Origin of the sequence: Rossellomorea sp. GCM10028870 (assembly GCF_042666755.1) — a bacterium.
In the GTDB taxonomy this organism is placed as follows: Bacteria; Bacillota; Bacilli; order Bacillales; family Bacillaceae_B; genus Rossellomorea.
In genome coordinates this window covers 171445-609554 of the sequence record NZ_JBHTGN010000002.1, presented here as the reverse complement: position 1 = coordinate 609554, position 438110 = coordinate 171445, and the positions used below count along the sequence as shown (strand labels likewise).

At 42.8% G+C, this 438110-nt stretch carries 408 protein-coding genes, 7 pseudogenes and 5 riboswitches (1 of these 420 running past the window's edge); of the genes and pseudogenes, 316 read left to right on the top strand and 99 right to left on the bottom strand.

The window, feature by feature from the left end:
• Nucleotides 1-414 precede the first annotated feature (414 nt).
• On the bottom strand, nt 415-912 hold the full coding sequence (locus ACFQWC_RS13805) for a DinB family protein (RefSeq protein ID WP_299741952.1): 498 nt from the start codon (nt 910-912) through the stop codon (nt 415-417).
• 139 nt (nt 913-1051) lie between these two features.
• Complete coding sequence (locus ACFQWC_RS13800) at nt 1052-1813, bottom strand: DeoR/GlpR family DNA-binding transcription regulator (protein ID WP_377107987.1); 762 nt, start codon at nt 1811-1813, stop codon at nt 1052-1054.
• A 220-nt stretch (nt 1814-2033) separates the two neighbouring features.
• Between ACFQWC_RS13800 and ACFQWC_RS13795 the strand changes: the two genes are divergently transcribed.
• The 6 genes from ACFQWC_RS13795 (at nt 2034) to pbfA (ending at nt 8725) form a co-directional block, all read left to right on the top strand.
• Entirely contained in the window at nt 2034-2786 is a 753-nt protein-coding gene (locus ACFQWC_RS13795; RefSeq protein ID WP_377107985.1) for an ABC transporter ATP-binding protein, read from the top strand.
• On the top strand, nt 2779-4401 hold the full coding sequence (locus ACFQWC_RS13790; RefSeq protein WP_377107983.1) for an ABC transporter permease subunit: 1623 nt from the start codon (nt 2779-2781) through the stop codon (nt 4399-4401). Before ACFQWC_RS13795 ends, ACFQWC_RS13790 begins: the two co-directional genes overlap by 8 nt.
• 69 nt (nt 4402-4470) lie before the next feature.
• On the top strand, nt 4471-5463 hold the full coding sequence (locus ACFQWC_RS13785; RefSeq protein WP_377107981.1) for an extracellular solute-binding protein: 993 nt from the start codon (nt 4471-4473) through the stop codon (nt 5461-5463).
• A 13-nt stretch (nt 5464-5476) separates the two neighbouring features.
• Nucleotides 5477-6571 (top strand): 2-aminoethylphosphonate--pyruvate transaminase, encoded by a 1095-nt coding sequence (phnW, locus tag ACFQWC_RS13780; RefSeq protein WP_377107979.1) that lies wholly within the window; start codon nt 5477-5479, stop codon nt 6569-6571.
• Entirely contained in the window at nt 6568-7398 is an 831-nt protein-coding gene (gene phnX / locus ACFQWC_RS13775; RefSeq protein WP_299741968.1) for a phosphonoacetaldehyde hydrolase, read from the top strand. The genes phnW and phnX overlap by 4 nt, the downstream gene beginning before the upstream one ends.
• Nucleotides 7373-8725, top strand: a complete 1353-nt coding sequence (gene pbfA, locus ACFQWC_RS13770) for a (R)-1-hydroxy-2-aminoethylphosphonate ammonia-lyase (RefSeq protein ID WP_299741971.1) — start codon at nt 7373-7375, stop codon at nt 8723-8725. The genes phnX and pbfA overlap by 26 nt, the downstream gene beginning before the upstream one ends.
• A gap of 750 nt (nt 8726-9475) precedes the next feature.
• On the opposite strand, the gene ACFQWC_RS13765 is transcribed toward pbfA, so the two are convergent.
• Nucleotides 9476-10081, bottom strand: a complete 606-nt coding sequence (locus tag ACFQWC_RS13765; RefSeq protein ID WP_299741974.1) for a hypothetical protein — start codon at nt 10079-10081, stop codon at nt 9476-9478.
• 378 nt (nt 10082-10459) lie between these two features.
• On the opposite strand from ACFQWC_RS13765, the gene ACFQWC_RS13760 reads away from it, so the two are divergent.
• From ACFQWC_RS13760 to ACFQWC_RS13705, 12 genes are all read left to right on the top strand, one after another.
• Nucleotides 10460-10888 carry a YwqH-like family protein gene (locus ACFQWC_RS13760; RefSeq protein WP_299741977.1) on the top strand — a complete coding sequence of 143 codons (429 nt, stop codon included), beginning with the start codon at nt 10460-10462 and terminating at the stop codon, nt 10886-10888.
• Nucleotides 10889-11188 (top strand): DUF5344 family protein, encoded by a 300-nt coding sequence (locus tag ACFQWC_RS13755; RefSeq protein ID WP_341357451.1) that lies wholly within the window; start codon nt 10889-10891, stop codon nt 11186-11188.
• Between the two features lie 20 nt (nt 11189-11208).
• Nucleotides 11209-12954 (top strand): ribonuclease YeeF family protein, encoded by a 1746-nt coding sequence (locus ACFQWC_RS13750; RefSeq protein WP_377107975.1) that lies wholly within the window; start codon nt 11209-11211, stop codon nt 12952-12954.
• Between the two features lies 1 nt (nt 12955).
• The gene (locus ACFQWC_RS13745) at nt 12956-13291 is read left to right on the top strand and encodes a DUF7957 family protein (protein ID WP_377107973.1); all 336 of its coding nucleotides are present in this window, start codon (nt 12956-12958) and stop codon (nt 13289-13291) included.
• Between the two features lie 133 nt (nt 13292-13424).
• The gene (locus ACFQWC_RS13740) at nt 13425-14057 is read left to right on the top strand and encodes a hypothetical protein (protein ID WP_377107971.1); all 633 of its coding nucleotides are present in this window, start codon (nt 13425-13427) and stop codon (nt 14055-14057) included.
• Nucleotides 14058-14313: 256 nt separating this feature from the next.
• Complete coding sequence (locus ACFQWC_RS13735; RefSeq protein WP_377107969.1) at nt 14314-14562, top strand: Imm59 family immunity protein; 249 nt, start codon at nt 14314-14316, stop codon at nt 14560-14562.
• A 227-nt stretch (nt 14563-14789) separates the two neighbouring features.
• The gene (locus ACFQWC_RS13730) at nt 14790-15050 is read left to right on the top strand and encodes a hypothetical protein (RefSeq protein ID WP_377107967.1); all 261 of its coding nucleotides are present in this window, start codon (nt 14790-14792) and stop codon (nt 15048-15050) included.
• 203 nt (nt 15051-15253) lie between these two features.
• Nucleotides 15254-15709 carry a DUF600 domain-containing protein gene (locus ACFQWC_RS13725; RefSeq protein WP_377107965.1) on the top strand — a complete coding sequence of 152 codons (456 nt, stop codon included), beginning with the start codon at nt 15254-15256 and terminating at the stop codon, nt 15707-15709.
• 271 nt (nt 15710-15980) lie between these two features.
• Nucleotides 15981-16610: a hypothetical protein gene (locus tag ACFQWC_RS13720; protein ID WP_377107963.1), complete on the top strand. Its 630-nt coding sequence runs from the start codon at nt 15981-15983 to the stop codon at nt 16608-16610.
• A 133-nt stretch (nt 16611-16743) separates the two neighbouring features.
• Nucleotides 16744-16953, top strand: a complete 210-nt coding sequence (locus ACFQWC_RS13715; RefSeq protein ID WP_377107961.1) for a hypothetical protein — start codon at nt 16744-16746, stop codon at nt 16951-16953.
• Nucleotides 16954-17064: 111 nt separating this feature from the next.
• Nucleotides 17065-17313: an Imm59 family immunity protein gene (locus tag ACFQWC_RS13710; protein ID WP_377107959.1), complete on the top strand. Its 249-nt coding sequence runs from the start codon at nt 17065-17067 to the stop codon at nt 17311-17313.
• A 976-nt stretch (nt 17314-18289) separates the two neighbouring features.
• Nucleotides 18290-18898: a hypothetical protein gene (locus ACFQWC_RS13705; RefSeq protein WP_377107957.1), complete on the top strand. Its 609-nt coding sequence runs from the start codon at nt 18290-18292 to the stop codon at nt 18896-18898.
• Between the two features lie 75 nt (nt 18899-18973).
• On the opposite strand, the gene ACFQWC_RS13700 is transcribed toward ACFQWC_RS13705, so the two are convergent.
• From ACFQWC_RS13700 to ACFQWC_RS13685, 4 genes are read right to left on the bottom strand one after another with little or no spacing between them, the layout of a single operon-like run.
• Complete coding sequence (locus ACFQWC_RS13700; RefSeq protein ID WP_377107955.1) at nt 18974-19207, bottom strand: twin-arginine translocase TatA/TatE family subunit; 234 nt, start codon at nt 19205-19207, stop codon at nt 18974-18976.
• 20 nt (nt 19208-19227) lie between these two features.
• Nucleotides 19228-20661: an alkaline phosphatase PhoX gene (locus tag ACFQWC_RS13695; protein WP_377107953.1), complete on the bottom strand. Its 1434-nt coding sequence runs from the start codon at nt 20659-20661 to the stop codon at nt 19228-19230.
• Nucleotides 20658-21422 carry a twin-arginine translocase subunit TatC gene (gene tatC / locus ACFQWC_RS13690; RefSeq protein WP_377107951.1) on the bottom strand — a complete coding sequence of 255 codons (765 nt, stop codon included), beginning with the start codon at nt 21420-21422 and terminating at the stop codon, nt 20658-20660. The genes ACFQWC_RS13695 and tatC overlap by 4 nt, the downstream gene beginning before the upstream one ends.
• Nucleotides 21423-21441: 19 nt before the next feature.
• Entirely contained in the window at nt 21442-23196 is a 1755-nt protein-coding gene (locus ACFQWC_RS13685; RefSeq protein ID WP_377107949.1) for an alkaline phosphatase D family protein, read from the bottom strand.
• Between the two features lie 431 nt (nt 23197-23627).
• Here ACFQWC_RS13685 and ACFQWC_RS13680 point away from each other — a divergent pair, with 431 nt between their 5' ends.
• From ACFQWC_RS13680 to ACFQWC_RS13665, 4 genes are all read left to right on the top strand, one after another.
• Entirely contained in the window at nt 23628-23819 is a 192-nt protein-coding gene (locus ACFQWC_RS13680) for a hypothetical protein (protein ID WP_299742019.1), read from the top strand.
• A 49-nt stretch (nt 23820-23868) separates the two neighbouring features.
• Nucleotides 23869-24663, top strand: coding sequence for a TerC family protein (locus ACFQWC_RS13675; RefSeq protein ID WP_377107947.1), 795 nt, complete (start codon nt 23869-23871; stop codon nt 24661-24663).
• Nucleotides 24664-25138: 475 nt separating this feature from the next.
• Nucleotides 25139-29197, top strand: a complete 4059-nt coding sequence (locus ACFQWC_RS13670) for a S8 family serine peptidase (protein ID WP_377107944.1) — start codon at nt 25139-25141, stop codon at nt 29195-29197.
• Nucleotides 29198-29638: 441 nt separating this feature from the next.
• Nucleotides 29639-30733 carry a hypothetical protein gene (locus ACFQWC_RS13665; RefSeq protein WP_377107942.1) on the top strand — a complete coding sequence of 365 codons (1095 nt, stop codon included), beginning with the start codon at nt 29639-29641 and terminating at the stop codon, nt 30731-30733.
• A gap of 167 nt (nt 30734-30900) precedes the next feature.
• Here ACFQWC_RS13665 and ACFQWC_RS13660 read toward each other — a convergent pair whose 3' ends face one another.
• Nucleotides 30901-31314 carry a MerR family transcriptional regulator gene (locus ACFQWC_RS13660; protein ID WP_299742029.1) on the bottom strand — a complete coding sequence of 138 codons (414 nt, stop codon included), beginning with the start codon at nt 31312-31314 and terminating at the stop codon, nt 30901-30903.
• A 226-nt stretch (nt 31315-31540) separates the two neighbouring features.
• Between ACFQWC_RS13660 and ACFQWC_RS13655 the strand changes: the two genes are divergently transcribed.
• A complete protein-coding gene (locus ACFQWC_RS13655; RefSeq protein ID WP_377107940.1) occupies nt 31541-32581 on the top strand; it encodes an NAD(P)-dependent alcohol dehydrogenase in 1041 nt (346 codons plus the stop codon).
• A 275-nt stretch (nt 32582-32856) separates the two neighbouring features.
• Nucleotides 32857-37092, top strand: a complete 4236-nt coding sequence (locus tag ACFQWC_RS13650) for a S8 family serine peptidase (RefSeq protein ID WP_377107938.1) — start codon at nt 32857-32859, stop codon at nt 37090-37092.
• Between the two features lie 149 nt (nt 37093-37241).
• On the opposite strand, the gene ACFQWC_RS13645 is transcribed toward ACFQWC_RS13650, so the two are convergent.
• Nucleotides 37242-37742, bottom strand: a complete 501-nt coding sequence (locus tag ACFQWC_RS13645) for a fasciclin domain-containing protein (RefSeq protein WP_299742038.1) — start codon at nt 37740-37742, stop codon at nt 37242-37244.
• 184 nt (nt 37743-37926) lie between these two features.
• Between ACFQWC_RS13645 and ACFQWC_RS13640 the strand changes: the two genes are divergently transcribed.
• Together ACFQWC_RS13640 and ACFQWC_RS13635 are read left to right on the top strand one after the other, a co-directional pair.
• Nucleotides 37927-38385, top strand: coding sequence for a VOC family protein (locus ACFQWC_RS13640; RefSeq protein ID WP_377107936.1), 459 nt, complete (start codon nt 37927-37929; stop codon nt 38383-38385).
• A gap of 269 nt (nt 38386-38654) precedes the next feature.
• Complete coding sequence (locus ACFQWC_RS13635) at nt 38655-39146, top strand: LURP-one-related/scramblase family protein (RefSeq protein ID WP_377107934.1); 492 nt, start codon at nt 38655-38657, stop codon at nt 39144-39146.
• Between the two features lie 599 nt (nt 39147-39745).
• On the opposite strand, the gene ACFQWC_RS13630 is transcribed toward ACFQWC_RS13635, so the two are convergent.
• Nucleotides 39746-39916, bottom strand: a complete 171-nt coding sequence (locus tag ACFQWC_RS13630) for a hypothetical protein (RefSeq protein WP_377107932.1) — start codon at nt 39914-39916, stop codon at nt 39746-39748.
• A 169-nt stretch (nt 39917-40085) separates the two neighbouring features.
• On the opposite strand from ACFQWC_RS13630, the gene ACFQWC_RS13625 reads away from it, so the two are divergent.
• The gene (locus ACFQWC_RS13625; RefSeq protein WP_377107930.1) at nt 40086-40250 is read left to right on the top strand and encodes a hypothetical protein; all 165 of its coding nucleotides are present in this window, start codon (nt 40086-40088) and stop codon (nt 40248-40250) included.
• Nucleotides 40251-40363: 113 nt separating this feature from the next.
• On the opposite strand, the gene ACFQWC_RS13620 is transcribed toward ACFQWC_RS13625, so the two are convergent.
• Nucleotides 40364-40534, bottom strand: coding sequence for a hypothetical protein (locus ACFQWC_RS13620; protein WP_377107928.1), 171 nt, complete (start codon nt 40532-40534; stop codon nt 40364-40366).
• 456 nt (nt 40535-40990) lie between these two features.
• On the opposite strand from ACFQWC_RS13620, the gene ACFQWC_RS13615 reads away from it, so the two are divergent.
• The 6 genes and pseudogenes from ACFQWC_RS13615 to ACFQWC_RS13590 all read left to right on the top strand — a co-directional run bounded on the left by ACFQWC_RS13615 (nt 40991) and on the right by ACFQWC_RS13590 (nt 44753).
• Nucleotides 40991-41272 carry a YwqI/YxiC family protein gene (locus ACFQWC_RS13615; protein ID WP_377107926.1) on the top strand — a complete coding sequence of 94 codons (282 nt, stop codon included), beginning with the start codon at nt 40991-40993 and terminating at the stop codon, nt 41270-41272.
• A gap of 12 nt (nt 41273-41284) precedes the next feature.
• Nucleotides 41285-41866 (top strand): annotated as a pseudogene (locus ACFQWC_RS13610) (T7SS effector LXG polymorphic toxin); the annotation flags it as partial.
• Nucleotides 41867-42688: 822 nt separating this feature from the next.
• Complete coding sequence (locus ACFQWC_RS13605) at nt 42689-43165, top strand: polymorphic toxin type 15 domain-containing protein (RefSeq protein WP_377108019.1); 477 nt, start codon at nt 42689-42691, stop codon at nt 43163-43165.
• A gap of 14 nt (nt 43166-43179) precedes the next feature.
• Complete coding sequence (locus ACFQWC_RS13600; RefSeq protein ID WP_377107924.1) at nt 43180-43734, top strand: T6SS immunity protein Tdi1 domain-containing protein; 555 nt, start codon at nt 43180-43182, stop codon at nt 43732-43734.
• Nucleotides 43735-43856: 122 nt separating this feature from the next.
• Nucleotides 43857-44323 (top strand): annotated as a pseudogene (locus tag ACFQWC_RS13595) (SMI1/KNR4 family protein).
• A gap of 25 nt (nt 44324-44348) precedes the next feature.
• Entirely contained in the window at nt 44349-44753 is a 405-nt protein-coding gene (locus ACFQWC_RS13590) for a hypothetical protein (protein ID WP_377107922.1), read from the top strand.
• Between the two features lie 224 nt (nt 44754-44977).
• Here the strand turns inward: ACFQWC_RS13590 and ACFQWC_RS13585 are convergent, their stop codons facing one another.
• Entirely contained in the window at nt 44978-45664 is a 687-nt protein-coding gene (locus ACFQWC_RS13585) for an alpha/beta fold hydrolase (protein ID WP_377107920.1), read from the bottom strand.
• Between the two features lie 487 nt (nt 45665-46151).
• Between ACFQWC_RS13585 and ACFQWC_RS13580 the strand changes: the two genes are divergently transcribed.
• Together ACFQWC_RS13580 and ACFQWC_RS13575 are read left to right on the top strand one after the other, a co-directional pair.
• Complete coding sequence (locus ACFQWC_RS13580; RefSeq protein ID WP_229596615.1) at nt 46152-46919, top strand: hypothetical protein; 768 nt, start codon at nt 46152-46154, stop codon at nt 46917-46919.
• 15 nt (nt 46920-46934) lie between these two features.
• Nucleotides 46935-47108 carry a hypothetical protein gene (locus ACFQWC_RS13575; protein WP_377107918.1) on the top strand — a complete coding sequence of 58 codons (174 nt, stop codon included), beginning with the start codon at nt 46935-46937 and terminating at the stop codon, nt 47106-47108.
• A gap of 147 nt (nt 47109-47255) precedes the next feature.
• On the opposite strand, the gene ACFQWC_RS13570 is transcribed toward ACFQWC_RS13575, so the two are convergent.
• A complete protein-coding gene (locus tag ACFQWC_RS13570) occupies nt 47256-47870 on the bottom strand; it encodes a hypothetical protein (RefSeq protein ID WP_377107916.1) in 615 nt (204 codons plus the stop codon).
• 111 nt (nt 47871-47981) lie between these two features.
• On the opposite strand from ACFQWC_RS13570, the gene ACFQWC_RS13565 reads away from it, so the two are divergent.
• Nucleotides 47982-49085: a DUF6946 family protein gene (locus ACFQWC_RS13565; protein WP_377107914.1), complete on the top strand. Its 1104-nt coding sequence runs from the start codon at nt 47982-47984 to the stop codon at nt 49083-49085.
• A 262-nt stretch (nt 49086-49347) separates the two neighbouring features.
• On the opposite strand, the gene ACFQWC_RS13560 is transcribed toward ACFQWC_RS13565, so the two are convergent.
• Nucleotides 49348-49611, bottom strand: a complete 264-nt coding sequence (locus ACFQWC_RS13560; protein WP_377107912.1) for a helix-turn-helix domain-containing protein — start codon at nt 49609-49611, stop codon at nt 49348-49350.
• Between the two features lie 256 nt (nt 49612-49867).
• Here ACFQWC_RS13560 and ACFQWC_RS13555 point away from each other — a divergent pair, with 256 nt between their 5' ends.
• The 29 genes and pseudogenes from ACFQWC_RS13555 (at nt 49868) to ACFQWC_RS13415 (ending at nt 92888) form a co-directional block, all read left to right on the top strand.
• Nucleotides 49868-50191, top strand: a complete 324-nt coding sequence (locus ACFQWC_RS13555) for a pyrophosphohydrolase domain-containing protein (RefSeq protein ID WP_377107910.1) — start codon at nt 49868-49870, stop codon at nt 50189-50191.
• 274 nt (nt 50192-50465) lie between these two features.
• Nucleotides 50466-51007 (top strand): annotated as a pseudogene (locus tag ACFQWC_RS13550) (DNA adenine methylase).
• 47 nt (nt 51008-51054) lie between these two features.
• Nucleotides 51055-51534, top strand: coding sequence for a hypothetical protein (locus tag ACFQWC_RS13545; RefSeq protein ID WP_377107908.1), 480 nt, complete (start codon nt 51055-51057; stop codon nt 51532-51534).
• A 151-nt stretch (nt 51535-51685) separates the two neighbouring features.
• Entirely contained in the window at nt 51686-54553 is a 2868-nt protein-coding gene (locus ACFQWC_RS13540) for an ATP-dependent helicase (protein WP_377107906.1), read from the top strand.
• A 10-nt stretch (nt 54554-54563) separates the two neighbouring features.
• The gene (locus ACFQWC_RS13535) at nt 54564-56300 is read left to right on the top strand and encodes a DNA methyltransferase (protein WP_377107904.1); all 1737 of its coding nucleotides are present in this window, start codon (nt 54564-54566) and stop codon (nt 56298-56300) included.
• Entirely contained in the window at nt 56293-58881 is a 2589-nt protein-coding gene (locus ACFQWC_RS13530; RefSeq protein ID WP_377107902.1) for a TnsA endonuclease N-terminal domain-containing protein, read from the top strand. The genes ACFQWC_RS13535 and ACFQWC_RS13530 overlap by 8 nt, the downstream gene beginning before the upstream one ends.
• Nucleotides 58882-59019: 138 nt before the next feature.
• Nucleotides 59020-59310 (top strand): hypothetical protein, encoded by a 291-nt coding sequence (locus ACFQWC_RS13525; RefSeq protein ID WP_377107900.1) that lies wholly within the window; start codon nt 59020-59022, stop codon nt 59308-59310.
• A gap of 973 nt (nt 59311-60283) precedes the next feature.
• Complete coding sequence (locus ACFQWC_RS13520) at nt 60284-62848, top strand: MrcB family domain-containing protein (RefSeq protein WP_377107898.1); 2565 nt, start codon at nt 60284-60286, stop codon at nt 62846-62848.
• 2 nt (nt 62849-62850) lie between these two features.
• Nucleotides 62851-65325, top strand: coding sequence for a DUF2357 domain-containing protein (locus ACFQWC_RS13515; protein WP_377107896.1), 2475 nt, complete (start codon nt 62851-62853; stop codon nt 65323-65325).
• Between the two features lie 62 nt (nt 65326-65387).
• Entirely contained in the window at nt 65388-66407 is a 1020-nt protein-coding gene (locus tag ACFQWC_RS13510; protein WP_377107894.1) for a restriction endonuclease, read from the top strand.
• 274 nt (nt 66408-66681) lie between these two features.
• Entirely contained in the window at nt 66682-69246 is a 2565-nt protein-coding gene (locus ACFQWC_RS13505) for an AAA family ATPase (protein WP_377107892.1), read from the top strand.
• A gap of 1 nt (nt 69247) precedes the next feature.
• The gene (locus tag ACFQWC_RS13500; protein ID WP_377107890.1) at nt 69248-70603 is read left to right on the top strand and encodes an McrC family protein; all 1356 of its coding nucleotides are present in this window, start codon (nt 69248-69250) and stop codon (nt 70601-70603) included.
• Nucleotides 70604-70682: 79 nt separating this feature from the next.
• Nucleotides 70683-70832, top strand: a complete 150-nt coding sequence (locus tag ACFQWC_RS13495; RefSeq protein WP_377107888.1) for a hypothetical protein — start codon at nt 70683-70685, stop codon at nt 70830-70832.
• Between the two features lie 921 nt (nt 70833-71753).
• Nucleotides 71754-73241: a phytoene desaturase family protein gene (locus tag ACFQWC_RS13490; protein WP_377107886.1), complete on the top strand. Its 1488-nt coding sequence runs from the start codon at nt 71754-71756 to the stop codon at nt 73239-73241.
• Nucleotides 73242-73256: 15 nt separating this feature from the next.
• Nucleotides 73257-73757 (top strand): glycosyl-4,4'-diaponeurosporenoate acyltransferase CrtO family protein, encoded by a 501-nt coding sequence (locus tag ACFQWC_RS13485; RefSeq protein WP_377107884.1) that lies wholly within the window; start codon nt 73257-73259, stop codon nt 73755-73757.
• A gap of 72 nt (nt 73758-73829) precedes the next feature.
• Nucleotides 73830-74936: a glycosyltransferase family 2 protein gene (locus ACFQWC_RS13480; protein ID WP_377107882.1), complete on the top strand. Its 1107-nt coding sequence runs from the start codon at nt 73830-73832 to the stop codon at nt 74934-74936.
• A gap of 1217 nt (nt 74937-76153) precedes the next feature.
• Nucleotides 76154-76324 carry a hypothetical protein gene (locus ACFQWC_RS13475; RefSeq protein WP_377107880.1) on the top strand — a complete coding sequence of 57 codons (171 nt, stop codon included), beginning with the start codon at nt 76154-76156 and terminating at the stop codon, nt 76322-76324.
• A gap of 163 nt (nt 76325-76487) precedes the next feature.
• Nucleotides 76488-77195, top strand: coding sequence for a polysaccharide deacetylase family protein (locus ACFQWC_RS13470; RefSeq protein WP_377107878.1), 708 nt, complete (start codon nt 76488-76490; stop codon nt 77193-77195).
• 412 nt (nt 77196-77607) lie between these two features.
• Nucleotides 77608-81669, top strand: a complete 4062-nt coding sequence (locus ACFQWC_RS13465; protein ID WP_377107876.1) for a S8 family serine peptidase — start codon at nt 77608-77610, stop codon at nt 81667-81669.
• A 305-nt stretch (nt 81670-81974) separates the two neighbouring features.
• Nucleotides 81975-82988 (top strand): hypothetical protein, encoded by a 1014-nt coding sequence (locus tag ACFQWC_RS13460; RefSeq protein ID WP_377107874.1) that lies wholly within the window; start codon nt 81975-81977, stop codon nt 82986-82988.
• A gap of 224 nt (nt 82989-83212) precedes the next feature.
• Nucleotides 83213-84805 (top strand): sodium:solute symporter family transporter, encoded by a 1593-nt coding sequence (locus tag ACFQWC_RS13455; protein ID WP_377107872.1) that lies wholly within the window; start codon nt 83213-83215, stop codon nt 84803-84805.
• Between the two features lie 138 nt (nt 84806-84943).
• The gene (locus ACFQWC_RS13450) at nt 84944-85975 is read left to right on the top strand and encodes a LacI family DNA-binding transcriptional regulator (RefSeq protein WP_377107870.1); all 1032 of its coding nucleotides are present in this window, start codon (nt 84944-84946) and stop codon (nt 85973-85975) included.
• Nucleotides 85976-85978: 3 nt separating this feature from the next.
• The gene (locus tag ACFQWC_RS13445; RefSeq protein ID WP_377107868.1) at nt 85979-86740 is read left to right on the top strand and encodes an SDR family NAD(P)-dependent oxidoreductase; all 762 of its coding nucleotides are present in this window, start codon (nt 85979-85981) and stop codon (nt 86738-86740) included.
• Nucleotides 86741-86793: 53 nt separating this feature from the next.
• Nucleotides 86794-87987: an ester cyclase gene (locus ACFQWC_RS13440; RefSeq protein WP_377107866.1), complete on the top strand. Its 1194-nt coding sequence runs from the start codon at nt 86794-86796 to the stop codon at nt 87985-87987.
• Between the two features lie 52 nt (nt 87988-88039).
• Complete coding sequence (locus ACFQWC_RS13435) at nt 88040-89263, top strand: iron-containing alcohol dehydrogenase (RefSeq protein ID WP_377107864.1); 1224 nt, start codon at nt 88040-88042, stop codon at nt 89261-89263.
• Nucleotides 89260-90690: an aldehyde dehydrogenase family protein gene (locus tag ACFQWC_RS13430; RefSeq protein WP_377108017.1), complete on the top strand. Its 1431-nt coding sequence runs from the start codon at nt 89260-89262 to the stop codon at nt 90688-90690. Before ACFQWC_RS13435 ends, ACFQWC_RS13430 begins: the two co-directional genes overlap by 4 nt.
• Nucleotides 90691-90736: 46 nt before the next feature.
• Nucleotides 90737-91360: a cupin domain-containing protein gene (locus tag ACFQWC_RS13425; protein ID WP_377107862.1), complete on the top strand. Its 624-nt coding sequence runs from the start codon at nt 90737-90739 to the stop codon at nt 91358-91360.
• A 3-nt stretch (nt 91361-91363) separates the two neighbouring features.
• Nucleotides 91364-92065 carry an alpha/beta fold hydrolase gene (locus tag ACFQWC_RS13420; RefSeq protein ID WP_377107860.1) on the top strand — a complete coding sequence of 234 codons (702 nt, stop codon included), beginning with the start codon at nt 91364-91366 and terminating at the stop codon, nt 92063-92065.
• A 28-nt stretch (nt 92066-92093) separates the two neighbouring features.
• Entirely contained in the window at nt 92094-92888 is a 795-nt protein-coding gene (locus tag ACFQWC_RS13415; RefSeq protein WP_377107858.1) for an HpcH/HpaI aldolase family protein, read from the top strand.
• Nucleotides 92889-93100: 212 nt separating this feature from the next.
• Here the strand turns inward: ACFQWC_RS13415 and ACFQWC_RS13410 are convergent, their stop codons facing one another.
• Nucleotides 93101-93919, bottom strand: coding sequence for an STAS domain-containing protein (locus ACFQWC_RS13410; RefSeq protein WP_377107856.1), 819 nt, complete (start codon nt 93917-93919; stop codon nt 93101-93103).
• Between the two features lie 483 nt (nt 93920-94402).
• Between ACFQWC_RS13410 and ACFQWC_RS13405 the strand changes: the two genes are divergently transcribed.
• From ACFQWC_RS13405 to ACFQWC_RS13395, 3 genes are all read left to right on the top strand, one after another.
• Nucleotides 94403-95074 carry a Type 1 glutamine amidotransferase-like domain-containing protein gene (locus ACFQWC_RS13405; protein ID WP_377107854.1) on the top strand — a complete coding sequence of 224 codons (672 nt, stop codon included), beginning with the start codon at nt 94403-94405 and terminating at the stop codon, nt 95072-95074.
• A gap of 274 nt (nt 95075-95348) precedes the next feature.
• Nucleotides 95349-96215, top strand: coding sequence for a GNAT family N-acetyltransferase (locus ACFQWC_RS13400; RefSeq protein WP_377107852.1), 867 nt, complete (start codon nt 95349-95351; stop codon nt 96213-96215).
• Between the two features lie 148 nt (nt 96216-96363).
• Nucleotides 96364-96744: a YkvA family protein gene (locus tag ACFQWC_RS13395; protein WP_341357507.1), complete on the top strand. Its 381-nt coding sequence runs from the start codon at nt 96364-96366 to the stop codon at nt 96742-96744.
• Between the two features lie 268 nt (nt 96745-97012).
• Here ACFQWC_RS13395 and ACFQWC_RS13390 read toward each other — a convergent pair whose 3' ends face one another.
• Nucleotides 97013-97162, bottom strand: a complete 150-nt coding sequence (locus ACFQWC_RS13390) for a hypothetical protein (RefSeq protein ID WP_341357508.1) — start codon at nt 97160-97162, stop codon at nt 97013-97015.
• Nucleotides 97163-97405: 243 nt separating this feature from the next.
• On the opposite strand from ACFQWC_RS13390, the gene ACFQWC_RS13385 reads away from it, so the two are divergent.
• From ACFQWC_RS13385 to ACFQWC_RS13370, 4 genes are all read left to right on the top strand, one after another.
• Entirely contained in the window at nt 97406-97621 is a 216-nt protein-coding gene (locus tag ACFQWC_RS13385; RefSeq protein WP_299742224.1) for a cyclase, read from the top strand.
• Nucleotides 97622-98142: 521 nt separating this feature from the next.
• Entirely contained in the window at nt 98143-98973 is an 831-nt protein-coding gene (locus ACFQWC_RS13380) for a S8 family peptidase (protein ID WP_377107849.1), read from the top strand.
• A gap of 13 nt (nt 98974-98986) precedes the next feature.
• Nucleotides 98987-99790 (top strand): SAR2788 family putative toxin, encoded by an 804-nt coding sequence (locus ACFQWC_RS13375; RefSeq protein WP_377107847.1) that lies wholly within the window; start codon nt 98987-98989, stop codon nt 99788-99790.
• A 16-nt stretch (nt 99791-99806) separates the two neighbouring features.
• A complete protein-coding gene (locus tag ACFQWC_RS13370) occupies nt 99807-100361 on the top strand; it encodes a hypothetical protein (protein WP_377107845.1) in 555 nt (184 codons plus the stop codon).
• 412 nt (nt 100362-100773) lie between these two features.
• Here the strand turns inward: ACFQWC_RS13370 and ACFQWC_RS13365 are convergent, their stop codons facing one another.
• Complete coding sequence (locus ACFQWC_RS13365; RefSeq protein WP_377107843.1) at nt 100774-101211, bottom strand: hypothetical protein; 438 nt, start codon at nt 101209-101211, stop codon at nt 100774-100776.
• 196 nt (nt 101212-101407) lie between these two features.
• Here ACFQWC_RS13365 and ACFQWC_RS13360 point away from each other — a divergent pair, with 196 nt between their 5' ends.
• The 6 genes from ACFQWC_RS13360 to ACFQWC_RS13335 all read left to right on the top strand — a co-directional run bounded on the left by ACFQWC_RS13360 (nt 101408) and on the right by ACFQWC_RS13335 (nt 105380).
• Complete coding sequence (locus tag ACFQWC_RS13360; protein ID WP_299742240.1) at nt 101408-102103, top strand: response regulator transcription factor; 696 nt, start codon at nt 101408-101410, stop codon at nt 102101-102103.
• On the top strand, nt 102093-103481 hold the full coding sequence (locus ACFQWC_RS13355; RefSeq protein ID WP_377107841.1) for a HAMP domain-containing sensor histidine kinase: 1389 nt from the start codon (nt 102093-102095) through the stop codon (nt 103479-103481). The genes ACFQWC_RS13360 and ACFQWC_RS13355 overlap by 11 nt, the downstream gene beginning before the upstream one ends.
• A 235-nt stretch (nt 103482-103716) precedes the next feature.
• On the top strand, nt 103717-104043 hold the full coding sequence (locus ACFQWC_RS13350; protein WP_299742246.1) for an ArsR/SmtB family transcription factor: 327 nt from the start codon (nt 103717-103719) through the stop codon (nt 104041-104043).
• Between the two features lie 189 nt (nt 104044-104232).
• Complete coding sequence (locus tag ACFQWC_RS13345) at nt 104233-104754, top strand: SRPBCC domain-containing protein (protein WP_299742249.1); 522 nt, start codon at nt 104233-104235, stop codon at nt 104752-104754.
• 41 nt (nt 104755-104795) lie between these two features.
• Nucleotides 104796-105176, top strand: a complete 381-nt coding sequence (locus tag ACFQWC_RS13340) for a VOC family protein (protein WP_341357513.1) — start codon at nt 104796-104798, stop codon at nt 105174-105176.
• 9 nt (nt 105177-105185) lie between these two features.
• The gene (locus ACFQWC_RS13335; protein WP_341357514.1) at nt 105186-105380 is read left to right on the top strand and encodes a hypothetical protein; all 195 of its coding nucleotides are present in this window, start codon (nt 105186-105188) and stop codon (nt 105378-105380) included.
• A 9-nt stretch (nt 105381-105389) separates the two neighbouring features.
• Here the strand turns inward: ACFQWC_RS13335 and ACFQWC_RS13330 are convergent, their stop codons facing one another.
• Both ACFQWC_RS13330 and ACFQWC_RS13325 read right to left on the bottom strand, forming a co-directional pair.
• Nucleotides 105390-106256 carry an RNA polymerase sigma-70 factor gene (locus tag ACFQWC_RS13330; protein ID WP_377107838.1) on the bottom strand — a complete coding sequence of 289 codons (867 nt, stop codon included), beginning with the start codon at nt 106254-106256 and terminating at the stop codon, nt 105390-105392.
• Nucleotides 106253-107542 (bottom strand): phytoene desaturase family protein, encoded by a 1290-nt coding sequence (locus tag ACFQWC_RS13325; RefSeq protein ID WP_299742260.1) that lies wholly within the window; start codon nt 107540-107542, stop codon nt 106253-106255. Before ACFQWC_RS13325 ends, ACFQWC_RS13330 begins: the two co-directional genes overlap by 4 nt.
• 267 nt (nt 107543-107809) lie before the next feature.
• A riboswitch (purine riboswitch) is annotated at nt 107810-107909 on the top strand.
• Between the two features lie 53 nt (nt 107910-107962).
• Between ACFQWC_RS13325 and add the strand changes: the two genes are divergently transcribed.
• The 8 genes from add to ACFQWC_RS13285 all read left to right on the top strand — a co-directional run bounded on the left by add (nt 107963) and on the right by ACFQWC_RS13285 (nt 115414).
• A complete protein-coding gene (add, locus tag ACFQWC_RS13320; protein ID WP_377107835.1) occupies nt 107963-108955 on the top strand; it encodes an adenosine deaminase in 993 nt (330 codons plus the stop codon).
• 283 nt (nt 108956-109238) lie between these two features.
• Nucleotides 109239-110000: a hypothetical protein gene (locus ACFQWC_RS13315; protein ID WP_377107832.1), complete on the top strand. Its 762-nt coding sequence runs from the start codon at nt 109239-109241 to the stop codon at nt 109998-110000.
• Nucleotides 110001-110093: 93 nt separating this feature from the next.
• Complete coding sequence (locus ACFQWC_RS13310; RefSeq protein WP_377107830.1) at nt 110094-110873, top strand: hypothetical protein; 780 nt, start codon at nt 110094-110096, stop codon at nt 110871-110873.
• Nucleotides 110874-111118: 245 nt separating this feature from the next.
• A complete protein-coding gene (locus tag ACFQWC_RS13305) occupies nt 111119-111460 on the top strand; it encodes a PadR family transcriptional regulator (RefSeq protein ID WP_299742268.1) in 342 nt (113 codons plus the stop codon).
• On the top strand, nt 111457-112443 hold the full coding sequence (locus ACFQWC_RS13300; RefSeq protein WP_377107828.1) for an HAAS signaling domain-containing protein: 987 nt from the start codon (nt 111457-111459) through the stop codon (nt 112441-112443). The genes ACFQWC_RS13305 and ACFQWC_RS13300 overlap by 4 nt, the downstream gene beginning before the upstream one ends.
• Nucleotides 112444-112962: 519 nt before the next feature.
• On the top strand, nt 112963-113538 hold the full coding sequence (locus ACFQWC_RS13295; RefSeq protein ID WP_377107826.1) for a type 1 glutamine amidotransferase family protein: 576 nt from the start codon (nt 112963-112965) through the stop codon (nt 113536-113538).
• 33 nt (nt 113539-113571) lie between these two features.
• On the top strand, nt 113572-114705 hold the full coding sequence (locus tag ACFQWC_RS13290; RefSeq protein ID WP_377107824.1) for a serine hydrolase domain-containing protein: 1134 nt from the start codon (nt 113572-113574) through the stop codon (nt 114703-114705).
• Nucleotides 114706-114853: 148 nt separating this feature from the next.
• Nucleotides 114854-115414, top strand: coding sequence for a GrpB family protein (locus tag ACFQWC_RS13285; RefSeq protein WP_377107822.1), 561 nt, complete (start codon nt 114854-114856; stop codon nt 115412-115414).
• A gap of 62 nt (nt 115415-115476) precedes the next feature.
• On the opposite strand, the gene ACFQWC_RS13280 is transcribed toward ACFQWC_RS13285, so the two are convergent.
• Nucleotides 115477-115767, bottom strand: coding sequence for a DUF4190 domain-containing protein (locus ACFQWC_RS13280; protein ID WP_377107820.1), 291 nt, complete (start codon nt 115765-115767; stop codon nt 115477-115479).
• Nucleotides 115768-115989: 222 nt separating this feature from the next.
• On the opposite strand from ACFQWC_RS13280, the gene ACFQWC_RS13275 reads away from it, so the two are divergent.
• Nucleotides 115990-116337: a hypothetical protein gene (locus ACFQWC_RS13275; protein WP_299742286.1), complete on the top strand. Its 348-nt coding sequence runs from the start codon at nt 115990-115992 to the stop codon at nt 116335-116337.
• 644 nt (nt 116338-116981) lie between these two features.
• Here ACFQWC_RS13275 and ACFQWC_RS13270 read toward each other — a convergent pair.
• The 4 genes from ACFQWC_RS13270 to ACFQWC_RS13255 all read right to left on the bottom strand — a co-directional run bounded on the left by ACFQWC_RS13270 (nt 116982) and on the right by ACFQWC_RS13255 (nt 122828).
• Complete coding sequence (locus ACFQWC_RS13270; RefSeq protein WP_377107818.1) at nt 116982-118559, bottom strand: SagB family peptide dehydrogenase; 1578 nt, start codon at nt 118557-118559, stop codon at nt 116982-116984.
• Between the two features lie 20 nt (nt 118560-118579).
• Nucleotides 118580-120526, bottom strand: coding sequence for a TOMM precursor leader peptide-binding protein (locus tag ACFQWC_RS13265; RefSeq protein ID WP_377107816.1), 1947 nt, complete (start codon nt 120524-120526; stop codon nt 118580-118582).
• Nucleotides 120526-122433 (bottom strand): putative thiazole-containing bacteriocin maturation protein, encoded by a 1908-nt coding sequence (locus ACFQWC_RS13260; protein ID WP_377107814.1) that lies wholly within the window; start codon nt 122431-122433, stop codon nt 120526-120528. Before ACFQWC_RS13260 ends, ACFQWC_RS13265 begins: the two co-directional genes overlap by 1 nt.
• Nucleotides 122434-122567: 134 nt before the next feature.
• Complete coding sequence (locus tag ACFQWC_RS13255; RefSeq protein ID WP_299742298.1) at nt 122568-122828, bottom strand: heterocycloanthracin/sonorensin family bacteriocin; 261 nt, start codon at nt 122826-122828, stop codon at nt 122568-122570.
• Nucleotides 122829-123369: 541 nt separating this feature from the next.
• Between ACFQWC_RS13255 and arr the strand changes: the two genes are divergently transcribed.
• From arr to corA, 7 genes are all read left to right on the top strand, one after another.
• Nucleotides 123370-123786 (top strand): NAD(+)--rifampin ADP-ribosyltransferase, encoded by a 417-nt coding sequence (gene arr / locus ACFQWC_RS13250; RefSeq protein ID WP_377107811.1) that lies wholly within the window; start codon nt 123370-123372, stop codon nt 123784-123786.
• A 796-nt stretch (nt 123787-124582) separates the two neighbouring features.
• Nucleotides 124583-125590 (top strand): Gfo/Idh/MocA family protein, encoded by a 1008-nt coding sequence (locus tag ACFQWC_RS13245; protein WP_377107809.1) that lies wholly within the window; start codon nt 124583-124585, stop codon nt 125588-125590.
• A gap of 200 nt (nt 125591-125790) precedes the next feature.
• Complete coding sequence (locus tag ACFQWC_RS13240) at nt 125791-126228, top strand: MarR family winged helix-turn-helix transcriptional regulator (protein WP_341357527.1); 438 nt, start codon at nt 125791-125793, stop codon at nt 126226-126228.
• A gap of 151 nt (nt 126229-126379) precedes the next feature.
• Nucleotides 126380-127633, top strand: coding sequence for a glycosyltransferase (locus tag ACFQWC_RS13235; RefSeq protein WP_377107807.1), 1254 nt, complete (start codon nt 126380-126382; stop codon nt 127631-127633).
• Between the two features lie 8 nt (nt 127634-127641).
• Nucleotides 127642-129093 carry an MDR family MFS transporter gene (locus ACFQWC_RS13230; protein WP_299742324.1) on the top strand — a complete coding sequence of 484 codons (1452 nt, stop codon included), beginning with the start codon at nt 127642-127644 and terminating at the stop codon, nt 129091-129093.
• A gap of 32 nt (nt 129094-129125) precedes the next feature.
• Complete coding sequence (locus ACFQWC_RS13225; RefSeq protein ID WP_341357530.1) at nt 129126-131072, top strand: ABC transporter ATP-binding protein/permease; 1947 nt, start codon at nt 129126-129128, stop codon at nt 131070-131072.
• Between the two features lie 99 nt (nt 131073-131171).
• A complete protein-coding gene (gene corA / locus ACFQWC_RS13220; RefSeq protein WP_299742330.1) occupies nt 131172-132128 on the top strand; it encodes a magnesium/cobalt transporter CorA in 957 nt (318 codons plus the stop codon).
• 720 nt (nt 132129-132848) lie between these two features.
• On the opposite strand, the gene ACFQWC_RS13215 is transcribed toward corA, so the two are convergent.
• Nucleotides 132849-133844 (bottom strand): tRNA dihydrouridine synthase, encoded by a 996-nt coding sequence (locus ACFQWC_RS13215; protein WP_299742333.1) that lies wholly within the window; start codon nt 133842-133844, stop codon nt 132849-132851.
• Nucleotides 133845-134261: 417 nt separating this feature from the next.
• On the opposite strand from ACFQWC_RS13215, the gene yiaA reads away from it, so the two are divergent.
• The gene (gene yiaA / locus ACFQWC_RS13210; protein ID WP_341357532.1) at nt 134262-134732 is read left to right on the top strand and encodes an inner membrane protein YiaA; all 471 of its coding nucleotides are present in this window, start codon (nt 134262-134264) and stop codon (nt 134730-134732) included.
• Between the two features lie 67 nt (nt 134733-134799).
• Here yiaA and ACFQWC_RS13205 read toward each other — a convergent pair whose 3' ends face one another.
• Both ACFQWC_RS13205 and ACFQWC_RS13200 read right to left on the bottom strand, forming a co-directional pair.
• Nucleotides 134800-135951, bottom strand: a complete 1152-nt coding sequence (locus ACFQWC_RS13205) for an MFS transporter (RefSeq protein ID WP_377108015.1) — start codon at nt 135949-135951, stop codon at nt 134800-134802.
• Nucleotides 135952-136507: 556 nt separating this feature from the next.
• The gene (locus ACFQWC_RS13200) at nt 136508-138160 is read right to left on the bottom strand and encodes an ABC transporter substrate-binding protein (protein ID WP_341357534.1); all 1653 of its coding nucleotides are present in this window, start codon (nt 138158-138160) and stop codon (nt 136508-136510) included.
• Between the two features lie 100 nt (nt 138161-138260).
• On the opposite strand from ACFQWC_RS13200, the gene ACFQWC_RS13195 reads away from it, so the two are divergent.
• Complete coding sequence (locus ACFQWC_RS13195; protein ID WP_377107803.1) at nt 138261-139526, top strand: MDR family MFS transporter; 1266 nt, start codon at nt 138261-138263, stop codon at nt 139524-139526.
• Between the two features lie 212 nt (nt 139527-139738).
• Here ACFQWC_RS13195 and ACFQWC_RS13190 read toward each other — a convergent pair whose 3' ends face one another.
• The 3 genes from ACFQWC_RS13190 to ACFQWC_RS13180 all read right to left on the bottom strand — a co-directional run bounded on the left by ACFQWC_RS13190 (nt 139739) and on the right by ACFQWC_RS13180 (nt 140785).
• Nucleotides 139739-139975, bottom strand: coding sequence for a DUF3935 domain-containing protein (locus ACFQWC_RS13190; protein ID WP_377107801.1), 237 nt, complete (start codon nt 139973-139975; stop codon nt 139739-139741).
• A 103-nt stretch (nt 139976-140078) separates the two neighbouring features.
• Entirely contained in the window at nt 140079-140252 is a 174-nt protein-coding gene (locus ACFQWC_RS13185; protein WP_377107799.1) for a hypothetical protein, read from the bottom strand.
• 14 nt (nt 140253-140266) lie between these two features.
• On the bottom strand, nt 140267-140785 hold the full coding sequence (locus ACFQWC_RS13180) for a hypothetical protein (protein WP_377107797.1): 519 nt from the start codon (nt 140783-140785) through the stop codon (nt 140267-140269).
• 188 nt (nt 140786-140973) lie between these two features.
• Here ACFQWC_RS13180 and ACFQWC_RS13175 point away from each other — a divergent pair, with 188 nt between their 5' ends.
• The 16 genes and pseudogenes from ACFQWC_RS13175 (at nt 140974) to ACFQWC_RS13100 (ending at nt 152409) form a co-directional block, all read left to right on the top strand.
• The gene (locus ACFQWC_RS13175; RefSeq protein WP_377107795.1) at nt 140974-141447 is read left to right on the top strand and encodes a GNAT family N-acetyltransferase; all 474 of its coding nucleotides are present in this window, start codon (nt 140974-140976) and stop codon (nt 141445-141447) included.
• Between the two features lie 27 nt (nt 141448-141474).
• A complete protein-coding gene (locus ACFQWC_RS13170; RefSeq protein ID WP_377107793.1) occupies nt 141475-141984 on the top strand; it encodes a MepB family protein in 510 nt (169 codons plus the stop codon).
• 161 nt (nt 141985-142145) lie between these two features.
• Entirely contained in the window at nt 142146-142307 is a 162-nt protein-coding gene (locus ACFQWC_RS13165) for a hypothetical protein (RefSeq protein ID WP_377107791.1), read from the top strand.
• 89 nt (nt 142308-142396) lie between these two features.
• Nucleotides 142397-142951 carry a cysteine hydrolase family protein gene (locus ACFQWC_RS13160; RefSeq protein ID WP_377107789.1) on the top strand — a complete coding sequence of 185 codons (555 nt, stop codon included), beginning with the start codon at nt 142397-142399 and terminating at the stop codon, nt 142949-142951.
• A gap of 99 nt (nt 142952-143050) precedes the next feature.
• Nucleotides 143051-143486 (top strand): annotated as a pseudogene (locus tag ACFQWC_RS13155) (VOC family protein).
• A 525-nt stretch (nt 143487-144011) separates the two neighbouring features.
• A complete protein-coding gene (locus ACFQWC_RS13150) occupies nt 144012-144290 on the top strand; it encodes an ArsR/SmtB family transcription factor (RefSeq protein WP_299742684.1) in 279 nt (92 codons plus the stop codon).
• Between the two features lie 61 nt (nt 144291-144351).
• Complete coding sequence (locus ACFQWC_RS13145) at nt 144352-144735, top strand: VOC family protein (protein ID WP_377107787.1); 384 nt, start codon at nt 144352-144354, stop codon at nt 144733-144735.
• 57 nt (nt 144736-144792) lie between these two features.
• A complete protein-coding gene (locus ACFQWC_RS13140) occupies nt 144793-145338 on the top strand; it encodes a hypothetical protein (protein WP_377107785.1) in 546 nt (181 codons plus the stop codon).
• Nucleotides 145339-145575: 237 nt separating this feature from the next.
• Entirely contained in the window at nt 145576-145902 is a 327-nt protein-coding gene (locus ACFQWC_RS13135) for a DUF3021 family protein (RefSeq protein ID WP_377108013.1), read from the top strand.
• A gap of 176 nt (nt 145903-146078) precedes the next feature.
• Nucleotides 146079-147314, top strand: coding sequence for an ATP-binding protein (locus ACFQWC_RS13130; RefSeq protein ID WP_299742370.1), 1236 nt, complete (start codon nt 146079-146081; stop codon nt 147312-147314).
• A 404-nt stretch (nt 147315-147718) separates the two neighbouring features.
• Nucleotides 147719-148420, top strand: coding sequence for a response regulator transcription factor (locus ACFQWC_RS13125; RefSeq protein WP_377107782.1), 702 nt, complete (start codon nt 147719-147721; stop codon nt 148418-148420).
• On the top strand, nt 148413-149522 hold the full coding sequence (locus tag ACFQWC_RS13120; RefSeq protein ID WP_377107780.1) for a HAMP domain-containing sensor histidine kinase: 1110 nt from the start codon (nt 148413-148415) through the stop codon (nt 149520-149522). Before ACFQWC_RS13125 ends, ACFQWC_RS13120 begins: the two co-directional genes overlap by 8 nt.
• A gap of 90 nt (nt 149523-149612) precedes the next feature.
• Nucleotides 149613-150479: a VanY-A/VanY-F/VanY-M family D-Ala-D-Ala carboxypeptidase gene (vanY, locus tag ACFQWC_RS13115; RefSeq protein ID WP_377107778.1), complete on the top strand. Its 867-nt coding sequence runs from the start codon at nt 149613-149615 to the stop codon at nt 150477-150479.
• Between the two features lie 224 nt (nt 150480-150703).
• Nucleotides 150704-151309: a GNAT family N-acetyltransferase gene (locus ACFQWC_RS13110; protein ID WP_299742380.1), complete on the top strand. Its 606-nt coding sequence runs from the start codon at nt 150704-150706 to the stop codon at nt 151307-151309.
• A 212-nt stretch (nt 151310-151521) separates the two neighbouring features.
• The gene (locus tag ACFQWC_RS13105; protein ID WP_299742383.1) at nt 151522-151917 is read left to right on the top strand and encodes a CBO0543 family protein; all 396 of its coding nucleotides are present in this window, start codon (nt 151522-151524) and stop codon (nt 151915-151917) included.
• A gap of 30 nt (nt 151918-151947) precedes the next feature.
• On the top strand, nt 151948-152409 hold the full coding sequence (locus tag ACFQWC_RS13100) for a hypothetical protein (protein WP_377107775.1): 462 nt from the start codon (nt 151948-151950) through the stop codon (nt 152407-152409).
• A gap of 83 nt (nt 152410-152492) precedes the next feature.
• Here the strand turns inward: ACFQWC_RS13100 and ACFQWC_RS13095 are convergent, their stop codons facing one another.
• Entirely contained in the window at nt 152493-154037 is a 1545-nt protein-coding gene (locus ACFQWC_RS13095; RefSeq protein WP_377107773.1) for a metal ABC transporter solute-binding protein, Zn/Mn family, read from the bottom strand.
• A gap of 315 nt (nt 154038-154352) precedes the next feature.
• Here ACFQWC_RS13095 and ACFQWC_RS13090 point away from each other — a divergent pair, with 315 nt between their 5' ends.
• The 5 genes from ACFQWC_RS13090 (at nt 154353) to ACFQWC_RS13070 (ending at nt 159293) form a co-directional block, all read left to right on the top strand.
• Complete coding sequence (locus ACFQWC_RS13090; RefSeq protein ID WP_377107771.1) at nt 154353-155600, top strand: MFS transporter; 1248 nt, start codon at nt 154353-154355, stop codon at nt 155598-155600.
• Nucleotides 155597-156436: an MBL fold metallo-hydrolase gene (locus tag ACFQWC_RS13085; RefSeq protein WP_377107769.1), complete on the top strand. Its 840-nt coding sequence runs from the start codon at nt 155597-155599 to the stop codon at nt 156434-156436. The genes ACFQWC_RS13090 and ACFQWC_RS13085 overlap by 4 nt, the downstream gene beginning before the upstream one ends.
• Nucleotides 156437-156543: 107 nt before the next feature.
• Nucleotides 156544-157167: a DUF421 domain-containing protein gene (locus tag ACFQWC_RS13080; RefSeq protein WP_341357542.1), complete on the top strand. Its 624-nt coding sequence runs from the start codon at nt 156544-156546 to the stop codon at nt 157165-157167.
• 36 nt (nt 157168-157203) lie between these two features.
• Nucleotides 157204-158337 (top strand): zinc-dependent alcohol dehydrogenase, encoded by a 1134-nt coding sequence (locus ACFQWC_RS13075; RefSeq protein WP_299742400.1) that lies wholly within the window; start codon nt 157204-157206, stop codon nt 158335-158337.
• Nucleotides 158338-158453: 116 nt separating this feature from the next.
• Nucleotides 158454-159293, top strand: coding sequence for a manganese catalase (locus ACFQWC_RS13070; RefSeq protein WP_299742402.1), 840 nt, complete (start codon nt 158454-158456; stop codon nt 159291-159293).
• Nucleotides 159294-159355: 62 nt separating this feature from the next.
• On the opposite strand, the gene ACFQWC_RS13065 is transcribed toward ACFQWC_RS13070, so the two are convergent.
• On the bottom strand, nt 159356-159871 hold the full coding sequence (locus tag ACFQWC_RS13065; RefSeq protein ID WP_299742405.1) for a DUF3231 family protein: 516 nt from the start codon (nt 159869-159871) through the stop codon (nt 159356-159358).
• A gap of 457 nt (nt 159872-160328) precedes the next feature.
• On the bottom strand, nt 160329-161426 hold the full coding sequence (locus ACFQWC_RS13060) for a hypothetical protein (protein ID WP_377107766.1): 1098 nt from the start codon (nt 161424-161426) through the stop codon (nt 160329-160331).
• Between the two features lie 306 nt (nt 161427-161732).
• Here ACFQWC_RS13060 and ACFQWC_RS13055 point away from each other — a divergent pair, with 306 nt between their 5' ends.
• From ACFQWC_RS13055 to ACFQWC_RS13045, 3 genes are all read left to right on the top strand, one after another.
• Nucleotides 161733-162074, top strand: coding sequence for an avidin-fold protein (locus ACFQWC_RS13055; protein ID WP_299742411.1), 342 nt, complete (start codon nt 161733-161735; stop codon nt 162072-162074).
• 53 nt (nt 162075-162127) lie between these two features.
• Entirely contained in the window at nt 162128-162580 is a 453-nt protein-coding gene (locus tag ACFQWC_RS13050; protein ID WP_377107764.1) for a GNAT family N-acetyltransferase, read from the top strand.
• Between the two features lie 150 nt (nt 162581-162730).
• Nucleotides 162731-163258, top strand: coding sequence for a P-loop nucleotide/nucleoside kinase family protein (locus ACFQWC_RS13045; protein WP_299742416.1), 528 nt, complete (start codon nt 162731-162733; stop codon nt 163256-163258).
• Nucleotides 163259-163318: 60 nt separating this feature from the next.
• Here the strand turns inward: ACFQWC_RS13045 and ACFQWC_RS13040 are convergent, their stop codons facing one another.
• Nucleotides 163319-163918, bottom strand: coding sequence for a lysozyme inhibitor LprI family protein (locus ACFQWC_RS13040; RefSeq protein ID WP_377107762.1), 600 nt, complete (start codon nt 163916-163918; stop codon nt 163319-163321).
• A gap of 216 nt (nt 163919-164134) precedes the next feature.
• Here ACFQWC_RS13040 and ACFQWC_RS13035 point away from each other — a divergent pair, with 216 nt between their 5' ends.
• The 3 genes from ACFQWC_RS13035 to ACFQWC_RS13025 all read left to right on the top strand — a co-directional run bounded on the left by ACFQWC_RS13035 (nt 164135) and on the right by ACFQWC_RS13025 (nt 167418).
• Nucleotides 164135-164827: a helix-turn-helix transcriptional regulator gene (locus tag ACFQWC_RS13035; protein WP_377107760.1), complete on the top strand. Its 693-nt coding sequence runs from the start codon at nt 164135-164137 to the stop codon at nt 164825-164827.
• Between the two features lie 92 nt (nt 164828-164919).
• Nucleotides 164920-165822, top strand: a complete 903-nt coding sequence (locus tag ACFQWC_RS13030; protein WP_377107758.1) for a DMT family transporter — start codon at nt 164920-164922, stop codon at nt 165820-165822.
• 330 nt (nt 165823-166152) lie between these two features.
• On the top strand, nt 166153-167418 hold the full coding sequence (locus ACFQWC_RS13025; protein WP_377107756.1) for a S1C family serine protease: 1266 nt from the start codon (nt 166153-166155) through the stop codon (nt 167416-167418).
• Here the strand turns inward: ACFQWC_RS13025 and ACFQWC_RS13020 are convergent.
• Complete coding sequence (locus tag ACFQWC_RS13020; RefSeq protein ID WP_377107754.1) at nt 167415-167819, bottom strand: hypothetical protein; 405 nt, start codon at nt 167817-167819, stop codon at nt 167415-167417. The genes ACFQWC_RS13025 and ACFQWC_RS13020 overlap by 4 nt on opposite strands.
• A gap of 69 nt (nt 167820-167888) precedes the next feature.
• Between ACFQWC_RS13020 and ACFQWC_RS13015 the strand changes: the two genes are divergently transcribed.
• From ACFQWC_RS13015 to ACFQWC_RS13000, 4 genes are all read left to right on the top strand, one after another.
• Entirely contained in the window at nt 167889-168776 is an 888-nt protein-coding gene (locus ACFQWC_RS13015; RefSeq protein WP_377107752.1) for a foldase protein PrsA, read from the top strand.
• Nucleotides 168777-168909: 133 nt separating this feature from the next.
• Nucleotides 168910-169788 carry a hypothetical protein gene (locus ACFQWC_RS13010; RefSeq protein ID WP_341357548.1) on the top strand — a complete coding sequence of 293 codons (879 nt, stop codon included), beginning with the start codon at nt 168910-168912 and terminating at the stop codon, nt 169786-169788.
• A gap of 115 nt (nt 169789-169903) precedes the next feature.
• A complete protein-coding gene (locus ACFQWC_RS13005) occupies nt 169904-170608 on the top strand; it encodes a winged helix-turn-helix domain-containing protein (protein ID WP_341357549.1) in 705 nt (234 codons plus the stop codon).
• The gene (locus ACFQWC_RS13000; RefSeq protein WP_377107749.1) at nt 170598-172001 is read left to right on the top strand and encodes a sensor histidine kinase; all 1404 of its coding nucleotides are present in this window, start codon (nt 170598-170600) and stop codon (nt 171999-172001) included. The genes ACFQWC_RS13005 and ACFQWC_RS13000 overlap by 11 nt, the downstream gene beginning before the upstream one ends.
• Nucleotides 172002-172198: 197 nt before the next feature.
• On the opposite strand, the gene ACFQWC_RS12995 is transcribed toward ACFQWC_RS13000, so the two are convergent.
• The 3 genes from ACFQWC_RS12995 to ACFQWC_RS12985 form a co-directional block, all read right to left on the bottom strand.
• Nucleotides 172199-173095 (bottom strand): NAD(P)/FAD-dependent oxidoreductase, encoded by an 897-nt coding sequence (locus ACFQWC_RS12995; RefSeq protein WP_377107747.1) that lies wholly within the window; start codon nt 173093-173095, stop codon nt 172199-172201.
• A 15-nt stretch (nt 173096-173110) separates the two neighbouring features.
• Entirely contained in the window at nt 173111-173530 is a 420-nt protein-coding gene (locus ACFQWC_RS12990) for an Rrf2 family transcriptional regulator (RefSeq protein WP_299742443.1), read from the bottom strand.
• Between the two features lie 281 nt (nt 173531-173811).
• Nucleotides 173812-174747 carry an iron-hydroxamate ABC transporter substrate-binding protein gene (locus tag ACFQWC_RS12985; RefSeq protein WP_377107745.1) on the bottom strand — a complete coding sequence of 312 codons (936 nt, stop codon included), beginning with the start codon at nt 174745-174747 and terminating at the stop codon, nt 173812-173814.
• Between the two features lie 503 nt (nt 174748-175250).
• On the opposite strand from ACFQWC_RS12985, the gene ACFQWC_RS12980 reads away from it, so the two are divergent.
• Nucleotides 175251-176573 (top strand): ATP-binding protein, encoded by a 1323-nt coding sequence (locus tag ACFQWC_RS12980; RefSeq protein WP_377107743.1) that lies wholly within the window; start codon nt 175251-175253, stop codon nt 176571-176573.
• 458 nt (nt 176574-177031) lie between these two features.
• On the opposite strand, the gene ACFQWC_RS12975 is transcribed toward ACFQWC_RS12980, so the two are convergent.
• Nucleotides 177032-177247 carry a substrate-binding domain-containing protein gene (locus tag ACFQWC_RS12975; protein ID WP_299742451.1) on the bottom strand — a complete coding sequence of 72 codons (216 nt, stop codon included), beginning with the start codon at nt 177245-177247 and terminating at the stop codon, nt 177032-177034.
• Between the two features lie 98 nt (nt 177248-177345).
• On the opposite strand from ACFQWC_RS12975, the gene ACFQWC_RS12970 reads away from it, so the two are divergent.
• Nucleotides 177346-178326 carry a DUF1835 domain-containing protein gene (locus ACFQWC_RS12970; RefSeq protein ID WP_299742453.1) on the top strand — a complete coding sequence of 327 codons (981 nt, stop codon included), beginning with the start codon at nt 177346-177348 and terminating at the stop codon, nt 178324-178326.
• 37 nt (nt 178327-178363) lie between these two features.
• On the opposite strand, the gene ACFQWC_RS12965 is transcribed toward ACFQWC_RS12970, so the two are convergent.
• Together ACFQWC_RS12965 and ACFQWC_RS12960 are read right to left on the bottom strand one after the other, a co-directional pair.
• Complete coding sequence (locus ACFQWC_RS12965; protein ID WP_299742456.1) at nt 178364-178534, bottom strand: hypothetical protein; 171 nt, start codon at nt 178532-178534, stop codon at nt 178364-178366.
• Nucleotides 178535-178760: 226 nt separating this feature from the next.
• The gene (locus tag ACFQWC_RS12960) at nt 178761-179954 is read right to left on the bottom strand and encodes a YhgE/Pip domain-containing protein (protein ID WP_377108011.1); all 1194 of its coding nucleotides are present in this window, start codon (nt 179952-179954) and stop codon (nt 178761-178763) included.
• A gap of 285 nt (nt 179955-180239) precedes the next feature.
• On the opposite strand from ACFQWC_RS12960, the gene ACFQWC_RS12955 reads away from it, so the two are divergent.
• The 5 genes from ACFQWC_RS12955 to ACFQWC_RS12935 all read left to right on the top strand — a co-directional run bounded on the left by ACFQWC_RS12955 (nt 180240) and on the right by ACFQWC_RS12935 (nt 186784).
• Nucleotides 180240-180647: a YbaN family protein gene (locus ACFQWC_RS12955; protein WP_262371814.1), complete on the top strand. Its 408-nt coding sequence runs from the start codon at nt 180240-180242 to the stop codon at nt 180645-180647.
• A 48-nt stretch (nt 180648-180695) separates the two neighbouring features.
• A complete protein-coding gene (locus tag ACFQWC_RS12950; RefSeq protein ID WP_299742462.1) occupies nt 180696-180878 on the top strand; it encodes a hypothetical protein in 183 nt (60 codons plus the stop codon).
• Nucleotides 180879-181342: 464 nt separating this feature from the next.
• Nucleotides 181343-181549, top strand: coding sequence for a hypothetical protein (locus ACFQWC_RS12945; protein WP_377107740.1), 207 nt, complete (start codon nt 181343-181345; stop codon nt 181547-181549).
• On the top strand, nt 181542-181913 hold the full coding sequence (locus ACFQWC_RS12940; RefSeq protein WP_377107738.1) for a hypothetical protein: 372 nt from the start codon (nt 181542-181544) through the stop codon (nt 181911-181913). The genes ACFQWC_RS12945 and ACFQWC_RS12940 overlap by 8 nt, the downstream gene beginning before the upstream one ends.
• 731 nt (nt 181914-182644) lie before the next feature.
• Nucleotides 182645-186784 (top strand): S8 family serine peptidase, encoded by a 4140-nt coding sequence (locus tag ACFQWC_RS12935; RefSeq protein ID WP_377107736.1) that lies wholly within the window; start codon nt 182645-182647, stop codon nt 186782-186784.
• A gap of 386 nt (nt 186785-187170) precedes the next feature.
• Here the strand turns inward: ACFQWC_RS12935 and ACFQWC_RS12930 are convergent, their stop codons facing one another.
• The gene (locus ACFQWC_RS12930; RefSeq protein ID WP_377107734.1) at nt 187171-187629 is read right to left on the bottom strand and encodes a MarR family winged helix-turn-helix transcriptional regulator; all 459 of its coding nucleotides are present in this window, start codon (nt 187627-187629) and stop codon (nt 187171-187173) included.
• Between the two features lie 99 nt (nt 187630-187728).
• Between ACFQWC_RS12930 and ACFQWC_RS12925 the strand changes: the two genes are divergently transcribed.
• Genes ACFQWC_RS12925 through ACFQWC_RS12905 form a run of 5 tightly spaced genes read left to right on the top strand, consistent with a single transcriptional unit; the run spans nt 187729 to nt 192023 of the window.
• On the top strand, nt 187729-188712 hold the full coding sequence (locus ACFQWC_RS12925) for a ring-cleaving dioxygenase (protein ID WP_377107732.1): 984 nt from the start codon (nt 187729-187731) through the stop codon (nt 188710-188712).
• Between the two features lie 5 nt (nt 188713-188717).
• On the top strand, nt 188718-189353 hold the full coding sequence (locus tag ACFQWC_RS12920; protein ID WP_377107730.1) for an alpha/beta hydrolase: 636 nt from the start codon (nt 188718-188720) through the stop codon (nt 189351-189353).
• Nucleotides 189350-189922, top strand: coding sequence for an NADPH-dependent FMN reductase (locus ACFQWC_RS12915; protein ID WP_377107728.1), 573 nt, complete (start codon nt 189350-189352; stop codon nt 189920-189922). Before ACFQWC_RS12920 ends, ACFQWC_RS12915 begins: the two co-directional genes overlap by 4 nt.
• Nucleotides 189923-191014 (top strand): low temperature requirement protein A, encoded by a 1092-nt coding sequence (locus ACFQWC_RS12910; protein WP_377107726.1) that lies wholly within the window; start codon nt 189923-189925, stop codon nt 191012-191014.
• A 25-nt stretch (nt 191015-191039) separates the two neighbouring features.
• A complete protein-coding gene (locus ACFQWC_RS12905) occupies nt 191040-192023 on the top strand; it encodes a ring-cleaving dioxygenase (RefSeq protein ID WP_377107724.1) in 984 nt (327 codons plus the stop codon).
• A gap of 50 nt (nt 192024-192073) precedes the next feature.
• Here the strand turns inward: ACFQWC_RS12905 and ACFQWC_RS12900 are convergent, their stop codons facing one another.
• Nucleotides 192074-192967 (bottom strand): LysR family transcriptional regulator, encoded by an 894-nt coding sequence (locus tag ACFQWC_RS12900; RefSeq protein WP_377107722.1) that lies wholly within the window; start codon nt 192965-192967, stop codon nt 192074-192076.
• A 250-nt stretch (nt 192968-193217) separates the two neighbouring features.
• On the opposite strand from ACFQWC_RS12900, the gene ACFQWC_RS12895 reads away from it, so the two are divergent.
• The 13 genes from ACFQWC_RS12895 to ACFQWC_RS12835 all read left to right on the top strand — a co-directional run bounded on the left by ACFQWC_RS12895 (nt 193218) and on the right by ACFQWC_RS12835 (nt 208447).
• Complete coding sequence (locus ACFQWC_RS12895; protein WP_377107720.1) at nt 193218-193415, top strand: Spo0E family sporulation regulatory protein-aspartic acid phosphatase; 198 nt, start codon at nt 193218-193220, stop codon at nt 193413-193415.
• A 292-nt stretch (nt 193416-193707) separates the two neighbouring features.
• Nucleotides 193708-194343: an isochorismate family cysteine hydrolase YcaC gene (gene ycaC / locus ACFQWC_RS12890; protein ID WP_377107718.1), complete on the top strand. Its 636-nt coding sequence runs from the start codon at nt 193708-193710 to the stop codon at nt 194341-194343.
• Between the two features lie 212 nt (nt 194344-194555).
• Complete coding sequence (locus tag ACFQWC_RS12885) at nt 194556-195449, top strand: 3-hydroxyacyl-CoA dehydrogenase (RefSeq protein ID WP_377107716.1); 894 nt, start codon at nt 194556-194558, stop codon at nt 195447-195449.
• A gap of 962 nt (nt 195450-196411) precedes the next feature.
• Nucleotides 196412-200041, top strand: a complete 3630-nt coding sequence (locus ACFQWC_RS12880) for a S8 family serine peptidase (RefSeq protein ID WP_377107714.1) — start codon at nt 196412-196414, stop codon at nt 200039-200041.
• 665 nt (nt 200042-200706) lie between these two features.
• Nucleotides 200707-201006, top strand: coding sequence for a hypothetical protein (locus tag ACFQWC_RS12875; RefSeq protein WP_377107712.1), 300 nt, complete (start codon nt 200707-200709; stop codon nt 201004-201006).
• 295 nt (nt 201007-201301) lie between these two features.
• Nucleotides 201302-201436, top strand: a complete 135-nt coding sequence (locus ACFQWC_RS12870) for a Spo0E family sporulation regulatory protein-aspartic acid phosphatase (RefSeq protein WP_377107710.1) — start codon at nt 201302-201304, stop codon at nt 201434-201436.
• A gap of 216 nt (nt 201437-201652) precedes the next feature.
• Complete coding sequence (locus tag ACFQWC_RS12865) at nt 201653-202726, top strand: endospore germination permease (protein WP_377107708.1); 1074 nt, start codon at nt 201653-201655, stop codon at nt 202724-202726.
• A complete protein-coding gene (locus ACFQWC_RS12860) occupies nt 202723-204168 on the top strand; it encodes a spore germination protein (protein WP_377107706.1) in 1446 nt (481 codons plus the stop codon). The genes ACFQWC_RS12865 and ACFQWC_RS12860 overlap by 4 nt, the downstream gene beginning before the upstream one ends.
• On the top strand, nt 204165-205352 hold the full coding sequence (locus ACFQWC_RS12855) for a Ger(x)C family spore germination protein (protein WP_377107704.1): 1188 nt from the start codon (nt 204165-204167) through the stop codon (nt 205350-205352). The genes ACFQWC_RS12860 and ACFQWC_RS12855 overlap by 4 nt, the downstream gene beginning before the upstream one ends.
• A gap of 435 nt (nt 205353-205787) precedes the next feature.
• Nucleotides 205788-206456 carry a lysoplasmalogenase gene (locus ACFQWC_RS12850; protein ID WP_377107702.1) on the top strand — a complete coding sequence of 223 codons (669 nt, stop codon included), beginning with the start codon at nt 205788-205790 and terminating at the stop codon, nt 206454-206456.
• 377 nt (nt 206457-206833) lie between these two features.
• Nucleotides 206834-207379 carry a sigma-70 family RNA polymerase sigma factor gene (locus tag ACFQWC_RS12845; protein ID WP_377107700.1) on the top strand — a complete coding sequence of 182 codons (546 nt, stop codon included), beginning with the start codon at nt 206834-206836 and terminating at the stop codon, nt 207377-207379.
• Nucleotides 207372-208022: a hypothetical protein gene (locus ACFQWC_RS12840; RefSeq protein ID WP_377107698.1), complete on the top strand. Its 651-nt coding sequence runs from the start codon at nt 207372-207374 to the stop codon at nt 208020-208022. The genes ACFQWC_RS12845 and ACFQWC_RS12840 overlap by 8 nt, the downstream gene beginning before the upstream one ends.
• 74 nt (nt 208023-208096) lie before the next feature.
• A complete protein-coding gene (locus ACFQWC_RS12835; protein WP_377107696.1) occupies nt 208097-208447 on the top strand; it encodes a DUF4181 domain-containing protein in 351 nt (116 codons plus the stop codon).
• Between the two features lie 82 nt (nt 208448-208529).
• Here the strand turns inward: ACFQWC_RS12835 and ACFQWC_RS12830 are convergent, their stop codons facing one another.
• Nucleotides 208530-208829 carry a hypothetical protein gene (locus ACFQWC_RS12830; RefSeq protein WP_377107694.1) on the bottom strand — a complete coding sequence of 100 codons (300 nt, stop codon included), beginning with the start codon at nt 208827-208829 and terminating at the stop codon, nt 208530-208532.
• Between the two features lie 623 nt (nt 208830-209452).
• Here ACFQWC_RS12830 and ACFQWC_RS12825 point away from each other — a divergent pair.
• From ACFQWC_RS12825 to ACFQWC_RS12745, 17 genes are all read left to right on the top strand, one after another.
• Nucleotides 209453-209851, top strand: coding sequence for an Rrf2 family transcriptional regulator (locus ACFQWC_RS12825; RefSeq protein WP_377107692.1), 399 nt, complete (start codon nt 209453-209455; stop codon nt 209849-209851).
• Nucleotides 209852-210061: 210 nt separating this feature from the next.
• Nucleotides 210062-210964, top strand: a complete 903-nt coding sequence (locus ACFQWC_RS12820; RefSeq protein ID WP_377107690.1) for an NAD(P)/FAD-dependent oxidoreductase — start codon at nt 210062-210064, stop codon at nt 210962-210964.
• A 320-nt stretch (nt 210965-211284) separates the two neighbouring features.
• Complete coding sequence (locus ACFQWC_RS12815) at nt 211285-211878, top strand: DJ-1/PfpI family protein (protein WP_377107688.1); 594 nt, start codon at nt 211285-211287, stop codon at nt 211876-211878.
• A gap of 194 nt (nt 211879-212072) precedes the next feature.
• Nucleotides 212073-212537 (top strand): 2-thiouracil desulfurase family protein, encoded by a 465-nt coding sequence (locus ACFQWC_RS12810; protein ID WP_299742519.1) that lies wholly within the window; start codon nt 212073-212075, stop codon nt 212535-212537.
• Between the two features lie 298 nt (nt 212538-212835).
• Entirely contained in the window at nt 212836-213864 is a 1029-nt protein-coding gene (locus tag ACFQWC_RS12805; RefSeq protein WP_377107686.1) for a serine hydrolase domain-containing protein, read from the top strand.
• 94 nt (nt 213865-213958) lie between these two features.
• A complete protein-coding gene (locus ACFQWC_RS12800; RefSeq protein WP_299742525.1) occupies nt 213959-214462 on the top strand; it encodes a DinB family protein in 504 nt (167 codons plus the stop codon).
• 13 nt (nt 214463-214475) lie between these two features.
• Complete coding sequence (locus ACFQWC_RS12795; protein ID WP_299742528.1) at nt 214476-214847, top strand: VOC family protein; 372 nt, start codon at nt 214476-214478, stop codon at nt 214845-214847.
• 67 nt (nt 214848-214914) lie between these two features.
• Nucleotides 214915-215664, top strand: a complete 750-nt coding sequence (locus ACFQWC_RS12790) for an aminoglycoside phosphotransferase family protein (protein WP_377107683.1) — start codon at nt 214915-214917, stop codon at nt 215662-215664.
• A gap of 182 nt (nt 215665-215846) precedes the next feature.
• Nucleotides 215847-216215 (top strand): YciI family protein, encoded by a 369-nt coding sequence (locus ACFQWC_RS12785; RefSeq protein WP_299742534.1) that lies wholly within the window; start codon nt 215847-215849, stop codon nt 216213-216215.
• 1 nt (nt 216216) lies between these two features.
• On the top strand, nt 216217-216810 hold the full coding sequence (locus tag ACFQWC_RS12780) for a dienelactone hydrolase family protein (protein WP_299742537.1): 594 nt from the start codon (nt 216217-216219) through the stop codon (nt 216808-216810).
• 231 nt (nt 216811-217041) lie between these two features.
• Nucleotides 217042-217728 carry an MBL fold metallo-hydrolase gene (locus ACFQWC_RS12775; protein ID WP_377107681.1) on the top strand — a complete coding sequence of 229 codons (687 nt, stop codon included), beginning with the start codon at nt 217042-217044 and terminating at the stop codon, nt 217726-217728.
• Nucleotides 217729-217865: 137 nt separating this feature from the next.
• Nucleotides 217866-218384, top strand: a complete 519-nt coding sequence (locus tag ACFQWC_RS12770) for a YfiT family bacillithiol transferase (protein ID WP_377107679.1) — start codon at nt 217866-217868, stop codon at nt 218382-218384.
• 130 nt (nt 218385-218514) lie between these two features.
• Nucleotides 218515-219132, top strand: coding sequence for an NUDIX hydrolase (locus ACFQWC_RS12765; RefSeq protein WP_377107677.1), 618 nt, complete (start codon nt 218515-218517; stop codon nt 219130-219132).
• Nucleotides 219133-219425: 293 nt separating this feature from the next.
• Nucleotides 219426-220223 carry a class I SAM-dependent methyltransferase gene (locus ACFQWC_RS12760; RefSeq protein WP_377107675.1) on the top strand — a complete coding sequence of 266 codons (798 nt, stop codon included), beginning with the start codon at nt 219426-219428 and terminating at the stop codon, nt 220221-220223.
• Between the two features lie 79 nt (nt 220224-220302).
• Nucleotides 220303-220722: a VOC family protein gene (locus ACFQWC_RS12755; protein WP_377107673.1), complete on the top strand. Its 420-nt coding sequence runs from the start codon at nt 220303-220305 to the stop codon at nt 220720-220722.
• A 496-nt stretch (nt 220723-221218) separates the two neighbouring features.
• Complete coding sequence (locus tag ACFQWC_RS12750; RefSeq protein ID WP_377107671.1) at nt 221219-222031, top strand: phosphotransferase; 813 nt, start codon at nt 221219-221221, stop codon at nt 222029-222031.
• A gap of 89 nt (nt 222032-222120) precedes the next feature.
• Complete coding sequence (locus ACFQWC_RS12745) at nt 222121-222930, top strand: class I SAM-dependent methyltransferase (protein WP_377107669.1); 810 nt, start codon at nt 222121-222123, stop codon at nt 222928-222930.
• Between the two features lie 218 nt (nt 222931-223148).
• Here the strand turns inward: ACFQWC_RS12745 and ACFQWC_RS12740 are convergent, their stop codons facing one another.
• From ACFQWC_RS12740 to ACFQWC_RS12730, 3 genes are all read right to left on the bottom strand, one after another.
• Complete coding sequence (locus ACFQWC_RS12740; protein WP_299742559.1) at nt 223149-223694, bottom strand: hypothetical protein; 546 nt, start codon at nt 223692-223694, stop codon at nt 223149-223151.
• A 95-nt stretch (nt 223695-223789) separates the two neighbouring features.
• Entirely contained in the window at nt 223790-224473 is a 684-nt protein-coding gene (locus ACFQWC_RS12735; protein WP_299742562.1) for a hypothetical protein, read from the bottom strand.
• 168 nt (nt 224474-224641) lie between these two features.
• Nucleotides 224642-225391 (bottom strand): alpha/beta fold hydrolase, encoded by a 750-nt coding sequence (locus ACFQWC_RS12730; RefSeq protein ID WP_299742565.1) that lies wholly within the window; start codon nt 225389-225391, stop codon nt 224642-224644.
• Between the two features lie 117 nt (nt 225392-225508).
• Between ACFQWC_RS12730 and ACFQWC_RS12725 the strand changes: the two genes are divergently transcribed.
• From ACFQWC_RS12725 to ACFQWC_RS12710, 4 genes and pseudogenes are all read left to right on the top strand, one after another.
• Nucleotides 225509-226168 (top strand): TetR/AcrR family transcriptional regulator, encoded by a 660-nt coding sequence (locus ACFQWC_RS12725; RefSeq protein WP_299742568.1) that lies wholly within the window; start codon nt 225509-225511, stop codon nt 226166-226168.
• A gap of 292 nt (nt 226169-226460) precedes the next feature.
• The gene (locus ACFQWC_RS12720) at nt 226461-226997 is read left to right on the top strand and encodes a DUF4269 domain-containing protein (RefSeq protein ID WP_377107666.1); all 537 of its coding nucleotides are present in this window, start codon (nt 226461-226463) and stop codon (nt 226995-226997) included.
• Between the two features lie 32 nt (nt 226998-227029).
• Nucleotides 227030-227662, top strand: a complete 633-nt coding sequence (locus ACFQWC_RS12715) for an HD domain-containing protein (RefSeq protein WP_299742574.1) — start codon at nt 227030-227032, stop codon at nt 227660-227662.
• Between the two features lie 112 nt (nt 227663-227774).
• A pseudogene (locus ACFQWC_RS12710) lies at nt 227775-228011 on the top strand (DUF6143 family protein); the annotation flags it as partial.
• Between the two features lie 133 nt (nt 228012-228144).
• Here the strand turns inward: ACFQWC_RS12710 and ACFQWC_RS12705 are convergent.
• Nucleotides 228145-228327: a CsbD family protein gene (locus ACFQWC_RS12705; protein WP_341357580.1), complete on the bottom strand. Its 183-nt coding sequence runs from the start codon at nt 228325-228327 to the stop codon at nt 228145-228147.
• A gap of 273 nt (nt 228328-228600) precedes the next feature.
• Between ACFQWC_RS12705 and ACFQWC_RS12700 the strand changes: the two genes are divergently transcribed.
• The 8 genes from ACFQWC_RS12700 (at nt 228601) to ACFQWC_RS12665 (ending at nt 233972) form a co-directional block, all read left to right on the top strand.
• Nucleotides 228601-229266 carry a Type 1 glutamine amidotransferase-like domain-containing protein gene (locus ACFQWC_RS12700; RefSeq protein WP_341357581.1) on the top strand — a complete coding sequence of 222 codons (666 nt, stop codon included), beginning with the start codon at nt 228601-228603 and terminating at the stop codon, nt 229264-229266.
• A gap of 1 nt (nt 229267) precedes the next feature.
• The gene (locus ACFQWC_RS12695; protein ID WP_299742580.1) at nt 229268-229888 is read left to right on the top strand and encodes a kinase; all 621 of its coding nucleotides are present in this window, start codon (nt 229268-229270) and stop codon (nt 229886-229888) included.
• A 16-nt stretch (nt 229889-229904) separates the two neighbouring features.
• On the top strand, nt 229905-230621 hold the full coding sequence (locus ACFQWC_RS12690) for a zinc dependent phospholipase C family protein (protein WP_377107662.1): 717 nt from the start codon (nt 229905-229907) through the stop codon (nt 230619-230621).
• Between the two features lie 49 nt (nt 230622-230670).
• On the top strand, nt 230671-231420 hold the full coding sequence (locus ACFQWC_RS12685) for a class I SAM-dependent methyltransferase (RefSeq protein ID WP_341357973.1): 750 nt from the start codon (nt 230671-230673) through the stop codon (nt 231418-231420).
• Between the two features lie 32 nt (nt 231421-231452).
• Nucleotides 231453-231791: an NIPSNAP family protein gene (locus tag ACFQWC_RS12680; protein ID WP_377107660.1), complete on the top strand. Its 339-nt coding sequence runs from the start codon at nt 231453-231455 to the stop codon at nt 231789-231791.
• A 460-nt stretch (nt 231792-232251) separates the two neighbouring features.
• The gene (locus ACFQWC_RS12675) at nt 232252-233082 is read left to right on the top strand and encodes a glycerophosphodiester phosphodiesterase (protein ID WP_377107658.1); all 831 of its coding nucleotides are present in this window, start codon (nt 232252-232254) and stop codon (nt 233080-233082) included.
• A 108-nt stretch (nt 233083-233190) separates the two neighbouring features.
• Nucleotides 233191-233376: a DUF4083 domain-containing protein gene (locus tag ACFQWC_RS12670; protein ID WP_377107656.1), complete on the top strand. Its 186-nt coding sequence runs from the start codon at nt 233191-233193 to the stop codon at nt 233374-233376.
• A 47-nt stretch (nt 233377-233423) separates the two neighbouring features.
• Nucleotides 233424-233972 carry a class I SAM-dependent methyltransferase gene (locus ACFQWC_RS12665; protein ID WP_299742592.1) on the top strand — a complete coding sequence of 183 codons (549 nt, stop codon included), beginning with the start codon at nt 233424-233426 and terminating at the stop codon, nt 233970-233972.
• A gap of 419 nt (nt 233973-234391) precedes the next feature.
• Here ACFQWC_RS12665 and ACFQWC_RS12660 read toward each other — a convergent pair whose 3' ends face one another.
• The gene (locus ACFQWC_RS12660) at nt 234392-234925 is read right to left on the bottom strand and encodes a GNAT family N-acetyltransferase (RefSeq protein WP_299742595.1); all 534 of its coding nucleotides are present in this window, start codon (nt 234923-234925) and stop codon (nt 234392-234394) included.
• 976 nt (nt 234926-235901) lie between these two features.
• Here ACFQWC_RS12660 and ACFQWC_RS12655 point away from each other — a divergent pair.
• The 10 genes from ACFQWC_RS12655 to ACFQWC_RS12610 all read left to right on the top strand — a co-directional run bounded on the left by ACFQWC_RS12655 (nt 235902) and on the right by ACFQWC_RS12610 (nt 242035).
• Nucleotides 235902-237092: an MFS transporter gene (locus ACFQWC_RS12655; protein ID WP_341357586.1), complete on the top strand. Its 1191-nt coding sequence runs from the start codon at nt 235902-235904 to the stop codon at nt 237090-237092.
• A gap of 99 nt (nt 237093-237191) precedes the next feature.
• On the top strand, nt 237192-237488 hold the full coding sequence (locus tag ACFQWC_RS12650; protein WP_377107653.1) for a hypothetical protein: 297 nt from the start codon (nt 237192-237194) through the stop codon (nt 237486-237488).
• Nucleotides 237489-237556: 68 nt separating this feature from the next.
• Nucleotides 237557-238012: a GyrI-like domain-containing protein gene (locus tag ACFQWC_RS12645; protein WP_341357588.1), complete on the top strand. Its 456-nt coding sequence runs from the start codon at nt 237557-237559 to the stop codon at nt 238010-238012.
• A 62-nt stretch (nt 238013-238074) separates the two neighbouring features.
• Nucleotides 238075-238299, top strand: coding sequence for a hypothetical protein (locus tag ACFQWC_RS12640; RefSeq protein WP_299745684.1), 225 nt, complete (start codon nt 238075-238077; stop codon nt 238297-238299).
• Between the two features lie 217 nt (nt 238300-238516).
• Complete coding sequence (locus ACFQWC_RS12635; RefSeq protein WP_377107651.1) at nt 238517-239185, top strand: hypothetical protein; 669 nt, start codon at nt 238517-238519, stop codon at nt 239183-239185.
• Between the two features lie 26 nt (nt 239186-239211).
• Nucleotides 239212-239514 carry a hypothetical protein gene (locus ACFQWC_RS12630; protein WP_377107649.1) on the top strand — a complete coding sequence of 101 codons (303 nt, stop codon included), beginning with the start codon at nt 239212-239214 and terminating at the stop codon, nt 239512-239514.
• 102 nt (nt 239515-239616) lie between these two features.
• Entirely contained in the window at nt 239617-240135 is a 519-nt protein-coding gene (locus tag ACFQWC_RS12625) for a hypothetical protein (protein ID WP_299745692.1), read from the top strand.
• A 359-nt stretch (nt 240136-240494) separates the two neighbouring features.
• Complete coding sequence (locus tag ACFQWC_RS12620) at nt 240495-240974, top strand: DUF2975 domain-containing protein (protein WP_299745695.1); 480 nt, start codon at nt 240495-240497, stop codon at nt 240972-240974.
• 10 nt (nt 240975-240984) lie between these two features.
• Nucleotides 240985-241209: a helix-turn-helix domain-containing protein gene (locus ACFQWC_RS12615; RefSeq protein ID WP_299745698.1), complete on the top strand. Its 225-nt coding sequence runs from the start codon at nt 240985-240987 to the stop codon at nt 241207-241209.
• Nucleotides 241210-241243: 34 nt separating this feature from the next.
• Nucleotides 241244-242035, top strand: coding sequence for a DUF817 domain-containing protein (locus ACFQWC_RS12610; protein WP_341357974.1), 792 nt, complete (start codon nt 241244-241246; stop codon nt 242033-242035).
• A 74-nt stretch (nt 242036-242109) separates the two neighbouring features.
• Here ACFQWC_RS12610 and ACFQWC_RS12605 read toward each other — a convergent pair whose 3' ends face one another.
• Nucleotides 242110-243885 (bottom strand): extracellular catalytic domain type 1 short-chain-length polyhydroxyalkanoate depolymerase, encoded by a 1776-nt coding sequence (locus ACFQWC_RS12605; protein ID WP_377107646.1) that lies wholly within the window; start codon nt 243883-243885, stop codon nt 242110-242112.
• Nucleotides 243886-244118: 233 nt separating this feature from the next.
• Between ACFQWC_RS12605 and ACFQWC_RS12600 the strand changes: the two genes are divergently transcribed.
• The 6 genes from ACFQWC_RS12600 (at nt 244119) to ACFQWC_RS12575 (ending at nt 248261) form a co-directional block, all read left to right on the top strand.
• Nucleotides 244119-244970 (top strand): SDR family oxidoreductase, encoded by an 852-nt coding sequence (locus ACFQWC_RS12600; RefSeq protein ID WP_377107644.1) that lies wholly within the window; start codon nt 244119-244121, stop codon nt 244968-244970.
• Between the two features lie 107 nt (nt 244971-245077).
• Nucleotides 245078-246046: an ATP-binding cassette domain-containing protein gene (locus tag ACFQWC_RS12595; protein ID WP_341357592.1), complete on the top strand. Its 969-nt coding sequence runs from the start codon at nt 245078-245080 to the stop codon at nt 246044-246046.
• On the top strand, nt 246036-246815 hold the full coding sequence (locus tag ACFQWC_RS12590) for an ABC transporter permease (protein WP_299745710.1): 780 nt from the start codon (nt 246036-246038) through the stop codon (nt 246813-246815). Before ACFQWC_RS12595 ends, ACFQWC_RS12590 begins: the two co-directional genes overlap by 11 nt.
• A gap of 166 nt (nt 246816-246981) precedes the next feature.
• On the top strand, nt 246982-247377 hold the full coding sequence (spxA, locus tag ACFQWC_RS12585; protein WP_299745713.1) for a transcriptional regulator SpxA: 396 nt from the start codon (nt 246982-246984) through the stop codon (nt 247375-247377).
• Nucleotides 247378-247449: 72 nt separating this feature from the next.
• A complete protein-coding gene (locus ACFQWC_RS12580) occupies nt 247450-247866 on the top strand; it encodes an RrF2 family transcriptional regulator (RefSeq protein WP_341357593.1) in 417 nt (138 codons plus the stop codon).
• A 62-nt stretch (nt 247867-247928) separates the two neighbouring features.
• Nucleotides 247929-248261, top strand: coding sequence for an IDEAL domain-containing protein (locus tag ACFQWC_RS12575; RefSeq protein ID WP_299745718.1), 333 nt, complete (start codon nt 247929-247931; stop codon nt 248259-248261).
• A gap of 86 nt (nt 248262-248347) precedes the next feature.
• Here ACFQWC_RS12575 and ACFQWC_RS12570 read toward each other — a convergent pair whose 3' ends face one another.
• Nucleotides 248348-248704, bottom strand: a complete 357-nt coding sequence (locus tag ACFQWC_RS12570) for a hypothetical protein (protein ID WP_377107640.1) — start codon at nt 248702-248704, stop codon at nt 248348-248350.
• On the bottom strand, nt 248701-248943 hold the full coding sequence (locus ACFQWC_RS12565) for a DUF2651 family protein (RefSeq protein ID WP_377107638.1): 243 nt from the start codon (nt 248941-248943) through the stop codon (nt 248701-248703). The genes ACFQWC_RS12570 and ACFQWC_RS12565 overlap by 4 nt, the downstream gene beginning before the upstream one ends.
• A 269-nt stretch (nt 248944-249212) precedes the next feature.
• Between ACFQWC_RS12565 and ACFQWC_RS12560 the strand changes: the two genes are divergently transcribed.
• Nucleotides 249213-250151 carry a ring-cleaving dioxygenase gene (locus ACFQWC_RS12560; RefSeq protein ID WP_299745727.1) on the top strand — a complete coding sequence of 313 codons (939 nt, stop codon included), beginning with the start codon at nt 249213-249215 and terminating at the stop codon, nt 250149-250151.
• Between the two features lie 241 nt (nt 250152-250392).
• Here ACFQWC_RS12560 and ACFQWC_RS12555 read toward each other — a convergent pair whose 3' ends face one another.
• A complete protein-coding gene (locus tag ACFQWC_RS12555; RefSeq protein WP_282137216.1) occupies nt 250393-250617 on the bottom strand; it encodes an IDEAL domain-containing protein in 225 nt (74 codons plus the stop codon).
• Between the two features lie 245 nt (nt 250618-250862).
• Nucleotides 250863-251060, top strand: a riboswitch (cobalamin riboswitch).
• 175 nt (nt 251061-251235) lie between these two features.
• Between ACFQWC_RS12555 and ACFQWC_RS12550 the strand changes: the two genes are divergently transcribed.
• From ACFQWC_RS12550 to cntE, 18 genes are all read left to right on the top strand, one after another.
• Entirely contained in the window at nt 251236-251460 is a 225-nt protein-coding gene (locus ACFQWC_RS12550) for a hypothetical protein (protein ID WP_377107635.1), read from the top strand.
• Nucleotides 251461-252576, top strand: a complete 1116-nt coding sequence (mmgD, locus tag ACFQWC_RS12545) for a citrate synthase (RefSeq protein WP_377107633.1) — start codon at nt 251461-251463, stop codon at nt 252574-252576.
• Nucleotides 252577-252678: 102 nt separating this feature from the next.
• Nucleotides 252679-254112, top strand: a complete 1434-nt coding sequence (prpD, locus tag ACFQWC_RS12540; RefSeq protein WP_377107631.1) for a 2-methylcitrate dehydratase — start codon at nt 252679-252681, stop codon at nt 254110-254112.
• A gap of 18 nt (nt 254113-254130) precedes the next feature.
• Entirely contained in the window at nt 254131-255045 is a 915-nt protein-coding gene (gene prpB, locus ACFQWC_RS12535; protein ID WP_377107629.1) for a methylisocitrate lyase, read from the top strand.
• A gap of 105 nt (nt 255046-255150) precedes the next feature.
• Nucleotides 255151-256866: an acyl-CoA dehydrogenase family protein gene (locus tag ACFQWC_RS12530; protein WP_377107627.1), complete on the top strand. Its 1716-nt coding sequence runs from the start codon at nt 255151-255153 to the stop codon at nt 256864-256866.
• Between the two features lie 15 nt (nt 256867-256881).
• Nucleotides 256882-257769, top strand: coding sequence for an NAD(P)-dependent oxidoreductase (locus ACFQWC_RS12525; protein WP_377107625.1), 888 nt, complete (start codon nt 256882-256884; stop codon nt 257767-257769).
• A 16-nt stretch (nt 257770-257785) separates the two neighbouring features.
• Complete coding sequence (locus tag ACFQWC_RS12520; protein WP_377107623.1) at nt 257786-259240, top strand: CoA-acylating methylmalonate-semialdehyde dehydrogenase; 1455 nt, start codon at nt 257786-257788, stop codon at nt 259238-259240.
• Nucleotides 259241-259328: 88 nt separating this feature from the next.
• Nucleotides 259329-260114, top strand: a complete 786-nt coding sequence (locus ACFQWC_RS12515; RefSeq protein WP_377107621.1) for an enoyl-CoA hydratase-related protein — start codon at nt 259329-259331, stop codon at nt 260112-260114.
• 14 nt (nt 260115-260128) lie between these two features.
• Nucleotides 260129-261199, top strand: a complete 1071-nt coding sequence (locus tag ACFQWC_RS12510; protein WP_377107619.1) for an enoyl-CoA hydratase/isomerase family protein — start codon at nt 260129-260131, stop codon at nt 261197-261199.
• Between the two features lie 421 nt (nt 261200-261620).
• The gene (locus ACFQWC_RS12505) at nt 261621-262469 is read left to right on the top strand and encodes a histidine racemase CntK family protein (RefSeq protein WP_377107617.1); all 849 of its coding nucleotides are present in this window, start codon (nt 261621-261623) and stop codon (nt 262467-262469) included.
• Entirely contained in the window at nt 262469-263275 is an 807-nt protein-coding gene (locus tag ACFQWC_RS12500) for an SAM-dependent methyltransferase (RefSeq protein ID WP_377107615.1), read from the top strand. Before ACFQWC_RS12505 ends, ACFQWC_RS12500 begins: the two co-directional genes overlap by 1 nt.
• Complete coding sequence (locus ACFQWC_RS12495) at nt 263272-264588, top strand: opine metallophore biosynthesis dehydrogenase (RefSeq protein ID WP_377107613.1); 1317 nt, start codon at nt 263272-263274, stop codon at nt 264586-264588. Before ACFQWC_RS12500 ends, ACFQWC_RS12495 begins: the two co-directional genes overlap by 4 nt.
• A gap of 42 nt (nt 264589-264630) precedes the next feature.
• Nucleotides 264631-266223, top strand: a complete 1593-nt coding sequence (gene cntA, locus ACFQWC_RS12490) for a staphylopine-dependent metal ABC transporter substrate-binding lipoprotein (protein ID WP_377107611.1) — start codon at nt 264631-264633, stop codon at nt 266221-266223.
• A 45-nt stretch (nt 266224-266268) separates the two neighbouring features.
• Nucleotides 266269-267201: a nickel/cobalt ABC transporter permease gene (opp1B, locus tag ACFQWC_RS12485; RefSeq protein ID WP_377107609.1), complete on the top strand. Its 933-nt coding sequence runs from the start codon at nt 266269-266271 to the stop codon at nt 267199-267201.
• Entirely contained in the window at nt 267202-268092 is an 891-nt protein-coding gene (gene cntC / locus ACFQWC_RS12480; protein ID WP_377107607.1) for a staphylopine uptake ABC transporter permease subunit CntC, read from the top strand.
• A gap of 6 nt (nt 268093-268098) precedes the next feature.
• Nucleotides 268099-268905 carry a staphylopine uptake ABC transporter ATP-binding protein CntD gene (cntD, locus tag ACFQWC_RS12475; RefSeq protein ID WP_377107605.1) on the top strand — a complete coding sequence of 269 codons (807 nt, stop codon included), beginning with the start codon at nt 268099-268101 and terminating at the stop codon, nt 268903-268905.
• 1 nt (nt 268906) lies between these two features.
• The gene (locus ACFQWC_RS12470) at nt 268907-269653 is read left to right on the top strand and encodes an ABC transporter ATP-binding protein (RefSeq protein WP_377107603.1); all 747 of its coding nucleotides are present in this window, start codon (nt 268907-268909) and stop codon (nt 269651-269653) included.
• A gap of 38 nt (nt 269654-269691) precedes the next feature.
• On the top strand, nt 269692-270891 hold the full coding sequence (cntE, locus tag ACFQWC_RS12465) for a staphylopine family metallophore export MFS transporter CntE (RefSeq protein ID WP_377107601.1): 1200 nt from the start codon (nt 269692-269694) through the stop codon (nt 270889-270891).
• Nucleotides 270892-270993: 102 nt separating this feature from the next.
• On the opposite strand, the gene ACFQWC_RS12460 is transcribed toward cntE, so the two are convergent.
• The 4 genes from ACFQWC_RS12460 to ACFQWC_RS12445 all read right to left on the bottom strand — a co-directional run bounded on the left by ACFQWC_RS12460 (nt 270994) and on the right by ACFQWC_RS12445 (nt 273996).
• Nucleotides 270994-271788: a sporulation protein gene (locus ACFQWC_RS12460; RefSeq protein WP_377107599.1), complete on the bottom strand. Its 795-nt coding sequence runs from the start codon at nt 271786-271788 to the stop codon at nt 270994-270996.
• 788 nt (nt 271789-272576) lie between these two features.
• Entirely contained in the window at nt 272577-272699 is a 123-nt protein-coding gene (locus ACFQWC_RS12455) for a hypothetical protein (protein WP_377107597.1), read from the bottom strand.
• A 59-nt stretch (nt 272700-272758) separates the two neighbouring features.
• Nucleotides 272759-273154 carry a M67 family metallopeptidase gene (locus tag ACFQWC_RS12450; protein ID WP_377107595.1) on the bottom strand — a complete coding sequence of 132 codons (396 nt, stop codon included), beginning with the start codon at nt 273152-273154 and terminating at the stop codon, nt 272759-272761.
• Between the two features lie 14 nt (nt 273155-273168).
• Nucleotides 273169-273996: a hypothetical protein gene (locus ACFQWC_RS12445; protein WP_377107592.1), complete on the bottom strand. Its 828-nt coding sequence runs from the start codon at nt 273994-273996 to the stop codon at nt 273169-273171.
• A gap of 322 nt (nt 273997-274318) precedes the next feature.
• Here ACFQWC_RS12445 and ACFQWC_RS12440 point away from each other — a divergent pair, with 322 nt between their 5' ends.
• From ACFQWC_RS12440 to ACFQWC_RS12380, 13 genes are all read left to right on the top strand, one after another.
• Complete coding sequence (locus tag ACFQWC_RS12440; protein ID WP_377107590.1) at nt 274319-274972, top strand: BMQ_0737 family morphogenetic spore coat protein; 654 nt, start codon at nt 274319-274321, stop codon at nt 274970-274972.
• A gap of 65 nt (nt 274973-275037) precedes the next feature.
• The gene (locus ACFQWC_RS12435) at nt 275038-275616 is read left to right on the top strand and encodes a hypothetical protein (protein ID WP_377107588.1); all 579 of its coding nucleotides are present in this window, start codon (nt 275038-275040) and stop codon (nt 275614-275616) included.
• Nucleotides 275613-275918, top strand: a complete 306-nt coding sequence (locus ACFQWC_RS12430; protein ID WP_377107586.1) for a hypothetical protein — start codon at nt 275613-275615, stop codon at nt 275916-275918. Before ACFQWC_RS12435 ends, ACFQWC_RS12430 begins: the two co-directional genes overlap by 4 nt.
• A 450-nt stretch (nt 275919-276368) precedes the next feature.
• Nucleotides 276369-276620 (top strand): P-loop NTPase family protein, encoded by a 252-nt coding sequence (locus ACFQWC_RS12425; RefSeq protein WP_377107584.1) that lies wholly within the window; start codon nt 276369-276371, stop codon nt 276618-276620.
• An 87-nt stretch (nt 276621-276707) separates the two neighbouring features.
• The gene (locus ACFQWC_RS12420; protein ID WP_377107582.1) at nt 276708-277121 is read left to right on the top strand and encodes a P-loop NTPase family protein; all 414 of its coding nucleotides are present in this window, start codon (nt 276708-276710) and stop codon (nt 277119-277121) included.
• Between the two features lie 120 nt (nt 277122-277241).
• Nucleotides 277242-279104 (top strand): sensor histidine kinase, encoded by a 1863-nt coding sequence (locus ACFQWC_RS12415; RefSeq protein WP_299745752.1) that lies wholly within the window; start codon nt 277242-277244, stop codon nt 279102-279104.
• Entirely contained in the window at nt 279079-280683 is a 1605-nt protein-coding gene (locus tag ACFQWC_RS12410; RefSeq protein ID WP_377107579.1) for a response regulator transcription factor, read from the top strand. Before ACFQWC_RS12415 ends, ACFQWC_RS12410 begins: the two co-directional genes overlap by 26 nt.
• Nucleotides 280680-282017, top strand: a complete 1338-nt coding sequence (locus tag ACFQWC_RS12405) for an ABC transporter substrate-binding protein (protein ID WP_377107577.1) — start codon at nt 280680-280682, stop codon at nt 282015-282017. Before ACFQWC_RS12410 ends, ACFQWC_RS12405 begins: the two co-directional genes overlap by 4 nt.
• A gap of 222 nt (nt 282018-282239) precedes the next feature.
• The gene (locus tag ACFQWC_RS12400) at nt 282240-283205 is read left to right on the top strand and encodes an ABC transporter permease (protein ID WP_377107575.1); all 966 of its coding nucleotides are present in this window, start codon (nt 282240-282242) and stop codon (nt 283203-283205) included.
• 15 nt (nt 283206-283220) lie between these two features.
• Nucleotides 283221-284099 carry a carbohydrate ABC transporter permease gene (locus tag ACFQWC_RS12395; RefSeq protein WP_299745760.1) on the top strand — a complete coding sequence of 293 codons (879 nt, stop codon included), beginning with the start codon at nt 283221-283223 and terminating at the stop codon, nt 284097-284099.
• A 28-nt stretch (nt 284100-284127) separates the two neighbouring features.
• Nucleotides 284128-285741, top strand: a complete 1614-nt coding sequence (locus ACFQWC_RS12390) for an ABC transporter substrate-binding protein (protein ID WP_377107573.1) — start codon at nt 284128-284130, stop codon at nt 285739-285741.
• Nucleotides 285742-285806: 65 nt separating this feature from the next.
• Nucleotides 285807-287312, top strand: coding sequence for a glycoside hydrolase family 32 protein (locus ACFQWC_RS12385; RefSeq protein ID WP_377107571.1), 1506 nt, complete (start codon nt 285807-285809; stop codon nt 287310-287312).
• Nucleotides 287313-287334: 22 nt separating this feature from the next.
• Nucleotides 287335-288303, top strand: coding sequence for a carbohydrate kinase family protein (locus ACFQWC_RS12380; protein WP_377107569.1), 969 nt, complete (start codon nt 287335-287337; stop codon nt 288301-288303).
• 39 nt (nt 288304-288342) lie between these two features.
• Here the strand turns inward: ACFQWC_RS12380 and ACFQWC_RS12375 are convergent, their stop codons facing one another.
• Nucleotides 288343-289119, bottom strand: coding sequence for a putative hydro-lyase (locus ACFQWC_RS12375; RefSeq protein WP_299745771.1), 777 nt, complete (start codon nt 289117-289119; stop codon nt 288343-288345).
• Between the two features lie 475 nt (nt 289120-289594).
• Here ACFQWC_RS12375 and ACFQWC_RS12370 point away from each other — a divergent pair, with 475 nt between their 5' ends.
• The gene (locus tag ACFQWC_RS12370) at nt 289595-290530 is read left to right on the top strand and encodes a cupin domain-containing protein (RefSeq protein WP_377107566.1); all 936 of its coding nucleotides are present in this window, start codon (nt 289595-289597) and stop codon (nt 290528-290530) included.
• Nucleotides 290531-290628: 98 nt separating this feature from the next.
• Here the strand turns inward: ACFQWC_RS12370 and ACFQWC_RS12365 are convergent, their stop codons facing one another.
• From ACFQWC_RS12365 to ACFQWC_RS12350, 4 genes are all read right to left on the bottom strand, one after another.
• A complete protein-coding gene (locus ACFQWC_RS12365; RefSeq protein ID WP_377107564.1) occupies nt 290629-292461 on the bottom strand; it encodes a M6 family metalloprotease domain-containing protein in 1833 nt (610 codons plus the stop codon).
• Nucleotides 292462-292866: 405 nt separating this feature from the next.
• Nucleotides 292867-293292, bottom strand: a complete 426-nt coding sequence (locus ACFQWC_RS12360; RefSeq protein WP_377107562.1) for a VOC family protein — start codon at nt 293290-293292, stop codon at nt 292867-292869.
• A gap of 115 nt (nt 293293-293407) precedes the next feature.
• Nucleotides 293408-294190 (bottom strand): YibE/F family protein, encoded by a 783-nt coding sequence (locus tag ACFQWC_RS12355; RefSeq protein ID WP_377107560.1) that lies wholly within the window; start codon nt 294188-294190, stop codon nt 293408-293410.
• Nucleotides 294187-295326: a YibE/F family protein gene (locus ACFQWC_RS12350; protein WP_377107558.1), complete on the bottom strand. Its 1140-nt coding sequence runs from the start codon at nt 295324-295326 to the stop codon at nt 294187-294189. Before ACFQWC_RS12350 ends, ACFQWC_RS12355 begins: the two co-directional genes overlap by 4 nt.
• A gap of 393 nt (nt 295327-295719) precedes the next feature.
• Here ACFQWC_RS12350 and ACFQWC_RS12345 point away from each other — a divergent pair, with 393 nt between their 5' ends.
• The gene (locus ACFQWC_RS12345) at nt 295720-296046 is read left to right on the top strand and encodes a four-helix bundle copper-binding protein (protein ID WP_299745788.1); all 327 of its coding nucleotides are present in this window, start codon (nt 295720-295722) and stop codon (nt 296044-296046) included.
• A gap of 51 nt (nt 296047-296097) precedes the next feature.
• Here the strand turns inward: ACFQWC_RS12345 and ACFQWC_RS12340 are convergent, their stop codons facing one another.
• Together ACFQWC_RS12340 and ACFQWC_RS12335 are read right to left on the bottom strand one after the other, a co-directional pair.
• Nucleotides 296098-296781, bottom strand: coding sequence for a response regulator transcription factor (locus ACFQWC_RS12340; protein ID WP_377107556.1), 684 nt, complete (start codon nt 296779-296781; stop codon nt 296098-296100).
• 18 nt (nt 296782-296799) lie between these two features.
• Nucleotides 296800-298161 (bottom strand): sensor histidine kinase, encoded by a 1362-nt coding sequence (locus ACFQWC_RS12335; RefSeq protein WP_377107554.1) that lies wholly within the window; start codon nt 298159-298161, stop codon nt 296800-296802.
• Between the two features lie 177 nt (nt 298162-298338).
• On the opposite strand from ACFQWC_RS12335, the gene ACFQWC_RS12330 reads away from it, so the two are divergent.
• Complete coding sequence (locus ACFQWC_RS12330; protein WP_341357611.1) at nt 298339-298929, top strand: YdhK family protein; 591 nt, start codon at nt 298339-298341, stop codon at nt 298927-298929.
• Between the two features lie 357 nt (nt 298930-299286).
• Here the strand turns inward: ACFQWC_RS12330 and ACFQWC_RS12325 are convergent, their stop codons facing one another.
• Nucleotides 299287-300309 (bottom strand): serine hydrolase domain-containing protein, encoded by a 1023-nt coding sequence (locus tag ACFQWC_RS12325; protein WP_377107552.1) that lies wholly within the window; start codon nt 300307-300309, stop codon nt 299287-299289.
• A gap of 216 nt (nt 300310-300525) precedes the next feature.
• Between ACFQWC_RS12325 and ACFQWC_RS12320 the strand changes: the two genes are divergently transcribed.
• The 3 genes and pseudogenes from ACFQWC_RS12320 to ACFQWC_RS12310 all read left to right on the top strand — a co-directional run.
• Complete coding sequence (locus tag ACFQWC_RS12320) at nt 300526-301143, top strand: HAD family hydrolase (protein ID WP_377107550.1); 618 nt, start codon at nt 300526-300528, stop codon at nt 301141-301143.
• 148 nt (nt 301144-301291) lie between these two features.
• Nucleotides 301292-302494, top strand: a complete 1203-nt coding sequence (locus ACFQWC_RS12315) for an ATP-binding protein (RefSeq protein WP_377107548.1) — start codon at nt 301292-301294, stop codon at nt 302492-302494.
• Between the two features lie 204 nt (nt 302495-302698).
• Nucleotides 302699-302938 (top strand): annotated as a pseudogene (locus ACFQWC_RS12310) (KGG domain-containing protein); the annotation flags it as partial.
• Between the two features lie 184 nt (nt 302939-303122).
• Here ACFQWC_RS12310 and ACFQWC_RS12305 read toward each other — a convergent pair.
• Both ACFQWC_RS12305 and ACFQWC_RS12300 read right to left on the bottom strand, forming a co-directional pair.
• A complete protein-coding gene (locus tag ACFQWC_RS12305) occupies nt 303123-303638 on the bottom strand; it encodes a DUF3231 family protein (protein ID WP_299745810.1) in 516 nt (171 codons plus the stop codon).
• A 244-nt stretch (nt 303639-303882) separates the two neighbouring features.
• Nucleotides 303883-304131 (bottom strand): YueH family protein, encoded by a 249-nt coding sequence (locus tag ACFQWC_RS12300; RefSeq protein WP_299745813.1) that lies wholly within the window; start codon nt 304129-304131, stop codon nt 303883-303885.
• 199 nt (nt 304132-304330) lie between these two features.
• On the opposite strand from ACFQWC_RS12300, the gene ACFQWC_RS12295 reads away from it, so the two are divergent.
• The 6 genes from ACFQWC_RS12295 to ACFQWC_RS12270 all read left to right on the top strand — a co-directional run bounded on the left by ACFQWC_RS12295 (nt 304331) and on the right by ACFQWC_RS12270 (nt 307416).
• Nucleotides 304331-304834: a YehS family protein gene (locus ACFQWC_RS12295; RefSeq protein ID WP_377107546.1), complete on the top strand. Its 504-nt coding sequence runs from the start codon at nt 304331-304333 to the stop codon at nt 304832-304834.
• A 3-nt stretch (nt 304835-304837) separates the two neighbouring features.
• A complete protein-coding gene (locus tag ACFQWC_RS12290) occupies nt 304838-305545 on the top strand; it encodes a M48 family metallopeptidase (RefSeq protein ID WP_299745819.1) in 708 nt (235 codons plus the stop codon).
• Between the two features lie 66 nt (nt 305546-305611).
• The gene (locus ACFQWC_RS12285; RefSeq protein WP_299745822.1) at nt 305612-306001 is read left to right on the top strand and encodes a VOC family protein; all 390 of its coding nucleotides are present in this window, start codon (nt 305612-305614) and stop codon (nt 305999-306001) included.
• Nucleotides 306002-306204: 203 nt separating this feature from the next.
• Nucleotides 306205-306645 (top strand): Dps family protein, encoded by a 441-nt coding sequence (locus ACFQWC_RS12280; RefSeq protein ID WP_113970302.1) that lies wholly within the window; start codon nt 306205-306207, stop codon nt 306643-306645.
• A 121-nt stretch (nt 306646-306766) separates the two neighbouring features.
• Entirely contained in the window at nt 306767-307147 is a 381-nt protein-coding gene (locus tag ACFQWC_RS12275) for a nuclear transport factor 2 family protein (protein WP_299745827.1), read from the top strand.
• 146 nt (nt 307148-307293) lie between these two features.
• Nucleotides 307294-307416, top strand: coding sequence for a hypothetical protein (locus ACFQWC_RS12270; RefSeq protein ID WP_258549680.1), 123 nt, complete (start codon nt 307294-307296; stop codon nt 307414-307416).
• Between the two features lie 71 nt (nt 307417-307487).
• Here the strand turns inward: ACFQWC_RS12270 and ACFQWC_RS12265 are convergent, their stop codons facing one another.
• Nucleotides 307488-309026 carry a glutathione ABC transporter substrate-binding protein gene (locus ACFQWC_RS12265; RefSeq protein ID WP_377108009.1) on the bottom strand — a complete coding sequence of 513 codons (1539 nt, stop codon included), beginning with the start codon at nt 309024-309026 and terminating at the stop codon, nt 307488-307490.
• Between the two features lie 391 nt (nt 309027-309417).
• Between ACFQWC_RS12265 and ACFQWC_RS12260 the strand changes: the two genes are divergently transcribed.
• Nucleotides 309418-310266 carry an STAS domain-containing protein gene (locus ACFQWC_RS12260; RefSeq protein ID WP_377107542.1) on the top strand — a complete coding sequence of 283 codons (849 nt, stop codon included), beginning with the start codon at nt 309418-309420 and terminating at the stop codon, nt 310264-310266.
• 84 nt (nt 310267-310350) lie between these two features.
• On the opposite strand, the gene ACFQWC_RS12255 is transcribed toward ACFQWC_RS12260, so the two are convergent.
• The 8 genes from ACFQWC_RS12255 to ACFQWC_RS12220 form a co-directional block, all read right to left on the bottom strand.
• A complete protein-coding gene (locus tag ACFQWC_RS12255) occupies nt 310351-311064 on the bottom strand; it encodes a Dph6-related ATP pyrophosphatase (RefSeq protein WP_299745840.1) in 714 nt (237 codons plus the stop codon).
• A gap of 171 nt (nt 311065-311235) precedes the next feature.
• Nucleotides 311236-312537: an SLC5/6 family protein gene (locus tag ACFQWC_RS12250; protein ID WP_299745843.1), complete on the bottom strand. Its 1302-nt coding sequence runs from the start codon at nt 312535-312537 to the stop codon at nt 311236-311238.
• A gap of 4 nt (nt 312538-312541) precedes the next feature.
• Nucleotides 312542-313231 (bottom strand): response regulator transcription factor, encoded by a 690-nt coding sequence (locus ACFQWC_RS12245; protein ID WP_299745846.1) that lies wholly within the window; start codon nt 313229-313231, stop codon nt 312542-312544.
• A 16-nt stretch (nt 313232-313247) separates the two neighbouring features.
• Nucleotides 313248-314012 carry a sensor histidine kinase gene (locus ACFQWC_RS12240; protein ID WP_299745849.1) on the bottom strand — a complete coding sequence of 255 codons (765 nt, stop codon included), beginning with the start codon at nt 314010-314012 and terminating at the stop codon, nt 313248-313250.
• Nucleotides 314013-314081: 69 nt separating this feature from the next.
• Nucleotides 314082-315053, bottom strand: coding sequence for an ABC transporter ATP-binding protein (locus tag ACFQWC_RS12235; RefSeq protein ID WP_299746053.1), 972 nt, complete (start codon nt 315051-315053; stop codon nt 314082-314084).
• Between the two features lie 5 nt (nt 315054-315058).
• Nucleotides 315059-316054, bottom strand: a complete 996-nt coding sequence (locus ACFQWC_RS12230) for an ABC transporter ATP-binding protein (RefSeq protein WP_299745852.1) — start codon at nt 316052-316054, stop codon at nt 315059-315061.
• 11 nt (nt 316055-316065) lie between these two features.
• Entirely contained in the window at nt 316066-316986 is a 921-nt protein-coding gene (locus tag ACFQWC_RS12225; RefSeq protein WP_113970311.1) for an ABC transporter permease, read from the bottom strand.
• A gap of 16 nt (nt 316987-317002) precedes the next feature.
• A complete protein-coding gene (locus ACFQWC_RS12220; protein WP_299745858.1) occupies nt 317003-317908 on the bottom strand; it encodes an ABC transporter permease in 906 nt (301 codons plus the stop codon).
• Between the two features lie 239 nt (nt 317909-318147).
• On the opposite strand from ACFQWC_RS12220, the gene ACFQWC_RS12215 reads away from it, so the two are divergent.
• The 6 genes from ACFQWC_RS12215 to helD all read left to right on the top strand — a co-directional run bounded on the left by ACFQWC_RS12215 (nt 318148) and on the right by helD (nt 327272).
• Complete coding sequence (locus ACFQWC_RS12215) at nt 318148-319668, top strand: glutathione ABC transporter substrate-binding protein (protein WP_377108007.1); 1521 nt, start codon at nt 318148-318150, stop codon at nt 319666-319668.
• 69 nt (nt 319669-319737) lie between these two features.
• The gene (locus tag ACFQWC_RS12210; protein ID WP_299745861.1) at nt 319738-320982 is read left to right on the top strand and encodes an amidohydrolase family protein; all 1245 of its coding nucleotides are present in this window, start codon (nt 319738-319740) and stop codon (nt 320980-320982) included.
• 18 nt (nt 320983-321000) lie between these two features.
• Complete coding sequence (locus ACFQWC_RS12205; RefSeq protein WP_377107537.1) at nt 321001-322236, top strand: amidohydrolase; 1236 nt, start codon at nt 321001-321003, stop codon at nt 322234-322236.
• Entirely contained in the window at nt 322233-323162 is a 930-nt protein-coding gene (locus tag ACFQWC_RS12200) for a DMT family transporter (protein WP_377107535.1), read from the top strand. The genes ACFQWC_RS12205 and ACFQWC_RS12200 overlap by 4 nt, the downstream gene beginning before the upstream one ends.
• 204 nt (nt 323163-323366) lie before the next feature.
• A complete protein-coding gene (locus ACFQWC_RS12195; RefSeq protein WP_377107533.1) occupies nt 323367-324689 on the top strand; it encodes a D-serine ammonia-lyase in 1323 nt (440 codons plus the stop codon).
• Nucleotides 324690-324944: 255 nt separating this feature from the next.
• The gene (helD, locus tag ACFQWC_RS12190) at nt 324945-327272 is read left to right on the top strand and encodes an RNA polymerase recycling motor HelD (protein WP_341357622.1); all 2328 of its coding nucleotides are present in this window, start codon (nt 324945-324947) and stop codon (nt 327270-327272) included.
• A 42-nt stretch (nt 327273-327314) separates the two neighbouring features.
• Here helD and ACFQWC_RS12185 read toward each other — a convergent pair whose 3' ends face one another.
• Nucleotides 327315-328574 (bottom strand): MFS transporter, encoded by a 1260-nt coding sequence (locus ACFQWC_RS12185; protein WP_341357623.1) that lies wholly within the window; start codon nt 328572-328574, stop codon nt 327315-327317.
• 165 nt (nt 328575-328739) lie between these two features.
• Between ACFQWC_RS12185 and ACFQWC_RS12180 the strand changes: the two genes are divergently transcribed.
• From ACFQWC_RS12180 to abc-f, 13 genes are all read left to right on the top strand, one after another.
• On the top strand, nt 328740-328946 hold the full coding sequence (locus ACFQWC_RS12180) for a hypothetical protein (RefSeq protein ID WP_299745877.1): 207 nt from the start codon (nt 328740-328742) through the stop codon (nt 328944-328946).
• Between the two features lie 118 nt (nt 328947-329064).
• Complete coding sequence (locus tag ACFQWC_RS12175; RefSeq protein WP_377107531.1) at nt 329065-329514, top strand: class I SAM-dependent methyltransferase; 450 nt, start codon at nt 329065-329067, stop codon at nt 329512-329514.
• A gap of 1193 nt (nt 329515-330707) precedes the next feature.
• Nucleotides 330708-331109, top strand: a complete 402-nt coding sequence (locus ACFQWC_RS12170) for a nucleoside 2-deoxyribosyltransferase (RefSeq protein WP_377107529.1) — start codon at nt 330708-330710, stop codon at nt 331107-331109.
• 5 nt (nt 331110-331114) lie between these two features.
• The gene (locus ACFQWC_RS12165; RefSeq protein ID WP_377107527.1) at nt 331115-331705 is read left to right on the top strand and encodes a kinase; all 591 of its coding nucleotides are present in this window, start codon (nt 331115-331117) and stop codon (nt 331703-331705) included.
• Nucleotides 331706-331835: 130 nt separating this feature from the next.
• A complete protein-coding gene (locus tag ACFQWC_RS12160) occupies nt 331836-332336 on the top strand; it encodes a sigma-70 family RNA polymerase sigma factor (RefSeq protein ID WP_377108005.1) in 501 nt (166 codons plus the stop codon).
• Entirely contained in the window at nt 332336-332743 is a 408-nt protein-coding gene (locus tag ACFQWC_RS12155; protein ID WP_377107525.1) for a PadR family transcriptional regulator, read from the top strand. The genes ACFQWC_RS12160 and ACFQWC_RS12155 overlap by 1 nt, the downstream gene beginning before the upstream one ends.
• A gap of 2 nt (nt 332744-332745) precedes the next feature.
• Entirely contained in the window at nt 332746-334023 is a 1278-nt protein-coding gene (locus tag ACFQWC_RS12150; RefSeq protein ID WP_377107524.1) for an FtsW/RodA/SpoVE family cell cycle protein, read from the top strand.
• Nucleotides 334024-334360: 337 nt separating this feature from the next.
• A complete protein-coding gene (locus ACFQWC_RS12145) occupies nt 334361-335260 on the top strand; it encodes a DMT family transporter (RefSeq protein ID WP_377108003.1) in 900 nt (299 codons plus the stop codon).
• A gap of 112 nt (nt 335261-335372) precedes the next feature.
• Nucleotides 335373-335555: a hypothetical protein gene (locus ACFQWC_RS12140; RefSeq protein ID WP_377107522.1), complete on the top strand. Its 183-nt coding sequence runs from the start codon at nt 335373-335375 to the stop codon at nt 335553-335555.
• A gap of 334 nt (nt 335556-335889) precedes the next feature.
• Nucleotides 335890-336669: an SDR family oxidoreductase gene (locus ACFQWC_RS12135; RefSeq protein ID WP_377107520.1), complete on the top strand. Its 780-nt coding sequence runs from the start codon at nt 335890-335892 to the stop codon at nt 336667-336669.
• Between the two features lie 132 nt (nt 336670-336801).
• The gene (locus ACFQWC_RS12130; protein WP_299745897.1) at nt 336802-337371 is read left to right on the top strand and encodes a TetR/AcrR family transcriptional regulator; all 570 of its coding nucleotides are present in this window, start codon (nt 336802-336804) and stop codon (nt 337369-337371) included.
• A gap of 49 nt (nt 337372-337420) precedes the next feature.
• Nucleotides 337421-338353 (top strand): NAD(P)H-binding protein, encoded by a 933-nt coding sequence (locus tag ACFQWC_RS12125; protein WP_299745900.1) that lies wholly within the window; start codon nt 337421-337423, stop codon nt 338351-338353.
• Between the two features lie 491 nt (nt 338354-338844).
• A complete protein-coding gene (abc-f, locus tag ACFQWC_RS12120; RefSeq protein WP_299745903.1) occupies nt 338845-340758 on the top strand; it encodes a ribosomal protection-like ABC-F family protein in 1914 nt (637 codons plus the stop codon).
• A 57-nt stretch (nt 340759-340815) separates the two neighbouring features.
• Here the strand turns inward: abc-f and ACFQWC_RS12115 are convergent, their stop codons facing one another.
• Nucleotides 340816-341655 carry a LysR family transcriptional regulator gene (locus tag ACFQWC_RS12115; RefSeq protein ID WP_299745906.1) on the bottom strand — a complete coding sequence of 280 codons (840 nt, stop codon included), beginning with the start codon at nt 341653-341655 and terminating at the stop codon, nt 340816-340818.
• A 103-nt stretch (nt 341656-341758) separates the two neighbouring features.
• Here ACFQWC_RS12115 and ACFQWC_RS12110 point away from each other — a divergent pair, with 103 nt between their 5' ends.
• From ACFQWC_RS12110 to ACFQWC_RS12090, 5 genes are all read left to right on the top strand, one after another.
• Nucleotides 341759-342607 carry a sulfite exporter TauE/SafE family protein gene (locus ACFQWC_RS12110; RefSeq protein WP_377107517.1) on the top strand — a complete coding sequence of 283 codons (849 nt, stop codon included), beginning with the start codon at nt 341759-341761 and terminating at the stop codon, nt 342605-342607.
• Nucleotides 342608-343187: 580 nt separating this feature from the next.
• Nucleotides 343188-344477 (top strand): M20 family metallo-hydrolase, encoded by a 1290-nt coding sequence (locus ACFQWC_RS12105; RefSeq protein ID WP_377107515.1) that lies wholly within the window; start codon nt 343188-343190, stop codon nt 344475-344477.
• Between the two features lie 53 nt (nt 344478-344530).
• Entirely contained in the window at nt 344531-346141 is a 1611-nt protein-coding gene (locus ACFQWC_RS12100) for an amidohydrolase (RefSeq protein WP_341357631.1), read from the top strand.
• A complete protein-coding gene (locus ACFQWC_RS12095) occupies nt 346138-346359 on the top strand; it encodes a DUF3311 domain-containing protein (RefSeq protein WP_299745918.1) in 222 nt (73 codons plus the stop codon). The genes ACFQWC_RS12100 and ACFQWC_RS12095 overlap by 4 nt, the downstream gene beginning before the upstream one ends.
• Nucleotides 346359-347828 carry a sodium:solute symporter family protein gene (locus tag ACFQWC_RS12090; RefSeq protein WP_299745920.1) on the top strand — a complete coding sequence of 490 codons (1470 nt, stop codon included), beginning with the start codon at nt 346359-346361 and terminating at the stop codon, nt 347826-347828. Before ACFQWC_RS12095 ends, ACFQWC_RS12090 begins: the two co-directional genes overlap by 1 nt.
• A gap of 248 nt (nt 347829-348076) precedes the next feature.
• On the opposite strand, the pseudogene ACFQWC_RS12085 reads toward ACFQWC_RS12090, so the two are convergent.
• A pseudogene (locus ACFQWC_RS12085) lies at nt 348077-348181 on the bottom strand (glycoside hydrolase family 3 N-terminal domain-containing protein); the annotation flags it as partial.
• Nucleotides 348182-348251: 70 nt separating this feature from the next.
• On the opposite strand from ACFQWC_RS12085, the gene ACFQWC_RS12080 reads away from it, so the two are divergent.
• The 7 genes from ACFQWC_RS12080 (at nt 348252) to ACFQWC_RS12050 (ending at nt 354619) form a co-directional block, all read left to right on the top strand.
• Nucleotides 348252-349541 carry a spore germination protein gene (locus ACFQWC_RS12080; RefSeq protein ID WP_299745923.1) on the top strand — a complete coding sequence of 430 codons (1290 nt, stop codon included), beginning with the start codon at nt 348252-348254 and terminating at the stop codon, nt 349539-349541.
• Nucleotides 349534-350607, top strand: a complete 1074-nt coding sequence (locus ACFQWC_RS12075) for a GerAB/ArcD/ProY family transporter (RefSeq protein ID WP_341357632.1) — start codon at nt 349534-349536, stop codon at nt 350605-350607. Before ACFQWC_RS12080 ends, ACFQWC_RS12075 begins: the two co-directional genes overlap by 8 nt.
• Entirely contained in the window at nt 350604-351671 is a 1068-nt protein-coding gene (locus ACFQWC_RS12070; RefSeq protein ID WP_299745929.1) for a Ger(x)C family spore germination protein, read from the top strand. The genes ACFQWC_RS12075 and ACFQWC_RS12070 overlap by 4 nt, the downstream gene beginning before the upstream one ends.
• A gap of 73 nt (nt 351672-351744) precedes the next feature.
• Nucleotides 351745-352191, top strand: coding sequence for a hypothetical protein (locus tag ACFQWC_RS12065; RefSeq protein ID WP_377107511.1), 447 nt, complete (start codon nt 351745-351747; stop codon nt 352189-352191).
• 442 nt (nt 352192-352633) lie between these two features.
• Nucleotides 352634-353467, top strand: a complete 834-nt coding sequence (locus ACFQWC_RS12060) for an STAS domain-containing protein (protein WP_377107509.1) — start codon at nt 352634-352636, stop codon at nt 353465-353467.
• 494 nt (nt 353468-353961) lie between these two features.
• The gene (locus tag ACFQWC_RS12055; protein WP_299745938.1) at nt 353962-354165 is read left to right on the top strand and encodes a hypothetical protein; all 204 of its coding nucleotides are present in this window, start codon (nt 353962-353964) and stop codon (nt 354163-354165) included.
• Nucleotides 354166-354286: 121 nt separating this feature from the next.
• Nucleotides 354287-354619 carry a hypothetical protein gene (locus ACFQWC_RS12050; RefSeq protein ID WP_299745941.1) on the top strand — a complete coding sequence of 111 codons (333 nt, stop codon included), beginning with the start codon at nt 354287-354289 and terminating at the stop codon, nt 354617-354619.
• A gap of 46 nt (nt 354620-354665) precedes the next feature.
• Here ACFQWC_RS12050 and ACFQWC_RS12045 read toward each other — a convergent pair whose 3' ends face one another.
• Nucleotides 354666-355517 carry an STAS domain-containing protein gene (locus ACFQWC_RS12045; protein WP_299745944.1) on the bottom strand — a complete coding sequence of 284 codons (852 nt, stop codon included), beginning with the start codon at nt 355515-355517 and terminating at the stop codon, nt 354666-354668.
• 226 nt (nt 355518-355743) lie between these two features.
• Here ACFQWC_RS12045 and ACFQWC_RS12040 point away from each other — a divergent pair, with 226 nt between their 5' ends.
• The 5 genes from ACFQWC_RS12040 (at nt 355744) to ACFQWC_RS12020 (ending at nt 364304) form a co-directional block, all read left to right on the top strand.
• Entirely contained in the window at nt 355744-357807 is a 2064-nt protein-coding gene (locus ACFQWC_RS12040) for a sigma-70 family RNA polymerase sigma factor (protein WP_341357633.1), read from the top strand.
• A gap of 214 nt (nt 357808-358021) precedes the next feature.
• The gene (locus tag ACFQWC_RS12035; RefSeq protein ID WP_299745950.1) at nt 358022-359929 is read left to right on the top strand and encodes a PTS mannitol transporter subunit IICBA; all 1908 of its coding nucleotides are present in this window, start codon (nt 358022-358024) and stop codon (nt 359927-359929) included.
• Nucleotides 359930-360014: 85 nt separating this feature from the next.
• Nucleotides 360015-362084, top strand: coding sequence for a BglG family transcription antiterminator (locus tag ACFQWC_RS12030; RefSeq protein WP_377107505.1), 2070 nt, complete (start codon nt 360015-360017; stop codon nt 362082-362084).
• A gap of 5 nt (nt 362085-362089) precedes the next feature.
• A complete protein-coding gene (locus tag ACFQWC_RS12025) occupies nt 362090-363229 on the top strand; it encodes a mannitol-1-phosphate 5-dehydrogenase (RefSeq protein WP_299745955.1) in 1140 nt (379 codons plus the stop codon).
• Between the two features lie 424 nt (nt 363230-363653).
• Nucleotides 363654-364304, top strand: coding sequence for a 2OG-Fe(II) oxygenase (locus ACFQWC_RS12020; protein ID WP_377108001.1), 651 nt, complete (start codon nt 363654-363656; stop codon nt 364302-364304).
• Between the two features lie 36 nt (nt 364305-364340).
• On the opposite strand, the gene ACFQWC_RS12015 is transcribed toward ACFQWC_RS12020, so the two are convergent.
• Nucleotides 364341-365300 (bottom strand): DMT family transporter, encoded by a 960-nt coding sequence (locus tag ACFQWC_RS12015; RefSeq protein ID WP_377107999.1) that lies wholly within the window; start codon nt 365298-365300, stop codon nt 364341-364343.
• Between the two features lie 92 nt (nt 365301-365392).
• On the opposite strand from ACFQWC_RS12015, the gene ACFQWC_RS12010 reads away from it, so the two are divergent.
• The 6 genes from ACFQWC_RS12010 (at nt 365393) to ACFQWC_RS11985 (ending at nt 375803) form a co-directional block, all read left to right on the top strand.
• Nucleotides 365393-365983, top strand: coding sequence for a helix-turn-helix domain-containing protein (locus ACFQWC_RS12010; RefSeq protein ID WP_299745960.1), 591 nt, complete (start codon nt 365393-365395; stop codon nt 365981-365983).
• 357 nt (nt 365984-366340) lie between these two features.
• Nucleotides 366341-366877, top strand: coding sequence for a sigma-70 family RNA polymerase sigma factor (locus ACFQWC_RS12005; RefSeq protein ID WP_299745963.1), 537 nt, complete (start codon nt 366341-366343; stop codon nt 366875-366877).
• Nucleotides 366858-368258 carry a DUF4179 domain-containing protein gene (locus ACFQWC_RS12000; RefSeq protein WP_377107502.1) on the top strand — a complete coding sequence of 467 codons (1401 nt, stop codon included), beginning with the start codon at nt 366858-366860 and terminating at the stop codon, nt 368256-368258. Before ACFQWC_RS12005 ends, ACFQWC_RS12000 begins: the two co-directional genes overlap by 20 nt.
• A 119-nt stretch (nt 368259-368377) precedes the next feature.
• Nucleotides 368378-368554, top strand: a riboswitch (Lysine riboswitch).
• A gap of 115 nt (nt 368555-368669) precedes the next feature.
• Nucleotides 368670-369956, top strand: coding sequence for a diaminopimelate decarboxylase (gene lysA, locus ACFQWC_RS11995; protein WP_377107500.1), 1287 nt, complete (start codon nt 368670-368672; stop codon nt 369954-369956).
• 43 nt (nt 369957-369999) lie between these two features.
• Nucleotides 370000-371238, top strand: coding sequence for a dicarboxylate/amino acid:cation symporter (locus ACFQWC_RS11990; RefSeq protein WP_377107498.1), 1239 nt, complete (start codon nt 370000-370002; stop codon nt 371236-371238).
• An 839-nt stretch (nt 371239-372077) separates the two neighbouring features.
• On the top strand, nt 372078-375803 hold the full coding sequence (locus ACFQWC_RS11985) for a S8 family peptidase (RefSeq protein WP_377107496.1): 3726 nt from the start codon (nt 372078-372080) through the stop codon (nt 375801-375803).
• Between the two features lie 192 nt (nt 375804-375995).
• Here the strand turns inward: ACFQWC_RS11985 and ACFQWC_RS11980 are convergent, their stop codons facing one another.
• Both ACFQWC_RS11980 and ACFQWC_RS11975 read right to left on the bottom strand, forming a co-directional pair.
• A complete protein-coding gene (locus tag ACFQWC_RS11980) occupies nt 375996-377234 on the bottom strand; it encodes a S8 family peptidase (RefSeq protein ID WP_377107494.1) in 1239 nt (412 codons plus the stop codon).
• 541 nt (nt 377235-377775) lie between these two features.
• Nucleotides 377776-378528, bottom strand: a complete 753-nt coding sequence (locus ACFQWC_RS11975; RefSeq protein WP_377107492.1) for a DUF1836 domain-containing protein — start codon at nt 378526-378528, stop codon at nt 377776-377778.
• Nucleotides 378529-378697: 169 nt separating this feature from the next.
• Here ACFQWC_RS11975 and htpX point away from each other — a divergent pair, with 169 nt between their 5' ends.
• A complete protein-coding gene (gene htpX / locus ACFQWC_RS11970) occupies nt 378698-379579 on the top strand; it encodes a protease HtpX (RefSeq protein ID WP_299745977.1) in 882 nt (293 codons plus the stop codon).
• A gap of 249 nt (nt 379580-379828) precedes the next feature.
• The gene (rlmD, locus tag ACFQWC_RS11965; protein WP_377107997.1) at nt 379829-381193 is read left to right on the top strand and encodes a 23S rRNA (uracil(1939)-C(5))-methyltransferase RlmD; all 1365 of its coding nucleotides are present in this window, start codon (nt 379829-379831) and stop codon (nt 381191-381193) included.
• 142 nt (nt 381194-381335) lie between these two features.
• On the opposite strand, the gene ACFQWC_RS11960 is transcribed toward rlmD, so the two are convergent.
• From ACFQWC_RS11960 to ACFQWC_RS11950, 3 genes are read right to left on the bottom strand one after another with little or no spacing between them, the layout of a single operon-like run.
• Nucleotides 381336-381929, bottom strand: a complete 594-nt coding sequence (locus tag ACFQWC_RS11960) for a hypothetical protein (protein WP_377107490.1) — start codon at nt 381927-381929, stop codon at nt 381336-381338.
• A complete protein-coding gene (locus ACFQWC_RS11955) occupies nt 381926-382951 on the bottom strand; it encodes an ABC transporter permease subunit (protein WP_377107488.1) in 1026 nt (341 codons plus the stop codon). The genes ACFQWC_RS11960 and ACFQWC_RS11955 overlap by 4 nt, the downstream gene beginning before the upstream one ends.
• Complete coding sequence (locus tag ACFQWC_RS11950; RefSeq protein ID WP_377107486.1) at nt 382948-383853, bottom strand: ABC transporter permease subunit; 906 nt, start codon at nt 383851-383853, stop codon at nt 382948-382950. The genes ACFQWC_RS11955 and ACFQWC_RS11950 overlap by 4 nt, the downstream gene beginning before the upstream one ends.
• A gap of 273 nt (nt 383854-384126) precedes the next feature.
• Between ACFQWC_RS11950 and ACFQWC_RS11945 the strand changes: the two genes are divergently transcribed.
• Nucleotides 384127-385575, top strand: a complete 1449-nt coding sequence (locus ACFQWC_RS11945) for a protein adenylyltransferase SelO (RefSeq protein ID WP_377107484.1) — start codon at nt 384127-384129, stop codon at nt 385573-385575.
• A gap of 129 nt (nt 385576-385704) precedes the next feature.
• Nucleotides 385705-386277 carry an isochorismatase family protein gene (locus ACFQWC_RS11940; protein ID WP_377107482.1) on the top strand — a complete coding sequence of 191 codons (573 nt, stop codon included), beginning with the start codon at nt 385705-385707 and terminating at the stop codon, nt 386275-386277.
• Between the two features lie 94 nt (nt 386278-386371).
• On the opposite strand, the gene nei is transcribed toward ACFQWC_RS11940, so the two are convergent.
• Nucleotides 386372-387196 (bottom strand): endonuclease VIII, encoded by an 825-nt coding sequence (gene nei / locus ACFQWC_RS11935; protein WP_299745991.1) that lies wholly within the window; start codon nt 387194-387196, stop codon nt 386372-386374.
• Nucleotides 387197-387334: 138 nt separating this feature from the next.
• Nucleotides 387335-387440, top strand: a riboswitch (SAM riboswitch).
• A 94-nt stretch (nt 387441-387534) separates the two neighbouring features.
• Here nei and mmuP point away from each other — a divergent pair.
• A complete protein-coding gene (gene mmuP, locus ACFQWC_RS11930; RefSeq protein WP_341357643.1) occupies nt 387535-388947 on the top strand; it encodes an S-methylmethionine permease in 1413 nt (470 codons plus the stop codon).
• The gene (gene mmuM / locus ACFQWC_RS11925; protein ID WP_299745995.1) at nt 388916-389866 is read left to right on the top strand and encodes a homocysteine S-methyltransferase; all 951 of its coding nucleotides are present in this window, start codon (nt 388916-388918) and stop codon (nt 389864-389866) included. Before mmuP ends, mmuM begins: the two co-directional genes overlap by 32 nt.
• A 70-nt stretch (nt 389867-389936) precedes the next feature.
• On the opposite strand, the gene ACFQWC_RS11920 is transcribed toward mmuM, so the two are convergent.
• A complete protein-coding gene (locus ACFQWC_RS11920; protein ID WP_341357644.1) occupies nt 389937-391298 on the bottom strand; it encodes a glucoamylase family protein in 1362 nt (453 codons plus the stop codon).
• 327 nt (nt 391299-391625) lie between these two features.
• Complete coding sequence (locus tag ACFQWC_RS11915) at nt 391626-392525, bottom strand: Gfo/Idh/MocA family protein (protein ID WP_299745999.1); 900 nt, start codon at nt 392523-392525, stop codon at nt 391626-391628.
• Nucleotides 392526-392732: 207 nt separating this feature from the next.
• Nucleotides 392733-392836, top strand: a riboswitch (purine riboswitch).
• Nucleotides 392837-393005: 169 nt separating this feature from the next.
• Between ACFQWC_RS11915 and ACFQWC_RS11910 the strand changes: the two genes are divergently transcribed.
• The 3 genes from ACFQWC_RS11910 (at nt 393006) to ACFQWC_RS11900 (ending at nt 395904) form a co-directional block, all read left to right on the top strand.
• Complete coding sequence (locus ACFQWC_RS11910) at nt 393006-393875, top strand: 5'-methylthioadenosine/S-adenosylhomocysteine nucleosidase (RefSeq protein ID WP_299746001.1); 870 nt, start codon at nt 393006-393008, stop codon at nt 393873-393875.
• Between the two features lie 136 nt (nt 393876-394011).
• Entirely contained in the window at nt 394012-394797 is a 786-nt protein-coding gene (locus ACFQWC_RS11905) for an SDR family oxidoreductase (RefSeq protein WP_299746002.1), read from the top strand.
• Nucleotides 394798-395142: 345 nt separating this feature from the next.
• The gene (locus ACFQWC_RS11900) at nt 395143-395904 is read left to right on the top strand and encodes a TRM11 family SAM-dependent methyltransferase (protein WP_366141313.1); all 762 of its coding nucleotides are present in this window, start codon (nt 395143-395145) and stop codon (nt 395902-395904) included.
• Between the two features lie 176 nt (nt 395905-396080).
• Here ACFQWC_RS11900 and ACFQWC_RS11895 read toward each other — a convergent pair whose 3' ends face one another.
• Nucleotides 396081-396296 carry a hypothetical protein gene (locus tag ACFQWC_RS11895; protein WP_299746006.1) on the bottom strand — a complete coding sequence of 72 codons (216 nt, stop codon included), beginning with the start codon at nt 396294-396296 and terminating at the stop codon, nt 396081-396083.
• 276 nt (nt 396297-396572) lie between these two features.
• Between ACFQWC_RS11895 and ACFQWC_RS11890 the strand changes: the two genes are divergently transcribed.
• The 4 genes from ACFQWC_RS11890 to ACFQWC_RS11875 all read left to right on the top strand — a co-directional run bounded on the left by ACFQWC_RS11890 (nt 396573) and on the right by ACFQWC_RS11875 (nt 399835).
• Nucleotides 396573-397406: an aldo/keto reductase gene (locus tag ACFQWC_RS11890; RefSeq protein WP_377107477.1), complete on the top strand. Its 834-nt coding sequence runs from the start codon at nt 396573-396575 to the stop codon at nt 397404-397406.
• Between the two features lie 350 nt (nt 397407-397756).
• Nucleotides 397757-398788, top strand: coding sequence for a Delta(5) desaturase DesA (gene desA, locus ACFQWC_RS11885; protein WP_299746011.1), 1032 nt, complete (start codon nt 397757-397759; stop codon nt 398786-398788).
• A gap of 79 nt (nt 398789-398867) precedes the next feature.
• A complete protein-coding gene (locus ACFQWC_RS11880) occupies nt 398868-399353 on the top strand; it encodes a response regulator (RefSeq protein ID WP_377107475.1) in 486 nt (161 codons plus the stop codon).
• A gap of 110 nt (nt 399354-399463) precedes the next feature.
• The gene (locus ACFQWC_RS11875; RefSeq protein WP_377107473.1) at nt 399464-399835 is read left to right on the top strand and encodes a DUF2500 domain-containing protein; all 372 of its coding nucleotides are present in this window, start codon (nt 399464-399466) and stop codon (nt 399833-399835) included.
• 46 nt (nt 399836-399881) lie between these two features.
• Here ACFQWC_RS11875 and rluF read toward each other — a convergent pair whose 3' ends face one another.
• Nucleotides 399882-400589: a 23S rRNA pseudouridine(2604) synthase RluF gene (gene rluF, locus ACFQWC_RS11870; RefSeq protein ID WP_299746019.1), complete on the bottom strand. Its 708-nt coding sequence runs from the start codon at nt 400587-400589 to the stop codon at nt 399882-399884.
• Between the two features lie 189 nt (nt 400590-400778).
• On the opposite strand from rluF, the gene ACFQWC_RS11865 reads away from it, so the two are divergent.
• From ACFQWC_RS11865 to ACFQWC_RS11855, 3 genes are all read left to right on the top strand, one after another.
• Nucleotides 400779-401543, top strand: coding sequence for a MerR family transcriptional regulator (locus ACFQWC_RS11865; RefSeq protein WP_299746022.1), 765 nt, complete (start codon nt 400779-400781; stop codon nt 401541-401543).
• Between the two features lie 94 nt (nt 401544-401637).
• A complete protein-coding gene (locus ACFQWC_RS11860; RefSeq protein WP_082051258.1) occupies nt 401638-401787 on the top strand; it encodes a DUF3934 family protein in 150 nt (49 codons plus the stop codon).
• A gap of 237 nt (nt 401788-402024) precedes the next feature.
• The gene (locus tag ACFQWC_RS11855; RefSeq protein ID WP_064094055.1) at nt 402025-402225 is read left to right on the top strand and encodes a cold-shock protein; all 201 of its coding nucleotides are present in this window, start codon (nt 402025-402027) and stop codon (nt 402223-402225) included.
• A gap of 93 nt (nt 402226-402318) precedes the next feature.
• On the opposite strand, the gene ACFQWC_RS11850 is transcribed toward ACFQWC_RS11855, so the two are convergent.
• Nucleotides 402319-402531, bottom strand: coding sequence for a hypothetical protein (locus tag ACFQWC_RS11850; RefSeq protein WP_299746041.1), 213 nt, complete (start codon nt 402529-402531; stop codon nt 402319-402321).
• A 263-nt stretch (nt 402532-402794) separates the two neighbouring features.
• Here ACFQWC_RS11850 and ACFQWC_RS11845 point away from each other — a divergent pair, with 263 nt between their 5' ends.
• The 10 genes from ACFQWC_RS11845 to ACFQWC_RS11800 all read left to right on the top strand — a co-directional run bounded on the left by ACFQWC_RS11845 (nt 402795) and on the right by ACFQWC_RS11800 (nt 419852).
• Nucleotides 402795-402995, top strand: coding sequence for a cold-shock protein (locus ACFQWC_RS11845; protein ID WP_064094055.1), 201 nt, complete (start codon nt 402795-402797; stop codon nt 402993-402995).
• Nucleotides 402996-403533: 538 nt separating this feature from the next.
• Nucleotides 403534-404979 (top strand): DEAD/DEAH box helicase, encoded by a 1446-nt coding sequence (locus ACFQWC_RS11840; RefSeq protein WP_377107469.1) that lies wholly within the window; start codon nt 403534-403536, stop codon nt 404977-404979.
• A gap of 526 nt (nt 404980-405505) precedes the next feature.
• Nucleotides 405506-406522, top strand: a complete 1017-nt coding sequence (locus ACFQWC_RS11835; RefSeq protein WP_377107467.1) for a LacI family DNA-binding transcriptional regulator — start codon at nt 405506-405508, stop codon at nt 406520-406522.
• 184 nt (nt 406523-406706) lie between these two features.
• Nucleotides 406707-408815 carry an amylo-alpha-1,6-glucosidase gene (locus ACFQWC_RS11830; RefSeq protein WP_377107465.1) on the top strand — a complete coding sequence of 703 codons (2109 nt, stop codon included), beginning with the start codon at nt 406707-406709 and terminating at the stop codon, nt 408813-408815.
• 55 nt (nt 408816-408870) lie between these two features.
• Nucleotides 408871-410118 carry an ABC transporter substrate-binding protein gene (locus ACFQWC_RS11825; RefSeq protein ID WP_299744578.1) on the top strand — a complete coding sequence of 416 codons (1248 nt, stop codon included), beginning with the start codon at nt 408871-408873 and terminating at the stop codon, nt 410116-410118.
• Between the two features lie 152 nt (nt 410119-410270).
• Nucleotides 410271-411170 carry a carbohydrate ABC transporter permease gene (locus ACFQWC_RS11820; protein WP_299744581.1) on the top strand — a complete coding sequence of 300 codons (900 nt, stop codon included), beginning with the start codon at nt 410271-410273 and terminating at the stop codon, nt 411168-411170.
• 13 nt (nt 411171-411183) lie between these two features.
• Nucleotides 411184-412014, top strand: coding sequence for a carbohydrate ABC transporter permease (locus ACFQWC_RS11815; protein ID WP_377107462.1), 831 nt, complete (start codon nt 411184-411186; stop codon nt 412012-412014).
• Between the two features lie 421 nt (nt 412015-412435).
• A complete protein-coding gene (locus ACFQWC_RS11810) occupies nt 412436-413518 on the top strand; it encodes a glycosyltransferase (protein ID WP_377107460.1) in 1083 nt (360 codons plus the stop codon).
• Nucleotides 413511-415334 carry a hypothetical protein gene (locus ACFQWC_RS11805; protein WP_377107458.1) on the top strand — a complete coding sequence of 608 codons (1824 nt, stop codon included), beginning with the start codon at nt 413511-413513 and terminating at the stop codon, nt 415332-415334. The genes ACFQWC_RS11810 and ACFQWC_RS11805 overlap by 8 nt, the downstream gene beginning before the upstream one ends.
• Before the next feature lie 207 nt (nt 415335-415541).
• Nucleotides 415542-419852 carry a bifunctional 2',3'-cyclic-nucleotide 2'-phosphodiesterase/3'-nucleotidase gene (locus tag ACFQWC_RS11800; protein WP_341357647.1) on the top strand — a complete coding sequence of 1437 codons (4311 nt, stop codon included), beginning with the start codon at nt 415542-415544 and terminating at the stop codon, nt 419850-419852.
• Between the two features lie 216 nt (nt 419853-420068).
• Here ACFQWC_RS11800 and ACFQWC_RS11795 read toward each other — a convergent pair whose 3' ends face one another.
• From ACFQWC_RS11795 to ACFQWC_RS11770, 6 genes are all read right to left on the bottom strand, one after another.
• Nucleotides 420069-423236, bottom strand: a complete 3168-nt coding sequence (locus ACFQWC_RS11795; RefSeq protein ID WP_377107455.1) for a bifunctional cytochrome P450/NADPH--P450 reductase — start codon at nt 423234-423236, stop codon at nt 420069-420071.
• A gap of 77 nt (nt 423237-423313) precedes the next feature.
• A complete protein-coding gene (locus ACFQWC_RS11790) occupies nt 423314-423889 on the bottom strand; it encodes a TetR/AcrR family transcriptional regulator (protein WP_377107453.1) in 576 nt (191 codons plus the stop codon).
• Nucleotides 423890-424157: 268 nt separating this feature from the next.
• Nucleotides 424158-425150, bottom strand: a complete 993-nt coding sequence (locus tag ACFQWC_RS11785) for a LacI family DNA-binding transcriptional regulator (protein WP_299744600.1) — start codon at nt 425148-425150, stop codon at nt 424158-424160.
• A 125-nt stretch (nt 425151-425275) separates the two neighbouring features.
• Nucleotides 425276-426106, bottom strand: a complete 831-nt coding sequence (locus tag ACFQWC_RS11780) for a carbohydrate ABC transporter permease (protein ID WP_377107451.1) — start codon at nt 426104-426106, stop codon at nt 425276-425278.
• A 33-nt stretch (nt 426107-426139) separates the two neighbouring features.
• Nucleotides 426140-427039, bottom strand: coding sequence for a carbohydrate ABC transporter permease (locus ACFQWC_RS11775; RefSeq protein WP_299744609.1), 900 nt, complete (start codon nt 427037-427039; stop codon nt 426140-426142).
• Between the two features lie 160 nt (nt 427040-427199).
• A complete protein-coding gene (locus tag ACFQWC_RS11770) occupies nt 427200-428435 on the bottom strand; it encodes a sugar ABC transporter substrate-binding protein (RefSeq protein ID WP_299744612.1) in 1236 nt (411 codons plus the stop codon).
• 376 nt (nt 428436-428811) lie between these two features.
• Between ACFQWC_RS11770 and bglX the strand changes: the two genes are divergently transcribed.
• Entirely contained in the window at nt 428812-430977 is a 2166-nt protein-coding gene (gene bglX / locus ACFQWC_RS11765) for a beta-glucosidase BglX (protein WP_377107448.1), read from the top strand.
• A gap of 19 nt (nt 430978-430996) precedes the next feature.
• Entirely contained in the window at nt 430997-434326 is a 3330-nt protein-coding gene (locus ACFQWC_RS11760; protein WP_377107446.1) for a GH36-type glycosyl hydrolase domain-containing protein, read from the top strand.
• Nucleotides 434327-434477: 151 nt separating this feature from the next.
• Here the strand turns inward: ACFQWC_RS11760 and ACFQWC_RS11755 are convergent, their stop codons facing one another.
• A complete protein-coding gene (locus ACFQWC_RS11755; protein ID WP_341357650.1) occupies nt 434478-434909 on the bottom strand; it encodes a hypothetical protein in 432 nt (143 codons plus the stop codon).
• 624 nt (nt 434910-435533) lie between these two features.
• On the opposite strand from ACFQWC_RS11755, the gene ACFQWC_RS11750 reads away from it, so the two are divergent.
• The 4 genes in view from ACFQWC_RS11750 to ACFQWC_RS11735 are tightly spaced (at most 1 nt apart) and all read left to right on the top strand, a layout consistent with a single transcriptional unit that may run on beyond the window.
• Nucleotides 435534-436064 (top strand): sigma-70 family RNA polymerase sigma factor, encoded by a 531-nt coding sequence (locus ACFQWC_RS11750; protein ID WP_324748414.1) that lies wholly within the window; start codon nt 435534-435536, stop codon nt 436062-436064.
• Nucleotides 436061-436507: an anti-sigma factor gene (locus ACFQWC_RS11745; RefSeq protein WP_377107444.1), complete on the top strand. Its 447-nt coding sequence runs from the start codon at nt 436061-436063 to the stop codon at nt 436505-436507. Before ACFQWC_RS11750 ends, ACFQWC_RS11745 begins: the two co-directional genes overlap by 4 nt.
• Before the next feature lies 1 nt (nt 436508).
• Complete coding sequence (locus ACFQWC_RS11740; protein WP_377107442.1) at nt 436509-437603, top strand: hypothetical protein; 1095 nt, start codon at nt 436509-436511, stop codon at nt 437601-437603.
• On the top strand, nt 437600-438110 hold the 5' portion of the coding sequence (locus ACFQWC_RS11735; protein WP_377107440.1) for a hypothetical protein. Its footprint extends 434 nt past the window's final position; the window shows 511 of its 945 coding nt (coding positions 1-511); its start codon is at nt 437600-437602; its stop codon lies off the right edge, out of view. Before ACFQWC_RS11740 ends, ACFQWC_RS11735 begins: the two co-directional genes overlap by 4 nt.

Here is a 438110-nt window from a genome sequence, read left to right as displayed (position 1 = left end):
GAACAGTTTAATGGACGGGATCAAGTCCCACGGGGGCTTCCGTTCTACCCCGGCTACCGTAATCATATATCGATATAAAAAATGGTCAACCAGAAATATCTTGCTGACCTTATAATACGAAAGGGGGGCTTAACAGAATAAGAAGATAATAAAGACATAAAAACCCAGAGTCATTTGCTCTGGGTTTTTTACTGTTAAATATCGTGCTATTTACATCGTTATTTTCGTTATTTCTGCTGCTAATTGGTGTGTGATTTAAGGTTTTCCCTCCCTCAACGGAACCCGTTACGATTTTCAATAGGGGGTTTTTTGTAACGAAATCACTCCAGCATAGTCTTACTTAGGATGGGAGGCATATACGGACACCGACAGTCCAAAAAAAACAACCGGCCGGGGCCGGTTGTTCATCACTCTTTAGCTTTTCTGAGCATTCATCGCTTCCATTTCTTCCTTACTTGGACCATACACGCCAGGAACCTTTAGACCAGCTTGTCTCATCAGAACCGTCAACTGTCCGCGGTGGTGGGCCTGATGCTGAATCAGCAGGCGGAATACGCCCTGAACCGGCATCTCCATGCCGAACAGATTCACCATCTCGTTCATCTTCTCATCCGACACCTGTTCAGAAACGGCTTCGATCAGGCGATCACTGACCAACTTATACGTTTCACTGATTTCACTTGCTGTTACCGGCGCATCTTTTCGAAGATCAGGCACTTCGAATGTGATCCCGACCTGAGCAGGGAAGTAGTATGTAGCTCCCGTGATATGCCATGCGACGCTTCCGATACTGTATAAGCCTGGCGCCACCTCTTGTTTCAATGACTCGTCTGTCAGGGCATCGAGCACCTTTTGGGTTACGGCTGCTTCTTGTTTCCATTCTTGTAAGAAATCATTTTTTGATGTAAACATGGTTATTCCTCCCTTAATGTAATCAACATTATTGTAGCACGTTGAGTGACGAGAACGCTTCTTTTAAAGACTGAGGTTTTCTTCGATCATGACAAAGCGCGACATCCTGGCCAGTGGCGGTATTTATGCTAAAACGTCATCACTCTGAAACAAGCAACTTCGTCTTACACGTGCTAAATTCCTCTATCCAATCAGATCCAATGTTTCCATCCGTGACAATATAGTCGACCTTCTGGAGAGGGGCGATCCGGACGGTGACCTCTTTGCCGAATTTGGTGTGGTCTGCTGCCACATAGACTTTTTTCGAGATTTCGATGATTTTCTTCCTGGTGACGGCTTCTTCAAGGTTGTAATCGGATATGCCCCTCTCGGTTGTGATTCCGCTCGCGCAAATAAAGGCTTTCAGAATGTTCAGCTCATCAAAATTAAATATATAATCGTAGGCGACGACGGAGCTTTCGTGTCTTCTGATCTTGCCGCCGATGATGATGAGCTCGATTTCACTGTTGATGAGCTCTGTGATGACAGGCAGTGAATTGGTCACGACGGTCAGGTTTTTTCTGTTCTTGATGGCTTTCGCCAATTGATAGGTCGTGGAGCCGCTGTCGATGTAAATGCAATCTCCCTCTTGGATCTGTTCATTGCATCGTCGGGCGATGCTTTCCTTTTCTTCAAGTCGGCTCACCATGCGATCAGCCATCGCGGATTCCCCGAAGTCATCTTCAAGTAATTTGATTCCTCCATAAATCTTTTCGATCTCTCTGTTTTCAGAAAGAATGTTTAAGTCTCTCCTAAGTGTATCAATGGATATGCCTAACTCTTCCGTAAGTTCTGCGTGTTTTAATACCTTCTTTTCTTTTAATAAGTCCATGATTCTTTGACGTCTTTCCAGTGGAAACATACCCTCACCCATTCTGTATTGTTACTTGTAGTGTAAGGGTACTGGCGGAAACTTTCAATGATGATTATGTAAAAATATGAAAACACCTTTGTTAATATATGCATAAGTTAGTTAGAAGTTATTAAAAATATGTGCAACTTTTACATAACCTTTACACAAAACGTGACGTCTATTTACAGAACGTTTTTATACTGAGGGTGTGATTGAGGAGGTGACGCGTTTGCTTACATTACATGGAGTTCGCAAACAATTCGATAAAAAAGTCGTGTTAGAGGATATCACGATTGATATTAACCAAGGGGAGATCGTTTCGCTTCTGGGTCCGAGCGGAAGCGGGAAAACGACGCTGCTCAACATCATCCTGGGGCTCACAAATATGGATGATGGACGAATCCTTTTCAACGGACAGGACGTGTCAAACGTCTCGATGAAAAAGCGCGGATTCAATATCGTCTTTCAGGATTATGCGTTATTTCCTAATTTGAATGCGTATCAAAATATCGTGTACGGACTCAAAAACCAGAAAGTGAAACTCCCAGATGCAGAACTGCAGGAATACATAGACTTCCTGGAACTTGAGCCTCATCTGGAAAAACGGATCGGGGAGCTGTCAGGGGGCCAGAAACAGAGAGTCGCCCTTGCACGGACACTGGTGACCAGGCCGAAAGTGCTGTTACTCGATGAACCGCTCAGTGCACTGGATGGCGTGATCAAGGAGTCCATCAAGGACCGGATCAAGTCAATCGCGAAAGAACTGGGACTCACGACGATCATCGTCACCCACGATCCCGAGGAAGCACTGACGCTTTCCGATAAAATTCTCATTATCAATGAAGGAAAGGTCGCCCAGTATGGAACGCCTAAGGAAATTATTCAACAGCCAGAGGATGAGTTCGTCCGGGAGTTCATTTTGAAGCAACTGCAAATTAAGCGGAACAATATTTATGCCCTGTTTGGTGATAGCCATGATTAAAGTGAAACCGGAAATGAAGGTCATCTTTTACGCTGCATCGGGATTGTTTCTAGTCTTCTTGGTCCTGCCTCTCATGTTCTTGCTGATGAAGTCCCTTGAAGGTGGTCAGGGGTTTACGTTCTCGACGTATCTAGAGGCCTTATCAAATGAGGAGATTTTAACCGCGATCGGGAACAGCTTTAAAGTATCGGCGGTAACGGCATTGATCACAACGGTCCTGGCGTTCGTGATGGCTTACTCCATCAATGCCACGAGAATTCATCCAGCCTTCAAGGGTGTGTTGAAAACGGGGATACTTCTGCCCATGCTGCTTCCGACCATTACATACGGATTTGCCATTATGTACTCCTTCGGAAATCAGGGGCTGTTTTCGAAGCTGTTTGGCTCGCCGCTCTTTGATATGTATGGCTTTAACGGGCTGCTGATCGGTTATGTGATCTACACATTGCCGCCGGCGTTTCTCGTCATTCATAATTCGTTTCAGTACATTGACAAGAAATTCATCATCGTCTCCAAGCTGATGGGGGACAGCACCATCAGAAGCTTTATGAATACGATCGTCCGTCCGCTGTGGGGGACACTCGGAGGGGCTTTTGTCCTTTCGTTCATTCTCAGCTTTACAGATTTCGGGATCCCCGCCTCCATCGGCGGAACGTATACGGTGGTTGCGACGCTCTTGTATCAGGTGATGCTCGGTTCGATCCCGGATTTCAACCAGGGGGCTGTCATCGCCGTACTGATGCTGCTGCCGGCTGTCCTGGGAATCCTGCTCCTTCGCTATTTGGAGAAAATGAATTTTCACTATGACAAGGTGACGGACACGGAGCTGATGGGGAATCGATGGAGGGACGCGGTCCTTGGATCCCTTGCCTTTCTTATTTTATCCGCGATGGTCGCGACGTTTGCGATTATGTTCATCGCTCCGTTCCTGAAGCAATATCCGTTCAACAATACCTTTACCTGGGAGCATATCATCGATACGTTCAGCTCCAGTGATTTGACGGGGGTCTATAAGAATTCTCTTTTCGTTTCCGTACTGACGGCGATTTTCGGAACCATTGTCGCCTATGGAGCGGCCCTGATCAATGGACGAACAGCCGTGAAAGGGAAATCCGTCATGGACGGGATTGCGATGGTCACGAATACGGTTCCCGGGATGGTGCTCGGGCTGTCGTATCTGCTTTTATTCAATGGGACGAGCTTTAAAGGTACCTTTGCCATCTTGATCTTCTGTAATTTGATTCATTTTTTTACGACCCCTTATTTAATGGCCAAGCATTCCCTCTCGAAGATGAATCCAGGCTGGGAAACGACGGGGGAGCTCCTCGGGGACAGCTGGTTCAAAACGGTGCGCCGGGTCATCATTCCGAACTCAGCCACGACCATTCTTGAGATGGCGGGCTACTATTTTATCAATTCAATGGTTACGATCAGCGGAATCATTTTTCTGATCACGGCAGAAACGTCGTTGGTTTCGAGTAAAATCCAGCAGCTTCAGCACTTTGCGAAGTTCAACGAAATCTTTGTCCTGTCCCTGCTCATCTTTGGGACGAATTTGATCGTCAAGCTGTTACTGGGCTTTTGGCAAAAACGAGCATCACTTCAGACGTTTTGATAGGTGACGACCCATCATAGTGGTCGCAAGCCTTGATCATAAAAAATCAACTCAAAGGGAGAAATGAACATGCTAAGCAAAATGAAAAAAGGGTTTCTACATTTAATGGTGGTATCATCTGTTGCAACACTGGCAGCATGCGGCAGTTCGGCATCAGGGGAAGAGGAAAAAGTCGTGATCTCAACAAATGGGGATGATGAAGCGGTGGAAGCGATGGAAACCGCATTGAAGGGCGCAGGCTATGAAGGGAAATATGTCATTCAATCCCTCGGGACATCTGAATTAGGCGGAAAGCTTTTAGTAGAGGGAGAGAAAACGGATTCTGATTTGATTACGATGAGTTCTTACTATATTGAAAGTGCTCAGAAAAAGTATGACATGTTTGCTGATTTGAAATTTGATCCGAAGGCATTGGAGGAGACTCCAGCTTATTATACTCCGATTCTATCAAATACAGGCTCCATTTTCGTGAACACGGAAATCCTGAAACAAAAAGGCTTAGAGATGCCAACGTCGATCAAGGACCTGGTGAAGCCGGAATATAAAGATCTCGTATCGATTCCAAATATCATGGATTCTTCTACAGGCTGGCTTCTCGTCCAATCCATCATGAGCGAGTACGGTGAAGAAGAAGGGAAAGCCATTCTACAACAATTGATTGCGAATGTCGGGCCTCATCTTGAAAGCTCAGGCTCCGGTCCCATCAAGAAGGTGCAGGCAGGAGAGGTTGCTGTCGGATTCGGACTGCGTCATCAGGCAGTGGTAGCCAAGGAAAATGGAGAGCCGATCGACTATGTCGACCCGACAGAAGGGAACTTCTCGTTAACTGAATCGGTAGCGGTTGTGGAAAAGGATGAAGCGACCACGGAGCTTGCACAGGAAATGGCGAAGGTCATCATTGAAGACGGACGAGAAGAGTTAATAGAGTCCTATCCTGTTGCGCTTTATAAAGGGGAAACCGTATCTGAGAGCAATAAACCGGCTCATTCGAAGACATTCTCAGAGCCATTGACCGTCGATCTATTGAAAGAACATCAGGAATTCTTTAAATCTGCTAAATAAGGAGGGGGAACCTATGAACGCATATAAGCTGTTAACACCGGGTCCCTTAACGACATCGGGCACGGTCAAAGAGACAATGCTCGTTGACCGCTGCACGTGGGATCAAGACTATAAGACGATCACTCAAAAAATACGACATCAGCTGCTTGAACTGGGCAGATGTTCATATGAAGACTACACGGTTGTCCTCATGCAAGGAAGCGGGACATTTGCGGTGGAGTCCGTCATGATGACGGCCATTTCAGAAGAGGATAAGCCCCTCTTGATCACCAATGGTGCTTACGGGGAGCGGATTGTCAAAATGGCTGAGGCGATTGGCATGCCATTCAGCCAGTACAGTGTGGAGTATGATGAGGTCCCGAAGGAAGAAGAGATTAGAAGAATCCTAGAGTCAGACCGTGACATTACCCATATCGTGATGGTGCATTGTGAAACGACCACCGGGATCCTGAATCCATTAGAGATGATCTCTGATGTATCCAATCAATATGGGAAAACCCTCATCATTGATGCCATGAGCAGCTTCGGAGGAATCCCGATCAACGTTCCGGAGCTTGAGATTGACTACTTGATCAGCTCGGCGAATAAATGCATCCAGGGCGTTCCCGGCTTCGGCTTCATCATTGCGAGACGCGATAAGCTGATGGCCTGCGAAGGGAACAGCAAAAGTCTGTCACTCGATTTATATGATCAGTGGAAAGGCATGGACGCGGACGGCAAATGGCGATACACGTCCCCGACCCACGTCGTTGCAGCCTTTTCACAAGCGATCGATGAACTGCTGGAGGAGGGCGGCGTTTCCGCGAGATTCGATCGGTACCAAAAGAATAACCGGATCTTAAGAGAAAAACTAAACGGGATCGGCTTTGAATCCTATATTGCAGACAAGCTTCAGTCGCCGATCATCACATCGTTTATATACCCGACGGCCGCATTTGATTTCGAAGACTTCTACACGTATGTAAAAGAAAGAGGCTATGTGATTTATCCCGGGAAGCTGACGGAAGTGAATACCTTTAGAATCGGCAACATCGGTGAAATCTATGAAGAGGATATAGAAAATCTTTGCGACGTTATCACAAAATATATGGGAGATGAGACGAAATGAATCGACTAGAAGCGGTGATTTTTGACTGGGCAGGAACGACTGTAGACTATGGATGTTTTGCCCCTGTCAAGGTGTTCATGGATATTTTCAAACAGGCGGGCATCGAGGTGACCATGGTGGAAGCGCGTCGACCAATGGGAATGCTGAAGATCGACCATATCAGGGAGATGCTGAGCATGCCGAGAATTTCCGGCCTGTGGGAGGAAGTGCACGGTCGGCCGTTCCAGGAAGAGGATGTAGAAGCTCTTCATTCAACCTTTGAAACGACTCTTTTAACGAATCTCGCGGACTATACGGATCCAATTCCACATGTCATTGACACTGTGGAAAACCTCAGGGAGATGGGGCTGAAGATTGGTTCCACCACGGGCTATACAGGTTCGATGATGGAAATCGTCGTGCCACATGCAGAGAAGAAAGGGTATCGACCGGACTTCTATATCACGGCGGACGACACAAACTCCTTTGGCCGACCGTTCCCTTATATGATTTTCCGGAACATGGAGGCTCTTCATTTGACGGCACCGTGGAAGGTCGTCAAAGTCGGTGATACGGTATCTGATATGAAAGAAGGCGTCAATGCAGGAGTGTGGACCGTGGGTGTGATCGAAGGAAGTTCGGAAATGGGGCTGACTCAAGAGGAGTTTGATAGTCTTTCAGAGACGGAGAAGGACCAGGCCAGATCCAAAGTGGAGCAGGTTTTCTATGCGAACGGCGCTGATTTTACCATCCAAACCATGAAGGAGCTGCCGGAGCTGATTGAACGTATCAATGAAAAGATCGAACAAGGAAAGCGGCCGTATGAGCAAGAACGAATTGAAGCGTGAGGGGGATATAAATAAGAGTTCCCGGCGTTCTCAGTGGAATGAGCGATTATCCGAGCGAAGTACCGCATTCCTTCAGGAGGATGACCGGTCCTTTTTAAAACAATCCATGTCGACTCCCTGCCTCGAGGCGGTGGCTGATGCGGAAGGCTGCTATATCACGGATGTGAATGGGAAGAAGTATCTGGACTTTCATGGAAACAGCCTTCATCAGGTCGGCTACAAAAACCCGTATGTTGTGGAGGCAGTCAAGAAGCAAGTAGAGGAGCTGCCGTTCATTCCGAGGCGGTTTACAGCCGACATTACGATTCGAGCGGCTCAGGCACTTGTGAACAAAACAACATCAAAGGATTACCGGGTTTTGTTCACGCCCTCAGGCAGTGCCGCTGTTGGCCTCGCTCTTAAAATCGCCCGAAAGGCAACCGGACGGCACAAGGTCATTTCCATGTGGGAATCGTTCCACGGGGCAGGACTTGATACGATTTCCGTCGGGGGCGAGTATGTGTTCAAGAAAGACATGGGTCCCCTCATGCCGGGAGTACTGAAAGGCATTCCGTATAATGGATACCGAAATCTCATCAACAGTGAAGATCCTGAAGAGATCGCGTCCTTTTGCCTTCGGTATCTGGAATACATGATTGAAAACGAAGGGGACATCGGGGCGATCTTGCTGGAGCCGATCCGGGCCACCGATACGCATATCCCGCCGCGCAGCTATTTCGAAGGACTGCGGAGGATCTGTGATCACTATGGCATCCTTTTGATCTTTGATGAAATCCCGACCGGCCTTTACCGAAGTGGAACGTTTTATGTCCATCAGCAGTTTGGTGTGGAACCGGACCTGCTTGTATTGGGGAAAGGCCTGGGAGGGGGAGTCATCCCGCAGGCTGCGGTCCTTGCGAAAACGGAGTACGATTGTGCCGGGGATGTTTCTCTTGGGCATTATACACATGAGAAGCCGGCACTCGGAAGCGCGGCAATCCTTGCCATGATTGATTATATCGATGATCATAAGCTTGGGGAACGGTGCCAGAGGCTTTCTGCGTTTGTGCGTGACGAGCTGAACAGGCTTGCTGAGCGGCATGAATGCATCGGAGACATCCGGATTGCGGGACTCATGATTTCGATTGAACTGGTGAAGGACCGGGGAACGAAGGAGAGACACCCTGATTTAGCTGAGCGTGTCTTGTATTACTGCCTGGAACGAGGATTGTCGTTCAAGGTTTCGGGTGGGAATTGTATGACGTGGCATCCTCCGCTTGTTGTGACAGAGGAGGAGTTGGGGTTTGCTGTGGGGTTGGTTGATGAGGCGTTGGGTGAGTTGGTTTGAGCCGGGGGGACAGGTCCCTTGGCTCTTTTTTTGTGGAAGCAAGTGGACGGTTCTTTTGCTTTTTTTTACGTGAAGAGGAGACAACTAAATCTATCTTCCCGGATAGTGATTGAAGTATGATGATTGGTAAGAGGGGGAAGCGGATAAACTTTACACTACATGAAGCAATTGAAATATTGGAGAGAACCCCAGTCACACTGGAAACGTTCTTGACTGGTTTGTCAAAAGGACGCCTGGAATGTCATGAAGGCGATGGGGCGGCCATGATGTGCCGAAATGACAATTGTAGTAGCATCATTGTTGGTATATTAACAAGTAGAACTCGCCGAAGTGAATGTGGCGAGTTTCTTTATATAGAAATACAATTATGGATACGGCTCATCGTAATCTTTCAAATAAGATGTATTCCCCTTTATGGAAGAACCAGGGGGGGAAGTGAAATAAGCGGAATTTTTCCGGTTACATTCAGAATGGAACTTGTTTTGGTGGTACATAAGCGGAAGTTTTCCGCTTATGTATAGAGAAATTACCTATTTTTGTGTTTTTTGATTAAATAGGCGGAATCTTTCCGTCTATTTCAGTCTTTTTCAATAGTCATTATGAATTAAGCGGAATTTTTCCGACTATTTATCAGCTGTGGTGTTTGACCATATCTCTCAATTGATACGTGCGTCTTCTTTTGAACCTATAGGTGGGAAGCAAGGGGACGGTTTTTATGAAAAGGAAGCAGAAGGACCGTCCCTGTGCATCTTACTTCAACTGCAGCTCAATCTCATATTCCTTCATCTCAGCCTCGAAATCATCCTCCGCTCCCTGATGCCCCGAGAACTCCAACTTGATCCACTCGATATCTTCTGCGTGGCCTCTTTCAAGGTACCAGATGATATTCCCTTCCTTGATGACCCCTTTGTCGATCTCTCCGCCGATGCTATCTGAGACCCACATATCGGGCATATCAATTTGTTCCCCGGTGCTAGTGACGAGGACGGCCTGGTCCGGGTAAAACGTGAACTTGCCGTCCGTTGTATTTTCCATTTTGAATTTCACTCCCACTGCTGACGTCTCTGCGTTTTCATCTTCCATCGTAGGAGCTTTATCCGTCACAACTGCTTTCTGGATTTCCATCTTCAATCCATTGTAATCATCCGACCAGGTTGCATCATTGTAATACGTCCAAATATCGTTTTCCTGTGCTGTTTCCTCAGGATTTTCTTCCTTAGCTGGTTCACTTGTCGTCTTGGCCTCGGCTTTTTCTGTATCATTTTTATCCAGTTCCTCCACAGCTGCATCACCTCCGCAGCCTGCAAGCATGAGGGTCAGTGCACTAGCGAATAGTAAACACAAAATCTTCTTCATGAAAAAATTCCTCCTCTTGAAATTGAATGTAAAACATTTCCTGATAGTTTTAGTGTAATGGGTTACCCTTTTGAATTTTTGGTAAGGGGGAGGGTTCTATTTTAAAAATCATTTAATATATGGGAACTGGGGTGACATGGAATGCGTTAAAATGCAGCGGGATAAAATGGTGCTGGGACAAGAAAGCTCTCCCTTCTTCTTTGGAGTAGTTCTAAAGTCACGTATAGTATTTTGAAAGGTTTTGTTCATTGACAATCGTGGTATAAAAGAACGATGATAAAATTCCTTTTTTTGTCATCCCTCCATTTCTAAATAGAATGATGAAGATAAGGGTGGTACTATATCATTAGCGGAATAATCTGTAAGGGAGATGCCAGCATGGGACTCTACAATGAATTGAATGACATTCAAAGTGTGATTCATTCCCGATCGAGCGATATTCAGGAAAAGATTTCGCGATTGAGGGATGCAAAGAACGCCATTCTGAATGAACAAAGTCAACTATTAAATGAAATTAAGCAAATCCAGCAGCCGGAATTACATAAAAATTGGATGGGTCCGAGGTCGGAAGATTATCATGCGGAACGGGATTCTGCCCTTCAGGCGATGAGGCAAATAGGACATGAAAACTATGACGAATACGTCAGCTCCATAGAATCAAAGATTCATTCCTTGGAAGCGCAGCAAGGGATTATTAGCTTCTACGGCAATCTGGCCAATGACGCAGAATATTTACTTTCCAAAGGTGAAGATTTTTATGAGCAGGTCTCCCATAAACTCAGTGACTTGAAAGGGAGGTTATTTTAGATGAATGTGAACTCGGGATCTGGAGGCGGATCAACGCAGCAAATAAAGCTCAACCATAGTGAGGTCATGGCGAAACTGAATGAAGCGATCAACTCACTGGAACGGCTTCAGCTGAAGGCACCGGCACAAGAGCAGTTGGGACGGAACAAGCTGAATTATACGGATGCATGGATTCAGCGTGAACAGAACATTCAATTGTTATTGAAGGAATATATCGCCACAGTGGAAAAGAATATTGAAGATACAAAAGCAAATGTAGAAGCTTTAAAAGAACAGGATGAAGCCATAACAAGATCCTGATAGAAAGGCAGACGCGACCATTGAAAGTATATGAAGCCCCCACTTTACTCGACGCAATGTCATCACGTCGACAGGAATACGAGACATTAAGAGATCAACTTGTAACACTTAAAAGCTCTTTTCAAGCCATTGTGGAACTTGACGATGAATTCCAGGGAAAGGGTGCCGATGCCATTAAAGGCTTCTACGGTGCTCAAATCGATGTCGTTGAGATTTGGATTCAGCTTGCTGAAAGTAACATCGCTTTTTTCAATGGTATTCAGGGTTACGCAGAAGGGCGAAACCTTGGCAGGGAAACGGTGGAACTTCCATTCCTCGAGGAAGGTCTTCATCAAAGCGAAAGGCGTTCAGGAGAAATGATTGCTGCACAGCAGCAGGAACTCCAAAGAATCCTCAATCGCATAAGCGACATCCAACCGCTGAATGTCTTTTCACGGGATCGATTCGATACCCATATGGAAGAAGCAAGGAGGCAGCGAGAGGATACACTTGACTCCGTCAATCGATTTGATGAAGAATTAAAAAGGGAATACCGACATTTAGAGGTCAGCGAACAGATACTCGCAGGGCTCATGAGGCAGTTAATGGAATCGTCCAGGCAAGGGAATCACATCTCACCGCTCTATTTCAACGCGGCAGCCTATTACTCCAGTGATGCCTATCAGCTGACAGACGACATTACAGCACAGACCGACTCTTACTTGAAATTCAAAGAATCACAAGAACAGGCAAGAGAGCCTAAACCGATTCCTGAAGAGGATGTCAACGAAAACCCTCTCACCGAATCCCTCAACAGTTTTAAAGAGATTGGACAGGATCTATGGGCCGGGATGGAGAAGAGAAATGAAGACAAGTTTGACTCCGTCTATGATTTTGGAAACTATATTACGGCTGGGGCACCGGACTTAGTCAAGGGCTTCGCGAGTGGTCTGAATGAGCGAGCTGAAGTAGCAACCGAATCAGGCTCTGACTTTATCAACTACCTGACGATGGGTGGAATGGACCTTTTCAATGGAGCAGTAAATCCAGATGATTCCTACTCAAAGGAACATTGGTTGAACAGCTTCGGACTGGCAGCGCTCCTTGTCGGCGGTGCTAAACCAGGGCTCAACGTGAAAGGCGGCACGAATATAACAACTCCAGGACCTAAGACTGTTCCCAAAGTTTCATTGAATCATAGGTGGGATCAAATCCGTTTGGGGATTGATGATCTTTATAACCGGCCTATGATGGTTACTGATAATGGGATGTTGGTTGGTGGAGAGCCTGGGTGGAGTAGGTTTTCTGTGGAAAGTGATGTTAAGGGCATGGGGAGTGGAACTAGGGGTAAGGGAGAAACTAAAAAAATAAGTGATCTTAACTATAAAGAAATTGCCGATTTACCTGCAGAAGATGTAAACAATTGGTGGAGAGATGAAATGAAATATGATCAACCTCCATATAAAAACGGCACACGAGTAAAAGAAATAGAGCTAACGAAACCAACTACCTTTGTAAGAGTTTATGACGGGGAAAATTCAAAAATGTATGGTGGTTGGTTTATGAAAGCTGAGGATATTAAAGGTTTAACCTCAATAGAAATACAAGAGAAATTCGCACTACCTTACAAGCCGAAATATATTGCAGACTTAAAGTTAGGTGAAGGTACAAAAATTCGAACTGGAATAGTTAATCCTTTATTTGGATATAAAGGAGGAGGAACTCAATTTGATTTAATGGGACAGTTCATTGGAGAATTCGGAAATGAAAGGTTAATAGGAGGTTAATATGGATAAGATAAAAATAAATGAGAATACATTAGTTATAGGTAATAAGGTGGTACCATTTGATAAAAAGATACTAGAAGTCAAAGTTTTTAATGGAAGAATAATTGTTTTATTGGAATTGGATGGTTCATTAGATAATGTATATTGCGTCGATTCAGGTGGTGGCTTACTTTGGAGGATAAAAGAGCCAGATAAAGGTATCATAGGGAATAATCGGTATCCCTATGTTGGCATAAGTTTAACGGAGAAATGCATGGCAGTTGTTGATTTTTATGGAAGAAAACTATATGTAGATATTAATAGCGGTAAAATAATTGATAAAGAGATTGTTAAGTAAAGTGAAATATAAAAGTTTGCAAAGAGCGCGGGGAAGGATCTCGTGCTTCTTTTTTACATTAAGAGGAAGCACTAGTATATTCCCTATGTTCCCTTCGAAGATTTAGGTGTAATTTTTATAGGGAGGGCTCGAAATGTACATTAGCATTGCAGCAAAAATCATGAACAAAGCAGGAAAACAGATAAAAATAGAACCTGAAAAGTTAGTTGAAATAAATCCTCCTTACGAAAACTATCACTACCTAAAAAAAGTAGGGGAAGAGTGGGAATTCGGCTTATTGTTGGTTGAAAGACAAGAAGTCCCTAGTGAAAAAGTGATAAAACTGTTCAAATCAGAAGAAGAGGCAGCAATGTATTTTTTAATGAATAGGTTATCTGCCTTCTACTTTGATAAAAGAATCCGTCCGTTTATGATGGAACATGAGGAATTTGACATTGGTAGTCCGGAATTTAATGAAAGAAAATTTCATGAAGCCATTTATCTAATCGGGATTACCCCTACTCTATTATCATTAAATGACACCATCTTAAAAACCAACAGAATAGTAGTAGAGGAAGAAGATGGTACATTTCTAGTTAAGTATAGAGGGGAAGATGGAAAGACAATCAGCTCTACTTTACCTGTCAGTAAGAAAAGAGCCCTTTTCTTTGCTTTTAAGAAACTATTTCTATTTCATCTGTTTAATAAAGAAGTTAAAGATCTACTGATGGAACATGGAGATGGAGATAATATTGCCGATGAAGACATTAGTGTGTTTTTAACTTAAAAATCTTTATAGGGAGATAAAAAATGATTGATAAGGCTACGATAGAATGGAAATATAGTTATAAACTCAGAATCTCTCCTGAGGTATTTATAGCTACTTCTTTAGGGGAAAGTGGGGATGGTTCCAACTTTACTTCAAAGAAATCGCCCAGCACCAAGAGTCGGAATACAATATGAACTTCTTATACCTGTAGAATGGCTTGAAGAGTTAGGAATATTTAAAAGGTAAATAACATGGTTTAAGTGGAGGAGAAATGGTGACAATTAATGAAGCTAAAGAAATCATGGAAAAAGAGAAATTAAAACGATTTAATTGGTTCGATGAACATCCACTAAGAGATAATGAGGTGGGAATTAAAGTTGATGGTAACGAATGGATAGTATATGTAACTGACGAGAGAGCGAGTATAGTAAGTGGTTCTAATACCTACTTTAATAATGAGAGTGAAGCTCTTGAAAACTTTATTAAAAGACTTCGTACAGAAAAGATATTATTCAATAATTGAGTTGAACACTTGCTTTTTCCAACATTTAAGTCAATAGAATTTAATCCAGTAAAAGCAGTTGAAGGTCTAACGGTAGATCAATCAGTTGCTTTTTTTGGTTTGTCGACTGCGAAGAACGAGGTCGGATTTGGTGCTTTCTTTTACAATAATAGAGAGCACCAACATCATCCTCATGTTCCCTAGAAGGTACAGGAGTGGTTAAAATTATTTTCTAAGTGAGGTCTCAAATGAGATTAAAGGATGCAGAAGAATTAATTCAAAGTGAAAAATTAGAAAACTATTGTTTTTTCTGCAATGAAACCATTAAGGAAGGTATAGTGGTTATTGAGAAAGAAGCTAATGAGTGGATAGTATATACAAATAATGAAAGGGCAACGAAAAAAGGAGAGAAAAGATATAAAGCAGAAAGTGAAGCATTATTAGATTTTATTGAAAGGCTAAGGGGAGACAAAGCAATGAGGAAGTATAATTTAAAGAATTTACTATAGCTATGTAAGAGAAGTAAGCGCGGGGACGGATCTCGTGCTTTTTTTTACATTGATAGGAAGCATCAGAACCGTCCCCGTGCTTCTCTCAGTTAATGTTAAAGTTAATTACGAAGGAAATAGTTTAAGACCGAGCAGTTTTGATATAGAATATGAAGTAGATGGCCGTATGAGATTCATAAGTATAGAAAACTAGGGGTGATTATGTGAAGGTATTTGAGGATTATTTTTCCGAAATACAAACAGACATGGTGGCTATTTGTTTAGAGTATGTAGATAATAAAGCAGATGAAATCTTTATTTATTGTTCATATGAACCCGAAATGTATGTTTTTGATTTTTTTTATAGAATTAACGGAGATATTGTCCATAAACATCAATTGAATGAGGCCACAAAAGAATCAGACAGTCAACAAGATCAAGTTTATGATGTTTCTAGAGAAAGACAGAAGGCTGCACTAAGAATCGGCAATCAAAATTTAAAGCTTATCCATAAAAAGTGTGAAGAGTTCAATAAAGAAATGCCTACAGAAATGAAATTATATTACAATGTAAAACAAAATAGTTTAAAAGGAAAATATAGATATGATTTAGTTTATTCAAATGATGACGAACTATTGCCTGATGATATTTTTGATATATGGTTCGAAGAAATGAAGTAAAATAATTTGTGAAAAAACCTTGATTGGCTATATGTCTCTCAAGGTTATTTTCTTTTGGGAGATATGATTATTTTGAACGGGTTAAATGAGGGGGAAAGTGGGGACAATCCTGACTCTACTTCAAAGAAATCGCTCAGTAAATCACTGGGACATCTCTTGCTTTTTTTATATTAGAAGCATCAGAGACGCCCCCCTGCTTCTTTCTACGTTGATAGGAAGAAAAAAATCGTCCCCGTAATCCCTGGAAACTACGAAAATACGGAGAAGATTATTGAGTAACGAAGGGAAGATTTCCTTGAATACAAAACAGTTACTACATATTTGCAAAGAATTAGGTATTAAGCTAATTGTAGATGATGCATCAATAAAAGAACAAACAGGATACTATGAAAATTATAATCAAATAGAGGCTAGTAATAAAGAATGGTATTATTCTGAGATGAACTTTGAAAATAGGCCATCCCCTGAAAGAGAAAAAATAAAAAAATTCCATTATAAAGAGGAAGCAATTAAACATTTCTTTTTAAAGACATTGAAGAAATTCTATTTCAAAGAAATTCATTTTCCAAATAATCCTATTAGAAATATGAGTACCTTTGAAGAAGCAAAAAAGTTCTTTGATTCTTTAGGAATTAGGGAGCAATGTTATAGTTTCGAGAAAATGAGACCTCAATCAATTTTTGCAGAGGTTCTAGAGAGTAAGATGGTAGTAAGTTATATTGATCAAAAAGACAAGGTTAGGTTTTCTACGATGCCCTTAACTTTCGAAAGGGGAATTTTTTCCATGTACAAACTGACATATTCTCTTCACCTACTTAAAGTAGTTGAGAAGACATATATACAAAAAGGAGTATTAGAAAAAGAATTTGACGATGATGATATTGAGAGCTTTATTAAGTAAAGGAAATTGATGGAGTGGTTGATGGAACGTGAAGCACAAGGACGGATCTTGTGCTTCTTTTTACATTAAGAGGAAGTACCAGAACCGTCCTCGTGATTACCCTGAAAATATTGAACCAATGGAGGTAGAAAGTATGGAAAAAATACATCGTGGAGATGGCTTTGCGATTATAGAAGAAGATGGGAAATATCAAATATCTTGGGCGCAGGGACCATATAATGAGCCAGTTTTTTATTCTATTTCTAAACGAAATATGGACAAAGCACTTAAATCAGATCAAGACGCTCATGAAGTAATGATTTACGCAGAAACAGGTCAATGGCCTTCAGGTGTGGAGGAATAAGGACGGGGACGGTTCTCGTGTTTCTTTTTACATTAATAGGAGGCATCAGGACGGTGCCCATGCCTCCGAAAGATTAGGTTAGCTTAAGGAAATTAAATAGGAGGACAAACTATGAATATTAAAGAGGCAATAAGAATTATACATGATGAGAAATTACAAGATTATAATATGAATGAACTAAGGGGAAATAGAGAAAATGAAGTTGTGTTAAGGCATGAAAATGATAAATGGATTGTTTATGTAACAGATGAAAGGGCGAGTAAGATTACAAATTCACAAGGTACCTATGCAGATGAGGAAGAAGCATTAGATGATTTTATTGATAGATTAAGGGCTGATAAAATATTTAGGGAGTTATAAAGTTTTTACGCTTCAAGAGGTTGAATGGGGACGATTCCAACTCTACTCTCTCTACATAAAGAATAGACACTCGCTTTGAACTATTAAGGGAGGAATAATACTTTGACTAGAATATAGTATGAAAACTTTATAGCAATTCAAAACATAGATGCGAATAAATTAAATCTAGTAATTGGAGAAAAGAAGGTAATTCCTTTTGTTACAGGTTGTTTTGAAGAAGATGGTGTATGGAAAATTTATATGGTAGGGGAACGTCAAGAATTTGATATTGTTAAAGAAGGAACAGAAGAGGAAATATTTAATGTTATGTGTAGCATCACTAAAAGCAGAGTTAAACGCAGTAAGTATTAATTTCTTACCATAAAATTAAAAGGAAGGATTACAGTTCACAGTATATCACGCTCTCCTTCTATTTAGTGTGTAGATTCCAACTGCAAGATTAAACAAACCCATAATAATAACAAGTGAATATGGAATGTCTATAGATGTAGATTGGTTTATTAGATAGGTTATTCCTAAGGCTAATACAAATGACAAAGGGAAGGATATCCAAAAACGTTTAACATTAAAAGATATAAGTCCAATGGAAATGACTAGTATAAGAAATAATAGAGAAAAATAAACCCACTCGGTAAGAGGAAGCGATGGTAACACCAATAAACAAATTGTAACTGCAAGAAGCATTAAATAAATTAATTTCAAGTAAATCCTCCTCGGAAGTTAATATCTACCATTACCCTTTAATTCATATTTGGAACCATATAAAACTGCAAGGGCATATGGACGTAAGTGAGGGGGTCGTAGGGAGGAATCACATTCTTCCCATTAACTGGAAGCGCCAGAGCCGCCGCTAGGGTTAAATGAGGAGAGGTCCGACTCTACTTAATTAAGAAATCGTCCGGGATGGAAAAAGATAATAAGAAGCGCGGGATCAGTTTTCGTGCGTTTTTACATTAATCAGAAAGGAGTGTGAAATTTGGACATAAAGGGCTTATATCATTTGATTGAAACAGAATTTAAAGTGATTAAATGTGAAAAAGATCTTATTTGGGTCTCACCAGTTAATGGAGAAGAATATCCTGAAACTATTGTTAAATTAACTCTAAATGAAGTGAATAATCATTATGAGCTTTTTGAAGTTGTTAGAGGAAAAGAGTACAAAGTAGACGTGTTTTCAGATAAATATAAATCCGTAATAGCCTTATATTTTTTTTCGAAAAGTAAGTTAGAAGTAAGAAAACAAAATACAAATGGTCGAAATGAGATTGAAAATGCAGCATCATTAAAGGATATTCAAAAGATCTTAAGAACTTATTCAGATGAACAGTATTATTCGTTTTTTAATCTTAATCCAAATAGGATCATTTTAGAAAAAAGCACTAAGGATAGGTATAATGTTTTATTCTTGGGTAAAAGTGACTCTAAAATTTATATAGCTGAATCTAGAAACTTGAATAGTGCGGCGATTGTTCTTTACAATTTTTCTTTTAAATTAAGCCATTTTTATGATTCTATAAATAAGACTGAAGTGAAAGATGATCCTGATTTTATAGAAACGCTAAAAGAATTATATCTTTTGGGGTAAAGAATGCAATTATGGCTTCCTATCATCAAAAAACGTCCAGAGTAAATAACCCTGGACGCTTTTTAAAGATAAATATCAGCTGCCTGTCTGTTGCTTGTCCTTCTCCACGGCTTTCAGTCGTTGACCTTCGTCTGCAGAAGTAGTCTTCTCTGGATCGTTTCCATTCATTAGATCACTGGTAGCACTTTTGAATTCTTTTAATGTGCTTCCGAAAGCACGTCCGATTTCTGGGAGTTTGGAAGGTCCAAAGATGATCAACGCGATGACCAGTACAAGGATTAATCCTGGGATTCCGATATTGGTTAGCATAATTCAGCCTCCTGTTGGGTTTATAGTATGGGCATGCCGTGTCGTGCGAACGCAGCTGCTTCCAGGTCTGACATTCCCTGGACTTCGGCAAAGGCCGATAGTGTGTCTGAAATTTTCGGTGCGTAGGCAGCGGGTGGTGCAGCATGGCCCATGAGCCTTCTGCGGGATGCATTTTTTCTGGCGAATGGTCCCCAGATCGCGAAGGTCATCCCGGGTGATTGAATATTGATGAAGAAGGTTCGGCCGTCAGTGGAGAACGTTGGCCCTGCAAGTTCGGAATTGTTCACTTTATTTTCTGCGAACACGTACGTTTCGCCTTCTGGTGTCATTCCGATAATACGATCGACACCGTCGCCGTCCTCCGCGATCCACAGGTCTCCCCATGGAGTGATGCAAATATTATCAGGCATTTCCAGATCATTCTGCGCAGTAGATTCATAGAATAGCTCAAGTGTGTTGGTGGCCGGGATATAGCGGTACACACGGCCCAGATCCTTATCCCCGGCGGATGTATCATCAAACCAGAACACGCCGCCTTCGAAATAAGCCCCCTCGAGCCGGCTGAAGGCAATGCATCCATGTCTGCCTGCATCAAGGGTCGGTTTCTCTGGATCTACATCCTTCCATACAATCCCGAATTTCTGACCTGTACGGAACGAGCTGGTTTCATCCTTGCTCATTTCTTCGATGGCTGCCGCTTGAAGCTTGCCGCCTTTTTGCAGGGCGCCGACCTTTTGGCTGCGGTCGTTCGGAAGGTAACGGTACAAGTAACTGGGACCGGCGTCTTCGGTTAAATAGACGATCCCTGTTGCAGGGTCAATGGCCGTGGCTTCATGGGAAAAGGCACCCATTTCGCGGATCGGGGTTTTTGAGATGTTGTTTTCTGGGTTGTTTGGATCCACTTCGAACACATAGCCATGACCTTCTTCCAGCGTTTCTTCACATGTGAGCCATGTGCCCCACGGAGTCGCTCCGCCTGCGCAGTTACGGATGGTACCGGAAGAAGAGACATATTCCTTCATGACTTGGCGGTCAGGGCCGACGACCAAGGAAGTGGTCCCGCCAGATTCTTCACGACGGTATGGATTTTTCCCGATCACGGGGTATTTGCTGTTTCCGCTCAACTCATGGTTCCTCACGAGGATGGTGGAATTATGGGGGCCACTATAGGCGGCCATCCCGTCGAACTTGGCAGGGACGGGTCTGCCATCCGATAGTGAATTTCCTTCCTCTGAAATGATCCGGTATTGGAAACCGCGGGGAAGGTCCATCACTCCGCCAGGGTCCTTGACAAGGGGACCATAGCCGCCGGTCGTTTTCCTGTTTTGGGATGTGCCGGCAAATGCTTTATTTCCACCGAAAGACATCAATCCAGTGCTGCCGAGGGCAAGGGCAGCTGTGCTGATCCCGCTTGCTTTCAGAAAGTCTCTTCTGTTCATATCGTGTTTATTCACGTCTTTTCACTCCTTAGAACTAAATTTTCTTGACCTGCATGTGACTCCGTCGATTGAGAAGCGCGTTTCTTATACGCAATCGTTGAACAAGTAATGCTGACTTCATATAAAAGGAGAAGCGGCAGGATGACTAGTACATCCGACAGGAAATCCGGCGGTGTGATCAGCACGGATATCACAATCAGCAAAAAATAGGCTATTCTTCTTGATTTCTTCAATTTGGCCGGGTCCAAAATGCCAAGTACCGTCAGAAAGACAATCACTAAAGGCATTTCAAATAACAATCCAAAAGGTAAAGTAAGGTGCAGCATAAATCGGAAGTATTTTTCCGCCGTGAACATCGTTTCAAATTGGCCGGCTGACAGGGTGGTCAAAAAATTCAGGACGATGGGAAAAAGTAAAAAGTAACCGAACCCGATGCCGGAAATAAACAAAAAGAACAGGGCGGGTATGAAGCGTAAGGTGACTTTTCGTTCTGTCGGGCTCAAGCCTGGTGAGACAAACCGCCAGATTTGGTAGGCAGCGACAGGAATGGTCGCAGCCAGTGAGAAGACGGCGGCAATCATCACGTACACCCAAAGAATCTCACTCGGTCCGAGAATCGCAAGCTTCATGTCTAAATCCCTGATCAGCCACCCGTAGATCGGTTTCATACAAGCCATCCCCACGATAAGGAAACCAATAAAAGCGAGCACGGTTTTAATGGCCCGGCTCCTGAGCTCTTCCAAATGTCCGATCAGCTGCTGGTTGCGATCTTTCATGGCATCAGCCTCCTTGGTGCTAATTCATTTGCATGTGTTTGCCTTTTTGGGCCTGCTTTTTATGGGCCCGGTTGTGCGCTTCATGACGATCCTCTTCCACCTCGGAAGACATTGGTTTCCCTTGAGGAACGGTTGACGTTGAAACTTCCTTCAGTCCTTCTGAATCTTTTTCGTACACGAATGAAGCTCTGGTAGAAATATCTGCACCGGGACTCGAGACGAATGGAACGACACGATAGTCGGTTCTCCACTCGGTCGGCGTGACATGACAGCGAACATACCCGCGATAATCGTTGAAGAATTTAATATGTTCGTTCTGGGCAAGAATCCGGTCTGTGTCAGCGCGCTTGTCCGCCCCGTCTCCACCTGATGTGATCGACGTACCGACGAATTCAGCTCCAAGCATGCGGGAAGACGGATCATCAAAGTTTGCCAGGATATTCGAAGCCCAGTTCGCGTGTACATCACCTGTCAGGACGATCAAGTTATCCATGTTTTCCTTTCGGGCAAATTCCGTGATGCGTTCCCTTGCAGGTGTGTAGCCGTCCCAGCCATCCATGCTGTAGCGCGGTTGATCAGGGCTTGGACCATAATTTCGTTTGGCAAAAAAGATTTGCTGGGCAAGTACATTCCAGGAAGCAGCCGATTTGCCAAGATGATCAAGGACCCATCGTTCCTGCTCGCCACCCAGCAAAGTGCGTGAAGGATCCAGGGATTCTGCCGTCTGCGGAGAGCTTTTGTCTCCATTCGCCTGATCGGAACGATACTGACGGGAATCGAGCACCATGAAATTGGCCAGGTTCCCGTATGAGAACTGACGGTAAAGCTGCATGTCCACTCCATGTGGCATCGACGATCTTCTTAATGGCATATGTTCATAGTAGGCTTGATAAGCAGCCACACGCCGGTTCACGAACTCTTCCACAGACTGACCTTTTTCCGGGATCATATCAGCATAGTTGTTTTCCACTTCATGGTCATCCCATGTGACAACCCAAGGGAAAGCAGCATGGGCAGCCTGCAGGTCCGCATCTGTCCGGTATTGGGCATGGCGGTTCCGATAGTCCTCCAACGAACGGATTTCAGGACCTTTATGGTGTCGTACATTTCCTGTACTTGCTACATACTCATGGGGACCGTATTCATAAATGTAGTCTCCAAGATGGAAGACGAGATCAAGATCTTCTTTGGCCATGTGCTTATAGGCTGTATAATAACCGTGCTCATATTGCTGACAGGAAGCAAAGGCGAAAGTGAGGCTGGCGACGTCTGCATTCAGGGCAGGAAGGGTTTTCGTTTTTCCGATCGGACTGTAATCCTTCCCGACTTTGAAGCGGTAGTAGTACACCGTACCGGCTTCCAGATTCCCAACTTCTGCATGAACGGAGTGAGCGAGGGACGGACTGGCCATTTCCGTACCGCGCTGAACAACCCGGCGGAAATGTTCATCTTTCGCGATTTCCCACTTCACAGGAATCTTGCGGTCAGGCATCCCGCCGCCATTGAGCGGGTCGGTGGCTAAACGTGTCCATAACACGACACTATCCGGCAGCGGATCGCCAGAAGCCACCCCAAGTAAAAACGGATAGTCCTCTAACCCGGCTTCTTCTGCAGAGACAGAGAAACCGCCCATGGATTGAGCAATCGCCACTCCTAACGAAATGCCCGCGACTTTCCCCGCACCTTGAAGGAAGCTGCGGCGGTCGACCCCTTTATGTAAGGTCTCTTCATTAAGCTTTTGAATCCAATTTTCCATCGATCTATCATTTGTCATGCGGATGTCTCCCTTCATGAATCTATTCAATCGAACAGTTCATAGTATAGGGGGCCCGTTTTAAGTTGCTGTAAATGAATGTAAATAGAGGATAGAACAGGAGGGTAATCATTCCCGGGACAAAAGGATGTTTATTGATTGAATATTTCAATAAATAGGGAAGATTCAGCAGATTTCACCAATTTTCCATAGGAGGTCAGTCCCGTTTTTCTTAACATGGATGAAAAGAAAACTACATAATAAAATGAATAGGGAGAAGGAGATATACGGTCACTGAAATAAGGAGCAGAAATTCCTCCACATGTCTACAAAGGAAAAAATAAACAAATTATCCACTTGACCAACTACATGTCCAGTTGCTATATTTATCTCAAGACCACTATTTTGGTGAAAAAAATGAATAAGACTCCAAAGGGGAGTAGCTTTCAAGTATGTCGTCATTTCGTGATGGGATTCCCGTCTCCGGCCTGCTTGGCAACTGCGATGTTGCTTGCGAGACCTTTGCCTACAAGGTAAAGGACCCCCTCTGTATAGATGCAGATGAAAGACCTTTACCAATCGGTAGAGGTCTTTTTCTATTGGAAAAGGAGTGGTGTCAGGGGGATGTTGCAGCAAGTCGTTGAGTCGCTACAATGGGCCTGAATGTAAAAAATGGGGAAAGAGGGATGAACATTGGAATGGTCTTTATTAGTGGAGTATGGTTGGGTCTTAATGATATTAATCGCTTTGGAAGGAATTCTTGCTGCGGATAATGCATTGGTCATTGCGACCATGGTCCGGCACCTGCCGGAGGATAAACGGAAGAAAGCATTGTTCTACGGATTGGCGGGAGCGTTTGTGTTCCGGTTCGGTTCCTTGTTCCTGATCTCATATCTTGTTGACATCTGGCAGGTTCAAGCCATCGGTGCGGTGTATCTGCTTGGGATCGCCATCTACCATTTACTCAAGAAGCATGTGATCAAGAAACAGATTGAAAAAGTGAAAGATAAAGATAAGGAAGAAACAACGGGATCCGGTTTCTGGTGGACCGTCGTCAAAGTGGAATTGGCGGATATCGCATTCGCGGTGGATGCCATCCTGGCAGCGGTCGCTCTTGCCGTGACGCTTCCCGAGACCAACCTTCCGGCCATCGGGGGACTTGACGGCGGACATTTCATCGTCATCTTACTCGGGGGAATCATCGGCCTCGTCATCATGCGATTTGCCGCCTCTGCGTTTGTAAACCTGCTGGAGAAACGTCCAGGACTCGAGTCCGCTGCCTTCGTTGTCGTCGGCTGGGTCGGCGTGAAGCTTGCGGTTTACGCATTAGCCCATCCGTCCTTGGGGATCATCTCATATGAGTTTGCCAAGGGATCCGTTTGGAAAGGGATCTTCTGGACGGTACTGATCGGCATTGGAATTGTGGGTTGGGTCAAGTCGAAGTCGAAAGAGGATTCAAACCAAACTTCCCGGAAAGAAATTTCTTAAGTCGGTAAGGTACTGAATAGGCAAAGATCAAGAGCTGAGGGGACTTGGCTCTTTTTTGAATGACGATCAGGGCGAGTCCCAATTGAGTAAGTCCACCTAGGTGAAAGCGCTGCCGATTGCTTGGTGATCATATTTTAGAATTTGGAGTCAGTCCTGCGGTATACTAGTGCGTTATGATGACGGGGGACTGACGCCATTTTTCATGAGGAGGCTTAGGAACCTGAGAGAGGTGGGGAAATGGGGACGTTCCCGCCCCTGCCTTCAAATAGAAGGGAATAATCAGAAATCCCCCAATAGGATGACAAAAAAATGATTCATTCTGATTAGGTTTGATCCTCCGTCGAGTCACTGGAAAGAATGTATTGCTTTCTTTCGCGACAAAATACCTAAATGAAAACCCCCATACTCTCTTCCATTGTTTCCCTTTACAATTTTTATTGTAAAGACAGTTGAAATCAGAATGGAGGAATAGTAGTTGAAGAAGATCGATTCTAAGAATCTATTAAAGGGATTGACGGCTTCTGCTTTGGTTGGATCTTTAGCTGTGAGTGGGCTTCCTTTGCTTTCCCCGGGGACGGATGTGGCGCAGGCAGGATCCGTTGTCACGTCGGATGAGGTGTTGAGTGCGTTGACACCGGAACAAAGGCGTGTCGTGAAAGAGATCGCGAGTACGTCTTCAGAAGAGGGCATTCAGCTGCCAGCCGGCATGGACCTGTCAAGTGAGGAAGAGATTTCCGTCATCGTCGAATTGAAAGGACATGCTCCTGTGACAGAAGTGTTACTGGAAAAGATGAACGGGAACACGCTTTCTATGGAAGAAGCAAAGTCCAAAGTAGAGAAAGAGCATAAGAGTTTCAAAGAAGATCTTGAGAAACTCAAGATTAAAGGGAAGATCACAAGCTCGTTCAAGGAGTCCTATAATGGGGTGACCTTGTCGCTGCCTGCCTCTCAGGTGAGCAAGCTGGTAGAATCGAAACATGTCAAAAATGTGTGGGAGAACGGGAAAGTAGAGCTGATCGAGCCGGTTGTCAATGAAACGGAGCAAAGCAGTATCTATCTTGGGAAACACCCCCATGAAATGACGAATGTGGACAAGCTGCATGAAAAAGGATTGACAGGCAAGGGTGTCAAGGTGGCGGTGTTGGATTCAGGAATCGATTATAATCACCCCGATCTAAAGGATGCCTATAAAGGCGGCTATGATTTCGTGGATGAAGATCATGATCCGATGGAAGCGACCTATGAGGAGTGGAAGGAATCAGGAATGCCTTTATACAATCCAACCTTATATTACACCTCACATGGTACCCATGTAGCAGGGATACTTGCCGGTCAAGGAGATGGCAAGACTCCGCTTTCGGTCAAAGGAGTCGCACCGGATGTCGATTTATACGCGTACCGTGTACTGGGACCATACGGCTTCGGTTCGACAGAAGACATCATGCAGGCCATCGATCAATCGGTGAAAGAGAAGATGGATGTGATCAATCTTTCCCTTGGGAATATCCTGAATGATCCGAGATCTCCTTTATCACAGTCCATTAACAACGCAGTTTTATCAGGGGTCACTTCGATCCTCGCTGCAGGGAATGAAGGACCCGGGCTGTACTCTGTGGGATCACCGGCAACGTCAGCTCTTGGCATTACCGTAGGCTCGACGGATACAAAGGTGAGCTATGCCAACTTTATGGGGGCTCTTCAATCCGACCAGCTGCAAGGGGAAATCGAAGTGCGCTATTCGACTTCCGAGCTTGGAGTCAACCCGCGTGATTTGAAAGGAAAGACGCTTGAAATCGTGGATGTCGGTCAAGGGACGGAAGCGGAGTACGAAGGGAAAGATGTGGCGGGCAAGATCGTCTTAATCAAAACCGGTGGATACAGCCGGTTAAGTGAAGCTTATACGGTGGCGAAGGAAAAAGGCGCGGCTGTTGCCTTCGGATACTCCAAGAACTCTCCAGGATTCATCTCGGATGCCTACCCGGATGATCCTCATATGCTTCCGGCCTTTACCCTGGAAGGAAGAAAAGCCAATGAAATCGTTCAGGCCCTTCAAACAGAGGAAGTCACCTTTACATTCAATGAGGTGAAAGAAAGAGAAGTCGCAAGGGATGACTACGTTTCATTCTTCAGCTCGAGCGGACCGGCAAGACTGACCTATGATATCAAACCGGAAGTCGTTGCACCAGGGGCCGGTATCTTATCCACGGTGCCGAAGTATTATCACCATGTAGAGGATTACACACAGTCTTACGCCAAGTTTTCGGGTACGTCCATGGCCACCCCACATGTGGCTGGAATCGCTGCCCTTCTCCTTGAAGCGAAGCCGAAGAGCGATCCGGATGACATCAAGGGCATGCTGATGAATACAGCCGATGATCTCATTGCCAACTATAGTGTATTTGATTTAGGTGCCGGTAAGGTGGATGCACTGGAAGCCTCAGAGGCAAGTACAATTATCCAGGTAGAAGACACAACGCCTCAAATAAAGAACGACCACGAAAAGGAAATCGATGAGTTAACGGGTGCTTTAAGCTTCGGGACCAAGTTTGTCAATGGAGCTGATATCGAGGACTCCCGCGACATCACCATTCAGAATACATCGGACACGGAAAAAGAATATGCCGTTGATGTCACTTTCAATGTAAATGCAAGAGGGTCCGTAGACGGGGAGGCCCAGGGTGTCAAGCTTGTCACTCCTGAAACGGTCTCAGTAAAGGCCAATGGAAAAGAGGGGTTCTCTGCGGAACTTCTGATCCCTGAAAAGGCAGTAACAGGCATTTATGAAGGGTACGTAACGTTTACCAATCGTAAGAACGAAGAAGAAGTATATCAGATTCCATTTGCCGTAAGAAAGGTGAAAGAAGGAGTCGACTATGTTCAAACGACCGATGTCCTCTCGACGGTCAGGGAGAATGGGTACGCCAGAACACCTGCATTGAACGGAAGCTTCTCCTTGAATTCTCATATGAAGAGTGTAGACATCTTCCTGATGGACGCTGAAACGAATCAGGATATCGGGTTCCTTGGCAGTATGGATGGGCGATTCATCCCTGAAAATACTCCGGGTTATGTTTATGGATTTTTTGACGGGAGCTATTATCCGTTTACGGATGACGCGGATCACCCGATTGGTTATGAAACCATCGAAGCAGAACAAGGTGCTTATAAAGCGAAATTTGTGTTTACAGCAGACGATGGGAAAGAAACGATCATCGAAAAGCCATTCGTCCTCGATAACGAAATGCCGAGTGTAAAGACAGACCTTGAAGAACGAATCATTGAATTGGAGCCGGATGCGACATCATTCGCCATCAAGGGCTCTATCCACGATGAACAAATCGGCCTGGCCAATGAATTGGGAATCAATGTGAATCAAGGGAAAAATGGTGTATTTTATCGATCGAGTGGCAGTTACTATGATCAACCCGTTGCAGTGGATGATGAAGGGAATTTCCAGATTAATGGCTATCTCCCAAGCTACAAGAAAGTCACTTCCTATATCGTAAAAGGGAGAGACCGGGCAGGCGTGAATGCCCAGCAGCATGAATACTTCTTTGTGAAGAAGGGGACGCCATACCTCGCGACGGTCCCGGCTGAGAAAGAGGTGATGACGGGAGAGAGTATGAACTACTCCGTTTCCGCTCATCATCATGATGCCTGGAAGCAAATCACCTATTCGTATGCTTTCGATCAAACAATCATCAACGTCGATAAAGTGCAAGTCTCAGAGGAATTCAAAGACAAGGTTGCTGTTGAAACAGAAGTAACATCCAAAGGGATGACCGTTACATTAACATCTGTAACAGGCGAAGCGATTGCGGCTTCGGCAAACAGCTCCTTACTGGACATACAAGCGACGTTTAAAGAAGAAGGATTTTATCGTAAGGATCTTCTATTGACGGCAAGTGCCATCAAGTTGACGAAAGCCGATGACACCATCGTCAATCTTGAAGGGATTTCTCCTTCTGTCCAAGCCTGGTCAAGTGTCTCTGAATTGACGGGCGACCTAAACGGTGAAGCGGTCTTCCTCCGGGATGGCTATGGAAAGCTCCTCACAACAGATATTGACTACAAGGCACTGGGAGCAACCATCAAAGCCACGGACAAGGAAGGAAATGAATATGAAGGACAAGTCATCGAGGACGGAAAGTTCAAGATCCAATTGCCTTCCACCCAAGAACAGATGACCCTTACCTTTGAAGCACCGGGCCATCTGAAAGTCGTGAAAGAATTCCAGATCGGCCGTGAGAATAGGTATGGAGAAGAACAGACCATCAAATTCTTCCCGGCCATTGCAGGAGATGCCAACCACGACCAAATCGTCGATATCCGCGATGCTGTCTACCTTGAAACGCACTGGGGTTCTGCAGATTGCCAGGCAGATTTCAACTTTGACGGGAAAGTCGATAGGGAAGACATGACGTATATCCAGAAAAACTACTTAATGTTGAATCCGATGGTAGAAGTGAAGGATAAGGCGAAAGACAAGGATGCTGGTAGAAGTCTTGAGGATATTGTGGAAGCATTACAGTAATGTTGCGTTGGCGGCATAACGTAATGGGAAAGACCACTATGTGTATCTCGAGATAGTTGTTTTATGTCAATAAAATATTGGTGCCAGCCCCCGGTTCGTTATTTTCTGAACACAATGGGGGCTGGCACTATTTTTTTGAGGGGTGGCTGACATGTCTCCTTACGTCAACTGCAAGGGATTTTCAGATTTTCGGATAGCGGATTGGAAGTCTTTTTGTGTTAGAGGACTTCAGTACAATCAGTCCCTTCGCAAGGGTTTCATTTTACGATCATTTGAACATTTGACCAAGTCCTTATTTACCCTCCAAGACTATTCCTCTTTTTTCATTTCACCTGAGCAAATTTTCAATAGGGTCCTGTTATAACCTGAATATGTAAATAATTAATTAGTTTGTGATGGGGTCACTTATGTTGAAATGAATCAAAAAAGGAGAGGGTTTCCATGTTTGATGCGTTAGCTGGAATGGGTTTCTTGGGGTTCCTGGTTTTTATCGTGTTGGGATTGGTGGCGTTGGTGAGAAAGTCGGGTAAGGCGAAGAAACGGTTTGGGATTGCTGCGGGGCTTTTTGTTTTGTTTATGGTTGGAGTACTGAACAGTCCGACAAGCGAAACGGCCACTAGTGATGTGAAAGCGGATGAAGGGGAAGTGAAGGCGGCAAAAGAAGAGAAAGTTGGTCAGAAAGAAGAGAAAAAGCAGCCAGAAAAAAAGCCGGCCACAATGGAAGAGGTCAAGGCAGTTGTTACTGCGGGGATGAGTGATAAGGATTTTAAGAAAGCGAAAAAAGATCTGAGCGTCGAACATCCGAAAAGCATTTCGATCGGGAATGGAAATGTTGGCTATGTCCTGCAGGCCACTGACGGGATCCTGGTTGCGACAACGGACGGGGAGTCCATCATGGAAGTGGTTCCGTTTGCTTCGATGGAAGAAGTGGGGAAGTATGAGTCGGAGATGGTGGCAAAAGCAGAGGTTGAAGCGAAAGAGAAAGCCGAAAAGGAATTCGAGGAATCAAAGATCAAAGTGAGCGGCAATGGGGATACAGCGTCCGACGGGGTCAAGCTGACATCCGGTTGGGCAATCTTCGATGGAAATCATAACGGAGGCGCGAACTTTATCGTACAGCTGCAGGACGAAAACGGGAACGACCTTGAACTCCTGGTCAATGAAATCGGCAGCTATAAAGGGAAGACATTTGCACAGATTCCTGTGGAAGGAACGTACTACTTGAACGTCAAAGCAGACGGTCCTTGGGAATATACCATCTACCAGTCGCCGCCGGTGGAGATGGCCGATGCACCGACTACCTTGGAAGGCTCCGGCGATGACGTTGTATTCTTCAATACCAAGAGCGGGAATTACAAATTCAACTTCTCTCATAACGGTTCCTCAAACTTCATCGTTATGCTGAACGGCCAAGGGCTGATGGTCAATGAGATCGGGGCGTATGAAGGCTCTGCACGGCAAGTATTGAAGACGGATGGGTATTATGCGCTGGTGATAAAGGCAGATGGTGATTGGTCTGTGGGGATAGAGGAATAAAAACAAAAAAGGTCGGGTTTCTTGTTTATCAAGAACCTGACCTTTTTCTTGTTTGCGTAACCATATATAAAATAAGGGCCGGATTGGCGGGGACTGAATTCTGCCTTCGACCCTCTATAAAAAAACCATAGAACCTTTCCCAGGATTCTATCGCAGCGGGTGCAGCTTTATGGATGGATAATCTCGATCTTATTCCCCTTATGTACCTCTTCCGTACCAGCTTCCAATGCAGTCTTGTAGTAACTGCATTTATGGTCGATGACTTCCATTGTTTGCTGAAGTTCTTTGATCTTTGCTTCTACGGTGGCTTTTCTTTCCAGGAACATATCATATCGATTTTGCAGGGTGGCATCGCCTTCTGCACACCAGTCTATGAAATGTTTGATCTCCTTGATCGGCATCCCGGTGGATTTCAGGCATTCGATAATGTGTAAAGCGGCAATATCCGATTCTTTGAATAAACGTGTGCCAGCTTCTGACCGTTCGACAAAAGGCATGAGGCCTTCCTTGTCGTAGTACCTCAGGGTATAGATTGAGAGATTCAACTTCTTTGCCACTTCGCCAATTGAATAGGTCTTCATCTTTACGCTCCTTTTCCAACTATCTCGAGATCGAGTTAACTCTATGTTTGTGGGGGGATCGTAGCACGGTTATCCCCTTCTGTCAAAGCAAAACAAATCAGCCAGATTGAGCAAGGGTTATCCCTTGACCTAGAGTGAACTCTAGGGATTACCATGGGTGTAACAAGAGTTCATCAGGTATGTTCACCTGTCTCTTGAAAGCTACTATCACAGGAGGTTTTTATTCATGGTAATTGCTAAAGCACGAGCCGTTGACGGTCCTGACAAATCTTTCAGAGAGGCTGAAATCGAGAGGCGCGATCTTGATGTGCATGATGTTCTGATTGAAATCAAGTATGCAGGGATCTGCCATTCCGATATCCATACGGCACACGGAGACTGGGGAGAAGTGAAGTATCCGCTCGTACCCGGGCACGAGATTGCGGGAATCGTCACGGAGGTCGGTTCCGGGGTTACGAAGTACAAAGCCGGCGACCGGGTAGGAGTAGGATGTATGGTCGATTCCTGCGGTGAGTGTAAGAACTGCCGTGATGGGGAAGAGCAGTACTGCCTCAAAGGAAACGTACCGACGTACGCTGGTGTGGACAAATATGGCGAGCTTACTCAAGGAGGGTATTCCACCCATATCGTGGTGACAGAAGATTTCGTCCTCCGCATCCCTGACAACATCGAGCTTGACGCTGCGGCACCTCTGTTATGTGCCGGGATTACGACATATTCTCCATTGAACCATTGGAATGCCGGCCCAGGGAAGAAAGTAGCCGTTGTCGGCATGGGTGGACTCGGTCATATGGCGGTCAAGATTGCACATGCCATGGGAGCCGAAGTGACCGTTCTTTCACGTACGTTAAATAAAAAAGAGGATGGCCTTGAATTCGGCGCAGAAGCCTATCATGCCACCACCGAGCCGGAGACGTTCGAGAAACTGGCCGGCACATTTGATCTGATCATTAACACGGTAAGCGCGAAGATTGATATCAGTGCGTACCTTTCACTCTTGACGCTGGATGGGGCGATGGTCAATGTGGGAGCACCTGCTGAACCACTGGAAGTCAATGTGTTCTCTCTCATCGGTCACCGCCGTTCATTTGCCGGTTCCATGATCGGAGGCATTCGTGAGACGCAGGAAATGCTCGATTTCTGCGGGGAACATGGAATTGTCCCTAAAATCGAAGTGATTTCGGCTGATTACATCGATGAAGCGTACGAACGGGTATTGGGTTCTGATGTGAAGTATCGATTTGTGATTGATACGAGTACGATTTAATTGATGAGTGAAGGAAAGAAGCAAGGGGCCCCCTTGCTTCTTTTTTTATGCGTTGGCAGTGTTTCTCCACACCTTTAAGTCTTTTGAATGAAAATTTTTGGGTTAATCAGGCATAGAGTTTATGTTGATTTGTGTCGTTTTTTCACACAGATAAGGGATGGTGCCTATATCCAAGGTACCTGCAATAACCCAATTGCTTTATAACAGAATAACGGAAATAATTTAATATGAACGGTTAGTAAAAATATAGTTTGATAGGGGAGAGAAAACACGGAATGAAAAAAAAGCTGCAAAAAGCGACGATCATTGTGTTAGGGGCAGGGCTCATATCTGGAAGTCTACCAGTATCGTATTCTGGTCTGCCTTCAGAAGCACAGGCTGCTTCTAAGATACCGGACGTTTTAATCCAAGACTCGGTGAAGGGAGAGGCTCAACCAGGTTCTTCCCCCACTGAGCAGGCACTCCAAGAATTGTCTCCAGAACAAAGGGAAGCCCTTGTAAAGCTGCAATCGATCAATCAAACAGGTTTGCATCTGGCACCGGAGATTGATCCGGATAGTACGGAAGAAATTTCTGTTATCGTTGAGTTTAAACAGAGTCCGTCCAAAGTGGCAGTCATAAAGGCCAAAGCAGAAGGAAAAGACTTGTCTGAAGCACAAGCCAAAGCTCAAGTCGAGAAAGAACATGATGCATTTAATAAAGACCTGGATAAGATATTGGATGGAAAAGGGAAGGGCAAAAACGCTGGATACATAGTAAAACGATCGTATAAAACAGCCTTTAACGGTGTATCTATGAAACTCCCGGCCAATCAAGCGAAAGAATTATTGCAATCCAATACCGTTAAAGCTGTGTACAGTGATGCTGAAGTTCAAGTAGAACCACTTGTTCAAGCATCAGATATCGATGCGGAACACACCGGGATTGGCATGTCAGATGAACGTTCCTTCTTACAAGTGGACAAGCTCCATGAAGAAGGCTTCACAGGAAAAGGCACGAAAGTAGGCGTGCTTGATACAGGTATCGACTATAACCATCCTGATTTGAAAGCCGCTTATAAAGGTGGATATGACTTTGTCGATAATGATGAAGATCCAATGGAAACGACATATGAGGATTGGAAGGATTCAGGAAGGCCGGAAGTTTCGGGTGGCAGAGTCTATTATACAAGTCATGGTACCCATGTGTCAGGGACGGTTGCCGGTCAAGGGACGAATCAGAGTAAATTCGCTACAAAAGGGATTGCACCCGATGCGGAATTGCATGCTTACCGTGTGTTAGGACCATATGGATCTGGATCGTTTGAAAATGTCATGGCAGGGATAGAACAAGGGATTGAGGACGGCATGGATGTGATGAACCTGTCACTCAGCGGTGCCCTGAATGATCCAATGAACCCTGTGAGCATGGCTGTTAACCATGCCGTATTAAGCGGGGTAACGATGGTGCTTTCTGCCGGGAATTCAGGGAATGCCATGTATACGCTGGGTACACCGAGTGCAGCTGCACTGGCGCTCACGGTAGGGGCAAACGATGTACCCGTGACGCTCTCTACGTCAACAGGATCATTGGATGCATTGTCTGTAGACTTGCGTCTCATGGCGATAGGATACGGGGATGATCTTGACCAGTTAGAGAAAGAGACCCTTCCAATTGTTTATGCAGGTATGGGAGCGGAAGCGGATTTCACAGGCAAGGATCTGGAAGGCAAGATTGCCCTCATAAGCAGGGGACAAAACATTCCACTAGTGAATAAGATCCTGGCTGCAAAAGAACATGGTGCAGCTGCCGTACTCCTATTCAATGATAATCCAGAAGAAGGGCATATTCCTGCATATTTTGCAGAAGGAAGGGAGTACATTCCAACTTTTTCATTAAATCATGCAAAAGGATTGGCTTTAAAAGAAAAGGTTGAGTCCGGTCAGAATGACTTTACATTTGGAGAAATGAAAGAAGAGAAAACACAAGGTGGCACGCTGGCAGAATTCAGTTCCCGCGGACCATCCCGTACAAATTACGATATAAAGCCGGAAGTGACAGCACCTGGGGTCTCTATGATGTCCACCGTTCCGTCAGATGTAGTGAACGGGGATAAAGGGGACGATTATCAATACGCGTACCTGCGGTTCTCCGGTACATCGATGTCGGCTCCGGTAGTAGCAGGTATATCAGCCCTGTTAATCGGATCCAATCCTGATTTGAGTCCGTCCGACATTAAAACGATCCTGATGAATACAGCAGATCCATTAAGTCAGCCTTACAGCGTATTTGAGCAGGGGGCAGGGCATGTGGATCCGTATGAAGCCATTCATTCAACAATGGAAATCACAGTCAGAGATGAAACTCAACTGATTGAAAACGGAGAATCCGAGACGATCGATGAAGAAACAGGAGGTCTTAGTTTCGGCCGGGTGGTTTACACAGGGGATCACATGTTGGATAAACGTTCTGTAAAGCTTACCAACAATGGGAAAAAGGATAAAACCTTTGATGTGAAGGTACAATTCCAAACAGGATTGCGTGAATCCAAAGACGCAGAAAAAAATGGAGTAAACGTGACAACCACCGATACCATCACTGTAAAAGGGAACAAAAGTAAAAATACGTCTGTTTTTCTTTCTATACCAAAGACAGCAGAAAAGGGGACATACGAAGGTTATGTAACCTATACAAACATAGAAGATCCTTCTGAAACGTACCAGATCCCTTTCGGTGTAACATATGAAGAAAATAAATTTGAGAAGTTTGACATTGTATCCGGTCATACGATGGCGTCAGTGGGGTATTCAGATGTCAATCCCTTTATGAAGAATTATCTTATGATGAATTATCAGGTGAAAGGTCATATTAAACGTGTGGATTTCTTGTACGTAGATCCTGAAACAGATGATATAGTCGGTCATGGTGGGTTCGTCAGTGGATTGAATGTAAAACCAAATAACGGTAATTTGGTATTGAATACGGGGTTTTACTTACCATTCATTGGTGATCAGAAAGAGCCGTTTTCAACGGATCCTGAATACTTGCAATCTCAATTCTCGAACGTGGTGGCTCAGTTCGTTAAACATGGAAATTATACACTAAGGGCCGTTGCTACAGACGATCAGGGGAACACATTTACCAAAGATCAATATGTGTTTGTTGATAATTCTGCCCCTGAATTCTCTATCACCTCCCTGCCACATGGTGTCTATGAATATGAAGAAGGACAGACATCCGTTCGGGTAGAGGGGAGCATCCATGAAGAAAACATCGACCACATGAAGAAGTATGGGTTCGATGTTAACCAGGCTTCCAACGAAGTTGTACTATACCACAATAAAGAGGTTCCAAAGTATAACCAATACATCACTAGTCCTAAATATGCGCCAAATGGAGAAGTTCCCCTTAATCCGGATGGAACATTTGCAGCTAATCTGCCGCTTGATGATTCCCTTCCGATTCTTCCGGTTCGATTCTTCGGTGTCGGAATATCAAGTGCGGTGAATTATCCAAACGCACATGCCACCTACTTCGTCAAGAAAGGAACACCATATGTGGATGCGACACCGGATAAGATCAACCCGATGATGGGAGAGACTGTCACCTATACAATCAAAATGAATAATACGTCAGGAATCAAAAATCAAACCATTGCCTTTGATTATTTGAGCGACCATTTTGAGATTGAAGGTGTAACCGTCCATCCAGAATTGGAGAAAAAGGCAAGCGTTCGAATGAATCATGAGGATGCTGCAGGTGGAAATGGAACGAGAAAACAGACCATTCATTTGACCATCAATGATCCTGAGGGTCTAACCGGCACCACCCCGGCTGTGAATGTAAAAGTGAAAGTGAAAGATGAAAAATACTATGAGGGTGTTTTACAATTACAAAATATAAATTCTGCCTATACGAATGAGGAAGGCTCTGAAGTTTCTCTTCCTAGTTTAGCTGTGGAATCTTATGTTGACCCGTCCTTTTCACAGATGAAAGTTCCTATTTTTGCTGAAGGAATTCCGTTTGGGAATGATTTTACCAAAGCAGGGATTGATGGGTATGCAACAGATGATTCCAACCATCAATACAACGGAACGATTGTGATGGAGAATAACGGCATTGCTGAATATCCAAGACTTTATGTTAAATTGCCGATTACAGACGAAGAATTCACCTACTCCATCCATGTACCAGGGCACTTTAAATATACCAACCCATTCACGGTCTTTAAGCAAATCGGGGAGAAGATACGAGGCGAATTTGACACCGAGGGCTTTCCTCAGATGATAGCAGGGGATGTCAACGGGGACCAGGTCATTGATATCATGGACGCCACCTATATGCAATCTCATTGGGGCACGGACCACCGTGATGCCGATATTAACTTTGACGGTATAGTGGATATGAACGATTTCACATTCATCGAAAAAAACTATGGCCTACAAAATCCTACCGATCGAAGTGCACCGAAAGCAAAAACGAAATACAAAAATAAAACACTGGAATCAGTGAAAAAGGAATTAGAAAGCTAATATTTTTGTTTGAAGCAAGGGGTCAGTTCACAATCCTCTTGCTTCATTTTTTTATTTAGAGGAAGCATCTGAACCGTCCCTGTTCCAATAAAAAAGCCCGCTCAACAGTCACGACTGGACGTTTGAACGAGCTTTCTTATGAACAGTACTTACTCCGGAAGTAACACTTCATCAATCACGTGAATGACACCATTGGAAGCCTGAATATCCGCTTTCACTACATTCGCATTATTGACGCGGACAGGGTCCAGTGAGATATCCACTGTTTTCTTGGCTAGTGTTTCCGCCTTTTGACCGTCTTTTAGATCGGTAGACATCACTTTACCGGAAAGCACGTGATACAGAAGAATGTCCTTCAGATCTTCTCTTGCCAGTAATTCTTCTGCCGTGATGCCTAATTTCTTCAACAGCTTTTCAAACGCAGCATCAGTCGGCGCGAACACCGTATACGGACCCTCGCCTTTCAATGTCTCCACAAGTCCGGCTTTTTCTAAAGCGGCTGCAAGGGTTTTGAACTGACCCGCTTCTACAGCGGTGTCAACGATATCCTTCGTTGCCGGTGCCCCGTCTTCAGCGGCCAATACGCCATTCGAAAGGGGCAGGAATACCATGAATACTGCCATCATCAACGCAAATGTTTTGTTTTTCATCCTACTACCTCCTGCTTTTTTATGTAAACATGTGTTTACTCAAAAGGTAGTATGTGTTTGTTTAGAAGGATTATCCATTTAACTTGGACGAACTTTATCAATCAAAAGTCTTATAAAACTTCAAACGAAAAACGGAGCCATTTATTCGTCGGAAAGTATAGGATACAGATGAGGAGGTGATGTCATGATTAAAGGATTATATGAAGCACATCTACCTGTAAGTGATATGGGGAAATCAATCGATTTCTATCAAAAGCTTGGTTTGGAAGTAGCGTATGAAAGCGAGAACGTTTCATTTGTCTGGATTGAAAAAGGGAAGAGCTGGCTTGGTTTGTGGGAGGCTGATCAAGTAAACATCCCGTATCATGCCTCCATCAGGCATATCGCCTTTCATGTAGAGACTGAAGATATGATAGAGGCAAAAGGATGGTTAAAGAAAAGAGGTATTGAGGTAAGGGAAGCGTTTGGTTTTTCACCGGAACGTCAGCCTCTTGTCCTCCCTAACAACCCACAAGCCCATGCCTGTCTTTATTTTCATGATCCCGATGGAAATTCTCTTGAATTCATTGCTCCTCTAAGGTTAGATCATGAGGAAAAGTTTGACATGATGACGCTTGAGGATTGGTATGACCGTAAGAGCTGATTATGGAAGAACTTCCACTGACCGAGGGTTTTGTTGAAGAATAACTTGGTATGATTCTGCTATAGGAATTTGAATCAAAGAAAGGAAGCACGGGGACAATCTCGCGCTTCTATTTTTTTATGAGACAGCTTCAAATAGTTCTTGATGTATCAGCTTAGTAAGATCAACCCGGGTGCAGATATCTGAGTGATGGACGAATGCGGAATTTTGGAACCATTGCCGAACTGAAACGTAAATAATGTAAAGACTCAAGTGTGGGAGGCAAAATCATGAAGCAGCTTTATATAAAGCAAAAAGTATTCAGTCTCAGCGGGAAATTCACGGTAAAGGATCAAGAGGAGAAGGATCGATATTATGTGGAGGGAAGCTTTATGAAGATTCCGAAGACTTTCTCAATAATGAATACAAGCGGGGATGAAGTGGCCCTGATTACGAAAAAGACGTTCAGCTTTTTACCGAAGTTTTTAGTTGAGGTGAATGGTCAAGAGGTATTGACGATTAAGAAGGAGCTCTCATTCTTAAAAGCACGTTATTCGATTGATGCGGCAGGCATTGAAGTGCAGGGGAATTGGTGGGATATGCAGTTTCAGGTATTACAGCATGGCAACGTTGTAGGCGAAGTGGGCAAGGAGTGGTTCACTTGGGGTGACAGCTACAGGGTGAACGTAATGAATGAAGAGGTGGAAACGATGATGATTGCACTTGTTATTGCGATTGATTGTGTGAAGGCGGATGAAGCGGCTGCTTCTTCGGTTAACTGAGAGTGTGAAAGGGAAAAGAGCGGTACGTACCTGAAACTTCATAAGTTGAAGTATCAAATACGTACCCATATCCTTTTCGAAATAAGGAAATCTAGGATTCACTCTCATCCCTTTTGTTAATAAAAATACTCCAGTCAAGAAAACGATGACAATCAATCCATAGATGTACCACCCCATGAAATCAAATGTTCCTTTGGAAATATATCTTGATGCTTCTTCAATGGCCTTTACAATGCAAAAGGTTAGGACGGAGAGAGTGGATATTAAAATACCGATACTTTTCATTTCCATAAAAATTCTCCTCTCTTTTCATTACATGAACGTAAACCTAATTATTTATCCTTTTAATCCTGAAGCAGGGGGCAATTTCTCGTGCTTCTTTTTTTCTCGTCATCCTGAGATATATTTCGATCCTTTAACTGATTAGAGTAATAACCAATTCAGCAATCTCAGTATGATTTCATACAGTATGATCGATACGATTGCCTGGATGACTAAACATCCGAGTAATAGACCTTTTTTCAGAATCCAATTGAATTTTGAGAGTTTGGAGTAAATGAAATAGCCTAACCCTATGGTGGTCTTCTGAAAAAAGTTACTCATTTTCTCTGAATGGGATTTTCCGGTTTTTCATAAATGGAGACTCTGTAGAAATCCACCATGGTGTTCCCTAATAATAAAATCAAAAAAACGAAACCAAGTTGTGTAAGTAAAATGGCAATCAATACATACTTCATGAATTCAATGATCATGGGGAGTGTTAAGAGCATGAGATTCTCCTTTTTATTTGGAAGCACGAGAACTTTTCCCCGTGCACATACACCAATCATACAAAAATATCCAAATTAAAGTCTAGTTATATACTAGCCTATTGTCTCACTGCTCTCGACCCGTCATTCCCTTTTTTCGATACAACAGAGAGGTAAAAGGAGGTATTCTATGAAAATGATTCGTTTCTTATGCTTGCTGCTGGTGATTTTCTCAAGTCTCGGGATGGCAGGGATGTTCATGGAGGAGCCGATTGTTCCCATTGCGGTTAATTATGGGGCGATATTTGTGCTTTCCCTTGGTATTGTGGTGATGGCGAATAAGAGGAAGGTATAAGGAGAGGAGGGGAAAAGGGATGGTTAACCATAGGGTGCCTGATACTCTTTGCGTTATAGACTTTCCTCAAGAAGACCAGGCACCCATTTTTGAAGGAGCTTATTCAAGTGATATTATTTCCTTTGTTTCAAGGAAACATATAGTACAGATGAAAGATATAAAATCGCGGCTACCATACCCATCTGATAAGATTGTTCTGGAGTAGAAGATGCTGTACTTACTACTATCACAATGAATAGTCCAAAAATAAACACGAATGCACCTGATAAGAAATCTTTAGTCAATTGATATCACTCCCTTAAATGTTACTAATTAAAAGTATTGTAAGCGGGAGAAGCTATTTCTAGGTTAGTTCCAAGCCAGCACTCATCTATACTAAATCCAAGAGTATTATCCCTAGATTTCCATTCTAAGTGGCCGTATTCACCAGATGTATTTGGTGCAGTAACTAAGGCTTGTGAAACCACCTTCTCCATGTACCAAATCCATATCATACCTTACTTCAGATTCACCATCAATATTGATTCTACTAATACCTGGGAAGCACGGGGACGGTTCTCCCGCTTCTTTTTACAAGAAAAGGTCTCTCATGAGCTTTCTGTTACTTAAGGGCTGTGTGAAATTTCCTATTTATGAAAAAACCTTGGTTCATAATAGAATGACCACAAAAACGATGGTACGATATTCTATGAATTGGAATTTTATAGGATGTTGAAAGATAAATAGAAAGGATCGATCATATGCACACTGAAATCCAGATTCAGTACACAGAGACAGAGAGGTCGCTCTCAAAGCTACGCCAGACGATTGACGCTTGGAATACGACTTATCCAAGGCAGATTGGCGGGGCGAATGAACTGGAGGTCATCCACAAGCTGAATATTCTCAATGAGCAATGCCAGAAGATGCTTGAGAGCTATCAACAGCTTCTTATTGAAAACCAGTCGGCCACGCAACTTTCCGTAGAAGTCATGGAAGAAACCGATCGTACTCTTTCTTCTACCATGACTTTGAGCCGGTAAGGGAGGCACTCTATGAAAATATTAGATGTTGACGGCTTTCAAAATGGAATGAAGGAGATAGAGGAAACCCTGTCTTCCCAGAAAGATCAGGTACAACAGATTGAAAGAGCCGTTCAGGACGTGGTCAATTTGGACGATGCATTTAAGGGGGAGGGTGGGAATGCGATCCGGGATTTCTACCGGAGTCAGCACCTCCCCATGCTGGAACAGTATCAGGGTTTTTTATCCGACTATCAATCCGTCATTCGGGAGATGAAGGAGGCTCTTGATCACGTGGAGCCTTCACCTGACGGGTTCATGAGGCAGAGCTTCCTGGACAACGAAGTGGAAGAAGGTCTTCACCGTGCACGGCAGATAACGGTGGAACTGACGGGGGAAGCCAATGCCACAATCAGAAGTGTATCTGACATCGTATCGGTGCCAAGAATCCAGGACTGGTCGTTTTTACAGCAGGTGACCCATGCCCAGGAGGAAAAAGAACGCAGCCTCCAAAAGCTGCATGAGTTCGACCATACTCAAACGGCTTCACTATCTTCCCTTGAAGAACAGGTCCACTCCATGTCGCAGCAAATCGCTCGGCTCCAAACTGTTTTTCAAAAAGGAAAGCTTGGTATAATAGAGAAGAAGGCTCATCAGGAAGACTCATCGTTTCTATCCAAACTATCGGAGTTTACATCGGTAATGGCTAAAAATAAATTATCCGAGTTTCTTGGGACCGTGGAAGGAGCCCTGTTTGCGATTGTCGATATCGTCAGCGATCTCGTCGACACGCTCATCGCCCTGTTCACCGATCCCATCGGATTCTTCAAAGGCATCATTCATACCGTCCTTCACCCCATCGACACGGCGAAGTACATATGGAAGGACCTGAAACAATCCTTTGAAGAAGAAGTCGTCAACGGAGACGTACGAAGCCGGGCGAGATACTTTTCCTACGCGGGAACCTACATCGCCGCATCCATTTTCGGAGCGAAAGGCGTAGACAAAGTCGGTAAGATGGGCAAAGCCGGCAAAATGAGCTCCAAGACGGACGTTCCCTACAACGTCATGACGACAGCCAACATCAAATCCTTCATCCACAACGGTGTCAAAAGCACCTTTGGAAAAGTGGAGGACACCGCCCATCAGCTACTTTCTTCCCGAACCGGAAAAAGGGCACTGGGACTGAACGCTTTTTCTGGACATCTTCAAGAGTTATTCAGGAAAACTAAAAACGTCTTAAATCCGAAGAAAGTGAGATCGGTGATGGAGAAGACGTATCGAAAAGTGGTTGCCGGTCCGGTTTCGAGGGTTGCTCAGTCCGAGGCTTTCTCCAGGATGGGGAAGGTGTTGTTGAATGAGGATGGGCATGTGGTGTTATCAGGGAAATCTGGGTTTAATAATAAGAACTTAAAACATGCTCCTAGAGTTATAGAAATAGAAGTTAATTTTAAGTACAATGCAAAATATGACTCAGAAGAGTTTGTGAGACAATTAAAGGATCAAGAAAAAGGGATGAACGAATTAACAGTTAATGAATATTTAAAAAATCGAGAGAAGTATGTTACTCAAGGTCGTGCAATTGAAGGTAATGCTGCACAACAAGCAGCTCGTGAAAAGGCTTTAAATAAACAAATAGAAGAATTATTTGAAAGTGGTATGTCTTGGGAAGAAGCTGAGTTACAAGCAAATAGATGGTTGAAAACGCAAGCAGCACTCCACAATCCAGACCAAATAGCCGGTGGGAATCCACTAAATATAAGCGGCATGGGAGAAAAGAGAATAAATTCATCTATTGGTTCACAGTGGAGATACAGAATCGATATTGTTGATGAACAAATTGAAAAACTAGCTCAATTAATGACACTTGAGCAGAGGGAAAATACGTACTTGAATGTAAAACTTACACATTAGAGGAGGTATTTAAGTTGAACTTATTTAATGATTTTAAGAAGGTAAGTGAAGTAGAAGAATATACAATTCATAAATATAAAGATATGCTCCCTAAAGAGTTAATCGACGCATGGAAAACATATGGGTATGGTACATTTATGAATGGTTACTTAAAAATAATTAACCCCGATGAGTTTAGCTCTATAGTAAATGATTCTTACTTAAGAAGTAAAGGAACGATACCTATTTTCAGTACATCCATGGGTGATGTAATACTGTATGAAAAAGATGAAAACCAAGAGTGTTATCTTGTAATGATTAACTTCAGAAAAGGTAAAACAAAAGTGCTGGCTTCAAAATATTCTTTGTTTCTTAGGTTTTTAGAGGAAGAGGCTTTTAGACAGAAGGCATTAGAATGGCGTCCTTATCCTGAAGCAATAGAGAAATATAAAGAACCAGAGTATGATGAATGCTTTGGGTATACTCCTTTACTAGGTTTAGGTGGAACAGAGAAAGTCGAGAATCTAAAAAAAGTAAAAACGAAGGAGCATATTCTTATCATTACTGAATTTATGGGGCCGGTTCAGTAATGTCCTATATTCTGATTTAGTTTAACAAAACACTTGTTTGTTTTATGGCAACAGGTGTTTTTTTGATTTGAAAGTTTAAGTATCTTTTTGATGTTCCCAGATGATTTCAAGGAGGAATTTATGTGCTCATTGATAAATCAACCGTAGTACTTCCTTTACCGACAGATGAATTATTTGCACGGAAGGAAAAGTTTTGGCGTGTAGAATTACCTAAAGATTTTGTAGATTTTATGAAAGAAAGTAATGGCGGTAAACCAATAGAGGGCACATTTAATTGTAATAATCATGAGTATGCGATCGATTTCTCTGCTTTTTAACGACTCCAAGTGAAAGTGATTTAGGAATGTATGAGATAAGTGTTACACTAACACAGCTTGAAGATAGACTTACAGATGATGAAGATCTTATAGGTGCAGATATGATTCCGATTGCGGTTTTGTTTGCAGGTGACTTTGTATGTTTGGATTATAGGGAGAACAGAAAAAATCCAAGCGTGGTGGTATGGAGTCATGAAGAGTCAGCTGAATTAGATCCTGTAACCTATTTTATTACTGATACATTTTCGGAATTTATTTCTGAAGTTCAATAATGTTAGTTATTGGACTAGGTCCCAGGTGACAACGATTTATGGTGACGCTGCGAAGATCCCAATGAGTACTTTATATGGTTTCATGGAGGAAGGGATTTTAATGGCAAAAATAAATATACAGATAGAAAAAGATACTAATGAGGTCAAATACATTAATATCCTAAGAAAAAATACTAATAAGAGTATATCTGAAATAAAAGAATTGCTTAATAATAATTGTTGTATTTTATCCTGTAATTTAACAGATATTGATGAATTATTAGAAATGAAAAAAATTGTAGGTTTATTATCTAAGGCTGGGGCTAAAATTCACGTATTTGAAGAAATTAGAGAGGTTAGTATTGAGTTTCTAGATAATGTAATAGAATCTCATTTAGATACGGAAAGGTATCTGGAAGAAGTTGATGAACAGATGTTTGATGAGGATTAATAAAGCTATTTTGGCATATTCAGGAGAGGATCCTTCAGGAAATGTTATATGTTTAAAGATAAAAGAACCTTATTACGAAAAGATTTATGGGGAACAGTTCAGTAAAGGGTCCCATATTCTAATTTAGTTTAAAAAACACTTGCTTGTCTTATGGAAGCAAGTGTTTTTTAATTTGATAGTTTTAAATACCCTTTATAGCCAAGGAACCTGTCCCTCTGGCTCACCTAAGCAATACTACTAATAAACTCCAGAGTCATTCGATTAAACATCGAAGGGTTTTCCGTGTTTGCTAAGTGCCCGCAGTCTGGAATGATTCCTGGTGTGATAAGGTTGTTCAACGATGATAGATGGTGGACCGAATCCACTTCATGTTTTTCATTTCCGCCATTTATAAGTAATGTAGGGATGGTTAACTTCTTTAATTGGTCATCAGATACTGCCGGATAATGATAAGTAAAACATTTCACCACCCTGTGTAACGTGGTTTCCCAACGTGGGCCATGGAGAAGAAGATAGTCTTTCGCTACTTCAGGCGCTTCTGCTTTGATGTTATGTAAAAAATGATATTGTTTTTCCATGATGGCGTGCATGTCTTCGGGGATGTTTGGAACATAGCCTGTCAGGACAATGCCTTTTGTCAATTCGGGAAATCTGATTGCTGCATGCAGGGCAAAACTTGCTCCCATCGAAAGTCCAATCAAGATACCAGGCTCCCTTTTCCTGAGTTCACTTATAAGCCACTCAAGTGTATGCTCGAAAAAGGGGTCATCAGCATCCTGGCTATTCTGACCGTGTCCCGGCAAATCAATTGGAATAACAGTGAATGCCTCACTTAACGAACCTAATTGCTCTTTAAAATGCATTTCTCCGGTTCCCATTAAACCATGAAGCAAATAAACATTCTTTGTCACTGTCGCCACTCTCCTCATTCATATATACCGTATGTATTAAGTTTATAGAGTAAAATCATTCTTGGTAATGAGCCTGAGGTGGATTGTGGTGTAGGTCCTAAGACTTATGAGAGAGGAGGGGCTTCGCATCACCCCCATTCCTAACTCCGTGAATAATGATCCTCCACCCAATTCGTCTTGAGAGGTCAGCCTTATATTGAGGAGTAAGGGACAAGGAGATACCTTGTCTCTTTTTTTATTAACTATCATAAGTAGTTTTAATACTAGAGAAAATGAAGTTATTAGATTAATTTACAAAGGTAATTGGGGGAAGAAATCTAGTTTTATTTCTCTTTTTGAATTCTGATGTTACTACTTAATAACTATTTCTTTTTTTGGTTCAATCGTCTCGTTTTTTGGAAATTACTAGATTAATATTGATAAGTTATCTCTCTATGTTAATATAATAATCGTTGTAAAAATACATCCAGAAAAGGGGTTATTTGGAATGAGGAAGACAACGGTTACATTAATGGCAAGTTTAATTCTTTTGGTCTCGAGCTTATTTACACCTTTCGCTCAATATAATAAGGCCGAAGCGGATCAGATTGAAAAGTTAAAAGATGGGCTTGAGGAGACATCACAAAATCTATCTAAACTCGAGAAATCATTTGAAAAAGTAGAGAGCAATAAAGATCTAAATGAAATTAAGAAAGATGTCCGAACATATATCAAGCAGGGAAACGTTGATATACATAGTGGCAACCAATTAGATTATAAGGGAATTAGTGCCAATCGTCACTTATCAAATAATAATCTATATGTTAATATTCCTTTTAAAGTTAAAAATAAGGCAACTTCCATGCAGTCTATCATTCTAGTGTTAAAAGAAGATCATAGTCTAATAAACTATTCTGAAATTCACTTATTATCCAATGAAGCTGCCCTTGAAGGTAACATCTCTATGTGGGTTAATGGAGTTCTTGAAAAAGATCAAACTGTGCATATGCCTAAGCAATTCTTCAAAGATGTAAGTGAGCCACTAGATGAAAGTGTTGGAATGCCAGTAGCAAAAGCGGGATTCTCAGATTGGTACGATGGATTTAGTAATTGTTTATCATCAAAAGGTGTTAGTTGGTCAATGATTACACTTGCAGGAATGATTTGTGGTGGAGCTTGTGGTGCAACATGGGGAGCCGGCTGTGCTCCGTGCTTCTACGGTTTGACATTCTTATCAGGTTTCAATATTGGTGATTGCTTCTGGAAAAAATACTAAGAGGTGTTCTTTAAAATGACAACAATCAGATTCTTATGCATATTACTATTTATCTTCTCAGCACTAGGTTTTGCAGGGGTATTTATGGACGATCCCATTATTCCGATAGCCATAAACTATGTAGCAATATTTGTTCTTTCCCTGAGTATTGCAATCCTTGCACCTAAAAGAAAGCATAGAGAATCTTAAGTTTGAGGAGTAATTATCCCTCTTCAAAGAATTTAAGGCCAGTCCCTTGGCAAACGAATGTGTTATTGTGCAGGGTGGACTGACCAAGTTTTAAATAAAGGTCCGTCCCCTGCTAAAAGCCAGAGGGACGGACCTTTTCTTGTAACCCTACTCCAACCTCGCCCCATAATGATCCTTCACCCAATACGTCAACGTACCATCCTGCTCAATACGATATCGAAGGTCGGCTTTCTGTAGTCCTTCAATCATCAATGGACGTAAGTCACTCATCATTTGATTACTTTCTTCTATATAAGTAGAGAGTATTTCAGAATGATAGGTGTTGGCATTTGCTGATGACATCAGATAGTCGACGGCAGCCTGTTTGATGACGTACAGTTCTACGGTTTTGTTATGTAGCTCCTTAAATTGCAGCGGAGGATTGAGGTCAATCAGCTTCTGATAATTTTGAGTGAGCATCATGTCGGTTTCGTTGATGTCGAGGGTTAGGGATGAGAGATTTCCGTTGGCCGCATTGATCTTGGTCATCAGCTGTTTGAAGCTTTGATCGCTGGAACTGAAGTATTGCTCACGCTCTTGCAGGTAGCTTCGTATTTTTTGTTCCTGTTGAATGGTGATTTCGTTATAGATTTTCATGGGTAATCCGCTAGCGAGCAATGCCAGGAGGATGAATCCTATGACCCCCCATGACCATTTGGGCGCTTTCTTGTTTTTGGGTCTATATCGGTCGTCATTCCAGTAGTCTCTTTCTGCAATAGGCATCTGTGATTCCTCGTTCCATTCTATACTAGTAAAATACTCCTTTTATGTTACCATAATATTACACTTTAAAATGATTTATAGATATTTTTTTATTAATAGAAGGAGGTAATCATGGGAAAATACTTCGTTCCAACCAAAGGGATGGATTCTTGGAAAGAGTTCTTAGCCGATCCTGAAAAACAATGGAAACCATCATACTCTGCATACGAGTTAGCAAAGTCTTGGGAGGGTGCTGACAATCTCCCTACCATTGTAGAAAAGGTTTTTAGAGGCAGTAATATTCCACTTTTTGAAGATGTGAAAGTCCTATATGGATTTCCTGAGTACAAAGTTTCACTTCCGGGAGGTGGGTCTCCTTCTCAAAATGATCTTTACCTGCTAGCAAATACGGGTGGTGTACTGCTTCCTATTATGGTTGAAGGAAAAGTGTCTGAACCGTTTGGAGAAGAAGTGAAAGTTTGGAAAGGTGAGAATCCAAGTAAAGGGAAGATAAATAGATTACATTCCATTCTGGAATTGTTGGGTCTTAATGAAGAAGAGGTTTTAAACAAAAGGTATCAGTTATTTCATCGTACAGCTTCAGCAGTAATTGAAGCCAAGAACATTCATGCTCAACATGCGTTAATGCTGGTACATTCATTTAGTCAACAGGCGATGTGGTTTGAGGATTACAAGGAGTTTGTGAATCTATTTGGCGTAAAGGCGAAGAAGAATGCAGTTGTAGGGCCAGTTAATGTAAATGGAGTCCAATTGTATTTTGGATGGGTGACTGAGCCAATTCCAACGAAATCAAAAGAATATTATTATAGTTTATTTAAAACAGAGAAAGCTATTGCTTTGGCAGAAGAAGTAGATCAATACCTATACGAAAAGAGTCCTTACAAAGAAGAAGTAGAAGATTATCATGAACGTACTAATAATGGTGTTCGTACAGATTGTATAGGATATGTAAGCAGAAGATCTCAATACAAATTTGCCACTATTACGTCTGCTAGGAAGGCGTGTTTTGTTCTCCACCTTGGTAAAAGACGTCATACAGAAACGGCAATGAACATGCAGAAAGAAATTGATAAGCTGCTCGGTCATGTATATGAAGAATCAGATAAAGGAAAGCTCACCCCGGGTGAAGTGTATATAAGGTTGGAGTGGGTAGATACCTTAGAGCAGATAACTAGATTTATTGATGAGGCGTATAACTTAAGATTGCAAAAGTAAAATAACCTACAATCAATCATTCAAACAAAGCCGCAGCTTACTCCCGACGTAAGCTGCGGCTTTCTCTCTTAGCTAACTTTATAACTTCCTTCACATCCGAACCCCTATATATAGAAGTCCTTCTATTATGATCTGTGAAATATATCTCCCCATAATCATTTCCACGGGTAAAGCCGACAATCATAAAATTGTATGTTTGCTTCCCTTTTAATAGGATCAATTCTTGTTTTTTGATAGTAATCCCCCCATTTAAACTACAAAGTCAATCCTCTTTGAGTTTCTTCTCTTTTTCTATATTATCAATTTCTTGAAAAATTTGGTCAATACTTATTCCGGTATTATTATGTATGTTACTCAGTGTAAGTGCACTTGGGATTCTTTTTCTCCGCTCTATCATCCCGTAGCCTTCTTCTGACATGTGAATAGTCCAAGCAAACTCCTCCTGAGTCGTTCTACGTTCATTTCTTCTCCGTTTTAATAGTTGTCCCAGTGTTTTCGCAAAAGGCTTATTTTCTTCTTTTACCAAAGAATTCTCCCCTTTTTAACCCATTATCAAATCGGGGGAAACCAGACACCACGAACGGTAGTTGGATTATTGGAAAATATGTAAATAAATAAGGTTTATTTTCACTGGTATTATTTTCCGTGAGGAATCCCAAATGAAGATGTATTAAAAGAGAATGAAAAAAGTAAGAAAGGGACTGGTGGTACAATCTTTGCTCTATAGACTAACTAAATAAATGTTAATATATAGATAATAGACTCCACAGGAGGTCACCAACATGCCGAACTACAACAAGTTAGTCCGGGATAGAATCCCAAGTATAATTGAGAGTACAGGTAAGAAATATTCAACAAAGGTCCTAAACGATGAAGAATACATAAAGTGTTTGAAAGAAAAAGCATATGAGGAACTTAACGAATACTGTGCGGCTGAAACAGATGTAGAAGCTGTGGAAGAGCTTGCTGATTTGTTGGAGGTTATTAGGTCTTTGGTTAATCAGCATGGAGCTACGTTTGAAGAAGTTGAAGCAGTTAGGGAAGATAAGGATTTGAAACGTGGGGGGTTTAAGGAGAAGGTCTTCCTGATTAAGGTTGAAGATTGATTTTTTTGATGGGTTAATTCATCTTTTTTTAAGAAAAGATAATCTTTCTCGGTGGATGTGGAGAAGGATCCAAGAATACCTACAAAAATCCTCTTGGTTGAAATGTGTAGTGGTTCAAATTATGTAACAATGGTTGTAAATCAATATTTTAAATTAACTTCCAATAATTTATTACTATATTTTACAAATACCCATAATAATTTGTTAAACTTGTTATAAGAACTTTTGAACTATTATACAACAAGAATAATACATGTAAGAAAGGTTTAAGAATATGAATCTAGATGTCATACCATTTTTAAAGTGGCCAGGAGGAAAACGTTGGTTTATACAAAAACATAACGACCTCTTACCAACTCAATTCAATAGATATTTTGAGCCGTTTCTAGGCGGAGGTGCTGTTTTTTTTAGCTTAATCCAGAAGAGGCAGTGCTTAATGATATAAACAAAAACTTGATCGATACGTATAAAGGGGTAAAGTCAAGATGGCGTAAAGTTTCGGAGCATCTGAACATACATCATCAGAATCATAATAAGGATTATTATTATAAAATTCGATCTACTGAATACGCAAAACTTGAAGAAAGGGCTGCTCAATTTATCTATCTTAATAGAACATGTTTTAACGGAATATATCGGGTCAATAAGGAAGGCAAATTTAATGTACCAATAGGTTCAAAGACTCAGGTATTATTAGATACTGATAACTTTCAGGAAGTTTCTCTAGCGCTGAGGAAAACAAAACTTCTTAATGTTGACTTTAAAGTGATGATAGATATGGCCGTAGAAAATGACTTTATATTCACGGACCTTTAACGTTAAGAAGCCAATATTCAAAATTAGTACCAAAAATTCGAGCATTTTTGGAATATGCTAAATTAGATGACCGCCCAATACATATAATAGGTCAAGAAAAATCTGGAATTTTTAAAGATCACTTGGAAACTTTAACCAGAGAATTGGCACCTAAAGAGAGAACGGAGCCTATGCATTTTTCTGTTTTAACACATGAATATATTCGCAAAGAGGTTTATAGGACACCTGACTTAATGAATTCATATGGTAAAAGAACCAATTGGGGAGAGAAGATGTACGTTAAAGTAGATCCTAATTCGTCCCTTGTTCTTAATATACCTACGGGGATTTATAATGATACTAGTAATTATCCGGAAAAATCCGATCTGATAGGAGTTGAGAGAATACTAGCTACTTTGCCTGAAATTGTAAGTCATAGATATTCTGGTGGACTTTTTCCTATGGAACTAGCAAACGGTATTGCTTCGATGTCGAGTTATCCTTCCTCTAAGATATTGCAAAGGTTTTTAGAAGATAATTCTTGGTGATTTTTCTATTTTAATATTGTTACAATTCGAGGGCATGATAAATGGTTGCCCTTTTTTAATATAGTGAGTATAGAAATTTTAATGAAAATTATAATTTTGAGCATCGAATTTAAACCATAAGTAAATCTTATGTAGCCTGGGGGAGAGAATATTGGGGGAAAAAGTAAGTGAACAACAAAAAATAGCTATTGAGACCACAGAAGGTCCACTATTAATCATAGCTGGTCCAGGTTCAGGTAAGACATTTACACTTGTGGAACGTATTTTGTATCTTATCAAACATAAGCAGGTTGAACCGCAGAATATACTAGTAGCTACTTTTACTGAAAAAGCAGCAAATGAATTAGTGACTCGTATTTCTAATAGGCTACATGAAGCTAATATCAAATTTAATCTTAATGAGATGTATGTTGGAACAATCCATTCTTTATGTCTTCGCATCTTGGAAGAAAATAGAGAGTATACTCGACTTAAAAAAAATTATTTAGTAATGGATCAATTTGATCAACAATATATGCTATATCAAAAATTAAACAGGTTTCTGGAAATAGATGACGTAGAAACTTTACTAAATACCAATTTCTCTCGTTGGAAGCAATCAGAAGAATTGTTAAAATGGATTAACAAATTAAGTGAAGAAATTGTGGATATAGATAACCTAATTTGTAGCAAGGACTTACGATTAAAGGTGTTAGGAAAATGTTATAAAGTTTATGAGCAATTAATATTAGAAGATAATGCTTTGGACTTCTCAACGATACAACTGGAAACATATAAACTACTAGCTAATTCTAAAGATATAAGAAATAATTTAAATAAAAAAATACATTACTTAATGATTGATGAATATCAGGATACGAATACTATTCAAGAAAAGCTTATATTTTTATTAGCGGGAAAAAAACAAAATATATGTGTAGTTGGAGATGATGATCAGGGTCTGTATAGATTTAGAGGGGCTACTATTCGAAATATCTTAGAATTTCCAAAAAACTTCCCAAAAGGAAGTTGTAAGAAAGTAGAACTTTCTACTAACTACCGTTCTAACCCTGAAATTGTTCAGTTTTATAATGATTGGATAGAACAAAATAATTGGATACAAGAGGATGTTTCTTACCGCTTCAGTAAAAAAATTATTGCTCATGAATCAAATAAGGTAGAGCAAAAAACCGTAATTAAAGTATCGGGTGACGATGAACAAGGAAATTGGGAAAATGAAGTATACACATTTCTTAAATCGATGAAAGAAAAAGGTAAAGTTACAGATTGGAATCAGGTGGCATTTCTTTTCCGTTCAGTTAAAAATTCAAAAGTCTTAAATCTTTCTCGTTATTTAGAAGGAAGAGGTATTCCAGTATATTCCCCCCGATCCAATATGTATTTTGAAAGAAGAGAAATTCGATTGACGTTAGGTGCAATTTTATTCTTATTTCCAATGTATGCACATCTTAGAAAGTGGAATGATAATGCTTTTCTAAAAGAGTGGGATTTTTATGATGCATGTTTATTAGAGTTTGCAGAAGAGCTAAGGAAACCAAAAAACCATGAATTATTGAGTTGGTGTAAAGAAAAAGCTAGAACCCATTTAACAATAAGCAAAAACCTAGACTATGGTCTTTCAGGACTATTTTATCAACTTATTCAATTCGAACTATTCAGCGATGTATTAAGTGAAAATGTATTTACAGTAAAGGATAGTAGAGAGGCTAGAAATCTATCCCAGTTTACAAAATTACTATCCAAATTTGAGTATCTCCATCATATTTCGGTCTTCACACCCAAAAATATTGGTGATTCAGTAGTAAAGTTTTTTAATCAATATCTAAGATTTTTATTACAGGGGGGTATAGACGAATACGAGGATGACTCTGAATATGCACCAAATGGATGTATTTCTTTCTTAACCATTCATCAATCTAAGGGATTAGAATTTCCAATAGTAATTGTAGGTTCTCTTGAATCTACACCTCGAAAGCAGTACACAGAGATCGATGAAATATTACAGTCTAACTATTACCATAAACCTGTTTTTGAACCTTTGGAGTTAACCAAATTATTTGACTTTTATCGGTTGTATTACACAGCATATTCAAGAGCTCAAAATGTACTTGTTTTATCCTGTCAAGAGAATAGGGCAAGTGGGCAAGGGACACGAAATGTTCCATCTAAATACTTTTTAGAGTCTTATCGCAGATTAAAAAGTTGGAGAGATGAGTCGAATATTTATGAAATAGAATTGGCTCAAGTAAAGGACGTGAATATTAAACACGAATATTCTTTTACGTCCCATATAAACTTATTTGAAACGTGTGCATTACAGTACAAATTTTATAAGGAACTAGGTTTTGCAGCTGTACGGCAAGGGGCCACAATTTTTGGTACATTAGTTCATCAAACAATAGAAGATATACATAAATCTGTATTGAAAAATGAAACACATTTAATTACTAGTGAAAAGTTAGAAGAGTGGTTTAATACCAACTACCAGCATCTTTCTAAACGCGAGAGAGTATATTTAGCCCCTCAGACACAGGAAGTAGCATTAGAACAAGTTAAAAGATATGTAGATAAACAAAACAATGATTGGGCACATATTCAAGAGGCGGAAGTTGATGTATCCTTAGTAAAGGATAAGTATATTCTTAAAGGAACAATAGATTTAGTAAAAGGTGACGGAGATACAGTAGAGATTGTAGATTTTAAATCTGAAAAAAAGCCAGATTTGGTGAAAGAAAAAGATGCACTTAACCGTTATAAAAAACAATTAGAAGTATATGCACATTTGGTAGAAGAACGTACAAACTATAAAGTTAGTAAAATGCATCTTTATTATACCGGGGAAAAAGATACTAATCCTTATATAACATTCAAAAAAGAAAATGTGATGATTAATCAAACTATTAAGTCTTTTGATCAAATAGTCAACAGAATTGAAAATCACGACTATACAATTAAACAAAGACCAAAAAAACATTGTGGAAACTGCGATATGCGTTTTTACTGTGATAGAAATTTATGAGGTGAAATTAATGAACAAAGATAATGTAATTACAAATGTTGAAGAATTTAAGTTCGAGCCTATAAAGGGATATCCAATGTTAAATTGGAAAGGCAAGCGACCATACACCTCAACACAATATTATCCAGCTCAGTTAAAGGAATCTTATGGGCATGAAAAAGATAATTGGATGAACAAGATTTTCTGGGGCGATAATTTACAGGTGATGAGTCATCTGTTAAAAGAGTTTAGAGGAAAGGTTGACCTGATTTATATTGATCCACCATTTGATTCAAAAGCAAACTATCAAAAAACAATAAAATTAAAAAGTAAATCCGTAAAAAATGATTTAAACAGTTTTGAAGAAATTCAATATACTGATATGTGGTCAAATGATGAGTATTTGCAATTTATGTATGAGCGGTTGATTTTAATAAGAGAATTAATGTCAGAACGTGGTTCCATTTACATTCATTGTGATTGGCATAAGAATCATTATTTAAGAAGTATTTGTGATGAGATATTCGGGGCAGATAATTTTAGAAATGAAATTATCTGGAGTTACTTTGGATTTAAGAGGTCTACAACAAAGAAATTTCCTCAAAAACATGATACTATCTTATCTTACAGTAAGACCAAAGAATATTATTGGGATGTGCAATACACTCCTCATTCGGATGAATATATAAGTAGGTTTAAAAAAGATGAGAATGGTAGACTTTATAGAGATGATGTAAACCCTACTGGAGGGGGAGCGAGAGTAATTTATTTAGATGAAGTACCTGGTAATATTGTGGATTCTGTTTGGAGTGATATCCCACCAGTAAATCCAGTTGCTAAGGAACGACAAAATTATCCAACACAAAAGCCAGAGAAATTAATAGAAAGAATTATTTTAGCCTCTACAAAGCCAGGAGATTTAGTTTTTGATTGTTTTATGGGGTCAGGAACCACGCAAATTGTAGCACTAAAAAATAATCGTAAATTTATAGGGAACGATATCAACTACGGTGCGGTTCAAATAGCAACTAAAAGGGTTCTTGAATATTTAAATAATAGTGAAGGAGATAAGCCTGGTTTTAATGTATTAAATGTTAACAATTACGATATCTTTAAGAACCCCGTAGAGGCCAAGGAATTATTGAAAGAGGCGTTAGAGATTCAACCGTTAAGAAAAGTGGATCTTTTTGATGGAGAAAAAGATGGGTATCTAGTTAAAATAATGCCTGTAGACCGAATAGCTACCAAAGCAGATTTAAATGAAATAATTGCAAATTTAGATTATAAAACTTTAGAACAAAGACAAAAAGATAATCCAAATAAATTCACAGAGAATATATTACTAGTTTGTATGGGGCATGAAGCTGATTTAGCTGCAACTCTAAAAAAAGAAATTCCATATAAAGTTAATGTAGAAGTAGTAGATATTCTACGAGATAGAGCAAATCTAGAGTTCAAAAGAGATTCAGAAGCTTTAATAGAAATTGAAAAAAATGAATTAATTATTAAAAATTTCTATCCAATGAACCTTCTTCAAAAGTTAAGTATTATGAAAGAAAATGTCGAAGATTGGAAAGAACTCGTTGAATCAGTAATGATAGATTGGAATTATGATGGAGTTATTTTAGAACCTGCGGAAGTGGATATTCCTTCTAAAAAAGAATTTGTTACAGGCAAGTACCAAATCCCAGAAGGTGCGGGTACTATACGTGTGAAAATAACGGATCTATTATCAGAATCATTAGAGGTGAATATTGAAAATGAGTAAAAAGAATTCATTTGCTTTAGACTTTGCTTTCCATACCCACCTTTGGGATTTCTATTTTCAAAATAGAGCTAGAATCCGTACAAAGTATAAGTTATTGTCAAAGAAATTTTTAGACTTTAATAACTATAAAAATCCCAATTCTTTTTTACGACAACCACAGTTCGAAGCATTAGAAATTTATATTTTCCTAAAAGAATACCAAAATAATAAGAAGATTCATGACTTATTTACTGATTGGTATAAGAGAATTAATGGCTTCGAAAAGCGTGATGACATGGGACTTGATAAAGATGAACAAATTTCTTGGCTCGCTCTTGAAGTAGACCAGTACAAGAGTGTATTTGATCGAATGAAAAAGTTTGAATTAAATTATTCAAACTACATTTTTGCTTTAACAATGGGTACTGGTAAAACAATTTTAATGGCGACTTGTATCTTTTATGAGTTTTTATTATCTAATAAGTTCCCTAAGGACAAGCGCTTTTGTCATAATGCAATTGTTTTTGCACCAGACAAGACAGTTTTAGAATCCCTACGTGAAATTCAAACATTTGATAAATCTAAGGTGATACCGCCAGAATATATTGCTTGGCTCGATAGCAATTTAAAAATACATTTTTTAGATGAAACAGGTACAACATTAAATACAATTGATCGGTCAAAGTATAATATTATTATCTCTAATACCCAAAAAGTAATATTGAAACGTCAACATAAACCCAAATCAAAAGTTGAAACGTTATTTAATTTCTCTTCATCTACAGGTTCTGCATATGATCAATTAGGGGACTTATATAACTTTAATGACCCTTCTGAAGAAGGTGATTTACTTAGCAATCAAAGGTTTTCTAAGTTAACTCGCTTAGGAAATCTAGGAGTGTTTATTGACGAAGCTCATCACGCATTTGGTGATGCTCTGGCGAAGGATATGGGATTAAAAACATCTAAAACAAGTTTAAGATTAACAATTAATGAGTTGGCAACTTCACTTGAAAGGTCCGGGACATCAGTGATTGGATGCTACAATTTCACTGGAACTCCATATTCTGGTAAAGAGGTTTTTCCAGAAGTAGTATATTCATATGGCTTACAAGAAGCTATAAATAAATCTTACTTAAAAAAGGTTCATATAAAGGGTTTTACAAACCCAAAATCAAAAGAGTTTCTACGTATTTCAGTTAAAGACTTCTGGGAGAAATACAATGAACAGCGATATGAAGGCATGTTACCTAAAATGGCTATATTTGCTAGTAGTATTGAAGAATTACAAAATGAATTACGTCCAGAATTAGAAGGGGTATTGAATGATCTGGGTATTTCTATTGATAAGATTTTGGTGAATGTTGGTGATGACAAAATTACATCAAATGATGATATTAGAGAGTTTAATAAATTAGATTCACCAGGGTCTAACAAGCAATTTATTTTACTAGTAAATAAAGGACGCGAAGGTTGGAATTGCCGCTCATTATTTGGAGTGGCTTTGTATCGTAAACCTAAATCAAAGGTATTTGTACTGCAAGCAACTATGAGATGTTTACGTGCCATTGGACCAGTTCAAGAAATCGGGCAAGTTTATTTGTCAGAGGAGAATCTAGAGATACTAGATGAAGAATTAAATAAAAATTTCCGATTAAATATAGAAGATTTAAACCAAATAGAAAATACTAAAGAAAGATATAAAATTAGTTTAGTACCTCCTCCTGTCAAGGTTTCTCTAAAAAGGTCTCAAAAATTACATCTGTTAAGGCACAAAACAGTAAAAGGTATAATTGACTTTGAATTAGAAAAAATTGATTTATCTAAATACCAATTAAAACTAATTAGTCAAGATGGATTAAAAGGTAGTCGTAAAATTAGTGAAGATTTAATAGAAGAAAGAGATAAAAGGCAATTTAGTAAGTACACATTAGTAGCTGAAATTGCTAAATACTTGAATAAGTCCTGCAACGAAATAGAAAAGTTATTACTCAAATCCTCCCCTGGAATTGAACAAATAGTAGAGCTAGTAAGCGATTATAATGATGTGCTATATGATCATATTATCCCTGGATTTTTTGATTTATTTTATGAATTAAAGCCTTATGAAAATAATGAAGAATATCAAATTGAGCTTGTTAAGGAACCAAAAGACGGCTATTATCAAGTTACAGCAAAGCCAGAACTTGTTGTAAATGTATCTCAACAAAAATATTCTCTCTTTAAAGATAAAAGCTTCCATTTAGACACTTACTGTTTTGATTCAAAGCCAGAGAGAAAATTCTTTGAAGAGGTTTTAAACCTTCAAGGAATAAAAAAAATATATTTTACAGGTATGCTGACCCATGGCCAAACTGACTTTTATATTCAGTATATTGACCCTGAATCAAATGTTGTAAGAAGTTATTATCCCGACTTTTTAGTAGAGAAGACCAATGGAGATTATGTAATAATAGAAGTTAAAGGTGATAATAAAATTGAAGATCCAGTGGTGTTAGCAAAAGAACGTGCAGCAAGAGAGACAGCGACTGCTAGCAGGATGGAATATAAGATTGTAGCAGGTAGTAAAATAATGAATGGGGAAATTAATGATATTTTTTAATGAATAATTATTCATAATGCTTAAGAGGTAAAGTTAAAAAAAGAGCTCATTTTGACCTGTTTTATTTCAAAATGAGTTCTTTGTTGTATTACCTACGATTATCTTTTAATAAAATTTATATTGGAATTGGTGATATTAATGACACAGCAAGTAGTAGTTTATTATCAAGAACAACCTAATTTAAACACTGAAAAGGTTCTTCAGAGAATGAAAAAGCAATTTGATAGGGAAGATTGGATACTGTCAGGTTTGTATATAGATCATATTAAAGAATATGATAATTTGCTTGAAATGATAACTGAATTAGGTAAAGTGGATATGGTATACCTATATAGCAAAGACAATATAGAAGAGGATTTCTACTGGAATATGTTAAGGCAGACTGCAAAAATAGAAAAAGTTTCTATTAATATATATATTGATATTTAAACATAATAAACTAAATCTGTGGTTCAAAAGGAGTATCCATGAAGAAAGAACTTTTCCTTATTAATAAAAGAGGGAACAATATTTTTAGGTTTTAAAAATAAAGATGATTACGGAGAAATACTCATTGCTACAAGCAATTCAAGAACTCTCATTTTTAGAGGGGTAGGACTAAATAAAGTAATGAAACAAGCAAAAAAATAGAATGTAACTATCTTCTAACAACTAGTAATTCATTAATTTCTATAATTGCTTAAAATTCAATCGAGACACTAACTAAATAAGAGAATTATCCCTCAACTAAATGGTTAAAATTATTAACTTATTATTTGACTTTTAACTAAAAATAAGCTCAGGCAAGTTCGAGAAGCAGTTCTAGAAAAATGGTAGGCTAGCCTGTCCATATAGCGAAAGCAATTGAAAAGGACTATGCCTTTGTATTAAAGACATTAAAAATAATAGACAACTAAGGAGATGAATTCCATGCCAATCTATACCAAACTTAAATAGAGGGAAGAAGTTTTCAATAGAAATATTGAATGATAAGCACCACAAAATGTGTTTAATAGAAAAAAGCTATGAAAAGTTAGACGAAGATTGTGCAGCGAATCAATTAAGAAGCAGTGGAGGAGTTGGCTGCTCTATTAGAGATCATAAATGCTTAGGCGAATAATCATGTTTCTTCTATAGAAGGTGTTTAAGTAGTGAGCAAGGAGAAAGTAGATGTACGTGGTTGGTTTTTGAAGAAAAGATTTTTTTGTGGAGGTAGAAGGTTATTGGATGAATTCAATTGAATTGATTACTCTTGTTTAGAGAGGAATTAAAAGCCATTATTACCTTAGAGAAGACGGTTTACGTCCTTTAATTGGCTCCGGAATAAGTTACTTAAAACTTCTTTGCATATTGCAGGAAGGCTTTTTTATTATATGGAAATAAATGTGATAAACTATAGAAAATAATTATTTAGGAGACAACTATGTTACTAGAAATTATAAAAGCCTTGTCCAAACAAACAAAAATGGTAGAAACCTTATCGCTGAAGAAGACGAACTACATAAGAAAAGTAGATGAAAATGGAATTTTTGTAGAGACGGAGTCATCATTGGAGAAGTTCCAGCGTGGAGAAAAAACGACTTCAATGGAATCCATTTCTTTTGTGTTTCTAAAACAAGCATGGGAAGAGTTTTCCTCGAAACGAGTTGCTACTAAAGAGGACTTTGTTAAAACGAAGGGGAGAACTTCTTTTATTATGTCTTTTTTTGCTAGGCTGCCTTTTGTAAAGGTAGTGGAGAAAGGACAAAAGACAGCGATTTCGTTCATTGAGTTTAAAACAGATGATTTGCCGAATGAACAGATTCATAAAGTTATGACCTTTTTAGAGGAGATTATTGAAGGTACGTATCAACCTGAAAGACTAAGTGAACAACTGGAAGGTAATGAGTATCGAATCAAGTCAAGAGCACGTCAGGACTTAAGGTTGTTAGGGTTCCTGGATAAGAATCAATATCAAAATGAGGAATTATTCAAAGAATACATTCAATCATCAAAAAAGATCGAGCTATTAAGGGAACAGATTTCACATAAAGAGTATTTTAGAATCGCTATTGAAATATTGGACTTATTAAAAGATCATAACCCAATCGAGAAAAAGAGAGCATTGATAGAGATAGGAAAATTAATCGTAAGGAATTCACTTGGGGATAATCTGATGGTGGATAGTGTAGCCAAAGAAAGAACGACCAATCTTCTCAAATGGCTTCAACACGTAGATTTAATCGATGATGAGTACACCCCGAATATTCAAATCAATACACCAAAGGAGCACCCTGTTGTGAAAACCTCGATACGTGAAAAACTATTATATATCATGAATAACTACGTTCAAGCTAAGGCCCAGCCCTTTGGAGGGAATGAGCTTGGATCATATGTAAGGAACGATGTCCCTAAAGAGTTCAAGCAGCTAGAATGTTTAAATGAACAATATGTCGTTACAGGCTCTGTTGGCCAAGGAAATTGGGCGTCTGTTCCTTGGGTTGCGATTATGAACAAAGCAATTACCACTTCTACTCAAAGAGGATATTATATCGTTTATTTATTCAGTGAAGACATGAGTAGACTTTATTTAACGTTAGCACAGGGAGTAACAGAAACGACAAGAGAAGAAATGCTGAAGCGTAAAAAAGAAATCCGTGATCATGTTGAAATGAAGGCTTCGGTAAAGAAGGATGATGATCTATATCTAGGAGAGTCAAGTAAAGCGAAGGGATATGCTTTATCGACTGCTGCATACATAAAATACCGTAAAGATGACATGCCTTCTGAAGGAGAACTTGTGGACGATCTAGAGAGCATGATTGCTTATTATGAGAGATACATAGAGTATTCTACTACTCAAGACGAAACAGATGATGTCTTGCCTGAAGTAGAGGAAATTCAAGTCGAGTTTCAGAGTGATGGTGCACTAATTGATCATATCCACAATTATATTTCTGCTAAAGGATACTATTATGATCGCAAAGATATCATCAACTTATACCTTTCTCTAAAGACAAAACCCTTCGTTATTCTGTCCGGTATTTCAGGAACGGGAAAAACCAAGATTGTTCAGTTGCTTGCTGAAAGTCTTGGTGCCACGGCAGAAAATGGGCAGTTTGCACTGATCCCAGTACGACCTGACTGGAGTGACGGATCTGACCTTATTGGATATAGGGATATTAAAGGAGAGTTCCAGGCAGGACCGTTAACAAAAGTCTTAATGGAAGCGAATCAGCCTGAAAACCGAGATAAGCCTTATTTTTTGCTCTTGGATGAAATGAATCTAGCGCGCGTAGAATACTATTTTAGTGACTTATTGAGTGTGATGGAAAGTCGCGATTGTCAGAATGGTGAGATGGTATCTGCTCCGGTTGTGGAGGAAGAAGAGGTAGGTAGACTTCTTTTACGAGATAATTTCTACATTATTGGCACCGTGAACATGGATGAGACGACTCACCCGTTCAGTCCAAAGGTGTTAGATCGGGCGAATACAATTGAATACAATGACGTGGTGTTAGATCATTTTGGGTTCTTGACAATGGATTCTATTGCGGAACCAGTAGCTATAGACAACCAACAAATGGCTGGAAGGTTTCTAAATCTGAAGGATGCTTTCATTAATCATGAGGATCTTGTGAGAAAGGTCACTGGGTTGCTTGTTGAAGTAAATACAATATTGGAACCGATCAAGGCTCATTTCGGTTACCGGGTACGTGATGAAGTCTGCTTTTACATGATTTATAACGATGAAGGACAACTGATGAAGTTTGATGATGCTTTTAATTTTCAGCTGGTTCAAAAGGTTCTTCCAAGACTAACAGGGAACGATCTGAAAACGGAGGAAGTATTGAAGAAGCTATTCCTATTCTGCACAAGTCATGAGTGGGATGAGATGAATGCAGCCTCGATCGTGGAAGAAGCTCGTTTCTCAAAATCAGCCGAAAAATTGTCTAATATGATTCCGAAAATCATGCATGATGGCTTCACTTCCTTCTGGGGTAGTTAAGGATGAATGGATCGGAAACGAAAGAGCTGCTGTATATTGAGACTGATGAATTCTTCCTTTATATCAAGGGAATGCCTTTTAATGCGAGGTTTGAGAGTTTATCACAGTATCGAAAGCATTCTGTTCTAGAGAAGGAAGCGATGACGTTTACCTATAGTGGTGAGAGCGTTCAATCGGTTGAACTGTATGATGTGGAAACGGATTCTCTTGAGGAAATGCAGGGTCAGCCTTTTTCTCCTATTTTCTTTGAAAATGGAGTCTATCAGATTGTGATTTCTCCAAAGACGGATAAAAGCTTGTCTTTTTATCATGAGCATCCAGTTTTGAGGAATGCGGTTGAACCAGTAGGTAGAGGAAGTCATCCGATCCTTATGGGGAACTTGCAATTTATGAATGAAGTGGGATATACGAGCTTTTCGATTAAGCATCATGAGAAGGTGTTGCTTGAAGTGAAGCTTGAAATTTTTCCAACGAAATTAAGCTATAAAGATGATTATCGTAAGCTTCTAGAGGAAGTAAATGATGAAGTGTATAATCTTGCTTTTCATTTTATCAAGAAGACGTTTCTCGGGGCTTCTAATCATTTATCAGAGAATCCTTCTTTGTCGGAGTTTTATCGGTTGATAGATTTCTATTTTCAGAGCTTTATCAAGTCGATTCAACGGATTGAGGAACAGCCTCATCACCAGCTACTGACGGAGCATCAGATGGTGAGAGGTGAACGGATTAAGAGATTGGATAGCAAGGGACGTAAGCAGTTACGAAGCAATCCTCAGTTGTTTATGGAAGCAGACAATGGACTGGTGCTGCATGATAAACCTGTTTTTCCTGTTAAGGGGTTAAATGCTCGGAAAACGATTACTTATGATACGTTAGAAAACCGATTTGTGAAGTGGATGATGGAGCGGCTTACTCATAAGCTAGCGGATCTTTCAGCTAAGATTAGCAGTCAATCAGGTAGGTATGAGCGGAAGGTAGATGAAGAGTTGCTGCTCAAGGTCAAAGGGATGCAAGGTACCCTGAAAGCTTATTTGAATAAACCCTTTTGGAAAGGGATTAGTAGTGTGGATCGAACGGTCACAAGCATGGTGATCCAGCGGAAGATTGGTTATCGAGATGCGTATAAAGTCTATCTTGTCGTGACCAGAGGGTTGATGCTTGAGGGTGAGCTTTTCAAAATGTCGGTGAAGGATGTTGCGACGCTTTATGAGTATTGGACTTACCTGAAGATGGGACAGATATTACGTGTGAAGTATGTGCCTGAATATCAGGATGTGGTTGCGATTCGTCATGGTGCATTATTCGTTGATCTGGACCAAACATCTAATGCCAAGCAGGTGTTTACCCATCCTCAGACTGGGGAGCGTATTGTCCTTTCTTTTCAAAAGAGAGAAGGGAAGGTACCTACTGTTACGCAGAAGCCAGATATCATGCTCGAGGTGGAGAAGAAGTATTCCCATAATCGTTATCATTATGTGTTTGATGCGAAGTATCGGATTGATTTCGGTTTCGGAACTGATCAGGCAGAAAAGGTAGGGCCGTTAGAAGAGGATATTAACACGATGCATCGGTATCGAGATGCATTGGTAAAGAAGCATCATGAGAGGGATAGCTATGAACGATATTCATTTGGTGCGTATGTATTGTTTCCGTGGAATGAAGAGCAGGCTTTCTTAGAGCATCCTTTTTATAAGAGCATTGATGAGGTGAATATTGGTGGACTGCCGTTTTTACCGAATTCAACTGTGCTGGTGGAGGCATTAGTGGAGCGATTGGTGGAAAGTAATCCTGAGGATCTGCAAGAGGAGGGTGTACTGCCTACTGGTGCTTGGAAGCATTGGGAGTCTTCTTTGGATGAGAAGGTGCTTGTTGGAACGGTGAATGACAGGTCTGGTTATCAAGAATTTAAGAGGGGCAAGTATTTTGAGTTGGACTCTTCGACTTTGAAGAGAGGTTGGCAGGAGAGTTTGTATGTTGCCTTGTATGTGACGAGTGAAGTGAGTAGTGAGGCGGGTACTGTGAATGGGATTCAGTATTATGGAAGATTAAAGGATATAAAGGTTAATGGCAGTAAGGTGAGGTTTGAAGTGGAGAGTTGGCAAGCCTTGAAGCAGGTGATTCGACCTGTAGGGTATGGAATCCAGTCACATATGATCACAACGATGTCATTGCTTGAACAGTCTGAGGAGCTTCCGGAGTTGTTTATGAAGTCTGGTGAGGAGATAAAGCTTTGGCGGATGCTGAGGCGGTTGACTAGTAGGGTGTTTACTAGTTTGGATGATGTTTCGGTTGATCGGGCTCGGAAGGTGTTGGCTTATCAGATTGGGCATGTGGAGGTTTTGTTGAATAGGGTTAGTGGCCGGATTGAGGTTTTGCAGGATGGTGAGGTTTTGGAGGTAGTTTCTTTGGAGTTGTTGAGGAAGCAGCCAGGTATGGCTTTTCGGTTGATTAAAGATGCTGTTTTTGTAGAAAATTGAAGAAATATTTAGATATAAGCTAGAACAATAATTAATTAAATATGGAACAGGGAGTGAAGGTATTGAGTATTTGGTTATTTCGAGCTGGATCAAATGGAGAATTTGAGGATAAATTTTTACAAGATAATCGAGTGTACTTAACATGGGACGACCTTGATATTAATCTAAAAAAATTGGAGAAGAAAGAAGATTTATATTCTTATTTAGTTGAAAAATATGATTTAGAAAAGCAAAAAACTGCAGTTAATTGGGCGTCCCAAATCTATCCTATAGCTCATAGGATGAAAAAAGGTGATTGGATTGCGCTGCCAAGTAAAATGAATCGTACTATTCATTTTGGGAAAATTACAGGTGAGTATACTTACGATCCAAAATTAGGAAGTCCCTATTTTCACTATAGAGAAGTAGATTGGTTCGCTCAAGATATTCCTCGGGATAATTTTGAGCAAGATATCCTTTATTCATTAGGGGCCTTTATGACGGTATGTAAGATTCATAAAAATAATGCCGAAGAACGAATAAAGAATATGTATAAAAACAACTGGAAAGTAGTAGACAAACCAATTCCGACTAAGATAGAAGAAACAGAAGACGAAATAATTCCTGATCTAGAAGAATTCATTTCTGATAGAATCTCTGAACATATTATTAAAAAGTTCAAAGGACACAAGATGGAAACATTAGTTGAGGAGATACTAAAAGCAAAAGGATTTACTACATATAAGAGTCCCGAGGGTGCTGACCAGGGTGTTGATATCCTAGCAGCAGCAGATACACTCGGGTTTGGGTCTCCAAAAATTTGTGTGCAAATAAAGACTACTGACAGTCCTGTTGACAGGCCTACAATGGATCAGTTAATCGGGACAATGAGTAATATGAATGCTGACTATGGCTTGCTTGTTTCATGGAGTGGTTTTAAAAGCTCAGTAAAGAAAGAAATTCCAAAGCAATTTTTTAGAATGAGATTATGGGATTCCACAAAGATTATTGAACAACTATTTGAGAATTATGATTCGTTAAGTGATGATATTAAGGCTGAAATCCCATTGAAGAAGGTTTGGATGTTAAATAAAGAAGAATAAATTTTACATGATATAGATAACTATCAAGCACCCTCTACTGAAAAAGGTGCTCTTTTTTTATAGTGTTTATCTTTCTCCCTGCTATTAAGGTAAAGGGCGCTGGTTTTTATGTAAAGAACACTAATAATAAATTTATATTGTTTGAAACCCGTTAACATTTTTTGTTAGGGTTCTCTTTTATACTAATATCAAGCCAGGTTTCATTCTAAACCATCTACTGGTAAAATCAGGTTTATAAACTACGTAACTAACAAAAATCAAAGGGGTGTCTTCCATGACCAATCAAGAACTTCAACGTCAACTTTTAAAAGATTCATACATAGATATTTCCTTCAAACGTTATCTGCAATTTAAATCTAATTCGCTTTATGATGAGGCATATAAAGAAGAGATCCTAGCCCGTTTAAACAATTTTATGGGAGAACAGGATATCACTGAATACACGGTGGTGGATATTACAAGGAAGCTGCAGAAGGAAAATCCGACTGCGGGTAGCTTTGTTCATTGGAGCAATACGGCTGATTTGGTGAAGTATGCGGAGGAGAGGCCGCATGAAGTCGCTGATCTATTCAATGAATTGATCTATTCTACTGTTCCGTTGGAGGAAAGGATTGAAGCTTTCAGGGAGAAGGGGAAGGAATTCAATCCTAGTATATCGTTGGGGGCTCCTTTATTCGGATATATCTTAGCGGCAATCGACTATACAAAATATCCATTGTATAAGCAGGAAGTCTTCATGGATTTGAAACGGTCTTACGGTATTGATTTGAAACTTTCGAGTGTTGGCTCAAATTATCAGACCTACTTACAATTGTGTGAGATTGCCCTGGCTCATTTAAAGGATAGTTACGAAGATCTGACGATTCTTGATATCCAAGATTTCTTCTTTTGCAGTACTCAATATGATCAAATCAAGGTGGAAAGTGCAGTAGATTATTTATATGGTATTGCGACTAAACTTCATAGCTACAAGTTGGAGCCTCGAAGGTTGCTGGACACTCTCTCCAAGTTTGATTCAGAGAGGCTTCAGACTCTGAAAGGCCAGTACAAAAACTCTCAGAAGGTCAACTTGATCAAGTCTAAAGTCATCGATAGGATAATCGAGTTTGGTTCTGTGACTATTGATGAGCTTGAAGAGATCAAGAATGAAGTGAAGGTGAAATACGAAACAAATATCCTGAATTCTTGGAATAATTTCACGATCTTATTTCAGCTTTACTATGCCGATGTGAAAGCAAAGGTACAGGAGGAGCAACGGAAGATTCATGAGGCGATTCGAAATATGGAAGAGCTGAAGGAATTTGATTTCGTGGAAGATAAGGTTCTGAACGGCTTTAACTGGAATCAGAACTTCGGTTGCTCCGAGTGTTGGCTGGCGGTTTATGAGAAAGGACATATCAGCCATAAGACAGCTCCGCAGTTGTTTGTGTCTGTGGAAGATGGAGGCGTGAAATACGGCATGCTTTATGGGTCTGAGCACCCTGAAAAACTAAAGGGGGAATTTCTAGAAGATACGGATGTATCAGCGTTCAGCTATGATAATCTCCACAAGAAAATGGTAAGCGTCATTGGATCATTTAGAGATTCGGAGAGCGAAGAGGTTAAGAGAGAGACGAATTCCTATTTATCCTCACCAGACAAAATCAGTACGGAGAAGTGGATTGAACTTTTACAGAATGAGGCTGTGTTTGGAGAGAGCGACCTCGTCTATCTACATAAAATGTATGAGCTTGGAGGAGAGGCAACGGCTTCTCAATTGGCTGCTGTGCTTGGGAAGCATCATTCTTCTTTCAACGCCCCGGTTGTTCATCTGGCGAAGCGGGTGACTGAAGCAACGGAGATAAAGGTGCCAGTAAGAGATGAGGGGACTGAATGCTATTGGTGCGTTCTTTTTAACGGGGAATATGAGGAGAGCAACCACTTCATCTGGCGATTGAAACCGAATTTAAAAGAAGCAATCGGGATTACGCATGACCATCCAGAAGAAAAACTGGAGAGCTATTCAACGGAGGATTTCCTTGAAGAAGTGTTCATAGATGAAGACCAATACAACAAAATTACCAGCCTTCTACGGTACAAGAAAAACATCATCCTGCAGGGTCCTCCGGGAGTAGGGAAGACCTTTGTGTCCAAGCGTTTAGCCTACTCACTAATGGGAGTGAAGGATTCTTCCCGGATCGAGATGGTTCAGTTCCACCAGAATTATGCATATGAAGATTTTGTAATGGGGTTTAGACCGGATAAGCATGGCTTTTCCCTTCAGTATGGGGTATTTTATGATTTCTGCCAGCGGGCATTGGAGAATCCGGGTGAGGATTATTATTTCATTATCGATGAAATCAACCGTGGGAATCTGTCCAAGGTGTTTGGAGAGCTATTTATGCTCATTGAGCGTGACAAGAGGGATGAGTATGTCACGATGGGCTATTCGAAGAAAAAGTTTACAGTGCCCTCCAATGTGTATTTGATCGGTACGATGAATACGGCCGATCGTTCTCTTGCACAGCTGGAAGTTGCCCTTCGCCGTCGGTTTGCCTTTATTACGCTTGAACCTGCCTTTAATGAAAAGTGGTATAAAGCCGTTCAGGAGACAGGAGTATCGGCAGCCATGATGCAGCGAATCACGAATACCGTCACAAAAATTAATGATGAGATTGTGAACGATTTTCAACTTGGTGCAGGGTATGCAATTGGTCATTCCTTCTTTGCAGGCAAGCCTGAGGAGATGGATGAAGAAGCTTGGTATCAAGGAGTTCTCATGTTCGAGATACAGCCGCTATTGGAAGAGTACTTTTTTGACCGGCCGGAAATCTTCACCTCTCTCGTAGAAGGTTTGTAAGATGGACCAGGTGTTTAAAGTACCAATCCGCAATCTGTTCTGCCTTCTAAGCTATGTCAATGACATGCCGGAGCTGATTGAGAGTCTGAATGACGTGGATGAAGACCTGATCACGTATGACTTCATCGTCAATCAATTCCTCCGGGAAGTCGATTGGCTGCACAGGCGGGGATTCGTCAAGGACTATGTCGAGAAGCAGGAAGTGACCAACCGACTGTCTGGCAGAATGCTAATCAATGAATCCATTCCTTATCTCGTCGGGAGAAAACCGGTGCTTGTTTGTGAAAAGGATGAGTATTCACCTGATATCCTGCTCAATCAAGTGATGAAGTCGACGCTGCAGTCAATCTGTGTGAATCGATATGTAAAAAAAGAGACACGGAAGAAAAGTTTCATGCAACTGGATTACCTTCATGAGGTTGGAGAGATCCAGCTGACGAAGAAGGTTTTTTCTCAGATATATTTTGGTAGACATAATGTCCATTACAAACGGCTGATTCATCTCGCTAAGATGTTATTAGAGCTTAGTTTATTGTCTCATAAGCAAGGCAAGTGGAGTTTATTCTCCGCGGAACTTGATGAAAAAGCCTTGAATGGCATCTTTGAAAAGTTCCTGTTTCATTTTTACCGAATTGAACAGAAGGATTATCGAGTGTCGTCGGAAGTTTTAAAGTGGAAGCTTGAAGGGAACACGTCCTTCCTGCCTCAGATGAAAACGGATGTTTCTCTTACCCATCAAAATGGTGTGGAGAAAATCATCATTGACGCTAAATTTTACAAGAATGCATTTCAAGAGAATTTCGGAAAATCTACTTTTCACAGCCATAACATGTATCAGTTGTTTACATACTTGATGCACCAGAAGAAAGAGCTTCAACTGAGGGGGATATTGATTTATCCGACGAATGGAAGGGCTATTGATGAGAAATATCAGTGGAGTGAGAATGTCTGGATAGAAGTGATGACGGTGGATTTGGATGGGTCTTGGAATGAGATTCATAGAAGTTTAATGGCAGTGGTTGATGATGAAGACGGTATCAAGAAAAATGAGATTCAAGCTAAAATTGATGAGATTTTTGAAAGCATTTCTATATATCCTGAGTACACGAGTGATCTCATACGTATCACGGATTACGAATGGAACATGGAGATGAAAGACTTTCGGGTGGAGTACTATGTTGGAAGAAGGAAGTATGTATTCTACTACCCAGATGTATTGGACGTACCTCTCGAAGGTTATGGAGTGAGTGATGATAAGTTGGAGCAGCTAGAGAATGAAGTGAATTATATTAAGAGGATGATGGAGAGAGGAATTGGAGCAAAGGAGTATTATCCGCTTACTGAGGTTAAGGGGTGACGGAGTGGTGTTTATGAATGGGAGAGACCACGAGAAGGCTTTTTTAAAAGAAATATATTAAAAATATGCCGCATCAATCTTGATCGGAGCAGTATTGGTCGGTTGTTTAGCAGAAGAAGCGTCTGAACCCAAAAAGACCTTTGAAAACGCACCGAATGTAGAGGTGAAATCAAAGCCTACACCAGACGAAGCTGGGGGAGAGTGGCTCCCTATCTATCAGGAAATGTAGGAAGGGTGTCAGGAAGCTGAAGTTTTGTCGGGGTATGAAGTGCCGTTTGCGGTGAGGATGGATATTCAGAGTGTGTTGGAGGATGGGGATTGATTGTGAGGAAGAGGGTTAGGGGGTAGATGGATTCAGGGTGAAGAAAATGAGTCACTTTCGGATATTGAGAGTAGTCCGGGGTACCTGGGAACCTTCCCTATTTAGCTTCTAATTTTAAATATCGATAAGGAGTCTTTGCGTGAGTTTAAAAAAACGATTACTATTTGGTAGTGCTTTCTTTATAATATCTTTAACATTCATATTTTTTAATGTTAAACCAAGCATATTACAGAGTAGTTTAATAACTATTACAGCACTCTGCACAATTTTTATCATAAAGTGTAAAAAGAAGGATTAGGTAAAGAAAAGCGTATACACAGAAACCTGTAGTATACGCTTTTTCTATGCTGTCAACCTCATACTAAGAGACCACCCGTATGATATATACTTACTAAAATTTACCCTGAGACCTTCCATCCCCATCATAAAAAAGAAGATGCCTAGAGGTAGATACTACATTTAAATTTAGATGAGAAAAGGAAGCATGAGAACCGTCCCTGTGCTACCGGAACCATCCTCGGTTCACCCTTAAAGAAGGGTTATGCCACTTTTTCGTGGAATACTAGATAGTAGAAAGCCTAACGATCCTTATCTATTTATATCAAAATCACTACATACTGCCTGAAACTGAAGCCCCTCCATATCGAACCATGACCTTAACACATTCAACGTTTTTTATTAGAGGGAGTTAGGGTATAAGATAAGTGCAAAGTATACAGACTTGATGTATTGGAAAAGCACTGGCGCAAGGCCAGGCAGATGTTGAACGTGTTACAGATAAACATACATACTCCAAACAAGATTTCCGAACAGGAGGAACGGTAACCATTGAAAAATAAAACGGTACTTATCATTGGAGGGGGACTCGGCGGGGTGTCGGCGGCCATAACACTCGCACAGGCGGGATACGATGTCTCCTTATATGAAAAAAACGATCACATTGGAGGAAAGTTGAACCGGCTCGAGCAAGACGGCTTTGGTTTTGATCTTGGCCCGTCCATTTTGACGATGCCCCAGATCTTTGAGAAATTGTTTGCGGCCAGCGGTAAATCGATGAAGGATTATGTCCAGATTGAGAGGCTGAATCATCAGTGGCGTTCCTTCTTCCCCGATGGAACTGTCATAGACTTGTATGAAGATATGAACGACATGCTTGAGAAGAATGCCTCTCTCAGTGAAAAGGACATTCGTGAATATCAACATCTGCTGGAGCATTCGAAGACTCATTACGATATGACGGATAAAACCTTATTTAAAGGTGCGGATACGGCAAAAGGAATTGTCAAGCAGGCGGGACTGTTCAGTGTCTTGAAGAACATTGACCTGATGTCCACGGTGCATAAATCCCTCGATAAGCGGATCAGTCATGAGCAGTTTCGCGATATGCTCTCTTATTTCATCAAATATGTGGGTTCGTCCCCTTACGATGCGCCGGCTGTGATGAATATGATGATTTACATGCAGCATGATCAGGGAGCATGGTACGTTCCCGGAGGATTGCACAAGCTCGCGGATGCTCTTGTGAAGCTGGCGGAAGAAGTGGGGGTGACCTTCCATCTTGGAAGGCAGATCGTCAAACTAGACAAGAAAGATGGCGACATTACCGGAGCCGTATTGGATGACGGAACACGGGTGACGGCCGATCACTATGTGTCGAATATGGAAGTCATACCGGTGTACGAGCGATTACTGGAGGAAGACAGCGATTATATTCATAAACTAAAAAAGAAATTCGAACCGGCGAGTTCCGGCCTTGTTATGCACCTCGGTGTGAAGAAGAGTTATCCGCAGCTCGGCCACCATAATTTCTTTTTCGCCGAAAACATGAAAGAGCAAATGGAATCGATCTTCCACCGCCATGAATTGCCGGAGGACCCGGTCATTTATCTCGTCAATGTCAATAAGACCGATTCGACTCAGGCTCCTCGAGGACATGAAAATATCAAAGTGCTGCCTCATATTCCGTTTATCCGGGATGAGAATCCGTATACGCAAAAGGACTATGAACAATTCGCTGAGCGGGTCCTGATCAAGTTGGAGAAGATGGGCCTTGATGGTTTGCGTGACAACATTGTAACTAAGGATATGTGGACACCGGAAGATATCAGGCGCACGTATGGCTCCGACCGCGGGGCGATTTATGGGACGGTGTCAGACAGCAAGAAGAATAAAGGATTGAAGCATCCGAAACAGAGTGAACGCTACGACAACCTCTACTTTGTTGGAGGAACGGTGAACCCGGGAGGCGGAATGCCGATGGTTACGTTAAGCGGCCAGCTTGTCGGCGAGAAAATTATGGAGAGGGATTCTGGATAAAAAGGGGGTGATGTCATGATCGTCTCACTTCCTGACCACTGGATCATACTCATTGATGTGATTGCCTGGACGTTCTTTCATCTTGCCATTTCGGCCGTTTGTTTGAAACTGCCGTTGACGTGGTTCCTGAAAGACCATTTCTGGTTTCGGACGTTCCCTTTTGAGCAATCCGGGGCATTGTGGCAGCGTTTATTCCGGGTGAAAGCGTGGAAGGGATTGATTCTGGACGGCACGATTTTTCTCAGAAAAGGATACAGCAAAAAGGGGTTGCATGGGACGAAGTCGAGGGACTTGATCGTATTTTCCGCAGAAACGAAACGCGCGGAATTAACCCATTGGCTCTCCATCCTCCCTGCACCGCTGTTCTTCATTTGGAATCCCGTATGGGCAGGGTGGGCGATGGTCCTGTATGCCCTTGTCTTCAACCTTCCGATTATCGTGGTTCAGCGTTACAATCGGGGGCGTATATCGGCGATTACGTCAGGTGTTGGGAAGAAATCAAGCAGACTACTGTAAGGAGATGCAGCTACATAAAGGTTGAACGGGGATTGTCACGATTGTGAGTTTTAGAGGAAGGAGGCAGGGTACATGACAGCTTCAGAAGTGATCAATCTTATACTGGGTTTCCTGGGGGTGATCATTGGCATGATCATGTTTTGGTCCTTGCCGGTTCCAAGATTCACCTCCAAAAATACGGCGGGGTTGCCGTTTGTGTCCATCATTATCCCTGCCAGAAATGAAGAAGGCAGGATCTCCCCGTTATTGCAGTCGTTGCAGGAACAACGATACAAGGGATTTGAAATTCTGTTGGTGGATGACGATTCATCGGATCGTACCGAGGCCATCGCAGAAAGCTACGGTGTCACGGTCCTGCAGAATAACGGGGCAGGGAAATCGTCTGCCTGCTGGCGTGGTGCCAAGGAGGCGAAAGGAGATTGGCTGCTGTTCCTGGATGCCGATACCCGATTCACCAGTGTGGATGGATTACGTAATCTTCTGCATGTCTACCAGGGGAAAGGAGCCAGGGGGATCCTCGCCTTGCAGCCCTATCACACAGTGGAGCGTGTGTATGAGCATCTCTCCATTGTCTTTAACATCATCGTCGTAGTGGGTATGAATCTATTTACCGTCTGGGGATCCCGGTTCAAAGCCGCCGGCTCGTTCGGTCCATGTATTCTATGTGATCGAGACGATTACTTTTTATCCGGCGGGCATGAGAAAATCGAGGGGGCCATCATGGATGATCTGGCACTGGGAGAGGCATTTCTTGATCAGAACCTTCCCGTTCGCTGCCTGGGCGGCAGGGGGATCATTTCGTTCCGCATGTATCCGGAAGGCGTGGGGAGCTTGATCGAAGGCTGGTGCAAAAGTTTTGCCGTTGGTTCCAAGTCCACTCATCCCGCCGTCATGTTGATGGTTATCCTCTGGATTACCGGAAGTTTAACGAGCGCGTCTTCATTGATCTCTTCGATGATAGAGGGAAGTACTATTGCTATGATCATCTATGGGGTATTGTATATCCTCTATAGCGTTCAAACAGCATGGTTTGCTCGCAGAGTCGGGGATTTTAGATGGGGGTATTTCCCTTTTTATCCGCTTTTCTTTTTATTCTTCGCGGTGATTTTCCTTTACTCTTTTGTCCGGGTGAATGTTTTTCATTCGGTGAAGTGGAAGGGGCGGAAGATTAAGGTGTGAAGGGCTTAGCCTCTTTTTTGCCTGAAAGGATGGACCATTGTGATTATCCCCGGGCTTTCATGGCTGCAAGACGATGGAAAATTATTTTAAGTTGAGAGCTTTTATTTTTAGTAATGAATTACCCCTTCTTTCATCATGATAGAGGGGTCTTTTTTATTGACTCATATATTGATAGATAGGGAGGTCTATCCATTTCACATAAGCAATGTGTGTAACCATTCGAAAATACTAGAAATACAATTCCATTACCAACCATCTATACGGGTAATTTTATTGCCTTTAAGGTCCAGCTAGCTTGGAGTGTCCTATGACTGCTATATACGCACTAAACGTATGTAATAAAAAAGGAAAAGCTATCATTATCAAAAGAATGACCATTGGAGCTACTTCACAATGGACTTGCCGATCACAATAACATTACTTCTTTCTTTTATTAACGTAATTTGCTATCTGTTCAGTAGAATAAAAGATAATTAACCCTACAGATAAAATAACAAATGAACTACTGATTAACGGTTTATTATTTACCATTTCAAAGAGTGCATTAATAAAAAGGGTAACTCCCCAAAATATGAATGTACTCTGAAATGCTGTATTAACACTATTTTTGTTTATATTTTCATCTTTTTTAAAAAACTTCATCAATTGCTCCATTATCCACGATTGTTATTCATTTTAGATCGTATTTCATCTACTTTTATGCACTAGACCGGTACGCTTTTTTAGAGTACTATTCCTTCTTTTTAGTATAGTAGTAGGTTCTAAAAGTGCCAGTCATCTCTTTTATTACCATTAACGTAATCATTGTACAATAGATCCCTTTCTCTAACCTTAAGGGAACCTTAAATTATCTATAAAACTTAAATACCATCGCCATCTTCTTAAAAGAGGTTGGTGTAAAAGAGTTGTTGAATAAGAACGGTGTCTGACCTTCTAGCTGGTCAGGCACCGTTTTGTCCTTTAGATAGTAGCCGGACAAGAACTGTGTATTGGAACAGGAAGATCTCTACCAAAGATATGTATATCTTTCACCTAAAAAAGAGGAGTGTAGGGTAATGGTGGGTCCCGGTAATAAAAAAATGAAGCATGAGAACCGTCCCCACGCTTCTCTTGTAGGAATGGGAGGCTGAAACAAAATATATAAGAAAATAATAAAAATAGCGGATAGTAAGATGGCCACCCATGGTTTCCAACGGTGGATGGCCAATAGGAGAAACGTGATTATATTGAAAATAAAAGACAGCTACGCGTTATCTGAATGGACCGGTTTCAAGAACGGGAAGCTCATTGCGATCATTACGACCATCATCTTGATGGCATTTGTCATCTATACGACACATGATATTCAGATGGGGTATGAGTTATTTGTAGTTAGGGGATATAGGTAGAATGTGCTTCACTCCATGTTTGGGAGTGGGGCATTTTTTTACCTATTCTCTTGAAGTATGATAGAGGGGGGGATCCTGTTGCTTTTCTTTGCCAAAAAGGAAGCACAAGAACCGTCACCATGCTTACCCATGCTTAAAACCTTAAAAGGGGAAACGACAACCTATGAAAAAGAAAATCCTATTTATTCTCGCAGTCATTTTAATCATTTTCTTCTTATTATTCGGTGCTTTTAAACTGATGAATGCAAGAACGTTTCAATTATTTGGAGGGCTGACACATAAAGTGGAAACCGATCAAAAGGTGGTGGCTTTAACGTTTGATGACGGTCCGACCAAGAATGTGGATGACATCATCGCATTGTTAAAGAAGTATGAGATCAAAGCAACTTTCTTTCTGGTCGGGAATGAAATGGAAGAGAATCCTGAAGAAGCGAAGAAACTGGTAGAAGAAGGTCATCAGATCGGAAATCATACGTATTCCCATCACCGTATGATTTTGAAATCACCTTCGTTCATTAAAGAGGAAATTGAAAAAACAGACGATCTCATTCGGAAAGCGGGTTATACGGGAGACATTGACTTTCGACCGCCAAACGGGAAAAAGATTGTGGGACTGCCCTATTATTTATCGAAGCATGATCGAGAAACGATTATGTGGAATATCGAACCGGATACTTTCTATACGGATGCTGCCGATAAAATTGAATACGTGAACGACAATGTTACACCGGGTTCGATCATTTTAATGCATGCCATGTATGACAAAACCGGTGAGGAATTGAAGGCCCTTGAAGGGGTCATACAATCATTATCCAAGCAGGGATATTCCTTTGTGACGGTGAATGAACTTCAGGAATTAGAAGATAAATAGTGTTCATGATGTGGGGGAGAATTTCGATGAAGGAAAGGTCCTGCATTCAGACGGTTATCATTTATGGTAGCCGTCTTTTTTAGATTCGTCTAAAGCACGGGGTCGGTTCTGTTGTTCCCTTTGAAGTAAGAAAAGTAGAAAATGTTCCTTCTTGGGAAAGCGAAATGGGCTTATAGACCCGGTCTTTTTATACTGTATATTCACTTTAAAAGGAAATTTCGAAATGTTGGCCAGTACTAGAGTATATTAGGCGAACAGCCTGGATGCCCGGGCAGAGTTTCATCCTGCTGCCATTCTCTAATCTTTGAATTTAGATCTATCTACCTATAGGGTTTTCCCAATAGGTTACAGGCATGACCAATGCTATAGTCAAAGTGTTAGAAAATTAAGAAAAAGGGGATGGAATAAGTAAATGAAGAGAAACAAAAAAATGTTAGTGTATGCATTAGGTACAGGCCTCTTGCTCGGTTCCGGAAATATCCCGGCAATTAATGTCCTGGCAGAAAAACCAACTTCAATGGAATCCGTACTTGCCAACATGTCTCCACAGCAGCTGGAAAACTATAAGCAGCTCCAGTCAGTGGAAAAGCAAGGTCTTTATTTAGACCGAACGGTTAACCTTAAAAGTGACAGCCCGGTGAAGGTCATCGTTCAGCTTGACCACCATCCTGAAAAAGTCGCTCAGTTGAAAGCCAAACTGGAAGGAAAGAACCATGACGCTCGTGAAGCAAAGGCACATGTAGAAAAGGATCAAAAACACTTCAAAAACGAGTTGGCCAACATGTTCAAGGATAAAAGCAATAATGGTTACAAGGTAGGCCAAACTTATAAAAACGCCATGAACGGTGTTTCCTTGGAACTTCCTGCTAATCGGATTGAAGAATTAATGAAACTTGATGTGGTAAGAGCGGTCTACAGCAACGTCGAAGTTCAAATTGATCCACCGGTTCCATCCGAGGCTCCTTCTAACGGACCAGCGAAAGATTATATGATGGAAAGCCTTCCTTACTTAGGAGTCGATAAACTACATAATGAAGGGTTTACCGGCAAAGGAATCAAAGTGGGGGTCCTTGATACAGGTATCGATTATAACCATCCTGACTTGGATGAAGCCTATAAAGGCGGTTATGACTTCGTGGACAATGACAATGATCCTATGGAAGCAACGTATCAAGAATGGCAAGAGTCCGGTTTACCGGAATTCTCGAATGGCAATTCCTACTATACTGAACATGGGACTCATGTGTCTGGTACGGTTGCCGGTGAAGGTGATAATGAAAGTGAATACAGTATAAAAGGGGTTGCGCCTGAAGCAGATCTTTATGGCTACCGTGTCCTCGGACCTTATGGAAGAGGGTCGAGTGAAGGGGTCATTGCAGGGATTGATCGTGCCGTTGCTGACGGAATGGATGTCATCAACCTTTCTCTTGGAGCAGGTGTGAATGATCCCCTGTATCCGACTTCTGTAGCGGTGAACAATGCTGTCCTCAGCGGTGTGACGGCGGTCGTTTCGGCTGGTAATAGCGGAAGTGAATCCTTTACATTAGGCTCACCTGGAACCGCTGCACTTGCCTTAACGGTAGGCGCAAGTGATGTCCCGATTGATATTGCGACATTCAAAGGTCAATATGGGGCAGAAAGCGTCAATCTTCAGCTGATGGCCAGAAACTATAGTGATAATCTCGCAGATTTAGAAGGTAGTGGTATGCAGCTGGTAGATGTTGGGCTTGCTACCAGTAACAATGATTTTATCGGTAAGCAAGTAGAAGGGAATATCGCATTAATCAGCCGTGGTGACATTTCATTTGTTGATAAGATTAAAGCAGCAGCTGCGCGTGGGGCTGAAGCCGTTATTATTTATAACAATAACGGTGAAGAAGGACACATCCCTCATTTCCTTGGAGAGGGAGTCGATTATATTCCTACATTCTCCCTGACAAAGGCCGAAGGAGAAGCGTTGAAGGCAAGCATCCAGGAAGGAGAAACCTTTACCTTCAGCGATAGGCAGGCCATCACAACAGAAGGTGACCGCCTTGCCGATTTCAGTTCAAGGGGCCCATCCAGAATGAATTATGATATCAAACCTGAAATTGTTGCCCCTGGTGTGGGAGTCCTATCAACGGTTCCTTCCTATATCAACGATAAAGAAAACGGAACGTATGAATACGCCTATGCAAGGTTATCGGGAACTTCGATGGCATCCCCTCATGTAGCCGGGATGGCGGCACTATTATTACAATCCAATAAAGAACTGGAACCGGCTGATGTGAAATCCCTATTCATGAACACAGCGGATCCTATGAACGGCGATTACAGTGTCTATGAAGTTGGCGCCGGCAGGGTGGATCCTTATGAAGCCATTCATTCAGATATGAACTTTCAGGTCATTGATGAGACAACCACCCTCATGAATGGAGAAGAAATGAACATTGATGAGAAGACCGGGGGTATGAGCTTCGGATTTCAGTATATTGAAAAGTCACTGAGAGATCAGCGTACGATTATGATTGAGAATTCCGGTGAAGAATCGAAAACATTTAATGGTAGTGTGGAGTTTACCAATCAGTCCCATGACGCTTCCAAAAACAGAATCCATCTATCTTTTGATGAAAAAATTAAGGTGAAGGCCGGGAAGAAAAAGAAAACAAACGTATTCCTAAATATCCCTAAAACAGCTGAAGAGGGTTACTATGAAGGGTATATCCGTTATGTGAATGAGGAAAATCCATCTGAAGAATATCAAATCCCATTTGGTATCCGAATTTCCGAAGAAGGAATTGAATCAGTCAGAGCGTTCAACTTCTCGACGAAAGAGAATAATCAATTCGGAGCCTTGTTCAATTATACCCCAATGGATTTTACGTTGAAGTCACCTATGGAACAGATCAACGTCGTGTTGGTCGATGGCAAGACAAATAAAGAAATGGGACTGGTCGGGGTCATGGATGCTTCAGGAATCAATGAGGGACAGAGGATCATCATTAACTCTGCCTTTGCAGGTTACTATTACCCGTATGATGATAACCGTATATCAGTCAACCCTGCATTGGCACCGGAAGGCCACTACAAGCTAAGATTAGTGGGGACCAACAGTGAAGGGAAGACGTTCACGAAAGAAACGGATACATTCATTGATAATACAGCCCCGGAGTTTTCAAGTACATTGCCGACGGGCGTGTATGAGTATAAGGAAGGACAAGAAACGGTTCCATTCTCCATGTCCCTTTTTGATAAGACCATAGAAGATATGAAGAAGGCGGGACTGGAAGCATCCCAATCCAATAATTACATTGTCTACCATTATGGATCACCATTCCCAACAGGGGCATTGAATACTGATGGTGAAGGGAACCTTTCGGATGAAATCTTGATGAACCCGATTCTCAGCAGGTATCCTGTTGGGTTCTTCGCACACGACTCCGTCGGAAACTTCGCGCAGGGTGGACCAATTGTCAATAGTTTTGTAAAAGAAGGTACACAATATGCCACTGCTTCCATGGATAAAAAAGAAATCATGGCTGGCGATAAGCTGACGATGACACTCTCGTCTCATAATGTTAAACAACTTAAAGAAGGATCTTTCTCAGTAGATTATGATAGCAATCAACTTGAGTTGACGGACGTGAAGATCCATCCGGATTTCATTAAGTATGGTGATTCTGAGATTACGTATGACGACAAGGGAAAAAGCAGTTCTACAAGACACCTTGATGTTCAAGTGAATTTGGAGAATCCGGAAGCTGAAGTGAATGGGGACATTCCATTGGCAGAAGTTACGTTTGAAGCGAAGGATGCCAAATTTTATAGAATGAACTACGTAACTGCGCCGACCTTCTCCAGCAAGTATACAGACGTTAACGGTCAAACGACTAATTTAAAGGGATATTTTGAAGGACAATATCCGGAACTGCTGCGCAGCTATTCAGAGATAAGAGGGGACATTAAAGCCCAAGGATTCTTTGGTACCGACGGAAAATATGACAATGGTACAGACAATTCAAATGCTCCAGTTTCCATAAAGGTGACCGATTGGGAAGGCAACGTACATGACGGGGAAATGGTCCGTAACAATGACTTTGTAGCGAAGCTCCCAGTAACCGATAAGCCTTTCCAGATTGAAGTAAATATCCCTGGACACTTTCCGGTCAAATCCACTTTCACTATTTATGATCAACGTGAAGATAAGGTTGTCGGCACATGGCATGGCTTGCCTCTGCGCACGCAGGATGCCGGGGACATCAACCAGGACAGTGTGATTGATATCATGGATGCGATCGAGATGAAAAACAGCTGGGGAACGGATGATCAAAACTCCGACCTGAATTTCGACGGAACGGTTGATGCGAAAGACTTCGAATTAGTCGAATACAACTTCCTTGAAGCAGATCCTGGCGTGGATTCTGCCCCGAAACCAATGGAGAAATACAAAGGAACGTCCTTAGAAGATATTAAAAATGAATTAGGTATTGAATAGAAAGAGGAAGGAGACAAAGGCACCCCGTGCCTTTGTCTCATAACTATTATTGAGTTTTCTTCGCGATTTTACTTTGCTGATTCTAACTATCCCTGAGTGATTTCCTCGTGATATTATTTTTTCAAGAAGAAAGAGCCGAAACTCCTGAAAATCGAAGGAATTTAAATTTTAACAATATTCAAAATTAACTATTTACATTCTTCTGAAAATTCGATAGTATTCAATGTATACAAAAACTAATAGTTTTATGAATTTATGAATGCGCATTCAATAACATGTTTCTTGAAATAAAGTGGGAGGTAACCATGAGTAATTATCAAGAAGAGAAAAGAGTTGTAAGACGTTACTTCGATGAGCTCGAGAAATCTACACCAGAAAACGTACATAGTGTCTTAAAGGAATTTACAGGTGAACATTATAGTTGGCAAGGAGTGTATCCCTTCCGTGAACAGGAGGGAGTTCAGGCAGTTGCGGAAACCTTTTGGGTCCCTTTATTAAGATCTCTAAAAAAACTGCAGCGTCGTCAGGACATTTTCATGGCTGGCACAAACGAAATAAGTGGTGAAACATGGGTCATGAGCATGGGGCATTTCATGGGCCTCTTTGATCAAGACTGGATGGGGATTCGACGAACAGGGAAAATGATCAACCTAAGATATGCAGAGTTCCATTGTGTAGAGGATGGTAAAATCACCAAAACGGGGTTATTCGTTGACCTGATCGGATTCATGATCCAGGCAGGAGTGAACCCGCTGCCTCCTTCAACGGGTACATACTTTGTTTATCCAGGTCCAAGAAATCACGATGGTCTGCAATTTGACGATGCTCCAGAAGAAGAAGGTGTGAAAACGCTGAATCTTGTCAATCAAATGGTCGATGATTTATCGGAATTGAATAAGAGTGGAGCTATGGGGTGTCCTCCGGAGGTCCTGGAACGTACTTGGTCGGAGGATATGATTTGGTATGGTCCTGGCGGGATCGGGGCGAGTTATACCATTCCGAGATATCAACAGCAGCACCAGCTTCCTTTTAGAAATGGTCTTAAGGATAAGGAATTCAATGGTCATGTGTGCCGGTTTGCTGAAGGACAGTTCGCGTGCTTCTTTGGATGGCCGAACCTTTCGAATACACCAATAGGTGGATTTCTGGGGCTGCCAGGCGGGAATGTTCGAGCTGACATGCAAGTGGTGGATGTGTATTACCGTCAAGGGGATAAGCTTTCTGAGAACTGGGTTCTGATCGATATCCCTTATTGGCTGAAGCAGCAGGGATTGGATATTTTTGAGCGAACCCAAGGGATTATGAATCCGTCACTTTAAGGATCAGCGTCATGGTTACGTACATGATCACTTCTCCAACAGTATAAATGGAGATAAGAAATAATGAATGCGTTTACAAAAGGAATGCTTGAAACTCTGCCTATAACCATTCCAAACATCTTCGTCTCAATCATAAGCCTCTTAATAAAGGCAGTGGGTAGATCATCTTGCTTTTTTATGAATCCGCATTCAATAAATATGGATATGGGGGGTCTTCGTTCAATATGGGTTGGATTGATATGACGATTGTCGCAGTATATATGATTGCTCTGATCATTATGGGTTATAAACTGGGGAAGGGAAATCACACACAAGATGACTACTTTGTAGGTGGGAGATCTGTTGCAACATTCCCGATTGCTCTTTCCATTGCAGCCACCACGGTCAGTGCGAATGGATTTATTGGAGGACCAGGCTGGGCGTATGGTTCGGGACTGATCGCTTTTATGTTGAATTTCAGCATACCTATCGTATTAATATTGACGTTATCGATCTTTCTCCCTTTTTTCTATAATCTAAAGGTGACGTCCATCTATGAATATATCGAAATGCGTCTGGGAGGGAAAAGCAGACTTTTAGTAGTCTTTGGATTTATTGTATCAAATGTGATTCAAGTAGGTTCGTTCTTATTTATTCCTTCACTGGTCATCCAAACCTTCACGGGATGGTCACTGACGATTGTCGTTCCCATGGTTGTGGCAGTGGCAATTCTGTACACGTTACTAGGCGGGATTAAAGCGGTTATCTGGACGGATGCGATTCAGATGTTTGTCTTGTGGGGTGGAGTCATTGCTGCATTTGTCATTATTTTGAGCAATTTAGATATTGGCTTTTTTGAGGCGATGAAGGTTGTGAAAGAAGAGGGGAAATTGGATGCACTTGATTTCTCGCTGGATGCGAAATTGGAGAATGGTGTATGGGTTGGCCTGATTGGCGGTCTGTTTATGTGGCTTAAATACTATGCCACGGATCAGACACAGACTCAAAGAATGTTCGCAGCAAAGTCGATCAATGAAGTGAAAAAGTCGATCTGTATCAGCGGATTTGTGATGAATATCATGTATTTTGTGTTTATGTTCATAGGAGTATTGCTTTTCGTCTTCTTTGACGGCAGGGAATTCGATAATTCCAACAACATTATGATTACTTTCATTGCAAATAACATCCCTGTAGGAATCTTGGGGCTGATCATGGCCGGGATTTTTGCAGCTGCCATGTCCAGCATAGACTCCGTACTAAATTCAGTGACGACCGTCTTCATTAAAGACATTTATGAAAAGTTCATCACGAAAGGAAAGCCGGCTTCTCTAAAGGTTTCGATGGTCTTCACCCTTGTGTTTGGGGTATTGCTGATCGGATTTACATTGATGGCATTCAGCGGTACGACCGCTTCGATCTTAAAGACAGTGGGCAGCTACCTCTCGTACTTCTCAGGTTCGATACTGGCGATGTTTCTTTTGGCGATGTTCACGAAGAAAGCAAATGATAATGGAGTCGCAATCGGGTTTGTATTAGGAATCGTCATCACGACCTATATTGGAAACCTTGGGCTGGTGAACTGGCTCTGGAATTATCCGATCGGATGCGTGATCACTCTTATCATTGGTTACATTTTCAGCTTACTATTTCAAAAGAATAGAAGAATCGAATTGGAAGAATTCACGTTTAATGGTCAAAGAGCAAGGTTGATAAAAGAAGGAACTGTAACAGATGAAAACGGTCATTCCATTGTTCCGGGGGGCATGGACAAATACTCATATGCACTCATCGGATTGTTTATTGCACAGGTGATCATATTGGGGCTTATCCAGTTATAGGGAATGAGGCTTTGTCATTATCTGAATTTTTAATTATAATGGAATGTGAATCCGGATTCATCATTCTCGCTAGATTATCGGAATACCATAAAAACCGGGTTTAATACACGAAGGCAACTTTTGAAAGGGTTTTGAAAAATGAAAGCCAGAATTAGCGCATATGATGTGGCGAAACAGGCAAGTGTTTCACAATCGACCGTTTCCAGGGTCCTGAACAACTATCCTCATATCAAGGAATCTACAAGAAAGAAGGTCCTTGAAGCGATAGAAGAATTAGGGTTTACAAGGGATGAGATTGCCAGAAGCCTTGCCAGTAATAAAACGAGAACCATAGGATTGATTGTCGGGGATATCACGAATCCTTTCTTTGCCGAATCAGCGAAAGTGATTACGGGAAAAGCACAGGAGATGCAGTATGATGTGATCCTTTGTAATACGAATCACAATGAAGAGAACCTGGATAAATATATTCAAACCCTTAAAGGGAAGCGAGTCGATGGGATCATCATTGCCTCTGCCGATAAGGACAATCAAAGAATCAAAGAATTATATGATCAAGGATTTCCTGTCATTCTGTTCAATAGTATCTTGGAACACGAGAAGGCGAATTATATAGCCGTCAACAACTACAAAGGGGCAAGACTTGCGGTGGAACATCTCTATCAATTGAACCATCGCCGTATTGGATATATTGCAGGTCCTTCGAAGTATGTCACCACCCATTTGAGGAACTTAGGATACAAAGAAGCACTAGAGGACTTAGGGATTGTCGGAAACAATCAGTTTGTCTACAACAAAGAGTTTTCTTACGATGAAGTTTATCAGTTTACCAAAAAGTTATTAAAACAGAGTGACCGGCCAACAAGCTTTTTCTCTGCTTCCGATCAAATGGCCCTTGCCGTGTTAGATGCTGCAGCTAGTGAAAACATCAAGGTACCGGAAGAATTATCAGTCGTAGGATTTGATGATATTGATTTGGCAAAGAATCAATATATTGGACTCACCACTATCACCCAGCCGAAAGAAAAAATGGCAACCCTCGCCTTGGAAAAACTGATCTCCCTGATTGAAGAGGGCGAAGGGAAAGACGAAGGGTTTCAGATCATATTAGAACCCGATTTAATTCAACGAAAAACAACGGGAGTATGCAGGAACGAGAAAGGAGGATAAGAATTGACGCACTTTGCTGAATTGAAAGGGAAAAGGGTCATGGTTACGGGAGGAAGTAAAGGCATTGGAAAGGATATCGCGCTCTCCTTTGCCAAACTGGGGGCCACAGTGGTGATTTCAGGGAGGAATGATGAAGCCCTGTCAGCTGCTGTCCTTGAGCTGAAACGTTACTCCCCCGATTGTTCTTATGTGAAGGCCGACATCCGGCATGTAGCGGACATTCATAAGATGGTGGATGAGGCTGCCGCTCATATGGGGGGACTCGATGTACTGGTCAATAACGCAGGAGTGAATATTCCTAAACCAGCCATAGAAGTGACGGAGGAAGATTGGGACTCAATCCTTGATACAAATCTTAAAGGAAGCTTCTTCTCCTCCCAGCGTGCAGCGAAGTATTTTCTTTCACAAAAAAGTGGGAAGATCATCAACATTGTTTCACAGATGGCATTCGTTGGCTATATCAAGCGGGCAGCCTATTGTTCCAGTAAGGGAGGGGCCGTGCAAATGACCAAAGCTCTTGCTGTTGAGTGGGCACCCTACAATATCAAGGTTAATGCAGTGGCTCCAACATTTATTGAAACCGAGCTCACATCCAATATGTTTGAAGATCAAGATTTTTATCAAGACGTGATCAATCGAATCCCATTAGGGAAACTTGCCCAACCTTCTGATGTGACAGGAGCGGTGTTATTTCTCGCTTCTGACATGGCAAACTTTGTAACGGGTGAAACCATCAAGGTTGATGGAGGTTGGACCGCAATTTAAAGAGTATCTTTTATTGCATTTTGAATGCGCATTCAAATAAAGGAGGAATCAAGATGCCGAAAGTGGATGAACGAAAAGAGGAAAAAGTAGAAATGGATCGTCCTCTTCATCAAGCACCTCAACATGACAACGTATTCTATGGCGACTCAACCGAAGTGAACCGTGTTGGCTATGCGGATTACAATGAATTTTCAAAGAATACAAAACGTAAACAAAGAATGAATGGATTCGACGAGGAGTATCTCGATTTTGTGGATTATATCATCAAGATCACCCATCGCATCTGGGAAGAGAAAGGGATCGGGATTATTTATCAAACCTATCATAATGATGTCACCATGCATACGGGAACAGCCCATATACAAGGTGTAAATGAGGTGGTGTCCGGGACCTTACAGGCTTTGCACGCCTTTCCGGATCGAAGGCTGGTTGGGGAAAATGTCATATGGTCAGGTAATGATGAGGAAGGATTTTTATCTTCTCACCGTATCGCATCGAGTGCTACCAACCTGGGGGATTCCTCATTCGGGCCTGCTACAGGTAAGAAAGTTTTCTTCCGGACCACGGTTGACTGCTTTGTCCATTCAAACCGGATCGTGGAAGAGTGGCTTGTACGAGACAACCTGTATCTAGTCAAACAGTTAGGATTCGATCCAATAGAAGTGGCAAGGAAACTGGCACAGAATTCGGAGAACAAGACCCCGGCATTGCAATCCCACTTCGGTTCCAGCGGGACAATGGAAGGGCAGCTGATGCCACAAGTATACTCTCCAAAGTCAGAAGGTTTTGAAATTGGTGATTTTATTTTAGCCATGTACAACAAAGTATGGGAATGGCGATTATTTAACCACGTGAAGGACTTCTACTCGAGTCATGCGGTGGTTCATTATATTTGCAATAAAGATTTGATTGGCACCAGCCAGATCCAGGGAATGCTCGTCAGTTTGTTTGCCTCATTCCCAAGTGCTAAATGTATGGTCGAGAGAGTGACCTGTAACGAGGGAGCCCAAAAGGGTGAATGGGATGTTGCCGTAAGGTGGAGATTGCAAGGGATTCATGAGGGTATTGGGTATTTCGGTCAGCCAAGTGGAAAAACAGTAGAGGTATTGGGGATTTCTCACCTGAAAGTGAGGAATGAGAAAATTGTAGAAGAATGGATGACATTTGACGGCTTGGATGTACTGAGGCAGATCTATCTGGGTACAGAGTCTAATGCTGACGATGCCGAAGCCGGAACATACGAATAAATCATCTTTCATTACTTAGTTTTGAATGCGCATTCAAAAAGGAGGGAATACCATGTCAGTACAAACGTCTATTAAGAAAGATCCTTCAAGTATAAATCAGGATTTTCATATGCCTGGGAATATCCGTTTCGGAGTCGACACATTTTATTCCTTGCCGGATGAGATTAAGAAATTAGAGGTTAGCAGAGTTGTCATTATTAGTGATAAAGGTCTTGAACGGGTTGGAGTCGTTGAACGTGTACTGGAATTAGTGGAATCGGCAGGAATCGAAAGTAATGTGTTTACAGATATTGAAGGAGAGCCGACCTTTACTTTGGTACAAAAATCAGTAGAGTTTGTGAAGAAATCTGGAAGCGAACTCGTAATCGGTATCGGAGGCGGAAGCGCACTAGATGTTGCCAAAGCGACGGCAGCTCTGGTGGATAAAGATGACGTGAGTCCTTATTTAAGTGGAGCCGAAACCATTGATTCCAGACAGGTCAAGTGCATTCTGCTTCCGACGACTTCAGGAACCGGATCGGAAGTGACGATGAATGCCATATTCGGGGATGAAGAAGAGGAAGTAAAACGGGGGATTGTCAGCAGGCATCTTCTGCCGGACCTCGCAATCATCGATCCCGCTCTGACACGCTCATGCCCGCCACGGGTCACCGCTGCTTCAGGTGTGGATGCTTTCACACATGCACTTGAATCGTATGTTGCCGTGAGAGCTACACCCTTAACGAAGATCTATGCTGAAAAGGCCATGAAGTTATTTAGTTCGAACATCACGAAGGCAGTTCATAACGGAAAAGACATGGAAGGACGTATCGGAATGAGTTGGGTAAGCATGTTGGCAGGAGTTTCGTTAGCCAATGCAGGTGTGGGGGCCGTCCATGCCTTAGCTTACCCCCTCGGTGGAAAGTACCACATCGAGCATGGAGTTGCCAATGCTCTCCTTATGCCGTTTGTTTTCGAAGAGACTGGGAAAACGTGCACGCAGGAAATGGTAGAGGTTGCAAACTATCTTGAATTAGGGGATTACTCAAAAAATCCACACCAAGCGCTTAAGGCAATAGTGGGGTATCTATATGAATTACTTTCGAATCTTGACCTCCCGACATCATTGGCGGAGCTTGGGATCAATGAGGAAGATTTGCCTCTACTTGCCGGGCAAGCCTCACAGATTGATCGCCTGTTGTCCAACACGCCGTACCAATTGACCGAAAAGAAGATCTTAGCCATTTACCAAAAGGCATTCACGGGATACGAGAAAGGACGTGATGAAGGTTGCTGAAAAAACAGCTCAAAAAGAAACTCTACATTGATGGCAGGTGGCAGGAAGCAAAGGACTATTATGAGTTGAAATCCCCATTCAGCGGAGACGTCATTGCCAGCGTCCCTTTGGCAGATGAACGGGAAGTGGAAGACGCCTTGGAAAGTGCACAATCAGGTTCTGAGAAAATGAAGCAGTTGACTTCCTTGGAACGTTCGGACATCCTTGAGCGTGCTTCACGTATTTTTGAAGAGAGATCTGAGGAGGCAGTAGAAATCCTTGCCATGGAATGTGCCAAGCCACTAAAGGCAGCTCGTGCTGAAATCGCGCGAACGATTGAAACGTATAAATTTGCAAGCGAAGAGGCGAAGCGGATTAATGGGGAGACCATTCCCATGGATGCCGCCAAGAGTGGAAAGGGGCGCTTTGCCTTCACGATCCGTGAGCCTTTAGGGGTCATCGCAGCGATTACCCCCTTCAACTTCCCATTTAATCTAGTCGCCCATAAGCTGGGGCCGGCCTTTGCTGCCGGGAATTCTGTGGTTCTGAAGCCCGCGAATCAGACGCCTTTAAGCGCACTCCTGACAGCGGAAATCTTTGAGCAGGCAGGCTTACCGGGAGGGGCGTTAAACGTAGTCACGGGGAGAGGCAGTGTCATTGGAGATCAGCTCGTGAAAGATTCCAGAGTGAAAATGGTCACATTTACTGGAAGTGTGGAGGTTGGGCTTGGTATTAAAGAAAAAGCAGGGCTGAAAAAAGTAACACTTGAACTGGGTTCGAACTCAGCTGTCATCGTCGATGGGGCGGAAGATATGAATGCTGTCGTTGATCGATGTGTGGAAGGTGCTTATTCCTTTGCCGGTCAAGTATGCATTTCCGTGCAGAGGATATACGTGCAGGAAATACTCTATGACTCTTTTGTACATCAATTTGTGGAAAGAACGAAACAGCTTGTGATCGGCGATCCCCTGTCAGAAGGCACAGACTTATCGGCCATGATCAACCAAGGTGAGGCAGATAGGATCGAAGAGTGGTTTAAGGAAGCAACAGAAGCAGGTGCGCACATCTTATATGGAGGAAAGCGGGAGGATGCCATTATACACCCAACTGTGATCACGGGGGGATCATCCGCTTTATCCCTGAACTGTAAGGAAGCATTTGCCCCCATTGTCACGATCACACCATACGGTTCATTGGATGAAGCGATCGGACTCGTGAACGATTCGGAATACGGATTGCAGGCGGGGATCTACACGACCTCTGTTCATAAAGCATTCGATGCCCTGCACCGACTTCAAGTCGGGGGAGTCATGATCAACGATATCCCTACTTTCAGAGTCGATCATATGCCATATGGTGGTGTAAAGAACAGCGGTACCGGCCGTGAAGGAATCAAATATTCCGTGGAAGAGATGACAGAACTGAAACTAGTGACATTTAAATTGTAAGAATAGTCAATAAATAAAATTTTGAATAATAGAAAGGAAGATTACTATGCCGACAGAACAACCGAAAGTGAAACGATATGTATCCAATGAAAAGATGGAAGAAAACTGGATTGTCCGATTTGATGATCTAAAATCAAAAGCCATTCCCCTCATGTTTATTGATAGTATCATACCTGGTCATCAACGCCTGAATTACGCCCTGATCGGGGATACGGCCAGTGAAAATGAGGCCTATTCCCCTGAAATAACAGAACCACACGGGTTTCAAATCGGTATGGTGAAAGCACCTCCAGGGAATGGACCGGCTTACCATACTCATGACTACATCGAAGCGTTTCTTCCTCTTTCCGGAAAATGGCGTTTCTATTGGGGAAATAGTGAAGATGAGATCGAGGGTGAAACCATCATTGAAGAATGGGATTTAATTTCTCTGCCTCCAGGGTTATGGAGAGGCTTTGAAAATATCAGTGAGGATGATGCTTGGATCTTTGCCGTGCTTGAACAGCATGAAGTATTCAACGGGAAAGATCCATACTGGGCTCCACAGGTCGTCAGGAAAGCTGCGGAACATGGCTTCCATGCAGATCAATCAGGAAAAATGATCAAACCTGAGAATTTTTCAGCACTTGAAAAACAAATGGCGGAGAAGCTGCGGGCGGGAGAGAAATAGTAGATGAAGAAAGAAGCGTTAGTATTATTACCGGGTACGCTTTGTGATGAGAGACTTTGGGAGCATCAGTTGGAACATTTGACTGATGTTTCCGATCCTTCCGTTTCAATGTTAACTGGAGCAGACACCATAGAGGGAATGGCTGAATCCGTCTTGAAGCATGCCCCTGAACGCTTTGCTCTAGCCGGGCTTTCACTTGGTGGGATTGTGGCAATGGAAGTCATCCGGCAAGCACCAGAAAGAGTGACCAGACTTGCCCTATTGGACTCGAATCCACATGGCCCCAAGCCAGAGCAGTTGGAAAGCTGGAAGAGCCTTATGTCAAAAGTGGAATCTGGGCAGTTTCAAAGCATAGTAGAGGAAAAGTTGTTACCGAATCTCATTCATCCCGGCAGGCAGGAAGATGACCAGTTGGTATCAACCATAAAGGATATGGCGGAGAGAGTAGGACCAGAAGGATATGTGCAGCAATTAATGGCCGTTTCTACGCGTTCTGACCTTCGGGAAGGCTTAAGGCAAATTAACGTTCCCACGCTCCTTTTAGTAGGAAGGGAGGATCAGGTTTGCCCCTTGTCCTTACATGAAGAAATGCAGGCAACTATTTCAGAGTCCCGGTTAGTTATCGTAGATGATTGTGGCCATTTAAGCAGTTTGGAGCGACCGGAAGAAGTGACGGCTGCTTTACGCAACTGGCTGATTGAGTGAAAGGGTGTAAAGTAGGGAGGTAATTTCATTGATCAATCGTGTAAAGGATAAACTCAGAAGCGGGAAAAGAGTACTTGGAAGTTTCATTGGATTCTATTCTCCCAACTTCATTGAAATGATCGGGTATGCCGGATTTGATTTCGTGGTTATAGATGATGAGCATGGGGCATTCAGTTCTTCTGAATTAGAAAACATGATCCGGACAGCCGAATCAGTGGATCTAGTACCCATTGTCCGAGTCTCATATGATCCGTCCAGTATCCAGAAGGCTTTGGATAGAGGAGCCAAAGGGGTACAAGTACCGATGGTCAATTCAAAGGAAGATGCCATAAAGGCTGTGAAAAGGGCGAAGTTCCCCCCTTTAGGAACCAGGGGTGTCGCTTATTCACACAGGGCGGCGCGCTATGGAAATCAAGGAGGGAAGGCATTCTTAGATAGCTCCGATGAAAACATCTTGGTCATTCCACATATAGAAACCCTTGAAGCGGTGGAGAATATTGGGGAGATCATGGGGGTCGAAGGTATCGATGTTCTTTTCATCGGTACAACCGACCTATCGGTTGATATGGGATTTAAAGAAGAAGGTGCCAACCATCCTGAAGTTCAAGGAGTCATACGAAACTTGTATCAAACAGCATCAGAAAATAACGTTGCGATTGGAACGGTTGCGGCTGATAGTACAGGAGCACAGCAAGCTTTTGAAAAAGGGGCAAATTATGTAGGGGTTGTAGCGAATTCAGTGATTCTTAAGGCGCTTCAGATAGTGGTAGAAGATACTAAAAGAGTTGGAAATGAAATGACCAATAGAGGTATTAGAAAGTAAAAAAAGAAATCTTCACCAAACTCGTAAAATAGATGGGGAAGAATGATGCTTTAGTGACCTTAATATGTTGGGAAAAAGGGAGGGTTCTCATGCTTACGAATAAGGAAGCATGAGAACCCTCCCTGTGGTTTTTTTCTGCGCATGTCTCCCAACCAGTGGGGCAGGCAGGGACCGAATCTCGTCCTTCGATCCAAGGCACCTTTCTCCCCGACTTACAGAAATTTCTTCAAAGCCATATGAAGACTGGATGTCACAGTGATGTCCGAAGAATTGATTCCGAGATGGGTCATGGTCTGGGCGATCTCGGGTCTTATTCCGGATAGGATGGTTTCGATTCCGATGAGGGATAAGGCATCCACTACCTTGAAGATGCGGTCTGCTACCATCGTATCAATGATCGGAACGCCGGACAGGTCAACCACCAGGTATTCTAAGGATAATTCGCTCCCTCTTGAGAGTGCTTTATCCATCAGTTCTTGGGCTCTTTCGGTGTCGATGTCACCGATCAAAGGGAGTATGCCAACTTGATTGGTTATTTTAATCACCGGGATGGATAATTCTAATGCTACAGCCTCTGCAGCGTTGATCCGTGTATAAAATCTTCTTGTATACGACATGCTCAGCCAATGTACGGCCTTGTCCACCACTGCGTCAAAATCTGAAATCAGGTTATAGAATTCATCGAATGTCAAGTTGAAAGCGGAAGCTTCCTCTTTTATGATTTGTCCGATTAAATTTCGGTAATCTCTTACTTCGTCCAGAGCAATCTCCAATGGAAGGTTGAAATTCACGAGTGTATCGACTGCCTCTGATCCCCACTCCTGTAATTGCTCGAAGGCCGTATCCAAGTCACTTTCGATCGATTTTGCATAAATGTCAATGATATTCTCACGCCAACTATGAAGCTTCGATTCTATGTTGCTGTATTGGCTTGATCTCAAATTGTCCTTTTGAACGATAAGCTCTTGCTTTTGACTCAATACTTTGTCACAGATAGCTTTCGTGTATGTTCGTTTACCTTGATCGATCATGTACTCATCGTCTCTCCTTTTGCTGTAGTTTCCAATTATATTTTAACATATTCAAGAGTGAGAGTTGGAGCATGAACGATTGAGCAGAGCCAGGGGACAGTTCTAATGGCTTAGAACCTAGTCGATAAAAAGTGAAGGAATTAGGGTGTTTGTGAGGGGGAAGCAAAGGGGATCGTGAAGTAAAGTGGCGGTTTTGCCACTTTTCTGAGTTCATAAAGGAAGCGCGAGAACCGTCTCTGGGCTTCTCGTTGACTCTAGGGATATGTCTAAAAGAGAGCTGTAGATCATCAAACCATTCTAATTAAAACCAGAACGTTGGTCTAAGAAGGATTAACGGCCATTTTTGTTGAATTTTTTATTGAATCAACCGTTAATGGAAGAAGAAATATCGACTAAGGGGTTAATAAGTAGTTAGTAACACCAAAGAGTTGCAGTCTTAGAGATATGAAAAGTGTTACCACACAATGATAAGGAGTTGAAGATATGAAGTTTCTGCTCACATCTGCAGGCGTCAATAACAAACGTATTCACGACGCGTTGGTTGACATGCTGGACAAGCCGATCGCCGAATCCACAGCCCTGTGCATCCCCACCGCGATGTACGGACACCCCTGGGTCGGCCCAGGCGTCAAAGCATGGGAGTTCATCAGTGGCAATTCCGGGAATCCAATGGTCGAGCTGGGCTGGAAATCCGTCGGAGTGCTGGAGCTCACAGCGCTGCCAAGTATCGACGAAGACCGGTGGGTGCCGCTGGTCCGGGAGACGGACGTCATGCTGGTCTCAGGCGGGGACGCCCTCTACCTGAACCATTGGATGCGGCAATCGGGGCTTGCGTACCTTCTGCCGTCCCTGCAAGCAGTCTATGTGGGAATGAGTGCCGGGAGCATGGTGATGGCACCGAACATTGGTGATTTCTTCGTTGGCTGGACTCCCCCCGGCGGTGGCGATGATGCTCTCGGATTGGTCGATTTTTCAATCTTTCCCCACCTGGATCACGAAATGCTGCCGCATAACACCATGGCTGCCGCAGAGAAATGGGCTGCTGAAATGCAGGGTCAGGCATATGCGATTGATGACCAAACGGCCATCAAGGTGATGGGCGGAGCGGTCGAAGTGATCTCTGAAGGGAATTGGAAATTGTTTTCGAAGGGATGAGGGGAGAGTGGGAACTGTCTCCACTCTAATCTAGACTGACAAATAATATACAATTAGCAGGTATGCACGTAAAAGAGTTGGACCTGCTATTTTTTATATTGGCAGGGCAATCCTCGAAGCAATCTAGATGAAATGTACCAAGTAGCCTCGATTTCGCCATATCAATAGATTAATTATGATAGTATTGAAAATAATGGATATTCCATTTGCGGAAGGGTAGGCGGGGAGAAACAAGGCATACTCTCACTATGGAATCGACTAAGGAGAAAATGTAATGAATACAAGTAAGATGTCAAAGGTAGATTTAGTCCAGTTTGACAAGAAAGATATCCCGGGTTTAATTGAACTGTCTGAATCAGTGGGGTGGGACTATGATGAACACGAGATTGGTACAGTTATGTCATCTGGTAAAGTATTCGGCCATAAGAATACTGAAGGGGAAATTGTTTCAAGTGCCGCCATCATTCCCTATGAAGCCAATTTCGCCTCCATTGGTATGGTAATAGTCAACAAAGAGTATAGAGGGATGGGATTAGGAAAAGAAGCGACACAACAATGTATGAATTCCATTTCAAGTGACATTGCGATCATGCTGATTTCGACTGAAGACGGGAAGCCTCTCTATGAAAAAATGGGGTTTAAAATCGTTGACCGAGTGCACAAGTACATATGCGACACCTATTCAAATTCTAATCTACCCAATCGAACAGTTACCATCGAACATTATAATGAGAGCGACTTACATAAAATAATTGAGTTAGATGAAGATGCTTTTGGAGATAAGAGAAGCAACTTTCTTAAACATAGAATCAATCAATCCGAGGAATGTGTAGTAGTGAAAGATTACATAGGGAACACTATAGGTTTTGGATTATCTATATTAGGACCTATTAATCTGATAATAGGACCTATTGTGGCACCGGATGCTCAAGTAGCATCAATGATTCTAGATAAGCTGACTATTGGGCATCAAGGCAAATTAAGGATCGATATACCATCAGGTAATGAAGTATTTATTGAAGCCGTTGAGAAATGCGGGTTTGTATGCGTGAGTAATCCATCAATTATGATATTTAACTCAACTGAGATGCCCCAGAGAAATGGTGAATTATTTGGAATTGCTGCTCAGGTGTTTGGTTAAAAGACTTAGATATTTATAGTTTTCTCATTTGAATGTCGGCGGTTTCTTTATTTAGTTAAAGGGCAGGAATATTGAAGAAAGCATGTAATATTAGAAGCAAAGATAAAGCATTAGAATTCTTTATAGAGGGAGTTAGAGAGAAAATTTCATGGGGGAAATAAAGGCTTGGGCGAAAAGATTAAAACAACAAATCTTTGTACTATACTTATCTTATAAAGATGAAAGAGTACCTTGGTATGCTAAATTATTTACTGCTTGTGTAGTGGCTTATGCGTTTAGTCCGATTGATTTGATACCTGATTTCATACCGATACTTGGTTATTTAGATGATGTTATTATCGTTCCAATAGGTATAATGTTTGCATTAAAGATGATACCTAAAGAAGTAATATCAGAATGTGAAGGTAAAGCAAAAGACATGATGAAAAATGGTAAACCGAAAAATTGGGTAGTAGGCTCACTCATCATTTTGTTATGGAGTATCATTATGTTGTGGGTTATTTTAATGACTTATCAGATATTCAGCTAAAGGGAGCTTTAACGGAACAAGAAGATGACATAGACATAAAAAACCAGAGCCAAATAGGTCTGGTTTTTTTGCTGTTAAATAAGTGTTATTAGCACTGCTATTTCTGCTGCTAATTCGGGTGTGAGTAAGGTTTTCTCTCCTTAAGCGGAACCTCTTAGCTAAAGACAAACACAAATTTTTTAAAAAAGCCGTCTACTTTAAAGTGAGCCTATCACGGTCCCTATGGCTCTTGGAAAGCTAGAAGAACACCTATGAAAAGGCATGTAAACTAATCATTTTCATTGATCTTACCATCGTTCCCCTTGTCACTGCCCGTAGCATTATTGATTACTTGAGAAACCAAGTTTAACCCCTGATCCATCGTATTCATTGCATCTGCTTTTTGGCCGATATCTTTTGATTTTTCTTGTTTTTTCATTATGGTCGCCTCCAATAGCTAGGATTAGTCGTAAATCAATTCACCTATATTCATTATGTTCACCGTACGATTAGGATATTCATGAATCGAGTAGGCCTATTTAACGTAAGAACAGAATCAGAATTCAAATGATCTAGAATCCGAGTCTTCGGCAACAGGGGGCGCTCAACGAAAAAAGTGTCACTCTCTTTTGGTTGAATTCTTATAATGAATGAGATCTAACCATATGTAAGGAGGATTCAAATGGAGAAAAGAGTTCAGTTTGACTTTGAAATAGATTTTACAAATGGCGGAGGGATACAAGGGCAGGAATTCCGCCTTGATATTGATGGAGATGACATCTCTGATCAAGAGCTGGCTGAATATATTGTGGAGGATATGAGGTTATTGATGGTTGGCGAAGTGAGAATATTGAACAAAAAAATCATTCATGAAAAGCATAAACGAAGGTCTGTTTAAGAGAAGAATGGGGGCGGTTCTGGTGCTTTCAGACTGAATGATCGATATATACCCCGGCTACCATAATAAAGAAAATTCGACACGGAGGATCGATTTTGTCCCGATTTGGATCAATTCCACAGCAGAAGGGATTCCCTATAAGGAATTTCACTCCAATTCCGGTCCTCTTTATCACTCAAGGAACGAATCTAGCTAAACGAATGTCCTTTTCCGTTGAAAAAAGATAAAAAGAGGACCGATGGACTTCTATTCAAACATCAATCCGGATGATCGATGGGAGCCCTCCCCGGTTCACTTTGATTTGACCTTGAAAATTACGCCTTTTCCCGATTGGGATCAGGCGTTTTTTTGTACGTTGGAAAACTTAAGGTTGCGTTAAGCTTCCGTTAAGTTTCTTGTAAATGTTTCCCACTATAATACATAGAGAAGAATTCTTCATATTAATTAGAGTCGATCGATTGATACGGCAGATTCAACATGATTTATCTGCCTTGACCAATAGAAAGGTAACGTCAAACTAAATGAAACATAAAGAGACTTATCGTGTAATAGGTATCATCGCAATGTTGTTCGGGATCGCGCTGTTGTACTTGATGAATGAGAAGCAGCCGATCAAGGTCGCTGTACTGGACAGCGGAATAAATAAAGACCATCCGGCATTGAAAGGTAAGATCCATCAATCATATAATGCCATCCAGCCGGATCAGCCGATTGAAGATCATTATGGTCACGGGACGCCCATTGCTGGCATCATAGCGGCTGAGGATACGGGAGGCGAAATGAGCGGACTCGCTCAACGGGTGTCTATATATGATGTGAAGGTTTTAGATAAGAAAGGCAACGGGAAGGTAGCCGATTTGGTGAGAGGCATCCACTGGTGCATCGAAGAGAAAGTAGACATCATCAATATCAGTTCCGGTTTTCAAGTGGATGACCCTTCTCTTAAGAAAGCCGTTGATAAGGCGCTTTCTTCCGGGATTATCATCATAGCGGCAGCAGGGAATACACTGGGGCAGGAGGCTGACTATCCGGCACGGTATGAGGGGGTATGGTCCATCACATCCGTAAACCCCAACCTCGTCCGATCTACATTGGCGGCAAGGGGAAAAGTGGATTTTGCCGCAACTGGGACAGAGGTTCTTTCAATTAATAAGGAAGGGGACTTCGAACCTTTCAGCGGTACCTCCTTCGCCGCAGCCCAAATATCTGGATATATTGCCCGTATACTGGAGCGTGAATCCCGTATGAAGGGAACCAAGGACATTTACAAAATGCTGCAAACAGAAGCGATCGATTTAGGCGAAGCAGGACCTGACCAAGACTATGGACATGGTTTGGTTAGAATAAAATAAAGAGGTGCGCTCATTGAAAAAACTACTAGTAAAAAGTTTGATTATCACATTGTTGTTCTCCATCCTCCCACAAGGCAGTTTGGCCGCAACAGAGGATAACGCTCCACCACAAGGAATCGATTTAGAACAAGCTGAAAGGTCACTTAGTGAGGAACATGATGTCGACCTCTCAGAACAGGTGAAAGTAGAGGTTAAAGAAGACAGTGACGAGAAACTTGTCTTAGATATGAAAGTGGATGAAGAAGATCTTAAAGTGGATACTGAACTGACCATGGACCTTGAGAGCCAGGATGCCGTGATCACAGGCAACATTGTGGATGAATCAGGGAAGGAATACCATGAGTCCTATCATGTTGTCTTCCACGAAGTAGACGATGAGATCCTGATCGCTACCCTGATTGATACCGAAACAGGCGAAGAGTACGAGATCAACTCTACTACTCTACAAGCTTCGGTTATTCCCATTATCGTCGGTGTTGTATTACGACTCGGTATCAAGTATGCTATTAAAAAGTTTGGAAAAACAGCCGTAAAGAATGCTTTGAAACAAAGCCTGAAGAAAAAATGGAGTGCAGACGATCTAAAATCACTTCCAAAAGCAGATCAAAATGACATCAAAAAAATGTACGGCACGGCGTCCGATGCCTGGGATTTCTTCAGTGCCCAAGTCTCCAGTCATAGGGAAGTTTCACCTGGAGTATTTGTCGGAAAAGACAAGAACGGGGTCACCTTTACATATAGGAAATCTTCTAAATCAGGGCCTCCTACCATCGATATAAACGGAATAAAAGGCGTTAGAAAAATAAAGTTTCTTTAGGGAAAGAGGGAAAAAAGTGGAGAGATTTCAAAAAGCAGAGGACATTTCCCGGTTAAAGGAAGCATTCCATAGAGTATTTAAGAAATCGGATCCATTTGGAGATCCATTTCAAGAAACCCTCAACGAAAGGGTGCTGATCTTCCCAACTAACGGATATTATCTTCAGGAAAATCAGTTCCATGCTCTGATGAAAACCTTGGAACAGGTTGGACAGGAGACCTTCTTCGTATCGGAGTCGGAAGGTGATTCTTTTAATCTTTCACAGGACTTTCACTCGGAGCTGGCACCACAACACTGGGTCGCCGGGAATACCATGGCCTACGAAGACTATCAGGCCATTCCACTTGTGGTCGAGAATTCCCTCTATTCGCCCCATGGAGAATGGGGCTTGCAAGTATCTCATGAGGATCACGCGGTCCTCGCGGGGAGTTCAACATTCATTGATGCCTTTAAAGAAGCATATCCTGAATGGAAAGAGGACACAGAAAAATTCCTTCAACATTGGGTAGGTGTAAATAAGGAATACTCTACAGATATTTCGTGGATTCACGATTTTTTAAAACCATTTTAAGCATCATTAAAACCGGCCAAGTTTGTTCTGGCCGGTTTTGCTGCTTTGTTTTCGTGAAAGCGAACGAAAACCCTTCCCGTGATTCTACGAACTATGTAGGCCTCTGTTTATTATCCACCCACGTATTACAACTTAAAGCAAGGCTTACTTTTATTACGTGTCTCCTCTTTTATAATTTATGATAAATATGGTGGACAGACTTGTAATGGTCATCAGGCCCATTTGAAAAGGGCTTGGTTTAACATTTATAAGTATGATAGTTAACGATATCACAAAGAAAGAAATACCGTAGACTAATCGTTTTCTTAAACTCATTTCCATACCTCCTGACTGATATAGAACATTGGTTTATTCATATTTTTTACCCGCAAGGTCGTGCCTGGTTTGATATTTGATAGATTTTCATCTTATCTTAACGCTTCGTAATAATTTCTTTCGCCAGTCTATTATCAGGATCTAATTCAAGCATCCTTCTCGCCGTATCATACGCTTCCTCTTCACTGACTACTTTATCGGGGATATGATGCAAGAATAACAGATTGAATAAATATCTGATATCTTGTCGGTCTGTTAATTCCACACATCGCCTTGCATGATAAAGGGCAGCGTAATAAGCACCGTCCAGGTAACTTAGTGGAATCGCCATCAATCTAAACGCCATTTCATGTAACTCAACGTTTTCCTCTTCGACTAGTAAACTCATGATGAATGCGTAATTCGTTATACTTGAATCCTTGAAGGCGTTTTCCATCAGTTCTTCATCAAGTTCTGAATAGGAAAGTTCATTCATCATTTCTTTTGCCTCTACAAAGTGTCCTTTTATGATGAACTCATTTAATTTGTTTGTCATGTTCATTACCCACCAAACTACTTTTTTTAAAATGGCCGGTCATATATTTGAAGGACCATTAACTAATTTATTGTACACAACTTCCTTAACTCCAACCTTAAAGCAACCTTAAATTAACCATAAATCTCAAAAACCCTTGTAACTTTCATGATAAAATAGGATGGAAATTTGATTTTACAAGACTGGGAGTAACGGTATGGCAGAGTTAATTTATATAGCGGAAGATGATGTGGATATTAACCGATTGATCAGCCTTCATTTGCGGAATGAGGGGTATCAGGTGGAGCAGGCGTATGATGGAGAAGCAGTGATCCGGAAATGCAGGGAGAAGCGGCCGAGCCTTCTGATCCTGGACCTGATGATGCCGAAATTGGGCGGGTTTCAGGTGATCAAGGAAGTTCGGAAGTGGTGCAAGGCTCCGATCATGCTGCTGACAGCGAGGGCGGATGATGCAGACAAAGTTCTGGGATTTGGGCTGGGGGCAGATGATTATGTCGTGAAGCCCTTCAGCATGGTTGAGCTTGTATCAAGGGTGAACGCGCAGATCCGGCGGTATACGGATTATAGTGTGGTGGAGGAAGAAGGGGTCATTCGCAACGGATCGCTCGAATATGATCCTATCAATCAAACGGTGACCAAGGATGGGGAGAGGCTTCTGTTGACCCCGAAGGAGACAATGCTCTTATCCATCTTCATGAAGAATGTGAACCGGCTGTATTCGAAGGCCCAGCTGTATGAGCTTGTATGGAACACGGACTACATCGGTGACAGCAATACGATCATGGTCCATATCAGTCGGATCAGAGAACAAATCGAAGCAGATCCTAAATCCCCGACGTACATCACGACGGTGAAAGGGCTCGGTTATCGGATGGAGAATCATGAAGACTAATCCGATCCTCCTTAAAAAATCCATTTCCATCACCAAGCAGTTTTTTATCAACTATGCTTTATTGTTCATCATTCTACTCGGAGTGGGGACGTTCACCCTGGTGGCAAACTTTGTATATGTCGAGACCGTGTATGAGGATTTGGATCAGGAATTCCTTAAAGGGACGTATGAAGATGCGAAGAAATCTGGGATGAAAGCGGCATTCAAGAAGAATGAGCTGCCGGATCATGCGTACCTTGAAATCGTCAGTACCGATTATAAAGTGACCGATCAATTCAATAGTCCTCACAAGATCGGGTTTACCTATGGATTGAATGAATTTCTGAAGAACACCGATACGTACGATACGGATTTATACATACCTGAAAACGGTGAAGAGTATCTATTGCTCTATTTCCCCGCAGATGACTATTTCCAATTGGATGATGTGTTCTTCTTCACCATCTTCTTCTTCATCGTGTGCTTGATCGTCATCCTGTACTGGTACGTGAAAAGAACATCCGTCCAGCTCATTCAGCCGATCCAAAAGCTTCTGAAGGGGATCGATTCGATTTCAGCAGGAAACTATGGAGAAAAAATCGAGTTCGAGGCGAATCAGGAATTGAACCAGTTGAAGAATAACATCAACCTAATGGCACAGACGATTGGCACGGAAATCGCCTTAAAGGAAAGGTCCGAAAGCCTGAGAAAACAGCTCATCCTGGATATCTCCCATGATCTGAAAACCCCACTTACCAATATACAGGGATACGCTGAAACGTTGACCAGCCTGACGAATATGAGTCGTTCTGATCAGAAGAGATATACCGATATCATCGTGTCCAACAGCAAGAGAGCAAATCGGCTCATCCATGACCTGTTCGACTTGTCCCATTTGGAAATAGAGTGTGATTCGGTTTCCCTTAAGGAAAAGGATATGGCCGAATGGCTCCGTACCATGCTGTCTTCTTTTGTAGTAGAGTTCGAAGAAAAAGGGATGGAGTATCACCTGGATATTACCGAGGATCCCCTGAGGGTAAGGTTCGATCGATCCAAGCTTGAGCGTGCGATTACGAACATTCTCCATAATGGGATGGCGTACAGTGATGGCTATCTGTCCATTTCACTCAAGCAGCAGGAGAACCAGGCCGTGATGACGATCGAAGACAAAGGGATAGGGATCCCCGCCGACTACCACGAAAGGATCTTCGAGCCGTTTGTGAGGATGGACGAATCCCGGAATGGCGAGACAGGGGGAACGGGACTGGGACTTTCCATTGCGAAGAAAATCATCGAGCAAAGTGGTGGGACCATTGAGTTGGATGGGACTTATGAGGACGGTTGCCGGTTTGTGGTGAGGTTTGCGGGTCTTGAGGACGGTTCTGTCGCTGCGGGCTGACTTGAAAAGGAGCATGAGGACCGTCCCCGTGCTTTCCCATGACAAGGAATAATCATTTTATTATCGTAATAAAAAAACGAATACGATTCTCACATTCGTATAATTCTAGGGACACGGGGACAGGTACCTTGTCCCACTATTGAATAAGAGCCAACGTACCTATCCCTGCGGCTCCTTTCAAAATTTTTCTAAATATTCCTTGATAGGAATATTCCTTTCGAAGTATATTAGGGATATGAAAACCATATTACATGCTCTCGCCGAGCCAAATCGCCTGCTTATAGTTGAACTTCTGCGTGATGGACCCCTTACAGTGGGGGAAATCACTGACAAACTACGAATGAACCAGCCGCAAGTTTCTAAGCATCTCAGAGTATTGAATCAGTCAGGTCTCGTCGAAGTCCAGCCAATTGCCAATCGACGTTACTACAAGCTAAGGCCTGAGCCTTTTAAAGAGTTGGATACGTGGGTGGATTCTTATCAACACCTATGGAACGAGCGATTTAATCGTTTGGATGAGTACCTGCAAGAAGTAAAACGAAAGGGAGTGGATGAAGATTAACCGGAAGTGGGTCAGTCATGTTCATAGGGCCATGTCTAGAGAAGAATGGAAACATAGTTAGAAAGGCAGAAGGAGTTAAGGATTCTCTGAAGAATACTACTATCGGTTCCTTTTTTATAGGGCTATTGAGGTTTAAGGGCAACACGTCTTCACATATGTACGTTCATTTGAAATGGAGGAGGAAACGAAATGTCCAACAGCAATCAAATGTTTTCCAGAGTGGAGGAAAACCGGGTGCTTGTACTGGAGAGGGTGTTCGATGCACCGCGTGACCTGGTGTTCAGTATGTTTAAAGAACCTGATCATCTAAAAAATTGGTGGGGACCAAGAGGCTGGGAGTTACCTGTATGCCACGTGGATTTCCGTCCAGGCGGTGTCTGGCACTACTGCATGAAGTGCGTGGATCAAAGCCAGGGTCAATTCTACGGGATGGAATCTTGGGGGAAAGGTGTTTACCAAGAAATCATCGAACCGGAAAAGATCGTCTACGTCGATGCTTTCTCGGATGCGGAAGGCCATACGAATGAAGACATGCCATCAACGGAAGTTACGCTTGAATTCATCGATATGGGCAGCAAGACGAAGCTGATCAGCCGTTCTGTTTACTCTTCAGAAGACGCCCTTAAGACCGTTATGGACATGGGAATGATACAAGGCATCACAGAAACCTGGGATCGCTTGGAAGAAGCTCTTCAGTTGCTAAATAAGTGAAAAATACAGAGTGAATGTATTCTAAAGGAGTGGAGCAATCAATGATTAATAAGGTCGGTCAAATTATGGTGTACGTTGATAACCAAGATGAGGCAGTACGTTTTTGGACAGAAAAAGTAGGATTTAGCGTAAAGGCTGAGGAAGATAATGGTCAAGGAATGAGATGGATTGAAGTGGCGCCAACAAAGGAGGCCGAAACAAGCATCATTCTGCACAATAAGGAATTCGTGGCAAAAATGTCACCTGGAATAAATCTTGGTACCCCTTCTTTAATGTTCTTCACCGATCAATTTGATGAATTATATACCGATTTATCCAACAAGGAGATCAAAGTGGGCGAAATTGTCAATATGCCTGCCGGCAGGGTATTTAACTTTGCCGATGATGAAGAAAACTACTTTGCCGTCATGGAACAAAAGTAAGCGGGAAGCATGGGGAGGGTTCTGCTGGTTCACCCTGACCGAAAAGGAAGCGCGAGAACCGTCACGGTGTTTCTTAAACTGTGGGAACAAACGTACGAACTGAATGATCAATCAATAAAAAAGAAAACAGCTGGCTTAGAGGGAAGGGCCAGCTGTCTCTTTGTATCTGATGGAAACAATGAGAACTGCGATCAAGTGATCTGATGGAGTCTCCTATTGCAAATGTCGTAGTTTATCGGGATTAGCAACCGTGTAAATCGTCTGGATTTGATTGCCGCTGAAGGCAAAGGAGTACACATATTGTAATTGGTCATCAATTGTTAAGATCAGTCCTGGTAGACGGTTGACAGATGTATAGTTGATGGTGAACTTACCTGCATACATTTTCATTAGGTTTTGGAGCAATTGAACCACTCTGAAAGCACCCAGAATTGGGACTTGTGCAGCTTTTACTTTGCCGCCGCCATCCGAGTACATTGCGACATCTTCACTGACAAGTTCCAATAATTGATTTACGTTTCCATTTAATATGGACTGTACAAACTCTTTTATGGTAGATTCGGCCATTGAAATGGAAGGTTGTTTCTTAGGAGCGTATCCCATGCTTTTCTTCGCACGGTGAAAAATCTGCCGGCAGTTTGCATTGCTTTTTCCTAGGATTTCAGCGATATCATCATACGAGTATTGAAAAACTTCTCTAAGCAAAAAGACGGCTCGTTCTATGGCATTTAGTTGTTGTAATAATAGTAGATAGGCGGTAGAGAGGGACTCTTGTTGAAGAAAGGCTTGGGAAGGATCGTTAGTTGAATTCTCAACTTCAAGCAACGGCTCGGGGAGCCACGGTCCAACGTATACCTCACGTTTCTTGGCGGATGACCGTATTAAATCCAGACAACGATTGGTGACGATCTTACATAGATACGCTTTTTTGTTTTCGATTTGATCGCGGTTGGGAAGCTGATTAAAGGTTATAAACGCTTCCTGGACAATATCCTCTGAATCCATCACGCTGCCTAACATACGGTAGGCTAATGTAAAAAGCAAAGGTTGATAGGTTTGATAAAGTTCTTCCATACTCATCTTTTGATTTCCTCTCTGGTGTTTAGTAGATGTGAAACGGCTCGTTTAGCGCTGGCTACCGATGCATCAACGAGAAGCTCCCCATGTGATGCCCAGTCCCCAGCAACATATAGTCCCTCAATTTCAGGAACAGCAGGTCCGGGATCTTCCGTTCTATTCATATGAGGAAAATCGTGGACAACCGTCATTTTCGGCAGGAACTGTCTTATTACTAATTCATTCCGCCAGCCGGGTTGAACCACATCTAACACGTGCTCCAACTCAGCCTCATCCTTCGCAGCATCTGATTGTGCCCCCTGATATTTAAAAAGCGATATCAGCTGTGTCCCATCATCACTCAAGATAGCAGGCCTTGGTTTACCCTCCCGTGAATGGTTCGAGAGGAAAATGGATCGATCCAATCCATAAGTGAATTGGTGCCTTGGCTTAGGCAGCTGGCGTAAACCAACATCCAGACAGGCAACCGTAACAGGAATCGATTGATCGTTCCACGTGTGAAGGGCAGTTTGATCTGCATGAGGAACCAGCTTGTGAGAAATAGACGGTGGAGTGGTTAGTATGACATTGGATACTTCTATTCTAGTACCATCTTGACATAAAATCGAGTGTACGTTTTGATCTTGATGTTCGATTATCCCCACCTTACGATCACTGACCAATTCCACTCCCAGTTGGACAGCAAGTTTACGCAGTTCTTCTACAAGTGTCCCCCATCCTTTATCGAGATACAGAACCCCATTAAGTGAACGCTGCAGTTGCTTTAAGGCAGGCCCTGCAGTGTGTAATTCAGGTGCAAGGACATAAGTGGATGTTCGGAGCAGTGCATAGAACACGTTCCGCAGCATGGGATCATGCAATTGAGTTTCAATCCAATCGCGTATACTGATCTCGTTCCAAACGCTTGTGTCCATTTTACCTAATTTAATGAACCACTTCGCCAATTCGAGCTTTCCTGCCCAACTTAGGAGCGGTGTTTGAAAGAAGGAGGATATGTTCGTTGGTAAGGGCACTACTTGTTCTTTCCACATCCCGTAAGCATCGATAGAAGGTGTGCTCCCCTCAAGTCGTAATCCGAGTTCCCGGAATGCTTCATACGCCTCCCCTTTATATAGTGCATGACCGCCTAAATTAAAATAGACCCCCTGTTTTTTGTTGGTGATGGCTCTGCCCCCAAATCGCTTTTGCTGTTCGAATACAAGGGTTCGTTTTCCTGCTTTTGCTGTATGGATAGCAGCCGTTAATCCAGCGATTCCTCCACCTACAATAACCACATCATATTTTCCCATCATCATCATCCTTTTGGTTTATTTACTGATATAACGGATGAGTGAATGATTCTGTGACAGAATAGAGGAAAAAGATTTTTTGGAAGAAATTGTTGGACAAAGAATGGATTGAGACATAAGTAGTGAATTTAATAGCGAAAAAAAAGTGATTTCCTGATGGGCGCATCTTCAGAATAAGAGGATCACAGCCGTTTCCTGAGGTTATATTTGGTTGTGAGAAGATGTATTTAACTCCTTGACAATTTATAAAAATTTTATTATCCTTTAAAAAATTAATATTCTTACATTCGTATAACTCCAATAATATGGTTTGGAGGTCTCTACCAGGAACCAATAAATCCTGATTACGAAGAAGATACTATTATGAGTATTTTCTTCGTAATCAGGATTTTTTTTTGAAAAAATGGAGGAGGAACAACAATGAATCATTCTACAATGCCTAAAATTGAACTGCACTGCCATCTGGATGGGAGTGTCAGACCTGAGACGATTATTGAAATGGCCAAGAGAGATGGCATAGATCTCCCTTCCTTTGAAAGGGAAGAGATGAAAGAAGAGCTCATTGCCCCATTAGACTGCGAATCATTGGATGAATACTTAGAGAAATTCTCGATCCCTAATGCCGTGATGCAGTCAAAAGAAAATTTAAAGAGAATCACCTTTGAGCTTTATGAAGATGCAGCGGAGGAAAACGTGAAATATATGGAGGTCCGGTTCGCCCCGCTGCTTCATACACAACAGGGATTATCGGTAGAAGAGATCATTGGAAGTGTCATTGAAGGCATGAAAGAAGCAGAAGAACAGTTTGATATTAAAGGAAATATCATTTTGTGTTGTATGAGAACGATGTCTCCGGAACGTGCCTTTGAGGTCGTTGAAAAGGGGAAGGGCTTCCTTGGAAAAGGAGTCGTCGCGATCGATTTATGTGCGTCCGAAGAAGAAGGGTTCTGCGGGAAGTTCATTGAACCCATCGCCCTGGCGAGGGAATATGGATACAGAGTCACGATCCACGCCGGTGAAACGGGCGTTGGAAGAAATGTGCTCGAGGCCGTTGAATGGCTCGGGGCAGAACGAATCGGGCATGGTGTGTATATTACAGACTGTCCGGAAGCGTATCAGGTTGTAAAGGATAAGGGAATTGTGCTTGAAATCTGTCCGACAAGCAATGTTCAGACGAAAGCGGTTAAAACGTTCCGTGATCACCCTCTCTACGATTTTCACAGAGCCGGAATTAAGATTACCATCAATACTGACAACAGAACCGTATCGAATATCACGATGACGAAGGAATGTGAGTTAGTCTGGGGTGAATTTGCCATGAGTGAGGAGGATTATGGGGAGATTTATATGAACAGTGTGGAAGCTGCTTTTGTGAGTGATGAGGTGAAGGAAAGGTTGAAGAAGTACTTATAGGAAAGTATGGGGATGATTCTGCTGCTTCTACTTGACTTCAAAGGAAGAATGAGAACCGTCCCCACGCTTCGCTAATTATATTGGAGAGAAGTAGAACAGGACGGTGCCCGCGCGCCGAAGATAAAAGGATGAATGAGATGGAAATGCCCCCGACCGCAGAATGGTACTGCGGTCAGGGGCATTTCTGATTTCGTCCTGTAACTCTATGAGACTAGTTATCAGACGTTACACTCTATCTTATATTTCATACTGTATACTATCACTCTAAAAAGGGGATGAAAGTATGCCAAAAAGTAGGAAACCAAGTGTATGTACGATAAGACAGACAACGGATGGTACTGATTTTTCTATTCCTGGTGACGGGAGTTCTCGAACGTTCTTTAGGAGTATAACGGATACTATTCATAATGAAGTGAGTGTGGATATTCAGAATAGGTCAGAGACTGAGGATTGTGTGATGACCTTAGTAATAGAAAGAAGAGATGGTTCTATCTTTACTAAGGTCGTCCAGCCCCCTCAACCTTCAGAGACTAGTAATGGGTATTCCATTTATGATCAAGATGTGGTCAGTATTTCCGTCAGATGCGAGGGAAACCCGGAGAAAACGTGTGATGGATTAATCTTTTTTAATAGTTTTTCTTGTTATTGTATAGAATGTGGGTTTAGAAGGTGTGAAACGAAGACGGTCCCTTCAACAGATCCAGGATGCATGACAATACCAATGAACACCTTTGCTAGATTTAATCAACCGTGTGATGGGGAACTGCGAACCATTTTAGATAATTTGTCCGATGGGAACAGTACGACGAGAGTAACGATTCAAAATTTCTCGCCCGAATGCAAGATGACAGCCATTATTGAGGCCAATGACGGAGCAAAAATAGAGAGGACCGTCATCTTCACTCTTTCATTCAATCTTTCTGTTGAAGACATCAGAAAGGTATCAATAAGGTGTGAAGGAGACCCAGGTGGTGTATGCGAAGGAACAGTGACAACTGATAAGAGATTTTGTTTTTGCTGCAATGAGAAAGTGCTGAAAGACTGAAATCAATTCATTGATAATAGGTGATAATTTGTTTCGATTAACGAATGAAGGACGAGTAAAGTGTCGTGAGAAAATTAAAGGAGTTGATTAAAGGTGAATGGTATTGATGGCAGAAATACATTATGCAATATAGAGTCTGAAACCTATTTAGATAATGATTTCTCTATACCCTGCGATGGGGAAAGGAGATATTTCCTCGAGATCATGGGAGGGGACAAATGCAGTGAAAGTATCGTGAGTATTAGAAATATCACAAGGCCGCCAGCTACCTGCACGATGACCTTGATCATAGAAAAGAATGACGGGACCATCATAAGCAGGGTTGTTCCTCCACCAATCCAAGTATTTAATAGTAATGCCATCGCTATAGCAGTAAATGGGTTAAAGAGTGTCTCAGTGAAATGCGAAGGTTTACCTGAGAATACATGCCAGGGACAAATTACAGTATCTCAACAAGTTTGTGAATGTCTGTCATGCCATACTTGTTCTATGAAAATGAAGAGAAAGTGTAAGGGCAGGAGTATCGAACAAGAGGAATGCAGTCTACAAGGACTGCAATTATCCCCTTCGTTCCCCAGTTTTTTTGAACAGAACTGTAATGGTACCACTCGAACCGTATATGAAGATCTATCGGATCGTGAGAGTGTGACCCAGATAACCGTATCCAATCTAGAAGTATCCGGTTCTGAAGAATGTATGATGACCGCTATCATTGAAACAATGGATGGCAGAATAACTACTGAAATCATAGAAGGTAGAGAAGCTTTTCTTGTTGATAATATTAGAAGTCTTTCCATTACATGTACAGGTGATCCAGACGGTATTTGTCGGGGGCAGTTTACTGGACAAAAGCAATTCTGTTTGTGTTGTTGAAGTCCTGAAGCGGAAGCCATAGGGCCAGGTTCCTTGGCACCATTTGTATGAGAGCCACGGTACCTGTCCCCGTGGTTAGTGGTTCGCCTAAGTGAAAGAAGGATCAAAGAACACCCCAACGTTCTTTGATCCTTCTTCTTTTTTTTAAAAAAATCGTTCTATTACGCACCTCTATAGTGTATGATACATAGTATAAACCATATAGTGTACGACACACAGTATAATTTAATCAAAGAGGTGAACATATGGATAAGTCACTGCTGACTTCCTTGACGACGGAACTGAGGAGGGGGACATTGACCCTGGCCGTATTGAGTCAATTGCGGTCACCCCAGTATGGATATTCACTTGTCCAATTACTGGAGAAAAGCGGAATTTCGATGGAGCAGAGTACACTTTATCCTCTGCTGCGCCGTTTGGAGAAGCAAGAACTGGTCACTAGCAGCTGGGACCGGTCGGAAAGCAGGCCGAGAAGGTATTATGTGCTGAGCGAATACGGCACTGAGATCTTGGGACAGTTACAGGCCGAATGGGAAAAGATGTCGGGGGAACTGGCCATTTTATTAAAGGGGGATGAGGAAGGATGAAGCTTGTTGAACTCTATATTCAAGAAGTGATGAGAAGGCTGCCGGAGAAGAATCGGGAGGATATTGCCCTCGAATTGACATCCACGATTGAAGACATGTTGCCGGAGGAGTATACAGAGGATGATGTGAGGGAGGTACTGACGTCACTCGGGAACCCTGCCGTGCTTGCTTCGAATTATCAAGACAGGCCGATGCACCTGATCGGGCCAAGATATTATGATCTGTATATGACGCTCTTGAAGGTCATTCTCCCGATTTCTGCCGCCATCACATTCATCGTGTTAGCCGTATCATCTGTATTGAGCTACTCAGGGGAATCAAGTCCCATTGAGATATTCCTGTCCATCGCAGGAAATGGCGTGGTCGAGGTCATCGGAACTGGAATGCAGGTCTTCTTTTGGCTGACCCTCACCTTCGCCATCATCGAGCGGACCGTTTCTTCGGACAGTCAGCTTCCGATCACCATGAAAGGAAAAGAGTGGACGCCTGATGACTTGAATGACATCCCGTATATCCCAAAAGAAAAACGAATTTCCAAGCTGGAGATTTTCGGAGGTCTGGTATGGACGGTCATCTGGTCAACCTGTTACTTTAAAGCGTCAAGTATCGTCGGATTGTATGAAAAGAGTGACAACGAAAGAATGTTTACTCCTATCTTTGATCAGGAGGTACTCATGGGGTATTGGCCGTTGGTCGTGGTCCTGATCGGCTTGGAACTTCACCTGCTTCTTCTAAAATGGAAAGCGGGGGTCTGGACCAGGAAGCTTGCGATCGTGAATGCCGTATATCAGTTCATTCCTGTTCTAGCCTTTATGTTTGTTTTCAGGAACATGGAGGTGCTGAATACCGGATTCACAGATAGGATACAGGAACTGTTCAACAGCTCCTTCAATTTCCAGTGGCTCTACCTGACGATATCGGTTGGATTATTGGTCACTACGGTGATCAACAGCTATGATGGATTGAAAAAAGCGTATAGATGAAAAAAGGTTCCGATCTCTTGATCGGAACCTTTTTTCTTTAAGTCACGGTACCTGCCTTTCGTAAAGAAAATTCGACACCAAGAATCAATTATGTAAAAAGAGGATTAATAATCTCCAGAGAGTATTAATTAATCCAGTACAGGATCAATCATCCCCATTCAGGATTGAATGTGTCCCAATCTGGATTAATTCCAAACTCAAAGGCATTCCCTTTGAGAAACTTTACTCTATAGTCGGCATCTCATCCCCTCCCAGGACCCGTCTCCAACTAAAAATGGACAATCTAACGCCTTTTCCCGTCGAAAAGCAGATCAAAAAGGACAAATGGACTCCGATTCGAACAGCAAGCCCGGAACCTCAGTCTTATAAAGTAGTACCGAGGCAAGGACCATTTATCCGGGAAACACACGAGTGAACTTGTGGTAAAATAAAGTTATAGGATTGTTCCAATAAAAGGAATTTGATTGATGAACTCTACTGAACGGACTGTACTCTAAATAGGAAATGAGGGAAACACACATGAAAAACGTGTTGGTATTGATCACAGACGGTTTCGCCGATTGGGAAGCAAGCTACGTAACGGCAGAAATCAATAAACAAGGAACGGGTTATCACGTTCAGACCATTGCGATTGATAAAGAGCCTAAGGTTTCGATGGGTGGGTTAAGGGTCGTTCCGGATCATAGTTTAGAAGATTATCCTATGTCACTTGAGATGCTGATCATTCCCGGGGGTACTGGATGGAGAGAAGAAAAAAATCAACAGACAAAGAAGCTTGTGGATCATTGTTTTGAAAACGGAGTTCCAGTGGCCGCCATTTGTGATGCCACCACGTTCTTAGGGATTCATGGATATCTGGATGACCGTAAACATACTGGGAATTCACTGGCCTATTTAAAAGAAGGGGCACCCAACTACCGAGGGGATGAGCACTATATAGAAAGGCAATCGGTCAGTGATGGTGGCCTGATCACAGCGAATGGAACCGGGGCATTGGAGTTTTCCAGGGATATCTTGCATAAGCTTGGTGTGCTGGAAGGGGAAAAACTGCAAGGTTGGTATGATATGTTTAAGAATGGTTTTTTGAAAAGTTGATAGAGTACATGAAATACTTGTATGGAGGCTCATATGAAATCACTTAATAAACAATATAATCAAATAACAGAATACATAAATGACCTGCTTCATGATCACCAGGGAGTCGGAGTAAGCGTTGCCATTGTGAAAGATTCAGCCACGATCTATTCCAAGGGGTTTGGGAACGCCAGGATCGGAAACGCAGAACGCCCGATTGACGGCGATACTAGGATGAGCATTCAAAGTATATCCAAGAACTTTATGGCGCTTTCCATCATGAAGCTTGTAGAGAAGAATTTAATTGCATTGGACGATGCGGTTGTTACCTATTTGCCATACTTCAGAACGAAGAATCAAGAACAAAGCGACAGGATCACCATCAGACATGTGTTATCCCACACGGCAGGTTTTCCTTCAGAAGTGGGGATCGCCAATATGATTGCTCCGAATGTAAAGGAAATATTCTCAGATACACCGACAGAATTTCAGGAAGCATTGGACCATTATCAGCTTACAGAAGAAGAGATTACTAGTATAAAAAATCGCGAAGATATCACGAAATGGTTCGAAAAAGTAGAATTGGAATACCCACCAGGGGAGGGATGGAATTATTGCACGGATGCGTATGTGATTCTTGCCGATCTTTTTGAAAAAGTGACAGGCCGCAAATGGGAAGCATCCCTGCACGATGACATCCTCACACCTCTTGGTATGAAGCCGACGACGAGTGACTCGCATGAGGTGGAAGAAGATCAGAACAGTGCCAGATATTATGTAGGCGAGGATAAAATAGAAACGCCTTTTCCCATCAATCCAATCTCGGCTCCAATCGGGTATTTGTATTCGACTGCCAATGATTTAGGCAACTATTTAACATTCCATTTGAATAAGGAATCGGCTATCTTACGATCAGAATTAATAGAAGAAATGCAAAAGCCCATTCATCTTGTAAGCGAAGAGTGGAGGGCGCCTGGATGTGATGTCAGGAGCTATGGACTTGCATGGTTTACAGATACGTATAGAGGATATAAAATCGTCGAACATGGGGGAGGTCAGTTAGGTGTCAGATCCCTGATGACCATGGTTCCTGAGCTCAATCTGGGAGTGGTGGTTTTATTGAATTATGATGGGACTATTCATCATGATATTTGTGATAGGATCATGGATGTTTTTATGGATTCATAACAGTTGGACGATCAAAAGGGGGGCTTCCTCCTATCGAACTTCCACCGGAATGCCGTGGGGAAAGCAAGAAAAATAAATCCCGGGATCCGGGAATGATGGGCTTCCGATCAGGGATGAGTTTGAACTGGAGAAGGGTGTGAGTTAACTGATGGAAAAACGAAATTGGCCAAAATGGGCTGTGGAATCAATAGAGATTGAATCTCCAAACCCGGACTGGATTGACGCAGGAACCGCTGAAGCGAGGGGACTCCTACGCTTGTTAGGTCCCTATGGTGTAAAGGGAGTGGAGCATATTGGAAGCACCTCGATCCGCAACCTTCCTGCCAAACCGATTCTTGACTTGATGGCGATGATTCCATCCTTTGACGACTTAGACGAGATTGCATGTAAACTTGCGGAGGGTCAATGGCATTATGTTCCGCCGGGGTTGGACAACCGACCTTGGAGGAGATTTTTCATAAAGGTGGAAAACGAAAAACGTGTCGCTCATCTACACCTAATGCCAGAAGGTGAACCAAGATGGGAGCAGCAACGTTTGTTTCGGGATCTTCTAAACGGAAACCCAACTTTAAGGGATGAATACGCTGTGTTAAAAAAACATCTGGCCAACCAATTTCCTGACGATCGGGAAGCCTATTCGGAAGGGAAAACAGCATTTATTCAAAGAGTATTCGCTCGCTTGGAAATGAGGGAGAGAAATGAAGAATAGGCACGGGTACCTTGGCCTCTTTAATGGAAAAGAGCCACGGTACCTGTCCCTGTGGTTCCTGTTCAAGTAGAAATCGTACTCGTAAATGTCATATAAGCAATGACGACCCAACAAATGGAAAATGCAATGCCGATTATACTGAAAATGACCCCTGCAATGGCCAGATTCTTGCCCTCCCGGTTATCACGTTTTACTTCTTTCAGTCCGATCATACCCAGTATGACACCGACTATGCCCAGAACAGCTCCGATAACAGGAATAATCACAATGACGATGGATAGGATACCTAATATGAATGAGGCAACCGATTTTCCATTTAACCCTTTCCTCTCAGTTTCATGAACCTGATTCATTGAACAGTCCCCCTTTTTAAAAAGTATATGACTCATGCAATAGAAAACGACCCTTCCAATTTTCCGGAGGGACGGACCTCCAGAATCTTTTCAGTTTCCCTCATAGTTGACTGATGAAAGGTTATAGAAAGGAAGTTGACACAGAAAACTCACCCTGCACTTTGGTTAATTTTATGCCATATTGGGGATTCTTCTTACTAGTGACCAAAGAGGAGTGAGCGTATGGAGTTAGAAGGCAAGAAGTTAAAAGACAGGGCATTCGCCGCTATGAGTAAGTTCAAAGATACTATGAAGGGGACGTATTATTCTATCGCAGATATTCCCACAGCTTCCGTACAGGAGCTGGCGGATTTCGTACAGCACCATCACGACACACAAGAAACCAGGAAGCATCTTTTGGGTATCACCATTACCTTTTCCAGGTTGAACATCAACCATTATCACTTCTACTTAGAAACAAAGGCTGACCGTATTTTACAACTGGATGGTTCATTACACGGGAAGAGATTCGTTTCCTATCGTTCCTATAGGGATTCTGATGAATTAGATTCGCAAGTTAAATTGAGTTAAGAGTAGGGAAAAGAGCCTGGGACAAAACTAAAATGCCACGATGTAAAGACGAACAATAGAAGTGTAGGTTCTTAATACCGCTAATGATTTCCGTGCAAGACTACGCTTTCCGCGGGTAGCCCGTGAGCCTCCTCGGCAAGCCTGCGGGTAGAAAAGCGGAAGGGCTTCGCTCAGAGGCGGTTGGCATAAGGCGGAGCGGCCTTGAAGGCGTTCTTTGCCTTCATGGACGATCAGACTTATGACATTTGCCTCTAAGCCCTATAGCTGGACAAGTCTCACATAAGCTACTTTTCCCGCAGGAGTCTTCGTCTTGCACTCCAATCAACCGCTGGAAACAGCTAAAATCAAATGTATCGAAATAAATAATAAACCCGAACAAATCTGCTTCTTAGAAGGTAGATTTGTTCGGGTTTCACTTAGACTAAAACACTTTTGTCCCAGCCTCATTTTTTCGTCTCCTCACTTCCCTGAAAAAACATCGTATAAATTGTAATGATGGTAAATCTCAAGTAAATATATCAACGAAGCAATGCAGAGAGTATAAACATGCAAGGGGGACCAGTTAAATAAGGAATGGATCTCTTCCATTCACCCTCCAGTTTATCCCGGTTTTAAAAAAGAGCCATGGGGCGATCCCAAGGCTCCTAACTTAACAAACTCCCTTGCACCCAAGCCCGCTCCCGAAAAGGTCCGATCGGTATTTGAATCAAGGTGGTTTGACCTTTTGAATCGAGTTTGTAGATTTCATCTGTCAACGTCGTATCAAACCCAAGCAGCGGGTGTCCGCCAAACCCGGCGGCCGATGAAGCCAATAGCAGGCGCTGTACTAGCATTCCGGCTTCCATTTGCATGATCCTGTAGCCTCTGTATCCCAAGGTGTCTTGATAGTGATCTTTATTCCCGATGATATGAAGGCATAGGGGCACCTGATGCAAATTGACATTATCTAGAGACAGACCTGATTGAAGCTGAAGACGATGATCCCCTGTGCTGATCTGCCGCAATGAATGGAGGACGCTGTCATATGCGTATGCCCCATTTGGTACGCCTTCCACATTATATAAACAGCCAAAAATCGAAACACCGGATTCATTGCCGTAAGGAACTTCGTCGATGTCACTTCGAAAGGAGTAGGACTGAGTCGCTTTTTTTAATAACATCGCGAGCTTCTGCTGACTGACCTTACTCATGACAAAATCCATTTCGGGGGAATGGCGGTTTTTGCATATTTCAACAAAATCATAGGTGAAGGGCTCCACCTCTGGCAGATGGATTTCGTTTTCACCGGTTCTGAAAGCCGGTTGTTTTCCGAGTTTCTGAAAATCGGCTGTCGAACCGATTTTAGAAGCTTCATTCGCTTCTAGTAACATAGGAAACTCTCTAATCCTTTCAGACCTTTCGTAGTGTTCTACAGAAAGTGGGGGAAGCTCCCTGCATACTTCTTCAGCGGTGAATGTCCGTTCCATTCCCTTCCTATTTCCAGCCCAGTTCGTTGGTGCAACCGAAAGCGGGATGACGGTATAGACACTTTCCTCTTCCTCGGTCAGTCCAAGCAGAGAGTTGACCGCTGAATCCAGAAATTGAACATATACTCCTGACTCGAAGCCAAACCGTTTGGCTGTCTCCAGCAGCTGCCCCATCAGAACACCGGCATCCAATCCCTGCAGCCGGTAGGCAAAGTTATTGTATTTAAAGAAGTTTTTCCAGAACCTTGTGGAGACAAAGGCTGTGGCAAAGCAGGATGAAATTTCACAGCGATTGCCGAGTGCCCTTTCCACGTATGAATCGACATTCCCTTCCCGGAGCAGGACGAGGCGATGGTGGGCAACATCATAATGATAGATTCCGTGGGGTAAATCATCCAATTTTAAATAGATATATAGTTCATTCGGATACAGGGCCCCTCCTGATGGAGCGAACCGCCGATAAGAGTGGATGGGGTAAGACTCCTGATGCTCGGAGTCATCAGAATCCACCGACTGGCTTACCCCGGTGATGCCATAGACATACCAGAGAAAATGCCCGATTCTTTCTAAGTCGGGTTCTGACGGTGCCTGGCTCCCGGTGAGTGACACCGGTACTTCCAGAGACAATGGCACGCCCCGCAACCCCCGGTATAGCTTATAGGGGAGAGGGGCATCGTCCCAGTCCGCTTCCCAGTTTGGCTGATTGGCCCGATTGATATCAAATTGCAGATTGTGTAAAAATTCTTCCAGACTCATCCTCCTTACCTCCTAGTACCTTAAGGAAACGGATGCGGTTTTTGATTCAGCTGCTCATAGGTCAACGGCCGGTCGGCATATCCCAGTTCTGCAGGGACTTGAAGGACTCTTTCCAATCCTGTCAGACGGGTGAGGTGATGACCGAATGTCATGGGAAGCATGCCCGGAATCAAGACTTTCACGCAGTATAGTCCGTTTTGTTCCAGTTCGGGTGCGGTTTGATCCACGACAATGACATCAAGGTTCCGGTTCCGGAAAGTTTCTAGAATATCCTTCAGGTCATCCGTAAGATCTTTGTGATCAGACCTCCAGTTGAATACTTCCTGAAAACTCCGCAAAGGCCGGCTGTCATCCTGCAAAAATGTGAAACGTTCCTCGGCCTGGGGCAGTCCATACAGCATGCCGTGATCATCCATCTGCCTGACAAGGGAATCATCGTCAAGCATTTTTTCATAATTCGACTTGTTCTTCTCCAATTTTTCATCCAGATTCAGCATCATCCCGGCGAGCTCCTGAATCGCGCTTTTTGCCGCTCTTACCGGATCCAGATGGGCACCTGCCGCGAGGATCAGATTCAATCCTTGATCCTTCCTGTTCTTGGCCATCGCAAAGACGCTTGGAATTCCGTGCTCCATGGTAGAGTCATACAAATATAGATCATACCCTGCAACTGCCCGCATCCGTTCGATCATTAACTGAAGCTCCTCGTCCTCTGCCGTAAGAGGATCGAGACGGTGCAGATTGAGTTCGGCATACCAGGTCATAAGGAACGAATCCCTTTCGACTACCTCCATGATTCCGTAAAAAATCGCTTCCTCCCGGCTTCCCCCAAGGGCACAGCCATTGGACGTTTCATAGACAAAACCGGATGAGCCGCAACCCAGACTGTAATAGGAGAGGAGCTCAGGGACGAGAATCGGCCGTTCTTCGATGAGGGAGTAACCCCAAACCCAGTCCATTGCCCGGTCAGGGTGGAACTTCTCAAATGGGAAGCCTGGCATAGCGTACTGCTCGTCGGTGTGCACGCCGACCTTCAGGGGATTCAGTGCATGTTCCGCCAATTGTCGGTAGCTGTCATGGACGACTGTCCGTTTGCCCCGGGGCTCTAGGCCGCAGTGACGTTCCAATCCTTCAAGAATGGCAGTCAGCTCGCTGTCTGAGTAGACTTGAGTCCGTCCAGCCGTTCCTTCATCCCCGGAGAACATCGGCATATTGACACTCGCATCGGCAAATGGAGTCACCAGATCGTACATCTTGCTGTTGAAAAGTCCGGTACGATTATCCAGATAGTCTTTAACAAGAACGTTTTTCAAATCATCCAGGGGAGTACAGCGGAAACTGCCGGCATGAATCTTCGGGCTGGGCTGAAGGGAAACATGGGCTATTTCCGGTGAGTCATCCGGAATCTGGCTGCAGATCCGGCATAACGAGTCGGGAACGAAGGAGTGCCAGGAGCTGTTCAATGTTTTCAAGTCGGTTACACATATCCGTCCTTCGGAATACGCCTTTTCACCCTCAAGGAGCCTGCCGGCTTCTGCTGCAATCATGTGAGTCATATGCAGTAAACCGGTATTCGAAGCCCAAGGGTCTTTCGCGATTCCACCGACTTCAGCGAGTTTTTCCTGTACCTCCCGCATTTCATTCCGTTCCTTTCCTCCAAGGAGACGCCTCACATCGGCACATTGTGAGCATCCTGGTATGTTCGGACGAACCAGGGGGCCGATGATTCCCTCTCCAAACGAAACGAAGCCTCTCAGCCATGGTACTTGAGCCTGCCTCATCACTTCTTCGGCCATGTGATGGACAGCCGGATTCCAGGTATCATCCAATGTCAGCACCAAATCTGTATGTGCCGGAAACTTTTTTTCAACGTTTTTTTGCCGGAAAACGGGATAGCGGGCTGACATTTGCGCACATACAAGGTCCGCAAGCATCCCACTTCCCACAATCACCACGAAAGAACTCATCAGGTTTCCTCCTCTCGCAGCAGCACACTGAACACGCCTGCAAGCTCCTGTTTAAAAGCGGGTTCAATATTCAGCTCATACACGACTAACTTCTTCTGATTTCTTTTCAAGGTATTGATTGCTTCTTTCAGGTTCTCATGTTGGATTCTGTCTTCATTCGCTTGAATGGATATTCTTTGGGCATTCTGTTCCTCTAGTGCAAAGACAACAGGTTTTGCGTCGATGGCCTCCGTATCATTCTGAGCTTGAAAGAGTGCATGCTGCAAAGAGTTCCTCAGTGCCATGGTGATCGTGAAATCGGTATTTCCATACCAGCCATTCTTTCCACGAACATAGACGACAGGAAATCCAGCCAAATCCTCCCCTAATCCGATTTCCGGCTTTCCTTGCATGGTGGTCAGTGCCTTTAAGTAAAAACGGCATTTTTCATCTTCCACCCCATCCAATTCAAGACGGGAAATCGTGCAGCTTTGAACAGATTCTCTTTTCCTCAGCCCCTCAGTCAAACACTTCCGAAGACCGCGACCGACACATTCTGCAAATGTCGCTCCTGCTCCGGTGGCCATATATTCACCCGTCTCATGAGGGACGATCATCCTGGTCAATCGTGAAGTGTACATCTCTATTCCTCTTAATCCGGCTTCCCGGCGTGCTTCTTCATGGGTCAAACCATTGCAGATCACTTCATCGAGCAGTTCTGCGGGACCTTTGGATAGTACATCGATCGGCTGGACACGGCATTGAGCCAATGGAAGCTGCTTTGTTTCTCCTTCCTCCCATACATGAAAAACCCCCGTCTCTTTTGACGTCAGCAGACTGAAGAAATACAGCATCTTTTCAGGGTCAGATCTATCAGAGTCCTGTTCCAACCGTGTTTCCAGACTCTGAACGGCTTCAGCTGCTACGTTCCCTGTTTCCAGGGGATGGGGTAAAAAGGAATGCCAGCTTCCTTCAAGGGTCTCTGAATCCAGCAGAAAGATTCGATTTCTCTGATTGGATTTTGAAACACCTGTCAGCTCCTTGTATAACTCAAAGACAATCATGTTCGCAAGCATCGCTCCAGGGACCGCCGATTCAGCAGGGAACTGATTTTCTTTTAGCAAGGCAGTCGTGTGGATGCGCCTCCATGCCGATTCCCAGCCAGCCTCGGAATCAGGATGGATGATGGGGCCAGCGATTCCTTTCTGCCTGTGACAAATCGCCGGAATAAACAGCTTCTTATCTGTTCGGCAGATGGCATGGAGGAGGTCCAACTCCTCAAGGTTTTCTTTATGACTTACGTATAAAATGGAATCGAAAGGCTTCAGGGTCTCCCGCCATCCGTCTTCATTGAATCTCACTTCCAGGAGCTCTACCTCCGGATCGGTTTTACGCGCATGGTCCACAAGCTCCAGCAGCCGGCCTCTATTCGTTGGAACCTCATCGGTCAAGAGCACCTGCAGCTTAGCCATCCCGGATTCAATCAGCGATGAAACGAGTGAAGTCAGTAAAGGACCAGATCCGACTGCCAGGACATTGGCCCCGCGGTAGGTTTCAAACCTTGAAGCTCCCGAACCTGCCAAACTGTCGACAAATTCGATCTGTGATGCGAATTTCTCCACTGCATGTTGGGGCAGCCGGTGTGGCTGATCCCTGCTCACGTCCCGAACAAATCCATTTTTATGCAAAACCTCTGCCATTTCCATGACCCTGTTTTGATAAGGTCCAGGCAGACCGTTCGTCAAATACTCAAGGGAGTACTCCCCATTGAACATCGGCAGCAGCTTCTCCACCCATTGATCTATTCCACTTCCTTCCATGCGGAAAGAGCATTGGTTATTCCTAAAGAAAACACCGCTGTTTGGTTCAGGGAGGTAAAACGTATCCCTCTTCACTTTTAAACGCATAGAAGGGTCCAACTTTGCCATAGCGCTCCTCCTTACATCCGCTAATGTGACTATCATTATCATCGTATGAGTCTCAATTTGTCCCTTATGTATAAAAAAGACCCCTGCACCGACTCATACAGGGATCAAGTTGAAAACGATATTCTAAATGCCGATTAACGGCCGCAGCGTCCACATCTTCCGCAACCGCCACATCTGCCACAGCCACCGCATCTGCCGCAGCCTCCGCAACGGAAACATCCACCACAACCAAAGCAGCTAAAGAAGCATGAGAAACCAAAGCCGAAACAGCCTCCAAATCCAAGGAAAAGTCTTTCGTCATTCGGATCATACATGTTTTGATCCCAGGAAACAGGTTGTGTTGCCTGGAAATCACCTACATTCAGACTTTGAAGTTCATTGTGAAAGTTATTCATTCTCTTCATTACCTCCCAAACAAATTACCCAAGGGCTCTCGAAACTAAGAAACAAAAACTTTTTTAAAGGAATTTCTGTCATTTAGGTAAATGCACTATGTGAACACTCTTCAACAATCTATGTCACCTTGCTGGGTATTGTTACTGATACATAAGCCTATTTAAAGAGGGAGGTTGGAATAGACAGTGCTTCATTAGAAAATAGTTAACTCCAACGATCGAAAAACAACTACTGGTGGAGAAAAAATCGTATATAGGTGGAAAATTTGATTTTTTTTGTATTCGTTTTTGTTACTTTTTTCGATAAGCTTCTGACTAATCGCTCCATATAAAGTGAAAAAAAGACCCGTCGAATTTGACGAGTCTTTTGACTGTGTGCTTCTTCTGTAGAAGGATATAGTGGTAAATAAACAGGTGGTTTCATACAATTCCCTCTACTTAGATTATACTACTAAAAATGATCAATTTATAGACTGCACTTTCTAGAGCTCCTGCCCTATACTGTTAAAAGCAAGCCTAAAATTCTAAGAGGTGATTCAGTATGAATGGTAAAAAAGATGTTTTAGACAATGGTCCTTTCTTTCATGGTACGAAAGCGGAATTGAACATCGGAGAGCTTCTTGAACCACAACACTTATCAAATTACCAAGACAAAAAATCAAACTATATCTATTTCACCGCAACATTAGATGCAGCTAAATGGGGTGCTGAATTAGCAGCATCTGATTCAAAAGAAAGAATTTACATGGTAGAACCATTAGGCGAATTTGAAGACGACCCGAACTTAACGAACAAAAGATTCAAAGGAAATCCAACCCGTTCTTACAGATCTAAATCGCCATTAAAAATAATAGCAGAATTAGGTTCATGGGAAAGACATTCCGATGAAGAAATCACTCATATGCTGACAAGCTTAAAAACGTTACGTGAACAAGGAAAAGCTATCATATACGATTAATTTAAAAAATCGCGGGGACAGGTTCCTTGGCTATCTTATTGTATAAGGGCCTTGGTGCCTGTCCCTGTGATTCTGAATGTCGGTTCTTAGTCTGCAGGAGAACCGCACTGCAGAACCCATTCTCGGTCAGAAAGAGAAGAGCTGTTGCCATCTGGTAGGTCAATGAATTTCCCTGGATTATGAATGAGGAGGCCTATCATATTGCTAGACCTCCATCTTGCTAATAAGGGGCGGTACTGAACCGCCGCTCCTTCAAAAATAAAGAACATTCGACACGGAGGATCAATTAGTTAAAAAGAGGATTGATAAATCGGAAGCAGGATCAATAAATTTTGAACAGGATTAATAATCGACAATCAGGATTAAATATGACCTTATATGGTTCAATTCCAAAGCTGGAAGGACTTCATATGTGAGATTTGTCTCTACACCCTTCACCTCATGCCCATCAAGGAGCAGGCTCCAGCCAAAAATGGACAATCTAAGGTCTTTCTCCTTCGAAAAGCAGATAAAAGAGGATAGATTGGCTTCAATTTAAGTAAGCTTCCGGATACATCCAGTACTTTCATTCTACTATCTTACCAGATTCTTTTTTTACAATTGAATATATGGTATCTTCCAGTAGAGTACCTCGTTATGTGTAAAATAGGGGGAGAGGGCGAAAGAACCCCGTATGAATTATAGAAATGATCCTAAGCTGTTTTCATCAGCATTAGGGTAGCCTGAAAATGGCGAATTCAAGTGCAGTCTATAATGAGCTGCTTGAGAACAACAATTTATTAGGAGGGATCCACCCATGCATGATAAAAAAGTGCGCTGGGGAATCATCGGCTGCGGCGATGTGACAGAGAAGAAAAGCGGCCCTGCCTTTCAGAAGGTGAAAAATTCAGAGCTTGTCGCGGTCATGCGGAGGACAGGCGATTTGGCCAAAGATTACGCGGAAAGACATCAGGTACCCAAGTGGTACGATGACGCCAATGCACTCATAAATGATCCTGAGGTGGATGCGGTTTATATCGCCACGCCGCCAGGCTCTCACAAGGAATATACGCTGAAGGCAGCGGCTGCGGGGAAACCTGTTTATGTTGAAAAACCGATGGCTCGTGACTTTGATGAATGCACTGAAATGGTGGCTGCTTGTAAAGAGGCTGGTGTTCCCTTGTATGTGGCATACTACCGCCGGGCACAGAAGCGCTTTTTGAAAATCAAAGAATTGCTGGATCAAGAGGCAATCGGAGACGTTCGTTTTGTCTCCTCGACTCAGTATCAAAAAGCGCGGGTCGACGTGAAGGATTCCGAACATCTTCCTTGGCGTGTCCAGCCTGCTGTTGCCGGTGGCGGATTATTCTTCGATCTGGCCAGCCATACTCTCGATATTCTAGATTTTCTGCTCGGACCCATACAAGAGGCAAAAGGGTTTGCATCGAATCAAGGTGGCTATTATGAGGCAGAAGATATTGTGACGGGTACATATCAATTTACATCCGGCGTTCAAGGAATCGGAAAGTGGTGTTTCACGGCTTTTGAAGATGTGGACATGAATGAGATTGTCGGAAGTAAAGGGAAGATCTGCTTTTCTACTTTTGGAGATGATCCCGTCACGTTGACAACAATTGAAGGAAAAGAGCAATGGAGTTTTGAACGCCCCCTCCATGTTCATCAGCCGCTTGTTGAAACGATTGTGAAAGAGCTGACCGAGGGTGGCGATTGGTGTCCAAGTACTGGAGATTCCGGTGCACGAACGAATTGGGTGATGGATGCGATCGTCGGGAAAGAAAGGCACCTGAGTGCGTTAAAAATCTAGCTGATTTTAGAACCGGAACGCTTTTGAATGCAATGGATTCACCATGGTCTTGGGAGCATGACCTCGGGCACGATAACGTTATAACGTACTCGGGGCAGGCTCCGTTTAAAAACAGTATTTTATTTATTTCATTTGACAGTAGGTAATAAATGATATATAGTTAGTTTGTCAAACTAACTTAAAGGTAGGTTGTTGCATTTATGGAAGAAATTCTTCGTGAATTTATCGTTACACTTGACACTTCTTTTAAGAAGTTGGTCCAAGAGACGATTGAAACAGCAGGTGTCTCCAATTTAAGTGTCAATCAGATTCAGTATATACAAGCGATCGGCACACTTCGGTATCCTACTATTAGTGAGATAGCCGAAGCGCTCAACATCACGAAAGCATCGGCCACGACAGGAATTAATAAATTGGTTTCACTCGGCTATGCGAAAAAAAGCCAATCAACCGAAGATAAAAGGATTTATCACGTGACACTTACTGAATCCAGCCAGACATTCATGCGTCTGCATCAAAAGGCTTTGGAGGATTATGTCGCATTCATCGAACGGCTGCTTACCCCGGATGAGGCTGAACAGTTCAAACGGACATTGGAGAAATTGATCAAGGGGTTCTACGAGAAAAGCGCCGAATAACGTTCTGGAACAGTGGGAAAGTCCCTTGTTCCCCTAAAATATAAGTTAGTCTAACTAAAAGAAAGTTCCGTGAACATCAATTAGCCTAACGAATGAAATTTCTTAAAGGTAAGTTAGTCTAACTAAATTAATTGATATGAGGTGTAAACGAATGAAAATTTCATTATTAACCACAGGTACAAGAGGAGATACCCAACCATACATTGCACTTGGGAAAGAACTAAAGAATCTTGGTCATGAAGTGAAACTTGCCGCATTTGAAAATTATGGGGAGTTGGTGGAGCAGCATGGTTTGCACTTCCATCCAATCAAAGGGGATATTGCCAAAATTTCAAGGGAAATGGCCAAAAGCTCGATTGAGTCCGACAACCCGATTAAATTTTTTTCTAGCTTTCAAAAGATGAAACCTTATATAAAAGATAAGCAGATGGGAATGCAGAGGGATCTGTTCGAGGCGTGTGAGGGAGCAGATGCCATCATCTATCATCCGGGAGCAGCCATCGGTCAGTTCGCCGGTGAACATTGGGGTGTGCCTACTATTCTTGCGTCCCCTTTTCCCATGGCGCCTACAAAAGAATACCCCGCCCTCATCTTTTATCAGCTGAGATGGGGAAAGACGGTCAATCTCCTGACACATAAATTGTTCGAGAAAGGATTCTGGCTTACGATCAAGCCTTCGATCGCTGCATTTTGGAAGGAACGTTTCGGGGGACTCCCACCCCATTTTACCAACCCATTTGGTAGAGAGTCGACATCGGATCATACCTCTGTCATGTCGATGAGTCCCTGCGTATTTCCACAACCCAAAGCCGGGATGAAGTCCTTGGGTTACTGGTTTCTGGATGAGGATCTGAGCGAGTGGACTCCACCCCGCGATCTTGTCGACTTTATGGATCAAGGGGATGCGCCCGTTTATGTGGGGTTCGGAAGCATTTATGATGAACATGCCGATACAACAACGAAACTGGTCATAGAGGCACTCCGTAAATCCGGTAAAAGGGGGATTATCGGGACGGGTTGGAATCAGGTTGGGAACAAAGAAGGATATGAAGATATGTACTTCATTGAAAGTATTCCTCATACATGGCTTTTCCCTAAGATGGCCGGGGTCATCCATCACGGAGGGGCGGGTACCACAGCAACCGCATTCCGTGCAGGTGTCCCAAGTGTCGTCATCCCCCATGGAAATGATCAGTTCGCCTGGGGAAAACGGACAGAAGAATTGGGGGTGGGACCCGCCCCCATCCCGAGAAAGGAATTGACGGTGGAAAATCTATCGCAAGCAATTACTTCCATGCAACAAGAACCGATGAAAAAGACTGCTCTCGAATTGGGAAGACAGCTGCAACAAGAAAATGGTGCCGGAGAAACGGCAGATTACATTCATCACTTTCTGAAAGGGTAGGGATCGATATGACAGACGCAAATAACCAGGACTTCCGTTTTGGCCCAATGTTTACGGTCATGCTGTTAGGGGCTTTCGTGGGCATTCTAAATGAAACTTTATTGTCTACGGCGTTGCCATCCATTATGAATGACTTCGGTTTGAATGAGAATAAGGTACAGTGGCTGACGACGGCTTTCTTACTGACCAACGGCGTCATGATTCCCATTTCGGCTTATTTGATTGAACGGTTCTCGACAAGGGCGCTTTTCCTGTCAGCGATCGGGTTGTTCGGTCTGGGGACTATGCTTGCAGCCCTCTCCCACAGCTTTTCATTGCTATTGTTGGGAAGGGTGGTACAGGCAGCGGGCTCCGGTATCATGCTTCCACTGATCATGACGATCATCCTGACCATCATACCAAAGGGGAATAGAGGTCGGATGATGGGCTGGGCTGGTATCGTCATTTCCTTTGGACCAGCGATCGGACCAACCTTGTCCGGGTTCTTACTCGAATATTTCTCTTGGAGAGCGCTATTCTTCGTTGTCCTGCCCATTGTGGCAGTGATCATGGTGCTGGCGGTTGTGTATGTGAAAAATGTGACAAAGCTGACTCGTCCCAGAATCGATTTCCTGTCGATTTTCCTCTCTTCTCTTGGATTTGGGGGGTTGCTTTATGGATTCAGTGTGGCGGGGGAAAAAGGCTGGTCCAGCCAAATCGTCCTCCTCTTCATCACAATGGGCTTCATGACGCTTGGAATCTTCATATGGAGGCAGCTAAGACTCAAACAACCATTACTTCAATTTAGAGTCTTTGGTTATAAGACTTTTACGTTATCTCTAGTGATCACGATGGTCGTCATCATTTCGATGATCGGCGCAGAAACATTGCTGCCACTGTATATGCAGAATGTAAGAGGATTCAGTCCGCTCCAGTCCGGCTTGATGCTATTGCCGGGGGCGATTGTGATGGGGGTCATGTCCCCGGTTACCGGATTTCTTTTTGACAAATGGGGGGCAAGAAAATTGGCTGTTCCTGGACTCCTGATCGTCGTCGTGACGTCTTTCTTGATGACGAATTTGTCCATGGAGACGTCGATTGTCTACCTGTCCGCCATTTATTGTCTTCGGATGTTCGGATTGTCTCTTGCGATGATGCCAGTGATGACGAATGGGCTGAATCAGATCCCCGTTGAGTGGAGTGCCCATGGATCCGCAATGGCCAATACATTCCAGCAGATTTCGGGTTCGATCGGGACCGCCATATTGATCACGATTATGACAATGTCCTCAAAAGGTTACACACCTGAAGGTCCTTCCGGAGGCGGATCACAGATGATCGGTGAGATGGCCATGGTACATGGATATAACCAGGCATTTCTATTTGCTTCATTCCTTGCCATTGGGGCGCTGGTTCTGTCCCTCTTCTTAAAAAAGGGAGCATCAGAACAAACGGAAGGCCATGAAGTAAGCAATGGATAAAAAAAGTACATTCATTATAGGAGGAATAACACATGAGTATCAAAGTCAGCAACATTAAGAAATCTTATAAGCTTGGTAAGAGTGAAAGTGTTCAAGTATTGCATGGTGTGGATGTAGAATTCAATCAGGGGGAGTTCGTATCCATCCTAGGGGAGTCCGGGAGCGGGAAGTCCACCCTGATGAACATCATCGGCGGGATGGACAGGGATTTCGAAGGAGATGTGATGGTGGACGGAACAAGCCTTCAAGGGATGAAGGAAAATGAGCTCGATGCGTATCGGAAGCTTAAAGTAGGATTTATCTTCCAGAGCTTTAATCTGATCAGTCATTTGTCCGTATTGGAAAACGTTGTCCTGACTATGCAGATGACGGACATGAGTGCGTCTGAAAGAGAACAGAAAGCTAAGAAGACTTTGACCGACCTTGGCTTGGGGAATCATATAGATAAAAAACCGAATCAACTTTCCGGAGGGCAGAAACAAAGGGTGGCCATCGCACGCGCGCTTTCCAATGATCCTGACATTATCCTTGCAGATGAACCGACAGGGGCTCTTGATAAGAAAAACAGCGAGCAGATCATGCAGCTGCTGGATGATATCGCGGCACAAGGAAAGCTTGTCATAACGGTTACTCATTCTCAAAAGGTGGCGGACTATGGAACCAGAATCATCACTATGGATGATGGGAACATCATAAAAGATGAATCGTTGAGAGAACCTTATGGCCAGAAAGAGAACGCACCGAAGGTCAAAACGAAGAACTTGAGATTCGGGGCAGCGATGAAAATGGCTTACAACAATATCCGATTGAACCTCAAACGAAATCTGCTCGTATCATTCGGTGGTGCGATCGGAATCTTGAGCGTCATCCTGATGTTGGGGTTGGGGTCAGGGGTGACCGACTATATCAATAAAGAAATCAATGCCAATCTGAATCCGAACCTCATTCAAGTGACGAAAGCGCCCGAAGGTGATGGAAGTGCAGGCTCAGGACCACTACCGAATCCAGTGCAGGAAACGGTGCCCCTTGAACAGGAGGATGTACGGCGAGTAAAGAACATCGACCATGTCAAGAAAGTCGAGAATGTCTATACGTTAACGATGGGAAGCTCCATTTTGTACAAGGATACATCAGTGAATATCGTACAATACCAAACGATGAACGATAGTGTGAATAAAGAGGATCTCATTGCAGGGGAACTCCCCGGGGTTGATGAAGTACTGCTTTCTGAAACGGCCGCAGAAAAAGTGAAAGACTCTCCTGAAGAACTTGCCGGAGAACAAGTGGAACTTTACATCAATACAACAGATGATCAAAACAGGCCGGTCATCCTAAAGAAAGAAATGACTGTGTCAGGAGTCATCAAAGGCAGCATGAATCAGGATCTTGCCTACACATCGTATCAGACATTAGATGAGATGTTTCAAAGTGAAGACATCACATTAATGGCCACTCAGCTGGATGTGACGGTGGAAGAGGATAAGTATGTCGATAGGGTACAGGCAGATCTGGAGGACGCAGGCTTCACCGGTACCGGGGTAGGGAACATCCTGAACCAGGTGACAAATTACTTGAAAATCGCCACCAATGTATTAGCCGGGATAGCCGGTATTTCCCTGCTAGTGTCCGCTATCATGATCATTGTCGTGCTGTACATCAGCGTAGTGGAACGGACAAAGGAAATCGGGATCCTGCGTGCCGTGGGGGCAAGAAGAAAAGACATCAAACGGATCTTCTTTTCAGAAGCCGCTTTACTCGGTTTTGCTAGCGGCGTGATCGGGGTCCTGATGGCAAGCATTATCGGGATATTGGGAAATAATGTGATGCAACAGGCGTTCGATGCCCAGTTGATCCAAATCAGTGCAGGGAATGTTCTGACGGGAATCCTGATCAGTGTGATCATCAGCATCCTTGCTGCCTTGTTGCCAGCTGCCAAAGCATCAAAGCTGGATCCGATGGAATCGCTGCGCTACGAATAATCAGGCTTTGGTCATTCGAGCAAAACCAACGCTAATGAATATGTTATATAGGGCCCAGGCCATCATGCTGGGCTCTTTCTGTGAAATGGAGGAGGTAACGTGATTCACGCTTATGGAATTACACATGAAAATAAGCTGGAGACGGATATTTTGATTGGAGGGGGACTCCAATCATATAAATGGATCTGGATCGATTTCGATACCCCTACGGTTGAAGAAATCAGTCATTTGTCTGATACGTTCCACTTTCATCCTTTAGCGATTGAGGACTGTCTCCAATCGATTCAAAGACCTAAATTGGACTATTACGAGGATCATACCTTCTACGTAACCCATGCGGTGAAGAAAGGACGGGAAGGACTGTCAAAGGAAGAGGTTCAATTCTTTGTCGGAAAACAGTTCATAGTAAGCTTCCACCGGTATCAATCAATAGAGATCAATCAAGTACAGAGACGGATACGGGAAGTACAAGCTGGGATTGAAAACTGGGACCCCAATTATGTGTTTTATCAAGTGGTAGATAAAATCGTGGACAACTACTTTCCCGTTATTTATGAAATAGAAGACCGCTTGGACAGAATTGAAGATAATCGGCAAAACCAATCGATGAATGTTCTAATGACCGAGCTTTTTGATACACGCTCCCAATTGCTGACACTACGTCATATCATCCATCCAATGCGCGATCTCCTTTATAGAATGCTCAATTCCCAACACTTACAAGGGATTAAAGAGAAAAGGAAGTATTTTTCGGATATTTACGACCATCTTCTAAAACTATCTGAAATGGTCATGTCGAACAGGGAAATTACGGTGGATATCCGAGATAGCTATCTATCATTGAACTCCTTGCAAACCAACAATGTCATGAAAATCCTTACGATCATTACGTCCATTTTCGCTCCTTTGACGTTTATCGCAGGAATTTATGGGATGAACTTTGTTCACATGCCGGAACTGAGGTGGACCTACGGCTACGCCATTGTACTCGGAGTCATGGGCTTGGTATGCATCTTGATGATCGGGTGGTTTTGGAAGAGGGGATGGTTTAGATGACCCATGGCGTGGCGAATCTGCCGGGGGGCTGGAACCGGGGGACTGTCCCTGTGGTTCCGCTGACCCCGCCTTCCTGGTCTCATAAGGTATGCTGAGGTAAAGAAAATTCGACACGGAGGATCAATTATTTAATAAGAGGATCAATAAAAGTCTAAACAGGATTGATAATCGAAAAACTAGGAGCAATAAACGTAGATCAAGATTGAATAGGGTCTGATTTGGATCAATTCCACATTCGGTGGCGTTTCCATGGTGGATTTCACTCCAGTACCGGGGCCTCATGCTCACCAAAGAACCCGCTCCAGATAAAAATGGACAATATAACGTTCTTTTTTGTTGAAAATCAGATAATAACGCTGGAGGGGGAACCGAGATGGGAACAGCAGCGGTCATTCCAGGAACGTTTGAACGAAAAACCCTTTTTTGAAGGAAGAATATGCAGAGCCCAAGAAGCATCTGGCGAACCGATTTCCTGATGACCCGGAATCCCATTCGGAAGCAAAGGCAGCATTTATTCAAAGAGTATTGAATATGGAGAGGTAAGGTTTGAGAAAGGCTGTGAAGGGAGCTTTTTGTTAGATGATACCTTGCTTGATAGGAATCGTAAGGTAGATCAACTGTTTTTGATTATTAGGTAGTTCACTTTTAAAACAAAAAAAGGGTGCCAGCCCCGGCACAGTGAATGTGCTGGGGGCTGGCACCCCTTTTAAACAAGGGCCCTTACTTAGTCACAGAAAAGCCTTCCTCATCTTTCACTCCATCTGCATACTCATCAAGAAGAGCGCGAACTTCGTCGGTGGTGACGGTTTCCATCAGACGATTTCTCAGCTCGCTCGCTCCACGGAAGCCGCGGACGTAAATCTTGAAGAAGCGGCGGAGCGGTTTGAACGGACGAGGCTCGAGTTCATCGTTATACTTATCATGAAGATCCAGCTGCAGCCTTAGAAGGTCAAGCAGTTCTTCACTTGTATGTTCTTTCTTCTCTTTTTCGAAGGCGAACGGATTATGGAAGATCCCTCTTCCGATCATGATGCCGTCCACGCCGTATTTCTCGGCGAGCTCAAGTCCTTTCTGGCGGTCAGGGATGTCTCCGTTGATCGTCAGTAAGGTGTGTGGGGCGATTTCGTCACGGAGTTTCTTGATCTCCGGAATCAGCTCCCAGTGGGCATCAACGTCACTCATTTCCTTTTTCGTACGGAGGTGGATGGACAGATTGACAATATCCTGTTCCAACAGGTGCTTCAGCCAGTCGTGCCATTCCTCCACCTTAGTATATCCGAGACGGGTCTTCACACTGACGGGAAGTCCACCCGCTTTGGCTGCCTGGATGAGTTCCGCTGCGACTTCCGGGCGGCGGATCAGACCTGATCCTTTTCCGTTCGCTGCGACATTGTGTACAGGACAACCCATGTTGATATCGATTCCGCGAAAGCCCATTTTCGCCACACCGATACTTGTTTGGCGGAAGTATTCAGGCTTGTCCCCCCAAATATGGGCGACGATCGGCTGTTCATCTTCCGTGAACGTCAAACGTCCGCGTACGCTGTCTTTTCCTTTCGGATGACAGTAGCTTTCTGTATTCGTAAACTCTGTGAAAAACACGTCAGGTCTCGCCGCTTCACTCACAACATGACGAAAAACGACATCGGTTACGGCTTCCATCGGTGCCAAAACAAAAAACGGTTTAGGCAACTCATGCCAAAAATTATCTTTCATATCTATTTAAACCCTTTCCTTAAGGAAAACATGTTCCCAAAATTAAAAAGTAGAATGCTTCAGTCTTATCCATTCCCAGATAGGCTGGATTCCAACCAGTATATACTTTAATAGGAATAAACGAAAAGTGCAAGGGGACGAGTCGTCTTATTTTGAGGAAAATCCTCCTTCATTCTCCTCTGGAAGGGGGAGATTGGATGATAGTGGTGTTGAAAATAGAACGATGAACCTTCTCACAAATAGAGGTACCGCCAGTAAGCTAACGTTTTGCACACCAAGGGACCGGATTTCATTCATATCTCAAAGATGAAAAAATACCCAAAAAGTACAACCAACATCTGTAAAAAATTGCTATAATGATTCTTATAGTGCAGGGCAGGCACTCACATATTGAATGACAGTAAAGGGGAGCTGCTGATGTCTGAGTTTAATGAAAACCCGTTAATGAAGAGCGATGAAACGAAACCAAAGATCAAGGTGGAAAGAAAAGAAGGGGAACCGACTGCCGCCTTTAAAGGGGCGAGCTGGGCGGCCTTTGTAGTAGGTGCTTCCGCTTATCTGATCGGCCTGTTCAATGCTTCGATGGAACTGAATGAGAAGGGGTATTACTTTGCGGTATTGATTTTCGGACTGTATGCAGCAGTATCCCTTCAAAAAGCGGTAAGGGACAAAGAAGAGGATATCCCGGTTTCCGGCATCTATTATGGGCTCAGCTGGTTTGCCGTCATTGTGGCCATTTCCTTGATGGCGATCGGACTTTATAATGCGGGGAGTATCATTTTAAGCGAAAAAGGATTTTACGGTATGTCATTTGTTCTTTGTCTGTTTGCTGCCATCACCATTCAGAAAAATATCCGGGATACGCAGTGGGCCAGAGAAAGGGAATAATTCTTAAAAAAAAAGAAGTATCCAAGAACCATTCAACGTTCTTGATACTTCTTTTTTATGACATCATTTAAGCCGATGTGGCGTGCTTCCGGTCCAAGCGATGACTCAAGAAGGTCAACAGACTCGCACCAAGTGCAACGACCCCGCCGACAAGTGTCACATTCAATAATGGGCCTTGATGGTAGACAAGCCCTCCGAGTGCCGATCCCATGGCGATGCCGACATTGCTTGCAACGGGCATCAAGGAAGCGGCGAGTCCTGTCGCTTTCGGCTGATACACACCGGCTAGGTCGATCAAGTAAAGCTGGGTCGAGGTGGTGAGCAGAATCGCCATCAGGGACATCAGTCCAATGTTGATCAATCCGACGACGAAATGGCCGGTGGTAAAGTACAATCCCATCAGGACAAAGGCCTGGATAAGGAAAACGAATCGAAGGCGTCCGATGGCATTGTGGCTGGCAATCTTTCCGGCCAGTATGTTACTGAAAATCGAGATGAAACCGTAGGCAAACAGGATCAAGCTGATGGAGCTGCCCGGTGCGCCCATCATGTTCAGAATCGGGACAAGATACGTAAAGACCGCATAGGTTGCACCGAATCCAAGAGCCGGGATGAAGAAAGCCATCAAGATCCGCGGGTGGGTCAACAACGAAAACTGATCACGCATGGAACTGCGGTATTGACTGAGCTTACTCGGCAAATTCATGAAAGAGGCCAAAAAGGCAACCACACCAAGAATCGTCGTTAACAGGAACGTGGCATGCCAGTCGTACCACTCCGCGATGACGGTACCGATGGGTACTCCGATCACGTTTGCCAGAGTAAACCCGCCGAAAACGAAGGAAATGGCCACTCCCCGTTTCGTTACTGGAATCGCTTCGCTGGCGATCGTCATGGCAAGGGAAATCGAAACGCCTGTGACGATGGCTGTCAGCATTCGAAGGACAAGCAGCATGACGTAGCTCGTCGAAATCACACACAATGCATTCAGGATGATAAACGACCCTATCAAAAACAACATCCATTTCCGCTTAGGAAAATGGCTTGTTGCAGACATGACGACCGGGGTGGCGATGGCAAAGGTAATCGCAAACGCTGACACAAGCGTACCTGCCTTTGCGTTGGTTATATGAAGGCTCGAGGAAATCTCCGTTAAGATCCCCACGATGACAAACTCGCTTGTGCCGAGAACAAAAGTTAGTAAACTAAGCGTGAAGATAAGAAACCACTGTTGTTTTGCATAAGTACCTCTTTTCTAGGATGGATAGACATCAATAGTAGTATGGGCAAACAATTTCATTATCATATCATAAAATGGGACAGTGGGGACAGGTCCCTTGTCCCAGGAAACATGGGGGGCGGTTCTGGTGCTTCCTAAACAAAAAAGAGCCTGGGACAAAACTAAAATGCCACGCTGTAAAGACGAACAATAGAAGTGTAGGTTCTTAAAACCGCTAATGATTTCCGTGCAAGACTACGCTTTCCGCGGGTAGCCCGTGAGCCTCCTCGGCAAGCCTGCGGGGTCTCACATAAGCTACTTTTCCCGCAGGAGTCTTCGTCTTGCACTCCAATCAACCGCTGGAAACAGCTAAAATCTAATGTATCGAAATAAATAATAAACCCGAACAAATCTGCTTCCAAGAAAGTAGAATTGTTCGGGTTTCACTTAGACTAAAACACTTTTGTCCCAGCCTCTTTTTGTGCTTTTACGGTTTCTATATCAAGGCATACGCGACGTCAACAGCCAGTAGCCGCGGAACCTGTCCCCACGGTTCTCAAATCTCCGGCCGCACCCACAACTTCGAAAAGTCCACATATCCAAAATGCTTGATCTCAATGTTCATAATGTCAGTCGAAAAAGGGATGTATCGTTTCTCGTAATAGAGTGGAATCATGATGGATTCTCTCATGAGCCTATTCTCCAGCTCCATATTTAAGGCGGTCCAGTCTTCGAATGATGTTTGACGATATTCCTCCAGACGGGACTTCCACGTACTGTCTTTTTCAAAAAGGGGATAAAGAGGCGAATATCCGTTTTTCAAAAAGTGATAAAACGAGAAGTTCTGGTTGGATTCAAAGATTTCTCCGTGAACGAATAGGTCCACATGGAATGTCTCGGGCTGCCTCTTCAGGGTGTCGGCAAAGGAAAACCACTTAACGTCGACTGGAATGCCTTCTTTTTCAAAAACCTCCACAAGCCACTCGGTGGTTTTCGCTGTATGATTGGCACAACGGATCACAATCGGCTCTTTAAACAAGGGACGTTCTGCCTCCGGGATAGTCATGGATTGGTCCTGTCCGATCAGGATGCTCTTGCCGTTCGGTGTCAGGCGGGGATCGAGGTCACGAAGGGTGTGGCGGTTCTTCGCAATCACCCAGTGCAGATAATCCCGTACGGCTTTTCTTTGAATCTGGGAATCTCGTCCCGGAACGGCATTCATGACGACAATCCCGAAGCCCGAGTCACTCTCGACCTCAACAGAAGAAGACTGACTCTCTTCAATGTGAGAATGATAAATTCCTTTGAAATCTTTCGGCACCTGGACAAATTCTACAGCATCGAGGAGCGGCCTCTCCTGAAAGTGCTCTTTAAAGGCAGCGAGAGTTGTCTTAGCATCTGTATTCTCCTCGATGGAAAAGCATCCAGTCCCGAAGGTCCGTCCCTTGTTTTCTTTATAAATGCTCGCACACATCATGCTGAGCATGGGGAGGATGTAGCTGCAGCCCCCGGGGTGATGGATATCGATGATGAGGGGGGCCTTTGCCTCGATCCTTTCGACTGGTTCCCATAGATCTTGATAATGAGGGCATGTCCGAAGCTGTTCGAGACAATGGACAACATCCTTTGCCGTCAGGAGGGAACCGTCGTGGAATTGGATGTCCTTTTTTACATATAGTCGCAGTTTCGCAGATGAAGCGTCCCAGCTGTGTGCAAGTTCCGGGAGGATGTCCCCTTCTTCTGTGAGGGAGACGAGGCGGTTGAATACGTTTGCCACTAGATGGGCGCTGAGGACATCGGCTGCCTCCAATGGGTGGATAGAGAAAAAGGGATATCTCTTCGGCACGATCAGCTTATCTTTGGACTCTTTCACAAATCCGAGCTTACTGTGGAATTTATTCATCAGCCTCATCTTGCTGTCGGTTGACCAGTTGTACATGAGATACTTGCTGCTAGTCTCAATTGGTTCCTCGTCCAGGAGCTTTACGACTTCCTCTTCGAACTCTTCCTCCACATCTTTCTTCCATAGAAGTGTCGATACATTTCCCCGTCCGCGTCCCGGTGTAAAGGCAATCCAGCCTTCTTTATCCCATTTTTTCAAATAACGGGTCGTCTGCTTGTGGCTCAATTGCAGGGTTTCAGAGATTTCCTCCACTCGGATGCTGCCTGATGGATAGTACCGCCAAAGGGTTAGTAATTTATTCTCCACGTTGCTTCTCCTCCTAAAAGGGGACATCGATTTGAAAAGTGTCTATTTTTATAATCTTTCGTCTAGTTTACTATACAGTAAATAGAGGAGGGGTAACAACATGAAGTGGAAGGAATTACCTCAAAACATAAAAGTACGGATGATCACGTCATTCTTTAACCGTGCCGTCTCATCCGCCGTCATGCCGTTCATGGCGCTGTTCTTTGCTCAGGAACTGAATAAGATTTGGGCAGGGATCTTCCTGATCGTCACCGTGGTGATCGGGTTTTTCATCAATCTGGTCGGGGGATACATATCAGACCGCTTTCCCCGGAAGAAAGTCCTGCTGACAACGTCCTGGCTGAACGCCATGTTCTTTTTCATCATGACTGTTAGTCTTTTTCCGAAGGATAACTTGATCCTGCTGTTTGCAGGTGCCTATATCGGGTTCATCATCACGAGCAGCCTGGGCCGTCCTGCAATGCATGCGATTATCATCGATTCGACGACGCCGGAGAACCGTAAAGCCGTCTACGCCTTGGATTACTGGCTCGTCAACCTGTCCATGGCGATCGGTGCGGCCCTAGGGGGACTACTGTATTTGGACCATCAGACAGAGCTATTTATGATGCTGACCTTTACGTCCATGACGATTCCCGTTGCGTATGGGATCTGGCTTCAGGACAACTTCAAGGATCAGCTGCAGAAAAAGCACGAGAATGTGTTCATCGATCTCGTGAACAATTACCGGATAGCCTTCAGGGATTCGGCATTCGTGAAAGTGGTGGCAGGGTCCACCTTCATCTTCGCAGCGGAATTCTCCCTGAACAGCTATATCGGGATCCGTTTAGCGGAAACCTTCAAGGCTGTGAACATCGGGGATTTTGAAATCGTCGGAGTCAGGATGCTCAGTATTTTGAACATTGAGAACATGTTGCTCGTCGTCTGCCTCACGTTCATCATCAACCGTTATACAGACCGCCTGAATAAGAAGAACGCCCTCTTGATCGGACTCATCCTGTACGGAATCGGCTATGTGGCGGTCACATCCGCCAACACGTGGTACGTCCTGATTGCATTTAATCTGATTGCGACAATGGGGGAACTGATCTACTCCCCGATCCGTAACGCAGAGCAGGCTAATATGATCCCAAGCGATAAGCGGGGCTCCTACTCCGCATTTTCTAACCTGTCCTTCAGCGGGGCGGATCTTGTCGCACGGTCCACGATCATTATCGGTGCCTTCTTGATGCCGACGATGATGAGTGTTTATATCGGTTTCATCGTTATGCTCGGTACCGTTCTTGTTTATACGGGATTGTTTGGAGGAAGCTGGGTAAAGGCGAAAGTGTTGGACAGTGGTGTTCGTGCGAGTGGAGGAAAGTAAAAGGGAAGGGGATTCCTGGAAGGAGGAATCCCCTTTTTTTGATGGTTTCTAAATCACGGGTTGTTCCGTTGATCAGAGGGAATGAAAAAGTAATTAAGGAGCAAGAGGGAGTGAGTGGTATGAGTATGAGTCCCTCTTTAGCATGATCTTCATTACCACTTTCCTTTGTGATTCTTATTCATTAAATCCCCCATTGCTTTAAGTGTAGTTCTTCACATTTTTTTATCATTCTTATCAATCATTCTAGAGATTAATTTATGACAACCTATTGTATAGAGAAACATGATTAAAAAAGGATTGATCGTTGGGAAAATTTCCACCCCATCCTCTTTTACATGTACCACGTACAAGCTTGAGATGTTGTAGTTCTCTGCAAGGGAACTCAACAGAATAAAGCTTAAGTAGAACCCAATAAATGATAGTACATATAAAATGAACATTTTGATCATAACCATCTCCCTCTTGTGTTCGGGCACCCGCTAGTTTAAATTTAAAACTCAATTCCAGACAGCTGCTTTATTTCTTCTAATCGTTTCTCATGACGTTTAACAGTCATAAGGGGTTTTTGTGGTGAATCAAATTTACTATAGAGGAAAAGCTTTCTTTCAATCCTTCGATTTTTTCCGCCTGACTATTGTTATCGTAAAACGAATAGATTCCCTCATACGCCCACGTAATGAACTCATGGACATCTTCCTCGATCCTTCTCCTAATGGTCAGTTCCATGCTTTTCATCCCCCTTAGGATTCTTTGTCCTGCTTCTCGATCCATTTTTCCACTTTTCTCTCCATCTCTTTTTGCAATTCCCCAATGTTTCCACTATCTCTCTGAGCGGTTTTAACGTATTTCGCCGGGAACGTTTTTTCCAAGGAGGACTGATACATGCTGCCGTCCTTTGGTTCTATGTATTCAATCACAGAATAGGTACCATCTTTTATGCTTAACCGAATCACGGCAGGTAATGAATGCCCGGACTGGGCTTCTAATCCGGTCGCTTTATTAAATCCACCGTAATACGACCACATATACACACTCAGGATCCCATCCTTTTCGCTCGTTCCATAGATTTTGTGGACTTCAAACTGCTTTTCTGTACCGTAGTAGGAGGTGGAGTAGTTCTGGATGATATATTGGGAGATCGCGTCATCGATTTGTTGGGTTATCTGTTTCTCTCCGTCGATCAGACTCAGTACTTTCCCGTAACCCCCGGCAAATAAGACCGCTGTTATTAGTAGAAGTAATACTCGTACCTTTTTCAAAATGTCCATTGCTCCTTGTATACATGTATTTTTGAAGGTTATAAGACATGGAGAATTTTATTCCATTTTACCATATGGTTTCTTGTATTTTCCTTTTTTTGCAATTAAATCTATGGTATCTTCCAGTAGAGCACTCACGAAACGGATAAGGGGGAGAGGACGAATGAGGGATCGTATCACTTAAAGAGATGCCGAAAGAGAACCTGGTTGAATTCTTCAATCGGCATTGGGGCAGCCCGAAGATGGTCATTTCCAGTGGGATCTATGACTGTGCTGCGTTAGACGGCTTTGCCTACCTGAATGAAGAAACCGTAATCGCAGGTTTGATTACATATGTGGTCAAAGACGAAGAATGCGAGATTATTTCCCTTGATAGTTTGGAAGAAAAGAAGGGCATCGGCACCTCCCTGATGAAAGAAGTAGAAAAGGTGGCAGTCGGGAGCCGGTGCAAGCGCATCACGCTGATCACAACCAATGACAATCTGCCGGCACTGAAATTTTACCAAAAGAGGGGCTTCATGATTTCAACTATTCACCGGTTCGCAGTGGAGAAGGCGAGAAAGGTAAAGCCTGAGATCCCTATGATCGGAATTGACGGGATTCCCATTAGAGATGAAATTGAACTGGAGAAGGGGGTGACTCTGACGGATGATTATACTTAAAATAATGAAAAGAGTAGGAGGGAAGATGTGAACAATTTTAATAAAGCGTTATCTCTTGTAAACAAATTAGTCTATGAACCTAATCAATTAACCTTAAAATCGGTTCAAGAAGAAAAACAAAATGCGAATTACGGAGCTGGTACATTTGAACTGGCTTCTCGTTCAGTTCGATTTAGGGTCGCAAAAGTAACACCTAATAAGGTGGGGCAATTTGTTGCATTTTGGGAAAAAGATGAAAATGATAACAATCAACCATATACATATGAAAAGGCACCTGACTTGTTGGTCATCAATACCTTTTTGAGTAATGAAGAATGGGGGCAATTTGTTTTCCCGAAAGACATTCTTGCCAAACAAGATATTCTTAAGACGAGTGCTGCGAAAGGGAAAATGGCCATTAGAGTTTACCCTAGTTGGGATACCCCAACCAGCAAACAAGCGATAAAAACTCAAACATGGCAGTTACCCTATTTTGTCGATTTGAGTGATACCAATAAACTGCCCATGAAAAAAATATTGGAACTGTATTCGCAGTAAATTAGTATATTCACTTAATACCACATGTCTGAACTTATATTTATCCATTAAAGAGGGCTTACCCTAGAAACGATAAGCTTTTTTATTGTGATAATTTGACTTGAGTAGGATAATGAATTTGAAATAATTGGTATTGGTTTAATGAATGTGGAGGACAGATGATGGATAATCAATATTTTGTAGGTTGGGGCACACTGGCGCTGATAAATGCCGGACTTGCACAAGGGAAAAACAGGAAGGGGTTAAACTGGTTTCTGCTTTCACTCGTATTGGGTCCTTTGGCGACGCTAATTTTGCTATTTGTTGAAAAGAGGGAATGGTAGCGTGCGTATATTGAAGGTTTAACTCTCTTTTTGCTGAATTCTTATAATAAATTAGAAGATTAACCGAATTTTATAGAGGAGGAAGTATCGTGAATCAAAACAGTGCATTGATTATAGTGGATGTTCAGAAAGCATTTGATGACCCAAAATGGGGAGAACGAAATAATGTAAATGCAGAAGAGAATATTAGTAAAATACTAAAGGTTTGGAGAGCGAAGGGAGGGCAAGTCATTCATATTCAACACACGTCAGACCATCCGGATTCTGTATTTTATCCCGGCAATAAAGGTTTTACCATAAAGGAATTGGTTAGTCCTCTTGAAGAAGAAGTGGTAATTACCAAGAAAGTGAATAGTAGTTTTATTGGCACCAATTTAGAAGAAACGTTAAATAAAAATCATATTAAAACAGTGATAATAACAGGATTGACCACTCCTCATTGCGTCTCAACAACGACGAGAATGAGCGGGAATTTAGGCTTTAACACTTACCTAATATCCGATGCCACAGCGGCATTTGGAATGAAAGATCAAGATGGCCGTTATTTTGATCCGGAAACGATACATAACGTGTCTTTAGCTACATTGAATGATGAATTTGCCACCATCCTTTCAACGGAACAATTGTTAGATATGTTGAATTAAGACACCATGGGGACAGGTACCATGGGGCCTCATTTTAGTAAAGGAGCCGAGGGGGCTGTCCCTATGGTTTCCATAACAGAAACATAGGAGGCGTGGGATATGAACACCAATAGAATCGATCATGTGAGTATAAACGTAAATGACCTTTCAGAGGCTAAGGCGTTTTTGTTGATTTAGGACTCGAAGTGCAAGCGGAATGGGAATTGGATGGAGAGCAGTTGGACAGAATCGTTGGACTTAATCACGTTAAAACGGCATGTGTAGGATTGGGGATGCCAGATGGTCAGGCATGGATAGAGATGGTCAAATTTTATACACCTTCAGATGAAAAAGGTATTCAGCAACCTTTTGCCATTACGCTGGGTATCCGACATATTTGCTTTGCTGTTGAAGATATTGAAACGATTGTGGCCAATTTGAAAAAAAGGGCACGGAAATCTTTAGTGAGATACAGCAGTACGAAGAAAGTTATAAGTTATGCTACGTTCGAGGTCCAAAAGGGATTATTTTAGAGTTCGCGGAGAAAATCAGTTAAATAGTGTATCGGATTTTAAATGATTTAGATCTCCGGCTTGGGGTACTTTAATGAAAAAAGACGCTAAAAGAGGAAAGAGCCTGGGACAAAACTAAAATGCCACGATGTAAAGACGAACAATAGAAGTGTAGGTTCTTAATACCGCTAATGATTTCCGTGCAAGACTACGCTTTCCGCGGGTAGCACGTGAGCCTCCTCGGCAAGCCTGCGGGGTCTCACATAAGCTACTTTTCCCGCAGGAGTCTTCGTCTTGCACTCCAATCAATCGCTGGAAACAGCTAAAATTAAATGTATCGAAATAAATAATAAACCCGAACAAATCTGCTTCCTAGAAGGTAGATTTGTTCGGGTTTCACTTAGACTAAAACACTTTTGTCCCAGCCTCTTTCTATGTCCCTAATAACTTTCTAAAAACCGTTAAAGGGAATTTTTCTTATTATAGGGAATCATAAAGTACCTTCTATCAAGCAACCAATTAGTTGCTTATACTTGACGAGCAACCAATAGGTTGCATATAATCAATCTATGACTTGGGACAAAGACACTATATTCAAAGCACTTGGCGACTCGACTCGGCGGCTTATCCTGGATGAGCTTTCCGATCGCAACGAGCTGACATTGTATGAACTTACGGCACGCCTCGTTATGAAGCACAACCTTTCCATTTCGCGACAGGCGATCACCAAACATCTAAATCTATTGGAAGATGCAGGACTCGTCATGTCAGAACGGAAGGGTAAATATCGAGTACTTATGTTTAACAAAGAACCACTTGCAAACTTATTGAAAGGATGGGTAGACTAACTTATCACTAATCGGCAGAAGAGCAACTGCCATCGCAACGATTAAAGGAGGCCAAATGAGGATGAAAATTATTATAACCAGTATATTCGTTCAAGATCAAGACAAAGCATTAGCGTTTTATACAGACACGCTGGACTTTGTGAAAAAACATGACGTTCCTACAGGGGCACACCGTTGGATTACGCTTGTTTCAGCTGATGAACAAGACGGGACCGAGCTTTTACTTGAACCAAATGAGCACCCGGCTGCGAAAGAGTATCAAGAGAAACTATTCGAAGACGGCATCCCTGTAACGATGTTTGGGGTTTCGGATATTCGCAAAGAGTACGAGCGATTAGTGGAAAAAGGTGTAACGTTTACGATGGAGCCTACCGTCATGGGAGATATCACGATAGCTGTCTTTGACGATACATGTGGAAACCTTATTCAGATGATACAGCAGTAATTGGTTATGACGATGTATAAAATAAATTGGAGCATTGAAAATTAGGTGGGGATAAAAATGGACAGTCAAGTAAAGTTGGAATTTGAACATTCTAAGTCAGGCGATAAAGAAGAGCGTTATGAAGCCTACCAATATATATTAAAAGTAACGGACCAAAAAGTTGATTGGGCATATGAAGTATGGGATCAACTACTAGAGGACTTAACTCATAAAGATAACCATCAACGCTCTCGTGCAGCACAATATTTAGCTAACCTAGCCATAAGTGATCCAGAGATGAGGATGATGAAAGATTTCCCAAGGTTGTGGGAGGTAACAAAAGATGAAAAGTTTGTGACGGCCAGGCATTCTCTCCAATCAATCTGGAAGGTCGGAATTGCTGGTACACCTCAAAAAGAAATGGTTATGGATTTTATGGTTGAACGTTTTAAAAAAGGAACAGATGAAAAAAACGTTACTTTAATCCGGAATGACATTCTTCAAAACATGAGGAATTTATATGACCACTTTAATGATGAGTCTATCAAACAAACCGCTTTAGATTTGATTGATACGGTTGATGACAAAAAATACAAAAAAAAGTATATGGATATTTGGAAGTAATTCAACTTTCTTAAAGAACGAAGTCTTAACCCCCGTGGCCATTCCTCTACGTGTTGTAAGCAGCACGTAGAGGAATGGTCCTTTTTCTTTAAATAGGGATAGGTCAGTTGGAAAAATATCGGTTTATTCTATGAGATGTTGGGGATTCTTCTTAATAATAAGGAACATAAAATAAATTTATTGATAAAAGGATTGCTTAGAGGAGTCATCCCATTTAGCTTCTTGATATTCTTTTAGCTGTTATGGAATCAATTTCAAGGGTCATCAGCCATTGCAAACACATTCTTTTTTTATGGTCAGTTCTCTTTTTTCATAGGGTTGGCAAGCGTCATATATGAAATTGAACAATGGCGATTCTTCAAACAAATGATGGCTCAATACTTGGTCATGCTGTTGACTGTTTTTCCAACTTTACTTCTGAACGGTTTTTACCCGCTTGTTTCTTTCAGAGATGTTGTGAACGTATTTTTCCTTTTTAATAAGGTTGGAGTTATCTTGTTTTTGATTACATATTTAATTTTTACATGGCGTAAAAGGGCTTATATGAAAGCCCGTCATCAATAACCTGACTACCGCTAACATGGATCTTTGCTTCCAAAAGCAAGAAAGAAGCATAAGAACCGTCCCCGTGTTTCCGTGCTCTCTTGATTTTTGTCGAATGTTCGCAATGAATGGAAAGGATTTCCGATAAGGATGTCGAAGAATTTAAAGAAGATTCTTTTTCTTAAAGGAGACCTGCTATGGTAGAGACTGTCCATCATTTAATTTTGCATGTGGTATTCATCCTATTTACGATTCTTGCTTTTCAGATGGTTACGAATGGATCGGACAGCAATACAGAAGGGTTTCCCTTTAAGTTCTTTCTCATGAATCTTGCTATTTTACTGTTTACAATGATCTTCCCCGTTGTATACTCCAGTGGTTATGTGTACGATTTCAAGGTCGTTCCTATTATCCTTGCCTTTCTCTATGGCGGGAAGAGAGCCGGGTTCAGTACGTTCACCGCCATGCTGTTGATCGGTTCATTGACCAACCATGTAATGGTCTTTTTGATCGTGAATTATGCGATTTATAGTGTACTCCTGATTCCTTTATCGAAATGGTATAGAAAGGGTACCTGGAAGAACAAAATGATCCTGATTTCGGTTTTTTATTTGTTCATCCCGGTTACAAAATCCCTTTATTTACTCCAGAACAATGAAGTACGGCAGCTTCCCCTTGTCGCAAGTTCCACATTGATCATTTGGATCACGCTGATCCTGACCATTTATCTGATTGAAAACCGACTGGAACAAACCAGGATTAAAACTGAACTCATGAAGGCTGAAAAGTTTAATGTAGTCAGCCAGTTAGCGGCTTCTGTTGCTCATGAAATCCGAAACCCCATGACGACCGTAAGAGGATTCATGCAGCTTCTGCAGAGAGAAACGTTAACGACTGAACAGAAGAGCTTTATCGACATATCCATACAAGAATTAGATCACGCCCAAGACGTCATTACTCAATACCTCTCCCTTGCCAAGCCGCAGACGGAGGAATACGAGGTGTTCAGTCTGACTGACACCATGAATGAATCCGTTGACGTGATGTCTACGTATGCTGTGATGAATAGCATTAAAATACATAAACATATTGAAACAGAACTGATGATCAAAGGGATAAAAATTGAGATGAAGCAAGTACTCCTCAATCTTCTGAAAAATGCCATCGAGGCGGTAAAAGAAAATGGAAAAATCACGGCGGCAGCCACTGTACATAAAGACGGCAGGATCTTGATTGTCATTCAAGATAATGGAGCGGGCATGACTCCGGAACAACTCAAGGTATTGGGCAGACCTTATTACTCGACCAAGGAAAAAGGGACGGGACTTGGTTTGACCTTCTGCTATCAAATTGTCAAAAGGTTGAAGGGTGAAATACAGGTGGAAAGCGAGCAGGGAGTGGGGACAACGTTTAGGATTTATTTGCAGGGGTGAGCCATGGGGACAGGTCCCATAGCACCACATAATAAAATATTGGTGCCTGTACCCAGCACGGTAAACCTTTAGCGTACCGGGGGGCAGGCACCGTTTTTATGTGCGTTTCATCCTATCTTAAGAAAAAATTAAGAATTCTCCCATGATTTTTTTAAGAAATTTCATTTACACTATCACACTTGAAGGTTTTTTTTATGTGTAAGTAAACAATACTTATCATCGATGATGAAATCCCTTTGGATATCTTCTCTCCAAAGGGTATGCTTATGAAAAAATAATGGAAAATAAGTGAAAGCCCTAAATGAGCCGCCGCGAAAGTTACAATCATGATGACGAAATGTCAGGTGCAGCTTTGTAAGGATTGTTGGAGATTTAGCGGATGTCACTAGAGTAGGAGTGAAAGAATGAAACCTTTATCAATTTTAGTAGCTGATGATGAGGAGGAAATTGCGGATCTGATTGCCATCCATTTAGAAAAAGAAGGATACCACGTGACGAAAGCATCGGATGGTGAGGAGGCGGTTCGTGTGGTCGAGACTCAGGTTGTTGATTTGCTGATTTTGGATATCATGATGCCGAAAATGGATGGATATGAAGTCACCCGACGCATTCGGGATCAGCATAATATGCCAATCATCTTTTTGAGTGCCAAGACATCTGATTTCGATAAAGTTCAGGGCCTGGTCATTGGGGCAGATGATTATATGACGAAACCCTTCACCCCGATCGAATTGGTTGCTCGTGTAAATGCTCAACTCCGACGTTTTTTGAAGCTCAATCAACCTAAGACGGCTACAGAAAGGAAAGCCTTCGTGGAAAGTGGTGGATTGGTCATTTCCCCCGATCTGCGTAAAGTGACTCTATATGGTGAAAGCATCGAACTAACGCCTAAAGAGTTTGATATTTTGTACTTACTGGCGAGTCACCCGGGGAAAGTTTTCGGTGTGGAACATATTTTTCAGCAGGTGTGGGGGGATGCATACTTTGAAGGTGGGAATACGGTAATGGTCCATATCCGCACATTACGAAAAAAGCTTGAAGAGGATAAACGGAAAGATAAATTCATTAAAACAGTATGGGGCGTAGGGTATACATTCAATGGGTAAAATACTACGAGGCTTCCGTTTGAAAATGATCTTATTGCTGGGTCTAAGCATGTTGTTGTCTGCTGCTATTACATACCTATTCTTTAAAGTACTCCAAATGTATTATTATTCAAATGTGAATTATGGAGATTCATTAGGTTATTTTCGCATTATCATACGAAATATTGGAGACTTCAACGTCTTTTTACTAGTATTCATCCTGCTTTCGATTTTCTTCTTCTTTTTACTTACAAAACCCTACTCTGCCTATTTCAATGAGATTTCAAAGGGAATTCATTATCTCGCCCAGGGTGACTTCAAGCATCGGGTTCAAATCGTGTCGAATGATGAGTTTAGTGACCTTGCCGAGAGCATAAATCTCGCCAGTGAAAAATTGGAACAAGCTATCGAAAGAGGGGACTTCTCGGAAAGTAGTAAAGAGCAGTTAGTCGTCAATTTAGCTCATGATCTCCGTACACCCCTCACCTCCGTTTTAGGTTATTTGGATTTGATCCTTAAGGATGAGAATTTGACGAAAGAACAAGTCAGACATTTTTTAACGATTGCCTTTACGAAATCCCAGCGTTTAGAAAGACTGATTGATGAATTATTCGAAATAACGCGAATGAACTATGGCATATTGCCCATTCAAAAAAATCATATAAATGTAAGTGATCTCCTTAATCAATTAAAGGAGGAATTGTATCCTGTCTTCGAGAAGAATGATTTGATCGCTAGAGTGAATGTGACTCCGCAACTACCTGTTTTGGGTGATGGAGAGCTGTTGGCACGCGTGTTTGAAAATCTTTTGACCAATTCGAATCGCTATGGTAACGATGGCCAGTTTGTGGATATTAATGGCTTTATTGATTCAGGGAAAGTGGTTATTCAGATTGTGAATTATGGAGATCCCATTCCTCAGAATGATCTGCCCCATCTCTTTGATATGTTCTATACCGGTGACAAAGCACGTACTCATCAAGGAGGCGGGACCGGGATTGGCCTCTTCATTGCCAAGAATATCGTGGAGCAGCATGATGGGACCATTACGGCCGAAAGCAGTATCATACGTACCATTTTTGAAGTGCGCTTGCCGCAGGATGGTGAAAGTCCGAATGAATGATTTAAGAAAAATTTAAAATTTACCCCACTCTTTATTTAAATAGTTTTCCCTACACTTATAAGCAACTAAGAGTAAGGAGGAAACAGATAAATGAAGAAGTGGGGCTTTTTATTATTATCCTGCCTAGGGTTAACGTTCGCCTATTTGGAACCTTGGTCTGAACCAGAAGTGAAAATTCAAAACCATGTTCAATCTGAAAATGGTATCGCAGAGGGTGGCATCCAAGAAATCGAAATGACAGAGGATCAAATCTATCAAGGAGATCTGCTTTTGGTCAACAGTGAATATCCTGTTCACCAGGAGAGCATTCGATCGGATATTGTCAATTTATCTGCAAACAATGAACTGGCACAAGGGTACGTGTTGTTAGGCAGTGACACTTATTTATCAGAGGAAATTGCACATGCGTTTTCAGAGATGGTTGCTGCTGCAAAAAAAGATGGGCTTCAACATTTCGCCATTACGAGCGGCTTTCGGGACTTTGATGAGCAAAGTGTGCTTTATCAAGATATGGGTTCTGACTATGCCTTGCCAGCAGGCTACAGTGAACACAACCTGGGCTTATCCCTTGATGTAGGATCTACTCAAATGAAGATGGCTAATGCACCAGAAGGAAAGTGGATAGAAAAGAACGCTTGGAAATACGGGTTCATCTTACGTTATCCAGAGAATAAAACGGACATAACAGGAATTGAATATGAACCGTGGCACATCCGCTATGTTGGTTTCCCCCATAGCGCAATTATGAAATCCAAGAATTTCGTATTAGAAGAATATCTGGAATACCTAAAAGAAGAAAAAACATTTTCTGCTAGTGTAAATGGGGAAAAATATGAGATTTCTTATTATCCTGTTACTAAAAGTATGACCATCCATGTGCCTGCCGATCTACGTTATGAGATTTCAGGTAACAATATCGATGGTGTGATTGTGACAGTGTTTCCTGATGCGGAATGAGACGAACGAACTGAATGAAAGGCATGATGGTACATGGCTAAAAAAACAGCACTCGTTTTGACAATTCTTCTTTTCCTTTCATTTTTATAGTGCCCATCTTTGGGTTAATGCGTGCTTTGGGAACTGTTGGCCTAGGTACATGAAGGATATGTTCTAAAAAGATAGAAATAGTAGTAACTTAATGAATATGCAGGGTACATTCACAAAGAATAGAGGGATAACCTATGAAAATTATTCGTGCTAGTGAATCAGAAAGTAATAGAAGAAATGAGATGAGTACAATCTTTGTAGACGGCTTCTATCAATGGCTGAATTATTTTTCAAAGGATAAGGCTAAACTTTACAAGACATTTGCCCATATGTTTAATGAAGAGGTCTTTTATACGGCAGTAGTTGACGATCGTATTGCGGCTATAGCGGCTTGCACTACAAGCAATATACCTTCTGTAAGACTGAAATATAGTGAATTTAGAAAGCACCTCGGCTTATTCATGGGGAGTATTGCTTATGTCATTCTCAAAAAAGAATTTGAGAAAGAGCAATATCCTTTTCAAATTTCTGAAAAGATGGGTGCAATAGAGTTTGTGGCAACGTCGGTAAAGTATAGAGGAAAAGGTGTGGCAATTGAACTGCTAAAATCGATCATACATTCAACTTCATACGACGAATATGTCTTAGAGGTAGCAGATACCAACATAAGTGCCATCCACCTTTATGAAAAACTGGGTTTTGCAGAGTTCATGCGTATACCTCAAAAGCACAGTGAAAAAAGTGGTGTTAATGATCTTGTCTATATGAAGCTTGTGAAAGTGAAAGAAGTGGGGGACTAAAGAGCTTATGGAATGACTGATTTTTGGAAAAACAGGTTAGTATAGTGAGCTCCAATAATCTAGAAGAAAAGATATAGCATAACGGGTCCGGCTTAACATCATACTAGTAACAAAACCTTTAAACGGAGGATCATGTTGTGGAGAAAAAAATGTTAAGCGTACTCATTTCCTTATGCCTGATTTGCTTCCCATTCTTATTCAGGGGGGCTAGTATGAAGCAAAACTTAATTGTTTTCTTTTCAAAGGGAGTTCTGTCCACTCTAGTTGATACATATGTTGTGTCGGAGAAACGTGTTGCCTATCCAATTCGTCCTTTTCCAGGAGTGTTTAAGACCAACATTGTTTTTGATATGTTGTTTTTTCCATTGTTGAGTGTGATCTGGGTTAGACAAACGTATAATGACGGGTTATGGAAGATCCTTTGGAAAAGTTTGACTTGGAGTGTTCCTATGAGTATAACTCAATGGTTTCTTGTGAAATACACAAAGTTAATCCAATGGAAAAAGTGGTCGCCATTTCATACCTTTGGTTCTGTAAGTTTCACATTATTTATCATCAGAGGGCTTGTATCCGTAGTTAAAAGATTGGATCAACCTAAGAGTACTTAATATTAAAACGTCAACTAAAGGTTTGGTCATATGAAAAAGACTCAAAAACTAGAAGTGGTGTTATGGAGCATAGCATTTCCGGGCTTTGGGCAGCTGTTGAATGGTCATGTCATAAAAGGATTCTTATTTATTTTATTAGAATTCATCATTAATAGCATGAGTACATTTAATCTGTCTATCATGTATAGCTTTCTTGGCAGAATTTCGGAAGCTGAAGAAGTGATTCACTACCAATGGATCATGTTTTATCCATGTGTTTACATGTATGCGATGTATGATGCCTACAAATTTTCAGATGGAGAAAATCCTCCGTTATCGTTTATTCCATTTGCCTTTGCTGCCTACTTTGTCACGGTTGGAATTATGTATTCCCCAAAACCCTTCTTCTCTGTTCACTTTGGTCCGATTTGGCTGCCGATGCTTGCGCTGATTCCGGGACTGGCGGCAGGGTTTATCATTCGGGCCATTTTGTTGAGGTTTACCTCATTATAAATATCCGGTGCCCAATTATGGGGTCACCGGATATCATCCTAGCAGAATAGAGATTCAAATGTACTTTTCTCAGGGGTGGGAAATCAATGCATCATCATTTCATCAGCGATTTCCTCGCCGCTTAAGTCAGAAGGATAATAGGTTGGCCAGTTAATAACTTCCTCCAGCAACGCTTCCCGGTCTTCTCCCCAATACAAGTGATAGTGATGTGAATCGGTTGGGGCAATGCTGTGATCACTAAATTGGATGTAGTTTGGCATCTTTCCTTCCTCCTCATCAGCAAGCTTGAAGATATAGCGCACTCCACGGTTTCCCTTCTCATAGGTTAGAATTTCGTACCCGTCATAGGTATAGTGTCCAGACGATTTTTTTCCATCTTCATAGAAGGTGAACGTATCCCCATCAATCATGATGCGCTCGACGCCTGTTTTGTATCCGATTGTATAGTACTTTTTATACTCTTCGGCAGTCTTATCTCCGTCTTCGGCTTTGTGAGCAAATACTTCATCGAGGGTACCATCCAGTAAATAAGGGTAAACGGACTGCCAGTCACCTTCCCAGTCAGATAGCTCACGATCTTTCACTTGTTCATCTTCAAAGTAACCATCATAAATCTTCTGCGCTTCTTCATCTAATTTATGGCTATGGTCATGGTCGTGCTCTTCCGGTTCAATAGCAGGTGCATGTTCCAATGCTGTCTGCAACTGTGTCAGGTTATGTCTCATCAGTGTAAAATAGTCTTCATCCTTTTCAATATCTTCATCTGTCAGTACAGACAGGTTATGAAGTCTGAGTGTTTCTGCACCTATTTCATCCCTTACGACTCCAGCTATTTTCGTCGTGATGTTCTGTTCAAAAAAGACATGCTTTAATCCATATTCTTTAGCTGTCTCTACAATGGTCTGGAGTTCTTTCTGAGACGGTTCCTGTGTCGGGCTCAATCCGGAAACAGCAATCTGATGTACACCATACGCTTCTTCCCAATAGCCATAGGCGGCATGAGAGACGAGAAAGTGATTGCCTGGTGTTGCTTCCAGTTCAGTGGCAAACTCCTGATCAAGAGCTTCAAGGTCAGCCTTGAGTGTTTCAAAGTTTTCATTAAATAGTTTCTCTTCTTCAGGCTTCAATTCTACTAATACATTCTTAATGTTCTCTGCTAATTCAATGGAGCGGATTGGATCCAGCCATATGTGAGGATCATGATCTCCGTGGTCATGATCCTCTTCATGATCGTGGTCATGGGCTCCTTCATTGAGCTCAATCCCTTCAGCTGCTTCAACGACCTTCACATCTTCAGCCTCTACAGCCTCAGTGATTTTTTCGGCGTACGCCTCCATCCCCGCGCCATTCATAATGAATGCATCTGCTTCAGCAATGGCCATTACGTCTTTAGAAGTGGGCTCATAGGTATGTGAGTCCGATCCGGGAGGTAAAAGTGATTCAACTTCAGCTTCTTCACCAGCAATCCGTTCTGCAAAAAACTGAAGGGGATATACCGTAGTGAAAATTTTCACCGGTTCAGTTGAAGACGCTGCCTGTTCCGCACTGTTATTCTCATTTCCTTCTCCGCAACCAGCAAGAGAAAGAACAAATAATAAACTAAATAAAGCCACCCATTTTTTCCTCATATGTATCCTCCTTATTATTTCTAAACATAATATATCGTAATCGTTACGATTTGTAAATAGTAATTGTTACGATTTATTAGTGGTAGTAGATAGTAATGATCGCTTTTTTCCGTAAGCTCAGATAATCGATTATGGGGCCATAACTTTCCACTGAATGGTCTCGAAGTTCCTAAAGATGGACAAAATGGTTGTTGAAAATTCTCCTAACTTTCAACATTTTTTTGCAGGGAGTCGTCATATTCGCCGAATGTTTTTCATTGAAAATTCAAATACTTAGGTAATGGTAGATCAATCTTTAAAGGGTGGATTAATTGAATGAACAATTGCAACGACAAGAAGATCAGTAATTGGTGCGTGGTAAGTATGGCCTCGATTCCTTTGGTGATGACCTTGGGGAATTCCATGCTGATCCCTGTACTGCCCATTTTTGAAAAAGAGGTGGGGATCACTTCTTTTCAAACGAGTATGATTATTACAAGTTACTCCATTGCTTCGATCTTTCTGATTCCGGTGGCTGGATATCTGTCGGATCGCTTCGGAAGGAAGGTGGTCATCCTCCCCAGTTTACTCATTGCGTTATTGGGGGGGTTGGTTGCTGGGTTCGCTTCATGGAAAATGGATGATCCCTTTACTTGGATCATCATCGGCCGTGTTCTGCAGGGGATTGGGGCAGCTGGTGCGGCTCCGATTATTTTACCGCTGGTGGGTGATCTGTATAAAGATGATGATAAGAAAACGAGTTCCTGTCTTGGATTGATTGAAACATCCAACACATTCGGCAAAGTGTTAAGTCCCATAATGGGGGCGATGTTTGCCGCTTATTTATGGTATCTTCCTTTTTTCTCTATTTCTGTTTTTAGTCTTATTTCAATTGTACTCGTCATCTTCTTCATTAAAGTTCCTAAGAAGAAAGAGAAGCCTGTCGCACTGAAAACATTCATCAAGAATACAAAGAAGATTTTTAAACAGGAAGGGAAATGGATCTTTACTGTTTTTCTCGTAGGGATCTATATCATGCTGGTCTTGTTTGCCGTCTTGTTTTTCCTATCTGATTCCCTGGAGAAAACACATGGACTGTATGGGGTGAAAAAAGGGTTTGTATTGGCCATTCCTTTACTGACTCTATGCATCGCTTCTTTTATTACAGGTAGAAAGATCAAAGGTGAGCTAAAGGTCATGAAGGTAATCATGGCGGTGAGCTTGATTCTGATCAGTGTCAGTGTGTCATTGATAGGATTTGTCGACGAGCGATTGATTCTTCTTTTGTCTGTCTCAAGCTTCATGGGTCTCTCGATTGGTGCGTTGCTGCCTACAATGGATGCTCTGATTACCGAAAACATCGAGAAAGAGGAGCGGGGGACGATCTCTTCTTTCTACAGCTCATCCCGGTTCATCGGAGTGGCTGCCGGTCCCCCTCTGATGGCCTTGGTGATGAATTCTCTATTGAATGAGAGTTTTATCGGCGCAGGTATCTTAGGAATCGGGATGTTTCTGAGTGTGCTGTTTTTTATTCAATCTGAAAAATCCCCCACTTCTACTACAAATCAAGGAGGGTCAACATGAAACCATTAGACAGTGATTTTTCTGACACACATCTCCCTTTCTTTAGTGTGAAAAGTGGGACTGGGAGGGAAGTAGGTAAAGATCTTTATTATTGGACCAATCAGATTGTGAATGTCTGTTTCTACGGAATTCCGGGAAGCAGGGAGTGGGTGTTGATTGATTGTGGGATGCCTCACTCTAAGCAGAAGATCATGGAAGCGGCGGAAGAGCGGTTTGGCCATAGGGGTAAACCGCAAGCCATTGTGTTGACTCATGGCCATTTTGACCATGTCGGGTCCCTGGAGCCGCTCTTAGAGGAATGGGACGTTCCAGTTTATGCCCATGAACGGGAAATCCCTTATCTTAACGGAGAACGGAACTATCCGAAAGGGGATCCTACTGTGGATGGCGGTTTGGTCAGTGAGTTGTCCCCGTTTTATCCCTATCATGGAATCGATGTGTCCGATCGTCTTCACGTTCTTCCTGAAAGTGGTGAAGTCCCCTTTATGCAAGGATGGAAATGGGTTCATACACCTGGTCATACGCCAGGGCACATTTCCCTTTATAGGGAGTTGGATGGTGTATTAATCGTCGGGGACGCCTTTGTGACAGTGAAGCAGGAATCCCTGTACCGGATTGTCCTTCAAACGAAAGAAATCAGCGGTCCGCCGAGGTATTTCACGATGGATTGGAAAGCGGCCAAAGAATCGGTCGCAACATTATCCAATTTGAATCCGAAAGTAGCTGTCACCGGACATGGAGAGGCGATGGCGGGGAAAGAGCTGGAAGCTGCTTTAAGAAAATTGGTTGAACAATTTGATGAGATCGCTTTACCGGCAAATCGGAAACGGCATTAACTTTTGGTTCGAATAATTTTATGCCTGTAGGGAAAATTAATCAGGCACAAACCTTTTTCCCTCTTCACCTGAAGAGGGTTTTTAGCGATAGAAGGGACAGATGTTAAATGGATTTGGATTGGATTTGGAAAGCCGTGCTTATCGTACTGGCAGGAACCTTATTATTAAGGGTGGCCGGCAGAAAGTCAATTTCCCAGATGACATTGGCACAGACGGTCATTATGATCGGAATCGGATCATTACTCATTCAACCGGTAGCCGGCAAGAATATCTGGACCACGATAGGTGTCGGGTTGACTCTTGTCCTTACCCTCATGGTAATGGAATATCTGCAGGTGAAATCCGATCGTGTCGAACAGTTTATCACCGGGAAATCCAAACTTCTTATGGAAAATGGCGTCATCAACGAAAAGAACTTTAAAAAGTTACGAATGACAGTCGATCAACTTGAAATGAAATTAAGACAGCAGGGAGTCAGTAAGCTTTCGGATGTGAAATGGGCGACACTTGAGCCGAATGGACAAGTCGGAGTGGAATTGATGCCCCAGGCAAAGCCGGTGACGATGAAAGATTTTGAAAAACTTCAGGCACAAGTACAGAGACTGATTAATATGCTCGATGTCCCACCTTCCACGACGAGGCCAGTCAGTCAGGAAGTGGGAGGGGAAGATATATTTAAAGAGATCAAACAGAACTCTTCCGTCAACACTCCCCCAAAACATCTTCAGTAGTAAGGAAATGGATAGAATCTCGATTGGAGGACGTTTATGAAAGCCGTCACATATCAAGGAAAGAAGTCCGTAGCCGTCAAGAAGGTAGAGGACCCGCGGATACAAGATCCACAAGACGTCATAGTCAACATCACATCAACGGCCATCTGTGGATCTGATTTACATCTGTACCAGGGGAACTTTCCACTCCCGATCGGATATGTCATTGGGCATGAGCCCATGGGAATCGTAGAGGAAGTCGGGAAAGATGTCACGAAAGTCAAAAAGGGGGATCGCGTCATCATCCCTTTCACGGTGGCTTGCGGGACTTGTGAATATTGTCATAACCATTTAGAAAGTCAATGCGATCATTCCAATCCCCATTATGACTCTGGGGGATTGTTCGGTTACTCGGAGAAATTCGGGAATTACCCCGGGGGACAAGCAGAATACTTACGAGTTCCATTCGGGAACTACACCCCTTTTTTAGTACCGGAGAATTGTGAACTGGAGGATGAACAGATCCTTTTATTATCTGATGTACTTCCCACGGCCTACTGGAGTGTGGAGAATGCCGGTGTGAAAAAAGGGGACACGGTCATTGTCCTCGGATGTGGTCCGGTCGGATTGATGGCTCAGCAGTTTGCCTGGAAAAAGGGTGCAGAGAGGGTCATCGCGGTCGATTATTTCGAGTATCGCTTACGTCACTCAAAGAAGATGAACCATACGGAAACCTTTGATTTCACCCAATACGATGATATGGGGGAAACGTTAAAAGAGTTGACAAAAGGCGGGGCGGATGTCGTGATCGATTGTGTCGGCATGGACGGGAAGAAGTCCCCACTTGAATATATGGAACAGAAATTGAAGCTTCAGGGTGGAACAATCGGTCCAATTCAAATCGCCACCAAGGCTGTCAGGAAGTGCGGGACTGTTCAATTGACCGGGGTATATGGCGGGCTTTACAACATGTTCCCCCTTGGGGCATTCTTTGCCCGTAATATTACCCTGAAGATGGGACAGGCGCCTGCGAGAGCGTATATGGCCCCCCTTTATGAACAAATCGTCAAAGGGGAAATCGACTCCACTTCCATCATCACACATATACTTAAGCTTGAGGAAGCGGCAAAAGGGTATCAACTATTTAATGAGAAAGAAGACGACTGCATCAAAGTCATCTTGAAGCCTTAACGTTAAGAAGGAGGAGGGATTCGTGTCCCTTCTTCTTTTTGTTCACGGGACACCCTGCATTTACATAAAGTGGAAGGGTGTTGTAAAAGAGAGAGATAGACAGAGGAGATGAGACTGTGTTTTATCATATTAAAGAGCTTCAGTATGAGGCTAAACCAAGCCGGCCAAACCCGGCTTATGCGAACCAGCTGCAAGAAATTCTAGGTGGACAATATGGAGAAATTTCTGTTATGATGCAATATTTATTCCAGGGATTCAACGGTCGGGCGGACAAGAAGTTCCGTGACCTGTGCCTGGATATCGGGACAGAGGAAATGGCCCATGTAGAGTTATTGGCCACTCTCATTGCCCGCCTGCTGGACGGTGCCCCCGTGTCTGAACAGGAAGCGATGTATAAGAGTAATCCGGTGCTCGGGGCAGTGATGGGTGGAATGAATCCACAGCATGTGATTGTGAGCGGGTTGGGTGCAATGCCGGTGGACAGTGTGGGAAATCGGTGGACAGCTTCTTATATCGGCGCCAGCGGGAACCTCCTGGCCGATTTCCGTGCCAACTTAACGGCAGAATCAATGGGCCGGTTACAGGCAGTGAGACTGTATGAACTGAGTGATGATCCGGGTGTCCGTGATACGCTTTCCTTCCTGATTGCCCGTGACACTGCTCATCAGAATCAATGGGCGGCAGCCATCGCAGAACTTGAAGAGCGTGAAGGGGATATTGTCGTACCGACGACGTTCCCGAGGGAGCTTGAGAAGCAGGCTGTTTCCTATGATCTTTATAATCTATCCAGAGGAGAAGCGAGTGCCGAAGGACGATGGGCGAGCGGCCCGAGCATGGATGGGAAAGCGAATTTTCAATATATCAGTGAGCCTGGTCCATTCGGATCGAAACCCAAGCTGGCTCCAGCTCCTAAATATGTACATGATACCGTTCCGATGCCTCCAATGATGAAATAACTAAAAAGATTCTCAAGATACTGGAATGTCACAGCAACATGAGAATCTTTCCAATTCAGTGATTACTCACAATGTTCATTTTTGTTTTTGTGAAGGGGTGGAGGGATCAACCATCCCTTTTCTTTGTTTAACTTAAGTACTTTAGCACCCATTAGGGCTTTTTGTATATGAAATTGGCCGAACATCATCGCCACATCTTCACGTATGCTTTGTCCCATGATTGTGCTGCATGCAACTAGGCCTGAAGCGATATTAGCTGATAACCCCGCTGCAACGGCAGGATCCGGCATGCGGGCACCAGTCGGAATATCATCCAGGCAGGCATGCGGAGGTTCTGGAGGTGTTGGAGGCAACCCAATCCCATTTTCCTTCAGAAGTTTTTCTACTTGCTTGATTTCTTCTTGCCCACCCTCGATGCTGTCCTTCAGTAATTTCTTAAGATCATCATCTCCGGCATGGTTAAGCTGCATCTGATATCCTGCCACAGTGGCTTTAGCCGTCAACAGATAGTTCCAAGTTCCAAATACTTCACCATAATGCAATGGCTCTTCTTGTGGATTTCCACTTAAAATACCCATAATCATCCTCCTTATCATAATGTGCCACCTTTCAAAGTGAATGTTTAAGCACAAAAGTATTTTTCCACTAAGCACTTGGAAGTATGTATTTGTTTTTTACATTTATTGTATATGTAAACATTTGGTGTGGGTTTGGCTTATGACCACCAAGTCTGGGTATTCGATACGAATGCTCAATTAATTGAAAAATGGACCAATAATTCAAATTCAGGTTTAATAAATTCTAAATGGGATTAATTATTTCTGATCCGGGTCGAAAGTAGGCCAATCGGGATCGATTCTTAAAGGATAATCACTTGATGGGCGAACTCTCTACTATTATTAGAGCCAATTAGTAAACTCAAGACTTGAATCAGGAAAAATATAAAGGTTGCATCTGCTTTGCTATTGCCTAAGGGTATCACGGGGACGGCTCTTACGCCTCCGAGCAAGAGAGCCGTCCCTGTGTTTTATAAGATTATTGATAGTTAATAATCGCAGGGCTGGGTTCCATCTTCAACACATCTTCCGGCTCCAAAACCGGCACATCCTTATCATAAAAGATCTTGAATGCCCCATACTGTTTCGGTTCATCACGTATGTATTTCCCGTACAGGGCCTGCTTGTCCGCGGATGCTCCCCAGCCGTCAAAGTTTATGGCGACTTCGACGTTGTCTGTCGGTTGGATCACCTCTTTATTTGTCAGTACGTCACCGGTGAATTGGTGGACGAGTACGAATTTATCCGGGAGGTCGTTCTTTTCCGTAAGTTCCGATACATACTCGACTGCCTTCTGGATTTCCTTTCCATCCACTTGCCCTAGATCCTCTCCGGGTTTCTCCCCTTCGGCTACGTGGAATTCCGTATCGATCGCCAGGTGAACATGCGGGTGCTTGAGCCACTTATCGATCATTTTCACCTGCTCCATAACGGTGTCCGTTCCGAGCTGAACATCGAGCAGTACCAGTGCGTCATGCTTCTCGGCAAGCTCCACATACCTTTCAATATTTTCTTCGGATGTCATTCGCACATAGTCTCCATCAGGACCCGGCTCACTCTGGGCCATCGTCGTAATCAGCTCAATCGTCGGGACCGCCGGACGGTCGGGATCAGCGTCGGAATAGGCCTGCGTCTGTTCCTTTAGCTTCTTCATGTACTCCTCAGGCTCCAACTCGCCCAGAATCCCCATATTTTCAGAATCTGGCGTTCCATAATAGGCAACCAATCGATGATCCTTTAATGGTCCATCGGATGGATCTTTCACCCCTTTTGCCAGCGTTTCACCCGCAGGGACCGAACGCTCGGGATTTCCACCCAGCGCCGCTTGCATATCAGGAATTTCCTGCTGTTCCATATCTGATAAGCTTTCCTTCAAAGACACAGCATTTTCAGACGGTTCCAACGGTTTGAAGGGCTGTTCGGTCTCCTTCGGTTCTTCGTTTTCCGTTTTTTCCGTGTTTGATTCGTCCCGTTCGGAAGTCGGCGCTTTCTTCTCACTTTCCTCTGTGGCCGAAGGATCGGCGCAGGCTCCCAGTATTAGTACTCCTGCTGCAACTAGCAGCAATATTTTTTTCATTGCCTCACACATCCTTTTTATATAGAAGAATATGGAGGACTTTAACACATTTTCCTCTACATGAAACCTATGTAAACAAATTGATAGAAACTCTTAATCCAAACGTTAAAGCTTATGAGGAAACGCTGAGAACAAGGCTTTTATAAAAAATATTCTGATAGTAAACAAGGGAATATTTGGTACAATTAAAGCAGAGGGGGCCAAATGGACAAACCCCATGGCTCCATTTATCGCAAGCGCTTTTGAGAGAAGAGGTCGTACCAGAACCATAGGGCTTTGAAAATGAGAAATTAAGGGGGACTATCAATGATCAATTACGATGGACGCACGTTTGTATCCATTGAAAATACGACGAACGGTGAAGTTTCTTCAAAAACAGTTTTTGAATATAAGCAAGATGGAGATATCCTTTCAGCAACATATAGTGGCGGAGACATTATGAAAGGAACCCTGATTGGCATCGTGAAAGAGGATGGTGGCTTAACGTTTAGATACAACCATGTAAACGTTCATAATGATATAAGGGGAGGTCAATGTACTTCTGTTCCTGAAATTCTACCGGATGGCCGAATAAGACTGCATGAAAGCTGGAGATGGATGGATCGTGACCAAAGTGAAGGGGAATCGATCGTTGAGGAAGTCATATAATTAGTAGTAGTTGAATTCAGCGTTTTTTCAAATCATGGGTCGAGGTGAGGGAGATGGGGACATATGAGCTAAAGCTTATTAACAATCTGTTAGATGTTGATTTAGCTCATTTAGCAGCGCATAGCAAAGAAGAGGGTTTTCGTTTTGTAGAAAGATTAGTGAATGATTATAGAAATGGAAATAACACGTTCAACCGTGCAGGAGAAGGTATATTCGGCGTGTTTAATGAAAATGGCATCCTGGTTGCTATAGGCGGATTAAACAAGGATCCTTTTTCAACTGGTGAATGCATTGGCAGGATGAGAAGATTTTATGTCAGCAAAGAGTTTAGAAGAAGTGGTGTAGGAAACATGCTGGTGCAAAGGATCATAGACGAAGCAAGAAACCATTATGATACATTGGTGCTTCATACAGACACAGAACAGGGGGATGCATTTTATCGGGCGATTGGGTTTTCAAAGGGGGAGCTTTATTCGAGGTCGAGTCATTATTTGAGCTTAGGGTAGCATGGGGACGGACCCGGAGGCAGCTTTTTGGTATAAATAATCCTTAAAAACATAAGGAACAGATTATAGGCACGATTATGGATAAGCTGAATTTTCAACTGAAAGGTGCATAAGAAAGGTCTACCACTTAAAAATCGGGAGAGTGTTCCTATGTTCAACAACTTTCATTTTGAAACGATTTATCGTGAACGGGATGATCGCACCCCTCTAGTGGTAATGATGTGTGGTGTGGCTGGCTCCGGTAAAACGACATTCTCGCAGCACTTAGAGAAGAACGGCTTTGTGCGTCTTTCAATTGATGAAGAAATATGGGCGACTCATGGTCGTTATGGGATTGATTTCCCTATGGAAAAGATGGAGGAATACAAGAAAGTGGCAGAAAGTAAATTGCGCAATGAATTAGTAAAGCTCATTCACGATAAACAACAGGTGGTCATCGACTTCAGTTTTTGGGACCGTGGAAGAAGGGATCGATACAAACAATTAATAGAAAAGTCAGGTGGGAAATGGAAACTGATTTATTTAAAGGTCCATCCTGATGATTTACTTGAAAGGCTTACAATACGGAACAAGCGCTTTGATGCGAATGCGTTCCCGATTTCGGAAGGACTGTTGACTTCCTATTTGAATGGTTTTGAAATTCCTGAGGGGGAAGGGGAGATTGTGGTTGGGAATTAGAGTTACTTTTAACTGGCCAGGGAGAGGGGACAAGGTATCAGTCCCCATGGTTCCGTGTTTCTAGTCGGTCATATACTCATTCACCAACTCATAACATCTATCCTTCGTCGACTCATATAAAGAGATGTACCACGCCACATTTTCAAACGTCCCGCCTTCATACTTCAGTCTTTCTTTCTCGGCTTTCGTTTCTTTCTGTTCGATCCATCTTAACTGTTCCGCTTGTAATTCCTTCATGACCTCTGGAGACAGCTCTTTTTTCAGCAGGGTGTATATCTCATTCAATGCATCATCAAACTTTTCGTAGGATACTCCATAATAGTTTTTCATCGCGTTTGTGACACCTTTATCTGAATCCTTCTTATCTGGCATGGCATCAAGTTCTTTTTGGATGTTGTCCAGTTTGTTCAGAAATTCTGTTCTTCCCTCTATTTTTGTTTTGGGAGTATGATCTTCCATTAATGATTCTTCCGATTGATTCTCCTCGTTGTTATCGGCTTCCATTGTGCTTTCTGAAGAAGAATCATCTGTACTTGCTGGTATCGTATCAGATCCAGACTGATTAGAAGTATCCTCTTCAGGTGAATCGCTACATGCAGACATGAAGACGAATAACATAGTTAATAAGGCTGCCACGGTAAACATTTTTGGGTTCTTCATTTTTACAGCTCCAATTCCTTATTGAAAATAGATTATTTGGTTTATTTTAACATATTTGAAATATCCTATTAACCTGTTAGGGTCCGCTTATTCGTTGCCTCCATGGTTCCTCTTTCATTAACCCCTTCTTAAAACATTTGTGATACAATTTTCGCAAGAAGGCTGTTTCAGGAACCGCGGTACCTGTCCCCATTGCCCGGAAGGAGGTAGAGTGTGATGGAACGTGTAGTTTGTGAGAAAAGGTCCTATTCAAAAGAGTTTCATTCTCATCAGCATGAGTTTGGTCAGTTTCTTTTTCCTTTACAAGGTTCCCTGGATATCCAAACGAAGTGGCAAGAACTTCATCTTGATCCGGACCATTGTTTTTATCTGCCTCCAATGTTTGATCATCAATACAGGTCGATGGACCGGAATGAGTTTTTGATTCTGGATATCCCCCTGAACTATTTACCGGGGGATACAGGAAGCATGTATATGCAGCTTGATGAGCAGTGGGTTTCTATCCGGTATTTACTGTTGGAGGAAGCGGGGAACCCGGAAAATAGGATGTCGTTGATAAGCTTGGCCAGGTATGTGACGACCAAGCTTCAACAATCTTCTTCCCCTTCAATTGACTATATTCATAGACATTTCATGGAGCCGATCAGGTTAGAGACATTGGCGGAATTGGAACATTACCATCCGTCCTATTATTCGGCGTGGTTCAAGAAAAAACATGGTAAGAGCCCGAAAGCGTATATATCGGAACTACGTTTGAAAGAAGCTGATCATCTGCTGCTATCAACAGAATGGTCAATGTCCCGGATCAGTGAGGAGTTGGGCTTTGAGAATTCTTCTTCCTTCACGAGATGGTTTGTAAGACATAGGGGGATATCCCCGCAGCAATATAGAATCCTTAAAAAGGGATAAAAGGATATCAAACTTGGTAAAGAGATTTCTTAGTGGATTCTCTATCCTAAGTTTAGATACTCCTTTTATCTTTTTTTATTGAGGTGAGCAGAATGAAGGGTCCTTTATTAATCTTAATTGCCGGCATCCTCTGGGGAACCACGGGTACAACCCAGGCATTCGCATCGGAGTCGGCACATCCGATCGCCATCGGTGCTGCCCGCTTAGCAGTCGGGGGGCTGTTTTTGATGGGAATTGTCCTTGCGACTGGCAAGTTGAACGTGACCAATTGGCCGGTAAAGCGAGTGGCGTTGGCTTCTCTGAGTATGGCATTCTATCAGCCGCTGTTTTTCACGGCCGTCACCCGGACCGGGGTGGCAATCGGAACGGTTGTAGCCATTGGGAGCACACCTATCTTATCGGGGGTCATTGAATGGCTCGTTTTAAAAAAACGTCCGGATTCCATTTGGTGGTGTTCCACATTCCTATCCATCTTAGGGTGCCTGCTGCTTTTTATCAATAACGAGTCCGTACATGTCGATTCCATGGGACTAATCATGGCTCTGGGAGCCGGGCTATCTTTTGCCATTTACACACTTGTCAGCCGGGAGCTGGTTGAAAACCGCTCGGCATTATCAGTGGTTGCCGTTGTATTTACATCGAGTGCTGTTTGTTTATCCCCTTTTTTACTCCTGTATGATATGTCTTGGATTTGGAGTATTCGAGGTGCAGGGGTAAGCCTTCATCTTGGGATCATGGCAACCGGGATCGCCTACTTATTGTTTGCCAGAGGGCTTATCCATGTTTCTTCTTCAGCCGCCGTTTCCCTTGCGTTGGCGGAGCCGCTGACGGCAGCGCTTTTGGGAGTTTTCATCGTGGGTGAATACTTGAGTGTCGTTTCTTGGATGGGGGTTATGCTGTTGATGCTGGGAATCGGAATCCTTGTATGGTCGTCTAAGGGTTCCGGTGTTGGAAAAGAAGGTGGGGGAATTAATGAAAAATGGAGACAGGTGTAGTTGCCGATTATAGAGTATGCGTTTAAATGATCGTTTACTATAGATGGATTCTTGATTGAGAGTTTTAGCGTTGATCTCTACCGGTTGATGATACTTTGAAGTGACATCTATTTTAGAAGAGTGGCTTTAATCGCATAGTGGGGCCTGACCCGCGGTACGTTGAAGGTTGAACGTGCCGGGGCAGGCCTTTTTGTTTTATTAAAGCACTCCTTGAATATAAAAAACTTCCCACGCTGTACATAGATTGTTAATAGTTTCGTAACATTTACCCTCTAAGATGAAATCAACAGCAAAGTTCAACCGAGCAAAATCAATCGAGGAGGAAATAAAATGTTAGAACATAATCAAAATGAAGAAATGAAACATATAGAATCAGACAATATGGAATCCGTGAAGAAAGAAGAAATGCAACGAAGCCCGAAGCCGAAGAAGCCTTTTAAAGGGCGGGGGTTTCTAAACACGGTAGGTGCCGGGATCATCGGTTCGGTCCTGACACTGACGGTATTACCTCAAACCGACTATTATCAGAACCTGGCTCAGCCGGGCATCGAACAATCGGCAGGGGACAACGGCAAGGTGGAGTCTTCGGGTGATTCGGAGATCAATCCTACAACGGTATCAACGGGTAGCGGCGATGTGGCGAATATTGTGGAAGATGCCTCTGAATCGATTGTCGGAATCGTCAATTATCAACAGCAGAATGGCATGGGTGCATCTCAAGAAGCTCAAGCAGGGACAGGTTCAGGCGTTCTCTTCAAGAAAGAGGGGGACAGTGCGTATATCATCACAAACAACCATGTCATTGAAGGGGCATCCAAGATTGAAGTGTCTCTCTATGATGGCCAGAAGACCGATGCGGAGCTAATTGGGGCAGATCCACTGACGGACCTTGCCGTATTGAAGATCGATGGGAAATATGCAGACAACCTGTTGGAAGTGGGAGATTCCAGTGCATTGCGCGCCGGTGAACAGGTGATCGCGATCGGGAACCCTCTCGGACTCGATTTATCAAGGACGGTGACACAAGGAATTGTCAGTGCCGTTGATCGTACGATTCCAGTACAGACATCTAAAGGTGAATCTGAATTGAATGTCATTCAAACAGACGCGGCGATCAATCCGGGTAACAGCGGAGGGGCACTTCTGAATTCAAAAGGTGAATTGATCGGGATCAACAGTGCGAAGATCTCGAACTCCGGTGTGGAAGGCCTTGGGTTTGCCATTCCAAGTAAGGATTTCCTGCCGGTCGTAAGTGAAATCATCAAAACGGGGAAAGTGGAACGCCCGTATATTGGAATTGGAATGACGAATCTTTCTGATGTTCCACGCAACTACTTGGGGAATTTGCCTAAGGAAGTGGAGTCGGGTGTGATTGTCGCCAATATTGATGACACATCAGCGGCAGCAGAAGCCGGGATCAAAGAGGGCGATGTCATTACGGAGCTGAATGGAAAAGCAGTAGCGGATGTGGCCGATTTGAGAAGGCAGTTGTACGCTGACCTGAAGGTGGGAGATCAGATTGATTTGACCATTTTCCGAGGTGGAGAAGAAATAGCGATCAGTTTAACTTTGACTAGTAATGCGATGGTTAATTAATCGATAGGGTGTGTGGTGCCTGGTACAGATGGAGTGGATGGTGCCAGGCACAGATGGAGTGATTTGTACCAGGTACAGATGGAGTAAATTGTACCAGGCACAGATGGGTTGATTTGTACCAGGCACAGATGGAGTGAATTGTACCAGGCACAGATGGAGTGAATTGTACCAGGCACAGATGGGTTGATTTGTACCAGGTACAGATGGGTTGATTTGTACCAGGCACAGATGGAGTGAATTGTACCAGGCACAAATGGGTTGATTTGTACCAGGTACAGATGGAGTGAATTGTACCAGGTACAGATCGGTTGATTTGTACCAGGCACAAATGGGTTGATTTGTACCAGGCACAGACCGGGTAATTTGTACCAGGTACAAACCGTCCAAATTGTACCAGGCACCAGAAACCGGGCACCAGAAACAACAACTGAACCAAATACAAACAATTGAAGATAAAGGAGTACGGGTGAGTGGATAAAAAAAAGCGTTCGATCACGTTATGGAGTGTCATAGGGGGCATTGTCGTCGTCGGCACGATGCTTGTTATGTTTGGCTTTTCGAAGGATGAAGTGGTGGCGAAGGTGGGAAGTAAGTCGATCAGTAAAGAAGACTTGTATACGACGCTTGTGGATCAGTATGGTGAAGCGGCCCTGGATACACTGATTGCCGAGAAGATTGTGGAGCTTGAGAGTGACAAGCAGGCAATCACAGTCAAGGACAGTGAGATCGATGAGGAACTGGAGTCAATGAAAGATTCGTATGGGGGAGAAGAGGCATTCAATGAGGCATTGGCCTCGAGCGGAGTGAGTCTTAAGAGTGTCAAAAAGAATGTCGAATCGTTTTTGTTAACGGAAAAATTGTTGAAGGACAGAATCTCAATTAAGGATGATGAGATTAAAGAATATTTTGAAGCGAATAAAGACTCGTTTGCCGAGGAAGAGCAGGTAGAGGCAAGCCATATTCTTGTAGAGGATGAGGAAACGGCCAAGGAAGTGAAGGACAAGCTTGATGACGGAGGGGATTTCGCTGAGCTTGCGAAAGAATACTCCACTGATACGTCCAACGCTGAATCAGGCGGAGAGCTAGGGTTTTTTGCAAAAGGTGAAATGGTGACGGAATTTGATGAGAAAGCGTTTGCCATGAAGAAGGGTGAAATCAGTGAGCCTGTTAGAACGGAATTTGGCTATCATATCATCAAGTTGACGGACAAAAAAGACGCGAAGGAAGCGGTTCTCGACGATCATAAAGAGGAAATAAAGGATATTCTGTTTGATCAGGCACTTCAAACGGAGTATGGCACCTGGCTTGAGGAACAAAAAGAGGAGTACCAAATCGAAAATTTATTGAAAAGTTCATGATCCGGCAACTATTTGTTCATGATTTGGTCATAACTTCTGGAGAAAATGACAGGGCAGGGGATCGAATCCCGACTTCATCGTCAGCTACATAGATGGGTTCGATACCTGTAACACATTAAAGGAGGAAATAAAAATGAATAAGAAAACCCTAACGTATGTACTGACAGGTGCCTTATCTGTCGGGATCCTGGGGGCTCTTCCAGCCTTTGCTGCCGAGGAGGACACAGCGAAGACGAATGACTCGGCTGTTGTAAGCGAAGAGACCAAGCCGGCATTTGGCGGACATCGCGGCGGTGGAAACGGGATGTTCCATCTGAATGAGGAACAGTTGAAGGAAAAAGCAGAAGAACTTGGAATCGACACCACTGATAAGGATACCCGGGAACTCGCGAAAGAGATCATGGATGCTGAACTCGAAAAAAGAGCAAAAGAATTGGGTATTGAAACAGAAGGAAAGGATCACCATGCCGTCATGGATGAAATTCGTCAGGCGGAACTAAACGAAAAAGCGAAAGAGCTGGGGATTGCAACAGACGGAAAAGACCAGGAAGAGCTCTCTCAAGAGGTAAGGGAAGCGCTGGTAAAACAGAAAGCGAAAGAACTTGGAGTGGAAACCGAGGGCAAGGACCTGGATGAGCTTTCTGATGAAGTAAGGGAAGCAGCACTTCTGAAGCAGGCAAAAGACCTTGGAATTGAGACAGAAGGAAAAGACCATCATGAATTGAAACAAGAAATTTTCGAAGCTTCCATTTTAAAAGCAGCTAAAGAACTGGGCGTTGAAACAGAAGGTAAGACGTCGAAAGAACTGATGGAAGAAATCATGACCGATCATGCCGACGAAGCGAAGAAACTGGATTTTTTCCCTTTTAATAAAGAAGAAGGCTTCTTTTTCCTAAAGGGCGGCAAGGGCCATCACGGTGGTCCGGGTCATGGAAAAGGTCCTCATGGATCGGTGCATGAGGCAGAACAGAGTGAGGAACCAGCAGCCGAATCCCAAAGTGCCACATTATAAGGATGGAAATCCCCGCCAGGTGAGCGGGGTTTTTCGTTATGAGGAAATAATTAGAACCGAGGGGTAAAAACGACTATAATTTAAATAGAAAGAAGTCGGGAAAGGAGCGATGTTGATGAACGTGCTGGTAGTAGAAGACAATAAGAGTGTCACGTCGATGCTTGAGATGTTTTTTATAAAAGAAGGCATACAAGGAGAGTTTGTCCACGACGGGGCTGAAGGGTACCGGCGTTATAAAGAAGGGATTTGGGATCTTGTCATCCTGGACTGGATGCTGCCGGGGATGGACGGGGTCACCATTTGCAGGAAAATCAGGGAGGAAGGGTCACAGGTCCCGGTCATCATGCTGACGGCGAAAGACAGTGAATCGGATCAGGTGCTCGGGCTCGAACTCGGTGCCGACGATTATGTGACCAAGCCCTTCTCACCCCTTGCTCTGATGGCAAGGATACGTGCTGTCTCGCGGCGGTATCAAGGAGAGAAAAACAACGGGACAGGAACTCAGGATGTTTCGACGGCAGACTTCCAAATCAGTAAGGAAACACGTGAAGTCCTTCTGAAAGGCGTTCCCCTTACCAATCTGACGCCAAAGGAATTTGAATTGCTCTATTACCTTTCACGGCATCCCCGTCAAGTGTTCTCGAGGGAACAGCTTCTCGAACGCGTATGGGGGTATGATTTCTACGGGGACGAACGGACGGTCGATGTACATATCAAGCGGCTTCGCAACAAAATCGGCAGCAAGGAACAGCCGTACCTGCATACGGTCTGGGGAGTAGGGTATAAATTCGATGAGACGGCGGCCGGGGATGAAATTTAGATATCTTTATCAGCTGCTTCTCAGCCATACAAGCGTACTCATAATCGCCTTCATGATCCTCGGCCTCCTGTTTTCCCAGTATGTCGAAAATCTTGTCTACGAGAATAAGGTCACGGAACTGAGGTCGTATGGGGAGAAAATTTTATCAGACCTTGAAAGACCAAGCCCGAGAAGACCTCTTTATCTGGAGGAATACAGCAACTTGCTTCATGCCCGGAACATCGATGTGATCACGTTCAATCGCCAAGGAGAGGTATCATTCTCCAGGGGAGGGGTGTACCCGCGGATCGAGCTCTCCAAAGAAGAGTGGCAAAAAATCGAACGGGGTGAAACCGTCCCGCTGAAAAAAGATTTCGGACGTTTTGACCAGGCTGTATCCCTCGTCATCATGCCAAGGATCATCAATGATCAGCTGGCTGGCGGACTGATCTTAATTTCACCGATCAGCGGCTCGAGGGAAATGCTGAGTGAAATCAATCGATATCTCCTGTATATCGTCCTCCTGTCACTGGCGATTTCTCTCTTGATCAGCTTGTTCTTATCAAAGCTCCATGTGAAAAGAATTCAGCGGATCAGGGATGCCACTTCCCGTGTGTCATCCGGTCATTACGATGTTCACGTCCCAAGCTCCAACTTCGATGAAATCGGCGATCTTGCTGAAGACTTTAATAATATGGTCACGAAACTCCGGGCATCCAAAGAGGAAATCGACAGCCTCGAGAACCGGAGAAGGCAGTTCATGGCGGATGTGTCACATGAGCTGAGAACACCGCTGACCACGATTCGCGGTGTCATTGAGGGAATCAGGAACGACATGATCCCCGAAGAACAGAAAGAGAAAAGCTTCGGTCTCGTCAGCGAGGAAACGAGGCGGTTGATCAGACTTGTGAACGAAAACCTGGACTATGAAAAAATCCGCGCAAACCAGGTAGCGATCACGAAAGTCACCTTACCATTACTGGATGTTTTCGAAGTCATCAAGGAACAGCTCGACCTGCAGGCTGAAGAAAAGGGGAACGAAATCAATATCCTTGCAGATCCTGATGCAATAATACACGCTGACTATGACCGGCTCATTCAAATATTGATCAACATTACGAAAAACAGCATCCAATTCACCTCTGGAGGAACGATCACGTTAAGCGGCTCCACTTCCGGGACAGAAACCGTCATCGAAATCGAAGACACAGGAATCGGCATGGATTCCGAAGAAATCCGATCGATTTGGCGCAGGTTTTATAAAGCGGACCTGTCCAGGACGAATAATCCATACGGTGAATTCGGTATCGGACTCTCCATCGTGAAGCAATTGGTGCTCATGCATGAGGGGACGATTGATGTTTTCAGTGAGAAAGGCAATGGTACGAAGTTTGTGATTCGGTTGCCGTTGTAGGTAGGGTATTTGTTTCAACTAACGCTTTAAATATGCCTGCCCCCAGGTAATGGAGGGCAGGCTTAATTATTATAAAAATATATTACAGATATATAATATCCACAATTGACTCAAAAAAATATCAATCTACGGTATTTTGTGACCGTTCTACTGAAAACAGCCAAATAATTTTTTTTGTCGTATACTCCTCCTTGAGTTTAGAAAATCTCTTCAAATAAAGCTGCATTGACTCCTATTGCTGTTTTGCTGCCTGCAGCGGCTGCGATAATTAATTGAGAGGGGGCAATGATGGAGGTGTCGCCACATGCAAACAACCCTTCCACATTGGTGTGGCCGGTTGCATCCGTGATGATTGCGCCTTGATCAGTGAATTCACACCCCAGTTCTTCCCCGATGGTAGATGCTTGCCCCATTTCCGGTACAACGAACCCTCCTTCTCGCCGGACTGTGATTCCATCCTCAAACGAGATCTTTTTCAAATAACCATCCTCACCAATAAGGGAAGAAATCTTCTGTTCATACACGCTTATCCCTTTGTTTTCAAGAATCGTCTTGTCATTTATGGATAGGACCTTGTTTCCATTTGTACACACAATCAGGTCGCTGGACCAGTTGTAAACAACCTTTGCCATATGAAAAGCCCTCGTATTTTCTGCAATGACAGCCAGCGGACGGTCCCTCAACTCCCATCCATCACAAAAAGGACAGCTAAAAACAGAAGTTCCATAATACTGCTTGAGGCTGTTTATTTCAGGGAACGTTTCCTTAAGTCCAGTAGCCAAGATTACTTTCTTGGCATGATAAACATCCCCGGCCTCTGTTTCAATTGTGAATCGCTGGTGATCCTTCGTGACCTTTCCTACTCGCTGTTCTATGATTGTAACGTCCGGATAGTTTCCGAGTTCTGCACGGGCAATTCGTCTTAACTCTGAGGGATTTATTCCATCCCTGGTGATAAACCCATGTGACTCCTTGGTAACGGAGTTTCTTGGTTTGTCATCATCAAATAAAACCGTTTTTCGCCGGGATCTGCCAAGGACCAAGGAAGCGTTCAGCCCGGCTGGACCTCCCCCGATTACAGCACAATCTAACATGATTTCATCAGCTCCTTAAATTGAGTTTTCTTTCCTGGATTTTTCATCGATCTCTTTGGCAATATCGATGAGAAATCTGTTCGCCAGATCGTCTTTCATGTTTTGCTCAGCCTCGATCATCACATTCTCGATCAGGCAGCCCTCACGATGATCCATGGAGCAATAAAATAAATTAGATTCTCCTTCAATAGTCTTTATGACATCGAGGAACGAAATCTCATCATTCTTCTTTGACACCTTATATCCTCCATTAACCCCCGGTGTCGATTCAACCAAACCGCCTTTTGCAAGTTTGGTCAGTATTTTCGAAAGGTAGGTCGGTGAAAGGTCTTGCATTTCTGCCAAACTTTGAACCCCGATCGTACTTCCTTTCGGTACCGTTAGTAAATGCACCATTGTGTGTAATGCGTAATTTGTGGCTTTTGAGTATTTCATAATTTCTTCCTTTCTGAGTTATTGAAGATATTAAAGACTCTTTTTATCTATGATTAAATCAAGGATATCTCACTGTTGTGGATATGTCAATGTGGGAGATTGTGAAGGTTGTATTGAGGCGGTTTTATTAAGTGGTGTGAAGAAGAACAGGTAGATGATCTGGAAGATTAGTGGAAATGGTTGTTTGAGAATTCCAGCGTGTTAAAAGGATAAGTGCAACAAGGGAAATTAAAAAACCGCATGGACTCCAACAATCCATGCGATTTTCATATATTGTAAGATTAGTTCATCTCTTCAAGGAACGCTTTATTAAACACATCCAGAAGATATTCCAGTGTGATTGGATCACTATACGTAATCGCTTTTGTATCTAATTCTATGACTCTATTGTTTTTAACAGCAGGGATATTCTTCCATGTCTGTGTTTCCATAAATGAACCGTCACCGTCCTGGTTTTTACTAAGGACGATATAATCTCCTACAAACTCTGGAAGGACTTCAGTGCTTAGGGCATAGTAGCCTGGTCCTAATGCATTTTCTTTCACTTTTTCAGGCATTTCCAGTTTCATTGTTTGATATAATAATTCGGTGCCCCGCGCCCAGTTGTTCCCGAATACATAAGCCGATTTCGTATCGTATTCAAAGACTGATACAGTGGCATCCTCACCGATCTTTTCTTTAATCTCTTTCCCTGCTTCATCTGCACGGGTAGTGAAATCTTCAACCCAATTTTTTGCTTCCTGCTCTTTATTGAGTAGCTTACCGATTTCGATTTGCTGTTCCAGGTAATCCAATTTCCCCCACGTATATGCAACTGTAGGAGCGATTTCACTCATCTTATCAATATTTTTCGAGTGTGAGCCCACGATGATAAGGTCTGGCTCCAGCTCAACGATTTTCTCGATGTTTTCCTCTGATACCACTTCAATTCCCTCCAGTTTCTCTTGAAACAGGGGATTCATATTCGTCCATTCATCGACCCCGACAATTTCACCATCCAAGGCAAGTACGTTTGGAGCGTTCGAAAGCGCCACAATACGGGTAGGATTTGCCGGTACCTCAACAGGGCCGGTTTCTGATTGATATGTAATGGTTTCTGATGCTGATTTCTGATTAGCATTCTCTTCCTTTTGTTCAGTCTTTGCCGTCTCGGTGCTGCCACAAGCATGAAGAATGAAGATTGCCATGAGCAGGAAGGGGATGAGTATTTTTTTCAATTTGTTTTCCTTCTTTCTAATTAATATTGATAATCATTCTCAATGATGTTTTAAATATACTAATGATGATTATGGTTGTCAATAAAATTTTACATTGGTTCAAAAGTTTGGATAATTGGAAATTATAGTGATTTTTTTTGTATACGAAGGGTGCTTTAAAGACAGGGGGGCGTTCTTTAAATTGAACAGTGGTGGGTCAGGTTCCCATACCTTTATGGGTCATCTACAGGTGGAAATATGGTTTGTGAAACGAGTAAACGAATAATATGATCAAAGGTATATGATGGGGACCTGCCCCCCTTGGGATAATTCTCTAACGTGCCGGGGCAGGCCCTGATTTATAACGGGGACAAGGGACCTGTCCCCGTGGCTTTCGCTCTCTGTCGAAAAACATTAAGTCGGGACTTATTAATGATGAAACAAATTCCATCCATTTCCGTTATAATAGTTATTGATGAGTGATTTTTGTTAATATTAAAAAAATAATCGAAAGTAGGGAAGCAATGGCGATGAATCATTCTGATTTGCTGACTGGTTTACTGTTGAACCTTCTTGTCATTTTGATCGTTATTCTACTTTTAAACTTTAATTATCTTTCTAGAAATAAAGTACATAAGCTTCACATTCAACCACTTTCGATCTATTTGGCCAGTTCACTTCTCTTGTTGCTTAGTCTGGCTTTGTCCGTTCAATTTGAAGATGGATTTGTCTATGATTTGCGGTTCATCCCTTTTCTATTAGGGGGGATATACGGTGGGAAGCGGGTCTTACCTTGGCTTGCTGTCACGATGATTGCGATCCGTGCTCCGATGATGGGTCCGGGATTAGTGGTTACGGTGATCATGGCGATTGTCTTCACGTTTGTGATTATGTATATGCGTCCTAATTTGGAGAACAAAGCATGGAAGACGAGGGTGTACTGGTACACGTTGATGTCGTTCGGTTACTCGGTTCTTTCATTATGGATCCCGTCCCTGATTTTTGATTTCGATTATTCCAGCTCGTTCCTGGTTTATTCAGCTGTCCTGAGCGGATCGACGTTCTTTGTTTTTTACTTGTGTGAAATCATCCGAAAGATCTACATTCTTCAGGTGGAAGCGATTAAATATGAGAAAATGCAGGTGGTCAGTCACCTGGCTGCGAGCATGAGTCACGAAGTACGGAATCCGCTGACCACTGTAAAGGGATTTCTTCAGCTGATTAATGAAGATCCATCCAATGTAAGCACCAATAGCGAACTGTCGAAGGTGGCCGTCAGTGAAATCGACCGTGCCACAGAGGTGATCAACCAATACTTGAACTTTGCCAGGCCTCACCCGGAGCTTGAGATGGAAGTGGGGATCCGGAATGAGATCAACCGTTCGAAGGAGATCATCATGCCCCTTGCTGTCAAAAAAGGGATCATCTTAAAGGCAAGCATCCTTCATCACCTTTCAATCAAAGGCGATCCCAACAAGCTGCAACAGGTTCTCATCAACGTCATGAAAAACGGCCTTGAAGCAATGGAAACGGGCGGTACGCTGCGAATCTTCAGCTACCAAGAAGGAGACAAAGTGTTCATTGTCATTAATGATACAGGAGTCGGGATGACCAAGGAACAACTCATGCGCCTAGGGGAACCCTACTTCTCCATGAAAGGCAAGAACGGGACGGGCCTCGGAATGATGACCGCCTTCCAACTCGTGGAAGGCATGAAAGGTACCATCAAAGTCCTAAGCAAACCGGGCAAAGGAACCTCCGTCATCTTATCCTTTCCAATCCATGGGGGAGAAGAAAAAGTAAAAAGCGTCAAACAAACAACAAAGGTCCGTCCCTCACTGCGTTAATGCTTTACCGGAGCGAGGGACGGACCTTGGCTTTTGAGGTGGGACAGTGGGGAAAGGCATCTTGTCCCAGGATGGAGAGATTACTAGTTTCATTTCCATTTTGGTGCTTATTTCGGATAAGTGGATGTAGCTTTATGTATTTTATATAAATAACACGGCTATTCCAATGATCAGGAAGATTAGCAGGATCGATAATATGATTACTCTTCTATTCATGTTAGCAGCCTCCTAAGTTGATGAAGTTACACTCATCTTAACATAGATTTTCTGGGTCTTGATTCGCGTTCCCTGATAACGCGTTGAAGGGCCGGTGTCATTTGGGGTACTTCGGTCCAGGTCTTGGGTTGGAGCCAAGGTGCCTGTCCCCTTGGCCTTTTTCGTTATGATCGACTAGACAAGGGAAATAAAAAAAACCGCATGGACTCCAACAATCCATGTGGTTTTCATATAGTGTAAGATCAATTCAACTCTTCAAGGAACGCTTTTTTAAATACATCCAGAAGATATTCCAGTGTGATTGGATCACTATACGTGATCGCTTTCGTATCTAATTCTATGACTCTATTGTTTTGAAAGGCAGGGATGTTCCTCCATGTCTGTGTTTCCAGGAAAGATCCGTCACCATCCTGGTTTTTGATGGCTTTAATGGGAGCGGGCTTTATTAAAAGAATCATAAACGATTTGGTTTATCGATACATCTGATTTAACGTTGCGCTCTTTGATATCATTACAAAATATGGATAGTTTTTCTATGTTAAGGCGGTGAAATAAATTGATTGATCAAATAAAAAAACTAGTGGAGCATTCAACAGAGGACGAAGTGAAATCCCTGCTATTCCACATACTGTTACGAATCAATATGGCGGAAGAAACAGAGCAAGCCCAGCTGTTAAAAGATCTGAAGAACACCTATCACAATTTTGTGGAGTATAAAAGAAGTCAGGCTGTGACGGTAAAAAACTATGAAACCGTCCATATCTTGTTTGGAGATTCTGCATCCGGGAGTTTGAAAGTGGCCTTAAAAGAAAGGGATGTAGGAGACGCTAAGGTGCTCGCTTTTTCGGATGTGTTCTCCATCGGTCCCGTATGGAAACTGCATGAAGAACGAGGGCTTCATTACCGTTATGAATGGCTCGAAAATCATATTCTTTTTGAAGGTGATGAACTAGCGGAATTCCTTGAAAGGTTCAATGAAACGATATCGGAGATTGAGGCGATTCCTGATCATATTCCCATTACGATTTGGGTCGGTGGAAATGCTCACGAACAAACGGCCATGCGATATGTTCTGTATCTATTAAAAGAAAAGCAAAACGATCTGTATATCATGAATACAACCCATTCCCATACCTTGCACACTGGAGAACTTCCCCCAGAGAAGGTAGGGCTCATATATGAAAAAGAATCTGCTCCATTGAATAAAGAACAAAGAATAGCTTACGAAGAGGAGTGGCAAGAGCTGTCTGCCACACAGGAAGTATTGAGAATCTGGGAGAATGGTGAAATAAAAAGGGTCCGGGAAGATTATTATGATGAGTACATCATCCATACAGCTGAAAAACTGCATAAAGAGTTGGAGAATCAGGGGTTCATGAAATCAGCGCGACTGATAGGTGAAGTGCTGGGCCATGTGGAACAATATATCGGAGACGGATATTTTGAGTATCGAGTAAGGCATTTAATCATGAATGGCGTATTTGAGATCGAAGGGGTCCCGAAAGCGATGAGGTTTTATAGTGTGAAACGTAAATAAAATGGGCGGTCTTTCACGCCCGCCCGTCATTTTGTCTCTAATCCTGCAACTTCTTATCCAGCTTGTCAGAAATGCTTTGCAGGATCCGGTTTTTCTCTTGTTGGATCTTCAGGAACTTCATCAAGAACCAGATGATGAATATAATGGGAGCCAGGTAAAACAAAAGGGTCAATAGCGGGAAAATGCTGAACAGGACATCATTGGACATGGATGGGTCTCCTCTCGGTTATTGGATAATTATAACATATGTGAGGGTGTATGATTCTTGTATTTAAACAAGGAGGAGAAAGGTTAAATCCAATGAGACCTCTGGATGTATCTGAACACGCTATGAAAATAGATAAAGTGAAAATGAACAATTATTCCAGCAGCTCTTCAAATTAAAAATACAATAAAAAAATGGTCAGCAGCTAAAAGCCCTGACCATTTTCCAACTAACCTTCTATACTTGCTTGAGGTTTCGCCTCTCCACCAGCACTTGGTTTTAAGGCAGTGGCCAGTATCACAAGCATGCTCCCCAATCCAATCCACACAAGCGTCGACACAGATGAACTCCACGTCAACCCTTTTCCGAAGAAGAACAATTCACGTAAACCTTCTACCATGAATCGCATTGGGAGCCATGAATAAAACCAATCGCGATAAAACGACGACATCATTTCAGGAGCCATGGCAAGCAGTGGTGCTCCGAAGAATAGCATTAAGACAAAGAGGGGCATGCCCTTAAGTCCGATCAGTGAAAGAATGCTTGAGATCATGAGATAAAAGCTGAATGACGTGAGACTCAGGAACAAGGCGGTATCGGTCATATCCGGGATAGTGAATCCGATCAGCCCTTCAGCCATCCAGGTTAAACCAAATCCGACGACAAGGGCGACTACCGCACCGATCAGGATTTGGAGGAACTTTGCTGCAAGCTTTTCTTTTCGATTGGAGGCGGATACTTTGGTGACAGCGAGATAGATGATTGCTGCACTTGCCATGCTTGCCATCCAGAGAGGCTGGAATAGTGACACAGGCGCGTTTCCATTTGCGCTATTCGTCCCGATTTCATTCACGTTGGTCACGTTTTTCGTAATCGGATTAACCAGGCTTGAGACTTGTTTTGGCGTCAGGGTGACACCTTGCTTCTCAAATCCATCAAGGAGCTGCCCGCGAACATTGTTGTTCATATTGTCGACGACTCCATTCACCATTTGTCCGGCAGCAGTGGCAGCCATTGTATTCATCCCTTGGTTAATGTAAATCTTCACTTCAGGGGAAGTTGGATCCGGTGTACGCAAAGAAGCCTGCTTCGCACTGAAATCCCCCGGAATGACGAGTGCTGCGTAATACTCTTGGTTATCTAATCCTTTTTGTACAGCTTCTGTACTTTTTACTTCAATCCATTTCACGGCAGGGTCTTCATCCGTATTTGATTTTGACATCGTTTGGATCTTTTCAAGCAGTGTTTCGCCCATATTCATCTTTGGTTGATCTGGCATCTGCACACCCTGATCTTCATTTACAATCGCAATCGGCAAATTCTTCGGTTGGGGCTGAACCGATGGGAACAGGGTCAGGGAGAAAATAAAGATAATGGCCAATGCAATGAGAGGTGAGGCCAGCACCAGTTTGTTTTTGAAGATCTTCATATGTTTGAACCTCCGTTTAAGAAAAATATAAAAGGAGTGAGTAATCACTCACGATTAATATTACTTCCTTTTTAGGGAAAGTCAATAAAAAAGTGAGTGATCACTTTTTTAATTATGGGTCAGTCTCTCTTCCAAGTCCACCCATCAATCGCCACACAATTAACATAAATCCCCTAAACAACTACCCGGACCTTCCTGTTATAGTTATAGTACAATGAAGGTTAAAATAAAGTAGATAATGAATGTCTATTAATCTAGCGATGGTAGGGGAAATCAATCATGACACTGAAAAAGATAAAGAGCATCCTGTTTATGCTGCTTGGCTCGATATCCCTGGTGTTCGGGATTGCCGGCACTGTGCTTCCGGTTCTGCCGGGTGGCCCGTTTTACTTATTTGCCGCGTTTTGCTTTGCAAAAAGCTCCAAGCGGATCGATCGTTGGTTTAAGAGCACAGTCATATATGATAAATATGTTCTCGCCCTCCTTCAAAAGAAGGGGATGACCCGGAAAGAGAAGATCAGGATCAACGTAACGGCTGATTTCTTTATTCTGCTTTCAGTAGTATTCGTGGATATCCTGTTTGTCCGGATCATCTTAATCGGTCTCGCTTTATATAAGCATTATTATTTTATAAAAAAAATCGAAACGATCTATCCGGAGTCGTATCAGGTGGAGAAGAGCCAGTAATCTATGGGGATTACTGGCTTGGAATGAGCCAAGGAGTTACGAAAGACAATGCTGAAAAGATATCAATTAAAAAGCGATTTCAGAGGGTTCAAAAAAGGGTCCCACTTCTATTTGATTGCTGAATCGGAGTATATTGGCATCAAGGAATTTGTTTTACGAACGACAGATTTATCCACGAGAATGATTATCTCTGAAAGGGAAATGGAGAAATATTTTTTTCCTTTGAAATGATGCAGCCAAAAGACCCGTCGATGCGACGAGTCTTTTTTTTATTACAAGATAAAGAACATTCGACAACGTGGCATGATTATGAACGAACGTGGCATGATTAATGGGATCCCGGCACGATTTTTCTAAAGGCGGCTTGATTACTTTAAATCCTGCATGATTGTCCTCGAAACCGGAATGATTAGTTAGCGAAGGTCATCCTCACTCCACCATTCAACTCCAAAACCTGCCTGCGCACCAATGAAATATCGATTTCCCAGCTAAAACGGACAATCTTATTTTAGGTTTTTTCATCGGGAAATTTCGATAAGATTTAGGGGAAATGCAAAGGAACAACACCTGTGCCACTTAAATGGAGCCAAGGAACCTGTCCCCTTGGTGCATCTCTGAATAGGTGTTGCCCTACACCATAATATTTGAAATAATTGACATTAACCGAACATAAAGAGTAATGAGGGGGAAACAACATGATGTATTTTTCTGTTTTTGTCGGAATTCTAGTCCTTTACTTTGGCATTAGAATTTGGATTGGTTCCAGGAAGATGGAGTTTTACGGAGATAGCATAAAGAATACGTCCCGAAATCCCAGGGATGAAGCATACGAAAAGTCCGCCCGACATTCCCAGCAAGCCATGAATCAGAATCACCATTCAGGTGGCGGACCCAATGTTTAGAGGGGAATCTCATTTTAGAAAAATAATAATGACTGTTGTAAGCTTGATCACAGTCCTTTCATTGTTAGGATGTGCGGATGACGGAACGGGAATCATTGAAAGTGAGAAAGCTGAAGCCATTGCCATGGAACAATTTGAAAAAGATGTAGTGGAACATAATGAAACAAGCTTTGAAAAAATCAGTATGGATGACGTGGAACTCATGTCTAAAGAAACCCATTTCAGTAGTGATTTAAAGGCTTGGGAAATAACGTTTAATTATAAGGATGGGCTTAACAGAGAAGGGTCAGCATCCTATTCAATTGCTAATTATAGTGTAGGCCCAGGGGGAGAAATCATTCAAAAGTCAACTTCATTTAAATGAAAGACGCAAGGACCACGTATCTTTTGAGTGGTTCTTGCGTCATTTTTTATTATACAACCTGACCAACCACGTTAAAAAAGATACCTTGGCAAGGGGACTGACCATTTTTCTAGGAGAGGCGGGCAGTATAAAGAAAATTCGACACGGCGGCTCAATTATGAGCGAAAGTGGCTTAATTATTTAGAATCTGACTTAATTAATCCGAAAGTGGCTCGATTATTTGAAATCCGGCCTGATTAATTCAGAAACCGGCTTAATTAATCCAAACCGGCAAAGTAAAAAATGAGCAGGGGTTCTTACCCCCGCTCATTTTTTATAACCCCAATCTAAAAATGACTTATGGATCAAAAAAGATTCTTTTTTGCTGGTAAATGAGGAGAGAGGTCATTGATAACCTTTTTTCTATAGGTAAGAAGAGTGGAATAAAAACCCCAATTGTTCCAAGTGTTGAACCATTATAGAATTCAACTAACATCATTAGATTGCGTACGATCACTTCTTGCTCATCTTCTACCATTCTACCTTTTACATCATCGCGAAAACCTACTGCTTTTTAATCTATCGACATCATACATACCTTCACCGAGACTAAGAAACCAGTATTTTCTTATTTTAAATGGGATGAAAAGGAAATCCAGGTAGAATCAGTTAACCTGAAGATCGAGATACCCCTGAAGTGGTGCGCTCAGACATAAAACAAAGTCAATCTAATCGAGAAAGGAAGGATGGAATTGAAACCATTCAATGCAGTAACAACAAGCTTCTTGGCAACCAGTTTACTAGTATCGGGGATTTCACCAGCGTTTGCAGAAGGAAGCTCAACGACAGAGGACAAGCTGGAACAGTATTTGCAACACGCCACCCAGGAGGATCGCGAACGTATTCATGAGGGGCAGAATCAAGCCGGGGAGAAATTCGTTTCTCCGGAGATTAATGTTCATTCAGATGAAGAGATTGCGGTCATTGTTCAGTTTTCACAAGATCCTGCAGAGGTGGAAGTGAAGAAGAAGGAGCTGAAGGGAGAAAAGGTTTCTCTTCAGGCTGCCAAAGAAAAGGTGCATAAAGTCCATCATCAATTTAAAGAAAAGGTAACGAAAAAACAGGCAAAAGCCAAAGGGAAGTCTACCATTCAAATCGGGACGGAATACCGTCAGGCCTTTAACGGGGTCGCGATGAAACTGCCGGCGAGTGAAGTGAAGGAGCTACTAACATACGATGAAGTCAAAGCGGTTTATGTAGATGCGGAGATAAAGGTTGATCCCGTTCCTTTTAGCGGGGAAATCACGGATTCTTCACCTGCGATGGATAGCCTATCTCAGATCTCTGCCCCGGCAGCCCACGCTGAAGGCTATACCGGTAAAGGAATTAAAGTCGGGGTACTGGACACGGGAATCGATTACCATCACCCGGATTTAAAAGAAGCCTACAAAGGTGGATATGATTTAATCAACAATGATGATGACCCAATGGAAACGACGTATGAAGAGTGGCTGGATTCCGGCCTATTGGAGTACCATCCACTGGGGGGGACCCCTTATTACACCTCTCATGGCACCCACGTAGCCGGCACGATTGCCGGTCGTACTGGGAATCAGGATGGGAATGGGGTCAAAGGAGTGGCCCCCGATGCAGATATTTATGCGTATAAGGTATTAGGTCCTTACGGCAGTGGGGCGATGTCAATAGTCATGGCAGGAATCGAGAAGGCCGTGGAAGATGGGATGGATGTCATCAATCTATCACTTGGCGGTTCCTCCATCAGTCCTTTGGATCCTACTTCAATAGCCATCGACAATGCCATGCTGTCAGGGACAGTCGCCATTGTGGCAGCAGGGAACACCGGGGATGACCAGTATACGTTGGGCGCACCTGGGACAGCGAGTCTCGGAATTACTGTAGGGGCAAGTGATTATTCTGTTACGACTTCCCAAGCGGAGGGAACTCTTGTAAATGGATCAGAAAGCATGGATCTTACCAATATTCGTTTACTTGGGAAAGATTTTGGTTCCCTGGATGGACTCCTGGGCACAGAAGCCTCCATCACATACGTAGGGGTAGGACGGGATGCTGATTACGAAGGAAAAGATGTAGAAGGAAAAGTGGTCTTAATCTCCAGGGGATCCAACGGTGTGAATGAAAAGATTTATATTGCCAAACAACATGGGGCGAAGGCAGCGCTTATTTTCAATACCAATCCGGATGAAGGGCATATCCCATATTATTTTGGGGAAGAAGTGGCATTCATTCCTGGATTTTCTTTAACGTATGAAGATGGACAAGCCTTACTAGGATCTTTAAAAGAAGACACTAGATTCTCGTTCAGCCATTTCGAAGAGGTTCAGTCTGAAGGTGACCACCTGGCCGGTTTCAGTTCTCGCGGTCCGTCAAGAATGACCCATGACATCAAGCCGGAAATCGTTGCGCCGGGTGTCGGTGTTTATTCCTCCGTCCCAAGCTATATGCAGGGAAGCGAGTATATTGGCAATTATGATGTTGCCTACAAACGGGCTTCAGGAACGTCGATGGCAGCGCCACACGTAGCGGGTGCAGCAGCTTTACTTCTTCAGGGAAATCCGGACTTAAAGCCGGAAGATGTAAAAACGGCCCTGATGAATACAGCGGATGAAGTGAAGGGGGATACGAGTGTGTTTGAACGGGGTGCCGGGCGGATTGATGTCTATGAAGCCATGCATGCTGATGTGGAAATCGAAGTGGAGCATGAGATCCTGACGGCATCTCCGGATTCAGAGGAAGCCCATGAAGATGAAACGCACGATCATACAAGTCATTTGGTGGATCAGATTGTCGAGCACAGCGGTGACCTGAGTTTTGGGGGGATAAGTCAAACAGGGGAAAATCTATCTGAACGTCTATCCGTAACCCTTCATAATAACAGTGATGAGCAGAAAAAGTTTGCCATCTCGTTTGAAGAAAATCAGATCGATGGTAACCAAAGCATGAAAGAAAATGGAGTCAGCCTGTCGTTTCCTAAAGCTGTAAATGTGAAAGCTGGAAAAGACAAGGATCAGAATGTGTTCTTGAACATTCCGAAAACGGCTAATCCGGGATTTTATGAAGGGATGGTGACGTTCACGAATCGAGAGAAGCCGGATGAGGTGTACCAGCTGCCGGTAGGGTTCCGTCTGTTGGATACAGGAATCAAAGAAGTGACGGCCCATTTTACTTCTTTCACGACTCGACGCGATTTCAATCATGGTTACATGGGGTACTCACCGATTACCTTCTCCCTGAACAACGGAATGGAAAAGGTGGATATTGTCCTGAAAAATGCGGATACAGGAGAAGGTCTTGGGGTGATCGATTCGTTCCCGTTTTATTTACCTGAAGACTATCTTTATGGAATTGAATTTGGATTCGTCGGCCTGTACTATCCGTTCACAGGAAATGCGGATAACCCGGTAGCCCATTCAAAAACATTGGCTCCTCCAGGAAATTATGAGGTTGAAATCGTCGGGACGGATTCAAATGGTAAGACATATCGAAAATCCGACAATCTGTTTATTGAAAACACACTGCCGAAAGTGTATACCGAACAAAAGGGCGGGGTGTACGAAGTAACGGAAGAAGGCCTTGTGTTAAAAGGGAACATCTATAATGACCATATCGATAAAATGAAAGAATACGGTGAAACCTTTGATCAATCAACGAATACAGTCAATGTAATGTCTTCGAGTCCGTACAGCATGACACCCGTAAATGTAGATGGTGAAGGAAACTTTGAAGCTGAATTCCAACTGCCTGAAGGAAAAGAGACAGGTAAATTCACCCTGCACTACTATGACCAGGCCGTTAATGGGATGCAGGATCATCCGGATCATACGTATAACCTGATTAAGGAAGGGACGGCATATGCTAAATTGACGTCTGCCAAAAGTGATGCGAAATACGGGGAATCCATGACCTTGCACCTTTCCTCTCATCACACTTCCATTCATGGGGGCACGTTTGATCTCCGTTATGATAACACGGTCTACGAAGGGTTAGACGTAACCATCAGTGAGGAGCTTCGAGCATTCTCAGATGAGCAGGGAGTAGAGATTGTAACAGAAGCAAAAGATTCCGTTGTGTCGGGAACGAGAACGACCCTCCCAGTGACTTTGACGGTAAACGGAGAACTGAATGAAGAAATACCAAACGGGATGAACCTGCTGGACATTCATGTGAACGTCAAACAAAAACAGGATTCATATAAAAAATGGATCTACCCGATTGAATTAACAAAATCCGAAGTTACCTCTTCAACTGGCGAAACCAGCGTCATTCAATCGTTTGGCAAGGGAATCAATATCCTGCCGACCCATTCTCAACTTGAAGGAGGATTTTTACCGGATGGGTTCACAAATGGAATATGGTTCCGACCTGGCTTAGATATGTCTGCGGTTGGGGCCAAGGTAAGCTTAACCGATCAATCGGGTAATGAGCGTGTCGGCACCATCAATCGAGGGGCGCGATACACGTTTAAAGATCTCCCGGTTTCGGATGAGGAATATGATATCAAGATTACTATTCCTGGGCACTTTACACGTCATGCAACCGTCAGCCACTTGGGAGACGATTTCAACGGTGAGCCGACTGGAAGAATGACCTACATCTTCTACGCGGAAATCCAAGCGGGGGATATCACCCAAGATGATGTCATCGATGTGATGGACGCCATCGAAATCCAGGAGCATTATGGAACCGATCACCGCGCGGCAGATATCAATTACGATGGCACGGTAGATAAAACAGACTTGCAATATATCATCGACAACTACCTGGTGGAGAATCCGGATGCTGCAAATCCTCCTGCAGCCAAGACAGAATATAACGGAAAAACATTAGATGATATCGTGTCAGAATTGAATTGAGATACGCTAAACGTTTCTCACATTAGCTTTCAAGAATGAAAAAGAGGCTGTCGATAAAAGATTGACAGCCTCCTTTTTCATTTTCAATCACCAAAATAGGACCGGTCCCGCTTCTTAGGCAATCATCCTGCCGGACCTATTGTATTAAGTATCATCTAACGAATATTAAGTTTAGTTAAATTTACATTAATTAATAATGAATTTATACTAGTTGTGGTCTGAAAAAAGCATTCATGCTTTTCCATTTATATACGGATTCCTTTCATTGACAAATTATTAGTTTAGTTATAAACTGATTTCAAGAGGGAATGATAATAGAATCTGGTCAATAAGATTTTAGGTGCTCATAAAAAAAGAACGGCTTGATCGCTTGAATCAATGCCGTTCTAGTTTTCTTCACTGGACTCCATATGCTTTTGGACTTTTTTCAAAAGATCGATCAGCTGCATCTGCTCCGTTGGATCGAGCCCATAGAACTGGGAAGCCTGGAAGTCCTCTTGATCTGGGACAACTTCATCGTAGAGTTGCTGCCCCTTCTCGGTCAAAGAGATGGTTTTCGTTTTCCAGTCCTGTTGGCGCTGGACCCATCCGAGTTTCTCCATTTTTCCAATGAGCTGCGTGATGTTCCCTTTGGTGACAAATAGTTTCTCGCCGAGTTCTTTCTGGGTGATTTCCTTGTGGATGCCCACTTGAATCAAGATATCAAATTGTGCGCTTGTAAGGCCCCACTCTTTCAGATGCTCGTTATTCCGGCGGATGCTATGGTTGTAGACCCGGGAAAGGCGGAACCAAATCATCAACCCCAGCCGCTTATTTTTTATAGAGTTATCGCGTTCGTTGCCCATCGTAAGATTCTCCTATAACTGTTTGTCTATCTAGTTTAGAAACAAAGGACGCCGATTGTCAAATCATACAAGTATTCAACACTTAAGGAGGTTATGTTCATGCAATTGAAAGGAATCCATCACGTATCATCCTTGACGGCGAATGCCAAGCAAAACCTGGATTTCTACACCAGGGTTCTTGGGCTTAGATTAGTGAAGAAAACCGTCAATCAGGATAATACCTCATATTATCATTTGTTTTACGGTGACGAGAAAGGAAATCCCGGAACGGAACTGAGCTTCTTCGAAATTCCGAATATGGCGAAGAAGCATCCTGGTACAAACAGTATTTCCGGCATGTCGTTACGGGTGAAAACAGACGATGCCTTGAAGTATTGGCAGAGTCGCTTTGAGGAATTCGGTGTTGGGCATGACCCGATCACCGAGCGTTTTGGACATGCCGTCCTGCCTTTCTGGGATTCAGAAGGACATGAGATGACCTTGGTCTCTGATCAGAAAGATAAAGGGGTGGAGGCCGGGAAAGCATGGACGGGTAGCGGCATCCCCGAAGAATATGGGATCACAGGGCTTGGTCCCGTGAGGCTTACGGTCCGATACTTAGAGCCGACCATTCAGGTGCTGACGGAGCTCATGGGGTACAGACGATCAGGAGAGTATAGAACCGGTGACGATCACCCCCGCCTTGTCCACGTCTTTGAAACGGGCGAAGGAGGCAATGGCTCTGAACTCCATGTGGAACAACGGAAGGACCTCCCCGACGAAAGACAGGGTCGGGGCAGCGTTCATCATGTGGCCTTCCGGGTCGAAACGGAGGACGAACTGCGGGAATGGGTTCGACATCTGGAAGCGGATGGATTTAAGACATCGGGATTCGTCGACCGTTATTATTTCCGGTCCCTTTATGTCACAGAGCCGAACGGGATACTGTTTGAGCTTGCCACCGATGGGCCGGGCTTTGATCTGGATGAAGCCATTGATGAGCTGGGGGGACGCTTATCCCTGCCGACGTTCCTTGAAGATCGACGACAAGAAATCGAATCCAACTTAAACCCTCTACCTTCCCCCTTTAAAGGAAAGGAGTGATAGACATGAAACATTTTAAACATTTTTTTCATGCTAGTGAAGAGTCCAAACAGGTATTTATCCTTTTACACGGAACGGGAGGTCGGGAAACCGATTTATTACCCATCGCCGGTCAAGTGGATCCGTCTCTTTCGGTTCTAGGAGTGAGGGGAGATGTGATGGAAAATGGGAGGTTCCGTTATTTCGCCCTTACGAAAGACGGTGGAATGGACGAAGGGTCCCTCCTTGAGAAAACAGGGGATGTTCTCCGTTTCATCGAAGAAGCCACCAAAACGTATCAAATAGATCAGCAATCCTTCCACCTCATCGGATATTCGAACGGCGCCAATATGGCGATCAGCCTGCTGCTTCATCGGCCAGATCTGTTCCGGAGTGCGATGCTGTTCCATCCGAGTCACCCCTTACAATCATTTGAAGAAAGTGATTTGGAGGGTCTGGACATCTTTATGACAGCTGGGGCAGTGGATCAGATTACCCTGCCGGGAGAGGCGTTCCAGTTAAAGGCTCATCTCAGTCGTTTAGGTGCGGACGTTTCCATGTATGTAACCGATCATGGACACGAGCTAATGAAATCGGAGTTCAGAGAAGCGTCCAAGTGGTGGAAAGAAATAAACATAGATGATAGGGAGAGAGAATCATGAAACAAAGTGTAAAGATTGCCGCCATGTGCGGAAGCCTAAGAAAGGATTCTTTCAACAAGAAGCTCCTGCAGGCGATTGTAGAGGAAGCAAGAGATCAATGGGAGATGTCTTATGTTGAGATCGGCACACTGCCTTTATTCAACGAAGACCTGGAAAAAGAAGGGGATCCTGAAGAGGTCATCCGGTTCAGGGACAAGCTGAAAGAAGCGGACGGCGTATTGATTATCACACCTGAATACAATTCCGGGATCCCAGGCGGCTTGAAGAATGCATTGGACTGGGCTTCCCGTCCACCACGAAAGGCTGTACTGAATGGACTGCCGGCAGCTGTAGCGGGGGCTACACCCGGCAGCGGCGGGACAGGATTATCCCAGATGCAGCTCCGACAGATCCTGGTGGCCATGAATGTGAATGTGATGAGTGCTCCTAAAGTATTGGTGGGAGAGGTCCACAAGAAAATCAATCAGGAAACGCTGAAGCTTGAAGATGAGAGAACACTTACCCATCTGCAAGGTTTCATTCATGGATTCACCGAATTTGTGGAATTGTATAAAGGGAAGGGATACTAGGTGCCACATAAAAAGGTCAATTGGATTGAACTATTTAATGACTTGATTTTCGTTGCGGCGATTGCCACGGTGACCCACACCCTGGTTCATGTAGAAGATGGACATATCCACCCCGACTACTTTTTGAAATTTGCCCTTATCTTTATTCCTATCTGGTGGGCATGGGTGGGACAAACCCTTTACATTAACCGTTACGGGGAAGATTCAGTCAAAGACCGGTTGTGGATGATCTTCCAGATGATGTTCGTCATTTTGATGACAGCCAGTCTATCGGTTGATTTTGATGCTTATTTTCTCCCCTTTTTAATCGGGTATCTTGGAATTCGCTTCATTGCGGCTATTCAGTATCTAATGATAGCTCGTGTGGAAACGGGGCCGCGGAAAATCGTGGCCCAGTATCTTGGATATGGGTTCCTCATCGGAGGATTGATCTCCCTCGGGTCGGTTCTATTTGATTCGTGGTTCAGATACTTTGTTCTGTATATGGGAATCGCAATTGATATTCTCATACCTTTAATCGGGCGCAAGCATTTGAAGAAGGTCCCGATCAATACGCCCCATTTGCTGGAACGATTCGGGTTACTCACGATCATCCTGTTTGGAGAATTCATTGTCAGCATAGTGGCTATCGTCAACGGAGTGGATCATTTAGGAAAAGGACTTCTTGTATTATTCATTTCCTTTACCCTCGTCATGGCCATGTGGTGGCAGTATTTCGAAAATGTGGAGAAGAAGATCGATAAAGAAAGCGAAACATCGGGACAAGTGATCATCTATGGTCATCTGGTCATCTTTATGGCGATGAGTGTCATCGCTGCCATGATTCAAGTAGGCTTTCTATATTCCCTGCACAAAGGGTTGTTTGTCTCATTGGCATTTGGCGCCACGTTCCTATACTTTATCGGAACGACGACGGTCTTTCATAAGTACAGGCATCCACACACACGGCTTGGAATGAAGCATTTCTTCATATTATTGGGCCTCATAGCGTCTTTCTGGGCAGTGAGCTTCCTGCTGCCTGTTCAGGAAACAGTGGTCTTTATCGAGCTTGCCTGCTTCTTCATCCTGTATGCTTTCATGACCGTGAAATAAAAAAATGTGAGAAGGAGAATCAGCTATGAATGAATTAAAAGGAATCCATCACGTAACCGCCATCACGAGCAGTGCGGAGAAAATTTATGACTTTTTCACCTATGTGCTCGGAATGCGCTTGGTGAAAAAAACGGTGAATCAAGATGACATCCAGACATACCATCTATTCTTTGCCGATGATAAGGGAAGTGCGGGAACGGATATTACGTTCTTCGATTTCCGCAACACCCCGAAAGGAACCCATGGGACCAATGAGATTTCGAAGGTCTCCCTCCGTGTCCCAAGTAACGAAGCACTGGATTACTGGGTGAAGAGATTCGATCGCCTGAACGTTCAACATTCAGGTATCAGTGTGCAATTCAACAAGAAAACCCTCTCATTCACAGACTTCGATGATCAGCAGTATCAGCTGATATCAGACGAAGGAAACGAAGGGGTTCCATCCGGCACTCCGTGGCAGGATGGACCGATTCCTTTGGAGTTCGCCATTACAGGTCTCGGACCAGTCTTCATTCGGATCAGAGAGTTTGATTTCTTTAAAGGGATGCTTGAAGAGGTTCTCTTGTTCAGGGAGATCGGAAGCGAGGGGGCGTTCCATTTATTCGAGGTGGGCGAAGGTGGTAATGGTGCACAGGTCATTGTCGAACACGATACGTCCATGCCTCAGTCCCAGCAAGGGTATGGAGCCGTTCACCACGTTGCCTTCCGCGTAGAGGACCGGGAAGAGCTGAATCAGTGGATCGACCGGATCGAGGGTATGGGTTTCCGGACATCAGGGTATGTAGATCGCTTCTTCTTCGAATCCCTATATGTTCGGGTCTCTCCTTATATCCTGTTTGAATTCGCGACGGATGGACCAGGATTCATGGGAGATGAACCTTATGAAACGTTGGGAGAAAAGCTGTCCCTTCCGCCTTTCTTGGAATCAAAAAGAGACGATATCGAGAGGCTTGTCCGCCCGATCGATACGATGAGAAGCAATAAGGAATTCAAGGAAGAGTTGGAGTAGTCCGCTTTAAATAGCAAACAGCTGCGGGGAGGCTTGCAGCTGTTTGTTTTTTATCTGTTAATCAGTCCTCTGACCTTGTGATGGAAATCCCTTGCCTCCATGGAAAGCGGCTGTTTGCCGGGATACATGACCCAGAAATCATACCCTGTGACATCTTTCTTCCTTAAGGGGATGATGGCGAGGTTTCCGTTTAAGACATCCGGATGATTCTTAAAGGTAAAGTCATAGATGATGCAGATTGCTTGTCCATCCAGAACGGCGGCCTTCAATACCTCGGTATTGTTCGAGGTGAAGAGAGTGGGGCTATTCCGGACATATTGTTCATTAAGGGACTTCGCACGCTTGGAATTATAGATCACCATCTTTTCATTCAGTATGTCTTCTTCACTCAGGAAGTCCTTATGGTAGAGGTGAGAGTGCTTACTCACACATGCGCATGCCTTTCCGGTATACAATCGTTCATAACGAATGGGATCATGGATGGTTTGTTTCTGTAATTCCTCCTTCGTGAAAGGGGAGAAGGCGAGATCGATTTCCTTGCAGGAAAATGCCTTCCATATTTCGTCTTGATCCATTTCAATGATTTCGATGTTCACATGGGGGTGCTCCTGGTTGAAAAATACAAAGGCATCATACACTACATAAGTCAATGAAGGACCGCATCCGATTTTCAAAGAGGTCGATGGTTGCTTCTCAGATAGTTCACTTTGAAGTTCATCGAGTTTCGTGAGGATATCGATCCCAGTATGGATAATCTTCTTTCCTTCTAGCGTTGGAACCGTCCCCTGCCTTGATCGGTTGAAAATCGTCACCCCCAGCTCCCGCTCAAGTTGAGTGATGGACTGGCTGACAGCAGACGGGGATAAGTGCAATTTCCTGGCAGCCTTCGTGATCGAACGTTCTTTCGTGACCTCCAGGAGGTATTTGATTTGGTCCATATTCATACGACTTATCGCTCCATCCTATTAAGTTTTTCTTTATTATACATTAAAAATGATTACATTTACTTAACCAAATAAATGGTTATATACTACTAGTATAGTAAGAAGGCAGAAATGACAGCAGCCTGCGATTCCCTTAATTTCATTCTCTCATCTATAGGATGGATTTCCAATGATATATGATACACCCTAAATAGAGGAGGCACTGGGGAAGAGCACGTAAAGTCTGAGCCTTGGAAGCTGGAGGAACCAAATGACCATGCAACAACCTTCCATCTATCAGCGCATAGATGAAATGAAAGAGAAGTTGAATGAATCCGTCATTCAAAACGGTTTAAATAGCCACATTACCGTTCACATCAGTCAAGAACTTGATGCCTTACTAAACTTGGCGGAAAGGATAAGGGTTGCCAGAGGGACAGGTCCCTCGGTCCCATTTCCAAAACGTTGAGGAGATGAGTCACCACCTTTAGACGATAATTTGGATGCAGCCTTTTAAAGTGATGCATCCTTTTTTTTCGCTTTCACGAACTGGCAGGAAGAGGGAACCTTAATCCACAGCCCTATTGAACAATCCAGGACCCCTGTTTTCCATAAATTTCAGCCATTATATGTTGCAGAATGGTTGACGTATATATCGGTTTAGTTATAAACTGATAATAGAACGAGAGCCATTCTTAAGGTGTACCTCCAGAATGGTTCTCGTTCCATAAAAATACATTGATAAATAGGAGGAGTTCCTTATGACTGATTTATACTCAAGAATCAACAAAGACGATGCCGCAGTACTGTTAGTAGATCATCAAACTGGTCTGATCTCAAGCCTTGTGCGTGATTACGGTGTTGATACGTTTAAAAATAACGTAGTGGCACTTGCTGATACGGCCAAGTTTTTTGATTTACCTGTCATCTTAACAACTAGCTTTGAAAATGGACCGAATGGACCATTAATGCAAGAATTAACGGAGCTTCACCCTGACGCCCCTATCATTGCCAGACCTGGACAAATCAACGCGTGGGACAACGAAGATTTCGTTAAAGCGATTGAAGCAACTGGTAAAAAACAACTAATCATCGCAGGGGTTGTGACAGATGTTTGTGTTGCGTTTCCAGCATTATCTGCTATAAATGCAGGATATGAAGTATTTGTGGTAGCCGATGCTTCCGGAACGACCAGCAAACAAGTTGCCGACGCTGCTCTTGCCAGAATGGCTCATGGAGGAGTACAACTAATGAACTGGTTTAGTGTAGCTGCTGAACTGCAACGCGACTGGAGAAATGATGTTGAAGGGTTCGGAAACTTACTTGCCAATCATTTACCAAGTTATCAAAATGTAATCGGAAGCTACCTGTCGGCTCAAAAAGACCTTAGTGAATAGTAAAAATGAAAGAGAGGCTTGGCGATACCCGAAGGGAATCGCCAAGCCTCATTAAAAAAATATGAAAATTCATTTTCAGTAGCCGTTAAAATCAAGAGTTTCAATTTCTATTGTATCACCCTGAAGCTTAAGCTTTGGGCTTTTTTAGTGCATATAACATGGGGAAACAGAAAAAAATAATATTCCCAATCTAATAATCGGAGGAAAGACCATTGAATATTAAAAACGTAACAGTTGCAGGAAGTGGCGTTTTAGGAAGTCAAATTGCATTTCAAACAGCATTTTTTGGCTTTAATGTTTCAGTTTATGACATAAACGATGAAGTACTAGAAAAAGCGAAAGAAAGATTTAAAGCGTTAAAACCGAGATACCAGCAAGATTTAGGAGCGACTCAAGAGGAAGTGGAAGCTGCTTATAATCGTCTTACTCTTTTCAGTGACTTAAGACAGGCGGTGAAAGATGCTGACTTAGTGATTGAAGCTGTGCCTGAAGTAATAAATATCAAAAACGAATTTTATGAAAACTTATCAGCAGTAGCACCCAAAAAAACAATCTTTGCTTCGAATTCGTCTACGATGATTCCCAGTCAACTTGCTCATGTAACGGATCGCCCAGAGAAGTATTTACACCTGCATTTTGCTAATGAAATTTGGCACAGAAATACTGCAGAAATCATGAAACATGAAGGTACAAATGAAGAAGTATTTAATGATGTCGTTGAGTTCTCAAAAGCAATAGGAATGGTTGCGTTGCCGATGCACAAAGAACAACACGGATATATCTTGAATTCGTTGCTTGTTCCTTATATACAAGCTGCTGAGAATTTAGTAGTTAATGGTATTGCTGACCACGAAACAGTTGATAAGACTTGGATGATTGCGACAGGAGCACCAATTGGACCATTTGCCTTTCTCGATGTTATCGGAATTAACACGCCCTATAACTTAGCTCTTGCAAAAGCGCAAGAGGGGGATGTAAATGCTGAAAAAGTTGCGGAATTTCTAAAAAAAGAATTCATTGATAAAGGTAGACTGGGGATTCAAAACGGAAAAGGTTTCTACGATTATCCGAATCCAAAGTTCTTAGAGAAAGATTTTCTTAAATAATAATTCCATCTCGTGTCTGAGGCGTGTACAGCCGGCTTTTGTGATTCGATTGATAAGTCTGAAATACCCTCACGTCGATTCCTGAATGGACAACTAACATCGCTGGATTACTAAAGTGAGAGATCCTCACATAAAAATGTAATAGGAAGCTACCAATCAGCTCAAAAAGACCTTAGTGAAAAGTATAAAATGAAAGTGAGGCTTTGCGATATCAAATGGGAATCGTCAAGCCTCTCCATTAAAATATTTGAGCTTCATTTTCTGTAGCGTTAAATCGAATAGTAGAGTTTCAAATTCTATTAAAATTAACAATCATAAATTAGTCTCTATGATCATTATCATGCAAGTGATTGCATCACTAGTTATTGAAATTTTGTTGTGTCTATTGTTATGTCACTCTTTTTAAGAACGATTCCCCAGACATTGTAGCCTCTTATCCCCGTCTTTAATACAGTTTAAATCCAGACGGAGAATAATGAATACTCACACTCATTCTCATCCACCGAATACAGTCGTTTCACAAAGAAGAACGGCTTTTTTTACCTTCTCCCTCAACTTCAACATAACTAGGACTTTTCCTATTTCCTTAAATAACGTTGAACAAGATCGAATTTGAATGGGTGATAAAAATTAGTCCAAATGGCATAAAAAATAACCCCAATTGAAATACCTTAATGAAGACAATAAGATTTAAGTTGTAATATTCAGATTTTTTAGAAAGGAGATATATACATACTAAAGGAGAACATTGATCTAATGGAAGCTCATCACCGTTAAAAAAGCTGCATTGTGTTTCTGTTTCACGCTTCGCTTTCAGCGGGGCATGGGAGTACCCCCTTTTCACATCTCTCCCAAAAGGCTACCTCCCCAAGGAGCCTTACCATGTATTCCTACCTACAGCTAAGAACAGCATTTTCAAAAATTGTCTAACATTTTTAACCTTATATCAAGGAGGAGATTTTTTGAAGTTTATAAAAATTGGAAAGTTGTTATTAATGACCATCCTTACAATATGTCTTGTCTTATCAAGTGGCCTATCATTTTTGATTGCTGAAAGTAATACCTCCTTTGCTATTGAAAATAATTCAAATCAACAGCCTCTATCGATAAGTGAAATGCAAAAACTAAATGAACAGTTAGGTTTTCCTTTTCAGGATTTACGAATTGATAATGAAATAGATATTCAAAGCGATGAAAAGAAAAGGGTTATACTTGAATTTAAAAAGGAACCCATCAACGTAGCAATTGCTGGTTTACAACCAAAAGTGAAATCGTTTTCAACTAAAATGGATGCTGCTATAACAGCAGTGGAAGAAGATCATCAAGAATTCAAGTCTCAATTTTTAGTAACAAGAGATCGATCTGTTTCTATCAAACTCTCACGGGAATATAAGTTTGCATTTAACGGGGTAGCAGTGGAAATCCCACAAAATCAGATTCCTAAGCTAATCCAATCAGGTATGGTGAAAAAAGTATATGCAGATCATGATGTGAAAATTGAGCCGCCGGTTGAGAAATTGGGTGAAGAGTCCTCCCAAGCCTCTAATGAAGGACTGAACCAAATCGGTGCGGATCGTCTACATGAACAAAATGTAACAGGTAATGGGATTAAAGTAGGGGTGTTGGATTCTGGAGTTGATTATAATCATCCTGATTTAAAAGATGCCTACAAAGGCGGATATGATTTTATTGATGATGATGACGATCCGATGGAAACTACCTATGAGGAATGGAAACAATCGGGCATGCAGGAATTCAGAGGTTCATATTCTTATTACACATCACATGGCACTCACGTTTCTGGAACCATTGCAGGACAAGAGAGCAATGGTAACCAGGGAATGAGCGTGAAAGGTGTCGCTCCGGATGTGGATTTGTATGCATACCGAGTATTAGGGCCCTATGGAACGGGACCCACTTCGGGTATTTTAGCAGGAATTGATCGTGCTGTAGAAGATGGAATGGATATAATCAACCTATCTCTTGGTTCTTCCATAAACGATCCATATAACCCTTTATCCGTTGCGTTAAATAATGCGACAATGGCAGGAACAGTCGCTGTTACCTCTGCTGGAAATGCCGGGGATAAAATGTACACGCTTGGAACACCTGCAGCGGCTCCACTACCTATTTCAGTCGGCGCAAGCTCTACGCCTGATGACAAACTTGCACCGTTTAGCAGCAGGGGACCAAGTTTAGATACTTATGATATTAAACCAGAAGTTACCGCACCTGGCGTCAAAGTATATTCAACTGTTCCTACATATGCAGTAGATACAGAGAATACCGACTATACGTATGCGTACAAAAGATATTCAGGAACTTCCATGGCGTCACCTCATGTAGCCGGAGCAGTGGCCCTATTACTAGAGAAAAATCCTCAATTAACACCGTCAGAAGTGAAAACTTTACTAATGAATACAGCAGATCCTTTAAATGGTGATTATAGTGTATATGAGATTGGTGCTGGACGAGTAAATGTATATGAGGCCGCTCAATCTGATCTTATGTTTACAGTTCATGGCACCACCAATACAGTTGAAAACGACGAACTAGTAGAAATTTCGAATGATACGGGAAGTCTAAGTTTCGGTGGCGTAATAAAAAATGGAAAAGATATAAAGAAAGAAAAAACAATATCTATTAAAAATAATGGCTCTGCCGACAAAGAATATAATGTGGATGTTATTTATCATCAGGATAGACGCAATTCCAAAGATGCAACCAAAAATGGTGTTGTATTATCGGTGAATAACAGCATTTTCATAGCCGGAAATGAGGAAGTAACTATCGATGCGTCCATCATGATTCCGGAAAGCGCAGAAAATGGTGGGTATGAAGGCTATATTCAAATATCCAATAAGCAAGATCCGACGGAAAAATATCAAATTCCTTTTGGTTTCCGATTATTAGGTGAAGGAATAACTAAACCTGTCCTTTCTTCAAACATAATGACCAATGATTCTCGTAATCATCCATTTGTAGAAAATGAAATGAAGATCACGACCCAATTTTTAGCTCCGACGATTTTTAGTATACAAGTCATCGTGAAGGATGCAGAAACAAATGAAGAGCTTGGTTTATCGGGGTGGTATCTTCCTTCAACTAAAGAAGAAGGAAAGGACTATGAGATGACTTTCAAAGGCTTCTATAATCCCTTCTCCAAAAATGAGCCAAAAACGCTTCAAGTAGGGAAAGTAAAAGCGAAAGAAGGAGATTACATTCTAGAATTCCAAGCACTTTCCATCTATGGAGAAAGATTTACAGAGAGTGCTGCATTCACGATTAAAAACGATATCCCCTCAGTTAAGATGAATAAAAATGGTGGAGTGTATGAAGTTGGCGAGAAAGGATTAAAACTGAACGGAAAAGTGGAAGGAACGGGATTATGGACTTTCGAGAATAATAGATTCGGAAGTATCACCGAAAGCACACCACATCAATCCATCGACTTAATGAAAAACAAAACTGTTAAAATGGAACTGAATCTCAACGGTTCTGAACAATTTAAAAAAGTAAACTTATTACCTGTAAACGAAACAAAGAACGGCATCATGTGGCAACCAGACTATCAATATACTATAGTGAAAAAAGGAACACCATACGCTTACATGGAGTCTGAGACACGACATGTAACACCTGGACAATCCTTTAAAGTAAATGTCAACGTGAATAATAAAAAGGAGTTAGATTCCTCTACAATTACGTTCACACATCCTCAATCCATGGAATTAGAAGAAATCACACTACATCCTAAGCTTGTTAGTAAAGCAAAAGAGCAAGGTTTGGATTTGAATCTTGAAACCATGGAAACAAAAGCTGAGGGAGACAGTAATACCGTTACAGTACAAATTACTAAAGAAAGTCTGAATACCTTAAAGTTTTCAAATGAGATGGAATTGTTACAAGTGACATTCCATCCGAAAGAGACACCATTCTTAAAAGGTCCAGTGGAAATAGAATTGAATCGTGCGATGATCCAAGAGGAACTATTGCCCATTAGTGAAACCATTAACGTCGTTCCAAATACCTCGACAATAGATGGCAAAATCATTTCTAGCTTTAGTTGGCACAATGTGAAAGCTGAAGATTTAGAGCAGTTAGCCGATCAGGTGGTGGCATACGATGAGGATGGGAACATTTATAAGGCGGAAATCATCCCGGTTGGATTTTTTGGCCAAGGGAATTACGTTATTCGTAATCTTCCCAGAAACAAAAAATCATTTACAGTTGAGATAGACATCCCAGGACATTTTAAAAGTGTTCAAGACATGGATAATATGAATGATGAAGAAGGAAAGCTTATTTATGGAGACTATTATAACGCAGGAATCAACTTGTTAATAGGTGGAGATGTAAATGGTAATAATGTCATTGATGTGATGGATGCCATCTTAATAAAAGAGCATTGGCAGAGTTCATACCGTGATGCAGATATAAATTTTGATGGTATTGTTGATGAGAGTGATGTGCGTCGACTTGTTAATCATTATGGGATGAAAAATCCTTGGATAGAAGATTCACCTGAACCTGTTCTTGAGCATGAAGGGCAAACATTGGAAACCATTTTAAAAGAATTAGGATTGAATTAATATTTAACTTACCACTTCCACTTCTTTTACAGATTTTTGATAGAAGTATGGGTTAATTTCTGGAAGCGCGGGACGATTATTTGTGTATTAGGGAACTTACTTGCCAATCAATTACCAGTTATCAAAATGTCATCGGAAGCTACCTGTCAGTTCAAAAAGACATTAGTGAAATGTGAAAATTTGAAAGAGGCTTGGCGATACCATAAGGGAATCGTCAAGCCTTTCTATTTCAATTATACGGATGCATGTTCAGTAGTGAAATGGGCAAACTCTATTCCCCCCACACCCTGCATTGGTCGATTATTCTTACCATTGAGTTCATGACCTGTCCTTATAAACGTGTTTTTTGTGTATGGTTTTAATTCAGTTTATCTTAACAATAGTTTAAAATACTTAAATTTACTTTAAGTTAAATTGGTTTTATAATCATGTTGTACCAAAACAAGACTAAAATACCATTTCGAATAACACTCTTAGACTGACATCACCTTAGTATGGATCCCCCTCATCATAAGACTAATACTCCTTAGAAAATGAAAGAAGCATGTTGACGATATATCAGGATATTCTTTCAAACTCTCGTAACCTCTTTATTTACCTAATAGAGTAACATCTATATTCCGGATAGCCAGAAAGTCGACAACAAAGAGAAAGGAACGTTCATAATGACAGAAAGACAAATAAGGCCGTGGTCAAAAGAAGAAGTGAATTTTTTAAAAGAAAAGACTGGAGCATGGACGATCTATGGCATCGCCCACAAATTGGGCAGGACTCCTGTCGCAGTAAGTGCAAAGATGAGTAAATTAAGAATAGGTAACACGAAGGTTCAAACGGGTTTGGTAACAGCAGGTGAACTTGGAAGATTGCTTAAAGTAGACCGAAATACCATAATGGGGTGGATTCGCCATCATGGGCTAACATGCATACGCAGACCACTAAGTATGAAAGATCCTATAATTTCATAGACCCCAAAAATTTTTGGGAATGGGCATGGGAGCATAGGTCTAAGATAGACTTTTCTTCTATAGAGCTGCACACACTCCATCCAGAACCTCCATGGATGGAAGAGTACCGGTCCATAAAGAGGAAGAAAGTGTATAAGAACTGGTCTGTTCTGGAAGAAGGAGAACTTGTTCATTTAGTGGATAATGGGAAGTCCATGTATGAAATCAGTTGCATGTAACAGACCCGTAACAGCAGTATATAAAAAGCACTCAAGAATTAAGAGAGAGTCTGAATACCGTACATAATCATGAATTGATGAGAGTAATCGATGAAATGAAAGGGAAGCTATATCAATCTTACATTCAAAATGGTTTAAATAGTATCGATACCATTCGGATCAGTCAGGAGCTCGATGTTTTATTATCTCATGTACAACGGGCAGCCAGATAATCCATTTATAAAGAAGAATAGACTAGTCATATACATGTATAAATCCCTTCTGAAGCTCAGAGGGGATTTTCAATTTTTCTGGATCATTGAATGCCGAATAACACTGCACTTTTTATTTTCTCTCTTATCGAGGGAATGAACAATTATAGTATATATTTACCTTGCGAGGAAACAATACGTAATTATAATGAAATTCTAACAATCCGGGGGCTAACTATGACCTTTTCACGCCTTCAAATATCCTTTCTATTTATTATCTATATATCGATATCAAACCATGTCATCATCCTGCCCCATTTACTCAAAGTGGCAAAAAGAGACTCATGGATATGTGTTTTGATTGCTTATGCATTCATGTTGATTTGGGGACTGATGATTCATATTACGTTAAAAAGAATAGGAAATAAGAAGCTTTATGTTTGGCTGAAGGAACGGGTTGGAAAGTGGCTTTCTCTAAGTATTATTCTCCTTTTTATGATGTTACTGCTAATGACAGCCCTTATTTCTTTTAATGATTTTATTTTGACTGTAAATATATACTTTCTACCACGAACACCCTTTATCATCGTGTCCTTCACCTTTATCGCATTGTGTTTATACGGAGCAAAATCAGGTTTGAAGACGATTGTGTACATGTGTGCTGTCCTGTTACCGATCATATGTTTCCTGGGTGTCTTTGTAGCATTGGCGACTTCTTCTGAGAAAACGTATTCCTACTTATTTCCCTTATTAATGAATGGATTGGAGCCGATTGTGAAAGGAACCCTGATCGTAATGGGGGGGTGCGTAGACTTTCTAGTTCTTCTATTGCTGCAACATAAACTGAAAAAGTCTTTTTCTTATAAACAATTCTTCATTATCATCACGATTGCCATTGCACTAACGATAGGGCCAACCACGGGGCTGATCACTAATTTTGGACCATACATAGCATCAAGCTTTCGTTTCCCGGCCTTTGAACAATGGAGGTTGGTTTCATTGGGTAAAACCATTACGCATGTAGACTTTCTAGCCATCTTTCAACTGATAGCGGGTGTTTCGATCAAAGTTGCACTATGTATCTTCTTGATAGGCGACTTAATGGAAACAAAATCAAACATAACAAAGAATGTTCTTTTTTTATTGACTCCTCTACTATTATTTGGATTCACTATGCTGCCCATCAGTGATATCACCATGGAAGCATTTTTAGACAATTTCCTATATGCCGGATGGTTTCCGTTTGGTTTTATCCTATCTCTTTTAGTTTTTGGTATTAGTTTCTTACGGATTCGGAGGGAGGAAGGTTGAATTCAAAAATAGCTTGTGTCCAAAAAGAACTTGAGAATTTTCTCCAAAAAGGAGAGTTATCCAAAGAACAATTAATCCATTTCTTTCAACATCATTCCGATATTCTATTGGTCGATGTAGGGGTTGATCATCTATCAGTCATTTACTGTAGAGGTATGATTGATTCCGCTCAGTACAATCAATACATTCATACAGTGATTGATGAGCTATTAAATGAAAAAAATGTGTGCCAGCGGGAGGAACCTCCTTTAAATCTCATCACTACTGCTAAAGATATGATCGAGAACGTATTTTCCGGGACTGTCATCTTTTATAAAGATGGTGACCATTCTTTCTGGGGACTCAATATTGCCAAGATCCCCCAGAGATCCCCTGAAGAATCAAGTACCGATATCGCCATAAAAGGACCAAAAGATGCATTCACAGAAGAAATTGATACGAATATTTCTCTTATCCGAAAACGCTTAAAGTCGGTTAACCTTTTCAGTGAATCCTTTTCATTAGGGAGTCTTTCACAAACAAAAGTGACCTTGTTATATCTTAGTCATAAAGCGGATAAAGAAATGATTGATGAGATTAGAAAGAGACTGACTTCCCTGGATACAGAAAGCATTGTGAGTGCCGGGCAACTGGAACAGTGGATATCGGACAGGACGTTGTCTTTATTTCCGTTATTGGATTACATTACGAGACCGGATTTTGCAATTGAGAGTATGTTAAGAGGACGTTTTGTCATTGTCGTGAACGGATCTCCTATCGTCCTTATAGGTCCGTCTAATTTACTGGAATTAATCAAATCGCCTGAAGATGCACATTTCCCTTATCATTTCGTTATATTTCAGCGGATATTAAGGATAATAGGTATTGTTACCGCTATTTATTTACCAGGGCTATGGGTGGCGATTTCGAGTGTGAATATATCCCAGCTGCCCTTCTCATTATTAGCCACTGTCGTCATTTCCAGAGAAGGAATCCCGATACCAACCGCTTTAGAGACTGTGTTGATATTAGGTCTGTTTGAACTACTGCGAGAAGCTGGTGTTAGGATGCCTACTGCGGTTGGGCAAACGGTTTCAATCGTTGGTGGTCTAATCATTGGTGATGCCGCGATCAGAGCCGGACTGACTTCACCTACGTTGATTGTTATCGTTGCATTGACCGCGGTGTGTACCTACACATTGGTGAATCAATCATTATCGGGGACCGTTAGTATATTGCGTTTATATATTATTATGATGTCTGCATTTTTGGGGGTTTATGGATTCTTCTTAGCTACGTTCAGCATCTTGATTTACCTGTGTAAGCTAGAATCCTTTAAACTTGCCTACCTGGCACCATTAACGTCGATCAATACCAAAGAAATTCTATCTGCATTATTCCAAAACCCATTAAAAACCAAAAAATTCACCTGGAAGGAACTAAGTAAAAGGAGAAATTCATGAGAGTAAAACGGCTCATTTACTTATTCATTACAACCATTATTCTTGCTGGTTGTATGGATATCAAAGAAATCCAAAATCAAAATTATGTGATGGCAATCGGTGCTGACTATCAAGATGGAAAATTCTTTGCGTATGCTCAAATGGTGGATTTTACAGCTGTAGCTAAAACGGAAGGCCGATCCGAAGAACCAACAATATACGTTGCGAAGGGGGAAGGGCCAACCTCTTTTGATGCGTTCATTGACCTTTATAATACCACTCAGGAAAGTGTGATCTGGTCACATGTAACTGCCATTGTCCTTTCTGAAGAAGCTCTGAAGAAGGGATTCGACTATGTGATGGATGGGATGGTCAGGTATCAAGAATATCGCTTGACACCATGGGTCTTTGGCACAAGGGATCCCATTGAGGACATCTTTAAAGTAGGGGGATTCTATAATCAGTCCCCATTAGATACCATTCTTCATAACCCAAATGAACTCTATGAACAAAATTCAGAGATTAAACCAATGAAATTATATAAATTTGCCAGTCAGGTATATGAACCATCCTATACAGTCAGCTTACCATCCATAACCATTAATAAAACCCAGTGGGAGACTCAAAAGAAAAAGGAACCAAAGCTAGCCTATGACGGAGCTTTCTTTATTCAAAATGAACATTACAAAGGTTTCTTCACAACTGAAGACATCAAGGGGCATAGGTGGATTACCCCACAGGCCAGACAAATTCCCATATTGGTTCCATCCGAGAAAGAGCCCCAGTTCTTAATAATGGCAGAGGATCCATCCGTCAAGATAACTCCCAATAAATCATTTGACAATAAACAGGTCACTTTGGAGTTCAAGGCAAATGCCGGAATCTTAAATAGGCCTGGAAAAGAAATCTCAAAGACAACAGGGAAGGAAATCACAAATCTCCAAGATATGCAAAAAGCTTCAGAAGAAGCGATCAAAAAAGAAATAATGAATCTCCATCAATTAGGGTCAAAAGAAGGAATCGATTTTTTTAATGTAGCACACACCTATTATAGAGATTTTCCTTCAGAGTGGAAGCAGCTAAGTAAGAGTGAAAAAGAAGCGTTAAAGAACAGATTGCAAGTGGAAAACATAAAAGTGAAAGTAGACATAAAAACATCAGGATCCTTAAGAAATAAAGGTGTAGATGTTCATAAGATCGACTAAACGGAGTGTTAGTTGTATAGGATGAAAGTAGAATAATTAACGGTCCCCCCTGGATAGTAGTCCTGGAAGTATGAAAAGTCAACTTCAACCAAATGAATGACGCAAGAACCACTCATCTCATGAGAGGTTCTTGCGTTCATTTTTTGAGGAAGGCGGACAACATTCGAGAAATTCTACAAGGCGGATCAATTATGTGTAAAAGGGGCTCAATTAATCAAAATATGGCTCAATTATCCCAAATCAGGATTGAAAGTTGTCCAAGGCGGCTTAATTAATGGACTTACCCTTGAAAGAGAGGAAGGATTTCTTGCATTTATTGGGATATCTACTTCTTTTAAAACACTAAAAATCTCTCTAAAGAAGGAATTACCCTCCAAAAACAGTATATATGCAATAAGAATAAGAAAAAAACGCATAAAAAGGATGTGAACGATATTGAAAAACTGGCTGCTCCCTACTTTAATCGGATTAATGGCCATCCTCTACATATTCGTCATTCCCCCAGAGCCATTGACATTGAAAATCGTCTTTAAGCTAATCCCGATGGCACTCATCATACTCTACGCATTCCTTCAGCTGCCCGCCAAACCAGCACCGGCCATGCGCTTCATCATCATCGGCCTGTTTTTCTGCATGTTGGGCGACGGGTTTATTGCCTTGTCATTTATTGCCGGGCTTGGGGCCTTCCTGGTGGGACACGTCTTCTATTTGATGGGTTTCATCAAAATGTCCCGTATCAACAAGACACGCCTCGCTGCCTTATTACCGATTGGGTTGTATTCTTTCATCATCGGCCGACACCTGATTATCGCACTCCAAACCGAAGGAAATGATGGACTCGTGATCCCCGTCGTAGCATATATGCTGGTCATTTCCCTAATGGCCTTTACCGCGATCCTGACCGATAACCTATGGGCAACTGCCGGTAGCCTCCTGTTTGTCATCTCCGACTCCATCCTGTCATGGAATATGTTCGTGGCAACCATCCCTTATTCGGATGTCTTGATCATGACAACCTATTACTCGGCGCAATTCCTGATTGCCAAAAGCCTTTCGTTCTTTAGAAAGACTCATATCCAGGAAAGGAAAGAAAGGATTGTATGATTTGGAATGTTTTGTGATAATGAGTGTGAGATAGGATGGTGAATGGTTATGGGCATCTTTTTTGCTTATATAGGATGGGTGTTTATGCCGATCCTTTGCATTATTTTTTGCTTGAATTTAGTCAGCATTTTGAAGAAAACAAGGAAAGATGAGATGACATCCAAAAATACATTTTGGATGACGTTCTCCTTCACACTCATTATGTGGAGCATTGCCGTGATTTCCTCTATGGGTGATGCATAACTAAAAAACAGATCGCCTGTCGAGGATCCTCGTCAGGCTTTTCCATTTCACTAGAATTAAATTGTGAAAATACCAAACTTTTTTCATTCGGGATACGTCCAATTAACAGACATACATACAAAGCAGGTGAGTGTTTGAAGCCCGGAACTTTTTCTAAATCCGAGAAGGATCGACTACTTGAGAAAGCCATGACGGAATACGGAAATGATGTGTATTACATTGTCTATTCCTATGTGAAGGAACATAGCCTGGCGGAAGATCTGACACAAGAGATCTTCATCAAGTTTTATCAAAAGATGGATACCTTTCGCGAGGATTCCACCCTTAAAACATGGATCATCAGCGTGGCCGTCAATCATTGCAAAGATTATTTAAGGCGGTGGGATACACGTATGGTCAGTATATCGAATAAAATCAATGAAATGGTCAAAGGAAAGATGGGGGCGCCGGAACAAACCGTGATCGAGAAGGAAAAGAATTCAGAGCTGATCCAACACGTTCTATCCCTGCCCATCAAATATAGAGAGGTCATCTTTCTTTATTATTTTGAAGAGATGAGGCTTTCCGAGATCGGGGCCTGTATGGATTTGAACACCAATACGGTGAAGACCAGATTGACAAGAGGGAAGGCATTGCTCGGTTCAACGATTAAACGGAATGAGGTGTATAACAATGGATGAGCTTAAACAACTCCGTGGCCTGATGAAAGAAGAAACCTTCAAAGGGCATGGTTTCACGAATAAGATGAGGGAAAACATTTTGAATGAGATTCATTCGAAGAGGTCCAAATCGTTCACTTACAATAAAAAACCAATCCTGGCTCCTTTGATGTCCTTTCTATTTGTTGCGGCATGCCTCTCTTTATTCGTTTATTTCGGTGGAACACAATTGGGACTCTTTGACGGAAATAACGCCAGTGCCCCTTTTTATCAATACGAGGCCAAAGATCGTCCTGAATCCCTTGGCGCAGAATACAAGTTTCTCACAAAGGCCCCATTTGAAGTAGCGGAGGTCACAACCAAAACAAGTGAGGATTCTTCAGGAAAGATAGAATTGGTGACCTTGACGGGAAAAGAAAAGCAAACAATTAGACTGTCGTTTCAATCCATTGATCCGAGTGAATATCTGACCTTGTCCCAGGACGAAGTGAAAGTCGGTCAATCCAAAGGAAGCTATTACGAATCTGAAGGTTCGGCGAAGGTCAGCCGCCTGATATGGATTGAAGGGGATACCATTAAATATGAAATGGAGTACATGCCAGGGGGATCTGACGTCACCTTATCCAAGAAAGACATGATTAAGATGGCGGAGTCGTTTCGTTAAAGTCTCCGGGTTGAATAATGTAAGTAGATTCTGCATCATTAGCGGGCAGACGGAGAAATTTGGAGGTGTATCACATGTACAGTTTTATCGTTTATATTGTCATCTCCTTGGCCGCGTACTTTATCGTTGAGAAGATTGTCAGGAGAAGGTGGAACATCCCAAATAACAGGAAATCCGGCTTTGAAGGACTTGGTACAACTCACACTTGGGTTATGCGAATCGGTTGGACGGTCTTTTTTATATGGGTCGTGTTTTTCAAAGCAGAACTGGTAAGTGCGATGATCATTTTCTTAATAGGGGGATTCGATGCCTTTATTCAATGGAGAATGAATAAAGCTGAAAGAGAGTACGTCATTAGACTCTTTGGCCTTGTATTCTTCATCATCTTTGTAACGGTTGGCTATACATTTGATTTCTTAGTGTAAAAAGATGGGAGATCGTAGTCCCGTCCCGGCGCATCACTCAAAGAAAAGGATGGTGGATCCAGAGTCCATCATCCTTTTTCCCTTAATATGTCCCATACACAACCTTAACGATGTATCCATACTTATTATAGGTCACTTCTTTCCACTGACTCCCGCCATTTCCACTTCTATACACGATGATGGTGTAGCTGCCTACAGTCTTTCGATACGATTCCTGCCAGGTGACTCCCCCTTGGCCGCCGCCATCTTCTATGACATTTGTACCGTCATTCTCTGCTGCGAAAGTCTGCGTTATCCCTACGGCAGCACCAGCAGAAAGAACCAGTGAACATGCAATCACACACTTTACTGAACATTGAAGGAAACCCAACACTATCGTCATCCCCCCTTTTTTTTGTTAATAAATGTAATTGTGTAGTCAATCATACTACAAATACCATAATCTAGATTAGGTCTAATTCTCTATTAATCGGGAGTAATGACCACTGAATGGGACGATAGCTTTAGGATTCTTTATGAGATATTAATATTTTAATAATAATTCTATTTCACTTAATTGTGTGAATTTAAAGTGATGAACAAGGGATTATGTGATTTTAAATATTTTAAAATAATTGGTATTAAGTTGAAAGACAGTTGTTAAGCATTCATTGAATTGAGGTGGAGTTGTGTCTAAATCCTCTTGGCTACCGTTAATTGCTGCAATTGGAACCATGGTATTGCTATATGTAATTGGCTTTATAGGAAATATAGATTTCCTTGTGTTCAACATTTCACTCTCAAACACTGAAATTGCTTTACTACCGATCGCTATTGGGGTAGTAGTGGCATTTGTTAGTGACCGGATTGTTAAATTCAGGTCTCTAGAATAGGGGGAATCATCGGGACGGTTCTACTGCTTCGAGATTTGATCGTCTACATTCTTATTTAGGAAGCAGTAGTCTTGACAAATAAAACCATTTGAGGATATTGTAGATATAATAAGTCTATAATAGAGGTGTTAACATGAAATTTTCAAAAGCGACTAATTATGCTTTACACACCATGCTTGCTCTCGTTACTGCTTCTTCAAGTGAGCCTATAGGTGTCCAAAAACTGGCAGAATCCCAAGGTGTTTCAACAACGTATCTGTCCAAAATTTTAACCAAGCTCGTAAAAGCAGGAATGGTTGAATCAATTTCCGGAGCTCATGGAGGTTATCGATTATCTCGTCTAAAAGATGATATTACATTTTTAGATATCATTCACGCCATAGAAGGTACAGCTTCCTTGTTTGAATGTGATTTTGTTCATGGAGATGAATGCTTAATTCAAGCTGAAATGAAAGAAGCAGAAGAGAAGATGAAGCAACATTTAAAAGAAATTAACTTAGTGGACATAGCTCAAAAGCAAATGGGAGTTTAACACAAGTCATTTTTTTAGTTTTTTACTTTAAAGATGAATCTTTTCATTTAATCATAGATATAATATATCTCTAATGTATTTCAGGGAGGGAGAATGATGATTTTTTCTATAATCTTGAGAGCTCCACCACCTTTTATTCTTTAAAAAAGGAAACTTATGTTTAATTACAGATATAATATATCTATATTATCTATATAGGTGGTGTAATGTATGATTTATGAATGTGCGATTATTGGTGGAGGCCCTGCAGGATTGAATGCAGCCCTTGTTCTCGGGAGAGCAAGACGAAGTGTAGCATTGATTGATCATAATCAGCCTAGAAATGCTGTGACACATGCCTCTCACGGTTTCATTACAAGAGACGGTATAACACCGTCCGAATTCCGTCGTATTGCTTATAGAGAAGTCTTGAATTACCCTTCTGTCAATCATCTACAAACTGAGATCGTTTCAGTCAACAAAACAGCTATGGGATTTGAAGTAGTGGATATTTCAGGAAATCGTATTCTCACAAAAAAACTAATTGTGGCCACAGGGGTAAAAGAGATTTTTCCTCACATCGAGGGCTTCCATTCGTTATATGGAAAAAGTTTGTTTAATTGTCCTTATTGTGATGGATGGGAACTGCAGGATCAGCCGATTTTCGTTGTTTCCGAAAATCCATCTATCTTCCATATGGCGAAACTGCTCTATAATTGGAGTGAAGATTTGGTTGTTTGTACAAATGGTCATACACTTTTATCGGAAGTGCAAAAAAAGCAACTGCAATCAAAAGAGATTACTGTGGTAGAGAAACCCATTCTAGCCTTTATCGGCCAAAACGGTAGATTGGAACATATTCGCTTTACAGATGGAACTCACACTGAGAGAACTGGAGGCTTTGTCATGCCACAATTTGTTCAAAGCGCACCGTTCAGAGACCAGTTGGGGTATGAAATGACAAAGTCGGGTGGGATCAAAACAGATGAATCAGGAAGAACCTCCATACCTGGTTTGTATGCTGCTGGAGATGCTTCCTATGTAAAACCATCTCAAGTGGTATTTGCAGCAGCTGATGGGAGCCGTATTGCTATGACCGTTAATATGGATTTAACAGAAGAAGAGTTTGAATGACATCAAAACCTTTTAAAGGTTGTTATAGACTAAAACAATCGGGCGCGTTTATCGGGCCCGATTCTTGTATAATAAAAGTAAATATTGGAATTCGGTGAAGAGGTACGGCTGTACATAATCGACGAATTCCACCACCTAAAATAATAGCAAAATCAATTAATATTTGATTATCATTATTTATAAGGTAATCAAGCCTTGCGAATTTGATCATCTGACCCATAAAGGAAATTTCGATTATTTAGCTAAAGACAAGTCTTATTTTTAATCATTCTCTACTTATCTATAACTGTTACAAATATTTTTTTCAGGAGGTTTAAAACATGCAACAGCGTACAGTTGGTATTTTACTATTTAATGATGTAGAAGTTTTGGATTTTGCAGGACCATTTGAAGTTTTTTCTGTAGCGACTTTACCTAATTCAAATGAAAAGCCGTTTATTGTTAAAACAATATCTGAAAATGGAGATTTGGTTACGGCAAGGAATGGTTTGAAAGTTGTGCCTGATTTTAGTTTAGCTAACCATCCTTCATTAGATATCGTGATTATTCCTGGAGGGTATGGTGCTGAACAGATTGAAATAAACAACCCTACTATCATTGAATGGATTAAAGCCCAGCAGTCAAGAACAGAGTTTCTGACTTCAGTCTGTACGGGTGCGCTGCTTCTTGCAAAAGCAGGAATTCTTGATGGAAGAAAAGCGACAACGCATTGGATGGATATTGATAGATTAAAACATGAATTTCCTCAAGTATCAGTCCAGGGTGATGTTAAATTTGTCGATGAAGGATCAATTCTAACATCTGGAGGAATATCAGCAGGAATTAATATGTCGTTTCACCTGATATCTCGACTGCACGGAAAAGATGTAGCTGCAGCGACAGCGAAACGAATGGAGTATGAAATTGAGTTGTAACTTTCCATTAACGAATGAAAGAAGGATGATACTTCTACGTGGTTAGGTTCTTTTGTTTAAGGATCTTCTGCAATAGGAGCGCTAATCTGGAATAAGAAAAGAAATTATTTGAGAGTGAATGGAAGCATTCCGTCATTCATTTAACGTTGAGTTAGTTGTACAAGTTCATAAGGTATTAAAATGAGGTGTGATCAATGATATTAGTGAGTTCTTGTTTAGCAGGTTTGGAAGTAAGATATAACGGTACGCATAGTTTAAATCATAAGATCAGTAAACTAATAGAAGAGAAGAAGGCGATACCAGTATGCCCGGAATTGCTTGGCGGATTTTCAACCCCCAGAGAACCTGCTGAAATAGTAGGTGGTCATGGGGAAGATGTATTGGATGGGAAAGCTAAAGTAGTGGAGAAGTCAGGAAGAGACGTTACGGAACTGTACTTAAAAGGGGCTAATGCTACTTTAGAAAAGGCCAAAGAAGTTCATGCAAATGTAGTTGTTCTGAAAGAGTACAGCCCATCGTGTGGAAGTGCAATGATTTATAATGGTGAATTTATAAGTAAGAAAATTGTTGGAAATGGAGTCACAACTGCTTTACTCAAAAGAAACGGAATACAAGTCATTTCTGAAGAACAGCTTTCCCATTACGGTCATTTATCATAAACATTGATCATAATCCTGTTGTCATTGGCAACAGGATTTTTTCTTATTCAATAAATGAGTCAAATACATATGAACAGATGACATACACGGATGAAGCTTATCCGCAATAGGATAAGTTTTTTTATGGGGATAGTTATTGAGTTTCTATCATTGATTTGAAATAATTGGAATTAATTAATAGCATCGACCACCATGGTCTTGAGGGCAAGATATTAGAAAAAGACATGGATTAACAAGGATATATTGTTTTTTTAAGTATCTTATTTAAGAGACGAACAAAAAGAAGTAGGTGAAAAATTTGAATGGAATTTCCAATAAGACGGCCTTTGAAGATATAACCAACTATACTGAAGAAACGAAAGATAAGATGCATGCTTCTGGGGCAGCGTTAGTCATAATAAAGGATAACGAGATAGTACACGAGTGGTATTCTGGTACCCATCATTTTGAAACGGGAGCTAGGAATATAGATCGCTCCTCACAATTTAACGTATATTCAACCAGGGTTACATATGTTGGTTTAGCGGCTGCATGGGCTGTGTTTGAAGGACACATTGATCTTGAGGATAAGCTCAGTGATTATTTTAAAGAATTGGATAAAGAAATCTTAGGCGAGACTACAGTTAGACATTTGGTAACCAGATCTACTGGTTTAAAGATTAAGAATGATACAGTCCAGAGGGTATTTGATTCAGGAACCAACATTGAGGGTAAACGACCAGACTTATTAGCTAAGATCGTCAGGAAAGCTACCGGCAAGACTGTTAACCAAATTCTTACTGAGAAGGTTATTAAACCTTTGGGTTGGAAAAGTACAGAATGGGCGACCGAGGGAAAAAGCTCTTTAGTATGTGACATACATTCGCCAGATAGTCAGCCTTCCATTAGGATTGGGTCAAATGTTGGGGATGAAAGAAACTTATATGTTAATAGCAGAGAGTTGGCTTTATGGGGAAGCTTACATTTGAATAAAGGATTCATGGATGGAAAACAAATCTTGCCGGAAGAAGTATTTGACCTTTCTACCACCATCCAAAGTCCAGGTGAAATGGGTGAGAATCTACCTAAGTTCGGTTTGTTCTGGTGGCTGAAAGATAACCAAGTGTCGTGGGACTACAATGAATTAGGAACAGACTTACCTGAAGGCAGTTACCAAATTCTTGGGGCGTCAGGATGTGCCTGCCTTGTCATTCCCCGATATAATGCTGTTGCCGTAAGGATGTATAACAGTCTATATACCTATCAGAATAAGAATTTTGATCATATCGAGGATATCCAAACGTTTGGGAATTTGGTTGTGAAGGAACTTCAATTATCTATTAAATAGGAGAAAAAAGATTAGTGTTAAAGGTATCTGTCATCACTAATATATACAGCAATAGGCAAAAAACATTTTTCATTAAACGAAAGGAAGTAGTTAAATGAGTGACATTAAACTGCTTATTACGTTCAAAGGTGACCTTAACCATTATTCAATAGAACAGCTAAGGTATATTTCGAAAGAAGGGGTATGGTCCATTGGACAGATGTATGACCATTTAATGGTTGTTGCCCATGAGTATCTTGATAGTATGGAAGAATGTGCTGCATCGAATGGGGAACAGCCCTTTGGGAAAACCCAGTTTGGTGAGCAATTATTTGAGAACGGAGGTTTTCCACCAATCAAAATAAGGTTACCAGATGAACTGAATTCTCCTCCAAATAATTCAGACAGCAAGGAAGAACTCATTAGCAGGATGGAACAATTAATCCAACGATTGAATCATTGGGAAACGAAAGTGGATGATATTCACCCGGAAAATAAAGTTGAACATGGAGGATTCGGCTGGCTGAATGCAAAGGAATGGTATGATTTGGTCGGAATGCATTTTCGTCATCATGTACGTCAAAAAGATGAGCTGGAGAGTTACTTAGTATATAAATGAAGGAGAGGAGAGTATGAGTAAATCATTTATTGAACAAGTACATTATATTAGAATTCCTGTAAAAGATTTAGAACGGTCTGCACAATGGTATAAAGATGTATTAGGGCTCCAGTTAGTAAACATTACGGAGGAACATGCGATTATAAAAGTAAATGAAGGACCTTTCTTACTTATCTTAGTTCCTACTGAAGATGAAACATTTGTACATTTTACAATTGATCATGAACCAGAATTTAGCATTGGCTTTACAAGTCCGGAATTATCTGAATTTCATCAACACTTAATGGATCATCAAGTAAAGGTCGAGGATATAAAAGAAGATAATGGTCATGCCTTTTTCCACTTTTATGACCCAAATGGTAATAAACTTCAAGTACACTGGTAAGATTAGACCAGCTTCATGAATTGGGCTGATGGTGGATTTCTTTTAAAAAGTAAAAGGAGTGAAAACAATGAATTTAGGAACTCCTATTGCCATCGGAAATACAGCAAATGTATTTCTTTATGAGAACAAGGTCTTCAAAGTTTATAATGACTCTTTACCAGATAAGGAATCCACTAATGAAGCTCATAAGCAAAAGTATGCGTATTCTTGTGGACTCTCTGTGCCGAAAATAGTTGATGTGACCAAAATAGATGGTAAACAGGTAATCGTCATGGAGCATATAAAAGGGAGAACTATAGGGGATCTTCTAACGGACAACATGGAAAAAGCGGAATATTATCTGAACATCTCTGTTGATATACAAATGAAAATACATAGAATCAAAGCGGATTCTATTGAACCTATGTCTGAAAAATTAAGTAGACAAATAGAAAATGCACCAGGTTTGGATATTCAACTTAAATCTACTTTAATTAAAAAACTGGATTCAATGACCTTCGACGAAAAACTTTGTCATGGGGACTTTCATTTATTCAACTTAATTATGTCAGATCATAACGTCACCATTATCGACTGGGTTGATTCCAGTGCAGGGGATATACGTGCTGACGTATATCGAACGTATCTCTTGTATTCCCGGTTTTCAGTGGAATTGGCTGATATGTATATGCGTCTTTATTGTGAGAGAAGCGGTTTGTCTAAAGATGAGGTTTTTCAATGGGCGCCCATCATAGCTGCGGCAAGATTGTCTGAGTGTGTTTCATCAGAAAAACCAGAGCGTCTTTTGGAGATTGTTAATCAATATTGTCCCATTTAACTACTTCATTTTGCATTACTTTAGGTGCGTCAGAACCATTCCGCAGCTTGCTCTGGTCCCTTTTATTGAACCATTAACCAGTCTACTTGAGGATATCCCCAATTTATAGAAGATTTAAAAGGATCGATTTTATAGATATCGGGTAGATTTATCAGATTGCCTTTATAAAAGGAGGAACCTTTATGCTGTTTATGATAATTGTCAAAGCCTCGAAGAATTCGGAAGCCGGAAATCTTCCAAGCCCTGAGCTCATGGAAGCCATGACAAAGTACAATGAGGAATTAGTGAAGGCAGGCGTGCGGGTTATGGCTAAAGGGCTTCATCCCAGTTCAAATGGGATTCGCCTTTCGTATCCAGAACCAGGAGGAAAGCCGGTTGTGACGGAAGGTCCATTTACTGAATCGAATGATCTAGTTGCCGGTTTTTTCCTCCTCGATGTGAAGTCGAGGGAAGAAGCCATCGAGTGGGCCATGCGAATGCCGGACCCGCAAGGACATGGGGAAGGTCAGATTGAATTGCGTCAGGTGTTTGAAGCACCGGAGCAGGAATGAAATGATTTCAATACATAATCAATCAGATACTCTAATGATTGTCATACACGAAATTTATGGAATTAACCAACATATGCAGGGCTTTTGTGAACGATTATCAAGACAAAGGTTTGACGTGATTTGTCCTAACTTTTTAGAACGAAATACACCTTTTCATTATTCAGAAGAAAAAGATGCTTATTATCATTTTATGGAAAACGTTGGATTCCCTGATCCTTTATACAAAATAAAAGATATTATTTCTGAGGTTAAAGATGAGTATCAACGAATATTTATCATTGGATTCAGTGTGGGGGCAACTATTGCCTGGTTGTGTAGTGAGGGAGAACACATCAATGGAATAATTGGATACTATGGTTCCCGTATTAGAAATTATGTAGAAATAACACCAAAATGTCCTACAAAGCTATTTTTTCCACAAGAAGAACAATCTTTCAATGTCGACGAGTTGATCTCAACCTTGCATATGAAAAATATCGATGTACATAAATTTAATGGAAAACACGGATTTAGTGACCCGTACTCTCCTGATTATAATGAATTATCAGCACAAAAAGCATTTAGTGAAATGATAGAGTTTATTATGAGACATTAATGGTGAAACCACGAATAGCCGAGGATAAGGCAGTTGATCTATGGTTTTTCATGACTACATATTACACAAAGGACCAAAAAGAAATAGATACACACGTTCCAATTCAAGTTGGAACATAGAGTTCTATCAAAGTGAAAATCCCACTGATCTTCGAGTAGATTAATTCGATTCCAAACTGTAATTTAAATTATAGAATAGGAATATACTATCGAGCAGTATGGAGGGAGAAAAATGAAGATAATAGAACTACCCATTGAATTTGAATTCAATGGACAAAAAAATTATATTTATCCCAGTTTAATTATATTGAATAATGAACTAACGTTGGTCGATACAGGGTACTCAAATTTCTTACCTTTAATCGAAAATGAAATTTTGAAAAATGGCTTTGAAATGAAGCGCTTAAAGAATATCATCATTACTCACTATGATGATGATCATATAGGTTCCTTATATGAATTCAAAGAAAAGTATCCTTGGATAAAGATTATAGCCAGTGAAATCGAATCAAAATACATTAGCGGTGAAATGAAGTCAGAGAGATTCCTTCAAGCCGAAGAAATGTTAGAAAATATGCCAGAAGAAGAAATGGAATTTGGTAAATGGTTTATTCAGCAATTAAAGAATTTGAAGCATGTTTCAATTGATGAAAAGGTACATGATGGTGATATGATTTTAGATAACCAATGTAGAGTAGTAGCGACACCGGGACATACCTCAGGTCATATCTCATTGTATTTTCCAAGTTTAAAAAGCGTCATTACAGGTGATGCATCTGTTACGGAGAAACATGAATTAGTTATTGCTAATCCACACTTTTGTTTAAATGTTGAGCAAGCAGAACAGTCTTTGACCAAGATTAAAAATCTCAAAGCTGAAAATTACTATTGTTATCATGGTGGGAAATTCGCTATATAATTATCTCTACATCCAAGCCAATTTTCACCTTCTTGTATACTGCATTAGATCTTCAAAAATCTTAGGCGTAAGTTATTGAATTCAATAAAGAGATGTAATCAAAATGGTACAACTCTGAATAGGGAGGAGTCGTTTAAATGGATTTACGTTATCCGATAGGAAAGTTTAATTATGAAGGTGATCCTACAACCGAAGAATTAGAGAAGTGGATAATAGAGATTGAAGAATTACCTCTTCAATTAACAGAAGCCGTGAAGGGTTTAAGAGATGAGCAGTTAGATACACCTTACCGTTCTGAAGGGTGGACCATTCGTCAAGTAATCCATCACATTGCCGACAGTCATTTAAATAGCTACACTCGTTTTAAGTTGGCCCTCACAGAGAACAATCCCACCATTAGATTGTATGAAGAAGGGAAATGGGCTGAGCTCCCTGATTCGAAGTTACCAATAGACATTTCATTAAAACTAATAGAGGCTTTACACAGTAGATGGGTTTGTCTGTTGCGTTCTATGAAATCAGATGAATTAGGGAAAACTTTCCATCATCCAGAATCAGGTATTGTCACGTTAGGTATCAATATTGGGATCTACGCTTGGCATGGGCGACATCATGTAGCGCATATTACTTCTCTTCGAAATCGATCAGGTTGGTAATTTGATATTTTTTCATTGCTCAAAATGAGCTTAACTAAATGACCCTAATTTCAAACTCTTGAGTAAGTCAGAAATGAGAAGCATGAAGTAAGGTGCAACGATAGTTTATGGTTAAGGTGGTGCAAGTAAAATGAGCGATAAATGGTTAGGATGGGCAAAAAGGATCCAAGCATTATCTCAATCAGGGCTGGCCTTTTCAAAGGATGTTTACGATATTGAGAGATATGAAGAATTACGAACGATCAGTGCGGAGATCATGCAGGAATACACGGACTTAGAGATGATGAAAATAAGGGAATTATTTACGAACGAATCAGGTTATCAGACACCGAAAGTAGATGTGCGCGGTGTCGTATTCAAGGATAACAAAATCCTAATGGTAAGAGAGAAAGTTGATGATAAATGGTCTCTCCCAGGTGGATTTTGTGATGTAGGACTGTCCCCAAGTGAAAACATCGTCAAAGAAATAAGAGAAGAATCAGGATATGATGTAACCCCTGTAAAATTACTCGCACTTCTCGATATGAACAAGCATCCCCATCCCTCGCAGCCTTACCATTACTATAAAATATTTATTCAATGTGAGGTGACGGGTGGAGAGGCAAAAAGCGGAATCGAAACAAAGGGGATCAATTTCTTTGGGGAAGAGAATTTACCGGAGCTATCGGTTGGGAGAAATACAGAATCTCAGATTAACTTGCTATTTGAATTTCTAAGAGATCCTAGTAAAGAAACTGTATATGATTAATGGTGATGAAGATAATGGAATAACCTTTATTTAGTAACTGAATAGATTAATTAATTTAGTAAGGGGAGACGAAAGGTGAGTATTATCCTTTTTGCTATCCTACATATAATTATTGGACTAGCATCAATATACTTTTACAAAAGCTTACCAAAAATTTTAACTACGTTTGTAATTGTATTTTTCACAATGAGCCTTTTGTATTGGGGAAAGGTAGTTTTAGATTCTTTTTAGTAAAGAGGGCAATGGTTAAGATTCGAAGGAAGCATATAGAGAGCGATGGGAGGATTACAAACTTGAACAAGTACGGACAAGACCTATTTAAAGGCTCTGCAGGATATTATTCGAAATACAGACCAATGTATCCTTCTTCTTTGATACGATTCCTGGTTGAAGCGTTCTCTTTAAATGGGGAGCAGAACCTTCTTGATTTAGGCTGCGGAACAGGGCAGCTCACCATGAGGTTTTCTGATTGGTGTCATAAAATAGTTGGTATAGATGTTGAACCGGAAATGATTGAAGAAGCTACGCGACTCCATCAAGAAATAAGGATGGGGGAGATTCATTGGTTCAATGGAACTTTGGAGCAGTACAGCCTTGAGAATCATGAGCATTTTTCTCTCGTGACGATTGCCAAGGCTTTTCACTGGATGGACAGGCCGAAGATATTAGAGGAATTATTTGATATGATTCCTCCTGGTGGAGGGGTAGCGATCATTGATCATTATGACCCCAATCAAACGTTGAAACCTTGGCAAGTAAGGTTTAATGAAGTGATCGAAAAATGGTATGGAAAAGATCGGAAGGCTGGAAATTCAATCTATACTCATCCCGTTACCAGTCATGAAGAAGTCATATCCCATTCTCAATTTGACCTTGAAGTTCATACTTTACCGACATACGAAATCACTTGGACGATTGAGTCACTATTAGGGAACCTATATTCCACATCCTATGGTTCTAAGCGTTTTCTTGGAAGTGACGTCTCGCTATTTGAACGTGATGTGAGAGAGGCGATGCTCGATATTTGTGAATCTGGAGAATATAAAGAAGAATCTACGCTATCAGTCAAGATCGGGAGAAAACGGTTATGAAAAATATGGGAATTTCTGCAGGGTAAACCCATGTGAAAAGAGAATGTTTACTATATCTGATTGCGGGAGGGAAGTATAAATGAGCGAAAAATTATTAAGGGTTGGCACAACCTATCTTCCAGTAACGAATGTCGATCTTTCATCAGAATGGTACATACATAAATTAGATGCAGAATTAAGCTATAAAGATGAAGATAAAGCCATCTTGAATCTTGCTAACCAAAGTATTTTCCTTGTTAAATCAAAAGAAAATCAAAGTGCGAATTTCATAGATGTTTATGGGGAAGAACGCTTTTCGTTAACATTTGAAGTGAATGGTTTAGAAGCGTTAGAAACACTGCATGGGGATTTTATAGATAATGGGATTCGGGTTGGCACGATTGAAAACAGGGGGCACTCTGGAAGGAATTTTGTTTTTTATGATTTAGATGGAAATAAGTTTGATGTGTGGAGTGAGCTTAGTCCGGTTTTTCGGGAGAAATATTTCATTTCGAAGTGATCATGTAGGAACACGATGCGAGAGCTTAGGCAGCCACGTGTAAATGAAATAGTCAAGTGTAAAACATGCTGAGGTCCTTTTGGTCCCTCGTACATTTGTTATTCATCTACAAAACCACATTTCATGTTGAGGTTTATGGCAGCAGCTCCGGAACCGCCCCGACGCTTCCGGAGAATAATTATTGAAAAACTTCGACATTTCCTGTGCTAAGTTAGCAATATTTGTTATTATCTAATGTAGAGATGTAAAGAAAGGGGAATCTATCGTACACATGTGGAATACCTCGAAATGATTCGTTAATTGGATAGAGACAGCGGCGTTCCTTGATCCTTAAGGATGCGTTTATTTGTCTATCTGAAATCATTCAAGGGATACATGGTGTGGACAATTATATTCCCATTGCCAAGCAGATACCTTTGTATATCTGCTTTTATTTATGGGCAAAAATACATCTCGATTGACACAATCACAGCGTCCCTAAATTGGGGGAATTTAAATGAAGAGTCAGAATGAAAACGAAGAAATGCTAACAGGAGGGAATGTCTCGGACGTATATCGTTCGGGAGATACGGTCAGGCGGGAATTGAAGTCTGATAGTGTTAAAATCCATAGGTTATTGCAGCATTTAGAAAGTAAAGGTTTTGATTATGCACCGAAGTTTTTAGGAATAGATGAAAAAGATAGAGAGATATTATCATTTATAGCAGGAGAAGCCGGTAATTATCCTTTAAAAGAATACATGTGGTCTAATAATGCTTTACAAGGAATAGCGAAGATGCTCCGACATTACCATGATGCTGTGAGTGACTTTCCATTTATTGATGAATGGCAACCCATGGACAATACACCGGCTAACATAGAGGTAGTGTGTCACAATGATTTTGCCATTTACAATATTATTTTTAACCAGGAAAAACCAGTAGGTATTATTGATTTTGATGTTGCGGCCCCAGGTTCGAGACTTTGGGACATCGCTTATACTCTCTACACCTGCGTTCCTTTAAGCAGGCACTATCATACCGAAGCGGGTGAAGCTGTTCACTATGACCCAACACATGATGCCGACCGTATAAAACAAAGAGTGAGATTGTTCTTTGAATCCTACGGTATGGAGGGAATGGAAGAAGGTTATTTGGAGATGGTATTGCTGCGCTTGGAAGGATTATGTGCCTACATGAAAAGGAAAGCCGGTGAAGGTGACCTTGCTTTTAAAAAAATGATCGATGAAGGGCACCATGAGCACTATCAAAAAGATATAAAGTTTATTCGTGAGCATGGGAAAGAGTGGGTTAAAAAGGCACGTCAGTAAAAAAACGTGATCATTGTATATAGTGTAAGCAGGATTCGACCCAAGTTGCACCGAATATATAGGTAAAAAGTGGAATATAGGTGAAAAACATGAGTAAGATCATTCAGTATTACAATCAATTCGATGAGTGGGGAAGACTTGAACGTGAACCAGTAGAATTCCAGGTGAATTGGCATTATATAAGAAAATATATGCCCCAAACAGGCAATGTACTTGATAATGGTGCAGGACCGGGGAAATATTCAATGGAACTTGCCAAAGCTGGTTATCAGGTAACACTGACCGATTTGACCCCAAGATTAGTTGAAATCGCAAAAGATAAAGCGAAAGAACTTGATTTAGACGAACAATTTGAAGGGTTTCATGCTGCAGATGCCAGAGACCTTTATCTGTTTAAAGATGAACAGTTCGACTCCTCATTGATGCTCGGCCCTATGTACCATCTGCAGGAAGAAAATGACCGTATTAAGGCAATGGAAGAATTAAAAAGAGTGACGAAAAAGGATGGATTGGTCTTTGTTGCCTTTATGCCTAGAATTAGACACATCCTTACATCGCTCTTATCTCCTGACAATTGGAAACCAAACAATGATATGGATACCATTTTACAATTTTCCCAATCAGGCTGCTTTAATCACGCAGATGAAGGACGTTTTACTGGCGCGTATTATTTTAATATAGAAGACATCAATCCTTTTATGGAAGCAAACGGATTTGAAACCATCGAGCTGATAGGTTCCAATGCAGGAACGGTTTTGAATCATGGCCATTGGGAGTACTGGAGAGAAAAAGGAGAAGGAGAAGTAAGGAAATTAATTGATTTAATTATCGAGAAGGCAACAGACCCTTATATCCTTGGTATTTCCTCTCACTTGCTTTATATTGGCAGGAAAAAGTAACTCTACTATACTTTCTTTATGATCGAATGAAGCCCGCTGTATTAAGGTCAATCTATAGATGGATTTGAAAGGGCCATTACCTTTTTCTTTAAGAAAAGCAGCTACATTCATCTTTTTGTAGCTGCTCTCCTTCATTATCATTCAAATGATTTCTTCAGAACATTAACCTATAATTCCTCTAATCAAAGCTACTCGAATTAATGGATAGTCATAATATATTAGCTGAGGGATTTAATCTCATCAATCAATCTCTTTATTTTACTGCTGGGACCACTGTCAGATAAAGACTTCCTAAACTCAACATAAAATGCTCCTTCAGCCAATAAGCTATCCACCAATTTTTTTTTGGGAAGACAAACTGTGATCATTTCATAAACTGTATTCCAACTTGGATCCCAATGATTCCAAGTGAATAATATAGAGTCGTTTGAATCTTCTTTCATTAATTTCATTTCCCAATCCAATGTTCGCATCGAGAAGCCGCTAATACCATGACCATATTTCAAGCAGTGTTTCAAAGATTCAAGAAGTGAAAGCCATAATTCATCAACATCATCCCATTCATTAAAGGTAGAAAGAGGTTTTTGATAGATGGAAATCGTAACAGCACCAAAGATTGAGATTCCATCTGACTTGATTAATTGATTGTTTCCATACTCTTTTGACAAAGGCTCGTCAAGAGGTGAAAAATCATGATAGATAGCACCATTTAAGGTCATCTCTTTACAGTCTTTTTTTGAAATGTATGTCTGAATTGTTAACATTCATAAATCACCTTTTATAAAGTATTTAGATTTCTAGATTATAAGGTTTTCGAGTTACTCATAAATGCCATTTTCAACTCATGTTCCTTCCGTTCTTAGAGGGCGTCTTTTTGTAAGGTCTTACTTTGGAAGATTGCAGTACCGAGTAAGGAGGTTATTAAACCTAGTTCAAAGAAATTTGTGATGGCTCCGCTCTCAATCGGTAAACTTACAGCACTTCCGATAATCATTGCAAGGCTACCGGCAAAAAACCACTTCCATTTTTGTTTACTCCAAATGATGATTGAAGACACAAGCAATACAAGAGATACGATTAGTACCATTACGGGCGGGCCATTTGAAGGTTCGTCAGAGCTATAGCTTAGGACACCATTTTCCATATTCGCCACTACATGAAGTCCTGCTACCTCAGTAAAAAGTTCAAATAATACCAATGAAAAAGTCAATGCATAAGCAGAAAATGTACTGAAAGGTTTCTGAGCCCACAATACTTCTCCTTGCTCCAATGTTTTCCAGGAAAACAACACAAGAAGAGGGGTAAAAAATGCATGTATCCAAAATCGTGCGAGGTTTAATCGTTCTAATAGTAATCCTTCCCCTATGAACTGACCTATTGCTATGATTCCGTTGTCATAGATAAGGCCGACAACAACCGGCAATAAAAAAACTATACTTTTTAATTTGTAAGTTCTTAGATAGATCACTCCAATTAACAGAATCCCGATGTAAGCAATTGAGAAAAAGCTAAATAGAAATGTATCGATTGGAATTCCCTCCATTCTTGTATTCTTTAAATAAAAGACAAATAAAACATTTATGTGAACTTGAGCGCCAGCACAATTAATCGAAACCCCAAGCCAGAACAAAACTATCGGTTGAGAAAAAATATTTCAACTGTGATAACCATTATTTGTTTGAATCACAAACGAATTCTTTTCATTTCTTGATTATTTCAAATCATTCTTTTCTAACCAATTAATAGTAGCCTTTACCATGCTATCTTGTTGTTGCTTGACAGAAATAGAAGCTTGATTGTCACCTTTTTGTTTTCCGTAAATGCCAAATTGGCTGTGGTTTCCACCTTTTATTTCATACATGGCAGCTTCTGTTGACAAGAGATGTCTTGTCTCAGTTATTTTGTCTATCGTCGATAACCCATCTTTTTCAGCGTATATTGAAAGCATAGGAATGTTTTTATTGGAGAAATCAGTTGTTTCACTAGGATAAGATCCTAACAAAATCACACCATCAATTTCACTTGGATGATCATAAGCAAATGTTGAAGCTGAGACGCCGCCTAATGAATGTCCACCCACTATCCAATTTTGGACGGATGTATGGCTGTCCATTATCTCTTGCATTTTGTTAGTATCAAACAATGAAAAATTAAGGTTCACATTAGGGATAGCAACTAAATAACCTTTCTCTGCTAATTGCTTACCATAGTAGCTGTAAGCTTCAGGTTCAACTTTTGCACCAGGATACACCACAATTCCTACATGATTATTTTCAGTTGGATTAAAAATGATCCAATCCTTCTCATAGTTGATTTCATCTTTATTTATGAGGGTGTAGAGTGTCTGAGACGGTTCATACGTCTGTTGTGACCATGTATAAAAACCAAGAAAACTTACTACAAAAAGCAAAGAGATACCGATTAAGAAATAAAATATTTTTCTTTTCATATCATTATTCATTGTCCCTTCTTCATCTAGAGGCTTATTTCCATATTTGTTTTTTTTACTAAATTTATTACAATAGATTGAGTCAGTATACTTTTATTAATTATATATACCTGAAGGTTAATTAATCAAATGTTTTATATTGTATTTTTTTTGAACATCAAGGAGGTACCTATGAATAGTGAGTTACCGAAGAAAAAACCTGGAAGACCAAAAATAAAAATTGAGAACAATCTAACGAGGGAGAAAATCTTAAAGACATCTGCTCATCTGTTTCTAACATATGGATATGAGGGTGTTTCCATGGAACAGGTGGCTGAGGCTTGTAGTGTGACCAAAGCTAGCGTTTACTATTATTTTAAAAACAAAGCAAACTTATTCTCAGTCGCTGTGTCAAGTATGTTCCAACGAATCACGATACAAACAGAGAAACTTTTACATAGTTCTAATGGCTTGAAGCAAAAATTATATGAAGTCACACTCGATCATTTAATGAGACCCCACATTGATTTTGAAACGTTATTAAAAGAAGCTGCTTTCTCACTAACAGAGAATCATATTCAGGAAATTCGAGATGCCGAGAAGGAAGTTCATAAAGCGCTGGAAGATATATTCAAGCAGGCTATGGAAAAAGGTGAAATAGTAGTAACAAACCCATTATTGCTTGCACATGCATTTTCTACAGTGGCAATGATTCGAAACAAAAAGGATTTAATAGAGGAATTAGGAGGGCCCCAAAAAACAGCACAAGCTTTAGTTGACCTTTTTTGGAAAGGTATTGGTCCAAAATAATTAATTATTAATATATAAGACTGGTGACGGGTAATCAGTGTCCAACTCAGCTGGTGTTGGCTAAAGAGGATGTATGAGTTTCTTGAAAGTAAAACAATGGCAGCAGCTTTGTTTTTGTGTGCTAACCTGAAAAAGCTCTAAGCTGAACGTGTATCTTTTCTTTCTGTATTAAACTGTATTAAATGGGATGAAGTCATGTAAATAAAATGCCCTGATTAAGATAAAAGATTCCTCGGATAAAAAGAGTTGGTATTTTTGCATTTTAAGATCGTCAGGCAGGGATGGTGTACCGATGATAGATTTATTCGCACGTATGAAAAAGGGGACGGACAGGCAACAAAAGGCATATGCAGTCATCATGGAACTGGATATTTTGAATGCCATGAATACCTACAATCCTGTTCTATGCGGTACCGTGCCAATTGGGGTAGACATTGGGAGTTCAGACCTGGACATCATTATGGAGGTACAGGAATTTGAGTCGTTTGAGGAATTGATCCTAACGTTATACAGCAAAAACAATGGATTTACAATCAAGAGGAAAACGATTAATGGTAAAGAAGTCGTGAAGGCGAATTTTATCTTTAGTGGTTTTGAGTTTGAGTTGTTTGGCCAAGCCCAACCAGTACATAAGCAACATGCGTATCTCCATATGCTGATTGAACATGAACTTTTGCAAAGATATCCTGCTCTTAAACAAAAGGTGATACATCTCAAAAACCAAGGATACAAGACAGAGCCGGCGTTTTGTAAGCTTTTTGATATTACGGGAGACCCTTATGAAGGCTTGATCCGTTTTGGGGTTGGAGAAGGGATTATCACGGGGTAGGTAGTTGAAATTCAATGAAGAGGTGAGCTTAAATGAAAAATAATCTATTAAATATATTAGATCTCATCAAACTTGGAGAAAAGTTGAAATCTGAGATGAGGCACAGCTGGCTGTCCAATGGCAGACAAGAAAGCGTCGCGGAGCATACATGGAGGGTTTCCCTAATGGCGATGTTGATCGAACCTTACTTAACTCAGAAGGTGGATTCGGCTAAGTTATTAAAAATGATCATCATACACGATCTGGTTGAGGCTGAAGCAGGTGATATTCCAGCATTCGATACAATGAACGATCGAATAGCGAAGGAACAAAAGGCAATCAATGAAAGGAAATCCATCGAGAAAATAAAGGAAATGTTAGGGAACGCTTTAGGAAATGAACTATACACCTTGTGGTTCGAATTTGAAGAGAAAACGACATACGAAGCCAAAGTAGCCAATGCGCTGGATAAATTAGAAGCCCAAATTCAGCATAACGAAGCGGATCTCTCCACATGGCTGGACATCGAGCACAAGATGAGCTTTATGATGGACAACCATGTTGGGTTTGATCAAACATTGCAGCTCTTCAAGGATATCATTGAAGGTGAGGCGGAAGTGAAATTGAAAGAGGCTGGGATCGATACGGAGAAAATGAAAGGTACTTCATCACCACTATTTACTTAGAATATCCCGTTTTTGGCTTGATTTGAATGAAAGTAGTGTGTAAACCTTTCAATCTAGGGGCTTATAGAGGTCAATGGGGTCCATCACCATCCATTGACCTCCCCTCCCTAAGCCCGAAGTGAGAATCGCATATGCGGATGATGTTGAAGGGCTTCCAAGAAAAGGGGTAATGGCCTTTAGGCGGATTGTCCCCCCGCGAAGTACGTTGGCCAGTGATGAAGATGGTAAATTCATCTTTCCACCAGGAGGGTCATTTATCCTTTTCCTGGTAGCACCAGATCATGAAATCATACAGGCGGAAGTGGCATTTGGCTGGTTTGAAAAAGCTGAGATGGATAGTTGTAAATGATTCTGCCGGACTGATGGTGGGAATGAAAAAGGACGATACTTCTGCTTTTTCCTAGTAAGCAGAAGTATCGTCCTTTCAAGGTTTATATGCAGTATGGCTTAAACCCACAGAGGGTACAGCCGCCTGATTTCAGTTACCAACTTTTCTTAAAGGATTCCTTCACATCGCCAAACTTTTCCTGAACCTTTCCTTTATCTTTGTCGCGTTCGCCTTCCGCAATTTTAGAATCATCGTTTGTAAGTTTACCCAAACCTTTCTTCAAATCTCCCTTTGTCTGCTTACGCTTTCCTTTTACTTGATCATCATTTATTCGCATGTTTCCCTACCTCTTTTCATTCATTTAATGTGTTATTATTCAATATCCAAATGGGGTTAAGAATAAACAAAAAGTTTGTCGAAAAGTAATAGTAATTTATGCTAATTCAGTAACATGAAAGAAATATCCGGCTGACCTTTCATACGAACGGAGGTTGATCAAGAATTGTTTAAGCTTCTTTTTTACGAAAATAATCATTGAGTTAAAAGGGTTAATTTGAAATAATTGGTAGAGGGGAATAGTTGAAAAACGATGATTAGGGGGCAGGTAAACATGGTTAACTTATTCCTGTCCGGCGGAGGAGATAAGGAACAGACAGAAATAATAGATAAGGAATTTGTTAAGGCATTAGATCTTGATAAGCCGTTGCTATATATTCCAATCGCGATGCAGGGGGAAATTCCTTATAAAGACTGTTCCAAATGGATACATAGTGTGTTTAAACCTCTAGGCATTACTGAAATAGAAATGTGGACTGATTTAGAGGCTGTGTCTCCAGAGGATCTAAGGAAATTCTCCTCCATTTATATCGGCGGAGGCAATACATTCTATTTGTTGAATACCATACGTGAGACAGGCTTTGATACGATTTTAAAAGAATATGTAGACAATAAGGGGATTGTATACGGAGGGAGTGCCGGGGCAATTATTTTTGGCAGAGATATTTTAACATCTTCCCATATGGACTCAAACCAGACAAATATGAAAGCCTTTGAAGGATTCAACTACATAGAAAATTATTCAGTATGGTGCCATTATGAAACTAGTAACGATGACTTAGTTAAAGAATACGTAAACAAATATGGATTTTCTGTCATTGCATTACCAGAGGAAGCGGGCATTGTTATGAGTGAGGCTACATTTAAAGTAATAGGTTCGTCTCCTGCTTATATTTTTAGAGATGGGGATAAATATGTTGTTGAACCAAATGGGGAATAAGATGTCAATTGTTCAAATAAAAGAAACGTTGCTATCCCGATATCAAAAAGAGTTCTCGGAAAACCGTCGTTTCATTGTAGGTATCGATGGCTTAGGAGGAGCAGGTAAGACCACGGTTGCAAAAGAGCTTCGACATGCATTGGAGCTTTCAAATCATGAGGCTTCCATCTTCCACCTTGATGATCATATTGTTGAAGCACATAAGCGATATGAAACCGGGAATGATGAATGGTTCGAATATTACTTTCTCCAATGGGACATTGGATTAATCGAAACAGAGCTGTTCAAAAAGCTTCATGTTAACAGCGGCTCTATTACCCTCCCGTTCTATCACTCTTCAACGGATACAGTCATTACAAAACCCATCCATCTTGCCCCTTCTGCCATCATCCTTATTGAGGGTGTCTTCTTACAAAGGAAAGAATGGAGACGATATATTGATTTTATGATCTATATTGATTGCTCTCATGAATTAAGAGTTGAAAGAGTATTGGGCCGTGACCTCTATCTCGGTGACGATCAAGCAAGGCTTGATAAGTATAAAAGAAGATACTGGTTGGCTGAAGATTACTACATGGATGAGGTGGATCCGGTAGGGAGTGCGGATTACATAATTAAATAAAAAGGGGACTACGAATATGGCGACTTGGATGGTACATTTCAGGATTGCAGAGAACCTGCTGAATAAGGGGTTACTGGTATCTGAAAAAGAGTTTGCAGTAGGGAATATTGGGCCGGATTGTGGTTTGCCTAATCAAGTGACGGGAGAATTTTTTCCTGACAAAAGAGTAACCCATTTTAAAGTCGATGGGAAGATCAATCCAGGTTTGTTTCTGGATCAGTACATAAAGAAAGATAGAGTTGATTTTACCAGTCCGAGGTTTTCATTTTATTTAGGGTATTATCTTCACCTCGTAACGGATGTGGAATGGAGTCGGATGCATAGGGAAAAAAAGAAAGAGCCTATGTATCAAGACATACTGGGAACGCCTGACTATACTAAAAAGATAAAAGGTGATTGGTATGGTTCGGATTTTGTGTATTTACATGAGAATAGGGATACGATTTTTCATCATGTATTTCAACAGATTAAGAGTTTCCCGGATTACCTGGATATTTTTCCTGAAGAACAGATTTCAAAACAGATTAGACGAATTACAGAATTTTATTTAGGTGATTCGTATGCTTTTGCATTGGATCCGGAATATAGGTTTGATTATTTAACACCCGATGAAGTGTCTCAGTTTGTTAGCACGACGACCGAGATAGTAGTGGCTCATCTACAAGCAACTTTTGATGAAGAAATGTTGTGGGACCAACGACAGAAACATGAGATTTCAATAAGTAAAGGGTGATGTCTTGTTTCATTCATGGACCAAAATAGAAGACAAAGGGGATGTTAAAATGCTGGATATTCTGAAACAAAATAAAAAAAGCTGGGATACAGTCGCCCGCCATTTTAATGGAAAGGATGCATTGCCGAGTTACGGACCGTTTACACAGACGGAAGACGAATTGAGGCTGTTTGATGAAATCACCAGCAAAAAGGTGCTTGATATTGGATGTGGCAGCGGACACTCATTACTTTATATGAAGGATATGGGTGCCCGTGAAATATGGGGCGTTGACCTGTCAGAGACTCAAATCGAGACGGCAAAAGAAACGTTAAAGGGGTTAAATGCCAATTTATCCTGTTCGCCCATGGAAGAAGACATCGGGCTGCCAAAGGATTATTTTGACATCGTCTATTCGATTTATGCGATTGGCTGGACAACAGACCTGTCATCTACTTTAAGGTTGATTCACTCCTATTTGAAAACAGGTGGTTCAATGATCTTTAGTTGGGATCATCCCTTATACCCCCATATGAAAAGTGAAGGTGGCCAAATCTATCTGGAGGGTTCTTACCAGGAAGAGGGAATCACTACGTACCCGAACTTTAAAGGCGAAGATGCACCTGTCGTCATCCCTAAACGAAAACTGAGTACATATATAAATGAAGTCATCAAAGCAGGATTTACGGTTGAATCGGTTATTGAAAGCGACGTATCAGCAGCTTTTGACTCAGTGGAAGAGGAAGTTTCTGATCGCTATTACTCATTATATAAGGCGAGGAAATTTCCTACTACGATGATGATCAAGGCAAGGAAATGATAAGACGCTCATTTATTTAAAGGGGGGCCATCATGTTCTATAGAAGAAAGTTCTATCTAGTCAAAAAAGAGTTCGTCGAAACGTTCAATGCTCATTTCAATTACACCAATCTGCCGAACCAGCTTAAACACGGATCGCGACTGGTTGGCCGCTGGATGAAGGATCATGATGAAGAGACCGTTGAGATCTTTGCGATTTGGGAATACGACAGTCGCGACGATTATATGAGGATTGAAACCAGCATCAGGAATGACGAAGAGCATCTGAAACGGATCAGGGATTGGTACGAACAGCATGGCGGAAGGGAACATGTGGCTAAGGAATATATCATCGAAATGAGGAATGAGGAGTTGGAGACGACGGTTCGATGAGTTAGGTGAGGGATGATGAAAAATTTCACGGACTGAGGATCAGACCCTGTTTTTATTGGAGTTGTTAGGGTTCCGCAATAAAGAAAATTCGACATGGAGGATCAATTAATCCAAAAAAGGATTAATTAATTGGAAATAGGATCGATAATTGTTATACAGGTTTGATTATTCTCATTCAGGATTGAAAGTGGTTCAAACAGGATCAATTATGGATGAAGGTCGGATTTCTACTGCCCATCCGATCACAGAATCCAGGGATGATCGGCATCACGTCCCCATTTATAAGTAATATGGCTCAATAGCTCATCTATATCCGATCAATTTGTAAAAATACGTAAGAAAAAAGGTCGGATTTTGTTCACACAATCTATATCAAGCTGTATTGTTACCTTCACATCAACTCAACATCTCTTTCCTACAATAAAGTAGAAATACATATTCAGGATTGGAGATGAAGAAGATGAACAAAAAATTATTAATCGGTACAGGGGTTGCATTTTCATTGTTATTCAGCCCGTTCAGCCAGGCGTTTGCAGAAGAACCGACAGCAGGGGAAAGAAAACAGGTGGATAATGTAGCACACCGCGGGGCAGCAGGTTATGCACCAGAAAATACGATCACCGGTTTTGATGTGGCAGTTGATATGAAGGCGGATTACATTGAAATCGATGTTCAACGAAGCAAAGATGGTGAATTGGTTGTCATCCATGACACAACGGTGGATCGTACCACAGATGGAACGGGAAAAGTGGCGGACTTAACCCTTGAACAGCTTCAAAGTCTTGATGCAGGTAGTTGGAAGGGAGAAGCATTTGCAGGAGAACCGATTCCGACCTTTGAAGAAATTCTTGATCGTTACCACGGTAAGGTTGGGATTTTAATCGAATTAAAGGCTCCAGAACTTTATCCTGGTATTGAAGAACAAGTGGCAGAAGCATTAATAGAACGGAATCTCGACAAGCCGCAAAACGAAAAAATCATTTTACAATCCTTTAACTTTGACACTATGAAAAAAATGGACGAGCTGCTTCCTCATGTTCCGGTCGGTGTTTTAACTTCTAACCGTGCACTTACAACAGAGGAAGCATTAAAAGAAATCTCAACCTATGCGGAGTGGTTCAACCCAAGCTATGGAATCGTGACAGAAGAAGTCGTGAAGGAAGTCCACTCCCAAGGGATGCAAATTGGATCATGGACGGTACGCAGTCAAGAAGCAGCAGACTTCCTATTCGACATGAACGTCGACGCGATCATCACGGATTATCCGGATTATGTAGATCCTAGAAACTAATATTCTTTTAAAAGGGAGTGGCTTCTGCTGCTCCTTTTTTTGTATGGTTGCCGGGGGCAGACTCCAATCTTTATGGTATGATTATCCAAAAAGAAGGTGTTATTCGTTATGAATCTCGGAGATTTACTCTATCAGTTGGTCATCTTTTCATTACTGCTGGTGGGAGGCGTATCTTTCACCCTGTTCATCAGAAGGCTTATCATCAATCGTAAGAAAGAGGTTCAGGCTTCAGATGATCTCCATAAGAAATTAGATAGAATCATTGAATTGCTGGAAAAGCAAAACCAAGGTTAAAGACCGATCTATTAAATTACGTACAAAATGAAGTGAGGTACTAGTCAATGAATGAACTCAAGATCGTTATCGGCGCAGGAGAATATGTGAATAATCCTGGCTGGATCCATACACAGGAAGAGGATTTAAACTTATTAGACGAAAGTAAATGGAAAAACAGGTTCCTTGAAAGTTCTGTAGATGTCATCTTGGCTGAACATGTCTGGGAACACCTTACATACGAAGAAGGATTAGAGGCTGCTGAACTGTGTATCAAATATCTGAAACCTTCCGGATATATTCGTTGCGCCGTCCCAGATGGCTATTTTCCCAATGAATCTTATCAGCATATTGTACAGGTTGGAGGACCAGGTCCAAAGGATCACCCGGCTGCGGGTCATAAGATCGTTTACAATTATCATACGTTGACGAAAATGTTTGAAACGGCGGGATTTAAAGTGACATTACTTGAGTATTTTGATGAAGAAGGAACGTTTCATCAAAATCATTGGGACGGGGCTGACGGGGTGATTTTTCGTTCTAAGAAGTTCGATCCTAGAAACGAGGGGGAAAAGCTGGCGTTTCCTTCTTTAATTATTGATGCTGTTAAGCTATGAGGCGAATGCCTGGTTCTTGATTAAGTAATCCGGGTATTTTCCATGAAACAACTTTAATCTGGAATTTCGGTTACAGAAAAAAAGAAAATTCGACATGAGGGATTAATTACCTTCAATCAGGATTGATTCATTGAATGAAGGATCAATAAGTTTGAAACAGGATTAATTATTCTGATTTCGGATTGAAAGTGGTTGGAACAGGATTAATTACTGAAGGTTTTCTGATCATTCAAGCGGAATCAAGAGATAATAGTTGAGGTTTTCCTCGTACTGTTAATGATAAGTTGGTTTTTATCGTAAGTTGGCTGGTTTCGATGGGAGTTTACTGGGTCAGATCCTTAAATTTAAGTGAAGAAAAAATAATAACTCTAAAAAAGAGGCTGTTCCGGTCCTTTTCCCGGGACAGCCTCTTATTAACTTTATTCCGAAAAAGCTTTCGAATAATGAACGACACCCTGTACATTTCTAAGAGAATGCTCCGTCAATTCCAGAGCCATAAATACTTCATCAGGCACTTCAAACGGAGGCTTGATCTTCCATAATGTCGCTTGTTTAAAGCCAAACTTCGGATAATAGTCTTTATGCCCTAACACAATCACGGAATGATAACCGATCTCTTTAGCCTTTTGCAGGGCTGCACGTATCAATTGGCTTCCAATACCCTTTTTTTGAAAGGAGGGTGCTACAGACACGGGAGCCAGTGCCAGAGAATCTGCCACTTTATCATGATCGACAATGGTGATTTTAGAAAGTAGGATGTGGCCGACCACTTCATGGCTTTGATGGATGGCGACCAATGAAAGCTCAGGAATAAACGCATCTGATTTTCTAATTTTATTTACAAGCAGATGCTCTTTCTTGTCGCTATACTCCTCATGTAAAAATGCTTGTTTCGTCATTTCTTCTGTCATGCTATATTCTTCAGGGCGTTCTTGTCTAATGAAGATATCCATTTATAGTCTCCTTCTCTTTCATTAAAGTTATCGGGTTTATAAATGGTACTTTCCTAATGAATAGAATCATTAAGAAAGTTTTCATCCCAGTAATAAACAGTTGTTTAGCAAACAAAAACCTCCAAATTAGTATGAATTCATTATATATAGTTAGGATTTCGAGAGCAACCGGTATAAGGATCAGAAGAAGTCAGCTTGTCCAGAACCAGAAAGAACTATATAATAAAAAAGAATCTTAAACATAAAGGAGGGAATATTCATGCATTCGTTCACTGTAGACATCAAAGCCGAGAAGAAATATCTTGTTTTCATGATGTCTATTTTTGGAATTTCAGCTGTCCTCGGGACAAGTATGTCCTTTTTTAGCTGAATTTCAATAATGCGAACGAACGTATGAATTCCTGAAAATAGCGAAAGCCACGGGGAATGATTCCCTGTGGCTTTTTTTGATCTAGCTCCGGCGGCTAGAGGCTCGAGGTCATAAGATGAACTGGCCAAAAAGGCAAAAAGCGCCTTTCCGGCATGTTCATCTTATGCTTGTCGCCTCTGAACGAGCCGCCTCCGCTTTTTTTGATCTAGCTCCGGCGGCTAGGGGCTCGAGGTCATAAGATGAACAGGCCCAAAAGGCAAAAAGCGCCTTTCAGGCATGTTCACCTTATGCTTGTCGCCTCTGAACGAGCTGCCTCCGCTTTTCTTGATCTAGCTGCGGCGGCTAGAGGCTCGAGGTCATAAGTTAAACATGCCAAAAAGGCAAAAAGCGCCTTTCCGGCATGTTCACCTTATGCTTGTCGCCTCTGAACGAGCTGCCTCCGCTTTTCTTGATCTAGCTGCGGCGGCTAGAGGCTCGAGGTCATAAATTAAACATGCCAAAAAGGCAAAAAGCGCCTTTCCGGCATGTTCATCTTATGCTTGTCGCCTCTGAACGAGCCGCCTCCGCTTTTCTATTAACCTTATGTTTATGAGAGGACGAAATGACATGATTAAAACAAAAAACAATATATATCTGCTTTATTTTTATCTCTTTTTTGCCCAGTTGTTCTTTGACCGAGCGTTGTGGGTCATCTACCTTGGCGATAAGGGGATGACCTTCGGTGAAATCGGCATATTGGAGGCGTTTCTCCACTTGGCCATTGTCCTGTTTGAGGTTCCGACCGGGATGATCGCAGATTTGTATGGGAGGAAGGTCAGCCTGGTGATCGGGAATGTGTTCAGTCTCCTTTATGCCTTGTTCATGCTGATGAGCGGGACGTTTTCGATGTTTACCCTGGCCTTTTTATCCATGGGTCTCATGGTGACCTTTCATTCCGGTGCCGAGCAGGCGTTTGCTTATGACACGTTGAAGAATGAAAAGCGTGAGAAGGATTACACGAGGATAATCGGAAGCATGACGGCCATTTCCCTTTTATCATTGAGCCTTGCCAAATTCCTAGGGGGATTCATGGCAGAGATCAGCTGGGAATGGGTATATGGTGCAACCATCGTCACCCATGTCCTTGCTGTAATTCCACTGTTTTTCATGAAGGAGCCGGAACGTGAAAAGACGGAGGATATCGGCGGAAGATGGTATAACCAGTGGGTTCATCAATTTAAATTAGGGGTTGCCGTTTGGAGAAATAACACGGTCATTCACCAGCCTGTTGTGCTATTTATCTTAGCGAGTGCAGTCATGGTGATCATGGTGTTCTACGGACAGGAATACTTCATTCAATTAGGGTATTCGCCTGTCGTGGTGGGAGCGGTGTTTACAATCGAAGGGCTCCTTGGTGTCCTGATGGCGAAGATCGCTTACAGGGTGGAGGCGCGATTTAAGTTCTTCAATATTTTATATTATGGCTTAGGTATTTTTCTCTTCTTTTTCATCCTGTTCATTTTCGCCACGGACTGGGCGATCCTGATATCGTTCCTGATCCTTGCACAGCTCTTGAGTCTGTTCGAACCGATCTTCAGCTCATTCGTGCAAAACTTTCTGCAAAGCAATATCAGGTCTACTTTCCTTTCGCTGATCGGATTAATGGAGAGCTTCGTCATCATGATCAGCTTTCCGCTATTCGGATTTGCCATTGAACGAACGGGGTTTACCGATGGGTTTGCGGGCCTGCTTCTGATTTTCTTCGTGCTGGCAGGCGGGTATTTGGTTGGTCAGAAATTTATTCAACGGATCAGGTAAAGAATGAGCTTCTCACTTTTAGGTGGGAAGCTTTTTTATCATCACGCCAGGAAAATTATGTTAAAATATTGAGGGGTAATACTATACTAGAGGGTAAACATGAAATATCTTTTTGATTTTTTTCTGGCAGTATCTTTGAATGGTCTTTCTTATTACATCGCAAGCTTCGTTCTTAGAAATGGTTTGCCTTTTTGGCAGGCATTGATTATCGGCTTTTATGTCGTATCACTCGGGGCATTGACTGAAGCTTTGGGAAGCCCGATGTGGTTGATCGTATTGGTTCCATTTCCAGTGGGGATGTTCTTGCTTTACTCATTCCTTCAAGTACCGGTTCCTCAATGGTTTTTGCCTATTTGCTCACTCTTGCCATATACACCGTCATCCATATACCGATGAGTTATTTCTTTAATTTCCATTCGTTCATTCCGGCATGGAAACTATCTTAATCAAAAGGAGAGATTGTTGTGAATGCTGAAAAGATGAAAAAGACTTTCCGAGTAGTAGGATTAAAAGGAGAAGGAGCTTTCACTGATTTTAACACGGAGGTACCGAAGCTTGCCCGGCAATTTCTAGAGAGGTTACATGAAATCGAAGCCGAGCAGGGTCCTGAAATCGCCCTTTATGAACCTAAGAGAGCTTCGGACCATCTGGAAGGCATCTATTATGTCGGAATCATGGTTGGCGAATCATTCACAAACGTTCCGGTCGGGATGGAATATATCGAATTGGAAGAAGAATATGTTACGGCGAAAGGAAAAATCCATCACATTGGCAAGCTTCATAGCGAACTTGTACAGTGGATGGATGACCGGGGATATAATAGAAAACCGGATTCCTATATTGTGGAGACCTATCATCCTTTGGAAAATGGCGAGGAAGACGTAGCAGTTTACTTACCTATTAAAATGCAAAATTCATAAAAGGTAACAGAGGCTCATAAGCCGTGAAACCGGCTCAATATATTGAAAGGGGGTTGTTCAAGATGAAATTTCTCTGGGCGGCTGCAAACATTCTGATGCCGGTTTTGGTATTATTTCTGGCTTTTGCTACCTGGATCGGGTACATTGCAGAAGATATCCCGGAGTATTATCACTTTAAATGGGCAGCCCTTCTTCTTTTCTTAGTTGGGTACGCTATACAGTTTTATAAAAAAACAATCGGTCTGCTCATCGTATTGTTAAGCCTTGTTAGTTGGTTTTTATTGTAACTGGCTCGCCATCATTGAAAACGCAGGTTAGTAGAATTATAAGTTCAAGGCATTAACAATGACTCGAATGATTTCCATAAGATTTTTGATGCTTTTCATTAAGAAACAGACTATGTAAAAGAAGGCGGTCGGTGAAACAAGGAGTTATTTAATCCCCATGAGAGAGATGGTTGAGTAAGCTGGCGGTTGGATGAATGATTCAGGGAGGAGACATGAAATGCAATTATTTCATTATCACTGTTGGACGGACAAAGTGGAGGAAATGGAAAGGTTTTATCAGGAGTCAGGATTTGAAACCACGTTAAGAGTCGGTCGATACAATGGGGAAATGCACACATTCAATCCTCCTTTAAACTGGGAGGATTTCCGGGATAAAGACATTCGATTTAGAATCATCGAGATGGTCAAAGGTCAAACCAATCTGACATTGGGACACGGAAAAAGGGATATGTTCGACCATATCGGCTTCTTGGTTAAGGATCCTGAGTATTCAAAGGTCATAGAAAGAGCGAAAGAACTAAAGTGGAAGGTAAATGAAGGCGAACGAAGAACATTCATATCCACTCCCTGGAAGTTTCGGATCGAACTTCAAAAAAGGCGGGAAGTGGTCACTGAAGAAAAACACCCATCTATCCAAGCGATGGAGATTCACATGCCCTTCTGTGAAGACCCTGCCTTAGTAAGCAGCCTATTAGACTTTGAACTGATTGAACAATCTAGTGGAAAAGTAAAAATAAGGGACGGCGAGTGCACCCTTACTTTTTGCAACAGTGAGAAAAAGGAAGCGAGTCTGCATTCCATTATGTACCTTGCCAATCAAGATTTTAACAAGGTAGATCCTGTTCATACCACATTAATAGGAAGAACACAAAAATTGAATCAGTGAAACGACACCTTTTTATAATGGGGATTTTGATCCTGTTCGTAGCATCTTGCGGCAACCAGGACGAAATCACCGACCCTCACTTTATGTGGAGAGGTAATAAGTATATCACTACCTATGAACCAATAGAGGAAGAGCGATTAGCAGAACAGGTGGGTGTGATAAAAGCAGAGGTGGAAGGCCCTGTTGATGAGAATGGGGAAGCCAGGGGTCTTCCGGAAGGCACGCTCCTTTTTAAAATTGATGATCAAAAAGAAAGTCCCGCAGACATGATGGCTTATCATATTGGGGATCGGTTTTATATAGCCAGAAAACTGGTCGTCTATCAATAAGCAAGCGTGGAAACCAACAGGATTGCATCTGTGGTCTTTCTTTAGAATAACGTAAATAATAAATGACCTATCTTATCATGTGGATCAGGAAGGGGGAATTTCGTGTTTTTATTTATCGCATTGGCGCTGCTCTTTCTTAATGTGGCGTTCCTTATATTAAAGCTAGTGGCTCCTTACTCGGAAATGATGAACTCATTTAAAACTGTGAATGGATTTTGGAAAGCTCAAGTGGCTTGTTTGGCTTTTGTCTTGCTCTTCGTATTTCTCCATTTTTCAGGGGAAGAGAGGGCGAAATGGCATACTAGCCCGGACTTTGTTTCAGATGGTCATTTGTATTTGGGTGATGAGAAGGGGAGCATCGAATACAATTCATTTGTGGTGGAGGAAGAAAACTTTGAAACGAATCTGATACTTCCTGAAAAAGCCGTAGGTGCAGATAAAGTGCGCCTTCTATTTTCTCACGATGGACACGGAAAAAAAGCACCGATAGCGTTACCGCATTCCCGGGAGAAGGAACAGCCAGTGACGCTGTGGTTTCCTGAAAGTGGGCAATGGAGAATGGATATTGAAATAAATGGTTCCGTTTACTCCTCGGTTGTGTTACCTGTCCAAGAGAAATAACTGGATCACAGGGATAGGTCCCATGGTTTATAGTGGAATAAGAGCCAAGGGGGTCTGTCCCTGGTTCATCTTCATTCCTCTCTTACTGATTTCGTATCAGGTCGGTGTAAAAGACAAATGTGGCTGCTGGCCGGTTTCAATGAGAAAATGCCCATTTGTTCGATTTTACTATTTAAATGGTTATTGGGGTTTGTCCTCCACACGTTGAGTGTAAGCGTGCAGGGTGGGCAGATCCCATTTTTTTGTCTTAGAAATTATCTGATGACCATAAAAATTATTAAAAATAAATAAATATTTATTGATAAACAATAAATTTGGTGGTAGATTTAAATTAACAATCAATAAGCGAGGTGCTTTTAATGAAACGGGAAACACTCTTTTTAAAGATCGCTCTATTTCTTATCGGGATTCCAATTGTTGCTTTGTGCGTCTTGGGATTACCTTGGTTAGCCATGGATGTGGCAGAAAGTGATTCGAGGCTTGCGTATGTGGTATATGGCATTCTAGTCGTTATGTATATTTCCGCTATACCGTTTTTCATTGCATTGTTCCAAGCCTTCAAACTTTTAAGCTTTATTGACAAGAACAACGCGTTCTCGGAATTATCCGTAAAAGCGTTAAAGAATATAAAGAAAAGTGCCATTGCCATCAGTCTTATATATGTATCAGCGATGCCGCTCTTTTATATCTTGGCGGAGGTTGATGATGCCCCTGGTATCATATTGATCGGGATGATCTTTATATTCGGTGCAGCGGTGATTGCGGTCTTTGCGGCTGTTTTACAGAAGTTACTGAAAAATGCCATCGATATCAAATCTGAAAATGATTTAACGGTCTGAGGTGAAAACAATGACAATTATCATCAATATTGATGTGATGCTGGCTAAGAGGAAAATGAGTGTAACAGAGCTCTCGGAAAAGGTTGGAATCACGATGGCAAACCTCTCCATATTAAAAAATGGAAAGGCAAAGGCGGTGCGATTCTCGACGCTGGAGGGAATTTGCAAGGCTTTAGAATGTCAGCCGGGAGATATTTTGGAATATCAAGGTGATGAAGACAATCAAGTTGAATAAAGGAGAGGCTTTAAAAACATAGGAGGAACACATGATGAGAGCACTAATACAACTCGTTCGATTTGGTAGGGAGCAGGCCCTTTCATGTTTGTTTCCCGTCGTTATTTTTGCCTCATTGGCTCTTACACAAATCATATCGCTTCCCTTTCTGTCGCGGTATGACTGGCTGCTCATCATCTGTCTGTTCATGCAGCGGGTGATGGTGCGATCAGGACTGGAAACACGGGATGAATTGAAGGTGATCACCTTATTCCACCTGATTGGTCTGGCCCTTGAACTGTTCAAGGTCCATATGGGTTCCTGGGGGTACCCTGAGGATGGGTATTCAAAAGTATTCGGAGTGCCTTTATACAGCGGTTTCATGTACGCGAGTGTGGCAAGTTACCTTTGCCAGGCGTGGAGGAGGTTGAAGGTTGAACTGGTTCAGTGGCCGCCGTTCATTGTCGTTGTCCCCCTTGCATCTGCAATTTATTTGAATTTTTTCACCCATCATTATTGGATCGATATCCGATGGTGGTTATCAGGACTTGTCATAATCGTCTTTTGGAAATCCTGGGTTAAATACCAGGTTGGTGGAACATGCTACCGTATGCCCCTTGCCCTTTCATTTGTACTCATCGGCTTTTTCATATGGATTGCCGAAAACATCGCAACCTTCTTTGGAGCCTGGGAATATCCAAACCAAACCGATGCCTGGAGTCTCGTTCATCTGGGGAAGGTAAGCTCATGGCTCTTACTGGTGATTGTGAGCTTTTTAATCGTGGCTACATTGAAGCTGGTGAAGGGGAAGAGTTCTGTCAAGGTAGGAACCAGTCACTATTCATAATGTCATAGAAAGGATCAGTCGTTCAGGGACGACTGATCCTATCTTACTATAATCAGCACTAACGAATGTATCGTTTAGTTCGGCCCGTTTATCAATAAAACCGGGGACAAATCACCATTTCCACCTCCATAGAATTCAATGGAATTTGCGTTAAAACCGGCGGCTGTTGTGGCCTTCAGTTTGAATTGAGTCCTGCCATTGCGATTGAGTTGCGATAGAGCGGACGCCGGAAGCTCTACATCGATGTAGCTGGAAACGGCAGGTGGTTGAAAGCTAACAAGGTTACTCAGACTTGCACTGGCTGAATAATCACTTTGTTCAATGGCGGCAGTTCCAAAGGTTCCGCTTTTTATGTCCATGGATATGGAGGAAATCGTACCTGTAAAGGATTTGGTGTAAAGGCGGACCTTGGCGGTGTCTATGGGCAAGTCTCCCAGTACAGTGGTGTCAAATGATAGGAGTCCTCTATAAGTGTCTGTATTGTACATTCCTTTGTCCCCGACTTTGATATCACCGGTTCCTATGCCATCGGCTGTGAAGCGGCCTGCAAACCCATCTTCCCCTGATAGGGAAGAGAGAGTTACATGTTCACTTGGGGCGCTATCATCGATGACATATTCTTCTTGCTTTATGGTTTCAACATTACCGGAGCTGTCCTGACTGAAAAATTTGAGGGTTGTATCCTCCAAGATGTCAATTGCTCCAGTATATAAGGTGGATTGGGAAGAAGGGACTGAGCCGTCTGTCGTGTAATAGGTGTCTGCTTCTTCATTTGTCAGCAACTCCACCTGAATGGGCTGACTGTATGTTCCTCCCTTGGGATTGGCTGATGTGATGGGGGCAACTTCATCATTTTCACTATTTTCCTCTGAGAATGAATGGAAGAATTCCCACATCATCCTGCTGGCATCGGGACCTTGAGGGTCTGTATAGCTTCCTTGCGAACTTCCTCCAGACCAGGCATGCCCCATGTTTTGAACATTGACCTTCTTCATCCAAACCTTCCCGTCCCCGCCTTCATACTCATTCACAGAATAATTTCTCCCCCCCGATACGGTTCCATTCACCGTTCGTTCAGGCTGGTCATCCATCCATCCGTCTTCTGAAGCGTCTTGTGCTAAGTCATTCGTGACGGACCATTGAGTGATCACTTGTTCCCCATTAACCGGGTAGACCGTATAATCAGAAGTTCCGTGAAAGACGATGACGGGTACTACGGCTGCTCTACTTCCCATTGCCTGATAGGCCGTCCTTCCTTGTCTAACAGGGTCGGGGCCTCCACCGGACATGGCTGAAAAAGCTGCGGTGGTACTGGTAGCGGCTTTATATTCGAGTCCTGCTCCCACACCGATCCCCGAGAAGAGGTCTGGATATGTAGCCCCCATGATGACACTCATGGCTGCTCCGGCAGATAGTCCGGCAACATAGACATGTTCATCCTTTATAGAATAACCATCCTTTATAGTGTTCACTATGCCGGCAATAATGGCAGGTTCCCCGCTTCCCCTCGACTGATGAGCCGTCTCAAACCAGTTCCAACACTTATTTGAATTAGAACTGCTGGTTTGTTCAGGGTATAGGACCAAAAATCCCTTTTCATCAGCAAGTGCATTCATTTTTGTTCCGGTCGCGAACTGACTTGCATCTTGTGTACATCCGTGGAGCATGACATATAAAGGGTATGACTTACTTCCGTCATACTGCTCGGGGACATACAGTTTGTAAGGCTTTCCTCCATAGGAACCATTCAAGAATTGGCCGGCAGCAAAAGATGAACTTGGAGACAGTGTGAATGCACTTAACAACACCAAAGCGATCGTCACAACCCAAACATGTTTACATATCTTCATAAAAATTCAGCCCCTTTCTAGCAAAAGTGTAAAGATTGGGAGTTACAAATAAGTTACATGGCTTTTATTCAAAATTTCTAGAGTTCGTAAAAGTAAAATCGAAAATAGCTGATAAATGCCTTTAAGTTCCTTGGTGGAGAGGATAAATTGTCCACAGAAGAAAAGAATAAAAGAAGCAAAAAAAGTGAACGAATAACACTTATGCGATTTTATACTATGGGAGTGAGATGAAATTGACGATACTCGTTACGGGCTTCAATGGAAAAGTGGGGATAGAAGTTGCCAAGAAATTGAAAGAAAGAAGCATTTCCATGAAATGTGCTGTGAGAAATGTTGAAAAAGCAGAAGAGAATTTTGGAGACGGATACCGTTTCACTAAATTGGATTTAGCCGAGCCCACTACATTTGATGGGGCACTGGAAGATGTGGATCAGGTCTTTCTCATCTATCCACCTGGAGACAAGCTTGAGTTTCAAACGTTTCTCGAGGCTATCAAACACAAGGGAATCAAGCATATCGTTTACTTATCCGTCAAGGATGTTCAATATCTGCCTTTCATCCATCACTATAAAAACGAAAAGCATATAAAAAAACTTGGCATCCCGTATACCTTTATAAGGGCAGGATATTTCATGCAGAACCTGCAAGACTTTTTGGGTGATGAAATCAAGGAAAGAAGAAGGATTTTCATACCTGCAGGGAAGGGGAAAACCAGCTTCGTCGACACCCGTGACCTTGCAGAAATCGCTATCCACGCTTTTCAAAATCCTGGGGAGCATACGAATAAGAACCACGTGATTACCGGGGATAGAGCACTTGATTTCTATGAAGTCGCTGATCGTATGACGACGATTCTTGGGGAGAAGGTTCACTATTCCAATCCGACTGTTAAGGAATTTAAATCGTATATGTTGAAAAAAGGGGAAAAAGAGGATTTCGTGAATGTAGTCATCGGCATCCATTTTCCAACCAAGTTAGGGCTGGCAAAAGGGGTGACTCATGAGTTTGAAAGAATAACCCATACAAAGCCCATCACCATTGAACGTTATATTGAAGATTATAAAGAGAATTGGGTGAAAAATTGATTTCTACGAGTCCAATCTCCCGTTTATTCAAGCACATCACCCTGCACATATTAAAGGATAAACCAACCCCCTCCTCGAATAGGAATAGAGAGAATGGAGGGATGCTCATGAATGGCAAGATCGAGGTTGAGAACTTAACCAAAACGTTTAAAAAAGGAAACGTACAAGCGGTAAAAGGCATAACATTCCAAGTCGGGGAAGGCGAGTTTTTCGCCTTTTTAGGTCCCAATGGTGCCGGGAAATCAACGACGGTCCAAATTCTGACGACGCTGATCAATGCTTCTTCAGGAAAAGTGGAAGTGGCAGGTTATGATGTGATCCGGGAGCCGGAGCATGTTCGCCGGCATATTGGCGTTGCCCTGCAGGAGACGGGGGTGGACCCCGATCTGACAGGACGGGAGATGGTAGAACTACAGGCGTACATATTCGGCTTCGGGAAGGAAGAGGGAAGAAGGCGTGCTCAGGAGCTGCTTGAGATCGTGGATCTGTCAGAAGCATCCGAGCGAAGGATCGGCGGTTATTCAGGAGGGATGAGGAGAAGACTGGACCTTGCCCTCACTCTGGTCAACGAACCGAATATCCTTTTCTTGGACGAACCGACAACGGGACTTGACCCGTCGAGCCGGGCGGCGATCTGGAAGGAACTTCGCCGGCTGAATAAGGAGAAGGGGACGACGATTTTTCTCACGACACAGTATTTAGAAGAAGCGGATTCCCTGGCGGACCGGATCGGCATCATCAATAAAGGTGAAATCGTCGCCATGGGCTCGCCGAAAGAATTAAAGGCAGAAATCGGTCAAGACTTAATTACCCTCACATTGAAAGATCCTGATGGCATCCAACGAAGCGTTGAACTGATCGGGATGCACATGGAAGGAGTCGACGTTCTCGCTCAACAAGACAAGATCCTTGTATATGTGGAAGAAGGGACAAAGCAGCTTCTCGAGGTCGTCCGTATCCTGGACACAGAAAACTTCGGGATCATCGATATTCAATTGTCTTCCCCCACCCTTGATGATATCTTCCTGAAATTGACGACTGAGGCGAAAGAGGGGGTGAAGAGCCATGGGGAATAACGTTTTCAAGGATACATGGTTGATGACGGTCCGGAATATCAAAACCACCATCCGAAACCCATTCTCATTCATTCCTAACTTGATCATATCTGCTTTCTTCCTTCTTGTTTATGAAGGTGGATTGAGCGGTATTTCTGAACTTCCAACCTTTGAAGGGGCAGACTATCTCGCCTTCATCCTGCCTGTTTCCATCGTATCTGCTGCCATTGGAGGAGCAGGGGGAGCGGGGCAGAGCATCGTGAAAGATATTGAGACCGGTTTCTTCTCAAGGTTGCTTCTCACACCGGCATCTCGCCTTGCCATCGTGTTAGGGCCGATCATCGCCGGGATGCTTCAGCTTCTGGTTCAAACCCTTCTGATCATCGGAATGGCTTTCTTACTCGGCTTGGAAGTCAAAACCGGGTTTGCCGGCGTATTGTTTGTCCTGTTAATTGCAATCGGCTGGGGCCTTGCCTTTGCCGGTTACTCCGTCGGGATTGCACTGAGGACGAGAAATGCCCAGGCAGCCCAGGCGGGGACGTTCATCTTTTTTCCACTGATTTTCTTAAGTACGACGTTCGTTCCTTATGAATTGATTGAAGCGCAGTGGTTAAAAATCGCTGCTACCATCAACCCGACTACTTATGTATTTGAAAGCATGCGCACCGCTCTCATTGATGGGTGGGTATTCTGGGAGTTGATGCAGGGAGTGATCGCTATCGTAATCGTTTGCGCCATCACGATCACCTTTGCTGCCGTTTCGGCCAAAGGAGCTGTATCACGGAAATAATGCAGCAAGAGAAATCCTTCTCTCAATGGGGAGGATTCTTTTCATAAAAATGGTTGACATCCTTAACTGTAAATATTATTATTACAGTGTACTCGGAAATAAAGATTATATTTTTTATCATAACTGTTACTTTTTTTATTACATTTTAGAAGGAGTGTGTAAACACATGGTCAATTTATTTCTGACACCAAGTTGTACGTCCTGCAGGAAAGCAAGAGCGTGGCTTGACGAACATTCAATACCTTACGTGGAACGTAACATGCTGACAGAACCGTTGACACCTGATGAGATCAAGTCGATTCTTCGCCTGACGGAAAATGGAACAGAAGACATTATCTCAACTCAATCAAAGGCTTTCAAGGAATTAAACGTAGACATCGATTCTTTGCCACTCCAAGATTTATATACAGTAATCAAGGAGAATCCGCAAATGCTGCGGAGACCCATCATGTTAGATGAAAAGAGATTGCAGGTCGGTTATAACGATGAAGAAATCCGCAGCTTCCTGCCAAGGAAAGTGCGTACCTTCTCATATAATGAATTGCAAAAGCTTGCCAATTAACGAAAGCCGGATTCTTGACAGTCTAAACTGTAAAAGTTACCATTACAGTAACATCCGTGAAGGAGGCAGGCCATGAATAGCGACTTTACATTAGCCATCCACAGTTTAACGTACCTGGCACTGCAAACGGACCGCATGTCTACAAGCGATTCCATCTCAGAAAGTGCCGGCGTCCATCCGGTCCGGATCCGCAAAGTCCTTAGTCTGTTGAAAAAGCAAGGATTCATCACGTCTAAAGAAGGAACGGGCGGTGGATTCATTTTTGCAAGGGAACTGAGCGATATCAATCTGTGGGATATTTACAAGATCACATCAGAAGGCGCCCTGCAGCCGAAATGCACAGCATCCAACGAAAAGTGTCTCGTAGGAGCGAACATGAAAAATGTCCTGTTTCAGATTTTCCTTGGCGCAGAAGAACAACTGGGTGATTACTTAAAGGACTATACCATCAAAGATATCATCGAGATGATCAATCAAGAGAAAGCATAGAAGGCTTTCTTTTTACATTAAATGTAACAAATAATATTACAGTTGAGAAGGTGAAAAAGTATATGTCTAACCAGCAATCTATTTTGAAAATTGGGGATTGGGTCAAAGGGAAATTACTTACTGGTGAATTGGTCATCGGCTATATAGAGAACCTTGATACCAAAGGGGGAGCCGTAAAAGCGAAAATCGTGACCAGTGACAATAAAACCATTGAAGGAAAAAGCATTCCCCTGTTAAACAGACAGGTGAATAAAATCCCTGATGCACACGTCACAAATAAGGAGCAGATACAGTTCCTCATTGACCTTGCCTTGGAAACAGGGGATGAAGAGTGGTTCTTAGAACTGACTGCTACGTTGAACTCCATGAGGGAGCTTGCAGAGGGTGTAAAGTGAATATCTTGAAAAAAAGCTGAAGAATAGGATTCTTCAGCTTTTTCTGTGGGTGCCTACAAAGAAGATTCGACACTAATGAAGGGCTGCTATCTCTGTTTGTTAATGACCAATCCTGATAAAACCAGCACGATCATTGTGCATCCCCCAAACACACCAGCATACAGATAAGGCATGACGATATCACCCAGATCCCTTATAGGTTCGGGTGGGACTAAACTTATTCCAAAGGAAGCAAATAATATATAGAAAAGACCGGTACCGAAAGAAATCAAAACGATATCTTTTCCACTCCATTTTTTCTTCCTTCCATAGAAAAGAAAAACAGCGGTCGTGATAAAGAGTGACCATGCAAAAGATACCCACAGCCCGGCCACCGTCCGAATGAAAATAAACGAGAGTAATAAGAGTAAACTAAACAACATTCCAGAAAGAAAATTCTTCATATTGCCCCCTTGTTTTCTTTAAAGATCTTAACCACTAAGCCTGAAAGAAAAGCTAAACAGGTATACACAAAAACCCATACCAGGAACGAATCATTGAATACAGTAAAAGTGGCAACAAGCGTCGTTAGAAAGACCACCAGTGGTGAGACCAGGATGTTTTTAAAGAGGTAATAACCAACCATACCGACGATCATCGAAAGGACCGGAAATCCTAATAAAATCATGAATACAATATCCAAGAGCTGTCACCATCCTTTTAGTGTAATTTTACACAAAAAGGATATATTTATCAATTGCATCTTTTCAATCATTTTATGTAACGAGGTCATGACTAACCAACATGAAAACAAGTTGACTTCAAAATAAATACGATATATAATTATCTCATATTCAAGATATTTTAAATTGAGATTTATTTTTTAACTGTATATCTCGAATTCGAGATAATAATCAAAGAATACGAATCTACATTATCGATAACATTAACTTTAATAGGAGAGTGAATGAAATGAACAAACAAACAATGGGGATCCATCATATCACCGCCATCGTCGGACATCCGCAAGAAAACGTAGATTTTTATTCTGGCGTCCTTGGCCTGCGCCTGGTAAAGCAAACCGTCAATTTCGATGACCCGGGTACGTATCATTTGTATTTCGGGGATGAAGGCGGGAAGCCGGGTACGATCATCACATTCTTTCCATGGGCTGGTGCCTATCAAGGCAAGATCGGGGACGGGCAGGTGGGAGTGACATCGTATGTCGTTCCAAAAGGCGCAATGGGCTTCTGGGAAGAGAGACTCGAAACGTTCAGTATTCCGTTCACGAAAATGGAACGATTCGGTGAAGAGTATTTGGAGTTCGATGATCCACATGGACTTCACCTGGAAATCGTGGAACGGGAAGAAGGAGAAGCAAATACCTGGACGCATGGAGGGGTGACACCTGAAGTTGCCATCAAAGGTTTCGGCGGTGCGACTCTCTTATCGTCTCAACCGAATCAAACGGCTGATCTATTGGAAAACGTCATGGGGCTCGAACTCGTCGGGGAAGAAGGAGATTTCAAACGCTTCCGTTCACCTGCTGATATCGGTAACATCATCGACCTGAAATTAACCCCGATCGGACGCGGTCAGGCAGGCGTCGGCACCGTTCATCACATTGCCTGGCGTGCAGTCGATGACAGAGACCAACTGGAATGGCAAAAGGTCGTGGCTGACAATGGATACCGCGTCACACCGGTACAGGACCGCCAATATTTTAACGCAATATATTTCCGGGAGCACGGTGAAATCCTGTTTGAAATCGCAACGGATCCTCCCGGGTTTGCACATGATGAATCCCAGGAAACGATGGGGAATAGCTTGATGCTTCCGGAGAGATACGAGGCTCATCGGGAGCAAATTGCACGGACATTGATTCCGATTGAGGTTCGGGAACTGGATTGAGAGAAGGACGGTTCGCATGCTGAGGGCAAGTGGACCGTCCTTTTGGTTATTATAATGAAGAAATACCACAACCTGGCATGATTACGGGAGTGGAAAATAATTTATTTGGGATAAAACATCGGCACGCCGGGGGCAGACCGCCGTATTCGGTGCAATCATAAAAAACAATGCCCCTGCCAAAATCAGCAAGAGCACTGTTCCCATTAGAAACCAACTGGCTTATTTATATCTTATGAATCGTTTATACTGTTACATCCTTTTCCTCGTGATCTTTACGGATCTGATTTAACTCCTCCGTCAGCCGCAGGAATTCCTCTTTGTTTCGATCACGTAATGATTGGTCGATTTTCTGTTCGAGTTGCTCTTTCCGGAATGTTAGCAGGGCCTTGTCCAAAATCATTTCTGCAAAAAGAGAGTCTATGCCGGGTACCTCGGACTGTGGTGAATTTAGCAAATACTTCTTCATGAAAAATCAACTCCTTGACCTTTTTTCTATTATACTAACCATTGTCTCAATATTCAAACATTTTAAACGAAAAAATTAAATTATTTCAAGGAAAGGAGGTTGCAAACCAGTTACATTAAGGTTTTGTTAAGTTTGCTAGATTTGTAGTAACGTCTAAAAAAACTCCAGATTTCAAAAGGAAAATATATCAATTAATAAAATTGTTTGTAATTTTTAGAAATATTTGATATGTTTGATTGGAAAACTGAATACGTGTAGAAGCAGGTGTAGAGGGATGTGACGATCCTCTACTTAATAGGGAAGTTCGGTTAGAGTCCGACGCTGTCCCGCAACTGTAATTGGGAGCGATTCGAAAAAGCCACTGTCTTTAGAAATTTGAAGATGGGAAGGTTCGGAGAGTGATGATCATAAGTCAGGAGACCTGCCTGTTTCAGCACACATCAATACCTACGAGGATAGGGGGTGTTAAGTGCGAACGAGTGATCAACATTTTTTGTTTTGGCTTTTTGGGGTAACAGAAAATGTTTATTTAAGCATCAGTTCGATCTTAACAACTTCTTTTTAGAAGTTGTTTTTTATTGTCGATTTTTAAACAAGACGGATTCGAGGTGAACTTCTTTGTATGGAACAGTTGAGTATTTTACCGATTACTTCAAAACGTGCATTATGAACAACTTCAGTGGAGAAAAGCCACTTATGCTTCCTTCTAATTATCAGCGATTGACAGAAGAAATCATAATGCGGATAGAAAAAAGAGAAGAAAAAGAAGTTTGTCTGAGCAATCTTGAAAGGGCTTACAACAAAATAAATGATGAGTTATTTGGAGATAGGAGGAAGAGATGATTGGAAGCTAAAGAAAAATTTTTCCCCGGACTTGATGGTGTTGTTGCAGCAGAAACAAAGATCTCGTTTTTAGATACGGTACAAAGTGAAATTGTCATCCAGGGTTATGACCTTATTAAACTATCACAATCTAAAGAGTACATGGATATTGTCCATTTACTGCTGGAAGAGAGTTTACCTGATTCTGCAGAGAAAGAAGCGGTGGAAAAGGTGTTGAAAGGTGAATATGAAATACCTGGGGAACTGATTGAAATATTCAAACAGCTTCCTGGAAATACACATCCCATGGATGGGCTTAGAACAGGAATTTCAGCTCTTGCAGGATATGACAACAAACTCGATGATCGTTCATTACCCGTGAATAAAGGGCGGGCTTATCAACTTCTTGGAATGGTGCCCAACGTTGTGGCGAATAGCTATCGAATCATTCAACAAATGGAGCCGATCCGTCCAAACGAAGATCTATCATACAGTGCAAATTTCTTTTACATGATCACTGGGCGAGTCCCTTCTCTACTGGAAGAAAAGATATTTGACCGCTCTTTAGTCCTTTATAGTGAGCATGAGATGCCGAATTCCACTTTCACGGCAAGGGTGATCGCGTCTACTCATTCTGATTTATACGGTGCCTTAACCGGTGCGGTGGCTTCCTTAAAAGGGAACCTGCACGGAGGAGCGAATGAAGCGGTTATGTACATGCTTAATGAAGCAGGCAGTGTGGAAGCATTTGAAGAGTTGCTCGAAATGAAAATGATGAAAAAAGAAAAAATCATGGGGTTTGGGCATCGCGTGTATATGAAGAAGATGGACCCGAGGGCATTAATGATGAAGGAAGCGTTAAAAGAACTATGTGATTTAAAAGGCGACCACCTTTTATATGAAATGTGTGAAGCTGGTGAGAGAGTAATGGAGAGAGAGAAAGGAATCTATCCGAATCTTGATTATTATGCAGCTCCGGTCTATTGGATGTTGGGGATACCGATTCCACTATATACTCCAATCTTCTTTAGTGCCAGAACAGTCGGACTTTGTGCGCATGTTATTGAGCAGCACGCCAATAATCGACTCTTCCGTCCGCGAGTACATTATACAGGCGAGCGACGTGTATTTAATTAAACAACTGGGGAGTTGTAACGTCGTCCGCCTGATGCAAATGGATATTTTGGCGAATACCCATTTATATCATAAATAACTTTTAACAGAAAAGGAAGGTATCTCATGTTGAAAACGAACGAAACGACGAAAACCGATGTGTTATTGGAAGAAATAGCCGATTACGTATTAGATAGAGACATCACAAGTACGGAAGCATATGAAACGGCACGCTATGTATTGTTTGATACGCTTGGATGCGGAATTCTTGCTTTGAAATACCCGGAATGTACGAAGCTTCTGGGACCTGTCGTACCCGGGACAATTGTACCGAATGGGACTCGAGTGCCAGGTACATCGTTCGTCCTTGATCCTGTGAAAGGAGCATTCAACATAGGGTGCATGATCCGCTGGCTGGATTACAATGATACGTGGCTCGCTGCGGAATGGGGACATCCATCTGACAACCTTGGAGGCATTCTTGCTGTAGCGGATTATGTAAGCCAGGTACGGATTTCGGAAGGGAAAGAACCATTACAAGTTCGGGATGTGCTCGAAATGATGATCAAGGCCCACGAGATTCAGGGAGTACTGGCCTTGGAAAATAGCTTGAATCGTGTAGGTATCGATCATGTTCTATTTGTGAAAATCGCAACGACAGCTGTTGTAACGAAGATGTTGGGTGGATCTCGTCAGGAAATCATTAATGCGTTATCGAATGCATGGATTGACAATTCAAGCTTGCGAACATACCGACATGCACCCAATACAGGCTCGCGAAAATCCTGGGCAGCAGGAGACGCAACAAGCAGGGGCGTTCACTTGGCAATGATGGCTGTCAAAGGCGAGATGGGCTATCCAACCGGACTTTCAGCACCTGGATGGGGATTCCAGGATATACTCTTCAATAAAAAAGAATTGGTACTGGGCCGTCCACTTGAATCGTATGTAATGGAAAATATACTGTTCAAAGTATCTTATCCGGCAGAATTCCATGCACAGACAGCAGCTGAGTGTGCGGTAAAGCTCCACCCATCAGTGATTAACCGACTTGACGAAATCGATGAAATCAGGATCATGACCCATGAATCAGCTATACGCATCATTGATAAAACAGGTCCTCTTCATAATCCGGCGGATCGCGATCATTGTTTGCAGTACATCACAGCCATCGGATTGCTTAAAGGCGATATCAAAGCGGAAGATTATGAAAATGAAACAGCCCTGGATCCAAGAATTGATTCCTTGCGTGAAAAGATGACCGTGGTAGAAAACAAACAATACAGTGAAGATTACCTTGATCCGAGCAAGCGCTCAATCGCAAATAGTGTGCAAATTCGTTTCACAGATGGATCCGTTACCGAAAATGTAGAATTAGAGTTTCCATTAGGACACCGATTCAGAAGAGACGAAGCGATTCCAAAGATTAAGGAAAAATTCATGAACAATATCAAGACCCACTATTCTAGCAAACAACAGAGATTGATTGAAGAAGCCTGCTATGACAGGGACACATTAGAAAACATGAGAGTGAATGAATTTGTAGATTTATTCATTTAGAAATGGAGGATGGCCAAGATGGCATGGATTGTAGACCAACCGTTAGCACAAACAGAGCTTGCCGACCAATTTCAAAAAATTATGTCCAGTGAATCCATTTTGCAAATACCTGGTGCTCATGATGCGATGGCTGCCCTCATTGCAAAGGAGGCCGGTTTCTCAGCGCTTTATTTATCGGGAGCCGCTTATACAGCAAGCAGGGGACTCCCGGATCTTGGGATGCTGACGTCAACTGAAGTTGCAGAACGCGCCAAAGACCTTGTTCGTGCTACTAATTTGCCGGTATTAGTCGATATCGATACGGGATTCGGAGGATATCTGAACGTAGCACGTACGGCTAGAGAAATGGTGGAGGCCCATGTAGCTGCGGTTCAATTGGAAGATCAGCAATTGCCTAAAAAGTGCGGACATCTAAATGGGAAACAACTCGTATCTCCGGAAGAGATGGTTCAGAAGATCAGGGTGATCAAAGAGGTGGCTCCTTCATTAATTGTCGTAGCGCGTACGGATGCTCGCAGCAGTGAAGGACTGGAAGGTGCGATTGAAAGAGCGGCTATGTATGTAGAAGCAGGTGCCGACGCAATCTTCCCTGAAGCCCTTGAATCGGAAGAAGAGTTTCGACTGTTCCGGAACCGAATCCGAGTTCCACTTCTTGCTAACATGACAGAGTTCGGGAAGACCCCTTACCATACTGCTGAAGAGTTTCAGGACATGGGTTTTCAGATGGTCATTTATCCTGTGACTTCATTGCGGGTGGCGGCGAAGGCATATGAACGGATGTTCCAGCTGATCAAAAAAGAAGGCACTCAAAGAGAAGGAATCCAGGACATGCAGACAAGAAGCGAGTTATATGACACCATTTCCTATTATGACTTTGAAAATCTGGATAAAGAAATCGCAAAGACTCTCCTAACCGATGAACATAAATCGTAAAGCACAAATGGTAAAAGGGAATCGTGATTCGCATCTATTGTAGGATGTAATCGATTCAACGCTTTTGGTAAATAAGCATAACAAGTCAAAGCGAGGAGGAAAGGGATGGGCGAAGCAGAACTTCAAGCTAGTGAACGTTTTTTTACTCATCATGGAGAGGAAGATGAAGTATTTACTCCGGAAGATTTTAATGAGGAAGGTCATCTCATATCGAAAACAACAGAACGATTCGTCAAAAACGATGTAATTCCCTTGCTTGATTCGATTGATCAGCATGATTATGCCAACGTTAAAAAATTGTTTAAAGGAGCAGGGGAGCTTGGCTTGCTCAGTATTGAGGTTCCAGAATCGTATGGTGGCCTGTCACTGAACAAAAAACTTTCAGGGCTTGTAGCAGAGAAGATGGGATTTGGAGGTTCGTTCAGCGTATCCTTTAATATTCATGCAGGCGTAGGTACACTTCCATACGTATATTATGGAACAGAGAAGCAAAAACATATGTACCTGCCTAAGCTCATATCGGGAGAATGGATTGGAGCCTATGCCTTAACGGAACCTGATGCAGGATCGGATGCACTAAATGCTAAAACGACTGCAGTGTTGAACGAAGAAGGGACATCCTGGCTGTTAAATGGTGAAAAACAGTGGATAACCAACGCACAAGTGGCGGATGTCTACGTCGTCTTTGCCAAAACCGGTGACGGCATGACTGCCTTCATTGTAGAGAGGTCTTTCAATGGGGTTTCAGTTGGCCCAGAAGAGAAGAAGATGGGGATAAAAGGATCTTCGACCGCCACTTTAATCTTGGAAGATGTCCATGTGCCGTCACAGAATGTCCTGGGAAAAGTTGGGCAGGGACATCATGTAGCGTTAAACATTTTAAACATGGCGCGGTTGAAGCTCGCCTTCTCAAACATCGGTACATCGAAGCAGGCACTGAAGCTTGCAGTGGGCTACGCGAAACAGCGTAAGCAATTTGGTAGACCAATCATCCGTTATTCCATGATACAAGAAAAGATTGCGGAAATGGCGATTTCGATTTATGGGGCAGAGAGTGCCGCATACAGGACGGCTGACAGCTTAGACCAAGTGCTGGACTCTGCCGCCCCCTTAGATGATCGATTGAGAGAACTCGCACACTACGCAACCGAATGTGCAATCAATAAAGTAAACTGCTCCGAAGTTCTTGACGGGATTGTAGATGAGGCCGTACAGATTCATGGTGGGTATGGATACATGCAGGAATATGAGGTGGAAAGACTTTATCGGGATGCACGGATAAGCCGGATTTTCGAAGGAACCAATGAAATAAACCGACTGACGATTGCTAAGCTTTTGATCAAAAAAGCATACCAATCTGCCGATTCAAGGAAGGAACACCTAATCCATAAGCATATAAACCGAAATCAGGAATACATCCACTTGTCTAAAATGCTTCTCGACAAATCTTTGAGAGCACTGACACATTTCCACATTAATATCCAGCAGGAGCAAGAATATTCCCGTTTGCTCGCCAACATGATGAAAGAAATCTATGTGATGGAATCTGCGTTCATTCGCACAGAAAAAGCCACACAAAAGAACGGGATAGACAAAGAGCTATTGAAAACGAACATGACGAACATCATCTGTGAAGAGGGTTATCGAAGAATGGAAGAGATGACAGTCTTGATCTTATCGGGAACAGAAGCAGATGAAGCCCGCAGAAAAGGGATACTGGATGAAATCAAAAGCCTTCCTGTTCCCCTTTACAGAAATCTGTTTATTCAAAAGCGGGAAATCGCAGAACGCGTGTCTGAACATGAAAAATATATCGTGTGAACGGAGTGAAGTCTTGTGAAAAAGATCGGATTTATCGGTTTGGGCAAAATGGGTCTACCTATGTCGCAAAATTTGCTTCTGTCTAACTTTACAGTGTATGGAATGGATCTGAATAAAGAAGCTGAGTTGTCCTTTCTTAAATCGGGAGGTACGGTCGGCGTATCGCTTGATGAGATGGTTGAACGATGTGATGTAATCCTGACAAGCCTTCCATCGACAAACGCAGTGGAGGAGATTTTCCTGGGGGAAAAAGGACTCGTTAACATCTCGGGTCCAAGTGTTATGCTCATCGATACGAGTACGGTAGCTCCAGAACTGAATAGCCGGATAGAAGAGGCGGCTAAGAAAAAGGGTGTGGAATTTCTGGCGGCACCAGTCAGCGGGGGTGTAGTAGGGGCAGTAAATCGAACACTCACTTTCATGGTCGGTGGTGTAAGGTCTGCCTTCGATAAGGCACTGCCTGTATTCAACGCGATGGGTGAGAATATATTTCATGTGAGTGAAAAGATCGACAGCGGTACAAATACGAAGCTCATCAATAATCTACTGATCGGATTTTATACAGCGGGTGTAAGTGAAGCCCTCCATCTTGCTAAGAATAGTGATCTTGATCTTGAAAAATTGTTCGAGATGCTCAACGTCAGTTATGGACAGAGCAGAATCTACGAGCGCAATTATAAAAGTTTCATAGCTGATGATACGTATGAGCCCGGTTTTTCTTTAAAGCTGCTGAGGAAGGATCTCGGGTTTGCTCTTGGACTTGCCGAAAAAAACAACGTGGAACTGCCGGTCAGCAAAATTCTCTTAGACCTATATGAAGAAGCTGAAAAGAACGGTTACGGGGAAAAAGACATGTCCATCCTATACAAAAAAATTAGTGAAAAGACGACAACCATTTTATAAGAAGGGGTGAGAATAGATGATTACAACAAATATTAAAAAAATGCAGAACAACATCAACGGAGAATGGGTAGATTCTACCGGAACGGATGTTGAAGAAGTAATCAATCCTGCGAATGGAAAAATCATTGCCTATGTACCTCTATCGACGAGAACGGATGTCGATCACGCCGTACAGGCCGCTCAAAAGACGTATGATACTTGGTCATTAGTCCCTGTGCCGAACCGGACAAGACTATTATACAATTACTTAAGGGTTCTTCAAGAACAGAAAGAGCAATTGGCTGAAATCATCACGATGGAAAATGGAAAAACGCTAAAGGATGCTCGTGGAGAGGTTCAGCGAGGGATAGAAGTCGTTGAGCTTGCGACTGCGACCCCTACTCTAATGATGGGAGAGTCACTACCTGGGATTGCGGATGGAATTGATGGTTCGATTTGGCGTTATCCATTAGGAGTCGTCGCAGGAATTACACCTTTTAACTTTCCGATGATGGTACCACTTTGGATGTTCCCACTTGCGATTTCCTGTGGAAATACGTTTGTTCTGAAGGCATCAGAAAAAACTCCGATCCTAGCAGGTAAACTTGTAGAGCTGTTCTATGAATCAGGTTTCCCTAAAGGTGTCCTTAACCTCGTACACGGAGCAAAAGACGTGGTGAACGGTTTACTGGAGAACGAAGACATCAAAGCCATTTCTTTCGTTGGTTCCGAGCCTGTGGCAAAGCATGTTTACCAAACGGGTACAGCTAACGGAAAGCGTGTCCAGGCACTTGCCGGGGCAAAAAACCATGCTGTAGTCCTATCGGATTGCCAGCTTGAGAAGTCGGTTCAAGGCATTATCGGTGCCGCGTTCGGCAGCAGTGGAGAACGCTGTATGGCGTGCTCAGTCGTTGCAGTCGTAGATGAGATCGCTGATGAGTTTATGGAAATGCTCGTTTCTGAAACACGCAAGCTGAAAACAGGAGACGGCAGGTCAGAAGATAACTTTGTAGGTCCCTTGATCCGGGAAGTCCACAAAAACCGTGTGCTCCATTATATTGACACCGGGGTAAGAGAAGGGGCTTCATTACGAGTGGACGGACGGGATCCTGAAGTAGGGGAAGGATACTATGTCGGGGCGACCATTTTCGACCATGTGAAACCGGATATGAAAATATGGCAGGAAGAACTCTTCGCGCCAGTATTGAGTGTCGTACGAGTAAAAGACCTTGATGAAGGAATCAAACTCACCAATCAATCCAATTTTGCCAATGGAGCTGTTATCTATACGTCGAGCGGCAAAAGTGTCCAGAAGTTTCGCGATAAAATTGACGCCGGCATGATAGGTGTGAATGTCAATGTGCCAGCTCCAATGGCATTCTTCTCATTCGCCGGAAACAAAGCATCATTTTATGGAGACCTTGGAACAAATGGAAAAGACGGTGTCCAATTTTACACAAGGAAGAAAGTAGTAACAGAACGCTGGTTCTAGACCTGACCGTAGGATCCCTCTATTTGTAGGATATAGGCATTTAGAGGGACCTATTTATCTTGAAATCTTTCAACTGGAGGGGAAAATCTTGAGTTACACATACGCAACGATTAGAAAAGAAAATGATATCACAATGGTCACATTGAACAATCCGCCGGCGAATACATTATCTTCTTCCTGTATCTCCGAATTGCGTTCCCTTTTTCAGGAACTGATCAGGGATGATGAAACAAAAGCCATCATCCTTACAGGGGAGGGCCGTTTCTTCGTTGCGGGAGCAGACATTAAAGAATTCGTATCTAAATTAGGGGATCAGGAACAGGGGGTGGAACTGGCGAAAAATGGTCAGGCTCTTTGCGATGAAATCGAAGGTCTTCAGAAACCTGTCATTGCCGCGATAAATGGGCCATCTCTTGGGGGTGGCCTGGAGTTGGCGATGAGCTGTCATTTTAGAATCATGTCAGATCATGCTACGGTTGGTCTTCCTGAATTAAAGCTTGGGCTGATTCCGACTTTCGGCGGTACACAACGGCTTCGCAAGATAACAGATACAGCAACCTCACTGGATATCATCCTTACAGGGAGGACCCTCTCTGCAAGAGAAGCCGTAGATCTTGGGATAGCTCAGTTAGCTGTAAAAGAAAGTGAATTGTTACAGACGGCAAGAGCAATTGCAACTTCGTTTGTGGAAGGGAAAAGCATGACCAGTGTGATGCGGGCAGTGGAGTGTATTGTACAGGGCAGTAACGTAAGTATGGAAAAAGGATTAGAAAAGGAACGTAGAAGATTTGCTGAGTTGTTTCTGACAGAGGATGCGAAGGAAGGGATTCACGCATTCATCGAAAAACGCAAACCAGACTTCACACATTCATAAAAGGAGGAGATAGAATGTCCGATGAAGTATTGTTTTCCGTTAACCCAAATGGTGTTGCTACGGTTTTTCTTAATCGCCCGAAAGCACTCAATTCTCTATCTCATGAGATGGTCATCACTATCGGTGAAAAATTAAGAGAATGGAAGACAGACAATAGTGTATCAATCGTCGTCATGAAAGGTGCGGGTTCAAAAGCGCTATGTGCAGGCGGTGATATTAAATCACTCTATGAAGCGCGTTTGTCTGAATCCGCACGGCGAAAAGCAGAGAATTTTTTTGCTGAAGAATATGAGGTCGATATGGCCGTGTATCAATTTCCGAAGCCGATCATTGCCTGTTTAGACGGAATCGTAATGGGTGGGGGCGTTGGTCTAACATATGGGGCTAGTCATCGCATCGTAACGGAGCGGACAAAATGGTCGATGCCCGAGGTGAATATCGGTTTCTTTCCGGATGTTGGCGCAGCTTACTTCTTAAATAAAGCTCCCGGGCACGCAGGTCGTTATCTCGCTTTAACAGGCTCGGTCATAAAGGCTCAGGATGTGCTATATATAAATGGTGCAGACATCTACATGGAAAGTGACGCATTAGAACGTTTTATTGAAAAAGTGGAAAATACGGATTGGCGTCATGAGAATATGGATGAAATTCTTGATCAACTGATTGATGAATATAAGACACATTTTTCTAATGAAAGCCATGTTGCCACTATTCAACATGAAATCGATCGGCATTTCGCTTTTGAGACGGTTGAAGAAATCCTTCAATCCCTCGATGGTCAGACCAGCGATTTTAACTTGAATGTGATGGAACTTCTCCTTTCAAAGTCCCCTTTTTCATTGAAGATCACGTTAAAACAAATGATTGACGGCAAACCAAAGACAATGAAAGAGTGCTTTGCAACCGATCTTCTTCTAGCCAAGAACTTCTTAAAACACGGAGATTTTTATGAAGGCGTTCGGTCGGTCCTCATTGATCGGGACCAGTCACCGAATTATGAGTACAAACATGTTTCAGACGTTACGAACGATGTGGTGGATTCATTTTTCAAACCGATTTCTCCTGTTTCAAAATTTGATAATTGATTTAATTCTAGTCATTGAGTAGTTAAAAGAGATGCTTAATTTACTGAGGGACTACCCCCGCTTGGAATTGAAAACGACAAAGCCTAGAGCTAAGGGGGCTGTCTGACTGCAATAAAAGTGAAAATGTAGACGGAATCTGCCTTCCCCTCACTATGTAGAGGGGAAGGTTTCTTTTTGATGCTAGCTAGAAGACCCCCTGATAGAAAACAAGATATGAGGGTAGCACCTTTTTCCTAATTATGCTTAATGGAAAAAATCCGATTGACAGAAGTAAAAAAAAACCATAGCATAATAAAGGTAAATCGTAACTATTACGTTTTAATATTAATCCATATATTTTTTGCGTAATAAATCGTAATGGTTACGAATTAATGGTTTGTCCTTTCAGTATCTTATTATCAAAAGAAGCGGAGGGATCGAAATGATGCAGGAGATCGAGTTTATTAAATTCAACCCGACGGAGAATATGACGGTACTTGTAAAGACCAAACACCTTAAGGAAGAATATCATCAGATAGCGTCAAGGCTGATGGCATATGACAGTTTATATGCTGAGCAGGTGGGGTTCATTGAAGAGTCAAAGAATGCGGGTGCAGATTCCAGCCTGCAAATGGCCGGGGGAGAATTCTGTGGGAATGCCTGTATGTCGTTGGCTGCCTTCGTTGCTTCGGGAAAGGGGCTGCCCCACGGTTATTCGACAACCATCCTGATGGAAGTCTCGGGAACCGACGAGTTGGTCCGGTGTGATGTGAAGAATGAGATGGGCTTGTACCGTTGCAGCATTACAATGCCTATACCCGCAAGGATCAAGATGCAAATGTGGGTGGTGGATGGAGAAGAACTTCCCATTACGATGATCTATTATCAGGAGGCGGTGCACGCTGTATTGGAAGCGGGACAGTTGGACTCTTCATTACGCCGATCGGCAGAAACCCTGGCACGATTGATCAACTCCTCCTATGAGGCCAATCTGGTTGGTGTTTTACTCTATGATCCTGAAACCCACGAACTTGCCCCCCTCATCCATGTACCGGATGTGAACAGCATGATGTGGGAACGGGGATGCGGATCGGGGACCGGATCATTGGGTGCTTATCTCGCATGGAAGCAAAGGCGCTGCATCTCGCTGCAGGTTAAACAGCCTGGAGGGGAAATGCATGTAACCGCAGATTGGGATGAAGGGTCCATCACAGCGGTCAGGATTGAGGGGACCGTCGGGATTGTGGCCGAAGGGAAAGCATTTATACACATGGTAGAGGAGGTTATATGATGAAGGCGGGTAAGACCTTTGAAGCGGATCTGAAGATCTATTTGGAACGATTTGATGAAGCCATTCAAGAGAGCAGCCTTATGGAAGAGGAGGCTGTGGCGTTAGAGGAATTAATCAACGAGTATTCACGATTCATTCTTAATGAAGAGTACATAAAGAGGTGGGATCAGGTAGCGGATCCATACCTGGTAGATCAGTTAAGAAATCTATCCGCCCTATCCGTTGCCAAGATGGAGAAGCACCGGGCCCGGAAGCTGTTGAGGGGTGAAGAAGAGATAGCAAACTACTTTCAAAACATTGAGTCCAGCATTGAAGAGGAGTTCGGGCAGTTTCAGGTGACAGGGGAATCGACTGTACTCCTTGTCGGCTCTGGTTCTTTTCCGATGACACCGCTCCTTATTGCGGGACGCACTGGCGCAAAGGTGATCGGAATCGACATTGACGAAGAGGCGGTCACCCTGGGAAGGCAGGTTGTGAATCGATTAGGCAGGGATTTAAATATTGCACTGGAACTTTCGTTTGTGGAACAGCTCAGAGATCTCAAGGAAGTGACCCATATCATCTTCAGTTCGACGGTTGAAGTGAAATATGACATCATGGATCAGTTATATGAGTTGACCAATGAAGAGGTCGTTGTGTCGATGAGGTACGGGGATGGACTGAAATCCCTCTTCAACTATCCTTCCCGTGAAGTAGATAAGGAGAAGTGGAGAATAGCAGAAAACAGTCTGCGTCCCCAGCAAATATTTGATATCTTACTTTATGAAAAAATTCGTCCTACTTCAAGTCAGGAGGGGAAACGATGAAAAAGGGTAAACGGGTGTTGGTCATAGGCACGGGACCCGCTTCTGTGCAGCTTTGTATGATCGTAAAGAACCACCTGGGATGCGAGGTGGGGATCGCAGGGAGGAATTCCGTCCGGTCGGAATCATTTTTCCAATCGTTAGAGATGAATGGAAATCAGATTCGGGTGTCTGTTCAAAATCAGAAGAATGAGAGATTACAAGGTGAATGCCTGATTGATCATGTGTACCGCGGTCTCGATACGATAAGGGGAGAGTGGGATGTCGTCTTATTGGCCGTCACTACAGACGCGTATCTGGACGTGCTCCACACTATTCCTAGGGAAGTATTCAAAGGCGTCCTGTCCATCGTATTGGTTTCACCGACTTTCGGATCCAATAGTCTTGTGAAGTATGATCTGGCTGACGTTCAACCCGAGGCGGAAATCATCAGCTTCTCTACTTATTTAGGAGATACGAGGTGGATGGAGAGGGACCCTTCTCACCATATCATTACGACGGCGGTGAAGAAGAAGCTCTATATCGGATCGACCCATCGTCAATCGAAGACAATTCAAAACCTGATTTCGTTAGGGCAGGAGCTTGGGGTAGAGTTAGTGCTGACTGAATCCCCATTAGAAGCAGAAACACGTAATATTTCCCTCTATGTCCATCCTCCGCTCTTTATGAATGATGTGACACTGCGGGAGATATTCGGCGAGGGACCTTCCATGAAATATGTGTATAAGCTGTATCCCGAAGGACCGATCACCCAGTATCTGATCCGGGATATCCTCGCTCAATGGCAGGAAATGATGGAAATCCTTAAAAGAGTGAATATCAAGCCACTCAACCTACTCCGATTCATGACGGACGATAACTATCCAGTAAGATTGGAAAGCTTATCAAGGAGTGACATCGAAGGGTTTGAACAGCTGGATAGAATCCACCAGGAGTATTTACTTTACATACGCTATACCTCACTGTTGGTCGATCCATTTTCGACTCCTGACGAGGCAGGAAGGTATTTCGATTTCTCGGCCGTTCCGATCAGGAAGATGTACAGGAACGTAGAGGGAGAGCTGGATATCCCGAGAATGCCTAAGGAAGATTATTACCGGATCAAGATCATCCAGGGAATTGCACGATTCCTGGATGTACCGAGCCCTACCATGGACAAGCTGATCAGGATCTATGAGGACAAGCTGACAGAAGTCGCGGAAGCCCATCATGATCAAAAACTTTCCGAAGCCTTTACCATTCGAAGCTTCGAAGAGGATCTAACGAGGATCACTAGTGAGATGGGAAAAGAGTTGGTTACAAAAATTAAATCGTAATGATTTTGCTTTAAGGAGAGTACAAAAGGAGAGAAAAATAGGATGAAGAAGAGATGGACATTAAGCGTAATGATTCTTTTGATGATGATCCTCACTGCCTGCGGAGCGAAAACAGAAGGTGAACAGGACGCAGATAAGAATGAACTGGTTTATGCGACGGCCAAGGATATCAATGATATGAACCCACATTTATACACAGGGTCTATGGCTGCCCAGGGGAAAGTGTATGAATCATTGGTTGAAAATACAGAGGATGGCATCAAGCCGCTGCTTGCTGAATCCTGGGAGATTTCAGGTGATGGCAAGGTGTATACATTCCATCTTAGGCAAGGTGTCACCTTCCATGACGGGGAGCCGTTCAATGCCGAGGCCGTGAAGAAGAACATTGAAGCGGTACAGCGGAATGCGGAGAAGCACGCGTGGATCAAGCTGTCCACTAAAATTGAGGAGGTTCGGGTCGTTGACGAGCATACGGTGGAACTTGCCCTGTCTGAACCCTATTATCCTGCCTTAACAGAGCTTTCGATGACGAGGCCTTATGTGTTCCTGTCACCCAATGACTTCAAAAATGGAGAAACGAAGGATGGAGTGAATGGTTATCACGGCACCGGACCCTATATCCTCGGGGAACATAAGGTAGACGAGTTCGCCCGCTTTGAAGCAAACGAAGACTATTGGGGAGGGGCGCCTTCCATCAAGGAAATTACAGCGAAGGTGCTTCCTGCAGGGGAGACGACATTCCTGGCTTTACAAAAAGGGGAGATCAACTTTGCCTTCACAGATGATCGCGGTGCAGACAGCCTGAATGTGGAAGCGATGAACCAGCTTGTCGATACAGGAGATCACCAAGTGGAAAGAAGTGAGGCGATGAATACGAAGATGATCGTCGCCAATAGCAGCAAAACGGATAGTCCCGTTACCGAGACGGCGGTTCGTGAAGCGATCTGGTACGCCATTGACCGGGAGACGATCTCAGAAGATATTTTGGACAGGACGGAAACAGAAGCCCATACCTTATTTTCATCCAATGTCCTTTATGCAGATATTGACCTTGAGAAGAGAGACTTCGATGTCAATAAAGCTAAAAAGTTGTTAGAAGAAAATGGCTGGATGTCCGGTGATGATAGGGTCCGTGAAAAGAATGGACGTCCTTTGGCCATGAAGCTTTATTATGACGTCAATTCGCCTTCTCAAAAAACAGAGGCTGAATTCATCCAAAGCTCATTGAAGAAAATTGGCGCAAGTCTTGAAATCGTCGGTGAGGAATCCACATCCATCGCAAATAGACGATCAACCGGTGAATATGAATTATTATTCAATCAAACATGGGGTCTCGCGTATGATCCGGTCAGTACGATCGCGGCGTTCACTTCCGATGCTTCGTACCTTCATACAACCAAAGGCATCAGGCAGGCGGATGAGCTTTATAGGAAAATAAATGAAGTGATGGTGACGACGGACGAAGGAAAGAGGAAAGCACTCTATAAGGAGATTTTGACGATTGTTCATGACGAAGCCGTATTTATTCCGATATCGAATGGCCGGATGACGGTTGTGGCACCTAAAGGTTTAAAGGGGCTGACATTCAAACAAACACAGTTTGAACTGCCATTCGAACAGATGAGACTCAAATAATGAAAAAGGGAGTCGTTACCCTGGATTCCCGAAAGGAGGATTGTCTTGATACGATACATCATTAGAAGACTATTGGTATCGATCCCGGTCCTATTGATTATTTCATTTATAACGTTCGTGTTGATGAGTTTATCCCCCATGGATCCGGCTGAGGTCGTCCTCAAGTCCCAGGGGATACCGGTCATTACGGATGAACTGATGGAAGAGACGAGGAAGGAGTTCGGGTTTGACCGGCCCTTCCTCCTTCAGTACGGGGATTGGCTGATGGACAGTCTCAGGTTGGACTTTGGAACATCTTTTGTCACGGGACAGCCGGTATGGTCGCTCCTTGGACCCGCTTTGTTCAATACAGTGAAGTTGACGCTCATTTCCTCGGTTGCGGTCATGATTCTGTCGGTTCTTCTTGGAGTGATTTGTGCATTGCATCAGGACAAAGCGGTGGATCAGTTTGTCAGGGGTATCTCGTTCTTCTTGACGGCCATGCCTTCCTACTTACTGGCATCTTTATTGATCTGGTATTTTTCTGTGAAGCTTGATCTATTTCCGACGAATGGAATGTACTCCTATACAAGTTATATCCTCCCGGTCCTGGTCATTACCATCAGTTATGCGGGGATATACTTTCGGGTCGTAAGAAGCTCGATGCTCCGTCAACTAAGTGAGGATTATGTACTTTATGCCAGGGCATGCGGCTTGAAAGAATGGCGCGTCACCGCCCGTATCATACGTAACTCTCTGCATGTCGCCATTTCGGTCTTCTGTATGGCGGTACCAATCATATTAGGGAGTACGGTTGTCGTAGAAAGTGTGTTTGCCTGGCCGGGAGTGGGAAGTTTGAGTATCAGATCCATTGTCAGCAGGGACTTTCCAGTCGTTCAGGCGTATGTACTGATCGTGGCTGTGGCATTCGTGATGTTCAATGCCATTTCTGACATCTTGAATGCCGCTGTTAATCCTAAAGTTAGGAATGATCATTAAATGAGACAATTAACGAATTTACATCATGATAAGCTGGCGATGGTATCGTTGATCGTCATTTTCTTGACCCTCCTGTGTGGTCTGTTTGCGCCATTCATTGCTCCACATGATCCTGTGGAAGTCGATATGGGCTTACGATATGCACCTCCTTCATGGGATTATCTGTTAGGGAATGATCATTTGGGGCGCTGCATCTTGTCGAGGATCCTTTTCGGCATCCGGCCGAGTGTCTTGTGGGTCTTGCTCGCACTGGCCATTTCCGTGGTGATCGGGGCGATCGTCGGTTTCCTGTCGGGATATTTCGGGGGAAGAGTGGATGCGTTTCTGATGAGAGTCTGTGATATCATGCTGTCATTTCCCGGATATGTCATGGCCCTTGCCATTATCGGTGTGCTTGGGGTCGGGCTTGAAAATATAATGATTGCCTTTATTGTCACTAAATGGGCATGGTTTGCCCGGGTCATCCGGACTTCGGTCAGACAATTTGCCGAATCTGATTATGTGAGGTATGCAAGGGTCATCGGGGTGGGTCACGGCAGGATCATGCTCAAGCATATCCTGCCTGTGACGTTTGCCGATATCACGGTCATTTCCAGCAGTTCGATTTCCTCGATGATTCTGCAGATTTCAGGCTTCTCCTTTCTCGGATTGGGGGTCCAGGCCCCTACGGCAGAGTGGGGAATGATGCTGAGCGAAGCCCGCTCGGTGATGTTTACAAGGCCGGAGCTATTATTGGCACCCGGTTTCTCCATCATCATCATTGTGATGGCCTTCAATTTTCTCTCAGACTCCCTGCAGGTTGCTTTGGATCCAAGGAGCCGGGGGTACAAGGGTTTCCAGGAGGAACACCCTGTCACTTATCAACGCGGGATCAAGAAAAGAGGTGACTGAAACAAAATGAATATTCTCGAGGTTAACGGCCTGTCCATCGTCGATGACAAGACGGACGAATGGCTTGTGAAGGATAGCTCCTTCCACGTAAAGAAGGGGAGGACACTCGCCATCGTCGGGGAAAGCGGAAGTGGTAAATCCCTGACATGCCGGTCGCTGATGAGGTTGAACCAACCATGGCTGAAAGAAACCGGTACCGTTCTTTTTAAAGGGGAAGATCTCCTAACCCTTTCGAAAAAAGGGATGAGGAAGAAACGGGGCAAACAGATGTACATGATCATGCAGAATGGGATGACCGCATTTGATCCATCACGCGTCATAGGCGTTCATCTACGTCAGGCAACAGCGGAACATTTCAACTGGTCTAAAAGGGAGACGGAACGAAAGCTTAAACTCGCCATTGAAAGCGTCATGATCAAGAATCCTGAAGAAGTGCTCAATACATATCCTCATCAATTATCGGGAGGTATGCTTCAGAGGATCATGATTGCCCTTGCCCTTATCCTCGAACCTGATCTCATCATAGCCGATGAGCCTACGACAGCACTTGATACCATTACCCAGTATGAAGTGGTGAATCAGCTGATCGGGTTACGGGAAAGGATGGGGTGCTCCATGATCTTCGTATCCCATGATTTGGGAGTGGTCCGTCACATAGCCGATGATTTATTGGTGATGAAGGACGGCAGGATCATTGAACGGGGAAAGGCTCAATCGGTTTTCACAGAGCCGGAAAAAGAGTATACGAAATACCTGGTATCCACCCGGAAATCGTTGAGTCACCATTTTAACAGTCAGATGGGGAGTCCTTAATATGCTGAATGCTAATCATGTAAACAAATCATATCAACGTGGAGACCTCTTTACGAAAAAGAGGGTGCAAGTGCTGACCGATGTCAGCTTTGAAGTGAAGCGGGGAGAATGTCTGGGCATCATCGGGGAAAGCGGAAGCGGTAAATCGACACTGGGCCGGCTCCTGATCGGGATTGAAAAGCCGGACAGGGGAACCGTTACCCTAAATGGGGTCGATGTATCGGAGAGGAACCGCCGAATCGGGAAGATCAGCGCGGTGTTCCAGGATTACAAATCCTCCATCAATCCATTTTTTACGGTAGAGCAGGCCATCCTTGAGCCACTCGAGCTGCAGAAGATATCAGCGGATCAGAAGGCCATAAAGGTCGAAGGACTGCTGAGTGAAGTAGGCTTGCCACATACATACAAGCGTAAATATCCCCATGAATTGTCCGGTGGAGAGATTCAAAGGGTGTGCATCGCAAGAGCGATCTCCACGGAGCCCGACTGCATCCTCTTTGATGAAGCCATCAGTTCCCTTGATGTGTCGGTGCAATTACAGGTGTTGAATCTATTAAGGGAACTGAAAGAAACACATAGCATGACCTATGTGTTCATCACCCATGATATTCAGGCTGCCGCCTATATCTGCGACCGCATCCTCATCTTTCGCAACGGACAGGTGGAAGAAATGGTGGAAACGGAACGATTAAAGGATGTTCAATCCGATTATGCGAAACAGCTGTTGCGGGCACTAATCACGTTTTAGTCCCGGAAATCACCAAGAAAAATAGGAGGCGATAGACAGTGAATGGAGCATTATCGTGGCCATTCTTACGACTTTATCTGGTAGTCCTTTGTTATTTCAGTTCCAATGCCATCCTGAATGTGCTCATCCCCCTTCAAGGAAAAGAGTGGGGAGCAAGCAACACGACGATCGGCCTGGTGATGGGGGCATATCTATTTACGACGATGTTCTTCCGGCCGTGGGCTGGTCAGATCATTCAAAAACACGGACCGATCCGGATCCTGCGCATCATCCTGATCCTGAACGGGCTTGCCCTTGTCCTGTATGCCATTTCAGGACTCGGCGGTTATCTCGTGGCCCGGATGCTGCAGGGGGTGGCGACGGCCTTCTTTTCCATGGCCATGCAAATCGGCATCATTGATGCACTGCCTGAGAAAGACCGGTCGCAAGGCATCTCGCTTTATTCTTTATTTTCTTACATTCCAGGAATCCTTGGTCCGCTACTGGCCATCGGAATCTGGCAGGAAGGGATGGATTCATTCGGTTATGTCATGATCGGGCTTGCAGTTGTGACGGGCTTATTTGGGTACAGCGCCAAGTTGGAGACGAAAGAAGATGAACCGGTACCGGTAATAGATGGGAAGGAGGGAAAGATGCTTGCCTCCTTCACTCAACTGGTGAAAAATCCTTTCCTGTTCCGATGCAGCGTACTAATGCTTGGTTCTTCTATCATATTCGGGGCCATCACTACCTTCATCCCTCTATTCGCATTACAAATGGAGAGTGGAAGTGCCGGAGTATTCCTCATGCTGCAGGCTGCAACCGTTGTGTTTGCACGGTTCACCTTGAGAAAACATATTCCATCTGACGGTGAATGGCATGCCCCCTTTGTCATGGGAACCATGCTTCTTCTCGCGCTGGCAGCTCTATGCATCAGCTTCTCTCAATCGTTCGGCAGCGTCTCATTCTATGTGGGGGCTGTCGGAATCGGAATGGCACAGGCGTTGATTTATCCAACTCTCACCACGTATTTATCTTTTGTCCTTCCGAAAGTGGAACGGAATGTCCTTCTAGGGCTCTTCATTGCAACGGCCGACTTAGGAGTTTCCCTAGGTGGGGTGGTGATGGGCCCACTCGCCGACTTCTCGTCCTACTCCTTTATGTATGGAATGTGTGCGATGTTGGGGGGATTAATGATCCTCTTTTCTTTCAAAAGGTCAACTGGGCCAAAGCTGGCCAGTGGGAGAGAATCATGTTAATCTTTCATCCCTGTTTACTGGAGAGGGTGTAACAAAAAACGATCAGGGGGTTCCCATACTTCTGATCGTTTTTTGTTATGATTTTCTTCAGCTATTTACGATTCAAAGAACTTCATCAATAATCTCCTCAAACGTATCACTCACACGGCTTCTGTTAATCAGGATCTCCTGATTGTCGAGGGTCACGCTTCCTCTGTGTTCATCCAAGTTGAATTTTTCTTTAAAGGCAGCCATCGATCCTTTGCTGCGCTTGTCGATTTCGAAATAGATGATGGTTTCATGATCGCCCTGAAGGATGTAGACTTCGAGTTCATCAAGCTTCCGGCTGTATTTCCCGAAAGTTGGGGTGAATTCATATTGCTGCACGAAAGGACGGTTCGTTTTCACCCATGCCGGGGTATTCTGACTCTCCATCTGCTTGAATTTAAATCCGATGACCTTGATGGCATCAATGATGTTTTCATGAACGGTTGAAGGGTCTACAGATACATAATCCCTGTCCTTGGGATCGACGGCATTTTTGATATCGATGCCAGTATCGATCCAGACCGGCGGCACATTCTTCTGCGTTTCAGGGTGTATCATCGTGATCGGCGTATCCAGAGGCACCTGGAATGAGAACGGAATGTGCTTCTTTTCTCCCTTGGATATGGTAAAGGGCTCATTCAGCTGGTGGACTTCCACGACAGCAGGTGACAGTCGGTCGCCGCCTTCATGGCCGTACAGCGTCATCAGCTTCAGGTGGATCGACTCGATTCGTTGATCCGTGCTTCCGCCCTTCACCTCCACGACTCCCTCGAGCATCTCACCCTGCTGAATATAGGCATTCTTCACCTTTGTATCAACCGTCGCGGAACCAATGCCGAAACTGGCAATCACTTTATTGAACATGGACATTTGATTTCATCCCCCTTCTTGTTATTCCCATGGTAGCATAGATTACCAGGTTAAGAGGTTAGGGTGCTTATTTTCAATAAAAAAGTGTTCATGCTTGATGAACACTTCTATCTCTGTGATTGTCACGCCGCCAGAAATGGCGTAACGCCAATCGTAAAGGGAGAATGTGATGCTTCACATTCTCCCTTTAGCCTAAAGTATGAAACGGGTTTCATAGCAAGGGGAATTTGATATTAATAATAAGCATTGCCTGTTGAGTCTTCAGTGAGCATAAAGAAAATTCGACACAGAGGATCAATTAATTGAAAATCGGATTAATAATTCAAATTTCGAATTAACCAAACCACCTTGAAAATCCACTAGCCGAATATGTGATGAAAACCTCAAGTTTGATTAATCGGTGTCATCATGGTGAATACCAAGTTCGCACACCAATCGGTCTGGTGTCTTTGTTTTTAGGGTGTAGTCATTTTTTATACTGAAAAACTGATGTTGCTTCCCATCTTTTATCCCATCCATTTAATTGATTCTTGTCCCCAGGTGGCAGGGGATGAGATGGATTGGATCATGAGACCTTATATAGGAAGGTTCTTACCCTCCTATAAATAACCAAAAAAGGAGTACTTGCAGTGCAAGTACCCAATTGGAGATGTTTGCACTTATACAAGTACATATATTATTATATGGTGCTTTAGAACTAAATGTTACATTGCCTGTAAATAAGTATCATTTATTATCTAAGGAGATAAAGAAAAGCTGCCGGGAAAATGGCAGCCTTTAAAATACTTTCATGACTTTTTACGATTTCCTCCACACCCACAACCTTTTTTATATGCTACTAATTTATTTTTTTTTGTTGTCTTTAATTCAACAACTCTAGGACCTTTAGTAGTCGTTTTTTTCTGGTACACGTTATCATCTCCTTAAGTTTGATAGAATAGTATAAGCATATTTGGAAGAATGGCATGGGCTATGAGATTGGTTCGATCGTAAATAGGTATTCATTCACGTTTCCGTTTGTTACTTTGTACCATTTGGTTTGTGGAGGACTGGTTTTGAATGAAACGATCACCATCATGACAGCCGGATCAGTATGAGATCTGATATCATAGTATGAAGGTTTAGGAGAAGTGGTGGGATGGGTATGATAAATTGCTAAAACTTCTTGATTTAACTCTTCAATTTGTATGAGCGTATTTTCAATAACCGATCTACTGATAAAAAAACGCCGATCGGACTGTAATTCATTTTGTAGCTTCCAAATGGATTTAACTACTTTTTGATTTCCCGACAGAATCCCGCACGCTTCATATGGAAGGCTTCTTTTTCCGTGATCAATCATTTCCTGGTGGACTAATCCTGGCACTATAAAGGGATCAGTCATTCTTTATTTTTAAAAATTGAAAGGATAGATGATGTAAATGATGAATCAGAGCTACTGGTTTCCTGTGTTTGAGGGAGTTTAGCCTCCTGCTTATTTTTTGCAGTTTTTCCCATTTCTCCCGGATCAGTTTGATGATTGGTTTTGTCTTTTTCTAATGAAGCTTTTGGATGATGGTTTACTTGTTGGGAGTTATTTGAGTCAGTTACTGTATCTTTCGCATGTTTCCTGGATTTTGCAGGATGCTGTGTATGTTTTGTACTATGTTGTTGAGATAACTGACTTTGTCTCTTTCGATTTAGGAACTCAGCTTTTGATTCCTGATTTATAGACTGCCAGGAATTATTTGATACTGGTGGGAGATTCATTTTTTTTAATCTATTTTGAACCTGCGACGCTGACCCCTGCATGGATTGAAGCTTTTTAAAGGTGGAAGGCTGCATTTGAGGCTGCTGATTTTGGTGCGTGTGTGAAGGTGGGTTTACTAGAGTTGAATTCTCTACATCTTGTTTTCTCTCTGTTTGTTGCTTCAAGAGTAATGCTTTTAAAGCTGCTATATCCTGCTTTAAGAGGTCAAGTTCCATTTTCTCAATATTATCGATGGGCGCACTGATATGCTCCTGACGCTCTTCACTGTTCTTATACTTATTTTTTGGAGCAACTTTTGCTTCCATCTGCAAATACTGCAATCTTTGTATTTCATCAGCTACTTCTGAAATATCCCTTTGTATCGATCTTATTTCTTCCTTGGTTTCCTTGAATCCCATATTAATCAATTTTATGCAGTAATTAATATCAAAAACTTCAGTATCATTTTTTTCATTCATTTCTCCAAACTCCTTTTCTTTTTTCTTTCTCCTTAAATAGATTTTTACATTTGAAGATACCTTGATTTAAATATCTTGTATATAAAGGCTTAAACGATGACTGTTATGTGCTTCCTGTATAAAATGCGGAAAATGAATATCTATATCTTTATTATTTATACCTTTCCATCCTTTGATATATAACACATTTTATTTCATAAACTGTAAAGGGTGACAAAAGTACAACTTTACGTTATTGAGTAATGAACCTATGCCGTAAAATGCTCATCAGCATATGATGTAAATGTAAACAAAAAATAAATTATTGGAGGTGTTTGCATTTATGCAAGCAAAAAATTTAACCGGAGGCCAAGAGCTTCTATGTATCAGGACTGAAAAGGTTTATGATTGGATCATCAATGAAGCAAATTTTGAAATTACTTCACTAGGTGTTGTAATTCCCTTTCCAGGACTAGGTGATCTTACACCAGAAGACATTCTTTCAGTTACTTGTAACGTCATTGACGTGGATATCACTGAAGTCGGTGAACGTGAGGACCGTCAATTCATCATTGATGGAGCAACAATCACTTTGCAAGAAGTGACGCTTCAAAAAATCATTACGTACACGATCACAGTAACGTTATTGGATGGAGTAAGCGTAACGCTTCCAGTACCTTTAACAGCAACCCGTTTTGAGCAAGTAGTACTGTGTGCACCAGAGGGTACTGAAATCGTAGCAGAAACAAGCGATACGGATTGCTTTGTTACAGCATTTGTAGCTGCAGCCGGGACTGATGCACTGACATTAACAACTGTTTCATTATCAATCCGTGTGTGTCAAAGCATTCTAGTAGTCTTCCCAGTTGTTTTAGAGCTAGTCGCTGACTTCTGTCAACCAAGAGACATTCTGCCTACTGTCTGCCCTACTCCACTATTACCTGAACAATGTCCTGTTCTTTTCCCGCCTATGGGAGATGGAGGTAATAACGGTTAATTGTAAGGCATAGGAATAGAGAGAGGAGATTCATCTTCTCTCTTTATTTTTTAAGGGGTGAAATCATGATGGGAAAAAAAAATATTGAAGAACTAACACACTTGATCAATCAATTAAATAATGAAAATGAGTTATATATTAGTAAGATCAAAGATTTGATTCAGCATAATAAAATGGATGCTAGCCATTCGTTGATCAGTTATTTTACATACACATTTAATATCTCTTATCATTTGGAAAAAGAACATATGATCATAGGGACCTATCATATAACGAATCAAGGAACAGAACCTATTACAAACCCACATATATGCATTAAATTTTCTCAGGAACATCCTTTTCAATTTTCAGGGAAAATATTGAGCCGGACAGCTAAAATGCCTATGAAAGTTCCTGATGCATGGGACCGAATGAACAACCCGGAGGATAAAGAAGAATATTGGCTGAAACCTTCTGAGGATATCATCATTCAACCAGGAGAAAAATTATCTTTTTCAAACTTTCAACTGAAATGGAAATCCCACCTTACTTTTACTGCAACAGTCAACGGATATGCCTATTCCGATGAAATAAATGAAGGGGTTGCTTCATTAAACCAAATTAGTATGATCACTTCTGGAAAGAAGGAGGATGAGTTAGAATGAAAAATCATGAAGAAGAACATCCCTATAAACATCTTATCCAGCATTATTTAGAAGAACAAATGAAAAAACTAAATGAAAGTGACGATAACAATAGTTTTGTATTTCTAGAAAATAAGACTTTGAATCTGATAATTTTATATTTGGTCATGAACTCTATGTCTGGAATTCCTATACGTGAAGAATTCGATTCAAAGAATTTTTCGATTCCAAATGAAATATATGTGAAACTTCAGGATTCAATAAATAAAAATAAACAAAGTTTTGAAGAAGTAATTTCCTTATTATCGGATGAAGGTTTGTAATTTTAAGTGGATTATATGTTTTCTTCCCTTGATTAGTTACTAATAATAACTAAACAGTAAATAGATTAAAAATTAGAGCTGTCAGAAATTACGAAGGAGTCCCAACAGTTCTCAAGTTCTTGATGATGATCACCTCTCATTCCAATTTTTTATAGAAGTATTGGGTTTTTAGCATCTGTGGTGCCTCATACTTCATGGCGGTGCGAGACGGTCCGGAAGTAAAGGAAATGGTACGAAAAAAGTCAGCAAAGCATCAAAAAAAGCGAACGACCCATTTAATGGATCCGTCGCTTTTTTATGTCTCGCCATCGTTAAATCCCCACTAAATTTCTAAACTAGTGGTTGAGAAGGAAAAATAGGTCGAGATAGAGAATGCCTTAAGAGCGGAATAGATTGAAAACGTAGAGCCGAAAAGGCAAGAAAGAGAGAAACCTAAGGGAAGTGTATGACATGAATACGAAGCTGATCATTGTTGAATGTATACCTGGATCTGGCAAGACTACAACAGCTACCTATATCAAACATCATTTGGAGGAGTACGGATTAAATGTAAAGCTTTATCAGGAGGGAAATACCGGGCACCCTGCAGATTACGAATTTACTGCTTGTTTAAATCAAACTCAATTAAGGGAGATCTTGACTAAATATCCGAAAGAGCAAGATCTAATCAGGAAGTATACAAAAGAAAAAGTGGACTCCTAATATTTTATTCAATATCACGAATTGGGGAAAGAGGATGGCGGTAACTCTCTTATCGCGGATGATTTAGCCTCTTATGATGTGTATGAATTGGATTTGGAATCGTATGAAAAAGTTTCTTTCAACTATTGGGAGGAATTTATCAATGATACGAACTTTGACAATGCCGTATATATATTTGAATGCTGTTTTCTACAAAATCCATTTACTAAATTCATTGCAAAACATAACGCCGGCGTACCCAGACTGGAACATCATTTATCCAAGATCGGCTCTTTGATTAATCCAGAACAGGCTTTCGGAATCAAGCTCGAAAGTAGTCCAAACGGGCTCGATTACTGTGCGAAGTCCATTTCTATTAACATGTTCATCCTTGTATCAGGTCTCGCAGCCCCTTTGATCATCCCATCTCCGGCTAAAATGGACAATCTAAGGCCATTATCAGCCAAAATTGAACGAAATCTATTAAAAGTGTCCCGTTGCATAGGATTCTGTTGTGGCTGATCTATGAGGGAACAACGGTCTCCTTACACTTGCACCATGACACCTCCCACCAAGCATCCCAAATTTATTTTCCATCTTTTTAGACCTCCTATACTATGGTAAATTAAGAAGAATAGTAGTTTGAGTTTTCAAAAAAATACACTGATAGAAACGGAAGCAGAATATAATCATTCTGCCTCGATTAATGGAGGCGCTATGTTTTTCTCACTTCGCAACCGATTATTTATGATCTTTACGTTGCTTCTGACGTTTCCTTTTCTGGTTCTATCCATCTTGATCCCCAACTGGTTTACGTCCATCATGGAGGACCGGACGAAGGATTCGACGATCGAGATGATGGAGCAATATTCATTATATATTGATTCGATCACCTCCCAGGCAGAAGATTTAGGGAAGCAGGTATTGGTGAACCCGACGACTCAGGAATGGATTAAGTCCGAGGAAAAGGATGGAGAGGCTACGAGTGCCGAACGGCTTTTGATGAAGAACCAGTTGAAGGCCGAGTTATCCTCGATGATGATTAATAATTCCAAGGCGATGTCCGTGTCTGTTTATCTGAACGACGGGACGGGCACTGCGGGAAATCTTCCTCCTCTTGAGAAGACGATTTGGTTCAACGATTTTTATGAAGAAGACCAGCGCTGGCTGCGTTCCCATAATGATTTGATGGCTGACCAAGTAAACAGTTATCTTCTTCCTCTATTTGATATCAACACCCTCGATTTATCCGGTGTGATTAAAGTCAACTTTCCATCCTCCCTTCTTGAGAAAGCGTTAAGTAAGATCAAGCTGGGGGAAAACGGGAGGGTTTACCTGCTGGATGGCCGCGGCAGAAATGTGCTGACGGGCAGCATCGATACACCAAAGAGCGTGGTAAAAGAAAGTTTGCAGTCCATGAAAACGGGGATCGGAAGCTCTGGCTTGATTGAAATCCCTTATGAGAAGGAAGAGTATATGATCTTCTATCAAAAGGTAAAGGTAGGGGACTGGGTGCTCGTCAGTGAAATTACCAAGTCTGAATTGTTCGCGAAGATCGATGAGCTTCAGAGGAACCTTCTTTTGACGAGTGGCTGGATTTTCTTATTGACGATTATGGCGTCTTATCTTCTTTCTTCTACGATTGTCAAGCCGTTAGGGAAATTGACGGGTGCCATGAAGCTGGTGGAAACAGGGGACTTTAAAAGAGCGAAGGATTTCATCCCTTCGATCAAGACGGCAAATGACGAGATTGGGTATGTGGTGGATGTGTTCGGACAGACAACGAACCGGTTGAACACTCTGATTGAAACTGAATATGAAGCGAACATCCGCAGGCGGGATGCGGAGTACAAGGCACTGCTCCTGCAAATCAATCCCCATTTCCTCAATAATACCCTGGAAATCATCGGAGGGCTGGCAGCGCAAGGGAAAAACAAAGAGGTGATTGACGTCACGATCCATTTAGGGAGAATCATGAGATATTCCCTCAATACGGAAACAGACATGGTGACACTTGGGGAGGAAATGACCTATATACGGAGGTTTACAGAAATTCTCAAGCTGCGTTATGAAGAGGCTCTGACGGTTTCCATCCAGGAGGATCCTGATGCTGCCTCACTACCAATCATTAAGTTTGTCATACAGCCACTCGTGGAGAATGCGGTGAAATATAGTTTCATAGAGAAGACGGCAGCCTCTATCCACATATCCACGAAGAAAGTGGATGACTGGGTGGAGATTGTGATTGAAGACAACGGAATCGGAATCCCTGAGGCAATCGTGGAAGAATTGAAGCATATTCTTGAACGCCATGAATCGAGGAATGTATTGGAGAGCAAAGGACGGAGCATCGGGCTGAGAAATGTCCTTGGCCGCTTGAAGTTGTATTACGGAGAAAATTTTACCTATCACATTGCATCTGAAGAGAAGCAAGGCACTACCATTGCCTTGTACATAAAGAGTGGAAGGGGGGATATTCATGCTGAAGGTGATCCTGGTCGATGATGAAATCCAGATTCGGAAAGGACTCAAGTGGAAGGTCAATTGGGAAGAGGAAGGATACGATATTGTCGGTGAGGCTTCGAATGGAAAGAAAGCGCTGCAGGTCGTAGAAGAAGAAAAGCCAGATCTCGTCCTGACCGATGTCAGAATGCCCGTCATGGATGGGATTCAACTGGTGAAGACGTTATCGGCCGAGTATCCGGATATCAAGGTCATTGTGTTGTCTGGCTATGCTGATTTCGAGTATGTCCGATCGTCGTTGGTCGAAGGCGTTAAAGATTATCTCCTAAAGCCTGTCGATCCAGAGGAATTATCCACTGCCCTCAGAAAGAGCAAGCATGAAATCGAAGCCGAGAAGAAAAAAAGGATCGAAACGGACAGAATGACCCAATTGATTCACCATCATGCAGAGGAAATGAGGGAGCAGTACCTGCTTCATCTGGTGAAGGATGAATGGGCGGAATTGAACATCACCGGGGAAAGACTGCGGCAGTTGAAGCTGGATGAACTCGCAGGAGAGGATGCGGTCGTGCAGTTTATCACCGTCGAAATTCGAAGCTTAGAAGGTGAGCAGGTAAGGGAGCTGTTTCTCCCTTTCAGAATGCTGTGCAGGGAATTATCCTATGAGCATGAGGGGGTTTTGTCCTTTTATGATACGAGCTATCCGAATATGATCCATTTCCTCTGTCATCATCATTCAGGTGAGAATCAAGCTCGGCTTTTTGTTAGTGAGCTTCAACGCAGTGTCAGCACGTATCTGAAACTTGAAACGGTCATCGGGTTAGGCAAAGAGGTGAGAGGCTTATCTCAGTTGAAGAACGGGTATATTTCATCGCTTCTTTCCTGGAGTCAAAGTTCAGCAGGCGCCAAGTCTCAGCTCATCGATGGGACAACGAATAAGCAGACCATCGAGTTTACGGAGGAAGCGGAATGGAAGCTTTCAAACAGTATGGAGCAGGGTGATTTCGGCACTTTCAAGAAACTCCTCCTCGCGAGTCTTGCAGAATGTGACCAGCAATCGATGATGTCGTATTCCTTTGTTGCGAACCGGGTGCTGTTCATGCTTGGATCCATGGCAAGGAAATACGATCTGTATTCCGATGACATGAAGAAAATGATATGGAACTGTCAATTGAGTATATGGGAACTGACCTCCAGGGACCGGGTGAAAGAAAATCTACTGGAGGCAGCAAGGTCGATTACGGAAAAAGTGAGTGAAACCCGCCGTTCCTCAAATGGCACCGCCATCGTGGAGAATGTGAGACAGTATATGGATCGGCACTACGCCAATGAAATTTCCTTAACCTCCCTTGCGGATCAATTCCATATCAATTCAGCCTATTTATCGGAGATGTTTAAAGAACAGGTGGGACAGAATTTCAGTGATTATCTCGTAAATCTTCGAATGGACAAAGCCCGGTCCCTATTAATGGATGAACAGTTAAAGATCATTGAGATTGCTCATCTTGTGGGTTACTCCAATTCAGGCTATTTCAGCACCGTTTTCAAGAAGAGATTCGGGCAGAAGCCCTTGGACTATCGAAAATCCATGATAGCGGATAGGGCGGGGGAGGCGCGATGAAATACAAATTAACTGCCATCTATCTTACAGCTTCGATTCTCATTGGTACGGCCGGGGTATACATCGTCTTCTATTTCACCTCCTTCCAAGATGGTGGAGGAGAACAAGTAGGAGAAAAAGCGGGTGACGAGTCTAAGATCCACCTGACATTCTGGAGAAACAGGGGGACGGACCTCGAAAATCAGGCATATGACGAGCTGGTGAATGAGTTCAATAAGGAGCATCCGGAAATTGAAGTAGAGATGGTCCCCATAGCATATGGTGATTATGAGTTGAAGCTTAGAACCGAAATCGCAGCGGGTGACCCTCCTGATATCATGACGATCGATACGCCGACCCTCGCCCTTTATGCCAGTGCAGGTTCTCTTCTATCTTTGGACAGCTATATGAGAAATGGTGGACACATAGAGGATCTGGCCTCTCCGACTTTAAAGGGAATCACGTATGAGGATGAAATCTACTTATCACCGATTGTAGAATCAAGTGTGGCACTTTTTTATAATATTCATTTATTCGAAAAAGCCGGGGTGCCGCTCCCATCCAAAAACCCGAATGATCCGATGACGTGGGAAGAGGTACTTGAAGCAGCAAAGAAAATATCTGCGTTATCCCCGGATGTCACGGGAATCGATCCGGCCCAGGGATTTCCTGATGGAGAGTCCCCGTCCTACTTCAAGATGCCGCTCCTCTGGCAATTCGGTGGTGACGTACTGGGTCCGGATAATCAGACGGCGAGGGGGTATTTGAACTCTCCGGAATCACTTGAAGCACTTCAGTTTTATCAGGATCTGTATCAAGTCCATAAAGTCGCCAAAGTGGAGATGCCTCCTGAGGCACTGGAAACCGAAAAGCTTGGGATGACGGTGCTCGGTTCATGGATGGTGGAGAGCCTCTCGATGATGAATCCTGACTTCCGATTGGGGGAGGACTTCGGCATTACAGCCCTTCCTAAGGGAACGTATCAGGCAGTTCCGAATGGAGGTTGGTCCCTCGGCATATCGTCTGAAACCGACTATCCTGATGAAGCGTGGGAGTTTATCCGTTACGTCACCAGCTTTGAAGGAGCAAAGAAGTATGTGGAAATCACCGGGGATGTTCCGGCCCGTTATTCTGTTGCAGAAGCCTTTCCCGAGTTCAATGAATATCCTAAGAATATTTTCGTACAGCAAGCACAGAAGTATTCAAAGAACAGACCGGTTACCCCCGCCTATCCTGTCGTCAGCGATGCAGTCAAAACCTTATTCGAAGACGTGGGGATCGGAGGGAAGGATGTAAGAACGTCTGCAGAAGAAGCCGTTCGAAAGATTAATGAAGAATTGAATGATATGGAATAGAAACCTCTGGCAGATGCCAGGGGTTTTTTATATGAAAAACTTCCAAAAAAATTAAACCTTTTTACCCGAAAATAGTAAACGTTTTCATTCTGGGATTCTAGTAAAGTGAAAGCAACAGACAGATTGGTAGTAACAAAAAATGCAGGAGGTGACATCATTCAATGCTTTTAATGAAACCGCTGTCAGACGTTTGATTGATTTTTTTCAAAGGAGGTCAAAGGATTGCAACCACTTGCCAAGGCTGAAGCCCAGCCTATTTCAAAACCAAGGACCAATAGCAAATTGAAAACCAAGCTTCATTATATGAAGAAAAACTATATTCTTTACTTATTTCTTGCACCCGCTATCATTCTTACGATCATTTTCAAGTACGTTCCCATGTACGGGGCATCGATTGCTTTTAAGGATTTCAGCCCGATCAGGGGTATCGCGGGCAGTGAATGGGTGGGATGGAAGCATTTTTCGACCTTTTTATCGTCTCCTAATTTCATGGATATCCTGGTCAATACGCTGAAACTCAGCTCCTTTGAACTTCTGATAGGGTTTCCGATCCCCGTGATCCTGGCACTCATGCTGAATCAACTCAGAAAAGCAGGAGTGAAGAAGAACATTCAGTTGATCCTGTATGCCCCTCACTTTATTTCCGTCGTCGTCATTTCGGGGATGATCTTCCTCTTCCTATCGCCGACGGGACCGATAAATGCCATGCTGTCCGTCTTTACGGATAAACCGATTTCGTTTATGTCGGACCCTGATTCATTCAGGAGCATCTATATCTGGTCAGGTGTATGGCAGGGTGCAGGGTGGGCTTCGATCATCTATGTGGCGGCACTCGCCAATGTGGATCCGCAGCTTCATGATGCAGCCACTGTAGACGGGGCTTCCCTGCTGCAACGCATTTGGCATATTGATCTTCCGACGTTGAAGCCTGTCATGGCTGTCCTGTTCATCCTGGCTGCTGGTGGGATCATGGCAATTGGGTTCGAGAAAGCTTACCTCTTGCAGACGTCTATGAATCTGCCAAGCTCGGAAATCATTTCGACCTATGTATACAAGCGGGGGCTGCAGGCGGGAGACTATTCATTTGCTACCGCAGTAGGATTATTCAATGCCGTCATCAATGTCATCTTACTAGTGTTTGTTAATCGGGTTGTAAAGAAATTAAACGAAGGCGAAGGTCTCTTATAGAAAGGGGGAAACGAGATGAACCAATACACCAGGTCCGATAAATTCATTCTTTTCATTAATAAAATCCTGCTTGGGGGAATCGTGATCGTCGTTCTGTTTCCTTTAATGTACGTGCTACTGGCGTCGGTCCTTGAACCGAATGTGCTTGTGAAAAAAGGATTGTTCATCAGCGGTTCGGATTGGACATTTGAAGGATATAAACGGATTTTCGAAGACGGGACCATCGTCAAAGGATTCATCAATTCCATTCTGTATTCCTTTGGGTTCACCCTCATCACCGTGAGCGTCTGTATCTTTGCAGGCTATTCCCTCTCGGCTGATGGGCTCGTCGGCCGCAAGTTCATCATGGTGTTCTTTCTCATCACGATGTTCTTCAACGGAGGGCTGATCCCGACTTATATGGTGGTGAAGGACTTAGGGATGTTGAACACGATCTGGGCCATCATTGTCCCGAATGCCATCAACGTCTGGTTCATCATCCTGGCAAGAACGTATTTTAAATCAATTCCGAATGAACTGAAGGAAGCGGCAAGGATCGACGGGGCATCGGAGTTCAGAATCTTCCTGAACATCGTATTTCCATTGTCTAAACCGATCATCTTTGTCATCGCCCTCTATGCTTTCATTGGACAATGGAATTCCTATTTCGATGCGATGATCTACCTTGAAGACAGGGATCTGTACCCGCTTCAGCTCGTCCTGCGTTCCATCCTTATTCAGAATGAAGTACAGCCGGGAATGATCGCTGACCAGCAGGCGGCAGCGGAACTCCAAAGGATTTCTGAGATGATCAAGTATTCATCCATCGTATTGGCCAGTTTGCCGCTGATCATTATGTATCCATTCTTCCAGAAATACTTTGAAAAAGGTGTTATGGTGGGATCTTTAAAATAATCTATATTTTATCAATGGGGGTTTAATAATGGGGAAAAAGACGAAGACAATGTCGGTACTACTGATGTCAGGGATGCTGCTGGCAGCCGGATGCAGCAACAACAGTGAAAGTGCTTCTTCAGAGAATTATGAACTGGAAAATGTGAAATTTCCTTTAGAGGAACAGGTGACATTGAAAATGATGACGTCCAGTTCACCGCTCGCTCCGGATGATCCGAATGAAAAGCTGATTTTCAAAAGGCTGGAGGAAGAAACCGGAGTGAAGGTCGACTGGACCAATTATACAGCAGGAGAAACCTTCAATGAAAAACGGAACTTGGCGATAGCAAGCGGCGAGCTTCCCGACGCGATCATGAATGCGGGGTACAGTGATTATGAGCTGTTGAAGCTTGCGAAGGATGGTGCGATTGTACCGGTTGAGGACTTAATTGATGAGCATATGCCTAACCTGAAAAAGGTACTGGACGATGCGCCCGAATATCGATCGATGATGACGGCGCCGGACGGACATATCTATTCCTTCCCTTGGATTGAAGAGCTTGGTTCAGGGAAAGAAAGCATCCACTCCGTCGATGACTTCCCTTGGATCAACGTCGAGTGGCTGAATAAACTGGGCCTTGAGATGCCGAAAACAACCGATGAGTTAAAAGAAGTCCTGAAAGCATTCAAGACGCAGGATCCAAACGGGAATGGAGAGGCAGATGAAATCCCTCTGTCATTCATCATCAATCATGGCGGTGAAGATGTGTCCTTCTTATTCGGATCGTTTGGATTAGGGGAAAACTGGGATCACACCGTCGTCACGAATGACGGAGAAGTAAAGCTGACGGCAGCGGATGAAGGGTATAAGGATGCCATCAATTATTTGAATGAGTTATATAAAGAAGACTTAATCGACGTAGAAGCCTTTGAACAGGACTGGAACACGTACCTGTCGAAAGGAAAAGAAGGTCGCTACGGAATGTACTTCACATGGGATAAGGCCAACATCACGGGGATGAATGATCAGTATGACCTCATGCCCGCCCTTGAAGGACCGGATGGAACGAAGAATGTGACAAGAACCAACGGCATGGGATTCGACCGTAACAGAATGGTGATTACAAGTGCGAACCAGAACCTTGAATTGACGGCGAAATGGATTGATCAGTTCTATAATCCGCTTCAATCGGTTCAAAATAACTGGGGAACCTACGGAGATGACAAACAGCAAAACATCTTTGAACTGGATTCTGCAACCAATTCATTGAAACATCTCCCATTGGAAGGTACTGCGCCTGTCGAGTTAAGGGAAAAAACGTCTGTTGGAGGGCCACTGGCCATTCTGGACGAATACTATGGAGCTGTTACGACGAAACCGGATGATGCGGCCTGGAGACTGGGGCTGATGAAGGATGTCATGGTACCGGATATGAAGGCAGAAAATATCTATCCTCGAGTATTCTTCTCCCTTGATGAATTAGATAAGCTTTCAAAGATCGAGACCGATTTACTTTCGTATGTGAAGCGGAAAAAGGCCGAATGGATCACGAATGGGAAGGCCGATGAAGAATGGGCAGATTACCTGAAAGAGTTGGATCGTCTCGGATTGCAAGAGTGGCTGAAAATCAAGCAGGATGGGTATGACCGAAATCAATCTTAATCAAATTGCTGGCTGCACCTTGCATGAGCAAGCGTGCAGCCTTTCGAAGGTAAAGGAGGATCCTTATGACAAATCCGTTTAGAGAAAAAACAAACCTATATTCAGAGGCACACCGGCCACAATTTCACTTTTCACCAAAGGAAAAGTGGCTGAATGATCCCAATGGGATGGTCTTTTTTGAAGGTGAATATCATCTGTTCTTTCAATATCATCCACACGGAACCACGTGGGGACCGATGCACTGGGGACATGCAGTCAGTAAAGATTTAATTCACTGGGAAGAACTGCCGATTGCTCTTTATCCTGACGGGCACGGTGCCATTTTCTCCGGAAGTGCCGTGGTGGACTGGAAGAATACGTCGGGGTTCTTCGAAGGGGAGAGTGGGGGACTTGTCGCCATTTATACAAGTGCTGATACGTATCCGGATTCCGAACGCCCGAGGCAGAGGCAAAGTCTTGCCTGTAGTCGTGACAACGGCCGGACGTGGGAGAAATACGGGGGGAATCCGGTCTTGTCTGATGAAGACATCACCGATTACCGGGATCCCAAAGTATTTTGGCATGACGACTCTGAACGTTGGGTGATGGTGCTCGCGACCGGTCAAACCATTACCCTGTATACATCCGCCAATTTGATCGACTGGGAGTTCGCAAGTGAATTTGGTCAGGACGAAGGGGCACATTTCGGAGTATGGGAATGCCCGGACCTGTTTCCCCTCATGGTGGACGGAAATCCAGATCATAAGAAATGGGTGATGCTGGTAAGTATAGGCGACAATCCCGATTACAAGGAAGGGTCAAGGACCCAGTACTTTGTAGGAGACTTTGATGGAAAGACGTTTACCAACTGCCATGATGGGGACACCATTCTCTGGCTTGATTATGGACGAGACAACTATGCAGGAGTGAGTTGGTCCGATATTCAAGAAAAGGACGGCAGGCGCATCTACCTTGGATGGATGAACAATTGGAGATACGCAAACCAGGTTCCTACTGAAACGTGGAGAGGTGCCATGACGCTTCCAAGAGAGCTGACCCTGGTTACGACTTTAAGTGGAGTCCGTCTTTTGCAAAAACCTGTCACAGAGTTTAAGCAAATTAGAAAAGAAACAAAGGTCAGCGAGCAAATAAAGCTTTCGGAAGAGGAATGCCATTCGATTGAAGTGGATCATGCATTAATGGAATTGAATCTGGTTGTAAAGCTGGATGATGCAAAGGAGATCAACCTTGATCTCCATCATTCAGCAGAAGAGAAAACGAGTATTCGGTATGAAAGGTTCACCAATACGTTATCTGTCGATCGGACGCAGTCAGGAATAGACGGCTTTTCGGATTCGTTCTCCGGCATCTCGGAGGGGCATGTGGAATTAATGGAGGATAAGCTCATTCTTCAGCTATTCCTGGATTCATCCTCTATAGAGGTATTCGCACAGGAAGGCCGTTCCGCTTTCACCAATCTTATCTTTCCGAAGGGAACGGATACGACCCTTTCATTGACGGCTATTGGAGGAAAGGCGAATGTTGAACAACTATCCCTTACTGAACTCTCTTCTATCTGGAGTAAGGAATAGGAGATTAAAGGAGCTTGGAAAAATGAATGAACCCACTATTCTGTGTATCGGAGAATTACTCATCGATTTCTTTTGTACAGACATTGATACAGACCTGACTAAAGGACAACACTTTTCTAAACAAGCAGGAGGAGCTCCCGCCAATGTGTGTGCGACCATTACCACACTTGGTGGCAAGGCCCGATTCCTAAGCAAAGTAGGAAATGACCCATTTGGCCATTTCCTGAAACAAACCATGATGGATCTTACCATGGATGATTCTTCGATTATCGTAGATGGAAATCATCCAACGACGATTGCTTTCGTCTCATTAAAAAAAGATGGAGAAAGAGATTTCGTGTTTAATAGAGGGGCAGACGCCCATCTGACAGAGGAAGAGCTGAATGAAAGCCGCTGGCGGGACTCATCCATCATTCACTTCGGCTCAGCCACCGCTTTACTGGATGATCCCTTTAAATCCGCTTACTTATCCTTTATCCAGAAAGTCAGAGAAGAAGGGAAATTCGTCTCCTTTGACCCGAACTTTCGAGCAGACTTATGGAAAGATAACGTGCGTGCCTTTATTAAGCTGGCAGAGGCATGCGTAAGAAATGCTGACTTCGTCAAAGTAAGTGAAGAGGAATGTAAACTCATTTCCGGATACTCCAATCTTTCAGACGGAGTCAAATGCCTCCATAGAGTGGGGGCTCATGCGGTAGCCGTCACCTTAGGGAAAGATGGGACCCTGATTTCAAATGGAAAACAATCAGCCGTCGTACCAAGCGTTCCCGTTCATTCCATCGACTCAACAGGGGCGGGGGATGCCTTTGTTGGGGCAACCCTACATCAATTCAATCAACACCAAAATCCCCTCGACCTTTTGGACGATATTGAACAACTAAAGAAAGTCATCAGCAATAGCAATGGCGTAGGGGCAGAAGTCTGTACAAAAATGGGAGCCATTAGCGCCATCATGGGACTGGGGGACAGGCACCGTGTCCCATCAGGATAAGCAAAGGGACGGACCTCTATCCAGAGGTCCGTCCCTACCTTATTTCTCTTCATTCAAATAGTCTTCATTCTTCCAGTCCGATACAAACATACATCCCGGAGCGTGGGTAATCATGTAGGGGATCTTTGCGTGGAGGGCTACTGCTTGAGGCGTCACACCGCAAGCCCAGAACATAGGGGTTTCCCCATCCTTGATCCCGACAAAGTCACCATAGTCTGGCTGTGTTATATCCCCAATGCCTATTTCACCAGGGTCGCCGATATGGACAGGAGCCCCATGCATCTTAGGAAATAACGAGGTAATGTCCGTTGCTTTCTGTACGAGGTGATCGGGAATCGGTCTCATTGAAACCACCGTCGGACCTTGGAATACACCCGCTTTTTCCGTCTGGATGTTTGTCGTATACATGGCGACGTTCTTATTCTCCTCGATATGACGCAAAGGAATCTCACCCTTGATCAGCTGACTTTCAAATGTAAAGCTGCAACCGATGAGAAAGGTGACGAAATCATCTCTCCAGACATCATCGACTTTCGTTTTCTTTTCAACCAACCGGCCATCCTCATACACATGATACATGGGTATATCCGTTCGAATATCTGAACCCTTCGCGTATCTGGATTCGAATTGACCCGCTTCCAGCACTTCGACGATGGGGCAGGCTTTAGAATTTCGGGTGGTGAACAGTAAAAAATCAAAAGCATATTCTTTAGGGAGAACGACGAGATTGGTTTGGACATAATCCTGGCAAAAACCGGATGTATGGGTTTGGTGCTTTCCGTTCCTGATGTTGGTTCTTAGCTCAGATGGCAGCATGGAATCAAACTTCCTTTCTCTTACTTAATGTGTTACGAATAGTAAGAATATTATAACATAGTGATGGGGCAGGCTTTGGCCACGAAAAATGCTAACGAGAAGTAAGGCCGTGATGAACCCTTTTCTGTAGCTTACGATTGAACGGCTACTTGTTTTCTCTTCTCCTATTCATTAAGTACATAATAAAAAATCCAATAAATACTCCAAAACTATATAAAAGAATAAAGGACAGCTCCTGTTTTCCTATGAAATACAATCCCAGGAAGACGACAATTCCAACAAGGAAAGAAAAATACCAATGATTCATGATTGTCACCTCATTTTAAATTTTTTAAAATACTAATTTTTCCAAACTAGGTTATAGTACTATACCCGATCGATGGATTACTAACCTGGAATGTAGGCATGGGTAGAAGCACATCTCTTACTGCACCGCATATGATAACGTGGTAAAAACCTGAAAGGAATGAACAGTATGTACAATGTTCCGATGTCTTATCCAAATCATACCTATGCGAATCCAACGTTTCATAATAACGACTCCATGCTGAGAAACGGACAGGAGAATCACCAGCAGCTAGTGGATGTCCTCCTTAATGGAATCCAAGGAAAAGCTTCATCTGCGGAGTTTTATGGCCGGTTAGCGAGTGTTGCACCGAACCAGGATCACCAGCACAACCTCCTTCAAATGATGGAAGACGAACAGCGACACTGGTGGCAGTTGACCAATCTGTATACCTCCATTACTGGAAGTCAGCCTGTTTACCAGGTCGAGAGTATTCCATTTTGTTCCTACCGGGAGGGACTGCAGAGAGGATACCAAACAGCATTAGAGGACTATGAACAGTTTCGGATCGGCTGCCTGCAGGCGCAGCATTCACCTGCGTATGAAGTTCTCCTGAATACGTGTAAAGATGAATGGGAGCATGCGAAGCGATTGAGTCATCTCGGAGCAGATGCGGACCAGCGATTCACATTGAAGGATTATGGTCCTGCGCCGTTTGTGGTGAACATCGACGAGGCCACCGTCCAGAATGATACGTTCCGAACGGCCTTATGGACGGGAAAACATCTTCAGCTCACCTTGATGAGCATCAATCCGGGCGAAGATATTGGTCTCGAAATCCATCCTCATCTTGATCAGTTCCTGCGCCTTGAACAAGGGCAGGGGATCGTTCGAATGGGAGATCGGCAGGATAATTTATATTTTGAGAGAGAAGTAGAAGAGGACTTTGCCATCGTCATTCCTGCAGGTACGTGGCATAATCTGATCAATACGGGTGATACCCCGATTAAGCTGTATTCGATTTATGCGCCACCGCAGCATCCATTCGGGACGGTTCATGTGACGAAGGCGGATGCGGAGGCTGCTGAGGAAGCGGCACATGGGCGTTATTACTCAGGGTATTGATGGACATAAGGGACGGTTCTACTTTCAAAAAGAACGATACTTTGTCTTAAAAAAACCTGAGCCCTTGATTTTGGGCTCAGGTTTCAAAACTTTCGTTATTATCTCTTCTTTTCATTCGTGCTGTAGTAGAATTTAGCAGTAATGGACCCATCTTCATTCTCTACGATATCTGTTACATGAATGCCTGAATCAGCTGGCGTTGAGCCATTGCCCTTCCAGAAATAATACGACCCCGTGTGAACATTTCCGGAAACTGGTGTCAGTTTATCCCCGGTTTTGAAGAAGTCACCGGAATCTCCACGATTCACGTTTTTCTCGAGATCATAGTTTCCATCCGATTGAAGAACAGATAGACCATAATGAGTGACAACTGTTCCGTCACTTGCTGTTTGAGTTTGATTATACTGGAATCGCTTATTCATCCAGTTCTCCACATTGTTTGGACGGAAGCCCGCTGTTTGATAAAGATTGATGATGTTCTCATCCACATGCCATGCTACCAAACCGTGTGAGTCTTCACCTTGACGGACTAGACCTTTGTTGAATCCGTCTTGCTGAACGTTTTCGAACAAGAAATACTCAGTACCGTTTGATCCCGGTACTTCCATTTTAACGATTCCATTATCGGCAGAAGCTTTGTTGATTGGTGGTAAGGTGATTTTCTGAATACCATCTTCAGGTGCTACATTTTTCGGTTCTGCCCATCCTAAGAAAATCTTGGAGAACGGATCAAAGTGTGTCGGTGAGTTTCCAGAGTAGGCTGGAGCGTTTGGAAAACGCATCCACGAGCCGCCTGCCATCATGGAGTAGTTTCCAACACCTTCGGATGTATAAAGAGTGTCATAGAAATCCGGTAAGCCAAGGGCATGTCCGAATTCATGGGCGTATACCCCGGTTTGGGCAGGATAAGGTCCTTGTTTCAATTCATCTTTATAACCGTCCGTGGCCATATCATATCCTGCAACATTTCCGCCGATTCCTGGCTGGATGTTATAGTTATTAACCACAACTCCATCGTACGTCATATCTTCTACAACCGTTTTATTTATCCATTCTCCTTGACTCATACCTGCATAGACATCTGCAGTTTTACCCGTTTCATAGTACTTCCCATAATAAAGGGCACTTAATAGAGACCATTTATGAGACCAGAACTGTGCCGGGTCACGGCTGAATTCAGCCCCTGTTCCTTCATGGACAACGAAGATATTTGGAACTTCTCCATTTTCGGCATACTTTGAGAAATCAATCTGATCGTCTGCAGCCTTTAGAAGATCCCGGATGAATTCACCTGTGTGGGCGTCGCCATTAGCATTTCCATTTACGTATTCATCGTTTTCAGCATATGTACCTTCCTGGTCCAAATAGTAGGAAGCACCTTTTGGCAGCTCAACCCATGCAAAATCAGTATTTTCTTTACGTACCAGGTTAACTTTCCCATAACTGGATTCTTTGTAAGCATTTTGCATGGTACGGTCTTTCGGTACGTCTTGGCTATCATATTGCTTAAATACATCGAGTTCATATGGATTATATTCATCTCCAAAAATTAAATCCTCATAGTATTTCGCTGGAACTTGACCCTTCATGTCACCGATTGGCTCATCACCATCTTTGTACTTGGCTAATAAAACAAGTACTGGCACATCACCAGTAGCCTCTTTATAAGCGACATGATGATCCCCAGCTTGTTGGAACTTTGCACCATGACCAGCGATTTTTTCAGCGGGATCCGCTTTTGATACATCAATCCCTAACTCTTTCGCCTTTGCGGCCAGTTCAGGAGACGCACCCACATAATGGGCAAGACTTAAATCATATTTGCTGGATTCCTTTGCAGGGCTATCACCTGCTTGGAAGCCTGCCACAGCAACACCCCCGGCTATAACAAGAGATAAACCAGCTTTAGATAGAACTTTTAACAAGAGCACCACTCCTTTATATTTGATACAAATTAAATATATCAGAATAGTCTGTCAACAAATAGTTGAATTATCCTACAAGTTTCTACAACTATTGCATGTAAAGTTGAGAACAATAAATATTCTACAAAGAAAGACACAAGTATTAACACATGCTTCCATTTCTGTCTGCTTTTATTGATGGTTTTTGTCTAATATTGTAAAAAAATTTTGAGGGAAAAAGGATGAAATAGGGGAGACGTGTAGGATTCCCGAAAATTAAGAGTCATTTTAAGAGGGACATGGGGACAGGTTCGTTGTCCCAGGCAGTAGGTTCTGTGAAACAGACAATTGGGACACGGAACCTGTCCCCTTGTCCCGAGGTGACAAAAAAACGCATTGAACTCATGATGAGTCCAATGCGTTTTTGTTTGGCTAGATATTTTCCCCATCGGGATAATCACAGTACTCAATGATCGTGCCTTCCGTATCAGCAGGGTTCAAGTAGATCAATCTCCTGCCATGCTTGTTGATGCGAAGACTATCCTCCAATGTGCGGATCCCCAGATGCTTCAGTTCTTCGAGAGTGACATCGAGGTCATCCACACGATAGGCGATGTGATGGACGCCCTTGCCTTTTTGCTTGATGAACCGTGCGATGGGTGATGTATCATTATTTGTCGGCGCAAGTAATTCGGTTCTCGCACCGTCCACCTCCAGGATGGCAATTTCGCTTTCGACACCCTTGGCTTCGCTTCGATAGTGGTCGATCAGCTTGGCTCCTAGAACATTCTCGTAAAAGTGGATGGTATCTTCTATGTTTCTTACAGCTACTCCAATATGGTCGATCGTCTTTTTCATGCTCATTCTCCTAAAGTCTGAATCAGTGTAGGTGCTATCTTACCATATCTTTTTGGTGGCGTGAAAGAATCGGTTCGACTCTGCTTTTTAGTAAGTTTCGATCCTGAAAAAATTTTCACCGTTTAATCCTGTCATTCGACTCGTTTCTCCGCTTCACCAAAAAGTAAGCAGTGATCCAGGAAGTGACCGGAATCGCGAGGGCGACACCGATCCCCGCTGAACCGATGAAGATCATTTCGGAACTGAATACTTTGGAATTCACGATTTCCCCGATCGAGTAGGATAGGTCCTTGAACCAGATCAGCAGTCCCATATAGCCTCCGAAGAAAGCAAAGAATAGCGTATTCGTGCTGGTTCCAAGGATATCCCTGCCAATGCTAAGCCCCGAGGAGAACAGATTTTTTCTGCTGATGGTGGGGTTGTGATAGGCGATTTCACGCATGGGCGAGGAAATCGAGATGGATAAATCAATGATGGCACCGATCGTACTCATGATGATCATGGATGCCCCGATTTTCACAAAGTCCACTCCGACAAATAAGGAAAACGCCCCGATTTCCTCGGTTTCCTCTTCACTGAATCCCTGGATCATCGCCTGATCGGTCAACATCAGGATGAAGAAGAGCAGTAAGCCGGTGGTGATGATCGTCGAAAGAAAGGCTGTCCCCGTCTTGATGTTGATCTCGCTGATGAAAAACAGGGATATGCAGCTGATCAGGGTGCAGGCGATCAGCGTGAGGATGATTGGATTCATATTTGGATCATTCATCAAAATGATGGTGAAAAGAAGCACGCCGAAGTTCAGGAATAGAGCTACAAAGGAGCGTGCACCTTTTTTTCCACCAATCGTGATCATTAAGATGAAAAGGATGGCTGCGAGATACAGTTGTACAGTCATGCTCTAGCCTTCTTTCTGTTAACAAAAAAGATGGATGTATAGATGGCGATCGGGATTGCTAGTACAATGCCGATTCCCCCGGTCAGTGCCCTCGCCATTTCCAGTGAAAGATTCATGGAAAGGGTGAAACCGAGTGGAGAAGCATTTTTGAAAAAAAGAATGAGCATGGGAATCGCCCCGCTGATATAGACGAAGAACAAAATATTCGTCATCGTTCCCATGATGTCCTGGCCGATATCGAATCCCGACTTCCTCAACGCTTTGATGGAGATGTCGGGATTCTTCTCGTACAGTCCGAAGATGGACGACGATAGGGTGATGGCGACATCCATCACCGCTCCCAAGCACCCCACGAGTATCCCTGCCATGAACACCATTTCATATGGACGGGTAAGGAATTGCATCTCCTCGTAACGGAGACCGTTTCCGGAGGTGAATCCGACCACAACATAAGCAATCAAGAGTGTCATGAACGTTCCAATCAAGGTCGCAACAACTGCTGCATACGTTTTTTCATTAAAGCCATTGACGAATAAAAGGGATATACCGGTAAATAAAATCACCCCGATGCTGCATACTGCCAACAGGCTTATATCCTCTGAGTTCAGGTAAATATCGAGGGCATAGGACAGGATGACGGCATTGACTCCAAGGGTGATCAGGGAGAACAGCCCCTGCTTCTTCCCGACCACTAATAAGAGCAGGATAAAAACCCAACCGATGATCATCATGTATGTATCCCGCTTGACGTCTTCTATGTTCCCGGCCAGCTCCGTCGTTCCTGCTGAAGATGAATCGATACTTACGAATAATTCGTTCCCGGGGTGATATTCCTGATCAGTGGCCCCTGAGGAAGAATATTCATTGGTTAAAGTGATCATCTCTCCCTTTTGAACCCCGTTCTTCAATTCAGCTATGACCTGCTGGGAGTAGAGCTTATCCTTATTTCCATTCATATCCTCCATTTCCGTCGTTTCCACAATCTTCGTACTGATCACTTCGGCAATCGGTCGATCATACCATTCATGATTGTGGTAGACGAAATAGAGGGAAGCGGCCACGCATAGTGTGAGGGTGATGTATATAAAAAGATGTTTGGAACTCAAGTTTTTGCGTTCAGTGATTTGTGCAAACAACCATCCATACCTCCATGATTTAAATCAAAACTAGTATATGTATGGGATGAACTAAACAAGCTCATCCACCTGGTCTTCCATTGGTTACTTGCATTAATGGAACGAGCATTTATTCATTATTCCATAAAAAAGACGGTTAATCAAAAGAAGGGACGGACCTTGTGCGTTCATAAGAAAGCATGAGGTCCGTCCCTGTTTATTAAGTATGTTCCTTACCTAACACAAGGTGCGTTCTTCCAAGATGCCCCTGTTTACCCCCTATTTTTGCAGAAGTTATGCAAATAAAAATAAACCTCTTTGTTTATAAAAAAATGTACCTTATCCGTTTATTGCAAAATGAACGGGATATAGTAAACGTGTAGGAAATACTTAATCTTAAAGGAGGAATTCAAATTGTCACACGAACAATACCAATCGGCCATCAACGCACTCCATGAATGTATGGTGGCGTGTAATCATTGTTACGATTCTTGTCTAAAGGAAGAAGATCTCAACATGATGAAAGAATGTATCCGGTACGATAGGGAATGTGCGGATATGTGTGCATACTTAGAACAATCCTTAGTAAGAGGGACTCCATTTGCGTCTGAGCTTGCCAGAGTGTGTGCTGCGATTTGTGAAGCATGTGGGGAAGAATGCAAGAAGCATGATCATGATCATTGTCAGGCATGTGCCGATGCTTGCTTCAAATGTGCAGAAGAATGTAAGAAAATCGCCTAAAGGAAATGAACATAAGAAAAGATCAAAGGACAGGGAGCCTTTGATCTTTTTTTATGTTTTCCACTGGTAGCCGATGCCCCATATTGTTTTCAAATGATGTTCAATGGGGAAGCCTGCTTTTGTCAGCTTTTCCCTTAAATTCCTGATATGGGAATCAACGGTTCGGATATCGGTCGTGGAATGGATATCCCATACCATGAGAAGGAGCTGTTCCCGGGTGTATACCCGTTCAGTGTTCTTCATCAAGGAGTGCAGGATTTTATATTCTTTTAACGTCAGAGGGCTGATTTCATTTTCATATTTTAACGTGTAGGAGTCTTCATCCAACGTAAAAGCCCCTCTGGTCAAGTGATGATCCTCTACTTGGTCATACTGTTTGATCCTTCTGAATTGAGCGTTCACACGTGCGACCAGTTCCCCTTCGTCAAAGGGTTTTGTGATATAGTCATCAGCCCCGGCGTTTAAGCCTTTAATGACGTCATCCTTATCACCCCTGGCCGTTAACATGATGATGGGGACGTTTGAAAACTCCCTGATTTTTTCACAGGTTTGAAAGCCACTGAGCTCAGGCATCATGATATCCAATATGACCAGGTCTACGGAATGTTTTTTAACAGACTGAATTGCGTCATAGCCGTTATTTTTCTTTTTGCATACATACCCGTGAGGCTTCAGATAAAGCTCCAGCAGGTTCAGCATCCTTCTTTCATCATCGATTAATAAAATGGTATTCACCAGACTGACCTCCAAGCATCACAGAATAATGTTGATCGATGTTCCTTTATTTCGTTGACTTTGTATTGAAATTTGACCGCCGTGTGCTTCCACCAGTTCTTTGACAATGGATAGCCCGAGACCGGATCCGCCAAATTCCCTGGAACGTGATTTCTCCACCCGGTACATCCTGTTGAATACCTGTGGAAGTTCATCCGGTGGGATGCCCATTCCCTGGTCGTTAATCAGGAGGTTCATATTCCCTGATTCGTTTCGCTCAACCGTCACTTCAGTCGTTGAATGCGGGGGCGAATGTTTTAGGGCGTTATCCAATAAGTTCATGACGATTTGTTCAAGTCGAATGGGATCGGCATGGAACGGGAAATCCTCCTTCACAGTCAAAATGAGATCGATTCCCTTTCTTTTAAAAACAGGAGCAACCTTGTTGATGACTTTTTGATAAAAAGAGCCCGAATCGATGGTTTCAGTTTGAATGGAAAAATTGTTTTCATCAATCTTTGCCAGCTCAAATAAATTTTCGATCAACGTCAGGATGGTTTTGGATTCTTCTTGGATGATGTTCAGATATTCTTTTCGTTCAGATTCCGGGATGTCCTCTCGAAGAGCCACATTGGCATATCCTTGAACATATGTCAGGGGGGTTCTGAGCTCATGAGAAATATTCGCTAGGAATTCAGTACGCTCCTGTTGAATGGTCTCTAGATCTGTCGCCAGCCTCTGAATGGAATCCGATAGATCCCCAAGTTCATCCTGACCGAGTTCCGGAAGTTTCACCTCAAAATTCCCTTTGCTCAATTTTTCCGTCGCCTGCTTCATTTTTAACAAGGGACGCGTCAGAAGTTTCGATAGGAGAAAATGGATCCCCGTTAAGATGATGAGACTAAGTATTCCTGCGAGAAGGAAATGGCTGTTCAATTGGCTGATCAGGTTCCGCAACGGTGTGGCGCTTTTGAACATATAGACATATCCTTCGTTCCGTTCACTTTCGAAGGATGTAACGGTAGATAAATAATTCATATCCTTCCAATTTGATTCGATGACCCTTCCTTCACGGGTCAACGATTCAGGGGTGACTTGGATTAGTTCACGCATCCCATCCGTTAATACACGTGAACCAATGATGACGTTATGGTTTTGATCTGTGATCACAACTTCCGTTTCCGTTTTGGATTCCATGAGGGCTATGTGGTGGAGCGTCGTTTCCGAATAACGATCCTCTAACACATCACGATGACTGTTCCCCCGTGATAGAATCGATTGAAATTCTTCCTCGATCCGTGTATCGATGATATTGTCATGTAGATAGAGCATCAATAACCCTTCCATCACGAGAACCGCAATCGTGAAGTAGAGGGCTAACTTTGTTGAAATTTTCTTCATAGTAAAACCTCATTTTGTCATTTCCTTTATTTTACCGAAAAAATATGAAAAAACTATGCACAATGCTTCAAGCCTGAAGGCATTTGTCATAAATCTTTCATGATTTTCTCGCATTTCTCCATATAATTTGCAATTTTGCGGGATAAACTTTAATTCATAAATGAGAGGAGGACTACCATGACTCAAAATAGTAAAAAAACGATCCTATTACTTTTTACAGCACTGTTTCTCCTGTTGGGTGCCTGCTCCAACAATGAAGAGGATATGGGACATGAAGACGGAAATGACCAGGAGATGAAGGAAGAAATGGACGGGATGGACCATGATGACATGGATCACTCAAGTTCAGGAGAAGTACCTGAAGGCTTGAAGGAAGCGGCGAATCCCACCTATGCAGCAGGAAGTAAAGCCATCATCCAAGATGACCATATGGAAGGGATGAAGGGAGCCGAAGCCACAATCACAGGTGCTTACGAGACCTTTGTCTATACCGTTTCCTATACACCAACCACTGGCGGAGAAAAAGTGGAAGATCATAAATGGATCATTCATGAAGAAATTGCCGATCATGGTGAGGAACGTTATTCATCTGGGGATGAAGTCGTCCTAAACGCCGATCACATGAAAGGGATGGAAGGCGCGACCGCGACAATTGATTCCGTTGAAGAGACGACGGTGTATATGGTGGATTTCACACCAGTAACAGGTGGGGAAGAGGTAAAGAATCATAAATGGGTGACAGAGAGCGAGTTGTCACCGGCTGAATAAAGGTTGTTTAGTAAATCTTAATGCATGAGCTTATTCTAAAAAAGGATAAGCTCTTTTTTGTGCAATAAAGAATTGAAGGAATCTTGAATATTTGAAATAATTAGGAGGGAAGGGGGAATACCCATGAGCCTTACAAAACGGGTGTTGGTCCTATTAGGGTTAGTTGATGCAGTACTGATCATCATGTATCCTATGGATTACTACATCCTTTTCTTGAGACCACGGGATACGTATTTCCGATAATTTTAATATGGGGAGGTATGAGATATTTCACTTGAAGCTGTTGGAAGAAAAGAGGCTCCATCGTTCTTCTTTGTTACTGGAAAGCCGGACGATGGAACCCTATTTTTAATGCACTCAGATTTCAAAATAACCTTCAATCGATTTCGTCACTTCAAACGGGCCAGATTCTCTATTAGATGGAATTGCCAGCTTCAAGTCAAGTGCAGGGTAAAATGAGGCGCGGAAACTGACTCCGGGATCATAGCCCATCACATGAAACTTGTAGATCTCCTCATTCCTTTGATTCATCCATATTCCATACCCGTAGTGCACTTCTCCATTCACATGGACATGAGGGGTCAGCAGCTTCCCGGTCGTTTCTTCATTTACCAGTTTATAAGAAAATAAAGCTTCCCAAAGGCTCATCATGTCTGATGCTGTAATAAACGCACCGCCGTCAGCCCCGCCTTTTACAGGAATTGAATAGAGGTTGGTTCTCCATGTATTCTCTTCCTCTATATATCCGACTGCCGTGTTGGAAGGAAGGCAGTCCAATGAAAAATAGCCAGAGTGGTCCATGCCTGCTTTATGGAAAATCTCAGATTCTATATATTCTGTAAAAGACTGCCCTGTTTTCTGTTCAATGATCAATCCCAATAGGATGAAACCTGCATTGTTATAATGAAATCGATCACCGGGAGTGAATTTCATCTGACCGGATTGAAAGAATGGCAGGAAATCCCGTAGCGATCTCATGTGATAAACTGGTGTTTCTTTCCATAGCTCTTCAAAATCAGACATCACTTCTTCATCAAAATAATCCGGAATGCCTGATGTATGTGTCAAAAGATGATGGACGGTCACACGGTCATCAAAATGAGGAAAGTCGATATCCAAACAATCCTTTAGACGAGTGTCAAAAGAGAGTGCCCCTTTTTCAACCAATTGGGCTATTCCTATGCTCGTAAATAACTTACTCCCGGAGGCAATTCCGAATCGTGTAGTCGGTTTGTTCGGAAGGCGATCAGATCGGTTCGCATAGTCACGGGCGCTTTCGGATACAACTTCTGTCCCTTGTTTAACTAGGACGACACCAGAGAAGTCGAGTTCTTGACAGCTTTGATCAATTAGATTACGCAGCTCGGTATGTTTGCTCATTGATTTAACCTCCGTTATAGTCTATGACTCTACAAATCATTTTTTATTACATATTAACATAAATTTCCTTTGAGGGACATCGGGGACAGGCACCATGTCCCACTACTCAAGCTAACGCCTGTAGTGTTTAGGAAATAACCCTATCCCTGAAATTTCTGCTATACTACATACAATGACAATTTTTCCCTAACAAAAAACGAATTGGAGGAACCGATCATGGACAGCATCATCTTCGACCTGGACGGCACACTTTGGGACCCAATAGAATCCGTACTGGAAGCATGGAACAACGTCATCAACGAACATAACCAGTTAAAAGAAGGCATAACAAGGGAGCATCTTGAGGGAACCATGGGGCTTCAAATGAAGGAAATCGGGAAGAAATTGTTCCCTGAATTGAACGAAGAGGAGCGGGAACAGCTACTGAAAGATCTGTCCAGTCATGAAATCCCGCACTTAAGTAAGCATGGAGGGAGTCTCTATAACCATGTGGAAAAGGTGCTTGTAGAGCTGTCGAAGAAGTACAAGCTGTTTATCGTGAGCAACTGTCAGGACGGATACATCGAGGCCTTTTATGACTATCATGGACTGGATAAGCATTTCATCGATTATGAGAACCCCGGCAGAACAGGTCTTTCAAAAGGTGAGAATATTAAGCTGATCATCGAACGCAACCATTTAATTGACCCAGTATACGTAGGTGATACAGAAGGGGACCAAAGGGCGGCAAAAGAAGCAGGGATTCCATTTATCTATGCCCGCTATGGATTTGGGGAGGCGAAAGAATACACCCAAGCCATTGATTCATTTGATGAGCTGCTGAATATTTTCTGATCATGTTGAGAAGGGACGGACCTTGTGAAGGTCCGTCCCTCCCATTTTAATTGATTTCCATTATTGACTATTCCCGATTTTTGTAAGATAGTTACTATGTCCTGTCATAGAATGACAGAAATAGAGTTTTCTAGTGGGAGCATTTCTAATGAAAGAATTTAATGGCCGATTACATAAGAAATACTATTATATGATTGTTTCGTTGATCATCGTCCTGATGATAGCGGGTTTACTGGTGGATAATCCGGTCAATTCACGATTCGCGGTGCATGGAGTGATGATCGTGATCATCTCTGGCTGTCTATTGATTTATCCTTGGTATGAGAATGCGTGGATGAGATATATGACGGTCATTTCGTCGACCGGTTATTTTTACACCCTGTTTTACTTGTATCCGGAAACCTGGTCGGGGTTTATTTTACTTTGTTTTATTCCTGCTTTTTCGATTCTCTTTTTTGACAAGAGGCTTTTTTATTTTTCGCTTGTGATCAATTTTGCTTTCATTGCCTTTACATTCGGTTATATCGGGTTCGTGGATAAGGGGCAGGATTATCCTTACATATACACAGATTTAGTAGGGAATGTGGTGAACTTCCTGGCAAGTCAGGTCCTGCTGTATTTTATCTTTCATTTAACGAATCTGCGGATTCAGAAGCAGCGGGTTTACTATGAACAGGTGCAGCAGGCGGAGCGGATGAGGACGACTGGTCAGTTGGCGGCGGCTGTCGCCCATGAAATCCGGAATCCCTTGACCGTGGTGAATGGATTTCTTCAATTTTATGTGGAAAATCCCGCATTAAGTCAAAGCCAGAAGCAGAATTTTTCCCTTATGATCAATGAACTCGATACGGCGGAGCATGTCATTTCACAGTTCCTCTCCGTTTCAAAGCCCGATCAAGGGGAGAAGGTGGACAACGTTGATATTGAACTGGTTCTGCAAGATGTAACGGAACTCCTTAACATGTACGGTTTGTTGAATGATAATGGCATTGATCTCAACGTGGAAAAGGATTGTCATGTGGCGGTCAATTCTATTGAATTTAAGCAGCTTTTCATCAATCTAATAAAAAATGCCATCGAAGCTTCCCCGCATAGCGGGTCCGTTAAGGTGACGGCTACCAAAGTAAAAGGCCATGTCTGCATTCGAATTATTGACAACGGACGTGGAATGAGTCAGGAGGAAGTGAAAAACCTCGGTACTCCTTTCTATTCCTTGAAGAGTAAAGGAACCGGCCTGGGTCTTATGATTTGCTTCAACATTGTGGAGAAATATAAGGGGACCATACACTTTGACAGTGAGCGGGGAAAAGGTACGACGGTTACACTTCGGTTTCCGCTTGTTGACGTGTAAGTTTAAATGATAACAATAGCAAAACGACCTGTTCCAATAAAGGCAGGACGTTTTGCTATTTTAGTTAGCTGAATTCGACGGTATAAATTAATTTACAAAAATGTTAAAATCTCCAAAAAATCGTTTAGGAAGATCCTTTCGAGGTATATAACGAGTGTACAAACGTACACACCACTTTTACTAAACTTAAGGAGGATTTTCATTATGGCAAACAGTAACAGCAACAACAGCAACAAAAACAGTAGCAACAACAATGACAACAACAGCAAAATGAGTTACGAAGAAGCAGGCCGTAAAGGCGGAGAGAAAACAGCCAGAACCCATGATAAAGAATTCTACCAAGAGATTGGTGAAAAGGGCGGAGAAGCAACCTCAGAAAACCATGACAAAAAATTCTATCAGGAAATTGGAGCAAAAGGCGGTAGTAATTCCAGCAACTCCAATGGTTCAAGCAACTCAAGCAGCTCAAACAGCTCAAACAACAATAATAACTAGATAATAGTTAGGGAGAGGGATCTTACGCTAAATAGATCCCTCTTTTTTCTTTCTATCCCAGTTTGGCTTTAGAATTAGGGAAATGTAAAAGACCTGTTAGACGAACAGGTCTTTAACACCTGAATTCAGATCATCAATCACAATGTTCTTGTTTGTTTTTATGAAGGGGCGGCGGGATTAACCAGCCTTTTTCTTTGTTTAATTTGAGTACTTTAGCCCCTAATTGAGCTTTTTGCATATGGAATTGTCCAAACATCATGGCCACATCTTCACGAATACATTGACCGATGGCCGTACTGCAAGCAACTAATCCAGCAGCAATATTGGTTGATAGTGCTCCTGAGATAGCAGGGTCCGGCATACGGGCACCTGTTGGAATGTCATCGAGACATGCCTGTGGCGGTTCTGGAGGGGTAGGCGGTAAGCCGATTCCATTTTCTTTAAGCAGGGTTTCGATTTGTTTTGCCTCTTCCTGCCCGGCTTCAATACCTTCTTTAAGTAACTTCTTAAGATCTTCATCCCCGGCGTGGTTTAGTTGAAGCTGATAACCAGCAACCGCATTTTTAGCTGAGAATAAATAGTTCCATGTGCTGAATACTTCACCATAATGCATTGGTTCATCTTTTGGATTTCCACTTAAAATACCCATAAACATCCTCCTGAAATTCATTTTGTGTGCCTCCTTCCTGCTTTGAACGCACCATTTATATATTCTCCCAAAATGATAAATGAATTCATCCGAGTCAGGTTAAATCAACAGTGTGAGTTAAAAAGTATCGGATCAACTAAGAGAAGAGATGTCGGAGAGAATGACACTTATGTTGACGGTTACTTAAAAGGCTCCTTTCTAATTTGAACAAGAAAAAAACAGCAAATAAATTTGCTGTCGTGTATCAAAAATGGCTTTGAACTAACTTTTCGATAGCTGTTACCAATTCGTCTGTATCCCCTTGGAACATATGGAAATTAAGTGAGGATTGAAGTTTTGTACTTTGAATTCTGATGTCATCCTTTTGATTGAATTCTGCAGACCAATGGATTGCTGGTATCGATACGATAAATCGTTTGTCGGGAGTTTTATGGAGATAAACTTCAGCCAGTTTGTTTCCGGACAGATTGATTTTCTCATATGAGGTAATCATGCCATCACTCATTTCAGGTTTATAGTAAGTATCGTAAGTATAACAGGATTATCCAGAGAAGGCGAAGCATGCGCAGAAGATGTCTGAATCGGTTCATTAATCGGTAAGCTTCTTTTTCATTGAGGTCATACTATAAAACATGTCCTTAAAGTGGTAAGCTAATAATTTAGTGATAGGAAATTTTTCAGGAGGTCGACACATGAACCTAAATAATAACGATCTATTGATTCGATTACGATATGCATTGGATCTTAAAAATACAGAAATGGTTGAGATCTTTGAGCTGGGAGGCATTGAGCTTTCAAAGGAAGAAGTGCTGAAGGTTCTAACAAAAACACAGCATAGTGATGATTTCGAGGACGATATCCTGGAGGATGAAGACCATATCCCATGTGATGATGAAATGTTCGAGTCATTCTTGAACGGCTTCATTACGTTTAAAAGAGGGCCAAAACCGGGACAGACGGGACGACCGGAATTGACGTATGAACATGTGAATAATCTTCTATTAAAAAAGGTGAAGATCGCCCTCTCATTAACAAGTGAGGATATGATCGACATCCTGGATCTGGCTGGAGTGGTAATTACAAAAGGTGAATTGGGAGCGATTATGCGAAGAGAAGGCCATAACAATTACAGAGTGTGCGGTGACCGGTATGCACGGAATTTCTTAAAAGGGTTGGCCATCCGATACAGGGGATAAAAGATGAATCATACTTATTCTGGTGAGACCATACAGTTTGAGATTAAATATAAGAATCGGACATCCATCGGCATCTACTTGGACAGCTTCGGAAACATTGAAGTCCATGCACCTAAAGGGACCCCGGACGAATCGGTGATCCGGCTGCTGGAGGATAAATGGGATGTGATCCTGGAGAGATCGAAGGAGATGAAGGATCGTCTGAATGGACCACAGGAGAAGACCTATCAACATGGGGAACCCTTTTTGTTTCTTGGGAACTCATTTCCCATACAGGTTCAACACGATCCATCGATCATACAGGATCATGTCACATTTGACGGAAAAACACTGCATATCCAAGTAAAAGAGCTTGAGGATGAACGGATCCAACAGGCGTTAAAACGTTTTTACTACAAGCAGTGCAAAGCGATCGTAGAGAAAAGCATTGCGGTCCATCAACGTCACTTTAAAACCAAGCCCCGTTCCATCCGTATCTCAGACAGTCAAACGACCTGGGGTACCTGTGATGGGAGAAGACAATTGACCTTCAACTGGAAGCTTGCCATGGCCCCCCAGGATGTCATCGACTACGTCGTCGTCCATGAAATGTGCCACATGGTCCACCTCAATCACGACCGGTCCTTCTGGCGTCTTGTCGGGAGAATCGTGCCCGACTATAAAGAGAAAGAACACTGGCTGGCAATGTCCAGTTGGAAGATGACGGTGTAAGTGGGACGAGGGGACAGGCACCTTGTTCCCATTAATTAAATAGTTGAAAAGAAAGAAGTGAAGGTCTTGATAAAGTACAAATATCTCCATCACGTAAGTCTTACGGTTACAGATTTGGAAAAAGCAAAAGATTTCTATGGGAAAACGTTATGTTTAAACGAAATTCCGCGTCCCGATTTTGGTTTTCCGGGTGCCTGGTATGATATTGAGGGTCAGCAGCTCCACTTGATCGTCGATCCTTCTTCGCAAACCATACGCAAGGATAAACGTCTATCCAGCAGGGAAGGCCATTTTGCCCTTAGAGTGGAGAGCTATTATGATACTCTCCAATGGTTAAAAGAAAACGAAGTGGAAATTCTCGAAAAACCACAATCGAAAAGTGGATTCGCCCAAATTTTCTGCGCCGATCCAGATGGTAATTTGATTGAACTTAATGTGGAACAAAAAGATCTATAATTTTCTATGAAACCAACAGGCGCGATGAACTCAGGGAATGAGTCATGCTCCTGTTGGTTTTGTTTTTAGGGGAAGCTGTATGTTCTATATCTCAGTGGATAGAATAAGGGTGTACAGTATTTTATGATAATACTTATTAATTGATAATTATTATAAATAAGGATATAATACATTTATAACAAAGACAAAAGGAGAGAACATACATGAATCAACAATTAGTCGTGGCCCTTAACAAACAACTTGCAAACTGGAACGTCCTTTATACAAAACTACACAATTATCATTGGTATGTAACGGGTCCGGAATTCTTCACCCTGCATGAGAAATTTGAAGAATACTACAACGAAGCGGGAAATTATATTGATGAAGTAGCAGAAAGAATTCTTACAATCAAAGGGAAGCCGATTGCTACCCTAAAAGAGTACCTTGAAACGGCTACCATTGAAGAATCCAATGGAAAAGAAACCGCCACAGAAATGGTAGACGCATTAATAAACGATTTTAAACAAATCGTGAATGATTCCAAGAAAATCATCGAAGCAGCAGAGGATTCTCAGGATCAGCCTACAGCTGACTTATTCATCGGAATTAAAACATCACTCGAACAACATATTTGGATGTTGAATGCATTTAATACACGATAAGACAAAAAAAGCATTGACCTGCATGGGCCAATGCTTTTTTACATCATGGACATTCATTCGCCTATTCGTTCCATATCCTATAAAATGAAAGTATCTCGGTTGAAATGAAAGGATGATTAAAATGAATGGTTCACTCACCATTAAAGAAAGAGCAGTCTCATTTCTGGAACTTGTCGCATCAGGAGACGTCCGTGAAGCATACGAGAGTCACGTAAGTCCTGACTTTCGCCACCACAATCCGCATTTTCCAGGAGATGCCAATTCACTTATGTCTGCTATGGAAGAGAATGCAGCCGGAAACCCTGAGAAGATGCTCGAAGTCAAACGTGCCATCCAGGAAGGTGACACGGTTGCGGTTCATTCACACGTGAGACAGAATCCAGAGGACCTGGGAGGGGCTGTCGTTCATATCTTCCGTTTCCAGGATGAGCGGATCGTTGAATTGTGGGATGTTGGACAAGCCATTCCGGAGGATTCACCCAATGAAAATGGGGTTTTTTAATTTCTTTCATTCACTATAATAAGTCGATTCCTATGGGAGTCGACTTTTTTATGTTCAACACATAGGCCAGTGGAAATTTCGAATGGCTTCATATTTATTGCCATCCTTGTGCACTATATAAATAAAACAAAAAGGGTGGTGAAAGTATGTCTAAACAGAAGAACAAGGACCTTAAGAATAATAAAGCAATGCCGAAGTCAGATGTGGAATTTGCACAAGATGGACTTGAAAAAGTGGCCATTAAAGCGCAGGAACGAAAGAATAAGTAAATAGAAATAAGAAATGAGAAGTTAGGCAACTTCTCATTTTTGGTTTTACTGAATCGTTTAGTTAAGAGATATTATTGAATGCTAACATCATTGATTTCCAAATAACCGGCAGGACTGATAGAAAAATCTTTTACGTTGTTTCGAATCGCCGCCATATTTTCAATCACTCGAACCGGGATATAGACCGCGTCTTCCATTTCCAGCTCCTGAGATTTTGCATAAAGCTCCAATCGTTTCTCTTGAACCATTTCAGAACGTGCCTGTTCGATCAATCGATCTACCTCTTCATTACTATAGAAAAATGTATTTCCGGCAGGTCCATGGGAGTTGCTGTGGAAAAGATTGTATTGATTATAGTCTGCATCACCTGTAGCATTTCTCCAACTGATGATGAACATTTCCGAATTTCCACTTGTGGCTTGCTCTACAAAGGTTCCATACTCCTGGATCTGGATTTCCAGGTCGATTCCAATTCCTTTGAGCTGGGATTGCATGACTTCAGCCAGGCTGATCCTTTCCTTACTGTCCATTGTAAGCAATGTTGTTTTGAATCCATCAGGATACCCAGCTTCGGACAGTAACCGCTTGGCTTCATTTACATTATACTCATATGCCTTCATATCCTGATGATAGCCAAACACTTTAGACCCTAATAAGGAGTTTGCCTTTTTTCCTATATTATTAAATACACCTTTCATGATGGAATCCATTTCAACTGCATGGGATATGGCTTTCCGGACACGGACATCATTGAAAGGTTCCTTTTGTACATTGAATCCTACATACTCGGTACCAAAGCCTTCACTTCGGTATACTTCAACATTATCGGAAGCCTTCACTGAATCCATCATCGTGACAGAAAGAGGTTCCGCAATATGGGCTTCGCCTGTTTCAAGCATAGAAATCCTCGTTGTCTCTTCTGGTACGACTTTGAATACGACTTCGCTTATAGTTGGTTGATCTCCCCAGTACTCGTCGTTTCTATTAAACACAATCTCTTTTCCTGTTTCCCAGGACTTGAACTCAAATGGACCTGTGCCGACCGGCTCTTGGATAATGTCCTTTCCATATTTATCGATCGTCTTGGGACTGATGATTCCGCCTTCATGACTCGCCAGGATGGATAATAAGGGTGAAAAAGGTTCAGATAAAAGAAATTGAACGGTATGATTATCGACTACTTTTACTTCCTTGACCATTTTGAATACAACTGCTCGAGGCGAAGCCACCTTTGGGTCTGTTAAACGACCAAACGTTTTCTTCACAGCCTCGGCATTAAATGGTGTCCCATCATGAAACGAGACATCATCTCTTAGTTTGAATTCCCACGTTGTATCATCCAACTGCTCCCATTCCTCAGCAAGTAATGGCTTGATTTTGGCATTTTTGTCTCTGCCGACAAGCCCCTCGTAAATTTTACCGTGTGTCACACTTGCTGCATTGATGGTGGACATAAAATGATGATCAAGATTCTCCACATCGGATAGACGGGCAATGACCAACTTATTTTCTTTGTTGGAAGCCTGTCCATCAGCCTGGTCACCCGAATTTGCCCCCATATTGGTAGAGCAACCGCTAATCGCTAACATCAGTACCATTATTCCAATCATGACAACCCTGCTCCTGAAACTATTTACCTTCGTCTTCATCTATTCATCCTCCCCTCCGTATTTATTTAATTATAAGAATTTTCAGACATATAAAATTAAGATATCTTTACTGTTTTTTTTGTTTTGTTGACCTTTTTATTAGGCAGGATGAGTTTGTTCTAAGGTTCATAGCAAATCAAATGTAGTCCCAAGTATCCGGCCCACTTTTCTTACAGGTGTCGATAGGTGATTAAAATGAATGGGTAAATTGATTAATGATTTTCTGCCCAACAAACCTGACGATTAAATTGGTGTGAAATGTTAAATAAATATTTGAAATACTTGTTTTAGAAGGATTTTTATTCAAAGCAACGAATAGGGAATATATCAGGATAAAAAGGAGCGTGTTATGATGAATGGATTATTCCATAATAAGGAAGAGGTAACGGATTTTCTTACGGCTAACAGAGAGAAATTCCAGCAAATGCTCTTATCTGAAGCTGTAAATGTTGGGAGCAAAATCAATGATATTCTAGAAAAAGGAAACATCGATCTATTAAAGAATGCAGAAATGTTAGCTCACTATATCGTTGAAAACAGAGAAGAAGAGCTGGTTGAATTTGCAAAGATAGAGGGTATTGCATGGGCGCAACATTCTCTCACACTTGCATTCAAACTGGAATGGGTACATGCAATTAGAAGAACTTTATGGTATTTCCTTTATCAATTTGATGATCAGAATGAGGATAATGAATCTCCACGAAAGAAATTCTTTGATTTGGAAAAACGAATCAATGACAGTGTTGATCAGTTCCTGAACAATTTCTTTATCAGTTATTCTGATTACAAAGATGAACTGCTATTGTCGCAAAAAAAGCTGGTGGAAAATCTATCGGTACCTATCATTCCGATAGCCAGCTCGGTTGCGGTACTTCCTTTAATTGGAATGATAGATACCTATCGTATCAATACATTGGAAGAGAAAGTGTTGATGGGAATCAGTTCTATGCAAATTCAAACCCTTATTATAGATTTATCGGGTATTGCCGAAATGGAATTGGATGTCATTTTTCAATTTGAGAAGATCTTAAACGGAATTAATATGATGGGATGCAAGGCAATCCTTACAGGGCTACGGGTAGAGCTTGTCAGAAAAATAGTTGATACAGGAGTGTCATTCGACAGTCAAGTAGAGACAAAGGGTACATTACAGCAAACACTCAAAGAACATCTGGTGTTGGAATCAGGAGTGCAATTTTAATTTAATAATTATATTTAAAGGGGAAAAAGCTGAAGATCAACCATCTGATCTCCAGCTTTTTCATTGTTCAATCATCATGCAGGGTTACTTTCTAACGCGACTATCCGACATTTGATCCAGATCCAGTGGCAAAAAAGCATAATCTCCGTCTTTCATAATCTCACGTTTTAAAACGGGAACAGGTTGTTTGAAAATCGGTCCATCCACTACTGTGGTATGGAATTCTCCACCTTCTCCGCAAGGATCGATTCCACGGGCTTCAAGTTCCTTTATGTATTCATGGGTCAACGTTCGCCCTAAATCTTCAAGGCGCATGCCCAGGGATAAATTAACCGTAACAACGATAGATACAAATCCCAGATTGATAAACTCTTCGACAGCTTCACGATGGTTCATTCCCCATAAAGGCATCCCGAGCTTAAGCCTTGCGTTCTTCGCCACTTTTTCATGCCAGCAGCCGTGTTCAGGCATATCCAGGTCTCCCGTCACTAACACTTCTGCCCCATGATTCTTTGCTTTATCTAAAAGGGTCATGAAGACTTCTTCATAATCTGTCCAACTGGCAGCTGCTGTGAATACGGGCAAGCCGATCGATTCCGCTTGTGCTCGGATAAGCTCCGGAGGCATCCCGTGTGATCTGGAACGTTTTCCTTCTTCCTCCAGCATCACTATCAGGCCGATCGCCTCTCCATCCTTCGATGCTTTGTATAGAGCTAAGACACTATCCTTTCCTCCGCTAAACGAAGTGATGAATGAATGTCCGCGAGCACCATGTTTCCATTCCTTTGATTCTGTCATTCTTATCTTTCCTCCTTATTTGTAATAGTTTCATCGTTTCTTTCATTCTATCACGATAAGGCTTTATAGATAACATCATACAATCCTATGATTAGTAGATGTCTTAGACCATTAAGTCAAAAGAGTCGCCTACTTGACGACTCTCTTACTCAGACCATTACGAGTGTGGTCTCATTTTCTATGAATCCGAATCTCATTAACCACCAGGGATATCACCACTAACCCACTCGACACGAAAAAGCTGATCCAGGTCGATTGAATTGAGTTATAGTTTAGGAGAGACAGCAGCCCCACTCCTAAACCAATCAACGAACAATAAGGGAGGAGCACCGGAATCGTTCTTTTATAAAAGATGACCACCAGCATCGTCGGAATGATGGCTGCATACACCTGGGCGAAAAAGAAGATAAGCTCCATCAGACTGGGTGACAGGATCGAGCTGATGAGTAAGAGTGAAAGGGAAAGCACACCAGAGACCAAATAGGTCTTTTTCAATTGCTGGTCTTCACTCCAATCGAACTTGTGGCTTAGCATATTCCGGATGACCATGATCGATGTGGCATGGAGCTCTGCCCCCACGGTGGAAGCGATGGCACTGAAGCAGCAGCCGATAAATAATAGAAGCAGAAACAATGAGTCGATTTTCTCCACCAGCTGACTCAATATGGAGTAAATGTTTTCAAAGCCCTGCCCATAAACCGCAATCAATACAATCGCGGTGAAGGCGAGGGGGATGGTCGCCCAAATGATCCCGGCCATCATAAAGGATGTTCGGACCTTGGATTTTTCAATGATATAGATCCGCTGCCAGGTCGCCCGGTCGATCAATACTTGTCCGAATCCAATCAGAAATGCGGTAAGAATGAACAAGGTGATTTCATTATGTTTCAGAAATAATAAGTAGGGATGATAAAGCAGCAATCCATCGTAAACGGGAAAAATACCTTTTTGGATAAAAAAATAAACGGGAATCAGAATGATGGCTGCGAAAATAAACGAGATATGAATCCCTTCAAAGCGATGGATTTGCTTCATGCCCCCTATGGACAACAGGAAGCAGTATAGAAAGAATACGAGTAACCCTACATAGATCGGTGTTTTTAATAGAAAATGAAATAACACACCTGCCCCCAGTGCTTGTATAAGCAGTGAGTCCAGGCTTGTCAGGAGCAATACCCACATGACGAACCAGTATGACCTCCCACGGAGCCTTTCTTTCAAAACATCCCCTAGAGTCATGTAGTTTGGGAATCGTTCCCTGATATAGGGGGTGATCCACCCGAATAGAAAGAGAGCGGTGGCTCCCATCATGGCATAGCCGATTCCACCAAGCAGTCCATATTTCACAAGTGTTTCAGGAGAGGACAAAATCGTATTGCCGGTCACCCATCTTGCCAGGAGCGAAACGACTCCATACGCCACTCCAAACGTGATGGTTCCTTGTATATACTCACGATACGTTCGTGGCTTCATTGATTTATACCTTCTCTCTTATCCGATATTCCCTTGGAGTGTATCCTGTTTGCTTCTTGAATAATGAACTGAAATAGTGCTGGCTGCTGAATCCGCACGCTTCAGAAATAGAAGAGATGGACTTTTCGGTATCCTGCCGCAGTAATCGCTGTGCGGCCTGGACTCTGAAATCATTCAGGTATTCTGAGAAGCTGATCCCCATCTCTTCATGAAATTTTCTGCTCAGGTACGTACCGTTGATATGGATCTGGCTCGCCAATGAAGAAAGGGAAAGCTTATCGCTGTATTGTTCATGGATGATCGTTAACGCTTCCTGCACGATATGGGATTGGATTGATGCGTATTTATAGTGATCGAGAACTTGGAATAATTCTTCTTCAATAATCGGTTTTGTCAAATAATCCTTTGCCCCGAGTCGCAGGGAGGCCTGTGCATAATCGAATGATTGGTAGGCCGTGACCATAATGATGTCGATATGGTCATATTTCTTCATTTCAATCCCGAGTTCAATCCCTGATTTACCAGGCAGTTGAATGTCGAGGAGCGTAAGGCGAATCGGATGTTCCGTCAGAATCTTTAACGCCTGTGACGCATCCGCGGCTGTATGAATCGTCCAGTAAGGATATTTTTCGTGAATCATGTAGTTGAGCTGCTCCAGTTCCAGGGGCTCATCGTCAACGAGCAAAATATGCATGGCGCTTCCTCCTTCATCAAGTAATGGTGTCTTCTCTGGTCATATGAGGCCAGAAGATCTGGACACTCGTTCCTTTGGCTTCTTCATTCAGCTGAATGAGGATTTCTTCCTTAGGAAAGAGCATCTGCAATCGCTTCTGAATATTGTGTAATCCAATTCCACGGTCTTCCTTTTGAACATCTAGCGCTTCCAAAGCAGTTGATGAGCTGTTCCATACTTCTAAGTACACTTTGTTCCTTTGCTCATTCAGGATGATGATCAGCTTGCCTTGTCCGGGATTCTTTTCAAGTCCATGCTTAAAGGCGTTTTCTACAAGGGTCTGCAGGAGGTAAGGAGGGACTAGGGAAAGCTTGCAGCTTTCTTCAACGCTCCACACTACATCGAGCCGATCTCTGAATCTCAACCTTTGAATGTCGAGATAATATCGGGTGTATTGGATTTCCTCCTCCATGGTGATCAATGGGTCAGTCTGTTTGTATTTGAACTTAAAGTATTTGGAAAGCACCTCGATGGCAGAAATCAGTTCTTCCTTGCGATTCAAACGTGCCAGGCTCAGGATGACATTAAGTGTATTGAAAAAAAAGTGGGGCTGGATCTGTTGGTTCAGTTGGTTGTATCTAGCTTCTTGAAGTTCCTGTTTCAGAAGCAGTTCGTTCTTTTCTTTCTCCAGTTGATCCAGACGTTTTTCAAATAGAAAGAGAAATAATAAGCTAAAAGCCCCAATGATTGGGGCTAATACGGACAGCATGATATAAAATGAAAAGGATTCTTGTGTAATCATGTGAAGAACTCCTAAAGTGATGAGTCATACTTTCTATTTTATAAGAAAACTAAGATTCTGAAAATATGTTTAGACATAATGGCACCTTGTGAAATGTTCTCCATGACCGGTCATAGGAGGCAGTTCTGCTTTACACAAATCCGTTGCCAGAGGGCAGCGGGTATGAAACTTACATCCGGATGGCGGATTCAATGGGGAAGGTACATCCCCTTTTAAAAGGATTCTTTCTCTTTTCTTAGAAAAATCAGGTACGGGGATGGCTGAAAGTAAGGCTTTGGTATAAGGGTGAGTAGGGTTGTCAAACAGCTCATGCTTTCTCCCAATCTCGACAACCTTTCCCAGATACATCACAATCACCCGATCTGAAATATGACGTACAACACTTAAATCATGGGAAATGAAGAGGTACGTTAATTTCAATTCCTTCTGAAGTTTCTTTAACAGGTTCAAGATTTGTGCCTGAATGGATACATCCAGTGCCGATACGGCTTCATCACAGATGATCACTTTCGGATTGACCGCCAATGCCCGTGCGATTCCGATCCTTTGTCGCTGACCGCCGCTGAATTCGTGGGGGAGACGGTCGAGTGATGTAATCGGGAGACCCACATAGTCCAATAATTCCTTCATACGAGCTTCATGCTTGGAAGGGGGCAATACTTTTTGTATGGTCATGGCTTCTTTCAGGATCTTTCTGACGGTTTGTCTCGGATTCAAGGAGGCAAACGGATCCTGGAAAATGACCTGGATATCGCCCCTCATATTTCTTAATCCCTTTTTGGATAGACTGTTCAATTCGATTCCTTTGTATTGGATACTGCCTTCCGTCGGCTTATCCAGCTGAAGGATGGCACGGCCGGTTGTCGATTTACCGCAGCCGGACTCACCTACGATACTGAGGGTTTCCCCTTCATAGAGCGTGAAGGTGATATCGTCCACGGCTTTCACCACTTGTTTAGGTTGGAACAACGACTCCCTTTTGATAGGGAAGTACTGTTTCAGGCCATTCACTTCTAAAATAGGTTTTTTCTCTGTCATCATAGCGGTCATGTCATCTGCACCTCTTTCTCGGCATTATATAGAAAACATCTGATTTGACTGCCATCCTTCGAGGAATTGAGCTGTGGCTCTTCCTCGTGACATCGTGCGGTCGCCAATGCGCAACGGGGAGAAAAACGGCAGCCTTTTGGCATGTCATAAGGGGAAGGGACGCTTCCCGGCATCGTTTCCAGTTCTGCCTGGTCTTCATGCAATTTCGGTAATGAAGACATCAGTCCATTTGTGTATGGATGCTTCGGATTGGAGAATAATTGTTCCGTCGAACTATATTCCACAACCTGTCCGGCATACATAACCGCTACTTTGTCACATAGCTCGGCTACCACGCCTAAATCATGTGTGATGAAGATGATTCCCATATTCAGCTTTTTCTGAAGGTCCTTCATCAGCTCAAGGATTTGTGCCTGGATCGTCACATCAAGTGCCGTAGTCGGCTCATCCGCAATCAGGACTTCGGGATTGCAGGCAAGTGCCATGGCGATCATGACACGTTGCCTCATTCCGCCGCTCAGCTGGAAAGGCTCTTGTTTCGCCCTTTGTTCAGGAGAAGGGATGCCTACTAATTCGAGCATTTCGACCGCTTTCTTCCATGCTTCCTTTTTCCCGAGCTTTTGGTGGATGCGAACAGCTTCTGCAATCTGCTCCCCGACCGGTATGACAGGATTCAATGACGTCATTGGCTCTTGGAATATCATGGAAATTTGGTTTCCGCGCACTTTTCTAAGTTCGGGTTCGGACATTTTAAGGATGTCCTTTCCTTTCAATTCAATGGTTCCGTCCACTATCTTTCCGGGAGGGGAGGGGACAAGACGAAGAATCGAAAGGGAGGTCATGCTTTTTCCACAGCCCGATTCTCCGACGATTCCCAGCGTCTCACCTTCGTGAAGAACAAAATCGATTCCATCAACGGCTTTCGTCACTCCTTTTTTCGAAGTGAAATGGGTTTTTAAGTTTTTTACTTCCAAGACCACATTTTTACTCATTACAACCACTCCTAGTTAAGTTCAATTCGTTTGTTAAAGAATCGGTATAAAACGTCTACGAATAGATTGACGATCACGAAGACCAGGGATGCGACCAGTACTCCGCCCTGAACCATTGGAAGGTCACGTGTACGGATCGAGTCAACGATCATACGGCCGAGACCATTGATGGCAAAGACCGATTCAATTAATACCGTCCCTCCGAGAAGTGCCCCAAACTGAAGGCCGACCACCGTGATGACGGGAATCAAGGCATTGCGCAGGGCATGCTTATAGATAATGGCAAAGCTTTTTAAACCTTTTGCCTGAGCAGTACGGATATAGTCCTGCCTCACGACCTCAAGCATGCTGGATCGGGTCATTCTGGCTACGATGGCAGCTCCTCCGACCCCGAGCGTAAAGGCAGGTAAAATGATGTGCAGCATGCTGTCCCATCCCGCAACAGGTAAAAGCTGAAGTTTTACAGAGAATAAATAAATGGATAGAAGACCTAGAAAGAAGCTTGGAAGGGAAATCCCTAATAAAGCGACGATCATCACGGAAATATCGGTAGCAGAGTATGGTCTGACTGCCGAAATGATCCCTGCTGTCATTCCAAGGACTATCGTAATGAGAATACTGTAGAAGGCCAGTTCAATCGTGATCGGTAAGCGGGTCATGATTTCCTGGATGACAGGCTGCTGGCTCTTCAAAGATTGTCCAAGGTCACCCTGGAAGACATTCATGATGTATTCTCCATATTGAACATACAGTGGTCGGTTCAAGCCGAGCTCTGTCCGTAGTTGGTTGATCGCTTCTTTCGAGGCACCTTCTCCTGCAAGTATGATAGCCGGGTCTCCGGGAACCATCTGCATGATGAGAAAGACAACCAGGGTCACACCGAATATGACGGGGATGATTTCTATTAATCTTCTGAAAATGTACAATATCATTTCCTATTCCTCCTTATTATGATTTCAGTCTCGGATCAAGCGCGTCCCGAAGTCCGTCCCCGAAAAGATTAAAGCCGAGTACGAGAATGGAAATCGCCAACCCCGGGAAGAGGGCGATGTAGGGAGCCGTGAATAAAAAGTCCCTTCCGCTGGACAGCATCGTACCCCATTCAGGTGAAGGAGGCTGTGCCCCTAATCCAAGGAAGGATAATCCCGCTGCTGAAAGGATGGCGGTGGCGAGACGCAAGGATCCTTGAATGATGATGGGAGATAAAATGTTCGGCAGGATGTGCCTGAAGATGATGATGAAATCATTGGCTCCAAGCGAACGAATGGCATCGATATATTCAAGCTTCTTCGTTTCAAGCGTCGATCCCCGGACAACCCTTGCAAATAAAGGGATGGAGAACACCCCGACGGCAATCATGACATTCACAAGGCTCGGTCCCAGGGCAGAGATGATGGCAAGAGCCAATAGGATCCCAGGGAAAGCAAGCATGACATCCAGGATTCTGCTGATGAAGGTATCGATCCATCCTCCATAAAACCCTGAAATCAACCCCATGATGATGCCAAAAAAAGCACCGAAGCCGACTGCGGCAAAACCGACCCCCATTGAAAGACGGGAGCCGTAGAGGATCCTAGCTAGGATATCCCGTCCTTTATCATCCGTCCCCATCCAATGTTCTGTACTCGGGGGCTGGAGTTTATTGTCCAGTTGAATGTCATAAGGATCATGTACAGCGAGTAAAGGAGCAAACAGAGCAATGAGAATATAGAAGAGAATGATCCCTCCACCGACTACTGCTGCCTTGTTCCTTGAAAAGGTTTCCCAAAATGGTTTGATTCTTGTTTCAAACAGGCTGGGCTTTGACTCAAGTATGGGTGATTGAATTTCTTGAACTTTAAGTTCTGTCGACATGACGTTTCCTCCTCATTGAAATGGTTTGTGTAATTCAAAGATAGAGGAAGAGGGGTGGAAAGGGAAGGTGATAAGTTTGAATTGTCAAAATAATTAAAAAGTTGGTAAAGATATTGAAAATCAATCGCTGTTTTCTTTTTTATAATGCAGATAGGCACCAACAATACGGAAAAGGGAGAGTGGAGGAATTGAAAGAAAAGAAGAAGTATTTCAGGGGGATCGCAGGATTATTGATCGTGATGGTCATGCTCATCACCCAGGCGTGTTCAACAAGTAATGTAGAAAGTGAAACCGCAAGCAAACAAGGCGGTGAATCAGAAGGCGGGATACTGAAGGTCGTCCGATTATCCGATGCAACCAATTTGGACCCCCACTTTATCACAGATATTCCGTCCGCCAATGTACTTTATCAAAAGGTGTACGAGAGCCTTGTAACGTTTGATAAAGAAATGAACATTGTTCCGTCACTGGCGAAAAGCTGGGAGCAGCCGGACGATACGACGTGGGAATTCACATTAAATGAGGGAATCATGTTCCACGACGGTTCTGAATTTAACGCAGAGGCTGTCAAAGTGACGTTCGACCGCTTATTGGATCCAAACACCGGGTCTCCTCAAAAGGATAAACTGGGGATGATCAAAGAAATCAACGTACTGGATGAATATAAAGTGCAGTTCAAGCTCGATGCTCCTTATGCACCTCTCTTATCGATCCTTGCAAGTAACGAAGGAAGCATCATGAGCCAGAAAGCAGTGAAAGAAAATCCTGATAGTCTTGCTAAGCACCCGATCGGAACCGGGCCATTTGCCTTCAAGACATGGAAGTCAGGTCAGTCCATCACCCTCGAGAAAAATGAAGAGTATTGGGGAGAACAGCCGAATATTGATGGAATCGAGTTTCAGGTAGTACCAGAGGACGCTACCCGCTTAGCGATGATTGAAACAGGTGAAGCTCATATCAGTGATCAAGTGCCCGTAACTGAAATCGAGCGCATCGAAAGCTCCGACACTTTGAATCTGTATCGAACAGAAGGGTTAGCCGTCGAGTATGTCGGATTCAATACGCAAAAAGAGCCCTTTGATAATGTAAAGGTAAGACAGGCCATTTCCATGGCCATTGAAAGAGAAGCGATTATAAAAGGTGTCTATAACGGAGTGGGTACTTTAGCGAATGCTGCCATGAGTCCGCAAGTATTCGGTCATAGTGAAAACGTGAAACCGTATGAGTATGACCCGAATTCTGCCAAGGAGCTTTTGAAAGAAGCAGGATTTGAAAAAGGTCTTGAGCTGACACTGATTACAAGTGACCGTAAAGAACGGATCAATATGGCAGAAGTCATTCAGTCCCAGCTGAAGGGAATCGGGATCAAAGTGAATATTCAAGTGCTTGAATATGGTGCGTATATTGAAGCCGTAGACACAGGAGAACAAGATATGTTCATTGGCGGTTGGGGGAATGCAACAGGCGATGGAGACTACAACCAATACAACTTGTTCCACTCTTCTTCCCACGGTTCACCAGGAAACCATTTCTATTACACCAATGAAAAAGTCGATGATCTCATCGAGCAGGCAAGGAAAGAAGTGGACCCTGAAGTCAGAAAGACATTATATGAAGAAGCGATGACCATTGAAATGGAAGAAGCGGTATACATTCCAATTCGAAACTACGAGCATTTAGCAGTGTACAACAATGAAGTGAAGGATTTTTGGTTGAGTGCCGCCAACTACTTAATGGTGAAAGATGCAACGATCGAATAGGAGAGATTACGAATGGTGGATGAGCACCATCCGTACCCTTGTAAACACTAAATATTGGAGGCTGATTGGATGAAAACAGTATGGATGAAAAATGTGAGAATGGAAACGGGTTTTGAGAAAGAGAATGGAGTCGTGACAGGAACCCTTACGGAATATTCCCATGTCAAAATAGAAGGTGGAAAGATTACGGCCATCTCACGGGACGAGTCAGAGATTGAAGCTGGAGCGGCCGTGTTGGATGCAAAAGGAAAGCTGATCCTGCCTTCCTTACGTGAAATGCACATCCATATCGATAAAACCTACTACAGTGGTCCATGGAAGGCGTGCCGCCCGATCACAAAAGGAATTTTTACAAGAATAGAAGAAGAACAGGAGCTGCTTCCTAAGCAATTGCCATACGCACAGGAGAGAGCTGAAAAGATGATTGAGCTGCTGCTTCAAAATGGCCACACTCACATCCGGACGCACTGCAACATCGAACCGACTTCCGGCTTAAAGCACCTGGAAGTCACCGTTAAAGCACTAGAGAAATATAAACACCACCTCACTTATGACATTGTGGCGTTTCCTCAGCACGGGCTCCTGCGCAGCAATTCAGTGGAACTGATGCGGGAAGCGATGAAAAATGGTGCCACCCTTGTCGGGGGAGTCGATCCGGCGACAGTGGACCGTCATATCGATCAATCGCTCTATACGACGTTTGACATTGCTACAGAGCATAATGCCGGTGTTGACATTCACCTTCATGACCCGGACACACTTGGCGCTTTCACCTTTGAACGTCTTGCTGATTTTACAAGAGAGGCGAACTTGAAGGGGCGGGTCACGATCAGTCATGCCATTGCACTTGGTGATCTTGAGGGGCAATCTCTTACCGACATGATGTCCACTCTGAAAGATCAAGAGATTGATATTACCACTACTATCCCGATTAACCGTCCAACCATTCCTGTTTCGACTCTGGATCAGTACGGTTTACAGGTATCCGTCGGTCATGACAGCTTAACCGATCACTGGTCACCTTTTGGAACCGGGGATACGATCGAGAAGCTGAATATCCTTGCTGAACGATTCCGACTGATTGACGAGTACTCCATCAACCGTACATGGAAATATGCATCCGGAGGGATCACGCCGTTGGATGATGCAGGGAAACAGGTGTGGCCTCAAGTAGGGGACGCAGCAGACTTCCTCCTGGTGGAAGCAAGCTGCTCAGCGGAAGCAGTGGCAAGGAGAGCAAAAATTGATTCTGTTTATAAGAACGGGGAAAAGGTGTTGCTGCCTCACTCTGAATCTGTACTGATCAATAAATAATAGAAGGGAGACGTTTTGATGATCTGGCTGAAAAATGTGAAGCTTGAAGTAGGAAACATAGAAAATGGAGGCATGACAGAAACGAAAACAGAGCTTTTTCACCTCGGGGTCAAGGAAGGGAAAATCGTTCAACAGCTGCCTCATACACAGTCCATACCCGAGACTGCTGATGTGATCTATGATATAAAAGGTCACTTGGCCATTCCGACCTTTAACGAAATGCATAACCATTTGGACAAAACGTATCTAACGCTTGGATGGAAAGCGACGAAGCCCGTTAAAAACCTGAAAGAAAGATTGCAGTTTGAAGCAGAGGAGCTGACAGAACTCGCACCAACGACTAAACAAAGAGCGAAACGGATGATTGACGAAATCCTTTCAAACGGTTCAACGCATATCCGCACTCACGTAAACATTGATCCATACATTGGATTGAAGAACCTCGAGGGTGTCATCGAGGCATTGGAAGAGTATAAGCATGCGGTGACTGCGGATATCATTGCCTTCCCGCAGCACGGATTATTAAGAGGTTCCGTGCCGACATTGATGAGGGAAGCGATGAGAAATGGAGCCACCATGGTTGGCGGCCTCGACCCTGCAGGAATCGATCGCTCAATTGAAAAATCACTCTATGAAACGATGAATATTGCAACGGAGTTCAATGCGGATGTAGACATCCATCTGCACGACAGCGGGCATGTGGGGACCTACACGATCGATAAGTGGATCGATATGGTGGAAGAGTCGAATTGGCAGAACCGGACAGCCATCAGTCATGCCTTCTGTATCGGGGAGGTGCCGGAAGTGAAACAGGTTGAACTGGCAGAGAGGTTAAGAGATAACGGAGTGGCAATCATGTCGACCATTCCTTTGACAAAGTCCCTTCCGCCAATCAAGCTCCTGGATGATCATGGAGTGAAGGTCCATCTTGGGTGTGATGGATTCTATGACTCCTGGAGTCCGCTTGGTCACGGGGACGTGTTAGAGAAAGTGTATAAATACGGCCAGGTGACAAGAAAAAGCGATGAAGTATCCTTAAGGGACAGTCTGAAGTGGATAACTGGCGGAACAACGGCATTGACGAAAACAGGTGAATACAAGTGGCCGAAAGTGGAAGATGATGCAAGCTTTATTTTCGTTGACGCCGCTTCATCAGCGGAAGTCGTTGCCAGAAGACCGAAACGACTGGCCGTGATGAACAAAGGGAAAGTGGTATATGGGTCTCTCTGGAGTACCCATGAGCTGGTGAAATGAAAGAAAAGGTAAATGGAAAGCCCGTGTATCTCTACATGGGCCTCCTTTTTTGTGTCATTTGCTGGGGAAGTAATTTTATTTTCGGTGCGATTTTAGTGCACTATTTCAAGCCGATGGAAATCGCTTTTTTACGGCTTATTTTTATTACTCTGTTCCTGCTTATAGTATTCTACAAGCCAATTAGACAATTTTCTTCGTTGAAATCCATGGTCATCCCGCTGCTCTTCATCGGTTTCATTGGCGTGACCTTGAATCACTGGAGCTTCTATGCCAGCTTGACCACGGCATCACCCGTAACGGCTGCCTTGATCCTGGCTACGGCACCCATTTGTACATCCCTTATCAATTCGGTTGTATTTAAGGAACGCAAAAGTCCGTTTTTCTGGATGTGGAGCCTTTTCAGCTTTTTCGGCGTGCTCCTGGTCATCATGAAGAAAGGGGCCATAGTGATGGGTATGGGAGAAGGGTATATCTTCCTCACGATGCTTACATTTTCCGTGTTCATGATTCTTGTGGAACGATATGCAAGGCACCTTTCTTCTATTCTATTGACCTTTTATTCGACCATGGTGGGGTTGATCTTGATGACCGTGTTTTTGCCATTCTCCGACGTTACTTTTCTGAGGTCCGTCCCCTTCAGCATTTGGATGCTGCTTTTTTTTACAGCGATCATCATGCATGGGATATGCCCGCTTATTTGGAACCATTGCATTTCAGAAATCGGCTCTACAAATACATCCCTGCTCCTGAACATTGAACCGTTTGTGGCAATGGTGGTCGGATACATTGTGTTGAAAGAGTCGGTAAGCACTATGCAAATGATCGGGGCAATCACTATACTAATAAGCGTCACAATGGCTCTCCATTCCAATCGAATGGGACAGAGGGACAGTCACCTTGTCCCGACAAACTCAAATACACTATGATGATTGTTACGGGACGAGGGAGCGGTCGCCTTGTCCTCCAAATTTCTACAACTATTTCCCCGGAAATTGATAAAAAATCATAGTATTCTACAAAGAGTGTCATACTGATCCATTCATTTTTTTACCTTCAATAAATAGTCAACATTAAACTTCTAAAGGCTTCGAAACTTCTGTAAAATGATACGTAAATTGAGGGGGGAATAAATGATGGAACAAACATACGGGCTAAGACCGGCTTTACTTTCCGATCTAAAAGTAATGAAAGAGACCTTTTGGTCAAACTCTTCACTAAAATCCTGCTTCAATTCTGAAACAAATTCTGTAGACGGAAATGATATCTATGAAGCTGAAAAGAGGCTTCTGCGATTTGCTCCATACATACAACATGTATTTCCTGAAACAGAAGAGAAGAATGGAATCATTGAATCACCTATTAAATCACTGCCGCATATGCAGCAAGCGTTACAAGAGTATTATCAAACCACCATACCTGGAAAGTTACTGTTAAAATGCGACAATGAGCTGCCCATTGCGGGTTCCATTAAAGCCAGGGGAGGCATCTACGAAGTTCTGAAACTTGCAGAAACACTCTTGGTAAAACACGATATGATTCAATTGACCGATGACTATTCCATGTTAGCCCATCCCTCGTTCAAGGAGTTCTTTTCACAATACTCCGTTGCGGTAGGGTCGACGGGAAACTTAGCCTTAAGTATCGGGACCATTGGTGCAGCTCTTGGTTTCAATGTGACGGTCCATATGTCGCGTGAAGCGAAAGAATGGAAAAAGGTACTTCTCAGAGAAAAAGGAGTAACGGTGATCGAGCATCGGAACGATTTCTCCTATGCCGTTGAAGAGGGGCGAAAGCAATGTGTGAAGGACTCGAATTGTTTCTTCATAGATGATGAAAATTCGAAGGATCTTTTCATGGGCTATGCAGTCGCTGCTCTGCGGTTACGAAAGCAGTTTAAAGAAGAGGGGATAAAGGTTGACAGGGACCATCCATTGGTCGTGTATTTGCCATGCGGTGTTGGAGGCGGCCCTGGAGGAGTGACGTACGGATTAAAGCATGTATTTGGTGATCATGTTCATTGTTACTTTGCCGAACCAACCAATTCTCCCTGTATGCTTCTTGGGCTATCGACTGGAAAACACGAAAATATTTCTGTCCAGGATATAGGATTAAGCAATCAGACAGAAGCCGATGGCCTGGCGGTTGGACGCCCCTCAGCATTAGCAGGAAGGATGGTGCAGGAACTGGTGAACGGAGTGTATACAGTGAAGGATGAAAACTTATTTAAAATGCTGGCTCTTTTACATAAATCAGAGTCCATTTCTTTGGAGCCTTCCGCACTTGCGGGGATGCCGGGCCCAACCTCCGAGCAAATACGGAAGCATCTTGAATTGCTTTCATTAACTAATAATCAATTGAATCATGCGACTCATCTAGTGTGGGCGACTGGTGGGAACTTGGTGCCTGCACCAATTATGGAAAGCTATGTTGCAAAGGGGAGTGGTTTACTATAATGCAGAGGGACGGACCTTGTGCTTTCAAATAAAGGCATGAGGTCCGTCCCTCTTTTTCCAGACGAAAAAATGCCAAACGATCATTAATCGTTTGGCAGTCATCATATTTATATTGATTAGAGTGGATATTTGTGATAAATTAGAACAGAAACGCTTATGATGAGTAAATTAAAACACATTACCTCAATAATAATTATATAACATAATTTACTCTTTCGTCAACCCTCAATTTTTTTTAGAAAAAGGAGTGCTTGGATGAATCTTGAAATTCGGCAGGAGCAGGAACGTGTGGACCGTGTCATTGAGACAATTGTGGAGCAAATCGGTCGTCTGGAGGATGAAACCGGACGACGACAAGAGGAAGTGGTGGAGATCCGTAAACACTTCTGGGATGAGGTCAAGGTGAATACGGATACGTTCGATGATTTTCTGGAAACCGTCCTCAGTTTGAGGCAGCAGGCACAAGTGTTGACCGTCAGTCAAAGCACTCACAGGCAGGCAGTAAAAAAATTATCCGCTCTACAACGCATGAAGGGTAAGCCTTATTTCGGACGGATTGATTTTACCGAAGAAGGAGAATCGGAGTCGGAAAAGGTCTATATCGGCATTGCCACTCTCACAGATCAAAGTGGCGAGGACTTCCTGGTCTATGATTGGCGCGCTCCGATCTCGAGCGTTTACTATGATTATCCGCCAGGTCCCGCTGAATACATCACACCCGGTGGGATAATCGAAGGGACACTGGAGAAAAAATGGCAGTATCTCATCCGGGATGGCGTCATCGAATCCATGTTTGATACCAGCCTGACGATTGGGGATGAAATTTTGCAGGAGGTATTGGGGAAGCGGACCGATACCCATATGAACAGCATCGTGGCGACCATCCAGAAGAAGCAGAATCAAATCATCAGGCACGATTACGGCCGGCTGCTCATTGTTCAAGGTGCAGCGGGCAGCGGGAAAACATCGGCCGCCCTTCAGCGGATTGCTTATTTACTTTATAAGTATCGGGGCAGTCTCAAGGCTGATCAAATCATTCTGTTCTCCCCGAACGCCATGTTCAACAGCTACGTATCGAACGTACTGCCAGAGCTTGGTGAAGAGAATATGGAGCAGGTGACCTTTCAGGAATATCTGGACCATCGGTTGAGTGCGGAGTTCGAATTGGAGGGACCATACAGTCAATTGGAATACGTCCTGACTGAAACGGGTGCCCCCTCGTACCGGACCAGGACGGCGAGTATTTCCTTCAAGGCATCGACGGATTTCTTTGATGTCATTAAATTATACAGAACGTCACTGGAGGAATCCGGGATGCGATTCAAAGGAATCAAGTTCCGGGGACAGCCGATCGTCACAGCAAATCAAATTAAGGAACGATTTTATACCAGTGATACGTCATTGCGTTTCCATAACAGGCTGGAGAAATTGACCGAGTGGATCAACCAACAGATCGATGAAGCAGAGAAGCTTGAACGGAGCAAGCCTTGGGTCGAAGAAGAAATCGAGCTGATGAGCAATGAGGACTATCACAAAGCGCATCAGCACCTGCAGAAGAAAAATCCGTCTAATGATTATGAGATCGAGTATGATGCGCTGGCCAGATTGACCGTTCGCAGGAGATTCAAGGGACTGCGCAAGCGAATCAATAGGTTTCAATATGTGGACGTGAGAGGAATGTATCTTCAGCTTTTTGCTGATCCTACGAACATCTCCACCTTATGGAAGGGTGAGATCCCGGAAGAGTGGGAGGATATTTGCCGTTCGACAGTGAACATGCTCGAGGAAGGGGAACTGTCCTACGAGGATGCGACTCCTTTTTTACTGTTGAAAGAGCTGATTCTTGGCTTTCAGACCAATACGTCGATTAAGCATGTGCTCATCGACGAAGCTCAGGACTACTCACCTTTTCAATTCGAATTCATCAAGCGTCTGTTTCCTTCAGCTAAGATGACCGTGCTTGGCGACTTTAATCAGGCCATCTTTGCCCATGCACGTGAGCACGTGGATTTCAGCACATTGACCGGACTCTATGGACAGGGTGAGACCACAATGATCAACCTGACTCAAAGCTACAGGTCCACCAAGCCGATCATCGAGTTCACACGCCGGCTTGTGCCTGGCGGCGACCAAATCTCCCCATTTGACCGGGAAGGGGATAAACCGGTGCTCACCCGGGTCACTGATCACGATGAACTTCACAGCCGAATTGCAGCGAAAATAGAAGAATGGAAGGACCGGGACTATCACTCCATTGCCGTCATATGTAAATCTGCGAGAGAAAGTGAAGCCGCATACGCCTCCTTAAGGGGTGTGGAAGGCATCAAGCTCATGAAAAGCGCTTCTCTTGAATACGAACAGGGCGTGATCGTCATCCCGGCATACCTAGCAAAAGGAATCGAATTTGACGCCGTCATCCTTTATGACGCATCTGCCAGCTCGTATGGTGACGATAGCCTCAGCCGCTTATTCTACACGGCCTGCACAAGAGCCATGCACGAGCTGCAGCTATTCAGCGTAGGTGAACCGAGTCCATTCTTTGAGCATATAAAAGCGGACCTTTATAGTAGCGAATCGTTTTAATTACTCCCTGGAAAGGGACGGACCTCTCATTAACAAGTATCCTTATGAAAGGGAATTAGAGGTCCGTCCCTCTTTTTTGATCAAGACCACAAACAAACTGGCCAGTACGCAGAATATTCCTGCGAGGAAGAATGCCCAAGTATAGGAGTTGAACAGGTTGAAAATGATCCCGCCGCCAAACGCCGCAACGGCAGCACCAGCCTGATGAGCGGCAAATATCCACCCATAAATGACCCCGCTTTTTGCAACCCCGAAGATCTGCCTTGAAATATTAATGGTAGGCGGTACGGTCGCAATCCAATCCAGTCCGTAAAATACGGAGAAGATGATGAGCAAAGTAACAGACCCTTCAGACAAAGCAAAGGGAAGTAAGACCAAAGAACCTCCTCTTAAGGCATAATACCAAAACAGCAGCCAGCGGTTATCGAAGCGGTCCGAAAGCCAGCCGGATAATGTGGTACCGAAAAGGTCGAATATCCCCATGAAAGATAGTAGTGAGGCAGCCGTCACCAAAGAGATCCCATAGCTTAAACAGTAGGAAACAAAATGAGTCCCAATTAATCCACTGGTGGAAAGACCACATATAAAGAAGCTCCCTGCCAGTAACCAGAATTCCTTTGCTTTTACCGCGAGAAATAACCCGTTGAACGCGATCAGAATTGGATTCTTCCTGGAGTCGCCCTCCTTTTCTTGAAGCCCGTCTTCATCGCCATAGGGCTCGATGCCGATATCTTTGGGTGAGCTTTTCATAAAGAAAGCAATGATGAGAAACATGGTGACGCTAAGAATGATGATGAGGCTGATGGCCCCTCGCCATGTATAGTTTTCTATAATGATTGCTAAGATCGGAAGTAAGATCAACTGCCCCGTGGCGGTACTTGCCGTTAGTATTCCAACTGCAAGGCCCCTGCGTTTTACAAACCAGCGATTTGCGATATAAGGGCTTAAAACTGTTAGGAAAAGAGAAGAACCTAACCCGATAATTATCCCCCAAATCAAAATGAGCTGCCATGGTTGATTCATCACCAAAGTAAGCAACGTTCCCGACAATAATGTTCCCATGGAGATAATCATGATCTTCTTTAAACCGAGCACTTCAATTAACGCTGCCATAAACGGACCGGAAATCCCATATAAAAAGAGACCCACAGCAAACGCAAGAGAAATGACAGATCGGTCCCATCCGAACTCGCTCTCGAAAGGTTCGATGAAGACTCCTGAAGAAGAGCGGACAATTCCGGCTACGATAATCGAGAAGAAGGAAATGGTTAATATTATCCAGCTGTAATGAATTCGTTTCATATTGATCACCTATCCTCATTATATAGTGAGGAGTGAAGGTAAGCTCAACATTTTTAATAAATTAATGATTGAGTTAGGTGAATTTTTTTGAAATAATTGGTAATAAAAGATAAGAGATTAATAGAATCATTTAGTGGCGTCATTTTAAGAATAGGAGGGTTGCAAATGAAACAAAATTTAACCTTGGCCTGGATTGCTTCATGGTTCGCCCTTGTGGGACAGCTGATGTTTTTCATCGGAGTGTCGCTTTTTACAGGAGACTGGCGTTATGTTATGTGGAGTTTCATGGTGAGTATGGCGGTGGGGGTTCCGAGTATGATTCGTACAAGGCACGAACAGAAAAAAAGTAAACCAAGTAAGCTTGGATCATAATACGTATTCCTCTGACCAAGATAGACAATAAAATCAAGAGGTGCAGTAATGAACAATCGTTGGAATGAACGGATGTATAAATATTGGTCTCCAGTATACGATAGGTTTTTTAATTCGGGTGAATTTCTTAAAGCACGGAAAAAGATTTTTTGAAGAAGTGCAGTTTAACGAATATCAAAAGATATTATTTGTGGGTGTAGGTACAGGGGCCGATTTGGAGCTGATTAACCATAAGGTACTAAACATTACAGCAGTTGATTATTCTAATGAAATGCTTGAAAAAGCCAGAAAAAAGTTCCCGGATTCCTCGATTCAATTCTTAAAAATGGATGCACAGAATATGAGTTTTGAAGATCATCCATTCGACGTAGTGATTGGAAGCCTTGTTCTATCTGTCGTACCTGATGCAGATCAGTGTCTCAAGGAAATGATCAGGGTTTTGAAGCAGGATGGTGAGATCATCATCTTCGATAAGTTTTCACCCCAAAGGAAGAGCACTTCCGATTTATCAAAAGGTGATCAGGCCGATTATAAGATTATTAGGCACGGATATCGGGTTGAACTTTGAGTTCCTGTATGAAAAATATAAAGGGACATTATCTGTGAAAGAGGACATACCACTAATGTTTAATGGTATGTATAGAAAGATTGTGCTGAAAAAAACGCTTGAAGGCATATCTAGATAAAAACTATTAAAAAGGGTCTCCTTAAAGTCAGCTTTTACTGATTATTTGGAGACCTTTTTATTTAGTAATTTATTCTTTGGGAGCTCCTTCAAAAACGGAAAAGTTCATTTTGCCAGACCTCTTTAATTTAAAAATCTTTATCTTTTCTTGATTTTCTTCTAAAGAAAAGAATAGTGGCTACAATAAGAATCAAAATGATGGTCATAGGTATAATGACAAATAACGCAGTACCGGTATCACCGATTATTGGAATCACTCCTCTCAAGTGTTTAAACATACTTCTCTATTCCCGATTACTATTTTGATAAAACTTTATGGAACACATTACAAAGAGCCCGAGAAGATTAGGGGAATCATCTTTTTTAACGGCTCTTTTCGTAAAGTGTGTTGCTATTGTAGAGAAGAGTGTACTAGTTGATTTCCGCTCCAGGATGCTCGCTTTCCGCGGGGCTGGCGGTGAGCCTCCGGGGTCTCACCTGTCCAGCTTCGGCGGCTAGCCCCTCGAGGTCATAAGCTAAATGGTCCATGAAGGCAAAGTACGCCTTCCCGGCCCATTCATCTTATGCTTGTCGGGGCTGAGCAAGCCGCCTCCGCTTTTCGGACTGTCCAGCTATTCCCGCAGGAGTCGAGCATCCTGCAGCGAGAATCAACTTTCTAAGCATGTATCCTTAATCGAAAACAATTAAAACAAGCTTTTTAGCAAACAACCTTATTCAAGGGTAGAGATTGATTTGCCTTTTTTGAAAAAGAATTTTTTTCTAGTTACATGGTATTATTGAGTATGTTGAAGCACTGTCACAGAAATTCTGTTAAAGATGGTGAGGGGAACTGCGTAGACTCCTGCGGAAGTACGGGCGTGCCGAGACCCCGTTCGGCTAAGCTGAGGAGGCTCGGCCGAACGCTAGCTGCAAGCGGAGCAGTTCCCCTCACCATCCAGCACACACTAATTGACAGAGCCTTAACAGAGACTATGTTAAAAAGCAACAATCTTTGCGAAAAGAGCGTTTTTAATAGAAGATTGATCTTTAGAATATTATGGTAAAATCAAGTTATGAATATAAGAAAGGAGACCGACATGAAGTTTTATGTTGCATCAAGCTTTCAAAATATCGATCAAGTACGAGACGTCTGTGAACGTTTGAAAAGAATAGGGTATACCCATACATATGATTGGACTCAAAATAGCAGGACTTCCACAGTTGAAGAGTTAAGAAGGATCGGTGAAAAAGAAAAGCAGGCCATCATCGAATCCGATGTGATCCTTGTGTTGTTGCCTGGGGGAAAAGGGAGTCATGTTGAACTGGGAATAGCTCTTGGGCTGAATAAAAGAGTAATTTTATATTCTCCTAACAATGAAATAAGTGACTTTGCACAGACAACGACTTTTTATCATTTGTCAGAGGTTGAAGTATGTACGGGAAGCGTGGATGAACTATTAGAGTATGCAACTACAGCGAAAAGTCATTTTAAAGGGTGAGAATATTGGAAAACCACGATGATTTAAGGGGAATCATTTCGGCCATTCCATCTCAGGGCAGAACCATTTTAGGAATAGACGGCCTAAGCCGATCTGGAAAAACAACTTTCGTGGAACAACTTAATGAAATCCTGAAAAAAGAAGGGATTGCCTATCATATCTTCCATATTGATGACCACATCGTCGAACGCAATCAACGGTATCATACTGGATCGGAAGAATGGTATGAATATTTCCATTTACAATGGGACGTTCAGTGGTTAAAAGAAAACTTCTTTGAAAAACTGACGCATGACAAGCAACTCAACCTTCCATTTTACGAACCTCATATGGATAACCACGATTGGAAAACGGTTACGCTTCCTAAAACAGGACTCATCATTGTGGAGGGTGTTTTCCTCCAGAGGAAGGAATGGAAAGGCTTTTATCACCACATCATTTTCCTGGATTGCCCCCGGGAAAAGAGATTTATGCGGGAAGCTGAAACGACTAAACAGAATCCGGAAAAATTTGAAAAGAGATATTGGAAGGCGGAGGACTATTATATGGATACCTTTTGTCCGTTGGATAGTGCTGATATTGTTTTGAAGACTTGATTAGTAATGTAAATGGACTCCATCCAGGGTCCAGTTTTTTTATTTTAAGAAAACCTTTCCGGCCCTTTCTCCGTCTATTAAAGTGGGAGGGAAGACAGTGGAGGAACTATCAGAAACGAGGATACATTCAATGGAAAGTGTGACGATTGAGGAAGTCGTGGACCAGTATGGGGAGGACGTATGGAAGCTCGTATTCTCTTACGTCCGACATGAACAGGCGGCTGATGATCTCACCCAGGAGATATTTATAAAAATATATAAGAAGATGGATACATTTTCTGGCCATTCAACCTTGCGCACGTGGATATGGAGGGTGGCTATCAATCACTGTAAAGATTTCTTGAATAGCTGGTATAAGCGGAAGGTGTTCCCGGAAGAAGATCACCATTTTCAAATGATGAGCTCCGGAAGTACGGTTGAAGGGGATGTCATTCAGAGGAATGAAGACCGGGAACTTGGAAAGGCAGTTTTCGGACTGCCACTGAAATATAGAGAAATCATTTACCTTCATTACTATGCAGATCGCTCGTTAAAAGAAGTCTCGATCCTTCTGAATGTCAAGGAGAATACGGTGAAAACAAGATTGAGGAGAGCGAAGCAATTATTAAAGGAAGGGCTGGTGAATGGGTGATGGAGGACCGATTAAAAAGACTTCGGGAATCGATGGATCGCGGTACATTTAAACATATGCCTTTTACAGAAGAGAAAAAGCAGATGATCAAAAGAGGAATCGAGAACTCCAAGGGAAATGAACAGGATATCCTGTTGCACATTCTGCAACTATTATTAATCGAGAAGACTGGTCATGAACTCCTCAAACATCTTCGTGGCAGAGGGATCAATCAATATGAGGAGCGCCATGGGTTTCTGTACACCGCCCTTCACAAAATGGAACGGGACAGGCTTCTGATATCCTTCTGGGAAGAAGAGGGGAAGAAGTATAGAGTATCTAACCGTGGAAGGAAGGTCCTTCAACGGATGGAAGAAGGGAAAAGCGTAAAGAACCTCTCCTTCAACCCATTACTGGAGGGGGAGTGAGGATGAGTGAGAAGAAAGTCGATTATCTAAATCGCGTCATTCGGCACGTGAGGTCTAAAGAAGCGAAACGGTTCGTGGCGGAGGAACTTCATCATCATTTGGAAGAGGAAATGAGAAGTTTGAAAATAGCCGGCATGGACGGACGGGACGCGGAAGAGAAAGCGATCAAACAAATGGGTAGTGCAGAACGGCTTGGCATGGAAATGAACAGACTTCACCGTCCGAAAGTGGATTGGCTCATGATCGGGTTGGTTCTGTTGATTTCGTTGATAGGGATTCTTCCCAGTCTGCATGTCAGCGAAGAATTGTATAATGACACCGGCTATTTATTCAAGAAAATCATCTATCTCATATTCGGGGCAGTCATCAGCCTTGGCCTGATGTTTTTTGATTATAGAAAGCTTCGTACGCTGAAATGGGGGATCTATGGTACCACTGCCATGATTCTGATTTCTTTAACGGTCATGCCGAATTTTTACATTAATGGTGAAGCACATTTCAGGTTGGCAAGCTTCACCATTGACAGTACTACAGCGGTGACGGCTTTGGTTCTGAGTTGGATCATTTTCTTAGGAAGTTCGAAAAAAGCTTTATGGTGGGTGCTCCCTTTCCTTGCTGTCAGCCTTTCTTCTTTAATGATGCTCCCCAGTATACCTGCTGCATTTGTATTCACTTTGACGGTAACAGTCTTGTTATGGATACGTTTTAAAGATAAACGAAAATATATGGTGTGGGGTTATGCAGTAATTGGAGTTTTCATCGGAACCATGATATCAAATGCAGAACCGTATCAGCTGGAAAGGGTGAATGCCTTTATTCATCCAGAGGACTATGGAAGTCACCTTGGCTACATGTACCTGCGCAATCATGAACTGTTGGCAAGAGGAGGGTGGTTCGGGGAGCCGGGTGGCAGGGAGGTCATTTCAGACCCGCATACCAGCTTTGCCCTTACAACGGTTACCTATCATTATGGCTGGATAGCTAGTGGTGTACTGATTCTGACGGGACTCTTTATTATGTTCCGGATGCTCCGTCACATCCAAATGATCAAGGATCTCCTGGGTCAAATGATCATCCTTGGCGGGGTCACGTTATTTTCAACCCAGTTCCTTTACAATATTGGAATGACCTTGGGCTTACTGCCACACACCGGGATGTCCCTCCCATTCGTAAGCTACGGCTTGAACCCCACAATACAGACGTTCATGGTGGTGGGACTGTTTTTAAGTGTCTACAGAAGGAAAAACCTCATATCCTATCGGGAAACAGAAAAAGGATAATAGGTCTGATTTTTTAAACCTGACATTTGACTAACAAAGCAAATACCCCGTACATGAATGCGGGGTATTTTCATTTGAAGTCAAAGGAACAGACCTTGATCCAACACAACGATTATTCTAATATGACTGATTGGAGGAATGATTACTCCGGTGTTAAAGTCAACCCACCATCTTCGCTTCAATATTATATATTTGACCGTGCCACTCATCCTAACCGGATCACTACACTAAATAAACCTTTTTTCCATCACAAAACTCCTTTATACTGACAGTTGTAATAAACCAAATCTATTAAGTTATTAAACAATTGGAGGCATAAGGATTGAAATCATCATTCATGACATACACAACATTATTCCTGGCCGTATTTGCTCTATCCACTTCAGCCATCTTTGTCAAATTGGCAGATGCTCCTGCCACGATCACTGCATTCTACCGCATGCTTTTTGCAGCACTCCTTCTGCTGCCATTCTTAGTATCAAGTAAATCGAACCGGAAAGAATTATCTACCCTTACCAAGAAACAGTGGGGACTCGGGTTATTGTCAGGAGTCTTTCTGGCGACGCATTATGTCTTATGGTTCGAATCCTTACACTATACCTCAGTGGCAAGTTCGACGGTAATCGTCACATTGCAGCCGCTCTTTGCCATGGTGGGAGGCTATTTTCTATTTAAAGAGCGATACCGCTTGGGAGCCCTGATCGGCTGTCTGGTTGCGATCGTCGGAAGCTTCGTGATTGCGTGGCAGGATTTTCAAATCAGTGGAGAAGCATTATTCGGCGACATCCTTGCCTTTATTGCAGCGGGGGTCATCACAGCCTATTTCTTTGTCGGCCAGCATATCCGTAAAAAGCTGTCCCTCATTCCGTATACGATCATCGGGTATGCCAGCAGTTCACTGTTCTTATGGATCTTTGCATTGACACAGGACGTTTCTTTCAAGGATTATTCCTCACAGACATGGTGGTACTTCCTTCTATTAGCCTTGGTTTCAACGATCTTTGGACAAACAGTGTTTAATTGGCTGTTGAAATGGCTGAGCACAACCGTGATTTCTATGGGGATCCTCGGGGAAACGATTGGAACCTGCTTACTCGCTTATTTCATTTTGGGAGAAGTGATCTCACTGCAACAAGGTATCGGAATCGCTCTGATCCTGATCGGCCTGGCCTTGTTTTTGCTGCTTCAGCGACAAAACGTTAAGATTGCAGATGATAAACGAAAGCAACTGGATTGATTGGCGAAAGCTGATACCCTTTATCCCAACACGTTCTATAACATCATGTTTGTCCTACTCCAGGGCATGATTGTGATTAAGAGCTCATATGGTTTAGAAGGGGGTATGTATAATGTGGTGGTTTGTGATCATGATTTTGGGTGTTTTATTATTCGCTTTACTAATCGATCTCAAGCGAAAGAAAAGAAGAAACGACCGGCATGTACAGGGGATTCATCCTTCTACCAAACCTGGTGAAGACCAGAATTACACCATGGGAGGCGGTCATGACTCGGGGAACGGCACAGGACAGTGATGATGGGCAAGGGACCTGTCCCTCCGTCCCGATAACCATAGATTGTCTATTGAAAAAAATCCATTATACTTCTGATTGAGAGATGTAGACGAAAGGGGATTTGAATCGGACATGTGGACAATCCTGTAATGATGAACGAGATCAATAGACTATGAACCTATCATTTTGACGGGAGAAGTGTGTCTGTTTGACCATCATATACAAGGAGCGCCTGGTGTGATTGAATACCCGACACCTAGAGTGGATACCTTTGTATCTGCTTTTTTTTGTGCCGGGATATATACATCTCTTAGTGACACCTTATAGCTTCCTTTAAAAATAGGAGGAATATGAAATGACCAATCTAAAAGGAAAAGTAGCGATCGTGACAGGAGCAAGTCGTTCAAAAGGAATAGGGGCAGCGACTTGCCGAACACTTGCCAGCGCCGGGGCTGATATCTTTTTTACCCATTGGAGCGCGTTTGATGAGGCTAGTGGAAATGGAGTAGAGAATGAGTTTCCGGAAACCTTTTGTGAAGAATTAAAGCAAATGGGCGTACGTGCCTTTCATATGGAAGTTGACCTGATTGATAAAGCATCACCGCTTCGAATAATGGATCGAGTGGAAGAGACATTGGGAACACCATGTATTCTAGTAAACAATGCGACATTCGAATCACCTGCCGATTTTCGGACGTTGAATAGAGACATTCTGGATAAGCATTACCATGTGAACAACAGCGGGACGCTCATGCTGACCATGGAGTTTGCGAGGCGATATGAAATAGCCTTTCCTGAAAGAAAAGACGGGCGGATCATCCATATGGTGTCTAAGGGTCCGGATCCCAACAACCTGGCCTATATCGCATCAAAAGGTATGTTGATTGCCATCACTGAGCCATTATCCGTTGGCCTCGCGCCAATCGGTATCACCGTTAATTCGATTGATCCAGGTCCGACTGATTCAGGGTGGATCAATGAAGAGTTAAGGGAACACTTACTACCAATGTTTCCAATGGGACGATTAGGTGAACCTGAGGATGCAGCGAAGTTGATACGATTTCTAGCCAGTGATGATTCCGGATGGATCACCGGGCAGCTGATAAAATCAGAGGGTGGATTTTTGGGTAAGTAGATAAGAGGGACGGACCTCCAGCTTAGAGGAGGTTTGCCCCTCTTTTTTTTTGGTAAAAAATCCCTTGACATTACCATCGTAAGCGAAGTACTATTTAATTAAACACTGGTCAATAAAAAGGATGAGAAATGTATGTCACCCAGAAAAGCAGTAGCACAGGAGCTCACGAAGGAAATGGTAATGGCAGCGGCACGGGAGCTTTTTCGGAAGAAGGGTTATCAGCAGGTGTCCATGAGGCAGATTGCGTCCCAGCTTGGATACAGTCACGGCTCCCTCTACTACCATTTCAAGAATAAAGCAGAATTGTTCTATGCCATGATCGAAACCGATTTTAAACTGTTGGATCAATGGCTGGGTGATGTGATGGGTCAAGAAATGGATAACGAAGGGAAATTGAGGGGGATTCTTCTCGCATTCATTCGATTCGGCCTGAGTCATAAAAGCCAGTATGAAATGATGTTCCTGCTTGCGGATGAGGAAGTCAAAAGCTGCGTGAACAAAGGACCGAACGAATCATATGAAAAATTCGCTAAAGCCCTTATTCATCTAAGCGACCAAGAGATCACCATCCAACAGACGTGGTCAATTTTCCTGGCACTACACGGGTTTGTCAGTCATTACTGCCGTTGTGATGAAACCTATGAAGAAGTTGAGAACCTGGCACACTTGCACGTGAATTTTATCCTGAAATCAATAGGATAAAATTTTTTGGATGTATTTGACCAGCGGTTAATTAAAAGGGGGACTTTTTATGAAAAAGGCAACGGTGGTAGGTGCTTCTGGAGGGATGGGGTATGCACTTGTGCTGGAATTGGTCAGCAGGGGTTTAGAAGTCGTAGCATTTGCAAGAGGGAAAGAAAAGTTGTCCAGATTATTTGGAGGTTTGAAGGCTGTGACCATCGAGACTGGGGATGCGGAAAATAAAGACCAGCTTATTCATGCTGCAAAGGACAGTGACATCATCTTTCATGCCATAAACCTCCCTTATGATGAATGGAAACATAAATTAAGTACGATTACGGGAAACATCATTTTTGCAGCGGAACAAAACAGCGCCAGGTTGGCAGTTGTAGACAATATCTACGCCTACGGAAGAAGTGGCGGTACAATGCTGACCGAAGATAGAGAAAAACACCCTCATACACGAAAAGGCAAACTGCGCTTAGAATTGAATCATATGATCAAGCAATCTTCTGTTCCGTCGCTCATCTGCCATTTTCCGGACTTTTATGGACCGAATGCCACCAACACATACATCCATTTCACATTAGAACAGATTTTGAAAAAGAAAAAAGCGGGGTTTGTCGGTCCGAAGGATGTTGTGCGTGAATTCATATTTACTAAGGATGGGGCTAAAGCGATGGTCGACTTGTCCAGTCAGGACGAAGCATACGGACACAATTGGAATATACCTTCCACCGCACCGATAACCGGGAACGAAGTAGAGCAGATTCTAAAAAAGCAGCTCGGTGAAGAGAAGGGGCTTTACTACATCTCAAAATCGATGTTTGCCGTATACTCCCTTTTTGCAGGGAAGGGAATGCGTGAGGCGTTGGAGATGCAGTATATTAACTCGGAACCTACTATTCTATCTGGAGAAAAGATCGATGGATTTATGGGTAAGCGGCAGCACACATCCTATGAACAGGGGATAGCTGAAACCATTGCATTTATGAGGGGTTAATGGGACAAGGGACATGTCCCTCCGTCCCGCCTATTTACAAAATTATGAAAAAGTGAGATAATAAAGAAAGTTCCGGGGGAGGGAAAGTAAGTTTATGGAACCAACTAATTGCTAATTAATTAATTTATTTTTAAATTAATACGGATTTTGAAATGAGCGTGAAAGTGCCTATGGAGATAGGTTTATTTGTTATGCTCTTTATGGAGTCAGGGCAATTGGAAGGTAACTTACTTTACTGATATCGGGATGATGATTGATCATAAAGCGTCCAGCAGCGTCTGGATTGTATTAGGCATTGGAATGCGCTTTTTTAGTATGCGCATGATGCTTATACTGCTTTGCGAAAAATCATATACATTGATGATACTGGACCGTAAGAAGAGACCCTCTTCTTACGGTCTTTTTTATTTCACAATTGAATAGGAGTAAAGGTCTTCTTGACCCGTCCATAAACAGCGTAACTTCAATTATGGATGAAAGAAGGAACGCGTATGTTGGAACTGAAATTAAATGGGATAAAAAAATATATGGAAGCGACGCTGGTCGTGGAAGATGTATCGCTGGAAGTATATGAAGGGGATAAGGTCGGAATCGTCGGGGCAAATGGAAGCGGTAAGAGCACAATCTTGAAGCTGATTGCAGGCATCGAGCCGATGAATTACTATCCTGGTTACCCCCAGACATCGAGTCATGGGTATGACGAAGGCCTCATTCATATGTCGAGGGGAGCGACCACTGCCTATCTTGAACAATCGCCTGTGTACCCAACAGGGGTGAAAGTCAGTGATGTCCTTAATCTGGCCTTTGAAGAGATTGACAGAGTCGAGAAACAGATGCGTGAACTGGAAGAGCAGATGACCTTATTACAGGAGGATGAGCTCCAGCGGACACTTACTAAATACAGTGAGCTCACTCAGCTGTTTGAAGTAAAGGGGGGGTATGAACGAGAGGAAAAAATGAGCAGGGTTTGTACAGGGCTGCAGCTTACGGAGAGCTTCTTGGAAAGGGAATTCGACTTATTGAGCGGAGGGGAGAAGACAACGGTCATTCTTGGAAAGCTCCTGATTCACGAGCCGGATATCCTGCTTCTAGATGAGCCGACCAATCATCTTGATATGGAATCCATCGAATGGCTGGAGAGCTATTTGAAGAGCTACAAAGGGATGGTCATCATCGTGTCCCATGACCGCTACTTCCTGGATAACGTGGTCACAAAGATTGTGGAAATAGAGGATATGAGATCGACTTCTTATAAAGGCAATTATTCTTCTTTCATTGATCAAAAGGAAGAGAATATGCGCATTCAATACGAGCATTTCAGAGAACAGCAAAAGAAGATCCATCGCATGGAAAAGACCGTGTTGAGTCTGCGTGACTGGGCCATGAGGGCTGATAATACCAAGTTCTTTAAGAGGGCTTCAAGCGTCCAAAAGAAGCTGGATAAGATGGATCGCATCGATAAGCCAGTATTTGAACGAAGGAATATGAAGCTTGATGTGAGAGCTGCAGAACGATCAGGAAAAGAAACCATCAAGGCAGTGGGGCTTTCTAAACGCTTTGGGGATAAGATCATCTTTAACAACACAGATGTCATGATTCACTTTGGTGAACGAGTAGGCATGCTGGGTCCGAATGGAAGCGGGAAAACCACATTCTTAAAAATGCTTGTAGGGGAAGTGCGGCCGGATGAAGGCGTGTTAGAGTTTGGTGCAAATGTAAAGGCAGCCTATTTACCACAAAACATTGCTTTTAATAATGAGGAAGTCACGGTGCTCGACTGCTTCAGGGAGGATATCTCCATACTTGAAGGAAAAGCTCGGGAATTCCTGGCGAAGTTCATGTTTTACAAAGGCAGTGTCTTCAAGAAAGTAAAGCATCTCTCAGGTGGGGAAAGAATCAGGTTAAAGCTTGCCATGCTGTTATTCCAGGATATCAATTTACTGATACTCGATGAACCGACCAATCATCTGGATATTGATACAATCGAAACCCTTGAGGAAGCTCTCGAAGACTTCAGTGGTACGATTTTCTTCATTTCCCACGATCGCTATTTTATCAATCGGATGGCGGAGAGAATCATTGCTGTGGAGGATTATTCTTTGAAGAGCTATCATGGGAATTATGATGAGTATAAACGTGAAAAAGAGAAGGAGGAGAGGAAAGAGTCGATTGATGTAAGGGTTGAGAAACCAGTACAAAAACCTGAAAGAATAAATGAGGAAATAATACAGGCAAAAGTTTTAAAGAGAATTGAAAGACTGGAAAACATGATAAGAGAAATTGATCTAGCCATGGAGACAGGTCATATTGAATACAATGAACTGAATCAACTGTATGGAAGAAAGCTGGACGCCGTTAAAGAATTGGATGCTGAGATGGAACTGTGGCTGCGATCTAGCGATTGATATTTTAGAGGGACGGACCTTTGCTTCGTGTGGAAGCTGAGGTCCGTCCCTATCTGCTTATGAAGAACTTCCGAGCAACTCTACCAACTCTCTCACAATTGATCCCGCTTCTCCATCTTCAGGGTACACTGAATAAAATGGTCGGTTGATGACGTAAGGGTCAAGGGATACGAGCATTCCTTGGAGCACCTCTTCTTTTACCAAGGAGCTTGATAGAAATGCAATGCCGAGACCCCTTACTGCGAGTTGCTTGATTAAGTAATGACTACTGGCTTCAAGAATTTCTGTCGGTACGATTCGTTCGGATCTCAGAAAATCATCCGCATACTCTCTCGTCCCTGATCCGATTTCCCTGAGGATGAGGGGGGAAGAATGTAAATTCATGCGGCTGCTGGCGAAGAAACGCAGTTCGTCATGGCTGATGACTTCCAGGTGAAAAGGCTCGAGTCCCCGTGTTCCTTCCACAAGGGCGAGGTCGAGTTCTTTGTGATTCAGTGCCTCCACAATGGTTTCGTGATTGTGGGTCATCAGTTGAAGCCGGATGTGTGGATAGAGGATCTTGATCTTTTTGACAAAATCGGGAAGAAGAACGTCACTGACGGTGTGAGTGGCCCCGATCCTTAATTGGATTTCCTCAGTCTTTTGTGTGACCTGTTCCATCGTCCTCCAAAGCTCCAACATCTTCTTTCCTTTTTCAAACACGTGAAGTCCCTCAGGTGTTAATTGAAAAGCCTGATTGGCAGAAGAACGGTAGATGAGTTCAATTCCTAAGGATTGTTCCAATTTCTTGATGTGAACACTGACGGTCGGTTGAGATAAGTTCAGGAATTCACTTGTTTTGGTGAAATGTTGAAGCTGAGCGAGAGTGACGAAGGTTCGAATCCATTCCAGTTGCATAGAACCCCTCCATTACAAAACGTAATCGTCTACATTATTATTATTCATTTCTATTATATCTTAAGGAAAGGTATAATGTGAGACGAAGGAAGTGAACAACAAGATGGAATGGTTATTATTTATCATAGGCGGAGCAGTCATCGGCATCATTTCTGGTTTTTTTGGTATAGGCGGCGGGATAGTTCTCACACCAACCTTACTTGTACTTGGCTATGAACCAAGCCAGGCGATCGTTCTCTCCTTAATGCTGACATTGGGATCGACTGTGACGGGGACAGTGTCACACATTCAATTAAAAAATGTAAATGTGAAATTAGCGGTTGTCCTCGGGGGATTCGGAGTGATCGGATCAGTCATCACCGTACCATTTGTGAAGTGGCTCGATTCGATGAATGGAGCTTCCACGGTTATCTCCATTGTCTATATTGGGATATTAAGCTGGTTTTCTTACCAGTTTTTAACTAAACGAAGAAAGGAAGCGCAAGCGAAAGGAGTATCTGCAACTCCCTTTATCGGTATCTTCACCGGTATCATCTCTTCACTTATGGGGGTCAGCGGTGGATTTGTCATGACTCCGCTCCTCTCGAAATGGCTGAAGCTTGATCTCACCAAATCGATTGGAACCAGCATATCGGCAGCCTCGATCATCGTATTATCAGGGATCGGCTCGTACATGTATGCGGGGGAAGCACTCGATTACCGTCATGGAATCATGCTGATCATCGGAACCTTGATCGGAACCCCGATCGGCTCCATCCAGCTGAAACGATTCTCAGACGTTACCGTCAAAAAGATGCTTGCAGTTTTGTACATGGTGGTCGCAGTAAGCGTCATTTTTAAGATGTTATCAATTTCCTCTATCTCACTCGGACTGATCCTGGCATCCGTGCTCGTATTCTTTGGGATGCTGATTTATTCGCAGCAACGAACAAAGAGAGCAGAAAATTATTGATGGTTAAAAACAGAAAGTCGGTTGAGCACGCCAAGCGGTTAACCACGTTTGTAGGTCTGACGATGATATGCATATCGAAGTAGAGAGGTCATTCGCATAGCGAGTGGCCTCTCTATTTTTTTTGCTGCGCTTAATGAAGTTTTTTTGCAATTTATGTAAATCAGCTGGATTTTTTTCGAAAACGGCCGGATTATCAACAGAAACGGCCGGATTTATACTCATTTCGGCCGGATTATCTTCATCATGGCAAGTAATTGGCAAGCAGGACAGGGAACTTGTCCTAATAAATGTATCTGTTCTTGCGAAAACGCCTATGTAAATCTCTTCATTTTCAAAAGTCAGGCAGGATTAAGTGAAAATGTTCTAGAAACTAGTCTAAATAAGGGAGTGGAAGTCGAAGGGGGTTGGTGTCCGATATTCATTGAATAGAAGACTCTACTAATTTTCCTGAAATTTCATTCTATTTGTCATTCTGTACGGATCACAGGATCTTTTATAGACAAAGTGTCTAATGATAAACAGGCTTTTTCAAAATAAACTAAAGTTAAGGCTATAAAATATGTAAGCAAAGGATGATTCTATGTCAATCAATCGAGAAAGATTAAAGCGTCATCTAGAGGAGTTAGCTGAAATCGGGAAGATCGGGGAGACAGGCGTTTGCCGTTTGGCCCATTCCAAGGAGGATCGCCAGGCAGTGGAAGTGGTGAAAGGCTGGATGGAGGAGGCGGGTTTGACGGCCAGGATTGACGGCTTCGGAAATTTGATTGGAAGGATAGAAGGTGCCGACAAGGATAAGCCGATCCTTATGCTGGGCTCACACATTGATTCTCAGCCATATGGCGGGAGGTTCGACGGGACTGCAGGTGCACTGGGAGCGATCGAAGTCATTCATAGTATGAAGGACAATGGAATCGTCCCGGACCGGAACATTGAAGTGGTTTGTTTTTCCGATGAAGAGGGCTGCCGGTTTAACAAAGGAGTATTTGGAGTCCGGGCTATAGCCGGGATGCTTGAGGAAGGCGAACTGGACCGTAAAGACAAGCAGGGTGTGACGAGAAGAGAGGCGTTGAAGGAATTCGGGGTCGAGCCGGATGTAACCGCAAGTCCTGTTTACCAAAAAGGTGATATCGCAGCGTTTCTGGAGTTACATATTGAACAGGGGCCGGTCCTTGAGGAAAAGGGAAAACCAGTCGGAATTGTTTCAGGCATCTCCGGACCGATCTGGCTGACCGTTACACTAGAAGGATTCGCGGGCCATGCGGGTTCGGTGCCGATGACGATGAGGCAGGATGCCCTTGTCGGTGCGTCGGAAATCATCCGGAAATTCGATGAGCTGGTTAAAAGAGAAGGAACCGGAACCACAGTAGGAACGGTAGGCAGTATGCAGGTGTTCCCGAACTCAAGAAACATCATTGCCGAAAAGGTGGAGTTTACCGTGGACCTTCGTGATATAGATGTTGAAGCACGTACGAAACTGGAGGAAAAACTCTATCAAATCATCGAGGAGACGGCAATCAGTTACAATCTTAAATACGAGATTAAAGAAGATACCCGGAGTGAACCGAGATATTGTGCAGACTGGATCAAGGACATTATGAAGGAGGAGGATGAAAAGCTTGGACTGGATTCACCGACCTTAATGAGCGGCCCTTTCCATGATGCCTTATTCATGTCCTATATCAGTGATTACGGGATGATCTTCATACGCTGTGAAAAAGGCATCAGCCACAATCCAATGGAGTATGCCGAGATGGATGATGTGGAAAAAGGAGTTCAGCTCCTATACGCGACAGCATTGCGTGTTTGTAAGGGACATGGGGACAGGCACCTTGTCCCAAAAGACGGCTCTGCTGCTGTTCATGATAAGTAAGAGAAGGCTGGGACGAGGGACCTGTCCCTCTGTCCCATTTGGGAGGTGATCGTTTGAGAGCGACGATGCTCTTCGTAAACGGAGAAGTGGTTACTGTGAATTCTGAATTTTCCGTGAAAGAGGCGGTTGCCATTCAGGATAATAAAATAATCGCGGTCGGCACGGATGAAGAAATTCTATCATTTGCAGGTGAAGGAACGAAGATTGTGAATTTGGAGGGAAGAAGTCTCTTGCCCGGCTTTATTGATGCTCATGCCCACCTCGAACTTTATGGAACCAATAGGCTCGGGGTGAACGGCAAGGAGGCAGGAAGTATAAAAGAGCTCCTCGGGAAGTTGAAGGAGAGAGTACGATTAACTCCAAAGGGGGAATGGATCCGGGGCTGGGGTTATAACCAGAATACCCTTAAAGAGGGAAGGCACATAACTCGGTGGGATCTTGATCAGGTTTCCACCGAACACCCGATCATTGTGGTCCGGACATGCGGGCACATATCGTGCGTGAATACGAAAGCGCTGGAGCTTGCGGGTATTCATCCTGAAACAGAAGATCCGAATGGAGGGAAATATGTACGGGAAAACGGCGAATTAACCGGATTGCTGCTGGAAGCTGCCCATATGAACATGTTTCTTACAGCCAATTATTCTGAGGATGAGGTGCAGCAGGGATTGTCCCTCGCTTCCCAGGATTATTTAACAAAAGGAATTACGAGTGTCCATGATGCCGGGGGATATGGACCTGAACATATTCGGTTCCTTCAAAAAGCAGTAAGAGCAAAGAGAGTTAAGCAGAGGGTATACGCACTTTACGGTTCGCTGCATGATTCTGTAGAAATGGTGGAGAAAGGCCTGGTAAGCGGAATAGGGACAGGCCTTGGGGATGAATGGATGAAAATCGGGCCTGCCAAAGTGTTTATCGACGGAAGCAGCAGTGGCCCTACAGCCAAGACGAGGGAGGCCTACACGAGCAATCCAAATGACTCAGGCATTTTATATTTGAACCAGCATGAATTAAACGGGTCCCTCGGAAAAGCGCATGAAGCGGGGTGGCAAATCACCGCACATGCCATCGGGGACAAAGCGGTTGAAATGATGATTGAAGCCATTCGCCATGCTCTTGACCTACACCCCCGTGAAAACCATCGTCACCGCATTGAACATTCCGGCATGACACCAGCAGACCTCATTTACCGGATAAAAGAGTTTGATATTGTTCCGATACCAAACCCAGCCTTCATTTATGAATTCGGCGACGGCTACGTGAAAGATTATGGAGAACGGGTCGACGTCATGTTCCCCTTAAAGAGCTTTTCAGAAGCGCAGATTCCTTTTGCAATCGGATCTGACAGCCCGATCACCGCCGTGGATCCGCTCCAAGGGATTTATTCAGCTGTCACTCGCATGAGTAAATCCGGTGAAGTGATAGGGACCGGACAACGAATCACCCTAGAGGAAGCGATTAAGGCCTATACATGGAACGGTGCATATGCGAGCTTTGAAGAACCCATAAAAGGCAGCATCGAAGCAGGGAAGCTCGCCGATCTGGTTGTGTTGAATGAGTCGATTTTACACTGTGAACCTGAAAGATTACGAGAGTTAAAAGTAGAGTTAACGATCCTTGATGGGAAAGTGGAATATGCAGCAAAAAAGGAGGGTGTTTTATGAGTAAAAGCGCGTTTACGAAAATCTATTGCTTGTCTCTGATTTTACCGTTTCTTCTATTGATCTTCCCCTTGTTTTCAATTGGAAACAGGGCAACCCCGATCATCATGGGGCTGCCGTTTTCGATATTCTGGGTGATTTTATGGATTATCATTACCTTTCTAATCGTTCTTATACTCTATCGGATCGATCCAGACAAAGATGAAGAGGAGGTCCATTAATGGCAGATTGGCAGATTGCAATGATCATGATGATCGGCTATCTTGTGATTGCATTAGTAGTTGGTGTGATGGCAGGAAGAGGTCATGATAAACATTCATTAGATGAGTTTACCGTTGCTGGCGGAGGTCTCGGCTTGGTTGTGATGTGGTTCCTGATGGGAGGGGCTGTGTTCAGTGCCTTTTCATTTCTCGGCGCTCCAGGGTGGGCATATTCCAAAGGAGCACCCGCACTTTATATTTTAACTTATACCGCTTTTGCGATTCTCCCATGGTACATCATCGGTCCGAAAATCGGGAAAATCGGTCGTAAATTCAATATATACACGGTTTCCGGCTTTATGAAAAAACGTTACGGAGGTAAGACGCTTCCTATCTTAATTGGGGTCATTGCGTTACTCGCCTCCATTCAATACCTAGCCACGCAGATGAAAGGGATGGCCTACATCTTCAATATCATGACTGAAGGACGTATTCCTCTTTGGCTTGGAGCCCTGCTCGCGTATGGAATCGTAGTCGTCTATGTTGCAACAGGTGGATTGCGGGCAGCGGCATGGTCTGACGTGTTCCAGGGGATCTTAATGATTGTCATCTCGTGGGTAGTCGGCCTTGCGATTGTGAATAAGCTCCACGACAGCGTGGGTGGGATGTTTACCAACCTCGTTCAGGACAACCCTGCCTTTTTTGAAATCGGGAATGAAGGGTCTACCATGTCAGGGACAGCTTATACGACCACGATTCTTGTATCTCTCATAGGGTTCTTAATGTGGCCACACCTATTTTCAAAGTCATACGCCTCCAATGCACGAACGATTAAGAAAACCGTATTGGTGTATCCGATCTTTGCCCTGTTCCTTATCCCACTATTATTTGTTGGCTTTTCGGCAGTGAATGTCGTCAATCCAGCTGACATTGGAGCACCGGATGAAATTCTTCCTTACCTGATCACCACCGTCCTTAGCCTTCCCGGCTGGGTTTACGGGCTTGTAGGTGCAGGAGCGTTAGCAGCAGCCATGTCTACGGCAGATGCCATCACCCACAGTGCTTCGCTGGAATTTACGGACGGGGTCATTAAGAATGTAAAATCGGACCTTTCTGATAAAACCACATTGCTTCTGATGAGAATCGGTGTGTTTGTTGTCGGAGGGCTTGCTTACTTTATCACCGTATTCGGGGGGCAGGGGCTCATCGCCCTATTGCTGGGAGCCTATGGTTCCATCGTTCAATTCGCACCCGGTGTATACGGAGCCCTCTATTCGAAAAGGGTGACCGGCCCGGCTGTGATCACGGGACTCGTCGTAGGTACATTTGTAAACTACTATTACCAGTTAGTCGCAGAAACCACGCCTTTCGAAATACATGCAGGTATCCTTGGATTGATCTGCAACATCGTCATTGTCATAGCTGTCAGTGCTTTCACCCAGCAAAAGAGTATCAGGATTGCTGAGGAGTATCGCAATATCGGATCCTAACAGGAACCTTGTTATTCCGGGAAAGCTGACGTGTGTTTTCTTTCCGAAAAAACTCCAACACAAAATCTTAAAAAAAGCCAAGAATGCTATTGGATCAGCATTCTTGGCTTTTTGACTTTGATTATTTTTCTGATTATACCTTATTAGACAACCATTTTTTTATCGCTGGATTCTCTTTTTAATGGACTCAATCGAATGATTAAGCTTCGTTAAGTCAACCTCTCCTGTTTGAATAACCTCCAGTTTGCCGGAAGCTCCAGGTGTGAATCTACGGAAGTATCCCCGTGGCCAGGGAAGTGCTTGATGGTTGAAAGGGTTTTCTCGGATTGACCTTTCATTGTTTGGATCCCTAGTTCCATATACATATTCACCTTAAATTTGGGGACAGTAATCAAGAGATATGTATAGAAGGAGTCTATTATAATGGATTCATATTTATTGGAGATGAAGGCATCAATAGGGGACAATGATGATTTCTTTCAGGTGCATCAAGATTTTGGTGAATCTCGCTATTTATTGTCAGGGCTTAAAAGTCTTATAGATGTACAGAAAACAATCCAGGTAATCGAAGATCGAGTCATATCAGGGACGATGGGTGAATTGCTTCATGATGGAGAGGAAGTCATCGAAGCGATTTTGGAAGGGAAGCTGATCATCTCAAGAGTTGAGGAAAATGGGCCTTTCTTCAGGATGGACCCGGTTGCAAAGGCGCTGAATCGTTCAATCGAGCCTCCTATCAATGAAAATACCCTACAAGGGCCATTGAGTTCTTTCAATGAAGACATCGATACAAATATTGGGATTATCCGCAAACAGGTCGTTTCAAAAGACTTGCAGATAAGATCCTTCTCAGGAGGGGGTGTAGAGAAAAGAACGCTTTCGGTAGTGTATCGTAAGGATAGCGCAGATGTGGATTATGTGAGCAGGGTCGTCCACCAGATCACATCAAATATGGATCAATCCCTTCATACCATACAAGATGTGACGAAGATGTTAGGATTGTCGACCCGAACCCTGATTTCTCCCTTCAACACAACAGAGGCGCCCCAAGAAGTATACAGGAGCCTGCAAAAAGGAAAACTTGTATTATTTCTGGATCGAATACCTTTTGCTCTTATTCTTCCAAGCGATTTCTGGGATATGTTCTTCCTTGAGAATGATCGGAATTTCTCTTTCCCTATCATGGTTTCAGTGAGGTTGCTCAGGATTATCGGTACATTGCTTGCCCTTGTTTTACCAGGGCTGTATGTAGCATTGGTCGCTGTCAATCCTGAGATGCTCCGTATTGAATTAGCATTATCCGTTGCTCAGACTCGTGAAGGTGTCCCTTATCCGGCATTTGTTGAGACCATTTTCATGCTTCTTATTCTTGAATTAATATTGGAGGCGAGTATTAGGCTTCCGAAAAGCATCGGTCCTACCATTACAATGGTAGGAGGGATCATTCTGGGTCAGGCCGTAGTCGAGGCGAGATTAGTAAGCAACTTACTGATTATCATCTTAGCCGCCACTACGATTGCCAACTCTACCATCATTGGATTTCAAAATTCCATCTCCATCCGAATCTTTAAATATCTTATCTTGATTCTTTCTTCGATTTTTGGGGTATTCGGCATATTGGCAGGAATATTCTTAGTTTGTGCATACTTAGCGGGGATAAGCACTTTTGGGGTGCCTTACCTCAAGATTAAAGGAGTTAGTAATAGTGGATAGAAGCTTGTATGTTGTCATTATGTACATTTTAACCCACATAGGCCTTATTCTGTTTTTGTATCCTAGTAATATCATTGAAAGCTCATCTCAAGGACATTGGATTCCGATCATTATCGGAGTCATCGTACATTTCATTATTTTATTCTTGCTTTTGACGGGGCTTGATCGTTTTCCGCAACAAGATATCATCACCATTTATCTGCGTGAGGGAAAGTTGATGACATTCATTTTTCTGTTCCCCGCTCTCCTCTATTTTTTAATGGCTAACATCATAACAGTCCGGGCGTATTCAGAAGTCGTTACCATTGTGTTTCTATCAAACACTCCCATCTGGGCGATCATGGCATTGCTGCTTATCTTATCATGTTATTTAGCTATTAAGGGAGTAGAAGCCATCTTTCGTACAGCTATACTTCTCTTCTTATTATTATTCCCGTTGGTTTGCTTCATATTGGTGGTTGCGTTTCAGAACGTGGATTGGCACTATGTATATCCCTTATGGAATGAGGATTTTTCTTTTTTGACTGACTCCTCTTACCATAGAAGCTTCTTTGCCATCGGTGGTGTATTTCTGTTTATTGGGTTTGTAAGGCCGGTCCTTCCCTATAAGAGCAAAAAAGTTTTGCTTGCTGCGGTTGCACTTATTCCCATCTTTATCATATCTGTATATATACCCGTCCTTACATTTGGCCAGGCAACAGCATCTACATTTATGTTCCCTTTCATCATGACAGTGGATGCCATCAATTTGACATGGCTTATGTTTGATCGACTCACCATGTTTTTCTTACTAAGTATAGTGATTTATATATTGTTGTTTATATCACTCGTATTATGGATGAGTGTAAAAATAATAAATAAATGTGTGCTTCCAACCATGAAATCATCTTATTTAGTAATATCGGTTTCACTCATCATTTACATCATTTGTTTGTGGATTCCAAATTGGAGTGACGTTGAACAGCTCTTTAAATGGAATACTCCCCTAAGATTTTATGTCATCTTTGGAGTTCCAATTTCAATTTGGTTTCTTGGTGTAAGAACAAGGAAGGAGAATGCAAGTTGAGGTGTAAAAAAGCGGTGATCTGGCTTTCTCTCTTATTCTTGGTTTTCATGATGAGTGGCTGTTGGGATACCAGAGATATTAATCATCGGGTGATGCCCGTTGTCTTGGGGATATCCAAGGATAGTGACCAATATAAAGTCTTTCTGCAGATTCCCCACCCTCAGCAGGATATGATACAAACGAAAGTGGTTGTTGGTGTAGGTGAAACGATTAATGAAATTGTAGATGATATCAGTGCTGACATGGAAAGCAGTGTCGATTTGCTTCACGTAAAGGTAATTGTCATCGATCGACTTCTTGCAGAAGAAGGTGTGAAGGACCTTATTTCAGGTATTATGAGGTCGAGGGATGTATCTTCAAAAGCATTGGTTGCCATTTGTAACGACGATATTGACCGATTTTTCGAAAGTATGGAGAAAAACACCTCTCCGCGCGGGACGACTCTGTTGGATTTCTTTGAAAAGAATGCCGGTTGGGACCCTCAGGTTGCTTTAACCAGAGTTTGGGAAGTTTATAGAAGTATTCACTCTTATACCCGGGACGTGGCCATCCCGATGCTCTGTCTTGGAGAGACGACGTTAGTGGACCATGTGGGGTCAGCGGTGATAAAGAACGGAAAAATGGTAGAAGAAATCAACCCTAATGAAACCCTTCTTTATAATGCATTTAAGGGAGAAAGCACTGAAGGGAAAATAGAGGTGCTCAATGAAGGAAGTGTCTTGATCTTAGGAAATACGATTGAACATACAAGTGAGGTGCGGAAAGAACCGTTCTTATATTCCAAAATAAAGTTAGATGTCATGATACTGGAAACAAAAGGAGATCCTACAGAGAAAATGATTGAAAAGGGATTGGAAAAGCTTCTGACAGATCGTTTGAATAAGATGTTCTCGAAGCTACAGAATAGTGAGGCGGATATTCTAGGACTTGGCCAATTATTCAGAAAAGAAATACCGAGGATGGACTTAAAGGAGTGGAGATCGAAGTATTATCAAAACTTGTCCACAGACTTTGTAGTTGATGTCGATATCCGGAATTCCGGGAATTTAAAGAACCCCGGTTAAGTACATAATTTTCTTGTGTTTCAGCAAAATAAGGAGAAGTATTCTTTTTAACCGACAAAGGGGTTGTTTCAGCTTGATATTAGTATGGGGACTTATTCTTTTTTTAGTCATTGCACTGATGTTCGTGCCAAAGAGGTTAACACTTAGGGAAAATCTCATCATGTTTCCGTTCGTTGGTTATTTTGGTGCGTTGGCACATGTTCTGGTAGGGCTTATGTTGGATTATGTAGATTTTGGACCAACCAAAGGTGTGGAAGTTTCCGATTTTGCACTGGTGGCCTTTGCTCCCTCGTTTATTGCGCTTTTATACTTGAATATTATCAAACCGGATAAGCCATTGTTTTATGTGCTCATTTGGACAGTACTCTCGTTCTTTATAGAACTGTTGCTGAGTTTTAACGGTTATATGAAACATCTAGAGTGGAAAATATGGTACTCGCTCCCCGTTTATTTAGTGGCATTCCTTACGCTGCATTGGTTCTTTCAACATGTAGTCCGAAATGGTTCTAAGAGTTCGTAGATATTGAGGAAATGGTAAAGTAATTTACTAATTAATAAAGAGGAAAGATGGGGAAGTCTTTCTTATTGCACACATTCTTTTCTGTTTTTATTTATCCCCTACTAATCTTTTTCTGACAATGCGATTTCCGACCAGCTTTTTCATCAGGGCACATCCCTTATTTTCCCAAAGGGATAGTGTACTTTTTTATGAAAATATGCAACCTTTCAAGGTCAAATCAATCATAATTTTGGAAAAAAATAGAAAATAAAATGGTCCTTGTACACCATTTGTTCAACTTTTTCTTCCCTTTCGTTCAAGGAAATAGTACATTACTCTTATAGGCATATGAATAAGTCATTTAGGGTATAGGCAACTAAGATAGTCTTATACATTCCTGCCCGTCAGGATCATGGCTTATGAACTGATCACAATATCTTGTCTTATAGAAAGTAGGTCGAATATGCAGGTAGAGGAAAAATTTTATGAATTTATGAAAGAACGTACGTGGAAACTGACGGAGAATTGGTATGAATCACTTGATAAAAGTAATGTCTCAGGCGTTTATTCTTCAACTGATCCACAGGTCATCCTAACGTTGAAGCGCCAAAATCACGAATTTCACGAACGTTTTTGTCTCCTTTTTAAAGATATAGGGCAGGACGCACTATGTAATTTCGCTGAATGGATCGAAGAAATTGCAAAAGATGAAGAGCACTTACAAACCCCAACTCACTATATACTGAGGGAATTCTTCAGAACCCAGGATCAATATTTGGAGATTTTGAAGGAATTTGAACGCCTGTATGGCACTGATTATCCAGCGGAGAGAATCGATTCATTCAGAGAGTTGATCATTAAAACCTTTGGTCTTGTCATTTCCAAGTTTGCAGAAGAAAATTACGAGTATGCCCAAAGGCGTTTGAAGGCACAGCAGGAAATGATCAAAGAATTGAGTTCACCTGTCATCTTAATCGATAAAAAGACAGGGGTGCTGCCTCTTGTCGGTGATATCGATACAGGAAGGGCGAAGTATATCCTCGAGAATACACTGGCCGAATGCGTCGATAAAAATGTTGAGCACTTGTTTATTGATTTATCAGGTGTCATCATGGTGGACACGATGGTTGCTCATCAATTATTCCAGATAATGGAGAGTTTGAACTTGATTGGTGTGAAAAGTTCAATCTCCGGCATTCGCCCGGAAATTGCCCAAACCGCTATTCAACTTGGTATATCATTTGAAAATATTTCTGTCACTTCGACTCTTGAGCGAGCATTGAATGAGCAACGGTAGAAGCGATTTAATGAGCGGTTACGCTGTAATCGCTCGTTTCTTTTTATTCTATAAAACAACTTGTTTAAAACCATTCTATTAAGGTAATTACCACCATTATAGAGTGAATTTGGAAAAAATGCCCTTGGGGAATTCACCTAAAAGGAGGGGCAGCAATATGCAATTTGTCAAAATGATTCGATTTTCCCAAAATGGATTTACCTGTGGTACGCCTCAGTCCGACTCTAATTATAATCGGAGAGAGCCCATTTTTATCAATCGGGAGATCGACAATCTGTTTCATAAAGGTCAATCGATTTATATGTCGGAAATGATCCGACCGCGAAGTACTGATCGGCAATGGTCAGGATGTTTCTGTTATTTAGAAGAGTTCACACAGGTGGCTTCTGAAAATCGTCATATAGGCTTCCTCCCCAGGGAAAGCTTGATATGGGCTAGAAATAAGAGCCATCTTGGGGGGGGTTCCGTACTTTAGCCTCTCAGGTGAATCATGGTTGAAGAGAGTGACGGAGGATGACAACACATGGGTGAAAATGAGGGTAGAGGATGCTCTGGAACGAACCCATCTTTGGAAGAAAGAGCATGGTTCGGTTCCTGGGTGGATTACGGAATGCTTCCTGGTGGAGGAACAGGTGAAACGTCTTGTCTATCCTTCTGCTAAAGAGAGAAAGATGGAATTCTGGTTAATAAAAAATTAAGCATACAGGAAGTCATGAATGTCCCATTTTTCTGTTATACTACATAGTAGTTGATCTTAATCTAAAAAAGGTTGAAGTGTCGCGTTTTTCGTTCACTTTCTATGTAAAAGGGGAATTCACTTTGAAATTCGAAGATATTAATCCAGAATTAGTGGAATTATGCCGGACATCAGATCCGTTTCATATGGCAGAATCGGTGATCGGAGACCGATTAAGAGGATTGGATACCCTGTCGTTAAAGTCTATCGAGCGTAAAAAGGCCCTTCCTAAAGACGTGGTCAACCTCTTGATCATCTATTTCTTCTCAGAGGTCAAAGGCACGGTCTACCACAGGAATGCCCTTTCTAAGTTATATAATCATTGGGTCTCTAACGAAGTGTTTACTTTCTCTAAGGCCAAAAAGATGATCGAGCTGGACATGCATGAGCAGCTTGGTGAAATCGACCGTTCATAGATATGCATAAGGTCTGGACCATTGGGATCCAGACCTTTTCTATATATTATGTTCTTGGGTTGATGCTGTATCCCAGGCTCTTCAAAGCATGGAGTAACGTAGAGTGAATATGCAAAGATCCAAGGGGGATGCCGAGTTGAACGGCAGTTTGTGCGATGGCTGGCCTGATTCCCGTGATGACAGGATCGACCCCCACCAAAGTCAGGGTGTTCATAAGTTCAAAGATTTTCTGGGCGACCATGGTGTCGATGACAGGCACGGCTGAAAGGTCCACCACCAAATGCTGGATTTCCTTTTCCACACACTTCTCTAGGGCATGCTCCATGATATACTTTGCCCTCGTTGTATCAATATCCCCGACCAGTGGGAGTATCGCGATCGTATTGGATAATGGAATAATGAGTGAGCTCAATTCATTAATGAGTCCCATTTGATCCTTGAGTCTGCTTTCATAATGAGTCTTGTAGGATATAACAAAGGTTTTTATCACTTCATCAAAGATGGAATGGTAGTTTTCAATCATGGCATAGCGGGCTTCCAGCAGAAGATCTTCATTTTCCATCAGCCAAGCTTTCATAAATTGAAAATAAACTTTCCTGAAACGGTGAAATTGTTCAAGCACCTTATCGATACTTGTCCCGTCATTCACACGCTCTTTGGCAATGAGATTCGACCACTTTAAAAGCTCGTTCGAAAGTTTCTGTTCTTCATCGACCAACGCCTCGGTTATATAGAGTATAAAGCTTCCTGACTCCTGCCTAAGTTTTTCTTCAATTTCTTTCGGTGCGTTCACATTAAAGATGGAAAATTGATCGACTTCCCGCAACTGTAACCATTCACCGATGATCTCATCCGACTGCAAGTGAAAAAAATCCATCAACTTGTCCTTTGTTTTCATCTACATCCTCCAGACTCTTTCATAGACTAATAAATGACTCTTCAGTAAAAAAAATATATTGAAATGGAATAAGTTAGTCAATTGTATTTGATCGTGTTTGCCAGAATTTTGTCTGGGAATTCGTCTTCCGTTTTTTTTAACCCAAACACACACCCTTTATATGGTAAAATGGAATTACATGTTTTATTTTGGAATATTTCGTTTTTTTTAGGAGGGGAATACATATATGGTCACAACGCAAACAGCTCCCTTTTTGATCAGCAGGATGAGGGAAAAGGACTTGGAGTCGGTCATGGATTGGTTTGTACAGCGTAACCAGTCATTCTATGCCCTTGGACGGATATATGTAAATAAGCAAGAGGACCTGGAAGAGATATTTTATCGTTCAATCAACATGATACATAATGAATTACACCGTTTGAAAAAAGAACCTTCATTTGACTCGTGGGCTGTTTCTCATTTTATACATAATGGTCGGGATCTTTCTAAAGATAAGAGTTTCCGGGTTTCAGAAGGACAGAATCATGATGATGCGCTCTTTCAGGCCATACATCAATTGGAGTGGGATGAAAGGGAAGCGATTGCTTTATTCTATTTCAAGGAATGCTCTTATGAGGAAGTTGGGCGTATTCTTGATATTTCAGAAGAGAAGGTAAAATCTGTTTTATTTTCAGCTATACGAAAGCTTCGGAAAGAATTGGGCCACGGTTCTTTCGAGGGCTGCCCGGAATACCATAAGCATTATCTTGATTACTTAGGTAGAACGATGGATCGGCCTGGAAAAGTAGAGTTTGAGATGCATATTTACCATTGTCAGGGCTGTCAGGAGGATTTGGCCACCTTTCAGGAAGTGGCACTGACTCTGACAGGAATGACAGATGCCATGGAGATCCCTGTTGGATTCATGGAGAAGGTCAAGAATAAGGTGGAAGAAAGAGAAGCGCGCAGGCAGCGGAAGATAAAGAAACGGAAGTCGATTTGGCTTGCCTTCGCAGGTATTTTCGCAATGATCGTTTCGATTGGATTCGTGACAGGTGGATTCTCCAGCCTCTACTATGCATGGACGGAAGAGGATGAACAATTGCGTGCCATTCTCCAGCATGATCTGGGGGAAAGGTTGAATCTCGAGTCGGAAAGCAATGGGGTGAAGATCACCATCAAGAGTGTCGTCGCCGATGATGTACAGACCCTTGTCTTTTATGAAATAGAGGATACCGAGGAAGACAATCGCTATATGATGAATGCTCATGAAGGAGTCCATATCGAGAATGAATACGACGTCATGAGGCGTGATGTGCAAAACATGTTCTATTCTCCTCCTGTCGATCAGGATGAAATACAAAATGAAGAGAAAAATGTGTATAAAGGTACCATGAGTCTCCTGCCGGTTTCGATGGACAGCGGAACCATTAAATTGAATGTGGCAAGACTGATGCAAGTAGATCCGGACACTCGAAAAGGTGAGTATTTCAGTAGGGAGATGACATTTGCGGAAGGGGACTGGAGCTTTGACATTCCGTTTACAAAGCAGTCATCCCGGGTGCATAAGCTGGATAAGGAAATCGACATTGACGGAATTCCAGTCCGCCTGGATAAGCTTACGATCGCGCCGACTACGACGCTCCTCCAGTACAGCTTTCAGAATCAAGGCGGGGACAGAAGGATTGATGTCATTACCTTTGATTCCATTGAATCGGATAAGGAGAGAGTGAAGGCAGACCTCTTTGGAGGGAATATGTACGTTGAATCCTTTGACCAGGAGGGATGGAGTGCCTTTACATCAAGCTTTGACACCTTATATTTTGAAAATCCAAAAGAAGTTGACATACTGTTTGATTCCATTCATTTATCTGTAGACGATCGGAAAACCATCCCACTTGATAATCTCAAGGACCTGCCCGAGGCATTCGAGTATCAAGGGAATACCATTACCATTGATGAAATTCAGGCAGGAAATCCGGCGAAGGTGATTCTTACGCATGATGTATCGAAGGATCGTGCCTATGAAAGAGTGCACTATGGGTTCTCCAGCGATTATTTGATGAATGAAAATACTTCAATTGGAGTTAGTGATGGCGATGGGGTATTGATGGACAAAAACGGCAAGATCCATGAAATCGATGTATATGAGTATGATAAATTGGATCAACCCCGCTACTTCGAGAAGGAACAAACCATTGAATTTTATAACGATTCGTCCAGGGAAGATGTAAACTTGACCAAGCTTGAAATAGGGGGCTACAGCACAACGAAATATGTGGATGACCAGGTGAAGGTGAAGTTGGATTAAGAAGATAGAAGATAAAATGAGGGACGGACCTCCTGCTTTTAGAGCAGGAGGTCCGTCCCTCTTAAGTGAGAATAACTTCCGCGGCCAGAGAAACAATAGGTTTGTCGTGACAAGGGTGACAAAGTTAGTTTTCATCTTTCTTGAAACCGTCACCATCCGGAGCCTATGATGAATATAAGAAAAATGATTATTCAAACATGAAAGGATGAGAGAAGTGGCTCAATCGAATATGAAAGTCGCGGTACAAAAGTTTGGTAACTTCCTCAGTTCAATGGTTCTGCCTAATATTGGCGCTTTTATCGCTTGGGGTTTAATTACAGCGTTGTTCATACCAACTGGGTTCTTTCCAAATGAAAGCCTTGCCAAACTGGTAGGGCCGATGGTTACGTACCTGTTACCGCTCTTAATCGGGTATACAGGAGGTAAGCTCGTACACGACCAGCGCGGTGGGGTCGTGGGTGCGATTGCGACAATGGGTGTCATTGTCGGTGCACCGGATACACCGATGTTCTTAGGTGCCATGGTCATGGGTCCTCTTGCGGCTTACGTGATCAAAAAGTTCGACGGGGCAATCGAAGGGAAAATCAGAGCAGGATTTGAAATGCTCGTCAATAACTTCTCAGCAGGTATTCTTGGAGGAATCCTTGCGATCCTGGCATTCCTTGGTGTAGGACCTGCCGTGGACGCATTTACGAATCTACTAGTCTCAGGTGTAGACTGGCTTGTGGCAGCTGGACTGCTTCCTTTAACAAGTATCCTGATCGAACCTGCAAAGATTTTATTCTTAAATAATGCCATCAACCACGGTGTACTATCACCGATCGGATTGGAGCAAGTTCAACAGGGTGGAAAATCGATTCTTTTCCTATTAGAAGCCAACCCGGGACCAGGTCTTGGAATTCTACTGGCGTTCATGTTCTTTGGAAAAGGAACAGCAAAGCAATCTGCATCTGGAGCAGGAATCATTCACTTTTTCGGTGGGATTCATGAAATTTACTTCCCGTACGTATTAATGAAGCCGATGCTGTTTGTTTCCGTCATCCTTGGTGGAATGAGTGGAGTGTTCACCCTTGTTTTATTAGGTGGAGGATTGGTATCACCGGCATCACCAGGTAGTATCCTTGCGATTACCGCGGTTACCCCTCCAGAAGGAATGGCGTATCTGGCAAACTTTGCAGCCGTCTTTGTGGCAGCAGCCGTTTCCTTCATCGTGTCTGCCATCGTGTTGAAATCAAGCAAAACGACAGATGAAGACATCGAAGGCGCAACGAAGAAAATGCAGGAAATGAAGGGCAAGAAAAGTTCTGTAGCCGGACAAGTAAGCCAAGGAACAATGCCTGAAGAAGTAAACAAAATCGTCTTTGCCTGTGATGCAGGGATGGGCTCTAGTGCTATGGGGGCTTCACTCCTCCGTAAGAAAGTGAAGGCGGCAAAACTCGACGTCAGCGTAACGAATACATCCATCAGTAACCTTCCATCTGACGCTCAAGTGGTCATCACACAGGAAGAACTGACGCCGCGGGCGAAAAATAAGCTTCCGAATGCTTATCACATTTCCGTGGATAATTTCCTATCCAGTCCGGAGTACGACAAGCTGATTGCGAGTCTTCAGGACGGAATCACGGGTGAGCAGGCAGAGGTTGTGGAGGATGCAGAGGAAGAAACGGTGAACGCTGAACCGAATGCTGATCATGATGATGATCTACTGCTTGAAGAGAACATCTTCATGAATCAGTCTTTTGCCACAAAAGAAGAGGCGATCCGGTTCGCAGGAGAAGCTCTGGTCAAAGCAGGATACGTGGAAGACAGCTATGTAGATGCTATGATTGACAGAGAAGGAATCACATCTACTTATATGGGTAATAATGTAGCCATTCCACACGGTACGGAAGACGCGAAGAAAGCCGTCATCAAGTCCGGATTCACGGTCGTTCAAGTTCCGGACGGCGTGGACTTCAACGGTGAGAAGGCGAAGATGATCTTCGGTATCGCCGGCAAGGACGGCACACATCTGGAAATCCTTTCAGGGATCGCCGTTGTCTGCTCCGAGCAGGAAAACGTCGACAGAATGGTTCTGGCCAAGTCAGCCAAAGAACTGAAGGACATCATTAATAGCAACTAGAACAATCATTCAGAAAGGTAGGATCCCTGCCTTTCTGTTCTCATTTGTATTGATAAAAGCTAATTCAGGGAAAAGAGTGGAAAGAATGTTTATTACATCAAGGGAAAAATCCATCATTGAATTGATCGTAAAAACATCGGGAAAACATACCGTGTACTCTCTTTCTGCATTCTTGAATGTGAGCGGGAGAACCGTTCAGCGCAACCTGAAATCCATCGAAAGCATTTTAAAACAGTATCATTTAGAACTGAAGCGGACGGGCAATGAAGGACTGTTCATCGACGGGAAGAATGAACACATCTATCGCTTGATCCAGAATCTTGCGGAAGTGAATCCGACCGATGAAACACCTGAAGAGCGAAAACTGGGTTTATTGATCATCCTTCTCCATGAAGGATCTTCCTTCAAAAAACAGGTCCTTGCACAGCAGTTGGGGATCAGCGTCACGACTCTCACTTCTTATCTCGATGAAATCGCAGATTGGCTGCAAAAATACGGCATCACCCTGACAAGGAAACGAGGGGTGGGGGTGGAGCTTACCGCAGATGAAGCCGACAAACGTCATGCACTGGCAAGCTTCTTCCTCGTCTATTTTTATGAAGACATCATCGAGACCCTGTATGGGATGCAAAAGGGGAATCACCTAGATGAGCCGGTGCTGGGGTATTTCAAACCGGACTATTTACTCGCTGTCGACCGGGTGGTGAACCAACACTTGGCAGAGGGGCAAATCACCTTGACGGACAGTGATTATATCGGTCTTGTTGTGTATACCTGCCTGACGATACAACGAACCGAAAAGGGCTTCGAATTACAGAAATATGAGCAAGCGGAGGATCATGATTCTACTGAAAATCAGCTGATGGACATGATTTACAGGGAACTGAAAGATAAGCTTTCCATTCCCATGACCAATCGGGATGTCCAATTTTTGACCGTTATTTTAAAAGGATCCAAAGTTCAGGATCCCGACGTTGTTTACTATGACAGTATCCTCCTTGGCCATCTCATCAAGAATGTCATCAAGGATGTATCGGAAGACCTCCATGTGGATCTGTCCGATGACTTTTCCCTTTTCCAGGGCCTGCTTGCCCATATGGGACCGTCCATCTTCCGCCTGCAGCAGCAGCTGGATCTTTTCAATCCATTGACGGATGAAATCAAGAAGAAGTATCCCGTGTTATTTTTAGCAGTGAAAAAGAGTCTTGAAACGGAATTCAAGGATATTTCTTTTCCCGATGATGAGGTCGCCTTCATCGTCCTTCATTTCGGATCGGCCATGCTGATGAATGAAGAGAAGGTGAACATCCAAGCGGTGGTCGTCTGTCCGACAGGGATCGGGACGTCCAAGATGCTCGCCAGCCGCATCCAGCGGGAACTGACGATGATCAACAAGGTGGAAATCCTGTCGATCAAGGATTTTCAGAGTGCAAACCTTGATGACTACGATATTGTCATTTCCACGGTCAGGCTCCCCTTTACGGAAGTGGAGTATATTCTGGTAAGCCCGTTATTGAGCGAGAAGGACATCGGATTCATCCAAAGCTATCTGCAGAATAATGTTGAAAAGCTGACGAGGAAGAAATACTTGAAGCCAGCGCCGCGATCGGTTGAGAAAACCGAGGTCAGGATGCTCCTTCAGGAAATCAAGGATGTCCACTCCAGCATGGAAGCCATCCTCACCAATTTCCGGGTGTACCGGAAGCAGTCGACGGGAAGTCACTTCAGGATCCTGAATGAAATGGTGGAACAAGCGGAACAGGACGAACTTCTTCAACACACGCATGTGGTCATGCATCAGCTGATCGAAAGGGAGAAAAAAGGCGGACTCGGGATTCCGAAGACGAATATGGGCCTCTTCCATTGCCGTGACCACAACGTGAAGAAGCTGATCTTCCAGGTGGCCCATCTGGATGAACCTTGTAAGATCAAAGGGATGGACGGTGGGGAAATGGAGATGAAAAGCCTTCTCCTCATGCTTGCCCCTGAAGAATTGAGCAGGAGGGAACAGGAAATTCTCAGCCTGATCTCTACAAGCTTAATCGAAGATCACCGGTCGATGATGATCTATTCGTCCACGAACGAAGCGGTCATTTTAAAGAAATTAGAAGAAATCTTTTTGGACTACTTACAAACTAATTTGATAAAGGAATGATGATGTTGAAACAAACGGTACATTTTGGAGCAGGAAACATAGGCAGAGGGTTTATCGGAGCATTATTCACACAATCAGGTTACCACGTGACCTTCGTAGACATCGCCGAGCAGGTGATCAACAAGCTGAATGAAGAAGGACGCTACGAAGTGAAACTCGCCACGGAAACGAAGGAAACCGAAACAATCGAGAATGTATCCGGACTGAACAACCTTCATCAAGAAGGGGAAGTCATTGAGACGATCGGACAATCCACCTATCTGACGACGGCGATCGGACCGAATATCCTTCCACGGATCGCTCCCCTGATCGCCAAAGGGATCGAAAAACGCATCGCCTCATCAGATGAGCCGTTATACGTGATTGCATGTGAAAATCAGATCGGTGCCACTGATATATTAAAGAATCATATTATAGAAAATCTTGATGAGAAAACGATTGCGATGCTTGAAGGAAAAGTCTACTTCTTCAATTCAGCCGTCGACCGCATTGTACCGATTCAAGATCAGAGCTCACTAGATGTACTCGTTGAACCGTATTACGAATGGGTGGTTGAAACAAAAGAAACAATCCCGCCTGTTGAAGGCATGACGATTGTAGACGACCTTGCTCCATTCATCGAGCGTAAGCTGTTCACGGTGAATACAGGCCATGCGGTCATTGCGTACCTTGGTTACCTGCAAGGCAAGTCAACGATCGATCAGACATTGGCCGATGAAGCCATTGCCGAGCAGGTCAAGGAGACACTGAAAGAAACAGGTGCCTACCTTGTGAAGCAATACGGACTTAATGAAAACGAGCATCTTGCTTATATTGATAAGAACATCGTACGCTTCAAAAATGCTTACCTGAATGATGATGTCAGTCGTGTGGGACGGGCGCCGATCCGCAAGCTGGGTCCTGATGACCGCTTGATCCGACCGACGACAGAGGCTCAAAAAGCGGGGCTCTCTTATGCCTACCTTGCCAAAGCGATTGCTGCAGCGCTATTGTTTGACAATCCTGAGGATGAACAAGCGGTTGAAATCCAGGGCATGATCAAGGAACACGGACCTGCCCATGTATTGAAAGAAGTGAGCGGACTGGATCCGGATAGCGAGATTGTGAAGGAAGTATTGGTTCAGTATGAAGGTTTGAAGGAATAAAATGGGATCGGCTGTCGAACTTGATTCGGCAGTCTATTTTTTTGGAAGGAAGACGCAGAGGAATCGACGCATAAATTTTAAAAAGACGCATACTTTCGAAATTTGATGTATAAGAGGAAACCGGCGCATAAAACCCATCCGTGTCTTTTCTGTGACGTCCCCGCAACCGCGCCAATCCTACAATCCCCTTCATTCCCATCAGACCCCTAATTTTTCATCAAAAAAAAGATAGAATTCCCCTCATCACGGGTGTAAAATATATAAAAATACACACGCAGGAGGAAACCGCCAGCCAAAATAAAGACTACAGTTATGCCTATTGTTGCTATCGTTTTTTTCTAGATTGGAAGAATCAAAGGGTGCTTCCACCAATATAAAAATTCAGAATGTTAAAAATACGATAAGAGGTTGATGAAAGTTGGCAATGGATAATACTGAAATAGCTGTAAAGGAACAAACGATTTTCCACCATACGGGGAATAAGATCAAGACGGACGACCGGGAGATTCAGATCATCGCGAAAATGGAAGAGCCGTTGATCGTCGTTCTTGGAAATGTGTTGAGCCATGAAGAATGTGATGAACTCATTCAGCTTTCCAAGGATCGGGTCGAGCGCTCGAAAATCGGTAACACACGCACAGTGGACGAGCTTAGAACGAGCAGTTCAGTGTTCCTAGAGGAGAATGAACACGACGTCGTGTCTTGTATCGAAAAACGGGTCTCTCAGATTATGAATATACCCGTGGAGCACGGGGAAGGTCTTCAAATCCTTAACTATAAACCGGGTCAGGAATACAAGGCTCACTTTGACTTCTTCTCGGCCTCATCAAGACCGGTGAAGAATCCGAGAATCAGCACCCTCGTGATGTACTTGAATGACGTAGAGGAAGGCGGGGAAACGTACTTCCCTAAATTGAATTTCTCTGTTTCTCCGCAAAAGGGGATGGCGGTCTACTTCGAATATTTCTATGATAACCAGGAGCTGAACGACTTGACGCTTCATGGCGGCGCACCGGTTGTCATCGGGGATAAATGGGCTGCTACCCAGTGGATGAGAAGAAAGGTATTTAAATAAAGTGAAGGAGGAGCATCCAGGATGCCCCTCCTTTTTTTAGCTGACGGATTTAACGGCTTTGACCATTCCGGTATTCATTCTTTTCACGTTTATGGTGTGGATGATCATTCCCGTGATGATCAGGAGGATGCCGATCAGGGCTATTCCTGATGGAAGTGGAACGGACAGGATCGCCGCTTCTCCTATGATGACAAACAGGATCTGTGTCGATTGGGTCGCTTCCACTGCGGCAAGTTTCCCGGGAGTGTGCCTTGCCTGATTCGTGGCGATGAAGAACAGGGACGTCGCAATCACACCTGAGCATATGGCGACAATAAAGGATTGTATCACTTGCTGCTCGCTTGGTGCCCCAACCTCGAAGAACGCATAGCATCCTAAGATCAGCCAGAAAGGAGTGCTTGCGATCGTCATCCCGAGCACACGTTGGAAGGTATCAAGCTTGCCACCGCACACCTCCATCATTTTCCGGTTTCCAAGAGGATAAGCAAAGGCTGCGATGATCACAGGGAAGATCCCAACGGCCATTTCAGAAAAGGACAATCCACTGGCATTTTCCTGTTGAATGAAGAGAACCCCAACTAAAATGATGGAGGATATGGCCAAAGCTCTTTTTTGAATGGTATGCCTGCGCCTGGCCGGCCCGGAAGTATAAAATAAAGGAGCGAGTAAGATGCCTGCGACGATGGTAAACTGCCACGTGCCCGCTACAAGCCAACCCGGTCCGTACGCAGCCGCATAGGTGATAGGACCATAAAAGAGGACAAACCCGACAAAGCTCCACGTCAGCCATTCGAATGGTTTCTTCTTCATTTCAATCCAGACTTGATTTATATTCTTCCGTAAACCTACAATAAGGAATAGGAAGGGTAGCATGAACAGGAATCGCAGGGATGAACTCCACATCCAGCTTCCACCAGCGAGCTCCATGGACCGGTTCAGAATAAAGGTGACGGCAAAGAACATAGATGAAATGACACCGAGAGCAAGCTCTTTGATGATGAACACTCCTTTCCAATACATATACTATAGTTTATTTTTTATATATTATAATATACTTACATACGTTGTCTATAGAAAGAGGTAGGATTATGAGTAATGACGGTTTGACTTGGCAGGACCCGGAAAAATTGGCTAGGCACGTCGGGATGACACTGAGACATATACGACATGAGCGTGGGCTAAACCTCCAGGAACTCGCAGCTATGACCGATGTCAGTACTTTGACTTTGGGCAAGATCGAAAGGGGAGAGGCGAATCCATCTTTGACGATCATATGGAAAATTGCGAACGGACTCGCGATCCCCATTTCGGCCCTTCTCGTGGAAAAACAAGAAGTCCAGATTTCCCGGAAAAATGAAGGGAGCAAAGTGATCAGTGCCAATGAGTCCTTGACCCTGGAACCGATGTTTACTTCCTCTGGCTACAGCTCATTGGAAACCCACAGGGCCTTCCTGAAACCGGACAGTGAGTACCGTGCGGATGCCCACCAGCCCGGGGTGATTGAATTTGTAACCGTTATGGAAGGAAAAGTACGTGTGAAGGTGCAGGATGAAGTATTCGAGCTCAGTCAGTATGACTCGATCAAATTCCATGCGGATAAAGGCCATAGTTACATGAATATGGAATCAATAGAAGCGGTCCTCCACTTTGTGATGATCTATACGGGACGGGCGGATTGAAGCTTATCGAGACGGATAAGCTTTTTTTAGTGAAAAGCATTACGATGGAAGATAAAAAAGGATTTTTCAACCTTTCTTTGGCTTTTGAATCATTTTCATTCAATCTTGGTGGAGGATGACCCCATCCTACTTAATTGCGTCGAAATCGTCCATGATTGCGTCATTTTCAAGGTGAATTGCGTCATGATCGAAGTAATTGCGTCGATTTCAAATTTATTGCGTCGTTTTTCATAGTTTATGCGTCTTTTTGAAATAAATGGTAACTACCCTCAGTCTACATCGCATGACACCCCATAAAAAATTCCTTGAAACTTTTCCCGCCTCACCCGACTCTAATGAATGACAGGAGGTTAATCAATGGATGTGAAACTCGTAAAAAGAGCAATCAAAGGGAATGAACAGGCATTTGAAAGGCTGATCCACTCAGAAAGCGAGAAGCTGTACAGGACGGCATTTCTATATGTAAGAAATAAAGAGGATGCTCTCGACGTGGTGCAGGAAACGGTTTGTAAAGCATTCACCTCGATAGCCCGTTTGAAGAACCCAGAGTATTTCAGCACCTGGCTGATCAAGATCCTGATACATACGGCATACAGCATGTTGAAGAAACAAAACCGACTGGTCCTGACGGGGGATGAGTTTCTAGACAACACTCTCGTCTCAGAAGAAACGGATATAGAAGGGCGGATCGACTTGATTACGGCCATGGCGTCTTTGAATCAGCACTATCAAACCGTCATTATCTTATTCTACTTCCAGGGTCAGTCGATCAAGATGATATCCGATACGATGGGTACGCCTGAAGGGACGGTCAAGACGTATCTTCACCGGGCGAAGCTGGAATTGAGAATGCTGCTGGAAGGAGTGAATCAGTATGGACAAAAAATGGTTTGAGGAAGAAATGAACAGCATCGAGGTACCAAAAGAAAAGGTTTTTGAGGCAATTTCAACAGGAATCCAAGAAGGCAGAAAACAAAAGGTCCGGAAAAAAACGGTCAAGATAAGTGCCGCATTTACCACCGCTGCTGCCTCCATGGTACTCGTATCGGGCTTCCTGTTCTCACCTGTGAACAATGCACTGGCCAAACTGCCTGTACTGGGTGCCATTTATGAAAAAGTCGGTTCGGATGTCGGAAAAGAACTCTATTTCAGCGATAAAGTGACGGAAGTTAATCAGGCCGCCACTTCCAACGGCGTCGATGTGACAATCACAAGCACATATTATGACGGGAACGTCATCGGAGTCACCTTCAAGGCGAAGGGTGATGACCTTTCCATCGAACATATGGACGAAGGGAATCGTCCGGTGAGCGGCTACAGCTATCATCTCTTCGACGGTAAGGATCAGAATCAATGGGGATCGGGAAGTTCGGGTCTTAAAAAAGACGGGGATGAGTTCATAGGCTCGATCGAATTTTACCGGGATGGGAAAGAACCGCCGGAAAACTTCACGCTTCCGTTAACGTTCACCCATATGGCAGATGTGAACGGTACCTGGACCTTTGATGTACCGGTCAAGAGGATTCCATCTGAAAAGATCAAAACAGATGTAAGGACAGAATCGCCCAATGGGGAATTTGAGCTGCAAGTAACATCTGTCACTAAAGGAAAAGCTACGACTACGCTGGAGTATACCTATTCGGTGGAGTCCGAGAAGGATACGTTAAATCTGATTGTGTTTGATGACTTAGGGAACCGGTTATCAAAGTCCAGTGCAGAGACACTAAATATCAAAGAAATTGACGGTTATTATCAAAAGACTTTCAGGGAGCTGTTCACGAGTAAACTCAGTGATAAAGCACAGTCGCTGAAAGTCCAGGCTGATATGGAGCGAGTAGATGAAGACGGCATCAACTCACTGAAGGATTCACCTCCATTCCAGGTGAAGAGCCCTCGTTTTGGTTATCAGGTCACGGTACAAGATATCCAAAACGCAAAAGGGAAGGTGACAGTCGATTTCACCATTGATCATATCAAAGAAAAACAATTCCAATATGACATATTAAAGAGCTTTGCTCAATTCGTTCAGGTGATCCCATCAAAAGATATTAAAAGAAATGCGAAGGATGAACTGGATTATAATGAGATGCTGAATCATATGATCAGAAGTGCTAAAACGAAAACAGTGGATAAGGATACTCTCCGTTATCAATCCACGTTTACATTGCCTCAGGATTCCAACCTTGAGGACTACTCACTGATTGTCCCATTCGAGACATTGAGCAGAAATGATAAGCCGGTCAAAATGAAACCGTTCGAAATCAATCTGAAATAAAATGATCCACGAAATCCCTGGGCTACTTCCGGGGGTTTTGCCTATTTCTCTTTCAAAAACCAATTGACAACTATTTTAAGAGAGTGGTATAGTAATTCAAACAAAATAATACGTCACTCTCTGATAATAGAGGCGCGAGTATGATGAGTATCTTCTTTGAGAATAATGGATTCCGGGATAAGAAGGGAAAGGCAGATCGCCGAAGCAGAAAATAGCCAATTCTATTTTTTGTTGGGCCAGCATTGAAGAAATGTTGGACTGTCACAATGAAAAAGTTGTGGAGAACTATTGAAGAGATGTTAATACATAGTCTTCATTATGTTTCCAAAACTTTTGATGATAAACCGTATGAGCATCGCTTCATACGGTTTTTTTGTGTTTTTTTAGAGAGAGTCAAAAGGAGTATAGGATATGAGTACAGTTGATGTGAATGTTCGTGGAGATCTTGAAATCGGAGGAATGAGCACGGGTGAGTTGGTGGAGACCTATGGCACGCCTTTAATGGTTTACGATGAAGGAATGATTCGTGAAAATGCCCGACTTTTCCGTAATGCCTTCAACGAAAGCGGATTGCAGTTCCAGGTGGCATATGCGAGTAAAGCGTTCCTATGTAAAGAGATGGTGCGCCTGGCAGAGCAGGAGGAGTTATCACTGGATGTTGTATCCGGCGGGGAATTGTATACGGCCCTTGAGGCAGGTTTTCCAGCGGAGCGTATTCATTTTCATGGGAACAACAAGTCAGAAGAGGAGTTACTCATGGCACTTGAGGCTAAAATCGGCTGCTTTGTTGTCGATAGTTTCCTAGAGCTTGAACTGCTGCATGATCTGGCCAAGGAGCGTGAGCAGCAGGTTCAGATCCTGATCAGGGTCACGCCAGGTGTAGAAGCCCACACCCATGAGTACATCACGACGGGACAGGAGGATTCGAAATTCGGATTCAGCATTTCCAACGGACAGGCGAATACGGCGATTCAGTTAGCTCTCCACAAGCCGTACTTCTCATTACTCGGTCTGCATTCACATATTGGATCTCAGATTTTCGAACGGGAAGGGTTTGATCAGGCGATTCAAGTACTGGCAGATTTCCTGCAGCGGATCCGGATCGAATTTGATGTGACTATGCCGGTGCTGAATATCGGCGGAGGATTCGGTGTCCGGTACACGGAAGAAGACCAGCCCCTGCCGATTCCAACGTATGTGAAGGGCATTACCGATAGTGTGAAGACCTATTTCACCAAGAATGAATATCCGCTCCCTGAAGTATGGGTGGAGCCGGGACGAAGCATGGTGGCTGAAGCTGGGACGACCTTGTATAAAGTGGGGTCGAAGAAAATCATTCCCGATGTGCGCACGTACGTCGCGATCGACGGGGGGATGACGGACAATATTCGCCCGGCCCTCTATCAGGCGAAATACCATGCGGTGCTTGCCAATCGTCCCCATGAGGAATGCACGGAGCTTGTGAGTATTGCCGGGAAATGCTGCGAATCCGGTGACATGCTGATCTGGGACCTGATGCTGCCACCGACGAATTACGGTGATATTCTGGCCGTGTTCAGTACAGGAGCCTACGGGTATTCCATGGCGAGTAATTATAATCGGATTCCAAGACCGGCTGTTGTGTTTGTAAAGGATGGGGAATCACGGGTCGTGATCGAGCGTGAATCGTATGCTGATTTAGTTCGGAATGACCGGTAAAGAATAATCCACCTTACAATCATAATGAAGAGGAGAACATAGAATGAAAAACATATTTAAAACGTACGGATTAGCCATCACACTACTCGCATCCATTATCATAGGATCCATTATCGGACTGACCATGGGAGAGAAAGCAGAAATGTTAAAACCCTTGGGAGATATCTTCCTGAATCTCCTCTTTACGATCGTGGTACCCCTGGTTTTCTTTTCGATCTCATCGGCGATCGCCAATTTGGAATCGAAAGGTCAATTTAAGAAAATCATGCGCAGTATGCTGGTGATATTCCTGATCACCACGATCATCTCGTCTGTGTTGATGATTGTGGGAGTGAAGGTTTTTTCCCCGACGGAAGGTATTACCATCAGTCTGGACCAGTCCGTTGAAACAGAAGACATCCAATTGGGGGACCAAATCGTCCAAACCTTTACTGTGGATAATTTCATTGAATTATTTACACGGGAGCATATGCTGCCCCTTATCTTGTTTTCAGTGGCACTCGGATTTGCCACGAATCGACTGGGGGAAAAAGCAGAGCCATTGAAAAAAATCCTACAGGCAGGGGCCGATGTGAGCATGAAGTTGGTATCGTATATCATGTATTATGCCCCAATCGGTCTGGCTGCCTATTTTGCTACATTAGTAGGAACGTTCGGGGCAAGCTTACTATCTTCTTATTTGCGTTCTTTCCTATTGTATTTAGTGATAGCGGTGATTTACTTTGTAGTGGTTTTCTCCTTCTATGCCTTTGTGGCAGGAGGGAAAAGAGGGGTGAGAGGCTTTTGGAAGCATAACCTTTTACCTGCGGCAACCGCAATCGGAACACAAAGCTCAGTGGCAACCATTCCTGCCAATCTGGATGCAACGAAAAAGATGGGGGTATCCAATGCCGTTCGAGAAACGGTCATTCCTATTGGAGCGTCGATTCATAAAGACGGCTCGGCCATGGGGGCCATCTTGAAAATCGTCTTTGCATTTGGCGTTCTGGGCATTCCTTTTGAAGGGCTTGATACGTACCTTATAGCGGTATTGGTCGCGATTATCACCGCAATCGTCATGGGGGGGATCCCTGGAGGAGGACTGATTGGTGAAATGTTCATCATCGCCGCCTACGGGCTGACGCCGGAAGTGCTTCCGTTATTAGCGGTGATCTCAACTATAATCGATATTCCGGCTACGTTACTGAACGCAACAGGAGACAACGCAGTAGCCGTGCTGGTCGAACGATTTACAAAGAAAAAAACCATTGCCGGCAGGAAAGACATAGAATCGGTAGCGTAGATAGGACAAGGGGACAGGTGAACTGATAACTAGTCATTCATCATTCAAGTGACCTCTACGCATTCATTTTTCAACTAGCTATTTCACACGAGTTGGGACATAATGATGGATCTAATATCCCGTTCGGAAAGTCTCTATTAATGCAAAATAGGAGCAGGTTGAACCCTTTGTGGTTCCGCCTGCTCTTTTTCTATTTATCCTTTTTTTCACAGAGCTGCATGAAAAGATGATGAACTTCACTCGGCGACATCATGCCCCGAGTGATTAATATTAAGATGTTCGACTTTATGAACGAGTAAAGCCTCATGTATTGCTGATTCTATTTATCCTCCCTTGATCTCTTCTATTATATATTTTTAGGGGACTTAAGACGGATGGAGAGATGCTGATGCGTTTGTACTAATGAAGGACCTTTCATTTCTCTCACAGAATGTGTTCTTTGTTCCGTCCTCTCAATTTACTCGATTTCACCACTTTCTATTTAGATTTAATGCTCAAAAAAATGTGTCAATATTCACAAAAAAGTTGAATGTAATCCACCATTCTCTTTGTGGCTAGTTCCCTACTCCCGAAAAATAACCCCAATTGAGAAAGGGACGGACTTAGACTTACAATTCAATTAACCACATAGCGTCTACACGACTTCAAGATACCTTACCTATCACATCCTCAGAACTTCAAAAAACGATCTTTATTTGGAGGTGATGATTGATTTGCATTCTAGTAGTCTTTCATTCTTTAAATCATTTTAGTAGGACTACATACCTTCTTCATTTTTTTCCCCAACAAGAGTCAACTTTTAAGAATCCATCAACATTTAATAGAATAGGAGAATGTTCATGAAAAAGCTTAACTTGAAACCACTTCTCGTTGGATCGATTGCCGCTACGATGATTTCAGGCACTATGTTTCAAGTGGATGCCCAAAGTGTCTCTTCCAAAGATGCTGATCCCACACAGTCAACAGTCGATGTGAATACGGCCATCAAGGGGGAGCACACCGTCACCCTTATCACAGGTGATGTGGTCAAGGTATCCACTCTGGAAAACGGCAAACAAATCATCAACGTGGAGGCTGCTGACAAGAATGGCGAAGGTGTCAGGGTCATGACCATCAAAGACGACACTTTCGTATTCCCGAACTCTGCCATGCCTTATATGGCTGCAGGTAAAATGGATGAAGACTTATTTAATATTACGAAATTGATTGAGTACGGGTATGATGATAAGAATCAAGCGTCTGTACCTGTCATCGTAGAATACAAGGAAACCAAGGCGAAGACTTTCTCAGCAGCTCCGGCGCCAAAAGGATCGAAGAAAGTGAGAGACTTGGAAAGCATTAATGGAGCGGCTCTTTCTGCCGAGAAAAAGCAGGCAGTAACATTCTGGAAAGACGTCACTGCTCAAAGTGAAAAGAAAGAAACGGAGAAAGCACCCTTATTTGAATACGGCGTTGATAAAATCTGGCTGGATGGCCGTGTAGAAGCAGCCCTTGATCAAAGTGTACCGCAAATCGAAGCCGATTCGGCTTGGGAACAAGGCTTTACAGGAGAGGGAGTCAAGGTTGCCGTACTTGATACTGGAATCGACTCGGAGCATCCGGATATAGCAGGTCAGATTGATGATGCTGTAAGCTTCGTACCTGGTGAAGAAGTGAAGGACGTCAATGGTCACGGAACCCATGTTGCCTCTACCGTTCTTGGAACAGGCGCAGGCGATGGAAAACATAAAGGTGTTGCTCCCGATGCCCGATTACTAGTTGGAAAGGTATTGAGTGATCAAGGATACGGGCAGGATTCCTGGATCATCGACGGAATGGAGTGGGCCTCAGAAAATGCCAAAATCGTCAATATGAGTCTTGGAAGCGATATGCCAAGTGATGGGACAGACCCAATGGCAGAAGCGGTGAATCGATTGACAAATGAAAATGGAACCTTATTCGTCATTGCTGCCGGCAACAGAGGCGGGGAAGGTACAATCGGATCGCCTGGTGCAGCTGATGCAGCCTTGACGGTTGGAGCAGTGGATAAAGAGGATGAACTGGCGTATTTCTCTTCCAAAGGTCCACGCTATGGGGACATGGGACTCAAACCGGATCTTTCAGCTCCTGGTGTGGGAATCGTCGCGGCTCGTTCTCAATATTCCAGTGGAACTGGAGATTATAAAAGTTTAAATGGTACATCAATGGCGACTCCTCATGTGGCGGGTGCAGCTGCCATTTTAGCTGAAAAGCACCCTGATTGGGACGGCACTACATTAAAACAGGCTCTGATGAATACGACAAAGAAGCTTGATGGTTACCAGCCTTATCATGTCGGTACAGGCCGGGTGGACATAGCAGCTGCCCTGGATACACAGGTAAGAGCAACAGGCTCGGTCTCATTCGGATTCTTTAAATGGCCTCATGATCAAGCAGCTCCAGTAGAAAAGGTAGTGACCTATACAAATGATAGTGAGGAAGAAATCACTCTTGAACTTGAATCAGCCTTTACAAATGCGGAGGGAGAAGAGGCACCAAACGGCATGCTCACAGTCTCTGATCAAACCGTTACGGTTCCTGCAGGAGGAACGGTGGACGTGAATGTAACACTCGATTCAACGCTTGGTGAAACTGGATCCCGATACCAAGGGTTCCTGACAGCCAAAAAAGACGGAACAGAACTCGTACGCACAGCGATGGCGATGGTCAAGGAAGAAGAGCGTTATCCACTCACCTTGAACGCAACAGATCGTGACGGATCGAAAGGACAAGCTTATGTCGTACTGTTCAGTGAAAAAATGGAGCCTGAAGTAGTGGGCGTAGATGGAACCCTCGAGCTTCGACTGCCACCTGGCACTTATTCCGCTATGTCTCTCATGGATGTCGACATGGATACGGATCACGCAGGAGTAGCCCTTGTCGGAAATCCGGAAGTGAAGCTTGACGGACCTAAAACAGTCGAGTTGGATGCACGAAAAGCGAAGGAAATCAAAGTAGAGGTACCGAAGAAAACAGAAGCGAATTACCAACGTATGGAGTACCATCAAACCATCGGTGATATGCCAATGACAAGTTTATACTTAATGCCGGTGTGGATCGATAAACTATATGCCGTACCGACCAAGGAAGTGCAAAGTGGATACTTCGAGCAGCTGACACGCTGGCGCCTGACCAAGCCACTATTGACGATCAATTTTAACGGAAAAGAATTGGATGATATCCCGTTGGCAGGAAGTACATTATTGGATGGAAAGTACAATCTGACTACGGTGTATGCCGGAAAAGGAAGCGCTGCTGACTTTGATCGATTAAAGGCAAAAGGAAAGGCAGTCGTAGTGGACCGGAATGCAGAAGTGAGCGTTTCACAGCAAGCAACAAATGCCGCGGCTGCAGGAGCGAAGCTGGTTATCGTTGTGAATAATGAAGATAAAGAATTCAGCGTTTATGCAGGAACTCCTGAATACACAGACAATCCATTAGCTGTTGCTGCTATCAGCAAAAAAGAAGGGGATAAGCTTGTAAAGGCGGTCCGTTCAGGGAATATTAAGCTTAAGGTGGAAGGGAACACTGATTCTCCATACGTGTATGACCTGATGGATGTCCATGAAGGATCCATCCCGAAGGACTTGACTTATGCACCAAAAGGCAAGGATTTAGCGAAAATAGATACGCGCTACAATTCACATCTTGAAACTGATGGAGGGGAATTCCGCTTTGACCTCCGTCCACATACAAGAGGAGCGGTAGGTTTCCTTCAAAAGGTTTCACTCCCTAGTGCCCGTACAGAATATGTTTCCGCAACAGAAGACACAGGATGGTATCATCAGGCCAACGTACTGGATGAGGGGTGGCAGGTCCGTCAACCGCTGAAGTCGTATGATGGAGGGGAGAAAATGACAGAGAACTGGTTCTCACCTGTAGTCCGTCCAAGTCTCGGAGATGGTTACTGGCCGCCGAGAAGACAGGGTGATTCCCTCCAAATCAATGTCCCTGCATGGGCTGATGCCGGAACAGGGAACACAGGCGGGACAGAATGGGATGTATCTTTCCAAAACCAGACCTCTCAGTTATACAAAGGGGATACGTTACTGAAAGAAGGAAAGGGACAGGCGTTGAATGTTTGGGACGTCTTACCACAAGAACGTACCCAATACCGATTCATCACAGATGCCAAACGTGATGAAAACCGCTGGAATACATCCACCCGCACACATACGGAATGGACCTTCTGGACGGAAAAAACAGAGAACTGGATGGAAGACCTCCCGTTCCTGACCCTTGATTACCAAGTGGATACAGATGTCAAAGGGGATGCCTTATCCAATCGTCCGACAAGTCTTGAGCTAACTGTAGGTAAAGTGAAAGAGGCTGTAGGCTACGGAAATGTAGAAGGTGCAACCCTGGAGGTATCGTTCAATGAAGGGAAGACCTGGAAGAAAGTAAAACTTAACCAAGAGGGGGATACGTTCAGCGTAACCATTCAAAACCCCAAAAACGCAACATCTGTTTCATTGAAGGCAAGTGCTTGGGATGATGAAGGAAATAAGATCACTCAGGAAATCATCAAGGCGTATGGATTAAGGTAGTTTTAGTAAAGAAGATGCCTATTTTTAGGGGCATCTTCTTCTACTTTAGTAAGACGGAAACATCTTTTAGAATGTTATTTTAGCAGAGGTGCAGAATGACAGATAGAGAAATAAGAAAGGGGACTACCTGAAATAAAGGAAGTCCCCATAAAGATTATTAAAATGTACATTATGGTTTCAATCACCTAAAAATCAGTTGACTGTCGGGAAACCAAATCCTGAAGCATAGTCATCACCTGTTGCAGCACCGGAGCCGCCCAAAATATCATTGCTCTTAGCACGATTTTGGATTTCGGCACGAAGCTGGGATGCAGATAGGCTAGGGTTTGCGGCCCAAATTTTTGCAGCTAACCCTGAGACATGTGGGGTAGCCATGGAAGTTCCACTGATTGTATGGTATGTTCCATCAAACCATGTAGATTCGATTGCTCGCCCTGGAGCAGAAACCTCTATATCACGCACCCCGATGACATAGTCCCCATCCGTATTTGGGTTTCCACGAGAAGAAAAGTCAGCTACACGATACGTTCCATTTTCCTGAACATCTTCAAGTGCAGCTACTGCTACAGCATTTACCAGGGCTCCAGGATAACCTATGGTGTTTGCACTTGGACCTGAGTTACCTGCTGCCGCTACGACTAATACGCCTTTGTTATAAGCGTAATTAACTGCATCCGTTATAAGTGGGCTTTCGGAACTGGAGCCCAGTGACATGGAAATTACCGTTTTTACGTTTAAGCGATCTGCTTCGTCTGCGGCATAACGAATCGCTGCTGCGATGTCATCCGAATAGCCTGAACCACGATCATTCAATACCTTATATGCCCAAAGCTTTGCATCAGGAGCTACACCGTAAATCCCATCGCCGGCTCCGCCATCAGCAAGGACCGTTCCGGCTACGTGAGTACCATGCCCGTTTTTATCTTCACAAAAGTTTGTAACAAGATTGGATTTTCTCTGTGAGAAGTCATTACATTGTTCAACGTTATTCGTAAGGTCAGAGTGATTTGTATTGGCACCGGTATCAAGTACGGCAACTTTAATTCCACTGCCTCCGGATGTTGTATTAATTGTCGGGTCCTCATACATAGCTTCAATTCCCCATGGTGTTTGGTCGATCGGTGCAGCAGTTGCTGTTCCGCCAGGCTTGGCAGCCAGTGAAACTTCCTCCACAAGCTTTACTGACAGGTTTTTATTCTTTTGAAGTGCATTGAACTGTCCTTCAGTCACTTCAGTGGAGAAACCACTTTGGTCGAAACTCCAGCGAACGCCGTAATTCTGCTTAGCATTATTTACTGCTTTTTCATTTGTTGAAGAAATGAGTACACGAACCTTTTCAGAGTTTTCAACCGCATCAACCGGACTTGTGTAGGCCGGTGCAACCAATAAAGCACTTAAGACGACGCTCCCTAAAATCTTTCCTACTTTCATTTCCAACATCCTCTCCTTTTATTTGTTACAATACTTACCCCACTTAAACGAATTGCGAAGAACGCGCTCCTCCCCACTAAAACGTTATTACAAGAATCATAGTGATGGGCGACTAAACCAATATGTAATGAATCTTGCAGATTAATCGTAACAAAATCTTATTATTAACTGAATAAGTCGAATTTTCTGTAAAAGTAAAATATTAGGATGCTGAAAAAATGAATGTTGAATTAATGCGTTATTTATGAAAATTTTCATTATAACCAGAAGGAATTGGTGTTTCTTTATAGGGATTAAGTCATGTGTTTTTTCAACCCATTATTGAAACTTTTTTAAGAATGGTTGTTTAGAAGTGGAATCGACAAATTCATGGAGTGTTTTTATCCCATTTGATTATGGAGGAAGGAGGAGAAGGGTTATTATCATCACTTGATCTGATGCGGAAAGTATTGAAAATTAACCGGCACTCTATTGTTCGGAATGCCTGAAGGATAATAAAAAAATCAACAAATGCCTGACCCCAGAGATGGTCAGGCACTTGTTAATTGATTCCCTGCAAAGTTAAGGCAGCCTTCACATACTTCTTCGTAGCAGCCTGGTAAAAAGCCGACTGTACAGTAAACACAGAAACGATCAACACATTCAGGACAATGTTGAGGTTCTCTTCTTTAACCCCTTCAAATGAAGGGAACAGCCGCTTACATTCTTCCTTAATAAATTGATCGATCAACTCATTGACTGAACCAGTAGCGGAACCTTTCATTGTTGGCAACGAACGATGATGAATTTTATCAAAGACGGAAGAGTAGGCAGCGTATAAATCGGTTGGGTTTACAATGTCATCTGTACGGTCTTCTATGTTGTTGAACACAAGGGTTAAAACCTTTCGAATGGATTCAAAATCCAGCGTTGCTTTTAGATCTTCAACGATGAATAGCATGGCAGCTTGTTCGATGGTATATTTCTTTCCGAATTGCGGAGATCCAATCAGCTCTTTCACATCACGCTTCACCCAGTTTTGGACGGTACTTTGGGGGAAGTTGGTGAATTCGATTTGATTTCCAAGAGAGACGATTTCATTTAGAGAGAAGCCGATTTCACGTTTAGTCGGTTTGATGATTTTTTGAACGATAGGAGGCATATCGCTTGAGATGAAGGACTCGACTGATTTTTCATCATTATGACTAATGTTCCACGCATCTTGTAGTACCATGAGCGGGGTACGGTAGGTTGTCCCGTTTAGGGATAATAGCAAGTCGGCCATATTTTTACGTGTCAGGTTAAACGTTTTCATCATGAACACCCTGTCTTTTTCCAATTATCTTCTTTAATACTACTGGTTCCCTTGGGTCTCGTCAATTCACCTGGTGAGAGAGAATTATTCTTGTATTTTACCTAAAAAAAATATATAATGATTTCAGATACAGGTTCAAATGAACTTGAAATGAGAGTGAGGAGACAAGATGGGGAAGCGAATATTTTATTTCCTTTTAACGAACGTTCTAGTACTACTGACGATTAGTATTATTTTTTCACTAACTGGAGCAGGTAACTACATTAATGCTTCAGGCGGAATTGATTTCGGAGCGTTACTGGTTTTTAGTGCGATTATTGGTTTTTCCGGGTCGTTCATTTCACTGGCCATGTCTCGTTGGATGGCAAAGAAAATGATGGGCGTCCGTGTATTAGATCCGAATGGAGCATTGTCTTCTGAGGAACAGATTGTTGTTGAAAAAGTCCACCGTTTATCAAGAGCGGCTGGTTTAGTGCATATGCCAGAGGTAGGAATTTACAACTCTCCTGAAGTAAATGCCTTTGCGACGGGTCCTTCGAAGAAACGCTCATTGGTTGCCGTTTCGACTGGATTGCTTCGCGAAATGGATGATGATGCAGTTGAAGGCGTCATCGCTCATGAGGTGGCCCACGTGGCCAACGGAGATATGGTGACCATGACGTTGCTTCAAGGTGTGGTCAACACCTTTGTCGTTTTTCTGGCAAGAATCGCTGCATGGATTGCGTCACGATTTGTAAGAGAAGAAATGGCACCAATCGTTCATTTTGTTGCTGTGATTCTATTCCAAATCGTATTCTCGATCTTGGGAAGTTTAGTTGTCTTCGCTTATTCCCGTCACCGTGAGTATCACGCTGACCGTGGAGGAGCTGACCTTGCCGGTAAGGATAAAATGGTCCACGCTCTGCAAATGTTAAAAGCATACTCAAGTCGTATGAAGGGTGATGATGACACAGCCATCTCCACATTAAAAATCAACGGAAGACGAAAATCAGCCATCTTCTCGACTCACCCTGATCTGGATGATCGGATCAGTCGATTGGAAGCGAAATAATAAATTTATGAGGTGCCTGACTCCGTTTGGGGGTTGGGCACTTTTTTTATCCTTGTAAGGGACGGAGGGACAGGTCCCTTGTCCCCATATCCACAAACTACTGAACTCAAGGAAGTGAATTGCATTGCATGGGACAAGGTGCCTGTCCCCATGTCCCTGTTGCATTCATCCTGCTTTTTTAATAAAGTATAGAGTTAGAGAGCATTTTGAAGGAGGACTCAGGAATTGACGAATATCAAACCAGAAACAATGGTTGCTACTATAGAAGAGTTGGATCAAAAAGGGTCGGGACAGGCTGTTATTTGGCGGGAGAATGAGCTTGGAAATCCGAAGAAGTTAAGGCTTACGATTCCGCAGACGCTTCCGGGAGAGAAGGTTCGTGTAACGGTTGATCAGCCTGATCGCAGAAGAAGGAAGGCCATGCCGGATGAAGTCCTTGAAGCCCATCCTGAAAGAACGGAAGCTCCATGTCCGCATTTTGAGCGGTGTGGCGGATGTGTGTGGCAGCATTGGGAATACGAGGGTCAGTTAAAACAGAAGACGGATCATGTGAAGCATGCTTTGGAAGTCCAAGGCTTTGACCCGAATTTAGTGAGAGACACCATGGGGATGGATAATCCTTGGCGTTACCGCAATAAGATGGAATTTACGTTTTCTCCTGAAGGTGCCCTTGGATTGCATGAGCAGGGGAATTTCAGAAAGATTATTTCGCTTGAAACCTGTTTGATTGCAAGTGTTGAAATGGTGGAAGCGACGATGGAAGTCGCTGATTGGGTGAAGGACCACGGATTAAAAGGATATGATAAAGATAAGCATGAAGGCTTACTGCGTCACTTAATGGTGAGACAATCCTTTGTAACGGGCGAGCTAATGCTTGCGCTTTTTGCCACAGAGGCACCCGGCGCTCATCAAACAGCGGTGGACGATCTTGTAAAGCGTGTCGGCGAGAAGTTCCCGCATGTGAAAAGCTTGCTATGGCTTGAGAACACAGCATGGGCAGACCGTACACAGGCGGAGGAAATCCATCTCCTGTCCGGTCGTGACTTTATTTATGATGAAATGGATGGATACCGTTTCCGTCTTTGGTTCGATACGTTCTTCCAGACGAATCCGACACAAGCTCAAAAGCTTGTTGACTTAGCGATCGAAATGGGACAGCCGAAGAAATCAGAAAAAATGATCGACCTTTTCTGTGGAGTGGGAACATTTTCTCTACCATTTGCCAGCAGGGTAGGAGAGCTTGCCGGCATTGAAATCGTTGAAAGTTCGATTGAATCTGCGAAACGTAATGCTGAAGATAATGGCATCTCGAACACGACATTCCTGGCGAAGGATGCTCGTAAAGGAATTGACCAAATGCTGGAGAGCTTTGGACATCCGGAATTATTAATGCTTGACCCGCCACGATCTGGTGCAGGCGGAAAAGTCATGAGACGAATCGGACGCGCCAAACCGGAACGCATCGTGTATGTTTCCTGTAACCCTGATACGTTCGCAACGGATATTAAGGAGCTTGAACCATTCGGATACACCCTGGATGCTGTGCAACCTGTTGACTTATTCCCTCAAACGGTGCACGTGGAATGTGTAGCAACACTGACACTGAATTCATGAGTACACGGAGAGATTCTTCTCGCATGAAAGGAAATACCTGACCCTGATTGGGGGCAGGTATTTTTTTGTTTATGATTAAGAGGGACGGACCTCTCCTCTGCCTCACAAGGCAAAATTCAATTGCAGAATAGAGGTCCGTCCCTCATTTCACTGGCCTGGATTTTTTCGGAATGTTCGTCAGGTTCCATTTAGCGGCATCACCGTTTGGGTCAGAGATGCTCACGATCGGGGCTACTTTGATCATCCCGGAGATGGGGTTTTCGTTGTACTCGAAATCGAAGTAGCCGATGTTCGGGGCGATGTCCTCCCCCCGGAGCCCATAGATTTCCTGAACCTTGGATTTTTGGATGGCGGGGTTAAAGATGACCTCCAGCTTGTAGCGCGATTCCGGATTGACCCGTTGCACCTTGATCTGGAAATTCCCGTCTTCGTCCACCACCCCGGTACTTTCCGTGACGTATTCCTCACTTTCTTCTCCCTGCCAGTTGATGACCCTTGCGTAGGATTCGAACTCACCATAATCCTTTAGCCCGGCAGACATGGTGCTATCCTCTGGAAGGTTGGATTGGCCTTCTACAATGAGTTCTTTTCCTTGAAGCAGGACCGTTCCGGTTATATCAACCCTGACTCCGGAAGGCGCATCCTGCTTTTGAGGAAGTTCGGTTGCCATTTCAACCCGGCATCCTGTCAGTAAAAACAGACTGACCGCCAGAATATACTTCAGCCTATTCCTCAATGGAATTCCTCCTTTGAGCGGTTTGTGAACGTAAAGGGATCTTCCAGTCGAGAAGAAGGTCCCCTCTTGTTGGAAGGAGTCTCGCCTTTCCCGACAGGAAGCGTATCCTCAAGAAGAACCTTTTTTAAAAACCTGCTTATCTCATTGATGCAAAAGATTGAAACGGCAAAAAAAGCAAGTGGTGTCAGCACCAGCCACGTATGCAGAAAGACCATTTGAATGTTGATACTCATCGTGGCCGCCCACTCATTTGTATAGGAAAAGTATTCCGGTATGTGCTCCATGATCCCGAACTCCTCCGTTTTCAGACCACCCAAACAGATATGGAGAACTCCAAGTTGAATGAGGAGGTACAGGGTCTGGGAGATTTGCTCGGAAAACATGACAAGGGCATGGCGGCTGAACTGGGGCCGTAAATGGCGCTTGATGATATAGAATCTGCTTGCTCCGATTTGTTTGGATACGGTAACGAAATCATTTTTTAGATACTCCTTCATTTCTTCCCCGATATACATCCCGAGTGAAGGAATCACGATGATCGCAATCACCACTATTTCAATGATCAGAAATTGAAACGAATACATCGCCCCTGACTCGAAGGCAAGCTGGAGTGGGGTGAGAAGAACAAAGGCAATGATTGCAAGTGGGATGAAGTTAAATGTATCCCCGATCCCTTTGATCATCTGTTTCGCCCAATCAGGAAGAAAAGCATACACAATACCGAACGCGAACCCGCCGACCATGCGGAGCAGTGCAATGACCATTGCCGATAACAGCGTATATTTCGCACCGGCAAGGAGCAAATAGAATAAATTCCGTCCGAGTTTATCACTGCCCAAAGGGGGCATTTCCTCCATTGTATATGGAGGATCCGCGATTATTCGTCCAGAATCATCCTTTAAATACGGCGGCCCAGGTTCGAGCAGTTCTGGATATATGGCCGGTATGATGAAGCTCGCTGAAAGCATGACAAAGAGAAAACCAACGGGCAGCCAGAACCGGAATGATTTAAGAATCCTCATGAACTGACCTCCTCTCCAGACAGCCATTTTTTCAGTAAAATAGCACCTAATGTAAACACAATGAAGAATGGTATATAAATCATCAGCATCCCGATGAAAAAGGCACTTGGCGTATTGATGGAAACATCGAGGAGCACATTCATGAATCCGTTGATATTAAAAAGTATCTCAATGATCAACAGGTTTGAAAGCATAAGCAGAAAAATCGGTTTGATGTGATAATAAAAGTGAATCCACACATTTCGGAATAGGTGAACCCATACTGTATAGGCTTTTGAGAAACCCTTCGAATAGGAATATTCGACATATGGTTTTTCCTCTTCTTCCTGAAGCTGGAATAAGAAATGCTTCGTTAAAAAAGCAATTGGCATGATCGCAAGACAAATGATCGGGAGCAGATAGATTTTTTCATCCCCAAGGGTGTAGATGTCAAACAGCAAAATATCCGTCTTTTTGAAAAACCAGACAATGAAAAGTTGGATAAATACGATAATCAGAACATCCGGGAGGGAATCCAGTGAATCCAGCAAACGGAAGCAGATCTGATAAATTTTCTTAGGCAGAAACATAAACAAGTAGCTAACAAGGGAAGACGTGACGGCAGCAAGAAAAAAGGCCAGGAGCAAGAGCGAGAACGAGTAACCGAACAGCTGAAAAAACAACGGATAAATCGGGTAGCTTTTGAAGTCCATTGGATCCCCGATTTTGATGATAATGGAGCCTGGTCGGAGCATTTCGGGTCCCATCTCCTGCAAGGTTTGAAGATATTTCCCCAGCATGATGACCAATTCCGTATCATACGCAAGCAGAGAACCGGCACCGCTGAAAAGGAATAATCCGATGCATGTGAGCAAGAATTGAATGGGAAGACCGATGACATTGAACTTTCTCAGTAAAAACACCCCCAAAGTCTTTTAGAAGTATTATATCTTTGCATTACAAAAATTTCAAAATAATTTTAATTTTTACAATAGTGTTAATTTGCTGGATGTTATTCTTGGTATAGGAATTCATGCCAATGAAAATCCTATCAGTAGTGATACATACGCAGGTGCCATATAGGACATTAGCCGAGAAGAACGTTATAATGATGGTGACATAAAAGGGAACTACACAAAAATCATAGACGGTCTATGGTTTTTTGTTTTATTTATGAAAAGAAGGAGATGACGATAATGGGAAATCAAGCAGGTTGGAATCTCGAGAACAGCTATACCACACTTCCAAGTTCTTTTTTTACTAGACAGGATCCGACTCCTGTTCAAGCTCCAAAGCTGATCGTACTGAATGAACGAGTGGCTGAGTCGCTGGGGCTGGACGCGGGGAAACTTGGAGAAGAGGTAGAGGTATTTGCTGGTAACCGAATTCCGGAAGGTGCCGAACCCCTTGCTCAAAGCTATGCCGGGCATCAGTTTGGCCATTTTACTATGCTGGGAGACGGTCGTGCAGTCCTGATCGGTGAACAGATCACCCCATCAGGTGAGCGTTTTGATATCCAGCTCAAAGGGGGAGGGAGAACCCCTTATTCCCGAGGTGGGGACGGTCGCGCGGGACTTGGACCGATGCTCAGGGAGCATATCATCAGTGAAGCCATGCACGGACTTGGGGTTCCGACTACCCGGAGCTTGGCGGTGGTGACTACGGGTGAACCGATTTATCGGGAAACGGAACAGCAGGGTGCGATCCTGATCCGCGTAGCGGCTAGTCATCTTCGTGTCGGTACTTTTCAGTTTGCTTCTAAATTTGGAACGGTAGATGATCTCCGCGCACTGGCTGATTATGCAGTTGAGCGTCATTACCCGGAAGGTATGAATGCACCGAACCGTTATCTTTACCTGTTAAAAGAAGTCATCAAGCGCCAGGCTGCACTCATTGCCAAGTGGCAAATGGCCGGGTTCATTCATGGTGTGATGAACACAGATAACATGACGATCAGCGGAGAGACCATTGATTATGGACCATGCGCTTTTATGGATACGTATGACCCGGCAACAGTATTCAGCTCCATTGATACCGGGGGACGTTATGCCTATGGCAATCAGCCTCAAATTGCCGGTTGGAACCTTGCCCGATTTGCCGAAAGTTTGTTGCCGATTCTTCATGATGAACAAGAAGAGTCGCTGAAACTTGCTCAAGATGCTGTGCTGGAATTCCCTAAGCTGTATGAAGCTCGCTGGCTCGACGGAATGAGAGGGAAACTCGGTATTTTCAACAAAGAAGAAGGGGACGAATCCCTTGCAAAAGATCTTCTGGGATTAATGAAAGAGAATCGTGCCGACTATACGAATACATTCCGTTCATTAACAAATGAGGAAGAAATCGATCTGTTTAAAAATACTGAATTTATTCAATGGAAAGAACGCTGGGAAGAAAGACTAAACAGGCAAAAAGAATCGAAAGAAGCAACTCATCAGTTAATGCGAAAAAGCAATCCGTCGGTGATTCCCCGGAATCATCGTGTGGAGGAAGCGTTGGAAGCTGCTGTGAAAAGCAATGATTACAGCGTAATGGAGCGTTTGCTTGAGGTCCTTAAGAATCCTTACCAGTACACGACAGAACAGTGCGAGTACACCAAACTCCCGGAACCATCTGTTCGTCCTTACCGAACGTATTGCGGTACATGAAGAATGAACCTGTAACAGGAAGCCCAAAAGGTTTCCTGTTTTTTTTGTGTGTAAGAGGACTTTCTCATTGATAAGTCGAAACTATTCAAAGATAGTTGAGGAGAAAATGGAGATAAAGGAGTTTTTCTATTGAACCAAGCATTGCTCGTGATTGATGCCCAGCAGGAATTAATTGAAGGAAATGAAGGGGAACAAGCTGTATTCCAAAAAGAGAGGCTGATTGAAACCATCAATCGGGTCATCCAAATGGCAGCCGAAGCGGGTGCTCATCCCGTCTTTATACGGGATAAGGATGTCGGAGGCGGGGAAGGTGACGGATTCCAGGTTCACAGGGAGATCCATGTTCCGGACAACGCTGTTGTGTATGATAAATTAGCGACAAATTCGTTTTATGGTACGCCTTTATTAAGCTTTTTAAAAGACAATAAGGTTGAACATGTCGTCATCATGGGCTGCCAAACAGAATATTGTATCGACACCGCTGTTCGGTATGCAACGGTTAATGGATTGGATGTAACCCTGGTATCGGATGGTCACTCAACGAAGGATTCATCCGTGTTGAAGGCTGAACAAATCATCCAGCACCATAACAAGGCTTTGTATGGTCATTATAATGTAGATCATTTCTCCGACGTCAGACAATCCGATGAAGAGTTGTTTCAGCCGAAGCATGATTATTATCGGGAGAAATACGGAATGTAGAATAGAAGAGCTCATTTTGTCAGATCTGATGAGATGAGCTTTTTACTGTAACACAGTTATCTTTGTTCATGGGAGGCGAGGGGGTGCAGGGAACCTATCTCCCAACCTGACATACCGGACAAAAATACAACCGCCTCGAAGCTGCGACCGTCTTCTCAATTTCACTCCCACAAATAAAGCATGATGCTCCTTCCCGATTGAATACCCAATGTCGATATTTTGAGCGCTTCTCTCCTTGAGCTTTTAACTTATCAACAAGTTCAAGATCGTTTGTAATTCCCCCAGTCTTATAGGATTGCATCATTAAATGAATGATTGCCTCTGATGTTTTCATCAATTGATCTTTCGTACAGTCAATCGGACGGAGAGAAGGGTGGATGCCTGCTGCAAACATGATCTCAGATCTCAAATAATTCCCGATTCCTGCTACAAACCCTTGATCTAATAAAAGAATCGACCACTTTCTTTTGTAGAATCGTTTGTCTTTCATTCTTTGGAGCAACTCGTCCGCTGTTACTTCTTCACTCAAAATATCGGGTCCCACTTTTGCAACGAAAGGATGCTCAGGTACCTCTTCATCACGGAGGACTTCAATATCAGATGCACTGTAAAGAAGTGCCGACTTTTTCTCATTATGTAGAGCCAATCTGAGCTGGCGGTTTGTCTTCGGATAATTGTAAAGGTTCCTGATGTACCACTTTCCATAGAGTTGATTGTGTGAATAAATGGTGTAGCCATTGTCAAAGCGGATAAGCATGGCTTTTCCTTTCGTATCCACTCTGGTCACGATCGATCCTTTTAAAAGGTCTTCGTACTCTTCTAAATGAGGGAAGGCAAAGTACACATCTTGTACGTTTTTATTTTTAAGAGCGCGCTCTACTCCATCTGCAGCTCTTCTGATTTCCGGACCTTCTGGCATGGCAGTTTCTCCTTTTTTAGTATAGTTGTTCCCTTTTTTCTTTCCGAAGTAACATTCGGATAGGCTGGGCTGCTCATCTGTTTCATGTTCTTGACATTATTCCAATATATTGATAAAGTTTTAAAAAATCTACATATTTTCTTATCCAGAGAGGTGGAGGGACTGGCCCTTTGAAGCCTCAGCAACAGGTCTGTGAAGATACTGTGCTAATTCCAGCGGGTGATTCAAACCTGATAGATAGGAGCAATCTTTTATTTGTCGGTGACGCACTCGTTCAGGGTGCGTTTTTTGTTTGTCCACTTATTCCACAATATATTCAGGAGGAAGGGTGTTTTTTTATGGAACACGCAGGTCAGAGTTTTAAAAGGAAGATGAAGACACGGCATTTGGTGATGCTGTCTCTTGGAGGGGTGATCGGAACCGGGCTATTCTTGAGTTCGGGTTATACGATTCATCAGGCTGGACCGTTTGGGACGATCCTTGCTTATTTGATTGGGGCGCTGGTTGTTTATCTTGTGATGCTTTGCTTAGGCGAGCTTTCTGTCCATATGCCGGAGACGGGATCCTTTCATAGTTATGCTGCAAAGTTCATTGGTCCAGGCACCGGTTACACGGTGGGCTGGTTATATTGGCTGACATGGACAGTGGCATTGGGGTCGGAGTTTACGGCGGCTGGCTTGATGATGCAGCGCTGGTTTCCTTCGATTAGTGTATGGATATGGAGCGCGGTCTTTGCTGCGTTGATTTTTGGACTTAATGCATTGTCAGTGCGGTTTTTTGCTGAATCTGAATTTTGGTTTTCTTTAGTAAAAGTGATTTCGATTGTTGCGTTTATTGTGATCGGGGCAGGGGCGATTGTCGGGTTCATCCCTCTCGGTCAATCAGAGCCCGCTCCGTTTTTCTCGAATATCACAAGTTCAGGGTTGTTTCCGAATGGGGCATTTGCCATCTTGATGACCATGCTTGCCGTGAACTTTGCCTTTTCAGGAACAGAATTGATCGGGGTTGCGGCGGGAGAAACGGAGAATCCATCAAAATCGATTCCTAAAGCTATCCGCACCACGCTTGTGAGATTGATCATCTTTTATGTAGGGACGATTGTCGTATTATCTGCTTTATTACCGAGCCAGTCAGCCGGTATATTGGAAAGTCCTTTCGTAGCGGTGCTAGGACGGATTGGAATCCCATATGCCGCCGATATCATGAATTTTGTTATTATAACGGCCATTTTATCAGCCGCAAACTCAGGTTTGTATGCTTCTTCCAGAATGCTATGGTCGCTGGCAGATAAGCAAACCATCTCACCGATCTTTGCCAAATTGACTGATAGGGGAGTCCCTCTCAATGCGATTGTATGCAGCATGCTGGGAGGGGGACTGGCCTTGCTTTCAAGCATCATTGCACCGGGAACGGTCTACATCGTATTGGTTTCGGTCTCAGGCCTTGCGGTAGTGATCGTGTGGATGAGCATTAGTGCTGCCCAATTTCTATTTCGAAGACAGTATATAAAGGAAGGAAACGATGTGAAAGATCTGGCTTATCGGACGCCGCTCTACCCACTCGTTCCCATTGCGTCATTTCTGCTTTGTCTAGCTTCTTGTATCGGCATTGCCTTTGATCCCACTCAGAGGATAGCCCTTTATTGCGGAATCCCGTTTATCGTCCTTTGCTATGGAAGCTATTATCTAACACAATACGTAAAGAAAAGAGGAAAAGGTTATGTCGAATCAACTGAAGCTAAATCCCATTGATAGTATTTTACAAAAACATTCCCCACTGATTTTAGATGGAGCATTAGCCACAGAGCTGGAATCCCATGGCTTTGATTTAAACGATTCCCTTTGGTCTGCCCGTATACTTCTTGAAAAACCGGAAGCGATTGAGAAGGTTCATGCTGATTATTTCCGTGCAGGAGCCGATTGTGCGATTACAGCCAGCTACCAGGCAACGGTGGATGGTTTTAAAAAGCGAGGAATAGAGAAACCTGAAGCGCTGGAATTAATCAAGAGAACGGTTACTCTTGCCAAACAGGCCCGGGATGAATTCTGGAAGGAAGAGAAGGGCAATGCGAATCGGCCGAAACCAATCGTTGCAGGTTCTGTAGGACCTTACGGGGCATACCTTGCTGACGGCTCTGAATACGTTGGGAACTATGGAGTAAGTGATCAACATTTAGCAGATTTCCATTTTCCAAGAATCCAGGCATTAGTGGAGGCGGGTGCTGATTTGTTGGCATTCGAAACCATCCCGTCCTTGCAGGAAGCAAAGGTACTAGCTTCACTTCTGAAAGAATTTCCAGATACCTGCGCCTGGCTGTCTTTTTCATTAAAGGATGGAGAGACGATAAGTGATGGAACGGGGATTGAAGAGTGCGCGTGTGTGTTCAATGACGATGAACAAATCGCTGCAATTGGTGTGAATTGTGCACCAATTCCTGCGGCCAAGAAGGCGATAAGCGTATTAAGCAGAAACACTGACAAACCACTCATCGTGTACCCGAACTCAGGTGAGTCTTACAATGCTGAGACCAAAACGTGGCATGGGGAGGAAGGGTGCTCGGCGTTTGATGAGCAATCAGTAGTTTGGTACGAGGCAGGTGCCCGTATCATTGGTGGTTGCTGCCGGACGGATCCGGGTCAAATTGAGGCGTTGGCGAAGAGATGGAGGTAGGCAGTAACACTTAAAATACAAAAAGCCCAAGTAATACATCCACTTGGGCTTTTACATTATCTTCGCTACATTATTTAATAGAGAACGTCTCTTTTATCAGCAGGTCCTCAGGTGATTTCCCGATTTGATCTTGATGGAAGTAATCTCTGATGACTCCATCTTTTAAATAATTGACGATTGAGACCATTGTCATACCTTGATCTAAGGCGAGGTAGGCTTGTGTCACTTCACCTGTTTCCACATTGACTGAATCAAGGAAGCCGTATTTCCCGTACATATCGAAACGTTTCAACGCTTGGATGTTTTTGAACGCTTCCATCGGTGCGTATTCAAGTGCAAGGAAAGTGGCGTGTGGAGTGACAGTGCCATCTGACTTATAGCCGTCCATGCCTAATGGAGTAGCGGCAAATTCTGAATAGTTATCCGGTGTGGCTGCTGGTGACATGCCCCAGGCTGCATACCCTTGCTCTTTAGCATATTGAATCTGGATGTCTACATGACGCTTATTGTTCAAGCCAAGTGCGTTCTTCCCGAGTTCTTTCTCCTTCAGTACAAGCTGTGGCATCAATGCTTCAAACATGCTTCCTCCCCAGCTTGGTACATATTTAGTGCCCTTGTAGCTGTAATGTCCTTCGAAGACATCTACGCCGTCATATGTTTCTGTATATCCTTCAGGAATTTGAGCCTGCCAATCCCAGCTTTCAGGCATGGTGCGGAACATTCTCCACCAATGTTCTTCCGGTACGTCCTCTTTCCCGATGGCGATGTAGCTTGCTACGCGTGGTTCAGTATAGAAGGCACCATAATGATGAGAAGTATAGCTCTCGGTTGCTACATCATATCCGCCCCGCATTTGTCCTACTTCCGGTGTGTAAAGAGTGGAATAATCCATGTCCTCTACTAATGCGTGGGTCTCTTCATAGAGTTCCGGATACGCTTGTCCCACTACAACGAGTCCTGCAGATAGCCATCCATTATCAACAGTTGAAATGAATTGCCCCCAATCTGTCATGAGCGTTGCATCTTCTGTATAGTACCAGTTGTAAAATAATCCGTTCCATTTTTCCATAGCTTTTAATGAATTCAACGTCTTTTCGATGTTTGTCACGGCATCTTCACGTGAGATCAGGCCGACTTCCTCAGCTGAAATCGTACTCATCATATACATGGCGATGTTCGTTGGTGACGTGAATTTCTGGGCATTGATCTCCCCATTATCCATTCGTACGGCATCATAAGTGAGACCGGTTTTCTTATCTGTAAAATCCTCGAAGTATCGATAGGTATTTTTTGAAATCGCTTTCAATTGTTTGGACAAAGCGATCTCTTTTCCTTTGGTTGTGTGCTCTGCAGAAGCCGCAGCAGGGGTTGTGGCGCTGACGATTAGCAATAAAGCTAACAGCAAAGAAAAATATTTCTTCAAATTTGACACTTCCTTTCAATTTGGTGAAACGTTTCGATTAAAGTATACAAGAGTGATCAAGAGACGTATATCACTCAATAGTAACAATTATCTGAAAATAAGAAGTAGGTATATTACATCTCTTGTGAGTCTTTTATACTAGTGGAATCGGCAAGTAAACTCTATAGCCAGATCCGTCTCTCAATGCATAGAGTGCTAACATATTGAAACGCTACTATCTTTTTCTTTCTGGATAAAGTGTTATTGGTTTTTATTAAAGAGGGACGTGGGGACAGGTTCCTTGTCCCGACACCCTTTTCATGAATGGGACAAGGAACCTGTCCCTAGTCCCATGCCCTACTCAATCATCCCGACAATCCTCTCACAAATTTCATGGGTTACGAGTGAATCCTCAATCGATGGGTCAGGCGTTGTACCATTTTGCACACAAGCTATGAAATGATCCACTAAATCATAAAACCCACGCTTATACAAAGTAGGCTCCCAATCACCAAATGAAGAAGAGCTGACTTCTTTATTATGATAGTGAGTCGTTTCCACGAGACTGTCGACGACATATTTATGATGTCCTGCAGAGTACTCGATGATTTCTTCCGTCACACCGCCATCACGGTTCATGATGCCCACAGCGGTACAGCCGTCACCGATCAACTGGATGACTAAATGATGAAGCTTGTCTTCTTTTTTTAGATGCTGAACCCTTACATCCTGAACCTCTGTATCCATTAAGAATCGCAGAGTATCTACAACATGGATGAAATCTTCTACGACGAACCTTCTGGCGTAATCAGGTAAAGCGTATCTGTTTTTTTGCATAAGAAGGAAGCTCGGTTTTCCGTGTTCTTTAAGCTCTTTCACTTTTGGTATGAAACGCCTGTTGAAACCAACCATAGCGATTTTGCCACTCTCTTTTGCAAGCTGGACGATTCTTTCGGTTTCGTGAAAGTTCAAGGAAATCGGCTTATCTATGTAAACGTTGATGCCATTCTCGAGTAGTTTTTCCGTTATTTCAAAGTGTGCTTCGGTAGCCGTACTCACAAATGCTGCGTCTATATTGGTTGCTATCAGTTCTTCTACAGTCTGTACCTTTTCCTGGATCCGATATTTGTTTGCCAGAGCATTCAGGGTTTCAGCATTCCTCGTGCAAAGCACCAGCTCGACTCCTTCTTTTTCAGAGAGAACTGGCAGGTAGGCTTTCTTGGCGATATCTCCTAATCCGATAAGTCCGATTTTCATGATTTTCACCCCGTTGTTTATTTTGTAGCTTCCTTTCATTATATTAATCTTGATTGATATATCAAATGTAAGGCTTTTCTGCATGAAGATCCCTTTTAATCGTGACTAATGTGCATCTACTGAAACACGAACAATTAACACATTAATAAAAATAATATTCGTATTTCGGTTGAATAATTAATTTGGGTCTGGTATAGTAGCACAGTACTGATTTTACATATCGTTACTCGTATATCCTCGGTAATATGGTCTGAGTGTTTCTACCTGGTTCCCATTATAAGAACTAGACTACGAGTTGAAGTATTCGGTTTTACGCCTTTTTTGACGTAGCCACTTTGTGATGCACATCCCTGTTCATCACCTATACTTTGACTTCGAAGGTCTGGAAAGTAGAAACCACTCTACATGTTCTGGATCTTTTTCTTTTGGTCAAAACAACGAGATATCAACATCAGGAAAAAACGAAAAAGGAGAGATTTAATGAAAAAGAAACTGGCTTTATTCGCATCATTATCCTTACTCGCATTGTCCTTATTTACTGGATGCAGTTCCACTTCACAGACTGCAGCTAAGGAAGAAAAGGCAGAGAGGCCCATTATGATTCAAGGTCCAATGCCGATTGAAGCTGAAAAGTTTGCAGGGAAATTAGAAAATGTGAAAGAAGAAAAATCGGGATCATTTGTTTTTTATATAGGAACGCTTGATGATTATCCTGTCATCGTTGCCAAAACCGGTAAAGGGATGGAAAACACGGCAGCAGCTACTGCGGTAGCCATTGAGAAATACGATCCAATCGCCATCATCAACCAAGGAACATCAGGTGGACATGACCCTGAACTACATGTATTTGATATCGTATTAGGAGAAAGAACCGTGAACCTGGGTTCATTGAAAACTGCTGACAAAGCTGATAACGAAGGAATTGATCCAACCGTCTGGAAGCCGATGGACTTAATGGCTTCTGAAGGCAGTGCAGGTGAAGACCCAAATGCTGAAAAGATCCGTTATTACGATGGAGACGAGGACTTACTTGAAGCTGCCAAAGCAGTGAAGGATACATACACTGATGGTAAGATCGTCGAGGGCACAATCGGATCTGCCGACGTGTGGAATAATGAAGTGGACCGCATCCAATGGTTCCATGAGAAATACGGTACTTCTGTAGAGGAGATGGAAGGTGCCGCAGCAGCACAGATTGCCGGTGCATATGATGTAGCGTTCCTGGGAATCCGTGTACTGTCCAATAACAAGACAAACGGTGGAGCATACAACCCGGAAACCGCATCATCGAATCAGGAATATGTCTATGAAGTGGTGAAAGAATATATTTCCACTATGGAAAATAAATAATGTTGTGGGGCCAGCCCCCTGGTAAACTAATGCGTTAGTGAGCCGGGGGCTGGCCTCTTTTTTATATAAAAAGTTTTACACATTTTGTTAAAGGGAAGAAAGAAGGAAGACACGTTTTTAATAGGAGGAATACAGAATGGCTAAAACAATTTTCATTACAGGAGCAGGAAGTGGTCTGGCAAGAGGAGCATCACTCGGTCTTGCAAAAAAGGGCCACCGTGTGATTGCGACGACAGAGCTTACTTCCCAGAAAACCGATCTTATGAGGGAAGCGGAAGAGCAAAATCTGGATATGGAAGTATTCAAGCTCGATATTACAAACTCCAGAGATCGGGAACAGATTACCAATTATGATTTCGACGTATTTGTAGCAAACGCAGCGATCAATGAAGGCGGACCACTCGGAGAAGTTCCTATGGACCGTTTCCGTGCACTATTTGAAGTGAACGTCTTCGCAACCCTTGAAACCGTTCAACTGGCCGCAAGGAATCTTGTGAAAAAAGGAAGCGGAAAGATCGTGTTCATGAGTTCTATGGCAGGGATATCAGCGACACCATATGTGGGTCCTTACACAGCAACGAAGCACGCCATTGAAGGAATTGCTCAAACCTTGAAATCGGAGCTTGAAGAGTTCGGAGTGAAGGTTGCAACCATCAACCCGGGTGCGTTCGAGACCGGCTTCAATAAAAGAAGCGCAGAGGAAATCTGGAAATGGTTCGATGATGAAAAGAACTTTACCCGTAAAGAAGATATGCTAAAACAGCAGGAAGGGTTAAAAGACCAGTTCGATCCGGAAGACATGATTCAAAAGATGATTGAAATCATCCCCGCCGAAAACCATAAATTCCGTACGGTTTATCCGGAAGAAACGGAGAAGCAGCTGAAGGAAACCCAGCAGGAACGTTGGGAAATGAAAATTTGATAATGGATCATTTTTAGTAACGGCCCATTCAATTATGGATGGGCTTTTTTAATGAAGGTCCGTCCCTCACCACGTTAAAGCGTTGAGGGACGGACCTTATCGGGTAAGAACCCTCTCCGTATGTTACAATGTTCTAATGCAACACAACATTTTTAACATCACACGGAGATGATCACTATAGAAGCGAAAAACTATTTATATACGTATTCATGGGAAGCGAACGAAGGATCCTTATGCGCATTGGAAAGAAGAGCGTTATTTGGAAAAAACTCTGAATCTGGTATTCTGGAAAGTTCAGTGAAAATAGATCCTAGTAGAAGTCCTTTTATTAGAGAACGGCTTGACATGATATGCGAGGGAAAAAGTTTTGAAGATTTACTAGAAGAAATAGAAAAATTAGAAGCACTGGATGGATTCAAAGTAGTATATGTACAAAATCCAGATTCCGAAAGAGTGGGCTTTAAGAAGCTGCGTAGGATTGAGAAGGAAGTGGGCTTGCATCTGAAAGGGGAAGCCGAGTTGGTCGATCCGGACATTTGGTTCGGGGTCATACAGACGAACGATCGTTGGGTATTCGGAAAATATATGAAAAATGAAGCCGTTTGGTTACACCATGTGAAGAAGCCGCACAGCTATTCGACTGCACTTAGCACTCGTGTAGCAAGAGCGGTCGTAAACATAGCGTCCCCAAATCCGGATGGGATCAAGATGATTGATCCTTGTTGCGGAATTGGGACCGTCCTTGTCGAGGCGTTGTCCATGGGAATCGATATTGTCGGTAGTGACCGCAATCCTTTGATCCTGGATGGAGTAAAGGAGAATATCGCTCATTTTGGTTTCGAAGGGGCAGTCTCTTTAAAGGATATTAACGACGTCAAGGGTAGCTATGATGTGGCCGTGATTGACCTTCCCTACAATCTTTGTTCAGTGATTACGGATGATGAGCAGCTTGAAATGCTTCGCAGTGCGAGACGATTTGCAACGAAGGTCGTGATCGTGACATTGGAAGATGCCGATGCAAACGTTAAAAAAGCAGGATTCCAGATTGTAGACCGCTGTGAAGTGAGCAAGGGGAGATTTGTACGGCAGATATTGGTATGTGAGTGATGAGGACAGATCCCCGCTGCATTCCTTTACATGATATCCACTCCAATGCCAGATTCTCGTTAAGAAAGCATTTCAGTACAGGGCGGGGTACGGGTTATTAAGATTACTTATCTAGCTGAGAAGGGGAACATGTCCCAATCAAAAAGAGACCCGGATCAACCCGGGTCTCTTTTCGATTAACATTTTCTGTGAAGTTTTGCCTGTACAACCTTAAAGATGATGCATAGTGCAAAAATCACAATAGCGATCACTGCAATTGTACTGGTAATCGGAGTGACCACTGCTAAAATACCAGTAATCGTTGCCGGTAAACCACTAAACAGAGTTACCCCCAATAGTGCAAATCCTGCCAGGATACCTGCCAGTAATAAAAGAATAAAACGATCTAACATTTTGTTCCCCCCTTTCAGCACATTATATGTACAAGCTGAAACAACAGTGAGGGTTTATGGAAAATGTGTTTATGACATGGTAGATCCAACTACTTTCATAATGGAATGAACAAACCATACAAGGATGTACTAATAAAGCCACTCTTTTCAGGCACTTCCAAGTACCTATCCCACAAAAAAGTACCTACTTTTCAAGCTTTATTTCATGGTCCATACTATATTCATGTTCTCCTCGAGAACATTCTATTTTATATAAAGTTAAAGGAGAGTGTAGGTATGAACGTCAAATCTATCACTTTTAATAATCATATAAAAATGCCAGAAGTAGGGTACGGAGTTTTCCGGGTAGAGGATGGTCCAGAATTAGAACGGGCGGTGCAAACTGCTATCAAGTTGGGGTACCGTAGTATCGATACAGCCGCCATCTATGGAAATGAAGAGAGTGTCGGGAAAGGCATCAATAAAGCGATTGAAGCTGGAATTGTGTCCCGGGAGGAATTGTTTGTCACTTCGAAGGTTTGGAATAATGGCCTTTCCTATGATGAAACGATCGCGGCTTACGAAGAAAGCTTAGAGAAAATGGGACTTGACTATCTCGATCTTTATTTGATTCACTGGCCTGGAAAAGAGAAGTACATGGAGTCTTGGAAAGCTCTTGAAGCCCTTTATAAAGAGGGCAGGATCAAAGCGATCGGTGTAAGTAACTTCCAGGTACATCACTTGGAGCATTTACTCGAGGAAGCTGAAATCACTCCTGTTGTTAACCAGATCGAATTCCATCCCAAGCTGATTCAAACGGAAGTGAGAGATTTTTGCCAGAAGCACAATATCCAAGTTGAAGCCTGGTCTCCCCTTATGAATGCAGAGCTATTAAGCAATGAAACCATTAAAGGGATTGCTCAGTCACATGGTAAATCACCCGCTCAAGTGATACTGCGCTGGGATCTCCAACAAGGAGTCATCACAATTCCAAAGTCCATGACGGAGTCCAGAATTCAAGAAAACATTTCTATATATGATTTTGAATTAACTTCTGAACAAATGGATCAATTAGATGCATTAAATGAAGGTCTCCGCAGTGGTCCGGATCCGGATGAGTTCGATTTTTAATGAGTGAATAGTACAAAAGAGGATGACCTAAAGAAAATCTTTGGGCCATCCTCTTTATTTGTAGGCTATACAAGAGACTTTTTGTTATATTGAAGAACTTTTTTATAAAACCTCTCTAAAAAATCCCTCAAACAAGAATATTTTTCTAATCTGAAAAAATAATATAACCAATTGGAAACGTGAAGCAATCATTGTGAATCCAGCAATATCAAGGGTTTGTGCGTTAGTGGGTTCATGACAAATTCTCCCTTATGACATTTGTCATACCCAGCATATGACACCTACTACTAACACGATGATTTCGCTTATCCTATAATGAGTTCAACGCCTTAAATGAAGGGAATTATGACATGACAAATATAAAAACGTTGAAAAAAGAAGTTGCTCCTTATGAAAAGTCAACAACAAAGGAAAGTGTATGGCAGATCATCAACACGCTGGGGCCATTCTTTCTATTATGGTTTCTTGCGTATCAAAGTCTTTCGGTATCGTACTGGCTGGCGCTCGTTCCAATCGTGATCGCTGCAGGGTTCCTGACACGAATCTTCATTATCTTTCATGATTGTACCCATTTCTCTTTCTTTAAAAGCCGCCGTGTAAACCGAATCGTCGGAACAGCTATGGGTGTGTTAACGCTATTCCCGTTCGACCAGTGGGGGCATGATCATGCCGTCCATCACGCGACAAGCGGGAACCTGGATAAGCGTGGAACAGGTGACATCTGGACGCTGACGATTGATGAATATTTAGCAGCACCTCTTAAGATTCGTTTAGCGTATCGCTTTTACCGCAATCCGTTCGTTATGTTTGTATTAGGACCGATTTATGTATTCCTTCTGAAAAATAGATTTAACCGTAAAAATGCACGTAAGAAAGAACGTAATAACACGTATTTAGTGAACGTGATCATCGTGGCCCTTATCGCACTTCTATGTGTGACACTGGGATGGCAGGAATTCCTGCTGGTACAGGGATCCATCTTCATGGTTTCAGGATCGATCGGAATTTGGTTGTTCTATGTTCAGCATACGTTTGAAGACTCGTATTTCGAAGAAGACAAAGAATGGCAATATGTGTTGGCGGCTGTTGAAGGAAGCTCCTTCTATAAGCTTCCAAAAATCATGCAGTTCCTTACAGGTAACATCGGTTATCACCATATTCACCATCTAAGTCCGAGAGTGCCGAACTACAGACTGGAAGAAGCTCATAAAAACTCAGAGCCATTACAAAAAGTACCAACCATCTCACTTTTAACAAGCTTAAAATCATTACGTTTCAAGCTTTGGGATGAAGAAAACAAAACGTTTGTAAGCTTTAGAGGCATCAAGTCTCTGGATAAGTCAAAATCAAGAATCTCGACTGAAGCCAAACCTGAACTATAAACCTGACCGACTCTCCTTATGAACGTTTCATATAAGGGGAGTCTTTACTTGATAAGGCCTATAAAAGGAGAGAACCTACATGATTCGAATCGTCATACAAGAAGACCAACAGTTGCTCCGTGAAACCATGAGCTCCCTCCTTAACCTGGAGGACGATATGGAAGTCGTCGGTCAGGCATCGGGCATACAGGACTCCCAAACACTTATCCAAAAACTAAAACCAGATCTCTTCATCATGGATATTGAAATGCTGGAGAGGGACGGACCTCTAGAGGCAGGATGTCCACTGCTTGTTCTTACTACATTTGCAAAAAAGGGGTATCGAGATAAAGTGGAACAAGCGGGTGCACGCGGGTATCTGTTGAAGGACAGTCCAAGTGATGAATTGACATCGTCGATTCGTAACATAATGGGAGGAATGAAGGTCTATTCCTCTAAGCTCAATATAGCTGAGGAAGAGTCCCGGGAATGTACTTCCTATGAAATTCCTCGTACGCCAAAACCAGTGAAGAAGAATTATATAACAATGGTCATAAATAAGATGAAGCTTCCGACAGGATCATAGCCTTCCCTCCTCAATCAGGGGAGGTTTTTTTGTGAATATGAAATAACTTTAATAACATATAAAAGAATATAGATGGTAAAATAGTGGGAAATACCCAAGGGGGGAGTTACATGGCACCAGGAGGAGATATGATGTTTCAAATTGTCCCTATTTTTATAGGGATCGTCTTTGTCATCGTGATTTCGTTCATTCTGTTCTCCATTATAAAAGGAGTGGGCGAGTGGAGTAAGAATAACCAGTCACCCGTTATAAATGTCCGGGCAAAAGTCCTTGCCAAAAGGACGGCAGTAAGAGGTGGTGGGGAAACAAGAGCCTATAGCCAATACTTTGTCACCTTCGAAGTGGACAGTGGGGACAGGATGGAGTTAAAGGCCAAAGATACTGAGTATGGGATGCTTGTGGAAGGAGATCAGGGGGAATTGAACTTCCAGGGCTCCCGTTATCTTGGGTTCGTCCGTCACTCTCGGGAAGTCCATATGTAAAAAACGGACCCGCCATAGACAACGTATGGCGGGTCCGGCTGGATGATTACCATTCCTTCGGTTCATAATCCAAATCCTGAAACAGTCGCGTCTTCTCTTTCTTAGAAAGGTCACGCCATTGTCCTACAGGCAGGTTCCCTAAATGAATATTCATGATCCTCGTACGCTGCAGTCTATATACCTCGTATCCAAGGGCTTCGCACATACGACGTATTTGGCGGTTCAATCCTTGAGTCAATGTGATTTGGAAGACATACTTAGAAATCTGTTCAACCTTACATGGCAGTGTCTTCGTTCCCAGGATCTTAACACCCTCCGACATCTGCTTTAGAAAATCCTCTGAAATCGGGCGGTCAACCGTCACGATGTATTCCTTCTCATGCTGATTCTCGGCACGAAGGATTTCATTGACGATATCCCCATCGTTCGTAAGAAGAATCAAGCCATCTGAATCCTTGTCCAATCGTCCGATATTGAAAATTCGCAGGGGATGATTGACGAGATCCACAATATTCCCTTTCACGCCTTTTTCTGTGGTACTCGTAATCCCAACAGGTTTATTTAAAGCGATATATACATTGTTTCGTGCCACCCTTACAGGTGCCCCGCTCACCTTCACATCATCCCCGGGATTCACTTGATCTCCAATCTTCGCGATCTTCCCGTTAATGGTCACTCTTCCTTCTGTAATCAATTTATCTGCACCGCGTCTGGATGCCTTCCCAGCTTCGCTGATATATTTATTAATACGCATGTTCAACACAACCTTAAACTGATAATTAATAATCTAAGAATATCGGACTGCTGCTTTATTTTCAAGGGATTCCCCAAATAGATCCCTTCCAGGTGGGCTATCCTATCAAATAAAAAACTTTTTTCAAAAACCCCCTTTACATTCACGCAGCGTCAACCTGTAAAGTAAGAATTGTCAGGAGGTGAAATCATGGAATATACCGTTAAGAAGCTTGGGGAGCTCGCTGGTGTGAGCACACGAACTCTGCGCTATTATGATGAAATTGAGATTCTGAAGCCGGCAAGGACCAATTCGTCAGGATATAGGATATACGGGCAGAGGGAAGTCGACCGACTGCAGCAGATCCTCTTTTATAAAGAATTAGGTGTAGGACTGGATGAAATCAAGGATATTCTGGATGATCCTGCCTTTGACGCAACTCATGCCTTGAAGGAACACCGCGAAAAATTGTTAGCCAGACGAGAGCAGCTTGATCAATTGATTGCAAATGTAGATAAAACAATACATGTAAAGGAAGGGAGAATGACCATGTCAGATAAAGAAAAGTTTGAAGGATTCAAGCAAAAGATGATTGAGGATAACGAGAAAAGGTATGGAAAAGAAGTACGGGAGAAGTATGGTGACAAGGCAGTGGACGAATCTAACGCCAAAGTGATGAACATGTCCCAGGAAGACCATGAAAAAGTCACAGGGCTTGAAAAAGAGATAAAAGTAACGTTAGCCGAAGCGTTCGAAACAGGTGATCCAGCAAGCGACATCGCCCAGAAAGCTGCTGACTTGCATAAAGAGTGGATCACATTCTACTGGGGACAGTACACCAAGGAGGGTCATGCCGGTCTTGCTCAGATGTATGTCGATGATGAGCGGTTTAAGGCATACTATGATGCAGAGCAGGAGGGTGTGGCTGAGTTCTTGAGGGACGCGATCCACATCTACACAGGGCAGAAAAACTGAGTGGAATAAACAAGGAGTTCATTCCTCCACTAATAAGTGTTATGATATGAGGACGAACTTGAAAGAACGTACCTTATCATAACGGAGTGAAAAAATGAGTAAACCAAAGAAAAAGAGCGGCACAGGCCAAGGCACAGGAAAAAAAGGCTGGAATCGCTGGCAGGCCGGAGCAAATAAGAAGAAGAGCAACAAGCCCTATACTAGTAAAGGCGTAAAACATGGGAGTAAGCAGGAAGATAAATAGTCATATGTAAGTCCATTTCCTTCCGGGGGAGTGGACTTTTATATAGGAAGATAGAGTGGGTCTTCAACAATTTTGTAAAAGTATTTGCTATTTTTACGATTTCCTGTTATTCTAAGAAAGAATTATTTTTGTTCGGTCTGTAAGGAATGAAAGTATTTAAACTTTTCGCCTTTGATATCTAATTGAGCAACGATAGTAATAAATCGTGGATTCAAGTCCACACAGGAGGAAACAATTATGCAACAAGGTACAGTAAAATGGTTTAACGCAGAAAAAGGTTTCGGTTTCATCGAAATCGAAGGTGGAGAAGATGTATTCGTACATTTCTCAGCTATCCAAGGCGAAGGATTTAAATCTTTAGACGAAGGTCAAAAAGTTACATTTGACACTGAGCAAGGTCAACGTGGACTTCAAGCGACTAACGTAAACAAAGCGTAATAGCTTTATGATGAAGGACTCTCTCTGAGAGTCCTTTTTTATTTGCGAAAAAAAAGAGGTCCCTGCAGTTCGATCACAGGCACCTTTTCAAAATTACGTTAACGCATACTTAATGATTCCTTGAATGTAAACGGAGGATTCATTCTGATTACATTCCCTGATTTTGATTTTTCCTTCTTTTTCTAACTCAGTTGCCAGATTTTTGATTGTTTGTGCTTCTTCTTTTGAAGTCATAGGGATTTCAATTGAAAAGAAGTTTCCGCGACTGGCTTGATTTAAACTTTTTAATAATCCAATTTTATTCATTTGGGTCATCCCCTTTATCTCTTACTTTCGACATAAGGACGGATTTATCCTTTACTAATGGAGAGTTTAAAGAATAAAGAGGGATTGAGGGTGATTATTGTATTCGATTTGCTTTTTCTCAGGTTATCTGTTATTCTAAGAAAGAATTATTTTTGTTCGGTCTGTAAGGAAAGAATAAGTATTTAAACTTTTCGCCTTTGATATCTAATTGAGCAACGATAGTAATAAATCGTGGATTCAAGTCCACACAGGAGGAAACAATTATGCAACAAGGTACAGTAAAGTGGTTTAACGCAGAAAAAGGTTTCGGTTTCATCGAAATCGAAGGTGGAGAAGATGTATTCGTACATTTCTCAGCTATCCAAGGCGAAGGATTTAAATCTTTAGACGAAGGTCAAAAAGTTACATTTGACACTGAGCAAGGTCAACGTGGACTTCAAGCGACTAACGTAAACAAAGCGTAATAGCTTTTGATGAAGGGACTCTCTCGGAGGGTCCTTTTTTTATTTTTTATTGTTGTCGGGGCTGAACGAGCCGCCTGCGCTTTAGGTTTCATCCAGCTCCGGCGGCTAGAGGCTCGAGGTCATAAGTCAAACATGCCAAAAAGGCAAAGAATGCCTTTCCGGCATGTTCGTCTTATGCTTGTCGCCTCTGGGCGAGCCGCCTGCGCATTTGGTGTCATCCAGCTCCGGCGGCTAGAGGCTCGAGGTCATAAGTCAAACATGCCAAAAAGGAAAAGAACGCCTTTCCGGCATGTTCGTCTTATGCTTGTCGCCTCTGGGCGAGCCGCCTGCGCTTTAGATATAAAAAGGGACCGACAGCGTTCGTCGGTCCCGGAGACAACATGTTACAAGTTAAAAATGGTTAGGTAAAGCATAACACACTATCGGTGGAATACCTAAAGATATTTGAAAAGAATTTGCTGAGGGTATAATTCCATTGAATAGAATCGACACTTTCCTATGAGAATAAAACTAAAGAAGGAATAAATGAGGTAGTGAAATGAGTATAAAACAATTTACGGATTATAAGCTTAGTAATGAAATTGTAAGGGCTCTATCCGGTTTAGGGTATCAAGCTCCAACCGAGGTTCAATCCAAGGTGCTTCCATTGGCTCTGGAGAAGAAGGATCTTGTTGTGCGTTCCCAAACAGGAAGCGGTAAGACAGCCTCTTTCGGGATTCCGATTTGCGAGATGGTACAGTGGGAAGAGAATAAGCCTCAAGCCCTTGTGCTGACGCCAACACGTGAACTCGCGGTTCAAGTAAAAGAAGACATCACAAACATCGGTAGATATAAGCGTATCAAAGCGGCTGCCGTGTACGGGAAATCTCCTTTTCAACGACAAAAACTTGAGCTTAAGCAGAAAAATCATGTCGTAGTAGGCACTCCCGGTCGTGTTCTCGATCATATTGAAAAAGGAACATTCCCACTGGATAAGCTTTCGTACCTTGTAATCGACGAAGCCGATGAGATGCTTAACATGGGGTTTATCGAACAGGTGGAAGCGATTATTCAGGAGCTGCCGACTGAGCGGGTAACGCTGACATTCTCAGCTACATTACCAGAGGATGTGGAAACACTTTGCCATAAATATATGAAGAAACCAGTTCACATTGAAATCAAAGCAACGGGTATTACGACAGATAAAATCGATCACTCTTTGATCGAAGTGAGAGAGGAGAATAAGCTGACTCTGCTGAAAAACGTCACAACTGTTGAAAATCCCGATAGCTGCATCATCTTTTGCCGAACAAAAGAAAATGTTGATACATTATGTGATGAGTTGGATCGATCAGGGTATCCCGTTGATAAAATTCATGGCGGTATGATTCAGGAAGCGCGCTTTGAAGTGATGGACGATTTTAAAAGAGGGGAATTCCGGTACCTGGTGGCAACGGATGTGGCAGCCCGTGGAATCGATATTGAAAACATTACACATGTCATCAATTATGATATCCCCATGGAAAAAGAAAGTTATGTTCACCGCACGGGAAGAACGGGCCGCGCAGGTTCTGAAGGGAAGGCGATCACCTTCTGCACACCGTATGAAGATAAATTCCTTGCCGAGATTGAAGACTATATCGGATTTACGATTCCAAAGCTGCAGTCGCCGTCGGAAGAAGCAGTGTCAAAAGCCAAAGCGGATTTTGATCTGAAATTAGACACGGAACCTGATTTTAAATCAGACAAGAGTGAGCAATTGAACAGAGGTATCATGAAGCTCTACTTCAATGGCGGGAAGAAAAAGAAAATCAGGGCAGTCGATTTCGTCGGAACAATTGCGAAACTTGATGGCGTGACTGCTGACGACATCGGGATCATCACGATCCAGGAAAACCTTTCGTATGTGGAGATATTGAATGGCAAAGGGCCGTTGGTCTTACAAGCGATGAAGAAAACCACAGTCAAGGGTAAGATGCTGAAGGTTCATGAAGCGAGGAAATAAATAATCTATAAAAGAGATCATATCATGCAGCGAATTTATCAAAATTCGCTGTTTTTTTATGTTTTGGGACATAAATGATGAGTGAATTAGAGAAAAAAGGTGAGGTGATAGTCCTTTGGGTGATAAAAGAGGGGGACATTCTTTAAGGGTTCTTGATATATCAGCGAAATCATGATTTTATCAGCGATATTTTCAATATATCAGCGAAATCCGGATTATATCAGCGAAATCTCAAATTTATCAGCGAACTCAGACATTCAAAGCATTAAAAGATAGGCCCAACCAGCGTCCAGTTATCTATCGCTGCGTCCCGATATAATCTGAGATCCATTTAACGGCGGAATTCTGATTTTAACGGCGAAATTTCAAAAATAGCGGCGAAACTGCCACAACGGTATAAGTGGGACACGGTGCCTGTCCCCCTGTCCCAACAAAAAAACGTTATTGAAAAATAATGTTGTAATCGTTTTCAATCTGTTGTATTATTCAGTTAAAGGAAATCCGAAACGTTTTGGGAGATGTGTAAGTGACTACGATTAAAGATATTGCCAGAGTAGCCGGGGTATCCGTTACGACGGTGTCAAGGGCGTTAAATGGATATTCAGATGTCAATGAAGACACGAGAAAGAAGATTGCAGAAGTTGCCAAAGAGTTAAATTATAGTCCAAATTCGATTGCCCGAAGTTTAGTTATGAAAAAGTCGAAAACGATTGGATTACTCGTTTCCGGATTTACAAAGGAAAGTGTGAAGGATAATTTCATCGTGGAAGTGCTGGCGGGCATTAATGAATTTGTTTCCGGTTCTGACTACGATCTTGTCCTATTCAACACCAATTCTTCGAAGCAGCGTGAAAAGACGTATACTCAACTTTGCAGGGAAAGAAGAGTGGACGGGGTCATAATCCAGGGGATTCGCACCGATGATCCTTATTTACATGAAGTCGTCGAAAGTGATATTCCTTGCGTATTAATTGATATTCCCCTTGAGTCCGGGAATGTGAGTCATGTGACAACGGATAATGTATTAGGAGCTGAGAAAGCCGTTCAACATTTACTCGAAAATGGTCACAAGAACATCGGGATGATTAATGGACATGAGTTTGCGTTTGTTAGTCAGCAGCGATTGGAAGGGTATAAAAACGCTTTGCAAAAAGCAAGGGTAGAACTCAATACCAACTACATCGTGAATGGTAAGTTCACAGAAGAAAGCGGAAAGAAAGCAGCTAACACATTATTGACCTCACATCCTGAAATAACAGCTATATTTTGCGCAAGCGATTTAATGGCCATTGGAGCGATGAGTGCAGCGAAAGAGTTGAAGTTACAGGTGCCAGAAAAACTTTCCATTGTCGGGTATGATGATATACTGCTTGCTTCCTATGTTAGTCCCAAGCTGACAACCATCCAACAAAATAAGTTTCAGCTGGGGTATGAAGGGGCAAGATTATTGCTCGACTTATTATCAAATCAATCCAAGACCCATCGAATGGTGTTGGAGACAAAGTTAATCAAAAGAGAAAGTACGAATCATAGAAATGAATAAACGTTGGTGAAAGTCTTCAAAATGAAGAGGAGTAAAAGCCAACTTTTATTTAGGGGGTAATCCGAAACGTTTTGGAAATGGATATATTTTTTTTGCCGGATTTCCAAAACGTTTCGGAAAATAGGAAAACACCGATATGACTCACTAACAAAAACGAAGCGTTATGAAAGTAGGAGGAACCAATATGAACTACAGAGTGATTAAAGAAAACAACTTATTTCTTCTTACAGATGAGCAGGGAGATATCGTTTCAGATCACAGTTATGGACTTGGTTTATACAAGAATGACACGAGGTACCTTAGCAAGTTGAATGTAAAAATAAATAATGAAAAACCGATTCTATTACATTCGGATGGATCCGAAAACTATATGTCTACGATTCTATCGACGAACCCCCACCAAGAGGAGGAGGGAAATCTTATTCTCTGGAGGGAATCAGTAGAAATTGAACGTAAGCGCTTTATTTATGATGATGTGTTATATGAAACGATTACGACGAAAAACTATTACCCAAAGCCGGTCTCGTTTGAGTTGAATATAGAAGTCGATGTGGACTTTAACGATATGTTCATCGTACGCGGGTTCCAAACTGGGAACGTAGGAAAGAGAACAGGTCAGAACGTTGAGGATCAATCCCTCACCTTCCAATATGAAGGAGCAGACGATATCAATCGTGCGACAAAGATTCAGTGGGATGCCAAAGCGAAAAACGTGAAGGAAAATGGAGAGATTACTTTCCAGGTTGATCTTCAGCATGAGGAAGAACAGTCCATTACGTTTATGATTGTGCCACTGGAAAATGTAGAAACCAGAGATGACATTTTACCTGTCGAAGAGGCTCTTCAAAAATTAAAAGTCTCTTATAAAGAATGGTCCGCTCAGTTAACGAAAGTAGAAACGGATTACCAGCCACTTCAACGCCTGGTGGACAGAGGATTGTCAGATCTCAGAGTGTTACTGACCGACACTGGATACGGAAAGTTTCCTGTAGCTGGTCTGCCTTGGTTCGGGGTTCCATTCGGAAGAGACAGTCTGATTGCGGCCCTGCAAATGATTGCCTTCGAACCACAGGTTGCAAGAGGCACCCTGTTCACCATGGCCAGTGAGCAAGGGACGAAGGTGGATCCTTGGAGAGACGAACAGCCGGGCAAGATCATGCATGAAATACGCTACGGGGAGCTTGCCAATACGAACCAGATTCCGTTCACGCCTTATTACGGAACGATTGATGCAACACCGTTATTCCTTGTTCTTTTAACAGAGTATGTGAAATGGACCGGTGATATGGATACGTTCCATAAGCTTGAAGATAATGTGAAGAGAGCTCTTGAATGGATTGACCAGTACGGAGATCGTGACGGAGATCTATTCGTTGAGTACCATCAGGAATCATCCAAGGGAATTGCCAACCAGGGCTGGAAGGATTCCGGGGACTCCATCGTTCATCGAAACGGGGACTACGCTGATACGCCGATTGCCTTAGTAGAGGTCCAAGGATATGTGTATCAGGCGAAACGTGGATTGGCTGCTGTTTATGAAGCACTTGAGAATAATGAAACGGCTTCTAGATTAAAAGCAGAAGCGAAAAACCTGCAAGAACGATTTGAACAGGAGTTTTGGATGGACGACCAGGAATTCTACGCCATCGCCCTTGATCAAAACAAAGAAAAGGTAGGTACGATCACTTCCAATCCAGGGCATGTTTTATATTCGGAAATGATGTCAGGGAACCGTGCTGAAAAAGTAAGTCAAACGTTAACGAATGACAAAATGTTTTCAGGATACGGAATTCGTACCATGGGGAAAGGCGAAGCAGGCTATAACCCGATGAGCTATCACGATGGAAGCATTTGGCCACATGATAACAGCATGACTCTGCTGGGATTAAGTAAACTAGGATTTACCGAGGAATCAAAGAAGGTGATGAGCGGACTGATTGATGCCTCCCGCCACTTCGAATATGATCGACTGCCGGAATTGTTCTGCGGGTATGAGTCTGCAATTGGGAAGGCTGTAAAGTATCCGGTCGCATGTTCACCACAAGCGTGGGCAGCGGGGACACCACTTGTGTTTATACAATCACTGCTAGGGTTATTCCCGAACAATCTTACAAAAGAAATCCATCTCAATCCGATTTTACTCGATGAAATGAATATGTTGACGGTTCACGATATAACGATTGGTGATGGAGTGCTATCTCTTTCCTTAATGCGAAAAGGAGACAAAGTAGAAACCACCATTATAGAAAACACAACAGGCTACGACATTGTGAAAGAAAAACAGACAGTGTAATCACATCCAGGAATAACAATCCTATTTTAAATAAATCAATAAAGGGGTTATGAAAATGGCGAAGAAGAAGTGGATCGCGAGTCTAGGAATTACGACGATGTTAGTGGGATCGGTATTGGCAGGATGCAGTGGATCAGATGAGAAGACGAGTTCAAATGGAGCAAGCGAAAAGGTCGAAATCACTCTTGCAGGCTGGGGAGGAAATCCTTCTGAACAGAAGCTTTTAACTCAAACGATTTCTGATTTTGAAGAAAAACATCCGAATATTGACGTAAAACACGAAGTCATTTCTGAGCAGTATATGGATGTATTGAAAACACGTTTGATTGGTGGAGAAGGTCCCGACGTTTTCTATTTGGATGCTCTGGAAGCTCCTGCCCTGATTGAAACAGGGGTTGTTGAGCCGCTGGATGATTACGTAACAGAAGATTTCGATGTGAAAGATTTCGAGAAACCGATGCTTGAAGCGTTCCAGGTGGATGGAAAGACATATGGTTTCCCGAAAGACTATTCGACTCTAGCTCTCTTTTACAATAAAAAGATGTTTGAAGAAGCAGGTGTGGAAGTTCCGAAAACATGGGATGAGCTTCGTGAAGTTTCAAAGGCTCTGACGAAAGATGGCGTTTATGGATTTGGAGTAGCTCCGGAACTAGCCCGCCTTTATCACATTGCTCAGGCAACCGGTGGGGAAGTCGTGAAGGATGATCAAGCGAACTTTGCTTCAGATAAAGTGGTCAATGCCCTTCAGCCGATCATCGACCAGCATAACGAAGACAAAACCTCTGCACAGGCTTCAGAAGTAGGAGCGAACTGGGGAGGAGAAATGTTCGGTCAAGGGAAAGCAGCCATGGTCATCGAAGGAAACTGGGCGATTCCATTCCTAGCGGATACGTTCCCGGATGTTGAATACGGAACGGCTGAATTACCGACAATCAATGGAGAAAAAGGAACAATGGCCTACACGGTTGGATATGTGATGAATGCGGCATCGGAAAAGAAGGAAGCTTCATGGAAGCTGATTTCGTATCTAACTGGTAAAGAAGGAATGGAAACGTGGACTTCTAAAGGGTTTGCCCTTCCGACACGTAAGTCAGTAGCTGAAAAATTAGGGTATGACAAGGATGAATTACGCGGAGCACTTGTAGCCGGAGCACCATATGCAACGGTTTGGGCAGAAGGAAAGAACCTGCCGATCATCATGAACAACTTTAACAACCAATTTATCGCTGCCTTCCTGGGAGACAGACCTCTGGATGAAGCACTGAAAGAAGCAGAAGAACAAGCGAATAGCGAAATTCAATAATCTTTTTAAAGGTACCTGGCACTGATGATGGTGTCAGGTACAGCTTTACCATTGACTGTATTCTTTCTTTTTAGGTCTTGGCTAGACAGACCTGGGCGGAAAGAATACAGGGAATAGGGCAGATTTTAGACAGATAGAAGGTAGGGATAAGAATGAACAAACAATCTTCTAAGAAGAGATTACAGGATGCAGGACAAGGATACTTATTTATGTCTCCCACGCTATTTGTATTAGCGGTGTTTATTATTGGACCGATTCTTTATGCCATCTTTTTATCCTTTCATAAGGTTCAACTCCTGGGGGATATGAGTTTTGAATTTGTTGCATTTGAGAATTTTGCGAGGATCATGGAAGACAATCGGGCCATTATCGCTTTGAAAAACACGGCGAAGTACGTACTGATTGTGGTGCCAACACAAACCTTTCTGGCTTTGGTGCTGGCAGCGACGTTAAATGCGGGGTTAAAAGGTGAGAAGCTTTTCAGGATTGTCTATTTCTTACCGACCTTAACGTCTTCAGCCGTGCTGACGCTGATCTTTATGTGGATGTATAACAAAGAAGGGCTGATCAATAATCTTTTAGAAAAAGTAGGCTTGCCGACGTATAATTTCTTAGGTGATCCTGACATCGCCTTGAATGCGATTATGTTCATGAACATCTGGGCAACGGCACCATTTTTCATGGTCATCTATCTTGCAGCGCTTCAGGATATTCCAGACTCGTTATATGAAGCGGCTGAACTGGACGGAGCGAATGCGATTCAGAAGTTCTTCTATGTGACCGTACCGTTTCTCAGGCCGGTTACATCCTTCGTCGTGATCATGGGGGTTATCGGAACGTTCCAGCTGTTTGATCAATCGTATATTTTCTCAGGTGGATCCGGTGGACCGAATAACTCGACGTTAACGGTTGTCCTCCTAATCTATCAATATGCCTTTAAATCATTGGGCACCATGGGGTATGCAGCCGCACTTGCCTTCGCGCTCGCCATAATCATCCTGGTGGCGACACTGATTCAACGTAAATTCTCTAAAGAAGAATCACTCTATTAAGGAGGATGGAAGCATGAATTCGAAGAAAAAGACGTTCAGTAAGCGTCTTCTATACATTGTCCTGATAGGCTATGCGATCACAACTCTGATTCCATTCTTATGGGCACTCTCCTCTTCTTTTAAAACATTAGAAGAAATCATTAGCGGAACGATGAATTTCATACCGAAGAATTTCACTTTGGATAATTACAAACAGATCTTTATCGAGCAGGAGCTATTTCCTAGATGGTTATTCAATAGTTTATTCATCGCAGTAATCGGGACAGCATTGAATATCATCTTTAATTCCATGTCTGGATACGCCTTGGCGCGCTTAAGCTTTCCAGGGAAGAAGGCATTATTCATCATGATTCTCGCAGTCCTGATGATACCGGCACAAGTCACGATGATCCCAAACTATTTAATTTTAAAGGAAATCGGCTGGCTTAACTCGTATCAAGGGATGATCGTACCGGCCATGATCAATGCAACCTTCATCTTCATGATGAGACAGTTCTTCATCAACTTCCCGAAGGAACTGGAAGAGGCTGCTCAAATCGATGGTCTAAGCCGTTTCGGAATCTTCTTCAAGGTGGTATTGCCGTTAGCCAAACCGGCCTTGGCGGCACAAGCAATCTTTGTGTTCATGGGATTCTGGAACAACTTCATGACCCCATTGATTGTCATGACCGATACAGAAATGTACACACTGCCATTAGGATTGAACACCTTTAAAGGCCAATACGTCAGCTACTGGAACTATATCATGGCTGCATCCATGGTCTTTACTCTGCCGATACTCCTTCTGTATGCATTCTTTAATCGCTACTTTATTAAAGGTATTTCATTCACAGGCGGGAAATAGTAATTGGAGGGCTTCTCATTTTGGGGGCTCTCTTTTTTTGGATCAAAGTAGTGAAGGATATGTAAAAATAGAGGGGGGAAGCAGAAATCTTTATCGGTTTGCTGCTTTTTTTGCCGCTTTGGTTATAGTTTACGGTGTTGGGAGTCAATTTGGTGGGGTGTGGGGGTTCATTTTGACCACAGAGATGGATTTATCAGCGATATTTTCAATATATCAGCGAAATTCGGATTTTATCAGCGGAATCTCAAACTTATCAGCGAATGATGGCAGGCAAGCGTGGGCTCTACTATATGTGGGACACGGTGCCTGTCCCCGTGTCCCGCTCAATCGTATAGTTTTTGTAAAGATATTGCTATTTCATTGAATTTTGCAGTTGGTTTAGATATAGTGAGATAGATTGAAATTTTTGGGGGGAGATACAATGAAATCCATACATGATATTGCCATCATCATTCCTGCCTATAACCCAGATGAAAAGTTGACAACTTTAGTGAATGAAATCATTTCAGCTCAATTTTCACGAGTTATTATTGTAAATGATGGAAGTAAAAAAGAGTGTTCCGGTATATTTGAAGATTTAGAAGAAACAAAGGAATGTGTGGTGCTGCACCATAGTGTGAATCAAGGGAAAGGTCGGGCACTGAAAACGGCTTTTACATATTTTAATGAGAATTATAACGACTCAATGGGCCTCATTACGATTGATTCCGATGGTCAACATACATTGGAAGATATGAAAAAAGTAGCAGCTAAGTTATTGGAAAGTCCGACTAGTCTAGTACTGGGCTCAAGGAATTTTTCAGAAGAAAATATTCCGTTTAGAAGCAGATTCGGGAATAACCTTACAAAGGTAGTTGTGAAATTTGCCAGCGGTATCAACGTATCGGATACACAAACTGGATTGCGGGCAGTTCCTGCAATGTTTGTAGATGATTTGCTAGAGGTGAAGGGTGATCGTTATGAATACGAGATGAACATGTTGCTGGAATGTAAGAAAAAGAATATTAAAATAGAAGAAGTTAAGATCAAAACGATTTATATAGAAGAAAATAAATCATCTCACTTCAATCCCATTAAAGATTCTATCAAAATCTATTCGGTGTTCCTCAGGTTTATTGCATCCTCTTTTGCATCATTTGGGATAGACATCGTTTTATTCATGATTTTCTCATTGATGTTAAAAGAAGTGTTACCCGATTCATTTATCATCGTCTCGACAGTGCTTTCAAGGGTTTTATCTTCGTTCATTAATTTTATGATTAATAGAAACGTAGTATTTAAGTCCAGTTCATCGAATACGATGGTAAAATATTATGCCCTGAGCATCGTGCAGATGGGGGTTTCAGCGTTGGGGGTACACTATATTTATTCGGCTGTAAGTTCTGGAGAGGTAGTCATTAAGATAATCGTAGATTCTTTGTTGTTCCTGGTGAGTTTTGTGATTCAAAGAGAATGGGTTTTTAAAAATGAAGTTGGTCGTCGCGAGTTGTTGAATAATGAGTAACAGCGTTGTTTCATTTTTATTATTATTCGCTTCCTTAAGCGGATGGGGACTTCTCTCTTTCAATAGAATAAAAGTGCATATCGCTTTTATTCCTATCTTTATCTTTTCATCCATTACTACAGTTGTGTTTTGTGCAGGTTTAATTAATATTATGCCTCTAGCAGTAAATCTCATTTACTACTTGGGGCTTATTCTTTTTGTTATTTACCTTTTTCTTTATTTTAGAAGGAAACAAGCATTAATGCCGATGCTTCATCCAAGTATCATTGTATTTGCCCTGTCAATACTTGGTATGATGATTTATTTGAAGGGGCTGATCTTGACACACTATGATAATTTCAGCCACTGGGGATTAATTGTCAGGGAAATGTCACTGATCAATGGTTTACCTGACAGTTCGACGATTGTGACATTTCAAAACTATCCTCCCGGCAGTGCAGTGTTTATTTATTTCATATTGGAAGTATTAGGGAAACATGAAAGTTATGCCTTAATGGCGCAGGCGTTTTTAGCTATCTCTTGTGTCGTGACAATGTACTTCTTTAGTGAATGGAAAAGACCTGGAGTTATTCTTTTAACTATGGCGGCTGGTATTTCTCTATTGCTTGTCAATTGGGGAAGCTTTTATAACCTTTTAGTGGACATCTTATTAGGATTGGTTGCTTTCGCCTCGGTTATTGTAGCGTATTATTATAGAGGTGATTGGAAGAAGCAGCTGATCGTGAATACACCCATCCTGATCTTTCTTATGCTGCTAAAAGATAGCGGGAAAATCTTTCTGGCATTCAATGTCATTCTTATCCTGAGCTTTATTTATTTCTATTACGTACATAAGAAACCTTTGACGAAAGATGTAAGAAAGATTGTCTATAATGCTTTATTGTGGTTGATCGGGATTCCTATGTTCTTGAATTACTTATGGATAAAATATACCATCAAGGCTTACCAAACGGGTTACGGTGCAAACAAGTTCGCTGTTACACCGGATAAAGTCGCGAATAATGAAAAGTCCTCAGAGTTCATGGATCATATCGGCCCACAGTTATGGAGGGCCTCGACTAATTTAGAATCAAATAACTTTAAAGCTGTCGCTATTGTAAATATAATGGCTGTTGTCCTTCTGGTATTGATGTATGTAGTCCAAAGAAAGCTATCCAAGCTTTTGATTTTCTCCATTTTTATTTCGAATGGTTTTTACGTTCTATACATGTTCTCTCTCTATTTCATGTATGTGTATTTAATGCCGGAATTTGAGGCAGCAAGAATTGCAGGTTTCGGCAGGTATCAATCAACGATTATTATCTATGTGATTGGTATATTAATGAGTGCTGTCATCTATGAGTGGAGCCATTATTTAAACAATAAGCCTATTTCGAAAATGATTACTCTGATTCTCCTAGGGAGTCTATTCATATATCCATTTAGTGGGAATGTTAAAGTGATTGCGGAAAAACCGGAAACGATTTCCTCAATCAGATGGGAAGTGAAAAACAAATTTAGCAAGATTGCCTCAACGGGAGCCATTGATCCAGAGGTGACTTACTATAGCCCCAAGAGTAAAGATGATAGAGGATATTTGAAATATATCGTTTCATATGAACAGCTGTCCATGAACTATTCGATCACGAACGGGTTAAGTTCTGAGGAAGAAAAAGAAAAGTTCTTTACAAGCCTCAAGAATTCAGACTTTCTAGTCGTATTGGACTCTGATAAAGCGATTAATGAATGGCTATTTAAATATATAGATGTGGATAACCCTGAAGGAGTTTACAAAGTTCTGTACGAAGATGACGAGTGGACACTTGCTCCTATTTGATAAAGAAGACTATGATCCTTTTATAGGTTCATAGTCTTCTTTTTTTGTTTAAAATTTATTAAATTATGTAAAAAAATGATAGTAAATGACAATTTTCGAAGTATAATTGTCTTAGATGATTCAGATTAGAATAAAAAATGAGTCAATTCGACTGTTTAATAGATCTGGGTTGTTCCTTACATATTAATTTTGAGAGGGTTGAATGGTTTGAACAATGGAGTAAAAAAGAAGTTAAGTAGTATCGCTCTGTCAACTTTAGCTTTAGGTATGATTGCTTCTCCGGTAGGGGGTACCGTTTCGGCAGAAAAAGCCCCTACAAATGTTTTATCGAATGATGCTTATGTAAAATTAAAAATAATGGAAACGACCGATGTGCATGGAAGTTTAATGGATCATGACTATTATTCTGATAAACCTGTTGAAAATGGACTTGTTCGCCTTTCAACTCTGATCAAAAAAGAACGTGAAGAAAACCCGAATAATTTACTGCTGGATAATGGTGACCTGCTTCAAGGGAATCCATTTACTGATTTTATCGCTAAGGTTGATCCCTTAACATTTGTGAATCGTTTATCAGGTGATGATCGATATGAAACGGCAGTAGAGGTATCAAAAAAAGGCTGGGCGAAATCTGATACAGTAGTCATCGCACGTTCTGATAATTTTGCCGATGCGTTAACGGGAGCGCCATTAGCTTATCACTTGGATGCGCCGATCCTATTGACGGGCACGAAGAGCTTAAATGCAAAGACGAAGGAAGAAATCAAACGTCTTGGTGCGAAAAAAGTGATTATTTTAGGCGGGGTAAATGCCGTTTCTGCAGATGTACAAAGTGAATTAAGCAAGATGAAATTATATATTAAGAGAATCCAAGGTTCTGATCGCTATGAGACGGCCACCATGATTGCTGAGGAAGTTGGCGGAAACACAGACACTGCCATCCTTGCAGACGGATCCAACTATCCAGATGCCATTGCGATTGCACCATATGCTGCAAAGAATGGGTATCCGATTCTTCTGACAAAGAAGGATAGTGTACCAGGTACGACAACTGAATCTCTTAAAGGGAAAGATAAAACCATCATTGTAGGTGGACCTGGCGTCATCAGTGAAAAAGTTGAAAAACAACTGAAAAACCCATCACGGATTTTCGGTCAAAATCGATTTGAAACGTCACTCAAAATTGCTACTGAGTTGGATAAAGTAACGGATAAAGTGTTTGTCACAACAGGAAGAAATTTTGTGGATGGATTAACGGGATCAGTTCTCGCAGCCAAGCACGATGCTCCTGTCCTTTTAGTTGAGAAAAATGCCATGACTGATGCTGCCAAGCAATTGGTGGACAGCAAGTACGTATCCATTCTAGGTGGAGAAAATGCCGTATCTGAAGGATTAATCGAAAATGAAACACATCCGATCTATGAAGCGATGAACTTATTGAATTATGATGCCGCAACTCTTGGGAACCATGAATTCAACTATGGGTTGGAATTCCTGGAAAATAGTATCAAAGGTGCTAACTTCCCATATGTGTCTGGTAACGTGTATAAAGATGACCATGATCAGGATCCGTCAAACGATGAAAACCTTGTAAAGCCATATAAAATTGTGGATAAAGAAGTAGTCGATGAAAAAGGGAACAAGCAAACAGTCAAGGTCGGTGTCATTGGCTTCGTAGCTCCTCAAATCATGCAATGGGATAAAGCGAACCTGGAAGGCAAAGTAGTAACGGAGGACGTAGTAGCGTCAGCTGAAAAATGGGTTCCGAAAATGAAGAAGGATGGAGCAGAAGTGGTTGTTGTTCTCTCTCATTCAGGTTTTGACAAAGATAAATCCAATAAAGAAAATACCGTTTATCCACTAAGTGAGGTAGATGGAATCGATGCAATTTTATTCGGACACACTCACCTGTCCTTTCCGGGAGATGCTTCCTACAACTCACTTGAAGGTGTGGATAATAAAAAAGGAACAATCAATGGTGTGGCTGCCGTTCAAGCGAATGTTGACGGAAAAACACTTGGTGTCATTGACTTAACTCTGGAACAGGTTAATGGTAAATGGAAAGTGAAAGATTCTCAATCGGAAGTTATTTCTTCAAACGGAGCAGCAGCGGATAAAGAAATGGTTGATGTTTTAAAAGATTCCCATGACAGCACCATTCAATACATCAATGGTGAAGTAGGTCAAACGGAAGCACCTATTCACAGCTTCTTTGCACGGGTACAGGATGATCCATCCGTACAAATTGTCAGCAACGCTCAAAAAGAGTATGTAGAGAATGCGTTAAAAGGAACTGAATACGAAGATCTTCCTGTCCTTTCATCTGCAGCTCCTTTTAAAGCTGGAAGAAATGGGGCCAGTGAGTACACAAACATTCCTAAAGGAACAGTGACGATTAAAAACGTTTCTGACCTTTACAAGTATCCAAATACGGTTCAAGCATTACTTTTAACAGGTGCCGAAGTAAAAGAATATATCGAATGGACAACAGGGAACTTCAATCAAATCGATCCGACGATAACAGAGGAACAATCTTTGATTAATAAGGATTTCCAAGCTTACAACTTTGATACGATCGATGGTGTGACGTATGAAGTGGATGTAACGAAGCCTGCCAAATATGATCAGTCCGGGAACGTGATTAATGCAGGAGCAAGTCGTGTGAAAAACTTAATGTTTAATGGTAAGCCGGTAGAGGAAAATCAGAAGTTTGTCGTGGCTACGAATAACTATCGTGCTTCATTTACTAAGCTTGCGAATCCTGATGGGAAACGAGTCATCTATGTTTCACCAGACGAGAATCGTCAAGTAGTCATGAACTACATTATTAAAAACAAAACGATTAATCCAACTGCAGATAAGAACTGGACGTTTGCACCGGTTTCGGGAAAGGTTGATGTCACCTTTGAGTCTTCTCCAGAAGCAAAAACGTTTGCTCAGCAAACATCGAACATCCATCATGTCGGAGAAAGTACAAATGGATTCCATAAATACAAGATTGATTTTCCAGCAGAAGAGCCCTTTGAAGTTCAATTATTAGGCATCAATGATCTTCACGGTCAATTGGACACATATAACAAAGGATTGAACGCTGGGGGGATTGAATACTTGGCTGCCCATTTAAAAGAACGTGAAGCAACGAATCCTAACACACTTATGGTGCATGCAGGAGATATCGCAGGGGCGAGTTCTCCGGTATCTGCGTTATTACAAGATGAACCAACGATCAAAATGCTAAATGAAATCGGTTTTGATGTAGGAACTGTAGGAAACCATGAGTTTGACGAAGGTGTAGATGAAATGATGCGCCTGATCGACGGTGGAAGACATTCAAAAACCTACTCTAAATATGGGGTATTTGAAGGGGCGAATTTCCCTTATGTAGCGGCAAACGTAGTGGATAGCAATACGAAAGAACCGATTCTTTCTCCATATGTGGTAAAAGAGGTTAACGGGGTTCCTATTGGGTTTATCGGAATTGCTTTCTCTGATACACCGGGAATTGTCACACCGAGTGGAACAGAGGGAGTCACATTTACAGATGAAGTCGAAGCGATTAACAAATATACAGAAGAACTTAAGGAGAAGGGTGTAGAGGCGATTGTCGTCCTTTCCCATAACCCTGTGAAATCAAACACTGATGGATCCAACCCTTCAGAAGAACTGGCTGATATGGCAACAAAAGTAGACGATGAAGTGGATATTATGTTTGGTGGACACAATCATCAGTATGCAAATACGATTGTGGATGGAAAGCTTCTTGTTCAATCGTATTCTTATGGTACAGCGTTTTCGGATGTGGATTTCGTGATTGATCCGGACACCAAGGATATCACGTCGAAAAAAGCGGAAATCGTTTCTGCCGTTAGAACCATCACGCCAGATGCCCGGATTAAAGACATGCTGGATGAATATCTTGCAGATGTCGCACCTATCCTGAATGTGAAAATTGGGAACACAACAAACGGAATCAGCAGGGTTCAAAATGCCGATGGTGAGTCTGCCATGGGTAATCTGATCGCAGACGCTATGAGAAGTCATACGGGAACAGACTTTGCCTTTATGAACCCAGGCGGCATCCGTGCAGAAATCGATGCAGGAGAAATCACATGGAAAGAAGCCTTCACTGTTCAGCCGTTCGGTAATGACCTTGTAACGATGGATCTGACTGGACAGCAGGTCTATGAACTTTTCGAATCCCAATGGGCGAAAGATCCTAATGCACCAAGAATCTTACAGATTTCCGGATTGAAGGTTTCGTATGATAGCAGTAAACCTGAAGGAAGCAGAATTAAATCCGTTACAACCGGGGACGATCAACCACTTGATCTGGCAAAAACATACTCCATTACGGTAAACAACTTTATGGCAGGCGGCGGGGACGGATACTCGGTTCTATTAGAAGGTAAGAACCAAGTCATTGATATCGTAGATTTAGAAGCTTTTGTAAACTATATCAAAGCACAAGGGACAGTAGATCCTGTTGAAGAAGGACGTATTTTGAAGGTTAATAAGTAAGGATTTGTTGGAAAGCACCGGAATAATCCGGTGCTTTTTTTGTATTATTTTTTGGGGATAAGTAGCATGATTGGTTGATATGGATGGGGATAGGGTAAATGCCAGGCACCTGAATAGTCAATTATCCCTTTAAATGATTCCGAGTTTTCCTGCAGCCACTCCCATTCATCACAAAAAAACAGCGAACCCAACAAAGGTTCGCTGCTCTCCTTTTCATTACGCTCCTGCCCAAACATCCTTGGCGTATCGACCATCTTCTTCAAGTGATCCCAGCCATGCGGCAGCTTCTTCTCTCGTTGTTTGATAGAAATGCATATAGCTTTCCACTAATGTGTGCTCCACATCAGGTGCCATTTTACCACCGTCTCCACAGATGTATAAGCGGCCGCCATCTTTCAGCAAAGGAAGAATGTCTTCAGCGCTTTCCGCCAAACGGTGCTGGACGTATGTCTTTTCTTTACCAGGGCATCTTGAGAAAGCCGTGTGAAGAGTGACGATTCCATCTTGTTCGGCCTTCTCCAATTCCTCTTGATATAAGAAATCATGTTGTGGATTGCGGCAGCCGAAGTAAAGATGGGCTGCACCAAGAGTTTCTCCTTTTTCTTTAAGAATCCGGCGAGCCTGAATAAATCCTCTAAATGGTGCAATTCCTGTCCCGGGTCCGATCATGACGATTGGTGTTTCGGTTTCGTCCGGAAGCTGGAAGTTCGACTGAGGTGTAGATATAAAGCACGCTACTTTATCTCCTTCGGAACGTTCCGCCAGATAGTTTGATGCAATTCCTTTGTATTCTCCATTTCCGCTCCATGCAGCTCCGCGAACCACGCTGACCGTGATGCTCGCTTCTCCTTCTTTATTAAGGGGAGAGCTTGAAATAGAGTAGTATCTTGCTTTTAGTGCCGGGAGTAAAAGCAGGAAAGCTTCAAACGGGATTTCACATGCAAGATACTTTTCCACCAGGTCCAGCATTGTGATCCGTTTACCGAGAATTTCCCTTTTATATGTTTCATCCCCCAATAGTGCTTCAAGCTCCATTACATGGGGAGGACATACCGTGTGAGCCGCAAGTGCCCGGATTTGCGAACGGGTAGCGGGTTCTTGGAATTCCACATAATTAGAGAGTAATTCCTTAAGGTTCACTGGCTTCTCTGTTGGAAGGTGGACTGCTTTTCCCGGATCCCCAGTAAGTTGGACATAGTCTTCGCCGTTTAGGTTGAATCGACTGAGCACTCGCTCGACAAGAACGCCAGGATTACGCGGAAGCACTCCGATATGGTCACCTTCCTGATAATCTACACCCTCTGGAAGAGTCAACTCAATATGTCTTGTATTCCTTCCACTTTCCTCATGCTGCAATTCAATATTTCTACTTACCACAGATGTAAAAGCATGATGAGTGCGGGCGATTGGTGTGTCACTGACATCACTGACAACATTCATCGTGATCGAGCTGCTGTCTTCGCCGTTTTGATGAAGTTCAATGTTCAATTCTTTTGCCAGGTTCGGCCAAAGTTCATCCGACCATTTCTCGTAATCTCCTTCAAAATCGTCGCTTGCATCACCATGCCCTGTGTTTGCCAGGCGATGAGCTCCTTTTTGTTCCATCTGCTCATCAATGAAGGTAGGGATGCGTTGGTACGTAGTCGCCCAGTTGTGATCGCCACATCCGAATACCGCATAGCGAACATTGTTCAGCGTCCCTTCCTCCGTTTCTTTTAGCCAAGAAACGAATGCGTCCGCATTGTCCGGCGGATTTCCGTTATAAGAAGCAGAGACAATGAGAACCGCTCCTTCTGCCGGAAGCCCACCCGTATAATCATTTAAAGGAGCAACCTCGGCTTTAAAGCCTTGTTGACGACCTGTTTCAGCAAGATCGCGGGCGATTCCTTCGGCTGTTCCCATGTTTGATCCGAACAGAATATAGAGTGGTGTACCATGAGAAGACTCTATAGAAGCTTGTGCTGCTTTTGTTTCAGATTTCACTTCTTCAGGAGAAGCATTGGTAAAGGACATGCCCGGTTTCCGCGGTGAAACGCGCATCGTGAAACCATCTGGCTTGAGGGTCAAGGTTTCTTTTACTTCCAATTGATATTCTTTATGATCAATCAGATCAAAGTGTTGCAAAACCATTCCGAGAACAAGGGTCGCTTCGTGAAGGGCAAACTGCTGTCCGATGCAGGCACGCTGCCCGTTTCCGAAAGGTTTGTAAGCATGGTATGGAATAGCAGACGGATCCTCAAAGCGCTCTGGTCTAAACGATTCCACGTCATCTCCCCAAACGGATGGATCACGGTGAAGCTCAGGAATAATAAGGGTGAATACATCATCTTTCTTAACTTTGTATTGTCCGTTTAGCGTCGTGTCGTCCTTTGCATGTACGGAAAATGCCGGTGCAGTCGGCCATAGACGAAGAGCTTCATTAAGCACCATGCGAACATATTTCAATTTTTTCACCTGTTTATAATCTGGAATGTCACCCCCCAGCACTTCATCCACTTCTTGTTGTGCTTTCTTCAATTTATCCGGATTATTCATGAGATAGTAAATGGCAAACGATAGTAGACCACTCGTTGTTTCGTGTCCGGCAATTAAAAACGTAATGATTTGAAAACGGATGTTTTCATCATCCAACGCTTCACCCGTTTCCGGATCAGTTCCCTTTAACATATGGGAGAGCAGGTCATCCTCGCCCTGATCACCATTTTGTTTACGTTCGGCAATTAATTCATCAACGACAGAGAACAGGTATTGAATGTCCTCTTTGAATTGTTTTCTTGATTTAACCATCAATTTATCTTGAACACCAAGCCGCTGTGTTTGACTCATGGCTTCGTCCATTGCCCGAACCATACTGTCGACAAATGGGTGGGCGTTTTCCCGGTAAAAGCTGTTAAAGCGGTAATTAAATCCGCAAAGGCCGATCGTATCCAACGTTAAGCGAGTCATATCTTCAGGAACATCGATTTCATCAGCCGGATTTAAACGGGCCCACTTCTGAATAAGTTGGGTGGCGAGATCGACCATTTTCGCGTGATAGCCTTTCATTGCCTGCTGGCTGAAGCTTGGAAGCAGGATATTATGGGCCTTTTTCCAATTATGTTCCGTCGTTTCGCTTGTGAAAAGGCCGTCGCCGCCAAATGCTCTTACTTTTTGCAGGGCCGGGCCGACTTTCTTATCAAAGCGTGTTTCGTCGCATATTTCTTCAGCAAGGGAGGCACTCGATACAAACGTACTGATGCGCCCTGGAAATTGAAACTGAAAGATCGGGCCAAGTTCTCTTGCAAGCTTCATATAGGATTGAAGAGGTTTGTCTTTATCGATGACCGGCAAACTGCCGAGGGGTCCATACGTCTTTGGCTGTGGAAGTTGGTTTGACTTTGTCATTTAATAGCACCTCTTTTTAAAGATTGATAACGGAATGAACGTTCATTCCGTTTGGTGTATGAGAAACAAATCATTTCTCATTCGTGTAAGCGTACGGCGTCCCACATACTTTTTTCAACATGTTCCAATAGTTGTGCTTCCGGTTCCAGCTCCCCGATACGCACCAATCGCTGAAGCTCAAGAAACGCTCCGTAAACAATGGCAATCAACGCGGAGGAAGGAAGCTCCTTAATTTCTTTTTTTTCTTTTCCTGAATCGAAGAAATTCTTTAGGATATCGAGCAGTCCTTGAAAGCTATCATGACTAACTTTGTCTAAAAAGTGGGCACTGCTATGTGTTTTAATAAAATAAAGTGCATGGCTCTGCTTTGTTGTAAATAGAATCATGGCTTTAAATATATGATGAAATTGATCGCGAATGGTTTCATCATAGGGGAAATCTTTTTCAAGAGTTTCCGTAAATATCCCTACATACTCTTGAAAGAGCTTGTTGCCAAGCACTTCTTTATTTTCAAAGTAACGATAGATGGTACCGGCTCCGACTCCTGCCGATGTCGCAATCATTGGAATCGTAGTCGCGTCGTATCCACGCTCAGCGAAAAGGACCAACGCGCTTGATATAATGCTGTCTCGTTTATTTATTGCAGTTGCCATAGGATTCAGCCTTTCATGGGTTAAATACGGAATGAATATTCATTCCTACTCATTGTATACCCAGTAAAATACCATCTCAATCACACAATGTACCCAATATTTGTGAAGGTTTTGTTAACGGATGGTTTTAGTAAGAGTCACTTTTAGGAAAGGAGTTGGTCGTCCTATATGTGGTTTTTGTACAGGTGACATTAGAAGTACTGTTTGCAATATGAAGGGTGTTTCACGACAAAAAAGCAAATCCGCTTTTACGGATTTGCTTCACATTCTAACGATTCTCTTTCACTGAACGCCTTACTATTAATTCAGTCGTCAACTTATAATAAGGATCGACTTCCTCTTTAGCCAGCTTCTGAAAGATAAGATGAACAGCGAGTGCGCCGGCTTCGTATTTCGGCTGCCTCATTGTGGTCAAAGGGGGGGATACGTACTCTGCCAGTTGAATATCATCGAATCCGATAATCGAAATATCTTCTGGAACGCTGAATTTCTTTTCAGATAGAGCTTGTAATCCTCCAATGGCCATTTCATCATTGGCGTAAAAGATCGCTTGGGGAATATCTTGTTGTGCAATGAGCATTTTCGTTGCTTTGTATCCGCCTTCACGTGTAAATCCGCCTGATGTCTTCCATTTAGAACGATAGGTGATGCCGTGTTTTTCCAGGGCTTGTTTAAATCCTTGGAAACGAAGTTCATTATCGTGGGAGTTATATGGACCGCTGATATAGGCAATGTCACGGTGACCATTCTCTATCAGATGTTCCGTTGCTTGAAAAGCCCCCTCGACATTGTCCACTTCCACCTGGAGAACATGGTCATGTTTAATATCCCGGTCCAACACGACGATAGGGAATCCTTCGCGGGTGGATTCCAATATTGTTTCGTCTGTTATGTTGTGAGCTAGAATGATGACCCCATCGACTCGTTTTTCTCTCAAAAATTTAATAGCCGTAGATTGGGCACCGCCAATTGAACTGCAGGCTATGAGATCATACCCATTAGTAGAGGTCACATCCTGGACGCCTTTAATTAATTCAGAATAATAAGGGCCTGATAAATCACTTAAAATCAGGGCGATGGTATTCGTGTTGGTTCGTTTTAAATCGGATGCGAGTCCGTTCTTTTGATAGTTCAATTGCTTTGCTGCATCCAATACTTTCTTTCGTGTTTCTTCGCTTACTTTGTTGCTGTTATTTAAAGCGTAGGAGGCCGTTGAAACGGCTACTCCTGAAAGCTTTGCTACATCTTTGATTGTTGCCATTTATTCACATCCTATGATTGCTATATGAATAGCGGTTGTTCATCTCTGTATTTAAAATCCATTATACATTTATAGTATGGGTATTCACACTCTCGACTAATAGAGATTGATATTTTTCCCCGTCACTATTTAATCCCCGACATCGTAAAGCCCTCGACGATATATTTTTGAAAGAAAGAGAAGATGATGATAATCGGTACGACCATGAATGCTGCTCCAGCCATTTGAAGACCGAAGTTATTCGCATACTGCCCTTGAAGCAGGGATAGTCCTACTGACAGGGTGTAGAGACTTTCATCATTGGCGATGATCAACGGCCATAGGAAGCTGTTCCAAGCTCCGATAAACGTCAGGATTCCCTGTACAGCAAAGATAGGCTTCGCGATCGGAACGATTAATTTAAAGAAGATATAAAATTCTCCTGCCCCATCAAGTCGGGCTGCTTCAAGCAAATCAGTTGGAATCGTGGTCATAAACTGTCTAAATAGGAAGATACTGAATGCTGCTGCAAGCCCGGGCAGGATGATTCCGGCCATCGTATTGGTCAAGCCCATCTCATTTAAAATCAGGTAAACGGGAATCATCGTGACTTGTGCAGGAATCATCATGGTTGCAAGCACAATATAGAAGATTTTTTCTTTCCCTTTAAAATGAAACTTAGCAAATCCATAGCCAGCCATGGCATTAAAGAATAATCCTAAAAAGGAAAATAAGACGATGACAAGGGTATTTCTCAAATACACACCAAAGTTCATGCTTTCAAATAAGTTAAGATAGTTTTCCAATGTAGGATTCTCTGGGAACAAGGTAGGTGGTATTTGCAATACTTCACTTTCAGGTTTAAATGAGCTTGAAATCATCCAAATGAAAGGGATGGAAACAAGGATTCCACCAAGAATCATGAGTAAGGCAACCAGCGTTTTTTCGGTTTTTCGTTTCATTGTATTTACTTTCATTGTTTCAGCCCCGATACTAATAAATTTTCAGACTTAATATTCTGTATCAGATTTTCTAAGCTTGAATTGGAATAGCGTAATCAAAATGATAAAGATAAATAGAATAAAGGAACCTGCTGCGGCATAACCAAATTCACTGAATTGGAAGCCTTTTTTGTAGATGAATAGCGCCATGGAAATCGTGCCATCCAGTGGACCGCCATTAGTCATGACAAATGGTTCTTCGAAGAATTGCAACCAGCCGATCAGGGTGGTGATCGTCACAAAGAAAGTAGCATACCTCAATAATGGAATCGTGACATTGAAAAGGACCTGCAATCGATTGGCACCATCCATCTCAGCAGCCTCGTAATAGGATTTCGGTATCCCTTGCAAGGCAGCAAGGAAGATGATCATATTGATTCCGATTCCCTTCCATACGGCTAAAACAATCAACGATAGTTTCGCAATCGTTGGCTCTCCTAACCAAGGAATTTTATCCACATCCAATAGTGATAATAGGTAGTTAAACAAACCGTACTCAGTGTTGTATAGAAATCCCCAAATCACTGCGACGGCAATGATATTTGTGATGGATGGCATGTAGTACACGCCACGAAACACTTTGAATAACGTGCTTGTTCCGTAGTTCAGCAGCAAAGCAATTCCCAACGAAAAAATAATGACAAGGGGAACGCCGATGACAACATAAAACAACGTATTAATGATCGACTTATGAAATAAATCATCCGTTATCAACTTGGTATAATTCTCAAGCCCGATGAAACTGATGTTGGACCAATCGGCTAAGCCCTTTAAGTCAAGATCTGTAAAGCTTATAAAGAACGCTACAATGATCGGAATGATACTAAAGACAGTCAATATGATAACCGCAGGAGCTATAAACACATATGGATGTTTATTGTTTTTACTGAATTTGAATCCATTGCCCATGATATCCCACCTAACTAAAACTACGCTTCGTAAAGGCCAGCTTGCTAAAAATGGAGCTCAGGCAAAGGTGTGATCCATATGCCTGCAACTCCAAATATACCTTACTATAACTTCATAATAGAAGCGTTTGTTTCATTTATTTTCGTCTAAAATGATTCGTTTACTCTTCTACCATTTCTTGTGCTTTTTTATTAAACTGTTCTAATTCTTTATCTAAGTCAGCGTCGCCAACGGTAACTCTCTCAATAGTTGAAAGGAATTCCTGTGCGATCTTTTCAAACTCTTTGATTTGTGGAGAAGCTTTAGTAGATTTCAGCTGTTCCCCGAACACGGATAATAGTGGGTCGTCTTTTAATTTTGGCTCTTCCCATGCTTCTTTTCTTGATGGAAGCGTATTGGACATTTCCAGCCATTCCATTTGTGTATCGACTTCATTCACATAGGAGATGAATTTAAGGGACTCGTCTACATTCTCTGAATTATGGAAGATAGAGAAGTTCGCTCCACCCATGCTTGATGTATTCTTTTCTTTCTTCGGCATAACGGCCACTGACCATTTATCCTTAAGATCCGGAGCCTGGTCATTAATGATATTGATCATCCATGGACCACTGAAGAACATCGGTTTCACACCGTCTTTGAACGCTTGGACAATATCCATTCCTTCAGTAGTAGGGCTGATTCCTTCTTTAAAGTAGCTTGTATAGTATTCTATCGCTTCTTTAAATTCAGGACTATCGAAATTCATCTTATCTTTACCTTCAAATTCATACCCATTTTGCCAAGCAAAGATAAACGGTGTGATTTGGTCGTTGCGGTCGATATCAAGGCCGTAAACGTCATCGCCTCTATCGTTTAACTTCTTAGCGGCATCTTTCATTTCATCCCAAGTAGCAGGAGCTTGATCGTATCCTGCTTCTTTTAAGAGGTCAGTTCGGTAGTATAAAACACGAGTATCGATATACCAAGGAATCCCGACCACTTGATCATCATAGGTCATAGAGTCCGCAGAACCCGCGAAATAATTCTCAGGTTTGAAATCCGGGTAATCTTCTAAATATGGAGTTAAATCAAGCAACGCTCCTGCGTCTGCAAACTCCGGAACCCAGGTTGTTCCCAGTTGAAGAACATCTGGTCCATTTTTTGAAGCAACAGCTGTTAGTAGTTTGTCATGAGCCGTTTCCCAAGGAATCGCTTGTACCTTTACTTTGATATCTGTGTTTTCTTTTTCAAATTCTTTAGCAAGTTTATTAAGCTTCTTACCTTCTTCACCCATTGCCCAGACAGTGATGGTTTTCTTCCCATCTTCAGACTCGCTTCCACCGCCGCATCCCGCTAATACAGTAGATAACGCCAGTACACAAATCATAAAGAAAGACCACGTTTTCTTTTTCATACCTTCATCTCCATTTCTATTAGTTTGAAACCCTATTAAAAAAATTGAATCAGAGGTGGTAAGAGTTAATTTCTTGTTATGGAAAATATCTTACCTGGTGTTATTGAAACGTTTCGATGACTATATTATAATCAAAGGTGTATCCGCTTTCAATACTTTTCTGAAAAATACTAGAATTTTAAGATTCATTCCATATTATACCTATATATATCTTATATAACTTGTTGTTATAACAAGGTTTTTAGAAGGGTAGTAGTGCTAGATTCTATAGTTGACTGACCAAACATTTACCTTTATACTTTTCTTCAATTGTTAATCGAAACGTTTCAATAATTTGAAAGAACCAAAATGAATAACCCAATTGGAGGTTCTACTTATGAAAGAAAATAAACTGACTGCATTACTTAACCAAATGACGTTGGATGAAAAAATTGCTCAGCTTACCCAACTTGCTACTCCTTTTTTTAAAGGGGCAAGCGATCAAGGGGAAATTACCGGCCCGATGGTCGACATGGGGATTGACGAGGAAGTTGTCCGAAATAGTGGATCCGTATTGGGGGCTTCTGGTGCAAGAAACGTCATAAACATTCAACGTACACATATGGAAGAAAACAGACTGGGCATTCCTTTATTAGTCATGTCCGATATTGTACATGGTTTCAAAACGATCTTTCCGGTACCACTTGGGATCGGATGCTCATGGGACCTGGAGCTTGCGGAAAAGAGTGCGGAAATTGCTGCAAAAGAAGCAGCAGTATCAGGAGTCCATGTAACGTTTGCCCCGATGGTTGATCTCGTTCGCGATCCTCGCTGGGGAAGAGTGATGGAGTCTACAGGTGAAGACTCCTTTTTAAACAGTCAATTTGGCAGAGCAGTTGTGAGAGGGTTTCAAGGGAAGGATCTGACTCACGATCATAACCGTGTGGCAGCTTGTGTCAAACACTTTGCCGCCTATGGTGCAGCTGAAGGCGGACGTGATTATAACACAGTTGATATGTCGGAGCGGGAACTCAGGGAAACCTATTTACCTGCATACAAAGCGGCTCTTGATGAAGGCTGTGAAATGGTCATGACCGCTTTTAATACGGTGTTCGGAATACCGGCTACAGGAAATAAGAAGCTTATGCGATCCATACTTCGAGAAGAAATGGGATTCAAGGGAGTTCTTATATCGGATTGGGGAGCAGTGAAAGAAATGATCCCCCATGGTGTGGCAGAGGATGAGAAGGAAGCTGCCCTTAAAGCGATCACAGCCGGCGTTGATATCGAAATGATGACTTCGACATATGTGAAATACTTAAAAACGCTGGTGGAAGAAAAAGCAGTAGATGAATCCATCATTGACGAAGGCGTTTTACGAATTTTAGAGCTTAAACAAAAGTTAGGATTATTCGAGAATCCTTACCGCGGTGCAAATGAATTGCTTGAACAAGAAGTGGTGTTGAGCTCCGAACACCGTGTGGCAGCTCGTAAACTAGCAGCAAAGTCTTGCGTTCTATTAAAAAATGAGAGTGTTTTACCTTTAAAACGGAGCCAGAATATTTCACTTATTGGACCTTTTGCTCAAAATAATGACATCCTTGGGCCTTGGTCATGGTTAGGATCGAAAGAAGATGCCGTGACATTAATGGATGGAATGAAGATGAAAGTGGAGTCTTCTCACCTTACGATTGCTAAAGGATCTGAAATTGAAACGGTTTCTGAAGAGCAATTGCTTGAGGCTGAGAGAGTGGCGGAGGAAGCAGATATCATCGTTCTGGCACTTGGTGAGGATTCTGAAATGAGCGGGGAGGCAGGGTGTAGGGCGAATATTAAACTACCTGATGCCCAGCTGGAACTTGTTTCGCGATTGAAGAAATTAAATAAACCGATGGTGGCCATTCTATTTAATGGCAGACCACTGGATTTACATGGGGTCATCGACCAGGTAGACGCGGTCCTCGAAGCCTGGTACCCCGGAACGGAAGGCGGGGCAGCGGTTGCCGACCTATTATACGGGGATGAAAATCCATCCGGACGCCTGACCATGTCCTTCCCATATAGTGTAGGACAGGTGCCGGTTTATTATAATCACTTCAATACGGGGAGACCAAAGGGAGCACCGGATGCCCAGGTCCGTTATGTCTCTCAATACCTGGATATTCCGAATGATCCTCTTTTACCGTTTGGTTTCGGTTTAAGTTATACCTCATTTTCGTATACCGACATGACGATTGCTGAATCTGTTATGACACCCAATCAGCCGATTACCGTTTCTGTTACCGTAACAAACAGCGGATCTAAGAGAGGCGAGGAAGTCGTTCAGCTATATGTGCGGGATGTGAGTGGGGAAGTGATCCGCCCATTAAAGGAACTGAAGGATTTCCGGAAAATTGCCCTGGAACCGGGAGAGTCGAAGCTGGTTACCTTTACCCTATCAGAATCACAGCTACGTTATCATCATTCAGATTTACAATTTGACAGTGACCCGGGGACATTTATTGCCTATGCAGGTCCAAATAGCAAAGAAGGAATGGAGCAATCTTTTACATTAGTAAAATAGACGAAACGAGGGGAACAGAATGAATTCTACGCATAAGCTTACATCCGGTGATCTTCAATTCACCTTTTTAAATAGTGGCGATCTTTTTGAAATAAACCATGCATCTACCATGATCAATCAATTATTGACGAATCCCATCGACGGCTCGTTAAATAATCTTTACTTACGAATCTATCACTCATCTGAAATCGAGATTGTTCCATTAATAGGTGTTCAATCAACAAGTGAAGTCTCGTTTTCAGAATCACAGGTGAAATGGTCAGGGAACCATAAGGCTCTTCAATATGAAGTAACGTTTACATTGTCACAAACTGGGGTTTGGTTCTGGGATGTGATGGTGGATGGACAGGACGCAGAGATCGATGTCATTTATGGACAGGATTTGGGATTGGCAGATAAAGGCGGCGTCCGCTCGAATGAAGCCTATATGTCCCAATATGTTGATCACAAAGTATTTGAAGACAGTCAAAAAGGATTTGTCGTCTGTTCCCGTCAAAACCAGCCACAATCGAATGGTTTTCCGTATATTCAGCAAGGGTCCATTGGAAAAACGGTTGGCTATTCGACGGACGGATTCCAATTTTTCGGCTTATCCTACAAGGAAACAAACCAACCTGAAATCTTGACGAAGCCTACATTGGCAAACGAAGTCTATCAATATGAATTTGCTTATACGGCCCTGCAATCAGAGAAGGTCCGATTATCAGGACAAGAACATTTTGTCTTCTACGGTCTGTTTAGAGAAAACCATTCTGAAGCGATCACGACGTTAGAATATCAACAAGAAGTAGAACATGCATGGATTGAAGTGCAGCAGCTTAAGGAAAATTTCAGTGCTCCAATTGAAAAAGTGATTCTATCACCTGAAATTGGCGAACCTCTTCAAACGGAAGAGATGTCCAAAGAAGAAATTGATGGTCTATTTACTGAGCGTCATACGGAAGAATGGGATGGCGACCGTTTGCTTTCCTTCTTCACAGACACGCACGAACATGTCGTGTTAAAAGAAAAAGAATGGGTTGTTGAACGCCCTCATGGACACATCCTCATGTCTGGGGGAAATCATGAGCTGAAGGAAGGGACCATTACAACCACTTCCTTCATGTATGGAGTATTCAACTCCCAACTGGTGATTGGAAATACATCGTTCAACAAGATGTTAACGAATACCCGGAATCATTTAAACGTCATGAAAACGTCCGGTCAACGCATTTATGTTGAGATTGAAGGAGTGTATCGTTTACTAACCATGCCTTCCTTATATGAATTAGGCTTCAACTATGCGCGCTGGTATTACAAGACACAGGATGACACAATCATCATCACAAATTATACGACGGTTGATACACCTGAAGTCCGGCTGCACGTACGATCTAAAAACGGAAAACAGAACCGTTATCTTGTTTCGAATCAGGTTACAATGAACAACAATGAATATGAAGTCCCTTATAAGCTTGAAAAAAATGGGGATATCCTCTCCATTTCAGCTGATTCTCAATCTGAAAGCAGCGAAGCGTACCCTCATCTTTGTTATAGAATAAAGGTCGATGGGGCTGACATGAGCGTGGAGAACGAGGAAAGATTGGGTCGGAATGTAGAAGTGGGAAGTGCATCACTTTGTGTACTCGACCTAACCGCGACATCAGAATGGACCATAACCATTCAAGGTCTTCTTCACGGGGAAGATAGAGAATTCGAAGAGCCTGATATGAACAGTGAAATTGAGCGCTATCGAGAGTACTATCATCTAGTTATGAGTGGATTCAAGCTTTCTCAACATGGGGAGATTCCAAGTGAACTGGCCAAAGTCAATTCCTTAGCATGGTGGTACACCCACAACATGCTTGTACATTTTTCCGTACCACATGGACTGGAGCAATACGGCGGAGCGGCTTGGGGAACCCGGGATGTGTGCCAGGGCCCGACGGAATACTTCATGGCGACTCACAACTACCAAAGTGTGAAAGATATCATCAAAACCGTCTATTCCCATCAATATGAAGACAACGGCAATTGGCCGCAATGGTTCATGTTTGACCGTTACTTCAAGATTCAGCAGGATGATAGCCACGGAGATATCATTGTTTGGCCATTAAAGGTTGTCGGTGACTATATCGCAGCGACCAATGATTACAACATTCTGGAAGAAGAAATCCCTTATACGACCCGGGACGGCTTTGGTTTTTCAGAGGAAAAAGCGACGCTATTACATCATATTCATAAAGAAATCGACTATATTAAAGAACATTTCTTATATGACACATATCTTTCGTCATACGGTGATGGAGATTGGGATGATACACTTCAACCGGCAAACCCCCAGCTGAAAAAATTCATGGCGAGCAGCTGGACAGTAGCCCTTACCTATCAGGTATTGAATCGATTGTCTAATGTACTTGAGGGAGTCCGGAATGAAGAAGCTTCGGAATTCAAGGCACTTGCATCAGGAATTCAGAATGATTATAATCGCTATATTTTACAAAATGATGTGATACCAGGCTTTGTATACATGGAAGATCCGGCACATGCAGAATTAATGCTTCACCCGACGGACACGAAAACGGGCATAGAGTATCGACTTCTGCCGATGAACCGCAGTATCATTTCTGAATTATTCACTCCGGAACAAGCAGAAGCCCATTACAAATTGGTGAAGGAACACCTCTATTGTCCAGACGGGGTCCGATTGATGAACCGCCCTGCAAACTACAAAGGTGGAGTAAGCACACACTTCAAACGAGCAGAACAAGCAGCCAATTTCGGCCGGGAAATCGGTCTGCAATATGTTCACGCCCATATTCGCTTTGTAGAAGCCATGGCGAAGCTCGGAAATACGGAGGAAGTGTGGAAAGGACTTGAAATCATCAATCCGGTCGGGTTGACAGAAGTCGTTCCAAACGCTGAAAGAAGACAAAGTAACGCATACTTCAGCAGCTCCGACGGTAAATTCAATACAAGATACGAGGCGCAAGAACGGTTCAACGAGCTGCGCGCAGGGACCGTACCGGTAAAAGGCGGCTGGAGAATCTATTCAAGCGGACCTGGAATCTACATGAACCAATTAATATCCAACTGCCTGGGCATCCGTCAAGAAGCGGAAGATTTGATCATTGATCCCGTTTTACCAGAGAAATTTGACGGATTGACCTTTGATTTCAAATTTATGAATCGTCCAGTTACATTCACTTATCACATGGGAGAAAAGAGCGGCCACATTGTGGTTAATGGTGAAAAAGTGGATACTGAAGAGGTATCTAATCGATATCGTTCGGGTGGTATGAGGATTAAACGAGAGGTACTTGAGGGTCTATTGAGTGAGGAAAGTAATCGAATTGAAGTGTTTATGTAAGATGAAATAATAGAGGAGCAAGCGCATATGGCGTTTGCTCCTTTTTTTCTGTATACAGGTTTGTAGCGGAGTCCTCTCTCTTTTTTGATAGGAAAGGGAAACTTTATCATGAGGAAACAACATATTTGTATTATCTGGTGAAAACAAGATCCTAATCGCTTCCCAGGGTCTCTTCTTTATTCCGGGAAAGCTTTTGATAGAAAAACTTAATTAGTAGAATGATGGCTGCGAATCCAATGTACATGAGGAAAAAAACAATATATCCCCATAAACCAATAATGGCATCAATGAATTCCATCTGCCCGCGGTTGGTGATTGCTTGCTGAATTTCAATTGCAAAGACCAATACAAACATGAAGGTCAATGTATAGAAGAAAGCAAGTGCGGTGATTCCGAATTTAAGCTTCGATAGAATCTTAGACACAATGTATACAAAAAAGAACACGGAGATCCCGATGATCCCCATAATCCAAAAATGCAGATCTTTATCAGTAAGAGTGAAACCGAGATCACTCGTTATCCCTATTAACATGTCGTGGAGGTTGTTAATGATCTCCACAATAAACGTAATGCCTTCTTTCATAGTATCCACTCACTTCTTTATGGAATTCAGTACTTTACGAGTATAACAGGAATGTAGATTTCGTGTTAGATGGTAAATAAGGGTGGTTTTCTGGAGGGATGAGGCTTGGGGATGCTCGAAATTGATAATAATTGAGATTCTTCTCAATTTTAATCGCGATTCAACGAATAACCGACAAAATTCGTATTGTTTCGATTAGGGAGAGGGAGCGAAATACTGGACTTGTCATTATATCAGCGAAATCGCCTAGTTTATCAGCGGAATTATCAATATATCAGCGAAATTTCAAATATATCAGCGAACGTACATTCAAGAGGGGGTATCGACCAACTCCCCGGTACTTGTAATCTCCTGTTGAATCGATGAGCGATACATTTAACGGCAAAATTCTCAATATAACGGCGAAATCCTGATTTTAACGGCGATATTTTCAATATAACGGCGAAATCCAAAATTTAACGGCGAAATCACAAATCGTGAAATTATGAGCGATGATCAGCTGTGAATCCAATGAAATGTAACATGCACCACCAACATCAAAAAAATATTTTTAAAAAACTGTAGGGATTCACCATTTTCTTTCGTCTATTAGTATGAGACCACAAGAAAGGGGGAGAGAGGTTGGTGGATCCGCTAATTGAAAAGGCGAAGAATGGCAGTGAGCATGCGTTTCGGATGTTGATCGAAATGCATAAGCAGTATGTTTTTAAATGCATCTTCGGGGTTCTGAGAAATCAGAAAGATGCTGAAGATGCATCACAGGAAGTATGGATGAAGATTTACACCTCTCTCCCTCAGTACGGGCATCAAGGGTTTAAGACATGGATGACGAGAATTGCGGTGAACCATGCCATTGATTGTAAGCGAAGGCAGGCAAGACAGGAGGAAGAGCTGGTCGACGAGCTCCCTGTAAAAGAGTCAGAGGACGCTATAGAAAGACGATTACTAAGAAAAGAACAAAAGCAGCTCGTGTTGAGGCATTTAGAAGAAGTTCCCGAATCGTACAGAGAAGTGATTGAAGGGTTCTACATAAAAGAAAAGTCCTATCAGGAGCTTGCAAATGAACAGCATGTGCAGGTGAAAACGATTGAAACAAAGCTGTACCGGGCAAGGCTATGGATGAGGAAGCATTGGAAGGAGGAGGATTTCATATGAGCCATATTGCGTTGGAAGAATGGAAGAATTACGCCAGAGAAGAAATGGATGATAATAAGCGAACCGAATACGAGGAGCATCTATACAGTTGCGATCAATGCATGAGTCTTTATATGGAAGCAATCGAGGCGGTTCAGGATGAGCTTCCTTCCATTGAAGGTCCGTCCCTCTATACAGAACAGGTGATGGAGCGAATTCCGGTTGAAAGGGATCCCGTGATGAGGCCGGTCAAAAAACAGTGGTATGAGGAAAAGGTGTTTCATTATGTGCTGGCTACGGCGATGACGCTGATTTTGATGGCATCTGGTATTTTTGGTGAACTAACGAAAATCACGACTGATTTTGAAAAAAATCAACAGCCTTCGTTTACAGAAAATATTTTAAATAAAACAACGGCTTTACTGGATAGTGTTGAAGAAATTGAAGAACAGGAGGCAGAGTAAGATGGATAAAAAGAAGAATCCGATCATTGCGTTTTTGTTGGCTTTTATACCCGGTGTGGGATTAATGTATTTAGGGAAGGTTTTTAGAGGGGTCCTGTTTATACTCGTATTGATGGCGTCATTTCCTGTTGCATTCGTGGGAGCGGAAGTGTTGAACTGGGATGGTTTTGCTTTTATCACCATTGGATTTGCGTTCCTATTATATCTCATCAGTATCGTTAATACGGCACTTGTCGCATCCAGAATGTTGAAAGCGAATGAAGCATCACGAGAACCGGTGGTAGAAAGTGATTCAGGGGAGCTGAGTACCGAACGCTTCTATACCATCATCCTTTCCATGATCCCAGGTCTCGGTCATTTCCAACTGGGACTGATGAACCGGGGTGTCACATTTTTGGCAACGTTCCTCGGAGTGGCTGCGATGATCCTGTTTGTAACAGCGATGACGGGGAGAGGGGAGTTTATGGTATTCCTGATCGTTCTACCTGTCGTATGGGTATACAACTTCTTCGATACCATGCAATTATTGAATAAAAAACAGGCTGGTGAAGTGCTGACGGATCGGTCTGTGTTGGAAGACCTGGAAGCCCAGCATGAAGGCGGGAGGAAGAGTAAGGCATTCGCCACATTTTTATCGATGTTTCCTGGAGCGGGACATCTGTACCTTGGATATCAACGACGGGGCATTCAGCTAATGGCGGTGTTCTTGTTCTCCATCTATATATTGGACGTCCTTCGGTTGGGGATTTTTCTATTCTTAGTTCCGATCATCTGGTTCTACAGCTTCTTTGATGGATTGCAACGGGCTTCTAAGCACGGAAAGGAACCTCTAGAAGATACGCCGATCGTGTCTTACTTAATCAATCAGCAGAAGTGGGTGGGAATCGGATTGATGCTGCTTGGGGTCTACTACTTGGCAACGAACATCCTTATGCCCCTATCACTACCGTTTTTAGAGACGTATGGAATTGATCTTTATCATGTGATGTATAACTATATCCAGCCGGGGATTGTTTGCCTTCTTCTTATAGGGGGAGGAATTAAATTGGTGGCGGGAAGTAAAAAAGCCCATTCAAAAGAGGAGGTATCAGAATGAGAACTTGGAGAGTCGGATCTATATCAATGGGGGCATCCCTTTTGTTCCTGGGAATTTTCCTGCTGTTTTCACAGTTGTTAAAATGGGATTCAGCCTATGTATTGGCAGGTTGGTGGCCGGTGCTGTTGATCGTATTAGGGGCAGAAATCTTAGTATACTTGTATCTATCCAGGCAGGAAAAACCGATATTACAATATGATTTTTTAAGTATTATCTTTGTGGCTGTCATTGGGACGCTGGGAATCGGATTTACCGTTCTGCAGGCAACAGGATTGATGGAACAGATGCAAGCGTTCTTTGATTCTGAAGTGAAAACAGCGGACCTTCCATCTTATAACCATCAGGTTGGTGATGATGTGAAGCGGATTGTCGTTGATTCCAGTTACTATCCGATAACGATTGAAACCGTTACAGATAAAGAAGTGAGTGTGTTTGGTACGTATCGAGGAACCTTCTCGGGAGATCGGCCATTCTTTTCGAAGCCTGAAGATTATTTACTGACAACAC

Excerpts from the sequence above, each read along its gene's own strand:
- prpD (WP_377107631.1), top strand. The coding sequence starts at position 252,679 with ATGTTGAAAACGAACGAAACGACGAAAACCGATGTGTTATTGGAAGAA.
- ACFQWC_RS13190 (WP_377107801.1), bottom strand. The coding sequence starts at position 139,975 with ATGATCAAAATGTTCATTTTATATGTACTATCATTTATTGGGTTCTAC.
- ACFQWC_RS13005 (WP_341357549.1), top strand. The coding sequence starts at position 169,904 with ATGAACGTGCTGGTAGTAGAAGACAATAAGAGTGTCACGTCGATGCTT.
- ACFQWC_RS11945 (WP_377107484.1), top strand. The coding sequence starts at position 384,127 with ATGGGAAATCAAGCAGGTTGGAATCTCGAGAACAGCTATACCACACTT.
- ACFQWC_RS12925 (WP_377107732.1), top strand. The coding sequence starts at position 187,729 with ATGCAATTGAAAGGAATCCATCACGTATCATCCTTGACGGCGAATGCC.
- ACFQWC_RS13425 (WP_377107862.1), top strand. The coding sequence starts at position 90,737 with ATGCCGACAGAACAACCGAAAGTGAAACGATATGTATCCAATGAAAAG.
- ACFQWC_RS12385 (WP_377107571.1), top strand. The coding sequence starts at position 285,807 with ATGACAAATCCGTTTAGAGAAAAAACAAACCTATATTCAGAGGCACAC.
- ACFQWC_RS13500 (WP_377107890.1), top strand. The coding sequence starts at position 69,248 with ATGGACCAGGTGTTTAAAGTACCAATCCGCAATCTGTTCTGCCTTCTA.
- ACFQWC_RS12000 (WP_377107502.1), top strand. The coding sequence starts at position 366,858 with ATGGACAAAAAATGGTTTGAGGAAGAAATGAACAGCATCGAGGTACCA.
- ACFQWC_RS12405 (WP_377107577.1), top strand. The coding sequence starts at position 280,680 with ATGAAATACAAATTAACTGCCATCTATCTTACAGCTTCGATTCTCATT.
- ACFQWC_RS13130 (WP_299742370.1), top strand. The coding sequence starts at position 146,079 with ATGGTAGAGACTGTCCATCATTTAATTTTGCATGTGGTATTCATCCTA.
- ACFQWC_RS11770 (WP_299744612.1), bottom strand. The coding sequence starts at position 428,435 with ATGAAAAAGAAAACGTGGTCTTTCTTTATGATTTGTGTACTGGCGTTA.
- ACFQWC_RS13390 (WP_341357508.1), bottom strand. The coding sequence starts at position 97,162 with ATGAAAAAACAAGAAAAATCAAAAGATATCGGCCAAAAAGCAGATGCA.
- ACFQWC_RS12230 (WP_299745852.1), bottom strand. The coding sequence starts at position 316,054 with ATGAGTAAAAATGTGGTCTTGGAAGTAAAAAACTTAAAAACCCATTTC.
- ACFQWC_RS13075 (WP_299742400.1), top strand. The coding sequence starts at position 157,204 with ATGAAAGCCGTCACATATCAAGGAAAGAAGTCCGTAGCCGTCAAGAAG.
- ACFQWC_RS12395 (WP_299745760.1), top strand. The coding sequence starts at position 283,221 with ATGAACCAATACACCAGGTCCGATAAATTCATTCTTTTCATTAATAAA.
- ACFQWC_RS11775 (WP_299744609.1), bottom strand. The coding sequence starts at position 427,039 with ATGGGCAATGGATTCAAATTCAGTAAAAACAATAAACATCCATATGTG.
- ACFQWC_RS13000 (WP_377107749.1), top strand. The coding sequence starts at position 170,598 with ATGAAATTTAGATATCTTTATCAGCTGCTTCTCAGCCATACAAGCGTA.
- ACFQWC_RS13010 (WP_341357548.1), top strand. The coding sequence starts at position 168,910 with ATGAATAAGAAAACCCTAACGTATGTACTGACAGGTGCCTTATCTGTC.
- ACFQWC_RS11785 (WP_299744600.1), bottom strand. The coding sequence starts at position 425,150 with ATGGCAACAATCAAAGATGTAGCAAAGCTTTCAGGAGTAGCCGTTTCA.
- ACFQWC_RS13235 (WP_377107807.1), top strand. The coding sequence starts at position 126,380 with ATGAAAATTTCATTATTAACCACAGGTACAAGAGGAGATACCCAACCA.
- ACFQWC_RS12770 (WP_377107679.1), top strand. The coding sequence starts at position 217,866 with ATGGATTTACGTTATCCGATAGGAAAGTTTAATTATGAAGGTGATCCT.
- ACFQWC_RS13480 (WP_377107882.1), top strand. The coding sequence starts at position 73,830 with ATGACAGCTTCAGAAGTGATCAATCTTATACTGGGTTTCCTGGGGGTG.
- ACFQWC_RS12785 (WP_299742534.1), top strand. The coding sequence starts at position 215,847 with ATGCTGTTTATGATAATTGTCAAAGCCTCGAAGAATTCGGAAGCCGGA.
- ACFQWC_RS12775 (WP_377107681.1), top strand. The coding sequence starts at position 217,042 with ATGAAGATAATAGAACTACCCATTGAATTTGAATTCAATGGACAAAAA.
- ACFQWC_RS11755 (WP_341357650.1), bottom strand. The coding sequence starts at position 434,909 with ATGAAAGAAGGCATTACGTTTATTGTGGAGATCATTAACAACCTCCAC.
- mmuM (WP_299745995.1), top strand. The coding sequence starts at position 388,916 with ATGTCGAATCAACTGAAGCTAAATCCCATTGATAGTATTTTACAAAAA.
- ACFQWC_RS12570 (WP_377107640.1), bottom strand. The coding sequence starts at position 248,704 with ATGAAGAATTTTCTTTCTGGAATGTTGTTTAGTTTACTCTTATTACTC.
- ACFQWC_RS13090 (WP_377107771.1), top strand. The coding sequence starts at position 154,353 with ATGAACAATTGCAACGACAAGAAGATCAGTAATTGGTGCGTGGTAAGT.
- ACFQWC_RS12755 (WP_377107673.1), top strand. The coding sequence starts at position 220,303 with ATGAGCGAAAAATTATTAAGGGTTGGCACAACCTATCTTCCAGTAACG.
- ACFQWC_RS13405 (WP_377107854.1), top strand. The coding sequence starts at position 94,403 with ATGAAGTTTCTGCTCACATCTGCAGGCGTCAATAACAAACGTATTCAC.
- abc-f (WP_299745903.1), top strand. The coding sequence starts at position 338,845 with ATGTTGGAACTGAAATTAAATGGGATAAAAAAATATATGGAAGCGACG.
- ACFQWC_RS12920 (WP_377107730.1), top strand. The coding sequence starts at position 188,718 with ATGAAACATTTTAAACATTTTTTTCATGCTAGTGAAGAGTCCAAACAG.
- ACFQWC_RS12615 (WP_299745698.1), top strand. The coding sequence starts at position 240,985 with ATGACAATTATCATCAATATTGATGTGATGCTGGCTAAGAGGAAAATG.
- rluF (WP_299746019.1), bottom strand. The coding sequence starts at position 400,589 with ATGCGTATTAATAAATATATCAGCGAAGCTGGGAAGGCATCCAGACGC.
- ACFQWC_RS12795 (WP_299742528.1), top strand. The coding sequence starts at position 214,476 with ATGAGTAAATCATTTATTGAACAAGTACATTATATTAGAATTCCTGTA.
- ACFQWC_RS12200 (WP_377107535.1), top strand. The coding sequence starts at position 322,233 with ATGAAAGAAAAGGTAAATGGAAAGCCCGTGTATCTCTACATGGGCCTC.
- ACFQWC_RS13185 (WP_377107799.1), bottom strand. The coding sequence starts at position 140,252 with ATGGAACTGACCATTAGGAGAAGGATCGAGGAAGATGTCCATGAGTTC.
- ACFQWC_RS13335 (WP_341357514.1), top strand. The coding sequence starts at position 105,186 with ATGGGGAGGGTTCTGCTGGTTCACCCTGACCGAAAAGGAAGCGCGAGA.
- ACFQWC_RS12560 (WP_299745727.1), top strand. The coding sequence starts at position 249,213 with ATGAACAAACAAACAATGGGGATCCATCATATCACCGCCATCGTCGGA.
- ACFQWC_RS11780 (WP_377107451.1), bottom strand. The coding sequence starts at position 426,106 with ATGAAAGTAAATACAATGAAACGAAAAACCGAAAAAACGCTGGTTGCC.
- ACFQWC_RS12840 (WP_377107698.1), top strand. The coding sequence starts at position 207,372 with ATGGATGAGCTTAAACAACTCCGTGGCCTGATGAAAGAAGAAACCTTC.
- ACFQWC_RS12270 (WP_258549680.1), top strand. The coding sequence starts at position 307,294 with ATGTCTAAACAGAAGAACAAGGACCTTAAGAATAATAAAGCAATGCCG.
- ACFQWC_RS12185 (WP_341357623.1), bottom strand. The coding sequence starts at position 328,574 with ATGAAACGAATTCATTACAGCTGGATAATATTAACCATTTCCTTCTTC.
- ACFQWC_RS12685 (WP_341357973.1), top strand. The coding sequence starts at position 230,671 with ATGCTGGATATTCTGAAACAAAATAAAAAAAGCTGGGATACAGTCGCC.
- ACFQWC_RS13485 (WP_377107884.1), top strand. The coding sequence starts at position 73,257 with ATGATCGTCTCACTTCCTGACCACTGGATCATACTCATTGATGTGATT.
- ACFQWC_RS13760 (WP_299741977.1), top strand. The coding sequence starts at position 10,460 with ATGGGACTCTACAATGAATTGAATGACATTCAAAGTGTGATTCATTCC.
- ACFQWC_RS12670 (WP_377107656.1), top strand. The coding sequence starts at position 233,191 with ATGAATCTCGGAGATTTACTCTATCAGTTGGTCATCTTTTCATTACTG.
- ACFQWC_RS13525 (WP_377107900.1), top strand. The coding sequence starts at position 59,020 with ATGACACAGCAAGTAGTAGTTTATTATCAAGAACAACCTAATTTAAAC.
- ACFQWC_RS12695 (WP_299742580.1), top strand. The coding sequence starts at position 229,268 with ATGTCAATTGTTCAAATAAAAGAAACGTTGCTATCCCGATATCAAAAA.
- ACFQWC_RS13305 (WP_299742268.1), top strand. The coding sequence starts at position 111,119 with ATGGATAAGTCACTGCTGACTTCCTTGACGACGGAACTGAGGAGGGGG.
- ACFQWC_RS12650 (WP_377107653.1), top strand. The coding sequence starts at position 237,192 with ATGAAATATCTTTTTGATTTTTTTCTGGCAGTATCTTTGAATGGTCTT.
- ACFQWC_RS13035 (WP_377107760.1), top strand. The coding sequence starts at position 164,135 with ATGGAACGTGTAGTTTGTGAGAAAAGGTCCTATTCAAAAGAGTTTCAT.
- ACFQWC_RS11820 (WP_299744581.1), top strand. The coding sequence starts at position 410,271 with ATGAACAAACAATCTTCTAAGAAGAGATTACAGGATGCAGGACAAGGA.
- ACFQWC_RS13650 (WP_377107938.1), top strand. The coding sequence starts at position 32,857 with ATGAAAAAAAAGCTGCAAAAAGCGACGATCATTGTGTTAGGGGCAGGG.
- ACFQWC_RS12115 (WP_299745906.1), bottom strand. The coding sequence starts at position 341,655 with ATGCAACTGGAATGGATTCGAACCTTCGTCACTCTCGCTCAGCTTCAA.
- ACFQWC_RS12930 (WP_377107734.1), bottom strand. The coding sequence starts at position 187,629 with ATGGGCAACGAACGCGATAACTCTATAAAAAATAAGCGGCTGGGGTTG.
- ACFQWC_RS13625 (WP_377107930.1), top strand. The coding sequence starts at position 40,086 with ATGAAAATGATTCGTTTCTTATGCTTGCTGCTGGTGATTTTCTCAAGT.
- ACFQWC_RS12445 (WP_377107592.1), bottom strand. The coding sequence starts at position 273,996 with ATGAATGAAAAAAATGATACTGAAGTTTTTGATATTAATTACTGCATA.
- ACFQWC_RS12595 (WP_341357592.1), top strand. The coding sequence starts at position 245,078 with ATGAATGGCAAGATCGAGGTTGAGAACTTAACCAAAACGTTTAAAAAA.
- ACFQWC_RS13175 (WP_377107795.1), top strand. The coding sequence starts at position 140,974 with ATGCCGAAAGAGAACCTGGTTGAATTCTTCAATCGGCATTGGGGCAGC.
- ACFQWC_RS13730 (WP_377107967.1), top strand. The coding sequence starts at position 14,790 with ATGAGATTAAAGGATGCAGAAGAATTAATTCAAAGTGAAAAATTAGAA.
- ACFQWC_RS12870 (WP_377107710.1), top strand. The coding sequence starts at position 201,302 with ATGAGAGTAATCGATGAAATGAAAGGGAAGCTATATCAATCTTACATT.
- ACFQWC_RS13125 (WP_377107782.1), top strand. The coding sequence starts at position 147,719 with ATGAAACCTTTATCAATTTTAGTAGCTGATGATGAGGAGGAAATTGCG.
- ACFQWC_RS13260 (WP_377107814.1), bottom strand. The coding sequence starts at position 122,433 with ATGGCAAAGTTGGACCCTTCTATGCGTTTAAAAGTGAAGAGGGATACG.
- ACFQWC_RS11990 (WP_377107498.1), top strand. The coding sequence starts at position 370,000 with ATGAAAAACATATTTAAAACGTACGGATTAGCCATCACACTACTCGCA.
- ACFQWC_RS12225 (WP_113970311.1), bottom strand. The coding sequence starts at position 316,986 with ATGATATTGTACATTTTCAGAAGATTAATAGAAATCATCCCCGTCATA.
- ACFQWC_RS11890 (WP_377107477.1), top strand. The coding sequence starts at position 396,573 with ATGAACGTCAAATCTATCACTTTTAATAATCATATAAAAATGCCAGAA.
- ACFQWC_RS13505 (WP_377107892.1), top strand. The coding sequence starts at position 66,682 with ATGACCAATCAAGAACTTCAACGTCAACTTTTAAAAGATTCATACATA.
- ACFQWC_RS12305 (WP_299745810.1), bottom strand. The coding sequence starts at position 303,638 with ATGGGTATTTTAAGTGGAAATCCAAAAGATGAACCAATGCATTATGGT.
- ACFQWC_RS12260 (WP_377107542.1), top strand. The coding sequence starts at position 309,418 with ATGAATGGATTATTCCATAATAAGGAAGAGGTAACGGATTTTCTTACG.
- ACFQWC_RS12160 (WP_377108005.1), top strand. The coding sequence starts at position 331,836 with ATGGAAAGTGTGACGATTGAGGAAGTCGTGGACCAGTATGGGGAGGAC.
- ACFQWC_RS13300 (WP_377107828.1), top strand. The coding sequence starts at position 111,457 with ATGAAGCTTGTTGAACTCTATATTCAAGAAGTGATGAGAAGGCTGCCG.
- ACFQWC_RS13645 (WP_299742038.1), bottom strand. The coding sequence starts at position 37,742 with ATGAAAAACAAAACATTTGCGTTGATGATGGCAGTATTCATGGTATTC.
- ACFQWC_RS13230 (WP_299742324.1), top strand. The coding sequence starts at position 127,642 with ATGACAGACGCAAATAACCAGGACTTCCGTTTTGGCCCAATGTTTACG.
- ACFQWC_RS11895 (WP_299746006.1), bottom strand. The coding sequence starts at position 396,296 with ATGTTAGATCGTTTTATTCTTTTATTACTGGCAGGTATCCTGGCAGGA.
- ACFQWC_RS12735 (WP_299742562.1), bottom strand. The coding sequence starts at position 224,473 with ATGGAGGGAATTCCAATCGATACATTTCTATTTAGCTTTTTCTCAATT.
- ACFQWC_RS13555 (WP_377107910.1), top strand. The coding sequence starts at position 49,868 with ATGCCGAACTACAACAAGTTAGTCCGGGATAGAATCCCAAGTATAATT.
- ACFQWC_RS11860 (WP_082051258.1), top strand. The coding sequence starts at position 401,638 with ATGAGTAAACCAAAGAAAAAGAGCGGCACAGGCCAAGGCACAGGAAAA.
- ACFQWC_RS12390 (WP_377107573.1), top strand. The coding sequence starts at position 284,128 with ATGGGGAAAAAGACGAAGACAATGTCGGTACTACTGATGTCAGGGATG.
- ACFQWC_RS12320 (WP_377107550.1), top strand. The coding sequence starts at position 300,526 with ATGGACAGCATCATCTTCGACCTGGACGGCACACTTTGGGACCCAATA.
- ACFQWC_RS12825 (WP_377107692.1), top strand. The coding sequence starts at position 209,453 with ATGAAATTTTCAAAAGCGACTAATTATGCTTTACACACCATGCTTGCT.
- ACFQWC_RS12575 (WP_299745718.1), top strand. The coding sequence starts at position 247,929 with ATGTCTAACCAGCAATCTATTTTGAAAATTGGGGATTGGGTCAAAGGG.
- ACFQWC_RS13345 (WP_299742249.1), top strand. The coding sequence starts at position 104,233 with ATGTCCAACAGCAATCAAATGTTTTCCAGAGTGGAGGAAAACCGGGTG.
- ACFQWC_RS11740 (WP_377107442.1), top strand. The coding sequence starts at position 436,509 with ATGGATAAAAAGAAGAATCCGATCATTGCGTTTTTGTTGGCTTTTATA.
- ACFQWC_RS12700 (WP_341357581.1), top strand. The coding sequence starts at position 228,601 with ATGGTTAACTTATTCCTGTCCGGCGGAGGAGATAAGGAACAGACAGAA.
- ACFQWC_RS12895 (WP_377107720.1), top strand. The coding sequence starts at position 193,218 with ATGACCATGCAACAACCTTCCATCTATCAGCGCATAGATGAAATGAAA.
- ACFQWC_RS12125 (WP_299745900.1), top strand. The coding sequence starts at position 337,421 with ATGAAAAAGGCAACGGTGGTAGGTGCTTCTGGAGGGATGGGGTATGCA.
- ACFQWC_RS13715 (WP_377107961.1), top strand. The coding sequence starts at position 16,744 with ATGGAAAAAATACATCGTGGAGATGGCTTTGCGATTATAGAAGAAGAT.
- ACFQWC_RS13785 (WP_377107981.1), top strand. The coding sequence starts at position 4,471 with ATGCTAAGCAAAATGAAAAAAGGGTTTCTACATTTAATGGTGGTATCA.
- ACFQWC_RS12765 (WP_377107677.1), top strand. The coding sequence starts at position 218,515 with ATGAGCGATAAATGGTTAGGATGGGCAAAAAGGATCCAAGCATTATCT.
- ACFQWC_RS13530 (WP_377107902.1), top strand. The coding sequence starts at position 56,293 with ATGAGTAAAAAGAATTCATTTGCTTTAGACTTTGCTTTCCATACCCAC.
- spxA (WP_299745713.1), top strand. The coding sequence starts at position 246,982 with ATGGTCAATTTATTTCTGACACCAAGTTGTACGTCCTGCAGGAAAGCA.
- ACFQWC_RS13095 (WP_377107773.1), bottom strand. The coding sequence starts at position 154,037 with ATGAGGAAAAAATGGGTGGCTTTATTTAGTTTATTATTTGTTCTTTCT.
- ACFQWC_RS12640 (WP_299745684.1), top strand. The coding sequence starts at position 238,075 with ATGAAATTTCTCTGGGCGGCTGCAAACATTCTGATGCCGGTTTTGGTA.
- ACFQWC_RS12110 (WP_377107517.1), top strand. The coding sequence starts at position 341,759 with ATGGAATGGTTATTATTTATCATAGGCGGAGCAGTCATCGGCATCATT.
- ACFQWC_RS13245 (WP_377107809.1), top strand. The coding sequence starts at position 124,583 with ATGCATGATAAAAAAGTGCGCTGGGGAATCATCGGCTGCGGCGATGTG.
- cntD (WP_377107605.1), top strand. The coding sequence starts at position 268,099 with ATGAATATTCTCGAGGTTAACGGCCTGTCCATCGTCGATGACAAGACG.
- ACFQWC_RS12380 (WP_377107569.1), top strand. The coding sequence starts at position 287,335 with ATGAATGAACCCACTATTCTGTGTATCGGAGAATTACTCATCGATTTC.
- ACFQWC_RS12520 (WP_377107623.1), top strand. The coding sequence starts at position 257,786 with ATGATTACAACAAATATTAAAAAAATGCAGAACAACATCAACGGAGAA.
- ACFQWC_RS12800 (WP_299742525.1), top strand. The coding sequence starts at position 213,959 with ATGAGTGACATTAAACTGCTTATTACGTTCAAAGGTGACCTTAACCAT.
- cntC (WP_377107607.1), top strand. The coding sequence starts at position 267,202 with ATGAGACAATTAACGAATTTACATCATGATAAGCTGGCGATGGTATCG.
- ACFQWC_RS12505 (WP_377107617.1), top strand. The coding sequence starts at position 261,621 with ATGATGCAGGAGATCGAGTTTATTAAATTCAACCCGACGGAGAATATG.
- ACFQWC_RS12725 (WP_299742568.1), top strand. The coding sequence starts at position 225,509 with ATGTTTTATATTGTATTTTTTTTGAACATCAAGGAGGTACCTATGAAT.
- ACFQWC_RS13755 (WP_341357451.1), top strand. The coding sequence starts at position 10,889 with ATGAATGTGAACTCGGGATCTGGAGGCGGATCAACGCAGCAAATAAAG.
- ACFQWC_RS13065 (WP_299742405.1), bottom strand. The coding sequence starts at position 159,871 with ATGGGTATTTTAAGTGGAAATCCACAAGAAGAGCCATTGCATTATGGT.
- ACFQWC_RS13615 (WP_377107926.1), top strand. The coding sequence starts at position 40,991 with ATGCACACTGAAATCCAGATTCAGTACACAGAGACAGAGAGGTCGCTC.
- ACFQWC_RS13740 (WP_377107971.1), top strand. The coding sequence starts at position 13,425 with ATGTACATTAGCATTGCAGCAAAAATCATGAACAAAGCAGGAAAACAG.
- ACFQWC_RS13805 (WP_299741952.1), bottom strand. The coding sequence starts at position 912 with ATGTTTACATCAAAAAATGATTTCTTACAAGAATGGAAACAAGAAGCA.
- ycaC (WP_377107718.1), top strand. The coding sequence starts at position 193,708 with ATGACTGATTTATACTCAAGAATCAACAAAGACGATGCCGCAGTACTG.
- ACFQWC_RS13455 (WP_377107872.1), top strand. The coding sequence starts at position 83,213 with ATGGGTTGGATTGATATGACGATTGTCGCAGTATATATGATTGCTCTG.
- ACFQWC_RS13745 (WP_377107973.1), top strand. The coding sequence starts at position 12,956 with ATGGATAAGATAAAAATAAATGAGAATACATTAGTTATAGGTAATAAG.
- ACFQWC_RS13440 (WP_377107866.1), top strand. The coding sequence starts at position 86,794 with ATGCCGAAAGTGGATGAACGAAAAGAGGAAAAAGTAGAAATGGATCGT.
- ACFQWC_RS13215 (WP_299742333.1), bottom strand. The coding sequence starts at position 133,844 with ATGAAAGATAATTTTTGGCATGAGTTGCCTAAACCGTTTTTTGTTTTG.
- ACFQWC_RS12715 (WP_299742574.1), top strand. The coding sequence starts at position 227,030 with ATGAAAAATAATCTATTAAATATATTAGATCTCATCAAACTTGGAGAA.
- ACFQWC_RS12355 (WP_377107560.1), bottom strand. The coding sequence starts at position 294,190 with ATGACTGTACAACTGTATCTCGCAGCCATCCTTTTCATCTTAATGATC.
- ACFQWC_RS12130 (WP_299745897.1), top strand. The coding sequence starts at position 336,802 with ATGTCACCCAGAAAAGCAGTAGCACAGGAGCTCACGAAGGAAATGGTA.
- ACFQWC_RS12170 (WP_377107529.1), top strand. The coding sequence starts at position 330,708 with ATGAAGTTTTATGTTGCATCAAGCTTTCAAAATATCGATCAAGTACGA.
- ACFQWC_RS13340 (WP_341357513.1), top strand. The coding sequence starts at position 104,796 with ATGATTAATAAGGTCGGTCAAATTATGGTGTACGTTGATAACCAAGAT.
- ACFQWC_RS13285 (WP_377107822.1), top strand. The coding sequence starts at position 114,854 with ATGGAAAAACGAAATTGGCCAAAATGGGCTGTGGAATCAATAGAGATT.
- ACFQWC_RS12660 (WP_299742595.1), bottom strand. The coding sequence starts at position 234,925 with ATGGATATCTTCATTAGACAAGAACGCCCTGAAGAATATAGCATGACA.
- helD (WP_341357622.1), top strand. The coding sequence starts at position 324,945 with ATGAATCTTGAAATTCGGCAGGAGCAGGAACGTGTGGACCGTGTCATT.
- ACFQWC_RS13165 (WP_377107791.1), top strand. The coding sequence starts at position 142,146 with ATGGATAATCAATATTTTGTAGGTTGGGGCACACTGGCGCTGATAAAT.
- ACFQWC_RS13145 (WP_377107787.1), top strand. The coding sequence starts at position 144,352 with ATGAAAATTATTATAACCAGTATATTCGTTCAAGATCAAGACAAAGCA.
- ACFQWC_RS12020 (WP_377108001.1), top strand. The coding sequence starts at position 363,654 with ATGGATAATACTGAAATAGCTGTAAAGGAACAAACGATTTTCCACCAT.
- ACFQWC_RS11880 (WP_377107475.1), top strand. The coding sequence starts at position 398,868 with ATGATTCGAATCGTCATACAAGAAGACCAACAGTTGCTCCGTGAAACC.
- ACFQWC_RS13580 (WP_229596615.1), top strand. The coding sequence starts at position 46,152 with ATGAGGAAGACAACGGTTACATTAATGGCAAGTTTAATTCTTTTGGTC.
- ACFQWC_RS12470 (WP_377107603.1), top strand. The coding sequence starts at position 268,907 with ATGCTGAATGCTAATCATGTAAACAAATCATATCAACGTGGAGACCTC.
- tatC (WP_377107951.1), bottom strand. The coding sequence starts at position 21,422 with ATGAAAGATCGCAACCAGCAGCTGATCGGACATTTGGAAGAGCTCAGG.
- ACFQWC_RS13660 (WP_299742029.1), bottom strand. The coding sequence starts at position 31,314 with ATGAAGACCTATTCAATTGGCGAAGTGGCAAAGAAGTTGAATCTCTCA.
- ACFQWC_RS11900 (WP_366141313.1), top strand. The coding sequence starts at position 395,143 with ATGATATGCGAGGGAAAAAGTTTTGAAGATTTACTAGAAGAAATAGAA.
- ACFQWC_RS11985 (WP_377107496.1), top strand. The coding sequence starts at position 372,078 with ATGAAAAAGCTTAACTTGAAACCACTTCTCGTTGGATCGATTGCCGCT.
- ACFQWC_RS13330 (WP_377107838.1), bottom strand. The coding sequence starts at position 106,256 with ATGAGTATGGAAGAACTTTATCAAACCTATCAACCTTTGCTTTTTACA.
- ACFQWC_RS12095 (WP_299745918.1), top strand. The coding sequence starts at position 346,138 with ATGAGTAAAAGCGCGTTTACGAAAATCTATTGCTTGTCTCTGATTTTA.
- ACFQWC_RS11855 (WP_064094055.1), top strand. The coding sequence starts at position 402,025 with ATGCAACAAGGTACAGTAAAATGGTTTAACGCAGAAAAAGGTTTCGGT.
- ACFQWC_RS11905 (WP_299746002.1), top strand. The coding sequence starts at position 394,012 with ATGGCTAAAACAATTTTCATTACAGGAGCAGGAAGTGGTCTGGCAAGA.
- ACFQWC_RS12680 (WP_377107660.1), top strand. The coding sequence starts at position 231,453 with ATGTTCTATAGAAGAAAGTTCTATCTAGTCAAAAAAGAGTTCGTCGAA.
- ACFQWC_RS13265 (WP_377107816.1), bottom strand. The coding sequence starts at position 120,526 with ATGAGTTCTTTCGTGGTGATTGTGGGAAGTGGGATGCTTGCGGACCTT.
- ACFQWC_RS12325 (WP_377107552.1), bottom strand. The coding sequence starts at position 300,309 with ATGAGCAAACATACCGAGCTGCGTAATCTAATTGATCAAAGCTGTCAA.
- ACFQWC_RS12030 (WP_377107505.1), top strand. The coding sequence starts at position 360,015 with ATGTTTATTACATCAAGGGAAAAATCCATCATTGAATTGATCGTAAAA.
- ACFQWC_RS12220 (WP_299745858.1), bottom strand. The coding sequence starts at position 317,908 with ATGTCGACAGAACTTAAAGTTCAAGAAATTCAATCACCCATACTTGAG.
- ACFQWC_RS13325 (WP_299742260.1), bottom strand. The coding sequence starts at position 107,542 with ATGGGAAAATATGATGTGGTTATTGTAGGTGGAGGAATCGCTGGATTA.
- ACFQWC_RS12045 (WP_299745944.1), bottom strand. The coding sequence starts at position 355,517 with ATGAAAACAAAGGACAAGTTGATGGATTTTTTTCACTTGCAGTCGGAT.
- ACFQWC_RS13270 (WP_377107818.1), bottom strand. The coding sequence starts at position 118,559 with ATGAGTCTGGAAGAATTTTTACACAATCTGCAATTTGATATCAATCGG.
- ACFQWC_RS13105 (WP_299742383.1), top strand. The coding sequence starts at position 151,522 with ATGAAGCAAAACTTAATTGTTTTCTTTTCAAAGGGAGTTCTGTCCACT.
- nei (WP_299745991.1), bottom strand. The coding sequence starts at position 387,196 with ATGCCAGAAGGTCCGGAAATCAGAAGAGCTGCAGATGGAGTAGAGCGC.
- ACFQWC_RS13225 (WP_341357530.1), top strand. The coding sequence starts at position 129,126 with ATGAGTATCAAAGTCAGCAACATTAAGAAATCTTATAAGCTTGGTAAG.
- ACFQWC_RS12255 (WP_299745840.1), bottom strand. The coding sequence starts at position 311,064 with ATGACAGAATCAAAGGAATGGAAACATGGTGCTCGCGGACATTCATTC.
- ACFQWC_RS12280 (WP_113970302.1), top strand. The coding sequence starts at position 306,205 with ATGAATCAACAATTAGTCGTGGCCCTTAACAAACAACTTGCAAACTGG.
- ACFQWC_RS13410 (WP_377107856.1), bottom strand. The coding sequence starts at position 93,919 with ATGATCGATCAAGGTAAACGAACATACACGAAAGCTATCTGTGACAAA.
- ACFQWC_RS12210 (WP_299745861.1), top strand. The coding sequence starts at position 319,738 with ATGAAAACAGTATGGATGAAAAATGTGAGAATGGAAACGGGTTTTGAG.
- ACFQWC_RS12135 (WP_377107520.1), top strand. The coding sequence starts at position 335,890 with ATGACCAATCTAAAAGGAAAAGTAGCGATCGTGACAGGAGCAAGTCGT.
- phnX (WP_299741968.1), top strand. The coding sequence starts at position 6,568 with ATGAATCGACTAGAAGCGGTGATTTTTGACTGGGCAGGAACGACTGTA.
- ACFQWC_RS11845 (WP_064094055.1), top strand. The coding sequence starts at position 402,795 with ATGCAACAAGGTACAGTAAAGTGGTTTAACGCAGAAAAAGGTTTCGGT.
- ACFQWC_RS12360 (WP_377107562.1), bottom strand. The coding sequence starts at position 293,292 with ATGAAAAAGACGATCGACCATATTGGAGTAGCTGTAAGAAACATAGAA.
- ACFQWC_RS12240 (WP_299745849.1), bottom strand. The coding sequence starts at position 314,012 with ATGATTACACAAGAATCCTTTTCATTTTATATCATGCTGTCCGTATTA.
- ACFQWC_RS13085 (WP_377107769.1), top strand. The coding sequence starts at position 155,597 with ATGAAACCATTAGACAGTGATTTTTCTGACACACATCTCCCTTTCTTT.
- ACFQWC_RS12635 (WP_377107651.1), top strand. The coding sequence starts at position 238,517 with ATGCAATTATTTCATTATCACTGTTGGACGGACAAAGTGGAGGAAATG.
- ACFQWC_RS13575 (WP_377107918.1), top strand. The coding sequence starts at position 46,935 with ATGACAACAATCAGATTCTTATGCATATTACTATTTATCTTCTCAGCA.
- ACFQWC_RS12080 (WP_299745923.1), top strand. The coding sequence starts at position 348,252 with ATGGATTCATATTTATTGGAGATGAAGGCATCAATAGGGGACAATGAT.
- ACFQWC_RS13385 (WP_299742224.1), top strand. The coding sequence starts at position 97,406 with ATGGAGAAAAGAGTTCAGTTTGACTTTGAAATAGATTTTACAAATGGC.
- ACFQWC_RS13290 (WP_377107824.1), top strand. The coding sequence starts at position 113,572 with ATGAAATCACTTAATAAACAATATAATCAAATAACAGAATACATAAAT.
- ACFQWC_RS12975 (WP_299742451.1), bottom strand. The coding sequence starts at position 177,247 with ATGATTCTTTTAATAAAGCCCGCTCCCATTAAAGCCATCAAAAACCAG.
- ACFQWC_RS13640 (WP_377107936.1), top strand. The coding sequence starts at position 37,927 with ATGATTAAAGGATTATATGAAGCACATCTACCTGTAAGTGATATGGGG.
- ACFQWC_RS13040 (WP_377107762.1), bottom strand. The coding sequence starts at position 163,918 with ATGAAGAACCCAAAAATGTTTACCGTGGCAGCCTTATTAACTATGTTA.
- ACFQWC_RS12835 (WP_377107696.1), top strand. The coding sequence starts at position 208,097 with ATGTACAGTTTTATCGTTTATATTGTCATCTCCTTGGCCGCGTACTTT.
- ACFQWC_RS13140 (WP_377107785.1), top strand. The coding sequence starts at position 144,793 with ATGGACAGTCAAGTAAAGTTGGAATTTGAACATTCTAAGTCAGGCGAT.
- pbfA (WP_299741971.1), top strand. The coding sequence starts at position 7,373 with ATGAGCAAGAACGAATTGAAGCGTGAGGGGGATATAAATAAGAGTTCC.
- ACFQWC_RS12865 (WP_377107708.1), top strand. The coding sequence starts at position 201,653 with ATGACCTTTTCACGCCTTCAAATATCCTTTCTATTTATTATCTATATA.
- ACFQWC_RS12995 (WP_377107747.1), bottom strand. The coding sequence starts at position 173,095 with ATGTTAGATTGTGCTGTAATCGGGGGAGGTCCAGCCGGGCTGAACGCT.
- ACFQWC_RS11815 (WP_377107462.1), top strand. The coding sequence starts at position 411,184 with ATGAATTCGAAGAAAAAGACGTTCAGTAAGCGTCTTCTATACATTGTC.
- ACFQWC_RS12990 (WP_299742443.1), bottom strand. The coding sequence starts at position 173,530 with ATGAAATACTCAAAAGCCACAAATTACGCATTACACACAATGGTGCAT.
- ACFQWC_RS12820 (WP_377107690.1), top strand. The coding sequence starts at position 210,062 with ATGATTTATGAATGTGCGATTATTGGTGGAGGCCCTGCAGGATTGAAT.
- prpB (WP_377107629.1), top strand. The coding sequence starts at position 254,131 with ATGGCATGGATTGTAGACCAACCGTTAGCACAAACAGAGCTTGCCGAC.
- ACFQWC_RS12815 (WP_377107688.1), top strand. The coding sequence starts at position 211,285 with ATGCAACAGCGTACAGTTGGTATTTTACTATTTAATGATGTAGAAGTT.
- ACFQWC_RS12610 (WP_341357974.1), top strand. The coding sequence starts at position 241,244 with ATGAGAGCACTAATACAACTCGTTCGATTTGGTAGGGAGCAGGCCCTT.
- ACFQWC_RS13150 (WP_299742684.1), top strand. The coding sequence starts at position 144,012 with ATGACTTGGGACAAAGACACTATATTCAAAGCACTTGGCGACTCGACT.
- ACFQWC_RS12655 (WP_341357586.1), top strand. The coding sequence starts at position 235,902 with ATGATTAAAACAAAAAACAATATATATCTGCTTTATTTTTATCTCTTT.
- ACFQWC_RS13050 (WP_377107764.1), top strand. The coding sequence starts at position 162,128 with ATGGGGACATATGAGCTAAAGCTTATTAACAATCTGTTAGATGTTGAT.
- ACFQWC_RS12955 (WP_262371814.1), top strand. The coding sequence starts at position 180,240 with ATGACACTGAAAAAGATAAAGAGCATCCTGTTTATGCTGCTTGGCTCG.
- ACFQWC_RS11810 (WP_377107460.1), top strand. The coding sequence starts at position 412,436 with ATGAAATCCATACATGATATTGCCATCATCATTCCTGCCTATAACCCA.
- vanY (WP_377107778.1), top strand. The coding sequence starts at position 149,613 with ATGAAGAAGTGGGGCTTTTTATTATTATCCTGCCTAGGGTTAACGTTC.
- phnW (WP_377107979.1), top strand. The coding sequence starts at position 5,477 with ATGAACGCATATAAGCTGTTAACACCGGGTCCCTTAACGACATCGGGC.
- ACFQWC_RS13100 (WP_377107775.1), top strand. The coding sequence starts at position 151,948 with ATGAAAAAGACTCAAAAACTAGAAGTGGTGTTATGGAGCATAGCATTT.
- ACFQWC_RS12215 (WP_377108007.1), top strand. The coding sequence starts at position 318,148 with ATGGTCATGCTCATCACCCAGGCGTGTTCAACAAGTAATGTAGAAAGT.
- ACFQWC_RS11865 (WP_299746022.1), top strand. The coding sequence starts at position 400,779 with ATGGAATATACCGTTAAGAAGCTTGGGGAGCTCGCTGGTGTGAGCACA.
- ACFQWC_RS13110 (WP_299742380.1), top strand. The coding sequence starts at position 150,704 with ATGAAAATTATTCGTGCTAGTGAATCAGAAAGTAATAGAAGAAATGAG.
- ACFQWC_RS13275 (WP_299742286.1), top strand. The coding sequence starts at position 115,990 with ATGGAGTTAGAAGGCAAGAAGTTAAAAGACAGGGCATTCGCCGCTATG.
- ACFQWC_RS12295 (WP_377107546.1), top strand. The coding sequence starts at position 304,331 with ATGAACCTAAATAATAACGATCTATTGATTCGATTACGATATGCATTG.
- ACFQWC_RS12900 (WP_377107722.1), bottom strand. The coding sequence starts at position 192,967 with ATGAATATGGACCAAATCAAATACCTCCTGGAGGTCACGAAAGAACGT.
- ACFQWC_RS12875 (WP_377107712.1), top strand. The coding sequence starts at position 200,707 with ATGACAGAAAGACAAATAAGGCCGTGGTCAAAAGAAGAAGTGAATTTT.
- ACFQWC_RS11830 (WP_377107465.1), top strand. The coding sequence starts at position 406,707 with ATGAACTACAGAGTGATTAAAGAAAACAACTTATTTCTTCTTACAGAT.
- ACFQWC_RS12290 (WP_299745819.1), top strand. The coding sequence starts at position 304,838 with ATGAATCATACTTATTCTGGTGAGACCATACAGTTTGAGATTAAATAT.
- ACFQWC_RS11760 (WP_377107446.1), top strand. The coding sequence starts at position 430,997 with ATGAATTCTACGCATAAGCTTACATCCGGTGATCTTCAATTCACCTTT.
- ACFQWC_RS13080 (WP_341357542.1), top strand. The coding sequence starts at position 156,544 with ATGGATTTGGATTGGATTTGGAAAGCCGTGCTTATCGTACTGGCAGGA.
- mmuP (WP_341357643.1), top strand. The coding sequence starts at position 387,535 with ATGGAACACGCAGGTCAGAGTTTTAAAAGGAAGATGAAGACACGGCAT.
- ACFQWC_RS12090 (WP_299745920.1), top strand. The coding sequence starts at position 346,359 with ATGGCAGATTGGCAGATTGCAATGATCATGATGATCGGCTATCTTGTG.
- ACFQWC_RS13515 (WP_377107896.1), top strand. The coding sequence starts at position 62,851 with ATGAATGGATCGGAAACGAAAGAGCTGCTGTATATTGAGACTGATGAA.
- ACFQWC_RS12145 (WP_377108003.1), top strand. The coding sequence starts at position 334,361 with ATGACATACACAACATTATTCCTGGCCGTATTTGCTCTATCCACTTCA.
- ACFQWC_RS13025 (WP_377107756.1), top strand. The coding sequence starts at position 166,153 with ATGTTAGAACATAATCAAAATGAAGAAATGAAACATATAGAATCAGAC.
- ACFQWC_RS13055 (WP_299742411.1), top strand. The coding sequence starts at position 161,733 with ATGATCAATTACGATGGACGCACGTTTGTATCCATTGAAAATACGACG.
- ACFQWC_RS12690 (WP_377107662.1), top strand. The coding sequence starts at position 229,905 with ATGGCGACTTGGATGGTACATTTCAGGATTGCAGAGAACCTGCTGAAT.
- ACFQWC_RS13535 (WP_377107904.1), top strand. The coding sequence starts at position 54,564 with ATGAACAAAGATAATGTAATTACAAATGTTGAAGAATTTAAGTTCGAG.
- ACFQWC_RS13315 (WP_377107832.1), top strand. The coding sequence starts at position 109,239 with ATGCCAAAAAGTAGGAAACCAAGTGTATGTACGATAAGACAGACAACG.
- ACFQWC_RS12855 (WP_377107704.1), top strand. The coding sequence starts at position 204,165 with ATGAGAGTAAAACGGCTCATTTACTTATTCATTACAACCATTATTCTT.
- ACFQWC_RS12665 (WP_299742592.1), top strand. The coding sequence starts at position 233,424 with ATGAATGAACTCAAGATCGTTATCGGCGCAGGAGAATATGTGAATAAT.
- ACFQWC_RS12430 (WP_377107586.1), top strand. The coding sequence starts at position 275,613 with ATGAAAAATCATGAAGAAGAACATCCCTATAAACATCTTATCCAGCAT.
- ACFQWC_RS12010 (WP_299745960.1), top strand. The coding sequence starts at position 365,393 with ATGAGTAATGACGGTTTGACTTGGCAGGACCCGGAAAAATTGGCTAGG.
- ACFQWC_RS12780 (WP_299742537.1), top strand. The coding sequence starts at position 216,217 with ATGATTTCAATACATAATCAATCAGATACTCTAATGATTGTCATACAC.
- ACFQWC_RS12435 (WP_377107588.1), top strand. The coding sequence starts at position 275,038 with ATGATGGGAAAAAAAAATATTGAAGAACTAACACACTTGATCAATCAA.
- ACFQWC_RS12300 (WP_299745813.1), bottom strand. The coding sequence starts at position 304,131 with ATGATTACCTCATATGAGAAAATCAATCTGTCCGGAAACAAACTGGCT.
- ACFQWC_RS12980 (WP_377107743.1), top strand. The coding sequence starts at position 175,251 with ATGGCGATGAATCATTCTGATTTGCTGACTGGTTTACTGTTGAACCTT.
- ACFQWC_RS12195 (WP_377107533.1), top strand. The coding sequence starts at position 323,367 with ATGATGGAACAAACATACGGGCTAAGACCGGCTTTACTTTCCGATCTA.
- ACFQWC_RS12950 (WP_299742462.1), top strand. The coding sequence starts at position 180,696 with ATGCTGAAAAGATATCAATTAAAAAGCGATTTCAGAGGGTTCAAAAAA.
- ACFQWC_RS11840 (WP_377107469.1), top strand. The coding sequence starts at position 403,534 with ATGAGTATAAAACAATTTACGGATTATAAGCTTAGTAATGAAATTGTA.
- ACFQWC_RS13710 (WP_377107959.1), top strand. The coding sequence starts at position 17,065 with ATGAATATTAAAGAGGCAATAAGAATTATACATGATGAGAAATTACAA.
- ACFQWC_RS12580 (WP_341357593.1), top strand. The coding sequence starts at position 247,450 with ATGAATAGCGACTTTACATTAGCCATCCACAGTTTAACGTACCTGGCA.
- ACFQWC_RS13665 (WP_377107942.1), top strand. The coding sequence starts at position 29,639 with ATGTTTGATGCGTTAGCTGGAATGGGTTTCTTGGGGTTCCTGGTTTTT.
- lysA (WP_377107500.1), top strand. The coding sequence starts at position 368,670 with ATGAGTACAGTTGATGTGAATGTTCGTGGAGATCTTGAAATCGGAGGA.
- ACFQWC_RS13030 (WP_377107758.1), top strand. The coding sequence starts at position 164,920 with ATGAAGGGTCCTTTATTAATCTTAATTGCCGGCATCCTCTGGGGAACC.
- ACFQWC_RS13470 (WP_377107878.1), top strand. The coding sequence starts at position 76,488 with ATGAAAAAGAAAATCCTATTTATTCTCGCAGTCATTTTAATCATTTTC.
- yiaA (WP_341357532.1), top strand. The coding sequence starts at position 134,262 with ATGTCTGAGTTTAATGAAAACCCGTTAATGAAGAGCGATGAAACGAAA.
- ACFQWC_RS11875 (WP_377107473.1), top strand. The coding sequence starts at position 399,464 with ATGGCACCAGGAGGAGATATGATGTTTCAAATTGTCCCTATTTTTATA.
- ACFQWC_RS13635 (WP_377107934.1), top strand. The coding sequence starts at position 38,655 with ATGAAGCAGCTTTATATAAAGCAAAAAGTATTCAGTCTCAGCGGGAAA.
- ACFQWC_RS12790 (WP_377107683.1), top strand. The coding sequence starts at position 214,915 with ATGAATTTAGGAACTCCTATTGCCATCGGAAATACAGCAAATGTATTT.
- ACFQWC_RS12155 (WP_377107525.1), top strand. The coding sequence starts at position 332,336 with ATGGAGGACCGATTAAAAAGACTTCGGGAATCGATGGATCGCGGTACA.
- ACFQWC_RS12335 (WP_377107554.1), bottom strand. The coding sequence starts at position 298,161 with ATGAAGAAAATTTCAACAAAGTTAGCCCTCTACTTCACGATTGCGGTT.
- ACFQWC_RS13680 (WP_299742019.1), top strand. The coding sequence starts at position 23,628 with ATGTCGTCATTTCGTGATGGGATTCCCGTCTCCGGCCTGCTTGGCAAC.
- ACFQWC_RS13520 (WP_377107898.1), top strand. The coding sequence starts at position 60,284 with ATGTTACTAGAAATTATAAAAGCCTTGTCCAAACAAACAAAAATGGTA.
- ACFQWC_RS13765 (WP_299741974.1), bottom strand. The coding sequence starts at position 10,081 with ATGAAGAAGATTTTGTGTTTACTATTCGCTAGTGCACTGACCCTCATG.
- ACFQWC_RS11805 (WP_377107458.1), top strand. The coding sequence starts at position 413,511 with ATGAGTAACAGCGTTGTTTCATTTTTATTATTATTCGCTTCCTTAAGC.
- arr (WP_377107811.1), top strand. The coding sequence starts at position 123,370 with ATGAATGGTAAAAAAGATGTTTTAGACAATGGTCCTTTCTTTCATGGT.
- ACFQWC_RS13350 (WP_299742246.1), top strand. The coding sequence starts at position 103,717 with ATGAAAACCATATTACATGCTCTCGCCGAGCCAAATCGCCTGCTTATA.
- ACFQWC_RS11915 (WP_299745999.1), bottom strand. The coding sequence starts at position 392,525 with ATGAAAATCGGACTTATCGGATTAGGAGATATCGCCAAGAAAGCCTAC.
- ACFQWC_RS12060 (WP_377107509.1), top strand. The coding sequence starts at position 352,634 with ATGCAGGTAGAGGAAAAATTTTATGAATTTATGAAAGAACGTACGTGG.
- ACFQWC_RS12315 (WP_377107548.1), top strand. The coding sequence starts at position 301,292 with ATGAAAGAATTTAATGGCCGATTACATAAGAAATACTATTATATGATT.
- ACFQWC_RS13655 (WP_377107940.1), top strand. The coding sequence starts at position 31,541 with ATGGTAATTGCTAAAGCACGAGCCGTTGACGGTCCTGACAAATCTTTC.
- ACFQWC_RS12745 (WP_377107669.1), top strand. The coding sequence starts at position 222,121 with ATGAGTAAGATCATTCAGTATTACAATCAATTCGATGAGTGGGGAAGA.
- rlmD (WP_377107997.1), top strand. The coding sequence starts at position 379,829 with ATGGTTGCTACTATAGAAGAGTTGGATCAAAAAGGGTCGGGACAGGCT.
- ACFQWC_RS12370 (WP_377107566.1), top strand. The coding sequence starts at position 289,595 with ATGTACAATGTTCCGATGTCTTATCCAAATCATACCTATGCGAATCCA.
- ACFQWC_RS12605 (WP_377107646.1), bottom strand. The coding sequence starts at position 243,885 with ATGAAGATATGTAAACATGTTTGGGTTGTGACGATCGCTTTGGTGTTG.
- ACFQWC_RS13465 (WP_377107876.1), top strand. The coding sequence starts at position 77,608 with ATGAAGAGAAACAAAAAAATGTTAGTGTATGCATTAGGTACAGGCCTC.
- ACFQWC_RS11910 (WP_299746001.1), top strand. The coding sequence starts at position 393,006 with ATGAAAAAGAAACTGGCTTTATTCGCATCATTATCCTTACTCGCATTG.
- ACFQWC_RS12675 (WP_377107658.1), top strand. The coding sequence starts at position 232,252 with ATGAACAAAAAATTATTAATCGGTACAGGGGTTGCATTTTCATTGTTA.
- ACFQWC_RS11795 (WP_377107455.1), bottom strand. The coding sequence starts at position 423,236 with ATGACAAAGTCAAACCAACTTCCACAGCCAAAGACGTATGGACCCCTC.
- ACFQWC_RS11980 (WP_377107494.1), bottom strand. The coding sequence starts at position 377,234 with ATGAAAGTAGGAAAGATTTTAGGGAGCGTCGTCTTAAGTGCTTTATTG.
- ACFQWC_RS12140 (WP_377107522.1), top strand. The coding sequence starts at position 335,373 with ATGTGGTGGTTTGTGATCATGATTTTGGGTGTTTTATTATTCGCTTTA.
- ACFQWC_RS12500 (WP_377107615.1), top strand. The coding sequence starts at position 262,469 with ATGAAGGCGGGTAAGACCTTTGAAGCGGATCTGAAGATCTATTTGGAA.
- ACFQWC_RS11955 (WP_377107488.1), bottom strand. The coding sequence starts at position 382,951 with ATGAGGATTCTTAAATCATTCCGGTTCTGGCTGCCCGTTGGTTTTCTC.
- ACFQWC_RS13255 (WP_299742298.1), bottom strand. The coding sequence starts at position 122,828 with ATGAATAACTTTCACAATGAACTTCAAAGTCTGAATGTAGGTGATTTC.
- ACFQWC_RS13685 (WP_377107949.1), bottom strand. The coding sequence starts at position 23,196 with ATGACAAATGATAGATCGATGGAAAATTGGATTCAAAAGCTTAATGAA.
- ACFQWC_RS12425 (WP_377107584.1), top strand. The coding sequence starts at position 276,369 with ATGAATACGAAGCTGATCATTGTTGAATGTATACCTGGATCTGGCAAG.
- ACFQWC_RS13240 (WP_341357527.1), top strand. The coding sequence starts at position 125,791 with ATGGAAGAAATTCTTCGTGAATTTATCGTTACACTTGACACTTCTTTT.
- ACFQWC_RS12235 (WP_299746053.1), bottom strand. The coding sequence starts at position 315,053 with ATGATGACAGAGAAAAAACCTATTTTAGAAGTGAATGGCCTGAAACAG.
- ACFQWC_RS12945 (WP_377107740.1), top strand. The coding sequence starts at position 181,343 with ATGATGTATTTTTCTGTTTTTGTCGGAATTCTAGTCCTTTACTTTGGC.
- ACFQWC_RS13420 (WP_377107860.1), top strand. The coding sequence starts at position 91,364 with ATGAAGAAAGAAGCGTTAGTATTATTACCGGGTACGCTTTGTGATGAG.
- ACFQWC_RS13570 (WP_377107916.1), bottom strand. The coding sequence starts at position 47,870 with ATGCCTATTGCAGAAAGAGACTACTGGAATGACGACCGATATAGACCC.
- ACFQWC_RS12590 (WP_299745710.1), top strand. The coding sequence starts at position 246,036 with ATGGGGAATAACGTTTTCAAGGATACATGGTTGATGACGGTCCGGAAT.
- ACFQWC_RS13060 (WP_377107766.1), bottom strand. The coding sequence starts at position 161,426 with ATGAAAAAAATATTGCTGCTAGTTGCAGCAGGAGTACTAATACTGGGA.
- bglX (WP_377107448.1), top strand. The coding sequence starts at position 428,812 with ATGAAAGAAAATAAACTGACTGCATTACTTAACCAAATGACGTTGGAT.
- ACFQWC_RS13435 (WP_377107864.1), top strand. The coding sequence starts at position 88,040 with ATGTCAGTACAAACGTCTATTAAGAAAGATCCTTCAAGTATAAATCAG.
- ACFQWC_RS13380 (WP_377107849.1), top strand. The coding sequence starts at position 98,143 with ATGAAACATAAAGAGACTTATCGTGTAATAGGTATCATCGCAATGTTG.
- ACFQWC_RS13630 (WP_377107932.1), bottom strand. The coding sequence starts at position 39,916 with ATGCTCTTAACACTCCCCATGATCATTGAATTCATGAAGTATGTATTG.
- ACFQWC_RS12905 (WP_377107724.1), top strand. The coding sequence starts at position 191,040 with ATGAATGAATTAAAAGGAATCCATCACGTAACCGCCATCACGAGCAGT.
- ACFQWC_RS13365 (WP_377107843.1), bottom strand. The coding sequence starts at position 101,211 with ATGACAAACAAATTAAATGAGTTCATCATAAAAGGACACTTTGTAGAG.
- ACFQWC_RS12915 (WP_377107728.1), top strand. The coding sequence starts at position 189,350 with ATGAAACAAAGTGTAAAGATTGCCGCCATGTGCGGAAGCCTAAGAAAG.
- ACFQWC_RS13450 (WP_377107870.1), top strand. The coding sequence starts at position 84,944 with ATGAAAGCCAGAATTAGCGCATATGATGTGGCGAAACAGGCAAGTGTT.
- ACFQWC_RS11745 (WP_377107444.1), top strand. The coding sequence starts at position 436,061 with ATGAGCCATATTGCGTTGGAAGAATGGAAGAATTACGCCAGAGAAGAA.
- ACFQWC_RS13800 (WP_377107987.1), bottom strand. The coding sequence starts at position 1,813 with ATGTTTCCACTGGAAAGACGTCAAAGAATCATGGACTTATTAAAAGAA.
- htpX (WP_299745977.1), top strand. The coding sequence starts at position 378,698 with ATGGGGAAGCGAATATTTTATTTCCTTTTAACGAACGTTCTAGTACTA.
- ACFQWC_RS12275 (WP_299745827.1), top strand. The coding sequence starts at position 306,767 with ATGAATGGTTCACTCACCATTAAAGAAAGAGCAGTCTCATTTCTGGAA.
- ACFQWC_RS12730 (WP_299742565.1), bottom strand. The coding sequence starts at position 225,391 with ATGAATAATGATATGAAAAGAAAAATATTTTATTTCTTAATCGGTATC.
- ACFQWC_RS12720 (WP_377107666.1), top strand. The coding sequence starts at position 226,461 with ATGATAGATTTATTCGCACGTATGAAAAAGGGGACGGACAGGCAACAA.
- ACFQWC_RS13395 (WP_341357507.1), top strand. The coding sequence starts at position 96,364 with ATGGGGGAAATAAAGGCTTGGGCGAAAAGATTAAAACAACAAATCTTT.
- ACFQWC_RS12750 (WP_377107671.1), top strand. The coding sequence starts at position 221,219 with ATGAAGAGTCAGAATGAAAACGAAGAAATGCTAACAGGAGGGAATGTC.
- ACFQWC_RS13280 (WP_377107820.1), bottom strand. The coding sequence starts at position 115,767 with ATGAATCAGGTTCATGAAACTGAGAGGAAAGGGTTAAATGGAAAATCG.
- ACFQWC_RS12250 (WP_299745843.1), bottom strand. The coding sequence starts at position 312,537 with ATGAAGCCACGAACGTATCGTGAGTATATACAAGGAACCATCACGTTT.
- ACFQWC_RS12205 (WP_377107537.1), top strand. The coding sequence starts at position 321,001 with ATGATCTGGCTGAAAAATGTGAAGCTTGAAGTAGGAAACATAGAAAAT.
- ACFQWC_RS12245 (WP_299745846.1), bottom strand. The coding sequence starts at position 313,231 with ATGCATATTTTGCTCGTTGACGATGAGCCCCTGGAACTGGAGCAGCTC.
- ACFQWC_RS12965 (WP_299742456.1), bottom strand. The coding sequence starts at position 178,534 with ATGTCCAATGATGTCCTGTTCAGCATTTTCCCGCTATTGACCCTTTTG.
- ACFQWC_RS12265 (WP_377108009.1), bottom strand. The coding sequence starts at position 309,026 with ATGATTGGAATAATGGTACTGATGTTAGCGATTAGCGGTTGCTCTACC.
- ACFQWC_RS12510 (WP_377107619.1), top strand. The coding sequence starts at position 260,129 with ATGTCCGATGAAGTATTGTTTTCCGTTAACCCAAATGGTGTTGCTACG.
- ACFQWC_RS13400 (WP_377107852.1), top strand. The coding sequence starts at position 95,349 with ATGAATACAAGTAAGATGTCAAAGGTAGATTTAGTCCAGTTTGACAAG.
- ACFQWC_RS11850 (WP_299746041.1), bottom strand. The coding sequence starts at position 402,531 with ATGAATAAAATTGGATTATTAAAAAGTTTAAATCAAGCCAGTCGCGGA.
- ACFQWC_RS11975 (WP_377107492.1), bottom strand. The coding sequence starts at position 378,528 with ATGAAAACGTTTAACCTGACACGTAAAAATATGGCCGACTTGCTATTA.
- ACFQWC_RS12040 (WP_341357633.1), top strand. The coding sequence starts at position 355,744 with ATGGTCACAACGCAAACAGCTCCCTTTTTGATCAGCAGGATGAGGGAA.
- ACFQWC_RS12810 (WP_299742519.1), top strand. The coding sequence starts at position 212,073 with ATGATATTAGTGAGTTCTTGTTTAGCAGGTTTGGAAGTAAGATATAAC.
- ACFQWC_RS13195 (WP_377107803.1), top strand. The coding sequence starts at position 138,261 with ATGAAGTGGAAGGAATTACCTCAAAACATAAAAGTACGGATGATCACG.
- ACFQWC_RS12005 (WP_299745963.1), top strand. The coding sequence starts at position 366,341 with ATGGATGTGAAACTCGTAAAAAGAGCAATCAAAGGGAATGAACAGGCA.
- ACFQWC_RS12555 (WP_282137216.1), bottom strand. The coding sequence starts at position 250,617 with ATGAAGAAGTATTTGCTAAATTCACCACAGTCCGAGGTACCCGGCATA.
- ACFQWC_RS13045 (WP_299742416.1), top strand. The coding sequence starts at position 162,731 with ATGTTCAACAACTTTCATTTTGAAACGATTTATCGTGAACGGGATGAT.
- ACFQWC_RS12940 (WP_377107738.1), top strand. The coding sequence starts at position 181,542 with ATGTTTAGAGGGGAATCTCATTTTAGAAAAATAATAATGACTGTTGTA.
- ACFQWC_RS11825 (WP_299744578.1), top strand. The coding sequence starts at position 408,871 with ATGGCGAAGAAGAAGTGGATCGCGAGTCTAGGAATTACGACGATGTTA.
- ACFQWC_RS13120 (WP_377107780.1), top strand. The coding sequence starts at position 148,413 with ATGGGTAAAATACTACGAGGCTTCCGTTTGAAAATGATCTTATTGCTG.
- ACFQWC_RS12740 (WP_299742559.1), bottom strand. The coding sequence starts at position 223,694 with ATGTTAACAATTCAGACATACATTTCAAAAAAAGACTGTAAAGAGATG.
- ACFQWC_RS12330 (WP_341357611.1), top strand. The coding sequence starts at position 298,339 with ATGACTCAAAATAGTAAAAAAACGATCCTATTACTTTTTACAGCACTG.
- ACFQWC_RS12830 (WP_377107694.1), bottom strand. The coding sequence starts at position 208,829 with ATGACGATAGTGTTGGGTTTCCTTCAATGTTCAGTAAAGTGTGTGATT.
- ACFQWC_RS13790 (WP_377107983.1), top strand. The coding sequence starts at position 2,779 with ATGATTAAAGTGAAACCGGAAATGAAGGTCATCTTTTACGCTGCATCG.
- ACFQWC_RS13700 (WP_377107955.1), bottom strand. The coding sequence starts at position 19,207 with ATGCTAACCAATATCGGAATCCCAGGATTAATCCTTGTACTGGTCATC.
- cntA (WP_377107611.1), top strand. The coding sequence starts at position 264,631 with ATGAAGAAGAGATGGACATTAAGCGTAATGATTCTTTTGATGATGATC.
- ACFQWC_RS12180 (WP_299745877.1), top strand. The coding sequence starts at position 328,740 with ATGAAACAAAATTTAACCTTGGCCTGGATTGCTTCATGGTTCGCCCTT.
- ACFQWC_RS12620 (WP_299745695.1), top strand. The coding sequence starts at position 240,495 with ATGAAACGGGAAACACTCTTTTTAAAGATCGCTCTATTTCTTATCGGG.
- ACFQWC_RS12530 (WP_377107627.1), top strand. The coding sequence starts at position 255,151 with ATGGGCGAAGCAGAACTTCAAGCTAGTGAACGTTTTTTTACTCATCAT.
- ACFQWC_RS12410 (WP_377107579.1), top strand. The coding sequence starts at position 279,079 with ATGCTGAAGGTGATCCTGGTCGATGATGAAATCCAGATTCGGAAAGGA.
- ACFQWC_RS12375 (WP_299745771.1), bottom strand. The coding sequence starts at position 289,119 with ATGCTGCCATCTGAGCTAAGAACCAACATCAGGAACGGAAAGCACCAA.
- ACFQWC_RS13355 (WP_377107841.1), top strand. The coding sequence starts at position 102,093 with ATGAAGACTAATCCGATCCTCCTTAAAAAATCCATTTCCATCACCAAG.
- ACFQWC_RS13360 (WP_299742240.1), top strand. The coding sequence starts at position 101,408 with ATGGCAGAGTTAATTTATATAGCGGAAGATGATGTGGATATTAACCGA.
- ACFQWC_RS13565 (WP_377107914.1), top strand. The coding sequence starts at position 47,982 with ATGGGAAAATACTTCGTTCCAACCAAAGGGATGGATTCTTGGAAAGAG.
- ACFQWC_RS12440 (WP_377107590.1), top strand. The coding sequence starts at position 274,319 with ATGCAAGCAAAAAATTTAACCGGAGGCCAAGAGCTTCTATGTATCAGG.
- ACFQWC_RS12105 (WP_377107515.1), top strand. The coding sequence starts at position 343,188 with ATGTCAATCAATCGAGAAAGATTAAAGCGTCATCTAGAGGAGTTAGCT.
- ACFQWC_RS13460 (WP_377107874.1), top strand. The coding sequence starts at position 81,975 with ATGAGTAATTATCAAGAAGAGAAAAGAGTTGTAAGACGTTACTTCGAT.
- ACFQWC_RS11790 (WP_377107453.1), bottom strand. The coding sequence starts at position 423,889 with ATGGCAACTGCAATAAATAAACGAGACAGCATTATATCAAGCGCGTTG.
- ACFQWC_RS12150 (WP_377107524.1), top strand. The coding sequence starts at position 332,746 with ATGAGTGAGAAGAAAGTCGATTATCTAAATCGCGTCATTCGGCACGTG.
- ACFQWC_RS13295 (WP_377107826.1), top strand. The coding sequence starts at position 112,963 with ATGAAAAACGTGTTGGTATTGATCACAGACGGTTTCGCCGATTGGGAA.
- desA (WP_299746011.1), top strand. The coding sequence starts at position 397,757 with ATGACAAATATAAAAACGTTGAAAAAAGAAGTTGCTCCTTATGAAAAG.
- ACFQWC_RS12460 (WP_377107599.1), bottom strand. The coding sequence starts at position 271,788 with ATGTCCATGTTCAATAAAGTGATTGCCAGTTTCGGCATTGGTTCCGCG.
- add (WP_377107835.1), top strand. The coding sequence starts at position 107,963 with ATGAATCATTCTACAATGCCTAAAATTGAACTGCACTGCCATCTGGAT.
- ACFQWC_RS12495 (WP_377107613.1), top strand. The coding sequence starts at position 263,272 with ATGAAAAAGGGTAAACGGGTGTTGGTCATAGGCACGGGACCCGCTTCT.
- ACFQWC_RS12705 (WP_341357580.1), bottom strand. The coding sequence starts at position 228,327 with ATGCGAATAAATGATGATCAAGTAAAAGGAAAGCGTAAGCAGACAAAG.